The 454,233-nt window shown below is 67.5% G+C and carries 429 protein-coding genes, 9 tRNA genes and 2 other RNA genes (2 of these 440 cut by a window edge); 202 read left to right on the forward strand and 238 right to left on the reverse strand.

Annotated elements, in window-relative coordinates; all coding sequences use genetic code 11:
- Positions 1-1,740 carry the 3' portion of an EAL domain-containing protein gene (locus PWS46_RS07750; protein ID WP_434613341.1) on the forward strand. Its footprint begins 18 nt before the window's first position, so only the last 1,740 of its 1,758 coding nucleotides appear in the window; its start codon lies off the left edge, out of view; the stop codon is at positions 1,738-1,740.
- A gap of 26 nt (positions 1,741-1,766) precedes the next feature.
- Here the strand turns inward: PWS46_RS07750 and PWS46_RS07755 are convergent, their stop codons facing one another.
- The 4 genes from PWS46_RS07755 to fumC all read right to left on the reverse strand — a co-directional run bounded on the left by PWS46_RS07755 (position 1,767) and on the right by fumC (position 4,654).
- Positions 1,767-1,988, reverse strand: coding sequence for a hypothetical protein (locus tag PWS46_RS07755; RefSeq protein WP_434613344.1), 222 nt, complete (start codon positions 1,986-1,988; stop codon positions 1,767-1,769).
- 138 nt (positions 1,989-2,126) lie between these two features.
- Positions 2,127-2,864, reverse strand: a complete 738-nt coding sequence (locus tag PWS46_RS07760; RefSeq protein WP_434613347.1) for a DUF599 domain-containing protein — start codon at positions 2,862-2,864, stop codon at positions 2,127-2,129.
- A gap of 102 nt (positions 2,865-2,966) precedes the next feature.
- Positions 2,967-3,173, reverse strand: coding sequence for a ribbon-helix-helix domain-containing protein (locus PWS46_RS07765; protein ID WP_434619946.1), 207 nt, complete (start codon positions 3,171-3,173; stop codon positions 2,967-2,969).
- Between the two features lie 89 nt (positions 3,174-3,262).
- Complete coding sequence (gene fumC, locus PWS46_RS07770; RefSeq protein WP_434613350.1) at positions 3,263-4,654, reverse strand: class II fumarate hydratase; 1,392 nt, start codon at positions 4,652-4,654, stop codon at positions 3,263-3,265.
- Positions 4,655-4,946: 292 nt separating this feature from the next.
- Between fumC and PWS46_RS07775 the strand changes: the two genes are divergently transcribed.
- Together PWS46_RS07775 and PWS46_RS07780 are read left to right on the forward strand one after the other, a co-directional pair.
- Positions 4,947-5,195, forward strand: coding sequence for a hypothetical protein (locus PWS46_RS07775; RefSeq protein ID WP_434613353.1), 249 nt, complete (start codon positions 4,947-4,949; stop codon positions 5,193-5,195).
- A gap of 360 nt (positions 5,196-5,555) precedes the next feature.
- A complete protein-coding gene (locus PWS46_RS07780) occupies positions 5,556-5,771 on the forward strand; it encodes a hypothetical protein (RefSeq protein ID WP_434613356.1) in 216 nt (71 codons plus the stop codon).
- A 9-nt stretch (positions 5,772-5,780) separates the two neighbouring features.
- Here the strand turns inward: PWS46_RS07780 and PWS46_RS07785 are convergent, their stop codons facing one another.
- Positions 5,781-6,308, reverse strand: a complete 528-nt coding sequence (locus PWS46_RS07785; RefSeq protein WP_434613359.1) for a GNAT family N-acetyltransferase — start codon at positions 6,306-6,308, stop codon at positions 5,781-5,783.
- 108 nt (positions 6,309-6,416) lie between these two features.
- On the reverse strand, positions 6,417-7,484 hold the full coding sequence (locus PWS46_RS07790) for a CgeB family protein (RefSeq protein WP_434613362.1): 1,068 nt from the start codon (positions 7,482-7,484) through the stop codon (positions 6,417-6,419).
- Between the two features lie 377 nt (positions 7,485-7,861).
- Between PWS46_RS07790 and PWS46_RS07795 the strand changes: the two genes are divergently transcribed.
- Both PWS46_RS07795 and PWS46_RS07800 read left to right on the forward strand, forming a co-directional pair.
- Positions 7,862-9,133, forward strand: a complete 1,272-nt coding sequence (locus tag PWS46_RS07795; RefSeq protein ID WP_434613365.1) for a lytic murein transglycosylase — start codon at positions 7,862-7,864, stop codon at positions 9,131-9,133.
- A gap of 97 nt (positions 9,134-9,230) precedes the next feature.
- Positions 9,231-9,985, forward strand: a protein-coding gene (locus PWS46_RS07800) for an IS5 family transposase (protein WP_434613367.1) whose coding sequence is annotated in 2 segments (ribosomal slippage) — positions 9,231-9,552 and positions 9,552-9,985 — 756 coding nt in all. Because the reading frame shifts where the segments join, the coding sequence is not laid out codon by codon here.
- Positions 9,986-10,124: 139 nt separating this feature from the next.
- On the opposite strand, the gene PWS46_RS07805 is transcribed toward PWS46_RS07800, so the two are convergent.
- Entirely contained in the window at positions 10,125-10,685 is a 561-nt protein-coding gene (locus PWS46_RS07805) for a hypothetical protein (RefSeq protein WP_434613370.1), read from the reverse strand.
- A 378-nt stretch (positions 10,686-11,063) separates the two neighbouring features.
- Here PWS46_RS07805 and PWS46_RS07810 point away from each other — a divergent pair, with 378 nt between their 5' ends.
- On the forward strand, positions 11,064-12,128 hold the full coding sequence (locus tag PWS46_RS07810) for a response regulator (RefSeq protein WP_434613373.1): 1,065 nt from the start codon (positions 11,064-11,066) through the stop codon (positions 12,126-12,128).
- Positions 12,129-12,386: 258 nt separating this feature from the next.
- Positions 12,387-15,890: an indolepyruvate ferredoxin oxidoreductase family protein gene (locus PWS46_RS07815; RefSeq protein ID WP_434613376.1), complete on the forward strand. Its 3,504-nt coding sequence runs from the start codon at positions 12,387-12,389 to the stop codon at positions 15,888-15,890.
- A gap of 80 nt (positions 15,891-15,970) precedes the next feature.
- Here the strand turns inward: PWS46_RS07815 and PWS46_RS07820 are convergent, their stop codons facing one another.
- Positions 15,971-16,183, reverse strand: coding sequence for a hypothetical protein (locus PWS46_RS07820; RefSeq protein ID WP_109149942.1), 213 nt, complete (start codon positions 16,181-16,183; stop codon positions 15,971-15,973).
- Between the two features lie 243 nt (positions 16,184-16,426).
- On the opposite strand from PWS46_RS07820, the gene PWS46_RS07825 reads away from it, so the two are divergent.
- Positions 16,427-16,966 (forward strand): hypothetical protein, encoded by a 540-nt coding sequence (locus tag PWS46_RS07825; protein WP_434613380.1) that lies wholly within the window; start codon positions 16,427-16,429, stop codon positions 16,964-16,966.
- Positions 16,967-17,156: 190 nt separating this feature from the next.
- On the forward strand, positions 17,157-17,462 hold the full coding sequence (locus tag PWS46_RS07830) for a helix-turn-helix domain-containing protein (RefSeq protein ID WP_434613383.1): 306 nt from the start codon (positions 17,157-17,159) through the stop codon (positions 17,460-17,462).
- A 45-nt stretch (positions 17,463-17,507) separates the two neighbouring features.
- Here PWS46_RS07830 and PWS46_RS07835 read toward each other — a convergent pair whose 3' ends face one another.
- Positions 17,508-19,388, reverse strand: coding sequence for a PAS-domain containing protein (locus PWS46_RS07835; protein WP_434613386.1), 1,881 nt, complete (start codon positions 19,386-19,388; stop codon positions 17,508-17,510).
- A gap of 374 nt (positions 19,389-19,762) precedes the next feature.
- On the opposite strand from PWS46_RS07835, the gene PWS46_RS07840 reads away from it, so the two are divergent.
- Complete coding sequence (locus tag PWS46_RS07840) at positions 19,763-20,227, forward strand: hypothetical protein (RefSeq protein WP_434613389.1); 465 nt, start codon at positions 19,763-19,765, stop codon at positions 20,225-20,227.
- Between the two features lie 20 nt (positions 20,228-20,247).
- On the opposite strand, the gene PWS46_RS07845 is transcribed toward PWS46_RS07840, so the two are convergent.
- From PWS46_RS07845 to PWS46_RS07950, 22 genes are all read right to left on the reverse strand, one after another.
- Entirely contained in the window at positions 20,248-23,367 is a 3,120-nt protein-coding gene (locus PWS46_RS07845) for an efflux RND transporter permease subunit (RefSeq protein ID WP_434613391.1), read from the reverse strand.
- Positions 23,364-24,635 (reverse strand): efflux RND transporter periplasmic adaptor subunit, encoded by a 1,272-nt coding sequence (locus tag PWS46_RS07850; RefSeq protein WP_434613394.1) that lies wholly within the window; start codon positions 24,633-24,635, stop codon positions 23,364-23,366. The genes PWS46_RS07845 and PWS46_RS07850 overlap by 4 nt, the downstream gene beginning before the upstream one ends.
- Positions 24,636-24,677: 42 nt before the next feature.
- Positions 24,678-25,286 carry a TetR/AcrR family transcriptional regulator gene (locus PWS46_RS07855; protein ID WP_295828225.1) on the reverse strand — a complete coding sequence of 203 codons (609 nt, stop codon included), beginning with the start codon at positions 25,284-25,286 and terminating at the stop codon, positions 24,678-24,680.
- Between the two features lie 245 nt (positions 25,287-25,531).
- Complete coding sequence (locus PWS46_RS07860; RefSeq protein ID WP_434613397.1) at positions 25,532-26,896, reverse strand: BON domain-containing protein; 1,365 nt, start codon at positions 26,894-26,896, stop codon at positions 25,532-25,534.
- Between the two features lie 268 nt (positions 26,897-27,164).
- Positions 27,165-27,566 (reverse strand): response regulator, encoded by a 402-nt coding sequence (locus PWS46_RS07865; protein ID WP_149198456.1) that lies wholly within the window; start codon positions 27,564-27,566, stop codon positions 27,165-27,167.
- Between the two features lie 75 nt (positions 27,567-27,641).
- Positions 27,642-27,980 carry an STAS domain-containing protein gene (locus PWS46_RS07870; protein ID WP_434613400.1) on the reverse strand — a complete coding sequence of 113 codons (339 nt, stop codon included), beginning with the start codon at positions 27,978-27,980 and terminating at the stop codon, positions 27,642-27,644.
- A 104-nt stretch (positions 27,981-28,084) separates the two neighbouring features.
- Entirely contained in the window at positions 28,085-30,238 is a 2,154-nt protein-coding gene (locus tag PWS46_RS07875) for a PP2C family protein-serine/threonine phosphatase (RefSeq protein ID WP_434613403.1), read from the reverse strand.
- 9 nt (positions 30,239-30,247) lie between these two features.
- Complete coding sequence (locus tag PWS46_RS07880) at positions 30,248-31,687, reverse strand: HAMP domain-containing protein (RefSeq protein ID WP_434613406.1); 1,440 nt, start codon at positions 31,685-31,687, stop codon at positions 30,248-30,250.
- Entirely contained in the window at positions 31,684-32,487 is an 804-nt protein-coding gene (locus PWS46_RS07885; RefSeq protein WP_434613409.1) for a hypothetical protein, read from the reverse strand. Before PWS46_RS07885 ends, PWS46_RS07880 begins: the two co-directional genes overlap by 4 nt.
- Positions 32,488-32,556: 69 nt before the next feature.
- On the reverse strand, positions 32,557-33,348 hold the full coding sequence (locus tag PWS46_RS07890; RefSeq protein WP_434613412.1) for a GNAT family N-acetyltransferase: 792 nt from the start codon (positions 33,346-33,348) through the stop codon (positions 32,557-32,559).
- A 10-nt stretch (positions 33,349-33,358) separates the two neighbouring features.
- Positions 33,359-34,441 carry an ABC transporter substrate-binding protein gene (locus PWS46_RS07895; protein ID WP_434613415.1) on the reverse strand — a complete coding sequence of 361 codons (1,083 nt, stop codon included), beginning with the start codon at positions 34,439-34,441 and terminating at the stop codon, positions 33,359-33,361.
- A 5-nt stretch (positions 34,442-34,446) separates the two neighbouring features.
- Positions 34,447-36,603 carry an MFS transporter gene (locus PWS46_RS07900; RefSeq protein ID WP_434613418.1) on the reverse strand — a complete coding sequence of 719 codons (2,157 nt, stop codon included), beginning with the start codon at positions 36,601-36,603 and terminating at the stop codon, positions 34,447-34,449.
- Entirely contained in the window at positions 36,600-37,355 is a 756-nt protein-coding gene (locus PWS46_RS07905; RefSeq protein WP_434613421.1) for a hypothetical protein, read from the reverse strand. Before PWS46_RS07905 ends, PWS46_RS07900 begins: the two co-directional genes overlap by 4 nt.
- A 45-nt stretch (positions 37,356-37,400) precedes the next feature.
- Complete coding sequence (gene tssK / locus PWS46_RS07910) at positions 37,401-38,735, reverse strand: type VI secretion system baseplate subunit TssK (RefSeq protein WP_434613424.1); 1,335 nt, start codon at positions 38,733-38,735, stop codon at positions 37,401-37,403.
- Between the two features lie 54 nt (positions 38,736-38,789).
- Entirely contained in the window at positions 38,790-40,133 is a 1,344-nt protein-coding gene (locus PWS46_RS07915) for an FHA domain-containing protein (protein ID WP_434613427.1), read from the reverse strand.
- A 4-nt stretch (positions 40,134-40,137) separates the two neighbouring features.
- Complete coding sequence (locus tag PWS46_RS07920) at positions 40,138-40,707, reverse strand: DUF6931 family protein (RefSeq protein WP_434613430.1); 570 nt, start codon at positions 40,705-40,707, stop codon at positions 40,138-40,140.
- A gap of 62 nt (positions 40,708-40,769) precedes the next feature.
- Positions 40,770-42,890 (reverse strand): type VI secretion system Vgr family protein, encoded by a 2,121-nt coding sequence (locus PWS46_RS07925; RefSeq protein WP_434613432.1) that lies wholly within the window; start codon positions 42,888-42,890, stop codon positions 40,770-40,772.
- A 119-nt stretch (positions 42,891-43,009) separates the two neighbouring features.
- Complete coding sequence (locus PWS46_RS07930) at positions 43,010-43,486, reverse strand: Hcp family type VI secretion system effector (RefSeq protein ID WP_085089684.1); 477 nt, start codon at positions 43,484-43,486, stop codon at positions 43,010-43,012.
- Between the two features lie 152 nt (positions 43,487-43,638).
- Positions 43,639-46,344 (reverse strand): type VI secretion system ATPase TssH, encoded by a 2,706-nt coding sequence (tssH, locus tag PWS46_RS07935; RefSeq protein ID WP_434613435.1) that lies wholly within the window; start codon positions 46,342-46,344, stop codon positions 43,639-43,641.
- Between the two features lie 250 nt (positions 46,345-46,594).
- A complete protein-coding gene (locus PWS46_RS07940; protein WP_434613438.1) occupies positions 46,595-47,662 on the reverse strand; it encodes a class I SAM-dependent methyltransferase in 1,068 nt (355 codons plus the stop codon).
- 4 nt (positions 47,663-47,666) lie between these two features.
- On the reverse strand, positions 47,667-48,050 hold the full coding sequence (locus tag PWS46_RS07945; RefSeq protein ID WP_085089687.1) for a PAAR domain-containing protein: 384 nt from the start codon (positions 48,048-48,050) through the stop codon (positions 47,667-47,669).
- Positions 48,051-48,068: 18 nt separating this feature from the next.
- Positions 48,069-48,374 carry a hypothetical protein gene (locus tag PWS46_RS07950; protein ID WP_434613441.1) on the reverse strand — a complete coding sequence of 102 codons (306 nt, stop codon included), beginning with the start codon at positions 48,372-48,374 and terminating at the stop codon, positions 48,069-48,071.
- Between the two features lie 278 nt (positions 48,375-48,652).
- Here PWS46_RS07950 and tssA point away from each other — a divergent pair, with 278 nt between their 5' ends.
- The 9 genes from tssA to PWS46_RS07995 all read left to right on the forward strand — a co-directional run bounded on the left by tssA (position 48,653) and on the right by PWS46_RS07995 (position 59,320).
- Complete coding sequence (gene tssA, locus PWS46_RS07955; RefSeq protein ID WP_434613444.1) at positions 48,653-49,792, forward strand: type VI secretion system protein TssA; 1,140 nt, start codon at positions 48,653-48,655, stop codon at positions 49,790-49,792.
- Positions 49,793-49,836: 44 nt separating this feature from the next.
- Positions 49,837-50,343: a type VI secretion system contractile sheath small subunit gene (gene tssB / locus PWS46_RS07960; RefSeq protein ID WP_085089690.1), complete on the forward strand. Its 507-nt coding sequence runs from the start codon at positions 49,837-49,839 to the stop codon at positions 50,341-50,343.
- Positions 50,344-50,347: 4 nt separating this feature from the next.
- A complete protein-coding gene (gene tssC, locus PWS46_RS07965; RefSeq protein ID WP_085089691.1) occupies positions 50,348-51,841 on the forward strand; it encodes a type VI secretion system contractile sheath large subunit in 1,494 nt (497 codons plus the stop codon).
- 7 nt (positions 51,842-51,848) lie between these two features.
- Positions 51,849-53,399, forward strand: a complete 1,551-nt coding sequence (gene tssC / locus PWS46_RS07970) for a type VI secretion system contractile sheath large subunit (protein WP_434613449.1) — start codon at positions 51,849-51,851, stop codon at positions 53,397-53,399.
- Between the two features lie 37 nt (positions 53,400-53,436).
- Positions 53,437-54,234 carry a type VI secretion system accessory protein TagJ gene (locus PWS46_RS07975; protein WP_434613452.1) on the forward strand — a complete coding sequence of 266 codons (798 nt, stop codon included), beginning with the start codon at positions 53,437-53,439 and terminating at the stop codon, positions 54,232-54,234.
- 150 nt (positions 54,235-54,384) lie between these two features.
- A complete protein-coding gene (gene tssE, locus PWS46_RS07980) occupies positions 54,385-54,861 on the forward strand; it encodes a type VI secretion system baseplate subunit TssE (protein WP_085089694.1) in 477 nt (158 codons plus the stop codon).
- A complete protein-coding gene (gene tssF / locus PWS46_RS07985) occupies positions 54,854-56,686 on the forward strand; it encodes a type VI secretion system baseplate subunit TssF (RefSeq protein ID WP_434613456.1) in 1,833 nt (610 codons plus the stop codon). Before tssE ends, tssF begins: the two co-directional genes overlap by 8 nt.
- The gene (tssG, locus tag PWS46_RS07990; RefSeq protein ID WP_434613459.1) at positions 56,650-57,735 is read left to right on the forward strand and encodes a type VI secretion system baseplate subunit TssG; all 1,086 of its coding nucleotides are present in this window, start codon (positions 56,650-56,652) and stop codon (positions 57,733-57,735) included. Before tssF ends, tssG begins: the two co-directional genes overlap by 37 nt.
- Positions 57,736-57,778: 43 nt before the next feature.
- Positions 57,779-59,320: a class I SAM-dependent methyltransferase gene (locus tag PWS46_RS07995; protein WP_434613462.1), complete on the forward strand. Its 1,542-nt coding sequence runs from the start codon at positions 57,779-57,781 to the stop codon at positions 59,318-59,320.
- Positions 59,321-59,342: 22 nt separating this feature from the next.
- On the opposite strand, the gene PWS46_RS08000 is transcribed toward PWS46_RS07995, so the two are convergent.
- Positions 59,343-60,080: a tetratricopeptide repeat protein gene (locus PWS46_RS08000; RefSeq protein WP_434613465.1), complete on the reverse strand. Its 738-nt coding sequence runs from the start codon at positions 60,078-60,080 to the stop codon at positions 59,343-59,345.
- 264 nt (positions 60,081-60,344) lie between these two features.
- On the opposite strand from PWS46_RS08000, the gene tssJ reads away from it, so the two are divergent.
- The 6 genes from tssJ to PWS46_RS08030 all read left to right on the forward strand — a co-directional run bounded on the left by tssJ (position 60,345) and on the right by PWS46_RS08030 (position 69,244).
- On the forward strand, positions 60,345-61,037 hold the full coding sequence (gene tssJ, locus PWS46_RS08005; RefSeq protein WP_434613468.1) for a type VI secretion system lipoprotein TssJ: 693 nt from the start codon (positions 60,345-60,347) through the stop codon (positions 61,035-61,037).
- Positions 61,034-62,545 carry a type IVB secretion system protein IcmH/DotU gene (gene icmH / locus PWS46_RS08010; protein WP_434613471.1) on the forward strand — a complete coding sequence of 504 codons (1,512 nt, stop codon included), beginning with the start codon at positions 61,034-61,036 and terminating at the stop codon, positions 62,543-62,545. The genes tssJ and icmH overlap by 4 nt, the downstream gene beginning before the upstream one ends.
- A gap of 17 nt (positions 62,546-62,562) precedes the next feature.
- The gene (gene tssM / locus PWS46_RS08015) at positions 62,563-66,216 is read left to right on the forward strand and encodes a type VI secretion system membrane subunit TssM (RefSeq protein ID WP_434613474.1); all 3,654 of its coding nucleotides are present in this window, start codon (positions 62,563-62,565) and stop codon (positions 66,214-66,216) included.
- A complete protein-coding gene (locus PWS46_RS08020; RefSeq protein ID WP_434613477.1) occupies positions 66,198-68,204 on the forward strand; it encodes a protein kinase domain-containing protein in 2,007 nt (668 codons plus the stop codon). Before tssM ends, PWS46_RS08020 begins: the two co-directional genes overlap by 19 nt.
- Positions 68,205-68,227: 23 nt before the next feature.
- Positions 68,228-68,659, forward strand: a complete 432-nt coding sequence (locus PWS46_RS08025) for an ATP-binding protein (protein WP_434613480.1) — start codon at positions 68,228-68,230, stop codon at positions 68,657-68,659.
- A gap of 399 nt (positions 68,660-69,058) precedes the next feature.
- The gene (locus PWS46_RS08030) at positions 69,059-69,244 is read left to right on the forward strand and encodes a hypothetical protein (RefSeq protein ID WP_136704195.1); all 186 of its coding nucleotides are present in this window, start codon (positions 69,059-69,061) and stop codon (positions 69,242-69,244) included.
- A gap of 21 nt (positions 69,245-69,265) precedes the next feature.
- Here PWS46_RS08030 and PWS46_RS08035 read toward each other — a convergent pair whose 3' ends face one another.
- Genes PWS46_RS08035 through PWS46_RS08045 form a run of 3 tightly spaced genes read right to left on the reverse strand, consistent with a single transcriptional unit; the run spans position 69,266 to position 73,937 of the window.
- A complete protein-coding gene (locus tag PWS46_RS08035) occupies positions 69,266-69,448 on the reverse strand; it encodes a hypothetical protein (protein WP_434613483.1) in 183 nt (60 codons plus the stop codon).
- A gap of 59 nt (positions 69,449-69,507) precedes the next feature.
- Positions 69,508-71,394 carry a response regulator gene (locus tag PWS46_RS08040; RefSeq protein ID WP_434613486.1) on the reverse strand — a complete coding sequence of 629 codons (1,887 nt, stop codon included), beginning with the start codon at positions 71,392-71,394 and terminating at the stop codon, positions 69,508-69,510.
- 8 nt (positions 71,395-71,402) lie between these two features.
- A complete protein-coding gene (locus PWS46_RS08045; protein WP_434613489.1) occupies positions 71,403-73,937 on the reverse strand; it encodes a response regulator in 2,535 nt (844 codons plus the stop codon).
- Between the two features lie 276 nt (positions 73,938-74,213).
- Here PWS46_RS08045 and PWS46_RS08050 point away from each other — a divergent pair, with 276 nt between their 5' ends.
- A complete protein-coding gene (locus PWS46_RS08050; protein ID WP_434613492.1) occupies positions 74,214-74,555 on the forward strand; it encodes a cupin domain-containing protein in 342 nt (113 codons plus the stop codon).
- 28 nt (positions 74,556-74,583) lie between these two features.
- Here the strand turns inward: PWS46_RS08050 and PWS46_RS08055 are convergent, their stop codons facing one another.
- From PWS46_RS08055 to betB, 5 genes are all read right to left on the reverse strand, one after another.
- Positions 74,584-75,096, reverse strand: coding sequence for a hypothetical protein (locus PWS46_RS08055; protein ID WP_295828174.1), 513 nt, complete (start codon positions 75,094-75,096; stop codon positions 74,584-74,586).
- Between the two features lie 156 nt (positions 75,097-75,252).
- Positions 75,253-75,675 carry a nucleoside-diphosphate kinase gene (ndk, locus tag PWS46_RS08060; RefSeq protein WP_085089708.1) on the reverse strand — a complete coding sequence of 141 codons (423 nt, stop codon included), beginning with the start codon at positions 75,673-75,675 and terminating at the stop codon, positions 75,253-75,255.
- Positions 75,676-75,897: 222 nt separating this feature from the next.
- A complete protein-coding gene (locus PWS46_RS08065; RefSeq protein ID WP_434613495.1) occupies positions 75,898-76,875 on the reverse strand; it encodes a choline ABC transporter substrate-binding protein in 978 nt (325 codons plus the stop codon).
- Between the two features lie 46 nt (positions 76,876-76,921).
- A complete protein-coding gene (betA, locus tag PWS46_RS08070; protein WP_434613498.1) occupies positions 76,922-78,685 on the reverse strand; it encodes a choline dehydrogenase in 1,764 nt (587 codons plus the stop codon).
- Between the two features lie 27 nt (positions 78,686-78,712).
- Positions 78,713-80,182 (reverse strand): betaine-aldehyde dehydrogenase, encoded by a 1,470-nt coding sequence (betB, locus tag PWS46_RS08075; RefSeq protein WP_434613501.1) that lies wholly within the window; start codon positions 80,180-80,182, stop codon positions 78,713-78,715.
- A 299-nt stretch (positions 80,183-80,481) separates the two neighbouring features.
- Here betB and PWS46_RS08080 point away from each other — a divergent pair, with 299 nt between their 5' ends.
- From PWS46_RS08080 to PWS46_RS08135, 12 genes are all read left to right on the forward strand, one after another.
- Positions 80,482-82,377 carry an ABC-F family ATP-binding cassette domain-containing protein gene (locus tag PWS46_RS08080; protein WP_434613504.1) on the forward strand — a complete coding sequence of 632 codons (1,896 nt, stop codon included), beginning with the start codon at positions 80,482-80,484 and terminating at the stop codon, positions 82,375-82,377.
- Positions 82,374-83,078 (forward strand): exopolysaccharide biosynthesis protein, encoded by a 705-nt coding sequence (locus PWS46_RS08085; protein ID WP_434613507.1) that lies wholly within the window; start codon positions 82,374-82,376, stop codon positions 83,076-83,078. Before PWS46_RS08080 ends, PWS46_RS08085 begins: the two co-directional genes overlap by 4 nt.
- 43 nt (positions 83,079-83,121) lie before the next feature.
- The gene (locus tag PWS46_RS08090; protein WP_434613510.1) at positions 83,122-83,709 is read left to right on the forward strand and encodes a class I SAM-dependent methyltransferase; all 588 of its coding nucleotides are present in this window, start codon (positions 83,122-83,124) and stop codon (positions 83,707-83,709) included.
- A gap of 38 nt (positions 83,710-83,747) precedes the next feature.
- Positions 83,748-84,140: a VOC family protein gene (locus PWS46_RS08095; RefSeq protein WP_434613513.1), complete on the forward strand. Its 393-nt coding sequence runs from the start codon at positions 83,748-83,750 to the stop codon at positions 84,138-84,140.
- Between the two features lie 82 nt (positions 84,141-84,222).
- Complete coding sequence (locus PWS46_RS08100; protein WP_434613516.1) at positions 84,223-85,017, forward strand: YdcF family protein; 795 nt, start codon at positions 84,223-84,225, stop codon at positions 85,015-85,017.
- Between the two features lie 133 nt (positions 85,018-85,150).
- On the forward strand, positions 85,151-86,110 hold the full coding sequence (locus tag PWS46_RS08105) for a septal ring lytic transglycosylase RlpA family protein (protein ID WP_434613519.1): 960 nt from the start codon (positions 85,151-85,153) through the stop codon (positions 86,108-86,110).
- 87 nt (positions 86,111-86,197) lie between these two features.
- Positions 86,198-87,388 (forward strand): D-alanyl-D-alanine carboxypeptidase family protein, encoded by a 1,191-nt coding sequence (locus tag PWS46_RS08110; protein ID WP_434613522.1) that lies wholly within the window; start codon positions 86,198-86,200, stop codon positions 87,386-87,388.
- Between the two features lie 11 nt (positions 87,389-87,399).
- Positions 87,400-88,059 carry a dTMP kinase gene (tmk, locus tag PWS46_RS08115; protein WP_434619949.1) on the forward strand — a complete coding sequence of 220 codons (660 nt, stop codon included), beginning with the start codon at positions 87,400-87,402 and terminating at the stop codon, positions 88,057-88,059.
- On the forward strand, positions 88,056-89,192 hold the full coding sequence (locus PWS46_RS08120) for a DNA polymerase III subunit delta' (RefSeq protein ID WP_434613524.1): 1,137 nt from the start codon (positions 88,056-88,058) through the stop codon (positions 89,190-89,192). Before tmk ends, PWS46_RS08120 begins: the two co-directional genes overlap by 4 nt.
- A gap of 51 nt (positions 89,193-89,243) precedes the next feature.
- A complete protein-coding gene (metG, locus tag PWS46_RS08125) occupies positions 89,244-90,794 on the forward strand; it encodes a methionine--tRNA ligase (protein WP_434613527.1) in 1,551 nt (516 codons plus the stop codon).
- A 9-nt stretch (positions 90,795-90,803) separates the two neighbouring features.
- Positions 90,804-91,598, forward strand: coding sequence for a TatD family hydrolase (locus PWS46_RS08130; protein ID WP_434613530.1), 795 nt, complete (start codon positions 90,804-90,806; stop codon positions 91,596-91,598).
- Positions 91,595-92,404: an MBL fold metallo-hydrolase gene (locus tag PWS46_RS08135; protein ID WP_434613532.1), complete on the forward strand. Its 810-nt coding sequence runs from the start codon at positions 91,595-91,597 to the stop codon at positions 92,402-92,404. Before PWS46_RS08130 ends, PWS46_RS08135 begins: the two co-directional genes overlap by 4 nt.
- Positions 92,405-92,451: 47 nt before the next feature.
- On the opposite strand, the gene PWS46_RS08140 is transcribed toward PWS46_RS08135, so the two are convergent.
- From PWS46_RS08140 to PWS46_RS08150, 3 genes are all read right to left on the reverse strand, one after another.
- A complete protein-coding gene (locus tag PWS46_RS08140; protein WP_434613535.1) occupies positions 92,452-93,549 on the reverse strand; it encodes a TRAP transporter substrate-binding protein in 1,098 nt (365 codons plus the stop codon).
- A gap of 468 nt (positions 93,550-94,017) precedes the next feature.
- Entirely contained in the window at positions 94,018-94,401 is a 384-nt protein-coding gene (locus tag PWS46_RS08145) for a hypothetical protein (protein WP_434613538.1), read from the reverse strand.
- A 35-nt stretch (positions 94,402-94,436) separates the two neighbouring features.
- Positions 94,437-96,977 (reverse strand): sensor domain-containing protein, encoded by a 2,541-nt coding sequence (locus PWS46_RS08150; protein ID WP_434613541.1) that lies wholly within the window; start codon positions 96,975-96,977, stop codon positions 94,437-94,439.
- 194 nt (positions 96,978-97,171) lie between these two features.
- On the opposite strand from PWS46_RS08150, the gene recO reads away from it, so the two are divergent.
- Both recO and parC read left to right on the forward strand, forming a co-directional pair.
- Positions 97,172-97,894: a DNA repair protein RecO gene (gene recO, locus PWS46_RS08155; RefSeq protein ID WP_434613544.1), complete on the forward strand. Its 723-nt coding sequence runs from the start codon at positions 97,172-97,174 to the stop codon at positions 97,892-97,894.
- A gap of 20 nt (positions 97,895-97,914) precedes the next feature.
- A complete protein-coding gene (gene parC, locus PWS46_RS08160; RefSeq protein ID WP_434613547.1) occupies positions 97,915-100,140 on the forward strand; it encodes a DNA topoisomerase IV subunit A in 2,226 nt (741 codons plus the stop codon).
- A 134-nt stretch (positions 100,141-100,274) separates the two neighbouring features.
- Here the strand turns inward: parC and PWS46_RS08165 are convergent, their stop codons facing one another.
- The 4 genes from PWS46_RS08165 to PWS46_RS08180 are packed head-to-tail and all read right to left on the reverse strand — an operon-like array spanning position 100,275 to position 103,540.
- Positions 100,275-101,246, reverse strand: coding sequence for a MotE family protein (locus tag PWS46_RS08165; RefSeq protein WP_434613549.1), 972 nt, complete (start codon positions 101,244-101,246; stop codon positions 100,275-100,277).
- Positions 101,243-101,890 carry a DUF6468 domain-containing protein gene (locus PWS46_RS08170; RefSeq protein WP_434613552.1) on the reverse strand — a complete coding sequence of 216 codons (648 nt, stop codon included), beginning with the start codon at positions 101,888-101,890 and terminating at the stop codon, positions 101,243-101,245. Before PWS46_RS08170 ends, PWS46_RS08165 begins: the two co-directional genes overlap by 4 nt.
- Entirely contained in the window at positions 101,887-102,960 is a 1,074-nt protein-coding gene (gene fliM, locus PWS46_RS08175) for a flagellar motor switch protein FliM (protein WP_085089732.1), read from the reverse strand. The genes PWS46_RS08170 and fliM overlap by 4 nt, the downstream gene beginning before the upstream one ends.
- A gap of 28 nt (positions 102,961-102,988) precedes the next feature.
- Positions 102,989-103,540 (reverse strand): flagellar basal body-associated FliL family protein, encoded by a 552-nt coding sequence (locus PWS46_RS08180; RefSeq protein ID WP_434613555.1) that lies wholly within the window; start codon positions 103,538-103,540, stop codon positions 102,989-102,991.
- Between the two features lie 488 nt (positions 103,541-104,028).
- Between PWS46_RS08180 and flgF the strand changes: the two genes are divergently transcribed.
- Genes flgF through flgH form a run of 4 tightly spaced genes read left to right on the forward strand, consistent with a single transcriptional unit; the run spans position 104,029 to position 107,183 of the window.
- Positions 104,029-104,751, forward strand: coding sequence for a flagellar basal-body rod protein FlgF (flgF, locus tag PWS46_RS08185; RefSeq protein ID WP_434613558.1), 723 nt, complete (start codon positions 104,029-104,031; stop codon positions 104,749-104,751).
- A gap of 31 nt (positions 104,752-104,782) precedes the next feature.
- Positions 104,783-105,568: a flagellar basal-body rod protein FlgG gene (gene flgG, locus PWS46_RS08190; protein ID WP_085089735.1), complete on the forward strand. Its 786-nt coding sequence runs from the start codon at positions 104,783-104,785 to the stop codon at positions 105,566-105,568.
- 60 nt (positions 105,569-105,628) lie between these two features.
- Positions 105,629-106,405 (forward strand): flagellar basal body P-ring formation chaperone FlgA, encoded by a 777-nt coding sequence (flgA, locus tag PWS46_RS08195; RefSeq protein WP_434613561.1) that lies wholly within the window; start codon positions 105,629-105,631, stop codon positions 106,403-106,405.
- Between the two features lie 13 nt (positions 106,406-106,418).
- Entirely contained in the window at positions 106,419-107,183 is a 765-nt protein-coding gene (flgH, locus tag PWS46_RS08200; RefSeq protein ID WP_208621239.1) for a flagellar basal body L-ring protein FlgH, read from the forward strand.
- Between the two features lie 183 nt (positions 107,184-107,366).
- On the opposite strand, the gene PWS46_RS08205 is transcribed toward flgH, so the two are convergent.
- From PWS46_RS08205 to PWS46_RS08220, 4 genes are all read right to left on the reverse strand, one after another.
- Positions 107,367-107,558: a hypothetical protein gene (locus tag PWS46_RS08205; RefSeq protein ID WP_434613564.1), complete on the reverse strand. Its 192-nt coding sequence runs from the start codon at positions 107,556-107,558 to the stop codon at positions 107,367-107,369.
- 228 nt (positions 107,559-107,786) lie between these two features.
- Positions 107,787-108,785, reverse strand: a complete 999-nt coding sequence (locus PWS46_RS08210; protein WP_434613567.1) for a linear amide C-N hydrolase — start codon at positions 108,783-108,785, stop codon at positions 107,787-107,789.
- A 154-nt stretch (positions 108,786-108,939) separates the two neighbouring features.
- On the reverse strand, positions 108,940-109,107 hold the full coding sequence (locus PWS46_RS08215) for a hypothetical protein (protein ID WP_434613570.1): 168 nt from the start codon (positions 109,105-109,107) through the stop codon (positions 108,940-108,942).
- 83 nt (positions 109,108-109,190) lie between these two features.
- A complete protein-coding gene (locus PWS46_RS08220; protein ID WP_434613573.1) occupies positions 109,191-109,337 on the reverse strand; it encodes a DUF1289 domain-containing protein in 147 nt (48 codons plus the stop codon).
- 159 nt (positions 109,338-109,496) lie between these two features.
- Here PWS46_RS08220 and PWS46_RS08225 point away from each other — a divergent pair, with 159 nt between their 5' ends.
- A complete protein-coding gene (locus PWS46_RS08225) occupies positions 109,497-110,627 on the forward strand; it encodes an ATP-grasp domain-containing protein (protein WP_434613576.1) in 1,131 nt (376 codons plus the stop codon).
- A gap of 4 nt (positions 110,628-110,631) precedes the next feature.
- Here the strand turns inward: PWS46_RS08225 and PWS46_RS08230 are convergent, their stop codons facing one another.
- Together PWS46_RS08230 and PWS46_RS08235 are read right to left on the reverse strand one after the other, a co-directional pair.
- The gene (locus tag PWS46_RS08230) at positions 110,632-110,850 is read right to left on the reverse strand and encodes a DUF6494 family protein (RefSeq protein ID WP_434613579.1); all 219 of its coding nucleotides are present in this window, start codon (positions 110,848-110,850) and stop codon (positions 110,632-110,634) included.
- Positions 110,851-110,937: 87 nt separating this feature from the next.
- Entirely contained in the window at positions 110,938-111,195 is a 258-nt protein-coding gene (locus PWS46_RS08235; RefSeq protein ID WP_434613581.1) for a helix-turn-helix transcriptional regulator, read from the reverse strand.
- Between the two features lie 125 nt (positions 111,196-111,320).
- On the opposite strand from PWS46_RS08235, the gene ybaL reads away from it, so the two are divergent.
- Positions 111,321-113,012 carry a YbaL family putative K(+) efflux transporter gene (ybaL, locus tag PWS46_RS08240; protein ID WP_434613584.1) on the forward strand — a complete coding sequence of 564 codons (1,692 nt, stop codon included), beginning with the start codon at positions 111,321-111,323 and terminating at the stop codon, positions 113,010-113,012.
- 129 nt (positions 113,013-113,141) lie between these two features.
- On the opposite strand, the gene dksA is transcribed toward ybaL, so the two are convergent.
- Both dksA and PWS46_RS08250 read right to left on the reverse strand, forming a co-directional pair.
- Complete coding sequence (gene dksA, locus PWS46_RS08245) at positions 113,142-113,561, reverse strand: RNA polymerase-binding protein DksA (protein WP_012974451.1); 420 nt, start codon at positions 113,559-113,561, stop codon at positions 113,142-113,144.
- A gap of 272 nt (positions 113,562-113,833) precedes the next feature.
- On the reverse strand, positions 113,834-114,259 hold the full coding sequence (locus PWS46_RS08250) for a flagellar assembly protein FliX (RefSeq protein ID WP_085089744.1): 426 nt from the start codon (positions 114,257-114,259) through the stop codon (positions 113,834-113,836).
- A gap of 230 nt (positions 114,260-114,489) precedes the next feature.
- On the opposite strand from PWS46_RS08250, the gene PWS46_RS08255 reads away from it, so the two are divergent.
- From PWS46_RS08255 to PWS46_RS08280, 6 genes are all read left to right on the forward strand, one after another.
- The gene (locus PWS46_RS08255) at positions 114,490-115,632 is read left to right on the forward strand and encodes a flagellar basal body P-ring protein FlgI (protein ID WP_109073790.1); all 1,143 of its coding nucleotides are present in this window, start codon (positions 114,490-114,492) and stop codon (positions 115,630-115,632) included.
- Complete coding sequence (locus tag PWS46_RS08260) at positions 115,632-116,009, forward strand: rod-binding protein (RefSeq protein WP_434613589.1); 378 nt, start codon at positions 115,632-115,634, stop codon at positions 116,007-116,009. Before PWS46_RS08255 ends, PWS46_RS08260 begins: the two co-directional genes overlap by 1 nt.
- Positions 116,002-116,511, forward strand: a complete 510-nt coding sequence (locus PWS46_RS08265) for a flagellar basal-body protein (RefSeq protein ID WP_434613592.1) — start codon at positions 116,002-116,004, stop codon at positions 116,509-116,511. Before PWS46_RS08260 ends, PWS46_RS08265 begins: the two co-directional genes overlap by 8 nt.
- A gap of 302 nt (positions 116,512-116,813) precedes the next feature.
- Positions 116,814-118,643 (forward strand): flagellar hook-length control protein FliK, encoded by a 1,830-nt coding sequence (locus PWS46_RS08270; protein WP_434613595.1) that lies wholly within the window; start codon positions 116,814-116,816, stop codon positions 118,641-118,643.
- A gap of 81 nt (positions 118,644-118,724) precedes the next feature.
- Positions 118,725-119,474: a flagellar hook assembly protein FlgD gene (locus PWS46_RS08275; protein ID WP_434613598.1), complete on the forward strand. Its 750-nt coding sequence runs from the start codon at positions 118,725-118,727 to the stop codon at positions 119,472-119,474.
- Between the two features lie 188 nt (positions 119,475-119,662).
- The gene (locus PWS46_RS08280) at positions 119,663-119,989 is read left to right on the forward strand and encodes a DUF1153 domain-containing protein (protein WP_434613600.1); all 327 of its coding nucleotides are present in this window, start codon (positions 119,663-119,665) and stop codon (positions 119,987-119,989) included.
- A gap of 91 nt (positions 119,990-120,080) precedes the next feature.
- Here PWS46_RS08280 and PWS46_RS08285 read toward each other — a convergent pair whose 3' ends face one another.
- On the reverse strand, positions 120,081-120,674 hold the full coding sequence (locus PWS46_RS08285; protein WP_434613601.1) for a TetR/AcrR family transcriptional regulator: 594 nt from the start codon (positions 120,672-120,674) through the stop codon (positions 120,081-120,083).
- Between the two features lie 147 nt (positions 120,675-120,821).
- On the opposite strand from PWS46_RS08285, the gene PWS46_RS08290 reads away from it, so the two are divergent.
- Positions 120,822-121,265, forward strand: coding sequence for a MaoC family dehydratase (locus PWS46_RS08290; RefSeq protein ID WP_434613604.1), 444 nt, complete (start codon positions 120,822-120,824; stop codon positions 121,263-121,265).
- Between the two features lie 73 nt (positions 121,266-121,338).
- Here PWS46_RS08290 and PWS46_RS08295 read toward each other — a convergent pair whose 3' ends face one another.
- Positions 121,339-122,427, reverse strand: a complete 1,089-nt coding sequence (locus PWS46_RS08295; protein ID WP_434613607.1) for a TRAP transporter substrate-binding protein — start codon at positions 122,425-122,427, stop codon at positions 121,339-121,341.
- A 780-nt stretch (positions 122,428-123,207) separates the two neighbouring features.
- A complete protein-coding gene (locus PWS46_RS08300) occupies positions 123,208-123,897 on the reverse strand; it encodes a rhomboid family intramembrane serine protease (protein ID WP_434613610.1) in 690 nt (229 codons plus the stop codon).
- A gap of 218 nt (positions 123,898-124,115) precedes the next feature.
- Between PWS46_RS08300 and PWS46_RS08305 the strand changes: the two genes are divergently transcribed.
- Positions 124,116-124,913: an oxepin-CoA hydrolase, alternative type gene (locus PWS46_RS08305; protein WP_434613613.1), complete on the forward strand. Its 798-nt coding sequence runs from the start codon at positions 124,116-124,118 to the stop codon at positions 124,911-124,913.
- Positions 124,914-124,965: 52 nt separating this feature from the next.
- Here PWS46_RS08305 and PWS46_RS08310 read toward each other — a convergent pair whose 3' ends face one another.
- Positions 124,966-126,444, reverse strand: a complete 1,479-nt coding sequence (locus tag PWS46_RS08310) for a methyl-accepting chemotaxis protein (RefSeq protein ID WP_434613616.1) — start codon at positions 126,442-126,444, stop codon at positions 124,966-124,968.
- A 416-nt stretch (positions 126,445-126,860) separates the two neighbouring features.
- Between PWS46_RS08310 and dprA the strand changes: the two genes are divergently transcribed.
- From dprA to PWS46_RS08335, 5 genes are all read left to right on the forward strand, one after another.
- Positions 126,861-127,997, forward strand: a complete 1,137-nt coding sequence (gene dprA / locus PWS46_RS08315; protein ID WP_434613619.1) for a DNA-processing protein DprA — start codon at positions 126,861-126,863, stop codon at positions 127,995-127,997.
- Between the two features lie 46 nt (positions 127,998-128,043).
- A complete protein-coding gene (topA, locus tag PWS46_RS08320) occupies positions 128,044-130,833 on the forward strand; it encodes a type I DNA topoisomerase (protein ID WP_434613622.1) in 2,790 nt (929 codons plus the stop codon).
- Between the two features lie 220 nt (positions 130,834-131,053).
- Positions 131,054-131,872 carry an enoyl-CoA hydratase gene (locus tag PWS46_RS08325; RefSeq protein ID WP_434613625.1) on the forward strand — a complete coding sequence of 273 codons (819 nt, stop codon included), beginning with the start codon at positions 131,054-131,056 and terminating at the stop codon, positions 131,870-131,872.
- Entirely contained in the window at positions 131,869-132,390 is a 522-nt protein-coding gene (locus tag PWS46_RS08330; RefSeq protein ID WP_434613627.1) for a CoA-binding protein, read from the forward strand. The genes PWS46_RS08325 and PWS46_RS08330 overlap by 4 nt, the downstream gene beginning before the upstream one ends.
- Positions 132,391-132,411: 21 nt before the next feature.
- Entirely contained in the window at positions 132,412-133,707 is a 1,296-nt protein-coding gene (locus PWS46_RS08335) for an O-acetylhomoserine aminocarboxypropyltransferase (RefSeq protein ID WP_434613630.1), read from the forward strand.
- A 22-nt stretch (positions 133,708-133,729) separates the two neighbouring features.
- Here the strand turns inward: PWS46_RS08335 and PWS46_RS08340 are convergent, their stop codons facing one another.
- From PWS46_RS08340 to PWS46_RS08370, 7 genes are all read right to left on the reverse strand, one after another.
- Positions 133,730-134,965 carry an MFS transporter gene (locus PWS46_RS08340; RefSeq protein WP_434613633.1) on the reverse strand — a complete coding sequence of 412 codons (1,236 nt, stop codon included), beginning with the start codon at positions 134,963-134,965 and terminating at the stop codon, positions 133,730-133,732.
- A 133-nt stretch (positions 134,966-135,098) separates the two neighbouring features.
- Positions 135,099-135,518, reverse strand: a complete 420-nt coding sequence (arfB, locus tag PWS46_RS08345) for an alternative ribosome rescue aminoacyl-tRNA hydrolase ArfB (protein WP_434613636.1) — start codon at positions 135,516-135,518, stop codon at positions 135,099-135,101.
- Entirely contained in the window at positions 135,515-136,423 is a 909-nt protein-coding gene (rsmA, locus tag PWS46_RS08350) for a 16S rRNA (adenine(1518)-N(6)/adenine(1519)-N(6))-dimethyltransferase RsmA (RefSeq protein ID WP_434613639.1), read from the reverse strand. Before rsmA ends, arfB begins: the two co-directional genes overlap by 4 nt.
- Before the next feature lie 69 nt (positions 136,424-136,492).
- The gene (locus tag PWS46_RS08355) at positions 136,493-136,801 is read right to left on the reverse strand and encodes an AzlD family protein (RefSeq protein WP_434613642.1); all 309 of its coding nucleotides are present in this window, start codon (positions 136,799-136,801) and stop codon (positions 136,493-136,495) included.
- A complete protein-coding gene (locus tag PWS46_RS08360) occupies positions 136,794-137,528 on the reverse strand; it encodes an AzlC family ABC transporter permease (RefSeq protein WP_434613645.1) in 735 nt (244 codons plus the stop codon). Before PWS46_RS08360 ends, PWS46_RS08355 begins: the two co-directional genes overlap by 8 nt.
- Before the next feature lie 10 nt (positions 137,529-137,538).
- On the reverse strand, positions 137,539-138,423 hold the full coding sequence (locus tag PWS46_RS08365; protein ID WP_434613648.1) for an AraC family ligand binding domain-containing protein: 885 nt from the start codon (positions 138,421-138,423) through the stop codon (positions 137,539-137,541).
- 50 nt (positions 138,424-138,473) lie between these two features.
- Positions 138,474-140,024, reverse strand: coding sequence for a tetratricopeptide repeat protein (locus PWS46_RS08370; RefSeq protein WP_434613651.1), 1,551 nt, complete (start codon positions 140,022-140,024; stop codon positions 138,474-138,476).
- 170 nt (positions 140,025-140,194) lie between these two features.
- Here PWS46_RS08370 and PWS46_RS08375 point away from each other — a divergent pair, with 170 nt between their 5' ends.
- Positions 140,195-140,704: a DUF4405 domain-containing protein gene (locus PWS46_RS08375; protein ID WP_434613654.1), complete on the forward strand. Its 510-nt coding sequence runs from the start codon at positions 140,195-140,197 to the stop codon at positions 140,702-140,704.
- Positions 140,705-140,713: 9 nt separating this feature from the next.
- Here PWS46_RS08375 and PWS46_RS08380 read toward each other — a convergent pair whose 3' ends face one another.
- The 6 genes from PWS46_RS08380 to PWS46_RS08405 form a co-directional block, all read right to left on the reverse strand.
- Entirely contained in the window at positions 140,714-144,199 is a 3,486-nt protein-coding gene (locus PWS46_RS08380) for a DEAD/DEAH box helicase (RefSeq protein ID WP_434613657.1), read from the reverse strand.
- Between the two features lie 196 nt (positions 144,200-144,395).
- A complete protein-coding gene (locus PWS46_RS08385; RefSeq protein ID WP_434613660.1) occupies positions 144,396-145,061 on the reverse strand; it encodes a phosphatase PAP2 family protein in 666 nt (221 codons plus the stop codon).
- Positions 145,062-145,153: 92 nt separating this feature from the next.
- Complete coding sequence (locus PWS46_RS08390; RefSeq protein ID WP_434613663.1) at positions 145,154-146,548, reverse strand: PleD family two-component system response regulator; 1,395 nt, start codon at positions 146,546-146,548, stop codon at positions 145,154-145,156.
- A gap of 41 nt (positions 146,549-146,589) precedes the next feature.
- Positions 146,590-146,997 (reverse strand): response regulator, encoded by a 408-nt coding sequence (locus PWS46_RS08395; RefSeq protein ID WP_434613666.1) that lies wholly within the window; start codon positions 146,995-146,997, stop codon positions 146,590-146,592.
- A 256-nt stretch (positions 146,998-147,253) separates the two neighbouring features.
- Positions 147,254-147,970, reverse strand: coding sequence for a GGDEF domain-containing protein (locus tag PWS46_RS08400; RefSeq protein ID WP_434613669.1), 717 nt, complete (start codon positions 147,968-147,970; stop codon positions 147,254-147,256).
- Between the two features lie 242 nt (positions 147,971-148,212).
- Positions 148,213-149,253, reverse strand: coding sequence for a 2-hydroxyacid dehydrogenase (locus PWS46_RS08405; protein ID WP_434613672.1), 1,041 nt, complete (start codon positions 149,251-149,253; stop codon positions 148,213-148,215).
- A 108-nt stretch (positions 149,254-149,361) separates the two neighbouring features.
- Between PWS46_RS08405 and PWS46_RS08410 the strand changes: the two genes are divergently transcribed.
- Together PWS46_RS08410 and PWS46_RS08415 are read left to right on the forward strand one after the other, a co-directional pair.
- Positions 149,362-150,219 carry a cell envelope integrity EipB family protein gene (locus PWS46_RS08410; protein ID WP_434613674.1) on the forward strand — a complete coding sequence of 286 codons (858 nt, stop codon included), beginning with the start codon at positions 149,362-149,364 and terminating at the stop codon, positions 150,217-150,219.
- Between the two features lie 171 nt (positions 150,220-150,390).
- Positions 150,391-150,618, forward strand: a complete 228-nt coding sequence (locus tag PWS46_RS08415) for a hypothetical protein (RefSeq protein ID WP_085089776.1) — start codon at positions 150,391-150,393, stop codon at positions 150,616-150,618.
- Between the two features lie 173 nt (positions 150,619-150,791).
- Here PWS46_RS08415 and PWS46_RS08420 read toward each other — a convergent pair whose 3' ends face one another.
- Both PWS46_RS08420 and PWS46_RS08425 read right to left on the reverse strand, forming a co-directional pair.
- A complete protein-coding gene (locus PWS46_RS08420; protein ID WP_434613678.1) occupies positions 150,792-152,111 on the reverse strand; it encodes a replication-associated recombination protein A in 1,320 nt (439 codons plus the stop codon).
- A 10-nt stretch (positions 152,112-152,121) separates the two neighbouring features.
- Positions 152,122-152,493 carry a hypothetical protein gene (locus tag PWS46_RS08425; protein ID WP_295832032.1) on the reverse strand — a complete coding sequence of 124 codons (372 nt, stop codon included), beginning with the start codon at positions 152,491-152,493 and terminating at the stop codon, positions 152,122-152,124.
- 124 nt (positions 152,494-152,617) lie between these two features.
- On the opposite strand from PWS46_RS08425, the gene PWS46_RS08430 reads away from it, so the two are divergent.
- Positions 152,618-152,878, forward strand: a complete 261-nt coding sequence (locus tag PWS46_RS08430) for a hypothetical protein (RefSeq protein WP_434613682.1) — start codon at positions 152,618-152,620, stop codon at positions 152,876-152,878.
- A 14-nt stretch (positions 152,879-152,892) separates the two neighbouring features.
- On the opposite strand, the gene PWS46_RS08435 is transcribed toward PWS46_RS08430, so the two are convergent.
- The 10 genes from PWS46_RS08435 to PWS46_RS08480 form a co-directional block, all read right to left on the reverse strand.
- Positions 152,893-153,471 (reverse strand): YqaA family protein, encoded by a 579-nt coding sequence (locus PWS46_RS08435; RefSeq protein ID WP_434613685.1) that lies wholly within the window; start codon positions 153,469-153,471, stop codon positions 152,893-152,895.
- 156 nt (positions 153,472-153,627) lie between these two features.
- Positions 153,628-154,056, reverse strand: a complete 429-nt coding sequence (gene rplQ, locus PWS46_RS08440) for a 50S ribosomal protein L17 (protein WP_085089781.1) — start codon at positions 154,054-154,056, stop codon at positions 153,628-153,630.
- A gap of 159 nt (positions 154,057-154,215) precedes the next feature.
- On the reverse strand, positions 154,216-155,232 hold the full coding sequence (locus PWS46_RS08445) for a DNA-directed RNA polymerase subunit alpha (RefSeq protein ID WP_085089782.1): 1,017 nt from the start codon (positions 155,230-155,232) through the stop codon (positions 154,216-154,218).
- A gap of 135 nt (positions 155,233-155,367) precedes the next feature.
- Positions 155,368-155,766: a 30S ribosomal protein S11 gene (gene rpsK / locus PWS46_RS08450; protein WP_012974490.1), complete on the reverse strand. Its 399-nt coding sequence runs from the start codon at positions 155,764-155,766 to the stop codon at positions 155,368-155,370.
- Between the two features lie 15 nt (positions 155,767-155,781).
- Positions 155,782-156,150, reverse strand: a complete 369-nt coding sequence (rpsM, locus tag PWS46_RS08455) for a 30S ribosomal protein S13 (protein WP_012974491.1) — start codon at positions 156,148-156,150, stop codon at positions 155,782-155,784.
- A 181-nt stretch (positions 156,151-156,331) separates the two neighbouring features.
- Positions 156,332-157,723, reverse strand: coding sequence for a hypothetical protein (locus PWS46_RS08460; protein ID WP_434613692.1), 1,392 nt, complete (start codon positions 157,721-157,723; stop codon positions 156,332-156,334).
- Between the two features lie 164 nt (positions 157,724-157,887).
- Entirely contained in the window at positions 157,888-158,364 is a 477-nt protein-coding gene (locus tag PWS46_RS08465; RefSeq protein ID WP_434613695.1) for a tetratricopeptide repeat protein, read from the reverse strand.
- 303 nt (positions 158,365-158,667) lie between these two features.
- Positions 158,668-160,809 (reverse strand): elongation factor G, encoded by a 2,142-nt coding sequence (gene fusA / locus PWS46_RS08470; protein ID WP_434613698.1) that lies wholly within the window; start codon positions 160,807-160,809, stop codon positions 158,668-158,670.
- A 228-nt stretch (positions 160,810-161,037) separates the two neighbouring features.
- On the reverse strand, positions 161,038-161,385 hold the full coding sequence (locus PWS46_RS08475) for a RidA family protein (RefSeq protein ID WP_434613701.1): 348 nt from the start codon (positions 161,383-161,385) through the stop codon (positions 161,038-161,040).
- A gap of 97 nt (positions 161,386-161,482) precedes the next feature.
- Entirely contained in the window at positions 161,483-162,229 is a 747-nt protein-coding gene (locus PWS46_RS08480; protein ID WP_434613704.1) for a trypsin-like serine peptidase, read from the reverse strand.
- 33 nt (positions 162,230-162,262) lie between these two features.
- On the opposite strand from PWS46_RS08480, the gene PWS46_RS08485 reads away from it, so the two are divergent.
- Complete coding sequence (locus tag PWS46_RS08485) at positions 162,263-164,557, forward strand: DNA topoisomerase (protein ID WP_434613707.1); 2,295 nt, start codon at positions 162,263-162,265, stop codon at positions 164,555-164,557.
- Between the two features lie 134 nt (positions 164,558-164,691).
- Positions 164,692-165,861, forward strand: coding sequence for a hypothetical protein (locus tag PWS46_RS08490; RefSeq protein ID WP_434613710.1), 1,170 nt, complete (start codon positions 164,692-164,694; stop codon positions 165,859-165,861).
- Between the two features lie 96 nt (positions 165,862-165,957).
- Here the strand turns inward: PWS46_RS08490 and PWS46_RS08495 are convergent.
- From PWS46_RS08495 to PWS46_RS08540, 10 genes are all read right to left on the reverse strand, one after another.
- A tRNA-Val gene (locus PWS46_RS08495) sits at positions 165,958-166,032 on the reverse strand.
- 108 nt (positions 166,033-166,140) lie between these two features.
- Complete coding sequence (locus PWS46_RS08500; protein ID WP_012974523.1) at positions 166,141-166,413, reverse strand: HU family DNA-binding protein; 273 nt, start codon at positions 166,411-166,413, stop codon at positions 166,141-166,143.
- Positions 166,414-166,612: 199 nt separating this feature from the next.
- On the reverse strand, positions 166,613-169,024 hold the full coding sequence (gene lon / locus PWS46_RS08505) for an endopeptidase La (RefSeq protein ID WP_085089787.1): 2,412 nt from the start codon (positions 169,022-169,024) through the stop codon (positions 166,613-166,615).
- Between the two features lie 455 nt (positions 169,025-169,479).
- A complete protein-coding gene (clpX, locus tag PWS46_RS08510; RefSeq protein ID WP_012974526.1) occupies positions 169,480-170,742 on the reverse strand; it encodes an ATP-dependent Clp protease ATP-binding subunit ClpX in 1,263 nt (420 codons plus the stop codon).
- A 269-nt stretch (positions 170,743-171,011) separates the two neighbouring features.
- Positions 171,012-171,638 carry an ATP-dependent Clp endopeptidase proteolytic subunit ClpP gene (clpP, locus tag PWS46_RS08515; protein WP_042688570.1) on the reverse strand — a complete coding sequence of 209 codons (627 nt, stop codon included), beginning with the start codon at positions 171,636-171,638 and terminating at the stop codon, positions 171,012-171,014.
- A gap of 112 nt (positions 171,639-171,750) precedes the next feature.
- The gene (gene tig, locus PWS46_RS08520) at positions 171,751-173,082 is read right to left on the reverse strand and encodes a trigger factor (RefSeq protein ID WP_434613716.1); all 1,332 of its coding nucleotides are present in this window, start codon (positions 173,080-173,082) and stop codon (positions 171,751-171,753) included.
- 91 nt (positions 173,083-173,173) lie between these two features.
- Positions 173,174-173,258: transfer RNA gene (locus PWS46_RS08525), tRNA-Leu, on the reverse strand.
- Between the two features lie 137 nt (positions 173,259-173,395).
- Positions 173,396-174,925, reverse strand: coding sequence for a malonyl-CoA decarboxylase (locus PWS46_RS08530; protein WP_434613719.1), 1,530 nt, complete (start codon positions 174,923-174,925; stop codon positions 173,396-173,398).
- 103 nt (positions 174,926-175,028) lie between these two features.
- Positions 175,029-176,492, reverse strand: a complete 1,464-nt coding sequence (locus PWS46_RS08535; protein WP_434613722.1) for an NAD(P)H-hydrate dehydratase — start codon at positions 176,490-176,492, stop codon at positions 175,029-175,031.
- A 193-nt stretch (positions 176,493-176,685) separates the two neighbouring features.
- Positions 176,686-176,761 (reverse strand) — tRNA-His (locus tag PWS46_RS08540).
- Between the two features lie 243 nt (positions 176,762-177,004).
- Between PWS46_RS08540 and PWS46_RS08545 the strand changes: the two genes are divergently transcribed.
- From PWS46_RS08545 to PWS46_RS08555, 3 genes are all read left to right on the forward strand, one after another.
- Positions 177,005-177,469: a P-II family nitrogen regulator gene (locus tag PWS46_RS08545; protein ID WP_109073833.1), complete on the forward strand. Its 465-nt coding sequence runs from the start codon at positions 177,005-177,007 to the stop codon at positions 177,467-177,469.
- 304 nt (positions 177,470-177,773) lie between these two features.
- Positions 177,774-179,183, forward strand: coding sequence for a type I glutamate--ammonia ligase (glnA, locus tag PWS46_RS08550; protein ID WP_434613725.1), 1,410 nt, complete (start codon positions 177,774-177,776; stop codon positions 179,181-179,183).
- Positions 179,184-179,354: 171 nt separating this feature from the next.
- Positions 179,355-180,149 (forward strand): hypothetical protein, encoded by a 795-nt coding sequence (locus PWS46_RS08555; protein ID WP_434613728.1) that lies wholly within the window; start codon positions 179,355-179,357, stop codon positions 180,147-180,149.
- 103 nt (positions 180,150-180,252) lie between these two features.
- Here the strand turns inward: PWS46_RS08555 and PWS46_RS08560 are convergent, their stop codons facing one another.
- Positions 180,253-180,495, reverse strand: coding sequence for a hypothetical protein (locus PWS46_RS08560; RefSeq protein ID WP_434613731.1), 243 nt, complete (start codon positions 180,493-180,495; stop codon positions 180,253-180,255).
- Positions 180,496-180,673: 178 nt separating this feature from the next.
- On the opposite strand from PWS46_RS08560, the gene PWS46_RS08565 reads away from it, so the two are divergent.
- Both PWS46_RS08565 and PWS46_RS08570 read left to right on the forward strand, forming a co-directional pair.
- Positions 180,674-180,865, forward strand: coding sequence for a hypothetical protein (locus PWS46_RS08565; protein WP_434613734.1), 192 nt, complete (start codon positions 180,674-180,676; stop codon positions 180,863-180,865).
- A gap of 76 nt (positions 180,866-180,941) precedes the next feature.
- Entirely contained in the window at positions 180,942-181,118 is a 177-nt protein-coding gene (locus tag PWS46_RS08570; RefSeq protein WP_434613736.1) for a hypothetical protein, read from the forward strand.
- A 97-nt stretch (positions 181,119-181,215) separates the two neighbouring features.
- On the opposite strand, the gene gatA is transcribed toward PWS46_RS08570, so the two are convergent.
- From gatA to PWS46_RS08585, 3 genes are all read right to left on the reverse strand, one after another.
- On the reverse strand, positions 181,216-182,697 hold the full coding sequence (gene gatA, locus PWS46_RS08575) for an Asp-tRNA(Asn)/Glu-tRNA(Gln) amidotransferase subunit GatA (RefSeq protein WP_434613739.1): 1,482 nt from the start codon (positions 182,695-182,697) through the stop codon (positions 181,216-181,218).
- Positions 182,697-182,984, reverse strand: coding sequence for an Asp-tRNA(Asn)/Glu-tRNA(Gln) amidotransferase subunit GatC (gene gatC, locus PWS46_RS08580; RefSeq protein ID WP_014248134.1), 288 nt, complete (start codon positions 182,982-182,984; stop codon positions 182,697-182,699). Before gatC ends, gatA begins: the two co-directional genes overlap by 1 nt.
- A gap of 103 nt (positions 182,985-183,087) precedes the next feature.
- Entirely contained in the window at positions 183,088-183,630 is a 543-nt protein-coding gene (locus PWS46_RS08585; RefSeq protein ID WP_434613742.1) for a GNAT family N-acetyltransferase, read from the reverse strand.
- 76 nt (positions 183,631-183,706) lie between these two features.
- Here PWS46_RS08585 and ruvX point away from each other — a divergent pair, with 76 nt between their 5' ends.
- Positions 183,707-184,249: a Holliday junction resolvase RuvX gene (gene ruvX, locus PWS46_RS08590; RefSeq protein ID WP_434613746.1), complete on the forward strand. Its 543-nt coding sequence runs from the start codon at positions 183,707-183,709 to the stop codon at positions 184,247-184,249.
- Positions 184,250-184,269: 20 nt separating this feature from the next.
- Here ruvX and PWS46_RS08595 read toward each other — a convergent pair whose 3' ends face one another.
- Both PWS46_RS08595 and thyX read right to left on the reverse strand, forming a co-directional pair.
- A complete protein-coding gene (locus PWS46_RS08595; RefSeq protein WP_434613749.1) occupies positions 184,270-186,165 on the reverse strand; it encodes a tetratricopeptide repeat protein in 1,896 nt (631 codons plus the stop codon).
- A gap of 15 nt (positions 186,166-186,180) precedes the next feature.
- Positions 186,181-187,122, reverse strand: coding sequence for an FAD-dependent thymidylate synthase (gene thyX / locus PWS46_RS08600; RefSeq protein WP_434613752.1), 942 nt, complete (start codon positions 187,120-187,122; stop codon positions 186,181-186,183).
- Between the two features lie 114 nt (positions 187,123-187,236).
- Here thyX and ssrA point away from each other — a divergent pair.
- The 3 genes from ssrA to PWS46_RS08615 all read left to right on the forward strand — a co-directional run bounded on the left by ssrA (position 187,237) and on the right by PWS46_RS08615 (position 188,570).
- Positions 187,237-187,597: a transfer-messenger RNA gene (gene ssrA / locus PWS46_RS08605) on the forward strand.
- Positions 187,598-187,678: 81 nt separating this feature from the next.
- Complete coding sequence (locus PWS46_RS08610) at positions 187,679-188,176, forward strand: SspB family protein (protein WP_434613755.1); 498 nt, start codon at positions 187,679-187,681, stop codon at positions 188,174-188,176.
- A gap of 13 nt (positions 188,177-188,189) precedes the next feature.
- Positions 188,190-188,570, forward strand: coding sequence for a TfoX/Sxy family protein (locus PWS46_RS08615; RefSeq protein ID WP_434613758.1), 381 nt, complete (start codon positions 188,190-188,192; stop codon positions 188,568-188,570).
- Between the two features lie 146 nt (positions 188,571-188,716).
- Here the strand turns inward: PWS46_RS08615 and PWS46_RS08620 are convergent, their stop codons facing one another.
- A complete protein-coding gene (locus PWS46_RS08620; RefSeq protein WP_434613761.1) occupies positions 188,717-189,412 on the reverse strand; it encodes a COQ9 family protein in 696 nt (231 codons plus the stop codon).
- 24 nt (positions 189,413-189,436) lie between these two features.
- Positions 189,437-189,988 carry a peptide deformylase gene (def, locus tag PWS46_RS08625; RefSeq protein WP_434613764.1) on the reverse strand — a complete coding sequence of 184 codons (552 nt, stop codon included), beginning with the start codon at positions 189,986-189,988 and terminating at the stop codon, positions 189,437-189,439.
- A 203-nt stretch (positions 189,989-190,191) separates the two neighbouring features.
- Here def and rpsU point away from each other — a divergent pair, with 203 nt between their 5' ends.
- The 3 genes from rpsU to PWS46_RS08640 all read left to right on the forward strand — a co-directional run bounded on the left by rpsU (position 190,192) and on the right by PWS46_RS08640 (position 194,014).
- Positions 190,192-190,395: a 30S ribosomal protein S21 gene (rpsU, locus tag PWS46_RS08630; RefSeq protein ID WP_012974546.1), complete on the forward strand. Its 204-nt coding sequence runs from the start codon at positions 190,192-190,194 to the stop codon at positions 190,393-190,395.
- Between the two features lie 213 nt (positions 190,396-190,608).
- Positions 190,609-191,442: a 3-methyl-2-oxobutanoate hydroxymethyltransferase gene (panB, locus tag PWS46_RS08635; RefSeq protein ID WP_434613769.1), complete on the forward strand. Its 834-nt coding sequence runs from the start codon at positions 190,609-190,611 to the stop codon at positions 191,440-191,442.
- 58 nt (positions 191,443-191,500) lie between these two features.
- Positions 191,501-194,014, forward strand: coding sequence for a ligase-associated DNA damage response DEXH box helicase (locus tag PWS46_RS08640; RefSeq protein WP_434613772.1), 2,514 nt, complete (start codon positions 191,501-191,503; stop codon positions 194,012-194,014).
- Between the two features lie 23 nt (positions 194,015-194,037).
- Here PWS46_RS08640 and PWS46_RS08645 read toward each other — a convergent pair whose 3' ends face one another.
- Positions 194,038-194,421, reverse strand: a complete 384-nt coding sequence (locus tag PWS46_RS08645) for a 2Fe-2S iron-sulfur cluster-binding protein (RefSeq protein ID WP_434613775.1) — start codon at positions 194,419-194,421, stop codon at positions 194,038-194,040.
- 124 nt (positions 194,422-194,545) lie between these two features.
- On the opposite strand from PWS46_RS08645, the gene pdeM reads away from it, so the two are divergent.
- The 4 genes from pdeM to PWS46_RS08665 all read left to right on the forward strand — a co-directional run bounded on the left by pdeM (position 194,546) and on the right by PWS46_RS08665 (position 198,654).
- Positions 194,546-195,283 carry a ligase-associated DNA damage response endonuclease PdeM gene (gene pdeM, locus PWS46_RS08650; RefSeq protein WP_434613778.1) on the forward strand — a complete coding sequence of 246 codons (738 nt, stop codon included), beginning with the start codon at positions 194,546-194,548 and terminating at the stop codon, positions 195,281-195,283.
- Positions 195,284-195,350: 67 nt separating this feature from the next.
- A complete protein-coding gene (locus tag PWS46_RS08655) occupies positions 195,351-196,832 on the forward strand; it encodes a cryptochrome/photolyase family protein (RefSeq protein ID WP_434613781.1) in 1,482 nt (493 codons plus the stop codon).
- A gap of 200 nt (positions 196,833-197,032) precedes the next feature.
- A complete protein-coding gene (locus PWS46_RS08660) occupies positions 197,033-197,503 on the forward strand; it encodes a Fur family transcriptional regulator (protein ID WP_434613784.1) in 471 nt (156 codons plus the stop codon).
- Positions 197,473-198,654: a CobW family GTP-binding protein gene (locus PWS46_RS08665; RefSeq protein WP_434613787.1), complete on the forward strand. Its 1,182-nt coding sequence runs from the start codon at positions 197,473-197,475 to the stop codon at positions 198,652-198,654. The genes PWS46_RS08660 and PWS46_RS08665 overlap by 31 nt, the downstream gene beginning before the upstream one ends.
- Before the next feature lie 164 nt (positions 198,655-198,818).
- Here the strand turns inward: PWS46_RS08665 and PWS46_RS08670 are convergent, their stop codons facing one another.
- The 3 genes from PWS46_RS08670 to PWS46_RS08680 form a co-directional block, all read right to left on the reverse strand.
- Positions 198,819-200,792 (reverse strand): M1 family metallopeptidase, encoded by a 1,974-nt coding sequence (locus PWS46_RS08670; protein ID WP_434613789.1) that lies wholly within the window; start codon positions 200,790-200,792, stop codon positions 198,819-198,821.
- A 44-nt stretch (positions 200,793-200,836) separates the two neighbouring features.
- Entirely contained in the window at positions 200,837-202,516 is a 1,680-nt protein-coding gene (locus PWS46_RS08675) for a methyl-accepting chemotaxis protein (protein WP_434613791.1), read from the reverse strand.
- Positions 202,517-202,696: 180 nt separating this feature from the next.
- The gene (locus PWS46_RS08680; RefSeq protein WP_434613794.1) at positions 202,697-203,302 is read right to left on the reverse strand and encodes a gamma-glutamylcyclotransferase; all 606 of its coding nucleotides are present in this window, start codon (positions 203,300-203,302) and stop codon (positions 202,697-202,699) included.
- Positions 203,303-203,424: 122 nt separating this feature from the next.
- Between PWS46_RS08680 and PWS46_RS08685 the strand changes: the two genes are divergently transcribed.
- Together PWS46_RS08685 and PWS46_RS08690 are read left to right on the forward strand one after the other, a co-directional pair.
- Positions 203,425-204,480: a DUF2125 domain-containing protein gene (locus PWS46_RS08685; protein WP_434613797.1), complete on the forward strand. Its 1,056-nt coding sequence runs from the start codon at positions 203,425-203,427 to the stop codon at positions 204,478-204,480.
- A 149-nt stretch (positions 204,481-204,629) separates the two neighbouring features.
- Entirely contained in the window at positions 204,630-205,397 is a 768-nt protein-coding gene (locus PWS46_RS08690; RefSeq protein ID WP_434613800.1) for a class II glutamine amidotransferase, read from the forward strand.
- Between the two features lie 149 nt (positions 205,398-205,546).
- Here the strand turns inward: PWS46_RS08690 and PWS46_RS08695 are convergent, their stop codons facing one another.
- From PWS46_RS08695 to PWS46_RS08710, 4 genes are all read right to left on the reverse strand, one after another.
- Positions 205,547-206,764: an ATP-binding response regulator gene (locus PWS46_RS08695; RefSeq protein WP_434613803.1), complete on the reverse strand. Its 1,218-nt coding sequence runs from the start codon at positions 206,762-206,764 to the stop codon at positions 205,547-205,549.
- A 120-nt stretch (positions 206,765-206,884) separates the two neighbouring features.
- On the reverse strand, positions 206,885-207,334 hold the full coding sequence (locus PWS46_RS08700; RefSeq protein ID WP_434613806.1) for a DNA polymerase III subunit chi: 450 nt from the start codon (positions 207,332-207,334) through the stop codon (positions 206,885-206,887).
- Positions 207,335-207,358: 24 nt separating this feature from the next.
- Positions 207,359-208,867, reverse strand: coding sequence for a leucyl aminopeptidase (locus PWS46_RS08705; RefSeq protein ID WP_434613809.1), 1,509 nt, complete (start codon positions 208,865-208,867; stop codon positions 207,359-207,361).
- Between the two features lie 277 nt (positions 208,868-209,144).
- A complete protein-coding gene (locus tag PWS46_RS08710) occupies positions 209,145-210,542 on the reverse strand; it encodes an RsmB/NOP family class I SAM-dependent RNA methyltransferase (protein ID WP_434613812.1) in 1,398 nt (465 codons plus the stop codon).
- A 412-nt stretch (positions 210,543-210,954) separates the two neighbouring features.
- Here PWS46_RS08710 and mltA point away from each other — a divergent pair, with 412 nt between their 5' ends.
- From mltA to PWS46_RS08725, 3 genes are read left to right on the forward strand one after another with little or no spacing between them, the layout of a single operon-like run.
- On the forward strand, positions 210,955-212,100 hold the full coding sequence (gene mltA / locus PWS46_RS08715; RefSeq protein WP_434613815.1) for a murein transglycosylase A: 1,146 nt from the start codon (positions 210,955-210,957) through the stop codon (positions 212,098-212,100).
- Positions 212,100-212,657, forward strand: coding sequence for a GNAT family N-acetyltransferase (locus PWS46_RS08720; RefSeq protein ID WP_434613818.1), 558 nt, complete (start codon positions 212,100-212,102; stop codon positions 212,655-212,657). The genes mltA and PWS46_RS08720 overlap by 1 nt, the downstream gene beginning before the upstream one ends.
- A 58-nt stretch (positions 212,658-212,715) precedes the next feature.
- Positions 212,716-213,480: a TrmH family RNA methyltransferase gene (locus tag PWS46_RS08725; protein ID WP_434613821.1), complete on the forward strand. Its 765-nt coding sequence runs from the start codon at positions 212,716-212,718 to the stop codon at positions 213,478-213,480.
- Positions 213,481-213,486: 6 nt separating this feature from the next.
- Here PWS46_RS08725 and PWS46_RS08730 read toward each other — a convergent pair whose 3' ends face one another.
- The 11 genes from PWS46_RS08730 to PWS46_RS08780 all read right to left on the reverse strand — a co-directional run bounded on the left by PWS46_RS08730 (position 213,487) and on the right by PWS46_RS08780 (position 229,236).
- The gene (locus PWS46_RS08730; RefSeq protein WP_434613824.1) at positions 213,487-216,036 is read right to left on the reverse strand and encodes an HWE histidine kinase domain-containing protein; all 2,550 of its coding nucleotides are present in this window, start codon (positions 216,034-216,036) and stop codon (positions 213,487-213,489) included.
- Between the two features lie 382 nt (positions 216,037-216,418).
- Positions 216,419-218,110, reverse strand: coding sequence for a DNA repair protein RecN (gene recN, locus PWS46_RS08735; RefSeq protein WP_434613827.1), 1,692 nt, complete (start codon positions 218,108-218,110; stop codon positions 216,419-216,421).
- An 8-nt stretch (positions 218,111-218,118) separates the two neighbouring features.
- The gene (locus PWS46_RS08740) at positions 218,119-218,934 is read right to left on the reverse strand and encodes an outer membrane protein assembly factor BamD (RefSeq protein ID WP_434613830.1); all 816 of its coding nucleotides are present in this window, start codon (positions 218,932-218,934) and stop codon (positions 218,119-218,121) included.
- Positions 218,935-219,074: 140 nt separating this feature from the next.
- On the reverse strand, positions 219,075-219,800 hold the full coding sequence (locus PWS46_RS08745; protein WP_434613833.1) for a protein phosphatase CheZ: 726 nt from the start codon (positions 219,798-219,800) through the stop codon (positions 219,075-219,077).
- A gap of 210 nt (positions 219,801-220,010) precedes the next feature.
- The gene (locus tag PWS46_RS08750; RefSeq protein ID WP_434613836.1) at positions 220,011-221,114 is read right to left on the reverse strand and encodes a protein phosphatase CheZ; all 1,104 of its coding nucleotides are present in this window, start codon (positions 221,112-221,114) and stop codon (positions 220,011-220,013) included.
- A 114-nt stretch (positions 221,115-221,228) separates the two neighbouring features.
- A complete protein-coding gene (locus tag PWS46_RS08755; protein WP_012974572.1) occupies positions 221,229-221,594 on the reverse strand; it encodes a chemotaxis response regulator CheY in 366 nt (121 codons plus the stop codon).
- Positions 221,595-221,839: 245 nt separating this feature from the next.
- Positions 221,840-223,891 carry an aminopeptidase P family protein gene (locus tag PWS46_RS08760; protein ID WP_434613840.1) on the reverse strand — a complete coding sequence of 684 codons (2,052 nt, stop codon included), beginning with the start codon at positions 223,889-223,891 and terminating at the stop codon, positions 221,840-221,842.
- 120 nt (positions 223,892-224,011) lie between these two features.
- On the reverse strand, positions 224,012-224,485 hold the full coding sequence (locus tag PWS46_RS08765) for a TerB family tellurite resistance protein (protein WP_434613842.1): 474 nt from the start codon (positions 224,483-224,485) through the stop codon (positions 224,012-224,014).
- Positions 224,486-224,550: 65 nt separating this feature from the next.
- Positions 224,551-225,441 (reverse strand): 50S ribosomal protein L11 methyltransferase, encoded by an 891-nt coding sequence (locus tag PWS46_RS08770; RefSeq protein WP_434613845.1) that lies wholly within the window; start codon positions 225,439-225,441, stop codon positions 224,551-224,553.
- A gap of 114 nt (positions 225,442-225,555) precedes the next feature.
- On the reverse strand, positions 225,556-226,752 hold the full coding sequence (locus PWS46_RS08775; protein ID WP_434613848.1) for a hypothetical protein: 1,197 nt from the start codon (positions 226,750-226,752) through the stop codon (positions 225,556-225,558).
- Between the two features lie 150 nt (positions 226,753-226,902).
- Positions 226,903-229,236 carry an ATP-dependent helicase gene (locus tag PWS46_RS08780; RefSeq protein WP_434613851.1) on the reverse strand — a complete coding sequence of 778 codons (2,334 nt, stop codon included), beginning with the start codon at positions 229,234-229,236 and terminating at the stop codon, positions 226,903-226,905.
- A 579-nt stretch (positions 229,237-229,815) separates the two neighbouring features.
- Between PWS46_RS08780 and PWS46_RS08785 the strand changes: the two genes are divergently transcribed.
- Together PWS46_RS08785 and PWS46_RS08790 are read left to right on the forward strand one after the other, a co-directional pair.
- Complete coding sequence (locus PWS46_RS08785) at positions 229,816-230,496, forward strand: LuxR C-terminal-related transcriptional regulator (protein WP_434613854.1); 681 nt, start codon at positions 229,816-229,818, stop codon at positions 230,494-230,496.
- Between the two features lie 325 nt (positions 230,497-230,821).
- Positions 230,822-231,493 (forward strand): LuxR C-terminal-related transcriptional regulator, encoded by a 672-nt coding sequence (locus PWS46_RS08790; RefSeq protein ID WP_434619952.1) that lies wholly within the window; start codon positions 230,822-230,824, stop codon positions 231,491-231,493.
- 42 nt (positions 231,494-231,535) lie between these two features.
- Here the strand turns inward: PWS46_RS08790 and PWS46_RS08795 are convergent, their stop codons facing one another.
- Together PWS46_RS08795 and PWS46_RS08800 are read right to left on the reverse strand one after the other, a co-directional pair.
- Entirely contained in the window at positions 231,536-232,249 is a 714-nt protein-coding gene (locus PWS46_RS08795) for an alpha/beta fold hydrolase (RefSeq protein WP_434613857.1), read from the reverse strand.
- A gap of 240 nt (positions 232,250-232,489) precedes the next feature.
- Positions 232,490-233,038 carry a hypothetical protein gene (locus PWS46_RS08800; RefSeq protein ID WP_434613860.1) on the reverse strand — a complete coding sequence of 183 codons (549 nt, stop codon included), beginning with the start codon at positions 233,036-233,038 and terminating at the stop codon, positions 232,490-232,492.
- Between the two features lie 299 nt (positions 233,039-233,337).
- On the opposite strand from PWS46_RS08800, the gene PWS46_RS08805 reads away from it, so the two are divergent.
- Complete coding sequence (locus PWS46_RS08805; RefSeq protein WP_434613867.1) at positions 233,338-233,775, forward strand: YccF domain-containing protein; 438 nt, start codon at positions 233,338-233,340, stop codon at positions 233,773-233,775.
- Positions 233,776-233,804: 29 nt separating this feature from the next.
- Here PWS46_RS08805 and PWS46_RS08810 read toward each other — a convergent pair whose 3' ends face one another.
- Positions 233,805-235,019, reverse strand: a complete 1,215-nt coding sequence (locus PWS46_RS08810) for a DUF3095 family protein (protein WP_434613870.1) — start codon at positions 235,017-235,019, stop codon at positions 233,805-233,807.
- A gap of 247 nt (positions 235,020-235,266) precedes the next feature.
- Here PWS46_RS08810 and PWS46_RS08815 point away from each other — a divergent pair, with 247 nt between their 5' ends.
- The 4 genes from PWS46_RS08815 (at position 235,267) to PWS46_RS08830 (ending at position 238,324) form a co-directional block, all read left to right on the forward strand.
- Positions 235,267-235,632 (forward strand): hypothetical protein, encoded by a 366-nt coding sequence (locus PWS46_RS08815; protein ID WP_434613873.1) that lies wholly within the window; start codon positions 235,267-235,269, stop codon positions 235,630-235,632.
- Positions 235,633-235,692: 60 nt separating this feature from the next.
- Entirely contained in the window at positions 235,693-237,606 is a 1,914-nt protein-coding gene (gene mutL, locus PWS46_RS08820; RefSeq protein WP_434613876.1) for a DNA mismatch repair endonuclease MutL, read from the forward strand.
- 143 nt (positions 237,607-237,749) lie between these two features.
- Complete coding sequence (locus PWS46_RS08825; RefSeq protein WP_434613879.1) at positions 237,750-237,989, forward strand: AbrB/MazE/SpoVT family DNA-binding domain-containing protein; 240 nt, start codon at positions 237,750-237,752, stop codon at positions 237,987-237,989.
- Positions 237,989-238,324 (forward strand): type II toxin-antitoxin system PemK/MazF family toxin, encoded by a 336-nt coding sequence (locus PWS46_RS08830; protein ID WP_434613882.1) that lies wholly within the window; start codon positions 237,989-237,991, stop codon positions 238,322-238,324. Before PWS46_RS08825 ends, PWS46_RS08830 begins: the two co-directional genes overlap by 1 nt.
- 9 nt (positions 238,325-238,333) lie before the next feature.
- Here the strand turns inward: PWS46_RS08830 and PWS46_RS08835 are convergent, their stop codons facing one another.
- Entirely contained in the window at positions 238,334-238,945 is a 612-nt protein-coding gene (locus tag PWS46_RS08835; RefSeq protein WP_434613885.1) for an NAD(P)-dependent oxidoreductase, read from the reverse strand.
- 147 nt (positions 238,946-239,092) lie between these two features.
- On the opposite strand from PWS46_RS08835, the gene PWS46_RS08840 reads away from it, so the two are divergent.
- The gene (locus PWS46_RS08840) at positions 239,093-239,530 is read left to right on the forward strand and encodes a winged helix-turn-helix transcriptional regulator (RefSeq protein ID WP_434613888.1); all 438 of its coding nucleotides are present in this window, start codon (positions 239,093-239,095) and stop codon (positions 239,528-239,530) included.
- Here the strand turns inward: PWS46_RS08840 and PWS46_RS08845 are convergent.
- Positions 239,527-241,212, reverse strand: coding sequence for an alpha-amylase family protein (locus PWS46_RS08845; protein WP_434613890.1), 1,686 nt, complete (start codon positions 241,210-241,212; stop codon positions 239,527-239,529). The genes PWS46_RS08840 and PWS46_RS08845 overlap by 4 nt on opposite strands.
- Before the next feature lie 313 nt (positions 241,213-241,525).
- On the opposite strand from PWS46_RS08845, the gene PWS46_RS08850 reads away from it, so the two are divergent.
- Complete coding sequence (locus tag PWS46_RS08850; protein WP_434613893.1) at positions 241,526-241,747, forward strand: hypothetical protein; 222 nt, start codon at positions 241,526-241,528, stop codon at positions 241,745-241,747.
- 80 nt (positions 241,748-241,827) lie between these two features.
- On the opposite strand, the gene oxlT is transcribed toward PWS46_RS08850, so the two are convergent.
- From oxlT to PWS46_RS08865, 3 genes are all read right to left on the reverse strand, one after another.
- Positions 241,828-243,171: an oxalate/formate MFS antiporter gene (gene oxlT / locus PWS46_RS08855; RefSeq protein WP_434613896.1), complete on the reverse strand. Its 1,344-nt coding sequence runs from the start codon at positions 243,169-243,171 to the stop codon at positions 241,828-241,830.
- A gap of 662 nt (positions 243,172-243,833) precedes the next feature.
- Positions 243,834-244,394, reverse strand: a complete 561-nt coding sequence (rsmD, locus tag PWS46_RS08860) for a 16S rRNA (guanine(966)-N(2))-methyltransferase RsmD (RefSeq protein ID WP_434613899.1) — start codon at positions 244,392-244,394, stop codon at positions 243,834-243,836.
- Positions 244,375-245,700 (reverse strand): pseudouridine synthase, encoded by a 1,326-nt coding sequence (locus PWS46_RS08865; RefSeq protein WP_434613902.1) that lies wholly within the window; start codon positions 245,698-245,700, stop codon positions 244,375-244,377. The genes rsmD and PWS46_RS08865 overlap by 20 nt, the downstream gene beginning before the upstream one ends.
- A 105-nt stretch (positions 245,701-245,805) precedes the next feature.
- Here PWS46_RS08865 and PWS46_RS08870 point away from each other — a divergent pair, with 105 nt between their 5' ends.
- Together PWS46_RS08870 and PWS46_RS08875 are read left to right on the forward strand one after the other, a co-directional pair.
- On the forward strand, positions 245,806-246,258 hold the full coding sequence (locus PWS46_RS08870; RefSeq protein WP_434613905.1) for a nucleoside deaminase: 453 nt from the start codon (positions 245,806-245,808) through the stop codon (positions 246,256-246,258).
- A gap of 239 nt (positions 246,259-246,497) precedes the next feature.
- Positions 246,498-248,003, forward strand: coding sequence for a methyl-accepting chemotaxis protein (locus PWS46_RS08875; RefSeq protein WP_434613908.1), 1,506 nt, complete (start codon positions 246,498-246,500; stop codon positions 248,001-248,003).
- 70 nt (positions 248,004-248,073) lie between these two features.
- Here PWS46_RS08875 and PWS46_RS08880 read toward each other — a convergent pair whose 3' ends face one another.
- The 3 genes from PWS46_RS08880 to purD form a co-directional block, all read right to left on the reverse strand.
- Positions 248,074-248,466, reverse strand: a complete 393-nt coding sequence (locus tag PWS46_RS08880; protein WP_434613911.1) for a HEPN domain-containing protein — start codon at positions 248,464-248,466, stop codon at positions 248,074-248,076.
- Positions 248,463-248,792 (reverse strand): nucleotidyltransferase domain-containing protein, encoded by a 330-nt coding sequence (locus PWS46_RS08885; protein ID WP_434613914.1) that lies wholly within the window; start codon positions 248,790-248,792, stop codon positions 248,463-248,465. Before PWS46_RS08885 ends, PWS46_RS08880 begins: the two co-directional genes overlap by 4 nt.
- Positions 248,793-248,865: 73 nt before the next feature.
- Positions 248,866-250,152 carry a phosphoribosylamine--glycine ligase gene (gene purD, locus PWS46_RS08890; RefSeq protein ID WP_434613917.1) on the reverse strand — a complete coding sequence of 429 codons (1,287 nt, stop codon included), beginning with the start codon at positions 250,150-250,152 and terminating at the stop codon, positions 248,866-248,868.
- 73 nt (positions 250,153-250,225) lie between these two features.
- Between purD and xseA the strand changes: the two genes are divergently transcribed.
- Positions 250,226-251,860 (forward strand): exodeoxyribonuclease VII large subunit, encoded by a 1,635-nt coding sequence (gene xseA / locus PWS46_RS08895; RefSeq protein ID WP_434613919.1) that lies wholly within the window; start codon positions 250,226-250,228, stop codon positions 251,858-251,860.
- Positions 251,861-251,900: 40 nt separating this feature from the next.
- Here the strand turns inward: xseA and pyrC are convergent, their stop codons facing one another.
- Entirely contained in the window at positions 251,901-252,956 is a 1,056-nt protein-coding gene (gene pyrC / locus PWS46_RS08900; RefSeq protein WP_434613922.1) for a dihydroorotase, read from the reverse strand.
- Positions 252,957-253,138: 182 nt separating this feature from the next.
- The gene (locus PWS46_RS08905) at positions 253,139-253,702 is read right to left on the reverse strand and encodes a hypothetical protein (protein WP_434613925.1); all 564 of its coding nucleotides are present in this window, start codon (positions 253,700-253,702) and stop codon (positions 253,139-253,141) included.
- 193 nt (positions 253,703-253,895) lie between these two features.
- On the opposite strand from PWS46_RS08905, the gene hisS reads away from it, so the two are divergent.
- Positions 253,896-255,245 (forward strand): histidine--tRNA ligase, encoded by a 1,350-nt coding sequence (hisS, locus tag PWS46_RS08910; RefSeq protein WP_434613928.1) that lies wholly within the window; start codon positions 253,896-253,898, stop codon positions 255,243-255,245.
- Between the two features lie 96 nt (positions 255,246-255,341).
- Positions 255,342-258,386, forward strand: coding sequence for a transglycosylase domain-containing protein (locus PWS46_RS08915; protein ID WP_434613931.1), 3,045 nt, complete (start codon positions 255,342-255,344; stop codon positions 258,384-258,386).
- Positions 258,387-258,401: 15 nt separating this feature from the next.
- Here PWS46_RS08915 and PWS46_RS08920 read toward each other — a convergent pair whose 3' ends face one another.
- The 5 genes from PWS46_RS08920 to PWS46_RS08940 all read right to left on the reverse strand — a co-directional run bounded on the left by PWS46_RS08920 (position 258,402) and on the right by PWS46_RS08940 (position 261,827).
- Positions 258,402-258,809, reverse strand: a complete 408-nt coding sequence (locus PWS46_RS08920; protein ID WP_434613934.1) for a hypothetical protein — start codon at positions 258,807-258,809, stop codon at positions 258,402-258,404.
- A gap of 11 nt (positions 258,810-258,820) precedes the next feature.
- Positions 258,821-260,071 (reverse strand): MFS transporter, encoded by a 1,251-nt coding sequence (locus tag PWS46_RS08925; protein WP_434613937.1) that lies wholly within the window; start codon positions 260,069-260,071, stop codon positions 258,821-258,823.
- Positions 260,072-260,179: 108 nt separating this feature from the next.
- A complete protein-coding gene (locus PWS46_RS08930) occupies positions 260,180-261,115 on the reverse strand; it encodes a LysR family transcriptional regulator (RefSeq protein ID WP_434613940.1) in 936 nt (311 codons plus the stop codon).
- Complete coding sequence (locus tag PWS46_RS08935) at positions 261,112-261,516, reverse strand: type II toxin-antitoxin system VapC family toxin (RefSeq protein ID WP_434613943.1); 405 nt, start codon at positions 261,514-261,516, stop codon at positions 261,112-261,114. Before PWS46_RS08935 ends, PWS46_RS08930 begins: the two co-directional genes overlap by 4 nt.
- A gap of 8 nt (positions 261,517-261,524) precedes the next feature.
- The gene (locus PWS46_RS08940) at positions 261,525-261,827 is read right to left on the reverse strand and encodes a hypothetical protein (RefSeq protein ID WP_434613946.1); all 303 of its coding nucleotides are present in this window, start codon (positions 261,825-261,827) and stop codon (positions 261,525-261,527) included.
- Positions 261,828-261,912: 85 nt separating this feature from the next.
- On the opposite strand from PWS46_RS08940, the gene PWS46_RS08945 reads away from it, so the two are divergent.
- Entirely contained in the window at positions 261,913-262,395 is a 483-nt protein-coding gene (locus tag PWS46_RS08945; protein WP_434613948.1) for an NUDIX hydrolase, read from the forward strand.
- On the opposite strand, the gene PWS46_RS08950 is transcribed toward PWS46_RS08945, so the two are convergent.
- The 5 genes from PWS46_RS08950 to PWS46_RS08970 all read right to left on the reverse strand — a co-directional run bounded on the left by PWS46_RS08950 (position 262,352) and on the right by PWS46_RS08970 (position 267,708).
- Positions 262,352-263,230 (reverse strand): EAL domain-containing protein, encoded by an 879-nt coding sequence (locus PWS46_RS08950; RefSeq protein WP_434613951.1) that lies wholly within the window; start codon positions 263,228-263,230, stop codon positions 262,352-262,354. The genes PWS46_RS08945 and PWS46_RS08950 overlap by 44 nt on opposite strands.
- A 187-nt stretch (positions 263,231-263,417) precedes the next feature.
- Positions 263,418-265,088, reverse strand: coding sequence for a Na/Pi cotransporter family protein (locus tag PWS46_RS08955; protein ID WP_434613954.1), 1,671 nt, complete (start codon positions 265,086-265,088; stop codon positions 263,418-263,420).
- Positions 265,089-265,240: 152 nt separating this feature from the next.
- Positions 265,241-266,341: a redox-regulated ATPase YchF gene (ychF, locus tag PWS46_RS08960; RefSeq protein ID WP_434613957.1), complete on the reverse strand. Its 1,101-nt coding sequence runs from the start codon at positions 266,339-266,341 to the stop codon at positions 265,241-265,243.
- Positions 266,342-266,444: 103 nt separating this feature from the next.
- Positions 266,445-267,017 carry an aminoacyl-tRNA hydrolase gene (gene pth, locus PWS46_RS08965; protein WP_434613960.1) on the reverse strand — a complete coding sequence of 191 codons (573 nt, stop codon included), beginning with the start codon at positions 267,015-267,017 and terminating at the stop codon, positions 266,445-266,447.
- Positions 267,018-267,111: 94 nt separating this feature from the next.
- Entirely contained in the window at positions 267,112-267,708 is a 597-nt protein-coding gene (locus PWS46_RS08970) for a 50S ribosomal protein L25/general stress protein Ctc (RefSeq protein WP_434613963.1), read from the reverse strand.
- Between the two features lie 270 nt (positions 267,709-267,978).
- Between PWS46_RS08970 and PWS46_RS08975 the strand changes: the two genes are divergently transcribed.
- The 4 genes from PWS46_RS08975 to PWS46_RS08990 all read left to right on the forward strand — a co-directional run bounded on the left by PWS46_RS08975 (position 267,979) and on the right by PWS46_RS08990 (position 269,912).
- Positions 267,979-268,371 carry an NADH:ubiquinone oxidoreductase subunit NDUFA12 gene (locus PWS46_RS08975; protein WP_085089864.1) on the forward strand — a complete coding sequence of 131 codons (393 nt, stop codon included), beginning with the start codon at positions 267,979-267,981 and terminating at the stop codon, positions 268,369-268,371.
- Between the two features lie 94 nt (positions 268,372-268,465).
- On the forward strand, positions 268,466-269,005 hold the full coding sequence (mlaD, locus tag PWS46_RS08980; RefSeq protein ID WP_434613966.1) for an outer membrane lipid asymmetry maintenance protein MlaD: 540 nt from the start codon (positions 268,466-268,468) through the stop codon (positions 269,003-269,005).
- Positions 269,006-269,108: 103 nt separating this feature from the next.
- Positions 269,109-269,375 carry a hypothetical protein gene (locus tag PWS46_RS08985; RefSeq protein WP_434613969.1) on the forward strand — a complete coding sequence of 89 codons (267 nt, stop codon included), beginning with the start codon at positions 269,109-269,111 and terminating at the stop codon, positions 269,373-269,375.
- Between the two features lie 150 nt (positions 269,376-269,525).
- Complete coding sequence (locus PWS46_RS08990) at positions 269,526-269,912, forward strand: DUF2155 domain-containing protein (RefSeq protein ID WP_434613972.1); 387 nt, start codon at positions 269,526-269,528, stop codon at positions 269,910-269,912.
- Between the two features lie 90 nt (positions 269,913-270,002).
- Here the strand turns inward: PWS46_RS08990 and PWS46_RS08995 are convergent, their stop codons facing one another.
- The gene (locus PWS46_RS08995; RefSeq protein WP_109073919.1) at positions 270,003-270,665 is read right to left on the reverse strand and encodes an alpha/beta hydrolase; all 663 of its coding nucleotides are present in this window, start codon (positions 270,663-270,665) and stop codon (positions 270,003-270,005) included.
- A gap of 344 nt (positions 270,666-271,009) precedes the next feature.
- Between PWS46_RS08995 and epsC the strand changes: the two genes are divergently transcribed.
- The 7 genes from epsC to PWS46_RS09030 all read left to right on the forward strand — a co-directional run bounded on the left by epsC (position 271,010) and on the right by PWS46_RS09030 (position 276,251).
- Positions 271,010-271,795 (forward strand): serine O-acetyltransferase EpsC, encoded by a 786-nt coding sequence (epsC, locus tag PWS46_RS09000; RefSeq protein WP_434613976.1) that lies wholly within the window; start codon positions 271,010-271,012, stop codon positions 271,793-271,795.
- The gene (locus PWS46_RS09005) at positions 271,792-272,277 is read left to right on the forward strand and encodes an Rrf2 family transcriptional regulator (RefSeq protein ID WP_085089868.1); all 486 of its coding nucleotides are present in this window, start codon (positions 271,792-271,794) and stop codon (positions 272,275-272,277) included. The genes epsC and PWS46_RS09005 overlap by 4 nt, the downstream gene beginning before the upstream one ends.
- Before the next feature lie 45 nt (positions 272,278-272,322).
- A complete protein-coding gene (locus PWS46_RS09010) occupies positions 272,323-273,462 on the forward strand; it encodes a cysteine desulfurase family protein (protein WP_434613979.1) in 1,140 nt (379 codons plus the stop codon).
- 189 nt (positions 273,463-273,651) lie between these two features.
- The gene (locus PWS46_RS09015) at positions 273,652-274,341 is read left to right on the forward strand and encodes a molecular chaperone DnaJ (protein ID WP_434613982.1); all 690 of its coding nucleotides are present in this window, start codon (positions 273,652-273,654) and stop codon (positions 274,339-274,341) included.
- Between the two features lie 62 nt (positions 274,342-274,403).
- The gene (locus PWS46_RS09020) at positions 274,404-274,733 is read left to right on the forward strand and encodes a ferredoxin family 2Fe-2S iron-sulfur cluster binding protein (protein WP_085089871.1); all 330 of its coding nucleotides are present in this window, start codon (positions 274,404-274,406) and stop codon (positions 274,731-274,733) included.
- A 110-nt stretch (positions 274,734-274,843) separates the two neighbouring features.
- The gene (gene mnmA / locus PWS46_RS09025) at positions 274,844-276,007 is read left to right on the forward strand and encodes a tRNA 2-thiouridine(34) synthase MnmA (RefSeq protein WP_434613985.1); all 1,164 of its coding nucleotides are present in this window, start codon (positions 274,844-274,846) and stop codon (positions 276,005-276,007) included.
- Positions 276,008-276,176: 169 nt separating this feature from the next.
- Positions 276,177-276,251, forward strand: a tRNA-Met gene (locus tag PWS46_RS09030).
- Here PWS46_RS09030 and PWS46_RS09035 read toward each other — a convergent pair.
- The gene (locus tag PWS46_RS09035) at positions 276,252-276,668 is read right to left on the reverse strand and encodes a hypothetical protein (RefSeq protein ID WP_434613988.1); all 417 of its coding nucleotides are present in this window, start codon (positions 276,666-276,668) and stop codon (positions 276,252-276,254) included.
- On the opposite strand from PWS46_RS09035, the gene PWS46_RS09040 reads away from it, so the two are divergent.
- A complete protein-coding gene (locus tag PWS46_RS09040; protein WP_434613991.1) occupies positions 276,649-276,996 on the forward strand; it encodes a type II toxin-antitoxin system PemK/MazF family toxin in 348 nt (115 codons plus the stop codon). The two genes, PWS46_RS09035 and PWS46_RS09040, sit on opposite strands and share 20 nt — an antisense overlap.
- 53 nt (positions 276,997-277,049) lie before the next feature.
- Here the strand turns inward: PWS46_RS09040 and PWS46_RS09045 are convergent, their stop codons facing one another.
- The gene (locus PWS46_RS09045) at positions 277,050-277,964 is read right to left on the reverse strand and encodes a GGDEF domain-containing protein (RefSeq protein WP_434613994.1); all 915 of its coding nucleotides are present in this window, start codon (positions 277,962-277,964) and stop codon (positions 277,050-277,052) included.
- A 256-nt stretch (positions 277,965-278,220) separates the two neighbouring features.
- On the opposite strand from PWS46_RS09045, the gene PWS46_RS09050 reads away from it, so the two are divergent.
- A complete protein-coding gene (locus PWS46_RS09050) occupies positions 278,221-280,167 on the forward strand; it encodes a sigma-54-dependent Fis family transcriptional regulator (RefSeq protein ID WP_434613997.1) in 1,947 nt (648 codons plus the stop codon).
- 184 nt (positions 280,168-280,351) lie between these two features.
- Here the strand turns inward: PWS46_RS09050 and PWS46_RS09055 are convergent, their stop codons facing one another.
- Entirely contained in the window at positions 280,352-284,032 is a 3,681-nt protein-coding gene (locus tag PWS46_RS09055; RefSeq protein ID WP_434614000.1) for a hydantoinase B/oxoprolinase family protein, read from the reverse strand.
- Between the two features lie 159 nt (positions 284,033-284,191).
- The gene (locus PWS46_RS09060; RefSeq protein WP_434614003.1) at positions 284,192-284,773 is read right to left on the reverse strand and encodes a GNAT family N-acetyltransferase; all 582 of its coding nucleotides are present in this window, start codon (positions 284,771-284,773) and stop codon (positions 284,192-284,194) included.
- A gap of 284 nt (positions 284,774-285,057) precedes the next feature.
- Here PWS46_RS09060 and PWS46_RS09065 point away from each other — a divergent pair, with 284 nt between their 5' ends.
- The 25 genes from PWS46_RS09065 (at position 285,058) to lpxC (ending at position 313,751) form a co-directional block, all read left to right on the forward strand.
- A complete protein-coding gene (locus PWS46_RS09065; protein ID WP_434614006.1) occupies positions 285,058-285,840 on the forward strand; it encodes a TerB family tellurite resistance protein in 783 nt (260 codons plus the stop codon).
- A 130-nt stretch (positions 285,841-285,970) separates the two neighbouring features.
- Entirely contained in the window at positions 285,971-287,095 is a 1,125-nt protein-coding gene (locus PWS46_RS09070) for a hypothetical protein (protein ID WP_434614009.1), read from the forward strand.
- Positions 287,096-287,212: 117 nt separating this feature from the next.
- On the forward strand, positions 287,213-289,045 hold the full coding sequence (locus PWS46_RS09075; protein ID WP_434614012.1) for an ATP-binding cassette domain-containing protein: 1,833 nt from the start codon (positions 287,213-287,215) through the stop codon (positions 289,043-289,045).
- A complete protein-coding gene (locus PWS46_RS09080) occupies positions 289,042-289,920 on the forward strand; it encodes a DMT family transporter (RefSeq protein ID WP_434614015.1) in 879 nt (292 codons plus the stop codon). Before PWS46_RS09075 ends, PWS46_RS09080 begins: the two co-directional genes overlap by 4 nt.
- A gap of 26 nt (positions 289,921-289,946) precedes the next feature.
- Positions 289,947-290,639, forward strand: coding sequence for an N-acetylmuramoyl-L-alanine amidase (locus tag PWS46_RS09085; RefSeq protein ID WP_434614018.1), 693 nt, complete (start codon positions 289,947-289,949; stop codon positions 290,637-290,639).
- Positions 290,640-290,708: 69 nt separating this feature from the next.
- Positions 290,709-291,305 (forward strand): Uma2 family endonuclease, encoded by a 597-nt coding sequence (locus PWS46_RS09090; protein ID WP_434614021.1) that lies wholly within the window; start codon positions 290,709-290,711, stop codon positions 291,303-291,305.
- Between the two features lie 72 nt (positions 291,306-291,377).
- Positions 291,378-291,779, forward strand: an RNA gene (rnpB, locus tag PWS46_RS09095) — RNase P RNA component class A.
- A 780-nt stretch (positions 291,780-292,559) separates the two neighbouring features.
- Positions 292,560-293,006 (forward strand): division/cell wall cluster transcriptional repressor MraZ, encoded by a 447-nt coding sequence (locus PWS46_RS09100; RefSeq protein WP_014248340.1) that lies wholly within the window; start codon positions 292,560-292,562, stop codon positions 293,004-293,006.
- Positions 293,006-293,980, forward strand: a complete 975-nt coding sequence (rsmH, locus tag PWS46_RS09105; RefSeq protein WP_434614025.1) for a 16S rRNA (cytosine(1402)-N(4))-methyltransferase RsmH — start codon at positions 293,006-293,008, stop codon at positions 293,978-293,980. The genes PWS46_RS09100 and rsmH overlap by 1 nt, the downstream gene beginning before the upstream one ends.
- Entirely contained in the window at positions 293,977-294,765 is a 789-nt protein-coding gene (ftsL, locus tag PWS46_RS09110; RefSeq protein ID WP_434614028.1) for a cell division protein FtsL, read from the forward strand. The genes rsmH and ftsL overlap by 4 nt, the downstream gene beginning before the upstream one ends.
- On the forward strand, positions 294,762-296,633 hold the full coding sequence (locus PWS46_RS09115; RefSeq protein WP_434614031.1) for a peptidoglycan D,D-transpeptidase FtsI family protein: 1,872 nt from the start codon (positions 294,762-294,764) through the stop codon (positions 296,631-296,633). The genes ftsL and PWS46_RS09115 overlap by 4 nt, the downstream gene beginning before the upstream one ends.
- Positions 296,599-298,074, forward strand: coding sequence for a UDP-N-acetylmuramoyl-L-alanyl-D-glutamate--2,6-diaminopimelate ligase (locus PWS46_RS09120; RefSeq protein ID WP_434614034.1), 1,476 nt, complete (start codon positions 296,599-296,601; stop codon positions 298,072-298,074). Before PWS46_RS09115 ends, PWS46_RS09120 begins: the two co-directional genes overlap by 35 nt.
- Positions 298,071-299,579 carry a UDP-N-acetylmuramoylalanyl-D-glutamyl-2,6-diaminopimelate--D-alanyl-D-alanine ligase gene (locus tag PWS46_RS09125; RefSeq protein ID WP_434614037.1) on the forward strand — a complete coding sequence of 503 codons (1,509 nt, stop codon included), beginning with the start codon at positions 298,071-298,073 and terminating at the stop codon, positions 299,577-299,579. The genes PWS46_RS09120 and PWS46_RS09125 overlap by 4 nt, the downstream gene beginning before the upstream one ends.
- A 9-nt stretch (positions 299,580-299,588) precedes the next feature.
- Positions 299,589-300,674: a phospho-N-acetylmuramoyl-pentapeptide-transferase gene (gene mraY / locus PWS46_RS09130; protein ID WP_109073941.1), complete on the forward strand. Its 1,086-nt coding sequence runs from the start codon at positions 299,589-299,591 to the stop codon at positions 300,672-300,674.
- 13 nt (positions 300,675-300,687) lie between these two features.
- Positions 300,688-302,109, forward strand: a complete 1,422-nt coding sequence (gene murD / locus PWS46_RS09135; protein WP_434614040.1) for a UDP-N-acetylmuramoyl-L-alanine--D-glutamate ligase — start codon at positions 300,688-300,690, stop codon at positions 302,107-302,109.
- Complete coding sequence (locus tag PWS46_RS09140) at positions 302,106-303,227, forward strand: FtsW/RodA/SpoVE family cell cycle protein (protein WP_295826559.1); 1,122 nt, start codon at positions 302,106-302,108, stop codon at positions 303,225-303,227. The genes murD and PWS46_RS09140 overlap by 4 nt, the downstream gene beginning before the upstream one ends.
- Complete coding sequence (gene murG / locus PWS46_RS09145; RefSeq protein ID WP_434614044.1) at positions 303,224-304,477, forward strand: undecaprenyldiphospho-muramoylpentapeptide beta-N-acetylglucosaminyltransferase; 1,254 nt, start codon at positions 303,224-303,226, stop codon at positions 304,475-304,477. The genes PWS46_RS09140 and murG overlap by 4 nt, the downstream gene beginning before the upstream one ends.
- A complete protein-coding gene (locus PWS46_RS09150; protein WP_085089892.1) occupies positions 304,474-304,722 on the forward strand; it encodes a hypothetical protein in 249 nt (82 codons plus the stop codon). Before murG ends, PWS46_RS09150 begins: the two co-directional genes overlap by 4 nt.
- 7 nt (positions 304,723-304,729) lie before the next feature.
- The gene (murC, locus tag PWS46_RS09155) at positions 304,730-306,148 is read left to right on the forward strand and encodes a UDP-N-acetylmuramate--L-alanine ligase (protein WP_434614047.1); all 1,419 of its coding nucleotides are present in this window, start codon (positions 304,730-304,732) and stop codon (positions 306,146-306,148) included.
- Positions 306,145-307,107 carry a UDP-N-acetylmuramate dehydrogenase gene (gene murB, locus PWS46_RS09160; RefSeq protein ID WP_434614050.1) on the forward strand — a complete coding sequence of 321 codons (963 nt, stop codon included), beginning with the start codon at positions 306,145-306,147 and terminating at the stop codon, positions 307,105-307,107. The genes murC and murB overlap by 4 nt, the downstream gene beginning before the upstream one ends.
- On the forward strand, positions 307,104-308,051 hold the full coding sequence (locus PWS46_RS09165) for a D-alanine--D-alanine ligase (RefSeq protein WP_434614053.1): 948 nt from the start codon (positions 307,104-307,106) through the stop codon (positions 308,049-308,051). The genes murB and PWS46_RS09165 overlap by 4 nt, the downstream gene beginning before the upstream one ends.
- Positions 308,036-308,995 carry a cell division protein FtsQ/DivIB gene (locus tag PWS46_RS09170; RefSeq protein ID WP_434614056.1) on the forward strand — a complete coding sequence of 320 codons (960 nt, stop codon included), beginning with the start codon at positions 308,036-308,038 and terminating at the stop codon, positions 308,993-308,995. The genes PWS46_RS09165 and PWS46_RS09170 overlap by 16 nt, the downstream gene beginning before the upstream one ends.
- Before the next feature lie 85 nt (positions 308,996-309,080).
- Positions 309,081-310,355, forward strand: coding sequence for a cell division protein FtsA (ftsA, locus tag PWS46_RS09175; RefSeq protein ID WP_434614059.1), 1,275 nt, complete (start codon positions 309,081-309,083; stop codon positions 310,353-310,355).
- A gap of 122 nt (positions 310,356-310,477) precedes the next feature.
- A complete protein-coding gene (ftsZ, locus tag PWS46_RS09180; RefSeq protein WP_434614062.1) occupies positions 310,478-312,409 on the forward strand; it encodes a cell division protein FtsZ in 1,932 nt (643 codons plus the stop codon).
- Positions 312,410-312,815: 406 nt separating this feature from the next.
- Positions 312,816-313,751, forward strand: coding sequence for a UDP-3-O-acyl-N-acetylglucosamine deacetylase (gene lpxC / locus PWS46_RS09185; RefSeq protein WP_434614065.1), 936 nt, complete (start codon positions 312,816-312,818; stop codon positions 313,749-313,751).
- Between the two features lie 260 nt (positions 313,752-314,011).
- Here the strand turns inward: lpxC and PWS46_RS09190 are convergent, their stop codons facing one another.
- Both PWS46_RS09190 and ligA read right to left on the reverse strand, forming a co-directional pair.
- Positions 314,012-314,431 carry a bacteriohemerythrin gene (locus tag PWS46_RS09190; protein WP_434614068.1) on the reverse strand — a complete coding sequence of 140 codons (420 nt, stop codon included), beginning with the start codon at positions 314,429-314,431 and terminating at the stop codon, positions 314,012-314,014.
- Positions 314,432-314,647: 216 nt separating this feature from the next.
- Positions 314,648-317,029, reverse strand: coding sequence for an NAD-dependent DNA ligase LigA (ligA, locus tag PWS46_RS09195; RefSeq protein ID WP_434614071.1), 2,382 nt, complete (start codon positions 317,027-317,029; stop codon positions 314,648-314,650).
- 164 nt (positions 317,030-317,193) lie between these two features.
- Between ligA and PWS46_RS09200 the strand changes: the two genes are divergently transcribed.
- On the forward strand, positions 317,194-317,730 hold the full coding sequence (locus PWS46_RS09200; protein ID WP_434614074.1) for a hypothetical protein: 537 nt from the start codon (positions 317,194-317,196) through the stop codon (positions 317,728-317,730).
- A 32-nt stretch (positions 317,731-317,762) separates the two neighbouring features.
- Here PWS46_RS09200 and guaB read toward each other — a convergent pair whose 3' ends face one another.
- The 4 genes from guaB to PWS46_RS09220 all read right to left on the reverse strand — a co-directional run bounded on the left by guaB (position 317,763) and on the right by PWS46_RS09220 (position 322,520).
- Positions 317,763-319,241 (reverse strand): IMP dehydrogenase, encoded by a 1,479-nt coding sequence (guaB, locus tag PWS46_RS09205; RefSeq protein WP_434614077.1) that lies wholly within the window; start codon positions 319,239-319,241, stop codon positions 317,763-317,765.
- A gap of 107 nt (positions 319,242-319,348) precedes the next feature.
- Complete coding sequence (locus tag PWS46_RS09210) at positions 319,349-320,056, reverse strand: RlmE family RNA methyltransferase (RefSeq protein WP_434614080.1); 708 nt, start codon at positions 320,054-320,056, stop codon at positions 319,349-319,351.
- A gap of 84 nt (positions 320,057-320,140) precedes the next feature.
- Positions 320,141-321,151 carry a Ppx/GppA phosphatase family protein gene (locus PWS46_RS09215; RefSeq protein ID WP_434614083.1) on the reverse strand — a complete coding sequence of 337 codons (1,011 nt, stop codon included), beginning with the start codon at positions 321,149-321,151 and terminating at the stop codon, positions 320,141-320,143.
- A gap of 145 nt (positions 321,152-321,296) precedes the next feature.
- Complete coding sequence (locus PWS46_RS09220) at positions 321,297-322,520, reverse strand: ABC transporter substrate-binding protein (RefSeq protein WP_434614086.1); 1,224 nt, start codon at positions 322,518-322,520, stop codon at positions 321,297-321,299.
- A gap of 540 nt (positions 322,521-323,060) precedes the next feature.
- Here PWS46_RS09220 and PWS46_RS09225 point away from each other — a divergent pair.
- The 9 genes from PWS46_RS09225 to PWS46_RS09265 all read left to right on the forward strand — a co-directional run bounded on the left by PWS46_RS09225 (position 323,061) and on the right by PWS46_RS09265 (position 334,375).
- A complete protein-coding gene (locus tag PWS46_RS09225; protein ID WP_434614089.1) occupies positions 323,061-324,407 on the forward strand; it encodes an ABC1 kinase family protein in 1,347 nt (448 codons plus the stop codon).
- Positions 324,408-324,649: 242 nt separating this feature from the next.
- The gene (locus tag PWS46_RS09230; protein WP_434614092.1) at positions 324,650-326,371 is read left to right on the forward strand and encodes a methyl-accepting chemotaxis protein; all 1,722 of its coding nucleotides are present in this window, start codon (positions 324,650-324,652) and stop codon (positions 326,369-326,371) included.
- 106 nt (positions 326,372-326,477) lie between these two features.
- The gene (gene queA / locus PWS46_RS09235; RefSeq protein WP_434614095.1) at positions 326,478-327,506 is read left to right on the forward strand and encodes a tRNA preQ1(34) S-adenosylmethionine ribosyltransferase-isomerase QueA; all 1,029 of its coding nucleotides are present in this window, start codon (positions 326,478-326,480) and stop codon (positions 327,504-327,506) included.
- A complete protein-coding gene (gene tgt, locus PWS46_RS09240; protein WP_434614097.1) occupies positions 327,503-328,717 on the forward strand; it encodes a tRNA guanosine(34) transglycosylase Tgt in 1,215 nt (404 codons plus the stop codon). The genes queA and tgt overlap by 4 nt, the downstream gene beginning before the upstream one ends.
- Complete coding sequence (queF, locus tag PWS46_RS09245) at positions 328,710-329,174, forward strand: preQ(1) synthase (protein WP_434614100.1); 465 nt, start codon at positions 328,710-328,712, stop codon at positions 329,172-329,174. Before tgt ends, queF begins: the two co-directional genes overlap by 8 nt.
- The gene (gene queG / locus PWS46_RS09250; protein WP_434614103.1) at positions 329,161-330,246 is read left to right on the forward strand and encodes a tRNA epoxyqueuosine(34) reductase QueG; all 1,086 of its coding nucleotides are present in this window, start codon (positions 329,161-329,163) and stop codon (positions 330,244-330,246) included. Before queF ends, queG begins: the two co-directional genes overlap by 14 nt.
- A gap of 84 nt (positions 330,247-330,330) precedes the next feature.
- On the forward strand, positions 330,331-330,657 hold the full coding sequence (locus PWS46_RS09255; protein WP_434614106.1) for a hypothetical protein: 327 nt from the start codon (positions 330,331-330,333) through the stop codon (positions 330,655-330,657).
- A 64-nt stretch (positions 330,658-330,721) separates the two neighbouring features.
- Positions 330,722-331,849 (forward strand): GNAT family N-acetyltransferase, encoded by a 1,128-nt coding sequence (locus PWS46_RS09260; RefSeq protein WP_434619955.1) that lies wholly within the window; start codon positions 330,722-330,724, stop codon positions 331,847-331,849.
- A gap of 120 nt (positions 331,850-331,969) precedes the next feature.
- Positions 331,970-334,375, forward strand: a complete 2,406-nt coding sequence (locus PWS46_RS09265; RefSeq protein WP_434614109.1) for a methyl-accepting chemotaxis protein — start codon at positions 331,970-331,972, stop codon at positions 334,373-334,375.
- A gap of 65 nt (positions 334,376-334,440) precedes the next feature.
- Here the strand turns inward: PWS46_RS09265 and PWS46_RS09270 are convergent, their stop codons facing one another.
- Positions 334,441-334,920, reverse strand: coding sequence for a CYTH domain-containing protein (locus PWS46_RS09270; RefSeq protein WP_434614112.1), 480 nt, complete (start codon positions 334,918-334,920; stop codon positions 334,441-334,443).
- 160 nt (positions 334,921-335,080) lie between these two features.
- Between PWS46_RS09270 and PWS46_RS09275 the strand changes: the two genes are divergently transcribed.
- Positions 335,081-335,326, forward strand: coding sequence for a hypothetical protein (locus tag PWS46_RS09275; protein WP_434614115.1), 246 nt, complete (start codon positions 335,081-335,083; stop codon positions 335,324-335,326).
- A gap of 22 nt (positions 335,327-335,348) precedes the next feature.
- Here the strand turns inward: PWS46_RS09275 and PWS46_RS09280 are convergent, their stop codons facing one another.
- A complete protein-coding gene (locus PWS46_RS09280) occupies positions 335,349-335,504 on the reverse strand; it encodes a DUF3309 family protein (RefSeq protein WP_082860756.1) in 156 nt (51 codons plus the stop codon).
- Between the two features lie 325 nt (positions 335,505-335,829).
- On the opposite strand from PWS46_RS09280, the gene PWS46_RS09285 reads away from it, so the two are divergent.
- A complete protein-coding gene (locus tag PWS46_RS09285) occupies positions 335,830-336,177 on the forward strand; it encodes a hypothetical protein (protein WP_434614119.1) in 348 nt (115 codons plus the stop codon).
- A 16-nt stretch (positions 336,178-336,193) separates the two neighbouring features.
- On the opposite strand, the gene PWS46_RS09290 is transcribed toward PWS46_RS09285, so the two are convergent.
- Complete coding sequence (locus PWS46_RS09290; RefSeq protein ID WP_434614122.1) at positions 336,194-337,114, reverse strand: CDP-alcohol phosphatidyltransferase family protein; 921 nt, start codon at positions 337,112-337,114, stop codon at positions 336,194-336,196.
- Positions 337,111-337,809 (reverse strand): phosphatidylserine decarboxylase, encoded by a 699-nt coding sequence (locus PWS46_RS09295; protein WP_247871187.1) that lies wholly within the window; start codon positions 337,807-337,809, stop codon positions 337,111-337,113. Before PWS46_RS09295 ends, PWS46_RS09290 begins: the two co-directional genes overlap by 4 nt.
- Before the next feature lie 131 nt (positions 337,810-337,940).
- Between PWS46_RS09295 and PWS46_RS09300 the strand changes: the two genes are divergently transcribed.
- Positions 337,941-338,411, forward strand: a complete 471-nt coding sequence (locus tag PWS46_RS09300) for a hypothetical protein (RefSeq protein ID WP_434614126.1) — start codon at positions 337,941-337,943, stop codon at positions 338,409-338,411.
- Between the two features lie 26 nt (positions 338,412-338,437).
- Here the strand turns inward: PWS46_RS09300 and PWS46_RS09305 are convergent, their stop codons facing one another.
- The 5 genes from PWS46_RS09305 to PWS46_RS09325 form a co-directional block, all read right to left on the reverse strand.
- Positions 338,438-338,878, reverse strand: a complete 441-nt coding sequence (locus tag PWS46_RS09305; RefSeq protein ID WP_434614129.1) for a DUF29 domain-containing protein — start codon at positions 338,876-338,878, stop codon at positions 338,438-338,440.
- A 90-nt stretch (positions 338,879-338,968) separates the two neighbouring features.
- The gene (locus PWS46_RS09310; protein ID WP_434619958.1) at positions 338,969-340,057 is read right to left on the reverse strand and encodes a BMP family ABC transporter substrate-binding protein; all 1,089 of its coding nucleotides are present in this window, start codon (positions 340,055-340,057) and stop codon (positions 338,969-338,971) included.
- 80 nt (positions 340,058-340,137) lie between these two features.
- Positions 340,138-341,067 (reverse strand): ABC transporter permease, encoded by a 930-nt coding sequence (locus PWS46_RS09315; protein ID WP_434614132.1) that lies wholly within the window; start codon positions 341,065-341,067, stop codon positions 340,138-340,140.
- Positions 341,064-342,140: an ABC transporter permease gene (locus PWS46_RS09320; protein WP_434614135.1), complete on the reverse strand. Its 1,077-nt coding sequence runs from the start codon at positions 342,138-342,140 to the stop codon at positions 341,064-341,066. Before PWS46_RS09320 ends, PWS46_RS09315 begins: the two co-directional genes overlap by 4 nt.
- Before the next feature lie 27 nt (positions 342,141-342,167).
- Complete coding sequence (locus tag PWS46_RS09325; protein ID WP_434614138.1) at positions 342,168-343,784, reverse strand: ABC transporter ATP-binding protein; 1,617 nt, start codon at positions 343,782-343,784, stop codon at positions 342,168-342,170.
- Positions 343,785-343,996: 212 nt separating this feature from the next.
- Here PWS46_RS09325 and PWS46_RS09330 point away from each other — a divergent pair, with 212 nt between their 5' ends.
- On the forward strand, positions 343,997-344,911 hold the full coding sequence (locus PWS46_RS09330; RefSeq protein WP_434614141.1) for a YgfZ/GcvT domain-containing protein: 915 nt from the start codon (positions 343,997-343,999) through the stop codon (positions 344,909-344,911).
- A 117-nt stretch (positions 344,912-345,028) separates the two neighbouring features.
- Positions 345,029-345,658 carry a PRC-barrel domain-containing protein gene (locus PWS46_RS09335; RefSeq protein WP_434614144.1) on the forward strand — a complete coding sequence of 210 codons (630 nt, stop codon included), beginning with the start codon at positions 345,029-345,031 and terminating at the stop codon, positions 345,656-345,658.
- Positions 345,659-345,803: 145 nt separating this feature from the next.
- On the opposite strand, the gene PWS46_RS09340 is transcribed toward PWS46_RS09335, so the two are convergent.
- The 4 genes from PWS46_RS09340 to PWS46_RS09355 are packed head-to-tail and all read right to left on the reverse strand — an operon-like array spanning position 345,804 to position 348,630.
- Positions 345,804-346,499 carry an ATP12 family chaperone protein gene (locus PWS46_RS09340; RefSeq protein ID WP_434614147.1) on the reverse strand — a complete coding sequence of 232 codons (696 nt, stop codon included), beginning with the start codon at positions 346,497-346,499 and terminating at the stop codon, positions 345,804-345,806.
- Positions 346,500-346,502: 3 nt separating this feature from the next.
- On the reverse strand, positions 346,503-347,177 hold the full coding sequence (locus PWS46_RS09345) for an HAD-IA family hydrolase (protein WP_434614150.1): 675 nt from the start codon (positions 347,175-347,177) through the stop codon (positions 346,503-346,505).
- Positions 347,177-348,229 carry an RluA family pseudouridine synthase gene (locus PWS46_RS09350; protein WP_434614153.1) on the reverse strand — a complete coding sequence of 351 codons (1,053 nt, stop codon included), beginning with the start codon at positions 348,227-348,229 and terminating at the stop codon, positions 347,177-347,179. The genes PWS46_RS09345 and PWS46_RS09350 overlap by 1 nt, the downstream gene beginning before the upstream one ends.
- Entirely contained in the window at positions 348,229-348,630 is a 402-nt protein-coding gene (locus tag PWS46_RS09355) for a CrcB family protein (RefSeq protein ID WP_434614156.1), read from the reverse strand. The genes PWS46_RS09350 and PWS46_RS09355 overlap by 1 nt, the downstream gene beginning before the upstream one ends.
- 109 nt (positions 348,631-348,739) lie before the next feature.
- On the opposite strand from PWS46_RS09355, the gene PWS46_RS09360 reads away from it, so the two are divergent.
- On the forward strand, positions 348,740-349,315 hold the full coding sequence (locus tag PWS46_RS09360; protein ID WP_434614159.1) for a cysteine hydrolase family protein: 576 nt from the start codon (positions 348,740-348,742) through the stop codon (positions 349,313-349,315).
- A 204-nt stretch (positions 349,316-349,519) separates the two neighbouring features.
- Here PWS46_RS09360 and PWS46_RS09365 read toward each other — a convergent pair whose 3' ends face one another.
- From PWS46_RS09365 to PWS46_RS09500, 28 genes are all read right to left on the reverse strand, one after another.
- On the reverse strand, positions 349,520-350,503 hold the full coding sequence (locus tag PWS46_RS09365) for a dienelactone hydrolase family protein (protein WP_434619961.1): 984 nt from the start codon (positions 350,501-350,503) through the stop codon (positions 349,520-349,522).
- The gene (locus PWS46_RS09370; RefSeq protein WP_434614162.1) at positions 350,500-351,240 is read right to left on the reverse strand and encodes an ABC transporter ATP-binding protein; all 741 of its coding nucleotides are present in this window, start codon (positions 351,238-351,240) and stop codon (positions 350,500-350,502) included. Before PWS46_RS09370 ends, PWS46_RS09365 begins: the two co-directional genes overlap by 4 nt.
- Positions 351,233-352,480, reverse strand: coding sequence for a lipoprotein-releasing ABC transporter permease subunit (locus tag PWS46_RS09375; RefSeq protein ID WP_434614165.1), 1,248 nt, complete (start codon positions 352,478-352,480; stop codon positions 351,233-351,235). The genes PWS46_RS09370 and PWS46_RS09375 overlap by 8 nt, the downstream gene beginning before the upstream one ends.
- A 138-nt stretch (positions 352,481-352,618) precedes the next feature.
- Entirely contained in the window at positions 352,619-353,932 is a 1,314-nt protein-coding gene (gene proS, locus PWS46_RS09380; protein ID WP_434614168.1) for a proline--tRNA ligase, read from the reverse strand.
- Positions 353,933-354,076: 144 nt separating this feature from the next.
- Entirely contained in the window at positions 354,077-354,541 is a 465-nt protein-coding gene (locus tag PWS46_RS09385; protein WP_434614170.1) for a hypothetical protein, read from the reverse strand.
- A complete protein-coding gene (locus tag PWS46_RS09390) occupies positions 354,538-355,440 on the reverse strand; it encodes a hypothetical protein (protein WP_434614173.1) in 903 nt (300 codons plus the stop codon). The genes PWS46_RS09385 and PWS46_RS09390 overlap by 4 nt, the downstream gene beginning before the upstream one ends.
- A 481-nt stretch (positions 355,441-355,921) precedes the next feature.
- Positions 355,922-356,497 (reverse strand): DNA-3-methyladenine glycosylase I, encoded by a 576-nt coding sequence (locus tag PWS46_RS09395; RefSeq protein ID WP_434614176.1) that lies wholly within the window; start codon positions 356,495-356,497, stop codon positions 355,922-355,924.
- A gap of 21 nt (positions 356,498-356,518) precedes the next feature.
- Positions 356,519-356,773 (reverse strand): DUF1467 family protein, encoded by a 255-nt coding sequence (locus PWS46_RS09400; protein ID WP_085089938.1) that lies wholly within the window; start codon positions 356,771-356,773, stop codon positions 356,519-356,521.
- A gap of 24 nt (positions 356,774-356,797) precedes the next feature.
- Positions 356,798-357,202 (reverse strand): methylmalonyl-CoA epimerase, encoded by a 405-nt coding sequence (mce, locus tag PWS46_RS09405; protein ID WP_085089939.1) that lies wholly within the window; start codon positions 357,200-357,202, stop codon positions 356,798-356,800.
- Between the two features lie 76 nt (positions 357,203-357,278).
- Complete coding sequence (locus PWS46_RS09410) at positions 357,279-358,994, reverse strand: ribonuclease J (RefSeq protein WP_434614179.1); 1,716 nt, start codon at positions 358,992-358,994, stop codon at positions 357,279-357,281.
- Positions 358,991-359,764, reverse strand: a complete 774-nt coding sequence (locus tag PWS46_RS09415; protein ID WP_085089940.1) for a type III pantothenate kinase — start codon at positions 359,762-359,764, stop codon at positions 358,991-358,993. Before PWS46_RS09415 ends, PWS46_RS09410 begins: the two co-directional genes overlap by 4 nt.
- A gap of 45 nt (positions 359,765-359,809) precedes the next feature.
- Positions 359,810-360,604: a biotin--[acetyl-CoA-carboxylase] ligase gene (locus PWS46_RS09420; protein WP_434614182.1), complete on the reverse strand. Its 795-nt coding sequence runs from the start codon at positions 360,602-360,604 to the stop codon at positions 359,810-359,812.
- Between the two features lie 10 nt (positions 360,605-360,614).
- Positions 360,615-362,063: an NADH-quinone oxidoreductase subunit NuoN gene (nuoN, locus tag PWS46_RS09425; protein WP_434614185.1), complete on the reverse strand. Its 1,449-nt coding sequence runs from the start codon at positions 362,061-362,063 to the stop codon at positions 360,615-360,617.
- 13 nt (positions 362,064-362,076) lie between these two features.
- Complete coding sequence (locus tag PWS46_RS09430; protein ID WP_434614188.1) at positions 362,077-363,603, reverse strand: NADH-quinone oxidoreductase subunit M; 1,527 nt, start codon at positions 363,601-363,603, stop codon at positions 362,077-362,079.
- A gap of 25 nt (positions 363,604-363,628) precedes the next feature.
- The gene (gene nuoL / locus PWS46_RS09435) at positions 363,629-365,743 is read right to left on the reverse strand and encodes an NADH-quinone oxidoreductase subunit L (RefSeq protein WP_434614191.1); all 2,115 of its coding nucleotides are present in this window, start codon (positions 365,741-365,743) and stop codon (positions 363,629-363,631) included.
- Between the two features lie 9 nt (positions 365,744-365,752).
- Positions 365,753-366,061 carry an NADH-quinone oxidoreductase subunit NuoK gene (gene nuoK / locus PWS46_RS09440; RefSeq protein ID WP_014248409.1) on the reverse strand — a complete coding sequence of 103 codons (309 nt, stop codon included), beginning with the start codon at positions 366,059-366,061 and terminating at the stop codon, positions 365,753-365,755.
- 2 nt (positions 366,062-366,063) lie between these two features.
- A complete protein-coding gene (locus PWS46_RS09445) occupies positions 366,064-366,678 on the reverse strand; it encodes an NADH-quinone oxidoreductase subunit J (RefSeq protein WP_434614194.1) in 615 nt (204 codons plus the stop codon).
- 18 nt (positions 366,679-366,696) lie between these two features.
- Positions 366,697-367,185, reverse strand: coding sequence for an NADH-quinone oxidoreductase subunit NuoI (gene nuoI, locus PWS46_RS09450; RefSeq protein WP_014248411.1), 489 nt, complete (start codon positions 367,183-367,185; stop codon positions 366,697-366,699).
- A 107-nt stretch (positions 367,186-367,292) separates the two neighbouring features.
- Positions 367,293-368,303, reverse strand: coding sequence for an NADH-quinone oxidoreductase subunit NuoH (gene nuoH, locus PWS46_RS09455; protein WP_434614197.1), 1,011 nt, complete (start codon positions 368,301-368,303; stop codon positions 367,293-367,295).
- The gene (gene nuoG / locus PWS46_RS09460) at positions 368,296-370,359 is read right to left on the reverse strand and encodes an NADH-quinone oxidoreductase subunit NuoG (protein WP_434614200.1); all 2,064 of its coding nucleotides are present in this window, start codon (positions 370,357-370,359) and stop codon (positions 368,296-368,298) included. Before nuoG ends, nuoH begins: the two co-directional genes overlap by 8 nt.
- A 15-nt stretch (positions 370,360-370,374) precedes the next feature.
- Entirely contained in the window at positions 370,375-371,664 is a 1,290-nt protein-coding gene (gene nuoF / locus PWS46_RS09465) for an NADH-quinone oxidoreductase subunit NuoF (protein WP_295829138.1), read from the reverse strand.
- A 16-nt stretch (positions 371,665-371,680) separates the two neighbouring features.
- Positions 371,681-372,328, reverse strand: a complete 648-nt coding sequence (gene nuoE, locus PWS46_RS09470) for an NADH-quinone oxidoreductase subunit NuoE (RefSeq protein ID WP_434614204.1) — start codon at positions 372,326-372,328, stop codon at positions 371,681-371,683.
- Entirely contained in the window at positions 372,325-373,473 is a 1,149-nt protein-coding gene (locus PWS46_RS09475) for an NADH-quinone oxidoreductase subunit D (protein ID WP_244560922.1), read from the reverse strand. The genes nuoE and PWS46_RS09475 overlap by 4 nt, the downstream gene beginning before the upstream one ends.
- 107 nt (positions 373,474-373,580) lie before the next feature.
- A complete protein-coding gene (locus tag PWS46_RS09480; RefSeq protein WP_434614207.1) occupies positions 373,581-374,210 on the reverse strand; it encodes an NADH-quinone oxidoreductase subunit C in 630 nt (209 codons plus the stop codon).
- A gap of 96 nt (positions 374,211-374,306) precedes the next feature.
- On the reverse strand, positions 374,307-374,852 hold the full coding sequence (locus PWS46_RS09485; RefSeq protein WP_174470176.1) for a NuoB/complex I 20 kDa subunit family protein: 546 nt from the start codon (positions 374,850-374,852) through the stop codon (positions 374,307-374,309).
- Entirely contained in the window at positions 374,843-375,211 is a 369-nt protein-coding gene (locus PWS46_RS09490; protein WP_045580751.1) for an NADH-quinone oxidoreductase subunit A, read from the reverse strand. Before PWS46_RS09490 ends, PWS46_RS09485 begins: the two co-directional genes overlap by 10 nt.
- A 314-nt stretch (positions 375,212-375,525) precedes the next feature.
- A tRNA-Asp gene (locus PWS46_RS09495) sits at positions 375,526-375,602 on the reverse strand.
- 198 nt (positions 375,603-375,800) lie between these two features.
- Positions 375,801-376,028: a hypothetical protein gene (locus PWS46_RS09500; RefSeq protein ID WP_085089951.1), complete on the reverse strand. Its 228-nt coding sequence runs from the start codon at positions 376,026-376,028 to the stop codon at positions 375,801-375,803.
- Between the two features lie 164 nt (positions 376,029-376,192).
- Here PWS46_RS09500 and PWS46_RS09505 point away from each other — a divergent pair, with 164 nt between their 5' ends.
- Both PWS46_RS09505 and PWS46_RS09510 read left to right on the forward strand, forming a co-directional pair.
- Positions 376,193-376,480, forward strand: coding sequence for a hypothetical protein (locus PWS46_RS09505; protein ID WP_434614212.1), 288 nt, complete (start codon positions 376,193-376,195; stop codon positions 376,478-376,480).
- A 136-nt stretch (positions 376,481-376,616) separates the two neighbouring features.
- On the forward strand, positions 376,617-377,024 hold the full coding sequence (locus PWS46_RS09510; RefSeq protein WP_434614215.1) for a hypothetical protein: 408 nt from the start codon (positions 376,617-376,619) through the stop codon (positions 377,022-377,024).
- A gap of 4 nt (positions 377,025-377,028) precedes the next feature.
- Here PWS46_RS09510 and PWS46_RS09515 read toward each other — a convergent pair whose 3' ends face one another.
- Positions 377,029-377,490: a hypothetical protein gene (locus PWS46_RS09515; protein WP_434614218.1), complete on the reverse strand. Its 462-nt coding sequence runs from the start codon at positions 377,488-377,490 to the stop codon at positions 377,029-377,031.
- A 167-nt stretch (positions 377,491-377,657) separates the two neighbouring features.
- On the opposite strand from PWS46_RS09515, the gene PWS46_RS09520 reads away from it, so the two are divergent.
- Positions 377,658-378,311 carry a DsbA family oxidoreductase gene (locus tag PWS46_RS09520; protein WP_434614221.1) on the forward strand — a complete coding sequence of 218 codons (654 nt, stop codon included), beginning with the start codon at positions 377,658-377,660 and terminating at the stop codon, positions 378,309-378,311.
- Positions 378,312-378,369: 58 nt separating this feature from the next.
- Here PWS46_RS09520 and PWS46_RS09525 read toward each other — a convergent pair whose 3' ends face one another.
- On the reverse strand, positions 378,370-380,307 hold the full coding sequence (locus tag PWS46_RS09525) for a propionyl-CoA synthetase (RefSeq protein ID WP_434614224.1): 1,938 nt from the start codon (positions 380,305-380,307) through the stop codon (positions 378,370-378,372).
- 198 nt (positions 380,308-380,505) lie between these two features.
- The gene (locus tag PWS46_RS09530) at positions 380,506-380,976 is read right to left on the reverse strand and encodes a DUF3574 domain-containing protein (protein ID WP_434614227.1); all 471 of its coding nucleotides are present in this window, start codon (positions 380,974-380,976) and stop codon (positions 380,506-380,508) included.
- A 92-nt stretch (positions 380,977-381,068) separates the two neighbouring features.
- Here PWS46_RS09530 and PWS46_RS09535 point away from each other — a divergent pair, with 92 nt between their 5' ends.
- The gene (locus tag PWS46_RS09535) at positions 381,069-381,434 is read left to right on the forward strand and encodes a hypothetical protein (protein WP_434614230.1); all 366 of its coding nucleotides are present in this window, start codon (positions 381,069-381,071) and stop codon (positions 381,432-381,434) included.
- A gap of 9 nt (positions 381,435-381,443) precedes the next feature.
- Here PWS46_RS09535 and PWS46_RS09540 read toward each other — a convergent pair whose 3' ends face one another.
- Entirely contained in the window at positions 381,444-381,881 is a 438-nt protein-coding gene (locus PWS46_RS09540) for an Rrf2 family transcriptional regulator (protein WP_434614233.1), read from the reverse strand.
- A 159-nt stretch (positions 381,882-382,040) separates the two neighbouring features.
- Between PWS46_RS09540 and PWS46_RS09545 the strand changes: the two genes are divergently transcribed.
- Entirely contained in the window at positions 382,041-382,973 is a 933-nt protein-coding gene (locus tag PWS46_RS09545; RefSeq protein ID WP_434614236.1) for an NAD(P)/FAD-dependent oxidoreductase, read from the forward strand.
- Here the strand turns inward: PWS46_RS09545 and PWS46_RS09550 are convergent.
- Complete coding sequence (locus PWS46_RS09550; protein WP_434614239.1) at positions 382,970-383,626, reverse strand: LysE/ArgO family amino acid transporter; 657 nt, start codon at positions 383,624-383,626, stop codon at positions 382,970-382,972. The genes PWS46_RS09545 and PWS46_RS09550 overlap by 4 nt on opposite strands.
- A gap of 67 nt (positions 383,627-383,693) precedes the next feature.
- Here PWS46_RS09550 and PWS46_RS09555 point away from each other — a divergent pair, with 67 nt between their 5' ends.
- The 3 genes from PWS46_RS09555 to PWS46_RS09565 all read left to right on the forward strand — a co-directional run bounded on the left by PWS46_RS09555 (position 383,694) and on the right by PWS46_RS09565 (position 387,034).
- Entirely contained in the window at positions 383,694-384,623 is a 930-nt protein-coding gene (locus PWS46_RS09555) for a LysR family transcriptional regulator ArgP (protein ID WP_434614242.1), read from the forward strand.
- 71 nt (positions 384,624-384,694) lie between these two features.
- Positions 384,695-386,509 (forward strand): M3 family oligoendopeptidase, encoded by a 1,815-nt coding sequence (locus PWS46_RS09560; protein WP_434614245.1) that lies wholly within the window; start codon positions 384,695-384,697, stop codon positions 386,507-386,509.
- Positions 386,510-386,614: 105 nt separating this feature from the next.
- Positions 386,615-387,034 carry a bacteriohemerythrin gene (locus PWS46_RS09565; protein ID WP_434614248.1) on the forward strand — a complete coding sequence of 140 codons (420 nt, stop codon included), beginning with the start codon at positions 386,615-386,617 and terminating at the stop codon, positions 387,032-387,034.
- A gap of 140 nt (positions 387,035-387,174) precedes the next feature.
- Here PWS46_RS09565 and PWS46_RS09570 read toward each other — a convergent pair.
- Positions 387,175-387,250: transfer RNA gene (locus PWS46_RS09570), tRNA-Lys, on the reverse strand.
- Positions 387,251-387,273: 23 nt separating this feature from the next.
- Positions 387,274-387,349: transfer RNA gene (locus PWS46_RS09575), tRNA-Lys, on the reverse strand.
- Between the two features lie 240 nt (positions 387,350-387,589).
- Between PWS46_RS09575 and PWS46_RS09580 the strand changes: the two genes are divergently transcribed.
- A complete protein-coding gene (locus PWS46_RS09580; RefSeq protein ID WP_434614251.1) occupies positions 387,590-389,119 on the forward strand; it encodes a class I SAM-dependent methyltransferase in 1,530 nt (509 codons plus the stop codon).
- Positions 389,120-389,134: 15 nt separating this feature from the next.
- Here PWS46_RS09580 and hisE read toward each other — a convergent pair whose 3' ends face one another.
- Both hisE and phoU read right to left on the reverse strand, forming a co-directional pair.
- Complete coding sequence (hisE, locus tag PWS46_RS09585; protein ID WP_085089963.1) at positions 389,135-389,461, reverse strand: phosphoribosyl-ATP diphosphatase; 327 nt, start codon at positions 389,459-389,461, stop codon at positions 389,135-389,137.
- Positions 389,462-389,598: 137 nt separating this feature from the next.
- A complete protein-coding gene (phoU, locus tag PWS46_RS09590) occupies positions 389,599-390,306 on the reverse strand; it encodes a phosphate signaling complex protein PhoU (RefSeq protein WP_434614254.1) in 708 nt (235 codons plus the stop codon).
- Between phoU and PWS46_RS09595 the strand changes: the two genes are divergently transcribed.
- The 6 genes from PWS46_RS09595 (at position 390,305) to mrdA (ending at position 395,885) form a co-directional block, all read left to right on the forward strand.
- Entirely contained in the window at positions 390,305-390,517 is a 213-nt protein-coding gene (locus PWS46_RS09595; RefSeq protein ID WP_434614257.1) for a hypothetical protein, read from the forward strand. The two genes, phoU and PWS46_RS09595, sit on opposite strands and share 2 nt — an antisense overlap.
- The gene (locus PWS46_RS09600) at positions 390,514-391,053 is read left to right on the forward strand and encodes a TIGR00645 family protein (protein WP_434614260.1); all 540 of its coding nucleotides are present in this window, start codon (positions 390,514-390,516) and stop codon (positions 391,051-391,053) included. Before PWS46_RS09595 ends, PWS46_RS09600 begins: the two co-directional genes overlap by 4 nt.
- A 352-nt stretch (positions 391,054-391,405) precedes the next feature.
- Complete coding sequence (locus PWS46_RS09605; RefSeq protein ID WP_012974729.1) at positions 391,406-392,446, forward strand: rod shape-determining protein; 1,041 nt, start codon at positions 391,406-391,408, stop codon at positions 392,444-392,446.
- 94 nt (positions 392,447-392,540) lie between these two features.
- Positions 392,541-393,410: a rod shape-determining protein MreC gene (gene mreC / locus PWS46_RS09610; protein WP_085089966.1), complete on the forward strand. Its 870-nt coding sequence runs from the start codon at positions 392,541-392,543 to the stop codon at positions 393,408-393,410.
- Between the two features lie 54 nt (positions 393,411-393,464).
- A complete protein-coding gene (gene mreD / locus PWS46_RS09615) occupies positions 393,465-393,977 on the forward strand; it encodes a rod shape-determining protein MreD (protein WP_085089967.1) in 513 nt (170 codons plus the stop codon).
- Between the two features lie 18 nt (positions 393,978-393,995).
- Positions 393,996-395,885: a penicillin-binding protein 2 gene (mrdA, locus tag PWS46_RS09620; protein WP_434614265.1), complete on the forward strand. Its 1,890-nt coding sequence runs from the start codon at positions 393,996-393,998 to the stop codon at positions 395,883-395,885.
- A gap of 93 nt (positions 395,886-395,978) precedes the next feature.
- On the opposite strand, the gene ilvC is transcribed toward mrdA, so the two are convergent.
- The 5 genes from ilvC to miaA all read right to left on the reverse strand — a co-directional run bounded on the left by ilvC (position 395,979) and on the right by miaA (position 402,058).
- Positions 395,979-396,998, reverse strand: a complete 1,020-nt coding sequence (gene ilvC, locus PWS46_RS09625; RefSeq protein WP_014248441.1) for a ketol-acid reductoisomerase — start codon at positions 396,996-396,998, stop codon at positions 395,979-395,981.
- Positions 396,999-397,182: 184 nt separating this feature from the next.
- A complete protein-coding gene (gene ilvN / locus PWS46_RS09630) occupies positions 397,183-397,689 on the reverse strand; it encodes an acetolactate synthase small subunit (RefSeq protein ID WP_109074020.1) in 507 nt (168 codons plus the stop codon).
- Positions 397,690-397,724: 35 nt separating this feature from the next.
- The gene (locus PWS46_RS09635) at positions 397,725-399,488 is read right to left on the reverse strand and encodes an acetolactate synthase 3 large subunit (RefSeq protein ID WP_434614269.1); all 1,764 of its coding nucleotides are present in this window, start codon (positions 399,486-399,488) and stop codon (positions 397,725-397,727) included.
- 348 nt (positions 399,489-399,836) lie between these two features.
- Entirely contained in the window at positions 399,837-401,048 is a 1,212-nt protein-coding gene (locus PWS46_RS09640; RefSeq protein WP_434614272.1) for a PLP-dependent aminotransferase family protein, read from the reverse strand.
- A 17-nt stretch (positions 401,049-401,065) separates the two neighbouring features.
- On the reverse strand, positions 401,066-402,058 hold the full coding sequence (gene miaA, locus PWS46_RS09645; RefSeq protein ID WP_434614275.1) for a tRNA (adenosine(37)-N6)-dimethylallyltransferase MiaA: 993 nt from the start codon (positions 402,056-402,058) through the stop codon (positions 401,066-401,068).
- 146 nt (positions 402,059-402,204) lie between these two features.
- Here miaA and serB point away from each other — a divergent pair, with 146 nt between their 5' ends.
- On the forward strand, positions 402,205-403,098 hold the full coding sequence (serB, locus tag PWS46_RS09650) for a phosphoserine phosphatase SerB (protein WP_434614278.1): 894 nt from the start codon (positions 402,205-402,207) through the stop codon (positions 403,096-403,098).
- 28 nt (positions 403,099-403,126) lie between these two features.
- Here serB and PWS46_RS09655 read toward each other — a convergent pair whose 3' ends face one another.
- From PWS46_RS09655 to PWS46_RS09725, 15 genes are all read right to left on the reverse strand, one after another.
- Entirely contained in the window at positions 403,127-403,537 is a 411-nt protein-coding gene (locus PWS46_RS09655; protein ID WP_295834987.1) for a bacteriohemerythrin, read from the reverse strand.
- Between the two features lie 186 nt (positions 403,538-403,723).
- Positions 403,724-404,509: an enoyl-ACP reductase FabI gene (fabI, locus tag PWS46_RS09660; protein ID WP_085089975.1), complete on the reverse strand. Its 786-nt coding sequence runs from the start codon at positions 404,507-404,509 to the stop codon at positions 403,724-403,726.
- Between the two features lie 320 nt (positions 404,510-404,829).
- Complete coding sequence (locus PWS46_RS09665; protein ID WP_434614282.1) at positions 404,830-405,282, reverse strand: YgaP family membrane protein; 453 nt, start codon at positions 405,280-405,282, stop codon at positions 404,830-404,832.
- A gap of 60 nt (positions 405,283-405,342) precedes the next feature.
- Positions 405,343-406,194, reverse strand: a complete 852-nt coding sequence (locus tag PWS46_RS09670) for a PRC-barrel domain-containing protein (protein ID WP_434614285.1) — start codon at positions 406,192-406,194, stop codon at positions 405,343-405,345.
- 162 nt (positions 406,195-406,356) lie between these two features.
- Positions 406,357-407,001 (reverse strand): urease accessory protein UreG, encoded by a 645-nt coding sequence (gene ureG, locus PWS46_RS09675; RefSeq protein WP_085089978.1) that lies wholly within the window; start codon positions 406,999-407,001, stop codon positions 406,357-406,359.
- Positions 406,998-407,717, reverse strand: a complete 720-nt coding sequence (locus PWS46_RS09680) for an urease accessory protein UreF (protein ID WP_434614288.1) — start codon at positions 407,715-407,717, stop codon at positions 406,998-407,000. Before PWS46_RS09680 ends, ureG begins: the two co-directional genes overlap by 4 nt.
- Positions 407,701-408,183, reverse strand: coding sequence for an urease accessory protein UreE (locus PWS46_RS09685; protein ID WP_434614291.1), 483 nt, complete (start codon positions 408,181-408,183; stop codon positions 407,701-407,703). The genes PWS46_RS09680 and PWS46_RS09685 overlap by 17 nt, the downstream gene beginning before the upstream one ends.
- A gap of 3 nt (positions 408,184-408,186) precedes the next feature.
- On the reverse strand, positions 408,187-409,026 hold the full coding sequence (gene murI / locus PWS46_RS09690) for a glutamate racemase (RefSeq protein WP_434614294.1): 840 nt from the start codon (positions 409,024-409,026) through the stop codon (positions 408,187-408,189).
- A 143-nt stretch (positions 409,027-409,169) separates the two neighbouring features.
- The gene (ureC, locus tag PWS46_RS09695; protein ID WP_434614297.1) at positions 409,170-410,879 is read right to left on the reverse strand and encodes an urease subunit alpha; all 1,710 of its coding nucleotides are present in this window, start codon (positions 410,877-410,879) and stop codon (positions 409,170-409,172) included.
- A gap of 26 nt (positions 410,880-410,905) precedes the next feature.
- Entirely contained in the window at positions 410,906-411,211 is a 306-nt protein-coding gene (locus tag PWS46_RS09700; protein ID WP_109074033.1) for an urease subunit beta, read from the reverse strand.
- 12 nt (positions 411,212-411,223) lie between these two features.
- The gene (locus tag PWS46_RS09705) at positions 411,224-411,526 is read right to left on the reverse strand and encodes an urease subunit gamma (RefSeq protein ID WP_434614300.1); all 303 of its coding nucleotides are present in this window, start codon (positions 411,524-411,526) and stop codon (positions 411,224-411,226) included.
- A 105-nt stretch (positions 411,527-411,631) separates the two neighbouring features.
- Positions 411,632-412,132 (reverse strand): hypothetical protein, encoded by a 501-nt coding sequence (locus PWS46_RS09710; RefSeq protein ID WP_434614303.1) that lies wholly within the window; start codon positions 412,130-412,132, stop codon positions 411,632-411,634.
- On the reverse strand, positions 412,129-412,320 hold the full coding sequence (locus tag PWS46_RS09715) for a hypothetical protein (protein WP_434614306.1): 192 nt from the start codon (positions 412,318-412,320) through the stop codon (positions 412,129-412,131). Before PWS46_RS09715 ends, PWS46_RS09710 begins: the two co-directional genes overlap by 4 nt.
- Positions 412,321-412,417: 97 nt before the next feature.
- Complete coding sequence (locus PWS46_RS09720) at positions 412,418-413,284, reverse strand: urease accessory protein UreD (protein ID WP_434619964.1); 867 nt, start codon at positions 413,282-413,284, stop codon at positions 412,418-412,420.
- 90 nt (positions 413,285-413,374) lie between these two features.
- The gene (locus PWS46_RS09725; RefSeq protein ID WP_434614309.1) at positions 413,375-414,025 is read right to left on the reverse strand and encodes a LuxR C-terminal-related transcriptional regulator; all 651 of its coding nucleotides are present in this window, start codon (positions 414,023-414,025) and stop codon (positions 413,375-413,377) included.
- 457 nt (positions 414,026-414,482) lie between these two features.
- Between PWS46_RS09725 and PWS46_RS09730 the strand changes: the two genes are divergently transcribed.
- On the forward strand, positions 414,483-415,151 hold the full coding sequence (locus PWS46_RS09730; RefSeq protein ID WP_085089987.1) for a LuxR C-terminal-related transcriptional regulator: 669 nt from the start codon (positions 414,483-414,485) through the stop codon (positions 415,149-415,151).
- Between the two features lie 163 nt (positions 415,152-415,314).
- Here the strand turns inward: PWS46_RS09730 and PWS46_RS09735 are convergent, their stop codons facing one another.
- Positions 415,315-415,902, reverse strand: a complete 588-nt coding sequence (locus PWS46_RS09735) for a type 1 glutamine amidotransferase domain-containing protein (protein WP_434614313.1) — start codon at positions 415,900-415,902, stop codon at positions 415,315-415,317.
- A 132-nt stretch (positions 415,903-416,034) separates the two neighbouring features.
- Between PWS46_RS09735 and PWS46_RS09740 the strand changes: the two genes are divergently transcribed.
- Complete coding sequence (locus PWS46_RS09740) at positions 416,035-416,391, forward strand: hypothetical protein (protein WP_434614316.1); 357 nt, start codon at positions 416,035-416,037, stop codon at positions 416,389-416,391.
- Positions 416,392-416,419: 28 nt separating this feature from the next.
- Here PWS46_RS09740 and PWS46_RS09745 read toward each other — a convergent pair whose 3' ends face one another.
- The 3 genes from PWS46_RS09745 to dcd form a co-directional block, all read right to left on the reverse strand.
- On the reverse strand, positions 416,420-416,893 hold the full coding sequence (locus PWS46_RS09745) for a DUF2948 family protein (protein WP_434614319.1): 474 nt from the start codon (positions 416,891-416,893) through the stop codon (positions 416,420-416,422).
- A 64-nt stretch (positions 416,894-416,957) separates the two neighbouring features.
- Positions 416,958-418,250 (reverse strand): UDP-N-acetylglucosamine 1-carboxyvinyltransferase, encoded by a 1,293-nt coding sequence (gene murA, locus PWS46_RS09750; RefSeq protein ID WP_434614322.1) that lies wholly within the window; start codon positions 418,248-418,250, stop codon positions 416,958-416,960.
- A gap of 52 nt (positions 418,251-418,302) precedes the next feature.
- Positions 418,303-418,857 (reverse strand): dCTP deaminase, encoded by a 555-nt coding sequence (gene dcd, locus PWS46_RS09755; RefSeq protein WP_014248468.1) that lies wholly within the window; start codon positions 418,855-418,857, stop codon positions 418,303-418,305.
- Between the two features lie 163 nt (positions 418,858-419,020).
- Here dcd and PWS46_RS09760 point away from each other — a divergent pair, with 163 nt between their 5' ends.
- A complete protein-coding gene (locus tag PWS46_RS09760; protein WP_434614325.1) occupies positions 419,021-419,452 on the forward strand; it encodes a GNAT family N-acetyltransferase in 432 nt (143 codons plus the stop codon).
- Positions 419,453-419,601: 149 nt separating this feature from the next.
- Here PWS46_RS09760 and PWS46_RS09765 read toward each other — a convergent pair whose 3' ends face one another.
- Complete coding sequence (locus PWS46_RS09765; RefSeq protein WP_174757236.1) at positions 419,602-419,748, reverse strand: hypothetical protein; 147 nt, start codon at positions 419,746-419,748, stop codon at positions 419,602-419,604.
- Positions 419,749-419,783: 35 nt separating this feature from the next.
- Entirely contained in the window at positions 419,784-420,122 is a 339-nt protein-coding gene (locus PWS46_RS09770; protein WP_434614329.1) for a hypothetical protein, read from the reverse strand.
- Positions 420,123-420,291: 169 nt separating this feature from the next.
- On the opposite strand from PWS46_RS09770, the gene PWS46_RS09775 reads away from it, so the two are divergent.
- The 4 genes from PWS46_RS09775 (at position 420,292) to PWS46_RS09790 (ending at position 424,356) form a co-directional block, all read left to right on the forward strand.
- Positions 420,292-421,278, forward strand: coding sequence for an SDR family NAD(P)-dependent oxidoreductase (locus tag PWS46_RS09775; RefSeq protein WP_434614332.1), 987 nt, complete (start codon positions 420,292-420,294; stop codon positions 421,276-421,278).
- A 77-nt stretch (positions 421,279-421,355) separates the two neighbouring features.
- A complete protein-coding gene (locus PWS46_RS09780; RefSeq protein WP_434614335.1) occupies positions 421,356-422,330 on the forward strand; it encodes a sulfotransferase domain-containing protein in 975 nt (324 codons plus the stop codon).
- Between the two features lie 176 nt (positions 422,331-422,506).
- Complete coding sequence (locus PWS46_RS09785) at positions 422,507-423,511, forward strand: MraY family glycosyltransferase (RefSeq protein ID WP_434614338.1); 1,005 nt, start codon at positions 422,507-422,509, stop codon at positions 423,509-423,511.
- Between the two features lie 5 nt (positions 423,512-423,516).
- Entirely contained in the window at positions 423,517-424,356 is an 840-nt protein-coding gene (locus PWS46_RS09790) for a glycosyltransferase family 2 protein (RefSeq protein WP_434614341.1), read from the forward strand.
- Here the strand turns inward: PWS46_RS09790 and PWS46_RS09795 are convergent.
- Positions 424,318-425,367, reverse strand: coding sequence for a glycosyltransferase family 2 protein (locus PWS46_RS09795; protein ID WP_434614344.1), 1,050 nt, complete (start codon positions 425,365-425,367; stop codon positions 424,318-424,320). The genes PWS46_RS09790 and PWS46_RS09795 overlap by 39 nt on opposite strands.
- Before the next feature lie 172 nt (positions 425,368-425,539).
- Here PWS46_RS09795 and PWS46_RS09800 point away from each other — a divergent pair, with 172 nt between their 5' ends.
- The 10 genes from PWS46_RS09800 to egtB all read left to right on the forward strand — a co-directional run bounded on the left by PWS46_RS09800 (position 425,540) and on the right by egtB (position 436,800).
- Positions 425,540-426,484 (forward strand): UDP-glucose 4-epimerase family protein, encoded by a 945-nt coding sequence (locus PWS46_RS09800; RefSeq protein WP_434614347.1) that lies wholly within the window; start codon positions 425,540-425,542, stop codon positions 426,482-426,484.
- A 45-nt stretch (positions 426,485-426,529) separates the two neighbouring features.
- Positions 426,530-428,464 (forward strand): polysaccharide biosynthesis protein, encoded by a 1,935-nt coding sequence (locus PWS46_RS09805; RefSeq protein WP_434614350.1) that lies wholly within the window; start codon positions 426,530-426,532, stop codon positions 428,462-428,464.
- A gap of 161 nt (positions 428,465-428,625) precedes the next feature.
- Positions 428,626-428,700 (forward strand) — tRNA-Thr (locus PWS46_RS09810).
- A 36-nt stretch (positions 428,701-428,736) separates the two neighbouring features.
- A tRNA-Thr gene (locus tag PWS46_RS09815) sits at positions 428,737-428,811 on the forward strand.
- 123 nt (positions 428,812-428,934) lie between these two features.
- Complete coding sequence (gene aroC / locus PWS46_RS09820) at positions 428,935-430,014, forward strand: chorismate synthase (protein ID WP_434614353.1); 1,080 nt, start codon at positions 428,935-428,937, stop codon at positions 430,012-430,014.
- Positions 430,015-430,190: 176 nt separating this feature from the next.
- The gene (locus PWS46_RS09825; RefSeq protein ID WP_434614356.1) at positions 430,191-430,775 is read left to right on the forward strand and encodes a hypothetical protein; all 585 of its coding nucleotides are present in this window, start codon (positions 430,191-430,193) and stop codon (positions 430,773-430,775) included.
- 48 nt (positions 430,776-430,823) lie between these two features.
- Complete coding sequence (rnr, locus tag PWS46_RS09830) at positions 430,824-432,980, forward strand: ribonuclease R (protein ID WP_434614358.1); 2,157 nt, start codon at positions 430,824-430,826, stop codon at positions 432,978-432,980.
- Between the two features lie 350 nt (positions 432,981-433,330).
- Positions 433,331-434,911 (forward strand): S41 family peptidase, encoded by a 1,581-nt coding sequence (locus tag PWS46_RS09835; protein ID WP_434614361.1) that lies wholly within the window; start codon positions 433,331-433,333, stop codon positions 434,909-434,911.
- A 168-nt stretch (positions 434,912-435,079) separates the two neighbouring features.
- Entirely contained in the window at positions 435,080-435,247 is a 168-nt protein-coding gene (gene rpmG / locus PWS46_RS09840; RefSeq protein ID WP_012974790.1) for a 50S ribosomal protein L33, read from the forward strand.
- 233 nt (positions 435,248-435,480) lie between these two features.
- Entirely contained in the window at positions 435,481-436,800 is a 1,320-nt protein-coding gene (egtB, locus tag PWS46_RS09845) for an ergothioneine biosynthesis protein EgtB (RefSeq protein ID WP_434614366.1), read from the forward strand.
- Here the strand turns inward: egtB and PWS46_RS09850 are convergent.
- A complete protein-coding gene (locus PWS46_RS09850; RefSeq protein WP_434614369.1) occupies positions 436,797-438,161 on the reverse strand; it encodes a PAS domain-containing protein in 1,365 nt (454 codons plus the stop codon). The two genes, egtB and PWS46_RS09850, sit on opposite strands and share 4 nt — an antisense overlap.
- 70 nt (positions 438,162-438,231) lie before the next feature.
- Entirely contained in the window at positions 438,232-438,423 is a 192-nt protein-coding gene (locus PWS46_RS09855) for a hypothetical protein (RefSeq protein WP_434614372.1), read from the reverse strand.
- Between the two features lie 367 nt (positions 438,424-438,790).
- Here PWS46_RS09855 and PWS46_RS09860 point away from each other — a divergent pair, with 367 nt between their 5' ends.
- From PWS46_RS09860 to PWS46_RS09900, 9 genes are all read left to right on the forward strand, one after another.
- Complete coding sequence (locus PWS46_RS09860) at positions 438,791-439,240, forward strand: pilus assembly protein TadG-related protein (protein WP_085090008.1); 450 nt, start codon at positions 438,791-438,793, stop codon at positions 439,238-439,240.
- A 122-nt stretch (positions 439,241-439,362) separates the two neighbouring features.
- On the forward strand, positions 439,363-439,758 hold the full coding sequence (locus tag PWS46_RS09865) for a CidA/LrgA family protein (RefSeq protein WP_434614375.1): 396 nt from the start codon (positions 439,363-439,365) through the stop codon (positions 439,756-439,758).
- Positions 439,755-440,477 carry an LrgB family protein gene (locus PWS46_RS09870; RefSeq protein ID WP_434614378.1) on the forward strand — a complete coding sequence of 241 codons (723 nt, stop codon included), beginning with the start codon at positions 439,755-439,757 and terminating at the stop codon, positions 440,475-440,477. The genes PWS46_RS09865 and PWS46_RS09870 overlap by 4 nt, the downstream gene beginning before the upstream one ends.
- 413 nt (positions 440,478-440,890) lie before the next feature.
- Positions 440,891-442,582 carry a 2-isopropylmalate synthase gene (gene leuA / locus PWS46_RS09875; protein WP_434614381.1) on the forward strand — a complete coding sequence of 564 codons (1,692 nt, stop codon included), beginning with the start codon at positions 440,891-440,893 and terminating at the stop codon, positions 442,580-442,582.
- Between the two features lie 212 nt (positions 442,583-442,794).
- On the forward strand, positions 442,795-443,781 hold the full coding sequence (gene rfaD / locus PWS46_RS09880; RefSeq protein WP_434614384.1) for an ADP-glyceromanno-heptose 6-epimerase: 987 nt from the start codon (positions 442,795-442,797) through the stop codon (positions 443,779-443,781).
- A gap of 11 nt (positions 443,782-443,792) precedes the next feature.
- On the forward strand, positions 443,793-444,614 hold the full coding sequence (gene lgt / locus PWS46_RS09885) for a prolipoprotein diacylglyceryl transferase (RefSeq protein WP_434614387.1): 822 nt from the start codon (positions 443,793-443,795) through the stop codon (positions 444,612-444,614).
- Positions 444,615-444,636: 22 nt separating this feature from the next.
- Positions 444,637-445,776, forward strand: coding sequence for a class I SAM-dependent methyltransferase (locus PWS46_RS09890; RefSeq protein WP_434614390.1), 1,140 nt, complete (start codon positions 444,637-444,639; stop codon positions 445,774-445,776).
- A gap of 132 nt (positions 445,777-445,908) precedes the next feature.
- Positions 445,909-446,676, forward strand: coding sequence for a peptidoglycan editing factor PgeF (gene pgeF, locus PWS46_RS09895; RefSeq protein ID WP_434614393.1), 768 nt, complete (start codon positions 445,909-445,911; stop codon positions 446,674-446,676).
- 202 nt (positions 446,677-446,878) lie between these two features.
- The gene (locus PWS46_RS09900; protein ID WP_085090015.1) at positions 446,879-447,814 is read left to right on the forward strand and encodes a ribose-phosphate pyrophosphokinase; all 936 of its coding nucleotides are present in this window, start codon (positions 446,879-446,881) and stop codon (positions 447,812-447,814) included.
- 156 nt (positions 447,815-447,970) lie between these two features.
- Here PWS46_RS09900 and PWS46_RS09905 read toward each other — a convergent pair whose 3' ends face one another.
- Entirely contained in the window at positions 447,971-448,168 is a 198-nt protein-coding gene (locus tag PWS46_RS09905) for a helix-turn-helix domain-containing protein (protein WP_434614397.1), read from the reverse strand.
- A gap of 93 nt (positions 448,169-448,261) precedes the next feature.
- Between PWS46_RS09905 and PWS46_RS09910 the strand changes: the two genes are divergently transcribed.
- Positions 448,262-448,921 carry an XRE family transcriptional regulator gene (locus PWS46_RS09910; protein ID WP_434614400.1) on the forward strand — a complete coding sequence of 220 codons (660 nt, stop codon included), beginning with the start codon at positions 448,262-448,264 and terminating at the stop codon, positions 448,919-448,921.
- Positions 448,922-449,039: 118 nt separating this feature from the next.
- Positions 449,040-449,315, forward strand: coding sequence for a hypothetical protein (locus PWS46_RS09915; protein WP_434614403.1), 276 nt, complete (start codon positions 449,040-449,042; stop codon positions 449,313-449,315).
- 6 nt (positions 449,316-449,321) lie between these two features.
- Here PWS46_RS09915 and PWS46_RS09920 read toward each other — a convergent pair whose 3' ends face one another.
- Positions 449,322-449,711 carry a carboxymuconolactone decarboxylase family protein gene (locus PWS46_RS09920; RefSeq protein WP_434614406.1) on the reverse strand — a complete coding sequence of 130 codons (390 nt, stop codon included), beginning with the start codon at positions 449,709-449,711 and terminating at the stop codon, positions 449,322-449,324.
- 300 nt (positions 449,712-450,011) lie between these two features.
- Between PWS46_RS09920 and PWS46_RS09925 the strand changes: the two genes are divergently transcribed.
- Both PWS46_RS09925 and PWS46_RS09930 read left to right on the forward strand, forming a co-directional pair.
- Entirely contained in the window at positions 450,012-450,791 is a 780-nt protein-coding gene (locus PWS46_RS09925) for a TorD/DmsD family molecular chaperone (protein ID WP_434619967.1), read from the forward strand.
- Positions 450,792-450,965: 174 nt separating this feature from the next.
- Entirely contained in the window at positions 450,966-453,089 is a 2,124-nt protein-coding gene (locus tag PWS46_RS09930) for an ATP-binding protein (protein ID WP_434614409.1), read from the forward strand.
- Here PWS46_RS09930 and PWS46_RS09935 read toward each other — a convergent pair.
- Together PWS46_RS09935 and PWS46_RS09940 are read right to left on the reverse strand one after the other, a co-directional pair.
- Positions 453,082-453,321: a hypothetical protein gene (locus PWS46_RS09935; RefSeq protein WP_434614412.1), complete on the reverse strand. Its 240-nt coding sequence runs from the start codon at positions 453,319-453,321 to the stop codon at positions 453,082-453,084. The two genes, PWS46_RS09930 and PWS46_RS09935, sit on opposite strands and share 8 nt — an antisense overlap.
- A 173-nt stretch (positions 453,322-453,494) precedes the next feature.
- Positions 453,495-453,719 (reverse strand): SMc00767 family acetate metabolism repressor, encoded by a 225-nt coding sequence (locus PWS46_RS09940; RefSeq protein ID WP_085090721.1) that lies wholly within the window; start codon positions 453,717-453,719, stop codon positions 453,495-453,497.
- 363 nt (positions 453,720-454,082) lie between these two features.
- Here PWS46_RS09940 and PWS46_RS09945 point away from each other — a divergent pair, with 363 nt between their 5' ends.
- Positions 454,083-454,233, forward strand: partial view of a hypothetical protein gene (locus PWS46_RS09945; protein ID WP_434614416.1) — the 5' portion only. It continues 218 nt past the right edge of the window; 151 of the gene's 369 nt are visible here — the first part of the coding sequence; it begins with the start codon at positions 454,083-454,085; its stop codon lies off the right edge, out of view.

Here is a 454,233-nt window from a genome sequence, read left to right on the forward strand (position 1 = left end):
CAGGACAGTGCGGGACGCCCCGCCCCGGTGATGGCTCCGATCGTCGGGCCGGTCGTGACGCCGGCTGCCGGTTCGGCGGCGCCGCGCCGTCCGTCGTCAGGCCGCGACCGCGACCGCTTCGTCGGTTTTGCCTTCGCCGCCGCCGATCTGCTGATCGAGACGGACGCGCAGGGCAACATCCTGTTTTCCGCCGGGGCGCGCTGCCGCCTGACCAAGGGCGAGGTCGGCGGGCTGGTCGGCACCAACCTGATGGAGGTGGTGGCCCCCGGCGACCGCAAATACGTCCATGTCCTGTTCGACCGCATCCGGGAAAAGGCGCGGATCAAGCCGTCGCGCGTGCTGTTCCAAGCCTTCGACGGGCAGCAGTTCCCGGCTCTGCTGGGCGGGTGCCGGCTCGATTCCTGTCCGGGGTCGCTGTTCCTGACCGTGCTGCTGACCGCACCGCCGCGCCAAGGCGCCACCGCCGCGGCGCAGGGCGAGTTGCTGGACCAGACCGGCTTCGCCGGCATTCTGGAGGAGCGGATCCTCGCCGCCCGCGAGAAGGGGCTCGACCAGGGGTTGACCCTGCTGCTGGTCGAAGGGCTGCAGACGATGGTGGAGGCGATGCCGGAAGGGGCCGCGATGGAGGTGCGCGAGGGCATCGACGCCTATCTGCGCGGCATCTCCGCCGACGGCGACAGCGCGGGCCAATTGACCGGCGACCGCTATGGCATCGTCCATGCCGCGGACATCGACGGGAACGAGGTGCAGGGCCACATCGCCCAGATCATCGAGGCGGCGGGCGGCGCCCTGCCCGGCGGCATCCGGTCCTGGACGCTGGACATGGCCGACGACCGGCTGGATGCGGCCGATGCGGCCCGCGCGCTGGTCTATACGGTGCAGGCCTTCGCCTCGGCCCAAGGCGGGGAGTTCACCATCTCCAGCCTGGAGGATGGCGCCAACCGGCTGATGGCCGGCGCGGTGGAGCGGATCGGCCAGCTGCGCGCCACCATCGACAACCGCGACTTCATCGTCGTCTACCAGCCGATCGTCGACATCGGCACCGGCGCCGTCCACCATCTGGAGGCGCTGACCCGTGTCGACGGGATGAAGTCGCCGGCCGACTTCATCACCTTCGCCGAGGATGTCGGGCTGATCTACGACTTCGACCTTCTGCTGACCCGCACGGTGCTGGACACGCTGCAGGAGTTTCACAAGGAGCCCAAACTGCCGGACGTGGCGATCAACCTGTCGGCCAAGACGCTGATGAGCCCGATCTTCCTCAAGCAGTTCCAGTCGGTCGTCGCCCCCTATGGCGATCTGGCCGCGAAGCTGCTGATCGAGGTGACGGAAACCGTCGTCGTCACCGATATCGCCAAGCTGAACGAGGTGCTGCAGAAGCTGCGCGGTTGCGGGTTCCGCATCTGCCTGGACGATGTCGGCGCCGGTTCGACCAGCTTCCAGTCGCTGTACGGCATCCAGGCCGATTACGCCAAGATCGACGGCAGTTTCGTCCGCGGCGCCGTCGGCAATCCGCGCGACATGGCCATGCTGCGGTCGATGGTCGACGTCTGCCGCCAGCTGGGTCTGGACCTGATCGGCGAACAGGTGGAGGAGACGGTGCACGCCGACCTGCTGAGCGGGCTCGGTGTGTCGCTGGCCCAGGGCTTCCTGTTCAGCCGGCCGTCACGCGACTTCGCCTATTTCGCCAAGGACTGGTCGAAGGTGCGCAGCGGCGGCAAGGTGCTGCTGAAGGGGTGAGCCGGGACTGCCCCGGGCCCGCCGGATCAGGCGAGCGCCGCGGCTCCATTGAATTCATCGCCGCTGAAGGCACCCATCCCCTCGATGCTGTGGACCTGCTCCAGCCGGTGGCGGGCGGCGTCCAGCAATTGCCGGTTATGGGCCAGCGCATTTGCGCCCGCACAGCCGTCGCGCAGGTGCATGCGGCGCAGCAGCGCTTCGGCCTGATCCAGGGTTTCCATGATGCTCAGTGCGGTATCGGCGTCCATCGTCGCCCTCTTATCCTCTGCGTCGCGCGGGAAGTTCGTCGCGCCGTCTTCTGATGCACCGACCTTAGACGCCGCAACTCGCCATCAGGTAGAGGATATTTGGTCGCACGCGCGGAAAACACGGTGGCTTTTTAAATGTTATTTCATCTTGGTTGAATCGTTTCTCTCCAACCACTGGGTCTGCACGCGGATGACCTTCTCCGTGGCGGAAAATGCCTGACGGCGGGTAAGAACCAGAACGACGCCGCTGGAGGCCAGGATCAGCGGAATCGGACCGATGACCCAGACCAGCGCCGCCAGCGCGAAGTAATAGGCGCGGATTCCGCCGTTCAGCGCGGTGATTGCCAGGGTCAGCGCCTCGCCGATGGTCCGGGCGATTTCCTTGCGGTCGTCCGGCGGAACCGGCGGCATCGGCGCCGAGCCGATCAGGGCGCAGCAGTAATTGTACTGGCGCAGCGCCCAGGTGAACTTGAAGAAGCCGAAGGTGAAGATCACCACCATCAGCAGCATCTTGATCTCGAACAGCTGGGGCGAGGTCTGGACGGCAAAGGACAGGTCGGAGATGAACTGCTGCGCCCGCTCCGCCGCACCGAAGGACCCGATCAGACCGGCCAGCACCAGCATGTTGGTGGAGGCGAAGAAGGTGCAGCTGTGCATGGTGTGGCCGAACAGCTGCGAATCGAGGATGCGGTTGTCCCGCTCCAGCATCCGTTCGATCCAGTGGCGGCGCACGATCCGCAGATGCTGGTTCAGCACGTTGCGGCCGGTCAGCAGATGGTCCTGGGTGATGGTGAAGCCGACCCAGGAGCCGACGAACCAGACGAAGGCGACGATGTCGAGCGTGGTGAGGTCGGCGGGCAAGACGGCGGGTGGCATGGCGGCGAATCTCGGCGGCGGGGTCTCAGCGGGAGACGGACGGCCAGCAAGCGTGTACGCCGGCTGCCTCCGCCTGTCCATCGCGGCCAACCGCGGGACGGTTCACTCCCCGCGGCCCTGCACCGCCTTCAACACATAGACGCGGATGGCACTGGAAAGATTGCCGGTGCGGCTCTGGTCGATTTCCTCGATCAGGGCGTTCACCGACAGGCCGCGGGACTGCGCCACGGATTTCAGGGCGTCCCAGAACTCTTCCTCGAGGGAGACGCTGGTAGGATGGCCGGCGATCAGAACCGAACGCTTCTTCATGGTCACGCACGCATCTCAGTGGGGGATGGGGGTGGTCAGAGGAAGGCCGGAACGGCCGCGAACGACACACCCCCACCCTAACCCCAAGCTTAGCCTGGACCAACCATCCGTTCGGGTCGAACCCATTGATCGAATTGCTCATCCGTCAGGAGTCCGAGTTCCCGCCCGGCCTCCTTTAGACTTGTCCCTTCCTTGTGGGCTTTCTTGGCGATCTTCGCCGCATTGTCATAGCCGATGTGGGGGTTGAGCGCCGTTACCAGCATCAGGCTGTCCGACACCAGCCGGGCGATGCGGTCGCGGTTGGCCTCGATTCCCACCACGCAATTGTCGGTGAAGCTGTTCGCCGCGTCGGCCAGCAGGCGGATCGACTGCAGGACGTTGAAGGCGATCACCGGCTTGAACACGTTCAGTTCGAAATGGCCGGTGGCGCCGGCGACGGTCACGGTGGTGTGGTTGCCCATCACCTGGGCGCAGACCATCGTCATCGCCTCCGACTGGGTCGGGTTGACCTTGCCGGGCATGATGGAGGATCCCGGCTCGTTCTCCGGCAGCGACAGCTCGCCGATGCCCGACCGCGGGCCGGAGCCCAGCAGGCGGATGTCGTTGGCGATCTTCATCAGCGACACCGCCAGCGTGTTCAGATGGCCATGCACGTCGACCAATGAATCATGGGTCGCCAGCGCCTCGAACTTGTTCTCCGCGGTGACGAAGGGTAGGCCGGTGAAGGCAGCCACCTCCTCCGCGAACGCCTCGGCGAAGCCCGGCTTGGCGTTCAGACCGGTGCCGACCGCCGTGCCGCCCTGGGCCAGCCGGTAGAGCTGCGGCAGCGCGCCCTTCACCCGCGCGATGCCGTAGGAGACCTGCGCGGCGTAGCCGGAAAACTCCTGCCCAAGCGTCAGCGGCGTCGCGTCCTGCAGATGGGTGCGGCCGATCTTGACGATCTCCTGGAAGGCGTCGGCCTTGGCGTCGAGCGCGCTGCGCAGATGCTCCAGCGCCGGGATCAGGCTGCGCACGATCTCGTCGGCCGCCGCGATGTGCATGGCGGTGGGGAAGCTGTCGTTCGACGACTGGCCCATGTTGACATGGTCGTTGGGGTGGATCGGCGTCTTCGACCCCATGGTTCCGCCCAGCTTCTCGATGGCACGATTCGCGATCACCTCGTTGGCGTTCATGTTGGACTGGGTGCCGGAGCCGGTCTGCCACACCACCAGCGGGAAATGGTCGGCCAGCCGGCCGTCGATCACCTCGTCGGCCGCCTCCATGATCGCGGCGCCGAGCTTCGGGTCGAGCAAGCCCAGCTTCAGGTTGGCGGCGGCAGCCGCGCGCTTCTGGATGCCCAGCGCACGCACCAGCGGGGCCGGCATACGCTCCCCGCCGATGCGGAAATTCTGGAGCGAGCGCTGGGTCTGCGCGCCCCAGTATCGGTCGGCCGGAACATCTATGGGGCCGAAGCTGTCGGTTTCGGTGCGGACACCGCTCATGGTCGGACCTTTCCTGATCGCCGCTTTTGGTCACGGATGGGGCGGGTTGCAAATGCCTCCGCCCCGCCTGATCTTTGCGGTGAGGGCGCCGACGGCAAGGGGGCGTCTGGAGGGGCGGTTTGGGGCGGACCAAGCGGAAGCTTGGGCGACTCGGCAGAAATCCTCACTTCACCCCCGAATTTGTTCTTGTTGCGTTCGCGGTTCTTCCGTACCCTTTTCCCAGTGACCGGTCGAACGCCGCAAGTCCGGCGGTTACCGGCAGCAATAGGGCGACAGCGACAGGGGGAACAGAATGGACGATCTGGCACACGACCATATCCGCGCCTTCATTGCCCGGACGCGCGTTTCGGAGATGAAAAGCCGCGGCTGGCGCGTTCTTGGTCCGGGGGAGGAAGGATCCGTTCTGATGGAAGGCCCGATGCTGGCCGGACGGGCCGCGGTGATGGATGCGCCCATCGGCGGGATCTTCGACGATCTGATCGCCCGCGCGCTGGAACGGGCCGACGCCCGGGATCGCATGACGGCCCGCCGCGCCGCCTGAACCCGTACAACCACCGGCATTTCAAGGGGGGCGCGATCTCAAACGGGGTTGGAGGGACTGCACCCTTTGGTAGTTCCTCCCTCCAATTCCCTCAGGCGCTCTGAGCAACCTGACATAACGGCGCGTGTTGTCATAGTGCATGACACCCGCCGGGACATCCGACAGTGACCTATTGCAGCAGGGTATCGAGCGCCCCAATAGACATTTTGGGTAACTCTTCGGGGTGGTCGTAGGCGACGAGACCATAGATCGGAAGTACCCCCGAAGATACCACCTGCCGCATAGTCCCGTTAGGAAGTCTTTAACTGGCCCGATGGCTCAATAAGGCCATCGGGAACGCTCAGGCCAAGGGAGATTTACATGATCGGCGCCGTCAACACCAAGAAGATCAACGCATCCTCTGCGGCCCATATCGCGCTTCTCGATCAGTTCATTCGACTGACCCAAGACACCATCGTCGAGCAGGACGACGCCTTCATTCGCGACAGCCTGGTCGATCTTCTGGCAAACCTGCGCACCGAACGCGCCGACTATGCCGAGATCATCGGCGCGTCCGCATTGAACCGCGCCGCCTGATCCCATGCCTTACTCCTCCCCGGCCTTCCCTTCGGACGCAAGCCCGTCGGATGCGAGCCCCTCGGATGCGAGATTGGCCAGTGCCTCGCCGGTCAGGCGGTAGGGAAGCCATTCCTTCATCTGGCGGAAGCCGATCCGGTCGTAGAATCCCCGCGCCGGGTTCCAATCCAGCACACTGAGGTCGACACGACGGTAGCCGCGCTCCACCGCGCGCTGCGCCACCGCGGACAGCAGCTTGCGTCCGACGCCGTAGCGCCGCGCGTCGGGGGTCACGTAGAGATCCTCGACATACAGGCCAGGCCGCCCCTCCCAGGTGGAGAAGTTGCGGAAGGTCAGGGCGAAGCCGACCGGGGTGCCGTCCAGTTCGGCGATCAGCGCCTCGAACACCGGCTGCGGCCCCCAGCCGTCGCGGCGGAAATCCTCCTCGGTCGCCTTTACCGCGTCGGATTCGCGCTCGAACTCCGCCAACTCGCGGACGAACCGCAGGATGGTGGTGCAATCCTCCTCGACGGCGGGGCGGATGGTGACGGTCGGCATCGGCGGCGGGCTCCCTTGATTTGGCGCAAACGAAACGGGGAGCGGACCATAGCCCGCTCCCCGCTCTCGTGCACCCCCATCGAACCGGATGTGTCGGACCGGATGCCGTCAGTCGTCGCCGCCGCCTTTCAGGTCGAGGATGCCGCGCAGCTCCTGCACGCGGCGTTCGGCGCTGTGTTCGGCCAGCACCCGCTTGCGCGCCCGGCGGCCGAGGTCGGTCAGGTGGTTGCGTGGCAGCATCATCGCGGTGGTGACGTCGTCGGTCTGGGCAGCCACCAGGATCTCGCGGCCGGGTTCGAAGAAGCTGTCCAGCCCCTCCCACTGGTCGGCGACTATGGCGGAGCCGCAGGCGGCGGCCAGGAACAGCCGATCGGACGGACACCAGCCGATCCTGCGCTCGTCGTCGCGGGCCAGCGTCAGCGCCAGACTGGCCGAAGCCAGCACGTCGGCATGCTGCGCCGGGTCCAGATCAGGGAAGGTCAGGATGTTGGAGGCGCGCGGCACGCCATCCGGCAGGTCGGCGCCGACCAGCACGAAGCGACGGCGGGTCAGCCGCTGGGCGGGATCGATGAAGAAGCGGTCCAGACCCTCGCGGATACCGTCCGGCCCGCCGACGATGCAGCAGAGATCGCCCAGATACTCCCGCTTGAAGTCGCCGGGCTTGTCCGCCTCCGGCACGATCCAGGGATAGAGCGGGGCCACCGACTCCGCCCCGGCCTTGGCGCGGTAGCGGTCCAGCGCCGGCCCGCCGCACGAGGCCAGCACCATGTCGAAGCCCCCCAGCCCGTCGGCCGGCAGATGTGCCACCGCCTCCCCCGCCTCAAGCGCGGTCAGGCTGACCGCGGCTTCGGGATCGTAGAGCACGCGGCGCGGCGCCTTGGACTGACGGACGAGCTCGGCGGCGAGACGGGCGTCCGGCCCTTGCGCCACCACCAGCGCCACGCCGGCATCGTCGGCCTGCGCCGCCGCCTCCACCGCGACATCGTCCCAGGCTCCGTAGGACAGCACGTCTCCGCCGGGGATCGTCCAAGGCGTCGGCCTGTCCGGGCCGCTGCGTTCGACCGCGACGACCCGATGGCCGCGGATCGCCAGCGCCTGGATCAGCGCACGCCAGCGCGATCTGTGCCCGCCATCCTGGCGATACCCGTTGGTCAAGCCGAAGATCACGATTTTCATGGCGACGGCACCCTTGGCGTTCCGTGACAGAAGGCGGCCTCTTCATCGAAGCGGCACCCGATCGATGCGGTTTCCGGATCGGAGCGCCTCCAGTTCAACGCGATTGAGGAAGGCGGTGTTCCGGATTTCGCTCCCGTTCCATCATCCTTGTCGGGAACCGGTCTTCCCGGGATCGGCACCCAAATGCGGATACCAGCCGGACGGGAATTGCGAAAGCGATGCGTTGGATTTTGATATGGACCGGTCCGCCGGCCCTGCAAGCTGGTCTGCGCCGCAATCGGGGGTTCTACCCCGGAGGCGCCCATTTGTCGGTTGAGCCTTGCGGCCGGGGGCCTTAGGGTCACGCCCCGGTTCCCCCTCCGATCACGGTCGAGCGCATGCGAGTCCCGTTCCGTCATCCCGCCCGTCTCCTTCTCGCCACCCTGCTGATGGCCGGCTGCCAGAGCACAGGCGCCACCGCCCCGGTCGCCTCCGGCAGCCCGACAACTGCCACCATCCCGGCCCCGGCGGCAGCGGCGCAGCAGTCCGTCTCCTTCGCCGAATGGCTGGCGGCGTTGCGTGCCGAGGCGCTGGGCCAGGGCATCCGTCCGCAGACCTTCGACCGCGCCTTCCAGCGGGTGAAGTTGTCCGACCGCGTCGTGGAGCTGGATTCGGCCCAGCCCGAGTTCACCCGGCAAGTGTGGCAGTATTTGGACAGCGCCGTGAACGAAAAGCGCGTCCAGGACGGCCGGCAGAAGCTGCAGGAGCATGCGGCGTTGCTTTCCCGCATCACCCGCCGCACCGGCGTGCCGGGGGAGATCCTGGTCGCCTTCTGGGGCGTGGAGTCGGACTTCGGCAAATCCACCGGCAACTTCTCGGTCATCGACGCGCTGACGACGCTGGCCTTCGAGGGCCGCCGCGCCGCCTATTTCCGCTCGGAACTGCTGGCGGCCCTGCGCATCCTCGATTCCGGCGACATCGCGCCGGAGCGGATGAGCGGCTCCTGGGCCGGGGCGATGGGGCAGACCCAGTTCATGCCGACCGTCTTCCTGCGCAACGCGGTGGACGAGGACGGCGACGGCCATCGCGACATCTGGGGCAGCATGCCCGACGTGCTGGCCTCCACCGCCAAGTTCGTGCTCGCCAACGGCTGGCGGCCGGGCGAGCCCTGGGGGCAGGAGGTGCGGTTGCCCGACGGCTTCCCCTACGATCAGGCGGAGTTGGGCATGACCAAGCCGCTGTCGGAATGGCGACGGCTGGGCGTGCGTCCGCTGGACGGCAGCGAACTGGACGGCGACGCCCCGGCATCGGTGCTGGTGCTGGCCGGGCATCGCGGGCCGGCCTTCCTGGTGCGCGACAATTTCCGCGCGATCATGCGCTACAACCCGTCGACCAGCTATTCGCTGGCCGTGGCATTGCTGGCCGACCGCATGACCGGCAAGCCCGGCGTCCGCGGCAACTGGCCGCGCGAGGAACAGGCGCTGAGCCGCGACGAACGCGTCGACCTTCAGCAGCGGCTCGCGGCGTTGGGCATGGAGCCGGGTGCGGCCGACGGCATCGTCGGGGCGAACACGCGCAGCGCGGTGCGGCGGTTCCAGGCGTCCATCGGCGAGATCCCGGACGGGTTCGCCACCAAGGGGCTGCTGGAGCGGTTGCGGCAGCGGTCTTAGGGAGGGTTGGGGGTGTTAGGGCGTGTCGTCAGTTATGGGATTCCCAGCGGTAGGAATGCGTGATTCATAGAAGGTCGGCTGACGGGAGGGCCGACGGATGCGACGCTATGCTTTGCGCGACGACCAGTGGGATCGGGTCCAGGCTTTTCTGCCGGGGCGGGCGGGCCATGTCGGGGGGACGGCGAAGGACAACCGGCTGTTTGTCGAGGCGGTGCTGTACCGTTACCGGGCTGGCATTCCCTGGCGCGACCTGCCCACCCGGTTCGGGGATTGGAAGAACACCCACCGCCGCTACCGCCGCTGGTGCGAGAGCGGGGTGTTCGAGCGCCTTTTCAAGGCCCTGGCCGAGGATGGCGACAACGAGTACATGATGCTCGACGCGACCATCGTCCGCGCCCACCAGCACAGCGCCGGGGCGCGAAAAAAGGGGGCGCCTGCCAAGCCATCGGCCGATCACGAGGGGGGCTGACGACGAAGATCCATGCCATCGTGGACGCCTTGGGCAACCCGGTGGCGATCTCCCTGACCCCCGGTCAGGCCTCTGACTTCAGCCAAGCCGCCCCTCTGCTCGACGCGGTCGAGCCGCAGGCCCTCATCGCCGACAAGGCCTATGATGGCGACGCCTTGATCGACGCCTTGAAGGAGCGCGACATCGTCCCCGTCATCCCGTCCAAGGCGAATCGGCTGATCGCCCGCGATACCGATTTCGCCTTGTACCGCGAACGTAATCTCGTCGAGCGATTCTTCAACAAGATGAAGGGCTTCCGAGCCATTGCCACTCGATACGACAAGCTTGCCAGCACTTTTTTGGCGGCTGTTTACCTCGTGTCGGCTGTCATCTGGCTCAACTGACGACACGCCCTAGGGTTCGCGGTTGAGAAGTTAGACCCCCACCCTAACCCTCCCCCGCTGGGCGGGGGAGGGGATTAGTGCTTAGGCGGGAGAGTGGCGGCAGTCCCTCCCCCGCCCAGCGGGGGAGGATAGGTGGGGGTTAGCGTGACCGTCCCGCTAATCCCTCACCCGCCACCCCGCCGCGCAGCAGCCCCCAGGCGCCGGCCAGCAGAACCGCCGCCACGCCAGCGCCGACCAGCGCATCGGGCGCGCCGTCCAGCAGAAGCCAGCTTGCCGCCAGCCCGACCAGACCGGCGGCGAGCGGCAGAACGTCCTTGCGCGAGCACAGCCAGATCGCCCGCAGGGTCAGCGTGCCGCGCCGGTTGGCGAACAGCAGGGTCGCGGTCGCCACCGTCACGCCGATGGCCAGCAAAAGGGCAAGGCTGGCGAGCGGCACGTCCGGGATCGCCATGCCGGCAATGCTGCGCCCGGCCGTCACCACCAGAGCCACGGCGGCAACCGCCAGCACCACCCCCTGCAGCAGCGACAACCGGGCGCGCAGCTCGGGCCGCTGCCCCGTGCCGGCCAGGGTCACCGCGTGGCCGGCGGCGTGGTTCAGCACCAAGAGCGCCGCCGCCCACAGCGAGACCGCCTGCGTCGCATTGGCGGCGGCAAGCAGCAGGGCGCCAAGCAGCCCGTTCACCACCATCGCCATCCGCATCGTGTGCTTCAGGTCTTCCGGCCCACCGGACGGACGGGATGATCCGCCACCACAGGACCCTCCGCCACAGGAACCGCCACCGCAACCGCCGTCCATCGCACCGCCCTTTCCCACAGGAGACCGGCGGGAATCATAGGAGTGCGGGGGCGGCCAGTCCACCATCATCAGTATTTTCTGATATGCGCCACACCCATGGCGGCGCATCGAAAGGGGTGGCTCCGCCGACAGGCTACCCTTTCGAACGGCTGCGGGGATAACCCGGTCCACCCAACGGTGCAGGGGACGTCTCATTGGTCGCTTACCCGTCCCCATCCCATGAAAAGCAGCGGGGCGAGGCGGATATGGGGACAGACACAGCCGCATCATCGGAACCACTCCATGACGAAGCGCCCCGCCTCCCCCGTGAAGATCCTGATTGTCGACGACAATCCGCTGCTGCAGCGGGCGTTGAAGGACATGCTGGGTCTGTGGGGCGTCGGCCAGATCACCGCGGTCGCCAATGGGCAGGAGGCCAAGGACGCCCTGCGGCGCGAGGTGTTCGACCTGATGGTGACCGACTGGGTGATGGAGCCGGTGGGCGGCGCGCAGTTGATCCAGTGGATCCGACAGTCACCGGGCAGCCTGCGGCCCAACATGCCGATCATCGTGCTGACCGCCAACGCCGACCTCGCCACCGTGCGCAGCGCCTGGGATGCCGGCGCCGATTCCGTGCTGGCAAAGCCTGTACCCGCCGCCACGCTGGCCCGGCGCATCGACGCGGTGCTGAACCGCCGCGACGGCACGCCGCGCACCTCCAGCGGAGGGGCCACCGGTGCGACCACCGACGGAACCGCGACCCGCGGCGAAAGCCGCCCGAACTCAGCACGTCCGGCCGACCAGGGCGGCATCTCCGCCACCGGCCTGCCCGCCCCCCGGCCGGCGGCTCCGCGCCCGGTGGTTAATGGCGCGCCGCAGTTGCCGCCTCCGATGCCGCCCGCGGCCGTCCCGGCTTCGGTGACGCCACCGGACCGCAGCGCCGCCACCATGCGCAGCGACGATCCGAAGCGGGTGCGGCTGCTGCTGGCGCTCGACAAGCTGGAGGCGGCCATCGACCGGCCCGACCCGATCGGCAGCCGGCTGCGCCACGCCCTGTCCGACCTGCAGATCGCCGCCGCCGGCGATTCCGCCGCGTCCTCCATCGTCGCGTCGCTGTCCACCTGTGTCACCTGGGTGGAACCGGATGTCGAGGGCTATACCGACGCCCTGCAGGCCCATGCCGCTGCCTTGCGATGGTTGGTGGGGTCGGATGGCGGCACCCAGTCGATGGCGGTGGCGCTGTGCCTGATCCGCACGCTGCGCGCCAGCGTCCGCACCCTGGCCGCCCGCGGCCACACCGACTTCGGCGGCTGGCCCGAAGGCGGCAGCCCGACGCCTCCGGGCAAGTCCCCCCTCACCGGCCGCTGAGTCCGTCCCCATATCGCTTGGACAGGTTCTGGGCGAGAGGTGAGCGGAGCGGGAATTTCCGCAAGGCAGGGCATTCCATACGCTCCGTTACGGAAGACCGCCGGTTGCCGGCCGATCCTTGCTTTTTGCGATCCGGCCGGCCACAGGCGTTGCGATATAAGACAGCCTTCATTACCTTTTTGCCCAGCGAACAAATCGACGCCCCAGCACTCCGTGCAGGAGTATGCCAGGCTGCCGACCGATGGGAGGGAATGAAGAATGGCGCTCGCAACTGTCTCACTCGAAGACAAGTACGCGCTGGAAGAGGGTCGCGTTTACCTCACCGGCACCCAGGCGCTGGTGCGCCTGCCGATGATGCAGCGCCAGCGCGATCTCGCCGCCGGGCTGAACACCGGCTGCTTCATTTCCGGCTATCGCGGCTCGCCGCTGGGCGGTTTCGACCAGAATCTGTGGAACGCCCGCAAGTTCCTGGAAAAGAACCACATCCAGTTCCAGCCCGGCGTGAACGAGGAGCTTGGCGCCACCGCCGTCTGGGGCAGCCAGCAGGTCGGCATGTTCAAGGGCGCCAAGTATGACGGCGTCTTTTCCATGTGGTACGGCAAGGGCCCCGGCGTCGACCGCTCCGGCGACGTGTTCAAGCATGCCAACGCGGCCGGCACCTCGAAGCATGGCGGCGTGCTGGTGCTGACCGGCGACGACCACAACTGCAAATCCTCCACCTTCCCGCACCAGTCCGAACACGCCTATATGCACGCGATGATCCCGGTGCTGAACCCGTCGGGGGTGCAGGAGATCCTGGATTACGGCCTAATCGGCTGGCAGATGAGCCGCTTCTCCGGCTGCTGGATCGCCATGAAGACGATCGCGGAGACGGTGGACACCTCGGCGTCGGTCTATATCGACCCGCACCGCGTGTCCCCGGTCATCCCCGCCGATTTCCCGATGCCGCCGGGCGGCCTGAACATCCGCTGGCCCGACCCGCCGCTGGAGCAGGAACACCGGCTGATGAAGCACAAGCTGTACGCCGCCCTGGCGTTCGCGCGTGCCAACAAGCTGGACAAGGTGGTGATGGAGAGCCCGCGTCCGCGCTTTGGCATCGTCACCACTGGCAAGAGCTATCTCGACGTCCGCCAGGCCTTCGACGAGCTGGGCATCACCGAGGAGATGGCGGCCGATTGGGGCATCACCGTCTACAAGGTCGGCATGCCCTGGCCGCTGGAGCGCGACGGCGTCCGCCACTTCGCCGAGGGCCTGGAAGAGATCGTCGTGGTCGAGGAAAAGCGCGCGGTCATCGAGAACCAGCTGAAGGAACAGCTTTACAACTGGAACCCCGACGTCCGTCCGAAGGTGGTCGGCAAGTTCGACGAGGAGGGCGAGTGGATCCTGCCCAGTGCCGGCGAGCTGACCCCGGCGCAGATCGCCGTCGTGATCGGCCGCCGCCTGCAGCGCTTCATCGACAACGAGAATCTCGTCCGCCGCATCGCCTTCCTCGACGCGCAGGAGAAGCAGAAGGCCCATGTGGCACGTGTGGTGCGCAAGCCGACCTTCTGCTCCGGCTGCCCGCACAACACCTCCACCGTCGTACCGGAGGGCAGCCGCGCGCTGGGCGGCATCGGCTGCCACTATATGGCGACGTGGCTGGACCGCTCGACCGACACCTTCACCCAGATGGGCGGCGAGGGCGTGCCGTGGGTCGGTCAGGCCGCCTTCACCGACGAAAAGCACATCTTCGCCAATCTGGGCGACGGCACCTATTTCCACTCCGGCATCCTGGCGATCCGTCAGGCCATCGCCGCCAAGGTGAACATCACCTACAAGATCCTGTTCAACGACGCGGTCGCGATGACCGGCGGCCAGCCCTTCGACGGCACGCTGACCGTGCAGTCGATCGCCAACGTCCTGCGGGCGGAGGGCGTCCAGCGCATCACCGTGGTCTCGGACGAGCCGGAGAAGTACGGCATCAACAGCGGCCTGCCGCAATACGCCAACGTCGAGCACCGCGACGACCTCGACCGCGTGCAGAAGGAGATGCGCGAGGTCCCCGGCGTCAGCGTCCTGATCTATGACCAGACCTGCGCCACCGAGAAGCGGCGCCGCCGCAAGCGCGGCAAGATGGTCGACCCGGCCAAGCGGGTGGTCATCAACGAGCTGGTCTGCGAAGGCTGCGGCGATTGCTCCGCCAAGTCGTCCTGCGTGTCGGTGATCCCGCAGGAGACCGAGTTCGGCCGCAAGCGCCAGATCGACCAGTCCAGCTGCAACAAGGATTATTCCTGCACCAAGGGCTTCTGCCCGAGCTTCGTGACGGTGGAAGGCGGGCAGCTGCGGAAACCGAAGCCGGCGGCGGCGAAGTCGGCCGACGCCTCCGCCCTGCCCGCCCCCGTCATCCCGGCCTTCGACAAGACCTGGAGCCTGTATGTCACCGGCGTCGGCGGCACCGGCGTCGTCACCATCGGCGCGCTGCTGGGCATGGCCGCCCACATCGAGGGCAAGGGCGTCGGCGTGCTCGACATGACCGGCCTCGCCCAGAAGGGCGGCGCGGTGACCAGCCACATCCGCATCGCCAACACGCCGGAGGATATCCACTCCGTCCGCATTGCTGCCGGCGGCGCCGACGCGGTGCTGGGCTGCGACCTGATCGTCGCGGCGGCCGGCGACGGCCTGTCGAAGATGACCCCCGGCCGCACCCGCGCCGTCATCAACACCCACGACAGCATCACCGCCGACTTCATCAAGAAGCCGGACATGGTGATCCCGGTGCGCGATCTGGTCGGCGACATCCGCAAGGCCTGCGGCGGCGAGTCGAATGTCGACGCCTTCGACGCGACGAAGCTGGCCACCGCGCTGCTGGGCGACAGCATCTATGCCAACCCGTTCCTGATGGGCTATGCGTGGCAGAAGGGGCTGATCCCGCTGACCGAGCAGTCGATCCTGAAGGCCATCGAACTGAACGGCGTGTCGGTGAAGCTGAACCTCGACGCCTTCCAGTGGGGCCGCCGCGCCGCCGTCGATCTGGCCGCCGTCGAGGCCGCCGCCAAGCCGCAGGAGCCGGTGCAGACCACGCAATCGCTGCTGCTCGACCAGCGCCGTCCGTCCGGCAGCCTGGAGGAGGTGATCGAGCGCCGTCACCGCTTCCTGGTCGATTACCAGGACGCCGCCTACGCCGCCCGCTATCACGCGCTAATCGACTGGACCCGCCGGACGGAGCAGCAGAAGGTCCCCGGCTCCACCGCGCTGACCGAGGCGGTCGCCCGCGCCCACTTCAAGCTGATGGCCTACAAGGACGAGTATGAGGTGGCGCGCCTCTACACCGACAGCGGCTTCGTCGAGAATGTGCAGCGCATGTTCGAAGGCGACTGGAAGCTGACCTTCCACATGGCCCCGCCGGTGATGGGCGATACCGACGAGGAGGGTGGCGAACCGAAGAAGAAGACCTTCGGCCCGTGGATGCTGCATGCACTGCGCCTGCTGGCCAAGGGCAAGCGCCTGCGCGGCACCCGTCTGGACCCGTTCGGCCGCACCGCCGAGCGCCGGCAGGAGCGCCAGTTGATCGCCGACTATGAGGCGGTTGTCGGCGAACTGCTGAACGGCCTGACCCGCGAGAAGCTGGCCCTGGCGGTGGAGATCGCCTCGCTGCCGATGGAGATGCGCGGCTACGGCCCGGTGAAGGCCCGCAACGTGGCGGCGGCGAAGGCGAAGGAAGCCAAGCTGCTGGAGACCTTCCGCGCCCCGGTCGCCGCCCCGCAGCCGATCGCGGCGGAGTGAGGTGGTTCGGGTCGTTCAGTGAGGTAATGTGAAGCGAAGGAGCCCGCCCCGGTGATGCCGGGGCGGGCTCCTTCCTTTTTTCAGGGCCGCTTCGACCCGGCGGTCATCTTCCAGATCGCGACGAAGAACAGCGCGGTGCCGAGCAGGGCCGCGTAGAGCACGATGCTCGGGTGGAAAATGAAGCCGATCGGCAGGATCAGCAGCATCAACGCCGCGGCGAGCAGCCCGAGCACGAAGATGCCGGGGTTGAAGTGCTCATAGATCGGGGCGTTCAGGTCGGCGTGGGTGGCCATGGCATGTGCTCCATTCCGGCGCCGCTGACGCGCGGCTTTGAGGAAAGATATGAGCACAGGCTAATAGGTTGGGGGGCGGGTGGCATTGCGAATTCGCAATGCGGTCGTTGGAGCTGTGCTCACCTTATCCAGAGAAAGCGATGCAAAACGAAGATCAGACAGGAGCTCAAACCCTGGCCTTAATTAGCCGAAAGTGGTATTGTTTTCTGCTAAGGATTGTTCCCGAATCTTAGAAAGAAGAAGATGCAGGCAAACAAAAAAGCTCTATGCATTTTCGATGCTCGCGTATTTATAGGGTGGATGTCGATGAATAAAAATTACATCAATGTGGCTTCAATAATATTTTCTATCGTGATTTTCCCCATCAACGCTATAGCAGCATCAGAATTCACCATTTCCGGGGAATTCGATGGGTGCGAATACGGAAAATTATTTGAAATCGAAGGTGGAGGAATACTTGAATGCAAAGATTATAACTATCATTTCGCATTTTATCCGAGGATAATAGCGCAGGGGAGAAATGTTATTACAATAGACAATGAAAAAATAGAAGCCTACCTGCACAATGGCTCTGTTGTTTCAACGCGGATTCTGGATACATTTGAAGGATGCGATTATGAAAAACCCTACAAGCTACAAAATGGGATGATATTCGTTTGCCAGATGTATCGCTATAAGTATGCCTATAGGCCGGAGGTGAAAATATTTTTAATCGAGAACGCCTCTCCAAAAGTTTTTATCGGCGGAGAACATTATAACGGAAAGATATACAGGATGAAATAGGAAATAGTTTTTCTTGCACTGGATTCCCTATTTGTCCTCAACATTCTTGATACCAAAAAAAATTTTGTGAATTAATCAAGAACACTAAGAAATCAGAAAGAAAGCAATAAAGATATGGCTGACCATCTCCCCCCCCGAGCAGCGGGCTGCCGCATACGCCGCGATATTCGACCTCACGCGTATCGACGCGATGACGGATGAGGAAATCGCCCGCCAGATCGCCGACGATCCCGACGCGACGCCAGACCTCTCCGATGCGCCGCCGGAACTGGTGCGGCCCATTCACCCGGCCGGTGGCGTCAACATCCGCGGAATCCGTGCCAAGCTGAACCTTACCCAGACGGAGTTCACCGCTCGCTTCGGCTTCCCGGTCGGCACGCTGCGCGATTGGGAGCAAAGCCGCACCGTCCCGGATACGGCGGTTCAAACGCTGTTGTTCGTGATCAAACGGGAGCCGGCACTGGCGGCTGTCGTCGTGGCACATAAGGCGGCCTGACGGACGGCGGAACCGGGGACCTCTCCGCCCCTCTCCAACAGCCCCCTACCCCACCGGAAACCGCAGCACGAAGCGCGTTCCCTTCCCCTCACCGTCCTCCAGCGCGATGCTGCCGCGCATGGTGCCGGTCATGATGTTGGCGCAGATGCTGAGGCCCAAACCGCTGGCGCCCAGGCTGCGCTTGGTGGTGAAGAAAGGATCGAAGATGCGGGAGCGGATGTCGGCGGGGATGCCCTTGCCGTCGTCGGCGTAATGCATCTCGATCCAGCCAGCCGGCTGCTCGCGGGCGGACAGCAGGATGCGGCCGGTTTCGCCCTCGTAATAGGCGTGGACCAGGGCGTTGATGATCAGGTTCGACAGCACCTGCGCGAAGGAACCGGGATAGCCGTCGACGATCAGGCCGGTGGGGATGTCCAACTCAACCGTCACCCGCGTGCGGCGCAGGCGCGGGCGCAGGCTCAGCAGAATCTCGTCGACATAGGCGGCGAGGTCGAAGGCACGGCGTTCGCCGCTGGCCTGGTCGGAGGCGACCTGTTTGAAGCTCTGGATCAGGCCGGTGGCACGCTCCACATTCGACAGGATCATCCGCGTCGATTCCCACGCGACGTCCAGGAAGTCCTGGAAATCGCTGCGGCGGATGCGGTTCTCTTCGAACAAGTTGCGGATGCGGCCGACCTCATCCGCCAGATGGGAGATGGCGGTCAGGGTGACGCCGATGGGGGTGTTCACCTCATGCGCCACGCCGGCGACCAACTGGGCCAGCGAGGACAGCTTCTCCGCCTGGATCAGGCTGGCCTGGGCGTCGCGCAGTTCGGCCTCCGCCCGCTTCCTTGCGGTGATGTCGAGGGCCACGGTGACGATGTGGGTGACCTCGCCGTCATCGTCAGTCAGCGGCATCTTGGTGGTCAGCCAGTCGCGCATCGCGCCGTCGCCGTCGGGAGCGCGGTCCTCGTGGAAAGGGACACCCTGGCCGCTGTCCACCACCAGCCGGTCGAGAGCGACGGCACGGTCGGTGGCCGGCCCCGGCGGCGGGGCGGCGGCGGGGCCGTAGGTCTCGCGGTAGTAGCGGTTGGTCAGGCGGACGGTGCCGTCGCGGTCCTTCACGTCGATCAGGGCCGGGATGGCGTCGATCACCCCGGTCAGGATCTCTCGGCTCTGGCGCAGCGCCTCGTCGGCGATCAGGCGGTCGGTGATGTCGGTGAAGGTCCGCACCTGCCCGCCGTCCGGCAGCGGTACCACCCGCACCTCGATGAAGCGGCCGTCGCCCTGGGGCCGGGCATAGACGAACTCGCTCTCCGGCCGGCCGATGCGGTCCATCAGATAAGCAGTCTTGGCGTCCAGATCATCGCCGAGATCGGGAGCGCCGAAAGGCAGTCCGACCATGCCGCTGGCAATCTGGTGTCGCACCACGTCGGGCAACGCCGGGTTGGCGCGCATCTCCTCCTCCGACACGCCCAGTATGTCCAGCGCGTTGCTGTTCCAGGCGATGTAATGCAGGTCGCGGTCGAGCAGGACGATGCCTTGCCCCATATTCTCCAGCGTCAGGCGCAGCAGATGGCGCTGGATCGCGAGGTCGTCCTCCGCCCGCCGCCGCTCGGTCACGTCTGAGTAGGTGCGGACGAAGCCGCCGCCGGAGGTCGGTCGGGTCCGCACCTCCAGCACCCGGCCATTGGGGCGGCGGTGCTCGTACAGGGGCGGGTCGGCGCGGCGCGCACGATCCAATTGGCGGGCGGCGACGGCATCGGGGTCGCCGGGGCCGTATTCGCCGCGGTGGGCAAGGTAATGGACGATACGGGCATAGTCGGCGCCGGGCATGTAGCCGCGCGGCACCTCGAACATCTCGTACATCCGGCCGTTGATGACGCGCACCGTCAGGTCGGCATCGACCAGCATCACGCCCTGGTCCATCTGCTCCAAAGCCAGCACGGCGAGATCGTCGCCGGTTACGGGCTCCGGCCCAGGTCCATCACCCGGAAGGGGCCTGGTCGCCGGATATTCAGGACTCTGGGGAAGGTCGGGAATCTGGGCTGGCAAGGTCTGCGCGCCATCCATCGGTTTGCTGGTCCGCTATCGAAGGGGCTACTGTAACAGCCCCATTTCTTCCTGCCGAGTTCTCCTCTGCGCCATGGAGTCGCAATCCGGGGACATTTGTGGGGCATTTTAATTATTTCGGAACCTTTGCCGCACTACCCTGTTTCGAATCGCAGGTGGTTTGTGCAAGATCGCCGGATGAGCGATACTGCCTGAGCGATGCTGCGCTTACTCCCGTGTTCCACCGGCTGTTCTGAGGTAACCGCCCCTTGTCCGGACTGGCCGCCCTTCCCGCACCGACCGGCGCGTCGCCCAACGCGGGCCTCGCGAAGCTGCGTCAGATGCTGGCGAGCGATGCCGCGGCGATCCAGCCGATCCGCCGCATTCCGGGCGAGGAGGAACGCAAGCGCGGCAAGGACGGCACCGAGGAGACCGGCGACGCTCTGCAGGGTAGCGGGCGCGCCGATGCCGAGTCGACGGCGACACGGGCGAAATCGTCCCGCGGATCGACTGGCGGATTTGCCATCGGCGGTGCAGCGGAGGATGCCGGCCCGGTCAATGGCGGGCCGGTGCCGCTGAACGCCCTTCCCAATGCCGGCTATGTCGCGCAAAGCATCCATCAGGAAGCCATGGGCAGCGGCCTGACCATCGAACCCTGGTCGGAAGCCATCGACGCCTACCGTCGCGCCGACGCCGGGGTGAACACGCCGATGGTCACGCAGATCGCGGTGTAAGGTTCCGGACGTTTGCCCCCTCAATCGTCGCCACTGGCCGGCATCGGACCATGCGGCAGGTCCGCCTTGCGGCTGCGGAACAGATTGCCGACGAAGTGGCCGAAATCCTCCATGTAGAGGTAGAGCGACGGCGTGATGTAGAGCGTCAGCACCTGCGACACGCACAGCCCGCCGACCACGGCGAGGCCCAAAGGCTGGCGCAGTTCCGCGGCGGCGCCGTGGGCGATGGCGATGGGCAGGGTGCCCATGATCGCCGCCATGGTCGTCATCATGATCGGGCGGAAACGCAGCAGGCAGGCCTGCTCGATGGCGTCGCGCGCCGCCATGCCGTTGCGCCGGGCCTCTACCGCGAAGTCGATCATCATGATCGCGTTCTTCTTCACGATACCGATCAGCATCAGGATGCCGATGATGGCGATGACGCTGAGTTCGACGTCGAACAGCATCAGCGTCGCCAGCGCCCCGATCGCCGCCGAGGGGAGGCCGGACAGGATCGTCAGCGGGTGGATGAAGCTCTCGTACAGCACGCCCAGCACGATGTAGATCACCAGCACCGCCGCCGCCAACAGCAGGGCCTGCCCCGACTGGGCGTCCTGGAACACCTGCGCGGTGCCGGCGAAGCCGGTGGTGATGGTGGCGGGCAGCCCCATCTCGCGCTCCGCCCCGCGGATCAGGTCGACCGCCTGGCCAAGCGAAGCGCCGGGGGCGAGGTTGAAGGACAGGGTGACGGCGGGAAGCTGCCCCTGGTGCGCCACCGCCAGCGGGCCGGCCGTGCGCTCCACCCGCGCGAAGGCGTCGAGCGGAACCAGCTTGCCGCTGGTGGCGGAGCGGACATAGATGCGCGACAACGAACTGTCGTCGCCCTGGTACTTCGGCTCCAGCTCGATCATCACCTGATAGTCGTTGCTGGGGGTGTAGATGGTCGAGACCTGCCGCTGGCCGAAGGCGCTGTAGAGGGTGGAGCGCACCTGATCGACGCCGATGCCCAGCGTCGCCGCCTTCTCGCGGTCGATGTGGACATAGGCCTGCGGGTTGTTGAGCTGAAGGTCGCTGGTCACGTCCTGCAGGATCGGGATGCCGCGCAGCGCCTGCTCCAGCCGGTCGGACCACTGGTACAGCTCGTCCAGATCCAGTCCCTGGATGGTGTATTGGTAGAGGCTCTTGGACGACCGGCCGCCGATGCGCAGGTTCTGCACCGGCTGCATGTAGACCGCCATGCCGGGGATGCCGGCGACCTGACGGCGAAGCTGCTGGATCACCTCAGTCGCCGAGGGACGCTCGTCGCGCGGCTTCAGGGTGATGAACATGCGGCCCATGTTGCCGGTGTTGCCGCCGGTCCCGACGGAGGAGATGACGTCCACCACCGCCGGGTTGGCCTTGACGATGGCGGCGACCTGCTGCTGCCGCTCCGCCATCGCCGGGAAGGCGATGTCGGCCCGTGCCTCCGTCGTCACGAAGATCTGGCCGATGTCCTCGGTCGGGAAGAAGCCCTTGGGGATCGCCTGATAGAGCAGGACGGTGCCGACGATGGTGCCGATCATCACCAGCCCCATCAGCGGCCGGTGGCGCAGGGTCCAGCGCAGGGTGCGGCCATAGCCGTTCAGCAGGGCGGAAAAGCCCGCCTCCAGCGTGCGGCCGAACCAGTTTTCCTTCTGGTCATGGGCATGGGTGAGGAAGCGCGAGCACATCATCGGCGTCAGCGTCAGCGACACGAAGGCCGAGGCCGCGATCGCCATCGTCACCACCAGGGCGAATTCATGGAACAGCCGCCCGACCACGCCGCCCATCAGCAGGATCGGGATGAAGACCGCGACCAGCGACAGGGTGATCGACAGGATGGTGAAGCCGATCTCGCGCGAGCCCTTGATCGCGGCCTCGAACGGCTTCATCCCCTCTTCGACGTAGCGGACGATGTTCTCCATCATGACGATGGCGTCGTCCACCACGAGGCCTACGGCCAGAGTCAGCGCCATCAGCGAAATGTTGTCGACGGAAAAGCCCAGCAAATGCATGCCGCCCGCCGTCGCGATCAGCGAGATTGGCACGGCCAGCGCCGGGATCAGCGTCGCCGACAGCCGGCGCAGGAACAGGAAGATCACCAGAACGACCAGCACGATGGTCAGGGCGAGGGTGAACTGCACGTCCTCCACCGCCTGCCGGATCGATTGCGAGCGGTCGTTGACCACCTGGATGGCGGCCGAGGCCGGAAGCTGGGCCTGGAACACCGGCACCAGTTCGCGCACGCGGTCGACCACGTCGACCGTGTTGGCGTCGGGCTGGCGCTGCACCGCCAGCATGATGCTGCGGGTGCCGTTCAGCCAGCTGGCGGTGCGGTCGTTCTCGACGCTGTCCAGCACCTTCGCCACGTCGCCCAGCCGCACGGGGGCGTTGTTACGATAGGCGACGATCAGCTGGCGGAAGGCGTCGGCGTCGGGAAGCTGCGGGTTGGCGGCGATCACCAGCTGCTGCTGCTGGCCGGTCAGGGTGCCGACGGGCGTGTTGGCGTTGGCGGCGGCCAGCGCCTTCTGCAGTTCGTCGATGCCGATGCCGCGGAGCGCCAGCGCATTGGGGTTGACCTGCACCCGTACCGCATATTTCTGCGAGCCGTAGATCTGCACCTGGGCCACGCCCGGCAGGGTCGCGACCTTCGGCTGGATCAGCGTCTCGGCGATGTCGTTCAGCCGGGCCAGCGGCAGCGTCGGCGAGTTCAGCGACAGGAACAGGATCGGCTGGTCGGCCGGATTGACCTTGCGGTAGCTGGGCGGGGTCGTCATCTCCGCCGGCAGCCGGCGCTGGGTGCGGGCGATGGCCGCCTGCACGTCGGCCGCCGCCGCGTCGATGTCGCGCTCCAGCACGAACTGGATGGTGATGCTGGTGCTGCCAAGCGTGCTGTTCGACGTGATGGTGTCGATGCCAGCAATGGTGGAGAACTCGCGCTCCAGCGGGCTGGCGATGGAGGCCGCCATCGTCTCCGGCGAGGCGCCGGGCAGGCTGGCGCTGACGCTGATGACCGGAAAATCCACCCGAGGGAGCGCCGCGGTGGGCAACTGCCGGTAGGCCGCCAGACCGCTCAGCACCAGCGCCGCCGTCAGGAGAATGGTCATCACCGGACGGCGGATGCAGAGTTCGGAAAGGTTCACGTCGCACCCCCGGCGGTCTGCGTCCGGGTGCCGGCAGTCTCCTCAACAGCGGAGCCCTTGGCGGCGGAGCCCTGCCGCCGGCCGCCCTCAGCCGTTTCGCCGGGCGGCGGAGTGGCGGGCTTTCCGGCGCGCTCGCTGATTTTGGCGCCGGGGAACAGGCGCGACTGGCCGTCGACCACCACCCGCTCCCCCGCCTGCAGGCCGGAGGCGACGACGCTGAGTCCGCCATGGCTGCGCTCGATGGTGACGGGGCGGACCTCCGCCGTCTCGTCGGGCTTGACGACATAGACGAAGCGGCCCTTCTGGCCGGTCTGCACCGCCAGATCGGGGATGGTCAGTGCGTCCTGCTCGACCCGCAGGGTCAGGACGGTGTCGACGAACTGGCCCGGCCACAGCCGGGTGTCGGCGTTGGGAAACTCGCCCTTCACCAGGATGGTGCCGGTCTGCTGATCGACTTGGCTGTCGACGAAGGACAGCTTGCCTTCCGCCTTCTCGCCGTGGCTGCCGGCGATGCTGGCGGCGACGGGAAGCGAGCCGGCGGCCATCGCGGCGCGGATCGCCGGCAGATGCTTTTCCGGAACGTTGAAGGCGACGTTGATCGGGCGAAGCTGGGTCAGGGTGACCAGCGGGTTGGCGTCGGCGGCACGGACCATGGTGCCGACCTTGGCGGTGATCGTGCCGGTGCGGCCGTCCATCGGCGCGGTGATGCGGGTGAAGCTGAGCGACACCTTCGCCGCCTCGATCGCCGCAAGGTCGGCCTTCACCGTCCCTTCCAGCGCGTCGGCGGTGGCGACGGCGGCGTCGTAGGTGGTGCGGGAGATGGCGCTGGTGCGCACCAGCTCGCCATAGCGCTTCACGTCGCCCCTGGCCTTGTCCAGGTTGGCGCGGTCGCGTTCCAGATTGGCCTGGGCCTGACGCAACTGGGCGTCGAGCGAGCGGCTATCGAGGGTGAATAGCGTGTCGCCGGCCTTAACCTCCTGCCCCTCGGTGAAGTTCACGGTCTCCACAACGCTGTCGACGCGGGCCTTGATCGCGATGGCGGCGATGGGCTGGACGCTGCCGATGGTGACGATCTGTTCAGGAACGGCCTGCACCGCCACCTTCTGCGTCACCACCGGCACGGTGCGGGCGGAGGCCTGCGCCTGGGTCTTCCTGGCCCCGTCCCCGGCGGTCCCGCTGCCCGCCCCGCCATTGTGGAAGGCATACCAGTAGTACCCGCCGCCGCCGACCAGTGCGGCGATCAGCAGGACCAGGAAAAACCGTCTCATCGGATGGGACTCCAGTCGCCGGAGCCTGTGGCCGGCAAACGCTTATATGAAGGGGGGCAGATTGGTTATGCCGGACATCAGAAAATCGATGACGGAGCGCTCCAACGCCTCGCGCGGGCGATCGTCCACCTGCATGATCCCGCCACGGACCATGCCGATGATGAGCAGAGGCACGATTTCCAGGTCGATCTTGCGGAATTCGCCGGACTGCATGCCTTCCGCCAGGACCTGCTGCAGGGCCGTCGCGCTGCGCTGGCTGCGGCGGCGCAGGATGCGGCGGGTACGGTCGGCCAGATCGGACTGGTCGCCGCCCAGCAGCTTCAACGTCTGCAACTGCTCGCTCAGCGTGTTCACCAGGGCGGAGACCATCGCCGACAGGCGGACGGAGGCGGGAACCTGCTGCGGCGCCAGTTCGACGTTCAGCTTGTGCTCCAGCCCACCCAGCGCCCGTTCGAGCGATTCCAGATACAGCTCTTCCTTGGAGGGGAAGTAACGGTAGAGCGTGGCCTTGCCCACGCCGGCACGCTTTGCCACCTCCTCAACCTGGACGGAGGCGTAATCGCGGCCGGCAAACAGCTCCGCCGCGGCGTTGAGGATCACCTCGCGCCGCCGAGCGCGCCAGTCAGGTATCTCTTCCGCATCAAGAGGCATGAATGGAACTCACGGGTTTCAAAAACTGACGATAGTCGAGATCCTTAGAGTGTCAAGGAACCAGTCTCCAAGAAAAATGAATTCCGCGTCATCTGCCGAAAACCCTTGCCCGGCAAGGGGCTGACAGCGTCACCGCGGCAGGCGCCGATCCCTCACGAAAAAGGGCGCGAAGCCCGACCCGCCCAGGCGGAGATGCCTGGGAGGCCGGGCTTCGGGCCCTTGCGTCGGAACGGGAGGCCTGCCGGTCAGCCCCGCGTGGAGGGCGAGCGGCCGGTGCCGGTTGAGCCGGTCACGCCGGTGGTCGAGCCGGCTATCGAACCGGTGCCGGCCGAGGCCGCCGCCGGCCCGCCGCTGGTGCCGGCGGCGCCGGTGGTGGTGTCGGAGCCCTGATGGCCGCCGGTCGTCCGGTTCATCGACGTGGAAGTGGTATCGCTGCCCGCGGCCGCCATGGCGGAGGCGCCGGCGCCGGTGGAGCCGCCCCAGCCCGTGCCGCTCTGGCTTCCTGTCTGGCTGCGGACGCGCAGGTTGTTCTGCACGTGAGAGACGCCGGACACCGATTCGGCGACATCCTCGGCCCGGCGCTTGGTGTTGCGGTCGGGGACCATGCCGGTCAGCGTAACCTCGCCGCCGCTGACCGTCACCTCGATGTCGGAGGCGTCGATATAGGCGTCGTCGGTCAGTCGGTCGCTGACATCCTCGCGCACCCGTTCGTCGGAGCGGCTGTAGCCGCGTGGCCCACGACCTCTATGCTGGGCGGCACGGCGTTCGTCCTCGTGGCGGCGCCGCTCGGCATCGTCGTCGCCGAACCAGGAGGCGATCTCGTCGCCGGCCTGTTCCCAGAAGCCGCGGTCACGGTTCCGGCCACGGTCGTCGCCCCGGCGCTCGTACCGGTCGTCGGCGTAGCCGCCGCCATAGTCGCCGCGGCTTTCCCCGCCGCGGAACATGCTGCCACGGTCCTCACCCCAGGAGCGATTGCGGTCGTCACGCTCGTAACCACCGCCTTGGCCGCCGAAGTCGCGCCGGCTCCAGTCGCCACGGTCGCGCTCGCCATACTCCCGGCCGCCATAGCCGCGCGAGCCGTAGTCACGCACACCGCGGTCGTTCTCGCCATAGGGGCGCACGCCGTAATCGCGGTCGCGGTAATCGGCGCTGCCGATGTCACGGCTGGTATAGTTCCCCTCGGTTCCGGCATTGCCGGCTCCGGCATAGCCGCCATAGCCGCTGCCGCCGGAGCCCCCGCCGTAACCGGCGCCGTAGCCGCCCCGGTTCATGTTACGGCCGCCGCCGAAGTTGCGGTCATAGACCCGCTCCATCTCGCGGGAATTGTCGCGGCGGCGGTCGTCGCTGTCGGAATAGGACTCACGGCCATAGCCGCCGGATTCGTTGCCGACGCGCCCGCCATAGCCGGCATCACGGTAGCTGCGGCCCTGTTCGTCCTGGTGGCGGTGGCCCTGCGGGCGATACATGCTTTCGTGACGGCGGTCATCGTCCTGGCCATAGCCGCCGCTGTGCTGCGGCCCCTCGCCCCAGTCGCGATGCCGGTTCGGCTCCCGGTCGTCGTCGCGCCAATCGCGGCCTTCGCCCCGCCACCGATTTTCGTACTGCGCCATCGTGGTCGGCTCCCTCATTTCCGGATTCTTGGAATGCGGGCTTCGCGCCACGAATGGCGTGGGCGAGCCCGTCCTTCCCCGAACAACAGGAGCGGTCAATCGGCGTTCCGGAATTTCAGGGGCCGGCCCCCGGCTTCTCCGGGAGTTCTGGCACGGCGCTTGCGTGGTGGAGAGCGGTTGGTTCCACGCATCACTTGCGGCTTCGGCGCTTCATGCACCGAAGCCGTTTTCTTTTGCGCCCCATTATTGGGCAGGCGCGTCGATCTGCTTAATTTGGCAGCGGCTGGTCGAGCAGACGGGCAACCGCGGCCCCCAACTCTTCATTGAGGAAGGGCTTGTAGATGATCTCATCCGCATTGAACATGCGGGTCATCTTCAAGAGATAGCCCGCCGGCATGTTGGGAGCCCCGCCGGACATGGCGAGGATCTTCACCTCGGGCTGGGCGTTGCGCGCGGCCTTGATGAGTTCGATTCCGTCGACCTCGGGCATCAGCACGTCGGTGACGATCAGGTCGAAGCTGCGGCGGTCGAGCGCGCGGATGGCCGCGCGTCCGTTCTCCGCCTCCGTCACCTCGAAGCCGCGCCCTTCCAGATAGCCGGCGACGGACAGGCGGACGGCCGGAGAATCCTCCACGACCAGGATGTTGGGCCGAATGGCACTTCCCATCATACACCCGGTTCCTTTTGGGGAACCGCCTTATCGAAAAGCCGGCAACGGCCGGCGGAAGCCCGCCCCCTTATCCCCTCACCCGCCGAGCGCCGCGACCGCCGCAGACGCGTCGGCGTGGATCTCGAACAGGGACGAGAAGCCGCTGACGTCGAACACCTCGCGGATGTGCGGCGCCATGGCAGAAAGGGCGATCGAGCCGCGCTTCGTCCGAGCCGCCTTGGCGGCGACGAGCAGGCAACGAAGCCCGGCTGAACTGATGTAGGAAAGCTGAGCCATATCGACAACAAGCCGCGTGCCCTCGGCGCCGATGGCCGACAGCAGAGCCGATTCGAATTCGCCGGCATTGCCGCTGTCGATCCGACCCTCCGCCCGCAGAACGGTGACGCCGTTGACCGACTGTTCGGTGATGTTCATACCCTGCCCTCGCCTCGTCTTACCACGTTGGTGCTTATACCATGTCGGCGGACGTCCGACGACGCATTCGCGGTGCGGCGAACGATTCCTCGCGAACGCGGCCGTCAGGCGACCGGATCGGACAGCGCCGCCAGGGCGGACACAGGAGCGTCCGCCGCCCCGCGCCAGCGCAGGACGAGACAGGTGATGTCGTCGGACTGCGGCGCGCCGGCGGTAAAGCGGGCCACGTCGGTCAGCACCCCGTCCAGCCCGTCGCGGGCGGACGCTCTGGACTGGCCGGCGACCGCGGCGGCAAGGCGGGGGTCGCCATACATCACATTTTCGCCGTTGAAGGCCTCGGTCACGCCGTCGGTGAACAGAAAGACCATGTCACCGGTGTCGAGCATGAGGCTCTTCTCGCCGAAAGGCATGTCGGGCATGGCGGCCAGCGCGATGCCGGGGGTGCGCTCCAGTTCCTTCACCGCGCCGGACGCGGTCATGCGCAGCGGCGGGTTGTGGCCGCCGTTGGAATAGGCCAGCACACCGGTGCGCAGGTCCAGCTCGCCATAGAAGACGGTGACGAACATCATCTGCTCGTTCTCCGCCGCCAGCAGGTTGTTGACCCGGCGCATCGTCTCCGCCGGGCCGACGCCCGATTCGGCGATGGCGCGCAGCATCGTGCGGGTGATCAGCATGAAGAAGGCGGCCGGGATGCCCTTGCCCGACACGTCGGCGATGACCAGCGCCACCTTGTGCTCGGAGATCGGGAAGAAATCGTAGAAATCGCCGCCGACCTCCTTGGCCGGGATCATGCGCGCCGCGATGTCCAGCTCGGCCAGATCGGGGAAGACCTGGGGCAGGATGGTCAGCTGCATGGTGCGGGCGATCTCCAGCTCCTGCTGCAGGCTGATGAGGCGGCGCTTGTCCTCCAGTGCCTCGCGCAGGTCGCGCACCATCTGGGTCAGCTGCACCTGCTGGGTGCTGACCCGCGTCGCCAGACGGGAGAAGCCCAGCGCCAGCAGTCCAAGCTCGTCGCCCACCCCCTTGGATTGCGAGGATTGTGCGTCGTGGGTCTCCGCCTCGATCTGGCGAAGCTCCTCCAGCAGGGTCTGGCGGGCATCCTCCTCCAGCGTGACGGCCAGCGCCTCCATCTGGCGGCGGATGAAGCGCTGCTGGCGGCGCAGGCGGCGTTCGCGCTGGCCGGCGCTGCGCTCGATCTCGCGCATCACGCCGCGGAAGACCTCCACCGCGCCGGCGATGCGGCCGATCTCGTCATTGCCGGCCGGCAGCTCGACATAGCCCATCGACCGGCCGTGGGAGAGGTCCTGCAACGCTTTCACCGCCCCGTCGAGCGTGGAGAAGTTCCGCCGCAGGAAGCCGTAGAGCAGCCCCAGCGCGCCCAGCAGCACCAGCCCGACCGCCGCGACATAGGCGACCGACCACAGCGCCTGCTCCTCCACCGCCTGGGTGACGTCGGTGGCGATCAGCACGGTGGCGACGCGCCCGCCGGCGAGATCGGCGACCGGCAGGCTGGCCAGGGCGTAGCGGCGCCCGCCGTCGGCGACATGGGTGATGCTGCGCTCCGCCGGGCGGACCAGCGGCTTGACCGCCGGCCAGAGCGGATCGGTCTCGCCATCCAGCGCGGCACCGCTGCGGCCGACGGCGAAGACGCGCCCGCCGGTGGTCCGCCGCAGCACGTCGAGCGCCGCGACGAAATCCAGCCCGGCCACTGCGGCGCCGGTGACGCCGGCCCCGCTGCCCGCGCCGCCGCCGGCCCCGGTCCCGGCATAGATCGGCACGCCGGCCACCACCACAAGACGCTCGCCATCGACCAGACGGACGCCCCGCGCCAGCTTCTGCCCGGACAGGATGGCGTCGAGCGCGCCGCGGTTCAGCAGCGGCGCCGGATCGAAGGCCGGATCGCTGCTGTAGAGCAGGTCGCCCGTCTTCGACAGCAGGTTGATGTCGGTGATGCCGCCGGTGGCGGGGGCGGCGAGAATCCCCAGCGCGGCGACCCGGCGATCGAGCGCGCCGCGCTCCTCCACCTCCACCGCGCGGGCGATCTCGGCATCGCCGGCCAGCCGGCCGAGTCCCTGGTCGATGCGGCCGACGGCGCCGGAGACGGCGAGCTGCCAGGAGGTTTCGAGCCGAGCCAGTTCCAGTTCCCGCGCACGCTCGTCGGCGGCGTCCTCGCGCAGGGCGGCGAAACCGAGAAGCAGGCCGGCCACGATGGTGACGGTGGCGAGCACGAACAGAATGATGCGGGTCTGGAGCAGCATGGGGGCCTCTCAGCTCCGCGGAACAACGATGGGCCGCGCCAGCAGCAAGGCCAGCCCGGCGGGAAGCAGGGCCGACGCAGCGAGCAGGCCGCCGTCCCAATCGACAGCCACTGCCCAAAGCAGCGCGGCCAGGACACCGACCGCCAGCGCCCGCAGGATCGATGGAAGGCCACCGTCCCCGGTCTGTCGCCGCACATAGGACAGTGCCAACCCGGCGGCGAAGCCTCCCGACAGCGCTCCAAGGAGGCCGGATACCGGAGCGGACGCCGACGTCGCGGCGATCGCCGCGACGCCCGCCGCCAGAAGAAGAAGCGCGGCCAAAAGGGCGGCGATCCGGCGCAGGCGGGCGGGAATCGCGTGACCGCCGACCAGACCGGCCACCGCGACCGTCGGCAGAGCGGCGAGCATGCCGCCGGACAGGTCCCCGATGCCCGCCCCGGCGCCCAGTGCCAGCATCGCCGCGGCGGACGCCGCCAGAAGGGCGAAGGAATGGATGTCGTCGGCACGGGAATCGACCTCGCGCCGGGGAGCGGCCTCCAGGCCGGTGCCGAGCGCCTCCAGCGCGGAGCGGCGGGTGCGGTCGACGGCTTCAGCGACCTCCGGGTCGAAGACGGCGGCGCGCACCTCCTCGGCATGGGCGGCGAAGCGTTGCCGGCGCTCATGCAGGCCGAAGACCACGGCGTTGAAGGAGAAGAGCAGGCGGCCGACCTGATCGCGCGGACGACGGCCCAGCAGCGTGGCGAAGCGGCCGGCCGCGGCCTCCTCCATCGCGCGGGCCAGCCGGCGCAGCGGCGCACGGAAGCTGGCGCGGGCCAGCACGCCGGCCAGTTCGGCCAGCAGGAGCAGGACCGCCAGACCGCCGAGCGCCACCGTCGCCAACTCTCCGGCGATCTGGCCGCGCACCTGACCGGGCTGCACCCCCACCAGCACATGGCCGGCGGGCGGCTGCCCCACCCCGCCGCCGCCGCCTTCCGACGACAGGCGGCCGATGCGCACCGGCAGGCGCAGGATCAAGAAGCCGTCGCGCTCGATCGGCTGGAGGGTCGCGGCGCGGGTCTCGGGCGTCGGCAGGCTGCGCAGCGAGCCGGCCATCGTCTCCATCTGCTTGCCGCCGGGAAGGGAGCCGCCGGTGGCCGCCGACTGGAGAAGCGTGCCGTCGGCGCCGGTCAGCGCCAGGAAGCCGATGTCCGGGTTGCGGTCGGCGATTCCCTGCAGGAAGGCGCCGACTCCCTCGATACGCGGAAGCGGAATGCCGTAGCCGATGGCGCGTTCCAGATCGTGCTGCACCGCCTCCGCCACCGCGGCGGCCTTGGCGGCGCGGGCCTCGCCCAGTTGCTCCTGCGCCAGCCAGGTGCCGAGAAGCCCGATGCCTGCCATCGCCAGCGCCGCGGCCAGCAGGATGACGGCCGGGATGCCGAGCAGGAAGGAGCGGTGTCTGCGCGATGTCATGCGAGTTCGTCCAGACGGGCGACTTCGCGCTCCGCCTCGTCGAGGATGGTCAGGCGCCGCCGCACCGCTTCGGTGAAGGCGGGTGCGGGCAGGCCAAGAGATTTGGCGGTGGAATGGACAGCGGATGGGGCGGGAAGAGCGGTCGTCCCCTCCCCCAGCCCTTCCAGCGATGCTGCGAGGTCCGCCAGGGACCGGCGCGGCCCGGCGGCGATCCCCAGCCCGGCCAGCCAGCCGATCAGGGCCAGCGGCAGCACGATCAGCACCGCGCCGATCGACAGGGTCAGGGCATAATGGCGCATCGGCTCCGCCATCGCGCCGGACGGCATGCGGACCAGCACGCTGCCGGCCGCCGTGTCGAAGCTGGTGGCGAGACCGACGCCATAGACCCGCTCGGCCCCTCGCACCTCCGACCAGAAGCCGCTGACGTCACCGTCGGCACCGTCTGACGCCGATGCCGGGCGGGGCGGCAGCGCCTCCCCCACCTCCACCGCGTTGGTGGAGAAGAGGATGGTGCCGGCCTCGTCGAGGACGGCGACGGACTGGATGCCGGGAAGGGCGGCGCGGGCGCGGGCCAGCAGCACATCGACCTGCGGCAGGTCGCCGAGCGCAAGGCCCAGATTCAGCTGGGTCTCGAGCGATGTCTTCGCCTCGCTCAGCACGAAGCCGACCTGGGAGGACACGGCCTCGTCCAGGCGACGCGCCTGTTCGCGCGTCCACAGCACGACGGCGGACAGGCCTGCGACGAACACCGCCACCGCCACGAACGCCGCCAGCCGCGCCCCGAAACTGCCCGATCCCATTCCGGTCCTCTCCCTCCGGCCGTCTGCCGATCAGCTCCCGATCAGCGCGGCCCAGTCAACGCGGCCTAATCAGCGCGAATCGCGCTCCCGGCCACACAAGGCGTACCAGCGTTGCGACGCTCCCTCACCCGCTGCGACGCGGCCCCAGACATGGCCGCGGTCGAACACGTCCCAGCGCGAGGCCAGTTCGTCCACGGCGACCAGTTCGGCGCTGGCGGTGTCGAAGACCGGATCCGCGGTGAAGTCGCGGTGAACCAGCAGCCGCACCAGATCGCCGCCGACGCGGACCAGCCGCTTCGGATAGATGCCGTGCCGGGCCAGATGACCCCAGCTGCGGTGGTTGCGCGTGCTGACGGTGGTGACCAGATGCCGGCGGCCGAGCGCCTCCGCCACCTCGATCCGCCAATCGATCAGGCGGTGATGCAGGCCGCGCCCGCGCTCCGAAGGGTCGACCATCGCCGACGACATGTGCGCGACCCAGGGCAACTCCGCTTCCGGAAGGTCGAGGTCGCGGCCCCGGTTGTGATCGCCGACCGACGGCAGGCCCAGCGCGCCATAGGCGACCAGCGCGCCCTTACGGAAGATTCCGGCGGTCAGGCCGCGATCGCCCAGATGGTCGGCAACAAAGTTCCCGACTTCCCCCGCCATGCGGTAATGGTCGGGGTCTTCCAGCGTCGCCACCACGCGGACGCGGAAGTCGGCGAGCAGGTTGGAATCGTCCAGGTCCATCATGCGGACGGTCAGCCCGTCCGGCAGGTCGGCGGCCAGCACCCTCAAGCGGACGGCGGCGACCGCGCGCGCGGCGTCGCCGCGCAGGGGGATCGCGCCGAACGGCAGGGGGACGGGGGGCAGGACGCTCATAATTCGCCACTCACGATTCGATGATTTCCGCGAAGTTCAGGAGGCCGATGGGCGGGTAATATTCCAGCGCCCGTACCGTGGCCATGTTGATGATGACGGAGAAGCGCTTCAGCGTTTCCACCGGGATGTCGGCCGGCTTGGCGCCGTCGAGCAGGATTTGCGCCGCCTTGAAGGCGGTGAAGCGGCCGATGCCGTAGGCGCTGCTGGCCAGCGCCAGCATCGCCTTGTCGGTGCGCACGATCAGTTCGGTGACGGAGAAGGTCGGCAGATGCAGCCGCAACGCCTCCGCCGCCACGACGCTGCGGTTGTGGAAGGCGATGAAGGTGTCGGGACCGATATACAGCATCTCCGCCCCGCGCTGCGCCGCGCGGGCGATGGCGTCGGGAACCGCGGCGGAAATCGGTTCGCCGCGGTCGTTCAGCGGCACCGGCTCCTCGATCAGCTCCAGCCCGCGCAGTGCCGTCTCCGCCCGCAGCCCTTCGATGGTGAGGACGGAGTTGCGCTCCTTCGGGTTGTAGACCACCCCCAGCTTTTTGACCGGACGGTAGGCCTGGATGGTGTTCAGTTGCACCGCGATCGGGGCGATGTGGATGGTGCCGGTGACGTTGCGCCCGGAATGGGCGAGGTCGGGCACGATCTTCGCATCCACCGGAGCGGCGACGAAGGTGAAGACGACCGGGATGTCGGTGACGTATTTGCGCGGGTCCGGCTCGTCGAAGGGGCCGACGAGGCCGCGGGTCTGCGGCGTGCCCCAGCTGTAGATCAGATCGGGGCGGGTGTCCTTGATCTCTTCGATAATGCCCGGCAGCTTGGCCATGTCGCCGCCGGTGTTGCGGATGGTGTAGTCGACCTTCAGCCCGCGGCGGGCGAGATAGTCCTTGAAGCCGTATTCGTTGTCGCTCTCGCCGCGGCCCAGCACCATGGTGATGCGGAAGGTCTTGTCCGGCGCCGCGGCGGCGAGCGCCGACCCGATCAGCGCATTGCCGGCCAATGGCAGGCCCGGCAGCGCCAGCCCGCCGGCGGCCGCCAGCCGCAGCAGAGAGCGGCGGCGGATGCGCCGCAGATCGTTCTCATCGAAGAAGTTCGCGCTCATCGCGGTCAAGCCTCCTGCGGCCGGGTTGCCGGGGTGGCCGGCCGGCCGGTGCGGAAGAGAATCCAGAACAGCAGGGCGCTTGCCCCGCACAGAAGGCCGATGCCCAGCATCGCCTCGCGGTAGGAAGTGGCGACCGCCACCGCCATCGCGGTGACGGGGCCGAGCGCACCACCCAGCCGCTCGATCAGCCGGTACCAGCCGATGGCCGCCGTCTCCTGCAGGCCGCCTTCGCGGGCGATCTGCGAGACCAGCGTCAGTTGCGGCGCGCCGACCAGCGCCTGGGACAGCCCGAACAGGGCGATGGCCAGCGGCGGCCCCCACAGCGCCTGGGTGGCGACGATGGGCAGGCAGCTGGCCAGCGTGCCGATGCCGCCGGCGGCGATGAAGCCGCGCCGCGCCTGCCAGCGGTCGGACAGGCTGGCGGCCAGAGGCGAGACCAGGATGAAGGCGACGAAATACATCATCTGCACCCGGCCGATCTCCGCCTTGGTGGCGCCATCGGCGGTCAGCAAAAGCGGGACGAGGCAGAAGAGGAAGGCGGTTGACGCGATCTTGGTCGGGATCGCGCTCAGCACCATCAGGGCGGAGAAGCGGAAATCGCGGAACAGCGGCAGCGCGCTGCCCATGGCCGGACGCGGTGCGGCCCCGGCCGGACGCGCCGCGGAGCGGCCGCGCAGCAGCAGAAGGCTGACCGACAGGCCGGAACCCAGCGCCAGGACCGCGCCCAGCAGGAAGGTGGCGCGGAAGCCCGCCTGATCGGCGATGATGCCGCCGCCGACCGGGCCGCAGACGCCGGCCGCCAGCAGGGCGCCAATGAACATCGCCATGCCGGCCGCCCGGTTGCGCGGTGTGGTGTGGTCGACCACGATGCCCTGCGCGGTGATGAGCACCAGCCCATAGCCGAGCGCGGTCAGGCAGCGCCACAGCATCAGTTCGAACAGCGAACCGGCATAGGCGGTCAGCGCCAGACTGACGGAACCCACCAATGCGCCGATGGTGAAGGAGCGCGCCCGCCCCCACCGTTCGGAGAAGCGCGCCCCGCCCGGCTGCGACAGCGCCCAGATCAGCATGAACAGCGTGATCGGCAGGCTGACCACCATGTCCGGCGTCAGCCACGGCACCTCGCCGGCGAAGGATTTGGCATAGGCCGGCAGGAAGGGCCGCGACAGCTCTTCCGACAGGCAGAACAGGAAGACCGGCAGACGCAGGAAGACGAGGTTCAGCGGCGTCGGCGGCGGGGTTGCGGACTGCGGATCGCGGAAGCGGAAACGGCTGGCGAGCGCGGCCAAACCAGCCTCCGCCCGGCCGACACGTGGATCGTCGTCGCCCAGGCGGCTCCGCAGCTCGGCCACCCGCGCGGCGAGCCCGGCATGGCGGGCGTTGACGCCGTCGAGCGCGGCCCGCACGCCGCCTTCCAGCGCGCGGTCGTCATTGGCCCCGGCGGCTTGTGGTCCGGCCGGCTCCGGAGCCACCGGCAAAGTGGCGCGGAAATCGCCCTCCTCCGCCCGGTCGGCCAGCAGCCGCAGGGTCAGCACCCGCCGCATGGCGAGATTGACCACCAGTTGCAGCACTTCGAAGATCAGCAGGACGGAAACGATGACCACCGACAGCACGTCGAGCGCCAGATCGGTGGAGGCCTTGGCCAGGAAGGCGCTGTCGATGCCGACATGCAGCGCGCCGGCCGATGCGCCGGTCCCGCCCAGCGGGTTCTCGACATCGACGAAGCCGCTCACCAGTCGTCCGTCGGCGGGTCCGGACAGACGGCCGGCCGGCACGGACGATAGTCCGGCAAGCGGCTTGCCCGCCGTCGCCACGATGCGCCCGGCCGGATCGGTCACCGCGATATAGGCGATGTCGTCGTGGCGATCGACCTCCGCCGCCAGCAGGGCGTCCAGGCCGGCCATGCGGTCCAGCGGGATGCGCACGCCAAGGCCCCGGTCGATCTGCGCCGCCAGCAGGCCGCCGACCGTCTGCGCCTTGCGCGCGAGTTCCGGCTGGAACAGCGGGTCGAAGCTGCGCAGCGACAGCCAGGACGCCGCCCCCGCCGCGACGAGCAGGACCGCCACCGTGACGATGGTCAGCCGCAGCACCAGCGCGCTGATCGGGTCGCGCTGTCGGGCCGGCGCGGCCTTCGCGGCGCTGGACTTTCCTTTTCCGGTCATGGCGCGGCCCCTTTCGGCATCGGCGATGCCATGTTCACCGGTGGAATGCCGAGGGGGGCCATCGCGTCCAGCTCCCGCTCCAGCTCCTCGATGGCGCGGTCGGCGTCGGCGATGCCGTGGTTCAGACGGTCACGGACCATGCCCAGCGGCGCCGCGCCGTCAGCCAGTCCGCGGCGACCGCCGCCCTGGCGCACGACGATGAAGACGGCGGCGAATGTCGCAAGCGCGGCGATCAGCACCAGGGCCAGGGTGCCAAGACGCAACCCGTCTTCGACCGCCGCAACCCGTGCCTTCAGGCCGGCAAGCGAGGAACGCAGGATCACCTCGCCCACCGGCTGGCCGAAGCTGTTGCGCACGCCGGTGCCGATCACCAGCACGTCGCCGTCGATGCGCTGGCGCAGCGTGCTGCCGGGATCCTCGCTCCACCGGATCGGGCTGGGGCGGCCGACGCTGTTGCGGTCGGACGCGAACAGCACGATGCCGCGGTCGTCCACCACCTCCACCCCGAGGATCTCCTCGCCGGAGGCGGCGCGTTCGGCCTGCGCCTGCAGATCGACCAGTTCGGACAGGTCGAGGCCAAGCGTCAGCCCGTATTCGACCCGGCGCCTCATCTCGTCCGCCACCACCGTCAGGCGGGATGTCGTGACCTCGCGCAGCTTCTGTTCGAATTTCAGTCCCGACAGGGCGACGGACAGCAGTACGGCCGTCGCCACCGTCGCGGCGATGACGGCGCCCGTACGCAGGGCCAGCACGCCGCCGAGCCTCATTGCAACCCTACATGATGAATTGGTGATGCATCAGCCACGGATCGCCCAAAGCTCCATCGCCACCTGGGGGAAGTCACCCGCTAGATGAACCGCGATTCCGCCCGAAGTTGCAAGCTGTTTCCAAATCGGGCTACCGCGTTCGAGTTCAAAATACACGGCCCCGGCATGATAGGGCAGTTGCCGGGGTGCGACGGGCAGCGGTCTTACTCGGATGCCGGGCAACTGGACATTGACCAGCTCGCGGATCTGTTCGACCGGACCGATCTTGACCAGCGCCGGGAAGTTGCGGCGCAGCGCCTCGCCCGGCATGTCCGCCCGCACCGCCAGCACGAAGGTGGCGGTGGTGATGAGCGAGCGGTCGGCAATGGTACCGACACGGATGCCGTATTTGCGTTCCAGCAGGTCGATGGGAATGGCGGTCTGTTCCAGCACCGCGCTGAGCGAGCGGCGGATCTCCGCCATCACCGGCTCCATCGTGCCCTGCAGATCGTCGTGCCGATAGGGCGGGAACCCAGGCGGCCGCTTGTTGACCGCGGTGAAGGTGGCCAGCTCGCCGGCCAGCGACAGCATCATGCCGTGCAGCCGTTCCGGATGGATGTCCGGCATGCGGGCGACGTTGGCGAACAGCGGTTCGGAACGGTTGGCGACCTGGAGCATCAGGAAATCGGCCATCTCGCCGGCGCCGCGCCCGTTGGAGCCGGCGACGCGGGCGGCCAGCGCCTCCGACCGGCTGTTCAGCAGTCCCTGGATTTCGGTGATGTAGCCGGCCAGCGGGGCCAGCGCCTGGACGTTCAGGGTCGGCGGAACATAGCGCTCGTCCAGCGTGGCCCGACGGTCCGACCGCACTTCCTGGATGCGGGCAAGGCCGAGGCAGTGGTAGCCCGCGCGCTCCTGCCGTTCCAGCCGGTAGCGCAAGCGGAGCCGCCCGGTGCGGATGCGCGACACGCTGGCCGACCCGGCGATGGCGTCGACCGTTTCCGTTTCCTCGCCGACATAGCGGGTGGCGGCGTCGGCGCTCTCACCCACCTCGAACTCCACGCCGCCGCGCTGGCGAACCGGCAGGGCCAGATAGACGATGCTGTTGGCCAGCGTCTCCGGCAGGTCGAGCGGCGGCGGCGGATCGTCGTCGTCGGGGATATTGATCGGCGTCCCGTCCTCCAGGATGCCCTTGCAGCGCAGAACGGCGAACTTGCCGACGGCCAGAAGCTCCCGGTTGATCGTCAGTTCGCTAATGCCCCAGGCGAAGGGACGCAAGCCCGCCACCCGGCCGCGCACCAGCCGTTCGACATAGCGGTCCTGCTGCTGGAAATGCTGCGCCCGCAGGAACATGCCTTCGGACCAGATGACCTTGTCGTCCCAACTCATGGGCGCTTTCCCTCTTGCAGGCTGGTGGTCGTCGTCATGGGTCGTTCTCCGCCGTCAACCGCCGAGCGCGTGGCGGTGGATGGGCAGGAGCCGGCGGTAGAGCGCCGCCAGTCGGGTGCCGCCGTCGGCCGTCTCGCCGGTCAGTTCGCGCACCGCCGCCAGCAGGGCCGACTGGTGGGCGGCGCCGTCGGCCGCGGCCGATTGCAGCAGCGCCTCCGCCTCCCCCGGCGGCAAGGCGCGCAGCCGGGCCAGCGCATCGTCGGCATCCGCCGCGCGGAGCAAGGGCGAAGCCCCCTGCGTCAGCGTGTCTTCCGGATCGAGGCCGAGCAACGCTTCCAGCGCCGCCTGCCGCCGCGCCAGCGACAGCACAACGTCGGCCAGCGCGCGGGCCAAAGGATCGGATGCGGCGGGAGCGGTGTCGAATCCGGAGTCAAAGCCAGGGTCGGCGGCCGGTGGCGCGGTGAATGCCGGGCGCGCGCCAAAGGCCGGCGGTACCAGCGGATCGTCCGCCCAGTCCTCGGGCGGAAGGCCGTCCGCAATGGGCTGAGGGGCCGCTGCAGGCGGCGATGGCGCGGGTGATGAATGAGGCGATGGCGGGAGCGATGTTTGGGGCGAGGCCGGTGCCACGAGGGGAGCGGGCTGAGCCGGCGGCAGATCGACCGGATCGTCCAGCCAGTCGTCGGGGATCGACAATCCACCGCTGCCGCCGCCGCTTCCCTGGTCGAAGGCCGGCTGTTCGGGCGCAACGCGGATGGTGCCGAGGCTGTCCGGCGAGAAATCGCGCTGGGCCGCGCCGGCCCAGTCCGCGTCGCGTCCGTAGGCATCGGGCTGCGTCCCCGATTGACCTGATGCGGCGCTGGGCTGCCACCCGCCGGACGGCTTATCGCTCCATCGGTCGTCGGCGCGCGGCAAGTCGCCGAACAGATCCTCGTCGTCCGGGATCGGCATCACCGGCACCGCGCCGCTGTTGAAGGCCGATACGGCGAAGGGGTCGTCCTCCGCCGCCTGCGCGGACTGAGCCGGGGCATCGGAGCCGCGCAGCACCGCCAGGAACGGATCGTTGGCGGCCGGCGCCTCTTCCGCGGCGAAGCCGGCGCGCATCACGAAGCCACCCAGGCGCAGCCGGTCGCCCTCGCCCACCACGGCGGAGTTGCCGCGGCCGATCGGGGCCGGCGCGTCGTTGAGGAAGACGCCGTTGGTCGAACTGTCGATGACGATGTAGACGCCGCCCTTGAACTCCACCATGCAGTGGATCTTGGACAGCGTCCGTTCCGGGTCGTTCAGGATCCAGTCGCAATCGGGACCGCGGCCGATCACCAGCCGGCCGGTGCCGAGGTCGCGGGCGATGTCGGAACCCTGCGACGGCGGGCATTGGATCAGGGTCAGGCGAAGCTTCATTGGATTATGCCCCCACCTTGCCGCTGCCGCCATTGGCGATGTCCAGCGCCTGGGCCAGCGAGGCGCGGTGGCGGGCCTTGATCTCCTTCGGCACGGCGGCGGCGGCGAGCAGGACCGCGGCGGCGGCGGCGGTTCCGGTCAGTCCGTCGCCCGGCGGCACGACCACCGCCGCGTCGGGCGGGGCGAGGCTGCCGCCGGACCAGAAGGCGGCCATGGCGGCATAGGCGCAAGGCGTCGAAAAATTCATCGCTTCGGCCGGGGCGTAGCAGGCGCGGCGGTTTTCCTCCGTCGGCCGGAATACCCAGGCCTCCGCCGCCTCAAGCGCGGCGCCATCGGCAGGGGCCGGCTCCGGAGGGAGCGCGCCGCGGGCGGCCAGACAGCCCCACCACACCGCTTCGCGCCGCGGCAGCGCCATGCCCAGCAGACGGATGGCGTCCGCAAACAGCTCGGCGTCGATCAGCGCCTTCAGATAGGCGGATGTCGGGGCGTTCGGCGCGAACAGCGCCGTCGCTTCCGCCGACAGGTCCAGCCCCGCGACCGCTTCGGCCGCGCGGGCGAAGCGCAACTTCGGCAACAACCCGATCTCCACCGTCCCAACCCCGCTTTTATGACCGCCCCACTGTGGACGGTGTTTCGTCAATTGATGGTTACCACGCCGCCCTGGATCTTAACCATCGCGTCGCCGTTCACCTGGGTGATCTTGCCCTTGATCTGCACCTGCGTTTCGCCGGTCACATTGACCATCATGCCCTTGATGGTGACTCCGGTCTGGTCGATCTTCACGCTGTTGCCGCCGACCTTCAGCTCGATCGAGGTGGTGGCCTCCATGGTGATCTTGCCGGTGCTGGCCTTCACCGACACATCGCCCATCCCGAGCTTCAGCGCGTAGTCGCCCTGCTTCACGTCGATCGCCATGTCGCCCTGGCCGACGGTGAGGCTGTCGTTGCCCTGCCCGACCTCCACCGTCCGGTTGCCCTTGCTGACCGTGTGGGTGTCGTTGCCCTTGCTGACGGTGACGGTGCGGTTGCCCTCCCCCACCGTCAGGGACTGGTTGCCCTTGGTCACATCGTGGCTGTCGTTGCCTTCCGACACGGTGACGCTGCGGTTGCCCTTGGCGATCGTGACCGACTCGTTGCCTTCCGACACCGTTTCGGTGCGGTCGTTCTTGATGGTGATGGTCTGGTCGTGATCGACGGTCAGCGTGTCGTCGTTCTCCACCATCCGGGTGAAGTCCTTCTGGGCGTGGAAGTAGATCTCCTCCGCGTCCTTCTTGTCCTCGAAACGCAGCTCGTTGAAGGTGGCCGCGTCGCCGCCTTTGCTGGAGCGCGTCTTGATGCCGCTCTGCGTCTTGTTGTCGGGCAGCGTGTAGGGCGGCATGTTCTCCGCGTTGTAGACGCAGCCGACGATCAAGGGCCGGTCGGGGTCGCCGCCGATGTAATCGACCAGCACCTCCATGCCGACGCGCGGGGTGAAGATGGTTCCCCAGTTCTTGCCCGCCATGGTCTGGGCGACGCGCAGCCAGACGAAGCTCTTCTCGTCTTTGGTGCCCTTGCGGTCCCAATGGAACTGCACCCGCACGCGGCCGTACTTGTCGCAATAGATCTCCTCGCCGCTGGGGCCGACCACGGTCGCGGTGTCCGGCCCATGGGTGCGCGGGCGCGGCACCGGCGGCGGACGGAACACGGTGGCCTCGGGGATCGCAGCGAAACGGCAGGAGAAGGACGGCGGAACGCCGCCATTGCCCAGATGGCTCTGGTCCTGGGCGCTCAACGCCAGATCGGTCAGGACATAGCCCTTGCCGACCTCCGCCGTCACCGCATGGCCGGTCATCGAGATCTTGCCGCCGGCGAACAGGCCGCGATAGGTCGCGCTGCCCTCCACCCGCTCGTATCCGGTCTCGGTTTCCTCCATGCGCAGGCGGGACAGGGTGGTGCCGTCGGCCTTCACCATATGGCCGCCGGGATAACTGAACATCTCGTGCGACTTGAAGGCGGGAACGCTGAGCACCGTCGTGGTGCTGGCGGTCAGGTCGGTGCTGGGCGTCTCGAAATTATAGTCCTTCAGCGTCCACTTGCCGGACACGTAGGACTGCGAATGCGCCCAGCCGTCGATGGCCAGCGTGTTGCCCTGCGCCGAGGTGGCGTGGATGACGTCCTTGTCCAGGCAGTCGGTATAGCCGGACGCGCTGTCGCTCAACACCAGCGTGTGCTTGCCGGCCTCGTGCTGGAAATAGAAATAGATGCCCTCGTCCTGCAGCAGGCGGGCGATGAAGTCGTAATGGGTCTCGCGATACTGGACGCAGACCGGCCGGGCATTGTGGGTGCCGGACAGGCCCTGCTTCTTCACCTCGGTCACGCCGCAGTCGGACAGCATGGCGTCGACGATCTGCACGACGGACTTCTCCTGGAAGACCTGGCAGTCGGAGCGAAGCGTGGCCAGCCACAGGGTCGGCACGATCTCGGCTGTGTACTGGCGATAGCCGCGGAGCGCCAGCGGTCCGGCGGAAAAGCTGCTGACGATGCCGTTGACGATGCGGGGATCGCCGCCCTTGCGCGCGATGGACAGCGTCAGCGACTTCCCCAGGATGTCGGCCGGCGCGATGGTCATCCGCGGGGAGATCAGCGTGATGGTGTAGCGGAACAGGCGCGACAGCCCTTCCTCCCCCTCGACGGCCACCGGGATCAGCACGTCCGCGCCCAACGGCGAGGTCAGCGACAGAAGCCGGCCGGTCTGCGAGATGGTGGGCGCATCCGACATGCGGGCTTGGTCCTATGTGTGTGGGAAGCAATGGTCGAGGATGGTCTTGCCCCCACCCTAACCCTCCCCCTCCCTTGCGAAGCGGGGGAGGGTCGGGGTGGGGGCAAGCGCAGCCGAACTTAGGCGCTCTTGGTCGTCGACAGGTCGTAGGAGACCGAGATCGGCGTGCCGGCCTTGTTCTTGTCGTCGTACGGGATGAACTTGTACTCCATCTTGGTGAAGCTGATGGAGATCGACTCCGACGGACGGTCGCCGCCCGACGACATCGAGTAGGCCGAGACCAGGGCGTTGGTCAGGGTGTACTCAGCGTAGGTGTTGCCCGGGCTGCCGGTGGTGACGAGGTGGATCTGCACCTTCTTGCCGATGGCGCCGGTGCAGGATTCGACGAAGAACTTCGGCGAGGAGCTGTCCATCAGCTTGGTGATGGTCACTTCCGACACCGACGGCTCCGACGCCTCGCGGTTGGCGGTCGAACCCGACGGGGTGCTGATGGCGCGGCCGACGCCCCACTGCAGCGAACCGACGTCCAGCCACTTCTTGTGGGTCTCGTGGGTGGCTTCGCCGTCGATGCCTTCGTACTTGATGTAGATCGCCATGTTGGTCTCCTCGCTCTTTAAAGGTCGGTCTTAACGGGTAAGCTTGATCTGCGCAGTATGGTTACGAAAGAATTGAGGCGGTTGCTGTGACGGGCGTCACCGCCCGGTCTTTTTTTCACGCTCCCGCCCCGGCCCTCCCGCATCATTGCGTATCAGGCGATGTCGTAGACGAAGCGGTCTTCGCCATCGACCGAGACGTGGACGCGGGTGATCGGTTCGCCGTCGCCCATGCGGGCGAGGATGCGGGACGAGATTTCCGGCAGCAGCGTGCGGCTCAGGATGGTCTCGATGTTGCGGGCACCGCTCGACACCTCCTGGCAGCGGCTGACGATGCTCTGTACCAGATCGTCGGAGTAGGAGAAGGCGGCCTTGTAGTTCTGCACCACGCGCTTGGCGATGCGGTTCAACTGCAGGACCACGATCTTCGCCAGATTTTCATCCGACAGCTGGAAGTAGGGGATGACCGTGCAGCGGCCGAGGAAGGCCGGCTTGAAGCTCTTCTGCAGTTCCGGATGCAGCGCCTCCAGCAGGCCGTCGGCGTCCGGCGCGGTCTCCGGATCGGCGCACAGCTTGTGGATCAGGTCGGTGCCGGCGTTCGACGTCATGATGATGACGGTGTTCTTGAAGTCGATGTCGCGGCCTTCGCCGTCCTTGATCGTGCCCTTGTCGAACACCTGGAAGAAGATGTCCTGCACGCCGGGATGGGCCTTCTCCAGCTCGTCCAGCAGGACGACGCTGTAGGGCCGGCGGCGCACCGCCTCGGTCAGGACACCGCCCTCGCCGAAGCCGACATAGCCGGGAGGCGAACCGAGCAGAAGGGAGACCTTATGCTCCTCCTTGTACTCGGTCATGTTGATGGTGGTGACGTTCTGCTCGCCGCCATAGATCAGGTCGGCAAGGGTCAGCGCCGTCTCGGTCTTGCCGACGCCCGACGTGCCGACCATCAGGAAGACGCCGATCGGCTTGCGCGGGTCGGTCAGCTTGGCCCGGCTGGTCCACATCGCCTGGGCGATGGCATCCAGCGCGTGGTCCTGGCCGATGATCCGCTCCTTCATGCGGTCGGCGAGCGACAGGATCGTCTTGATCTCGTTGGAGACCATGCGGCCGACCGGCACGCCGGTCCAGTTGGCGACCACCTCGGCCACCGCCTGCCCGTCCACCGCGACCTTGACCAGGGGATCCTCGCCCTGCAGCGCGGTCAGCTCGGTGGTCAGCGCACTCAGTTTGGCGTTCAGCGCCTCCGCGTCGAGCGGCTCCGCGGGAGCGGCTCCCCCAGCTGCGCCCTCTGCGGCCGGGGCCTTGGCCTGCTCATGCGCGGCGACCAGCTGATCGCGGGTCTCGTTGATCGCCTTGACCAGTTCCAGTTCCTTGGTCCAGCGCGCTTCCAGCGTCTCCAGATCGGCCTGGGTGGCGGCGATCTTGTCCTTCAGCGCGGCGAGCAGTTCGGCATGGTCGATGCCGATGGCCTCCTCGCGTTCCAGGATCGCGACCTCGGTCTCGGTCAGCTGGATCGTGCGGCGTCGGTCCTCGATGGCGGGCGGGGTCGCGGTCTGACTCATCGCCACGCGGGCGCAGGCGGTGTCGAGCAGGCTGACCGCCTTGTCGGGCAGCTGGCGCGCCGGGATGTAGCGGCTGGACAGGCGGACCGATTCGATCAGCCCCTCGGTCACGATGCGGACCTTGTGGTGCTTCTCCAGCGTGGCGGTCAGGCCGCGCATCATGTCGACGGCGACCGGCTCCGCCGGCTCCTCCACCTTCACCACCTGGAAGCGGCGGGTCAGCGCCGGGTCCTTCTCGAAATACTTCTTGTATTCGGCCCAGGTGGTGGCGGCGATGGTGCGCATCTCGCCACGGGCGAGCGCGGGCTTCAGAAGGTTGGCGGCGTCGTTCTGGCCGGCCTGCCCGCCGGCGCCGATCAGGGTGTGCGCCTCGTCGATGAACATGATGATGGGCTGGCTTGAGCCCTTCACCTCGTCGATGACGCCCTTCAGCCGGTTCTCGAACTCGCCCTTCATGCCGGCGCCGGCCTGCAGCAGGCCGAGGTCGAGCGAAAGCAGGCGGACGTTGCGCAGGTCCGGCGGCACGTCGCCGGCGGCGATGCGCAGAGCAAAGCCTTCGACCACCGCCGTCTTGCCGACGCCGGCCTCGCCGGTCAGGATCGGGTTGTTCTGGCGGCGGCGGGTCAGCACGTCGATGATCTGGCGGATCTCGGCGTCGCGGCCCAGCACCGGATCGATCTTGCCGTTCTTGGCGCGGTCCGTCAGGTCGATGGTGTACTGGTCGAGGTTGGGGGTCGCCCCGCCGACCTTCGGCGCGCCGCCCGCGGCTGTCCCGCCGGCAGCGCCGCCGGCGGCCGCAGCGACCGGGGCGCTGGTCCGCGCCTCCGCCGTGTCGGCGACGATCTTGGGCAGGTCGCGGCGCAGAGCCTCGGCGGTGATCTTCGCGAACTGGCCGGACATGTCGCGGGCCTGCGCCGACAGCGATTCGTCCGACAGCAGAGCCGTCAGCAGATGGCCGGAGCGCACCGCCCCCTCGCCATACTGCAGGGAGGCCAGCACCCACGCCTCGCGCATCAGCTGGACAAGGTTGGGCGACAGGGCGGGGGCGCGGCTGTTGCCGGTCTTCAGCTTGTCCAGCACCCGCGTCAGGTCGGCCGACAGCCGGCCGGCGTCGATCTCGTAGACGCGCAGGATGGCGGAGACGTCGCCGTCCGCGGCACCGATCAGCTGGAGAAGCCAGTGCTCGATCTCGCAGTTGTAATGCGTGCGCGACAGCGTCTGTCCGGCCGCAGCCTCCAGCGCCCGCCGGCACAGAGGATTCAGCCGGGAAATCATGCTCTGCAGATCGACCGCCACCATAGCTCCACCCCCTTCGTGTGACCCTTATCGTTCCGACTGGAAGGCCCTTCGGACCTTCTGCGGCCGGTTTCGCCGGACGGCGCCGAACGGCGCGCATCGGAAACCGGACCCGCTCGACCTCAAGTAACCGGCTGGCCCCCGTTAGGGTGGTTCATCCTGCGGCTGCAAGTCGAACTGTGGCCAAGCCATTTGGAAAAATCCACTGCGATACCTCGCTGCAGACGGATTGCCGCTCCGCGACTTGCCCGTTTCACGCCCGCAACATGACGATATGCGCAAGATATTGCATGCATGCGCGGTCATGCATGCGAACGGTCCACGGCATGTCCAGGGCTTCTCCTTCAGCGTGCAGTCGCGTAACGGACTGCGGATGGGCACCCGGCGTCAGGAGCCGGGCCAGCACCGCTTCGCAGCGGCCGGAATCGTCGCCGCGCTGGGAATGGCCGCCGAGCCAGGCCTCCACCGGCGTCGCCTGGGTCGACCAGTCGAAGGGCGTCGCCAGCAGCGCGCCGCCGCCGTCCGCCACCGCCCCGTCGATGGCGCGCAGCAGCGCCGGCGGCGAGGCCACGCAGTCCAGCACATTCATCGCGGCGACCAGGGCGAACCGCCGTGGAGCGAAGGGCGGGAACATCGCGTCGCCGATCCAGAAATCGACCCGCTCCGCCCCGGCGAACCGCACCTCGATCCGCCGGCGGTCATAGGCGATGCCGGAGCGGCGCAGCGGAAAGACCGCCTCACCCCGCTCCATCACCCGTCGCGCCAGCATCAGCAGCGGCCAGTGAAGGTCGAGCCCGACCACGAGGCCGCCGGTCCGTTCCGCCAGTTCGAAGCTGGTCCGTCCGGCGCCGCAGCCGAGATCCAGCACCGCACCCGAAGTCAGCGGTCCCAACCGCTCCAGCCCGGCATCGAGACAGCGCACCACCGAGCCCGCCTCGCCCGCCGGCGTCGCGGGGTCGAGGTCGCCGTAATGGTCCCAGCCATAGCTGGACAGGTGCTGGCGCGTGGCGTTGAAGGCGCTGTCGGGGCCGAAGCCGTCGCCCAGCACGCCCTCCATCGCCGCCGGCAGATCGGTGCGCGTGGTCAGCAGATGGCCGTTGGCCGCCATCCAGCCGCGCAGGTCTGGAACCAGGATCGGAACACCGTCGACGATCGGATATTCCATGGCGCAGGCGTCGTTGCCGCACACCAGCGTGCCCCAACGCACCTCGTCCGCCGTCGCTTCTTCCACCATGCCCAGCGCCAGCGGCACCGCGGCTCCGCCGGTGGCGAGGCAGCGCGGGCAAACCGGATGCAGGCTCTCGAAATGGCCGAGGCGCATGTGGTCAGCCGCCGATGATGACGGTGGGGCAGCCGGGCGGCAGCACCTTGCCGACCGGGGCGGGGATCGGGGCGACGCAACTGGTGTGTGCGGTCATGTCGTTGATCCGGGCCGCTGGCAGGCTGTTGATGAGAACGGTGCCCGACCCTTGCGAGATCATGCCGGGACCGGCCGGAATGCATCCGGGCAGAACGCACGGGGCGGAGATGTCGGTCAGCCGCGCCGCCGGCATCTTGCCGATCAGAACCGTCGGACTGCCCAGAATGATCGCCAGCGGCAGTCCCGGATGGGGTGCCGGCGCCGGCACCGGGGCCGGCGGGTGGATCGGTGCGTGGCAGTGCGGCGTGTCCTGCTTGATCAGGTCGCCGAGGCGGGCGGCAGGCGGCATCCTGGTGACTCCGGCCGGTCAGAACGGCGATTCGCCGGCAGCCACCGGGCTGCCGGACAGGAAGGGCGACGGGATGCCCGGTGGTTGCGGCACGAGCGGACGGCCGGCGCGGAACGTCATCCGCGATACCACCGTCTCGCCATCCTCCGCGAAAAAGAGGCACGGTCCCTCCAGCACGCCTGCGGCAATGCCGACCCGTGCCAGCAGCCGGCCGGAGGCGTCGCGCTTTTCCACCAGCACGGGCACGCCGGTGTCCACGGCCACATCGACGGGAAAGCCGGTGGCGGCGTCTTTCGGGTTGTACGGGTCGGCGTCAGGAGTCATCGCAAAAGGCATCCCGAGGGGCTTCGTTCCGACGTCAGACCGGCAGCATTCATCCGCAATTGCGTTTCGTCAAGCTTGTCTGGGTAGCCCACCGGCTAATTTGTTACGCATCTGCAATATTTCGTTCGTCCACACGGGGCATGACGAATAGCCTTGTCGAACCGTTATAAGTAACGCTATCAATTTTGCGGCCCGAACGCTTACTCCCAAACTCGAGGGAGGGCCGGCGGTCGGCTATCGCTTCCTTCATATGAATGCGGAAAGGGTGCTCTCCTTACATGGCGTCACCGCAGATTTTCGACATTGAAGAGCTTCTGCAGCCGATCGAGGGAGATTCCGAGTCGGGGATCGACCTGCGCGAGAACGCTTCGGCCGACTACTACACGGTCAAGGATGCGCGCAGCGCCGCCCGCGCTGCGGAACGCTCCATGGACGTGGAGGACGACGCCGGCGGGCTGCTGCCGGAATGGCGCACCATCCTGGATGTCAGCCCCAGAATCCTGCGCACCCAGGCCAAGGACCTGGAGGTCACCGCCTGGTTCATCGAGGCGCTGCTGCGGGCGGAGGGCTATGCCGGCCTGCGTGACGGCTTCGCGCTGGCCCGCGGCCTGGTGGAGCGGTTCTGGGACGGGCTGTATCCCGCGCCGGACGAGGACGGCATCGCCACCCGCGTCGGCCCGCTGACCGGCCTGAATGGCGAATCGGCCGACGGCACGCTGATCCAGCCGATCCGCAAGGTGCCGCTGACGATGGGGGACATCCCCTACTCGCTCTGGCAGTACGAACAGGCCATCGAACTGGCGAAGATCACCGACGAAGCGCGCCGTCAGGCGCGAATCGACAACGGTGCTGTCACTTGGGAACAGTTCGAGCAGAGCGTGCGCGAGACGCCGGCGTCGGAATTCAAGACGCTGGTCGAGGACATCCAGGGCGCCATCGACGAGTTCGAGGCGCTGGGCAAGACCCTGTACGACAAGGCCGGCTACGATTCGCCGCCCGCGGGCAACATCCGCAACGTGCTGGCCGCCGCGCTGGACGCGGTGAACTATGCCGCGCGCGACCGCCTGGCGACCCTGTCCGGCGACGAGCCGGCGGCGGCGGCCGACGGCCCTTCGGGATCGACCGAGCTGGTGGCGGCCGGCGGCGGGGCGGTGACCGCGACGGCGAAGGTCCAGGCCAGCGGGGCTGTGACAACGCGCGAGGAGGCCTTCAAGGTCCTCTTGCAGGTCGCCGATTTCTTCCGCAAGACGGAACCGCATTCCCCCATCTCCTACACGCTGGAGGAGGTGGTGCGCCGCGGCCGCATGCCGCTGCAGGAGCTTTTGCAGGAACTCATCACCGACGAGGAAACGCGGCGGCAGTTCTTCATCGCCTCCGGCGCCAAGGCGCCGCCGCCGGCGGAACAATCCGGGTATTGACGATCATCGCCTATCCTACGGCGTGAGCAGGGAGGTCCGATCACATGGCGAGTATCCACCAGAAGCTGGATCGCGTGCGTAAGCCCCGCGTCCACATCACCTATGACGTCGAGACCGAGGGCGCGACGGTCGTCAAGGAGCTGCCCTTCGTCGTGGGCGTGCTCGGCGACTTCTCGGGCGATCCGACCGAGCCGCTGAAGCCGCTGAAGGACCGCAAGTTCATTCAGATCGACCGCGACAACTTCAACGACGTGATGGCCCGGATGACGCCCGGCCTGAAGATGAAGGTCGACAACACGCTGGCCGACGACGGCACCCAGCTGTCGGTCGATCTCGCCTTCAAGTCGATGGAGGATTTCGAGCCGGGCCGCGTCGTGCAGCAGGTGGAGCCGCTGCGCAAGCTGCTGGAGACCCGCAACCAGCTGCGCGACCTGCTGAGCAAGGCCGACCGTTCGGAAGAGCTGGAAGGCCTGCTGGAGCGCGTGCTGCAGAACACCGACGAGCTGAAGGCGCTGAGCGGCGAGCTCGGCACCGAGACGAAGGAGGGCTGATCCCATGAGCGACGCTCAGACCCAGGGCGCTGCCGCCGCCGGCGCGGTCGCCGAAGGTACCGGCCTCTCGATCCTCGACCAGGCCATCGCCGCCACCAAGCAGACGGAGCCGGATCGTGCGCAGGAGCTGCTGCGCACCCTGACCCAGGAAGCGCTGGCCGGCACGGTCACCTTCAACAAGAACCTGGGCCAGACGATCAATAAGGCGATCGCCGCGATCGACGCCAAGATCAGCAAGCAGCTCAACGCCATCATGCACCACGAGAAGTTCCAGAAGCTGGAAGGCTCGTGGCGCGGCCTGAACTATCTGGTCATGAACTCGGAGACGGGCTCCACGCTCAAGATCCGCGTCATGAACTGCCCGAAGAAGGACCTGTACAAGGACATCTCGAAGGCGGTCGAGTTCGACCAGAGCAACCTGTTCAAGAAGATCTACGAGAACGAGTTCGGCATCGCCGGCGGCGAACCCTACGGCGCACTGATCGGCGACTACGAGTTCACCAACCACCCCGACGACATGGAGTTGCTGACCGGCGTCTCCAACGTCGCGGCGGCCGCCTTCGCGCCGTTCATCTCCGCCGCCAGCCCCAAGCTGTTCGGCTTCGAGGACATGACCGAGCTGTCGAAGCCGCGCGACCTCGAGAAGATCTTCGACAGCGTGGAATACACGAAGTGGCGCAGCTTCCGTGAGAGCGACGACAGCCGCTTCGTCACGCTGACCATGCCGCGCGTGCTGGCCCGCATGCCCTACGGCGCCAACACCAAGCCGGTCGAGGAATTCGAGTACGAGGAGGCCCCGTACGAGGGCGGCATCGCCCGGCCGATGGCGCACAACGACTATTGCTGGATGAACGCCTCCTACGCGATGGGCCAGCGCCTGACCAACGCCTTCTCGCAGTATGGCTGGTGCACGGCCATCCGCGGCGCCGAGGGCGGCGGCAAGGTGGAGAACCTGCCCTTCCACACCTTCACCTCGGACGACGGCGACAGCGACGCCAAGTGCCCGACCGAAATCGGCATCACCGACCGCCGCGAGGCCGAGCTGTCGAAGCTGGGCTTCCTGCCGCTCTGCCACTACAAGAACCAGGACTACGCCGTCTTCTTCGGCGCCCAGACCACGCAGAAGCCCAAGAAGTACGACCGGCCGGAGGCGACCGCGAACGCCGCGATCTCCGCCCGCCTGCCCTACATCATGGCGACCTCGCGTTTCGCCCATTACCTGAAGATCATGGCGCGCGACAAGATCGGCTCCTTCATGGAGGCGAGCGACTGCGAGGCGTGGCTGAACCGCTGGATCCTGAACTACGTCAACGGCAACGAAGCCGCGGGCCAGGAGATGAAGGCGAAGTATCCGCTGGCCGAAGCCAAGGTGCAGGTGAAGGAGATCCCGGGCAAGCCCGGCTCCTACAACGCCGTCGCCTGGATGCGCCCGTGGCTGCAGATGGAGGAACTGACCACCTCCATGCGCATGGTCGCCCGCATCCCGCAGGCCGGCTGATAGCCGCATGAGCGAGTCAGCGGCCGACTTTCATGCCGACGACGCGGAGGCGACGGTCCTGGAACGGCCGTTGCGTCTGCGGGCGGTCGACATGGCGATCGGCCGCGACGACCCCGGCCTGCTCGACGCCTTTCTGGCGGCGAAAGGTCCGGGAGAAGCGCTTCGCCTGTGGTTCGGGATCACCCTTCCCGTTTACGACAGCCTGGACATGCTGCGCGCCGCGCTCGACCGCGACATCGCGGCCATCGACGCGCTGCTGTCCGATCAGGTCAATGCCATCCTGCACCACAAGCGCTTCCAGTCGCTGGAAGGTTCGTGGCGCGGGGTGCGCACGCTGGTGAAGCAGGCGCAGACTGCCGAGACGGTGGTGCTGCGGCTGCTGAACCTGACCTGGGCCGAACTGTGCCGCGACCAGGAACGCGCGATCGAGTTCGACCAGAGCCAGCTGTTCAACAAGGTCTACAGCGACGAATTCGGCATGCCCGGCGGCCGTCCCTTCGGCGTGCTGCTGTGTGACTATGCGGTGCAGCATCGTCCGACCAAGGAACGGCCGACCGACGACGTGTCCGGCCTGAAGGGGCTGGCCCAGGTCGCCGCGGCGGCTTTCGCCCCCGCCATCGTCGGGGCGGCGCCTGAGCTGTTCGGGCTGGAGACCTTCCACGAGCTTGGCCTGCCGCTGGATCTGAAATCGGTGCTGCGGCAGGCGGAATACCAGCGCTGGCACCGCTTCCAGGAAACCGAGGATTCACGCTTTATAGGCGTGGCTCTGCCGCGCGTGCTGATGCGCGAACCCTACGGCGACGATCCGCAGGCCCGCCACGGCTTCCGCTTCCGCGAGGAGTCGCTCGGTGGTGAAGGCGGCATGCGGCTGGAGGATCACTGCTGGGGCAATGCCGTCTACGCCTTCGGCACCGTGCTGATCCGCTCCTTCCTGCATCACGGCTGGTTCGCCGACATCCGGGGCGCCCAGCGCGATGTGGTCGGCGGCGGGCTGGTGACCGAGCTGGTGGTGCCGGACTTCGCCACCGACGCCACGAAGGTGGCCCAGAAATTCTCGGTCGAGGTCTCGATCTCCGACCAGTTGGAACGGGACCTGGACGATCTGGGCTTCATCCCGGTCAGCCGCTGCAAGGACACGCCCTATCTGGTCTTCTACGGCAACCAGTCGGTCCAGCGGGTCGGGCAGTACACCACCGCGACGGCGACCGCCAACGCCCGGCTGTCGGCCATGATGCGCTACATGTTCTGCGTGGCGCGCTTCGCCCATTTCCTGAAGGTTATGGTGCGCGACCGTGTCGGCGCCTTCGTCACCCCGGAAGAGTGCGAGCGCGACCTGCAGAGCTGGCTGCACGGCTATTGCCTGGGCAACGACGACGCCAGCCTGGACCAGAAGGCGCGCTATCCCCTGCGGGAGGGCAGCATCCAGGTCCGCGCCATCCCGGGCAAGCCCGGCAACTATCAATGCGTCATCCATCTACGGCCGCACTTCCAGCTTGATCAGGTCTTCTCGACCTTCAAGCTGGTGACGGAGCTGGCCCAAACCGGCGGGGCAGCCTGATCCGCATCGGGCGTTCCATCCAGGGGAGAAACCGATCATGAGCGAAACCGCAGCCCAGCTGTTCCAGGCGGGCCGCCTCGACGAGGCGATCACCGCGCTGAACGGCGAGATCAAGAAGAAGCCGACCGATCTCGACCGCCGCGTCTTCCTGGCCGAGCTGCTGAGCTTCGCCGGCAACCTGGAACGCGCCGATCTGCAGCTCGACACCATCGGCACGCAGGAACCGCAGGTCGCCGTCACCATGGCGCTGTTCCGCCAGCTGGTGCGCGCCGAGCAGGCGCGCGGCCAGCTGTTCGCCGACGGCCGGGTGCCGGAGTTCATCGACCAGCCCGCCGACCATCTGCGCCTGCATCTGGAGGCGCTGGTGGCGCTCCGCGCCGGCGACACCGCCGACGCGGTGGCGAAGCTGGCCCAGGCGGAGGAGATGCGCCCGCCGGTGTCCGGCAGCCATGACGGCACGCCGTTCGAGGATTTCCGCGACCTGGACGACCTGACCGGCGGCTTCTTCGAGGTCTACACCAGCACCGGCAAGTATTTCTGGATCGCCACCGAGACGGTGGAGCTGGTCGAGTTCCGTGCGCCCGAACGGCCGCGCGACCTGCTGTGGCGGCCGGCCCACATGACGGTGCGCGGCGGCCCGGACGGCGAGGTCTATCTGCCGGCACTGTATGGCGGCGCCCCCGCCGATGCCGACGCCGCGGTGAAGCTGGGCCGGGTAACGGAATGGTCGGAGGACGCGCCCATTCGGGGCCAGGGCCAGCGCTGCTTCCTGGTGGGGGAAGAGGCGGTGCCGATGATGCAGCTGGGGACGCTGGAGTTCTCGGGGGCGGTGTAAAGCCTTTCCTCCGGTGCCCCCACCTAACCTCCCCCGCTGGGCGGGGGAGGGACTGCCGCCGCTCTCCCGCATCAGCACCTGTCCCCTCCCCCGCCCAGCGGGGGAGGGTTAGGGTGGGGGCAAGCGCCTAAGCACCTTCCGAAAGCCACCATGGATCGCAACCAGTCCATCACCCTGTCCGTCCTGGACCGTCTGCTCGACGACACGCCGGAGCATATGGCGCCGCGGCCGCACACCGTGGCGGACCTGCGGGCGGCGATCCGGCGCGACCTGGAGAATCTGCTGAACACCCGGCGGCGGGTGCTGGGCTGGCCGGACGACCTGACGGAACTGGCGGACTCGATCCTCGGCTATGGCTGCCACGACCTGCTGGTCGAGAATGTCGGCACCGAATCCCGCCGGCGCGAGGTGGTGGCGCAGATCGAGGCGGCGATCCGGCGGTGGGAGCCGCGCTTCGCCCAGCTGGCGGTGAGCATGGTCGAGAACAGCGACCCGGCCGACCGCACGCTGCGCTTCCGGATCGAGGCGCTGATACACGCCGATCCGGCACCCGAACCGATGGTGTTCGATTCGGTGGTCGATCCCACCTCCAACATGGTCACCGTGACGAGCAAGGCCCGTGGCTGACGAACTCCTCCCATATTACAACCGCGAGCTGACCTATCTGCGCCGCATGGCGGCGGAGTTCTCGGAGGCGCATCCGAAGATCGCCGGCCGGCTGCGGCTCAGCGCCGACGCGGTGGAGGACCCGCATGTCGCCCGGCTGCTGGAGGGCGTCGCCTTCCTCAATGCCCGCATCAGCCGCAAGCTGGACGACGAATATCCGGAGCTGGTCGACACGCTGCTCGACGTGCTCTATCCGCATTACCTGGCGCCGATCCCGTCGATGGCGGTGGTGCAGATGCGGAGCAGCCCCGACCTGACCGGCGCCCACACCGTGCCGAAGGGGACGGAGTTGGAGACCGAGGCGCTGCGTGGCGAGACCTGCCGCTTCCGCACCGTCTACCCGGCGACGCTGTGGCCGGTCGATCTGGATCAGGCGGTGCTGAGCGGCCGGCCGCTGGTGGCACCGCCCAACCCGCGGGCAGGCGATGCTGTGGCGGCGCTGCGGCTGACCCTGCGCTGCCGCGTGCCGGAGATGACCTTCACCGAGTTGGGGCCGGAAACCCTGCGCTTCTTCCTGCGCGGCCAGCCGCAGCAGGTCTATGCCCTGCACGAGCTGATCTTCAACAACGCCGTCTCGGTGGCGCTGGCCGACGATCCGCATGATCCGAACGCGGTGATCCTCGGCCCCGACGCCATCCGCCCGGTCGGTTTCGGCGACGAGGAGGGCATGCTGCCCTACCCTGCCCGCTCGCATGGCGGCTACCGGCTGCTGACCGAATATTTCGCTTTCCCCGAGAAGTTCCTGTTCTTCGACCTGAACATCTCGCCGAAGGTGCTGCGGCGCGCCGGCGGCACGCTGGAGATTTTCATCTATCTGAACAGCACCGACGGCGACCTGGAACGCGCGGTGTCGAAAGACAATTTTGCGCTCGGCTGCACCCCGGTGGTCAACCTGTTCCGCCAGCGGGCGGAGCCGGTGGCGCTGACCCAGACCCAGCACGAGCACCGGGTGGTGCCCGACGCCCGCCGTCCCGGCGCGCTGGAGGTCTATTCGGTCGACAGCGTGCTGGCCACCGATCCCGACGGCAAGCAGCGTCGCTTCCTGCCCTTCTACGGACTGCGCCATGGCGGGGTGGAGGCGGTCAGCCGCACTTATTACACTGCCAGCCGCCGCCCGGCCGGCGGGCGCGATCCGGGAACCGAAGTGCATCTGGCGCTGGTCGATCTCGATTTCGACCCGTCCAGCCCGGCGGAATCCGTGCTGTCGGTCGAGACGACCTGCCTGAACCGCGACCTGCCCTCGCAACTGCCCTATGGCGGCGGCCACCCGCAGCTGAAGCTGATGGAGGGCATGGCGGCGGTGTCCGGTGTCGCCTGCCTGACGCCGCCGACGCCGACCCTGCGCATCGCCGAGCGCAAGGGCCATCGCTGGCGCCTCGTCTCCCACCTGCTGCTGAACCATCTGTCGATCTCCGGCGGGGCGGAGGGGACGGAAGCGCTGCGCGAGATCCTGCGGCTCTACGATTTCCGCGATTCGGCCGAGACGCGCGGCATCGCCGACGGGCTCGTCAAGGTGACGACCAGGCGCGGCACCGCGCGGGCGCCGTCGCGGCCGGGCGATGTCGCCTGGGGCGACGCCATCTGCCGCGGCATCGATGTCGGTATCGAATTCGACCCGCAGCGCTTCAGCGGCAGCGGCATGTTCCTGCTGGCGATGATCCTCGACCATTTCCTGGGGCTGTACTGCTCGATCAATTCCTTCACGCGGCTGACCGCTACGGTCAAGGGCCGCACCGGAGTGCTTCGCACATGGCCCGCCCGCGCCGGCAATCGCCCGCTTCTGTGATCGACCGGCTGTTCCGCACCCCCCACCGCTTCGACTTCTTCCAGGCGGTACGGGTGTTGGAGTGGCAGGCCCGGCGCGATGCGCGCGACCCGCGCAACGCCCGCCGCCACGCCGTGGGCCATGACCATGACCCGCGCGAGGAGGTGGTGCGTCTGCGCGCCGAAACCTCGTTGACCTTCCCCGGCAATCAGGTGGCGGGGGCGGAGCCGGGCCAGGACGGACGGCCGCCGACGGTGGTCGGCGCCTTCATGGGGTTGGTCGGGCCGCTGGGCGTGCTGCCGCAGCACTACACCGAGATCATGATCCGCAGTCTGCGCGAGCGGAACCGGTCTCTGCGCGACTTCTTCGACGTCTTCCATCACCGCAGCTTCTCGCTTTTCTACCGCGCCTGGGCCAAATACCGGCTGCCGGTGTCCTTCGAGCGCGGGCAGGGTTCGCGCGAGCCCGATCCGGTCAGCACCACGCTGTCCAGCTTCGTCGGCATCGGCCAGCCGTCGCTGACCAAGCGGCTGGTGGTGGAGGACGAGACGCTCCTGCATTATTCCGGGCTGCTGTCGCGCGGGACCCGCTCGGCCGTCGATCTGCAGGAGATGCTGTCGGACTTCCTCGGCCGGCCGGTGACGGTGGAGAGCTTCGTCGGCGGCTGGCTGCCCATCGCGGCGGACGGGCAGACGCGGCTGCCGACTCTGGCCGAACCCGAGGGCCGGCATTGCCGGCTGGGCATCGATGCGCTGGCCGGCGACCGCGCCTGGGACGTCCAGGGCAAGTTCCGGCTGCGCATCGGTCCGCTGAACCACGACCAGTTCCGCGACTTCATGCCGGAAGGCCGCGAGTTCCGGAAGCTCCAGGATCTGGTGCGCATGTATGTCGGGCCGGAGCTGGATTTCGAGCTTCAGGTCACGTTGCAGGCGCCGGAAGTGCCGGGCGCCCGGCTGGCCGCCGGGGAGGACGACCGCGACGCCACGCGGCTGGGCTGGAACGGCTGGGTGCTGCATGCGCCGAGCCCGGTCGAGCGCAAGGACGCGGTGTTTCCGATGCAGGATTTGTGAGGCGCGCCATTGCGACGCCCCGCCTTAGAACGACGAGGACCCAATGAGCGACTGGAGCGCCGGCTATGTGTCGGACATTGAATATCTGCCGGGCTTCTACCGTGAACAGGGGCCGGCGCATCTGACGCTGAGCTGCCTGATCAACGGCATCGCCCCGCCGTCCACGGCCAACGGGTTCGACTATTGCGAACTCGGCTGCGGCCACGGCACGACGGTGGCGCTGTTCGCGGCGGCCAACCCGCAGGGGCGGTTCCATGCGGTGGACTTCCACCCCGCCCACATCGCCCGCGCCCGCGACGCCGCCGAGGCGGCCGGCCTGACCAACATCAGCTTCCACGAGGCGAGCTTCGCCGAGATGGCCGACGGCGAGGGCCCGGAGCTGCCGGAGTTCGACTTCGTCACGCTGCACGGCGTCTACAGCTGGGTCAGCCCGATGAACCGGGGCGCGATCGCGCGCTTCCTGGCGAAGAAGCTGAAGCCGGGCGGACTGGTCTATGTCAGCTACAACGCCATGCCGGGCTGGGCGCCGATGATGCCGCTGCAGCGGCTGCTCTATGAGTATTCCGGGCTGGTCCATCAGCGCAGCGACGTGCAGGTGAAGGCCGGTCTGGACTTCGCCGAACAGCTCTACAAGGCCGGGGCCAAGATCCTGGGCGACGAGGCGATGTTCGGCAAGCTGCGCGGCGAGACCAAGACGCAGAGCGCCACCGACCAGTCGGTCTATCTGGCGCACGAATATCTGAACGGCAGCTGGCAGCCGCTCTACCATGTCGATGTCGCGCGCGAGTTGGGCGAGGCGAAGCTGACCTATGCCGGTTCGGCCACCCTGTTCGAGAACTACCCGGACCTCGCCCTGACGCCCGACCAACGCAAGGCGCTCGATACCATCGGCGTGCCCAGCCTGCGCGAGACCTTCAAGGACTATTGCGTCGGCCGGCCCTTCCGCCGCGACGTCTTCGTGCGCGGCACCCGGCGCATCAGCGTGGCCAGGCGCGATGCGATGCTGATGGATATGGCGATGGCGTTGACCATCCCGCGCACCGACGCCCGCACCACCATCCAGGTTCCGCTGGGCGAGGCGACGCTGGAGGCCAAGCACTATGAGCCGATCTTCGATGCGCTGGCCGAAGGTCCGCGCCGCATCGGCGACCTGATGGAGTTGCCGGAGGTTCGGCGGGCCGGCGGCAACCTGTCGGCGGTGGAGATCGCCGGCATGCTGACCGGCTCCAACCAGGCGATCCCGGTGCCGAACCCGCCCGAAACCGTGACGCCGCTGCCGGGCGTGCTGGCCCACAACCGCGCCGCCGCCAATGAACTCGCCACCAGCGAGGGGCGAAAGAGCAGCGCCTTCGCCGCCTCGGTCGGCGGGGCCGGCCTGCATGTCAGCACGATGGAGGCGCTGCTCTATGACGGCCTGTGCGAAGGCGTGCCGGAGACGCTGGACGCCCTGGTCGGCCACGCGATGCGCCGGCTGGCCGCCCCGGAGAATGCCGATGACGCCAGCCGCAAGGCCATTGCCGACAGCATGGACTGGTGCCTGCGCAACAGCCTGCCGGTCTGGCGCAAGCTGGGCGTGATCGAATGACGGGGGCCGGATGGGACGGGCGTCAGCCCGGCGGCATCGCTCCGGCCTGGGCGCCCTGCATGGGACGCCGTTCCGCCTGATGCTGCCAGCCGATCGCCTCGTCCTCATCCTCCGCGCCGCTTTCCTCCGCGCCACCGGCCCAGGCCGGGACGACGGTCTGGCGCAGCTCGGCCAATGCGACCAGCGCCTCGCGGTCGCCGGCCGCGGCGGCGGCCTGCAGCCACAGGGCGGCTTCGGCGGCGTCACGCTCGATGCCGACCCCCTCGCGCAGGCACAGGCCGAGCCGGTATTGGGCAGCGGGGTGGCCCTGTTCTGCGGCGGCGCGCAGCCAGCGCACCGCCTCGACCTCATCGCGGTCGACGCCGCGGCCGTCGAGCAGCAGAAGGGCAAGGTTGACCTGGGCGGGGGCCGAATGCTGCAGCGCGGCCAGCCGGTACCACAGCGCCGCCTTGGCCGGGTCGCAGGGCACGCCGGCGCCATGTTCATGCATGAAGCCCAGGTTGTTCTGTGCCCCGACGTCGCCCTTGGCGGCGGCGCGGCGGTACCAGGACACCGCCCGGCGTGGGTCTGGCGGCACGCCGATGCCGTTGGCGAGCAGGAAGGCCAGCATGGTCTGCGCCGCGACATGGCCCTGGCGGGCCGCGCGCCGATACCAGTGGACGGAGGCAACGACATCGGTCGTCCGCAACATCTCCGCCAGCCGGTACTGCGCGTCGCTGTCGCCCAGTTCGGCTTTCATCCGGGTCCAAAGCGTGGGCATGGCGTTGGTACCTTCGTCAATTGTCCCCCGGGGATCCGCACCACGAACAGCGCGCGAACCGGCTTTATTCCATTCGCAGCTGCGTTGTGGACCATCCCCCGCGCCCGAGTCTGTCCCCCCGCCGCCGCCGGTTCAACCTCTCCAGCCGGCGGTCGAGGAATTGTCACGCCGGCGCCTTTGGTTAGGGATGACCATCCGTTCGTGCCCTGCTATACCCGAACGTATAAGGGGAAAGGTGTGGTGATGCAGAGGATTGCCGGCTGGATGCGGATCCGGAAGACGACATGGTCCGCTGCCGCACTGGTTGCAGCGCTGGCGCTGGCCGCCTGCTCCTCCGCGCCGAAGCCGCCGCCGCCGACCACCATCCGGCTGACGGTGGTGGGGGCGAAGGTGCTGAACCCCGATCCCAGCGGCCGGCCATCGCCGGTGATGCTGCGGCTCTATCAACTCGGCCCCAGCGACGCCTTCGCCAACGCCGATTTCTTCCAGGTCATGGACCAGGACAAGGCGACGCTCGGCCCCACCCTGCTCGACCGGCAGGAACTGGCGGTGCAGCCGGACGGCAAGCAGACCGTGACGATCCAGCCCAAGCCGGACGTCAAGACGCTGGCCATCGCCGCCGCCTTCCGCGCCTATGAGGAAGCCGGCTGGCGCGCCCTGCAGCCGGTTGAGGCGAACAAGGCGAACAACTTCCTCCTGACCGCCAAGGGCAGCACCATCACGCTGGTCCGGCAGGATGGCGAGGACGGCGATACGCCGGCGGCCGACGGCGAGGCCGAGGGCGACAAGCCGGCCGCGGACAAGGCTGAAGACGCGAAGCCGGATGCCGAAAAGCCGGATGCCGACAAGGCAAAGGCCGACACGCCCAAGGTCGAAAAGGCCGAGCCCACGCCGAAGGTCTCCACCGACCAGCCGCCCGCCGCCAAGCACAACCTGATCCTGAAGGGGCCGTCATGAGCGTCCGGCCGCCGCCCGACAAGAACCCGTTCGACGAACCGGACGACATCGACGCCACGGTGATGCAGCCGATGGCGTTCCAGCGCCCGGCCGCGCCGGCCGGCGGTGGCGCCGCCAATCCGGCGGCCGGGCTGGTGCCGCCCGCCTTCGGTCAGGGCGCCGCATCCTTCTCTCCTGCCCCGGCAGCCTTCGCGCCGCCCGCCTTCGCATCGGCCAAGCCGTCCGCCGCGCCTGCTCCCGCCTCCGCCCCCGTCCAGGCGCCCTTCTCCCCCGGTTTCCGGCCGCTGGACGACGCGGCACTGACGGCGTTGACGGCGGTCAGCGACAACCCGCTGGTCACCGCCGCGGCACCCATCCTGGCGATGGTGGTGCGGGTGCGCGAGCTGACCCAGCACCGCGACGTGGAGTCCTTGCGCGAGCGGGTGATCGCCGAGATGCAGCGGTTCGAGGCGGCGACGGTGCGCGCCGGCCTGCCCGCCGCCCAGATCCGCAACGCCGGCTATGCGCTGTGCGCCACGGTGGACGATGTGGTGCTGGCGACCCCCTGGGGCAGTCAAAGCCTGTGGGCGCACAAGAGCATGGTCTCCACCATCCAGAAGGAGACCTGGGGCGGCGAGCGCTTCTTCGACCTGCTCGACCAGATGGCCGATGCGCCCGACCGCCACCTGATGGAACTGGAGCTGTTCTACCTCTGCGTATCGCTGGGGTTCGAGGGCAAGTTCCGCGTCATGCCGCGCGGCTACAGCGATCTGGCGAAGCTGCGCGACCGGCTGTACCGCGTCATCCGCAAGCAGCGTGGCGAGGCGGAACGCGACCTGTCGCCCCATTGGCGCGGGCAGGCCGACGGGTTCCGCCCGCTGGCGGCCACCATCCCGCTGTGGGTTCCGGCCGTGATGATCGTGGCGCTGCTGGCGGCGCTCTATGCCTGGTTCGTCTTCGCGCTCGCCGACCAGTCGGACGCCGCCTATCGCCGGCTGGCCGGGCTGATCCCGGACAAGCCGGTGCAGGTCGCGCGGATTGAGGCGCCGGCCACCCTGCCCGCCCCGCCGCCCAGCCGGACCGTGGCCGACCGCGTCGCCGCGGCGCTGGCCGCCGACATCAAGGCGGGGCTGGTGGAGGTCAGCGGCGGCGCCGACGGCCGCGTGCTGGTCCGCACCCGGCTGAACGTCTTCGCGTCGGGCAGTGACCGCATTGAGCCGCGCTATGTCGAGGTGTTCAAGCATGTGGCCGAGGCGCTGCGTCCCGAGAAGGGCCGGATTTCCGTGATCGGCAACACCGACAGCGTCGCCATCCGTTCGCTGCGCTACCCGTCCAACCAGGAATTGTCGGAAGCGCGGGCCGACAAGGTGCAGCGGTTGATGACCGAGATTCTGGGCGCCGATGCCGGCATGGACAACGGCAGCCGCCTGAGCGCCGAAGGGCGCGGCGACACCGACCCGATCGCCCCCAACACGACGGCGGAGGGCCGTCAGGCCAACCGGCGCGTCGACATCGTGCTGGCGCCCTGACCGATGGCGAAACACCGATGCTGAAATCCATCCTCTCCGCCCTGACCTCCCGCTGGTTCCTGACGCTGGTCGCGGCGCTGTGCCTGGGCGCCATCGTCTGGTTCCTGGGGCCGCTCGTCGCCGTGTCCGGCGCCTTCCCGCTGGAGGATGCGACCATCCGGCTGGCGGTGGTGTTCGGCATCCTGCTGGTGTGGGCGCTGGCGATGCAATGGTCGCTGTATCGCCATCGCAGCGCCAACGACCGCATGGTGCAGGCGCTGACCAAGGCGACGCCTGCCGCCAAGGGCGATCCCGATTCCGAGGCCGTCGGCCAGGAAACCGACCTGCTGCGCGGCCGGCTGCGCGAGGCGCTGGACCAGTTGCGCAAGGCGCGTTTCGGCGGCAAATGGGGGCAGCGCTATCTCTACCAGCTGCCCTGGTATCTGCTGATCGGCGCGCCGGGGGCGGGCAAGACGACGGCGCTGGCCAACTCCGGTCTGCGCTTTCCGCTGGCGGCGGAGATGGGGCGGGCGGCGCTGCGCGATGTCGGCGGCACCCGCAACTGCGACTGGTGGTTCACCGACGAGGCGGTGCTGATCGACACCGCCGGGCGCTACATCACCCAGGACAGCCAGCCCGCCATCGACGGCAAGGTGTGGAAGAACTTCATCGCCCTGCTGAAGCGCCACCGCCCGCGCCAGCCGGTCAACGGCATCCTGCTGGCCGTCAGCCTCGCCGAGCTTTCCGCCTGGAGCGAGCCGGAGCGCAAGGGTCATGCCGAGCAGTTGAAGCTGCGGCTGAAGGAGCTGCGCGGACAGGTCGGGTCGCGCGTTCCGGTCTATGTGCTGCTGACCAAGGCCGACCTGATCGCCGGCTTCGCCGAGTTCTTCGACGATCTCAGCCGCGAGGAGCGCGAGCAGGTCTGGGGCGTCACCTTCCCGCTGGACGACGGCAGGAAGGGTGACGACGCCCCGGTCTACCGATTCGGCGAGGAGTTCGACGCGCTGACCGGACGCATCGCCCGCCGCGTGCTGGACCGCGTCCATGGCGAATCCGACATCCAGCGCCGCTCGCTCGACACCCTGTTCCCGGCGCAGATCGCAGCGCTGAAGCCGGCCATCGCCGACCTGCTGATGGTGATCTTCGAACCCAACCGCTACGAGGAACGGGCGCTGCTGCGCGGCGTCTATCTGACCAGCGGCACACAGGACGGCGCCCCGGTCGACCGTTTGTCGGAGATGGTGGCCGGGTCCTTCGGGCTGGAGCGGCCGGTGCTGCCGGCGGCCAGCGGCGGGCGCAGCTTCTTCCTGACCCGCACCCTGCGCGAGGTGGTGTTCGCCGAGGCCGGGCTGGTCGGCACCGACGGCGGGCTGGAGCGCCGGCGGCGCCTGCTGCGCGGCGGGGCGATGGCGGCGATGCTGCTGGCCGGGCTGGCGGTCGCCGCCTTCTGGGCCAACAGCTTCACCGGCAATGCCGCACTGGTCGCCGGCGTCGATGCCGCCGCCGCCAAGGCGCAGGCCGAGCTGGAGCCGCTCGCCGTCGCGCCGCGGTCGCTGACCAAAGTGGACGACACCGATTTCATCACCATCGTGCCACCGCTGAACACGCTGCGCGCCATCCCCGCCGGCTGGACCGAGCCGCCGCCGCTGGAGATGACCGGCGGCCTCTATCAAGGCGACCGGCTGGGCCGGCAGAGCGGGACCGTCTATGGCCGGGCGCTGAACACCGTGCTGCTGCCGCGCGTCTTCCTGCGGGTGGAAGGGCAGTTGCGCCACGAGCGCGGCCGGCCCGAATATTTGTTCCAGGCGCTGAAGGTCTATCTGATGCTGGCCGGCAAGGGGCCGATGGACAAGGCGCTGGTGTCGGAATGGATGGCGCTCGACTGGATGGCGTCGCTGCCCGGCCCCGCCTATGACGGCATCCGGCGCGACCTGCGCACCCATCTGGACGCCATGCTGGCCGCCCCCCTGCCCACCCTGCCGCTGGACGAGGCGCTGGTCGAGGAGGCTCGGCAGAGCCTGACCAACTATCCGCTGGCCGAACGCGGCTTCGCCATCCTGCGCGACCGTCCGGAGATCCAGGCGCTGGCCGACTGGCGGCTGGTCGACAATGCCGGGCCGTTGGCCGGTCGGGTGCTGATCCGCCCGTCGGGCAAGCCGCTGTCGGACGGCGTCCCCGGCCTCTACACCTATGACGGCTTCCACAAGGCGGTGCTGCCGGCGCTGCCCAAGGTCGCCAAGGCGCTGGTGGCCGAGAACTGGGTGCTGGGCCAGCCGAGCAGCGGGCCGCAGGCGGTCGCCGGCGCCCAGCGGCTGGAACAGGGCATCCTTGCCGTCTATCTCGACCGCTACGCCCGCCAGTGGGACGAGATGCTGGGCGACGTGGTGATCGTGCCGCTGCGCAGCCTCAACCAGGCGGCCGACGTGCTGAACACGCTGTCCGGCCCGCAATCGCCGCTGAAGCTGTGGCTGACCGCCATGGTGCGGCAGACCACGCTGGCGCCAGGACCGAATGACAAGCCGGCCGACGGCAAGGGACCGGTCGCCGGCGGGCCGCTGGCCGGCGTGGCGCAGCAGGCGCAGGTGGGGGAGAAGGCGGTGGAGTCCACCGGCACCAACGCCGCCTATCTGGCGCGGCTGGCCGGGGTTTCGCTGCAGCCGGAGGGTCCGCCGCCGGGCCAGCCGATCAACGACCATTTCAAGGCCCTGCGCGAGTTGGTGCAGGGCGAAGGCGGCGCGCCGCCGAAGTTGGACGACTCGCTGAAGCTGCTGGGCGAGCTGTACCAGCAGATCGCGCGGGCCGCCAACGCGCCCGACCAGAACGGCGCGCTGCTGGCCGGGCTGGCCGGCGGCGGCGGCGTAGGTGATAACAAGGGTGCTGTGGCGGCGCAGCTGCGCACCCTCGCCCGCGACCTGCCCGATCCGGTCGGCGGCATGGTCGCCACCGTGGCGCAGAGCGCGGCGACGGTCAGTGCCGGCGGTGCGCGGACGCAGATCAACAAGGCGTGGCAGTCCACCGTCCTGCCCTTCTGCCGGGCGGCGCTCGACAACCGCTTCCCCATGGTGCCGAACAGCCCGGTCGACGTGACCTCGGCCGATTTCGCCAAGCTGTTTGCGCCGGGCGGCATGATCGACCAGTTCTTCAACACCAACCTGCGCCCCTTCGTCGACATGACGGTCAGCCCCTGGGCCTGGCAGAAGGTGGATCAGGTCGATCTGGGCATTCCCCCCGCCGTGCTCGACCAGTTCGAGCGGGCGGCACGCATCCGCGACAGCCTGTTCCCGGCCGGGGCGACCGCCGCCAAGGTGGTGTTCGAGATCACGCCGGTGGAGCTGGACGCCAAAGCGACCCAGGTGGCGATGGACATCGACGGCCAGACGCTGATCTACCAGCACGGCCCGCCCCGCCCGCAGGTGATGAAATGGCCGGGGGCGGAGGGCAGCAGCAGCGTGCGCCTCGGCTTCGGCCCGCCGCTGCCGGGCGAACCGGCCGGCATCTCGCGCCAGGGTCCCTGGGCCTTGTTCCATTTCCTCGCCGACGGCAAGCTGGAGTCCACGCCGCAGCCCGACCGCTTCACCTTCTCGGTGACGGTGGGCACCCGCAAGGCGGTCTTCGCCCTGCGGGCCGACAGCGTGAACAACCCCTTCGGCAAGAACCTGCTGGAGAGTTTCCGATGCCCGACGGCGCTGTAGGCGGCGTGCTTCCCGGCCCCATCGGCCCCTATCGGGTCGAGGGGGTGCTGGGCCAGGGTGCGATGAGCGTGGTCTATCGCGCCACCGACGGGCGATCCGGACAGCCGGTCGCGCTGAAGCTGCTGCGCGCCGAACTGCTGGCCGCGGCGGAACGCAACGCCGTGCTCGCCCGCTTCGGGCGGGAGGCGCAGATCGGGTTGAAGCTGGACCACCCCAACATCGTCCGCGTCCATGATTACGGTACGCTCGATGCGGCCCAGGGCGACGCGCCCTACCTCGCCATGGAGCTGATCCAGGGGCGGGAGCTGAAGCAGTATCTGGAGGCCGACACGCCGTTGTCGGTGCAGCAGGGCGGCGCGCTGATGGCGGCGGTGCTGGACGCGCTGGCCTTCGCCCATGCCCGCAACGTCATCCACCGCGACATCAAGCCGGCCAACATCGTGGTGCAGGACGACCTGACACCGAAGCTGGCCGATTTCGGCATCGCGCAGATCTCCTCCTCCGACCTGACCCAGGCCGGCGACCTGCTGGGCACCCCCGCCTACATGGCGCCGGAGGTTCTGCGCGGGGAGAAGGCCGACGCCCGCAGCGACCTGTTCTCCACCGGGGTGGTGCTCTATTACCTGCTGGCGCAGCGGCGGCCCTTCTCCGGCTCCGTCGCCACGGTGATGCAGCAGATCCTGTTCGTCGAGCCGCCGCCGCCGTCGCACGGCAACCCGGAGCTGCCACCGCCCTTCGACACCGTGATCCTGAAGGCACTGGCCAAGGCGCCGGCCGACCGCTACGCCAGCGCCGCGGAGTTCGCCGAGGCGCTGCGCCATGCTCTGGTGGTCGCCGGCACCATGCAGGCGGCTGCGCCCACCGCCGAGCTGACGCTGTTCAATGCGGAGGTTCCCACCGTCGCCCCCTTGCGCGACCGCGATGCGCTGGCGGCGGCACTGGAAACCGCCCTGCGCGCCATCCCCGGCCAGCCGCTGGACGCACGCAAGCTGACCGAACTGCTGGACATGCTGGCCGATTGGCAGGCGGGCAGCGGCGGCGACGCCCAGCGCTGGCAGTCGGTGCTGCTCGGCGCCGGGATCGAGCCGCTGACCGAGCTGATCGTCGCTTCCACCCCGGCGCCGCGCGCTACGCCGGCCAGCCAGCGGCGCGACTGGATGCCGATGGTCCGGCTGTTCGCGGCGATGACCCGCGCACTGGCCGGCACGCCGGCGGCCGACCGGGCGAAGATGTCGGCGGCACGCATCGCCTTCGACCTGTCCGGCCGCTTCTTCCTCTATTCCGGCGAGCTGAACCGCGTGCTGATGGACGGCGACAACCCGGACATCCAGATGCTGTCGCTCGACTTCCTGCGGCTGGAGATCCTGCAGCACGCGCTGGAGGAGCTGGGCGCCGAGGCCGAACTGGCGCAGAGCCGCAGCGCCATGCTGATGTTCGCCGTGCAGGTCATCCGCAAGGTGACGCAGATCCTGCGCGCCTGCACCGACGGCAACGACGGGCTGGCCCGCTTCGGCGTCGCCATCATCCTCGCCAACATCGAGGAGCTGATCGTCATGGCGCAGCGCCTGTTCGAGACCGGCAGACAGGCCACCGGCGGCCTGCCCCAGGACGCGGTGGCCGAGTTCATCGCCGCCGCCGGCCGCTTCGCCAGCCTGTCGGTGGAAGAGCTGCGCGGCGAGGTCGCGACAGGGGCCGGCACGGCGGAGAGCTTCGCCGCCCGGCTGCGCGGTGTCGGCCAGCTTTATCTGTTCGCCACCCGGCTGACCGCGCCCGATTGCGCGGCGCTGATGCACAGCCTGTCGACCATGCTCTACGGCCTCGTCGCCGGGCTGACCGCCGATCTGGGCAATGCGCCGGTCGGCGACACCGGCGCCCGCAGCCGGCTGGTGGCGCTGGCGGAGATGGCGAGCGGGCTCGGCTGGAGCGAGGTGGAGCGGATCGCCCTGACGGCCCTGCGCCGCTGGGCAGTGGCCGGCGTGGCGGCATAACGGGCGGACTGGGAGCAGAGCGGATGGACGATACCGTGAAGAACCGCCTGGAAATGGTCCTGCGCAACGACCTGTCGGAACTGGAACGGCTGGCCGCCGCGGTGGACGACTTCATCGAGCGCAACGACCTGCCCCCCGACCTCTCCTTCAAGTTCAACCTCTGTTTCGACGAACTCATCACCAACACCGTGTCCTACGGCTATGGCGATGCCGGTCCGCACGAGATCAGGGTGCGGATGGAAGCGGACGGCACGGAACTGCGGGCGGAGGTGGAGGACGATGCCGACGCCTTCGACCCCTTCGCCGAAGCCCCGCCGCCCGACCTGACCAGCGACGTCGACGACCGCCGCGTCGGCGGCCTGGGCGTGTTCCTGGTCCAGAAGACGATGGACCATGCCAGCTACCGGCGCGAAGGTGACCGGAACCTGATCCTGCTGTCCAAGACCATTGGCTGAGTGTCTTACGGCGCTGCAGCCATGTGGAGGGGCGCAACCGGAGGCGGCGGCGCACTCGGCAAAGCGCACTTCAAAAAATCTTCATATATGCCTTGCCGTTCCGGCGGTTCGACCCGGAAGCCGACAGTCTGCACAAGTCCACATCAATGATAAGGCCATATTGATGGCCGCACGGACTTCCCGCGGTTTTCATCGAATGTCGGCGAATTGCCTTCCATGACAATCCAGCAAAGCAGAGCGTTTCGCTCTGCAACAACCCGACACATGACAAGCCGGGCAAATTCTTGCACTATTGTGGATAGCCCCAGGTTGCGGGCGGGATCGGCCATTCGGGCCTCTCGCGATGGGTCCGGGGCAATGCCATGGAAGGCAAACGCTAACGTGTGGAGTCGACGCATCATGACCGGGTCGCAGTGCCAAGAGGCACGCTTGCGCCTTGGCTGGTCGACACGGATGCTGGCGAACAAGGCCGGCGTGCCGTGGTACGCCGTCATGAACCTCGATTATGGAACGGGCGAGGTCGATCCGGCCATCGTCGATGCCCTCGCCCGCGCCTTCAAACAGGCCGGCCTGGAGTTGCGCTGAGCCTCTCTTGGGAGAGCGTGCTCACTCCGTCTTTCCCGCCTTTCCCTTTTCTGCAGGTCGGTCGATATGTTTGGCCGATTCGGTGTCGGGGGTAATCGGCTTTCCGGTGTCGGAAACCGCTTCCGCCGCTTTCAACGGATCGGCGATGTCGCGGTCGGGTTCGTTGGACAGCACATTGCTGCTGGCCGGTTTCTGGTCTGCCATGGGATGGCTCCTTCGATAGGGTCTCGCACACCACAACAGCCCGGCGCGACAGAAGTCCCCTACTCGCCCATCCCCTTCTGCGCCAGCACCAGGAAGATCTTCTCCTCCAGCTGGTCGGGCGTGAAGGGCTTGGCGATATAGCCGCTGACCTGATGGGCGAGCGCCTTTTTCACCGCATCCAGAGTCGCCAGCGCGGTGACCATCAGGAACGGCAGGTCGCTGCGGGATTCGCGCACCTGCTTCAGCAAATCGAGACCGCTCAGACGCGGCATCATCCAGTCGCAGATGATCAGGTCGTAGGCCGTGCCATCGGTCCGGAAGCGCTCCAGCGCCTCCTGCCCGTCGGCGGCGCTGTCGACATGGCCGATGCCAAGCTCCTGCAGGACGGAGGTGACCAGGGCGCGCGGCCCGGCCTCGTCGTCCACCACGAGAACGCGCTGGGTGGCGAGGTCGATGAAGGGCACGCCGACCATTGCCAGCGACTGCCGCAGCCAGTTCGCCCGCGCCACCCGCTCCTTCGGTCCCGGCGCGTTCAGCAGCACATGGCGGACGAAGCGCGGGCGGTGGCAGTGGCGGTAGAGCACACGGGCCACCGCCAACCGGCTCTTGCCGCTGCAGATCGCCCCCTCCCCCGCCAGCCGGACGATGTCGAGCACGCTGTCCACCGGCGGGTCGTCCTTGGCCTGGATCAGCGGGGCCAGCACGCGCTGTGTGCGCAGGAAGGCGTTCTGGATGTCGTCGAGCTGGCCGCCGAGATATTCCCGCTCCTCCTCGGGGAAGGCGCTGGACAGAACCATGCGCTGCACCTCCGCCAACCCCTTCAGCTTCTCGTTCCGGTCCTTCCAGCAGTCCAGCAGGCGGCCGGCGAAGTCGCGGCTGTCGAAGAAGCTCTTCAGGTAATCGGTCACCGCCTTGGCCGCGGAGGGCGACAGCGGCATCTTCTGCAGCACCAGCAGGATGCGCAGCTTCTGCACGAAATTGCGGCCGCGGGTGATCTCCGGAACCGTGTCCTCGTTGACCAGCAGGGCGGTGCGGCGCTGCAAAGCCGCCTCGGTGCGGGCACCGCCGACATAGGCGCCCTCGCGGTCGCGCAGGCGGGCGGACAGGTCGCTCAGCGCCAGGATCTCGCGCTGAACCGCCTCGATGCCGAACATGTCGCCGGCGCTGGAGATGGTGAAGCAGGCGGGCTTGGCCATCTCGCGGCGGAAGGCGGCGGCCAGCGCATCGCGCAAGCCCGGCATCGGTACCTGGCGCATCAGAACGTCGAGCCGCCGGAACACCGGCGGAGCCTCCTCCACCATCGGCCGGTCGGCGGCGATCAGCGTCACGATCAGGTCGATCAGCGTGACGAAAGGCGCATCGCGCGCGCAGGATGCGGTGCCGGCGTCGCTCAGCAGGATTTCGCCCAGCAGCCGCTCCAGCGGCGCCAGCGCGTCGGGATGCTCGGTGGTCTCCGCCAGGTCCAGCAGCGACTCCGCCTTCTCGGCAAAGCTGCGGCAGGTGGCGATGTGCTGGGTAACGGCGGCATCGAGCAGGAAGCGGCCGAGGAAGCCGCCGACCGACAGCAGCTCCGCCGCCGTGCCGGGATAGGCGTCGGGCAGGAAGTCGGGCGGCGGGTTTTCCTTCAGCCGCTCGCGCGACAGCCGGGCGATCTCGTTGACCAGCGGGGTCATCCCGCCCTTCCGGTCCATCGCCCGCTCGGCCTGGGTCAGGATGGCGACGAAGGTGGCGGTGTTGGACAGCGCGGTCTGGTGGCGCGGGTGGTGCAGCAGCTCCGTCGCGGTCAGCGCGTTTTCATCAAGGAAACGGCGGCAGAAGCGGCCGACGCCGTCGCGGCCGGCGGGCGTGTAGAAGTCGGCAGGCTCGCGGCAGGCGGCGGGAGAGGAAGCGTCGGCTTCGTCCGCTGCAGGTTCCGCTGCCGGAGACTCGTGACGGGGAGCGTCCATGCCCGCCCTCACAAGGCCAGAAGGTCGCGGAGCGCGGCCAGCAGCCGTTCCGGCGCCACCGGCTTCATCACGATCTGCCGCCCCTCCTGCGCCGTCAGCCCGGCCGCCGTCTCGCGAGAGGCATAGCCGGTCAGGAACAGGATCGGCAGAAGCTGGTTTCGGGACTCCAGCGCGCGGGCCAGTTCCAGCCCGTTCATCCGCGGCATCGACACGTCGCTGACCACCGCGTCGAACAGGCCGCCGGCCTCGTCATAGCGTGTCAGCGCCTCCTGGCCGTCCGACGCCTCCACCACCGTACAGCCGGCCTCCTCCAGCACGAGGCGCAGGTAACGGCGGACCGAGTCCTCGTCATCGACCAGCAGGATGACCGCCCCTTCCCCCTCGGCGACGTGCAGGGGATCGAGCCCGGCCGGCTCGGCGGGCGTATCGACGGCAGGCAGGTAGAGGGCGAAGCCGGCGCCGTGCCCGGCGTCCCCTGCGGCGTCCTCCAGTTCGACGGCACCGCCGGACTGCTGCGCCGTGCCGTAGACCATCCACAGGCCGAGCCCGGTGCCCTTCCCCGGCTCCTTGGTGGTGAAGAAGGGCTCCCAGATACGGTCGCGGATCTCGGCCGGGATGCCCGTGCCCTGGTCGGTCACGCGGATCACCACGTAACGGCCGGGCCTCAGACCGCGATGGCGGGCGAAGAAGGCATCGTCCGGAACCTCGGTCGTCAGGGCGATGGTCAGCGTGCCGCCATTGGGCATGGCGTCGCGGCCGTTCAGCGCGAGGTTCAGCAGCGCCTGATTCAGCGTGACCGGGTTGACCAGCACATGCGCGCCTTCATCCTCCGCCAGGATCGCCACGTCGATGCCGGCGCTGAGCAGCGGTTTCAGGAAGACGCGCAGGTCGCGCACCAGCGGCGCGACGGCCACCACCTCGCGCTCGTCGGTGACGCGGCGGTGTGAGAAGTCCAGAAGCTGGCCGGTCAGCGCCGCCGCCCGTTCCGATGCCTTGGCGATCTCCTGCACACAGGTCAGCACGCGGTCGGGATCGGCGGGATTGCGCTCCGCCAGCCGGGCGAAGCCGCCGATGGCGGTCAGCATGTTGTTGAACTCGTGCGCGATGCCGCCGGCCATGCGGCCCACCGCCTCCATCTTCTGGGCGCGCTGCAGTTCGCCCTCGACGCGGCGGCGGTCGGTGATGTCGTTCAGCACCAGCAGCACCGCCGGCTCGCCGGCATAGACGGCCTGGCTGGCCGCGACCTCCATCCGGCGGCGCTCGCCGTCGGGGCGCAGGGCGTCGCATTCCAGACGCTTTTCCTCGCCGTCGGCGGCCGTGGCGAGCGTCGCCGCCAGCGCGTCGCCATCCTCCAGGAAGCCGGCGAGCGGCTGGCCCTCCAGCACATCCGCCGCCATGCCGAGGATCGCCGCAGCGGCGCCATTGGCGAAGCGGATGGCGGCGCGGTCCCAGATGACGATGCCGTAGGGCGCAAGTTCCACCAATTGGCGGTAGCGCAGCTCGCTTTCGCGCAGGGCGGCGACCGTCTGTTTCAGGCGGGCGGTCTGGTCGGCCAGCTCCTGCTCCCGCGTCTTCAGCTCGGTGATGTCCATCAGGATCTTCACCACGCCGCCGGTGCCGGTGGCATGTTCGCTGATGCGGTACCAGCGCCCGTCGGACAGCCGGCCGTCGACCGGTGCGGAATGCTGCAGGTGGCGGGTCAGCCGCTGCTCGACCCAGGCACCGATGTCGTCGGCACCCTCGAAGCCGCCACGCTCGGCCGCCGCGCGCAGAATCTCGGCGAAGCTGCGGCCGGGGGTCAACATGTCGGCGATGGTCGGATAGGCGCGGCGGTACTGCTCGTTGCAGATCAGCAGCCGGCCGTCGGCACTGAACAGGACGAAGCCTTCGGACACGCTGTCGATGGCGTCATGCACCACCGCCTGCATGAAGCGCGCCTCCACCAGCGCCAGCGTCTCGGCGGTGGCATCGACGCCGCAGCCGCGATAGCCGCGGAAGCGCCCGTCGGCGCCGCGCACCGGCACGGCGCTGAGCCGCAACACGAGGTCACGGCCGTCCACACCTTCGAAGCTGACCTCCAGATCGCGGAAGGGCCGGCCGGACTCGATGTCGGCGCGGTATTCGGCCCAGGTCGCCTCGTCGGCGACCAATGGCCCCAGATCGAACAGCGAATCGCCGAACACGGTTCGCGGATCGCAGCCGAGCAGATCGGTCAGCCCGCCCGAGAGCGACAGATAGCGGTGGTCCGACCCGGTTTCCCAGAACCAGCCGGGGGAGACGGCGGCGAAGTCGCGCGAGCGGGCGCGCAGTCCCTCCAGTTCGTCCCGCGCCCGGACCAGGGCGGCGTCGGAACGGGCCAGTGCCGCGGCGGCCGAGCCGGCGCGAACCGCGCTCCACAATGCCAGCCCGCCGGCAGCGGCCAGCGCGGCCGCGGTCGGCAGATCGATCCGGCCGGATGCGGACAGGGCCAGAAGCGTGCCGACACCGGTCAGTGCGGCCAGGGCACCGGGAAACGAGGCGGACAGACGGGAAGGCCCGGACACCGGTTCAGCGGCACCCGCAGTGCGGAGCGGTCGATCGGTGTCTGCAACGTCCACAACGCCTCCGTCGGTCCGGAAGATGCTCCGGCCGCGATGCCGCCGGATTATCCCGTCTTAGAAGGTCAGGCGTTAACAGCAGGTTTAGCACCCCAGCTTTGGCACGGATGCGACAGGCCGGAGCAGATCCGGCGACCGCGGGAGATCCGGGATGCGACGGCGCCCGTATCAACGGGTTGACGTTGATAAGCCGGTGAGTTTTCCAAGGAAGGACCCCGCCCCATGGCCCCAGCCACGCCCCCCGCCACCCCCAAGGCCGACGTGATCACCTGGAGCAACCTACCGGCCCAGACGACCGACGGGGTGGAACGGCGCAGCTTCCCCGGCACCGGCGCGTCGCTGAAGCACATCGTCATCAAGGCCGGGACCGCCGCCCCGCGCCATTCCCACGCGCACGAACAGTTCGTCATCGTCGTGGAGGGCCGCGCCCTGCTGACCTGCGAAGCCGGACCGGTGGATTTGCGTCCGGGAATGGTCATCCGCTTCGACCCCGAAGCCTGGCACAGCGCCGACTTTATCGAGGACACGGTGCTGATCGAAGTGAACCTGAACCCGGCGGGGTGAAGCCGCCGGGGGCAAGGGAGGCGACCGCTCAGACGTCGATGTCGATATCGATCTCGCCGTCATCCTCCGGGGCGCGGCCGAGCAGCAGGTCGGCGGCGTCAAGGGTCAGCGCCTCCACCTCCTCGTTGCGCTCCTCGTCGGGCAGGCGCAGCGCGTGCATCACCTGGGTCGCAAGGTGGATCAGCATGGCGCGGACGCAATCGTCCTCCGGATATTCCAGCGCCACCACGTCCTTCAGGAAGGCACCCAGCTGGTCCGGGGTGTTCCACGGGTGGGTGATGACGGTTTCGAAGCCGCTGGTGCCGAGGAAGACGGAGTTGAGCGCGATGGCCTGACGGTTGATGCCGTCCACCGCCTCGTCCTGATCCAGCTTGCCCTGCAGGACCTGGTTGAAGGCGTCCAGGCTGAGGTCGATGAACTGGCGGACCAGCAGCCGCACCACGGATTCGTCGGACAGATCGTTGCGCGCCTGCGGCTGGGTCAGCACCGGCAGCGGTTGCAGCAGCGCCGCGATGATCGGCTTTGCGGATTGGGATTCCATCGCGGGCAACTCCTGTCGGGATCGGCCCCGGCGTCTGCGGGGCAAAATGGTCACGGCCCCCGATACTGCCAGAGCTTGAACCAAAACGCAAAAAAGGCCGCCCCCTTGCGGAAGCGGCCCTTTCGGCAAGCCTGACGCGGGGTCAGGCGCGCGGGATCAGCCCACCAGCTCGATGCCGGCGAAGAAGAAGGCGATCTCCTGGGCGGCGGTCTCCGGGGCGTCCGAACCGTGGACCGAGTTGGCCTCGATCGACTCGGCGAACTCCTTGCGGATGGTGCCCTCGGCGGCGTTGGCCGGGTTGGTGGCGCCCATGATCTCGCGATTGCGGGCGATGGCGTTCTCGCCTTCCAGAACCTGCAGGACCACCGGGCCGGAGATCATGAAGGAGACCAGATCGCCGAAGAACGGACGCTCGCGGTGCACGCCGTAGAACTGCTCGGCCTGGGCCTTGGAGAGCTGGACGCGCTTCTGGGCGATGATGCGCAGGCCGCCGTCTTCGAACTTGGCGTTGATCTTGCCGGTCAGGTTGCGGCGGGTGGCATCGGGCTTGATGATCGAAAGGGTCCGTTCGACGGCCATGGTGGTGACTCCTGCGGGAATGGGGCTTTTCGCCGTTTGAAAAACACGCAGGCGCCGCCGGAAGACCGGGGCGCCGGATGGGCCGCTTTATAGAGGCGCTTTCGCGGCGCGGCAAGGCGTTCGTTGGGGGCCGGACATCGCCTGCTTCCCGAAAAAAGACGGCCGCGGCGGCATCCCGTCGCGGCCGAAGTCGAGGAGGCAATGCAGAAACGCGGTGTCAGGTCAGGATTTGACCGCGCCCAGCTTGGCCTGCGCGGCGGCCAGGCCGTCCTTGCCATCCAGCGTGGTGACGCCGGACAGCCAGGTCTTCAGGATGGCGGGGTTCTTTTTCAGCCACTCGGCGGCCACCGCTTCCGGCTTGCGGCCGCCGTTCATGATGCCGTCCATCACCGAATTCTCCATGTCCACGGTGAAGGCCAGATTGGACAGGAACTTGCCGACGTTCGGGCATTCGGTGGCATAGCCTTTGCGCACGTTGGTGCTGACGGTGGCGCCGCCGTAATTCGGGCCGAACCAGTCGTCGCCGTCCGCCAGATAGGTGATGTCCATCGTCTTGTTCATCGGATGCGGCGCCCAGCCCAGGAAGACGATCCATTTCTTGGACCGGGTCGCGCGCTTCACCTCGGCCAGCATGCCGGCCTCGCTGGATTCGACCAGCTTGAAGTCCTTCAGGCCGAACGCCCCTTCCTTCAGCATCTTCTCGATGACGAGGTTGCCGTCGTTGCCGGCCTCGATGCCGTAGATTTTGCCGTCCAGCTTGTCCTTGTACTTCGCCAGATCCTTGAAGCTCTTCAACCCGGCCTCGGCGGCATAGGTCGGGACGGCCAGCGTGTATTTGGCGCCCTCCAGGTTGACGCGCGTCACCTCGACCGAGCCGTCCTCCAGCACCGGCTTGATGAAGCTTTCCATGGTCGGCATCCAGTTGCCGAGGAACACGTCCAGCGACTTGGTCTTCAGCCCCAGATAGACGACCGGCACGGAGGAGATGCTGGTGGTCGGCTTGTAGCCCAGCGCCTCCAGCGTGACCGACGCCAGCGCGGTCGTCGCCGCGATGTCGGTCCAGCCGACGTCGCCGAAACGCACCGACTGGCAGGAGGCCGGATCGGCGGCGAGCGCCGGCCCCGCCGGCATGGCGGCGGTCCCTGCCGCCAGCATCAGGCCGACGGCGAGACTGGAAATCCTACCTAATGTCTTGCCCATATCCCTGTTCTCCTTGCTTGTGGTTGTCGTTGTCGGCGTACGGGTCTTACGCCCGCAGTCGTTGGTCCCTCTGGCCCTCCCTCTCCATGGCGGCGACCTCGGCGACGTAATAGGGGACGTCGGCGCGCGGCAGCGGCGGACGGCCGCGCACCGCGTCGGCCAGCTTCTCCGCCATCATGATGGTGGGCGCGTTCAGGTTGCCGGTGACGATGCGCGGCATGATCGAGGCGTCGATGACGCGCAGGCCCTCCAGCCCATGCACCCGGCCCTGTCCGTCGACCACCGCGCCGTCGTCGGCCCCCATCCGGCAGGTGCCGCAGGGGTGATAGGCGGTCTCGGCGTGATGGCGGACGAAGGCGTCGAGGTCGGCGTCGGTGACGCAATCGGCACCGGGGCTGATCTCCTCCCCGCGGTAGGGAGCCAGGGCGCGCTGGCGCATGATGTCGCGGGTGATGCGGATGCCGGCGCGGAACTCCTGCCAGTCCTGCGGATCGGCCATGTAGTTGAACAGGATGCTGGGCGCCTGCCCCGGATCGCGCGACCGGGCATGGACCCGCCCCTTGCTGGGCGATCTCATGGAGCCGACATGGGCCTGGAAGCCGTGCGCCTCCACCGCGTTGGTGCCGTTGTAGCTGATGGCGACGGGAAGGAAGTGATACTGGATGTTGGGCCAGGGCACGTCGTCGCCGGTGCGGATGAAGCCGCCGGCCTCGAACTGGTTGCTGGCGCCGATGCCGGTGCCCATGAACAGCCACTCGGCGCCGATGGCCGGCTGGTTCCACCATTTCAGCGCGGGATAGAGCGACACCGGCTGGCGGCACTCATACTGGATGTACATCTCCAGATGGTCCTGGAGATCGCCGCCGACGCCCGGCAGGTCGAGCACCGTCTGCACACCCAACTCGCGCAGCAGCGGCGACGGCCCTACCCCCGACCGCTGCAGGATCGCCGGGGAGGCGATGGCGCCGGCGCACAGCAGCACCTCCCGCCGCGCCCGCACCGTCACCGGCGTGCCGTTGCGCAGATAGGCGACGCCGACGGCGCGGCGTCCGTCGAACAGGATGCGGTCGGTCAGCGCATGGGTGACGATGGTCAGCCCCGGCCTCTCCCGCGCCAGATCCAGATAGCCGCGGGCGGTGCTGCAGCGACGCCCCCGCGCGGTCACGGTTCGGTCCATCGGGCCGAAGCCCTCCTGGCGGTAGCCGTTCAGGTCGTCGGTGCGGCCATAGCCGGCCTGCGCCCCCGCCTCCACCATCGCCTCGTAGAGCGGATTGACCCCCGGCTTGGCGGTGGTGACGAACAGCGGGCCGTCGCCGCCGTGATAGGCGTTGGGACCGGCGTCGCGCGTCTCCGCCTTGCGGAAATAGGGCAGGCAGTCGAGATAGCTCCAGTCCTCAAGCCCCGGCAGTTCGGCCCAGCCGTCATAATCCAGCGCGTTGCCGCGGATGTAGCACATGCCGTTGATCAGCGACGAGCCGCCCAGCCCCTTGCCGCGCCCGCACTCCATCCGGCGGTTGTCCATGTGCGGTTCGGGCTCGGTCTCGTAGGCCCAGTTGTAGCGGCGTCCCTGCAGCGGAAAGGCGAGCGCCGCCGGCATCTGGGTGCGGTAGTCCAGCCGGTGGTCGGGTCCGCCCGCCTCCAGCAGCAGGACGCTGACGCCGGCATCCTCGGTCAGGCGGCAGGCGAGCACGTTGCCCGCCGACCCGGCGCCGACGATGATGTAGTCATACTCGCGCACCGCGGGGGAGACGGCGGCAATGGCTGCGCCCTTCCCCGGCGCAGCGGCCCCGGAGGTCGGTGAATTCGACATCGAACACCCCTTCTCTGAAACGCGGGCTCAGAACACCGACGAATAGGCGCCGAGTTCGACCTGAACCGATTTGACGCGGGTGTAATGGTCGAGCGTCTCGACGCCGTTCTCGCGGCCGATGCCCGACTGCTTGTAGCCGCCGACCGGCATCTCCGGCGGCGATTCACCCCAGCCGTTGATCCAGCAGATGCCGGCCTCCAGCCGGTGGATCACCCGGTGGGCGCGGGCCAGATCGCCGGTGACCAGCCCGGCGGCAAGGCCATAGCTGGTGGCGTTGGCGCGGCCGATGACCTCCTCTTCGTCATCGAAGGTCAGGAGCGACAGGACCGGGCCGAAAATCTCCTCGCGCACGATGGTCATGCCGTCGTGGCAGTCGGTGAAGACGGTCGGCGCGACATAGGCGCCGCGGGCGAAGGCTGCGCCTTCCGGCACGCCGCCGCCGGCCAGCAGCCTTGCGCCGTCGGCCTTGCCGGCCTCGATGTAGCGCAGCACCTTCTCGCGGTGGGCAAAGCTGGCGAGCGGGCCGAAGTTGGTGTCGGGGTCCAGCGGATCGCCCATGCGGATGCGGCGCACGCGGGCCAGCAACCGCTCCTCGAAGGCAGCCGCGATGCCGCGGTGGACGAACACGCGGGTGCCGTTGGTGCAGACCTGACCGGAACTGTAGAAGTTCGCCATCATGGCGATGTCGGCGGCGCGGTCGAGGTCGGCGTCGGCGAAGACGATCAGCGGCGACTTCCCGCCCAGCTCCATCGTCACCTCCTTCAGGGTCGATCCGCCGGCGGTGGCCATCACCCGCTTGCCGGTCTCCACCCCACCGGTGAAGGACAGCTTCTCGATGCCGGGATGGGCGGCCAGCATGGCGCCGACCCTGCCGTCGCCCTGGACGACGTTGAACACGCCGTCGGGCAAGCCGGCCTCGCTGTAGATCGCCGCCAGATGCAGGGCGGTCAGCGGCGTCACCTCGCTCGGCTTGAAGATCATGGCGTTGCCGGCGGCCAGCGCCGGAGCCGATTTCCACAGCGCGATCTGGATCGGGTAGTTCCAGGCGCCGATCCCGGCCACCACCCCCAGCGGCTCGCGCCGGGTATAGACGAAGGAGCTTGGACGCAGCGGGATCTGGCGGCCTTCCAGCGCGGGGGCGAGACCGGCGTAATATTCCAGCACGTCGGCGCCGGTGGCGATGTCGACCGCCCGCGTCTCGCTCAGCGGCTTGCCGGTGTCCAGCGTTTCGATTTCCGCCAGCGCGTCGTTGCGCTCGCGCAGCAGGTCGACGGCCCGGCGCAGCACCCGTGCCCGCTCCATCGCCGTCATCGCCGCCCACACCGCCTGCCCGGCCCGTGCGCTGTCGACTGCGCGGTCAAGGTCCGCAGACGTCGCCTGCGCGACCTCGGCCAGAGTTTCCCCGGTCGCCGGATTGACGGTGGCGAAGCGCTCCTCACCCTCGCCCGTGAAGGGGCGACCGTGGATGTAATGGGCCTGCCGTCCGAAACGCGTCATCTCCTGTCTCCCATCCTCCCGGGCTCAGGTCCCAGGGTCCAAGGGTGCATTGGTTCGCAGCACCATCATTCGCGGCACCCATATTCCAGGAGCACAGCCTGGTTTTTTTTGATTGGACGTTCAATTAAAAAACGGGGGTTGACGCCTCCGTTCTCCATTTTGGTCGTGTTCAAACAAATTCGCCGGCCGCCCCCCGGCCGGTGCCCCGGCAACCGGGCCGTCCCGCGCGGGACAAAGCCGTGCCATTCGCCGACCCCCGCTTCAAATCGGCGGCCCCTCGTGCTACATCCTCGCGCGCTATGCTGCACATCAATGACCTGACCTTCCGCTTCGGCGGCCGAGTGTTGTTCGACCACGCGACGGCGGTGGTGCCCAAAGGGCATCGCGTGGCGCTGGTCGGGCGCAACGGCACCGGGAAATCGACCCTGCTGAAGCTGATCTCGGGCCAGCTGCAGACGGACGCCGGCGCCGTCACCCTGCCGGCCGGCATGCGGATGGGCATGGTGGCGCAGGAGGCCCCCAGCGGCCCGACCACGCTGATCGACGCGGTGCTGGCCGCCGACACCGAACGCACCGCCCTGCTGGCCGAGGCGGAGACGGCGACCGACCCGATGCGCATCGGCGAAATCCACGCCCGGCTCGCCGACATCGAGGCGCACTCCGCCCCGTCGCGCGCCGCGCAGGTGCTGTCCGGCCTGGGCTTCGACGCCGAGGCGCAACAGCGGCCCTGCTCCGACTTCTCCGGCGGCTGGCGGATGCGCGTGGCGCTGGCCGGCGTGTTGTTCTCCCGCCCCGATCTGCTGCTGCTGGACGAGCCGACCAACCACCTCGACCTCGAAGCGACCATCTGGCTCGAGGGCTATCTGAAGAACTACCCGCACACCATCCTGCTGGTCAGCCACGACCGCGAGCTGCTGAACGCGGTGCCGACCACGACGATCCACATCGACCAGGGCAAGCTCGTCACCTACAGCGGCAATTACGACCAGTTCCTGGCGCAGCGCCGCGCCAACCAGGAGCGCATCGCCTCCATGGCCGCCAAGCAGGAGGCGCGGCGCAAGCACATGATGTCCTATGTCGACCGCTTCCGCTTCAAGGCCAGCAAGGCCCGTCAGGCGCAGAGCCGCCTGAAGCTGCTGGAGAAGATGGAGTCGATTACGCTGATGGAGGACGATCCCGAGGTCGTCTTCAACTTCCCAGCCCCCGACGAGCTGGCGCCGCCGCTGATCGCGCTGGAGGGGGTGAGCATCGGCTATGGCGACAAGGTGATCCTGCGGCGGGTCAACCTGCGCATCGACATGGAGGACCGCATCGGCCTCCTGGGCGCCAACGGCAACGGCAAATCGACGCTGGTCAAGCTGCTGGCCAACCGGCTGCAGCCGATGGCCGGCGAGATGCGGCGCTCGTCCAAGCTGCGCATCGGCTATTTCGCCCAGCATCAGGCCGAGGAACTGGACCTGTCGCTGACGCCGATCCAGCAGACACAGCGCATCATGCCGCTGGCGCTGGAGGAGAAGGTACGCGCCCATCTCGGCCGCTTCGGCTTCCCCCAGGCGAAGGCGGAGACCAAGATTTCCAACCTGTCGGGCGGCGAGAAGGCCCGCCTGCTGCTGGCGCTGATGAGCCGGGAAGTCCCGCACATCCTGATGCTGGACGAACCGACCAACCATCTGGACATCGATAGCCGCGAAGCGCTGATCGAGGCGATCAACGACTTCCCCGGCGCCGTCATCATCATCAGCCACGACCCCCACCTGATCGAGATGACGGTGGACCGGCTGCTGCTGGTCGCCGACGGCACGGTGCAGGCCTATGACGGCGACCTCGATGATTACCGCCGCTATCTGCTCGACCGCGCCAGGGCGGAACGGGCGGTGGCGAAGGGCGGTGCGGAGCGTGACGCCGGGCCGAACAAGAAGGACCAGCGCCGCGCCGCCGCCGAAGCGCGCACGGCGCTCGCCCCGCTGAAGCGCAAGGCCACCGACGCCGAGGCGCTGGTGACCAAGCTGAGCGAGGAGAAGCGCAAGATCGAGGCGAAGATGTCCGACCCCGCGCTCTACAGCGGCCCGTCGGACAAGCTGACCAAGCTGCAGATCGAACTGGGCACGGTGGAGAAGAAACTGGCGACTGCCGAGGAAACCTGGCTGGAGGCGCTCGAACTCTACGAGAGCGCCGCGGCGGAGGCCGGCGTTTGAACGCCGATCACCACATCGATCACCCGCTCGCCGATGATGCCGGCCAACCGCAGCGCGACGGCGCCATCGCCCTGCCCGCGCTGTGCGACGGGGTGGAGGAGGAACGCACGTCGGACGTGCTGGCCCGTTTCCGCGCCAACCTGCCGGCAGGGCGGGTCACGCTGGGTGATCTGATCCGGGCGCTGGGCGACCGCTCGCTCGGCACCATCCTGCTGGCGCTGTCGCTGCCGACCATCGCGCCGGTGCCACTGGGCGTGTCCTGCCTGTTCGACCTGCCGATCGTGCTCTACACCGCCCAGCTCGCCTTCGGCCGGCGCGGGGCGCGGCTGCCGGACTGGCTGCTGCGGCGGTCCATCGGCACCGGGCTGGCGGCGCGCACGCTGGACGCCGCCATGCCGCGCCTGACCGGGATCGAGCGGATGCTGAAGCCGCGGCTGCACCGGCTCGCCCGCATCGATCAGGAGCGCTGGTTCGGGCTTCTGCTGTTCATCCTGACACTGACCTGCATCGTGCCGCTGCCGCTGACCGGCTGGCTGCCGGGCTTCGCGCTGGTGCTGATCTCGCTGGGGCTGATCGAGCGCGACGGCGGCGCCATCGGCATCGGGCTGGGGCTGACCGTGGCGGCGCTGGTGTTCCTGACGCTGGTGGCGAGCGGGCTGTCATACGCAGGTCACCATCTTATGGCAGCAACTCCGCTGTAGGGTGAGCCGCGGATGGGCCGCCCCGATCCAGGGAGGTCCACCGATGAACCAGACCGCGCCCGCATCGCTTTCCGAATCCTGGCTGTTCTTCCGCCGTTGGCTGGCCGATCCCTGGGCGATGGGGTCGGTCGCCCCCTCCTCGCAGGCACTGCGGCGCCGGATCACCCGCGAAATCCGCTGCGAACCGGACGAGGCGGTGGTGGAGTTCGGCGGCGGCACCGGCCCGATCACCGCCGCGATCCTGGAGTCCGGCATCCCCGCCGACCGGCTCTACAGCTTCGAAATCGACCGCGACCTCGCCCGCCATCTGCGCGCCCGCTGCCCCGCCGTCACCGTCATCGCCGACGACTGCCGCAACGCGCCGGAGCTGCTGGGGGAGGCGTTGTGCGGCAAGGTCGGCACGGTGGTGATCGGCATCCCGATGATCACCTTCCCGCTGGAGTTCCAGCGCGAAGTGCTGGACGCCACCTTCCGCATCCTGCGGCCGGGCGGACGCTTCCTGCTCTACAGCTTCATGCCGCACTCGCCGCTGAACCGCAGGGCCCTGGGGCTGAAGGGGGAACGGCTGGGCTTCACGCTGCGGAACCTGCCGCCGGCTTCGGTGTGGGGGTACTGGCGCGACAGAGCGTGATAGAGTGCCCAGGCATTCCAACCCCTGCGAGTAGTCCAATGAGATTCGGCTACACCATTCTCTACGTTCCCAACGTCGCCGCATCGCTGGCCTTCTTCGAGAAGGCTTTCGGCCTGAACCGCCGCTTCCTCGCCGAAACGGGCGACTATGGCGAGTTGGACACCGGCACCACCACCCTGTCCTTCGCCAGCCAGGAACTGGCACTGTCGCATCATTCCGCCGGCTATGTGTTCGCCAGCGGCAGCGACAAGCCATTGGGCGTCGAGATCGCCCTGGTCACCGACGATGTGGAGGCGGCGCACGCCACGGCGCTGGCCGCCGGCGCCGCCGAACTGGCGCCGCCGAAGGCCATGCCATGGGGACAGACCGTCTCCTTCATCCGCTGTCCCGACGGCACCCTCGTGGAGCTGTGCACGCCGGTCGGAGGCTGACGGCACCGGGAGCGACCACGGTTGCCCCGCCTTGGCGCCCCGCTTATGCTCCGGCCTCCCTCTCACAGCCATGGATGCCCCGGTGCTGTCCTTCATCCTGTCGAAGCTGCTGTGGGGCGTCTTCGCGCCCGGCAATGCGCTGGTGCTGGCGGTGGCGCTGGGGGTGGTGCTGATGCGGACGCGGCGCTGGCAGCGCGCCGGGCGGCGGCTGGTGACGCTGGCGGCGGCGCTGCTTCTGCTGGTCATGTATACGGGGCTGGGCGCGCTGGTCGCCCTGCCGCTGGAGAACCGCTTCCCGCGGGTGGAGCCTGAGGGGCGGATCGACGGCATCGTCATGCTGGGCGGCGCGGTCAACCCGCCGATCACCGCCGACCGCGGCGATCCCTCCGTCAATGAGGCGGCCGAGCGCATCCTGGGCTTCGCCGACCTCGTCCGCCGCCATCCCGAGGCCAAGGCTGTCTTCACCGGCGGGTCCGGCCGGCTGCTGGGCCAGGAGTACAAGGAGGACGTCACCGCCCGCGCCGCCTTGGCTCAGGCCGGCATCCCCGCCGACCGAGTGATCTATGAGGCGGACTCCCGCAACACTTGGGAAAACGCGGTCTTCAGCAAGGAGATGGTCAAGCCGGCGCCGGGGGAGCGCTGGGTGCTCGTCACGTCGGCCATGCACATGCCGCGGTCGGTCGGCATATTTCGGCGGATCGGGTGGGAGGTCATCCCCTACCCTGTCGATTACCGCACCCGGCATGACGCCAAGCCGTATCTGCGGTTCGAGTTCGGGCAGAATTTGGTGATCCTGGACGACGCCGTGCGGGAATGGATCGGGCTGACCGCCTATTGGCTGATGGGCCGCACCGAAAGCCTGTTCCCCGCCCCCTGAAGGTCCGGCCCGCGCACCGGCTGTGTCATCGTGTTTCTGCCGCGTTCGAGGCATTGGCGCGGCGATGCCAACCCGCTAGAGTGCCGCCGCCCCGGCGTTCCGGCCGGGTTTGGAGAAGCAAGGGGTTTGGCGGATGCGTCGCTGGCGCGGGGTGAGCAGGGTCGTCGTGCTGGTCGGCGTGGCAGCGCTCGCCGCCTGCGCGCAGAAGCCCGCCGTCACCGGATCGGGCCTTCCGACCAGCGGCGTCTACAAGGTGGGAAAGCCCTATCAGATCAACGGCGTCTGGTACTATCCCAAGGAAGATTACAGCTACGACGAGACCGGCATCGCCTCGTGGTACGGTCCCGGCTTCCATGAGAAGAACACCGCCAACGGTGAAATCTACGATCAGAACGAATTGACCGCCGCGCACAAGACGCTGCCGATGCCGAGCCTGGTCCGGGTCACCAATCTGGACAACGGTCGGGCCATCGTGGTGCGCATCAACGACCGTGGCCCCTACGCCAACGGCCGCATCATCGACATGTCGCGGCGCGGCGCCCAGCTGCTGGGCTTCGACGGTCCCGGCACCGCCAAGGTGCGCGTGCAGATCCTGGCGGAGGAAAGCCGCGCCATCGCAGCCGCTGCGCGCCAGGGCACGCCCGCCCCGATGCTGGCCGAACTGGACGGCCCGCCGCCGAAGGCCGCTCCGCGCGGCCGGATCGAGGTGACGGGGCCGGCCGGGCCGGTGACGACGCTGGCGGCTGCCCGCCCGGCGGTCGTCGGCGCCCCCATTCCCCCGCCCGCCACCGTCGCCGGCACCATGTCGGAAGGACGCTTCGTGCCGGCCCCCGTCGTGGCGCAATTGCCGGTGAAGGCACATGAGGCCATCTATGTGCAGGTCGGCGCCTTCGGCAGCGAGGAGAATGTGGCGAAGGCACGCGCCCGGCTGTCGGCCATCGGCCAGCATGCCAGCGTCAGCCGGACCCGGTCGGCCGGCATGACCCTGCACCGCGTCCGCGTCGGCCCTCTGGACAGCGTGGACCGGGCCGACAGCCTGCTGAACCAGATTATCCAAGCCGGCCTTACGGAGGCCAAAATCGTGGTGGATTGATCCGTCCACCCGACCTCATCCCCGGCCGCTCTTCGCGAGCGCCAGTGACCCAATGCCTGTACCGAGTGCCCTTGGAGGATTGTTGCCATGAACGCTGTTGTCGTCCGCCTGTGTGCCGTTTTCGGCCGTTCCGTCGCTGTTGCGGCCGGAATTGCGATGGCCGGGGCCACGATTGGCGCCGGCTTCACCGCGGTTTCGGTCCAGGCCGCGACCATCGACACCATCGCCAAGCAGGCGATCCTGGTCGATCTGACCTCGAACACCGTGCTGTTCGAGAAGAATGCCGACGAGCGGATGGCGCCCTCGTCGATGAGCAAGATCATGACCGCCTATCTGACCTTCGAGGCGATCAAGGCCGGCCGTCTGACGCTGGAAAGCACGCTGCCGGTCAGCGAGCGCGCCTGGCGGATGCAGGGCTCCAAGATGTTCGTGGAGCTTCACAACAACATCAAGGTTGATGACCTGATCAAGGGCATGATCGTCCAGTCCGGCAACGACGCCTGCATCGTGCTGGCCGAAGGTCTGGCCGGGTCGGAAGGGTCCTTCGCCGAGCAGGCGAACAAGAAGGCGCGCGAGTTGGGGCTGAAGAACAGCAACTTCGTCAACTCCACCGGCTGGCCCGACCCGAACCACTATATGACCGCCCGCGATCTGGCGATCCTGGCCGAGCATCTGATCAAGGAATTTCCGGAATTCTACCATTACTACTCGATCCGGGAGTTCAAGTACCACGGCATCAACCAGGGCAACCGCAACCCTCTGCTGTACCGCGGCATGGATGTGGACGGCATGAAGACCGGCCACACCGACGCCGGCGGCTATGGCCTGACCGCGTCGGGCGAGCGCGAGGGGCGGCGCCTGCTGCTGGTGGTCAACGGCCTGCCCAGCATGCAGGCGCGCGCCGACGAATCGGCCCGTCTGATCGAATGGGGCTTCCGTGAATTCGCCTCCTACACCCTCTACAAGGGCGGCGAGACGATCGAGCAGGTGCCGGTCTGGCTGGGCGAACAGGACAGCGTTCCCGTCACCGTGCCGCAGAACCTGAGCGTCACCATGGCCCGCACCGACCGCCCCGGCATGAAGGTGTCGCTGGTCAGCAGCGCGCCGGTTGCCGCCCCGATCAAGAAGGGCGACACTGTCGGCAAGCTGGTCATCTCCGCCCCCGGCTTCCCGGGCAAGGAGGTGCCGGTGGTGGCGGCGCAGGACGTGCCGAAGGCCGGCTTCGTCGGCCGCGCCTTCGCCGCCGCCAAATATCTCGTCTTCGGCAACAGCCTGTAATCGTGACGACCATGCCGACCTCCTTCGCCGCCTCCGCCAACCGTGGCCGCTTCATCACGCTGGAAGGCGGCGAAGGGGCCGGCAAGTCGACGCAGCTGCGCCGTCTGGCCGAGTCCCTGCGCACCCGGGGCATCGAGGTCGTGACGACGCGCGAACCGGGCGGATCGCCGGGGGCGGAGGAAATCCGCGCCCTGCTGGTGACCGGCGAGACCGGCCGCTGGAGTCCGGTGACGGAGGCGCTGCTGCACACCGCCGCCCGCCGCGACCATCTGGAACGGACGGTGTGGCCGGCGCTGGAGGCCGGCAAGTGGGTGCTGTGCGACCGCTTCTTCGACAGCACCATGGCCTATCAGGGCTATGGGCTGGGGCTGGGGCGCGAGCTGGTGGAGACCTTGCAGCGGGCGGCACTGGGCGAGTTCCGGCCCGACCTGACGCTGATCCTCGACATCGACGTGGAGACAGGCCTGCGCCGCGCCGCCTCGCGCCATGGCGGCGAGGACCGTTATGAGCGGATGGACATCGGCTTTCACCAGCGGCTGCGCGACGGCTTCCTCGACATCGCCCGGCGGGAGCCGGAGCGCTGCGCGGTGGTGGATGCGGATGCCGACCTGGACGGGGTGCAGGCCCGCGTCTGGGACGCCGTTGCCGGCCGGCTGGGGCTCGCGTCGTGAGCAAGGCGCGGACATCCACCCCTGCCGCAGCATCGGCCGCGGAAGAGGTGCTTGCCCCCCGGCGTAACCCGGACCTCGTCGGACATGAGGAGGCGGAGGGGTTGCTGCTGGAGGCCTGGAACTCCGGCCGGCTGCCGCATGCCTGGCTGATCGGCGGTTCGCCGGGGATCGGCAAGGCGACGCTGGCCTTCCGCTTCGCCCGCTTCGTCCTGGCCCAGGACCCGCCCGGAGACAGCCTGTTCGGCAATAGTCTCTTGGGCGGAGCGGCACCGGTAACCTCGCTGCACATCGGTCCGGACCATCCGGTGTTCCGCCGTGTGGCGTCGGGCGGGCATGCCGATCTGCTGACCATCGAACGCCAGCGCGACGAGAAGAAGGGCCGGCTGAAGCGCGACATCGCGGTGGACGACGTGCGCAAGATCGGCCCCTTCCTGCGCCGGACCTCGGCGGAAGGCGGCTGGCGCGTCGCGGTGATCGACGGTGCCGACCGCATGAACCTGAGCGGCCTGAACGCCATCCTGAAGATCCTGGAGGAGCCGCCGCCCGGCGCCCTGCTGCTGCTGGTCAGCGATAATCCCGGCGGCATGCTGCCGACCATCCGATCGCGCTGCCGCAAGCTGACGCTGAAGCCACTGGCCGAAGACACCGTCATCGATTTGCTGGGGCAGCACAGGCCGGACATCGCCGCCGACGACCGCCCGGCGCTGGCCCGCCTGTCGGAAGGCAGCGTCGGCCGCTCCATCGACCTTGCCGATGCCGGTGGACTGGCGCTCTACCGCGAGATGATCGGGCTGTTGTCCGACCTGCCGCGCATCGATATCGCCGCGGCGCATGCCTTCGGCGACAAGCTGACCCGCAAGCAGGACGACGGAATGTTCGAAACCGCGACCGAACTGCTGGTCTGGTGGCTGGCCCGCTTCGCCCGTTCGCTCGCCCGCGGGTCCTGGCCGGCGGAGGTGGTGCCGGGCGAGGCCGCCCTGATGACCCGGCTGGCCAACGCCCGCGGTCTTGAACGTTGGGTGGAGGTGTGGGAAAAGGTTCAGCGTCTTTTCGCGCGCGCGGAATCCGCAAACCTGGACCGCAAGCAGGTGGTCCTGAACGCCCTGGCGGCGCTGGAGACGGCAGCCGCCTAGGGTTATTTCAGAACCTGCCGGTTGAACCTGACTTGAAAGAAAGTGCCGCAAATGGCCGGGCCCAAGACCTTCTATCTGACGACGCCGATCTATTACGTGAACGACGTGCCGCACATCGGCCACGCCTACACGACGCTTGCCTGCGACGTCCTCGCCCGGTTCATGCGCCTCGATGGCTATGACGTGAAGTTCCTGACCGGCACCGACGAGCACGGCCAGAAGGTGGAGAAGTCGGCGGAGAAGGCCGGCATCGCGCCGCAGGAGTTCACCGACCGGGTGTCGCAGAACTTCCGCGATCTGGTATCGCTGATGAACTATTCCAACGACGACTTCATCCGCACCACCGAGCCGCGCCACGTCAAGTCGGTGCAGGCGCTGTGGACGGTGCTGAAGGATCGCGGCGAGATCTATCTGGGTTCCTACGCCGGCTGGTATTCGGTTCGCGACGAAGCCTTCTATGGCGAGGACGAGCTGACCACCAATCCTGAGGGCAAGAAGATCGCCCCCACCGGCGCCGAGTGCGAATGGGTGGAGGAGCCGTCCTACTTCTTCAAGCTCTCGGCCTGGCAGGACCGGCTGATCGAGTTCTATGAACAGAACCCGGACTTCATCGCCCCGGCCGGCAAGCGCAACGAGGTGATGTCCTTCGTCAAGTCGGGCCTGAAGGACCTGTCGGTCAGCCGCACCACCTTCAAGTGGGGCATCCCGGTGCCGGGCGACGACGCCCACATCATGTATGTCTGGCTCGACGCGCTGGCGAACTACATCACCGCCGTCGGCTATCCCGACACGACGGGCGAGTATGCCAAATACTGGCCGGCCGACCTGCACATGGTCGGCAAGGATATCCTGCGCTTCCATGCCGTCTATTGGCCGGCCTTCCTGATGGCCGCCGGCCTGCAGCCGCCCCGCCGAGTGTTCGCCCATGGCTGGTGGACGATCGAAGGCCAGAAGATGTCGAAGTCTCTCGGCAACGTCATCGCGCCGGAGACCCTGGTCAACACCTACGGCCTCGATCAGACCCGCTATTTCCTGCTGCGCGAAGTGCCGTTCGGCAATGACGGCGACTTCTCGCACAAGCAGATGGTCAACCGGATCAACGGCAACCTGGCCAACGATTACGGCAATCTGGTGCAGCGCGTCCTGTCGATGATCGGCAAGAACTGCGGCGGCGCCGTGCCGACCCCGGGCGAATTCACGGACGCCGACAACGCCCTTCTGGGTGCGGCCTACGGCATGCTCGACATCGTCCGGGCGGAGTTCAAGGCGCAAGCCTTCCACAAGGCGTTGGACGCCATCTGGGCCGTGGTCGGCGATGCCAACCGCTATGTCGACGAACAGGCGCCGTGGGCGCTGAAGAAGACCGACCCGGCGCGCATGGCGACCGTGCTGTATGTGCTGGCCGAGACGATCCGCCATCTCGCCATCCTGACCCAGCCGGTGATGCCGGACGCCTCCGCCAAGATCCTCGACCTGCTGGCGCTGGGTCCGGATGCGCGCGGCTTCGGCACGCTGGGGCCGTCGGGAGCACTCGCGGCCGGCACCCCGCTGCCGACGCCGCAGGGCGTCTTCCCGCGTTACGTCGAAGAACCGAAGGCCTGAGTTCCCCGTATGCTCGTCGACAGCCATTGCCATCTCGACTTTCCCGATTTCGCCGAAGAACTGGACGCGGTCGTCGACCGTGCCCGGCAGGCCGGCATCGGGCGGATGGTCACCATCTGCACCTACATCAGCCGGTTCGAACGCATCCTGGCGGTGGCGGAGCGCTATGACGACATCCTCTGCTCGGTGGGGGTCCATCCCCATCAGGCGGCGGAGGAGTTCGCCATCACCACCGTGGACAAGCTGGTGGAGCTGTCGCGCCATCCCAAGGTGATCGGGCTGGGCGAGACCGGGCTCGACTACTTCTATGACAAGAGCCCGCGCGACCGGCAGCAGGAGTGCTTCCGCCGGCACATCCGCGCCAGCCTGGAGACCGGCCTGCCGCTGATCATCCACACCCGCGACGCCGACGACGACACCATGCGCATCGTCAAGGAGGAAGCGGCCGGACAAAGGGTGAAGGGGCTGCTGCATTGCTTCAGCTCCGGCCGGGCGTTGGCGGAAGAGGCGGTCGAGTACGGCTTCACCCTGTCGCTGTCGGGGATCGTCACCTTCAAGAAGTCGGAAGAGCTGCGCGCCATCGTGAAGGACGTGCCGCTCGACCGCATCCTGGTGGAGACGGACGCACCCTATCTCGCGCCCATCCCCTTCCGCGGCAAGCGCAATGAACCGGCTTACGTCGCCCACACCGCGGCCTGCGTGGCGGAGGTGAAGGGCGTGTCGGCGGAGGAACTGGCCCGCATCACCACCGACAATTTCTTCCGCCTGTTCGACAAGGCCGCCCAAGACAAGGCTGCTGCATGAACGAAGCCGGCGCATCACCCGGCGCGATGCGCGTGACCGTGCTGGGCTGCGGCGGGTCGCGTGGCGTGCCGGTGATCGCCGGCATCCCCGGCGGCCAGTGGGGCCGCTGCGATCCCGCCAATCCGAAGAACCGCCGCATGCGCCCGTCGGTGCTGGTGGAGACCGGCGAGGTATCGGTGCTGGTCGACACCTCTCCCGACCTGCGGCAGCAACTGCTCGACAGCGGCTGTGCGCGGCTGGACGCCGTGCTGTGGACCCACCAGCATGCCGACCATTGCCACGGCATCGACGAACTGCGCGAGATCTGCCGGCACATGCATGCGCCGATCGACGCCTATGGCTGGGACGATCATCTGCGGGACATTGAGGTCCGCTTCCCCTACTGCTTCGATCCGCTGCCGGAGGGATATCCCTTCTACCGGCCGGTGCTGAAAACGCATCGGATCGCCGGGCCGTTCAGCGTGAAGGGGTTGGAGGTGACGCCGTTCGAGCAGGATCACGGCTATATGCGGACGGTCGGCTACCGGTTCGGGCGCTTCGCCTATTCGACCGACGTGGTGCGGTTGGACGACCGCGCGTTCGAGGCGCTGGCGGGGGTGGACACCTGGGTGGTCGATTGCGGCCGGATCGAGCCGCCCCATCCCGTACATGCCCATCTGGCGTTGACGCTGGAGTGGATCGAGCGGGTAAAGCCTCGCCGGGCCTATCTGACCCACATGGACAACAGCATGGACTACGACAGCCTGCTGCGAATCCTGCCGGAGGGGGTCGAGCCGGCGTATGATGGGCTGGTGATCGAGGTTTGAGGGTGGGAGGGGGCAATCGAAGCCGATGCCCCCTACCAAAAAACTTCTTACTTCTTCTTCTCAAGCGGCGGGGCTGCGTAGACGAAGCGGTCGAAGCTGTATTCGGCGACGCGGAACCACAGATACTCTTCCTCGCGGAACTTCTTCCACGCGTCGTAGATCTTGCGGAACTTCTCGTTCTTCGCCGCTTCGTCCTCGTACACCTCAATGGCGGCCTGATAGCAGGCCTGCATCACTTCGTTCGGGAACGGGCGCAACTGGGTGCCGGAGGCGACCAGACGCTTCAGCGCGGTCATGTTCTGGACGTCGTACTTGCCCAGCATGTCCAGCGTGGCGTCGGCGCAGGCCGCCTGGAGCGCTGCCTTGTAGGCCGGCGGCAGCGACTCGAACTTCTCCTTGCCGAACATCATGGAGACCTGCGGGCCGCCTTCCCACCAGCCGGGATAGTAGTAGTACTTGGCGACCTTGTTGAAGCCGAGCTTCTCGTCGTCATAGGGGCCGACGAACTCGGCACCGTCGATGGTGCCCTTTTCCAGCGCCGGATAGATGTCGCCGCCGCCGATCTGCTGCGGCACGACGCCCAGCTTGGCCATGATGGTGCCGGCATAGCCGCCGATGCGGAACTTCAGGCCCTTCAGGTCCTCGACGGTCTTGATTTCCTTGCGGAACCAGCCGCCCATCTGGGTGCCGGTGTTGCCTGCGCCGATGGCGACCAGATTGTGGCCGGCGAAGAACTCCGCCATCAGTTCCTTGCCGCCGCCATGGGTCATCCAGGCGTTCTGCTGGCGGGCGTTCAGGCCGAACGGCATCGCCGCGTCGAAGGCGAAGGTCGGATCCTTGCCGACGTAATAGTAGGAGACGGTGTGGCCGCACTCGATCGTGCCGTCCTTGACCGCGTCCAGAACCTGCAGAGCCGGAACGATCTCGCCAGCTGCGAAGACGCGGATCTGGAACTTGTTGTCCGTCAGCTCGGCCACGCGCTTCGCCACGAACTCCGCACCGCCATAGATGGTGTCGAGGCTCTTCGGGAAGCTGGAGGCGCAGCGCCACTTGATCTCGGGCGTGGACTGGGCGATGGCGGGGGCGGCAAGCGTGCTGGCGGCGACGCCCACACCGGCGGAGGTCAGAAATGCACGACGTTTCATGCAGAAGCTCCCTTGTCCATTCTCTGTTATGCGTTCTTATCGCCGAACCGGCGGACGCCCTGCCAAGGCATGCCGGCCCGCACCCGGGCATGCCAAGCCCCTCACGGGACCGGACGATGCCGGGTGAGCAGGGAAAGCGGGAATGAGTGGGATGCACGCTCGACCGACCCGGACGGCGCACCGCTGGGAACCATGGAACCGGTGGGCACCGGCGCATTGCGCCATCCGCCCGGTTCCATGGAGTCCCGACGTTGTTGTGCGTTTCCTCCCGTCCATCCGGGCTTGCCGCCGGCCTTCCGGCCGATCCGCCCCAGCTTTCTTTTGCTGACCGGATTATGCAGGAAGCAAATGGTCGGGATCAAGCGCGATCGGGAATTGAAGACTGTATTTCAGAGGTTTAACGCTGCGGCGCGAAGCCGCGGGTTTCGTTCAACTCTTGGGCCTTGACACCGGTCGCCGCACCGGCCGTCAGCGCTGCATCAGCGCGCTTTCCTTGCCGCAGAGGAAGAACACCTTGGAATAGACCTTCAGCAGCGCGTCGGTCAGCGCCTGCACCTCCGGACTGCCCATGGCGCGCGGCTTGGCGGGATCGACATGCAGGACGCAGCTGTCCTTCACGTCGTTGAAGGCGGCCAGCGCGTGGATGCGGTCGGGACGGAACTCGTCGGGAAAATTCTCGTCCATCAGCCAGAAGCACTGGAAGTTCCGGCAGGATTGCGGCCGTTCCTCGTAGATCGAGCAGCCCTTGCCCTGATCGCAGGATGCGCACCATTTGGCTGCGGGCTTCTTCAGCTCGGGTACGCCCATCAGCTTGCAGCAGAGGGTGCATTCACCGCAGTTGCGGTCGGACATAAGGCAAACTCCAATTAACGACGGCTCGCACGGCTTCAGGCCGGTGCTGGCAAGGCGATGTGCGCGTCCTCGGCGGCCAGCAGGCGCTCGACCGCCTCCGGCAGGGCGGGGCGGGCGAAGTGATAGCCCTGGGCGTATTGGCACAGACCGCGCAGATACACCGCTTCGTCCGCCGTTTCCACCCCTTCCGCCACGCAATCCAGCCGCAAAATGGTGGCAAGGCCTGCAATGACCTGGACGATGGCGGCGTTGCCCTCCCCCGTCGACACCGCGCGGACAAAGCTGCGGTCGATCTTCAGCACGTCGACCGGCAGCTTGTGCAGATAGGCCAGCGAGGAATAGCCGGTGCCGAAATCGTCGATCGACAGGCGCACGTCCATGTCGCGCAGGCTCTGCATCAGCATCCGGCATTCATCCGGATCCTGGACCAGCAGGCTTTCCGTCAGTTCCAGCTTCAGGCTGGAGGGCGGGATCGGCACCGCGTCCAGCAGGTCGCGCACCGCGCCGACGATGTCGTCGTCGCGGAACTGGCGGGTGGAGACGTTGACGCTCATGAACAGCGGGGTGGCGCGGGGGAAACGCGCCTGCCACGCCGCCAGTTGCCGCACCGCCTCGCCCAGCGCCCAGCGGCCCATCGGCGCGATCAGGCCGGTCTCCTCGGCCAGCGGGATGAACTCGGCGGGAGAGACCAAGCCGCGGTCGGGGTGGTTCCAGCGCATCAACGCCTCGAATCCCGCGATGGCGCCGGTCTCCAGCAGGACGATGGGCTGGTAATGCAGGCAGAGCTGCCCCTGCTCCAGGGCCGCGCGCAGGTCTGCCTCCATCCGCATGGCGGCCATCGCCTGCCGGCGCAGATTGGTGTCGAACACGTCGATGCGCGCCCGCCCGCCGCTCTTGGCTCGGTACATGGCGAGGCTGGCGTCGCGCAGCATGTCCTCCGCCCGGTCGTAGCCGGTCTGGCTCAGCGCCACACCGATCGACGCCGTCAGCACGACGTCGCGCCCCTCCTCCAGCGTGACCGGCCGTGAAATGGAGCGGGCCATGCGCTCCGCCGCCTCCAGCGCGTCACCGGCGTCGTCCAGTTCGTCAACCAGCACCGCGAACTCGTCGGCCGACAGGCGGGCCAGTGTGTCGCCGACGCGGCGGCTGGCGTCGAGACGCCGGGCGACGATGCGCAGCACGCGGTCGCCGGCGCTGCTGCCCAGCGCATCGTTGATCGCTTTGAAGCGGTCCAGGTCGATGATGATGGTGGCGAAGGGCCGGGCGCCGGCGCGGCGGTTGCGGTCCAGAGCCTGGCCGATGCGGTCCAGCAGAAGCGTGCGGTTGGGCAGGCCGGTCATGCTGTCGTGGACGGCGTCGAACAGGATCTGCTGTTCGGCCTTCTTGCGCGCGGTGATGTCGGTCATCGAGCCGGCCATGCGGACGGCACAGCCCTTCTCGTTCCGGACCGCCAACCCGCGCACCAGCATCCACAACTCCAGCCCGGCCTTGTCGCGGATGCGGAATTCATGCTGGAGGTGCGGGCGTTCGCCGGTCAGATGCATGTTGAGCGCGGTGCGCAGCCCGTCCAGGTCGCCGGGTGCGACCCGCTGGAACCATTCGTCGATGGAGCCGGCGATCTCCGCCTCCCCGAAGCCCAGCATCGCCTTCCAGCGCGGCGAGTAATAGACCTCGCCGCTGTCGATGTGCCAGTCCCACAGCCCGTCGGCGGCACCGGCGGCAGCGAGGGCATAGCGCTCTTCGCTCTGACGCAGGCGCTGTTCGGCGGTCTTGCGGTCGGTCACGTCGGCCTGGCTGCCGACCAGCCGGATCGGCTTGCCGTCGGCGTCCAGCACGGCGATGCCGCGGCAGGCCATCCAGCGGATCGCCCCGGCGGCGTTGCGCATGCGGTATTCGACCTGGAAGGCCGCTTCCGATTCGGCCCCTGCTCCTGCCCCTGCCCCGCCGAGTGCGGCCATCGCGTCGGTCAGAATCGCGCGGTCGGCCGGAAGGATGCGGCCCAGCCATTCCTGCGGGTTGTCCGTCAGCTCGGCCGGGGACAGCCCGAGCAGCGAGGCCCAACGCGGCGAAAAATAGACGCGGTCGGTAACCAGATCCCAGTCGTAGAGCCCGTCGTTGCTGGCCGCGGCGGCGAGCGCATAGCGTTCCTCGCTGCGGCGCAGCTCCTGTTCGGCATGCTTGCGGTCGGTGATGTCGGCGACCGATCCCACCAGCCGGATCGGCTCCCCCGAATCGTCCATCACCGCCATGCCGCGGCAGACCAGCCAGCGCCAGTGCGGCTTGGCGGTCGCGGAGGAATCGGCGCGGCGGACGCGGTGTTCGATCTGGAAGGGGACGGACAGACCGACCATCTGCGCCTCGAAGGACGCATGCAGCCAGTCGACATCCTCAGGGTGGACCAGCGACAGCCAGTCGTTCGGCCGGTTGGAGTCGCGGCTTGCATCGCCCGGCGTCAGCCCGAGGAAATCCTTGAAGCGGGGGGAGAGGTACAGCGTGTCGCTACGCAGGTCCCAATCCCAGACGCCTTCGGTTCCGGCCTTTTCCGCCAGCAGATATCGGTCGATGTTGGTGTTCAAGACCCCTCGTCGGACCAGTCGGCGGTCAGCGATTGGTGGGGCCTCCCACCGTTGAGCCTCCGATTGTAGGGGCGTTTTGGTGAAGAAACCATAAATGCCTGCCGGTCACCGGATATCCCGATTGCCGAGGGTTCCTTCTGCGAAATTTTTTCCTATATTAGGATAACTCCCAACCTCGTCCGGGACCGGCACCGATGGATTGGTCCGATCAGGGAATCGTTCTGTCCACCCGCCCCCAAGGGGAGGGGTCCGCCGTCGCGACTCTGCTGACGCGCGAACACGGCCGCCATGCCGGCATGGTGATGGGCGGCCGGTCGACGCGCCAACGCGGCACGCTGGAGCCGGGGACACTGGTCCATGCCCGCTGGCGCGGCCGTCTGCCGGAGCATCTCGGCCATTTCACGCTGGAGCCGGTGAAGGGCTACGCCGCCAACTTCTTCGACGATGCCCAGGCTCTGGCCGCGCTGATCAGCGCCTGCGCACTGGTGGAAGCCGCCTTGCCGGAACGGGAGGCCCACCCTGCCCTTTTCGACGGGCTGCTCGCCCTGTTCGACCTGCTCGACAACCCGGCCTGGGCCGAGAGCTATGTACGGTGGGAGGTCGGGCTGCTGGCGGAGCTTGGATTCGGCCTCGACCTCGACCGCTGCGCAGTGTCGGGGGCCAACGATTATCTCGCCTATGTCAGCCCGCGCACCGGCCGCGCGGTGACCGCATCGGTGGGGGAGCCTTATCGCGACCGATTGCTTCCCCTGCCGGATTTCCTGGCCGGGCGCGGTGGCGGCGGACCGGTGGCCGTGGCCGATGGGCTGCGGCTGACCGCGCATTTCCTGGAACGCCACGTGCTGAACGGGCCGTTGCCGCCCGCGCGCGAACGGTTGAGAGAACGTTACGCGAACGCGGTAGCGCGCTCCGCCTGAAACTGCTAGACCCCATCATCATGAAGCCGCAAAACCCTGCCTCCGAGATTCTGGAAAAGCCGCTGGCCGACGCGCTCGGCGAGCGGTATCTCAGCTACGCGCTGTCCACCATCATGTCCCGCTCGCTGCCCGATGTGCGCGACGGGCTGAAGCCGGTGCACAGGCGGCTGCTGTTCGCCATGAGCCAGCTCCGGCTGGAGCCGACGACGCCGCCGAAGAAGTCGGCCCGCGTCGTCGGCGACGTGATCGGTAAGTTCCATCCGCACGGCGACACCTCCGTCTACGACGCGCTGGTGCGACTGGCGCAGGACTTCTCCGTCCGCTATCCGCTGGTCGACGGCCAGGGCAATTTCGGCAACATCGACGGCGATAACGCCGCGGCGATGCGGTACACCGAAGCCCGCCTGACCGAGGTCGCCAAGGCCCTGCTGGAGGGCATCGACGAGGACGCCGTCGATTTCCGCCCGACCTATGACGGCGACGGCGACGAGCCGGCGGTCCTGCCCGCCAACTTCCCCAACCTGCTGGCCAACGGGTCGAGCGGCATCGCCGTCGGCATGGCCACCAACATCCCGCCGCACAATGTCGGCGAGATCTGCGACGCCCTGCGCCACCTGATCAAGCATCGCGACGCCCCGATCGAGACACTGGTCGGCTTCATGCCCGGCCCGGATTTCCCCACCGGCGGCGTGCTGGTCGAGTCGCGACAGAATGTGATCGAGGCCTACCGCACCGGCCGCGGCGCCTTCCGCCTGCGCGCCCGCTGGGAGGTGGAGAAACTGGGGCAAGGCACCTGGCAGATCGTCGTCACCGAGATGCCCTATCAGGTGCAGAAGGCCCGGCTGGTCGAGAAGATCGCCGAACTGCTGCTGGCCAAGAAGCTGATCCTGCTGGAGGATGTCCGCGACGAGTCGGCCGAGGACGTCCGTCTCGTCCTGGTGCCGAAGAGCCGGAACGTGGATCCCGAGGTGCTGATGGCCTCGCTGTTCCAGGCGACCGACCTGGAAATCCGCTTCTCGATGAACATGAACGTGCTGGGCGCCGATCATGTGCCGCGGGTGATGAACCTGCGCGAGGTGCTGCAGGCCTTCCTCGACCACCGGCACGAGGTGCTGCTCCGCCGGTCCAACCATCGGCTGAAGCAGATCGACCACCGTCTGGAGGTTCTCGGCGGCTATCTCGCCGCGTACCTCAATCTCGACGAGGTCATCCGCATCATCCGCGAGGAGGACGAGCCCAAGCAGGAGCTGATCCGCGCCTTCACCCTGACCGACGTCCAGGCCGACGCCATCCTCAACATGCGCCTGCGCAACCTGCGCAAGCTGGAGGAGATGGAGATCCGGCGCGAGCACGACGCCCTGACCAAGGAAAAGAACGGCCTGCTGGAACTGCTGGGCGACGAAGCCCTGCGCTGGAAGCGGATTGCCGAGGGCGTCGCCGAGATCAAGAAGAAGTTCGGCGCCGGCGCACTGGGCAAGCGCCGCACTGACGTGGCCGACGCGCCCACCGTGATCGAGGTGCCGCTGGACGCGCTGGTGGAGCGCGAGCCGGTGACCGTCATCTGCTCCGCCAAGGGCTGGATCCGCACGGTGCGAGGTCATCTGACCGACGCCGAGACGGAGGACGTGAAGTACAAGGACGGCGATTCGCGCGGCTTCATCGAGCGGTGCGAGACGACCGACAAGCTTCTGGTCTTCGCCAGCAACGGCAAGTTCTTCACCATCGGCGTCGACAAGCTGCCGCGCGGCCGCGGCTTCGGCGAGCCGGTGCGGCTGATGATCGACCTCGGCAACGACGTCGACATCGTCGACCTGTTCCGCCACCAGCCCGGCCGCACCCTGCTGGTGGTGTCGGAAGATGGCCGCGGCTTCCGTGTGGACGAGGCGGAGGTGCTGGCCCAGACCCGCGCCGGCAAACAGGTGCTGAACCTTGAGGACGGCAAGTCCGCCCGCATCTGCCATCCGGTGACCGGCGATACCGTCGCCATCATCGGCAACAACCGCAAGCTTCTGGTCTTCCCGCTGGAGCAGGTGCCGGTGATGACCCGCGGCAAGGGCGTCCAGCTTCAGAAATACAAGGACGCCAGCGTCGCCGACGTGAAGACCTTCACGCTGGCCGAGGGCCTGAGCTGGAAGAACGGCGAGCGCAACTTCGTCGTCACCGACCTGACGGGCTGGATGGGCGACCGCGCCGGCCAGGGCAAGATGCCGCCGAACGGCTTCCCAAAGAACAATCGGTTCATGTGAGGTTGGGTGGGGTGCTCACGGGGGCCCCCTCCCTCCCACGGCTTCGCCGCGGGTCCCTCCCTCTCCCGCGAAGCGGGGGAGGGTTAGGGAGGGGGCACCACAGCGAGACTTCTCCCGCTAAGTAACCACTCCCCCTACTTCGGCGCCGTGACCGTCGCCGACAGCGGCACGCGGCGCTCCACCAGGGCCGAGGTGACTTCCTTGGCCTTGACCGGGTCCATGGCGGCCAGGATCGGGGCGGTCTTCTGTTCCTTCATCTTCTGGATGACGCCCAGCAGCACCGGCATGTCGAGTTCCTCGAAGATGCGGGCGGCGTCCTTGGGCTTCATCGTCTCGTAGATCTTCACCAGACTGTCGAGCTGGGCCGACTGCTGCTGGTCGCCCTGGGCCATCAGCTTCTGGATGTCGGACTTGGTCTTTTCCATTTCCGCCACCTTCTGGTCGATCCGCTTCTCGGCGGCGGCCAGCAGGGCTTCGCGCTGCTCCATCTCCTTGGTGCGGCGCTCGATCTCGGCGCGGCGCTCGGCGAAGTGCTGCAGCAGTTCCTGGTTGTCGATGGGGCCAAGCGGCGCCAGCGGCGCGTTGGCAGCCGGGGCGTCGGCCGGGCCGCTCGACCCGCCGGGGGCCGGCGGCGCATCCTTGCCGGCCGGCTTGGTCGTGGCCGACGGCATCTGAGCGGGCGGCGTCGCCGGGGTGGAGCTTTGCGGCCCCTGGGCGAAGGTGACCGGGAAGTCCGGCAGGCGAGCGTCGTGGGTGGCGAGGCGCCACAGGTCGCCGACCCGCACGCCCAGCATCATCACCGCTACGAAGATGGTCAGCGGCAGCAGGCGGAAGCGGAAATTGCGTGCGCGGGCGCGCAGCCGCTCGGTCAGCGGAACGCGGGGCGTCGCCGGCTTGCGCGCCTTGGCCTTCGCCTTGCCCTTCTTCGCCGAAGCCTTGGCCGGACCCTTGCCGGCGGCGGGACGCACCGCCGGCAATAGCGCCTGCTGGGCGGCCAGCGTGGGCGAGGTGCGGACGCCTGTCGGGGCGGCGCCGGCCGGGCGGATCACGACCTTGGGTTCGACGCCCGCCGGGGCGGGCTTGCCGTCACTGGTGCGCATGGTCATCCAAGCCCCTTGCCGGCGTTCTCGATCGCCTGCAGAAGTTCACGTTCGGCCCTGGACAGGCTCTCGCCGTCCCGGGTGATGGGATCGCGTGCCTCGGCCGGCGGTTCGGCCCGTGCGGCGGCGCGGCGCGGCGGCGCGTCCAGCCGGGCCGGCGGCGGGGCGTGATGATCGTCATGGTCGTGGTCGTCCTCGACCGGAAGGCTGCGCAGGGCCGGACGCGGCGCGACCAGCGGCGCCTTGGCGGGAGCGCGCGACGCCAGCGCCGGGGCGACCGCCGCCGGCCGGGCACCGCTGTCGCGCCGGCTGACATCACGGCCACCATCGCGGTCACCGACATTGCCCAGCCGGTTGGCCAGCGCGTCGGCGGCCTCGATCATGAATTCCAGCTCGTCACGCAGGGTCTGCGCCTTGTTGACGGTGCGCTGGAGATCCTCGCCAGTGTCACCGGCCGCCTTCTTCAGCGTACGGACGCCGGTCTCCGCCCGCGCCATCGCGTCGTTCAGGCCCTGGATCAGCTCGGCCATCTCGCCGCGGCTCTCGCGCAGCGCGATGATCTGCCGGTTCAGGATGATCGCGTAGGCGATGGTCGCGGCCAGCAGGCCGACCATCACGACGTCGATGATGATGGAGACCAGCGGACTCATAGCCTCATGACCTCCTGCTTGGGCAGTTCCTTTTCCAGGCGGACGGCGATGTGCCCGCCCTTGCGCCCCATCCGCCCCTGGAACATCGACACGTCGCCGCAGCGCAGCTCGATGGCGCCGTCGGGGGTGGCGTTCAGCAGGATGCGGGTGCCGACGCGCCAGTTCAGCACGTCGTGCAGGGTCATCGTCACCTCGTCCAGCACGGCCGACAGGTCGACGTCCGTCACCATCAGTTCCGAGGCCAGGTGGGTTTCCCAGATCGAGTCACGGCCGAACTTTTCGCCCATGAACATCTGGAGCAGCAGCTCACGCACCGGCTCCAGTGTCGCGTAGGGGATCATCAGCTCCAGCCGGCCGCCGCGATCCTCCATGTCGATGCGCAGCTTGACCAGCACCGCCGCGTTGGCCGGCCGCGCGATGGTGGCAAAGCGCGGGTTGGTCTCCAGCCGGTCGAAGCGGAAGGTGACGGGCGACAGCGGGTCGAAGGCGGCGGACAGGTCGGACAGCACCACATGGACCATGCGTTCCACGAGGTTGCGTTCGATGGTGGTGTAGGGACGGCCTTCGATGCGCATCGCCGCCGTGCCGCGCCGGCCGCCGAGCAGCACGTCGACGATGGAATAGATCAATGCGGAATCGACGACCATCAGGCCGTAATTGTCCCACTCCTCCGCCTTGAAGACCGACAGCATCGCCGGCAGCGGGATGGAGTTGAGGTAATCGCCGAAACGGACCGAGGAAATCTGGTCGAGGCTGACCTCGACATTGTCGGAGGTGAAGTTGCGCAGAGAGGTCGACATCATGCGGACGAGGCGGTCGAAGACCACCTCCAGCATGGGCAGGCGTTCGTAGTTGACCAGCGCCGAGTTGACCAGCGCCATGATGCCGGAGTTGTCGCCGTCGCCGGCGCCACCCTGGTCGAAGCCCAGCAGGCTGTCGATTTCGTCCTGGTTCAGGACGCGCGTCGATCCGCCGCCGCCCATGTCGCCGACATCGCCGCTGTCCTCGGCCAATGCCGCCCATTCCGCGGCAAGCCGTTCCTCTTCGCTCAGTTCACCGGTGTCGCTCATCGGCCCCTATCCCCAGCTGACCGGGCCCTCACTGGACCAGCATTTCCTTGAACAGCACGTCTTTCACCTTCACCGGAAAAGCGGCGGCGGTGATGCGCAAAAGCAGTTCCTGGCGCAGCCGGTACATGCCGGCCGACCCGCGCAGGTCCTCCAGCCGCAATTCGCGCAGGTAAACCTGGAAATTGTCGATGATGCGCGGCAACACATGCTCCACCGCGCCGACATCCTCCGGCTTCGACAGCTGGATGGAGATCTTGATCTTCAGGAAGGCCGGACGCTTGTTGCCGGTGTTCAGGTTCACCAGCATGTCCGGCAGATCGTAGAAGATCGGCGCCGCATGCGGGTCGGCCTTGCCGGCCTCCGCCCCATGCTCGCCCTCCGCGGCGGCGGCGTGTTCGCCCTCCTCCGCCGGCTTCTCCTTCCCCAGGAAGCTGTCGAGCAGGCCGGAGAAATAGACCCCGGCACCGGCGCCGATCAGCAGGACAAGGGGAAGAACGACGAACAGGACCAGCTTCTTCCCGCTGAATTTCTTCCGGGGCAGGCCGTCGGTCAGTTCACCGGCGTCGGTTTCGGCAGCCATGACATCCTGGGATCGTTCGAGGTGCGCAACGGCTCAGGCTTCACCCGCCTGACACGGTCAAAGCTACTTTTGGGATAGTTAATAACTCCTTTCGAGTGGGGAATGGACCGCCCCGGACGGGCAGGTTTCCCCCCTCTGTCACCATTTCGGCACGGTTCTTGATTGGGTCTGCCCGGCACTCCGCGCCCGGAGTCCGACCGCGACCGCCCGAAATCCCGTTCGGAGCGGCGGGACCGCGGTCCATCGCCCTGCCGCACCGACAATGCGGCGGGAACGGGAGAGTCTTGCCCGGTCCAACCCGGCAAGGAGCGCCCCACCCCCGGCAGATTCTGCCCGGCATCCCCTGCCCCATGCGGCGGGAACGCCCCCGTCTTGCCCGGACTCCGCGGATTTCCAGCACTTGCCGAAGTTGGCACGCCGCCTGCAATACCCTTTTCGCCGGTCGGACGCTGTCGCCCGATCCGTTCGCAAGGTGAAGAGGCCGCAAGATGGAAAATTCGATCTACGTCGCCCTGTCGCGCCAGATGGCGTTGCGCCGCGAGCTGGACGTTACGTCGAACAACATCGCGAACATGAACACGACCGGCTACAAGAACCAGCGGATGCTGTTCACCGAATTTCTGGAAAAGCCAGGCATCCACGAGAAGGTAAGCTTCGTCCAGGACCGCGCCGTGGTGCGCGACCTCGCCAACGGCGCCATGACCCAGACCGGCAACCCGCTGGATCTGGCGCTGACCGGCCAGGGATACTTCACCGTCGATACCGCCAGCGGACCGCGTTACACCCGCGCCGGCAATTTCCGCCTGAACGACCAGCGCCAGCTGGTGGATGCCGGCGGCCTGCCGGTCCTTGCCAACAACGGCCAGCCGATCACCATCCCGAACGGCACCAGCGACGTGAAGGTCAGCGGCGACGGCACCGTCGCCACCGAACTGGGGCCGGTCGGCAAGCTGAACATCGTCACCTTCAAGAACGAGCAACTGATGACCGAGGTCGGCAACGGCCTGTATGTCAGCGACGAGCAGCCGGAGCCGGCCCCGGTCGAGACCAAAGTGGCACAAGGTTTGCTTGAGGGTTCTAACGTAAAGCCCGTCGTCGAGATGACGCAGATGATCGAAATCCAGCGTCAGTACATGTCCGCCCAGCGGATGATCGAAAACGAGCACGAGCGTATCCGCACGATGATCCAGCGTCTGGGCCGGACGGCCTGATCCAGACCGACGACGAGAGGAGAAGACCACAATGCGCAGCCTCGCCATCGGCGCCACCGGCATGATCGCCCAGCAGCTCAACGTCGAGACGATCTCCAACAACATCGCCAACTCGACGACGACCGGCTACAAGAAGCAGCGGGCCGAGTTCCAGGACCTGCTGTACCAGAATTTTCGCCGCATCGGCTCGACCTCGTCGGATGCCGGCACCGTGGTGCCGACCGGCGTGCAGGTGGGTGCCGGCGTGCGCGTCGCCGCGGTGGCCCGCGTGCTGGAACAGGGCAACCTGAACATCACCGACAACAAGCTGGACGTCGCGATCAACGGCTCGGGCTATTTCCAGGTGACGCTGCCCAGCGGCGACACCGCCTACACCCGCGCCGGCAACTTCAAGCTGTCGCCGGAAGGCATGATCGTCACCGCCGACGGCTATCCGGTCCAGCCGAACATCACCATCCCGACCGACGCCGTCGACATCTCGATCAACTCGTCGGGCGAGGTGCTGGTGAAGCTGGACGGCCAGACCGCCACCCAGAATGTCGGCCAGCTCCAGCTCGCCACCTTCGCCAACGCCGCCGGCCTGGAAGCCACCGGCGACAACCTGTTCCTGGAGTCCGGCGCGTCTGGCCAGTCGGTGACCGGCAACCCCGGCGCCCCCGGCTTCGGCCGCGTCACCCAGGGCGCGCTGGAGACCTCGAACGTCAACGTTGTGCAGGAGATCACGACCCTGATCACCGCCCAGCGCGCCTACGAGATGAACTCCAAGGTCATCAAGACCACCGACGAGATGATGCAGCAGGCCAGCCAGATGAAGTAACGGCGCATGGAGCAATCCGGGCGCCGCCTCGCTTCAGCCTTCACATCGGGAATTACCGCCATGATCCGCCACCTCGCCAACCGCCGCCTCTCCGCCCTGCTCCTCGGAGCCGCCCTGCTGACCGCTCCGGTCGCGGCGCAGGCCGCCGCGGTCGCTGCGGTTCCGGCTGCCGGCGTCGCGGCCCCGGCTCCCGACGTGGTCTATGGCATGCCGCATGTGGAGGCGGTGCTGTCGGATGCGCTGTCGCGGGTCATCACCGCCGGCCGGCTGCAGATGGAACTGGACAACCGCGCGGTGGAGCTGCGCGCTCCGCAGGGCGCCGGCGGGCTGGCGGTGGAGAACCTCTATTACAGCCCGGTCCAGGGTCGCTTCGCCGCCGAGATCGTGGTGACCGGCAGCCAGGTTCGCCTGCCGGTGTCGGGCCGCGCCTTCGGCGTGGTGCAGATCCCGGTGCTGTCGCGGCGCGTCCTGCCCGGCGACATCATCGGCCCGGGCGACATCGACTGGCAGGATATGCGGGCCGACCAGACCACCAGCGACACCGCCGCCACCGACGCGCAGCTGATCGGCATGACGCCCAAGCGCGGCGTGTCCACCAACCAGCCCGTCCGCCTGCGCGACCTGCAGTCGCCGCGCATGGTCGACAAGGGCGCCATGGTCACCATCACCCTGCAGACGCCGTCCATGACGCTGACCACCCAGGGCAAGGCTCTGCAGGATGGCGGCAAGGGCGAGGTCATCCGCGTCGTGAACACCCAATCCAACCGCATCGTCGAAGCGACGGTCGCAGGCCCCAACGTCGTCGCCGTGGCAAAGCCCGGCACCATCGCGCAGTAAGGAGAAAGCTCCAATGTCCGCCACCATGACCGCCCGTCTGATCCGCTTCGCGATGGTCGCCGCCGCCGCCACCTCCCTGACCGCCTGCGGCGCCGCCTCGCGCATCGCCGACATCGGCAAGGCCCCGGAGATGTCCAGCATCCAGGATCCGCAGGCCAAGCCCGGCTACCAGCCGATCAGCCTGCCGATGCCGACCCCGCTGCCGACGGAGCGCAACCCGAACTCGCTGTGGCGGACCGGCGCCAAGGCCTTCTTCAAGGACCAGCGCGCGGCCAAGGTCGGCGACATCCTGACGATCAACATCTCCATCGCCGATCAGGCCAAGCTGTCGAACGAGAGCAAGCGGTCGCGCGCCAACACCGAGAAGGCCGGCATGCCAAGCCTGTTCGGCCTGGAGGGCGCCACGCTGAGCCGCGTCCTGCCGGCCGGCGCCTCGGCCTCCAGCCTGGTGGACCTGTCGAGCGACACGTCGAACGATGGCAAGGGATCGGTCAACCGCAACGAGCAGATCGACCTGAAGGTGGCGGCGCTGGTGGTCCAGTCCCTGCCCAACGGCAATCTGGTCATCCAGGGCCGCCAGGAAGTCCGCGTCAATTACGAGCTGCGCGACCTGCAGATCCACGGCGTGATCCGTCCGGAAGACATCACCGCCCAGAACACCATCAGCTACGAGAAGATCGCCGAGGCCCGCATTTCCTACGGCGGCCGCGGCCAGATCACCGACGTCCAGCAGCCGCGCTACGGCCAGCAGCTGTATGACATCATCATGCCGTTCTGAGGAAAGCCGGCGTAACGCTTGCGGGAGTGGGGCCATGGGGGAAGAGTTCCCCCATGGTCCATCCCTGTTTCGGAGAGAGTCGAAGGCCGTCGGGCCGGATGGGCAATTGCTGCCGCCCGGTGGGTTGTGCCGGGGCGATGTTGCCGGGCCGTTATCTCTATGATGGCACGGTGCGCCGCCGACTCAGCCTTCCGCGGATTGCTGCGATAGCGCGGTGAACCCATCCATCACGCCAACCGCCATGTTGCCGCCGATGCGCCCCAGGGCCGGTCCGATAAGTTCGGTCGCCCGGCGATAAGCCTCTCGCTGGGCGACGCAATCAATCAGATCAGCCGCGTTGGTGATGCTCTGGGACAAGGTGAGGTCACTCGTCATCGTTCATCTCCTCGGGCAAGCCATGATCGGCAGAACGAGGATGACCATACGCACCGTCCCTACGATCCGCTGTTGCGTGCTTCACGATCTCAGCGCGTATGCTGATGGCGCTTGCGGCCTCGACAACCGGGAAAACGCCGGTCCGGTTCGGTGGGAGCGAAGCTACCGACCGTCACGGGGAGAGTGGCGTACCCCCAGGCCGCAAGCGCCACATTCTGCTGTTCGCCCTTACACCGGCAGCGGGTTCGCCATCGTGGTCGGAACGGCGATCTGCCGGCCGTTCATGCCCTCGAAATCCACCGTCTTCAGATCCAGGCTCCAGGCGAGCGGCGAGGCGGCCATGCGGATGGTGAGGGTGCGGTTGGTCAGGTCCTTCACCACCACCCACTGGGTATAGTCGCACTCCACCGTCCCGTCGGATTTGCGGGCGCGCACCGTGCCCTTGGGGATGTCGACGGCGTTCAGCAGGTGGAAGGCAAGTCCCTGCGCCTCGGCCGCGGTCGCCGGCGGATCGGCGAACTGCTTCAGAAGAGCCGTGCGGATGAAGCGGGCGGGCGGCGTGGCGTTGCCGGGAAGGCCGGCCAGCCCGGTCCCATGGCCGGGACGGGAGACGGTCAGGTCGCCGACGGTCATCGGATCCGCGTCCCAGGGGGTCAGATTGACATAATTCCCCAGATTGGTCAGATGCCAGGGGAAGGTCGGCAGGTTGGTCAGCACCTTCACGGGGTTGTCGCTGATCACCGGCTGGCCGCCGAGAAATTCGATGACGATGCTGTTGCCGGCGGCGTCGTGAACCGGGAAATGCAGCGGCCCGGCCTTCGCCACCCACTGGTCGCCGACGACCCGGACTGCGCCACTTTCCAACGCCTGCCGAACTTCCGCCACCGTGGCGCAGTTGCCCAGAAGCCAGTCGACGAAAAACCCGCAGAAGACGTTCGTCGCCTTGGCGTCGGGCGCCTGATACTCCGATCCGGGCAGCCAAAGCGCGCCGGTGGACAGGCCCTGGCTGTTCACGCCATCGGAGCAGATCGGCAGCCCGAAGGAGGTCACGCCGACATAGCCGTATTTCGGGACCAGATGGAGCTTGTCCTCCAGCCATCCGACCAGACCGGCAGATTTGCCCGGCGCCCGAACGATCAGGGCGCCTTTCAGGTCGATGCCGAACTCCATACTGCGGCCGTTGACGACCGTTCCATCAGCCGCCTCAACCAGAAAATCCGTGCACATGGTTGTATTTCCCCATCATATTGCCTCTCACAACGGGAAATTAGCAACGCAACAATCTCTTTCAAAAGCAATCGGCCGCTTCATGCATCAAAAATGGAACGGCCCGGCCTTCCGCATCGGAAGCCGGGCCGTCTCGCGATGGTATGATAGCCGCCTACTGGTAACCGCCTTCGCGGGCACGGTCCTTGGCTGCCTCTTCCTGGGCCTTCTCGGTGACCCGGCTGATCTTGCCGCCACCAGCCTTGCCGGCATCGGCAGGCTTCTGCGGCGTTTCGCTGCGGTCGGCGTCGGTTGGATTCCGGTTGGGCTGGTCGGCCATCATGCTGCTCCTCGGTCGTTTGTCCGACTGGCGATGAGGAGGAAACAGCGATAGCCGGAGATCGTCGCGGGAAAAGGCCGGCGACCTCAACCGGCCGACCGGCCGGTCTCGGCGTCGCTGTCGCCATCGGCACGGTCCAGGGCCGCATTGATCTGGTCCAGCGTGCGGCCGCAACCGGTACAGACGTCGCCGTCGATGGCACACATGCCCAGGCAATCGGGATCGTCGCTCATCGCAGGGGGCTTTCCTTACGGTTGGCGGTGCGGACCCATCCCTATCGGAAAGCCGTCTCCAGCTCAAGCATCCGGGTTGGCCGCATAGGCGGAATGGGTTGCAGTGGGGAAACTTAAAGTATAAATCGTTCGCTCCAGCTCCTCCCTGCGAAGGTATGTATGCCAACGGCATTGCTGGTTTCCTCCGCGATGTATCGTTACGGCACCGCCAGGATGCCGGCCGCGCTGAAAGCGGCAGGATTTCGCGTCTTCGCCATCTGCCCCCGGAATTCACTGCTCGAGTTCAGCGACCATGTCGACGGCAGGTACCCTTTCGCCCCGGGAATGCCGGCCGACGACCTGACGGTCACCGCCGCGCGCGCGGCGGCGCAGTTGGGTGCGGACATCGTCATCGGGTGCGAGGAAAGCGCTGTCCGGGTGCTCGGCTTGGCCGGCCAGCTGCTCGAACGGCTGGCGGGGGACAGCGCCGATGCACGCAGGCTGCGCTTTCTCCAGGGCTGGTACGGCGACGTTTGTTGGGAAGAGGCGCGCTCGCGCTGCGTGGAACTCGCGGCGGAAGCCGGCATTCGGACGCCACGTCAGGTCCCGGTCGATCCACGGCGCCTCGCCTCAAACGATCTGTCCGGACTCGGCGCGCCGCTTCTGCTGAAATACGACGGCAGTTCCGCCGGCCGCGGGGTTTTCCTGGCATCCGACGCCCGGCACGCGACCGATATGGTCGCAGAACTGGAACGGACCAACGCCTTTCCGGCCGGCCGGCAGGTCGTCGCGCAGGAGTTCGTGCGCGGGCGGGCAGCATCGGTATCGTTCTGCGCGCTGGACGGACGGATGCTGGAGGGCTTCGCCTATACCGTCCTGCAACACCAGCCGGCACCATTCGGCCCCGCCTCTGTGATCGAACTGGCTGACCTTCCGCAACTGATGGAAATGGCCCGCAGGATGGTGGAGCTGACGCGCTACTCCGGTTTCGGCGGCATCGACGCCATCCTGCCGGAGGACGGCGGCCCTCCCGTTTTCCTGGAGTTCAACGCCCGCCCAACCCAGACCACCCATCTCGGCAATCTGGCGGGCAGCGACCTGTGCCGGGCGATGGCGTGTGCACTGGAGGGCCGGCCCTATGAAGGCGTGTTCGGCCGGGCCTCCGGCAAGACGGTTGCCCTGTTCCCGGCAGAATGGGCCCGCGATGCCAACAGCAGCTATCTGACCGCGGCCCACCATGACGTGCCTTGGACCGAACGGCGGATCACCGCGGCGATCCTGAGCATAACGCCGCAGTTGCACCCGGCCTGACCGGTCATTGCGGCGGCTGGTCCAGCGACAGTTCGCCGGTAACCTCGTGCGTCAGGTCGATGCCGTCCACCGTCAGCACCATGCGGACCGGCAGGGTCTTCATCCCGTCCAGCTTGCCTTCCGCCAGCGCGCGGCCGACCGCCAGTTCGATCTCCCGCTGGGAGGTGACGCCGACCTGCTTGAGAAATTTGCGCAGGTCGAGGTTGAAGGTCTCGTTGTCCATGTCCGGCCTCCGGGTTGGGAACCGCTGTCAAGCGTTCCGTTCCGAACCGCCGGGGAGTGGCGTTGGTTCCATGGGGCAGCCCTGCCCCTATTCGGGCGGCGGTTCGCCGGGATGGAGCACGCCCGGCCCCCCGTCCTCCCGCGCGACCAGCAGCAGGCCGGCGGCGGTGAAGGCTGTGGCCAGCAGGGTTTCGGTGCTTCGGTGCAGGGCGTGGCGCCCCTTTTCGAAGTCGCGGATGGTCCCGCGGGAGACCGTCGCCCGTTCGGCAAGCTCCTCCTGCGTCCAGTCCAGGAAGCCGCGGGCCGCACGGCACAGCCCCGGAGTCAAAACACCTTTCGTAAGCATATTTTTCCCCGGAAAAGCTCGGCCATAAGCGTTGAAGTTGACCATTTCCACCACAATATGAGCACGACCATCCCGGAATCCAAGTTCCATCCGCGCCCTTCCCCTGCCGCCGGAGACGCCGCCGCATGCCCCATCATGTTCCCCTGATCGCCACCATGGTGGCTGCCATCGTCCTGGCCTTCGTCTTCGGCGCCTTGGCCCACCGGCTGCGCCTGTCGCCGCTGGTGGGATATCTTCTGGCCGGCGTCGCCATCGGCCCGTTCACCCCGGGCTTCGTCGGCGACATGCAGCTGGCCTCTCAGCTGGCGGAGATCGGGGTGATCCTGCTGATGTTCGGCGTGGGTCTGCATTTCTCGCTGGACGACCTGATGAAGGTGCGGGCGATCGCGGTGCCCGGCGCGGTGGTGCAGATCGCCATCGCAACGGCGATGGGCTGGGGATTGGCCAGTTTTCTCGGCTGGAGCCTGGCGGCCGGGCTGGTGTTCGGGCTGGCACTGTCGGTGGCGAGCACGGTGGTGCTGCTGCGCGCGCTGGAGCAGTTGAACCTGTTCCGCACCGAACGCGGGCGGATCGCCATCGGCTGGCTGATCGTCGAGGATCTGGCGATGGTGCTGGCGCTGGTGCTGTTGCCGCCGGTGGCCCGCATGCTGGAAAGCGGCGGCGGGATGGACGGCGAGGTGCTGTTGTCGCTGGCGTGGACGCTGGGGAAGGTGGCGCTGTTCGTCGCCCTGATGCTGGTCGGCGGCCGGCGGGTCGTGCCCTGGGTGCTGGAGCGCATCGCCCGCACCGGCTCGCGCGAGCTGTTCACCCTCTGCGTGCTGGCCCTGGCGCTCGGCATCGCCTATGGCTCCGCCACCCTGTTCAGCGTGTCCTTCGCGCTGGGCGCCTTCTTCGCCGGAATGGTGCTGAACGAATCCGACCTCAGCCACCGCGCGGCGGAACAGACCCTTCCCCTGCAGGACGCCTTCGCCGTGCTGTTCTTCGTGTCGGTCGGCATGCTGTTCGACCCGGCGGTGCTGACGCGGTCGCCCTGGGCGGTGCTGGCGACGCTGGCGATCATCCTGCTGGGCAAGTCGGCGGCGGCTTTCGGTCTGGTCCTGCTGTTCCGCTATCCGCTGCGCACGGCGGTGACGGTGGCGGTCAGTCTGGCGCAGATCGGCGAATTCTCCTTCATCCTGGTGGCGCTGGGCATGCAGCTCGGCATCCTGCCGGAAGAGGGCCAGGGGCTGATCCTGGCGGGCGCACTGCTGTCGATCACCGCCAACCCGCTGCTGTTCGCCGTGGTCCAGCGCCTGTTCCCGGACGAGGCGGAGCCGCTGCCTCCAGCCGACACCGCGCCGGAACTGCGCGATTACCAGGCCTTGAGCGGCCATGTCATCGTCGTCGGCCATGGGCGGGTCGGCCGCTACGTCACGCAGGCCCTGCTGGCGGAAGACCGGCCGCTGGTGGTGATCGACCTTCAGCGCGAACGGGTGAAGACCCTTCAGGCGGCGGGCGTGCGGGCGATCTACGGCAATGCCAACGCCGCCGGAATTCTGGAGCGCGCCGGGGTGCAGGGCGCCTCGCTGCTGCTGGTCACGGTTCCCGACGCGCTGGAGGGCGGCGGCGTCGTCCAGCAGGCCCGATCGGTGAATCCGTCCGTCGCCATCGCCGCCCGCGCCCACAGCGACGAGGCGGTGGCCCATCTCGACCGCACCGGCGCCGACGCCGTCTTCATGGGCGAACGCGAGATCGCCCGGCGGATGCTCGACTATGCCGGCAGCGCCGCCGGTGATGGGGATGGTGCGGATGGAGCAGGAGTGCTGGCGGCGACCTGAAACGACGAAAGCGCCGGTCGGGGACCGGCGCTTTCCAATCAGTCGGTGCGGCCTCCGGCGAAACACAGGCCGCCTCGCCCCGGCGACAGGCGCCGGGAAGACCGTGACCTGCCGGAAGACGGCGCGGCGTCAGTCGTCGCGCTGGGTCCGTTCCATCCGCTCGTGACGCTCCTGGGCCTCCAGGCTCAGCGTCGCGATCGGACGGGCATCCAGCCGGCGCACGGAGATGGGATCGCCCGTCTCCTCGCAATAGCCGTAGCTGCCGTCGACCAGACGCTCCAGCGCGGCGTCGATCTTGGAGATCAGCTTGCGTTCTCGGTCACGGGTGCGCAGTTCCAGCGCGCGGTCGGTCTCAGCCGAGGCGCGGTCGGCGATATCCGGTTCCTGGATACCGCCTTCCTGGAGGCTGTTCAGCGTGCCGGTCGATTCCGCAAGAAGCTCCGCGCGCCAGCGCAGCAGCTTCTGGCGGAAATACTCCCGCATGATCGGGTTCATGAACTCCTCGTCTTCCGACGGGGAATAGTTCTGGGGCAGAAGCGGCGACGTCATCCGAAAGCATCCAGCGAAAAAGGGGTGATCCGGGCGGCGCGGAGTATAGGCACGCCACGGCGGGACCGCAACCCATTGGTTCGCCCCTAAAACGACCAAACAAGCCCTTGGAATAAAAAAGATTTGTCAGAGTGGCACATTGGCCGCGCCGTACCGCTACCCCATCGGGGCATGTGACCCGTCGGTCATGGCGCCACGGGTCGGGCCGCGCCCTGCCCCGCCAGACTGCCGGCGGACGGCCACGGGGCATCGGCCCAACTGCTCCCGAGGAGTCAGGAGGTCAGCTTCGCCAATTCGACCTGCGCCCGCAGATCGATTTCATCCAGGATTTCGGCCAGACCGGGATCGTCGACCTGGGCGCGGCGCGTCTGCACCACCTTCGCCAGATCGACCAGCTTCTGCATGGACAGGGTACCGGACAGCAGGCCGTGCTGGATTTCCTCCAGCCGGTCGAGCATCTCTTCCGCCCGCATCTTGCCGCGCGACGCACGCGCGGTGGCGTCGTCGGTCGCATCGACCTCCTGCAGGGCCAGCACGCCCGAAACCCCGGCGGTGGCGGCGGTGCCGCTGACGCCGTGGGCGGATCCCGCCTCCCCCACCAATTGCTTGGAGAATGCGGCGCCGGACGAGCCTTCGGACTTGCCGGTGCGGCGTACCGAACCGCTGCCGCGTATGTTACCGGAGCCTTCGACTTTCATGATCCGTGCAACCGTTTGCAGTAAAGGATGCGTAAACGCGCGCACTGTAGATGGACCAACCTTAACATCCGGTCAAGGTTTGCCGCAATCGGGCAAAATTTGCCGGTCGGCTGTGACCGAAAGGCGCCATCTTTGGGCCGTTTTTCAGGACAAGCACGGATTGCCGCCGTTTTCCGCGTCTGGCACGGCGTTTGTATAGGGATGGGCACGAGTTCAGGAGTGTCCGCGTCATGCTTCCCACCGCCCTTCGCCTTCTGCGCCGCCGTGCCGTCCTGGCCGTGCTGACCGCCCTGCTGGCGTTCGGTGTCCCGGCCGCACCGGCACTGGCCGCGTCCGCCCGTATCAAGGACATCGTGGATGTCGAGGGCGTGCGCGACAACATGCTGATCGGCTATGGCCTCGTGGTGGGTCTGAACGGCACCGGCGACAGCCTGAACAACTCTCCCTTCACCGAGCAGAGCCTGACCGGCATGCTGGAGCGGATGGGCGTCAACACCCGCGGCACCAACCTGCGCACGAAGAACGTGGCGGCGGTGATGGTGACGGCGACGCTGGGTGCCTATGCCGCCCAGGGGACGCGCATCGACGTGACGGTGTCGGCGATGGGCGACTCCAAGAGCCTGCTGGGCGGCACCCTGCTGGTCACCCCGATGATGGGCGCCGACGGCGAGGTCTATGCGGTGGCGCAGGGGCCGATCGCGGTGTCGGGCTTCACCGCCCAGGGCCAGGGGGCCAGCGTGACCCGCGGCGTGCCGACCTCCGGCCGCATCTCCTCCGGCGCCATCGTGGAGCGGGAAATCCAGTTCTCGCTGGCCGAACTGCCGGTGCTGCGGCTGTCCTTGCGCAATCCGGACTTCACCACCGCCCAGCGGGTGGCGACCGCCATCAACATCCAGCTGCGCGGCAACCGCGCCCAGGCGACCGACCCGGCCTCCGTCCTCATCAACGTGCCGGAGACGCGCCGCGGCGACGTGGTCGGGCTGGTGACGGAGATCGAACAGCTGCGCATCACCCCCGATCAGGTCGCCCGCGTGGTGGTGGACGAGAAGTCCGGCGTGATCGTGATGGGAGAGAATGTCCGCATCTCCACCGTCGCCATCGCCCAGGGCAACCTGACCATCCGCATCACGGAAACCCCGCAGGTCAGCCAGCCCGGCCCGTTCAGCCAGGGCCAGACGGCGGTGGTGCCGCGCACCGACATCCAGGTCGACGAACAGTCCAACAACCGCCTCGCCGTGATGAATTCCGGGGTGACGCTGCAGGAGTTGGTACAGTCCTTGAATGCGCTTGGGGTGGGACCGCGGGACATGATCGCCATTCTCCAGTCGATCAAGGCCGCCGGCGCCCTGCAAGCCGAGATCGAGGTGATCTGATGTCCATGAGCCCCGCCCTTTCCGCCGCTTCGGCCCCGCGTAGCGCCTCGCTTGTCGAGCGCGCCCAGGCCGCAGGGTTCGGCGTGCGCACCCTGGCAAAGATTTCCGATCTGGAGGCCAAGACCGACCCGGCAAAGCTTGCCCAGCTGCGCAAGTCCGCCAACGAGTTCGAGAGCCAGTTCGTGTCGCAGATGCTGAGCCCCATGTTCGAGGGGATCCAGAGCGACGAGACCTTCGGCGGCGGGCGCGGCGAGGAGATGTTCCGGCCGATGCTGGTCGAGCAGTTCGGCAAACAGATCACCCAGCGCGGCGGCTTCGGCATCGCCAAGCAGGTTTACGCAGAGCTTCTTCGCGCCCAGGAGGCCAGCCATGGATAAGGTCGACGTCCGTTTCCCCCAGCCGGCCAAGCCGGCGGCCAACCTGCCGAAGAACGCACAGGAACGCGCGGTGGCGCTGGTCGAGCTGATGGGCCGCCTGACCGCCCTGCTGGAGCGCGAGGCCGCCGCCGTCCGTGCCCGCCGCCCGGCCAAGGAGCTGGCTCAGATCGCCAAGGACAAACAGCCGATGACGCTGGTCTATGAAGAAATCAGCCGCCTGCTGCGCGTCGACCGCGACGGGTTGATGGGCTTGCCGCAGGAGCTGAAGACCGCGCTGAAGGATGCGACCGGCAAGCTCTATGCCGCCACCGCCGACAATGCGGAGGCCCTGCGGATCGGCGGCGAGGCGCAGAAGGTGATGGTCGACACCGTCGTCGGCGTCATCACCCGCCAGCAGAAGGCGCCGACCACCGCCTATGCCGCCCACATGGGCGGGGGCCGCGGCTATTCCCCGCCGCCCAGCGGGCCGCGCACCTCGGCGGCGCTGAACACCCGGCTCTGATCCGAACAGCCTTCATCCGTGACTGCCGAGATTTTTCGGACGGCCGCCTCTCTCCACAGGGGCGGCCTTTTTCTTTCCGGGCCTTCCCCCTTTGGGATCGGGCTCGTTGGTATCGGGCCGTTGCGGCAAGAAAGGCCCCGCACCCGGCGGAAATTGCCGGTCGGGCCTGCGCCATGGGGCGGGAACTGCCGCCCCGCACCGCTTGGAGAGCCCGATAGCCCAGTATCCAGACTGGCCCGCCTGTTGCATTGAACCCTCCGCATCGCCGTCGGTGCGTTCCGCCGTCCCTGAGAGGCCGTTCCATGGAAGTCCAATCGAACAACATCGCCGCGTCCTTGTTCGACGGTCTCAGCCAGTCCCAGCAGACGCAGGGGACCGGGACGAAGAACGACCTGTTTTCCAAGATGATGGACCGGATGCTGACCGACGCCGCCGCGCGCAAGCGTGAGCAGGCCGATGCGGCGGCACGCGACGCGGCCAAGGACGCCGCAAAGGACGCGGCCAAGGAGGCCAACGACGCCCGCCGGGCGGATGCCCAGCGCAAGCAGCCGGTGCGTGCCGAACCGAAACCCGACCTGACCCGCGACCGCACGGCCCAGGCCACCCGTCAGGCCGCGGATGCTGCCGACACGGTCCGTGCTCCGGAGTCGAAGAGCGCCAGGACCGACGATGACCGCAAGGTCCAGGCCAGGCAGGACGACCATCGGCCGGCCAAGGCCGAAAAGCCGGCGAAGGATGCAAAGGCGGAGGCGGCAACGGCCGATCCCTCCAAGACTGTCGCGGCGAAGGCGGACGACACCAAGACCGCGGCGGCCGACGATGCCGCTGCGACGGACGATGCAGCCGCTTCGGCCGAGGATGCCGCGCAGACCGATATCGCTTCGGCCGATGCCGCAACCGACGAGCAACCCCAGCCCGACGAGCAGTCCGCCGCCGAACAGCCTCCGGCCGCTCAGCCGGTGCCGCCGCAGCCGATGCCGCAGGCCAGCGATCTGATCCTCGCCGGACTGATGCCGGCTGGACAGGCCGCGGCGAAGGATGCCGCCGATGAGGCGGGCGCCGGCGCCGATGATGACGCGAAGGCCGGGGCCGCCGGATCCGGCACGGCCGGCTCCCTCGATCCCGCGGCCCAGCTTGCCCAGGCGCAGGCTGCAGCCGCCGGCGCGATGGCGGATGGACAGGCCGCAGGTGCCGACGTATCCGCGAAGGCCGCCGGCAAGGGCGGTGCCGTGGATGGCGACGCGGCGAAGACCGCGGACGCGTCCCAGGCAGATGCCGGTGCCGAAGCCCTGCCGAGCGACGAGGACGTCGCCCTGCCCGACCGCTTCGCCGACCTGCTGGCCGCAGCAAAGGCCAAGACGGGCGAAGCCAAGCAGAACGGCAAGCATGCCGGCAGCGAAGGCGGCGGCCGGAACGATGCCCAACCCCAGACCCAGGCGATGCCGCAGCAGCCGGTGCCGCCGGCGGTGCCTGCCGCCCCGGTGGCGGAAACCGTCACGACCGCTGCGACGGGTACGGCCGCCGCGACGCTGGAGGGAATCGATGCGACCGGCGCGACCGGCGGGGCGGCCGGCACCGCCACCGCCAGCCCGCACACTCATCCCGCCCTGGCCGCGATGGAAGGTGCTCACGGCGGCATTCCCGGGCTCGACCAGCCGCAGGCGACCGCGACGCTCCGGCCATCGCGCGGCGCCGGCATGGCGATGGGCGTGCACGACCAGATCGCCGTCCACATCAAGAAGAATGTCGGCGACGAGGTCGACCAGTTCACCATCAACCTGCACCCGGCCGAACTTGGCCGGATCGACATCAAGCTGGACATCGGCGCCGATGGCCGGGTCAACGCGATGGTCGCGGTTGAAAAGGCGCAGACCCTCGAACTTCTGCAGCGTGACAGCCGCAGCCTGGAACGCGCCTTGCAAGACGCTGGGCTGCAGACGGACTCGAACAGCCTGAACTTCAGCCTGCGCGGCGAAGGCAATCCCTTCGCCGGTGACGGCCGGGGGGACGGCAGGGGTGGTGGATCGGGTCGGCGCGGCCGCGGCTTCGGCGGGGGTGGCGACGATGACGAGACCGGCAGCACCGTCTACACGGCAACGCTCGGCAACGGGCGCGTCGACATCCGCGCCTGACGACGAGGACGGCGGCCATTCCGCCGCAGCCCACCGTCACAAGAGAGATATCGGCCGCGAGGCCAACGAAGGACGACCGCCATGACCACGACGACCAACACCACCAGCCCGACCCTGAACCAGTACGGCACCTATTCGGGTGGCCTGTCCACCGGGTCGAAGACGGCGTCCGAAACGGCCAAGACCCCGCAAACCGATGCCGACAAGACCGCATCGGCCACCAAGGGCCTCGGCGACAATTTCCAGACGTTCCTCACCATGCTGACCACGCAGATGAAGAACCAGGACCCGCTGAAGCCGCTCGACACCAATGACATGACCAAGCAGTTGGTCGACTTCGCCAACGTCGAGCAGAACATCGGCACCAACAGCCGCCTGGACAAGCTGGTTCAGCTGCAGTCGGCCGGCACCGCGTCGACCAACCTCGCCTATCTCGGCCGCACCGTCGCCTTCGAGGGCGACAACTTCCAGTACAGCCAGGGCATGACCCAGGCGCCGCTCGGTTACGAGCTGGCGACATCGGCCAAGTCGGTGCGCGTCGACATCCTGGATGCCAACGGCAACATCATCCGCTCGATGCCGGGCGAGACCACCGCCGGCACCAAGCACGCCGTCAACTGGGACTTCAAGGACAACAACGGCCGCGCGGTCCAGCCGGGCACCTACCGCATGAACGTGGCGCCGTTGGCGGAGAACAAGACCGACACCATCAAGACCACCACCTACACCTTCGGCACCGTCGCCGGTATCGGCAGCAACAAGGACGGCGAAACCGTGCTGAACATCGGCGCCAGCGAAGTCCCGCTGTCGAAGCTGACCACCGTCTATTGATCGGCATTCGTTGCACAGACGGATTGTCGGACCGCTTGCCGGACGGGGCGTCGCGACCGCCCGTCCGGTCGGGTGAGCGACTACCACCCGATAAAAAGTTAACCCTTTCGTTTAGGCATTTGTTAAGTGCCGGCGCATACAGTACCCCGAAATCGTGGAATCCACAGTTTGGGTTGGAGCGTCCGCGCATGGCACTCATCGAACTCGACACCGGCGACGAATTGGCAGCCGGTGCATCGGTCATTGGTCCCGAAGGGCGTCCCATGACCGAAAACGACCTTCCCCCGCCCGACACCAAGCGTTGGGTGATGCGCCGCAAGGCGGAAGTGGTCGCCGGCGTCCGTTCGGGCCTGATAAGCCTGGAAGAGGCCTGCCGCCGCTACACGCTGTCGGTGGAGGAATTCCTGTCCTGGCAGCGGCTGATCGACAGCCACGGCATGCGCGGCCTGCGCGCCACCCGCCTGCAGGATTACCGCCCCGGCCAGTCCGTCCGCGACCGCGTCGGCGCCGACTGAGGCAGCGCACACAGAGTTGATGAAGCGCCGCGGGGCCGACCTGCGGCGCTTTTTTGCGTTTGGGGCGGTTGAGACCGGGCGCACCCGCCGCCTATGGCCGCGCCTGTCCACATGCCCCGTCGATCAGCGCCGCAGCCGCGCTTGCCACCGCGTCGTTGCCCGGTCCCAGATCCAGCGCACGACCAGCGGCATAGGCGCCTTCCATCAGCAATTGAAGCTGCGCGCACAGCCGGTCCGGATCGGCGGCGCCGGCCGCGACCGCCAACGCGTGCAGACGGTCGCGCACCATGCGCTTATGGGCCAGCGCCAGCCCACGGGCCGGGTTGGCGGGGTCGCGCAACTCCGCGGCGGCGCTGGTGAAGGGGCAGCCCTGGAACTTCGGATGGTCGATCCAGTGGGCGAGTGCCACGAACAGCGCCTTCATCTGGGCGCGCGGGTCGCCGGGATGGCGGGCTACCACCCGGTCCCACCATGCCCCGTGCTGGGCGATGCTGCGTTCCAGGTAGGCGCAGACCAGATCATCCTTGGATTCGAAGTTCCGGTACAGGCTCATCTTCGCGACGCCGGATTTGGCGATGATGGTGTCGATGCCGACGGCGCGGATGCCCTCGCGATAGAACAACTCCGCCGCCGTATCGAGGATCCGATCCCGCGCCGGCTTCCTTGCGCCTTCAGCTTCCACCATTCCCGCTCCATCCGTTCCGAACGGCCGGGTTCAAGCCCGCCGTTGACAATGATACAGACCTGTCTCTACCATCGCAACGAGGAGACAGGTCTGTATCATCGCCGGGCGGTGCGGACCTGTCCGTCACGATGAACGGAGTTCCGGGGGATGCGCTATTTCGAGGATGTCACGGTGGGCGACCGCTTCACCGGCGGGCCGCTGACCGTCGAGGCGGCGGAGATCGTCGCCTATGCCGAAAAGTTCGACCCGCAGCCCTTCCATCTGGACCCCGAGGCGGCGAAGGACACGCTGTTCCGCGGGCTGGCGGCCAGCGGCTGGCACACCGCGGGGATGACCATGCGGATGATCGTTGGCAGCAATGCCGAACTGGCGGGCGGCTATATCGGCATGGGCGTCGATTCCATCGGCTGGCCCCGCCCGACCCGGCCCGGCGACGTGCTGCGCATCGAGATGGAGGTGATGGAGGCCCGCCGCTCCGCCAAGCGACCCGACCAGGGCGTGCTGCGGGTGAAGACCACAACCTTCAACCAGAATGACGAGGTGGTGCAGACCATGATCGCCAACCTGCTGGCACCCGGCCGCCCCTCTTGAAAAAGAAAGCCCCCGCATCCGGGAGGGGATGCGGGGGCCGCAGTCGAAACTGGCTAAATCCGGCTTTCTGCGGTCAGCGCTTCAGGCCGGCCGTGAAAGCAAAGTTGTCGAAGGAGTTCTCGGCCACCCGGAACCACAGATATTCGTCGTCGCGGAACTTCTTCCACTGCTCGTAGATCTTGGCGAACTTCGGGTTGGACTTGGCCGTTTCGTCATACAGCTCGATGGCGGCCTTGTAGCAGGCCTCCATCACGTCGCGCGGGAAGGGGCGCAGTTGGGCGCCGCCGCCAACCAGTCGCTTCAGCGCCGCCGGATTCTCGGCGTCGTACTTGGCGTTCATGGTCAGGTTGGCTTCGAAGCAGGCGGCCTCCAGAACGGCCTTGTACTGCTTGGGCAATTGTTCCCACTGCTGCTTGTTGACCAGCAGCGAGACGTTCAGCCCGCCTTCCCACCAGCCCGGGTAGTAGTAGTACTTGGCGACCTTGTTGAAGCCGAGCTTCTCGTCGTCATAGGGGCCGATCCACTCGGCGGCGTCGATGGTGCCCTTTTCCAGCGACGGATAGATGTCGCCGCCGGCGATCTGCTGCGGCACGACGCCCAGCTTGGCCAGGACCTGCCCGGCGAAGCCGCCGATGCGGAACTTCAGGCCCTTCAGATCCTCGACGGTCTTGATTTCCTTGCGGAACCAGCCGCCCATCTGCACGCCGGTGTTGCCGGCCGGGAAGTTCACGACGCCGTAGCCGTCGAAGAACTCGCGCAGCAGCGGCATGCCGCCACCATTGTAGATCCAGGCGTTCTGCTGGCGGGCGTTCAGACCGAAGGGCACCGTCGCGTCGAAGGTGAAGGTCGGGTCCTTGCCGACATAGTAATAGCTGGCGGTGTGGCCGCATTCGACCGTGCCGTTCTGCACCGCGTCCAGCACCTGCAGGCCGGGGACGATCTCACCGGCGGCGAAGGGACGGATCTGGAACTTGCCGTCGGTGGCCGCGGCGACGCGGGCGGCGATGGTGTCGGCGCCACCATAGATCGTGTCCAGGCTCTTGGGGAAGCTGGACGCCAGACGCCAATGGATTTCCGGCTGGGTCTGCGCGATGGCGGGGGCCGCCAGGGTGCTGGCGGCGACGCCGACACCGGCGGAGGTCAGGAAGGAACGACGCTTCATGAACGTTTCCTCATCGTTATGGCCATGGCGCCGGTTGAACGATGACGCCATTTGCCGAACAGAAGACACTATGGTGCCTGAACAATCCTAGAAATTGCGATGGCTGTTGGGCAATTCGTCAAAATGCATGGCTTCCATTCCCGGCCTATTCCATCGCATGGAAAATACAGCGCGCAGGCGCGGCTGAAACGGCGACGGAAGTCCGTCGCCCTCTGCAGGATTTTCAAAGCAATGCATCGCGGAAAGATACCAGGACTGACATCTGCTCGGAGGAGCATCCATCAGCCTCATCGATCAACCGCGGACCCGTCTTGCCGTCGCCTGAATGGTTACGTGTACCGATGATATATGCGACGCCCGGAATGGCACCCACCCCTACTTTCGTTCATCGGCGGCAGTTCCGAAACACGCCGTCGGCCACATCACGGGCAAGCGCTTCGTACGCATGCAAAGGCGAGCACACGCCATCGCGTGCAACTTGCAGCTTCCAACGGGATGGGATGCTTGGCATGTTTGCCGCGCGGTCGGGGCGGTGGATCGGCCACCGCCCGCGCCGCACCAACGGAGGGCAAGAGGATGGATAAAATCCTCACTCTCCTGATCCTGCTGTTGCAGGTGGTCAAGCTGGTGCTTGAATACCTGAACCGCTGATCGGGTCGGCGCGCCGGGGGTCACGACCTCGGCGCGCCTTCCCCAAAAATAGTGCTTTTTCACGCCGACGGCAACGGGTCACCCCAGCACGCTTCACAATCGCCAACAGTGGGAAAGAAACGCGCCCCCTCAAGGAACGCCGGCCGGCCGGCCGTGCTTGGGACGCAGGCACAGTAGCACGCCGCCCAACAGCAATCCGGCCGCCAGACCGCCCGCATGCGCGGCCCAGCCAACCTCGGCAAGCGGGGAGTCGGCGTCCAGCGGCACCAGCGTCATCGCCGCGTTCAACAGCGCGAAAAGCAGGATCACCCCCTGCGCCAGCCGCCGGGGGAGACGCCGTGACAGCAGCCCGAAGCGCGGCCGCATCCACAGGAAGGCGCCCATCAGCGCACAGATCGCCCCGCTCGCCCCGATCAGCGGCGCCATCCGGTCGACGGCGAGCAGCCCCTCCGTCAGCGCCGCCGCCACCATTCCGGTGATGAACAGCGCCAGATAGCGGAGATGTCCGGCCTCCCGCTCCACCACGTCACCCAACAGCCACAGCACGGCCATGTTGGAGACCAGATGCGTCAGGTCGCCATGGATCAGCACATGCCCGAAAAGCCCGCGCCAAAGCGCAGCGGTCGGCAGCGGCCCCGCCAGCTCGACCGTTCCGAAGAAATAGGCGGGTACGAAGGCGAAGGATTCCGGCGGCAGCCGCAGGACGAAGGCCAGCACGCAGACAAGGATGACGGAGCGGTTGGCATAGGGCGGGATCGGCGCAACGGCGACCTGTCCAGTTCCTCGGCTCCGGCCATGCCGGTCCAGCACCAGCGCCATCCCCTGCCCCCGCTGTTCGGTGCCGCCGCTTCGCGCGGCGATAAGTCTCACCCCAATGTAAGAAGGGGTATTGGCGAAAAACAGCCGTTTCCCGTGCCGCTCAGGGCCTTCCTATACCGGTCGTACGGATTGGAGCGGCGGCCACCGGCTGGCACAGTGGCTCTACCATCCGGCGAGGGTCCCTTCGCCGGACAATGACAACCGGGGAAGAAACGACCATGAACGAACGTCAGGATACCGGCAGCATGACGGTGGACCGCCAGGGGCGCGTCATGGTGCTGACCATGAGCGACGCCGGCACCCGCAATGCGCTGGGCTTGAAGATGATGGCGGCCGGCCGCGACGCGCTGGACGAGGCGACGCACGACCCCGGCATCGGCGCCATCGTGCTGACCGGCGCCGGCGGCGCCTTCAGCAGCGGCGGGCACCTCAACAACCTCTATCACCATGGCAACCGCTCGCGGTCGGAGAACCGGGACGGGATCGAGCGTTTCCACGGCTGGGTCCGGTCCATGCGCGAATGCCCCAAGCCGATCATCGCCGCCGTGGAGGGGCCGGCCGCCGGGGCCGGCTTCTCGCTGGCGCTGGCCTGCGACCTGATCGTCGCGGCGGAGGATGCGCAGTTCCTGACCGCCTATGTCAGGGTCGGGCTGACCGCCGACGGCGGCGCCTCCGCCTCGCTCGCCCGCGCGCTGCCGCCGCAACTCTATGCCGAACTGATGCTGACCGGCGGACCCGTCGATGCCGCGCGTCTGCATGCCGCCGGTGTCGTCAACCGCGTCACCGCGCCGGGCCGGGCGCTGGACGAGGCGACCGCCTGGGCGCAGACCATCGCCGAGGGACCGGCCGGTGCCATGGGCCGGGCGAAGAAGCTGATGGAACTGGCCTATGGCAGCTTCGCCACCCAGCTTGCCCGCGAAAGCGACCTGTTCGTCGAGGCGCTGCACCATGGCGAGGCGAAGGAGGGAATCACCGCCTTCTTCGAGAAGCGCCGGCCGGTGTTCCACAAACGCTGAGCGATAAAACGGGCCGGGCACCGATTGTCGCGGCGCCCGGCCCCGATTCGCATCACCGCACCAGGACGTGCGCCGCCTCCTTCGTCCGACCGACCGCACCGGCCACCTGACTGACCGCGGTGGAGATGGCGGAGATGTTGGACGTCACCGTCGCCACGGCGGCGGACGCGCTCTGCATGTTGGACGACATGTTCTGGGTGACGGCGCTCTGCTCCTCCACCGCCGACGCCGTGCCGGTCACATGTTCCCGCACCACCGAGACGGCCTCGCGGATGGCGTTCAGCGCGTTGGCGACCTCGGTCGAGGTCGATTGGATGCCTTCGATCTCGGCGGAGATCTGCTCGGTCGCCTTCCCGGCCTGATTGGCGAGGTTCTTCACCTCCGAGGCGACGACGGCAAAGCCCTTGCCCGCCTCGCCGGCGCGGGCCGCTTCGATGGTGGCGTTCAGCGCAAGCAGGTTGATCTGGCCGGCGATGCTGTTGATCAGCCCGACGATGCCGTTCATCGCCTGGGCGGCGGCGGCCAGGCGGTCGGTGCTTTCCGCCACCGCGACGGTGCGGTCGAAGGCGCCGTCGGTCGCCGAACGCGCACGCGTCATGCTCTGGGAAATCTCGCCGATGGAGGCGACCAGTTCCTCCGCACTCGCCGCCACCGCCTGGACGCTGGCGGAGGTGGAGCCGGCGGCGTCATTGGCGGAATGCGCCTCCCCCATCGACAGGTGGAGCGCCTGATCGATCTCGCCGAAATTCTTGTCGATCAGGACTTTGAGGTTGTTGAGCAGCGAGACCTGCGCGGTCACGTCGACCGCGAACTTCACCACTTTGACGACCCGCCCCTTCTCGTCGAGAATCGGGTTGTAGGCGCCTTCGATCCAAACCGGATTGCCGGACTTGCCGATCCGCTTGTATTGCGCCGCCTGGAATTCGCCGCGCCGCAGGGTTTCCCAGAAACGGGCATAGTCGGCACTGTCGCGATAGGCCTGCTCTACGAAAATGTTGTGGTGCTTACCGACGACCTCGTCCAGGCGATAGCCCATCACCTTCAGGAAATTGTCGTTGGCCCTGGTAATGATGCCCTCGGTCGTGAACTCGATCACCGCCTGCGACCGGTTGATCGCCGCCATCTGCGCGGCGTAGTCGAGGTTCTCCAGCCGCTCCTTGGCATCGGCCCATTCGACGACGAAGCCGATGCGCCGGCCGTCCTCGGTCAACGGCGTGACCAGCAGGTCGAACTGGTGTCCGCCGACCTTGATGGTGGCGCCGTACGGCTTGGTCAGCGACGCCAGCAGCCCGCGTTGGTGGCCCGGGTTCTTGTGGAATACGTCGATGTTGCTGCCGACCAGCCGATTGACGTCCAGGCGGGGCAAATCCTTGCGCAGGTCGCTCTCGGCCTCGCGCAGCAACGTCACCACGGCGGGATTGACGTGGACGATGGTCAGATTCTCATCCGCCACCATCACCTTGGCGCGCAGCGCATCGAGTGCCGCCATCTTGCGCCCCAGCGCCTGATTGATCTTCGCCCGTCCGAACATCGGCCTTCCCTCGTGAGTACGCTGGTATGGACCCGATGATACCGGCAATTTAAGGGATTTCCATAAGGGTAACTCCGACATGTTGTGACATCTTCTTTATGGTTCTGAAACAGAGGAAGATGTTTCCTCGCTTAACCAATAGCATATAAAAAAAGTCTCATAGACAAATCTGCGGTGATAACTTTGGTTGAGAATATGCGCCTGAAAGCAATGTTTCATCGAAACATTCGCTTCATGTCCTGAAGCGGCACCGACCGGAGCAGACCGACCGAAGCGACTCCCGCGGACCACAAGGCGTGTCGAACCGGTCGGACATGCGGCGGCCACACAGGAAGGACATATAGGCACCGGCAGAAACACCTCTTCATACAAATGCATGTTGTGCGTACCGCAGACTGGTTGTATTAACTCCGGACATGACACAACCGCGCCATCCCTTGACCGATGCCGAACGGATCGACTGGATTCGCCTGATCCGTACGGAAAACGTGGGTCCGATCACCTTTCAGCGTCTGCTGGAACAGTATGGCAGTGCCTCCAGGGCACTGGACGCCCTACCGGAACTTGCGCGGCGCGGCGGACGAGCCAAGCCGCTGCGGGTCGCCTCCAAGGCCGAGGCGGAGCGGGAGATGCAGGCCAACCGGCGCTTCGGCGCCCGGCTGCTCTGCGCCTGCGAACCCGACTATCCGGAACCGCTGGCCGCGGTGGACGATGCGCCGCCGGTGATCTCGGTCGCCGGGCACGCCCACCTGCTACGGCTACGCGCGGTCGCCATCGTCGGCGCACGCAATGCTTCGCTGAACGGCAAGAAGTTTGCCGAATCGCTGGCGCGCGAACTCGGGGCGGCCGGGCTGTTGGTCGTCTCCGGCCTTGCCCGCGGCATCGACACCGCCGCCCATGCCGGCTCGATCGCCAGCGGCACCGCCGCCGTTCTGGCCGGCGGCATCGACGTCGTCTATCCGCCGGAGAACGAAGGGCTCTACCGCGACATCGTGGCGCAGGGCGTGGTGGTGGCGGAAAGCCCCATCGGCACCCAGCCGCAGGCCCGACATTTTCCCCGCCGCAACCGCCTGATCTCCGGCCTGTCGCTGGGCGTGCTGGTGGTGGAGGCGGCGTTGCGCTCCGGCTCTCTCATCACTGCGCGGATGGCTCTGGAACAGGGGCGCGAGGTGATGGCGGTGCCGGGTTCCCCGCTCGACCCGCGCTGCCACGGCACCAACAACCTGCTGCGCCAGGGCGCCACGCTGGTGGAGCGGGCCGACGACGTGCTTCGCGCGATCGAAAATCTGCGGCCGCCGACGCTGGCGGAACGGCAGCGCGACCTGTTCAGCGCCCCCACCCATACCCCTTCTCCTGCAACCGAACCGGACGAATCCGACCTTGCAAAGGCACGCGCCCTGGTGCTGGAAAACCTGGGCCACTCGCCCGTCACCATTGACGAACTCGTTCGCGGGTGCCAATTGTCCGCTCCGGTGGTGCTGACCGTGGTTCTGGAACTTGAGCTTGCCGGCCGAGTCCAGCGTCTTCCCGGTCATCAGGTCTCTCTCGCCTGATCGGCATCGCCGTGGTTTGAGTGGGCATACGCGAAGGGCTGGTTTCTTGCCGGGCAGCAACGTCGTCATCGTCGAATCGCCGGCCAAGGCGAAGACCATCAACAAGTATCTGGGCGACGACTACACCGTCATCGCCAGTTTCGGCCATGTCCGCGACCTTCCGGCGCGGGACGGCTCGGTGCGCCCGGATGAAGATTTCGCGATGGAATGGGAGCTGGGCGACCGCTCCAAGCGCCACATCGACGAGATCGCCAAGGCGGTGAAGTCGGCCGACCGCATCTACCTCGCAACCGACCCGGATCGCGAGGGAGAGGCCATCGCCTGGCACCTGTCCGAACTCCTTCGCGAAAAGCACCTCTCCGACAATCGCGACGTCCAGCGCGTCACCTTCAACGAAATCACCAAATCCGCCGTCCAGACTGCAATGGCCAACCCGCGCGCCGTGTCGCAGGAGTTGGTCGATGCCTATCTGGCGCGCCGGGCGCTGGACTATCTGGTCGGCTTCACCCTGTCGCCGGTGCTGTGGCGCAAGCTGCCCGGCTCCAAGTCGGCCGGCCGCGTGCAATCGGTGGCCCTGCGCCTGATCTGCGAGCGCGAGTCGGAGATCGAGGTCTTCAAGCCGCAGGAATACTGGTCGATCGCGGTGGGCTTCACCACGCCGGCCGGGTCCTCCTTCACCGCGTCTCTGACCCAGCTGGACGGCAGGAGGCTCGACAAGTTCGGCCTGCCCAACCAGGAGGCGGCCGAGGCCGCGGTGGCGAAGATCCGCCCGCAGACCTTCGCCGTGTCGCAGGTCGAGCGCAAGCAGAGCCGCCGCAACCCGTCGCCGCCCTTCACCACCTCCACCTTGCAGCAGGAGGCCTCGCGCAAGCTGGGCTTCGGCGCCACCCGCACCATGCGCACGGCGCAGAAGCTGTATGAGGGCGTGGACATCGGCGGCGAGACGGTCGGCCTCATCACCTACATGCGAACCGACGGCGTCAGCCTGTCGCAGGAGGCCATCGAAGGCGCCCGCGGCCTGATCGGCTCGCACTATGGCGAGCGTTACGTCCCGGCCCAGCCGCGCGTCTACAAGACCGCCGCCAAGAACGCCCAGGAGGCCCACGAGGCCATCCGACCGACCGACCTGCACCGCCGCCCCGAATCGGTGTCCGGCTATCTGGAAAGCGACGAGCTGCGGCTCTATGAACTGATCTGGAAGCGCACGCTGGCCAGCCAGATGGAAAGCGCAGTGCTGGATCAGGTGGCGGTCGACATCGCCAGCCCGTCGAAGGACGTCGTGCTGCGGGCCACCGGCTCCATCGTCGTGTTCGACGGCTTCCTGAAGGTCTATCAGGAGGATCGCGATGACGCGGCCGAGGACGACCAGCAGGAACGCCGCCTGCCGGCCATGGACCAGGGCGACGCCCTGGACCGCGGCGACATCGTCCCGGACCAGCATTTCACCCAACCGCCGCCGCGCTACTCCGAAGCCAGCCTCGTCAAGAAGCTTGAGGAGCTGGGGATCGGCCGACCGTCGACCTATGCCTCGATCCTGCAGGTGCTGCAGGACCGCAATTACGTCCGGCTCGACAAGCGGCGCTTCATCCCTGAAGACCGCGGCCGGCTGGTCACCGCCTTCCTGGAGAATTTCTTCCACCGCTATGTGGAGTACAACTTCACGGCGGAGCTGGAGAACCAGCTGGACGAGATCTCCGACGGCAAGATCGATTGGAAGACCGTCCTGCGCGATTTCTGGACCGCCTTCGACGCGGCGGTGAACGGCACCAAGGACCTGACGATCACCCAGGTGCTGACAACGCTCGACAATGAACTCGGCGCCCATTTCTTCCCCGCCGCCACCGAGGACGGCCATGACCCGCGCGTCTGCCCGGTCTGCCGCGAGGGCCGGCTGGGTCTGAAGCTGGGCAAGATGGGCGCCTTCATCGGCTGCTCGCGCTATCCCGACTGCCGCTACACCCGGCCGCTGGCCGTCGCCAACGACGAGAATGGCGAGGCGCAGGAAGGCCCACGCGAGCTGGGCAACGATCCGGAAACCGGTCTGCCGGTGACGGTGCGCCGCGGCCCCTACGGTGCCTACATCCAGTTGGGCCCGGCGCCCGCCGCCATGGTCGCTCCGCCGGAGGAGCCGGCGGCGGAAGAGCCTGCCGCCGACGGCAAGAAGCCCAAGGCGAAGAAAAAGAAGAAGGACGACACGCCGAAGCCCAAGCGGGTGTCGCTGCCCAAGGGCATGGCGGCGGGCGACGTCGATCTCGACACCGCGCTGAAGCTGCTGGCACTGCCCCGCGTCATCGGCAACCACCCGGAGACGGCCGAGGAGATCAGCGCCGGCATCGGTCGCTTCGGCCCCTATCTGAAGCATGGCAGCGTCTACAAGTCGCTGACCCCCGATGACGACGTGCTGACCATTGGCATCAACCGCGCCGTCGACCTGCTGGCCGGCGCGGCGAAGAAGGCGTCGGCTCCCGCCAAGACGCTGGGCGACCACCCGAAGACCGGCAAGCCGATCACCATGGGCTCCGGCCGCTTCGGTCCCTATGTGAAGCACGCCAGCGTCTATGCCTCGATCCCCAAGGGGACCGAGCCGGACAGCATCACGCTGGAACAGGCGTTGGAGTTGATCGACGCCAAGGTCGCCAAGGACGCCGCCAAGAAGGGCAAGGCCCCGAAGGAGGCTGAAGCGGCCAAGGCCGAGGGTGCGGAGACGGACAAGCCCGCCAAGGCGAAAGCTCCGGCGAAAAAGCCGGCCGCCAAGAAGGCGAGCAAGGCCAAGGCCGCCAAGGATGCTCCGGCGGAAGCCGCCGCGCCGAAGAAGAAGACCGCCAAGGCATCGTAACCGAAGCCCCCTCTCCCACCACGGGAGAGGGGATTTACGCAATTAATTTTCCTACTAAATCAGAAGAGATTAATTCAGTTTCGACGATTTTTCTTGTTGAAATCCCAGTCGGCTTGTCGTCTCATTGCCCCTGCCCTGCAGGTTCCCCGTGTCACGCATAGGCCCAGCGCGTTAAGCTGCCGGCGGTGCGCAACCAAAGGAATACGGGAGGACAACGACCATGAGCGCCGCGGTTTCGACACACGAACCCCATCCCCCGCAGGATACATCCCTGGTCCTGCGCCAGGATCGCGATGGGGTCGCCATACTGACGCTGAACCGGCCGAAAGCGCGGAATGCCCTGTCGGTGGGGCTGATGGCGGCGTTGCAGGACGCGCTGGACGCGATCCACGAGGACAACTCGGTGCGTGCCGTGGTGCTGGCCGGGGCCGGTGGCGCCTTCTGCGCCGGGCATGACCTCAAGGAGATGCGCGCCGCGCCGTCGCGCGAGCTGTACGAGGCGCTGTTCACCCAGTGCTCCCGCCTGATGCTGACGATCAACCGCGTCCGCCAGCCGGTGATCGCCAAGGTGCGCGGCGTGGCGACCGCCGCAGGCTGCCAGCTGGTGGCGACCTGCGACCTCGCCTATTGCGAAGAGGAGGCGCGCTTCGCGACTCCGGGCGTCAACATCGGGCTGTTCTGCTCGACGCCGATGGTGGCGTTGACCCGCGCGGTCGGGCGCAAGGCGGCGATGGAGATGCTGCTGCTGGGCGACCTGATCGACGCCGAGGAGGCGGAGCGCATCGGCCTCGTCAATCGCGCGGTCCCGGCCGACCAGTTGGACGAGGTCGTGGACAGCGTCGCTGCCAAGATCGCGTCCAAGTCGCCGCTGACCCTCGCCACCGGCAAGGAGGCGTTCTACCGCCAGATCGATCTGGACGTGGAGGGCGCCTATGCCTACGCCGCCAAGGTGATGACCGAGAACATGATGGCGCAGGATGCCGCCGAGGGCATCGACGCCTTCCTGGGCAAGCGCACGCCGGTCTGGTGCGGCCGATGACCGACCTGAAAATCACCGATCCGGCGGACTACACCGACGCCTTCCTCCGCGGCGCTCTTGAGAGCGTGAAGAGCATTGCCGTGGTCGGGGCCAGCGCCGACCCGGTGAAGGCCAGCTTCTTCGTGATGAAGTACCTGCGCGACAAGGGCTATCAGGTCATCCCGGTCAATCCGAAGATGGCGGGCCAGACCATTCTCGGCCTGCCGGTCTACGCCAGCCTCAAGGATCTTCCGGAGCCGCCGGACATGGTCGACATCTTCCGCAATTCCACCGCCGCCGGCGGAGTGACGGACGAGGCGATCGCCGCCGGGGCCAAAATGGTGTGGATGCAGTTGGGTGTCCGCAACGACGAGGCGGCGGCACGGGCCCAGGCAGCCGGGCTGACCGTGGTGATGGACCGCTGCCCGAAGATGGAAATCCAGAGGCTCTACGGCGAGATCGGTCGGATCGGGGTCAATTCCAATGTTCTGGTCACACGCCGCAGGACGCCTACGAAATCGTTCAAAAAGCTGATCTGAAAAATTGGGGGAAACACGCAGATGACTGAGCAGAAGAGCTTCGGCTTCGAGACCCGCGCCATCCATGCCGGCGCCGCTCCCGACCCGGCCACAGGCGCGCGGCAGACGCCGATCTACCAGACCACCAGCTTCGTCTTCGAGAATGTCGACGACGCGGCCTCGCTGTTCAACCTGCAGAAGGTCGGCTTCATCTATTCCCGCCTGACCAATCCGACGGTCGCGGTGCTGGAGGAGCGTCTGGCGAACCTGGAAGGCGGCGCCGGCGCCACCGCGACCTCGTCCGGCCATGCGGCGCAGCTGCTGGCGCTGTTCCCGCTGATGGCGCCGGGCGACCACATCGTCGCCTCGAAGAAGCTCTATGGCGGCTCGCTGAACCAGCTCGGCATCAGCTTCCCGCGCGCCTTCGGGTGGCAGCCGAGCTTCGTCGACACCGACACTGTGGACAACGTCAAGGCGGCGCTGACCGAGAAGACCAAGGCGATCTTCGTTGAAAGCCTCGCCAATCCCGGCGGCGTAGTGACCGACATCGAGGCCATCGCCAGGATCGCCGACGATGCCGGCATCCCGCTGATCGTCGACAACACGCTCGCCACCCCATACCTGATCAACCCGATCCAGTGGGGCGCCACGCTGGTCGTGCATTCGACCACCAAGTTCCTGTCCGGCAACGGCACCTCCGTCGGCGGCGTGGTGGTGGACAGCGGCAAGTTCGACTGGAGCAAGTCCGGCAAGTTCCCGGCGCTGAGCGAGCCGGACCCTGGCTATCACGGCCTGCGCTTCCACGAGACCTTCGGCCATCTGGCCTTCACCATCCACGGCCATGCCGTCGGCCTGCGCGACCTGGGTCCGAGCCAGGCGCCGATGAACGCCTTCCTGACGCTGAACGGCATCGAAACCCTGCCGCTGCGCATGCAGCGCCACGCCGACAGCGCGCTGAAGGTGGCACAGTTCCTGGAAAGCCATCCGGCGGTGAGCTGGGTCAGCTATGCCGGGTTGGAATCGTCCAAGTATCGCGATCTCGCGAAGAAGTACCTGCCGCGCGGTGCCGGTGCGGTGCTGACCTTCGGCGTCAAGGGCGGCTTCGAGGCCGGCGTGAAGGTGGTGGAGAGCGTGGAGCTGTTCAGCCACCTCGCCAACATCGGCGATGCCCGGTCGCTGATCATCCACCCGTCCTCGACCACCCACCGCCAGCTGTCGGCAGAAGCCCAGGCCTCGGCCGGCGCCGGCCCCGACGTGATCCGCCTGTCGATCGGGCTGGAAACGCCGGAGGACATCATCGCCGACCTGGATCAGGCGCTGAACAAGACGCTTGGCTAAGGACCTCCAATCCGGCGGCGGGTCACTCCGCCGCCGGCAGCGGCTCCGCCACCGGTTCGGCCATGCGGCGGTCGTCGGGCAGCAGCAGGGCGGCGGCAAAGGCGATGGCGGCCAGCGCCGACAGGGTCAGGTAGAGCATGGTGAACTCGCCCGTCCGCTCGAAGACCCAGGCAACCAGCTGCACCGCCAGCGGACCGGCACCGAAGGACAGGATGTATTTGGCGCCGTAGGCCAGACCGCGGTGCTTGTCCGGGGTATAGCGGGCCAGCAGCATGTTCTCCGCCGGGATCTGCGTTTGCGAGGCGATGACCACGAAGGCGGCGGCGGCAACCAGCGGCACGTCGGCCAGCACGGCGACTGCGGCCATCAGCGGGATCTGGGCCAGCAGGCACAGTATATAGACCCGCTTCAGCGAATGGCGGTCGGCCAGCACACCCCCGATCATCTGCGGCAGGGCGGAGATCAGGTAGACCGCCGTCACCAGCCCGCCGACCCCCAGCGTGCCGGTACCGAGCCAGCCGCCCAACCGCGCCTCGAACAGCTTGGGCAGCACCACCTGCATGGCGTTGAAGATCAGGCCGGCGCAGACCATGGTCAGCGACAGCACGAAGAAGGCGCGCACGACATCCCCGCGCGACGGCTTGGGCTGCGGCTTCACGTCGGCGTGGCGGTCCTGAACGACGCCGGTCATCATCAGCAGGGCAAGAACGACGCCCAGCACGAGGCAGATCGCGCCGGGGATGATGAAGGCCATGCGCCAGTTCAGCCATTGCGTCAGGCTGCCGGCGACCACGGCGGCGGTGGCGACGCCGAAGGTGCCGAACAGGCCGAGCCAGCCCATCGCCTTGCCGCGATTCTCGGCGTTCGCCATCATCCAGGCCATGCCGACGGGGTGGTAGATCGACGCCCCCAACCCCAGCAGGGCCAGCGACCACATCAGCATCTCCGGCCCGTCCGACAGCCCGGCCAGAACCGCGCCGCCGCCGGTCATCAGGTAGAAGACGGCGATCATGCCGGCCGAACTCCAGCGATCGCCCAGCCATCCGGCGAGCGGCGCCCCCAGCCCGATCATGAAGGCGCCCAGCGTCCACAACCGGATCAGCTCGTCATAGGAGAGCTTCCATTCCGTTTCCAGCGCCAGCACGATGGTCAGGAACAGCGCCGACACGATGTGCATCAGCGAATGCCCAACCCAGGCGAAGCCGACGGACAGCCGCGCCGAGGTCGGCGACGGCAGGGCGGCGGAAGGGTGGCTCATCGAACGTCTCCGACCCCGGACCTGTCCCGACCGGGAAATGTTTCACAGGCAAGCGAAACGCAAGGCTGGCACGGGTCGGTTGAACCGTCCAATGCGCCTGCCTCATGGCGGGCATGCCTGGGAAGGTCCGTAGTCAGTCGTGAACGTTCCCGCGCATCTTCTTCACCTCCGACCGCTTGGCCTTCCCTTCCAGCCGCCGCTCCTTGGAACCCTTGGTCGGCTTGGTCGGGCGGCGGGGTGGCGGCGGCGGGGCGGCGGCTTCGCGGATCAGGTCGATCAGGCGCTCGCGGGCGTCTTCGCGGTTGCGCATCTGCGAGCGGTGGCGGTCGGCGACCAGGATCAGAACCCCGTCCTGGGTCAGGCGGGAGCCTGCCAGCCGCTCCAAGCGGTAGCGCACCGGGTCGGGCAGGTTCGGCGAATGGCGCACGTCAAAACGCAGTTGAACGGCCGTCTCGGTCTTGTTGACGTGCTGGCCGCCGGGGCCCGAGGCACGGACGAACTCCTCCTGCAATTCGCTCTCGTCCAGGCTGATGCGGGGGTTGACCCGGATCATGTCGGCTCCTCCGGCGGCGGCTCCAGCGGATGGCGGGCGCGGAAGGCGCGGGCCAGCGCGGCGAAGCCGGCGACATCGATCTCCTCCGCACGCGCGGTCGGGGCGATGCCGGTTTCCTCCAGCAGCGCTTCGGCATTGCCCAGCGACTTCAGGCTCTGGCGCAGCATCTTGCGGCGCTGGCCGAAGGCGGCGGCGGTGACCTGCTCCAGGGCGCGCCAATCGGCCGGTTCGGGGTTGGCCCGTGGGGTCAGATGGACGACGGTCGATTCGACCTTCGGCGGCGGGGTGAAGGCGCGCGGCGGCAGGTTGAACAGGACGCGGGCGTCGGAGCGCCATTGGGTGATGACCGACAGCCGGCCATAGGCCTTGCTGCCCGGCTTCGCCACCAGCCGGTCGGCAACTTCCTTCTGGAACATCAGGGTCAGGCTGACATAGGCCTCGATCCGCGCCAGCCAGCCGAGGAGAAGCGGCGTCGCGACGTTGTAGGGCAGATTGGCGACGATGGCGCGCGGGGCGGGGGCGAGTTCCTCCGGGTCCACCGTCAGGGCGTCGGCCTCGACGATGCTCAGGCGGCCCTGCGATGCCTCGATGACGTCCTGCAGCGCCTCGATGAAGCGGCGGTCGCGTTCGATGGCGATGACCTTCACCGCATTTGTCGCCAACAGCGCGCGGGTCAGGCCGCCGGGACCGGGACCGACCTCGATGGCGGTGGTGCCGGCCGGCAGATTGGCCGAGCGCGCGATCCGCCCCGTCAGGTTCAGGTCGAGCAGGAAGTTCTGACCCAGCGACTTGCGCGCCTCCAGCCCGAAACGCGCGATCACGTCGCGCAGCGGCGGCAGGGCGTGCGGGTCGAAGCCAGCCGGGTTGGCGGCGGATGCGGCGGGGGCGGAGATCGGGTCGGTCATCCCCGACTTATAGGCATCCCCCGCGCGCTTCACCAGACGGCAGTTTGCAAGAGTGGCAACTGATGGCGGCTACAGCAGGCGGCGCAGCAGCACGACGGCAACCACGCCGGCCACCACCGCCACCACCATCGGCACGCGCCGGGCGATCAGGCAGACGAAGGCGGCGGCCAGCGCGTCGGATGGGCGCGACAGGGCGGCGGGCGCCACCAGGGCGACCAGAACCGCGCCCGGCGTCGCCTCCAGCGCCGCGCTGGCCGCCCGGCCAAGCCGCACCCGTGCGATCAGCCACGGCCCGCCGATCCGCGTCATCCAGGTGACCAGCGCCCCGCCCAGCACGATGGCAAAGACGCTCCAGTCCAAATGCAGCGACTCAAGCATCCTGCGCCCTCCCCTGCCCCTTTGCTTGGAGGGCGGCGACCGCTCCGCCGGCCAGGGCGCCGGCCAGGATGTGCCACGTCCCCGCCGGCGACAGCGCATGGACGGCCAGCGCGGCGGCGGCACTCGCCAGCCAAGGCGGCAGCGAACGGGCACCGCGCCAGAACCCGGCGAGCAGGCAGAGGAAGACGGCGATGAAGGTGAAATCCAGCCCCCAGGCGGCCGGGTCGGCGATCAGCGCGCCGGCAAGTGTTCCGGCCACCGTGCTGGCCAGCCACGCCAGATAGAGCGTCGCCGCCACCCCGTACCAGTAGGCCAGCGTCAACTCCGGCCCGCGGCGGAGCGCCAGCGCCCATTGCTCGTCGGTCATGAAGAACAGCGCCAGCCCGGCCCGTGCGCGGGGAACACCGCGAAAGCGCGGCTCCAGCGTCGCGCCCATCAGCAGATGGCGCAAATTGACCAGCAGGATGGCGCCGACCACCGCCAGCCCGGCGCTGCCCTTGTCCAGCAGTTCGACCGCGACGAACTGGGAACTGCCGGCGAAGACCAGCGCGCTCATCAGCCCCATGTCCAGCGCCGACAACCCGGCCTTGGCGGCGAGGCTGCCCAGCAGAAAGCCGAAGGGAACGGCGCCGGCCACGAGGGGCAGGCAATGGACGACGCCCGCCGCGAACTCCTGCCGCGGGGATGTCGTTATGGTGATGCTGCCCATGCTTGTGTGCGTGCTCATGGCCGGGAGGTTAGGCGGCCACGGCGGGCGCGTCTTGGATGGGATTGCTGCCGCGCCGGTAGTGGCCGGGGGAGACGCCGACCCGCCCCTTGAACACCCGGTTGAAATGCGCCTGATCGCAGAAGCCGCAGGCCAGCGCCACATCGGCCAGCGGCAGAGGCCCGGCGAGCAGCCGCTTGGCTTGGGCGACGCGGCGGTCCGTCAGATAGCCGTGCGGTGTGGTGCCCACCGCCGCGCGGAAGACGCGCAGCAGATGGAAGCGGCTGAGCCCTGCCGCCTCGGCCAGATCGGCCAGTTCCACCGGGCTGTCGAGATGGGCGTCCAGATACTCCCGCGCACGGCGGACGGCCGCCGGCTCCTGCCCGGCCACCGGTGGACGCGCAGTCAGGTCGCCATGGCGCAGGGCGATCGCGGTGAAGGCGCGCAGCGCGTCGGTGTCGGTGCGCAGCGGTTCGCGGTACGGCCCCTCCAACCCATGATGGAGACCGCGCAGAGCCTGGAACAATTCCGGGTCGTCCAGTTCGGTGGCGGCGAAATGCGGGGCGACGGGCCGGCCCAGCGCCTCGGTCATCGCCTGTTCGAACAGCGCCACCGAGGGGTAGAACATGCGGTAGGCATAGCCGTCCTCGGCCGGGCGGCCGTCATGCAGAACCTCCGGGTCCAGCACAACCACCTGTCCGGCCCGCGCCACCCGGTCGGCGCCACGGCAACGGTACAACTCAGTCCCGGCGGTGATGACCCCGACCACATAGGTCTCGTGCGTGTGCGGGGCATAGCTGTGGCGCTGGAAGCGGGCGTTCAGGCATTCCATGCCGTCGAAGCGCGCTTCCCGCCATAGCCGGGCGAAGTCGCCGCCGCCGGCCGGAGTCCGGGTCAATGCCGATTGCTGGTCCATGCCGCAGTCTAACAGGCGGGCGCGGCGGTCGTCTTGGATAGGATTGCGGCCTACACAATGCGCCGGCCAACGGCATGTTCCGCCGGGTCGCCGGGATGGTCGGGGAACGGGGCGCCATGGCCGGCCTGGTGGCTGTCATGGACCAGACAGGCATCGGCGATCAGCGGCCACAGGTGGGAGCGCAGGAAGCGCTGGTCCTGCCAGCGGTCGGCCTCCGCCGCGGCGAAGCGGTCGATCAGCGGTTCCAGCGGCGGCAGCAGGCCGGCGGCCCCGCCCCACATGCCGGCCAGCATCAGTTCGCCGTGCAGCGGGTGGTCGCGCATGACGTGGAAGGCCTTGCCCGAGGCGATCCATGCCTCCACCGCCGCCCGCTCGCGCGGCCCGACCCGCGAATCGCAGTCACGGCAGACGAAACGGCGGACGGTCGGGTCGTCGGAGGCGAGAAAGCGCCAGTAGAGGCCTCTGACCGGGCCGCTGCCGGACGGCATCACCATCCGCTCAGCCCCCAGCGCGTCCAATTCCGCCAGAATCTCCGGCGGCACGCTGTCGTCGTGGTAAATCCGGCAAGTCCAGCCGGGATAGACCGACCGCACCAGCCGGGCATTCTCCAGCGCCCCGCGATGGTAGATGTCGGCCGTCCCCCACAGGCTGAAGGCGACGACGTCGCGGATGCGCCTCTCCGCAGCGGCAGGACGGTCGCGAAGCGGCGGAAGGGCGAGCTGCGCGCCTTCCCGCGCCGCGAGTAGCGCCTTCTGCGTCAGAAGCCTGTCGATCTGGATCAGCGATTCCGCCTCCCGATAGGTCTGGAACAGAAGGATGGCAAGGTTCTCGCGCGCATCGAGAAAATCGGGCGCCAGCACCACCGCCCGGCTCAGACTGGTCGCCGCCTGTTCAAGTGCCTCCAGATCCAGGGCAGCCGCTTGCCGCGTCAGGATGCCGAGGTTGAAGACCGCCCCGACATGGTCGGGCTGCAGCGCCAGCGCCTGCCGATAGCGGACCAACGCATCGGCCGGCCGGCCGGCGCGGGACAAGGCGTTGCCGAGTTGGAACAGCCGCTCCGCCGTCGGCGCCTCCACGGCAACCAAGCGCGACAGGTCGGCGACAGCCGCCTCTGCCCGGCCCTGCTCCAGATGGTGGATGCCGCGCAGTTCCAGCAGCAGGGACAGGCGCTGCCGGGTCTCGCCGTCGCCCGGTTCGAGCGTCAGCGCCCGGCCCAGCGCGTCGATGGCGGCGTCGGTGTCGCCCGTCATCTGCGCCGCCACGCCGAGGAGAGCCAGGACCGCCGCGTCGTCGGGCTGCAGGGCGGCGGCGCGGCGCTGGCTGGCCATGGCCTCCGCCGGGTGGCCCAGCGCCTGATGGACCTTGCCGAGATCGCGGTGGTAATCGGCGATGTCAGGCCGAGTATCCACGGCTGCCGCGATGCGCGTCGCCGCGGCCTCCAGGCGGCCCGTCTGTGCCAGCAGCATGCCCAGCAGGTGGGAGGCGGCATGCATTCCGGGAGCGGCGTCGAGGATGCGGCCATAGAGGATTTCCGCCTCCCGCAGCCGCCCGGCCCCGTGATGGTCGACGGCGACCCGAAGGGCTTCCTGAATCGAGGCCATGACACTCCCCAAACACGATCGCTGACAATGACGGGCGAAGCGGCCGATAGCATGCCGGCCGGCGCGTTACACACTGTTACACAGCAGCACCCCGCCGGATATTGTCCAGTTACAGTCGCGCGCGATCATGGACGCCAACAAGAAACGACACCGGATCAAGGGCGACCGCCATGACCATTTCCAAGACCATGACCCGCGACGTGGTCACCCCCGTCACCATCGTCACCTTCGTCGTGTCCACGGTGACCGGCGTGATGCTGCTCCTGCACTGGAACACCGGGCTGGTGCGCTTCTCCCACGAATGGCTGAGCATGGCATTCTCAGCCATCGCCCTCTGGCATCTGGTGAAGAACTGGCGGGCTTTCCTGGGCTATCTGAAACGGTACGCCGCGCAAGCCGCTTTCATCGCCAGCATCGTCGTGTCCGTGGTCTTCACCGGCATGACCGGCACCACCGGCGGCGGCAGCGTCAATCCGGGGGCGGTGTTCGGCGCCCTGTCGGGCGCGACGCTGGAAGCGGCGGCGCCGGCGCTGGGGCTGACACCCGACAAGGCGGTGGAGGTGCTGAAGGCCGCGAACATCGACGCCGCGCCGGGCGAAACCCTGACCGCCATCGGCGAGCGTTCCGGCAGGAACGGCGCGGCGGTCGCCAGTTTGCTGGCGGCGAAGCGTGCGCACTGAGGCCTGCGCCTACTCCTCGTCGCCGTCCCCATCGCCGAGCAGATAGTCGATGTCGCCGCCGTCGAGCGCGCTGACCAGCCCCTTGCCTTCGATGGTGGCGGCGGACAGGCTGCCCTTGCGGCGCTGGAGGTCGAGGATGCGCTCCTCCACCGTGTTGGCGGCGATCAGCTTGTAGACGAAGACCGGCTTGTCCTGGCCGATGCGATAGGCGCGGTCGGTCGCCTGATCCTCGGCGGCAGGGTTCCACCAGGGATCGTAGTGGATCACCGTGTCGGCGGCAGTCAGGTTCAGGCCGCGGCCGCCGGCCTTCAGGCTGATGAGGAAGACCGGGACCTCGCGGTTCTGAAAACGGTTCACCGGCTCGGCGCGGTCCAGCGTGCGGCCGGTCAACTCGACATAGGGGATGTGCGCCTTCTCCAGTTCCAGCTTGATGAGGTCGAGCATGGTGGTGAACTGCGAGAAGATCAGGATGCGGCGGCCTTCCGGCACCATCTCCTTCACCATTTCGGTCAGGGCGTGCAGCTTGGCGCTCGGCCGCGCCTTGCCGCCCAGCGCGGCGATGGATTTCAGCAGGCGCGGGTCGCAGCAGACCTGCCGCAGCTTCAGAAGCGCGTCGATCACCGCGATGGCGTTCTGGCCTAGCCCCTTGCCGCTGGCGGCCAGCGCCGCGCGCACCGTCTCGTTCACCGACAGGCGGATGGTCTCGTAGAGGTCGCGCTGGTCGCGTTCCAGGTCGATGCGCACCACCACCTCGGTCTTCGGCGGCAGTTCCTTCGCCACCGCCTCCTTGGTGCGGCGGAGCAGGAAGGGGCGGATGCGGCGCATCAGCAGGTTCGCGCGGGTGTTGTCGCCGCGCTTCTCGATGGGCACGCGATAGCGCTTGCCGAACTCCTTGCGGTCGCCCAGCAGGCCCGGCATCAGGAAAGCGAACTGGCTCCACAGCTCGCCCAGATTGTTCTCCACCGGCGTACCGGACAGGCAGAGCCGGTGCCGCGCCGGCAGCGCCGCCACCGCGCGGGTCGCCTTGCCGTCGGGGTTCTTGATCGCCTGCGCCTCGTCCAGCACGATCATGTGCCAGGTCAGCCGCTTCAGCAGATCGACGTCGCGCGCCACCACGCCATAGGTGGTGACGACGATGTGGGCGCGGTCGAGTTCCGCAAGCTTGCCGTGGCGGTCGACACCGTGCAGCACCACCACCCGCAGATGCGGGGTGAAGCGCTCCGCTTCCGCCACCCAGTTGGGCACGAGGCTGGTCGGCACCACCACCAGACAGGGTTCGGTCAGCCGCCCCTCATGCTCCTCCATGGCGATGTGGGCCAGCGTCTGGGCGGTCTTGCCCAGCCCCATGTCGTCGGCGAGGATGCCGGCGACATTGTTGGCGCGCAGGCTCTGCATCCAGGCGAGGCCGCCGCGTTGGTAGTCGCGCAGCTCGCCCTTGAAGCCCGGCGGCGGCGTCATGTCGCCCGGCACCTCGTCGGCGCGCAGGCGCTGGAGATAGCCGTCGATCTGCGCCGTCTCGTCGCCGCGGCGGGCGATCAGGTCGTCGATGTCCAGCAGCGAGTCGGCCTCGGCCAGCGGCACCTTCAGCCGGTCGCCGCTGCTGCGCCCGCTGTCCAGCATCGCTTCGAGAACGCTCAGCAGCCGCTCGATCCGCTCGGCCGGTAGGGCCAGGACATTGCCGTCGTCCAGCACGATGTGGGCGCGGCCGTCGATGACACGGGTGGTCGACAGACCGCCCTTCTCCACCAGACGGGCGAGGATCGGCAGAAGGGGTTGGCGCTCGCCGTCGATCTCGACGCCGACATCCAGGTCGAACCAGCCGTCGCCGGCATCGCGGACGGCGACTTCGACCTCCGCGCCCGGTTCGATGACCTTTGTGCCGAAATCGGCCCCGACCTCGACGATCCAGCCGGCCTTGGTCAGGGCGGGGACCTCGTTGGTCAGGAAATGCTGCCAGCGTTCCTCGACGTCCCGGCCGGTCAGCCAGTGGACGCGGGAGCCGCGGGCGTTCAGCGCACCCTTCGGCGGCTCGATCCGTGCCTGGGCGAAGCCGAGGCCGGACAGCCGGTCCATCGCCGCCTGCTCGTCGGCCTTGTCGCGGCGGACGAAGGTGACGTCGCCGAACTCATCCTCATAGCGGGCGAACTGCCGCTGGTCGTCGGGCTCGATCTCCACCGCGCGGCCGGGCTCGCCATAGTCGAAGGACAGGCGCAGCACGTCGACCAGTCCGTCGGCCGGCGTAACCACGCGGCCAAGGCGGGCGATGATCCGGGGGGAGCGCTCGACGATGGCCGCCGCGTCCGCCGCCCCACTGCGCACGCCGGGAATGGCGTTGTCGCGGAAGCTGGAACCCGGCATCGACGGCGGCGCCGTGATGCGCGGCATCGACGCGACGGAACCGCGCGACGGGCCGAACAGGCGGGACGGCGTCGCCTTGGATGGGACCGGCGGCGGTGGCGGAGCGGCCGGCACCGGCTTGGCCTTCGGCACCTCGACCACCTGGAGATCGACCGGGAAGACGGTGCCGGTGGCACTGTCCACGCACCAATAGGACTGGCCCTTCACCAGCACGCTGCGTTCCGGCAGGCCGGTCGGGCGCAGCTTGCGGGTGGCGGGGTCGCGGAAGGTGCGGACGGTGCGGCCCGGCGCCTCGGCCAGCGGGGTGCCGTCGCGCCAGCGCAGGCGCCCGGTGGAGAGCAGGCGGCGCAGCAGGCGGTCCACCGCCTCCCCCCGGCTCTTGGCGACGGGGGTGCGTTCGGTCCCGCCACCGCCGAGCAGCCGGGCGATGGCGCGGTCGGCATCGCCGTCGACGGAGCGCGGGGCCTTGGCCAGCACGTCGCGCGGGCTGGCGGGGCTGGCGTCGGTCGCCCCCTCCGCCACGAACTCCGCCAGGATGTAGCAGGCGACGTCGCCCTGCCCCGGTTCCAGCGTCCAGCGCAGGCTGCGCACCGGTTCCGGCTTGGGTGACGCAGGCGGCGGCGGAGGCGCCACGCTGCGGATCGGCGGCGGGACCGGCGGGCGGACCAGTGTCAGCGGGGGCTTTGGAGCGGGCGGTGCCGAGGGGGCCGTGGCTGCCACCGGAGGGGCCACCGGGACAGGCGGCGGAGGCGGAGGCGGGGCCAGCGGCGCTTTCACGTCGGCGACGTCGAACAGGGAGGCGCGGCGCCATTCCGGCCGGCTTTCCAGCGCAAGCATCGCCGCCGCCGCCATATGGGCGCAGGCGTTGCGGCCACAGGAACAGCTGCGGTCGAGCACGATGCTGCGCTTGCCCTGCACCGGCGTCACCGTCACCGTCAGCCGGCGGCCGAGATCGCTGACCTCCGCCTCGATCCGGTCGCCGCCGGGGGGACCCAGCGTCACCGCACCGGTCATCATCAGCGTACGGCCGCGCTGCAGCGTCTTGGCATCGAAGACGCGCGTCAGGTCCTCCTGACCGAAGGGGACGGCGGCGCCACCCGACGAAGGGCCACGCGGCAGGGCATCGAAAAGCGACATGCGGTGCGAGGTGACCAGACGAAAGCTGATGGAATGGGGCGGAACGGAACGGAAACGGGGCGTCGGTATAGGATCTTGCGCGGCATGGCGCAAGCCTTAGGCTCAAGCATTGACGCGAATGGCGCCGCATCGGCGGAACCGGGCGCGGCCGTCCGTCATAGCACAGGATGCCACCGGCTTCACCCCGGTTGGTGATTTACCCGCGATTGCCGGGGAACACCCGGCCGGCCAGTTCGCACAGGCCGCCCTCGCTGCCCAACTGATGGGCGGCCCAGCGGATCGTCCCCTCAACGAAGGACGGATCGCCGGCATGGACCAACAGGGCCAGCCCAAGCGCCATCGCTCCCGCCAGCCAGGGGGAGGGTCGCAGGCGCGGCGCGGCGTCGTTGCGGCTGCTCCACAGGAACAGCAGGGCCGAGAGCCCGCCGATCATCAGTCCGGCCACCACCTCCGCTCCCGAATGGGCCGAAACGGCGACGCGCGAAGCGCCGATGGCCAGCACCAGCGCGACCGCCGCCAGCGGCAGCGCAATCCGGAGCCAGCGCGATTGGGCATTGCGCGCCGCCAGAGCCGACACCGACCCGTAGAAGACGGCGGAGAAAGCGGCATGGCCGCTGGGGCTGACGAAACGGTCGCCGGCGAACAGCGACGGGAACAGCGGAAAGTCCGGCAGGCCGCAGCCATGCCCCACCAGTTTCAGCACTACCATGGCGCCGAGGCACAGCGACAGGGCGAGCAGCCAGCGCAGCGCCAGCGGCGCCGAATGGTGCCGCCAAAGCGCGGTCGCATAGAGGGCGGAAAGCGGAACGAGAAGGCTGCTGCTGCCCAGATGGGTGATGGCGCCGCTGGCGGTGGCGAGCATCGGTCCCCCATGGATGCCGGTGGAAACGAACGGCTTTGCCACATGGTGCGGCGCAGCAAGATCGGCAAGAGGACGAATCGAAAGCCCCGCCCCTACCCCTCCAACTGGTCGGCGCGCGCGTCGGCGATGACGCAGTTGCGGCCCGACCGCTTGGCTTCGTACAGCGCTTCGTCGGCCCGGCGGACCAGCCCTTCGGCGGTATCGCCCAGCCGCCCGCCGATGGAAATGCCGACGGACACCGTCACGTTGATCTCACCGCGGCCGGCCGACACGGCGAAGGGAGTGTCGGCGATGCGCGAACGCAGGCGTTCGGCGACGATCAGCGCGGCTTCCCCGTCGGTGTCCGGCAGGATGACGATGAACTCCTCGCCACCCAGCCGGGCGACGAGGTCGAAGGTGCGCAGGTTGCGGCTGGCGCGGGCGGACACCTCGCGCAGAACCTCGTCGCCGATGGCGTGGCCGTAGGTGTCGTTGACCACCTTGAAATGGTCGATGTCGAACATCAGCACCGACACCGGCTTGTGGCTGTCGATGGCGCGTTCCAGCAGCCGCGGCAGATGGGCGTTGACGTAGCGGCGGTTGAAGACGCCGGTCAGGCTGTCGGTCAGCGCCATCGACAGGCTCTGCTCGTAATTGGAGCGCAGCCGCTCCTGATAGCGCTTGCGCCGGATCTGGGTGCGGGCACGGGCCAGCAGTTCGTTCCGGTCAACCGGCTTGATGACATAGTCGTTGGCGCCGAGTTCCAGCCCCTTCGCCACCTGCCCCAGGTCGCCGTCGTCCACCATCAGCAGGATCGGCACCTGCCGCGTGCGCTCGTGCGAGCGAAGCTGCGAACAGAGCCGCAGACCGTCCTCGTTCAGCAGGGTCAGGCTGACCACCACCAGATCGAGCGGTGTGCCCAGCGCGCGTTCCAGCGCCTTGGCACCGGTGTCGGCGGAGAAAACCACGTTGTGGTCGCGCTGAAGCGTCTCCGTCACCTTTTCCAGGTCGAGGGCGGAATCCTCCAGCACCAGCACGTTCGCCCGCTCGAAGGATTCGCTCAGCATGGTGCCGCTGCGCTCGATGACGCCGAACTGGCCGGACGTGGTTTCGCGCAGACGCCATTCGTCCATCATCATCTTCAGCCGCACCAGCGAGCGGACGCGCGCGAACAGCGCGATGTCGTTCACCGGCTTGGTCAGGAAATCGTCGGCCCCGGCCTCCAGCCCGCGGACGCGGTCGGCGATGTCCGACAGCGCCGTGACCATCACCACCGGAATGTGCATGGTGGCGGGATCGGAGCGGATCTTCTCGCACACCTCGAATCCGTCCATGCCCGGCATCATGACGTCGAGCAGAACGATGTCCGGCGATTCCTTCCGCACCATCTCAAGCGCGTCGGGTCCGTTGAAGGCTGTCAGAACATTGAAGTACTCGCGCGTCAGCTTCGCCGCGAGCAGCTTCACATTCGGCAGTACATCGTCGACGACAAGGACACGCGCGGACATCGGAAGGAAATTCCTGCAGAATTGCTACAGAGAAAACTAACTCAGCCGAGAAACTTTTTGACTGTTTCGAGGAACTTCACAACCGAAATGGGCTTTGCCACATAATCCTCGCAGCCGCCCTGACGGATTTTCTCTTCATCACCTTTCATGGCGAATGCGGTGACGGCCACGACCGGAATGCTCCTCAGTTCCGGATCGTCCTTGATCCAGCGGGTCACCTCCAGCCCGGAAACCTCCGGCAGCTGGATATCCATCAGGATCAGGTCGGGACGGTGCTGGCGGGCCAGCCGCATCGCATCCATGCCTTCGCGGGTCTGCAGCGTGCCATAGCCGTGCGCTTCGAGCAGGTCATGAAAGAGCTTCATGTTCAGCTCGTTGTCCTCGACGATGAGGACGGTCTTGGTCGGCCCACCACCGGTCGCCAATGGACCGCACGGCTCCGCTGACATGCATCCTCCCTGGGTGTGACCCCCGCGTTCACGCCGTCCCTTGCCGGATCGCGCACCGCAGTTGCGGGATCGAAGATCCGGTATAACCCCTTTCTGATTAGGTCGCGACGGTTAAATAGTCGTTACCGGTGCGCTGGATGACAGCCCTGATGACCGCCGACCGTCCTGCATTCAAACGAAAAACCGCCCGCGGCGGACGCAGGCGGCGATCGGTTATCGGCAACGGCAATATACCGGGATGGAGCCGGGCGGCGGCTCAGGCCGCCCGCTTCACCTTGCGCTTGGCATCACGGCGGCGGGCACCCTTGGCGCCGTACATCATGGCGTCGGCTCGGCGCATCACCTCGTCCTCGCTGTCGTCGGCGCCATAGGGCTGGGTGCCGACGGAGAAACGGACCGGCAGCGACTGCCCACCCCATTCCACATGGGTGGCGTCGGCGATGGCGGCGAGCTGGCGGGCGCGGGTCAGGCCGCTGGCGGTGTCGGTGTTGGTCAACAGCACGGCGAACTCGTCACCACCCAGCCGGGCGACCACGTCCTCCTGTCGGACATTGCCGACGATCATCCGCGCCACCTGCCGCAGATAGGCGTCACCGGCAACATGGCCATGGGTGTCGTTGATCGCCTTGAAGCCGTCCAGGTCGATCATGACCAGAAGGCCGCCGGCGGACCCGTTGCGGCGGGCCGAGGCCAGCTCGCGCCGGAAGTGGCTGTAGAAGCCGCGCCGGTTCAACAGGCCGGTCAGCTCGTCCGTCATCGTCAGGCTTTCCAGGTAAGCGATGCGCTCATGCAGCTCGGCGATCGTCTCCTTGGCTTCGGCGAGCAGCGCGATCGTCTCGTCCAGCGTCTGGCGCTCGGTCCCCCGCAGAAGCCCGACACGCGAGGCCAACGCGACCGGCGACCATCCGGCCGGCACGTCGAAACGGTCGGAGGTGTGGTGCTTCAGGTCCAGGGCGGCGACGATGGCGTTCATGGGGTCGGCTCCTCTGATGAAGGTCGGAACACTTCGCCCTTACCTAAGCAACCACTGTGCCAACCCGCCGCACCCCGCAGATACCAAGCATTTTATGCATTTCCGGCGGATTGCGCCGCCGGATCGTCGGGACGGGATGGAGCCTCTTTCCTAGTGGACCGGCATCTTCTGCCCACCCCATCCGTTCGGGGCAGGAAATCCCTGCCGGTGAGGGGCTGGCCCGGCAAAAGGCTCCGCCCCCATCACACCACGCGATCCGGCGCCTCCCGCCCGGCCATCACCGCGTCGATGTTGTCCAGCGCCTTGAATCCCATGGCATTCCGCGTCTCAACCGTCGCGCTGCCCAGATGCGGCAGCAGGAAGGCGTTGGGCAGGTCGCGATAGCCGGGATGCAGGTTCGGCTCGTTCTCGAACACGTCGAGCCCGGCGGACGCCAGCCATCCGGCCTTCAACGCATCGATCACCGCATCGTCGTCCACGACGCTGCCGCGCGCGGTGTTGATCAGGATGGCCCCCGGCGGCAGCAGCTCGATCCGTTCGGCGTTCAGCCAATGCCGGGTTTCCGCCGTGGCGGGGAAGTGAAGCGACAGGACATCGCAGACCGGCAGCATCGCCTCCGGATCCGCGTGATAGATGGCGCCCAGTTCCAACTCTGGAGCCAGCCGGCGGCGGTTGCTGTAATGGATGGTCATGCCAAAGGCGCGGGCGCGCGCCGCCACCGCCTGTCCGATGCGGCCCATGCCGACGATGCCCAACCGCTTGCCGCCGACATGGGTGCCCATCAACTGGGTCGGCGTCCAGCCGGTCCAGGCATTGGCGCGGATCATCCGCTCGCCCTCCGAGGCGCGCCGCGCGGCCCCCAGCAGCAGAAGCAGCGCGATGTCGGCGGTGGCGTCGGTCAGCACGTCGGGCGTGTTTGTGACGGTCAGGCCGCGGGCGCGGGCCGCCTCCAGGTCGATATGGTCGGTGCCGACGGAGAAGGTCGCCAGCACCCGCACCCGCTCCGGCAGAGCCGCGATGGCGCCGGCGTCCAGCCGGTCGCCGGCACAGCACAGCACGGCGTCGGCCCCGGCCTCCGCGGCACGGGCGGCGATCTCCGCCCCGCTGAAGGCACGGTCCTCGGGATTGAGCAGCGCGCGGTAGTCGCGCGACGCCCGTGCCTCCACCGCATCGGGAAGACGGCGGGTCAGCAGCAGCACCGGGCGGGATGCCTGACCGGAGGCAGGGCTGGAGGCGGGACTGTCCGACTGCGCCGCGAACGGCAACTCGGCAGGGCTTGTCATTCCGGCGGTTCCCTTCCATTGATAGGACATTCGGGTGGCGGGCCTTTCGGACCGCGGCAAAAACACCCATACTTCACCAAGAGCCGTCAATCACCTGTGGATCCCGTCTTGCTCGACCGTATTTCCGCCTTTCCGGCAACCGTCGGCGCGGTCCTCGCGGCCGCCGTTTCCACCGGTGCGCTCTTCGCGGCCTCCCCTACACTGGCTCAGCCGGCCGCGACCTCCATGGCGGCGGTGGCGGCAAGGATCCAGCCGCACCGCGCGATCTACACCATGTCGCTGGCCTCGGCGCGCAACGGATCGAAGGTCAGCGATGTCCGTGGCCGCATGATGTTCGAATGGGCCGACGCCTGCGACGGCTGGACGACGGAGCAGCGCTTCCAGCTGCGCTTCGTCTACAGCGAAGGCGACGACATGGCGATGAACACCAACTACACGACCTGGGAGTCCAAGGACGGCCTGCGCTACCGCTTCAACGTCCGCAAGCTGGTGAATGGCGAGGTGGACGAAGAGGTGCGCGGCGAGGCGAACCTGAACCGCGACGGCGCCGGCACCGCCCAGTTCACCAAGCCCGAACCGCAGGAGATGGAACTGCCGGCCGGCACCATGTTCCCGACCGCCCACACGCTGGCGATCCTGGACCATGCCGAACGGAAGGATCCCTTCTTCACCCGCACCATCTTCGACGGGTCCGACGCGGAGGGACCGACCGAGGTGTCCACCGTCGTCGGCAAGCCCGGCGCGCCGACGGACGCCGGCAAGGACCCGCTGCTGAAGGTGGGCAAGGCTTGGCCGATCCGCATGGCCTTCTTCCCAACCCAGAGCGATTCGGCCCAGCCGGAATATGAAATGAGCCTGCATCTGCTGGAAAACGGCATCGCCGAGTCCATGCAGATCGATTACGGCGATTTCACCGTCAACGCGGTGCTGGACAAGATCGAGGCGCTGCCGAAGTCGGGATGTTGACGGCGGGGCAACGGCCCCGTGACAATTCACATCGGGTTTGCCGATCCGGGGGACTTGCGACGGTTTCCCTGTTGATCGCGACTCGCCGCTGCGCTTAACTGTGGGTTGAGGTTTTGCGCAACAGGCCGGAATTTGTCCAAGGGCAACCGGCCGTCCGAGGGTTTATCCGTCATGAGCAAGAAGCATGTCCAGATCGGGCAGGTTTTCCAACCGGTCGGCAGCGCCGGCGGACGCGGTTGGCGGGTGACGGCAACGGTCAGCCTGCTGGGCATCCCGCACGCCCGCGTCGTCAGCACCGAAGACGAGGGCGTGTCGAAGACCCTGAGCTGCTCGGTCCTCGCCGACACCAGCCACTACCGCCTGATCGCCTCGGCGCCGGCCGATGGGATGGCTGCCTGACGGCTTTCGCTGGTGGTTCTAATTTCTAACACTACTCGGCCCCCTCCCTAACCCTCCCCCGCTTCGCGGGAGAGGGGACTGCCGCCGCCCTGCAAGCTCCCCCTCTACCGCGAAGCGGGGGAGGGAGGGACCCGCGCGCCAGCGTGGGAGGGAGGGGGCAAATGCATCGCTCCCTATTCTTCCCCCCGCCGTTCGCGCAACCGCGCCCAATAGTCCAGCCGCTTGCGCAGGTCGCGTTCGAACCCCCGCTCCACCGGCTGGTAAAACTCGCGCCGCGCCATCCCCTCGGGGAAGTAGTTCTGGCCGGAGAAGCCCTCCGCCGTATCGTGGTCGTACTCGTATCCCTTGCCGTAGCCGATGCTCTTCATCAGCTTGGTCGGTGCGTTCAGGATATGCTTGGGCGGCATCAGCGACCCCGTCTCCTTCGCCGCCCGCACCGCAGATTTGTAGGCCGCGTAACCGGCGTTCGATTTCGGCGCCGTCCCCAGATAGATGACCAACTGCGCCAGGGCGAGTTCACCCTCCGGGCTGCCCAGCCGCTCGTAAGCCTCCCAAGCGGCGATCGCCTGGGTCAGGGCGTTGGGATCGGCCAGCCCGACATCCTCCACCGCGAATCGGGTCAGGCGCCGCGCGATGTAGCGCGGGTCCTCCCCGCCATCCAGCATGCGGCTGTACCAGTAGAGCGCCGCGTCGGTGTCCGACCCGCGCAGCGACTTGTGCAGGGCGCTGATGAGGTTGTAGTGCCCCTCCTGCGCCTTGTCGTAGAGCGGGGCGCGGCGCTGGATGGTGGCGGCGAGCGCATTGGTGTCCAGCACCGTCTCACCCGGCAGCGCGAACAGCTCCTCGCACAGGTTCAGGCAGAAGCGCCCGTCGCCGTCGGCCATCGCCTTCACCGCGGCGCGCGCGTCGGCGTCCAGCGGCAGCGGCCGTCCCATCTCCGCCTCCGCCCGCGACAGCAGCTTTTCCAGCGCCGCGTCGTCCAGGCGGTTCAGCACGAAGACCTGCGCCCGCGACAGCAAGGCGGCATTCAGTTCGAAGGACGGATTCTCGGTGGTGGCGCCGACCAGCGTGACGGTGCCGTCCTCGACGAAGGGCAGGAAGCCGTCCTGCTGGGAGCGGTTGAAGCGATGGATCTCGTCGATGAACAGCAGCGTGCCCTGCCCCGCCACCCGCCGGGCGCGGGCGGCGTCGAAGACCTTGCGCAGATCCGCGACGCCGGAGAAGACCGCCGACAGCGGTTCGAAATGCAGGTCGGTGCTGTGGGCCAGCAGGCGGGCGATGGTGGTCTTGCCGCAGCCGGGCGGCCCCCACAGGATCATGGAGGCCAGCCGCCGCGCCGCGACCATGCGGCCCAGCGGCCCGTCGGGCTTCAGCAGATGGTCCTGTCCGACCACCTCGTCCAGCGTGCGCGGACGCAGCCGGTCGGCGAGCGGGCGGGGAGCCGCCGCAGAGAACAGCCCGGCATCCCCGCCCGACTCGCCGCGTTTCGCCATGACGGGTGCCTCAGCGCGCCGCGCCGCAGCGCTGATAGCACTGCTTCAGCTGATAGCTGCAGTTGTCGGTCGGACTGAAGGGGGTCGAATCGGTGCGGTCGATGCCGCCCTGGTTGCGCGCGGCGACCGAATCCATGCAGACATTGTGGCTCCGCTCGCACTGGGCCTGACAGGAAGCGCCGGAACCGGTGCCGCCGTCGATCCGCAGCGACTGGTCGTCGGCACCGCCGCGCGGGGTGGAGGGGCCGGGGACCACGGTGACGGTGGGCGCCGGGCCGGAGGCGGCAGGGCGCGACGCCGGATGGTCGGCGCAGGCCGACAGGCCGAGCAGGGCCACGGCCACCAGCGGGGCGATGAGACGGACCGGACGGAACTTAGCCACGACGGCTCCTATTGTTCTTGTTGTGAGGACGGCCATCGGCATGACGGAATGCCACACCCCTCTGGACCATCCCCCGTTCGGCCCCCACTATGCCGATATCGGCTGTAAGAAGGGAATGACTGAAATGACTCCGAATTCGGACGGCAGACCGCCGCGCAACCGGTCCCTGCGACTGCTGCTGGCGCTGCTTGTCCTTGGCCTCGTGATGCTGGCCTCGCGCGCGCTGGCACTGCCCAATGTCGGCATGGCCGAGATGATCATTCCGCTGCTGGGCGGTTTGTTCGTGGCCGTTGCCATCGTCATGATCGTGCGCCGCGACCGTGCCGACCGCGACGCCCTGCCGCCGTCCCGCCGCAACCGGCAGGACCAGGGGATGCCGGACTGACCGGACCGGCGCGATCAGACGAACTTGAAGCTGAGCAGGCCGCCGACCACCACGACCAGCAGGACGGTGGCCACCAGCATCAGCCGCTTCTCGATGATGTGCTGAACCTGCGGCCCGTAGAAATGCAGCAGGATGGCGATCATGTAGAATCGGGAGAAGCGCGCGACGATCGAACAGAGGATGAAGACCGTAAGGTCCAGATGGGCGAATCCGGCGGTGATCGTCAGCAGCTTGTAGGGGATCGGCGTCACCCCCTTCAGGATCAGGAACCAGGGGCCGAATTCGGTGAACATCTCCTGGAAATGATGGAACGACTCCTGCGCATTGTAGAAGTCGATGATCATCCGCCCGACGCTCTCGAACAGATAGAAGCCCAGCGCATAGCCCAGCAGGCCGCCCAGAAGCGACGCGAAGGCGCAGATGTTGGTGTAGAACCAGAGTCGCTTCGGCGTCTCCAGGCACATCGGCACCAGCATCACGTCCGGCGGCAGCGGGAAGAAGGAGCTTTCGGCGAAGGAGATCGCCGACATCCACCAGACGGCATCGTCGCGGGCGGACAGGCGCTGGAGGCGCGTGTAAAGGGAACGCAACATTCGACCGGCCACATAAGAGAAAACCCTTCCTCCGGGGGGTGTCCCCGAAGGAAGGGTCTAACATATCACCGATATCGGCGGTTCCGTCCTGCACGACACGGGGCCCTGAGGCCCGATGCCGCACGGGGCGGATGACCGGCGCGATGTCCGGTCATGTTACTCGGCGGTCTCGGCTTCGGCATCGACGGCATCCTGCGTCGGGCCCGAATCCTGACCCTTGGCGGCGACGTCGCGGTCGACCAGCTCGAACACCGCCATGTCGGCGGCGTCGCCATAGCGGAAGCCGGCCTTCAGGACGCGGCTGTAGCCACCCTGGCGGTCCTTGTAGCGGTCGGCCAGGACGGTGAACAGCTTGGTCACCGTGTCGTTGTCGCGCAGCTGGGCGAAAGCCAGACGACGGTTGGCCAGGCCACCCTTCTTGCCGAGCGTAATCAGCTTCTCGACGATCGGACGCAGGTCCTTCGCCTTCGGCAGGGTGGTGGTGATCTGCTCGTGCTTGATCACCGCGTTCGCCATGTTCGAGAACATGGCCTTGCGGTGGCTGCTGGTCTTGCTGAACTTACGTCCCGAAACGCCGTGACGCATGGCGGTCCTCCTTCATGGCATGGCCCCCCTCGGGGAGCCGATCGTGAACCCCGCCGCCCAGTCGAGAGCTGGTACGGCAACGGGGACGGGCCGTTACGGCCCTGGGAAATGCGCCCTTCCCGCCTGACGACGGAAAGGGCGCGGGAAACAGCGAGATGCTTAGTACGGCTCTTCCAGACGCTTGGCCAGCTCTTCGATGTTCTCCGGCGGCCAGTTCGGGATTTCCATACCCAGGTGCAGCCCCATCTGGGACAGCACTTCCTTGATCTCGTTCAGCGACTTGCGGCCGAAGTTCGGGGTGCGGAGCATTTCCGCTTCCGTCTTCTGCACCAGATCGCCGATGTAGACGATGTTGTCGTTCTTGAGGCAGTTGGCCGAACGGACCGACAGCTCCAGCTCGTCCACCTTGCGGAGCAGGTTCTTGTTGAACGGAACCTCCTCGTGCTTCTCCTCGGAGACGGCGTGCGTCGGCTCCTCGAAGTTGATGAACAGCTGCAGCTGGTCCTGCAGGATGCGGGCGGCCAGAGCCACCGCGTCGTCCGGCTTGACCGAACCGTTGGTCTCCACCGTCATCGACAGGCGGTCATAGTCGGTGACCTGCCCGACGCGGGCATTGTCGACCTTGTAGGACACCTTGCGGACCGGAGAGAACAGGGCGTCGATCGGAATGAGCCCGATGGGCGCGTCTTCCGGACGGTTCTGGCTGGCCGGGACATAGCCCTTGCCGGTCTCGACCGTCAGTTCCATGTTCAGCCGCGCGCCATTGTCCAGCGTGCAGATGACCAGTTCCGGGTCCATGACCTGAATGTCGGGACCGGTCTCGATCATGCCGGCCTTGACCTCGCCCGGGCCTTCGGCGCGCAGGCGCATGCGCTTCGGGCCGTCGCCGCCCATGCGCAGACCCATCGTCTTGATGTTCAGGACGATGTCGGTCACGTCCTCGCGGACGCCGGGGATGGACGAGAACTCGTGCAGCACACCGTCGATGTGGATCGAGGTGACGGCGGCACCCTGCAGCGAGGAGAGCAGGATGCGGCGCAGGGCGTTGCCCAGGGTCAGACCGAAGCCGCGTTCCAGCGGTTCGGCGACCACCGTCGCGAAACGGTCGGCGTCGTCACCGGGCTGGATGTCCAGCTTGCTCGGCTTAATCAGTTCCTGCCAGTTCTTCTGAAGCACGGATCGACCTCAAGATGCCATCGGGTGAACACGAACCCGCGGGGCCCGAACCATTCCCATGCTGAGGGGGCCGCGATGGCTGCGGCCCCCTGTCCCGGAATGGCTGGTCCCCGCGGGTGCGGAAACAATGCTAAATCAGACGCGACGCTTCTTCGGCGGGCGAACGCCGTTGTGCGGGATCGGCGTGACGTCGCGGATCGACGTGATCTGGAAGCCGATCGACTGCAGGGCGCGCAGGGCGGACTCACGCCCCGAACCCGGACCCTTCACTTCGACTTCCAGGGTCTTCATGCCGTGTTCCTGGGCCTTGCGGCCGGCGTCCTCGGCAGCGACCTGGGCGGCGTAGGGCGTCGACTTGCGCGAACCCTTGAAGCCCATGGTGCCCGACGACGACCAAGCAATGGTGTTGCCCTGCGCGTCGGTGATGGTGATCATCGTGTTGTTGAACGAGGCGTTCACGTGAGCGACGCCGGCGGTGATGTTCTTGCGCTCGCGGCGACGCAGGCGCTGAGAAGCAGCGGAGGGCTTTGCCATTTTGCGTTCGTCCTCTTACTTCTTCTTGCCGGCGATCGGCTTGGCCGGACCCTTGCGGGTGCGGGCGTTCGTGTGGGTGCGCTGGCCGCGGACCGGCAGGCCCTTGCGGTGACGCAGGCCGCGGTAGCAGCCCAGGTCCATCAGACGCTTGATGTTCATGGCGACTTCACGACGAAGATCGCCCTCGACGCGGTAGTCGGCGTCGATGGTCTCGCGGATCTTCAGGACTTCGTCGTCCGTCAGCTCATTCACGCGACGCTCGGCCGGGATTTCCAGCTTCGCGCAGATTTCCTTGGCCTTGAAGGGGCCGATGCCATGGATGTAGGTCAACCCGATCTCCACGCGCTTCTGCGCGGGGATGTTGACGCCAGCGATACGCGCCACGCTGCTCTCCTCGATCTCGATATCTCAACGGCAGCCCGTCGGGCCGCCTACACACCGAGCAAATCCCGCCAGCACCACGCCGGAACCGGGAACGCACAATGTTACCCGCCGCCCTTGCGGGGTGGCGAGAGGGTGCGACTATAGAAAAACCGCAGAGCTTGTCAAGGTGAAATGCCGGCCGCTATTCGGCCGGAACCGGTTGCCTGACCGGCGCCGCGCCGGTGGCGCCTTGCGCGAGGTCGGAACCAGAGTGATCGTCCGTCACATCCTCGACCGGCACCGGCCGCAGCGGCATCCGGCCGGCATTCAGCAAGGCACGGTCGCGCATGACCTGCGGCAGGTCAAGGCTGAGCTTCAGTTCGATGTTGCGCCAGATCTGGCGCAGGCGCTGGACATGCAGATCCTCGCCGATCGCCTGCACCACCGAGTCGAGATTTTCCAGCGCGATGCCGCGGTCGGCCAGCAGCACCGTTCCCTTGCCGTCGGTCTTCGGGCAGTTCAGCGCCTGCACCAGCCGCGGCCGCGACTCCGGCCGGCTCATGAAGCGCTCGATGTCGAATATCGTGCGGACATTGATGACCCGCAGAGCCTCGATCTGGTCGAGGTCCAGCGCCAGGATCAGTTGCGCCTGCGCCACCCAATCCATCGTCTCGTAGATGCCGTAAGGCGTCTCGACGAACAGCAGGATCGGGTTTGCCGTGGCCAGATTCTGCACGTCCTCGATCTCGAACTCGGCCAGCCGGAACTTGATGGCCGCGTCGATGCCGAGAATCATGTCGATCGGATATTCGCGGATGAAGCCCTGGGCTCGCGGATCGATCCGCCGGACCTGCAACTGAGGCACCCGGCTCAGCAGAGTCTGCAGGCCGAGTTTGGGGAAGAAGCCGGTCAGGAAAGCCACCAGCAATTCCGGCACGCCGTCACCGACCGCCCCCTCCGGCACGATCTTCGCCATGTCCATATAGGCGTGATGCAGGGTTACCGCGGTGATGCAGGCCAGGATGATGTGGCCGGTCACCCGCAGGAAAGAGATCGGCGACAGATCGTAATTGGAGATGCGGCGGATCAGGTAGTCGATCGACCAGACATAGGCACCGAAGAAGGCGAAGGACAGCACCGCCACGGTTTGGAGCTGGTAATGCACCAGATCCATCGGCGTGACCCCGTCGACTCCGTACAGGGTCATACCGCTGAACAGCGGCTGGAAATGGTCCAGCCGGTCCTTGCTCAGCAGCATGCCGCTGGAGGTCAGGAAGCCGCTGAAGGACACCATGATGAAGACCACGACCGGAAAAAAATAGGCGCGCCATTCAGATGGCTGGGTGTTGTCCGGCCCCTGCGGCAACGCGCGATATTTGTAGGCGGCGAATTCGAAGGAGGGAATCAGTTGGTCGTGTTCCTGCCCTTCGATGCGGAAGACCGACTCGAGGTCCGCGATGATCTTCTGCCGCACATTCTTGATGTTGCTGCGGCCGATGAAGATCGTCAGCGGCAGAATGAAGGACAGGCAGAGCAGGCCGAGCGCGCTCAGCACACGCAATTCGCCGACCACATGAACCACTTCGTCGAACATCACGCCCCCGGTCGCCCCCGTCGATCGCGCCGACACGCCACTTTCAAAGCGTGCAGCCATGGCCTGGCAACCGCTCGGCGGTCGTGCCGCCGAAGGTTATACTCCTATTGATAGTTTTTCGGTGAAAATCTACGCGTGACCATCGGAGGCGCAGGTCCGTCCGCCTACAGGTCGGTTCCGGCAATCCGATGACGGATAGCCTCGGCCTGGACGCGGACGCGGCTGAGATGCGGGTTGATTTTCAGCGCCGCATCGAACGCCCGCAGCGCCGGCTTTTCATCGCCCAGCGCCAGATAAACGAGGCCCAACTCCACCAGCGCCCCGAAGTGACGGGGTTCGAGCGACAGGGCATGGCGCAGGTCCAGCATGGCGGCGCGATAGTCGCCCAGCATGTAGTGGGCGGCGGCACGCTTGTTCCATCCTTCGGCATAGGACGGGTCGCGGGCGACCACCGCGTCGAAGGCGTGCAGCGCCGACTCGTAGTCGTCGCTGTTCAGGCTGAACACCCCGGCGCGCATGTCGCGCACCATCACCGGATCGGGATGCTCCAGCCAGAAGTCCCAGATATGCTCCTCCACCGATTCGGCATAGGCGGCGTCGGTGGTGCTGTGCAAAGCCTGGAAAAGACTGTCGAGACGCATGTTCCCCTGCCCCGCGCCAGCCGGCACCCCGAGGGTCAGCAGCAAAAGCACTGTCAAGGAAAAGAAGCGTCGAATCATCATGCTCCAAATTTGGGCACGGATTCGACGAGCTGCCAACTATTTTTTGGTTGCAAAACGCTAAAGAATTGGTCAGAGGCGCTGCCCTTGGGCGTTAGAGCCGCCGACCTATGCCCCCTATACCGTTGGTGCAGGCGAAGGAGGAGGCGTAAACGGCGAACGGCCGGCGGATCGCTCCGCCGGCCGTCTGCTTTACCGGATGTCTCCTGATTGCCGGTCGGGCGATCAGGCGGCCTTGTTGCGGCCGGCCACGATCTCGTCGGTGACGTTGCGCGGCACCGGCTCGTAGTGGCTGAACTCCATCGAGTAGGACGCACGGCCCGAGGTCATGCCGCGCAGCTGGCCGATGTAGCCGAACATTTCGTTCAGCGGGACATTGGCCTCGACGGCGATGTTCGAACCACGCTCCAGCTGGCCCAGGACGGTGCCGCGACGACGGTTCACGTCGCCGATGACGTCGCCCAGGTAATCCTCCGGCGTGACGATCTCGACCTTCATCACCGGCTCCAGCAGGATCGGACCGGCCTTCGGCAGAGCCTCACGGAAGCAGGCCTTGGCGGCGATTTCGAACGTCAGGGCGTTCGAGTCGACGTCGTGGTACTTGCCGTCCACCAGGCGGGCGCTGAAGTCGACCGTCGGATAGCCGGCGAGGACGCCGTCTTCCTTCTGCATCTCCAGACCCTTGCCGACCGACGGGACATATTCGCGCGGAACCGAACCGCCGACCGTCTCGTCCTTGAAGGTGAAGCCGGCGCCACGCTCCAGCGGCTCGAAGATGATCTTCACTTCGGCGAACTGGCCCGAACCACCGGTCTGCTTCTTGTGGGTATAGGTGTATTCGACCGGCTTGGTGATCGTCTCGCGGTAGGCGACCTGGGGCTTGCCCATGTTGCCTTCCACGCCGAACTCCGTGCGCATGCGGTCCAGCGTCACTTCCAGGTGCAGCTCGCCCATGCCGCGCAGGATGGTCTGGCCGGTTTCACGGTCGGTCTCCAGACGGAGCGACGGATCGGCGCGGACCATCTTGCCGAGCGCGATCGAGAACTTCTCCTGCTCGCCCTTGGTCTTCGGCTCGACCGAGACGCTGATGACGGGGTCGGGGAAGCGCATGCGCTCCAGGATGACCGGGTGGGCGGCGTCGCAGAGCGTGTCACCGGTCTCGGTCTCCTGCAGGGAGACGAGCGCGATGATGTCGCCGGCGCGGGCTTCCTCGATCGGGTTGGCGTCCTTCGCGTACATCTCGACCATGCGGCCGATCTTCTCGCGCTTGCCGCGGGTCGAGTTCAGGATCGACATGCCCTTGGTCAGCACGCCCGAATAGACGCGGACGAAGGTCATCGAGCCGTAGGTGTCGTTCAGCACCTTGAAGGCCAGCGCCGAGAAGGGCGCGTCGTCGGAGCTGAGACGCTCGCCGTTCGGGTTGCCGTCCTCGTCCACCGTCTTGATCGCCTCGACGTCGGTCGGGGCCGGCAGCAGATCGACGACCGCATCCAGAACCTGCTGGACGCCCTTGTTCTTGTAGGACGAGCCGCAGAGCACCGGGGTGAAGGCGCTCTTGATGGTGCCCTTGCGCAGGCAGGCGCGCAGAACGTCCGGCGACGGCTCCTCACCCGACTCCAGGTAGGCTTCCATCGCGGCGTCGTCCTGCTCCAGAGCGGTGTCGACCAGCTCGGAGCGCAGCGACGGGATCAGCGCGATGTTGTCGAGGTCTTCCTTGACGGTCAGGTTCAGCTTCTCGGCGAGATCGTCGGTGACCTCCCAGACTTCCCACTTGGCGTCCTTGTCGTCCGAGAACCAGACATAGGCCTTCATCTCGACGAGGTCGACCATGCCGCGGAAGTTGTCTTCCGAGCCCAGCGGAACCTGGATGCAGACCGGACGGGCATTCAGACGCTGACGGATCATGCTGACGCAGCGCTGGAAGTTGGCGCCGGAGCGGTCCATCTTGTTGACGTAGCAGATACGCGGAACGTTGTAGTTGTCCGCCAGACGCCAGTTGGTCTCCGACTGCGGCTCCACGCCGGCGACGCCGTCGAACACCACGACCGCGCCGTCGAGCACACGCAGCGAGCGGTTCACCTCGATGGTGAAATCGACGTGGCCGGGGGTGTCGATGACGTTGATCTTCTTGTCGCGCCAGAAGGCCGAGACCGCGGCGGACTGAATGGTGATGCCGCGCTTCTGCTCCTGCTCCATGTAGTCGGTCGTGGTCGACGTCTTCAGATCCTTCGTCTCGTGGACGTCGATGATCGTGTGCTTGCGACCGGTGTAGTACAGAATACGCTCGGTGGTCGTCGTCTTGCCCGCGTCGACGTGGGCGATGATGCCGATGTTCCGAATGTCAGACAGTGGCGTTTGGCGCGGCATGTTGCGGTTCCATTGCAGTAACGCGACAACCGAAGCGCGACCGTCAGGGTCGTCCGCTTCGGCGGCAGAGGTTGGTCGGGGTTTTACGGGCGATCTGTTAAGGCGTCATTAACATTCCGTAAACCGACAAGCAATTTGTCGGAATATTGAAGCGCGCGGCCCTCACAGCGTTCGGGCCACGCCGGCACACCCCAACCGAGGCTGCCGGGTCGCCCCGTTTCCGCCGCCTTATTTAGCAGCGGTGACCTGAATTTCAACGAGATACTCAGGAGCGGCCAGCTTGGCTTCCACCGTGGCGCGGGCCGGCGAATTGGCCGGATCGACCCAGGCCTCCCACGCCTTGTTCATCGCGCCGAAGCTGGCGATGTCCACCAGATAGATCGTGGCCGACAGCAGCTTGCTCTTGTCGCTGCCCGCTTCCGCCAGCAAGGCGTCGATCTGGGCCAGGATCTGGGCGGTCTGACGCTCGACGTCGGGCGTCGGCTCGTCGGCGACCTGACCGGCGAGATAGACCGTGTCCTTGTGGACAACCATCTGGCTCATGCGCGGTCCGGTGTGGAAGCGCTGGATCGACATTGCGGAAAGACTCCGGGTTCCGGGGGGCTCGAAAAAGACGGGGGTACGTCTATGCCATTCGGGGCCGCGCGCGAAGCGAAAAATGCGTCTCATGCGCTCAGGGCTGACCCGCAGCGGTATCCTTCGCCAAAAGTGCGGCGAAACGCGCGGACGGAACCGCAAAATTGCGCACGGCCGGGCCGGGGCCGGCGGCGACACCGACTCCGGCAACCGACCAGCCCTCGCCATTCCACCTCCGCACCAGCAGCGGCCCGCCGCTGGTCCCGCGCGTGGCGTCGCAATCGTGCACCAGCAGACCGGCGCTTTCACCCAACAGATGACAGTCGCGGTCGGCCATCAGGATTTGCGCCCGGTCCTGGCTGTAGCCGCCGAGCATCACCGGCGTTCCCGACGGCAGGTGTCCGGCGCCGAGGGGCAGCGGAGGCACCGACGCCGGGGCGGGCTCCGACAGGGTCAGCACCGCCCAGTCGGCGGCGACCATCGGAGTCGCGGACGCGGGATCGTAGACCGGGTCGGTCGCAACCCGCGCGACCGTGACGTGGCGGGTGAACTCCCCCCGGTCATAGCCGAACAGGACATGCAGGGAGGACGCCTGCAGGAAGCGCCGTGTGCGCGGATTGAACAGGCAGTGGCCGGCGGTCACCACCGTGCGCAGGCCGACCAGCGCCCCGGTGCAGCGGCCCGCCAGATTGGTCTGAACCCGGACGATGCTGCGCCAGGGATCCGCGGTCGCATCCACCGGCGCCCGCCGGTCGCCGGGCCCGACGCCTGGGAGCAGCGGCCGTTCGGCATGGACTTCACGCGCACCGGCAAGGGCCGCCAGCGCGACAATGGCTGCGACCATAAAGCCAAGGCCAAGGCCGCTCAGGGTCCATGCATGTTCTTGCTCCGTTTCCTTCAATCCCGTATCCTCCGCAGCATGGCGACGCTGATCATCACCGAAAAATCCAGCCAGGCGAAGGACCTGCGCGCGGCCCTGGGCGACCGCCACGGCCGCATCCTGCCGGCCGAAGGCCATCTGTTGCGGCTTGCCGAGCCGGACGAGGTCGATCCCGCCTGGAAGCGCTGGTCGCCGACCCTGCTGAAGCCGGACGGGCTCTATCCCACCCGCCCCGACCAGGGCGGCAACAAGGCTGCGAAACTGCAGGCGATCACCGCCGCCCTTCGCGCCTGCGACGAGGTGATCCTCGCCACCGACTGCGACCGCGAGGGCCAGCTGATCGGCCAGGAGATCCTGGAGCATGTCGGCTATCGCGGCAAGGTGCGGCGCGCGCTTTTCACGGCGCAGGACCCGAAGACCCTGCGCGACGCCTTCGCCCAGTTGAAGCCCAACGACAGCATGCGCCCGCTCTATGAGGCGGCGGTGGCGCGCCAGCAGGCCGACCAGATCTACAACCTTTCACTGACCCGCACCGCGACCAAGACCCTGCTGGCCCCCGGCACCCGCGGCGTCATCGGCATCGGCCGGGTGAAGACCCCGACTCTCGCCATCGTCTGCCTGCGCGAGCTGGAAATCCGCAACTTCAAGCCCGAGGATTATTTCGAGGTCGTGGCGACCGCCACCGTGGCGGAGGGCAGCTTCCTGATGCGCCACGCCCCGGCGCCGAAGGACCGCATCAAGGACCGCGCGAACGCCGAGGCCATCGCCCGCGCCGCCGACAGCCACCGCGGCCCGCTGACCGTCACGGTCGAGGAGAAACGGCAGGCGCCGCCGAAGCTGTATGACCTGCCCTCGCTGCAGAAGACCTGCGGCCAGCGCTGGGGCTGGACCGCCGACCGCACGCTGGCGGTGGCGCAGGAGCTGTATGACGGCGAAGGCAAGAAGCTCATCACCTATCCGCGCGCCGAGGCGCGCTACCTCTCGGAGAACCAGATCGCCGATGCGCCGGCCATCGTCGGCGCGCTGACCCGGCTGCGCGGCTTCGCCCATCTGGATATTTCCCGGCCGGTGATCCGCAAGGGCAAGTCCGGCCATTTTTGCGACAAGGCGCTGGAAGGCGTGTCGCACCATGCGGTGATTCCCAACGTCAATGTGCTGGACGATCTGGAGTCGCGGCTGGTCCGGCTGACCGACGACGAGAAGCGGCTGTTCGCGCTGATCTGCCGCTCATATCTCGCCGCGGTGATGCCGGATTACCAATATCGCCAGACCAGCGTGACCATGCCGGTTCCGGTGCCGACGCCCGAGGGGGCCAAGCCGGTCGCCTTCCGCGCCGTCGGCCGCATTCCGCTGAAGCTGGGCTGGAAAGCCGCCTTCGGCTCCGCCGAATCCGATGGCAAGCCGGAGGAGGAGGCCGAGCAGACCCTGCCGCCGCTGACCGACGGCGAGCAAGCGACCCTGAGCGATCCCAAGGTGGAGGCCAAGCGCACCCAGGCACCGCCGCGCTACAACGAAGGCACGCTGGTCGACGCCATGCAGAACGCCTGGCGGTTCGTCGAGGATCCGGCGCTGCGCGACCGGCTGAAGGAGGCCAAGGGAATCGGCACCCCCGCCACCCGCGCCGAGGTGATCAAGGGGCTGCGCAAGCAGAACCTGCTGGGGGCCGACGGCAAATGGCTGGTGCCGACCCCGGCCGGCCTGCATCTGTTCGAAACCCTGCGCGCCGCCGCCCCGACCCTGGTCGATCCCGGCACCACCGCGCTGTGGGAGATGAAGCTGGACGAGGTGGTGACCGGCCGCGCCGATTTCCGCCACGTCATCGACGCCATCGCCAGCGAGGCCGACCGACTGATCGGCGCATTGGTCGGACAGCGTGGAGCCGCGCTGGATCTCGGCCTGCCCGCGGCCAAGGTCCGATTCACCCGCCGCGGCGCGACCGGACGAAGCACGGCGGCGCGGGGCGGCGGCGCTGTATCGGGCGATGTGGCGAAGCCTGCAAGACGGCGACTCCGCAAGGTGGCGGCACCCGCCGACGGGGACGCGACGACACCGAAATCACGACGCACCCGCAAGACCAGGGGAGCCGGCAGCGCGCCGCCCGCTGCCGCAGTGCCCGAAAGCACGCCGGCGGAGGCCTCGCCCATTCCGGAGCCGCGACGCCGCCGCGAACCGACCGAGCGCATGGTCGCCTTTGCCCGCAGCCTGGCGGAACGCAAGGGAATCGCCCTGCCCGACCCATGCCTGCGTGATTTTGACCAGTGCCGCAGCTTTCTGGATCAGCACGCCCGCTGAGCGCCGATCGACAGCCGCGCTCACGATTGCCGATATTGTTACAGGGCGCGCCACTTTGGCGAAAAGGATCGCTGGACTCCACCCGCTCTGCCGGTAATTCTCATGGAATACGCAATTATTGCTGAGCGCTTTCCATGAGATTTTCCGGTCGGACCTCGCGCACCGTCACCGCCGCAGCGCTGACCCTGGCCGCGGCAACTCCTGCGCTGGCCCAGAGCCTGCCGAACTACGGCGGCGCCAGCGTAACCCAATGCATTCCCTTCGCAAATTTCCAGCCCGTGTCCTTCACCGACCCGCCGAAGCTGAATTTCAGCATCGCCGGCGACAGCACGATCCACACGGTGACCATGGACACCGGATCGGTCGGCGTGGCCATGTCCGCTGCGAATATTCCCAATTACGAGACGCTGAAATCCGCTCCGGGCGCCAAGCCGGGAACGCAGTTCCTGTCGAGCAGCAAGGTGCTGTGGGTCGGCACCTGGGTGCCGATGACGGTCACCCTGTATGACCGCGCCAACCAGCCGGTGGCGACATCGGAGGTCTTCATCCTGGGCGTGGAAAAATCCGGACGCTGTGACAGCTACCAGACCGACCAGCAGATCTGCCCCGGACTGCCGGCCCCGGAAAAGCCGGTGCTGTATATGGGCGTCGGCTTCGGTCAGGAGGCGGATTTCCAGCCTCAGGGCACGCCGGACAAGAATGTCCTGCTGAACCTGCGCAGCGTGAACGGCCAGCCCATCGCCGACGGCACGCTGAACACGGGCTACATCATCGGCCGCCAGGGCATCCAGGTCGGCCTGACCGCCGCCAACACCGCCGGCTTCCGCTTCGCCAAGTTGGAACCCTACGCGCAATATCCCGGCGACTGGATGATGCCGCGCGGATGCATCACGGTGAATCCGGATCAGAACCGCGACGCCAGCGGTCCGATCTGCACGCCGGCGAACATCCTGGTCGATACCGGCATTCCGCAGAGCTACATGACGCTGCCGACCGCGATCCAGTTCGCCAAGGTGGAGCAGACGGACCTGAGCGAGCCGACGAAGAAGGTGGGTGTGCTGGCGCCCAACACCTCGGTAGCCGTCCGGATTCCGAACGCCGCCGACCCGATCGCCACCGACGCCTTCATCGTCGGCGCCGGCGCACCGAACGAACCGGCGCAGGTGATCCCCTCCAGCACCGACACACGCGCGCCCTTCATCAACACCGGCCGCCATTTCCTGCGGCAGTACCAGTTCCTGTACGACGCGAAGCAGGGCTATGTCGGCATGAAGGACCAGCCGAACCCCTGCGGCGAGCAGTGACCGGCGAGGGGGGCGCCATCGGGTGCTCCCCAGTGCGCGTTCATGGGCATGCGGGCATGAAAAAAGCCCCGGAACGGGGCTCGGCAGAGGCGGGAATGGTGGGCGATGAGGGGATCGAACCCCCGACATTCTCGGTGTAAACGAGACGCTCTACCGCTGAGCTAATCGCCCGAACCTGAAAAAATCATGCACTGAAATGCAAGCCGGCCGGGTGGTTGCCCGGCCGGCCGCACTATGCCCTGAACGGGCCGAAAACTTCAAGCTCGCTAAACCTCACGCTCAGTTCAGAGCGTCCTTGAGGGTCTTGCCGGCCTTGAACTTCGGCTGCTTGGACGCCGGGATGTCGATCTTCTCGCCGGTGCGCGGGTTGCGGCCCTCGGTCGCGGGGCGCTCAGCCACCGCGAAGGTGCCGAAGCCGACCAGACGGACCTCATCGCCGTTCTTCAAGGACTCGGCGATGCTGTCGAACACGGCGTCGACGGCCTTCGTGGCGTCGGTCTTCGACAGACCGGACGCTTCGGCAACATGCGCCACGAGATCGTTCTTGTTCACGCAATCCCCCTTCGAAATTCAGCAAATACTGAAAGACAAAAGCCGCCCCAGGACTTTTCGTCCACGACTTTTTGGAAGCAAAGGATAAGCACAGCGTTTGCCGCCCGTCAATTCCCGACGGGCGGCTAAGCTCCTGTTGTCCCAAAAGTCGACTGTCCGGCGACGGCTACGATCAGATCATGGCCGTTCCAGCCCCGGATCAGTGACGCAGGACCTCGCCGTCGGCACCCTTCTCCTGGGCCTTCGCCGCGGCCGGATCGACCTCGGGCTCGGTCCACTCGATCGGCTCCAGCGGACGGACCAGGGCGTTGCGCAGCACCTCGTCAACCGTGCCGACGGGCATGATCTCCAGCCCGCGCTTCACGTTGTCGGGGATGTCCGCCAAGTCCTTCTCGTTGTCCTTCGGGATCAGCACATGCTTGATGCCGCCGCGCAGAGCGGCCAGCAGCTTCTCCTTCAGGCCGCCGATGGGCAGGACCCGGCCGCGCAGCGTGATCTCGCCGGTCATCGCCACGTCCTTGCGGACCGGAATGCCGGTCAGCACCGAGACGATGGAGGTCGCCATGGCGACACCCGCCGACGGACCGTCCTTCGGCGTGGCGCCTTCGGGAACGTGGACGTGGATGTCCTTCTTCTCGAACAGCGTCGGCTTGATGCCGAAGGCGACGGCGCGCGACTTGACGTAGCTCTCGGCCGCCTGGACCGATTCCTTCATCACGTCGCCCAGCTTGCCGGTGGTGGTGACGCGGCCCTTGCCGGGCAGGCCGACGGCCTCGATCGACAGCAACTCGCCGCCGACCTCGGTCCAGGCCAAACCGGTGGTGACGCCCACCAGATCCTCCAGCTCCGCCTCGCCGTAATGGAAGCGGCGGACACCGGCATACTTGTCGAGGTTGCGGCGGGTGACCGACACCTTGGCGTTGCCGCCCTTCAGCAGGATCTCCTTCACCGCCTTGCGGCAGAGGTTGGCGATCTCGCGCTCCAGCGAACGGACGCCGGCTTCCCGCGTGTAATAGCGGATCAGGTCGCGCATCGCGTCGTCGGAGATGGTGAACTCGCCCTTCTTCAGGCCGTTCGCCTCGATCTGCTTTTCGATCAGGTGACGCTTGGAGATCTCGACCTTCTCGTCCTCGGTGTAACCGGCGACGCGGATGATCTCCATGCGGTCCAGCAGCGGCTGCGGCATGCGCATCGTGTTGGCCGTGCAGACGAACATCACGTCGGACAGGTCGTAATCGACCTCCAGGTAATGGTCGTTGAAGGTGCCGTTCTGTTCCGGATCCAGAACCTCCAGCAGGGCGGACGACGGATCGCCGCGCCAGTCGGCGCCGAGCTTGTCGATTTCGTCCAGCAGGAAGAGCGGGTTGGAGGACTTGGCCTTCTTCATGCCCTGGATGACCTTGCCGGGCATCGAGCCGATGTAGGTGCGGCGGTGACCGCGCACCTCGGCCTCGTCACGGACGCCGCCCAGCGACATACGGACAAAGTTGCGCCCGGTGGACTTGGCGATCGACTTGCCGAGCGAGGTCTTACCGACGCCGGGCGGGCCAACGAGGCAGAGGATCGGGCCCTTGACCTTGTTCATGCGGTTCTGGACGGCGAGATACTCGAGGATGCGCTCCTTGACCTTCTCCAGACCATAATGGTCGGCGTCCAGCACCTTCTGGGCCAGCTTCAGGTCGCGCTTCACCTTGGTGCGCTTCTTCCACGGAATGGACAGCATCCAATCCAGATAGTTGCGGACCACGGTGGCTTCCGCCGACATCGGGCTCATCGACCGCAACTTCTTCAGCTCGGCGAGCGCCTTCTCGCGGGCTTCCTTGGAGAAGCGGGTCTTGTTGATCTTCTCTTCCAGCTCCGCCGACTCGTCGCGGCCGTCCTCGGTCTCGCCGAGTTCCTTCTGGATCGCCTTCAGCTGCTCATTCAGATAGTACTCGCGCTGAGTCTTCTCCATCTGCCGCTTGACGCGGTTGCGGATGCGCTTTTCCACCTGCAGCACGCCGATCTCGCCTTCCATGAAGGCATAGACCCGCTCCAGACGCTCCGACACGGTGGCGCATTCCAGCAGCTGCTGCTTTTCCGGAATCTTCAGCGCCAGATGCGAGGCGACGGTGTCGGCCAGCTTGCCGGCTTCCTCGATCTGGTTGATCGAGACCAGCACTTCCGGCGGGATCTTCTTGTTCAGCTTGATGTACTGCTCGAACTGGGAGACGACGGCGCGGCTCAGCGCCTCCAGCTCCTGGTTCTCGCCGGTCTTTTCCTCGACCAGTTCGGCCTGGGCCTGGAAGAACTCCTCATTGTCGGCGAACTTGGTGATGGCGGCGCGCTGGCCACCTTCCACCAGCACCTTGACGGTCCCGTCCGGCAGCTTGAGCAACTGCAACACGGTGCCGACGGTGCCGACGCTGTAGATGTCGGCCGGAGTCGGATCGTCCTGCGCGGCGTTCTTCTGGGTGACGAGCAGAATCTGCTTATCATCCTTCATCACGTCTTCCAGCGCGCGCACGGACTTCTCGCGCCCGACGAACAGCGGCACGATCATGTGGGGGAAGACCACGATGTCGCGCAGCGGCAGGACCGGGTAGAGGGCACCACGGGAGAGTTCGATCATGGGCAGGGCCTCAATGAATGGATCGCCGCCAGCCCGGAATGGGCCTGACACGGACCCCGCCTCGGGTTGAGCGCGGGGATCGCCTACGGCACCGGACTAACGTGGCACACGGCCATGCGCCCTTCAAGTGGCAGCGACCGTCTTCCCACCGTTTCCGCAGGGTGAAACGGCCGTTTGGCCGGCCAAGGTCGCCTTTGCTCGCCTTTCGGACGGCTTGAAAGGCGGTTCGAGCCGATTTTCCACCCCTTCGACCGCCCAAACGGAGGCCCCGCCCCTCAATTGAGGCCGCAGGGCATGGCCGAACCGCTACGCTCACGCCGGACAAGCACGATTCGGAATGGACGGTTCCCGCCCCATGCAATGGCCGCATCTGAAACAGGCCGGAAAAGAAAAAGGGGCGCCGAAGCGCCCCTCTCATCGTCCCGCCACAGAGAGTCCGACGACCCGTCGTCCGATCAGGCCCCCGGGGCTTCGCTGCGTCGTTCGGCATGGACGTAGAGCGGCTTGGCGCGCCCTTCGACCACTTCCTTGTTGACCAGAATGCTCTCGATGCCGGTCAGTCCCGGCAGGTCGAACATCGGGTCGAGCAGGATGGCTTCCATGATCGAGCGTAGGCCGCGGGCGCCGGTCTTGCGGGCGATCGCCTTGTGGGCGATGGCGCGCATGGCGTCCTCGGAGAACTCCAGATGGACATCCTCCATCTCGAACAGGCGCTGGTACTGCTTGACCAGGGCGTTCTTCGGCTTGCTCAGGATCTCGACCAGCGCCGCCTCGTCCAGATCGGACAGGGTGGCGAGCACCGGCAGACGGCCGATGAACTCGGGGATCAGGCCGAACTTCAGCAGATCCTCGGGCTCGACCTCGTGCAGGATCTCGCCGGTGGCGCGCTCGTCGGCGGAACGGACATCGGCGCCGAAGCCGATGCTGGTACCCTTGCCGCGCTGGGCGATGATCTTGTCCAGGCCGGCGAAGGCGCCGCCGCAGATGAACAGGATGTTGCTGGTGTCGACCTGCAGGAACTCCTGCTGGGGATGCTTGCGCCCGCCCTGCGGCGGCACGGAGGCGACGGTGCCCTCCATGATCTTCAGCAGGGCCTGCTGCACGCCCTCGCCCGACACGTCGCGGGTGATCGACGGGTTGTCGGACTTGCGGCTGATCTTGTCGACCTCGTCGATGTAGACGATGCCGCGCTGCGCCCGCTCGACGTTGTAATCGGCGGCCTGCAGCAGCTTGAGGATGATGTTCTCGACATCCTCGCCGACGTAACCGGCTTCGGTCAGCGTCGTGGCGTCGGCCATGGTGAAGGGAACATCGATGATGCGGGCCAGGGTCTGGGCCAGCAGCGTCTTGCCGCAGCCGGTCGGGCCGATCAGCAGGATGTTCGACTTCGCCAGTTCGACGTCGTTGTGCTTCGTCCCGTGGGCGAGGCGCTTGTAATGGTTGTGGACCGCCACGGACAGCACGCGCTTGGCGTAGGACTGTCCGATGACGTAATCGTCGAGCACCGCATGAATGTCGCGCGGAGTCGGAACCCCGTCGCGGGACTTCACGAGGGTCGTCTTGTTCTCCTCGCGAATGATGTCCATGCACAGTTCGACGCATTCATCACAGATGAACACCGTCGGACCGGCAATCAGCTTGCGGACCTCGTGCTGGCTCTTGCCGCAGAAGGAGCAGTAGAGCGTATTCTTCGAATCGCCGCTGCTGGACTTGCTCATCGGTACTCCGTCATCTCGCGGGAGGCGTGGCCCCCTAGGACCATGCCCGTTCGCGGCGCCCCCCGACGCCGGTCCTACTCAGGTTATCGCGGACGGCGTCCGCGACAAGGTCATGCGCCGTTTTGCCGACGCATCACAATCCGCATACCGGACATGCCACAGGGGGGTTCCCCTATGACCGGTCCCTATGACCGGATCGTGTCACTGCCATTCAACAACAGCGTCACGACCCGATCAACCCTTTGTTGGGAGGGCTTGGAAACCGCGGCTTACGAATGGTGATCGACGCCGGGGCGCTTCTCCACCACCTCGTCGATCAGACCGAAGGCCTTCGCCTCTTCCGGCGACATGAACTTGTCGCGCTCCATGGCGGTCTCGATGGTGTCGAGGTCCTGCCCGGTGTGCTTGACATAGATGTCGTTCAGGCGCGAGCGCAGCTTCAGGATTTCCTGGGCCTGGATTTCGATGTCCGAGGCCTGGCCCTGGGCACCGCCCGACGGCTGGTGGATCATGATGCGGCTGTTGGGCAGCGAGAAGCGCTTGCCCGGCGCGCCGGCGGCCAGCAGCAGCGAGCCCATCGAGGCCGCCTGCCCCATGCACACCGTCGACACCTGCGGACGGATGTACTGCATGGTGTCGTAGATGGCGAGGCCGGCCGAGACGTAGCCGCCCGGCGAATTGATGTAGAGCGCGATGTCCTTGTTCGGGTTCTCCGACTCAAGGAACAGCAGCTGCGAGCAGATCAGGCTGGCGACGGCGTCGTTCACTCCGCCGATCAGGAAGATGATCCGCTCCTTCAGCAGGCGCGAATAGATGTCGTACGCGCGCTCGCCCCGGTTGGTCTGTTCGATGACCATCGGGACCAGAGCATTCATCTTCGGCTCGAAGTCGTACATGTGTTCTTCCCTGCCCCCGCAGTTGGCTGAACCGGTGATCGTTGCCGGCACGGAACCACATATAGGAACCTTTGGGGGCGGATGGTAGTCCGCCCCCACTCCTTTCGGGGAGTTAGGCGGCCTCAGCCTCGTCCTCGTCCTTGCTCAGCTCTTCGACGCTGACGGTCTTCTCGGTGACCTTGGCCTGATCCAGGATGTGGTCGACGACCTTGTCCTCGAAGATCGGGGCGCGGAGGTTCTCGAGCGCCTGCTGGTTCTGCTTGAAGAACTCGAACACCTGACGCTCCTGACCGGGGAAGCGGCGGGCTTCGTTGATCAGGGCACGGTTCACCTCGTCCTGGGTGACCTGGATGTTGTTGCGGCGGCCGACTTCCGACAGCAGCAGGCCCAGGCGGACGCGGCGCTCTGCAATCGAGCGGTACTCGGCCTTCAGCTCGTCCTCGGACTTGTCGGCGTCCTCGCCGGCGGTGCCGTTCTTCAGCTCTTCCTGCAGACGGGCCCAGATGCCCTCGAACTCGATGTCGACCATGCCGGCCGGCACCTCGAAGGAATGGGCCTCGGCCAGCTTGTCGAGCAGCTGGCGCTTCACGCGCAGGCGCGACAGGCCGTCATACTCGCCCTTGATACGGTCGCGAATGGCTTCGCGCATCTTCTCCAGGCTCTCCATGCCGAACTCCTTGGCGAGTTCGTCATTGACCTCGGCCGGGACGTTCTTGCGCAGCTCCTTCACGTCGACCTCGAAGACCGTCGCGGCGCCCTTCAGGCGCTCATGCGGGTAGTCTTCCGGGAAGGTGACGTTGACGGTGCGGTGCTCGCCGACCTTGGCGCCGACCAGCTGCTCCTCGAAGCCAGGCACGAAGCGGCCGGCACCCAGTTCCAGCGGATAGTCCTTGCCGTCCATGCCCGGCAGGGCCTCGCCGTCGACGGAACCCGCGAAGTCGATCACGGCGATGTCGCCGGTCTCGGCGGCGCGGTCCTCGGTGACCGGGGCCTGGGTGGAGTGGGCGGAGGCCAGACGGGTCAGCGCCTCTTCCACCGACTCCTCGGTGACCTCGGCGACCGGCTTCTCCAGCTCGATGCCCGAGAAGTCGCCCGGCTCGACGTCCGGCAGCAGTTCGACCGCCATCTTGTAGGTGAGGTCGCCGCCGTCCTCGTACTTCTCGACTTCGATCTTCGGCTGCAGGGCGATGCGCAGGCCGCGCTCGCTCAGCGCCTGGCGCGAGCTGTCGGAGATGGCGTCCTCCAGCACCTCGGACAGCACGCCGCCGAAATAGCGCTGCTTGATCACGGTGACCGGCACCTTGCCCGGACGGAAGCCCGGCAGCTGGACCGTGCGGCGCAGCTCTTCCAGCTTGCCGTTCACCTTCTCTTCGATGTCCTTGGCGGAAATGACGACCTGAAATTCGCGCTTGAGGCCGTCGGTGCTGGTCTCGGTGATGTTCATCGGAACGAAAGCCTATCTCGTTGTTCCGGCCCGGCGGCGCCCGTCCGGGCGGCCCGAATCCGTGTTGTCCATGCGGTCCAAGGTGTTGCCATGGTGCGGGCGAAGGGACTTGAACCCATACGACCGAAGTCACTGGAACCTAAATCCAGCGCGTCTACCAATTCCGCCACGCCCGCGTTCATGGCAAAGGCAGCCGCGGCGGGTGCCGAAACACCCGCCGGACCGCCGGCGAAGTCCGGTCTATAGCACAGCGCGCCGGAAGCAAACAGGCAAAATGGCCCCACTCAAGAGAGTGAGGCACGCTCTGTTCGCGTCAGCCGCCGGCCTTGCCCAGCGAGCGCACCGCCGACGAGGCGATGATGCGCCCTTCGCCGGTGTAGGCCTCGTGATTGGCGTCGATCTCGCCCAGCCGGTAGCGGTAATTGATCATCATCCCCAGCGACTGCTTCAGCCCCTTGGCCGAGCGGTCGGCCAGCCAGTTCAGCCGCTCCATCCGCGCGCCGTTGGTCAGGTGGAAATGTGCCACCGGGTCCAGCGCGCGGGGACGACCGTGGCCTTTCGCCTCCTGCACACCGGTCAGGTAATGCACGCACAGCCGCATCAGCGGCCCACGCAGGTGCTTCTGCAGGTCATCGTCGTCCGCCCAGCCGGGACGGGAGAGAGCACGGGCAAGCAGCGGCGATTCGTCGGTGCCGACGCCGCCTTCGGTGGGGGACTCGACGTCGTCGGCCTGTTCCAGTTCGGTCAACCGTTCGGCGATGCGCTCGGCCTCCGTGTTGGTCAGCACGGCATCGCCGTCGCGATCGAGCGTCCGGTCGAACCAGCGGCGGAAACCGGGGATCGGCGACAGGGTGGCATAGCACTTGATGTTGGGGAACTCGGTCGCCAGCCCGTCGACCACCCGCTTGATCAGGAAATTGCCGAAGCTGATGCCGGCCAGCCCGGTCTGGGCGTTGGAAATCGAATAGAAGATGGCGCTGTCGGCGCTCTTGGGGTCGCAGACCGGGGCGGTCGGGTCGAGCAGGGCCTGCACATTGTCCGACATGCCCTGGACCAGAGCCACCTCGACGAAGATCAACGGCTCGTGCGGCATGCGCGGGTGGAAGAAGGCGAAGCAGCGCCGATCCGAATCGAGCCGGTCCTTCAGGTCCTGCCAGCCGCTGATCTCGTGCACCGCCTCATACTTGATCAGCTTTTCCAGCAGCGAGGCCGGACTGTCCCAGGTGATGCGGTGCATCTCCAGGAAGCCGACGTCGAACCACGCCCGCAGCAGGTTCTTCAGGTCGTCTTCCAGCGCCTGCAGCAGGGGTTCGCCGCGCGCCATCTCCATCAGTTCGGCGCGCAGGTCGACCAGGAACTTCACCCCTTCCGGCAGGGCGTTGAACTGGGTCAGCAACCGCAGGCGCGGCGGCTCCAGCGCCCGGCGCAAAGCCCGTTCGGCATGGCCGCGCGCCACCGGGTCGGTGGCGGCCTGGAAGGTCGCCATCGCGTCCATCACCGCATCGCGGTCGACGTCGAAGTCGCGCGCGAGCATTACAAGGAAGTTGCGCCGACCCTGGGGATCCAGCGCCAGATAGGTGCGGCCGAGCTGGGCGGCGCGGGCGCGCGCCGAAACCTCGCCGCCGCGCGATTCCAGGCAGGCCTCGATCTGCTCCTTGAGACGCTCCGCGTCCTCCTTCGGCAGATGGGTGCGCGGCGGCGCGCCCACGGCACCGCGGGCAGACGCCGCGATCTCGCGCCAGCGGGTGCGCAGGTTGTCCAGCGCGCGGTCGAAGAAATTGGGCTGCGCGGCCGGGGATGGCGGCACAGGTTCCAGGATGGTGGTGTCGGGTGCGTCGCTCATGCCCCGGAGTCTGGCGTGCCCGGAGCGACGCCGCAAGGGGTCGCGCGAACGCCGTCGTCAGAGGTACCGCAGTCGTCAACCCTCGGGGCGGCTTCGGCAGCCTTCAGCCCTGCGACTTCAGTGCCTTCAGCACGCCGGGCAGCGCCCCCGCCAGATCGTCGGAGATCAGGCCGGGGCCGAGCGCGCGTCCGGCCTCGCCATGCAGCCAGACGGCGGTGCAGGCAGCCTCGAATCCGTCCATTCCCTGCGCCAGCAGGCCCAGAACGATGCCGGCCAGCACGTCGCCGGTGCCGGCGGTCGCCAGGTCGGGCGGTGCGTTGACGTTGACCACCGCGCGGCCATCGGGGGCGGCGACCACGGTATCGGCGCCTTTCAGGACGACGACCGCGCCCGACCGCGCGGCAGCGGCCCGGACCCGCGACAGCTTGTCGCCGTCCATGCCGACCGAATCGCCGAACAGCCGGGCGAACTCCCCCTCGTGCGGGGTAAGGACGCAGCGCTTGTCGAGCCGGTCGAGAAGCTCGTCGGCCGACTCGGCGAAACTGGTCAGCGCGTCGGCATCCAGAACACAGGCCCGTCGGGCGTCCAGCGCGGCCATCACCGCGGCGCGCGTCTGCGCACCCCTGCCCGCCCCCGGACCGATCAGCACCGCATTCTTGCGCGGGTCCTGCAACAGCCGGGCGAAGGCGCCGTCGTCCTCCAGCGGATCGACGATCACGCTGGCGCAGCCGGCGGCATAGATGGGGAAGGCTTCCTGCGGGCAGGCGATGGTGACCAGTCCGACACCGGCGCGCAGGGCCGCGACCGAGGCCAGCCGGGCCGCACCCGTCATCCGTGCCCCGCCCAGCACCACCGCATGGCCGCGTGCGTACTTGTGGCCGTCCAGCGCCGGCCAGGGAAAGCGGTGCTGCCACAAAGACGGCTCGTTCACCGCGGTCTGCGGCGCGATGCCGTCCAGTACCCGCTCCGGAATGCCGATGTCGGCGACCACCACCTCGCCGCACAAGGTGCGGCCCGGCAACAGCACATGGCCGGGCTTGCGACGGAAGAAGGTGACGGTCAGCGCCGCTTGCGGAGCCGCCCCCAGCACCCGGCCGCTGTCACCATGCAGTCCGCTCGGCACGTCCACAGCGACGACGGTGCGTCCCTCCATGGCTTCGACGATGGCGCGGGCAAGCCCGTCGAGCGGCCGGGACAGGCCGGCGCCGAACAATGCGTCGATGACAAGCGGGTTGCCCTTGAGGATGTAGGGATCGGCCGCCTCGATCGGGCCGGGCCAGCGCTCCGCCGCGACCGCCGCGTCGCCGGTCAGGGCCGAACGCGTGCCGAGCAGAGCCAGCCGCACCGGCCAGCCGGCTTCCAGCAGAAGCCGGGCGATGACGAAGCCGTCGCCGCCATTGTTGCCGGGGCCGCAGAGCACGGCGGTCGGATGCGGCGCCCAGCGCTCGCACACGGCGCGGACCACGGCGGCACCGGCGGCCTCCATCAGGGCCGGGCCCGGCACCCCGGCGGCGATGGCCAGCTGGTCGGCCCGATACATCTCCGCGACGGACAGAAGCTCATCCATCCCCCACTCCCCCGACGCTGCCTTCCCTTGCGGGCGAACTCTGGAAGGGCGAAGTTGCGCGCCCCCATTCTACCCGTGGGCTGCGTCTTTGCCCGGAAAGCACGATGCAGACAAGCATAAACGCCCGCGAAACGGCCAACCAGCCGTGCGGACGATAAGAAGAACGGATTTTCAGGGGAAAGAAAAGGGAAGATGGGGCGATGGATGGGACTCGAACCCACGACCACTCGGACCACAACCGAGGGCTCTACCAACTGAGCTACCACCGCCGCCGTCAGCGTTTCCGCCGTCGGGAGCCGCGTTATCCTCCAGCTCGGCTTTCCGGTCAAGCACCTTTTTCAAGAAAAATGAAAAAACCTATTTCGGCTCCTCAAGGCTGCCTCCGCCGCCCGGCCGCAGCATCCGTCCTGCGCCCGACAGCGCGGAGCGCTTGCACCACCTGCACAAATATTGTTCACTCCGCCGAATCCTTCGGCAGCCCCCTGCCCCATTGGACGGCACCCGACCGTCTTATGACCAGCGTCGATGCCGCCGGATCGGATCGGCCGAATGTGGCACGCTCCATGCTTATCGTCGTCGCTGTCGGCAGTGCCGTGGACGGTGCCTGCCGGCGTTGGCACCTCGTACACGAGAGACCCATGAAGAAGATCGAAGCCATCATCAAGCCGTTCAAGCTCGACGAGGTGAAGGAAGCCCTTCACGAAGTCGGGATCAAGGGGATCACCGTCACCGAAGCCAAGGGCTTCGGCCGCCAGAAGGGCCACACGGAGCTTTACCGCGGCGCGGAATATGTCGTGGACTTCCTGCCGAAGGTGAAGATCGAAGTGGTGATGGAGGATTCCCTGGTGGAGCGGGCGATCGAGGCGATCCAGCAGGCCGCCCATACCGGCCGCATCGGCGACGGCAAGATCTTCGTCACGCCCGTGGAGGAGGTGGTTCGCATCCGCACCGGGGAAAAGGGCGCCGACGCGATCTGATCGCGCCCGGATAGCATCGTCCACCGGCTCCTTCCTTCAAACCGGCACCCTCCCGACCAGCATCCGCCAACATGCGCCGCTTTCCCCATCACCTCATGCCGGCCCCGGCCGCGCACCTTGCCGAACGGCCGATGGCCGCCTATGGCGAACGTGCGACTTTTTGGGTTGGCGCGTTGTGCGGGGAAGAAAGGCGTGAGATAACGTCCGCCGCGAGCGCCGCCCTCCGCCGCCAAGCCCCCGCAGGGGCCTGGGCAGCGGCTTGACGCAGCGGGATCCAACCCTCTTAAAGCGTGGAAAAAGAGACATGTCCGACATCAGCAAGGTCTTCGACCTGATCAAGGAACACGACGTCAAGTACGTGGACCTGCGCTTCACCGACCCGCGCGGCAAGCTGCACCACACCGCCCAGCACGTCTCGACCATCGACGAGGACGTGTTCGAAGACGGCATCATGTTCGACGGTTCCTCGATCGCCGGCTGGAAGGGCATCGAAGAGTCGGACATGATCCTGAAGCTGGACCCGACGACGGCCGTGATGGATCCGTTCGCCGCCCAGCCGACGCTGAACATCCTCTGCGACGTCTATGATCCGGGCACCGGTGGCTCCTACGCCCGCTGCCCGCGCGGCATCGCCAAGGCCGCCGAGAAGTACACCGCTTCGGCCGGCATCGGCGACACCGTCTTCTTCGGTCCGGAAGCCGAGTTCTTCGTGTTCGACGACGTGAAGTACTCCGTAGACATGAACAAGGTGTCGTACGAGTTCGCCTCGGACGAGGGTTCCTATTCGTCGGGCAAGGACTACGAGGACGGCAACCTGGGCCACCGCCCGGGCACCAAGGGCGGCTACTTCCCGGTCGCCCCGATCGACAGCTGCAATGACCTGCGCGCCGAGATGCTGAGCGTCCTGGCCGAGATGGGCGTTCCGGTCGAGAAGCACCACCACGAGGTGGCCGCCGCCCAGCACGAGCTGGGCATCAAGTTCGATACGCTGGTCCGCACCGGCGACAACATGCAGTACTACAAGTACGTGGTGCACAACGTCGCCCACGCCTACGGCAAGACCGCGACCTTCATGCCGAAGCCGGTCTTCGGCGACAACGGTTCGGGCATGCACTGCCACCAGTCGATCTGGAAGGACGGCCAGCCGCTGTTCGCCGGCAACCAGTACGCCGACCTGTCGGAGCTGGCTCTGTACTACATCGGCGGCATCATCAAGCACGCCAAGGCGCTGAACGCCTTCACCAACCCGTCGACCAACAGCTACAAGCGTCTGGTCCCGGGCTATGAGGCTCCGGTGCTGCTGGCCTACTCGGCCCGCAACCGTTCGGCCTCCTGCCGCATCCCGTACGTCGCCTCGCCGAAGGGCAAGCGCGTCGAGGTCCGCTTCCCGGATCCGTCGGCCAACCCGTACCTGGCCTTCGCCGCCATGCTGATGGCCGGCCTGGACGGCATCCAGAACAAGATCCATCCTGGCGACGCGATGGACAAGAACCTGTACGACCTGCCGCCGGAAGAACTGGCGAAGGTCCCGACCGTCTGCGGCTCGCTGCGCGAAGCCCTGAACTCTCTGCGCGAGGACAACGAGTTCCTGCGCAAGGGCGACGTCTTCTCGCAGGACATGATCGACGGCTACATCGACCTCCGCACGGAAGAGATGATGGCCTTCGAGACCATGCCGCACCCGATCGAGTACAAGATGTACTACAGCGTTTGATAAGCGTCATCCCCTTTGGCTATACGTTCCTCCTTAACAAGCATTGAAGAGAACGTTCAGAAAGCCAAAGCTAAAGCTTTGTAATATCTGAAGGGGAAGTCTGTTACCTAGGTAACAGGCTTCCCCCTTTTTATTCAGTATTTTCCTTCATTCTTATTGAGAGAGATGGCAATGACATCATCGTATACTGACGATTTTTCGGATGAAGATTTTGTCAGGTATGTTGAATTTAGAAGAAAGATAGAAAGCCGATATGCGCTAACAATGAAGGATCTTCTAGCACTCGAATCAACTCTTTTTGAGATAATCGAAGACCAAAATTTAGATAAAAGCATAAGATATTTTGTTTATATGAACGACGGGATGATTATAAAGAGAAGCTCCGCCATAGATATATCTGAACTATGCTATTCAGGAGAAGAGATAATAAAACTAGAGATTAGGATTGATGGCGAAGAATTTAAATTTGAGATGATATTTGATAGATTCATCCAAGGAAATCGCAGATCTGGCATAATTTATGTATTCATCAAAGCACATCGTCAAGTGATACATCGATTTAAAACGTTTTTTGATGTGTTTTCTAAAAAACTTAGGAAGCGCTCTTCTGTTTTTCTTTCTAATATCGAAATATCTGCGCTATCACCTCTTGCGGTAGCCATGTCTATACTTGGCTCACAGCTAATGAACTTGCTGCACGAGCTAAATATCGTTACATCTTTGGCCAAAATGTTTTGGATATGTGCATTTGCTGTTGGTGGCATGTATATTTCAGCTGGAGGATTAACAAATCTGATGAATCCATTTTACCCATTTGCGATGATAGATCCATCAATAGATGGATCGTCATGCAGAAGGCTTAAGAACCGCCGCACTTTTTTAATCATTTCCGTGATATTTGCTGTATTTATAGGATTAATCACAAATTTTGCTTATGATGCAATCAAGACATGGATTGGAAGATAGATTTTCTTGCAATGCTTTACTGCAATTTATTCATCATAAATCTATTCCCCTAGATATAAACCTCAGCGTAATTCACGTTACTCTGCCTAGAGCTTGCTTTAAACTATTTAAACCAACCATCTGTATTTGGCGAAATACATGACCCTCGCTCCGCACAGTCCGCTTTTGCACAGTTACAGGCCGGGAACAGGCAGCCGTCGCCGTTCAGGTCGGTCGCCCGCACCGCAAGGTCATAGCGCACGCCGCGCATGATGGCCGGGCCGGCGGTGCTGTGGCGCTCGTAATGCTCGACGACATGGCGGACGCGGGTGAGCAGTTCGCGCCGTTGATCGTGTCCCGGGTCCATGCCTTCGCCCCCAATCGCCAGTGATTGCCGCCATGAACAGGGACGCCGGAGAGCCGCGTCCTGTTCCGGCATCCATGCGCAGTACGGCGCAAGAGGAACTCAACGCACAGGAATGATGCGGCGGCCCGGCTGTTGCCACTGCAGTGATCAAGTTGGGTGACCAAGACGGGAGGGCAAGATGGATCGCGATAGGCTGCACCGCGTCGCCAAGGCACTGGGCGACGTCCGCCTTTACGAGAAGCACCACACCGGTGAGTTCATCACCATGCGCCTGCGCGACTCCCTGGCCGACACCCCCGGCTATGATGCCGCCGAGGTGGACAGGAAGTTGCTGGAGTTGGCGCGGGTGGCGCTGGAAGCCGCCGAATAGTGGGGGCGGAGGGTGACGAAGCGGCGGACAGCCTGTTGGTGGAGGTGAACCGAGCCAACAGAGGGAGACTTCCGCCATGGCCGAAGAGAAGACGCAGCAGAACGACCGTCCCGCCACCAAGCCGATTCCGGTGAAGCCGGCGGTCGAGCCGATGAGCGACAAGGACGAAGGGCCGCCGGGCACGCCGGGCACGGGTGAGAACATCGATCCGAAGACCGGCGAGCGCTATGTGCAGGGAATCGGCGGGGCGTGACGGCGAGGTGTCGGCTGACGACGCTTCAAACGAAAAGGGCACAAACGAATAGGGCCGGCTCACACGAGCCGGCCCTTTCGTTGTCATGCTGCCCGCGTCACGCCACGAAGGGCGGAAGCGCGGTGAAGCTGGCGGCCTTTTCGACGACCTGGCCGACGCGCAGCAGCGTCTCCTCGTCGAAAGGACGGCCGATCAGCTGCAGGCCGAGCGGCAGGCCGTCGGCGCCCAGACCGGCCGGGACCGACATGGCCGGCAGGCCGGCGAGATTGATCGGAACGGTGAAGACGTCGTTCAGGTACATCTGCACCGGATCGTCCATCTTCTCGCCGATGGCAAACGGCGTACTGGGGGCGGTCGGCGTCAGGATGACGTCGCAGCTCTTGAACGCCTCGTCGAAGTCCCACTTGATGCGCGTGCGCACCTGACGGGCCTTGTTGTAATAGGCGTCGTAATAGCCGGCCGACAGCACATAGGTGCCGATCAGGATGCGGCGCTGCACTTCCTTGCCGAAACCGGCGCCGCGGGTGTTCTCGTACATTTCCTTGAGGTTGCCGCCCTCGACCCGCAGGCCGTAGCGCACGCCGTCATAGCGCGCGAGGTTGGACGACGCCTCCGCCGGCGCGATGATGTAATAAGCGGCCAGCGCGTATTTGGTGTGCGGCAGGCTGACCTCGACCGGCTCGGCGCCGGCCTCCTTCAGCCAGGCGATGCCCTGGTCCCACAGCGCGGCGATCTCGGCCGACAGGCCCTCCACCCGGTATTCCTTCGGAATGCCGACGCGCAGGCCGCGGATGTCGCCGGTCAGCGCGGCGCGGAAATCCGGAACCGCCATGTCGACCGAGGTCGAGTCCTTCGGGTCGAAGCCGCACATGGAGCGCAGCATGATCGCCGCATCCTCGACCGTCCGGGTCATCGGCCCGGCCTGATCGAGCGAGGAGGCGTAGGCGACGATGCCCCAGCGCGAGCAGCGGCCGTAGGTCGGCTTGATGCCGACGGTGCCGGTATAACCGGCCGGCTGGCGGATCGAGCCGCCGGTGTCGGTGCCGGTGGCGCCCAGCGCCGCACGCGCGGCGATGACCGCGGCCGAACCGCCCGACGAACCGCCGGCGACGATCTTCTTCTCCCAGGCGCCCGGCGCGCCGGGGCTCCACGGGCTGACCGTCTCGCCCTGGTGGGCGGTGATGGTGGCGGAGCCCATGGCGAACTCGTCCAGGTTCACCTTGCCCAGCATGACGGCGCCGTCACGCCACAGCTGGGAGGTCACCGTGGACTCGTACTCCGGCTTGAAGCCGTCCAGGATGTGGCTGCCGGCGGTGGTCGACACGCCCTTGGTGCAGAACAGGTCCTTCACCGCGATGGGCAGGCCGTCCATCGGCCCGGCCTGCCCCTTGGCGCGGCGCTCGTCGCTGGCCTTGGCCATCGACAGGGCGGCATCGGGGGTCTCGGTGATGAAGATGTTGAAGGGGCGCACGGCCTCGACCGCGCGCACATGCGCCTCGGTCAGTTCGACCGCGGTGAACTCCTTCTTGGCGAGGCCGCCGAGGGCCTCCGCCATCGTCAGATGCGTGAGCGCCGTCATCACTCGACCACCTTGGGCACGACATAGAAGCCTTCGGCCGTTTCCGGACCGTTCGACAGGACCTGCGCGGCGTAACCGCCGTCGGTGACCTCGTCCTTGCGGCGGCGCAGCTTCTGCGCGGCAACGCTGGTCATCGGCGGCACGTCCTTCGTGTCGACCTCGTTGAGCTGTTCCACGAAGGTCAGAATCTGGCTCAGTTCCCCGGCCAGGGATTCCAGTTCCTCGTCCGGCACCTTGATGCGGGCCAGATGCGCGATCTTGGCCACCGTGGCCTTGTCGAGCGACATGCCTCTACTCTCTTCCAAAACATTGGAAATCGGCCGCGAAGCTATCACCCGCCGGCCTCATCCGCAACGATTGCGGCCAAAGGCGAGGCAAGAGGCTGTCCGGTCAGGCGGCGATGGGGGCGGCAGCGCACCAGTTGGCGCGGTCCATCCGCAGCTTGAACAGCGCGATCGGCTCGCCCCAGGGCGTCACCCGCGTCTCCAGCGCGATCGGCATCATGCCGAGCTTGGCATAGAGCAGCAGGCCCGGCGTGTTGGTGTTGAAGCAGTAGAGCGTCAGTTCGGGCAGGTGATGGTGATCGAAGGCACGGTCGATCATCGTCCGCACCAGATATTCGGCGATGCCGCGGCGGCGCAGGGTCGGGTCGACGCTGACATTGCCGATGCTGGCGGTGCGGCCATCCTCGAAAGTGGCGTAGTTGGCATATCCGACCACGCGCTCCCGCCCATTCTCGGCCAAGGTAGCCACGGTCGGGTCGCGACGCTGGCCCAGCGTCGCCCGGACCTGATCCGGGGTCAGCGGCCAGACCGCGCGCGGGAACAGGAAATACAGCTCCTCCGCGGTGCGTGGGAAGCCGCAGACGGTGGGGATGTCGGCGTCGGCAAGCGGCCGGTGCGACAGGGCGGTAAGGGAGAGTGCGCTGCTCATACTTAGAAGAATAAGTATCTTTTACAACAACTCAAGCGATCTTGCAGTGACAAGGCTGCGGCCTTATGGTCGGGCCATGATCCATACCCTCTCCGAACTCGCGGCCCGCCTGGGCAAAAACCAACGTTTGCTTGGCCTTGACGTCGGTACCAAGACAGTCGGGTTGGCGGTCGCCGATCCCGGACTGATCGTCGCATCTCCCATCGGCACGCTGAAGCGCACCAAATTCACCCAGGACGCGCGCGAGTTGGGCAAGACCATCCGCGATTACGGCATCGGCGGGCTGGTGGTCGGGCTGCCGCTGAACATGGATGGGACGGAGGGGCCGCGCGCCGAGTCGGTGCGCGCCTTTGCCAAAAACCTGCTGGAGCGTTCCGACCTGCTGGGCTGGGAGGCCGAGATCGCCTTCTGGGACGAGCGGCTGTCCACCTCTGCCGTGGAACGCTTCATGATCGGTGAGGCCGACATGACCCGCAAGCGCCGGGACGAGGTGGTGGACAAGATGGCCGCCGCCTACATCCTGCAGGGTGCGCTCGACATGCTGGCCAACCAGCGGCGCCTCGCCGAGGAAGAGGAAGGCGATGCGGGCGAGCGGGAAGACGATTACGACCGCGGCTGAGGCGGTCGGTCACCCCGCCCTCAGTCGAAGTTCAAGGCGAAGGACGCCCGCCCCTGCCCCGCCGCGTCGCGCTGCCACATGGCGCCGAAGGCGGCCTCCAGCGCGCGGGTGAAGCGCACGCCGTCCAAAGCCGGCGAGGCGGCCAGGCGGTCGCGCAGGCGGCTGCGGATGCTCGCCAGCCCGTCCGGATCGGACACCAGCGCCGCCGCCATGGCGATGTAGGCCTCCTCCCCTTCGACCGCCAACGCCGGAAGCCCGGCGGAGGTCAGGTGGGTCACCGTATGGCGGGCGCAGAACCGGTCGCCGGCAAGCGTCACCACCGGCACACCCATCCACAGCGCCTCGAGCGTCGTCAGCCCGCCGGAATAGGGGAAGGGGTCGAGCGCAACGTCGATTTCGCCATAAGTCGCCAGAAATTCGGCGTGAGGCGCGGCACCGCGCAGTTCGATGCGGGCCGGGTCGGCCCCGGCAACCGTGAACAGCGCCAGCGTCCGCGCCCGCAATTCCGCATCGTCCAGGCCGGGCGTGCGCAGGAGCAGCCGCGATCCGGGCACCGCTGCAAGCAGGCGCGTCCACAAGGCGGCGACCTGCCCGTTCAGCTTCGGCAGGGCGTTCAGCGATCCGAAGGTCGGGGCGCCGCGCGCGATCATCGGCAACGGCGCCACGGCGGGGGCGGCGGCCGGCGGCGACCAGGGCACATAGGCATCCGGCATGCGGACGATGCCCTCGATGGCCCAACCGTCGGCACCCTCCGGGCTCTGCCGCGGGTCTGAAATCAGATAGTCCATCGCCGGCAGGCCTGTGGTGCCGACATAGCCGGCCCAGGTGACCTGCACCGGCGCCGCCCGCCGGGCGAAGACACCCAACCGGTTGCCCAGCGTGTGGCCGGCCAGATCGACAAGAATATGAATGCCGTCGGCGCGGATGCGCTCCAGCAGGGCCGCGTCGTCCATAGCCGCGCTGTCGACCCAGCCATCGGCCAGACCGCGCAGCCGCGCCGTCACCGCGTCCGGATTGGCGGTGTTGGAATAGCAGATCGCCTCGAACGCGCTGCGGTCATGGGCGGCCAGCACCGGTTCAAGGAAATAACCGACAGGATGGGCGCGGAAATCGGCGGAGACATAACCGACGCGCAGTCTCGGCGCCGGTGCCGCCACCGCCGCGGCCGGCCGGTCGGGATAGCGGGCGCCCCAGTCGGCATGGGCCTGCGCGATCTGCGGCATCGTCCGCGCCGGGTCGTACTGCATCAGGAACAGTCGGGCGCTGTGCAACGAATCGGCGGCCGGCGCCAGCCGCAGGGCACGGTCGAGCGCTACCAAGGCCTCGCCGATGCGGGCCTGAGGAGCAAGAGACCGGCTGGCACGGTTGGCCCACAGTTCCACCCGCGACGGCTCCAGGCACAGCCCGGCGCGATAGGCGCGGTCGGCCTCGCCCGGCCGGTTCATCTCGGCCAATGCGTTGCCGATGTTGTAGGGCGGGATCCAGTTGTCGGGTTCGATGTGTGCCGCGCGCCGGTGCAGCGCCGCCGACTCAGGCCTGCGAGCCTGGGCCCGCAGCAGATTGCCGGCATTCACCAGCGCGGCCAGCGTGGCGGGGCTGAGCGCGATGGCGCGGCGGTAACATCCCTCCGCCAGATCGGCGCGCCCGGCGCCGGTCAGCGTCTCCGCCATCACCAGCAGGCCGTCCATCGCCATGGCTAGACCGCCGTCGAGGTTCAGCGCCCCGGCATAGGCCTGCGCCGCACCCGGAACGTCGCCTTGGCTTTCCAGCACCAGCCCGTAATTGGCCCACCAGACGGCGACGCCGGGGCGGGCGGTGATGGCTTGGGCGAGAAGGTCCTGCGCCTCGGCCCAGCGGCCGGCCTGCGCGGCGATCAGGCCCTGGCGGTAGATGCTTTCGGCCTGATCCGGCGTCATCGTCTTCGGTCCTTTTTAGGCTTCGGTGCGGCCAAGCTGGTCCATCAGTTCGCGCCATTCGCGCTTGGACAGGCCGCTGGCCTCCTGCGTCACCGGCTCACCGGCCAGCAGGCGCTTCACCACGTCCAGGCCGGTGCGCGACAGGTGAGCGCCGCCCATGCGGTATTCGGTGAAGGACTCGAAGACCGCCGGGACCCAGCGCTTCACCACGTCCAGCATGGCGTCGGCATAGACGCGGATCTCGTACTGGGCGTGGCTGTCGGCGCGCAGCGACAGGAAATGCAGAAGGTTGTGGAGATCGACCTTCCAGTACCACTGCGTGTAGTAGTTCAAGGACAGGTTCATCCGCGCCAGTTCGCGCGCCAGACCCTGGCGGCTCGGGTCAATGACGCTGCCGTCCTCGCGGTGGTTCAGCATCTCTTCATAATGGCTGTAGGCGCGTTCGGAATCCTCGCGCAGCAGCCGCATGACATCGGCCGCCTCCTCGCCCTCCAGCACGTCGCCGCGGCCCTGACGGTTCACCACGGCCTGGGCGCCAAGCTGTTCCGGCGCCGGCACATAGAACTCGCGGTCGAGAATGGAGTAGCGGGCCGAATATTCGTTCACGTTCGCGGTGCGGTGGCGAATCCACTGGCGTGCGACGAAGATCGGCAGCTTCACATGGAACTTGATCTCGCACATCTCGAACGGGGTCGAGTGGCGGTGGCGCATCAGATACTTAATAAGGCCGGAATCCTCGCTGACCTTCTTGGTGCCCTTGCCATAGGACACGCGCGCCGCCTGCACGACCGCCGAATCGTCGCCCATATAGTCGATGACGCGGACGAAGCCATGGTCCAGCACCTCCAGCGGCTGATAGAGGATCTCTTCCAGCGCGGGCACGGTGGCGCGGCGGGTGGTGGCGGTGACGGCGCGCAGGCGATCGATTTCGTCGCGCTGCTCGGGCGTGATCGGCATGGTGACTCCGGGGTTACGGTGCCGGCTGTCTTACCAGACCGCGTGGCTGCCGGAAACGGTGAACGAACGATCCAGCCCGCGTCACCGCAGCGCATTTGGCGATCATGCACACACCCCCTTCCCTTGCCGGGCGCAAGTGCCTATATTCGCGACGTCGGTTCGCCGACTATGGCGATAAACGCCTTGTGGAATAAGCGTTGTGGACCCGGGGGCGGTACCCGGCGCCTCCACCAACCATACACCGGACTCGTTGACCGGGGTCGTTGGGGGCGAAATAGGATCGACACGCGTGGTAAAGGCATGGTTTTCGCTCGGCATGGTTCCGCCGTTATCGGGCCGTTGCAATAGTTGCCAACGACAACGTTGCTCAGGCTCGCCTCGCTGCCTAACGGCGGCTGGTAGCCTAAACCTAATCCCCGAGGGTTAGCGCCTAAGGGTGGGGCCGTGGGCCGCCTAGCAACAGAAGGCCCACACCTCTTCCTTCCAGCGTTTCATGCCGGCTCTAAGGCCAAGGCGGGACGCCGGACCGATCGCGTTATCAGGGATTCGCCCAAGCATGCCGAAAGAGCAGCTCCGCTATGACCGCATGGTCGAAACCGCGTTGCGCGGCGTTGTCCGCGACGCGCTGACCGAGGTTGCCGAGCGCGGCTTGCCGGGCAATCACCATTTCTACCTGACCTTCCGCACCGGCTTCCCCGGCGTGGACATCCCGGATTATCTGGCCTCCCAGTATCCGAACGAGATGACCATCGTCCTGCAGTTCCAGTATTACGGGCTGGATGTGACGGACGATCATTTCGAGGTCACGCTGAGCTTCAACAACGTGCATGAGCGGCTGGTGATCCCCTTCGCCGCCATCACGACTTTCGCCGATCCGTCGGTGAATTTCGCGCTGCAGTTCCAGCCGCTGGCCACCGCCGAATCGGCTGAGGTCTCGACCATGCCGCCCCGCCCCGCCGCCGAGCGCGTCGAGGAAAAGGCGGAGGAAGCCGCCCCGGCCGAGGAGCCGAAGCGCGGCGAGGTCGTGGCGCTGGACGCCTTCCGCAAAAAGTAACCGTCTCCCGCACATGCCCGCCCAGCCGCCCAGCGAGTATGTCGCCACTCTCTGCGAGATGATGGCGCCGCTGGGTGATGTGCGGGCACGCCGCATGTTCGGCGGCTATGGCCTGTCCATCGACGGGCTGACCTTCGCGCTGGTCGCGGATGACACGCTGTACTTCAAGGTGGACGACGTGAACCGCGCGGCGTTCACGGATCTGGCGCTGGAGCCCTTCCGGCCGATGCCGGACAAGCCGACCACCCTGTCCTACTACCCGCCACCCGACTCGGCGCTGGATGAGCGCGACGAACTGCTGCCCTGGGCCCGGTCCGGGTTCGAGGCGGCCTTGCGCGCGGCGGCGAAGAAGGCCGCGAAGACGAAGCGGAAGAAGGCCGCCGTCGCGGAATAGGCCCCCTCCCGAGGCTCTTTTGGCCGTCATTCCTGCGAAGGCGGGAATCCAGCCGACTCAGCGGATAATTCGCAGGGTTTCCTAGATCCCCGCCTTCGCGGGGATGACGCTAACTTGTTGCTTTTCCAGAGGGTTAGAGATCCACCTCAGATATTGTCCGCCATGTGGATCGTCGCGTTGCTCGCCTGGGCGCCGGCGGTGCGTTGGCGCATCTGGCGGGCGAAGCGCAGGGGGTTGGGGAGGAAGTTCAGCATCGAGCCGAGCTTGCCGACCGACGAGGTCGCTTTGCCCACCGCCATCACGTCGGCCAGCCGGCGGTCGATGAAGGCGCGGGTCTCCGCATGGTCGTCCGACTTGTCGTCCAGCCAATAGAAGGTGGAGGAGCTGACCACCGCCGACAGCAGCGCCCGCTTGGTGTAGTGGTTGTAGTCGGTGGAGGTGTCGCCGGCGGCGAACCACATGGCGTCCACCGTGCGGTAAAGCAACCGCAGGCCGAGAGCCACATTCTGCGGCATTGCCAGATAGGACAGCTGCCGCCGCTTGGCTTCGCGATAGGGCTCCAGAACCTCGAAATAGGTGCGGACGGCGAGGGAGATGCGCTCGCGCACCTTCATCTCGGCCATCGGCTGGGCTTCCAGCCGGTCCAGCATCTGGCGGTCGGCCCAGTCGGCGAAATGCTCCACCGCATCGGTGACACCGCCGGGGAAGGCGCGCAGCAGCGCCGACGGCTCGTGCCCCGCCATCTCGGTGCCGTCGCGCAGAGCCTGCAGGCTCCAGCCGTCGAAGACGACGTTGGGCAGGCTGGCCACCAGGATCTCGTCGCGAAGCGTATCGATGCTCATCGCCAATTCTCCCTGCGCTCACCCTCAGGCGGGGGTCGGCGCGTCCTTTGCCGCGGCCAGCGCGGCGTTGAGGTGATGCATTTCCTCGGTGCAGACCAGGAGCCGCAGATCGTCCATGCGATCAAGATAGAGCACGCCATCCAGGTGGTCGACCTCATGCTGGACCACGCGGGCATGGAATCCCGACGCTTCCCGCTCGATCCGGGCACCGTCCAGGCCATAGCCGCGGTAGCGGATGCGGGCATAGCGTGGAACCAGTCCCCGCAGGCCGGGAATCGACAGGCAGCCTTCCCAACCCAAAACCCTGTCGTCCGTCAGTGGTTCGATCACCGGATTGACCAGGACAGTGTTCGCCACCTCCTCCCCTTCGCCCCGGTCGGCGGGAACGCGGAAGACGATAATCCGGCGCGACTCCGATATCTGCGGGGCGGCCAGCCCGACTCCGGGGGCGTCCAGCATGGTGGCGATCATGTCGGCCGCCAGCCGGCATACAGCCGGATCGGTCGGGTCGGCGATGGGCTCCGCGATCTTGCGGAGTACGGGGTTGCCCATCCGGGCGATTGGAAGCACTGGCATGCCGCTATATCTGGAGTGCGAACGCGGCTGGAGCAACCGATTCCTGCGCTTCCGGCCGGGCTTATGCTTGGAGGCCGAAGACTCCCCTTCACAAAAGCGGTGGGGCATGCTACACACTGCGCCCACACAAGGGGTGCGCCTGCCGCGCATACCTATTTGTTGCCTTTGCGCAACACGGCACACTTGGAAGGGTGACGGTAAACGTGCAAGTTCTGGTCCGAGATAACAACGTCGATCAGGCCCTCCGCGCGCTGAAGAAGAAGATGCAGCGCGAGGGCATTTTCCGTGAAATGAAGCTGCGTCGCAACTACGAGAAGCCCTCGGAGAAGCGTGCGCGTGAGAAGGCTGAAGCGGTGCGTCGCACCCGCAAGCTGCTCCGCAAGCGGATGGAACGCGAGGGCTATTAATCGTCGGTCGCACGTAGCGACTGCGAAGGGCGCGTGTGATGCGCGCCCAAGACCCCTTGTGTCTTGCACCCGACCGTCCCGCGATCCTCGCGTGGGCGGTTTTGGTGTATCTGCGCCATTTCGCTTGCCTCAACCTTCCGCCGGTCAAGCGTATTGCCGGACCAGCGTATGGAACCGTCGGCAAGCGAACAGCCAGCCCGGAAAGACCCGATCATGAGCGCTTCCAACCTCACCGCCCGCCACTCGGTCCCGGCGTTGCGCGCCCGCAAGGGAGGCGAACCGATCGTCTGCCTGACCGCCTACACCGCTCCGGTGGCGCGGCTGCTCGATCCGCATGTCGATATCCTGCTGGTCGGCGATTCGCTGGGCATGGTGGTCTATGGACTGGACAGCACGCTGCCGGTGACGCTGGACATGATGATCGCCCATGGCGCCGCAGTGGTTCGTGGCTCCGAGCGCGCCTGCGTCGTCGTCGATCTGCCCTTCGGCAGCTATCAGGAGAGCAAGGAGGCCGCCTTCCGCGCCTCGGCCCGCGTGATGGCGGAAACCGGCGCCCAGGCGGTCAAGCTGGAAGGCGGGCTGGAGATGGCGGAGACGGTGGCCTTCCTGACCGCCCGCGGCATTCCGGTGATGGGCCATGTCGGGTTGACGCCGCAGTCGGTGAACACGCTGGGCGGCTACAAGGCGGTCGGCCGCGATGCCGAAGCCGCCGAACGCATCGCCGCCGACGCCCGCGCGATTGCGGAGGCCGGCGCCTTCACCCTGGTGATCGAGGGCACGATGGAAGGGCTGGCCCGTCGCATCACCGAAGAGGTGGCGATCCCCACCATCGGCATCGGCGGCTCGCCGGCCTGCGATGGGCAGGTGCTGGTCACCGACGACATGCTCGGCCTGTTCGGCGCCTTCCAGCCGAAATTCGTCAAGCGCTACGCCAACCTGGGCGAGACGGTCGGCGAGGCCGCCGCGACCTACGCCGCCGAGGTGCGGGCCCGAGCCTTTCCGGGGCCGGAGCATTGCTTCGGGATGAAGAAGGCGGCGACGGCGTAACGCCCTCCCCCAGTTCGTTCTTTCTCCGTTCCAGGCGATCCGGTACAGTCCGACCGCCATGGATGCCCCCTCCCCCGCCCTGATCCCGCCCAACGTCGCCGCGTGGTTCCGGTCGCGCGGCTGGGCGCCGCACCCGCATCAGGTCGCCATGGTGGAGGCGGCGGAACGGGGGGAAAGCGCCCTGCTGATCGCGCCGACCGGCGGCGGCAAGACGCTCGCCGGCTTCCTGCCATCGCTGATCGAGCTGGCGGAAAGACCGCGCGAAGGGCTGCATACCCTCTACATCTCGCCGCTGAAGGCGCTGGCTGTCGACATCCAGCGCAATCTCGAACAGCCCATCGCCGAGATGCGGCTGCCGATCCGCGCCGAGACCCGCACCGGCGACACGCCGGAAGCCAAGCGCAAGCGCCAGCGCACCCATCCGCCGCACATGCTGATGACGACGCCGGAAAGTCTGGCTCTGCTGCTGTCCTATACCGACGCCGACCGGCTGTTCCGCAACCTCCGCTGCGTCATCATCGACGAGCTGCATGCGCTGGCAGGATCCAAGCGCGGCGACCTGCTGGCGCTGGGTCTGGCGCGGCTGTCGCGCCTCGCCCCCGCCGCCCGGCGGGTCGGGCTGTCGGCCACGGTGGCGGAGCCGGAGCGGCTGCTGGCCTGGCTGTCGCGCCGTGGCCGGCATGACGGAACCGACTCAGACGACGTGCGGCTCGTGCTGGGTCGCAGCGGCGCGCAGGCGGAGGTGGAGATCCTGACCTCGCAGGAGCGGGTGCCCTGGGCCGGCCACATGGCGATGCACGCCATGAAGGAGATTTACGAGCGCATCCGCCGCCAGCGCACCACCCTGCTGTTCGTCAACACCCGCGCCCAGGCCGAGCTGGTGTTCCAGGCGCTGTGGCGGGTCAATGACGACAATCTGCCGATCGCGCTCCACCACGGCTCGCTGGCGGTGGAACAGCGCCGCAAGGTCGAGGGCGCCATGGCGCGCGGCGAGTTGCGGGCGGTGGTCGCCACTTCCTCGCTCGATCTCGGCATCGACTGGGCGGCGGTGGATCTCGTGGTGCAGATCGGCGCACCCAAGGGATCGAGCCGGCTGGTCCAGCGCATCGGCCGCGCCAATCACCGGCTGGACGAGCCGAGCCGAGCCCTGCTGGTCCCCGCCAACCGCTTCGAAGTGCTGGAATGCCGCGCGGCGCTGGAGGCGGTGCACGACCACACGCTGGACGGCGAGGCGCCGCGGCCGGGCGGTCTGGACGTGTTGGCCCAGCATCTGCTCGGCATGGCCTGCGCCGCCCCCTTCCTGCCGGATGAGCTGTATGAGGAGGTGGTCTCCGCCGCCCCCTATGCCGCGATGACGCGCGACGAGTTCGACGACGTCCTGGATTTCGTCACCACCGGCGGCTACGCGCTCGGCGCCTATGAACGGTTCCAGCGGTTGCGGCTGCGCGAGGATGGGCGGATGGCGGTGGCCGGCCCGGTGGTGGCGCGCCAGTACCGGATGAATGTCGGCACCATTACCCAGGAGGCGCTGCTGCGCGTCCGGCTGAACCGCGGCCCGGTGCTGGGCGAGGTGGAGGAGTATTTCATCCAGGGCCTGACCCCCGGCGACACCTTCCTCTTCGCCGGACAGCTTCTGAAATTCCTCGGCGTGCGCGAGATGGAGGCGCAGGTCGCCAAGGGCGGCACCGGCGATCCGAAGGTCCCCGCCTATGCCGGCGGGCGGCTGCCGCTGACCACCCATCTGGCCGAGCGCGTGCGCGCCATGCTGGCCGATCCGCGCCAGTGGGACGGGCTGCCGGAGGATGTGCAGGAATGGCTGCGCCTGCAGCGCTACCGTTCGGTCCTGCCGAATCGCGACGGGTTGCTGGTGGAGACCTTTCCCAAAGCGGGCAAGCAGTTCCTCGTCGCCTATGCCTTCGAGGGCCGCAATGCGCACCAGACCTTGGGCATGCTGCTGACCCGGCGGATGGAGCGCTTCGGCCTGGGACCGCTGGGCTTCGTCGCCACAGACTATGTGCTGGCGGTGTGGTCGCTGAGATCTCCCCAGGATATGGGCACCGACATGGACGCCCTGTTCGACCAGGACATGCTGGGCGACGATCTGGAAGCCTGGATGGACGAATCCTCGATGCTGCGGCGGACCTTCCGCAATGTGGCGCTGATCGCCGGGGTGATCGACCGCCGCCATCCGGGGCAGGAAAAGACGGGCCGGCAGGTCACCTTCTCCTCCGACCTGATCTATGACGTGCTGCGCAAGCACGACCCCGGCCATGTGCTGCTGCGGGCGACACGGGCCGATGCGGCGGGCGGGCTGACCGACATCCGCCGCCTGTCCGACTTCCTGGCGCGGGTTCGCGGACGCATCACCCACAAGGACCTCGACCGCATCTCTCCGCTGGCGGTGCCGGTGATCCTGGAGATCGGGCGCGAGCGGGTGGACGGCAGCGCCACCGACGAACTGCTCGCCGCCGCCGAGGCCGAGCTTCTGGCGGAGGCGATGCCGGAACTGGCTGCGCCACGGCCTGCGAAATCGGCAACCGGGCGCCCGCAGCAGGGGCGGTTGTCGTTGTGACACCGCCCCAAGCCGCCCGCAGGTTACTTGCGCAGTTCCGGCTCCACGCCCGGCTCGCCGCTGAATTCGACGAGAATGGTCTCGTCACGGACGATGAACTGGCAGGCCAGACGGTAGGGCGGCGGGAGGTGGGCGTTCTCGGCCGCCTCCAGCAGGTTCCGGTTCAGCTTGCCGTTGACGGACAGGGTGACTTTCTCCTTTTCGGTCAGGTCGATGGCCATCGGAGTCTTCCCGTCCAGATAGCTCACCTTGACGAGGCAGGAGCCGCATTCGCCGTCCTGGCACTGGAACGGGATCGGGATGTCGTGCTTCTTCGCCAGCGCCAGCAGAGTGCCGGTATCGCCGGCGACAGCGTAGACGGTCATGTCCTTGGGCATGTTCAGGCCGGTGAACGTCACTGTGGCCATGGGTATCCTCCGGGTATGGTTGTGATCCGCCATGCCTCCACGGCGGCGGCCCGTCCGGCTGCAAACATCATGCCCATAAAAATTTCATGGATATTGGCCGCTTCCGATGATTGCCGGTAAACGAATGTTGTCAGCTTCCTCCCAAGTCCACAGGTCTGCCTGTCAGGGCGATGACAGCCGTGCCGCCTTGACCCTCCGCGGAGCCGACCTGCTGGCCGATCCATCCGGCGCGCTGCTGTGGCCGGCGGAAAGCATCCTCGCTGTCGCCGACCTGCATCTGGAAAAGGGGTCAGCCTTCGCCGCGCGCGGCCGGATGCTGCCGCCCTACGACACGCGGGCGACGCTCGACCGGCTGGGGGAGTTGATCGCGCGAATCCGGCCGGCGCGCGTGCTGTGCCTGGGAGACAGCTTCCACGACCGCCGCGCGGCGGAGCGGATGGACACCGCCGACGTGGAGCGGCTGCGCGGGCTGACCGCCGCCGTCGCCGATTGGGTGTGGATCACCGGCAACCACGATCCGGAGCCGCCGCAGGGCTTCGGCGGCCGGGTGGCGGCGGAGCTGTCCGTCGGCCCGCTGACCTTCCGGCACGAGGCCCAGCAGGGCGCGGTGGGCGAACTGTCGGGACACCTTCACCCGGCCGCCGCGGTGGCGCTGGCCGGACGGCGGGTGCGCGAGCGCTGCTTCGCCCATGACGGCGCCAAGTTGATCCTGCCGGCCTTCGGCAGCTTCACCGGCGGGCTGAACGTGCTGGACGCCGCCTTCGACGGGCTGCTGGCGCCGGGTTTCGAAGTGCTGATAACGGCGCGCGGCCGGGTCTACCGCTTCCCCTGCGCCCGTTTGTCGCCGGATCGCGCACGCTGACGCTCTGGCCGAAGCGTGAGCGCGGCCTATATCGGTGGATCCGGATGAGTCCAACCGAGCACCGCGCATGCCCGCCCCCATCATCGTCTGGTTCCGCAACGACCTGCGCCTTGCCGACAACCCGGCGCTGACCGCCGCCGCCCTGGCCTCTGCCGAGCGCGGCGCGCCGGTCATCCCGCTCTATATCCTGGAAGAGGAAGCCGGCGATCCCCCCTTGGATCCATGGGCGCTGGGCGGAGCGCAGCGCTGGTGGCTGCACGGCAGCCTGGAACGGCTCGCCACCTGCTGCGCACGCCACGGCTCGCCGCTGGTACTGCGCCGGGGCGAGCCGGGGGCCGTGCTCGACGCGCTGATCGCGGAGACGGGTGCGGAGTGCGTGCTGTGGAACCGCCGCTATACTCCCGCTCAGACTGCCCGCGATTCGGCGATCAAGACCCGGTTGAAGCAACGTGGCGTCGACACGCGCAGCTTCAACGCCGGCCTGCTGGCCGAGCCCTGGACCGTCCGCAACAAGAGCGGCGGTCCCTTCAAGGTCTTCACCCCCTTCTGGCGCCATCTGTCGGCCACGCTGAACCCGCCGCTGCCGACGCGTGCGCCGTCCGAACTGAGGGCGTCGGCGACCGCCCCGGCCAGCGACGATCTCGACGGTTGGGGCCTGCTGCCGACCAAGCCCGATTGGGCCGCCGGCCTGCGCAAGCGCTGGGTGCCGGGAGAGACGGCGGCGCTGTCCCACCTCGCCGATTTCCTCGATGGGCCGGTCGGGGTCTATGCGACGGAGCGCGACCGGCCGGACCGTGCCGGCACCTCCGCCCTGTCGCCCCATCTGGCCTTCGGGGAGATCGGGCCGCGGCAGGTCTGGCACGCCGCCCGCCATGCCGCCGACGCCCGGCCGGAACTGGCGCCCGGCATCGACGCCTTCCTGCGCGAAATCGGCTGGCGCGAGTTCCAATACCATCTGCTGCACCACGCGCCGGAGTTGCCCGATAGCCCGCTCGACCACCGCTTCGCCGACTTCCCCTGGCGCGACGATGCGGCGGGCCTGCGGGCTTGGCAGCGCGGGCGCACCGGCTACCCCATCGTCGATGCCGGCATGCGCCAACTGTGGGAGACCGGCTGGATGCACAACCGGGTGCGGATGATCGTCGCCTCCTTCCTGATCAAGGATCTGCTGCTGCCCTGGCAGGAGGGGGAGCGCTGGTTCTGGGACACGCTGGTCGATGCCGATCTGGCCCAGAATGCCGGCAACTGGCAGTGGGTGGCCGGCTGCGGCGCCGATGCCGCCCCCTTCTTCCGCGTCTTCAACCCGGTTCTGCAGGGCGAAAAGTTCGACCCCCAGGGCGATTACGTCCGCCGCTACGTCCCCGAACTGGACCGGCTGCCGCCACGCTGGATCCACCAACCCTGGGCCGCCCCGACCGAGGTGCTGCGGCAGGCCGGCCTCCGGCTGGGCGACGACTATCCGCGGCCGATCCTCGACCATGCCGTCGCCCGCGACCGCGCGCTGGCCCTCTACAACGAGCGCAAGGGCAAGGCGGAGTCCACGACCTGAGCGGCGATCTTCATTGAACGGTCACCACCGCGCCCGCAAACGGTCACGCGCCGTCGCTATCTTTCCGGCAGCGGCCCGGTGCGGCCGCGCCGTCCCAAAAAGAAAGAACAACCGCCACCTGACAAGGCGGCCCCTCCCCCGGGGCCGCCTTTTCCCTTGGCGCGTTGCAACAGCCGGCAGAGTGTTATAAAGTAACACCCATGTCCGCGCTTCACGACCATACCCACTGCATCGCCGATGCCCTGACCCGTGCCGACGCGCTGTGCGCCGAACGGGGGGCGCGGCTGACCGCGCTGCGCCGCCGCGTGCTGGAGCTGGTGTGGTCCAGCCACCGGCCGCGCGGCGCCTATGCGATCCTGGAGGATCTCAGCCAGCAGGACGGCAAGGCGGCGGCGCCGCTGACCGTCTACCGTGCGCTGGAGTTCCTGGTCGAACAGGGGCTGGTCCACCGCATCGAGTCGCTGAACGCCTATGTCGGCTGTGCGGCACCGGGGGATGTCCATTCCGGACAGTTCCTGGTGTGCGAGGCCTGCGGCGATGCCGCCGAGATCGACGATCCCGGCGTCGGCGCCGCCATCATCGCCGCGGCGGCCGAGCGCGGCTTCCGCGTCCAGCGCCCCACCGTCGAGGTGCGCGGCCTGTGCAAATCCTGTCAGGAGATTCCCCGTTGAGCGCTCCCGCCGCCCCTCCCGCCCGTCTTCCCGTCTCGGTGCTGACCGGCTTCCTCGGCAGCGGCAAGACCACGCTGCTGCAGGCGCTGCTGCGCAACCCGGCCATGGCCCGCACCGCCATCGTCATCAACGAGTTCGGCGAGGTCGGGCTCGACCATCTGCTGGTCGCCAAGGCGTCGGAGAACATGGTGCTGATGGACAGCGGCTGCCTGTGCTGCACCATCCGCGGCGATCTGGTCGACACGCTCCGCGACCTGTTCCTGAAGCGGGTGAAGGGCGAGATCCCCGAATTCGACCGGGTGGTGGTGGAGACGACCGGGCTGGCCGATCCCGCCCCGATCATCCACACCCTGATGTCGGACCCGCTGCTGGCCGCCCGCTTCCGCCTGGACGGCGTCATCGCCACGGTGGACGCCGCGCACGGCTCGCTCCAGCTCGACCGGCAGCCGGAAAGCGTGAAGCAAGCCGCCGTCGCCGACCGCATCGTCCTGACCAAGACCGACGTCGCCACCCCGGCGGCGACCGCCGCCCTGATGCAGCGCCTCGCCGCCATCAACCCGGCCGCCCCGATCATCCCCGCCGCCCATGGCGAGGTCGATCCGAACAAGCTGTTCGACGCCGGGCTCTACAACCCCGAGACCAAGAGCCCCGACGTCGCCCGCTGGCTGCGCGAGGAGGCCTATCGCGACGAGCAGGCCAAGGCGCATGGGCATCACGACCATGGCCACGATCACGATCATGGGCATGGGCACGGCCATGACCACGATCATGACCACGATCACGGCGACCATTGCGGTCCCGACTGCGGTCACGATCATCACCATGACGCCAACCGCCATGACGACCACATCCGCGCCTTCTGCATGGTGATCGACCGTCCGATTCCCTGGAACGGCTTCGTCGACTTCATGGAGGCGCTGATCGCCCAGGCCGGCGAGAACCTGCTGCGGGTGAAGGGCTTGCTGAACGTCCAGGAAAGCGAGCTTCCCGTGGTCGTCCACGGTGTCCAGCACATGTTCCACCCGCCCGTCCGCCTGGAGGACTGGCCCAGCGACGACCACCGCACCAAGCTGGTCTTCATCACCCGAGACGTCGGCCAGCCGGTGATCGAGCCGCTGTTCAACGGGCTGGTCTGGGGCGAGGGGAAGTAGAGAAGGTTATCGCTTTTGCTAGGTTAGACCCCCACCTAACCTCCCCCGCTGGGCGGGGGAGGGACTGCCGCAGCCTTTCTGAACAAGTACTTACCCCCTCCCCCGCCCAGCGGGGGAGGGTTGGGGTGGGGGCATCGTAAGCTGAACCCTAACCTCCCCCACCCTCACCGCCCCACCATCCGCCGCAGCGGACTGTCGCCGACCGCCCACACCCCGCGGTCCAGCGCCTTCGCGCCCTCAAAGACCAGCCAGCTCTGCCGCCCGTAATGCGGAAGCGGACGGACGAGCGCCTTCAGCGCCTCTGCATCCACGCCCGACACCACCAGCGCCGTGCGACCGTCCGCCGCGTGCGACACCCATACCCGCGCGCTGCCCCGCCCGGCCAGTTCCGGCGGCACCGGAGGCAGTCCGCGCGCCTCCAACTCCCGCGCCACAGCCGCGTCGGTGCCGACCAGCAACAGCGGCGCCACTCCACCAGCGCTTTCCCGACCGGCGCCGTCGATCAGCCGACCGGCCAACGTCCTTGCGGCCTCCGCCGCCTCGCCATCCATAGGGCCGTCAGCGGCAATCACCCGCTCCGTACCCGGACGCAGGGTCACGTCACGCAGGATCGGCGGCGCCTCCCCCGGCGCCAGACGGCGGAACAGGTCGAAATCGGGATCGACCGCCACCGCCCGAACCTCCGCTTTCGCGGGAATGCGCAACGTCGCCTGCCGGCTGTCGAGTTGGACGCTCCGCTCCTCCACCCCCGTCGCCGTTTCCAGCCGCACCGGCACGGTCAGGGCATAGGGCGTGTCAGCCTCCTGCCTCAGGGTCAGCTGCACACCGTCGCCATCGGCACGGGCATCGACCAGGGTCAGCATCGGCGCGCCCCGCCGCTCCACCCATTGACTGAACATGCCGCTCAGGTCACGGCCGGATGCCGCCTCGAAGGCATGGCGCAGGTCGGTCCAGCCGGCCGCCTGGAAGGCATGTTCGCTCCAGAAGCGGCGGATCCCGGCGTCGAAGGCGTCGTGCCCGATCTCCGCCTCCAGCATGTGGAACAGCATCGCCGCCTTGCCGTAGCCGACGATCTGCGAGGCATCGTGCGTCTTGGACAGGAACGCCGTCAGCGGTCGGTCGCGCTCGGCCGGCAGGGCGGCATAGTCGCGCAGCCAGTCCAGCCGCATCGCCCGCGCGGCATCGGCGCCGCGTTCGCGGGCGGCGGCATAATCGGCCATGTAGGTGGTCATTCCCTCCGCCCAATTGCCGCCCCCATCGACCCGCACGCCGTTGCCCCACCAGTTGTGCATGATCTCGTGGGTCAGCGATTGGCTGCGGATGAAGGGCAGCGGCAGGACGACGCGGCCGATGGCGGTCAGGCCGGGAAAGCCAAGCCCGACCGGCGGCGGAACCGACACGATGCTGAATCCGTCGAAGGGATAGGCGCCGATGCGGGCGGACCCGGCGGCGATCGCCTGCTCCGACAGGCCGAGATAGCCGTCGGCCAGCCCCGTCTGCTCCGGATGGCGGTAGAGCCGCAGTCGGAGGTCCCCAGCCATCCGCTCCTCCACCGTCCAGGGACCGGCGAAGACGGAGGGTTCCTCGACGCCGCGGCTTTCCTCGAACACCGCGCGATAGCCGGCGGCGTCGCGCGCCTCCTCCACCAGCCGGCCGGTGGCGACCGCGACATAGGGCGCCGGCACACGCACCGACAGGCGCCAGGTCGGCGGCTCCTCGACCGCGGTCACCGGATCGGGCAGCCAGCCGCCGAGCCCCAGCAGGAAGGCGCCCTCGCCATCCAGCGCAAGTCCGGTGCCGGCGGTAAAGCCCGGCAGCCGGCCGCCGTAGCGGAGCGTCACCGGTCCGCTTCCCTCCGGCACCTCCAGCCGCAACCGGTCGCCGCGCCGATCCACCGGAAGGCCCCTGTCACCGGCCCGCGCCTCCTGCAGCGTCAAGGCCGGATCCAGCCGAAGGGTCTGCGTCCCGGCCGGCAGGGTCAGCCGATCCACCGCCTCTATCCGGCCGGCCGCAGGATCAAGCGTCAGGTCGAGGTCGTGGTGCAGCGGGGCGGCACCGGCCGGGGCGATTGCGCCCAGGGCCAAGGCCGCTCCCGCCAGGATCCCCAGGATCGGGACCGGAATGCGCAGCTTCGTCATGCCCCTGAAGATGGGCGCCGGATCTTCGAAGGGCCAGCGCGGCGTCATGCCGCGCGGATGCTCTCCAGGAATCCGTCCACCTCGCGGCGCAGCCGGTCGGCGACGCCGGTCAGGAGCCCGGATTCATCCAGCATCTCGTTGGCCTTGGCGCCGGCATCGGTGGTCGCCTCGCTGGCGCCGGCGACGTTCATCGAGACCGCCTGCGCCCCCTGGGCCGCCTGATGGACGTTGGCGGAGATGTCGCGCGTCGCGGCCCCCTGCTGCTCCACCGCCGCGGCGATGGCGCTGGAGATGCTGGTCATCTCGCCGATGACATGGCCGATGTCGCGGATCGCCACCACCGCCACATTGGTTGCCTGCTGGATTTCCGCGATCTTTCTCTGGATGTCCTCGGTGGCGCGGGCGGTCTGGGTGGCCAGACCCTTTACCTCGCTTGCCACGACGGCGAAGCCCTTGCCGTGCTCGCCGGCACGCGCGGCCTCGATGGTGGCGTTCAACGCCAGCAGGTTGGTCTGCCCGGCGATGGAGTTGATGAGGCTCACCACCTCGCCCACCTCGTTGGCGGCCCGGACGAGGCCGTTCATCACCTCGTTCGTCTTGGTTGCCTCGGTCACCGCCTGGTTCGCCACGTCGTTGGAGGCGCTGACCTGCCGGCCGATCTCGCCGATGGAGCTGGACAGTTCCTCCGTGGCGCCGGCAACGGTGTTGACGCTGACCGCCGCCTCTTCCGCGGCCTGGGCGGCGGCGCTGCTGCGGCTGGTGGCGGTGCCGGTGCTGGCGGTCAGTGACTGGGCGGTCTGGCGCATGGTGCCGGCCGAGGCCGTCACCTGCCGCACCACCTCGCCGATCGACCGTTCGAAGCCATCGGCCAGCCTGGACAGCAGGGCCACCCTCTCGGCCTCCGCCTTGACGTGCATCTCCTCCTGCTCGGCACGCAGCCGGCGGTTTTCGAGCCCGCGTTCCTTGAACACACCGACTGTCGCGGCGATCAGGCCGATCTCGTCGCGACGACCGGTGTCGGTGACCTCGACGTCGAGATCGTCGTCGGCCAGCCGGCGCATCGCCGCGGTCAGCCGCGACAGCGGATGCGTGATGGAGCGGGCGATCCACAGCGATAGCAACAGCGCCGCGATGCCCAAACCACCACCGAGCAATCCGGCCTGCAGCGCATGACGGCGGAATTCGGCGTCGATGTCGTCGACATAGACGCCGGTGGCGACGATCCACTTCCATCCCGGCGTCATCTGCGAATAGGCGATCTTCGGGCTTGGCTGGGCCCCCGTCACCTTCGGCCAGGAATAGGAGACGTAACCGCCACCCTTGAGACCTTCTTCCACAAGAAGTTGCGCAAAGGGGATGCCATTCGGGTCCTTGGAGCCGCTGAAACTCCGTCCTTCGATTTGCGGCTGTCCACCGTGGACTTCAACCAAGCCATCGGTATCTGTGGCAAACAGATATTCGTTCCCGGCATAACGCATCGCACGCAAGGCGTTGCGCGCTGCGGTACGCGCCGCATCCTCAGACATCTCGCCCTTGGCGGCCCGGGTTTCAAAATCTATGACGACACCGATGGCCGCCTCGACAATCGAACGAACCTTTGCCTCGCTGGCCTCCTGTTGAGTGGCGTGAAGAGAAGAGAGAAGGATGGCGGCCACACCTATGATTGCGCAGAGCATAACTGCGGAAATGGTGAGGAATTTTTTTCTTATGCTGACGTTCTGCATTCGCACGACCTCCCGGATAGAATATTAGAATTCTATGGATTCGGTCGGTCAGTGTCAAAACGGAATAGTAGAAACAAAATTAAACGCCAAATACGTCAAAAGATTACAGGCCGCTAAGAGATTGATGGAAAATCATCACAATTGATCGAAAAGACTCCAAAAACAGATCCCAAGCCTAGATCAACCCGCATAGGCGCGCACCCGATCATACAACTTTGACAACCGGACATCGCAGATCTCTAGCTCTTTCAAGTGATCAACTGTGTTGGCCAAGTAATCGATGTTGGGCCCGCGCTGGCCGCAGCAGCCGGCGATGCGACAAACGACCGCAGCCTCGTCCAGGCCTCGGCAGTATTGCGGGTGGTTGCGGTCGACGACGAAGCAGCAGGCGCTGACCGACTCCAGCCCTTCCGCCGAGCGGCCGTCACGCAGGCGCACGCGCAGCAGCCTCGGCCGGTAGACCCGGCTGTCCATCTCGCGCTCCCACAGATAGTCGAGGGTCGAGGGCACCTCCGCCGCGGCCACCCGGAAGACGATGCCCCGGCAGGAGCCGCCGCGGTCCAGCCCCAGCACCAGCCCCGGCCGTTCCGGCGTTCCGCGATAGCGGTAAGAGGCGACGCAGAAGCTGCGGTGGTATCCCGCCAGGGTCGCCGCATGCCGCTCCGCGAACATGAAGCCGGGGTTCCACATCAGCGAACCATAGCCGAACACCCACAGGTCGGCGCCGGGTTCGATGGCGATGTCGCCGGTCCAGGCAGGAGTCGGAAGCGGTGAATCGGGAGCCATGGGAGATCGCAGGGGGAGGGATCGCTGGTGAATGGTTCGGAGCCGAATCGGAACCGACCGAGCCTAGCATGCGGGTTACGGGGTCGCTATAACGGTACGGAGATGGAACGGACATGCCACCGATGCGACCCAACGCCACCTCTTCCGCCCCACGCCGCCTGCTGACCGGGCGCCGGATCGCGACCATCCTGCTGCTGATGGTCCTTCTGCTGCCTGCCCTTTTCTATTCGCTGTGGTGGTGGCAGGCGGCCCGCTCCGTGCGGGCGGGGCTGGAGACCTGGGTCGCCGACCAGCGCGCCAACGGCGCGGTGGTCGAACATGGCGGGCTGACGGTCGGCGGCTTCCCCTTCACCCTGCGGGCCGAGTTGGAAAATCTCCATCTGGCGACCCGCGGCGCCGACTGGCAGGGCGCCGGCCTGGTGGCGGAGGCCGCTCCGTGGAACCCGACCCGCATCGCCCTCACCTTTCCGGGCGAGCAGCGCCTGTCCGTCATTCAGCCCGGTCAACCGCCCGTCGACGTTCTGGCCCCGCAGGGCGGCAGCGGTGACGTGACCATGCGGATGTCCGGTACGCTGGAGCGGCTTGCCCTGCACTTCACCGGCCTGACCGCGCGGGTCGCCGGACAGCCGGTGCCGGTCGCCGCGCTCGACGTCAGCGCCGCCCAGCCGGACCAGCCGCCGGCCGAACGCGGCACCGCCGGCCTGACCGTGACACTCAGCGCCGACGGGCTGACCCTGCCCAACGGTATGCCGCCGACGCTGGGCCGCGAAGTGAAGCGGACGGAACTGACCCTGCGCGTCATGGGTGCCCCGCCCCGGCCGGAACCGGCGAGCCTGTCTGCCTGGAGCCGCGACGGCGGCACGGTGGAGTTGGACCGGCTGGCGCTGGATTGGGGACCGCTGGGGGCGGTGCTGTCCGGCACGCTGGCGCTGGACGCCCAGTTGCAGCCGCAGGCGGCGCTGACGGCGGAGATCCGCGGCGCGCCGGCCATCCTGGATGCGGTGAAGCCGATGATGCGCCCGAACGAGGCCGCCATCGCCAAAACCGTATTGGCCATGCTGGCGCGTCCGACCGGCCCGAACGGCGAACCGGTGGTCACGGCACCGGTCACGGTACAGGACCGTGCGCTCTATGTCGGGCCGCTGCGCGTCGCGGCATTGCCCAAGCTGGTCTGGTGACAAGTATCGGGCGAAACCGCCGATAACCGGCGGAAATGCAACAGGTGGCGGCGGGCATGACGCTTCCATGACTCCGCCCCCTTGTTTCACACGGCGCATCCGGTCAAATTGACGCACTCCCTGTCGCGGCTGCCATGGTGCGTCGGTCGATGTGTCGGTTTCTTGCCTATTGCGGCGAACCCGTGTTCCTGGAAACGCTGGTCTGCACGCCCTGCCATTCCCTGATCGAACAGTCGATGCACGCCGCGGAGGCGAAGACCGAGACCAACGGCGACGGTTTCGGCGTCGGCTGGTACAGCGAGCGCACCGAGCCCGGCCGCTATTGCGAGATCCGCCCGGCCTGGTCGGACGAGAACCTGCAGTCGATCTGCAGCCATGTCCGTTCCCACCTGTTCTTCGCCCATGTGCGGGCAGCCACCGGCACCGCGGTCAGCCGGGCCAACTGCCATCCCTTCAAAGCCGGGCGCTTCCTGTTCATGCACAATGGGCAGATCGGCGACTGGCCCCGCCTGCGCCGCCGGGTGGAGGCGATGATCCCGGACGAGCTGTACAGCGCCCGCACCGGCACCACCGACAGCGAGGCGATCTTCCTGGCGGCGCTGGGACAGGGGTTGGAGCAGGAGTCGGTCGGCGCCTTCCAGCGCGTGCTGCATTCCATCCGCGACGAGATGCAGGCGCTGGACATCACCGCGCCGCTGCGCTTCACCGCCACCTGGACCGACGGCGAACGGGTGTGGGCGGTCCGCTGGGCCTCCGACGACAAGCCCCCGAGCCTGTATTGGCGCCGGGGTGAGAATGGCCTGATCGTGGTGTCCGAGCCTGTCGATGCCCAGCGTGACCAGTGGCGGCAAGTGCCCCCCAGCGGTGGGCTGGTGGCGCGCATCGGCGCGGCGCCGGAGATGTTCACGTTCCATTGATGGAGGGGGTGGATGCCCCCTCCCCATCCCTCCCCCACCTTCGGTGGGAGAGGGGGCAGGACACTTGCTGAAATCTTGCAAAGAACGGCGGCAGTCCCCTCTCCCGCATGAGCGGGGGAGGGTTAGGGAGGGGGCCCGACGCCCGCACCTCACCCCTCCAGCAACCGCTCCTTCGGCAGCAGGATCGTCACCGCCGTCCCCCGCTCCGGTGCGCTGTCGATCTCCACGCCGCCGCCATGCAGTTCGGCGAAGCGGCGGACGATGGGCAGCCCCAGCCCGACCCCCTCATGCTGTCGGACCAGCGAGCGCTCGGCCTGGGTGAAGGGGTTGAAGATGCGACCCATCAACTCGGCCGGAATCCCCGGCCCGTCATCGCGCACGGTCAGCCCGACGAAATTTCCGCGGTCCTCCACCGCGACGGCGACATGGCCGCCGGTAGGCGTGAACTTGACCGCATTGTCCAGCAGGTTCAGCACCATCTCGCGCAGCCGGCGGCGGTCGATGCGCATGCGGAAGGCGGGACAGGGATGGACGGCCAGCGTCAGCCGCTTTCCCGCCGCCTTTGGCGCCAGCATGTCGGCGCAGCCGGTCAGAATCTGGGGAATGTTGACATCGCTTTCCTGGATCTCGATGGAGCCGGTGGAGCCGCGGGTATAGTCCAGGATGTTGTTGACCATGGTCAGCAGCGACCGGCCGCTTTCCTCGATCAGCTTCACATATTCCAGGTAATCGGGATGGCCCAGCTTGCCCATCCCCTCCCCCGCCAGCACGTCGGCGAAGCCGATGATCGAGTTCAGCGGCGTGCGCAGCTCGTGGCTCATCACCGCCAGGAAATCCAGCTTGGCGCGGTCGGCCTTGCGCGCCGCCTCCAGCGCATCCGACAGTTCGGCGGTGCGCTCCGTCACCCGGTGTTCAAGCTCGCGGTTCTGTTCGGCGGCGCGGCGGTAGAGCTTGCGGATTTCCACCATGTTGCGGACACGGTGCAGAAGCTCCCAGGCGATGAAGGGCTTGGTAAGGAAATCGTTGGCGCCCAGTTCCAGCGACTTGCGCCGGGTCTCCTGATCGGTCTGGGCGGTCAGCACCAGGATCGGCACGTAATCGTCGCCGAAGATCGGCTTCAGCCGCTCCATCAGGTCGAAGCCGCTCATGTGCGGCATGCGGATGTCGATCAGCAGCAGGTCGAACGGCTCCGCCGCGCAGAGGTCCGGCACCTTGCGCGGATCGGTCTCGCCGCGCACATGGCGATAGCCGTCGTGGCTCAGGATTTCCCGCAGCAGGTCGACGTTGGACGGGTTGTCGTCCACGATCAGGATGCTCGCGTCCTTGACCTGCTGGGCGAGCGCCGGGTCGATCTGGCTCCTGTTCATCGGGAGCATGCACCTTTGAACCGTCGCGTGGGCATTTAGATTTGCCTCTGAACGGATCGAATGCAATCCGAAATGAGAGGGCCGGCGAAATGAACGGGCGGGCACCCGGCCCGGCACCGCTCAGGCCCGCTTTTCCCAGCCGCCGCGCTCGGTCTGCTGCCAGTAGGTCAAGCTGTGGCCGGCCGCCTTGCAGGCCTTCCAGCGCTGGCGGGCGGCCAGCACCGCCTCCTCGTCGTTGCCGTCGAACAGGTCGCAGACCAGTTCGAAGCCGTCCATCCGGTCGCTGACGCAGCCGTCCACCGTGACCAGCACGGTGGCGCCGTTGGGATTCTCGTCGGCGTCGGTCAGCCACACCGGCTGCTTGTCGGCGAAGCCGTCGCGCGCCGCCCCGTGCGGCAGGAAGGAGCCGGGATCGTAGGTCCACAAATGCTGGTTCAGCATGTCCACCCGCTCCGGCGAACCGGCCAGCACGACGGCGCGCCAGTTCCGCTCAAGAACCTTCTCCAGGATCTTGGGCAGCGCCTGCTCCATCGTGCGCCGTTGCAGGTGGTAGAAGCGGACTTCGGTCATGGCTCCTTCACACAACTCAGGTCATCAGGCTTCGTGGTATTCCGCCACGAAGCGGTCGAGCAGACGCACGCCGAAGGCGGAGGCGCCCTTCGGCACCGTGGGCCCATCCTTCTTCGCCCAGGCCACGCCGGCGATGTCGATGTGGGCCCACGGCACATCGTTGACGAAGCGCTTCAGGAACTGCGCGCCGACGATGCTGCCGGCGCCGCCGCCCGACCCGGTGTTCTTCATGTCGGCGGCCGGCGAGTCGATTTCCTTGTCATAGCCGTCACCGAGCGGCATCCGCCACACCGGCTGGCCCACCTTCAGGCCGGCGGCCGTCAGGTTCATGGCGAGATCGTCGTCGTTGGCGAACAGGCCGGCATGCTCGTGACCCAGCGCGACGATGACGGCGCCGGTCAGGGTGGCGAGGTCGATCATCAGCTTGGGCTTGTAGGCGTCCTGCGCGTACCACAGGCAGTCGGCCAGCACCAGACGGCCTTCGGCGTCGGTGTTGATGACCTCGATGGTCTGGCCCGAGGCCGAGGTGACGATGTCGCCGGGACGCTGCGCCGTTCCGGACGGCATGTTCTCCACCAGACCGACGATGCCGACGGCATTGACCTTCGCCTTGCGGGCGGCCAGCGCGTACATGGTGCCGATCACGGTGGCGGAGCCGCCCATGTCCCACTTCATGTCTTCCATGCCGGCCGCACCCTTGATCGAGATGCCGCCGCTGTCGAAGGTCACACCCTTGCCGATGAAGGCGACCGGGCGCTTGTCGTCGGCATCGGGGTTGCCGTTCCAGCGCATGACGACCACGCGCGGCTCGCAGGCGCTGCCCTGGGCGACACCCAGCAGGGCGCCCATGCCGAGCTTCTTCAGCTTCTTCTGGTCGAGGATCTCGACCTCGACGCCGAACTGCTCCAGGTCCTTCGTCTTCTCCGCCAGGCTTTCCGGATAGATGACGTTGGCCGGTTCCGACACCAGATCGCGGGTGAAGCGGATGGCGTCGGCCAGCGTGTCGAGCTTCTTGAAGGCGGCCTTGGCGGCGCCGTCATCCTCGACCAGCAGCGTCACCTTGCGCAGGCTGGGCTTCGGGTCCTTCTTGTCGGACTTCCGGTCGTTGGTCCGGTACTTGTCGAACTTGTAGCTGCGCAGCTGCGCGCCGAAGGCGATCTCGGCCGCGGCGGCGGCCGGGGAAAGCTTGGCCTCCTCCGGCAGTTCGACCAGCAGCGCGGCCTCGTCGGCGGCCTTGTCGAGCTGGACGGCGATGGCGCCGCCGGCGGCCTGGAGGACCAGATCGGTCAGGTCGGCGCCCTTGCCGATGCCGACCAGCAGGATGCGGTCGAGCTCGGTCCCGGCCGGGGCGAGCAGCGTCAGCGTCTCGTCCTTCTTGCCGGTGAAGCGGGCGGCGGCCATGGCGCGGGCCAGCGCCCCGCCGGTCTTCTGATCCAGCTCCCGCCCGATCGGGCCGAGGCTGCGGTCGGCGGCGACGGTCACGGCGAGCACGCCGGAGGACGGCAGGGACGGCTTGGCGAAGGAGAACTTCATCTGGTCCTCTTGAGGGGATTGGGCGAATACGCCCGGATGATGTCGGCGGCGGAAAGCCTACCCCACCGATAAGGAGCGCGCCACCCCGGCTGTCAAGGCGGGGGAGTTGGCTGACAATGCCCCCTCCCTTCCCATGGCTACGCCATGGGCCCCTTCCCTCCCCCGCTTCGCGGGAGAGGGTGGGATTTGCGATGCGGCAGCAGTCCCCTCTCCCTCGAAGAGGGGGAGGGTTAGGGAGGGGGCAATCGAAGCCGACTGCTCCCCACCCCCCCTTCACTCAAGCATCGATCGCCTTGCCCAGTTCGACCGGATCGACCTCGCCCTGCTCAAGCCCGATGTCGGACACGCTCTCCTCCGAAACCGTCTCTTCCGCGCGGCGTTCCAGCACGGCGGCGAAGAAGCCGTCGGTATCGTGCTTGGCAGGCGTCAGGCGCAGGTACGGACCCTCGACCGGCGGCGCGCCGGCCTCCTCCTCCGCCCACACTTCGGCGACGGGCTTCACGATGAAATCGTGGTGGGTCTGCAGGAAGGCCTCGACCTGCGCCTCGTTCTCGTCATGCAGCATGGAGCAGGTGGCGTAGATCAGCCGTCCGCCCGGCTTCACCAGACGCGCCGCGCTGTCCAGGATGTTGGCCTGCAGCGGCAGAAGCTGTTCCAGGCCCGGGCCGAGCTGGCGCCAGCGGGCATCGGGATTGCGGCGCCAGGTCCCGGTGCCGGAGCAGGGGGCGTCGACCAGCACGCGGTCGAACTTGCGCTTGTGGCGCTTCACCCAGGGATCGCGCTCGCTGGTCAGCGGGTGGGCTTCGATGTTGTGCAGGCCGGCGCGGCGGAACCGCTCGGCGGCGCGCTTCAGGCGCTTGTCGAGCACGTCGCAGGCGACGACGCGGCCCTTGTTCTTCATCAGCGCCGCGACGGCCAGCGTCTTGCCGCCGGCGCCGGCGCAGAAATCGACCACCTGATGGCCCGGCTTCGGCGCCACCGCCAGCGCGACCAGCTGCGAGCCTTCGTCCTGGATTTCCACCAGACCGTCCTTGAAGGCGTCGACGCTGCCCAGCGGCGGCCGGCCCTTCACCCGCAGGCCCAGCGGCGACCAGCGCGTGGTCTCCGCCGTGATCTGCGCCTTGGCCAGCGCCTTGATGGCGCTCTGCTGGTTGGCCTTCAGCGGGTTGATGCGCAGGTCGAGCGGCGCCGCCTCCAGCAGCTTTTCCATCTCCACCCCGAAGCGGTCGCCAAGCGAGGCGCGCATCGCCGTTTCCGCCCACTCCGGACACTCCACCCGCACCGTCTCCGGCATGTCGGGATGGTCCATGGTGTGGCTTTCCAGCTTGCCGACCAGCGCCAGTTCGTCGTCGGTCAGGCGGGCCGGGGCGAACTTGCCGCCGCTGAACATCTCCAGCACCACGCCGGCGTTGCGATTCTCTTCCAGCAACAGATAGGCCAGCACGCGGGCGCGCGGGGTGGCGCGCTCGTAGCCGCCGCGCTCGATCCACCAGCCGAGCCGGGCATGGCGGCGCAGGATCGCGTAGGCCATCTGGGCGATGGCGGTGCGGTCCTTCGAACCGATGTAGCGGCGGTTGCGGAAATAGGCGCTCATCACCGCGTCGGCGGGGCGAGGGGTCTCGTCGATCTCGGTCAGCAGATCGATGACCGCCTGGAGGCGGGCGGCGGGTGTCATGGCGTCTGGTCCCTTGGGGTGTCACATGGCGGCGAACAGGACCGGCCGCCCGCATGTTCCCCCGCATCGGATCGGGGACGGGATGCACAGTTGCGGACGGTCCTTCACGTATGGGCTGTCGATACCGCGTTTGCCGCGCTCTGTCACGCCTTGCCGCCGCGCGGCTGCCCCGCTCACCCTCCGGATGGCCCGTCCGGCTCCCCCCCGTGACAACCGGCCGCGACCTATCCGAAAGTGCAGGTTGGGGATTGACGACTCGAGGTAACCACCGGCACAAACGTTCGGATGATGTGACCTTATCGTGACCGGATCGCCGATGCGGTCGGACGATCGGGGACTTCGACGGACAGATCGAATGCTGGTGGCGGAGTGCGCGATGGCGGCTGCGGCTGGGGTGGCGTGTGCGCGTGAGATGAAGCGGCCCAAAAAACGGCAGCTCCTGCGGCTCTCCCTGCTGGGCGGCCTGCTGGCGACGCTGGCGGCCTGCGCCGGCACCACGCCGATGGTGGAGGGGCAGCGGAGCACCGCACAGCGCCCGACCTGGGATCAGGTGTCGCCCGACTTCCGCCATCTCGCCGGCTGGATCGACGACGATCATGCCCAGGCGGTCCCGGCGGTGCAGCGCACCTGCGGCTGGGTGAAGAACCAGCCGCCGGGCAAGGCCTTGGGGTCTTTGCGCGCCGCCGGCACCACCGACGACTGGCGCGCCATCTGCGCCGCCGTCCGCGACCTGCCCCCCGGCGACAGCGAGGCGGCCCGCCGCTTCTTCGAGACCTTCTTCACCCCGCGCGACGTCAGCAACGGCGAGAACGGCCTGTTCACCGGTTACTACGAAATCGAGCTGCACGGCAGCTGGACGCGGACCGAACGCTACAACGTCCCGCTCTACCGCATGCCGGCGCGCGGCAAGCGCGGCCTGCCGACCCGCGCCCGGATCGAGGCCGGTGCGCTGAAGGGCAAGGGGCTGGAGCTGATGTGGGTGGACGACCCGGTCGACGCCTTCTTCCTGGAAATCCAGGGCTCCGGCCGGGCGGTCATGGCCGACGGCTCGGTGGTCGGCATCCACTATGCCGGCCAGAACGGTCACAGCTATTACCCGATCGGCCGCCATATCATCGACCGCGGCGACGCCACGCCGGAACAGATGTCGTTGCAGTTGATCCGCCGCTGGCTGAAGGACCATCCGGCCGAGGCCCAGCGGGTGATGAACCTCAACCCCTCCTACGTCTTCTTCAAGGTCAAGCCCGAGGTCGGCGCACGCGGCGCCCGCAACATGGAGCTGACCCCAGGCCGCAGCCTCGCCGTGGATGCCGAGCATATCCCGCTGGGCGTGCCGCTCTGGCTGGAGGTGCGCGATGCCCCGGTTCCCGGCGGCGCCATCAACCGGCTGGTGGTGGCGCAGGACACCGGCGGCGCCATCAAGGGTCCTGTGCGCGGCGACCTGTTCTGGGGCCATGGTCCGCAGGCGGAGGAAGGAGCCGGCGTGATGAAGGCGCGTGGCCGCTACACCATGCTGACCCCGCGCACCCTGTCGGTCCAGACCGCACAGCGGAAGTGATGACAGCGGAAGCGAAGGCGGCTGGAGGAGAAATCCGGCTGGAACGGCTGACCGCCCTGCCCGACCGCGGGGCGGCGCAGGCCGCGCTGGAGGAGATCTTCTTCGCCTCCACCACCCGGACGGAATTCGCTTCCTCTGCCGATCGCGCGGCCTTCCTCGCCACCTGGACCGGTTGGTTCGTGGCGGAGGCGCCACGGGACATCTGGATGGCGGTGGCGGGCGACGGGCTGGTGGTCGGCTACCTGACCGGCTGCAAGGACAGCGCCGGGTCGGTCGATCTGGCGCGGCGCATCCCTAAATACGAGGTCTTCGCCGACCATTTCGCGGCATATCCCGCCCATTTCCATGTGAATGTCCGGCCGGGCTGGCGGGAACATGGGCTGGGCCGCCGGCTGGTCGACCGCTTCGCCGACGATTGCCGCGCCGACGGCCTGCCCGGCGTGCATCTGGTCACCGCCGTCTTCGCCCGCAATGTCGAGTTCTACCAGCGCGCCGGCTTCACCGATGCCTGCCAGCGCGGTCCCCTGCTGTTCCTGGGACGGCGCCTGCCCCCCTGACTTCGTGGGCATGGCTGTGCTAAGGCAAGGGCATCTCCCTGCCGGAAAGCCCGTTGCCATGACCCGCCCGCCGCTGCTGATCGAAAGCCCACAGAACCCGCAGTACAAGCTGTGGGAATCGGCGCTGGAAAGCCGTGGGCTGAAGAAGAACGGCAAGTTCCTGCTGGCCGGGCTGAAGACCGTGCCGGAAGCGCTACGCCAGCATCCCGAGCGGTTCGAGCGGCTGCTGTTCACCGACCCGGCGCAGATCGCGGGCTGGCGCCTGCCGCCGGGGGTGGAGCCGGTACAGCTGGCCCCCGCCCTGTTCCGGACGCTCGACGTGTCGGGGACCGGATTCCCGCTGCTGGTCGGCGCGGTGCCGAAGATGCCGGCCATCGACCTGTCGCAGCCGCCGCAGGGCCTGGAACTGTTGTGCGCGCTGGGCGACCCCAGCAATCTCGGCGCCCTGCTGCGCAGCGCAGCATCCTTCGGCGTGTCGCGGATCGTGCTGCTGGAGGGCGCGGCGCATCCCTTCCATCCGAAATGCCTGCGTGCCGCGTCGAACGCTCAGTTCGCGCTGACCCTGCTGCGCGGGCCGCGCTGGGCGGCGGTGAATGAGGCGGCCGGGCCGCTCTATGCGCTGGACGGCGGCGGCGAGGATCTGACGCGCTTCGACTGGCCGGCCGACATGCGGCTGATCCTGGGCGAGGAGGGTCAGGGCGTGCCGGCCGACTGCCCGGCGATGCGGCTGTCGGTGCCGACGACCGGCGCGGTGGAGTCGCTGAATGCCACGGTGGCGGTCAGCGTGGCGCTGTTCGCTCGGTTTGGGGTGATGAGGGGGTAGGCTTCCCTACCCCATCACCGACGCCAGCACCTGCACCACCTGATCCGATCCGTAGGGCTTCTTCAGCACCGGGACGTCCGCGAACCGCTCCGGCACCGCGGCGCTCTCGCCATAGCCGGTCGCGAAGACGAAGGGTATTCCCAGCTCCCGCAGCCGCTCGGCGACCGCGAGCGAGGTCTCGCTGCCCAGGTTGATGTCCAGCACGCCGACAACCGGCGGGTCCTCGTCAATCAGGCGCAGGGCGTGGCGGACGCCGGCGGCGGTGTTGACCCGGCTGGCGTTGAAGCTCAGCAACACGTCCTCCGTCGCCATGGCGATGATCATGTTGTCTTCCAGCAGCAGCACCGGACCACCGATGGAGAAATCGGCCGCAGGCACCGACAGGCTGCGCCGGGCGCTGTCCGGCAGGCTGGCGGCGACGGTGACATACTGGGCGGGGATCATGAAACGCGCCCGCAGGCCGGACAGCGCATAGGTGACCTCCGCCTCTCCCTGCAGATCATGGGGGACGGAGCGCTCGATCACCGTGGTGCCGAAACCGGTGCGCGACGGCGCCCGCACCGGCGGGCCGCCATTCTCCTGCCAGTCGATCAGCAGACGGCCGCCTTCGTCGATCGACCAGTCGGCCTCGACCCAGCCGCTGCTGTCGCTGAGAGCGCCGTATTTGGCCGAGTTGGTCGTCAGCTCATGCACCACCAGGGCGAAGACGGAGAAGGCCTGCGGCGCCAGCAATACCTCCGGCCCGGTCAGCCGCACCCGCTCGCTCTTGGCTGTCAGATAGGCGCCGATCTCCGCCGCGATCAGGGCGCGCAGGGATGCCGGGCCCCAATTGTCGGCGGTGATCTGGTCATGGGCGCGGGCCAGCGCTTCGATGCGGCCGGCAACGATGGCGGCGAACTGCTGCACCGTTTCCGCTCCGCTCTCGCTCTGCCGCACCAGGGCGCGGACGAGACTTAGGATGTTGCGCACGCGGTGGTTCAGTTCGGCGATCAGCAGTTCCTGCCGCTCGGTCGCCTCCTTGCGGGTGCGTCCGGCGACGTCGGCCAGCCGCAGCACCACCTCCAGCAGGGTCACCCGCAGGGATTCGGCGTTGCGCTCATCCAGTTCGCTCCAGGGCTTGGACCGGCCGTGCACCGTCTCCTTCCAGGCCTCGAAGCTCTTGCGCGGGGTCAGGCGTGGTCCGTTGGGGCCATACTGCGCCGGCTTGGACGGATCGCCGCCCCACGTGACGGTGCGGATCATCTCCTTGCGGAAGAAGACCAGATAATCGCGCGGTGTCCGCGACACCGGAATCGCCAGCAGACCGCAGGCCCGTTCGGTGAAATCGCGGGCCGGCGGATGCACCGCCCCCAGCTCGTCGGTCACATAGACCTTGCTGGGCGGCGTCCGGTGCAGGAAGCGCATGACGCCCAGCGTCTCCTCCCGCGTCGGCGTCTCGCCCTCCATGTGCAGCTGGCCGTCGATGCAGCAGGCGAAGCCGTCGCACTCGATCAGGGTCCGCAGTTCCGCTGCGAAGGTGACCAAACTGTCCATAGGCGATTCGCTGTCGGCCAGCATCGACATGATGCGGACATGCGCGCGGCGGGCCTGCGCCTCCTGCTGGCTTTCCTGCTCGCGCTCCCGCCCTTCCAGAAGCAGCGAGACCATCTGGCCGAACAGTTCGGCGGTGGTGCGCCGTTCGAAGGAAAGCGAACGGGCGTGGCGGTGATGGCAGGCGAACAGGCCCCACAGCTTGCCGTGCCGCAGAATCGACACCGACAGCGAGGCGTTCACGCCCATGTTGCGCAGATATTCGACATGGATCAGCGAGACGCTGCGCAGCAGGCTGAGCGACAGGTCCAGCGGCTGGCCCAAGGGATCGAGCGTCGGCACCACCGGCACCGGCGGTGCGTTCACGTCGGCGATGCAGCGCAGCCAGTTGCGCTCGTACAGGCGCCGGGCCTGCTGCGGAATGTCGGATGCCGGATAGCGCTGGCCGAGGAAGCTGCCGATACCGTGCACCGCCGATTCCGCGATCACCTCTCCCGCTCCGTCAGGATCGAAGCGGTAGACCATCACCCGGTCGAACCCGGTCAGTGCCCGCATCTGGCGCGCTGCCTCCCGGCAGAAGCCGTCGAAGCCGCGGGAGTTCTGGACCCGCGCGATCATCGAACGCAGCAGCGATCCCGAATCCTGCGGCCCCTCCCCCTCGCTCGGTTCCGCCTCGATCACGATGGTGGAGCCGGACAGATGGACGGCCACGTCGCAGACGGGGGTCGTCTCAGACAGATGGACGCCGAAGGCGCGCTCGACACTGCCGTTGATGTGGGCAACCTGCAGCCTGCCACGAATGGTGTGCAGCGCCTCGCCCTTGATGACGCGGGACAGCGGATGCCCCAGCAGGTCGTCGGGCTCCACCCCCAGCCAACGGCCGATGTTGGCCGAGACATGCAGGATGATCCAATCGGCCGTGACGGCGATCAGGAAGCCGGTTGGCTGGATAAGACCCAGCTGGTGGATGGGCTCCCGGTCACAATCGGTGAGGTCGACAGACCCCGAAGGAACCGGGCCGCTCATCGAACAAAGACTTCGGACAAACGCGACCTCAAGCGAAAGCTAAACCGGCGGCGTTTGTCACGCACAGCCAAGGAATTTGATCAACAATCTAGTCAGGGAATCGGCACGCTGCAACGCTACGAAATAGCTATACCAATGATCTAATTAAGGCTCGTTAACTTAACATAGGATAATTTTTTAGAACGAGTTGCGAATGATTATTCCTATCATAGACTTATTTTACGAGGGGGTATTGAGATTTCTCAACATGCGCGCGAACACGGCTCGTGCTCTGTACAGCCCATTGCCAGCCTGTCGGTGAAGATGGGTGGGCGAGCAGGCCGGAATTCCAAGTCTTATGACGGAATCCCGGCCTGCGGATCGATGCGCGGAGACATGCGGCTCAGCCGCGGCCGGCGATCAGGCTGTCAGCCGCCGCGCGGGCTTCTGCGGTGACGGTGGCGCCGGACAGCATGCGGGCGATCTCCTCGCGCCGCTCGTCGCCGTCCAGTTCGGCGACGCCGGTGGTGACCTGCTCGCCCTTCTGCGACTTCTGCACCTTCAGGTGAACGGCGCCGCGCGCCGCGACCTGCGGGCTGTGGGTGACGACCAGCACCTGCAGGCCATGGCCCAGCGTTTCCAGCCGCTCGCCCACCGCCGCGGCGACGGCGCCGCCGATGCCGGTATCCACCTCGTCGAACACCAGCGTGCCGACGGTGGAGGTTTGGGCAAGCACCACCTTCAGCGCAAGCATGAAGCGCGCCAACTCACCGCCAGAGGCGATCTTGTTCAAGGCACCCGGCGGCGAACCGGGGTTGGTGGCGACCTGGAAGGCGACGCGGTCGATACCGGACGCGTTCCATTCCGACTCGTCGAGCGGTTCGACCAGCGTGCGGAACTTGGCCTTCTCCATCTTCAGCGGCGCCAGTTCGCCGGCGACCGCCACATCCAGACGGCCGGCGGCCTCGCGGCGGGCGGCGCTCAGCGCCTCGGCGGCCTTGTGGAAGGCGGTGCGGGCCTGTTCGGCCTCCTTCGCCAGCTTGGCCAGCAAGTCGCCCTGATCCTCGATCAGCAGCAGCCGGCCGGCCATTTCCTCGCGAAGGGGGGCCAGCGCATCGACATCGACGCCATGCTTGCGGGCGGCGGCGCGGAGCGCGAACAGCCGCTCCTCCAGCTTCTCCAGCGCACGCGGGTCCATATCGACTCCGCTGGAGGCGGACTGCAACGCGGCGATGGCCTCCCCCGCCTCGGTCGCGGCGCGGTCGAGCGCGGCGATGACCGGGTCCAGGGTGCCGCCGGCCTTGTCGGCGATGCGGCTCAGGGTGCGGATGGCCGAGGACAGGGCGCGCTCGACGCCACGGTCGCCCGACAGTTCCGCATAGGCGGCGTTCATGCCGTCGACCAGCTTTTCCCGGTGCATCAGCACCGCGCGGGTCTCCGACAGCTCCTCCTCCTCGCCAGCCTTGGGCGCGAGCGCATCCAGTTCGGCCACGGCGTGGCGGAGATATTCCTCTTCGGAGCGGGCGCGGGCGATGTCGGCGGCGGCGGAATGGCGCGCATCCTCGACCTGCCTCCAGGCGCGGTGCGAGGCGGCAACCTGCGCCGCCTGCGCCGACAGTCCGGCATAGGCGTCCAGCACGCTGCGGTGGGTCTGCGGGTTCAGCAGGCCGTGAGTGTCGAACTGCCCATGCACCTCGACCAGCTCGGCGCCCAGCGTCTTCAGCAGACCGACGCCGACCGGCTGGTCGTTCACCCAGGCGCGGCTGCGCCCGTCGGTGTTGACGGTGCGGCGGATCACCAGCGTGCCGTAACCGGAGGCGGAGTCGCCGGAATCGGCGTCGAGCCCCTGTTCCTTCAGGATGGCGAAGGCCGGGTGGTCACCCGACAGCTCGAACTCCGCGGTGACGGCGGCCTGCTCGGCGCCATGGCGCACCAGCCCCGAATCCGCACGCGCGCCGAGGGCCAGCCCCAGCGCGTCGAGCAGGATGGACTTGCCGGCGCCGGTCTCGCCGGTGAGGGCGCACAGGCCCTTGCGGAAGGACAGGCTCAGCCGCTCGATCAGGACGACGTCCCGGATCGTCAGCGACACGAGCATGGAGCGTCCTAGAACAGGGAGTTCCAGGCTCGATTGAGCCACGACTTCTCGTTTCGCTCGGGACGCAGATTGGCGTCCACCAGCAGTGCGTAGCTGTCCGTGTACCATTCGCTGCCGGGGAAGTTGTGGCCGAGCACGGCCGCGGCGGCCTTCGCCTCGTCGGTCACGCCCAGCGCCAGATAGCACTCCACCAGGCGGTGCAGCGCCTCAGGCACATGGGACGTGGTCTGGTAATTTTCAACGACGGTGCGGAACCGGTTGATCGCGGCGGTATACTGATGCTGACGCAGGTAGAAGCGCCCGACCTCCATCTCCTTACCGGCAAGATGGTCGTTGGTCAGGTCGATCTTCAGCTTCGCGTCGCGGGCGTATTTGCTTTCGGGGAAGCGGCGGACCACCTCCTGCAGGGCGTCGAGCGCCTGACGCGTCATCTTCTGATCGCGGCGCACGTCGGTGATCTGCTCGTAATAGCACAGCGCCCGCATGTAATAGGCATAGTCGACATCCGGGCTGCCCGGATGAAGCTGGATGAAGCGGTCGAGCGCCAGGATGGCGTCGTCGTACTTCAGATCCTGATAGTGGGCATAGGCGGCGAGAAGCTGCGCCTTGCTGGCCGAATCCGAATAGGGATGCTGGCGCTCCACCTCGTCGTAGAGCTTTGCGGCCTTCTTGAAGGCGTCCTCGCGCATCGCCGCGTCGGCTTCCGACAGAAGCTGGTCGGCCGGGCGTTCGACATACGCGTCCTCCTTGGTGGAGGAGCAGGCGGACAGGGCGGCGGACAGGAGGATGGCCGTCAGCGGCAGGCGGTACGGGCGAGGAAGCATCGTCGTCTTGGGCGCTTTCGAAGTTGCCCCTGTATAGCACGCCGGGGTAAGGGCGCCGCAAGCGGTAACGCGGGGGCGGGCAATATGACCCTCCCCGCCTTCATGCGGATAACAGGCGGAAGATGGACGGGCGCGGCGCCTTACCCGAACAGCGCGTCGATGTCGGCCTGGCTGATGTTGCCGCTTTCGGGTGTGGCTTCGGCCGGGCCGTGCAGGTCCAGATCCTCGTCCTTCTTGGTGACGGACGGCGGCAGCGGCATCGCCTCGAACTCGCGCTTGTTCCACAGGCCCATCATGGCGTCGACCCGCTCTTCGATGAAGGACATGGCGCGGACGACCTTGGTGATGCGCTGACCGGTCAGATCCTGGAAGTTGCAGGCCTCGTAGATGCGGACGATCACGTCGACCATGTCGTTGACGCGGTCGTTGTGATAGCCCTCCGGCAGGGAGGACTTCAGTTCCGACACAACCTCTTCCAGCTCTTCGGCGCAGGCCATGATGGTGTTGGTCGCGGCCTCCGTCGCGGCGACGACGGCGCTCAGTTCCTGGCTGGCCTGCTGGAACTTGTCGTCGCCGGCCAGCGGGTGACGGATGGCCGCCATTTCCACCTTGGTCGCCTTGATCTTGCCGGATATGTCGGCGATCTCCACCTGGATCTGGTCGATCTGCGCCGCGTCCATGGTCAGGAAGCGGTCCAGCTTGGCGCCCAGATCGCCGATGGCGCGCAGCACCTCGGTGTTGTCGGCCTGGACGACCTGGGCGGGCACCGGAAGGGCCGCGGCCGCCGCGCCGTCCTCGATCAGGGACTGGAAGGGATGCCCGGATTTGCGGGCTTTCTGAAGCTCGGCCATGAAGGGCTTGGTCATCTGCTTCATCCTCGGTCCCGCCTCTCGGAAACGGCCGCCAGTGGCCTGTGTGTGGTGGATGTCTGGTCGCGTGCGTCGGTTCTGCGCTTGGATCGGCTGACCGCACGCCATCCAGCCATCGGCGGGCGGAGGCGGTCAATCGGGAGAGAGCCTGAAAGCCGGTGTCGGAGTGCCCTTATTGGAATGCCGGTGTCGGAGCCGAACCGCCCCCTAACCGAACAGAGCGTCGATGGCCGCCTGATCCAGCGGCACCGGCGGCTCCGCTGCAGCGGGCGGCGGAGGCGGTGCGGCCGGCTTGGCGGCAGCCTTCGCCTTCGGTGCGGCGCCCGGCGGCTTCGGCACCGGCTTTTTCGCCGGAGCGGGTGCGGGCGTGTCGAACATGCTGTCGATGTCCGACTGGCTCGCCACCGCCGGAGCGGCGGCGGGAGCGGGCGAATCGAACAGGCTGTCGATGTCGGCCTGACTCGCCTGGACCGGAGCCGCAGCGGGGGCCGGAGCAGGGGCCGGACTGTCGAACATGCTGTCGATGTCGGCCTGGCTCGACTGGACCGGAGCGGGCGGAGGAGGCGGCGGCGGGGGCGGCGGGGCCGCGACCGGGGCCGGGCTGTCGAACATGCTGTCGACGTCGGCCTGACTGACGCCATGGCCGTCCAGTTGCGGACCGTTCAGCAGATGGGCGTCGGGACGGCTGTCCGTCTGCTCTTCCTTGACGATGATGCCGGCCAGCCCATCCTCGCCCCAGATGCTGATCATCGCCATGACGCGCTGCTCGATGTAGCGGAGCGCGTTGACGACCTTGCTGGTGCGCTGGCCGGTCAGGTCCTGGAAGGAACAGGCGGTGAAGATGTCGTTCACCTGGGTGTCGATCTCGCCGCACATCGCGGGATCGGCACCGCTGGACCGCAGTTTGCCCGCCAGATCCATCAGCCGCTCGGCGGCGTTCAGGATCTCGAAGGACGCGCGTTCGGTCGAGATGACGATGGCGTCCAGCTCGTTGGTGGCGGACAGGATCTTGTCGCCCGACCCGTCGGGGGGCCGCAGCGCCGCCACTTCCCGCCTCGCCTGTTCGATCGAGGCGGCCATTTCCATCAGCTCGCGGCGCAGGACGCCGACATGCTTGCCGGCCTCCACCGCCTCGTTCTGGCGGTTCCAGGAGTCGCGGAACTCCTGGAGCATGGCGCGCACTTCCTCCGTCGCGGCCCCGAGGGACCGCCGGTGGAGCCGCCGCAGGAACGCCCTGCCCTTCGCCGATCGGGCGATGGCGTCCTCGATCTGCTCGAACTCCTCATCGGACAGCTGCGGAAGCTGCTCCAAACCGGTCCACTCCCCAAACTGGATTCGCCAGCCGCCCTACGGACCGGGCACCGAACGGCAGGTGCCGCCGTCCGCCCGGACCGAACAGTCAGTCGCGATCGCGAAAACCGAGGATCAGCCGCCGATGACGGCCTGGATCTTCTGCTTCAGCGTGTCGGCGTTGAAGGGCTTGACGATGTAGTTGTTCACGCCGGCCTGCTTGGCGGCGATCACGTTCTCGGTCTTGCTCTCGGCGGTGACCATGATGAAGGGCGTCGCCGCCAGCTTCGCGTCCGCGCGGATTTCCTTCAGCAGCTGCAGACCGGTCATCGGCTCCATGTTCCAGTCGGAGATGATGAGGCCGAACTTGCTCTCACGCAGCTTCGCCAGCGCCGACACGCCGTCGCCGGCCTCGTCGATGTCGGTGTAGCCGATCTGGGTCAACAGGTTCCGCACGATGCGCCGCATGGTGGCGTAATCATCGACGACGAGGATCTTCATCTAGACGTCTCCGCAATAATCCGTTGCCGGTGTCTGACCGGCCGTTACGCCCACCCGGCGCGGGGGCTGCGCCGTAATCCGGGAAGTGATGCCGACTGTAGTGCCCTAACTGCCGCCAAAAGTCATCCCCTTGGGTCACACTGCAGCAGGCTGGTAAAGAACGTGTTACCACGGACGGCAACATCTTGCGGAATCAGGGCCGCCCCCAGCTCGCGGCCATGATTTGATACAGCCGTCCGCCCCCGTCACAGGGGGGCGGTCGCCTGCTCCAGCCAGCGGCGGGCCGCCTCGTCCAGCAACGGCGACAGCGACTCGCGCACCCGCGCATGATAGGCGTCGACCCAGGCGGTCTCCGCGTCCGTCAGAAGCGCCCGCTCGATCGCCGACCGGTCGATCGGCACCAGGGTCAGCGGCTCGAACTCCAACATCGGGCGTTCTGCGCCGGCAAGCTTGCCTTCCGACTCCACCGGCCGGACGACGATCAGGTTCTCGATGCGGATGCCATAGGCGCCGGTCTTGTAATAGCCGGGCTCGTTGGACAGGATCATGCCCGGCTGCAAGGCCACGGTGTTGCCGACCTTCGACACCCGCTGCGGCCCCTCATGCACCGACAGGAAGCTGCCGACACCATGGCCGGTGCCATGGTCATAGTCCAGCCCCGCCTGCCACAGCGGCAGCCGGGCCAGAACGTCCAGTTGCGAGCCCGTCGTGCCCTGCGGGAAGCGGACGGTTGACAGGGCGATGTGGCCCTTCAGCACGCGGGTGAAGCGGTCGCGCATCTCCGCCGCCGTCGCCGGGTCCAACGCGCCGACCGCCAGCGTGCGGGTGACGTCGGTGGTGCCGTCCAGATACTGCGCGCCGCTGTCCAGCAGGAACAGGCTGCCCGGCTCCAGCCGGCGGTCGGTCTCCGGTGTGACGCGGTAATGGACGATGGCGCCGTTCGGCCCGGCCCCGGCGATGGTGTCGAAGCTGACGCCGCGGAACCGCTCATTCTCCCGGCGGCAGGCCAGCAGCCGCTCCACCACCGCCAGTTCGGTGAGGTTGCCCCTCGGCGCCTCTTCGGAGAACCAGTGCAGGAAGCGGACGAGCGCGGCGCCGTCGCGGACATGGGCGGCGCGGGTTCCGGCCAGTTCCGCCGCGTTCTTGCAGGACTTCGGCAGGGCACAGGGGTCGCCGTCGCGTTCCACCCTCGCACCGGCCAGATGAAGACGGTCGACGATCCAGGCCGACGTGCAGGACGGGTCGGCCAGCACGCGGGCCGAACCACGGGCGACGGCGTCCAGCGCCGGCCCGAATTCCTCCACCGGCCGCACCCGCACCCGATTGCCGAGGTGGGCACGGGTCTGCGGCGCCAGCTTGCGCGGGTCGAGGAACAGCTCCACCGACGCATCGGCGGACAGGATGGCGAAGGACAGCGGCAGCGGCGTGCAGGGCACGTCTGCACCGCGGATGTTCAGCAGCCACGCGATGCTGTCCGGCTGGGTCAGCACGGCGGCGGCGATGCCCTTCTGCCCCAGTTCGTCGGCGATGCGGGCTCGCTTGTCGGCGGAGCTTTCGCCGGCGAAGGCGTCGTCCTGCGGCACCACGGGGGTCAGCGGGGCCGGCGGCTGGCCGTGCCACACCGAATCGAGCGGATTGTCCTCGCACGCCACCAGCAGGATGCCGGCGCGTTCCAGCGCGGCGCGGGTCTTCTCCACCCAGCCGATGGTGTGCAGCCAGGGATCGAAGCCGAAGCGCCCGCCGTCAGGCAGGGCGGCGACGATCCAGTCGGTCAGCGGATCCTCGACCAGATGCCTGTACTCGTACAGGTCGCCCGGCACCTCGCCGCGGACCTGGAGGGTATAACGGCCATCGACGAAGATCGCGGCGCGGTCGGCGGCGACCACCGCATTCCCGGCCGACCCGGTGAAGCCGGTCAGCCAGCCCAGCCGCTGGGCGCGCGGCGGCACATACTCGCCCTGATGCTCGTCGCCGCGCGGGATGATGAAGCCGTCGAGGTCGCGACGCTTCAGCGCGGCGCGCAAATCGGCCAGACGCTGGGCGGGGCCGGGCTTGACCGACGGCGCCTCGGCAGCCAGCAGGGCTTTCAGCGCCTGGAGCTGTTCGGTCAGGGCCGGCGGAAGATTTTCCCCAACCAGCACCGTCCAGGCGGCGGGCTCCTCCCCCTCCGGCGCCGCCAGCACGCCGGCCAGCAGCGCGCGGACATCGGCGGGAGACCGGCCGGTCCCGGCCTCGGTCAACAGGGTCGCAAGGGCGTCGTCGCCACGATAGGCAGCGGAGGGAAGCGCGCTGGGCACGGAACCTGTTCCTCGGAAGAGTGAATCCTGTGGACACAGGCTAGGCACCCCGCAGGCGCTGCGCAAGCGGCGGGGCGGCGGCTATGCCGGTTGGGAGGGGCACAGGCCGCCGCAGTCGAGTTAGACCGGAAGCCCCGCATCGTCCGGCAGCCCCAACCGCGCCAGAACGCGCTTGCGGGCCTCGCCGCGTTCCACATCGGAGATGTGCAGCAACCCGCCGATCCGCCGCAGCAGGCTCGATTCCAGATCGTTCAGCACGCCGTCGGCGTAGGCGACCTCCCACAGCATCTCGATGATCCAGATGCGGTGGCCGGGCGGGCAGCGGTCCATGATGACGCTGACGTAGCGAAGATAGGGCGAGACGTCCTCGGTGTCGAAAACGGCGGCGGACAGCAGGTCCTGCGCCTCTTCCTCGCTCAGTTTGAACTGACGGCGGACAACCGAAAGGATACGGTCGCGCTCCGCTTCGGAAATGGTGTCGTCGGTGCGCGCGGCCTCGACCATCAAGGCGGCGGCGGCGGCCTGCAGGGCGTCCTCGCCCGGCTCGACGCCGTCGTGCTCGCCCGTGAACAAGGACCGGATGCGGTTCAGCATGGTGGCTCCCCAGGAACGTGTCGGAACATCGTCCCTGGAGGAAGTCGCGTCGCCGCCCTTAGGTTTCAACGCTTAACCACAAGAGTGGTCCATTCCCCGACCGGGATGCGCGCCACCAGCCGCAGACCCTGGTTGCGGTGGGCCTGGATGACGTGGCGCTCCTGCCGGTTCAGCAGGCCGGCCAGCACGGCATAGCCGCCCTTCTTCAGATGGCGGCGCAGCTGCGGCGCCATGCGAGACAGCGGACGGGCCAGAATGTTGGCGGTGATGAGCGTGTAGGGCTTGTGCCGCCCGACGATCGGGGTGTGGTAGCCGTCGCCGCCCTGGGCGCGGATCATGCGCTTCTGCCCATTCAGCGCCGCGTTGATGACGGTGACGCGCACGGCCTCCGGGTCGATGTCGACGGCGGTGACCGGCACGCGCCAGCGCTTGGCCACCGCCAGCGCCAGAATGCCGGAGCCGCAGCCCATGTCGAGCGCGCCGCGCCGGCCGCCGCGCGGCAGCTTCAGATGACGCGACAGCCGGTCGAGCGCCTGGAGGCAGCCGTTGGTCGAGCCATGCTCCCCTGTGCCGAAGGCGGTGGCGGCGTCGACCAGCAGCGGGATGCTGCCGGCCGGCACGATTCCCTCATGGTGGGAGCCGTGGACGAAGAAGCGCCCGGCGCGAATCGGCGGGAAGCCCTGGTAGCTGTGCGACACCCAGTCGATCGGCGGCAGGTTCTCGACCGCCAGCCTCGGCTCCTCGATCCCCAGCGCCTTGGCCAGCACGGCGACGCGGGATTGCAGCCGCGCCTCGTCCGGGGCGCCGTACAGCGTCGCCTCGACCAGCCAGTTGCCGCCCTCCTCCAGTTCGAAGGTCGACACCGCATCGGCATGGTCCCCCACCGCCTCGGCAAAGGCGGGCGCATGGGCTTCGGGAACGACCAGCGCGATGCGCCAGAGCGGGGTTTGCGACATGACAGGGGCTTTCCGACGACGACGCGAGAACAGAAGCCGCGTTTTTAGCATCAAGCCGGAAAGAGACCAAGGTTTCAGGTTATCGGGTGATATCCTTATTCGTCCGGCTGCCCGCTACCGCCCCGACAACCGGTCGGCGATGTCATGCATGCCCTGGGCGCGCAGGACCGACTGGCGGTGGCGCAGCAGCCGGCGGTCCAGCGCCTTCTCCACCGCCGCGCCGCCGAGCAGCGCGCCGTCCGCCCCCTTCAGCCGGTCGGCAAGGTCATGGGCCAGCATCCCGTCCGCCTTGGCGTCGCGGCGGTCGAGCGGCTGGTCGCCGGCGATGCTCTGGCGCAGACGTTCCAGCAGAACCGCCCGGCTCTGCGGCGCTCGGCCCTGCAGGGCGAGGCGGCAGACCCGGCGCAGGGAGGCGGCCATCGGCGCCAGCGCCGGATCGGGCTCGCGGTCGAACAGCCCGTCCGCCAGCGCGCAGAGCCCGGCATGCAGGCTGGGCTGGGCACCCAGCAACTCCTTCACCGTGTCGGCGGATCCCATGATGTCGGCGACCACCCCGTCCAGCAGGGCGAGATGGCGCGGTTCGGCGTCCTCGCCCATCATCGCCAGCAGCAGGTCCAGCTTTCCCGCCAGCGGCCCGCCGGCCTCCAGATGCTGGCACAGCAGGATCAGGAACAGCGCGTCATGACCGGCCGGCGCCACCGCCTCCTCGATGCGGTCACTGGTGCCGGACAGGTCGCCGGAGTCGAAGCGCGGCAGCCGGCGCCGTTCGGCCAGCGCGTCGCGGGCGGCGCCGATAACCGCCTCCACCAGTTGGCGCAGTTCGCGGGCGCGGGCGGCGTGGGAAACGCCGTGGATGTCGGCATGATGGCGGGCGGCGGCATGGATGGCGGCGCCCAGCAGCGCCCCCTGCTCCTCGAACCGGCGGAACAGCGGCCAGGAATGCAGCAGTTCGGTCGGGGTGATGCGCTGGGCGTCCAGATAGGGGCGCAGCAGCCGGCCGATCACCACCCGGCTCTCGAAGCCGCGCAGATCGTCGGGCGTGCGGCAGAGCGGCGCCCCCTCCGCCGTACCGCCCAAGGTCAGTCCCTTGCGCGGAGCCTGCGGCGCGGTCTTGTGCAGAATCACGGTTTCCAGCGACAGGCCGGCGATGGTGCGGAACTTCACCACCTTCGCCTCCTCCACCCCGGAGGCCGCCAGTTGCGAGCGGGCGGCCGACAGAGCCGACTCCTGGTCGGTGTAAGCCCCTTCGATGAGCCAACGGCCTTCGCGGCGGCTCTGCACCTCGTAGCTGACGCTGCCCGTTCCGAACACGGCGGATGGCCTCCGGCTCTGTTGCACCGTTGCAATCTTGAGCCGCACCGGCTGCCGCGGCTGTGACGGCCGTCACACTGCGGCAACCCGCCCTGTACGGATCAGCCCGCCTGATGGATCTGCCTGCCTTCTCGGCAGGCATACCCAAATTCAGCCCGCCTTGTCGGCGGGCACGACGAAGCTGTCCATCACCTTCTTGCTGCCGGAATGGTCGAAGTCGATCTCCAGCTTGTCCTCCGACACGGCGACGACCGTGCCGTATCCGAATTTCTGATGGAAGACCCGCGCTCCCTTGGCGAAGGGCGCATCGGGCCGCGCGCGCGGCGCCACCGCGTAGGCACCCTGGTCCAGCGTGATCGTCTTCGGCGCCGGCGCTTGCCGGGTGGAGCCGCGGAACTGGAATCCACCGGCCCCGCTGCCTCCGCCATACCCCCCTGCCCCGCCGCCGAAACCGCCCCCGAAGCCGCCGCGCCCGCCGCTGCCGGCGAACAGGCCGTTGGCGGCCTCCGCCTCCACATTGTCCTGCGGGATTTCCTCGACGAAGCGGGACGGCACGGCGCTGACCCAGTTGCCGTAGAGCCGGCGGTTGGCGGCATGGCTGACATAGGCGCGACGGCGGGCGCGGGTCAGGCCGACATAGGCCAGCCGCCGTTCCTCCTCCAGCCCGGCGATGCCGGTCTCGTCCAGCGCGCGCTGGTTGGGGAACACACCCTCCTCCCAGCCCGGCAGGAAGACATGGTCGAACTCCAGCCCCTTGGCACCGTGCAGCGTCATCACCGTCACCTGCTCGATCCCGGCGGCCTCGGCATTCTCCATCACCAGGGCGACATGCTCCAGGAAGCCCGGCAAGTTCTCGAACTCCGCCATGGCGGTGATGAGTTCCTTCAGATTCTCCAGCCGGCCGGGGGCCTCGGGCGTCTTGTCCTCCTGCCACATGCGGGTGTAGCCGGACTCGTCCAGGATGGTGCGGGCAAGCTCGGTGTGCGGCACCGTCGCCATCAGGGTCCGCCAGCGGAAGAAGTCCTGCAGCAGTCCGCGCAGGGTGGCGCGCAGCTTCGGCTTCAGCTCGTCGGTCTCGGTCAGCGCCCAGCCGGCCTCGGTCAGCGACAACCCCCGCGCGCGGGCAGCCGTGTAGAGGGTCTGCATCGCCGCCGGGCCGACACCGCGCTTGGGCAGATTGACGATGCGCTCGAAGGCGAGATCGTCGTCGCCGGAATTGACCACGCGGAAATAGGCCAGCGCGTCGCGGATTTCCTGCCGCTCGTAGAAGCGCGGGCCGCCCAGCACCTTGTAAGGCAGGCCGAGCGTGATGAAGCGTTCTTCGAACTCGCGGGTCTGGAAACCGGCGCGGACAAGCACGGCGATCTGCACCAGAGAGGTGCCTTTGCGCTGGAGCGTCTCGATTTCCTCGCCGACCCAGCGCGCCTCCTCCTCGCCGTCCCACACCGCCTTGACCTTGACGGGTTCGCCGCCGTCGGCCTCGGTCCACAGCGTCTTGCCGAGACGTCCCTGGTTGTTGGCGATCAGCCCGCTTGCCGCGGCCAGGATATGGCCGGTGGAGCGGTAGTTCTGCTCCAGCTTGACGATGGTGGCGCCGGGGAAGTCGGTCTCGAAACGCAGGATGTTGCCGATCTCGGCACCGCGCCAGGCGTAGATGGACTGATCTTCATCGCCGACGCAGCAGATGTTCTTGTGCGCCTGGGAGAGTATCCGCAGCCACAAATACTGCGCGACGTTGGTATCCTGATACTCGTCCACCAGAACATACTTGAACTTGCGGTGATACTCCGCCAGCACGTCCGGATTGTTCTGGAAGATCGTGATGTTGTGCAGCAGCAGGTCGCCGAAGTCGCAGGCGTTCAGGGTGCGCAGGCGCTCCTGATAGGCGCGGTAGATTGCCACCACCCGGCCGCCGGCCACCTCGCCGCCGTCGGCGTCGCCGAGACGATCCGGCGTCAGACCGCGGTCCTTCCAGCGCTCGATGGCGCCCAGCACCTGACGGGGCGGCCACTTCTTGGAATCGATGTTGGCGGCTTCCAGCAACTGCTTGATCAGGCGGACCTGATCGTCGGTGTCGAGGATGGTGAAGTTCGATTTCAGCCCGACCAGTTCGGCATGACGGCGCAGGATGCGGGCGGCCAGCGCGTGGAAGGTGCCGAGCCACCAGCCCTCCGGCTCGATCCCCACCAGATGGGCGACACGCTCGCGCATCTCGCGGGCGGCCTTGTTGGTGAAGGTCACCGCCAGGATCTGGAAGGCGGCGGCGCGCCGCGTCATCAGCAGATGGGCCAGCCGGGTGGTCAGCACCCGCGTCTTGCCGGTGCCGGCTCCCGCCAGCACCAGGACCGGTCCGTCCAGAGCCTCCACCGCCGCCCGCTGTGTCGGGTTCAGCCCGTCCAGATAGGCAAAGCGCTGCGCGGCAGCGGGAACGGCTGCGGCAGGAGCGGCGTGGCTCAGCGGATCATCATCAAAAGCGTCTGACATGGCGTCCCGGTCCGGGGATGAACGAAAATCTGCTCAAGCATGCGAATGCTGTGTTGCGGTTGGAACGTATACAGCACAGAGCCGGCCGGCACGACCCCCGTGAGCAGCGCCTCATCCCTTCGGGGACCGTGTTCCTCGGCGCCCGCGCTTATGCCGAATGGCAAGCTCTCGAGATGTAGGACTCCAACCAACGGGCGATGACATAGTCCTGATCTTCGGAGTCCATTGCCTATGATAGTCCATTATCGCTGTAGTTCAGTGTCCCGACGAAATCACAGGCATCAGGTTAACGATTTCCCCTTTTCTGTCACAGACAGTTATTCCACCTGACCAATGCGAGCTAATTTATGTCCGCATCTTGTCTTATGCAGGCTTACGGCATATGCCCATTGCTCGACGCGAAATTTACCTAAGCGAAATTTTGCGCGGCGCAAATCGGGGGTATCTATGGATCACAACGAGGCACCCCCGAACCCTGAGGGGGAATGGGCCGGACGCAGGAGCGGAAGGTCGGGGATGCCTCCGAAGCGCCAATCGGCGCCACATCGATCCGAACGGAACAAAAGGCGGGCTGAGACCATGGATGCCATCAACGTTTTCCTCATCGACGCCAACAAGCTTTTCCGTGAAGGCATGAAGCGCCTGTTCGAGGGCACGCCCTTCAACGTCGTCGGCGAGGCCGGCAGCCTGCGCGAGGGCCTGTCGGCGCTCGGCACCGGCACCAACCCCGACCTGATCCTGATCGACCTGCCGAGCGGCGCCGATGAGGAAGTCGATGCGATGCGCACGCTGCGTGAGAACCACCCGTCGATCAAGGTGGTCATCCTGACCAACGACTTGGAAACCCGCCGCCTGTCGGCCGCCCTGAGCGCCGGCGCCGGCGGCTATCTGCTGAAGGACATCGCCTGCGAGGCGCTGATGCAGTCGCTGAAGCTGGTGATGATGGGCGAGAAGGTGTTCCCGACCCATCTGGCCGAGTTGCTGGTCAACGGCCGCACCGAGGATATGGGCGCCGAACTGCCGACCCGCCGCAAAGGCCTGTCGCAGCGCGAGGTTCAGATCCTGCGCTGCCTGCTGAACGGCAACAGCAACAAGATGATCGCCAACCACCTGAACATCACGGAAGCCACCGTGAAGGTTCACCTGAAGAGCCTGCTGCGCAAGATCAACGCCTCCAACCGCACCCAGGCCGCCATCTGGGCGCTGAACAACGGCATCGGCGATCAGGCTGCCGAGACCGGCGTCGCCGCCACCGTCTGATCCCTTTCGGATCCATATCGACCGCTCTGCCAAAAGGTCTCGCCCGCCTTCCGTCCAGGCCGCCCGCCCCATCCATCCGGGGCAGGCGGTCGGCGGAGCGGAGCGTTGCCTTTTGCGGCACATTTCCGTTTCCGGCGCCCTGCATTCGGGGTGCGGCCCTGCCTCTCCACAAGGAAAGGGGGCCAGGGAAGTAGGACGGGCATAGAGGAAGCGGTCTAAGACCAAAAGCGAACTACAGCGTCAGAACCGGCGTTCCTATGTGAACGTCCGGGCCGATGACGCCATCCCGGTGTCGGATCGCCGCAACCTTCTGGAAATGCCCGCGATGAACGTGCTGATCGCCGACGATCACCTGCTGTTCCGAGACGGTCTGCGCCGGCTGCTGGCGCAATTCGACGCCGACATGACCTTTTTCGAAGCCAGCACCTATGACGAGGTGCGGGCGCTCTGCGATGGCACCAGACCCTTCGACCTGATCCTGCTCGATCTCGGGATGCCCGGCTGGACCGGATTCTCTGCGCTGGGCGACATCCATGCCAGCCTGCCGAAAGCGCTTCTGGTGGTGGTCTCGGGGTCGGAGAAGCGTTCCGACCTTCTGGCGGCTCTCGAGAACGGCGCCGCCGGCTATATCCCGAAATCCTCCAGCGCCAAGGTTCTGCTGGGTGCCCTTCAATTGGTGCTTGCCGGCGGCATCTATCTTCCCGAACAGGCGATCCGCGGTGGCGACCGCGTCGAGCAGATGCATGCCGGCCATGGCGGAAACGGCTCCGGCGACGCGACGGACGAATCCACCGCGCTGGGAAACGGCAACGGCGACCAGCTGACGCCACGCCAGCGCGACGTTCTGGCCCGCCTGCGCGACGGCAAATCCAACAAGCAGATCGCCCATGAGCTGGGGCTGACGGAAGGCACGGTGAAGGTCCACGTCACCGCGATCCTGCGGCATCTCGGCGTCCGCAACCGCACCCAGGCCGCTCTCACCGCCCAGAGTTTGTGACGGAGGGCGGCCGCGCCGCCCCCTCCTGCCCGCTTTGGCCTTCTACCGCTGAGCGCGCTCCACCGCGGAGACCAGCGCCAGCAGCGCGCCGCGCAGTTCCGCCGCATGGGTCCGCGGGCGGACGGCGGCGGCGTCGGGCACCGCGACGACCGTCAAGGTCCGGCAACCGGTCAGCCCGTCTTCCAGCCGTGTAAAGAGACCGGCCGGGTCACTGCCCTGCATCAGGGTCACCGGCACCCGGACTGCCGGCAATTCGGAATCGAGCTCTCCCAGATCACCGGACAGCACCGCCGGCAGCGCCCAACCGAAACGGGCGGCCAGCGCATTCCAACGGCGGCGCATCGGCGATTCGGCCCCGACATCGTCGACGATCATCACGCCGCCGACCCGCTCCGGGTAATCCAGCGCCGCGGCGATGGCGAGCGGCGCCGTCACCGCCCCCGCCACCAGCACCGGCCGGCGTCCGCCGCGCTCCACCAGCAAAGGGGAGAGGATCGCCGCCCCGGCAGACGCCGGCACGGTCAGCCATTCCTGGCCCGTCGGCACATGGTCCAGCAGGCGCCACCACGCCCCCTTGCCGGGGTGGAGGAAGATCACCCGCCGTCCCGACGGATCGCCGGCACGGTCGGCCGTGCGGTCGCCCACCCCGACCAGGGCATCATTCACGGCCCCGTCCACGGCCAAGCCGGTCACCGGGAAGCGGGCGGTATCTGCCCGTCCGGCGCGGACGGTGGAAGGTTGGGTGTGAAAGAACACGGTCGGGGTCCCCGGTGCTGGCATTCCGCGATGGGACTGTCCCATCGCCGAAGCCAACCCTAACGAAGCGGAACCCAAATCGTCCCGTACGATAAATCGGGCAGAAACCTTAACAGGGCCCCAAAAGCCGCCCTGTCCGCAAAAGGTTTCAGCCGCCGCCGAAACAGGACAAAAGCAAAGCAAATTCCAAGACTTGCCGGCTTGTGCCGACCACCGGCCGCCGGCCGGCAAGACAGCCGGTCAATGCAGGGTCACCTCCTCGCCCTCGCCATCCGGCATCACCGCCAGCGGACGGCGCAGTTCGCCGGCCAGGCTGCGCCATTCCGGCGCACCACCCAGCTGTTGCAGCAACTGTGCGGTGAAGGCGAAGACCGCATGTTCCAACGGCCCGTTGTCCTCGGCATGGGCGTTGACGGTCAGGCAGGATTCCGCGGCGCTTTCGAAGATGGCGGCCGCGGCGCTGGCGCCCGGTCCGGGATCCGGCAGCGGGATGGCCTGCGGCTTCTCCCCGCTCACGCGCAGGCGTGACAGGTTGTCGGCCAGCAGGCGGGTGCGGATGGCGTTGTCGACCGCGGCGGCCATGGTGTAACCGGCCTCTTCCTCGACGGTGGCCCGCAGGATGCGCAGACCGGCGATCAGCCCGCGGACCACGTCCCCATTGCCGCCGCGCTTGGCCGCCGCCGCGACGGCGGTGCCGAGGATGGCAGCGACCACCGGCGAGAGCGATTCGCCGTCGCCCGGAACATTCGGCGCATCGGCGCCGGAGTCGGTGTTCAAAGCCTCGTTCATGCGGCCTCCGATCCGTGTGAACCGGAAACGGGCGGCCCGCCGGCGATGCTGCCGACGAAGGACCCGTCCGGATGCGTCGTCATGATGCCTGTACCGGATCTGTGGACCGAACGGATACGGTTCAAGGCATGGATGGCATACACCACCCCCTCTTTCGCGCCGCCGGACGGGGTGCCCCATCTTCGGGGTGGCCAACTTCCAAAGGAGCGAGGTCCAAAAGGCCGGAAGCCGAACGGCCCGCCTCTAGGCGCGCGGTGCGACCGTCCCCACATCTGCGGCGAAAGGGAGGGTTTCTCGTCATGTCTCTGCTCAGTCTTCTCCTCAATGTGCTGTGGTTGTTCACGGGCGGCATCTGGATGGCGCTGGGCTGGTTGCTGGCCGCGGTTCTGATGGCGTTGTCCATCGTCGGCCTGCCCTGGGCCCGGTCCGCCCTGACCATCGCCCATTACACCCTGCTCCCCTTTGGGCAAACCGCTGTACGCCGGGATGAGTTCCGCGGGCGCGAAGACATGGGCACCGGTGCCTTGGGCTTCGTCGGCAATATCGTCTGGTTCGTGCTGGCCGGCTGGTGGCTGGCGCTCGGCCACCTGATCTCGGCGGTCGGCCTTGCCATCACCATCATCGGCCTGCCCTTCGCCTGGGCGCATCTGAAGCTCGCGCTGCTGGCGCTCTGGCCGGTCGGGACGGAGATCGTGCCGTCGGACGACGCCGGCCGGCGCGTGGCCGGGCGGCTCTGATCCCTTCACCTGCGCCGCTTTCCGCCAACTCATCCCAGGGCGGCGGATTCCATCCCCTTCGCCGCCCCGCCTTCCCGCCCTGATTTTTCCCGCGCCTTCATCGCCTTCAGCATGACCGACGCCCGCCAGAAGCCCAGTCCGGCGCCGTCGACGAAATGCACATGGCGGTCGGCCGTCACGTCGCCGACCAGACAGGTGACGGTGGTGGCATCGGCCCGCGCGGTGCCATAGCGGATCGAGCCGGCCTGGGCCGCCTGGGCCAGCAGAGTTTCGATCGCGTCCGCCTCCCCCTCCGTCACGTCCAGCACCAGCCGCGGCCCGCCCGCCGATTTGCGGAAATCGGTACGCTCCGCCATGTGGCGGCGGTAGCGCTGCGGATCGAAGCGGCCGAGCGTCAGCCCCAGCTTCAGCAACAGGACCAGCAGCCCCGACCCGGCCAGGGCCTTGCCCACCCGCCGGATGCCCGTTCCCAGGCGGGCGCCGTCCCGGCCGCCGCGCGCTTCCATCAGCAGGGCGCGCCAGTCCGGCGGCCAGCGCGCCTCCAGCCGCTCCCCAAGCCCCAACGGCGCGGCGCCGGCGGTGGGCACGATGGTTTCAATGGCGCGCTGGATGCGGGCCAGTTCCAGCAGCCCGGCCGCGCCGGGATCGACCGCATCGACGATCACGCACAGAACGGTCCCGTGCCGCGGCGGCACCGGGTTCCAGCGGCAGGACACCGACTCCAGCCCCGGCAACGGCCCTTCCTGCGGCGGCAGGCGCCAGCGCGCATCCTCCTTCACCCAGGCGTCGGCGGCCACCACCCCGGCGCCGAGGAACAGCCCGAAGCTGTTGCCGTTGCCGACGTCGTGCAGGGCGGCCATCACCTCCAGCCCCTGGTCGAGCAGCGCCCGCACCGGCACCAGCCCGACGCGCAGCGGCACATCCATCACCGCCGCCGACCAGTGGGCGAGTGCCGAGAGCGCAGCCCGCGCTGCATCCTCCCGCCCCGGCGGCACCGCGGCGATGGCGCCGTCGCCACCGAACTGGCAGGCTACCGGTTCCTGCCCGACCCGCACCGCGTCGGACAGCACCGCGACCACCCCGGCAGCGACGAAATTCACGTCTCGGTGACGGCCCTGCCCGGCCAGTTGCGTGCTGCCGGTGACGTCGGCCACCGCCAGCGACCACCCGCCGTCCAGCGCCGCATAGCAGCGGGGGTCCGAAGCCTCGGCGGCGAAATCGCGGATCACCGGCAACAGCGGCATGGCGGACCTTCCCCAAGGGGCAGCGACAAGGCGAGGACCGACCGTAGCACGGCCCCGGCCGTGACGGCAGGGTGGTGGAACCCTGAAAGCCGCGTGCCAGGAACGTCGGCTTGGATCCTGAATACTGAAATTACCGTGCCGTAACCGAAGCTTAGGTCATTAACCGTTGTTAAAGGATATGGCGCCGAAACTGTCGGAATATGTCGGCACGGTTTCAGGCCTTCGAAACGAGGGGACGTCGCTCTTCATGTCTTGGCTGTCGAAATTCTCCGGAGGCAACAAGGAACCGGGCGGCACGAAAGCCGCCGCGGAACCGCGTAAGGAGCGCCCGTCCACCCTGCCCAAAATCGTGATCGACCACCACGACTATGTGCCGGAGGAGTTCGTGCTCGGCTCCTTCCGCATCCGTCCCTATGACGGCGACCTGATCGCCAAGCAGAAGTTCGACTTCCGCCTGCAGTTCGACCTCGGCGGCGATCCGGTGGACGTGTCCTGCATCGGAATGGTGGTGAAGCTGACCGCAGAGGCCGGCCTCGTCGCCCGCTACCAGTCGCCACAACCCTTCTACGAACGCAAGCTCGTCGAGTACATGAAGGCGCTGAAGGGTCTTTAAGCGCGCTAACATGCCCGAAGATGGTGGTGCCGCGCGTCGGCTGCCACTATATCTATGGGCATGCCGATCCGTCTGCTTCCCGAAACACTGGTCAACCGCATCGCCGCCGGCGAGGTGGTCGAACGTCCCGCCGCCGCCGTCAAGGAGCTGGTGGAGAACGCCATCGATGCCGGCGCCACCCGCATCGACGTGGTGGCGCGCGACGGCGGCAAATCGCTGATCGCCGTCACCGACGACGGCTGCGGCATGACCGCCGACGAACTGGTCCTGGCGGTCGAACGCCATGCCACCTCAAAGCTGCCGGGCGACGACCTGCTCGACATCCGCTCTCTCGGCTTCCGGGGAGAGGCGCTGCCCTCCATCGGCGCGGTCAGCTGCCTGACCATCACCAGCCGCGCCCGCGGCGCCGACAGCGCCTGGAGCCTGACGGTGGATGCCGGCGCCAAGGGCTCGCCGCAGCCGGCGGCGCTGGCCCAGGGCACGCGGATCGAGGTGCGCGACCTGTTCGCCGCCGTTCCGGCCAGGCTGAAGTTCCTGAAGGCGTCGCGCACCGAATACGACCACATCGCCGATTGCCTGGAACGGCTGGCGATGGCCCATCCCGGCGTCGCCTTCACGCTCAGCGACGGCGGGCGCGGCGGCCTACGGTTGAGCGCGGCGCAAGGCGACCTGCTGGACGCCCGGCTGACCCGGCTGGGCGCCCTGATGGGCCGCGATTTCCAGGAGAATGCCGTCCCGGTGATGGCGCAGCGCGAGGGCGTGTCGCTGGCCGGCTGGATCGGGCTGCCGACCCTGCACCGCCCGACCGCCAAGCACCAGCACCTGTTCGTCAACGGCCGCCCGGTGCGCGACAAGCTGATGGTCGGTGCCGTGCGCGCCGCCTATGCCGATTTCCTGCCGCGCGACCGCCACCCGATGCTGGCGCTGTTCCTCGACATCGACCCGCAGGAGGTCGACGTGAACGTCCACCCGGCCAAGGCCGAGGTGCGCTTCCGCGACCAGGGTCTGGTGCGCGGGCTGATCGTAGGATCGCTGAAGCACGCGCTCGCCGAGGTCGGCCACCGCGCCTCCACCACCGTCGGCCTCGCCACGCTGGGCGCCCTGCGGCCCGAACAGTCCGGCGAGAGCGACAGCGGCTTCACCCCCTCGCCCCTTCCCTACGGCCGCTCCGGCGGCGGTTCGGGCGGGAATTGGGGAGGGTCCTACACGCCGGCCGCCGTGCCGCGCGGTCTGGCGGAGCGCTCCGCCGCCTTCCAGGCGCCGACCCAGACGGGCCTGCCGCCCCTGCAAGGCCGCCTCAGCGGTTTCGGCAACGGCTTCGCCCCCGGCGCCCGCCCGCCGGAATACCGCACCCCCGACCCGTCCGCGCAAAGGCCCGAGCCGCCGCCCGACAGCCACCCGCTGGGCGCGGCGCGGGCGCAGGTCCACACCACCTACATCGTGGCGCAGACCCGCGAGGGCATCGTCATCGTCGACCAGCACGCCGCCCATGAACGGCTGGTCTATGAGCGGATGAAGACCGCCCTGCTGGAAGGCGGGGTGAAGCGCCAGGCCCTGCTGATCCCCGAACTGATCGAGCTGGACGACCCCTCCGCCAACCGCCTGCTGGCCCGCAGCGCCGAACTGGCCGAACTTGGTCTGGTGATCGAGGGCTTCGGCCACGGCTGCGTCATGGTGCGTGAGGTGCCGGCCCTGCTCGGCCAGTCGGACGTGAAGAACCTGATCCGCGACCTTGCCGAGGAACTGTCCGAACTGGGCGACGCCCTGTCGCTGAAGGAGCGGCTGGAGGAGGTCTGCGCGACGATGGCCTGCCACGGCTCCGTCCGCGCCGGCCGCACGCTGAGCGTCGACGAGATGAACGCCCTGCTGCGCCAGATGGAAGCGACTCCGCACAGCGGGCAATGCAACCACGGGCGACCGACGTACGTCGAGTTGAAGCTGGCGGATATTGAGAGGCTGTTTGGGCGGAGGTAAGGGGGAAGCGCAATAAATAGTATAATGCGCGCTTGCAACATTCTGACCACTGAGAAGCCTAAAAGCCTGCGCTTCCCCCAGAGTTCACTCGACCCTCTTCTCCACGTCATGTATATTCCTCGTATCTACGGTGGGAGCCCATCATGCGCACCGAAGTCGCTCGTTGGGGCAACAGCCTTGCCCTTCGCCTGCCGAGACCGATTGCCGATCAGACCGGTTTCGCCGAAGGCACGCCGGTGGAAATAGAGGTCGAGGAAGGACGCATCGTCATTCGTCCGGCCACGCCGCGCTACGCCCTGGACGATCTGCTCGCAGGCATCACGGCGGACAATCTGCCGGACGAGTCCTTCGACGATGGGCCGCGTGGGCAGGAACTGCTGTAATGCTGCCGGATCGCGGCGATCTGGTGTGGATCGACTTCACGCCGCAGGCAGGGCATGAACAGGCGGGGCGACGGCCCGGATTGGTGCTGTCGCCCCGCGCCTATCACAATCGCACGCCCTTCGTCGTGGTCTGCCCGATCACCAGCAAGGTGAAGGGCTACCCGTTCGAAGTCGCGCTGCCGCCAGGGCTGCCGGTCGGCGGGGTCGTGCTGGCGGATCAGGTGAAGAGCCTCGACCGCCGCGTACGCCAACTCGACCCGGCCGGCTCGGTGCCCGAGGCGGTGCTCCAGCAGGTCCTTGCCAAACTGGCGCCCCTTCTGTCGCTCCGCCTCTGACGCCTCCCCTCAGTACCCAACTGTGAACCGCTTGCGCTCGTGATTCGGCATTTCAATCTCGTCGGCCAGCGCCACGGCGAAGTCTTCGTAAGAAATCCAGCTACGGCCAGTCTCATCCGCCAATAGTGCGTCCTCGCCCAGCCGGAACTTGCCCGTGCGCTCGCCCAGCACGAACTCGGCGGACGGCGACAGGAAGGTCCAGTTCAGGTCGGGCTCGGCCTTCAGGCGGTCGAGGAACTCGGCGCCTTTGGTGGCCTCGGCCTTGTAGATCTCGGGGAATTCCGGCAGGTCGAGCACGCGCACGCCCGGCGCCACCTCCAGGCTGCCGGCGCCGCCGACCACCAGATAACGCGGCACGCCGGACCGTTTCACCGCGCCGATCAGGCTGTCGGCATCGCCCATCAGGAACATCACCGCGCTGACCACCGCGTCATGGCCGGCCAGCAGCGGGGCAAGCGTCCCGGCGTCGTTGGCGTCGCCGGCCTTTACCGTCAGGCCGGGGGCGGCGACGACCTTGGAGGGATCGCGGACGATGGCGGTCACGCTGTGGCCGCGACGGAGCAGTTCGGCCTGGATGCGGCTGCCGGCGCGGCCGGCGGCGCCGATGATGGCGATCTTCATGGCAGGTGGTCTTCCACTAGGTTTCCAATGGTGACTTGATGGCCGTTTAGAAATCTGGTGTAAAGAAGGCACCTTTTCGTGACATGGTCACCCGTGTGTAACCGCTGGGCGTAACCGCCCGGGCCGACCTCTTGGGAGTGAATGCGGATGGACAACAGCCTGCTGGGGCTCGGCGGCAAGCGGCCGTCGGAGGTGGATGGACTCCCGGACGCCTATGCCTCCGCCTGCCCGACGCGGCAGGCGTTGGACCGCATCGCCGACAAATGGACGGTGCTGATCCTGGGACTGCTGGAAGGCGGGCCGATGCGCTTCAACCGGCTGCGCCGCGAGATCGAGGGCATCTCGCAGAAGATGCTGTCGCAGACCCTGAAAAGCCTGGAGCGTGACGGGCTGGTCAGCCGCAAGGTCTTCGCCACCGTGCCGGTCACCGTCGAATATTCCATCACGCCGCTGGGCGCGACGCTAGCCGAAACGCTGGTGCCGCTGCGCGTGTGGGCCGAAACCCACATCGCACAGATGCTGGAGGCCCGCGCCGCCTATGACCGCAACGATGCGGATGGGCCGGCCCGGCTGGATGTCGCCTAAACGTCGTCGCCGGGCTTCCTGTCCGCCTCCGTCCGGCGCAGCAGGTAATCCAGCCCGCCGACCCGGAACCAGCGATAGCCATAGGCCTCCATTACCAATCGGTGACGGCCTTCTTCGTCGGGTTCGCTGTGGTCCTCCGACAGCAGGTTGACCAGCCGGCAGGATTCGCCGTGCCCGTCGACGTCCAGCACGATCTCGCACGGTTGGTCCGACAGGTTGTGCAAAACCACCACGCCGTTGTTGCGCCAGTCATAGCGCAGAGCCAGCACCTCCTTACGGCCAGTCTTCAGCAGCCGGAAGTCGCCCCAGCCGATCTCCGGGCACTCCTTGCGCATGCGGATGATGCGCTCGGTCCAGTTCAGCAGCGATTCGGGATCGCGGCGCTGGATCGCAGCGTTGATCCGCTCGAACCCGAAGACGCCGCCGCTGATGACCGGGCTTTCCGGTTCGTCGGACTTGGTGAAGCCGCCATGCGGCTCGTCCGACCATTGCATCGGCGTGCGCGCGCACTCGCGCTCGGACAGGGACAGGTCGTCGCCCATGCCGATCTCGTCGCCGTAACGGATGACCGGCGTCCCCGGCAGGGTGAACATCAGGCTGTAGGCCAGCTCGATCCGCCGCCGGTCGTCGTGCAGCATCGGCGCCAGCCGCCGCCGGATGCCGCGGTCATAGAGCTGCATGGATTTCTCGGGCCCAAAGGCGGCGAACACCGCCTGACGCTGCTCGTCGGTCAGCCGGCCCAGGTCGAGTTCGTCGTGATTGCGCAGAAAGCTGCCCCATTGCGCGGTGGCCGGGCGCGGCTTGGTGATCTCCAGCGCCTTGGCCAGCGGCCCGGTGTCGGCAGTGGCCAGCGCATAGAACAGGTGCTGGTTGACCTGGAAATTGAACATCATGTGGCAGCGGTCGCCGTCTTCGCCGAAATATTCCAGGTCGTCCTCCGGCAGGATGTTGGCCTCCGCCAGCAGCACGGCGTCGCCGCGCCGCCACTGCACGAATTCGCGGAAACTGCGCAGCATGCCGAACTGCTCTTTCGGCTTGGTGATGTCCGCCCCCTTCTCCGCGATGATGAAGGGCACGGCATCCATCCGGAAGCCGGCGACGCCCAGCTGAATCCAGAAGCCCATGATCTTCAGCAGTTCGGCATGCACCTCCGGGTGCGAGGTGTTCAGGTCGGGCTGGAACTTGTAGAAGCGGTGGAAATACCAGGCCTTCGCTTCGCGGTCATAGGTCCAGGTCGATTTCTGCACGCCGGGAAAGACCAACCCCTGGTCGGCATTCTCCGGCTTCTTGTCGGACCAGACATACCAGTCGCGGTATTTGCTGTCGGGATCGCTGCGGGCCTGCTGGAACCAGGGATGCTGGTCGGAGGTGTGGTTGATGACCAGATCGATGATCACCCGGATGCCGCGCTGCTCGCAGGCGTGGGTGAACTCCACGAAGTCGCCCAGCGTGCCATAGCGCGGATCGACGTTGTAGTAATCGGCGACGTCGTACCCGCCGTCCTTCATCGGCGAGGTCTGGAACGGCCCCAGCCACAGGCAGGTCACGCCAAGCCCCTGCAGGTAATCCAACCGGCGCAGCAGCCCCTGGAAATCGCCGATGCCGTCGGCGTTGGCGTCCATGAAGGTCGACAGCGACAGATTGTAGATGACCGCGTTCTTGTACCAAAGGTCCCGGATCATGGCCGCTCCATCCCTTTTGCCGATCCCCGGCCCTGAAAGCGGGGCCGACAGGCGGGCAACAGCGGCAGGGGCGGTTTGGTTGCGGGGAGGACCGGTCCTTGGCGGAAAGACTCCCTGCGGCAAAGTTGCAGGTCAGGCATCGGGCATCTGGCATGCAAAACTTTTTGCGATGGCATGCCAGTTTGCTTATGTTGCAGCACAGCATGGCTCGGCCGTCACCGTGGGCGATCACCGTCCGCGGGGGATGCCGTTTGCGGTCATGCGCTGTTGTTCCTGTCGACGCCCTCCCCTCTCCGATAAGGACGTTTTCACCATGATCGAGACCCAGGCCCTTCTGTTCCTCGCGCTGACCGGCATGATCGGCCACGCCGTCTATATGGCCAGCGGACGCGGCGGCTTCACCGTGATCGAGCCCGAGAAGGATGAGGCGGAGGAAGAGCCGGGCATCCTGTTCTCGTCCGAACGGTTTCAGCAGGCCTCTCAGAGCGACCCGAAATCGGACAAGGCGAAGGATCGTCCCTTCTGGATCGAATGACGGAATGGGCCGGGGTGCTTTGCGCATCCCCGACCCATTTCCGTCAGCCGGTTCCCTGAACCAGCCCCCCGGCTGTTCCCTTACCCGTTGGCGGTGCCGGCGGCGGCCCCGACCGGGACGGAAGGTCCGGTCTCACCCTGCTCGGCACGGCGCGCCAGTTCCGCGTTGCGGGCATGGTGGCGGGCCAGCATCGGCTTCAGAACCAGCAGCGCACAGGCCGCCGCGGTCAGGTCCATGGTGGCGGTGACGTACAGCACGGTCGCCCAGGTGCCGGTGGCTTCCATCAGCAGGTTGCCCATCGGGACCAGCAGGGCGGCGACACCCTTGGCGCAGTACAGGACGCCGTAGATCTTGCCGGCATGCTTGGTGCCGAAGGTGTCGGCCGAAGTGGCGCTGAACAGGCTGTAGACTTCGCCCCAGGCCAGGAAGACCATGCCGCTGAGGATCAGGAACATCATCGGGTCGTGGCCGAAACGGCTCAGCATGATGATGCCGACGCCCTCCAGCGTGAAGGCGACGAACATGGTCGCCTCACGGCCGATGTGATCCGAAATGAAGCCGAACAGCGGACGCGAGATGCCGTTCATCACGCGGTCCAGCATCAGGGCGAAGGGCAGAGCCGCCATGGTGATGCCGAGCACGCTGACCGGCGTTTCCTTCACGCCCAGATCGTGGGCGATGACGCCCAGCTGGGCCACCGCCATCAGGCCGCCGGTGACGGTGCCGATGAACATCGCCCACATCACCCAGAACACCGGGGTGCGGATCGCTTCGCCCAGCGTGTAGTCGCGGCGGGTCTGGGCGACCTTCGTGGAGGCCTTGACCTGCTCCTTCTGCGGCATGCGCAGGAACAGCGAGGCGGCGATGATGATGGCGCCCTGCAGCAGGCCGAACCAGAAGAAGGTGGTCTGATAGCCGCTGCTGTGGATCATCGCCGAGATCGGCAGGATGGTCAGCGCCGAGCCGGCGCCATAGCCGCCCGCCGTCAGGCCCACGGCCAGACCGCGCTTTTCCGGAAACCACTTCAGCGCGTTGTTGACGCAGGTGGCGTAGACGCAACCGACGCCGATACCGCCGATGGCCGAGCCGACATACAGCATGCCGAGCGAACCGGCGTAGCTGTCGATGATCCAGGACAGGCCGGTGAAGAAGCCGCCCGCGGCGACGATCACGCGGGGGCCGTATTTGTCGATGAAATAGCCCTCGATCGGCGTCAGCCAGGTCTGCACGACGACGAAGATGGTGAAGGCGGTCTGGATCGACGCGCGCGTCCAGCCATGGGTCGCCTGGATTTCCGGGACGAACAGCGTCCAGGCGTACTGGATGTTGGCGGCCGCCACCATGCAGACGATGCCGACGACGATCTGCGTCCAGCGGACCGCATCGGTCACCGGCGGCGCCGATGCCGCCGGTTGTGAATTCATTTGAGCCATCGTGCCTCCCGTTTAACTTGCCTGAGCCGGCGGCGCGGCCCCTCTCCCGGGGACCGGCACGCCAATCACGATTGCGGAATGACCCGGACGGACCGCTCTTGCTGACGGTTCCTTTCCGGAACTCGGCGCGGATGCCGACAATCGCTCGGAGTTCGATTGTCCCGATTTAGGAATGCCAGATATGTAATCTGGTATGCCAAAACCGGGGACAAAAAGACACCGACGGACGGATCGACGCCGTAGGCATACAGACAGACCAAGTAAAAGCTACAACTCGTGTCGCACCGGATGCCCGGTCCACACCGGTTCTTGTGTCAGTTCACCCGCTTTGACGTAGGTTCTGCAAAAAGAAGCCGTGCCGGTACCTGCACGGCCCCCTCGAACGAGGGTGTGCAGTCTTAGGAGATAGGTAGATGCCGCCGTTTCCATAAGGAACCGCATCGGCGACACATGATCTTTTGCTCGGATTGTTTTGGAACTCAACAGTCCGTTTCGTCTTTCCGCATGATGGAAAAACACGGATGGCGGCCTTGGAACGCAAGGAATGCGTCACCACCGGCCGATGGACATGGTCGGCAAAAAATGGAACTCGAGGGGATTGAAACAGCGGACCGGCAATCCCGGGGATGGGGCTGCGGGGCCCGACCCTGCGGTCAGGCCGGGTGGCGGACCGTCAGGAAGGCGACACGGGTATCGCCGTAGCGGCGTTCATCGACCGCCGTGAAACCGTCGGGAAGAGGCAGGGGGTCGCGATCGGCAACCTCAACCACCGCGAGCGCGCCGTCGGCCAGCCAGCCGGCGCGCAGCAAACCCTCCAGCGCACGCGGCGCCAGCCCCTGGCCATAGGGCGGGTCGAGAAAGGCCAGCATGCAGGCACGGGACGCCGGAGGTGGCTTGGTGGCGTCGGCGCGCAGGATTTGAGCGTTGCCTGCCTCGCGCAGCGCATCGACATTGGCGCGCACGGCATCCAGCGCCGGGCGTCCCATGTCGAGGAAGCCGCACCAGGACGCCCCGCGCGACAGGGCTTCCAGCCCCAGCGCGCCAGTACCGCAGAAGGCGTCGACGACCGCGGCGCCCTCGAACTCGGGCGCCCAGTCGGCATGCGCCAGGATATTGAAGATGGCTTGCCGGGTGCGGTCGGTGGTGGGACGGGTATCGCGCCCGCCCGGCGCCACAAGACTGCGGCCGCGGTGCTTACCGCCGACGATCCGCACGCGGGCGCTCCGTCCGTCCGCCGGCACCGCCACCGGACCTATCGCCGCTGCCGCCGGCCTTCGGCCCGCCACCACGCGGCGCCGGACCGGCGCCCTTCGGACCAGTCGGCTTCGGCCCCGTCGGCTTGCCGTCCCTCGGCTTGGAGTCGCGGGACTTTGTTCCCTCCGACCGGGCTCCCTCCGACCGGGAACCATCCGGCTTCGCGGCTCCGGCCTTGAACCCGCCAGACTTCGCCCCCCGCGCACCGGCCGCACCGCCGCCGAGAGACAGGGTGCCCCGGGTCGATGCGCCCCGCCGGGCCGGCTTGGCCTCCTCGGTGCGGGCGGCTTCGGCCTCGTGCCGCTTGGTGGCGGAGCGCGGCGCGCGTTTCGGAGCGGCCTTGGCATCCGCCCTCGCATCCGTCTTGCCGGTCGCACGGCCGCCGGACGCCGCCTTCGCCGGAGCGGCCTTCACCGCCGCATCGGCTCTCGCCTTGGCGCGCTGCTTGGTCCCGGACTCGGCAGGCTCCGCCCCTTCGGGCGTGCCGAAGAAGGGGGCTATCTGTTCGCGGACGACGCGCTTCGGCACTTCCTCCACAGCGCCCTCCTCCAGCTTGCCGAGCTGGAAGGGACCATAGGCGACGCGGATCAGCCGGTTCACCTGGAGCCCCAGCGACTCCATCACCTTGCGGATCTCGCGGTTCTTGCCTTCCTTCAGGCTGACGGTCAGCCAGGCGTTGCGGCCCTGGATGCGGTCAAGAACGGCTTCGATCGGGCCGTACTTCACGCCTTCGATGGTCGGCCCCTTTTCCAGCGCCGCCAGCTGCTTCTCGTCCACCTCGCCGAAGACGCGCACGCGATAGCGGCGGGTCCAGCCGGTGGCCGGCAGTTCCAGGAAGCGGGCCAGCTCGCCGTCGTTGGTCAGCAGCAGCAGCCCCTCGGTCGTCAGGTCGAGACGGCCGATGGAGACCACGCGCGGCAGGTCGGGCGGCAGGCGGTCGAAGACGGTTTCGCGCCCCTTCTCGTCACGGGCGGTGGTGACCAGCCCCGACGGCTTGTGATAGCGCCACAGGCGGGCCGGCTCCGGCTCCGGAATGACCTTGCCGTCGACCTGCACGATGTCGCCGGAGCGGACCACGCAGGCCGGGCTGTCGAGCACACGGCTGTTGACCGCGACGCGGCCCTCGGCGATCCAGCGTTCGGCGTCGCGGCGCGAGCAGAGCCCGGCGCGCGCCAGTCGCTTGGCGATGCGTTCGCCGCCGGCGGCAGCGGAGCCGGCGGCAGGGGTGGCGGATTTGGATTTCTTGGCGGTATCGGAGCGGTCCATGGCCGGACCATAGGGCCTGGACGCGCCGCCCGCAACACGAGTCCAGTGCCCGGACACCGGAATCCGGTTGACGCGCTCCCGACGGGGTTGGCACCCTGCCCGGCCATGCCGTCTCCCCGCTATATGGACCTCGCCTTCGCCGCTGCCGAGGCCGCCGCCGCGCGTGGCGAGGTGCCGGTCGGCGCCGTCGTCGTCGACCCCGCGACGGGCTCCGTCCTCGCCTCCGCCGGCAACCGGACGGAGGAGCTGTGCGATCCCTCCGCCCACGCCGAACTGCTGGCGATCCGGGAAGCCTGCGCCGCCCGTGGCCAGCCCCGCCTGCCCGGCTGCGACCTCTATGTGACGCTGGAACCTTGCGCGCTGTGTGCCGCGGCGATCAGCTTCGCCCGCATCCGGCGGGTCTATTACGGCGCCTACGATCCCAAGGGCGGCGCCGTCGATCACGGTCCGCGCTTCTTCACGCAGCCGACCTGCCACCACGCACCGGAGGTCTACAGCGGCATCGGCGAGACGCGGGCGGGAGCGCTGCTGCGGAGCTTCTTCAGGGAGCGGCGGTGAGCCCTCCCCAGGGGCCGAGCGGGCGACTCGCGCAATATTGTCTCCAGTGGCCGGAAATATAATTCTTTCAATTCGACGACCATTGCCGCGCATTCATTCGTGGCGAGCATAGATGTAAATCCCCATCCCCCAGCAACCGTGGAGATTTGGCAGGCGAACAATGATTAGTCTGTTAAGTGTTTGTTCAGCGAATATATGCCGATGATGCCCTGACCGCTTTAAGCCATCAGGAGTCGCAGATGTTGTCGTTCCGCAAGCCACAGGACAATCAGGCCGCCGAAGAGCTGGCCCTGCTGGGGCGCCATGCGGGTGTCGGGCTGTGGGACGCGGTGATCCACAACGGCGATCCGATGCATGCGCAAAGCCGTTGGCACTGGTCGCCGGAATTCCGCCGTCTCGTCGGATTCGGCCATGACGACACCGTTGGTTTCCCGAACGTCGTCGGTTCCTGGGCCGACCGACTGCATCCGGATGACGCCAAACGGACCTTCGACGCCTTCATGGCCTGCCTGAACGACCGCAGCGGCCGCACCGGCTATGACGTGAATTACCGGTTGAAGGTGAAGGACGGCAGCTATCGCTGGTTCCGCGCCATCGGCGGCGTCGCCCGCGACAGCAGCGGACTGGCCCTGCGTGCCTGCGGCTCGCTGATCGACATCGATGCCGAGCGCAATGAACTGGAGCGGGCCAAGCTGCTCGACCGCCATGCCGGCGTCGGGCTTTGGGATGCGGTCTTCCACAATGGCGATCCGATGCATGCGCAGAGCCGCTGGCACTGGTCGCCGGAATTCCGCCGTCTCGTCGGCTTCGACCGCGACGACACCGTCGGTTTCCCCAACGTCGTCGGCTCCTGGGCCGACCGGCTGCATCCGGACGATGCCGGACGCACCTTCGACGCCTTCATGGCCTGCCTGAACGACCGCAGCGGTCGCACCGGCTACGATGTCGATTACCGCCTGAAGGTGAAGGACGGCAGCCATCGCTGGTTCCGCGCCATCGGCGGCGTCGCCCGCGACAACAACGGCGTGGCGCTGCGCGCCTGCGGATCGCTGATCGACATCGATGCGGAGAAGCTGGCCGAGCTGCGGCAGGTGGAGATGGACGGCGAGCGCCGCCGCACCGTGTCCGGCCTTGCCGAATCGCTGGACCGCGAGGTCGGCACCGCCGCCGACCGCGCTACCGCCAACGCCCAGACCGTCGCCGCCGCGACGGAAGAACTGTCGGCCTCCATTTCCGACATCAGCAACCGCGCCAACGAGGCGTCGGGCGCCTCGCTGAAGGCGTCGGAGGAGGCGTCGCGCACCAACGCCGCGGTGGAAGCCCTGGTCACCTCGGCCGAGCGCATCGGCGCCATCACCAAGCTGATCAACAGCATCGCCTCGCAGACCAACCTGCTGGCCCTGAACGCGACCATCGAAGCCGCCCGTGCCGGAGAGGCCGGCCGCGGCTTCGCCGTCGTGGCGAACGAGGTGAAATCGCTGGCCCAGCAGAGCGGCAGCGCCGCCGACGACATCGCCGCGCAGATCGCCTCTGTCCAGCAGGAAGCTCTGCACGCAGTGGACGCCATCCGCCGCATCGGCGCCATCGTCACCGACGTCCAGCAAATCTCCACCACCATCGCCGCCGCCGTGTCGCAGCAGGAATCGGCGACCAAGGAGATCGCCCACAGCGTCACCCGCGTGGTCCGCGACATCGAAGTGGTGTCGCAGAACATCGCGTCCGCATCGGAGCGTCTGCGGGCGTAAGTACGGACATGGAAAAGGGGCGCAGCGATGCGCCCCCGATCTCGGTTGAACCTGATTGTCTCCTGACCAATCAGGACGCGGCGGTCAGGAGGGAGCGCACCTCGGACAGAAAACGTTCGGCGTTGGCAAGATGCTTGGCCGCACGCTCGCGCGTCACGTCCGCCGCAGGTTCCTCGTAATCGGTCAGCAGACGGTCGCGCAATGCCGCCGCCAGTGCCTGGGCATGGTCCATCGGCATCAGGCCGGGCTTCGCAATATGTTCGAAAAAAAGCGCCTGTACCCCACGGTGCGACTTCGAGCCGAATCCGTAACGGGTCAGGATTGCCAGCGCCGCCAGTTCCATCGCCAGATGCGCACGATTGACGCAGTCACGAGGAAATCCACCGGAATAAAGAAGCTTTGCAGCGTTAAGAGCCTCCTCGGCCCGCCCCAACCGTGCCAATGGATCGATGGTTCCGGTCACACCGGCACTCCCTGCTCCCGAACCGTCCTGATCAGAGGATGCTGGGAGGTGCGCAAGGTCCGCGCCGACCAGACGAAAGGCTGGACGATGCGACCCGCTTCCATGGTCGGCACGAAGGCGATGTCCATGACCCGATCCACCTCCTCCAGCGGATCCGCCGGTTCGTCCTTCAGGATCACGGCCAGATCGATATCGGACTCGTCGGTATAGTCGTCGCGAGCCCGCGATCCGAATAACAGGATTCGATCCAGACGGGAGCCGAAGACGGCTTCAGCCCCCTGGCGGAATGCGGCGATGGCCGCGCGGGTCTGCGGAGCGGTGTCCATACCGGGCAAACGGCATCTGTTGGAAGCAAGCTCCAAAATAGCCCTTTCATGGCTATTTTTGTAGATCCTTCCCTTACCGTCCCACCGCCCGCCAGCCGATGTCGCGGCGGCAGAAGCCGTCCGGCCAATCCAACGCATCCACCGCCTTGTAGGCCGCCGCCTGCGCTTCCGCCACCGTCGGCGCCAGCGCGGTGACGCCGAGCACCCGGCCGCCGACCGACAGAACCCGGCCATCCTCGGCACGCTTGGTGCCGGCGTGGAAGACGGTCACGTTCTCCACGGCGCCGGCCTTGTCCAGCCCGCGGATCTCGGTGTTCTTGGCGTAATCGCCAGGATAGCCGTTGGCCGCCATCACCACGCACAGCGCGGTCTGGTCGTGCCAGCGCAGGTCGATGCTGTCCAGCACGCCGTCGGCCGCCGCGACCAGCGCCGCCAGCGCATCGGACTTCAGCCGCATCATCAGCGTCTGGCATTCGGGATCGCCGAAGCGGACGTTGAACTCCAGCGTTTTCGGCACCGGGCCGTCCGGCGTCCGCATGATCATCAGGCCGGCGAACAGCACGCCCTTGAAGGGCTTGCCTTCCGCCGCCATGCCCTTGACCGTCGGCAGGATGATCTCGCGCATCACGCGGTCCTGCAGGTCGGCGGTCAGCACCGGGGCCGGGGAATAGGCGCCCATGCCGCCGGTGTTGGGGCCGGTGTCGCCGTCGCCGACCGCCTTGTGGTCCTGGGCGGACGCCAGCGGCAGCGCGTTCTCGCCGTCGCACAGCGCGAAGAAGCTGACCTCCTCGCCGTCCAGGAACTCCTCCACCACCACCTCGGCACCGGCAGCGCCGAAACGGCCGCCGACCAGCGCGTCGTCGATGGCCTCGAAGGCTTCCTGCTCGGTGCGGGCGACGGTGACTCCCTTGCCGGCGGCGAGCCCGTCGGCCTTCACCACGATGGGCGCGCCATGCTTGCGGACATAGGCCTTGGCGGCTTCCGGATCCTTGAAGCGCTCGTAGAAGGCGGTGGGCACCCCGTATTTCGCCAGGATGTCCTTCATGAAGCCCTTGGAGCCCTCAAGCTCCGCCGCCGCCGCGCTCGGGCCGAAGGCCTTGACGCCCAGCGCCGTCAGCCTGTCCACCAGACCCAGCACCAGCGGGCCTTCCGGCCCGACGACGACGAAGTCGATGGCGTTGTCCTGGACGAAGCGCACCAGCCCATCCACATCTTCCGACCCGATGGGAACCAGCGTGGCGACATCGGCGATGCCGGCATTGCCTGGCGCGCAATAGAGCGCGTCGCACAGCGGCGAATTGGAAATGGCCCAGCAGAGCGCGTGCTCACGACCGCCCGATCCGACGACGAGGACTTTCATGGGGTGGCGCTCCTTCCGCCTTGTTGCGAACTGCGCGCCTTGTATCATGGCGGCGCCCCAACTCAAGAGCGCCATGACGTCCGACAACGCACCCCAAAGCTCCGCACCGCTGATCGCCCCGGAACCGCGCCCCGGCTCCAACCTTCCGGAATTCACCGTCGGCGACCTCGCCCGCCGGCTGAAGCGCAGCATCGAGGAGGAATTCGGCTTCGTCCGCGTCCGCGGCGAGATCAGCCAGCCGAAGAAGCACAGCTCCGGTCACTGCTACATGCGCCTCAAGGACGACACCGCGGTGATCGAGGCGGTGTGCTGGCGCGGCACCATGGCGAAGCTGGCGATCCGACCGGAGGAAGGGCTGGAGGTCATCGTCACCGGCCGCATGACCACCTACCCCGGCCGCTCGCAATACCAGCTGATCGTCGAGTCGATGGAACTGGCCGGCGAAGGCGCGCTGCTGAAAATGCTGGAGGAGCGCAAGCGCCGGCTGGCGGCGGAGGGTCTGTTCGACCCCGCCCGCAAGAAGCGCATCCCCTTCCTGCCCGACGTGATCGGCGTCGTCACCTCTCCCACCGGGGCGGTGATCCGCGACATCCTGCACCGGTTGAACGACCGCTTCCCCCGCCATGTCCTGCTGTGGCCGGTCGCGGTCCAGGGCGAGCGCGCGGCGGCCGAGGTGACGGCGGCCATCGAAGGCTTCAACCGCATACAGCCCGGTGGGCGGGTGCCCCGCCCGGACCTGATCATCGTCGCGCGCGGCGGCGGCTCGCTTGAAGACCTGATGGCCTTCAACGAGGAAAATGTCGTCCGCGCCGCGGCGGTCAGCGCCATCCCGCTGATCTCCGCCGTCGGACACGAGACCGACACCACCCTCATCGACTTCGCGTCCGACCTGCGCGCCCCCACCCCGACCGCCGCCGCCGAAATGGCAGTCCCGGTGCGTGGCGAATTGCTGGCCCAGATCCTGGACGACGAGCGCCGCCTGCTCGCCAGCGCGTCGCGCGCGGTGGCGGATCGCCGCAACCGGGTGGAGGGGCTGGCCCGCGGCCTGGGCGATCCCCGCGCCCTGCTGGAGGGCCATGCCCAGCGGCTGGACGACCGCGCCGAACGGTTGAACCTTGCCGCCTCGGCCCTGCTGGAACGCCGCCGCACCCGTGTCGGCGAGTTGGCCGCCAAGCTGCGCCACCCGCGCGAGAAGCTCGCCCAGGCCGACCAGAAGCTGGCGTCGGAGAGCCGCGCGCTCGACTCGGCCCTGCGCCATGCGGTGACTACAGCCGGCGGACGCTTCGACCGTGTCGCCGGCCGGCTGTCGCTGACCCCGGCGCGGGTGAAGCTGGCGGATGGAGAGCGCCGCGTCGCCGACCTGACGCCGCGCCTCGACCGCAGCTATGCCAAGGGGGTTGCCGACAAGGCGGCGACGCTGGCGTCGCTCGGCCAACTGCTGGAAAGTTACAGCTACAAGGGCGTGCTGGCCCGCGGCTTCGCCCTGGTCGAGGACCGCGACGGCCGCCCGGTGACCCGCGCCGATCAGGCGACGCCCGGTCTGGCCGTCAACATCGTCTTCGCCGATGATGCCAAAGTTGCAGCAACCATCGACGGCGGCGCGCCCAAGACGGAGGCGGCACCCGCAACCCCGACGGAGGCAAAGCCGGAGAAGAAGCCGGCGCCGCGCAAGCCGCGAGTGGTGCCGGTGCAGGGAACGCTGTTCTGACCGAAAAGGCCGCGCCTCAGCGGGCGCGGCCCTCTTCGCCTCACACCGCGCCCGTATAGCTCCAGCGCAGGGACTCGCCGCTGCGGAAAGGCAGGACGGCGTCGCCCTCGCTGACCAGAATCAGGTCGGGGGCGACCGATGGGCGGCGTTCCAGCGCCACGCGCTCCTCGCTGACCGGCATGTTGTAGAAACGCGGACCGTTGATGCTGGCGAAGGCCTCCAGCCTGTCGAGCGCACCGGCCTCGTCGAAGGCCTCGGCGTAAAGCTCCAGCGCGTTGGCGGCGGTGAAGCAACCGGCGCAGCCGCAGGCGGCTTCCTTGGCGGTCACCGTGTGCGGGGCCGTGTCGGTGCCCAGGAAGAACGGCCCCTCGCCGGAGATCGCCGCCTCGACCAGCGCCACCCGGTGGGTCTCGCGCTTGGCGATCGGCAGGCAGTAGAGGTGCGGGCGGATGCCGCCCTGGAAGATGTGGCTGCGGTTGATCAGCAGATGGTGCGCGGTGATGGTGGCGCCGATCCGGCCGCTGGCGGCATGCGCCCGCACGAACTGCACCGCGTCGGCCGTCGTCACATGCTCCAGCACAACGCGCAGGCTCTTATGGCGCTCCAGCAGCGGGGCCAGGATGGTGTCGATGAACACCGCCTCTCGGTCGAAGATGTCGACCGACTGGTCGGTCACCTCGCCATGGATCAGCAGCGGCATGCCGATCTCCGCCATCCGCTCCAGCACCGGAGCGATGCGGGCGATGTCGGTGACGCCATGGGCGCTGTTGGTGGTCGCGTTGGCGGGATAGAGCTTGGCAGCCGCGAACACCCCGTCCGTGAAGCCCTGGGCCAGATCGTCGGCGTCGGTGCCGTCGGTCAGATAGGCGGTCATCAGCGGCGTGAAATCCACGCCGTCCGGCAGGGCCGCCAGGATGCGCTCGCGATAGGCCACGGCATCGGCGGCCGTCGCCACCGGCGGCTTCAGGTTCGGCATGACGATGGCGCGGCCGAACTGACGGGCGGTGAAGGGCAGAACAGCCTTCAGCATGGCGCCGTCGCGCAGATGGACATGCCAGTCGTCGGGACGGCGGATGACAAGGCGGTCGTTCGGCATGGATCGGGTCCCGGCGCTGCTGTCGAGTGGGGCGGTTCGCTTGGACGACGTTCTATCGCCATCGCCGCCGCATCTCAACAGAGGCGGTCCCCGGACCGGAACCTTGGGCGGGCAAAATGAGGTGAAGCCGGCAGCCCCCCGCCGGCCGGCGTTGGCGGGGGGCTGGCCGTCTTGCCGAGCCCTTACTGGATGGTCGTCGAGGTCTTAACCCCCAGGATGTTGTCGATCTTCGCGGCCTGCTCGGCGGTCACCGGCTTGCCGCCGATGGTGGCGAGCTGCTGCCGGGCCTCGGCCACCGCCTTGTCGCGGGCGGCGCTGTCCTTCAGCGCGTGGGCGGCCAGCATCTGCTCGTGATACTTGCCGAGTTGGACCGTCAGTTGCTCGGTCGGCTTGGCGCCCAGTTCCTTGGCGACGGCATCGGCCTGGGTCTTGGTCACCTCGGCCTTCGGAGTGGCCGCGACCTGCTCATGCTTGGTCTTGCCTGCCTCGTGCTTGGTAGCTTCGGTCTTGGTGGCTTCGGTCTTGGTGGCCTCGCTCTTGGTGACGGCCTTCTGCTCGGCCTTCACAGCCGGAGCGGGGGTCGTCGTGGTGGAGTCGGTCGTCGCGGCGGGGGCCGGCGTTGCCGGAGCGGCCGGCGCGACCGTTGCCGCACCCGCGCTCAGCACGGGGGCCGTCGCCATCAGGGCGACGAACGCAAAGGTCGAAACGGACGAGCGGATACGCGACCCGAAGACGGTGCCGGACATTTGGTTTCTCCATTTCGGTGAGCGATCCTCGGTGCGGGATCGTGCTTAGATGAACGCGGCTCCGCTTCCGTTCATTCCACGCCCTTCCGAAAAATTTCTGCCGCGACTGAAAAATTTTCCGGCGCAGGTGACGGGGCCGGCGAAAGGGGCTAGAAAACGCACGCTTTTCCTATCCAAGCGCGGACCTTCTCCGATGAGCCTGATCACGCCCCGCACCCCGCCCGGAACGATGGAGCTGCTGCCGCGCCAGCAGGTGGCCTTCCAGCGCATGCTGGACACCATCCGCCGCGGTTACGAGCGGTTCGGCTTCGTCCCCGTCGAAACCCCGGTGTTCGAAACGGTGGACACGCTGCTGACCAAGTCGGGCGGCGAGACGGAGAAGCAGGTCTATTTCGTCCAGTCCACCGGCGCTATCCAGCAGGGCAACAAGCCGGAACTGGCGCTGCGCTTCGACCTGACCGTGCCGCTCGCCCGCTATGTGGCGGAGCATGAGCGCGACCTCGCCTTCCCCTTCCGCCGCTACCAGATCCAGCGGGTCTATCGCGGCGAGCGGGCGCAGCGCGGGCGTTTCCGCGAATTCTATCAGTGCGACATCGACGTGATCGGCAAGGACAGCCTGTCCGCCCATTACGACGCCGAGATCCCGGCGGTGATCCACCATGTCTTCACCGAGCTGAATTTCGGCGGCTTCACCATCAACGTTAACAACCGCAAGATCCTGCTGGGCCTGCTCGACGGTCTGGGCGTCGCCGACGCCGACACCCGCGTGCTGGTGCTGCGCGAGATCGACAAGCTGGACAAGATCGGCCGCGACAAGGTCCGCGCGAGCCTGCTCGGCCTCGGCGTGACCGAGCATGCCGCCGACATCATCCTGTCTCTGATCGACATGAAGGGCAGCAACGCCGAGACCTTGGCGGCGCTAGGCGCACTCGACATCGAGAACGCCATCTTCCGCGAGGGCGTCGGCGAACTGACCACCGTCATCGAGGGCCTCAAGGCTTTCCAGGTGCCGGAGGGGACGGTGCGCATCAACCTCGCCATCGCGCGGGGCCTCGATTACTACACCGGCACCGTCTACGAGACCTTCCTGAACGACCATCCCGGCATCGGCTCGGTCTGCTCCGGCGGGCGCTACGAGAATCTCGCCAGCCACTACACCAAGTCGAAGCTGCCGGGCGTCGGCATCTCCATCGGCGCCACCCGCCTGTTCTACCAGCTGATAGAGGCCGGTCTCATCAAGGACGCCGCCCCCACCGCCCAGGTGCTGGTGACCCAGATGGACCCGGCCCTGTCCGCCGACTATTTCCGCATGGCGAGCGAACTGCGCGCCGCCGGCATCAACACGGAAATCCAGCTGGACGGCGGCAAGATCGCCAAGCAGATGAAATACGCCGACCGCGCCGGCATCCCCGTCGTCCTGCTTATGGGCTCCGACGAGAAGACCCGCGGCACCGCCACCCTGAAGCATCTGGTCAAGGGCGAACAGGTCGAGGTCCCGCTGGCGGAACTGGCGACGCAGGCGAAGGCGTTGCTGGAGGGGTAAGGAGTACCGCCTTAAACGCCCCGTTAACCATAAACCCCCTATCGTTCCGGCCTATACCGACCGTGTGAGTTGGGCGGCAGGGGGTTCGCTTCCGAGATGGCCAAGGGGTGGATGCAGGTTGGGCGTTGGGCCCGGCGGGCGGCGATCGGGGTCACGCTGGCGACCACCGTGGCTGCCGCCGGCTATGCCGGCTGGCGCGAAATGGAAACCTCGCGCCTCCAGGCCCGGCTGCTGTCCGGCGTCGCCCAGTCGATGACTGTTTCCTTGCGCGAAGGCCCCAACCCGCAGGCGCGCTATCCCAAGCATGGGCCGTACAACGAGCGGTTCGGCTACACCGCCCTGCCCGGCTATCTCGAGTCGCTGACCCATGACCTCTACGCGGTCGAACGGCAGGCGGTGCTTTCGCCGGCGCTCGACCGCTTCATGGCCGGCGGCGGCTTTCCGATCTATCGCGAGAAGACTCAGGCCGGACTGACCCTGCTCGACCGCAACGGCGCGGTCATGTATTCGGCGCGCTACCCGGAACGGGTGTTCGACGGCTTCGCCGACGTGCCGAAGCTGGTCGCCGACACGCTGCTGTTCATCGAGAACCGCGAATTGCTGGACGAGGACCAGCCGCGCCGCAATCCGGCGGTGGAATGGGACCGCTTCGGCGCGGCGGTGGCGATGCTTCCCCTGCAGATGGTCCGGCCGGGACAGCGTTCCCCCGGCGGCTCGACCCTCGCCACCCAGATCGAGAAATACCGCCACTCTCCCGACGGCCAGACCACCGGCAGCGTGGAGAAGCTGCGCCAGATGGCGTCGGCCAGCGTCCGCGCCTACAGCGACGGCGAGGACACCACGCTGGCCCGCCGCCGCATCCTGGTCGATTACCTGAACTCCACCCCGCTGACCGCACGGGCCGGCTTCGGCGAGGTGAACGGGCTCGGCGACGGGCTGTGGGCTTGGTTCGGCACCGACCTGTCAATCGCCAAGCGCGTGCTGGCCGAACCGGCAACAGACGCCCGTGCCCTGAAGCTGAAGGCACTGGCCTACAAGCAGGTGCTGGCCCTGCTGCTGGCGCAGCGGCGGCCCTCCTATTACCTGATCCAGGACCGTGCCGCGCTCGACCGGTTGGCCGACGCCCATCTGCGGGCGCTGACCCAGGCCGGGGTGATCGACCCTGCGTTGCGTGACGCGGCGCTTGCCACGCCGCTGGCCTTCCGCGAGGAGGCGCCGACCGCCCCCGCCACCTCCTTCGTCGAGCAGAAGGCGACCAACGCCATCCGCGCCCGGCTGCTGGGCATGCTCGGTGTCCCGAACCTCTACGCGCTCGACCGCATCGATCTCACCGCGCAATCCACCCTGGATGCCGAGACGCAGGCCCGCGTGGTGGAGGTGCTGGGCAAGCTGAACGAGCCCGACTTTGCCCGCTCTCTTGGGTTGACCGGCGAGCGGCTGCTCGATGCCCGCAACAACGACCTGTCCAAGCTGGTCTACTCGATCACCCTCTACGAGCGGGGTCCGGAGGCCAATTACCTGCGCGTCCAGGCCGACAACCTCGACCAGCCGCTGGACATCAACGACGGGGCGAAGCTCGATCTCGGCTCCACCGCCAAGCTGCGGACGTTGGCGACATATCTGGAGATCATGGCGGAGCTGCACAGCCGCTACGCCCATCTGCCGAAGGAATTGCTGGCCGATGTCGAGGACGAGGCGTCGGACAACTTGACCCGCTGGGCAACCTCCTGGCTGGCATCCGCCCCAGACCGGCGGCTGCCGGCCATGCTGGATGCGGCGATGGAACGGCGCTATTCCGCCAACCCCGGCGAGGTGTTCTTCACCGGCGGCGGCCAGCACAGCTTCGTGAACTTCAACAAGGACGACAACGGCCGCATCCTCACCCTGCAGGAGGCATTGCGGAACAGCGTCAACCTGCCCTTCATCCGGCTGATGCGCGACGTCGTCCAATTCTATATGGACGAGGGGGCGGACGACGGCGCCGACATCCTGCGCTCGCCCGACCACCCGGCCCGGCAGGCCTATCTCGCCCGCTTCGCCGACCGCGAGGGATCGGACTTCCTCAACCGCTTCTACAACGACTACCGCAAGCGCACTCCGGACGAGGCGCTGGCCCGGCTGGCGACCCGCTCGCGCCCGGTGCCGCACCGGCTGGCGGTGATCTTCCGCAGCGTGCGGCCCAAGGCCGGGCTCGCCGAGTTCTCCGCCTTCCTGCGCGCCCGACTGCCGAAGATGTCGCTGTCCGACGGGCAGCTTTCGGCGCTCTACGCCAAATACGGGCCGGACCGCTTCCCGCTGAACGACCTCGGCTATCTAGCCCGCGTCCATCCGCTGGAGCTGTGGCTGGTTACCTATCTCCAACAGCATCCCGGCGCAACGCGGGCCGAGGTTCTGGCCGCCAGCGCCGACGAGCGCCAGGAAAGCTATCGCTGGCTGTTCAAGAAGGGCATGGCCGCCCAGAACACCCGCATCCGCATCGGGCTGGAGGAGGAGGCGTTCAAGCGCATCACCGCCCAGTGGCGCAGCGTCGGCTATCCGTTCGAAACGCTGGTGCCGTCGCTGGCGACCGCCATCGGCAGCTCGGCCGACCGCCCGGCGGCGCTGGCGGAGCTGATGGGGCTGATCCTGAACGACGGGGTGCGCCAGCCGACGGTGAAGATCCGCTCGCTGCATTTCGCCGCCGGCACGCCCTACGAGGCGAAGCTGGGGCTGGGGCCGCTGAAGGGCGAGCGGGTGCTGCGGCCGGAGGTCTGCGCCACCCTGCGCCGCGCCCTGATGGACGTGGCGCAGAACGGCACCGCCAAACGCGTCTGGGGTTCTTTCAAGGACCCGGCCGGCACGCCGATCCCGATGGGCGGCAAGACCGGCACCGGCGACCATCGGCTGGACCGCTGGGGGCCGGGCGGCGTGCTGATCGAATCGAAGGCGGTCAACCGCACCGCGACCTTCGTCTTCTACATCGGCGACCGCTTCTTCGGCACCATGACCGCCTTCGTCCATGGGCCGGAGGCCGACAACTACCGCTTCACCAGCGCCCTGCCCGCCCAGCTTCTGAAAAGCCTCGCCCCGGCGCTGCAGCCGTTGATCGACCAGGGCATCACCCGCACCGCCGACACGCGGGCGACGCCCACCGGCCTGTAAGGCGGAAAGAGCGGTCTATTGCAGCTTGGTGGCCGCGATCTTCGCGGTGTCGACCGGGGTGGCGGTGCAGCCGCCCAGCGTCGGGCCGACCGGAAGCTCGCCGAAGGCGGCCAATGCGCCCTCCGCCTTCAGCCGGCCGACGAAACCGGGCTCGACTCCGCGGGCGACCCAGGCGAAGCCGAGCCAGGTGGAACGAACCGGCTCGCCGCCCGCCCGCACCATCGCCGTCATCGCCTCTGCATCGCTGGTGCCGGGGGAAAACACCGCCAGCATCAGGCCGTCGGTCGCATCCGGCAGCGCGGCACGCTGCAGCGACAGCCCCATCAGCCCGGCCCAGACCAGCAGGATGCCACCCAGCAGCGCCGCGGCGAGCCCGTGGCCGATGGGAAGTCCGGAAGAGGATTGGGCGGGGCTGTCGCTCATGGTGCTTTACCTTACGCCTTCGCCTCGGCCGCCGCCAGCGACGGTGCGGGCTTCTCCGCGATCGGCCAGTGGATGATGGTCGCGAACATGGCAAGCGCCACGCCCAGCCACCAGACGACGTCGTAGGAGCCCGTGCGCTCGTACAGCACGCCGCCCAGCCAGACGCCCAGGAAGCCGCCGACCTGATGGCTGAAGAAGGCGAAGCCGTAGAGCGTGCCCATGTAGCGGGTGCCGAACATCAGCGCGACGAGGCCGGAGGTCGGCGGCACGGTTGACAGCCACAGCAGGCCCATCACCGCGGCATAGGCGATGACGGTGACCGGCGAGATCGGCAGCAGGATGAAGACCGCCGTGGCGATGCCGCGCGAGAAATAGTTGGCACACAGCAGATAGCGCTTGCTGACTTTGCCTGCCAGCACGCCGGACGCATAGGAACCGATGACGTTGAACAGGCCGATCAGCGCCAGCGCCCAGGCGGCCAGCGACGGGCTGATGCCGGCCTCCGTCAGATAGGGCGGCAGGTGGGTGGTGATGAAGGCCAACTGGAAGCCGCAGACGAAAAAGCCCGAGACGAGCAGCACGTAACTACGGTGCTGGAACGCCTGCCGCACGGCGGCGATGTAGCCGATGTTGGCGCCGGTCACCGCCGGGGCGCCGCTCGCCGTCATGCCCTTCGGGCCGGGGAAGACGCTGGCCAACAACGGAACGGCGATCATCGAGGCCGCCAGCAGCAGAAGCGCGGTCTGCCAGCCGAAGCCGGCGATGAAGGCCTGGCCCATCGGTGCGAACAGGAACTGGCCCATCGATCCGGCGGCGGTGGCGATGCCGACCGACCAGCTGCGCTTTTCCGGCGGCAGCAGCCGGGTGAAACCGGCGATGATGATGCCGAAGGACGCACCGGACAGGCCGAGCCCGATCAGCACGCCGGCGGTCAGGTACAGTTCCACGCTGGTGGTGGCGTAGGGCATCAGCGCCAGACCGGCCGCATAGAGGATGCCGCCGCCGGCCAGGACCGGGGCCGGGCCGTAGCGGTCGGTCAGCGCCCCGGCGAAGGGGCCGCCGGCGCCCCACAGGATGTTCTGGATCGCCATCGCCAGCGCGAAGACGTCGCGGCCCCAGCCGCGGGTTTCCGAAAGCGGGCCGATGAACAGGCCCATGCTCGACCGCGGTCCGAAGGCCAGCATCGAGATCAGGCAACCGCAGATCACGACGAGTGCGGGCGTCCTCCAGGAGGGCGCCGGTGCGGGGGTGGCGGTGGTCAAGGCGTCCTCCCGGAAGGGGCCGGCGTTGCGCGCCGGTGTTGTGGAACTGCTATGCCCCGACGATAGGCGGGCACCAACAGTTCGGCAAATTCATAATCGGCAACCGGGTCATTCCGCGGCGGAATGCAGAATGGAGTGCCGTTCCGTCGGGTAACCGGGCCTCCCGACCGCCAGTTCGCGCCGCAGCGACTCCTCCAGCCGGTCGAACACCGGGGCGATGCGGCCGGTCGTCCGCGACTGGATCAGCCAGATCGTCACCGCCATCCGGAAATCGGGCAGTTCGAGCGGCCGGATGGCGACCGCACCGGGGATCGGCGCGATCAGCCCCATCGGCGCCAGACCGAAGCCGACGCCGCGCGCCACCAGCGACACCAGCAGGCTCTGGTCATAGGCCTCCACCGTCACGTTCGGCTGCAGACCGAGCGGCGCCAGCGCCTGATGGAGAGCCTCGCGGTACCGGCAGCCGTTCGGCTGCAGCACCCAGCCGCGCCGGTTCATGGTCGCCAGATCGGCGGAACCGTCGCCGGGAGAGGCGATGATGCTGACCGGTTCGGTCCCGATCCGGCGGATCGGCAAATCGTCGGGCGGCGCCTGATCCTCGCACATCAGGACCAGCGCACCGTCCAGGCTGCCGGCGCGGACCTGCTCGATCAGCGGGTTGCTCCAGTCCGCATGCAGCCGCAACGTCAGGCCGGGGAAGCCGGCCCGCAACTCGTCCAGTGGCCGGCCGGCGGCCAGCGCGGTCAGCACATGCGCCGTCCCCAGCCGCAGCAGCCCGCGCGGCTCGGCCGACCCGGCGAAAGCGTCGGCGAAGTCGCTTGTCGCCGCCAGGATGCGCCGGGCATGGGCCAGCGCCAGTTCGCCGTCGCGGGTCAGGGCCAGCGGCTTGGTCTGCCGGTCGAACAGCACGACGCCCAGTTCCGCTTCCAGCCGCTGGATCAGCCGCGACACGGCCGACTGCGTCAGTCCCAGCCGATTGCCGGCTTCCTGCACCGACTGCGCATCGGCCACGGCGATGAAGGTGCGGATTTCGTTGAGCTTCATGGGGCCTCGAACGGGTTCAGCAGAGGAATCCCAAAGACGTGAAAGTCACGGACGTTGCGGGTTGCGATCGTCAAACCGTGTGCTTGTGCCGTGGCAGCGATCAGTGCGTCCACTGGATCGCAGTTGCGGTGAGCGTTGCGAAGATGTCCCCAGAGCGTCGCGACCGTCAGAGATACGGGAAGTATGCGCTCAGTCCAGGTCTCCACATCCTTTATCCAGATGTCGAGCTGTTCAGCCTTCGCGGCATTGGAATGGCGAAGCTTAGCAATCCCGCGATGGATTTCCCCGATGCTGATGACACTCACAAAAGCGTTTGACGGCTGAATGCGTTCCAGCCAGGCAATTGCTTGCGGATCCGGTCTCGGCCGTAGTGGTTCCGACAGAATGTTGGTGTCCAGCAAGAAGCCTGTCATAAGGGCTCTGTATCGAAATCGACCGGCTTGCGGGTATTTGGCCCATGGCGTTCGCCGATTGCCTCGGTCAGATCAATGCCAACCGTATCGACTGGCCGCAGCAGCGCTTCGATCAAATTTCTGGGTCTTGGCGCCTGCGGGGCAGAGATTTCTCCGCGCAGCCGTTCATAGTCTGTGGCCGACAACATGACCATCGACGGCTTGCCGGGGCGGACAATGGTCAAAGGCCCCTCTGCCAATGCGCGCTCGATGGCGGCGTCCAGACCGGGGTCGTCGGCTTTGGAATACAACACACCCATGGCCAGTCCTCCGTCATCAATAGCCACTGCTGTAACTCTCGGCACGGGGTGACAGGCTGTCAAGCGGTGCGCTAGGCTGCCGTCCATGACCATCGAATCCAATCCTCCCGCCACACCGCCCGACCGTTCCAGCCGCGAATATCCCGACCGCCCCTGGGTCGGTGTCGGGGCCGTCGTCTGGCGCGGGGACAAGGTGCTGCTGATCCGGCGGGGCAAGGCGCCGCGGATGGGACAATGGAGCCTGCCGGGCGGGGCGCAGTCGGTCGGCGAAACCGTGTTCGAAACCGCGGTGCGCGAGGTGCGGGAGGAGACCGGGCTGGAGGTGGTGCCGACCGGGATCGTCACCGTGGTCGACGCCATCACCCCCGATGCCGAGGGGCGCGTCCATTACCACTATACGCTGGTCGAAGTGGCGGCGGAGAGCGCCGAGGGCGACCCGATCTGCGCCGACGATGCGCTGGAAGCCTGCTGGGCCACCGCAGACGAGGCCGGTGAACTGACGGAATGGGACGAGACCCGGCGGGTCATCCTGATGTCTGCGGCCCAGCGGCGGACCCCGACCCCATAGGCCGCAGGGTGCCGATGACGCTGCGCTCGGCCAGGAACCCGCTCACCCCGTCGGCGCTCAGCGGGCGCGACAGCCAATAGCCTTGCAGCACGTCGCAGCGGTAGGCCTGCAGGTAGAGCCGCTGTTCCGGCGTCTCCACCCCTTCCGCCACCACGCCCAAATCCAGCGCATGGGCCAGCGCCACCACAGCCTGGACGATGGCGGCGGCGTCGCGGTCCTCCACCATCGCCTGGACGAACTGCTTATCGATCTTCAGCGCCTCCACCGGCACCCGGCGCAGGGTCGCCAGCGACGACCAGCCGGTGCCGAAATCGTCCAGCACCAGCCGGATTCCGGCGCCGCGCAGTTGCAGCAAGGCCTCGCGGGCGTCGGCACCTTGGCTGAACATGCTGGTTTCGGTCAGCTCCAGCTTCAGGTTGGCGGCCGGCAGGCCGGTCTCCGCCAGGATCGCCAGCACCTTCAGCACCAGCCCCGGATCGTCGAGCTGCCGCGCCGACAGGTTCACCGACACCGGAATATCGGGATAGCCGGCGCGCAGCCAGCCGGCGGCCACCCTGCAGGCGGTCCGCAGGGTCCATTCGCCCAGAAGATGGATCGCCTCCCCCTGCTCCGCCATCGGCACGAAGACGTCGGGCGGCAGCATGGTGCCGTCGGACAGGCGCCAGCGCGACAGCGCCTCGAACCCGGTCAGGCGGTTGGTGACGACGTCCGCCTGCGGCTGAAAGACCAGGGAAAGTTCCTGCCGGTCGATGGCGTCGCGTACCCGCTCGGCGAATCCGGCGTCGGATGCCCCCTGTGCATTGGGTCCGTTCGACGTCGCGTGCGTGTTCGCCACCGTCCGCTCCTCTCGACAACCGTTCCTTGGCACTCACTGCCATAACAACCACAGGAGCGGTTTGTTAACCATGTCGCGAAAGAGCTTGACGAATTTTATATGGTTACGAAAGTGTTAACGTGGCTGGATCGGTGACAAGAAAAGGTCGAAGCGGAAGCCACGCCATACCCCCATCGGGAGCAGACGGTCACGCCCGCGCCACCCCTCGTTTGAGACGGCTGGGCAGAAGCTCCCCCGATTGATCGAGCACCGGATAGGCGGCGGCGACCAGATGGGCGTTGATCCGCCGCAGGTCGCGCAGGATGTCCAGATGAAGGGCGCTTGTCTCCACGCTTTCCTTGCGGCCGGCGCGCAGGCGGGCGAAATGGGCCTCGGTGGCGCTGGTCTCCAGATCGCGGATCACCTCCTTCTCGTGGATCAGTGCGCGGGCGGATCGGACGTCGCCCGACACGAAGACGGCGGCGGCCAGACTCTGGGTTTCGCTCAACCGTTCCAGCATGCCGGCGATCTCGGCCGCCCCCTCGGTGGAGAAGCGCAGCCTGCGCCGGATCTTCTTGGAGGCCGCTTCCATCAGGTTGCGGTCGATGATGTCGCCGACATGCTCCAGGTTGATGGTGAAGGTCAGCACGTCCGAGACCCGGCGGGCGTCGCGTTCGTCCAGATCCTCGACATTGATCTGGGTGAGGTAGCGCTTGATGGCGTCGTGCAGCCGGTCCAGCACATCGTCCATCCGCCGGATCTCCTGCACCCGCTTGCGGTCGTCGCTCTGGATCACGTCCAACGCGCCGCGCAGCATGCCGTCCACCGTGTCGGCCATGCGCAGTGCCTCACGCGACGCGTTGGCGATGGCGAGGTGGGGGACGCGGAGCGCGCTGCGGTCGAGATAGAGCGGCATTGCCGGATCGGCCACCGCAACCCGCTCCGGGAACATCCGGGTGAGGATCCGCGCGAACCAGGGAAGCGGCCCGATGAACAGCCCGGCCATCGCCAGATTGAAGGCAAGGTGGAAATTGGCCGCCAGCCGCGTGGCATCCGGCGACACCGCCTGCAAGCCGGCCGTGATTGGCCCCAGAAGCGGCACGACAATGAGGCAGCCGACAAGCCGGTTGATGAGGTTGCCCACCGGCAGCCGCCTTGCCGCCGGGTTGCGCCCATCGCCGCCCGGCCCCTCCACCACCGGATTGACGGCGCTGCCCAGATTGGCGCCGGCGACCATGGCGACCGCCGCCTCCGGCCCGATCACCCCGCCGCTGGCCAGCGAGGCGATCAGCAGGATGGCGGCGACGCTGGAATGGGCGGCCCAGGACAGCAGTGCCGCCAGCATCACCGCCACCACCGGATCGGCGGTCAGCATCGCCAGCATCCGCCGCAGCATCGGCGCGTTCTCGGCCGGGGCGATGGTCGCCAGCAGCAAATGCAGCGACAGCAGCATCAGGCCCAGCCCGATGGCGACCCGGCCCAGGTCGCGGCTGCGCGTCCGTGCGCCGCGGCGGAAAGCGATGAAGCCGCCCAGCAGCAGGACCGGCGCCACATGGGCGACGTCGAAGGCCAGAACCTGCACGATCAGGGTGGAGCCGACATTGGCCCCCAGCATCACTGCCAGCGCCGGCATCAGCGACACCAGTCCGGTGGCTGTGAAGCCGGTCGCCATCAGGCCGGTGGCGGTGCTGCTCTGCAGCAGCATGGTGATGCCCATGCCGGACAGGAAGGCGGTCCAGCGGTTGCGCAGCCCGGCCCCCAGGATGCGGCGCAGGTCGCCGCCCAGCGCACGGGTCAACCCGCTCTGCACCATGTGCAGCCCCCACAGGAGCAGCACGACATTCCCGGCCAGTTCCAGCAGCACCCGCGTTGCCTGCATCGCACCCCCTCTTGTCGGATGGGAGGTGCGATCAGGACACACCCCTAACTGAAGGGTGGGGAGTGTCGATTGCTACGACAATATGACAGTTGGGTGACGGCGGAGGTGGAAAGGGAGCGGTGATGCCACCGCTCCCTCAAAACTCCGTCTGATCAGACGTTGAAGCGGAAGTGGAAGATGTCGCCGTCCTGAACGACATATTCCTTGCCTTCCTGGCGCATCTTGCCGGCGTCCTTCGCCCCCTGCTCGCCCCCCAGCGTGACGAAGCTGGTATAGTCGATGGTCTCGGCACGGATGAAGCCGCGTTCGAAATCAGTGTGGATGACGCCGGCCGCCTCGGGAGCCTTGGCGTTGCGGCGCACGGTCCAGGCCCGCGTCTCCTTCGGGCCGACGGTGAAGAAGGTGATCAGGTCCAGCAGCTTGAAGCCGGCACGGATCAGCTTGTTCAGGCCGGTTTCCTCCAGCCCCATCGACTCAAGGAATTCGGCCTTCTCGGCCGGGTCGGAGAGCTGCGCGACCTCGGACTCGATGGCGGCGGAGATGACGACGACCTCGGCGTTCTCGGCCTTGGCCTTCTCGGCGACCTTGGCGGAGAAGGCGTTGCCGGTGGCGGCCGCGGCTTCTTCGACGTTGCAGACATAGAGCACCGGCTTGTCGGTCAGCAGCATGAACTGCTTGAACACCGGCCGCTCGTCGTCCGACAGCTCGACGACGCGGGCGGGCTTGCCGTCCTGCAGCACCTTCAGGGCACGCTCCATCAGGTCGGCCTTGATCTTGCTGTCCTTGTCGCCGCCCTTGGCCTTCTTCTGCAGGCTGGTCAGCTGGCGTTCCAGGCTTTCCATGTCGGCGAGCATCAGCTCGGTCTCGACCACCTCGGCATCGCGCAGCGGATCGACATTGCCCTCGACATGGGTGATATCGTCATCCTCGAAGCAGCGCAGCACATGGACGATGGCGTCGACCTCGCGGATGTTGGCGAGGAACTGGTTGCCCAGCCCTTCACCCTTCGACGCGCCGCGGATCAGGCCGGCGATGTCCACGAACTCCAGCTGGGTCGGGACGACCTTCTGCGACTTGGCGATTTCCGCCAGCTTGTCCTGCCGCGGGTCCGGCACGCCGACGCGGCCGACGTTCGGCTCCTTGGTGCAGAAGGGGAAATTCGCCGCCTCGGCCGCCTGGGTGGCGGTCAGCGCGTTGAAAAGGGTCGACTTGCCGACGTTCGGCAGGCCGACGATGCCGCAATTGAAGCCCATGGGTGGGTGCTCGCCGTCGGAAATTCTGGAATTGAGGCGCTTTATCCTACGATGGGGGACAAAGCGCAAACGCGAAGTGGGGGAAGAACTGGCAGGCCGCGGCTTATCGCGCCTGTGTCGCCACCGTCACCTTGTTCATGAACATCTCCGGTTGGCCTTCCACCATCAGGGGGAGGCTGTCGGAGACGGCATCCAGCAGCGGGTCGATCCAGCTCTGGTCGGCCTTGGCGAAGTCGTGCAGGACATAGCCGCTGACCAGATCCTTGTTGCCGGGATGGCCGATGCCCAGGCGGATGCGCCAGTATTCCTTGCCGATATGCGCGTCGATGGAGCGCAGGCCGTTGTGCCCGCCATGGCCGCCGCCCTTCTTCACCCGGATCCTGCCGGGGGGCAGGTCAAGCTCGTCATGGATGACGACGACGTTCTCGGGCTTCAGCTTGTAGAACTGCAGGGCCGCCACCACCGACTGGCCGGACAGGTTCATGAAGGTGGCGGGCTCCAGCGCCAGCACCTTGTCGCCGGCGACGGTGCCCTCGGCGGTCTGGCCCTGGAAACGCTTCTTCCACGGGGTGAAGCGGTGGCGTTGGGCGATGGTCTCCACCGCCATGAAGCCGATGTTGTGGCGGTTGCGGGCATACTCGTTGCCGGGGTTGCCCAATCCGACCAGAAGCAGCATGTCCCTCATCCCTCCGCCAAGCCATACCCCACAAAACGAAGCGGGGGGCCGAAGCCCCCCACCGTAACCATCTTCGAAGGTCGAACGCTCCTTATCAGGAAGCGGCGGCCTCTTCCGACTTCAGGCCCGACGGCGCAACGATGGTCGCGATGGTGAAATCGCGATCGGTGATCGTCGAGGTCACACCCTCCGGCAGCTTGACCGAGGAGATGTGGATCGAGTCGCCGACGTCGAAGCCCTCGCACGAGATGGTGATGTGCTCGGGGATGCTGTCGGCCGGGCAGGTCAGCTCCAGCTCGTGGCGGACGATGTTCAGCACGCCGCCGCGCTTCAGGCCGACCGACTTGTCCTGGTCGACGAACTCGACCGGAACCTGCACGTTGGTGCGGGTGTCGGCCGACACGCGCAGGAAGTCGACATGCAGCGGGACGTCGGTCACCGGGTGGAACTGCACGTCGCGCGGCAGGACGCGGTGGGCGGCGCCGTCGACGGTCACTTCGAACAGGTGGGTGAAGAAGCCCGGCTGATGCAGGACGCGGGTGAACTCGAACTTCTCGAGCGAAATGGTCAGGGGAGCCTGCTTGCCACCGTAGATGACGGCCGGAATGCGGCCGTCACGGCGGGTCTGGCGGGCGGTCCCCTTGCCGGCCCGTTCGCGCGTCTCAGCGCCGAGCGGAATGATCTTGGTCATGACGATGCTCCAAAACGAAAGGGCGCCGGCCTCCAGGGGTGCCGGCGCATGCGCGGGGTGCATACGGCAATCGACCGGGCGCGTCAAGGAAAACGGGGCGTTCCCGCGGAGCGGCTGCCGCCAAGGCGCTTCTGCTCCCCCAAGGGGCCGAAAGCCGGCGAATTGAGCCTCACCAACGGGTGGACGCGCGGCACTTGCGGTGTCATAGTGCGGCCCGCATTCGACCAGCCCCGTGTCCGCGGGGCCAGACTCCGGAATTCGTGAGCGACGATGAGCGAGCCGATCTCCCTGTTCACCAAACTGGCGAACATCCACATCCGTTACGTCACGTGGCGTCGGGGCGCCAAGGTCGGCAGCGACCGCTTCGGCAACGTCTATTACCGCACCAAGGACACCCAGCCCGGTACGCGCGAGCGCCGCTGGGTCCTGTATGCCGGTGAGCCCGACGCCTCCAAGATCCCGCCGGAATGGCACGGGTGGCTGCACCACACCACCAAGGAGCCGCTGCCCGAGGGATCGAGCGCCTTCCACAAGCCGTGGCAGAAGGAACATCTGCCCAACATGTCGGGCTCGGTCCAGGCCTACCGCCCGCCCGGCCATGTGCTGGCCGGCGGACAGCGCGTGCCGGCCACCGGCGATTACGAGCCTTGGACGCCGAGCTGATCCCTGCCGGGACTGACCATCACGTCGGAACGGAAAGCCCGGTCCCTTTTCGGGGGCCGGGTTTCGATTTGGGAACTCGCAGCAGGATAGCTCTATGCGCCGGAATGTGATCGAAACCGTGCTGGGCGGCGTCGTGCTCGCCGTGGCCGCCGTGTTCCTTGCCTTCGCCTACAAAAGCGCCGACCTGCGTAAGGTGCAGGGCTATGACGTCACCGCCAACTTCAACAGCATCACCGGCCTGCAGAGCGGCGCCGACGTGCGCATCAGCGGCGTGAAGGTCGGCACGGTCACCGGACTGACGCTCGACCCCACCACCTATCAGGCGGTCGTCCATCTGTCGGTCGACAACTCGGTGAAGCTGCCCAAGGACACCGCGGCGGTCATCGCTTCGGAAAGCCTGCTGGGCGGCAAGTTCCTGTCGCTGGAGCCGGGCGGCGATCCCGACATGATCAAGCCGAACGGCAAGATCGAGTTCACGCAGAGCACGCCGGGCCTGGAGCAGCTGCTGGGTCAGGTCATCTTCTCGCTGCAGAGCATGAGCAAGTCCGGCGAACAGGCCAACGGCCAGTCTTCCGGCGGCCAGTCTTCCGGCGGCCAGCAGGGTCAGGCGCCGGCCCAGCCGCCGAAGCTGTAAGCACCCGACCCTGAGCGCGGCCGGAACCGACGGTCACGCTCAAGCGTTCCTCCTTCAATCCGGACGGCGGTGCCCCCCGGATCATGAAGCAGGAGGAAATGCGATGCGTCTGTCCCATTTGGCCGTGCTCGGCCTTGCCCTGGCGACTGCCGCCTGCGGCGCCGACATGGAAGAGAAGGCGGCCTCCGGCGGGCTTGGCGGTGCCGCAGCCGGCGCGGTGGTCGGCGGACCGGTAGGGGCCGTGGTCGGCGCCGCCGCAGGGGCCGGCGCCGGTGCGGCGACCCAGAAGATCGAAGACCGCGACGAAGCCCAGAGCGGGTCCGGCGCCACCTACAGCGCTCCCGCCTCGCGCAGCACCGTCACGCGCTGATACACCCGATCCGCACAACACACCCCAGCGCCCCCGCCACTGGACGCTGACCCCGCTTCCGGGATAGAAGGCGGAGCGCCCCGGCAGAGATCCAATGATTGACCGGATCCTGCCGCGGGGCGTCGTCCGCAATTACGGAAGCGATCCGACGTGACGAGACTTCTCCGACTTTTCCCGCTGGCGGCCGCCCTGCTGGCAACCGCGTCGGTCCAGGCCGCCCCGGTCCCGAGCCAGATGATCGAGCGGCCGGCGGCCAAGCTGCAATGGCTGGACAAGGTCACCGCCCGCACATCCACCTTCACCATGAAGGTCGGAGAGACCAAGGCGATGAGCAGCCTGCGCATCACGCTGCGCGCCTGCCGCGAAAACCCGCCGATCGAAACGCCGGAATCCGCTGCTTTTCTGGAAGTGACGGAGATCAAGCCCGGCGAGCAGGCGGAACCGGTCTTCAGCGGCTGGATGTTCGCCTCCAGCCCCGCCCTGTCGGCGATGGAGAACCCGATCTACGACGTGTGGGTTCTGGGCTGCGAGCAGTGACTGGATGGGAAACTTAGGCCCCCACCTAACCTTGTATGTTGAGATTGGCTCCCCCGCTCGCGCGGGGGAGGGTCAGGGTGGGGGTCTAACTTACTCCGCCACCGCCGCGATGGGATTGCCCAGCGCCTTGTCCAGATAGTCGTCCACCTGGATCGCAAGATCGTCGGTGCGGTTGACGAAGAAGTGGCTGGCGCCGGGAACGACACGGTGGTCGATGCGGATGTCCTTCTGGTGCGACAGCTTGGTCACCAGCTTGGTCACCGCGGCCTGGGGCACCACCTCGTCCTTGTCGCCATGGATGATCAGGCCCGAGGACGGGCACGGCGCCAGGAAGGAGAAGTCGAACAGGTTCGCCGGCGGCGAGACCGAGACGAAGCCGTCGATCTCCGGACGGCGCATCAGCAGTTGCATGCCGATCCAGGCGCCAAAGGACACGCCGCCGATCCAGCAGAGCGGCGCGTTGGGGTTGTAGGTCTGCAGCCAGTCGAGCGCCGCCGCCGCATCGGCCAGCTCGCCCTCCCCCTTGTCGTAGGTGCCCTGGCTGCGCCCGACGCCGCGGAAGTTGAAGCGCAGGGCCGAATAGCCGCGCTTGGTGAAGGACTGGAACAGGGTGAAGACCACCTTGTTGTTCATCGTCCCATTGTGCTGCGGGTGCGGGTGCAACAGCAGCGCAACCGGGGCGTTCGGCTGCTTGCCGTGGGTGTAACGGCCTTCCAGGCGACCGGCGGGACCGTTGAAGAGCACTTCAGGCATGGGAACGACGTTCCTGACGCGGACAAAGGGTTGTTGGGACCGCCACGGCGACCGGCCGGACCTTCATCCGGCAAGCCGCCCCGGCGCGGGCCTTCGGGCCCGTCACGGATTTTCCCGTCTTGGAGTGGGGTTTTCCGCACACAATTCTTGACCGTTTTGCTTGGTCATCATATATGCGTCGTAACGTCCTCCGGGACAACCCGCCTGACCCGCCCGACCGGCACCAGCGCTTGCAGGACCGATCGATGAGTCCGGGTCCCTGCCGGCCGAACCCGAATGGGTCCGAACCGGAAAGGTCCTGAACCGCGAGGGTCCGACAGGCCGAAGCCGGGCGCGGGCGGCCGATGAGAGCGGCGGACTATACCACGGCGGGTGATGGCGTGTTCAAGCATCTTCGCGAAGAGATCGATGGGATCATGGCGCGGGACCCCGCCGCCCGGTCCCGGTTCGAGGTGGCGCTCTGCTATCCCGGCTTGCATGCCATCGTGCTCCACCGCATCGCCCGGCGCGCCCGCGACGCCGGCTGGCACACCACCGCCCGGCTGATCTCGCAGATCGCCCGCTCGCTGACCGGCATCGAAATCCACCCCGGCGCCACCATCGGCCGCCGCTTCTTCATCGACCACGGCATGGGCGTGGTGATCGGCGAGACGGCGGAGATCGGCGACGACGTGATGCTCTATCACGGGGTGACGCTGGGCGGCACTTCGCTCAACCAAGGCAAGCGCCACCCGACGCTGGGCGACGGCGTGATCGTCGGCGCCGGCGCCAAGATCCTGGGCGCCATTACCATCGGCCGCGGGGCGCGCATCGGCGCCAACGCGGTGGTGGTGGCCGACGTGCCCGCCGACACCGCCGTGGTCGGCATCCCGGCCAAGCCCGTGGTGCCGCGCGACCGCGCGGAAACCCGGAAATTCATGCCCTATGGCACCCCCTGCGGCGAGATCCCCGATCCGGTCGCCCGCGCGCTGACCGGCCTGCTCGATCAGGTGACGGCGCTGCAGGCCCGTGTCGGCGAGCTGGAGGCGGACCGCCCGCCCGCCGCCCTTCCCCATTCAACATCCACACCACTAGAGACGGTGGCGTCCCACAATGGCGGGATGCACGAAGCGCAAGGAGAATCGCGATGAGACTCAGCACCAAGGGACGCTATGCCGTGATGGCGATGGTCGATCTGGCGGCCACCAGCCAGGGCAGCCCGGTCGCGCTGGCGGACATCGCGGAGCGGCAGGAAATCTCCCTGTCCTATCTGGAACAGCTGTTCGCCAAGCTGCGCAAGGGCGGGCTGGTCAAGAGCGTGCGCGGCCCGGGCGGCGGCTATCTGCTGGCCCATCCGGCCGACGCCACCCGCGTGTCCGACATCATCCTGGCGGTGGACGAGCCGATCCGCACCACCCGCTGCGCCAACGGCACACCGCAGGGCTGCCGCACCAACCGCTCGCGCTGCCTGACCCACGACCTTTGGGAGGAACTGGGCAATCAGATCCACATGTATCTCAGCTCCGTCACCGTGGCCGACGTGGTGGAGCGGCGGATCATCGGCACCAGCGGCCTGAACCTGCTGCGCCCGGCCCCGGCCGCCGACAGCACCGCCGTCGCCGCCGCCGAATAACGCCGCCGGATGAGATTGGCCTTCGCAGTTGAGCGTGCCTGAAAAGTGACCGTCCCGTTCGTCTCCCCCTTCCGGCGGACCGGAGTCTATCTCGACCACAACGCCACCGCTCCGCTGAAACCGGAGGTCAAGGCGGCGATGGGTCAGGCGATGGACCTGGTCGGCAACCCGTCCTCCGTTCACGCCTTCGGCCGCAGCGCCCGCCGGGCGGTGGAGGAGGCGCGCGCCGCCGTCGCCGCACTTGCGGGGGTGAAGCCGGCGCAGGTGCTGTTCACCGGCAGCGGGACGGAGGCCAACAACTTCGCGCTGCGCGGCTTCCCCGGCCGCCGGCTGCTGACCTCCGCCATCGAGCATGAGTCGGTGCTGGCCGCGTGGCCCCAGGCGGAACGCTTCGGTGTGACCCGCGACGGCGTCGCCGACCTGGAGAACCTGGGACGCCGGCTGGCCGCTGCGGACGGCCCGGCGCTGGTCTCGCTGATGCTGGTCAACAACGAGACAGGTGTGATCCAGCCGGTAACCGAGGCCGCCCGCATCGCCCATGCCCATGGCGCGCTGGTCCATTGCGACGCGGTGCAGGCCGCCGGGCGGCTGCCGCTGTCCCTGCCCGACCTCGGCGTCGACCTGATGACGCTGTCGGCCCACAAGCTGGGCGGCCCGACCGGCGTCGGCGCCCTGGTCCTGGCCGAAGGGCTGGAACCGGATGCGCTGATCCGTGGCGGCGGGCAGGAGCGGCGCAAGCGGGCCGGCACCGAGAACCTGCTGGGCATCGTCGGCTTCGGCGCCGCCGCAAGGCTGGCGCGGGAGGGGTTGGCGGAGGCTGCCGACCTCGCGGCCCTGCGCGACCGGCTGGAGCGCGAGGCGCTGGACGCCATGCCGCGCGCCCGCGTGATGGGGGCCGGGGCCGCGCGCGTCGCCAACACCAGCTGCCTGATGCTGCCCGGCCTGCCCGGCGAGACCCAGGTGATGACGCTGGACCTGGCCGGGGTGGCGGTCAGCGCCGGATCGGCCTGCTCCAGCGGCAAGGTGAAGCCGTCCCATGTGCTGGCGGCGATGGGCGAGGACGACCGGTCCGCCGCCAGCGCCATCCGGATCAGCCTGGGCTGGACCAGCGACGACGAGGCCGTGGACCGCTTCCTGACCGCCTGGGCCGCGATGGCACGGCGAAGCGCGCCTGCGGAGGGCTGATCCGGCTTTGCGCCCGCCATGCCCGCGCGACCATCTGTCCCCCGCCCGGAAAGTCCGCATTCGCGCATTGCGCCGGCTGCGGCTTCTGGGTATGACCCCGCGGAAGGTCCGCCGGCTTGCAGTGGCGGCCTGATGTCGGGGTATCGATCCTATCGGCCGATCCTTTCGGCGTTTTGACGGACTGTGCGCATGACCCGTTCCAAATCCGGCCCGCCCGGCAACAGCAGCGGCGGAATTTCCGGCGCCATCGCCGGCGATCTGGAGCCTTGCGGCACCTGCGGCCGCTCGGTGGCGCCGCGCGCCCTGTTCTGCCACGCCTGCGGTGCGGCCCAGCCGCCCCGCCCGCTCGACCCCTTCACCCGGCTGGGGCTGGAACGCCGCTTCGACATCGATCTGGAGCAGTTGGCGAAGCAGCATGCCGGCTTCACCCGCGCCATGGACCCGGAGCGCTTCGCCGCCCGCGGCCCGCGCCAGCAGGCGAATGCCAAGGCCCAGATCGAGGCCCTGCGCGACGCCTATGAGGTGCTGCGCGATCCCATCCGCCGCGCCCATGCACTGCTTGCCCTGCTGGGCGGCGCGCCGGCCGTCGGGGACGTGGACGGCAATGGGGATGAGGAGATCGCCGACCTCGCCACCCGGCTGTCCCGCGCCGACGATGCGCTGGAGCTGGACCGCATCGGGCTGGACCTCAGCCAGCGGGTCGAGGCCTGCATCAAGTATCTCACCCCCGCCTTCCGCAAGGCGCAGACGGCCTCCGGCCCCGACAGCCCGCCGGCTTCCGACGGCGCCGCCCGCATCCTGGCGCGGCTGGAACGGCTGGAGGCGCTGGCCGCCGAGGTCCGCGACCGCCGCGCCGCCCTGACACCGCCGCGGCCCTGATCCGCTTTTCCGTTACATTTTCCCATACAATCGCTAGGCAACCTTAAAGGAACGAGGACCCCATGCCCAAGATGACCTTCATCGAGCCCGATGGCACCCGCCGCGAGGTGGAGGCCCCGCTCGGCCTGTCCGTGCTGGAGATCGCGCACAAGAACAGCCTGGACCTGGAAGGCGCCTGCGAGGGCTCGCTGGCCTGCTCCACCTGCCATGTCGTGATCGAGCCGGAATGGTTCGACGTCCTGCCGGATGCGCAGGAGGACGAGGAGGACATGCTGGACCTCGCCTTCGGCCTGACCAAGACCTCGCGCCTGGGTTGCCAGATCATCATGACCGAAGAGCTGGACGGTCTGGTTGTCCGCCTGCCGGGCGGCAGCAACAACGCGATGAAGTGACGGTCCAGGGGAACCCTGTTCCGGCCGCCGGGGCGACGTCACGCAGACGCAACCCCCGGCGGCCTATTTCCTGCCTTTTCCGGGCGCCTGCCCGCCTTATATAGGGCGCCATGAACTCCCTCGGCCTTTCCAAGCGCCCCCAGGACACCCGCGTCGTCGTCGCGATGTCCGGCGGGGTCGATTCCTCCGTCACCGCCGCCGTGCTGCGGGAGGAGGGCTATGACGTCGTCGGCATCACGCTGCAGCTTTACGACCACGGCCTCGCCCTGCAGAAGCCGGGCGCCTGCTGCGCCGGCCAGGACATCTACGACGCCCGTCAGGTCGCCGACCGCATCGGCATCCCGCATTACGTCCTGGATTACGAGGGCCGCTTCAGCCAGGACGTGATGGACGATTTCGCCGACAGCTATCTGCGCGGCGAGACGCCGATCCCCTGCGTGCGCTGCAACCAGCGCGTCAAGTTCCGCGACCTGCTGAACACCGCCCGTGACCTGGGCGCCGAGGCGCTCGCCACCGGCCATTACGTCCGCCGCATCGCCGGCCCGCAGGGTGCCGAACTGCACCGTGCCGTCGATCCGGGCAAGGACCAGAGCTATTTCCTGTTCGCCACCACGCGCGAGCAGTTGGAATTCCTGCGCTTCCCGCTGGGCGGCCTGACCAAGCCGGAGACCCGCGCACTGGCCGAGCGCCACGGGCTGGAGGTGGCGGCCAAGCCGGACAGTCAGGACATCTGCTTCGTCCCCAACGGCAACTATGCCGAGGTGGTGGCGAAGCTGCGCCCCGGCTCCGTCGAGCCCGGCGACATCGTCCATGTCGATGGGCGGGTGCTGGGGCGCCACAAGGGCGTCGTCCACTACACGGTCGGCCAGCGCAAGGGGCTGGGCATCGGCGGGATCCGCGGCCAGGAGGAGGAGGCGCTCTACGTCGTCCGCCTGGAACCCGCCCGCCGCCGCGTCGTCGTCGGCCCGCGCCGCGACCTCGCCCGCTCTCTGGTGATGGTGCGCGACGTGAACTGGCTGGGGTCTGAATTGGCCGAAGGGGCCGGCATTGAGGTGTCGGTGAAGCTGCGCTCCGCCCAGCCGGCTGCCCCCGCCCTGTGGCGCGCCGGCCCGGACGGCACCGCGCGGGTGGAGCTGCTGGAGCCTCAGCACGGCATCGCTCCCGGACAGGCCTGCGTCGTCTATCAGGGCGACCGCGTGCTGGGCGGCGGCTGGATTTCCGGCACGGCGGGAGGTGTGGCCGAGGGTGTGGAGGCAGGCGAAACGGCAGCCTGAATCAGGGGGTTATGCGGCTTTCCGCCAGCTGACCGAAAAAAATCGCACCCCTGGAAAATTCCGCGTTGACAGGCCAAGTCGCCCTATCCTATATAGCGGCTCCCGGCGGCAACGACGGGACACGATGGTAGCCAACGGCGGCGGAAACGCCAACAACGGCGCTCACGATGGCAGCGTAGCTCAGTGGTAGAGCAGGGGAATCATAATCCCTTGGTCGGGGGTTCAAATCCCTCCGCTGCTACCATCAAAGACAAAGGGCTGGCTCAGCAATGAGCCGGCCCTTTGGTTTTTTTGGGTTTTCTAAGAGCCAATCCTGGGCAACAGAAGCCGTCTGAAGGACAGCGCCGATGGTGTTTCCGGCACCGACGAGGCGCTTGGCGCGTCGGCACTCAGGTTGCGCGTCCAGGCCGCTTTGCGTTAAGGTGCAGGCATGCGGCAAGTGCTTGAAAATATCGAAGCCGGACAGGTTCAGGCGGAAATGGCGCGGCGAGGGATTCAGCCGCGGCAGCGCGTGCGCGTGATTTTCGAGACGGTTGAGAGCGACGACATTCCAATTGCTCAGATAGCGCAGGAAGGCGGCGCGTTCGATTGGCTCGAGGATGAGCCGGATCTTTACACTGCCGCCGACATCAAGAAGCGCAATGTTTGATTTCGGCAGCATCGTTTTCGTCTCATTTCCCTTTACCGACCTTTCCGATTCAAAGCTGCGTCCGGCCCTTGTGGTCTCAAGGGACAATGACCGGCGCGCGGATTTGGTATTGGCGTTCATCACGTCACGGAGCTACGCGGGAACGCTACCCGACTCGTTTCCGATCGCTCCAGGCCCGTCCAACGGTCTCAAGGTTCCTTCAGTCGTCCGGTTCGACAAGTTGGTGACGCTGGATAAGCGGTTGGTGGTGGGTGAGTTGGGGAATGCCGAATCCGACTGGCTGACAGCCGCTCGAGCGGCCTTCCATGGCGTGTTCGGGTTCGGTCCTCCTCAGCCCTAATCCCGCATCCGGTCGAGATCCGCCGACGTCATCCCCAACAAGCCAGCTAGCCCCTACACCGTCATCGACTTCGGCAGTGCGATCTGCGGTTCGACCTCCACGCGGTTGCGGCCGGCGTTCTTGGCGCGGTAGAGCGCGGCGTCGGCGCGGGCCAGCAGGGATTCGATGCCGGCATCGTTGCCGGTCAGCCAACTCAGTCCAAGGCTGACGGTCAGGTACAGTTCGCCGCCGTTCTCCAGCGTCACCGGCCGGGCGGCGATCGCTTGGCGGAGGCGCTGGGCAGCGGCGAAGGCGTTCACCGGTGGGGTTTCCGGCATCACCACGGCGAACTCCTCACCGCCCAGACGGCCGATGAGGTCGCAGGATCGCATGGTGTCCTTGCAGGCGCGCACCGTGCTGCGGATCGCCTCGTCGCCGGTGGCGTGGCCGTGGGTGTCGTTGACCCGCTTGAAGTGGTCGATGTCCAGCATCACCACCGACAGCGGGCGTTCGTATCGTCGCGAGCGGGTAAACTCTTCAGCCCCCCTCTCCAGGAAGCGGCGGCGGTTCATGGCGCCGGTCAGGGCGTCGGTGGTCGCCAGCCGTTCCAGGTCGCGCTGCATCGCCACGACTCGCGAGGCCGCCAGCAGGCGCGCCGCCGTCCACTTCCAGTCCAGAGGCTTGCGCAGGAACTCATCGGCACCGGCCTCCACCAGTTCGTGGAACTGGTCGGTCATGCTGCCGGGGATCATCAGGATCAGGTAGAGATGGCGAAGCCCCTGGGCGGTGCGCAGGTGCCAGCACAGCTCGATGCCGGTCATGTCGGCCAGACGGATGTCGGCCATCACCACGTCGAAGCGCTCATTCGCCACCGCTTCGATGGCGGCGGCCCCGCTGTGGGCCACGCTGGTGGCGTAGCCGAGCTTGTTCAGCTCATACACCATCATGGTCAGGTGGCGCGGTGAATCGTCGACGATCAGAATCCGCAACTCGAAAGCTCCCGGCGATCCTTGCCCGTTTATGGAGCATGAGGCCCGACTTGTGCAAATGTCCTTAACGTCATGTCGCACAACAATAACGAAAAGCCGGGGGTCATACGCCGGTATGCCGTCAGCGATGGCTGCGATGGGATCACGGCCCGGCCTGATGCTTTTGCACATGTTGCCTAGCGGGTCGGCCGGTTGGTACTGTTCCTTATAAATATGTTCGCGGGACAAGCGGACGATGATACCGGGAGGCACGACCATGGACAGCGCACGCGCGGCCCACATCGATGAACTCGTCCGTGTCTCAACCGGCCGTGTCTCCGCCGGCGTGCGAACCGCCCGCGATCCGATCATCGAAAGCTCCTGGCGTCGTTGCGTCGCAGATCACAAGCTGGACCCCACCGTCGGGCGCGAGCCGCACATCCTGCCGCAGGAACGGCTGCGCGAGCATCGCGACGCCATGGACGAGTTCCTGCGCATGGCCCGCTTCGGGTTGGAGGCGCTGTACCGGCAGGTGGCCGGGATGGGCTATGTCCTGCTGCTGACCGACAGCAACGGCGTCACGGTGGACTTCATCGGCGACCCGACCTTCGACAACCATCTGCGCCGGGCCGGCCTGTATCTGGGAGCGGATTGGAACGAGGGGCATGCCGGCACCTGCGCGGTCGGCACCTGCATCGCCACCGCCCAGGCGCTGACCGTCCACCAGACCGACCATTTCGACGCCACCCACATCCCGTTGACCTGCACCGCGGCGCCGGTGTTCGACAGCGGCGGCGAACTGGCCGCGGTGCTGGACATCTCCGCCCTGCATTCGCCGGAGCCGAAGATCAGCCAGTATCTGGCGCTGCAGATGGTGCGCGCCTATGTGCATAAGATCGAAACCGCCAATCTCTACAACAACTTCCGCCGCGACTGGGTGGTGAAGCTGTCGGCGTCGCAGGAGTTCGCGGAGGTCGATCCCGACTTCGTCCTGGCGCTCGATGCCGGCGGGCGGGTGGTCGGCTTCAACCACAAGGCCCGCGACCTGCTGGTGGAGGATGGGGTGTCGCCGCTCGGCCGCTCCTTCGCCGAACTGTTCGACTGCGAGGTGGACGATCTGGTCCACTTCGTCCGCTCACTGCCAACCGAACAGCGCACGCTGCGCCTGCGCCGCACCGGTCTGCCGCTGTTCGCCCAGGCGATGCCGCCACCGGCCGTGTCGCTGCCGCGCAGCCACGTGCCCGACCATCGCGGCGATACGCTGCCGGAGCCATTGCACGTGGTGTCCGGCGGCGATCCGGCGCTGAAGGCGGTGTTGACGCGGGCGGCGAAGCTGGTCAACACCCGCATGAGCCTGCTGATTCATGGCGAGACCGGCACCGGCAAGGAGCATCTGGCCAAGGCCCTGCACAAGGCCAGCGTCCGCCGCAACAAGCCCTTCGTCGCCGTCAACTGTGCCGCACTGCCGGAAAACCTGATCGAGAGCGAGCTGTTCGGCTACGAGCCCGGCTCCTTCACCGGGGCGACGGCGCGCGGCAAGAAGGGGCTGATCCTGGAGGCTGACGGCGGCACCCTGTTCCTGGACGAGATCGGCGACATGCCGCTGTCGTCGCAGACCCGCCTGCTGCGCGTCCTGGCGGAGCGGGAGGTGACGCCGATCGGCCGGACCAAGGCGGTCTCGGTCGATGTCCGCGTCATCGGCGCGACCCACCGCGATCTGGTGGAACTGGTCAAGGCCGGCAAGTTCCGCGACGACTTGTACTTTCGTCTCAACGGCGCGGTGTTCACCGTGCCGCCGCTGCGCCAGCGCGGCGACCTGGAGTGGCTGATCGAGCGGCTGCTGGCCGAGCGGACGGAGCGCGACGGCATCGGCTACCGGCTGACCCCGGCGGCGCTGGCGGCTCTGCGCGGCCACGGCTGGCCGGGCAATGTGCGGGAACTGGTGAATGCGCTCGACTATGCCTGCGCGGTCAGCGACGGCGGGCTGATCGACCTCGACGATATTCCGGAGCCGGTGCAGCACAGCGGCCTGTTCCAGGCCTGGCCGGCGGAGGCGGCGGTGAAGCCCGAGGGGGAAGAGGACCCGGCTGCCCGGCTGCGCGAGACTTTGCGGCGGCACCACTGGAACGTGTCGGCGACGGCACGGGCGCTGGGGGTTGACCGCTCCACCATCCATCGGCAGATGCACCGCTTCGGTATCGTCGCGCCGCATCGGGCGGAGTGAGGGGGCTTCTGCGGATGCCCCCTCCCCATCCCTCCCCCGCTTCGCGGGAGAAGGGGTAGGACGCTTGTCGGCAAGACATAACCGCAGAAGCGGCGGAGTCCCCTCTCCCGCTCTCGGCCGACCAAAGGTCGGTCCCATCGCGGGGGAGGGTTAGGGAGGGGGCATAACGCCTCCAGACGCCGCCTTACCCCACCGCCCCGAAGCCGCCGCCGCCCGGCGTCTCCACCACCAGGGCGTCGCCCGGCCGCATCGCCGTGCTGTCCTGGGACGCCAGTTCCTGCACGCTGCCGTCGCTGCGCTGGACCCAGGTCCGACCGACCGCGCCGTCCGCCCCACCCTTCAAGCCGAAGGGGGCGATCTTGCGGTGGTTGGCGAGGATGGCGGCGGTCATCGGCTCCAGGAAGCGCAGGCGGCGGATCACGCCGTCGCCGCCGCGCCAACGCCCTGCCCCGCCGGAACCGCGGCGGATGCGGAAGCTCTCCACCAGCACCGGGAAGCGCCATTCCAGCACCTCCGGGTCGGTCAGGCGCGAGTTGGTCATGTGGGTCTGCACCGCGTCGGTGCCTGCAAAGCCGTTGCCGGCACCGGACCCGCCGCAGACCGTCTCGTAATACTGGTGCCACTCGTTGCCGAAGGTGGTGTTGTTCATCGTCCCCTGGGCAGACGCCATCACCCCCAGCGCGCCGAACAGCGCGTCAACGATGCATTGGCTCGTTTCCACATTGCCGGCGACCACCGCGGCGGGCGGGTTGGGCGACAGCATGGAACCCGGCGGGATGACGATCTCGATCGGGCGCAGGCAGCCCTCGTTCATCGGGATCTCGTCGTCCACCAGACAGCGGAAGACATACAGCACCGCCGCCCGGCAAACCGCCGACGGGGCGTTGAAATTGTTGGTCAGCTGGGTGCTGGTCCCGGAGAAATCGACGATCGCCGAGCGTGCGGCATGATCGATCGACACCCGCAGCTTGATCACCGCGCCATTGTCCAACGTCACCGCAAAATCGCCGTCGCTCAGCACGCCGATGGCGCGGCGCACCTGCTCCTCGGCATTGTCCTGGACGTGGCGCATATAGGCGATGACGGTGGACAGGCCGTGCAGGCGGACGACACGGTGCAGTTCGCGGGTGCCCTGCTCGTTGGCGGCGACCTGCGCCTTCAGATCGCCGATGTTCTGTGCCGGATTGCGTGCAGGATGCGGGCCGGAGCGCAGAAGCTCCACCATCGCCTCCTCGCGGAACTGGCCGTTCTCCACCAGCGGCACGCAGTCCAGCAGCACGCCTTCGTCGGCGATGGTCTTGCTGTCCGGCGGCATGGAGCCGGGGGTGATGCCGCCGACGTCGGCGTGATGCCCGCGCGAGGCGACGAAGAACAGCAGCTCCTTGCCCGCCTCGTCGAACACCGGGGAGACGACGGTGATGTCCGGCAGATGGGTGCCGCCATGGTACGGGTCGTTCAGCGCAAAGCTCTCGCCGGCATTGAAGCTCCCGCCGCGCCGTTCGATGACCGCACGCACGCTCTCGCCCATCGACCCCAGATGGACCGGCATGTGTGGGGCGTTGGCGATCAGCCCGCCGTCGCGGTCGAACAGGGCGCAGGAGAAGTCCAGCCGCTCCTTGATGTTCACCGAGCGGGCGGTCTTCTCCAGCGTCACGCCCATCCGCTCGGCGATGGACATGAACAGGTTGTTGAAGACCTCCAGTGTCACCGGATCGACCTTCGCCCCGCCCTTGACCCCGCCCTTCACCCCGGCGGCCTGACGCTGGGTCGCCGGCTCCAGCCGGGTCAGCACCAGATGGTTCTTGCGGGTGACCTCCGCCATCCAGCCGGGCTCGACCACGGTGGTGGAGACGGCCTCGGCCAGGATCGCCGGGCCGACGACGCGGTTGCCGGGCTGAAGCTGGCGGCGGTCGTAGAGCGGCGCCTCGCGGCGCTGGCCGCCGATATGCATGGCGACGGTAGCGAGCCGGCGCGGCAGCACCGCGGTGGTGGCGGGAAGCTCCGGGTCTTCCAGCACGTCGGTCAGGCCGACGGCCTCCAGGGTCACCGACTCCACCTCAAGCGCGGTGCCGGGGGTAAGGAAGCCGTAGCGGCGGCGGTGCGCCTCCTCGAAGGACTTGGTCATCGCCACCTTCGAGCCGAAGGCGACGGTCAGCGTGGTGTCGGAACCGGCGGCCTTCAGGTGGACGCGGCGGTTGATCGCCTGCCTGTCCGCGGCGACGCCCTGGCGGGTCAGCTCCGCCCGCCCCTCGGTCTCCAGGTCGGTGAACAGCATGGTCAGCCGGTCGACCACGGCGTCGCTCAGCGGCCCCTCGACGGCGCGCTCGCGGATGGCCACTGTGTCGGCCAGACCGATGCCGTAGGCGGACAGCACGCCGGCCTGCGGGTGCAGGAACACCCGCGTCATGCCGAGAGCGTCGGCGACGGCACACACATGCTGGCCCGCCGCTCCGCCGAAGCCGTTCAGCGTGTAGCCGGTGACGTCATAGCCGCGCTCGACCGAGATCTTCTTGATGGCGTTGGCCATGTTGTCGACGGCGATGCGCAGGAAACCCTCGGCGACCTCCTGCGGAGTCATCGTCGTGCCGAGCCTGGCGTTGACGGTGGCGGCCAGTTCGGTGAAGCGGGTCTTCACCACCTCGGCGTCCAGCGGTTGGTCGCCGTTCGGGCCGAAGACATGCGGGAAGAAACGCGGCTGGATCTTGCCGACCATGACGTTGCAGTCGGTGACGGTCAGCGGCCCGCCGCGGCGGTAGCAGGCGGGACCCGGATTGGCGCCGGCACTGTCCGGCCCGACACGGAAGCGGGTGCCGTCGAAGACGCAGAGCGAGCCGCCACCGGCCGCCACCGTGTGGATGTGCATCATCGGCGCCCGCACCCGCACCCCGGCCACCACCGCGTCGAAGGCGCGCTCGTACTCGCCGGCATAGTGCGACACGTCGGTGGAGGTGCCGCCCATGTCGAAGCCGATGACGCGGTCGAAGCCGGCCATCCCGGCGGTGCGCACCGCCCCGACCACGCCGCCGGCCGGACCCGACAGGATGGCGTCCTTGCCCTGGAAGCGGCGGGCGTCGGTCAGGCCGCCGTTGGATTGCATGAACATCAGCGGCACCGGCGTGCCGTCGACGCTGAGGTCGTTGGCGACACGGTCGACATAGCGGCGCAGCACCGGGGAGAGATAGGCGTCGGCCACCGTGGTGTCGCCGCGGCCGACAAGCTTCATCAGCGGGCTGACCAGATGGCTGACGGAGACCTGGGTGAAGCCGACCGCACGGGCCAGCGAGGCGACCTGCCGTTCGTGCTCCGGATAGCGGTAGCCGTGCATCAGCGCGATGGCGGCGGCGCGGAAGCCCTGGCGGTAGGCCTCCTCCAGCCCGCGGCGGACGGCGTGCAGGTCGATCGGCTTCAGCACCCGGCCATCGGCCATCACCCGCTCCGGCACCTCCACCACATGGGAATAGAGTTGGTCGGGCAGATGGATATGGCGGGCGAAGATCTTCGGCCGGGCCTGATGGCCGATGCGCAACTGATCGCCCAGCCCTTCGGTAATGACGAGGACGGTCGGCTCGCCCTTGCGTTCCAGCAGGGCGTTGGTGGCGACGGTGGTGCCCATCTTCACCACCTCCACCGTGTCCGGCGGGATCGGCTGGCCCGGCTTCAGACCGAGCAGCTCGCGGATCCCCTGGACGGCGGCGTCGGCATAGCGCTCCGGATTTTCCGACAGCAGCTTGTGCGTCACCACCGATCCGTCCGGCCGGCGGCCGACGATGTCGGTGAAGGTGCCGCCGCGATCCACCCAGAACTGCCACCGGGCCGGCTTGGTCTCCGCCCCACCGGCCACAGCCGCGTTGTCCGTCTCACCCATCGTCGCACCCGCCGAATTCCATGCGCGGCAACCGCACCGCGCGTGGGCCGGAGTTTCGCGATCCGGCAGCGAATTTCAACCGCTTGCGTGGCCCGTCCCCATCAGGAGGTTGGGAAGCGGCGGAAAGAACACAGGATCACCGACGAAGAACCCCGCCGTTCAGGCTGCCAGCCGCTGCGGCGACGGGGTGGGCAGGCGGCCAAGGATGGCGTTGCCGGACAAAATGCTGTTGAAGGCGCCGGTCCCATCCTCCAACGCCTCCAGGGCAAGGGAGAACTGGTTGGGCGGCGGCAGCTCGAAGCGCGAGGTGATCTCGCCGCTGTCCAGCGCCAACCGGCCACCGAAACGGCGGGCCAGGGCGCGCATGCGGACATTCTCCGACAGGCACATCATGTGGACATGGCGGATGCCACGGTTGCGGGCGACGGTCAGGATGCGGCGGACCAGCGTGCTGCCGACCCCCTTGCCCTGCAGCACCGACTCGACGCTGATGCCGAACTCCGCCTGTTGCGGCCAGAGGATGCGGTCGCCGCACAGTTCCACGGCACCGCGCAGCACGCCGTTCTCGAACGCGCCGAGAACGACCGTCCGGCCCCAGTCGATGGCCGCGCAATGCCGCTCCACCGCCTCGTCCGACAGAGTGCCGGTGAAGCGGGCATAACGGTCGGCCCGGTCGAGGCGGAGAAGATGCGCCCGGTACTGGGGCAGTTCGGTCGGCAGGATCTTGCGGATGACAGGCATGGCTCTGCTCACGGTTCTCGAAATCCGAAAACGCATTCGCGCAGAACGTTTTTCCCCAGGCTCCGGCGCCGCCACCGGCGGGCACCGACATTGTCAGGCCGGCGCTCTCTGCGGCGCCCTTTGTTGCATTGCAACATGGCGTGGTCGCCGGGAATCGCAAGCGCTTATTAGAACTTCGCAATGCGAACAATGCTGGCATGTTGCCGGTGCGCCACAGTTGGCCCGCCCTCGCTCGGCCGCTATGCTGCCCCCGGTTGGGGAGCCTGCGGACTTAAGGGCGTAGCATGAGCATTTGGGGCAAGATCCTGGGCGGCGCGGCCGGCCTGTTCACCGGCGGACCGATCGGCGCCCTGCTGGGCGGTCTGGCCGGGCATGCGGTCGATTTGTGGTCGCCCTGCGGTCCGGACGACCAACCGCGCCGGGGCATGAGCGACGCCGATGCCGAAGCGGCCAAGCAGACCGTCGCCTTCACCATCGGCGTGATCGCGCTGGCCGCCAAGATGGCGCGGGCCGACGGCGTGGTGAAGCGGGTGGAGGTCGACACCTTCAAGCGGCTGTTCCGCGTCCCGCCGGAGGAGTTGGACAATGTCGGCCGCGTCTTCGACCTCGCCCGCCGCGATACCCGCGGGTTCGAGGAGTATGCCCGCCAGATCGCCAAGCTGTTCGAGGACAGGCACGCGGTGCTGGAGGAACTGCTCGACAGCCTGCTGATGATCGCCGAAGCCGACGACGAGTTGCACGAGACGGAGGTGGAGTATCTGCATGCCGTCGCCGCGATCTTCGGCTTCGACGAGGCCGACTTCCGCCGCATCCTCGCCGGCCACCATCTGGCCGGCAGACCGGCCGAATCGGACCCCTACGCCGTGCTGGGGGTGTCGCGTCTGGCCGAGGACGACGCGGTGAAAGCCGCCCACCGGGCGCTGGTGCGCGAACACCACCCGGACCGGCTGATCGCTCAGGGCATGCCGCAGGAATTCATCGACCTCGCCACCCAGAAACTCGCGCTGATCAATGCCGCCTACGACCGCATTCGCCGGGAGCGGGAGGGGACCGCCGCGCTGTCGTGAGATGTCGCTAGTCCCCGCAGGTTTTGATGATTTGAGATTGCTTTGCCATAGGCTTTGTCCCGTTTTCTGACATATCGTTCCCAAGGGGGCGGGCGATCGGTTGCCCGCGCGCTTTGGGGGCGACATGACGATGCGACGCACGATCATCCGGACGATCTTCGCCGCGGTGTTGGGAACGACGATCGCGGCGGGCGGCGCCGCGCAGGCGCAGATGCCGACATCAGCCACCGACACGACGGTTGTGCTGGGACAGCCGCTGACGCTGAACCTGGGGGTGCCGCCGGCCGGCACCGACTGCGCCACGCAGGCCGCGACGCTGAACGCGCAGGCCCTGGTTCTGGTCGCCAATGGCCAGACCATCCCCGGCGCCCGCGCCAGCTTCGGCTGCTCGACCAAGGGCGAACTGGTGGGCACCGCCTCCACCTCCATCTCCGGCAACGGCGATGACGCGGCACAGCGGCGGACGGCGTGGCAGACCGCCTTCAGCGGCTTCTTCAGCCTTGCCGGCGCCAAGATCCTGCCGGTCGCCTTCGGCCCGGCCACCGGCGGCATGGCCACCGCACCGAAGATGGTCTCCATCCAGGGCGCCAGCGACCGCGACCTGGGGCTGGCCGCCGTGTGGTTCGCGCTGGTGGCGTCCCTGTTCCTGGCCGCCTTCTTCCGCCATTTCGGCCGCACCGACGCCATCACCCCCATCGCCGGCGTGCCGATGCCGGCCAATTACCGGGCGCCCTACAGCCTTGCCCGATTCCAGCTGTTGTGGTGGAGCGGGATCGTCACCGCCTCCTACGTCGCCATCCTGACCATCACCGGGTCGATGGACACCATCACCACGGGCACCATGGCGCTGATGGGGATCGTCGGCGGCACCTCCGTCCTGGCCGCCTTCCAGGACCGCCGGCCGAGCGACGACGACACCCGGCGCCATCAGCATGCCGCCGCCTACCTCGCCGCCGCGGCGGTCACCCCGCCCGACCAAACCGCCATGGCCGCCAGCCTGGCCGAGGTCTATCCGCCCTCCCAAGGGCTGATCCCCGACCTGCTGAGCGACGCCGCCGGATACAACATCCACCGGCTGCAGCTGCTCGCCTGGACCGGCGTGCTCGGCATCACCTTCCTCTACGAGGTCACCCGCACGCTGGGCATGCCGGAGCTGTCGGCCAACCTGCTGGCCCTGACCGGCATCAGCAACGGCACCTATTTCGGCTTCAAGATGCAGGAACAGCAGGTGCCGACGCCGACCGGGACCGCGTGACCGGCCGGCGGGCGCGGAAGGCGCAACCCGCCCAACCGTTTTTCCGGGTCGCGGCGGAGGGGGATGGCACGCTATAACCCATCCCCTCCCCTCGATTTTCCGGCGCACGAACGGTCCATGGCTCCTCCCGCACCCATCACGGCGCTCCAGGGCGTCACCGTCACCTTCGGCGGCCGTCCGCTGTTCGACGGCATCGACCTGTCCATCGGCCGCGGGGACCGCGCCTGTCTGGTCGGGCGCAACGGGTCGGGCAAGTCGACGCTGATGAAGGTGCTGGCCGGGATGATCCACCCCGACGGCGGCACCGTCTTCGTCCAGCCGGGCGCCCGTCTCGCCTATCTGCCGCAGGAACCGGACTTCACCGGCTGCGCCACCGTCCACGATTATGTCGTGCAGGGCCTTCCCGCCGACGAGCAGGACGAGGCGCACCGGGTCGATGCGGTTCTGGACAGGCTGCAGGTGGACGGCGGGCTCGATCCCCGCACCCTGTCCGGCGGCGAATCGCGCCGCACCGCGCTGGCCCGCACGCTGGTCGGCAACCCCGACGTCATGCTGCTGGACGAGCCGACCAACCATCTCGACCTCCCCACCATCGAGTGGCTGGAGGAGGAGTTGCTGTCCTTCCGCGGCGGGCTGCTGCTGATCAGCCACGACCGCGCCTTCCTCAACCGGCTGGCGAAGCGGACGCTTTGGCTCGACCGCGGAACGGTGCGCGCCACCGACCGCGGCTTCGCCGAGTTCGAGACCTGGCAGGCCGAGGTGTTCGAGGCGGAGGAGGCCGCGGCCCACAAGCTGGACCGCAAGATCGAAAGCGAGATGAAGTGGCTGCGCGAGGGCATCTCCGCCCGGCGCACCCGCAACATGGGACGCGTCCGCAACCTGCTGGACCTTCGCGCCGGGCGCGCCGAGCAGATCAAGGGCGGCCAGCAGGCCAAGCTCGCCATCGCCGAGGCCGAGCGCGGCGGCCGGCTGGTGATCGAGGCGACCGGCATCTCCAAGGGCTTCGACACGCCCGAGGGGCGCAAGACCATCGTCAAGAACTTCTCCACCCGCATCCTGCGCGGCGACCGGGTGGGACTGATCGGGCCGAATGGCGCCGGCAAATCCACCCTGCTGAAGATGCTGACCGGCCAGTTGGAGCCCGATGAGGGCACGGTGAAGCTGGGCACCAGCCTCGACACCGCCTATTTCGACCAGCGGCGCGAAGGGCTGGACCCGGAGGACACCATCCGCAAGGTGCTGTGCCCCTTCGGCGGCGACGCGGTGATGGTCAACGGCGTGTCGCGCCACGTCGCCGGCTATATCAAGGACTTCCTGTTCGACACCCGGCAGCTGGACAGCCCGGTGAAGGCGCTGTCGGGCGGCGAGCGCAACCGGCTGCTGCTGGCCCGGCTGTTCGCCAAGCCCAGCAACATGATGATCCTCGACGAGCCGACCAACGACCTCGACATGGATACGCTGGACCTGCTGGAGGACGTGCTGGGCGACTATCAGGGAACGCTGCTGCTGGTCAGCCACGACCGCGACTTCCTCGACCGGCTGGTGACCGCCACCATCGCGCTGGAGGGCGACGGCACCGCCACCGAATATGCCGGCGGCTATTCCGACTATCTGGTACAGCGCCCGGCCAAGGCGGCGCCCGCCGCTGCCGCTGCCAAACCGAAGCCGGCCGCCACCGCCCCGGCCGCCGCGGCCAAGCCGCGCGGCAAGTTGAGCTACAAGGACCAGCGCGAACTGGACGAGCTGCCGGCCCGCATGGACGGGCTGGGGACCGAGATCGCCAAGCTGGAAAAGGCACTGGCCGACCCCGACCTGTTCACCCGCGACCCCGCCAAGTTCCAGAAGACCAGCGAGCAGTTGCACGCCAAGCAGGCGGCGCTCGCCACGGCGGAGGAGCGCTGGCTGGAGTTGGAGGCGATGCGCGAGGAACTGGAAGGCGGCCGGGCATGAGTTTCGCCCACACCCTTCAGGCGCTGGTGGTGATGGCGCTGTGGGGGCTGAATTTCGTCGTGGCGAAATGGGCGCTGGCCGAATTCCCGCCGCTGTTCGTGATGTTCCTGCGCTTCGCCCTGGTGGCGGTGCTGATCATCCCGTTCTTCCGCGTGCCGCGTGACAAGCTGTGGAAGATCGCGCTGTTGTCGGTGACGCTGGGCAGCATCCATTTCCCGATGATGTTCACAGGGCTGCAGGGGATCGACGCCGCCACCGCCTCGCTGGCGGCGCAGGCGCAGGTGCCCTTCTCCTCCCTGCTGGCGGCGCTGGTGTTCAAGGACAAGCTGGGCTGGCGCCGCGGCATCGGCATGGCCGCCGCCTTCGCCGGCGTGGCGGTGATCGCGGGCGAGCCGCGGCTGGGCGAGTCGCTCTATTCGCTGCTGCTGATCCTGGCGGCCAGCTTCGCCTTCGCGGTTGCCAGCGTGCAGATGAAGCTGATCGGGTCGGTGAACGGCTTCGCCGTCAACGGCTGGATGGCGCTGTTCGCCATGCCGCAGCTGCTGGGCCTGTCGCTGCTGCTGGAGCATGGGCAGATGGAGGCGCTGGCCAATTCCACCTGGGTGGGCTGGGCGTCGATCGTCTACATGGCGGTCGCGGTCACCATCGTCGCCTATGGGCTGTGGTATCCGCTGCTTGGGCGCTATGACGTGAACCAGACCATGCCCTATCTGCTGACGGTGCCGGTCTTCGGCGTCGCCAGCGGCGCATTCCTGATGGGCGATCCGCTGACGGTGAACCTCGCCATCGGCGGCTTGCTGACCATCGGCGGAGTCGCGGTGATCGTGAAGCGGCGCCCGCGCACCGTCAGCGAGACCGTCACCAATCCGACCTGACCGGCCCGACCTGATAAGATGCCGACATGAGCGCCTTCCGCCGGATCGACCGCCCCTCCCCCAACCACGGCCCACGGGCCGATGGTTCGCGGGTGGAGCTGCTGATTCTGCACTATACCGGCATGCCCACCGCCGCCCATGCGCTGGACCGGCTGTGCGACCCGGCAGCCCAGGTCAGCGCTCATTACACCGTGGACGAGGACGGCACCGTCTACGCCCATGTGCCGGAGGACCGGCGCGCCTGGCATGCCGGCCGGTCGAGCTGGCGCGGCACCGGCGATGTCAACAGCCGCTCCATCGGCGTCGAGATCGTGAATCCGGGCCATGAGTTCGGCTATCGGCCCTTTCCGCCGGTGCAGATGGCGGCGGTAACGGAGCTGTGCCATGGCATCGTGAAACGCCACGGGATCGCCCCCGCCGACGTGCTGGGCCACAGCGACGTGGCGCCGACCCGCAAGGAGGATCCGGGCGAGCTGTTCGACTGGCCGGACCTCGCCGCCCAGGGACTCGGGATTTGGCCCACGCCATCCCAGGCCGACGACAGCCCCTTCACCGATGCGGAGGTCGCCGCCCTGCTGGGACGCTATGGGTACGACCCGGCCGAACCGCGGGCTCTGCTGGCCTTTCAGCGCCACTTCCACCCCGAATGCCTGACCGGCGCCCCCGATCCTGAGACGGTGCGGCGTCTGCGCGCGCTGCTGCGGCTGACCGGACGGTGATGACGTCTCGCCGAAGCGGGGCCGATCCCTTATATTAGGCACTCCGACCCAGCTGAGCGGGAGAGCGGCATGTCGTCCCTGGCCTATAAGCGGATGAGCGTCGACGAGTTCCTGTCGTGGGACGATGGGACGCAGACCCGGTACGAGCTGATCGACGGCGTGCCGGTGGCGATGGCGCCCAGCTATGGCGCCCACCAGATCGTTGCCGGGAACATTGCCCTGGAAATCGGCAGCACTCTGCGCAAGCGCCCGCCCTGCCACGTCCGGTCCGAGGCCGGCATCCTGAAGCCCAACAGCTTCCGCAACTTCTTCCAGGCGGACCTTGCCGTCACCTGCACGCCGCACCGCCATGGGCAGTACCATACGCCCGACCCGCTGGTGATCGTGGAGATCCTGTCGCGCTCCACCGAGGACCATGACCGCAGGGTGAAGCTGCCGGTGTACCGCTCCATCCCCTCGGTACAGGAAATCCTGCTGGTGCAGAGCGAGTTCCTGTTCGTCGAGGTGCACCGCCGGCTGGACGACAGCCGCTGGCAATGCGACCTGCTGGTCGAGCCCGACGACGTCCTGCGTCTGGACAGCGTCGGCGTCGAGGTGCCGGTATCGGCGCTCTATGCCAATGTGGAACTGGGGCCGGACCCGTCGGACGTCGAACAGGCTCCCTGATCGGGCACCCTTGATCTGGGCCCGCCATTTGGGATTTGCCCCCACGGCCGCTTCCCTATATGAACGACCGCGCCAGATGGCCGGATGGCCGCCTTCGGTTTCGACCGGGGGAGGAAAGTCCGGGCTCCACGGAAACACGGTGCCGGCTAACGGCCGGCGGGGGCGACCCTAGGGAAAGTGCCACAGAAAGCAAACCGCCGGCGTTTCGACGCAGGTAAGGGTGAAAGGGTGCGGTAAGAGCGCACCGCGGACCCGGCAACGGGGACGGCACGGTAAACCCCACCGGGAGCAAGACCGAATAGGAGCGGCCCGACCACCGTCCCCGCAACGGGACGGGCGTGGGTCAAGCGCGTTTCCGCGCCGCCGCTCGGGTTGGTCGCGCGAGGCGTCCGGGCAACCGGCGTCCCAGACGAATGGCCATCGCCTGCCCCTCGGGGCGGGATACAGAACCCGGCTTACAGGCCATCTGGCGCTTTTCCCATACCCTTTGCCCAGTTCATCCCAATCCGGATCCCCCGGCTGGGCGCATGATCCCATGCTGCCCCATGGTGGCACCCTTTTGCCCCCGCCCCGCCCGATCGGATGGTTCGGCCTGGGACGGCATGGGCACCGGCATGGGCGACTGCCCGCGTCATCCACAGGGCAGACGCCCCTTCTCCCCACGCCGCCCCCGCGCTTCTCCGGGCTTTTCCGCGGCCATCCCCAGGATGTGCACGGTCCCATCCACATTTTCCCCAGACTAATCCACAGCCGGTGGATAACTGTGGGGCGATTTCCCATGCCGTCCCATGCCTGACCGGGTTTTCCCACCCAAGGTCCTATGCCGTCCGAGGGGGTCGATTCGACCGTGTGACAAACCATGTGAGCACGATATTTTATTAAAATTTTGGAACGTTCGAAGAACTTGTGTGGATAACTTTATCCACATCGCGGGAGTCCAGCGGAATACTGCGAAGATTCTGAGATTTCGTACACCAACTTGCTCGGATGCCACAGCCTGACCCAAAAGTCTTGACACCCCCGTCTGAATACTCGGGGGGCCGTTGACGCCCATGCCGTCCCATGCTATCCCAAGAATGCCCATTTAAGGGGGGCTCTTACCCATTTTGGTTAACACCGGGGGCGGGGGCTGAATGGGCCAAGCGGGGCTAGCGCGGGGCACCCGACCGCGCATGGGGGATAGCAGGGGGGACCACCGGGCCGATGGCCGTTTTCCTGTCCACATACGTCAATAAAGTTGACAGGAAAGGGCGTGTGTCCATCCCGGCACAGTTCAGGCAGTCGCTTGCCAAGACGTCGGCTCCCAGCACCGTCTACCTCTGGCCTTCGCTGAACCACCAGGCGCTGGAAGGCGCCGACCAGGACTATCTCGACGTCCTCTCCGAGAGCCTCGAATCCCCTGACCTCGATGCCGACGAGCGCGACATGATCGAGACCTTCATCTTCGGAAAGCTGATCCCCGTTTCCTCCGACGCCGAAGGCCGCATCGTCCTGCCCAAGGAACTGGCGGAGTTCGCCGGCATCACCGAGGAGGCCGCCTTCATCGGCCGCCGCAAGACCTTCCAGATTTGGGAACCCGACGCGCTGAAGGCCCACGAGGCCGCGCTTCGCGAGCAGGTCGTGCGCAAGGACATCTCGCTGAGCCAGATCGTCGCCAAGGCCTCCCGCGGCGCCGCCAGCCGGAGCGGGGAGGGCGCCTGATGACCGACACCCGCATCCATATTCCCGTCCTGCTGGACGAGGTGATCGCCGCGCTGTCCCCGCGCGACGGCGCTCTCTACGTCGACGGCACCTTCGGCGCCGGCGGCTACAGCCGCGCCCTGCTGCGGTCGGCCTCCTGCCGCGTGATCGGCATCGACCGCGACCCCGCGGCGATCGAGCGTGGCCGCGCCCTGGCGCAGGAATTCCCCGGCCGGCTCGAGGTGATCGAGGGCCGATTCGGCGATATGGACACGCTGCTGGCGGACCATGGCATCGAGAAGGTCGACGGCGTGGCGCTCGACGTCGGCGTCTCCTCTCCCCAGATCGACGAGCCGGAGCGCGGCTTCTCCTTCCGCTTCGACGGCCCGCTCGACATGCGGATGGGACGGGATGGGCCGACCGCCGCCGACGTGGTCAACAGCGCCGACGAGGCGGAGTTGGCCGACATCATCTATCGCCTGGGCGAGGAACGGATGTCGCGCCGCGTCGCCCGCGCCATCGTCGCCGCCCGCCGCGAGGCGCCGATCGAACGCACGGCGCGGCTGGCCGACATCATCCGTTCGGTGGTGCCGAAGGGGAAGGGCGACGGGATCGACCCGGCCACCCGCACCTTCCAGGCCCTGCGCATCCATGTGAACGACGAACTGGGCGAGTTGCGGCGCGGCCTGTCCGCCGCCGAGTCGCTGCTGGCGCCCGGCGGGCGTCTGGCCGTCGTCTCCTTCCATTCGCTGGAGGACCGCGAGGTCAAGGCGTTCCTGCGGGAACGCTCCTCGCCGCCGCCCTCCCCGTCCCGCCATACGCCCGTGACCGCGGTCGCGGCGCATCACCCATCCTTCCGCCTGCTCTCCCGGAAACCCGTGGACCCGAGCGAGGCCGAAGCCCGCAACAACCCCCGCGCCCGGTCCGCCCGGCTGCGCGCGGCTGAACGTACCGAGGCGCCCGCGTTCCCGGCGCCCGGCAAGGAGGCAGCATGAAAGGCAAGACCTGGCTGTTCTGGGGCGGCCTGATCGCGGCCGCCGGTGGCGTGCTGTTCCAGACCAGCTACGACGTCCAGGATCTTGAGGAGAAGCTCGCCGGGCTGAACCGCAAGATCATCCAGGAGCAGGAGTCCATCCAGGTCCTGAAGGCCGAGTGGAGCTACCTGAACGACCCCACCAAGCTGGAACAGATGGCGCAGGCCTATCTGGCGCTGCAGCCGACCGAGCCGCGCCAGTACATGGCGATGGACATGATCCCGATGCGTCCGGGCGACGCCGTCCAACCGCCGTCGCAGACCAACCCTGCCCCGCTGCCGCCGATGGTGCGCGCGCCCGGCACCGGCGCCCCGCAGGTCGCCGCCGCCCGCATCCCCGCCGCTCCCAACAACAGCGGCTCCGCCGGAATCGTTCCGGTCAGCCTGCCGGCCGGTGCAGCCTTGGTAAAGCCGCTGCCGATGGACAAGGCGCTGGAACGCGCGCCGGTCGTCGTACCCGCCTCCCTGCCCTCGTCCGGCAGTCTGGCCGATCCGTCGCGCGCCGCCCGGATCAAGCCCTCCGCCCTGGTGCCCGGCTCCGCCCGCGCCCCGGCGGAGAAGGCGCCCGACCGCGCCGCCGGCAAGCTGGCGCCCAACGCGCCGACCGCGCGCCCGACCGAACTGGCGGCCCGCCCGACCCCGCCGGCACCGGCTCCCAAGGCGGCTGCCGCGGCCCAGCAGCCCTACCAGCCCAAGCCGACCGACAGCCTCGGGCTGCTCGTTGCGCGCCTGGGGGCCAATCGATGAACGGTCACGACCACGGCGGCCCGGCCGGCTACGGCCAGCCGGGCGCCAGCACCGGCAGCACCTATGTGCCGCCGCCGGCGCCCTCGCCCTTTCCGCCGTCACCCCAGCAGCAGTCCGCCAAGCCGCGGACCTCGCTGGCGGTTGCGCTGGAACAGAGCCGTTACCGCCTGATGGTGACGGCTGCCGTGGTCACGACCGTCTTCACCGCGATCAGCGTCAAGCTGGCGATGGCCACCCTGTTCGCGGGCGGCGGCGAACCGCGCCAGCATGTGGCGCTGGAGGTGGACAACACCACCACCAACCGTGCCGACATCGTCGACCGCAACGGCAACCTGCTGGCGACCTCGCTGGTCACCCAGTCGCTCTACGCCGACCCCAAGCTGGTGTCGCGCCCGGAAGAGGCCGCGCAGAAGCTGGTCAGCGTCCTGCCGGAACTCGACTACAAGGATGTCCTGACCAAGCTTGTGGGCGACCGCCGCTTCGTCTGGCTGAAGCGCAACCTGACGCCGAAGCAGCAGGCCGCCGTCCACCGCCTCGGCATTCCCGGCATCGCCTTCGAACGGGAGGAGCGCCGCTTCTACCCCGCCGGCCCGCTGACCTCCCACGTCGTCGGCTTCACCGGCATCGACAACAACGGCCTTGCCGGCATGGAGCAGGGCTTCAACAAACGGCTGACCGAGGATCCGGGAACGCCGCTTCAGCTCTCCATCGACCTGCGGTTGCAGCATGTCCTGAAGAAGGAACTGGCCGCCACGGTGCAGGAGTTCAGCGCCATCGGTGCCGCCGGCATCGTCTTCGACGTGCGCAACGGCGAAGTTCTGGCGATGGTCTCCCTGCCCGACTTCGACCCGCAGGACCCGACCGGCCTGAACCCCGACACGCTGTTCAACCGGGCGACGCTCGGCGTGTACGAGATGGGCTCGACCTTCAAGATCTTCAACTCCGCGTTGGCCTTCGACAGCGGCAAGATTCGGGTGTCGGACATGTTCGACGCGGCCCACCCGATCAAGATCGGCCGCTTCACCATCAATGACTACCACAACCTGCACCGCGCCCTGACGGTGGCGGAAGTGTTCCAGCACTCCTCCAACCTCGGTTCCGTGCGCATGGTGCAGCAGGTGGGCGTGGCGGCGCAGAAGGCCTTCATGACCAAGATGGGCTTCACCAAGCCCACCGGTCTGGAACTGCCGGAAAGCGGCTGGCCGCTGGTGCCCAATCCGTGGCGCGAGGTCAACAGCTACACCATCTCCTTCGGCCACGGCATCTCGGTCAGCCCGATGCACACGGTGGCCGCCGCGGCGTCCGTCATCAACGGCGGCCTCTTCCACAAGCCGACGCTGCTGAGGCGCAAGCCGGGCGACGAGATCCCGACAGAGCAGGTGGTGTCGCGCTCGACCTCCGACATGATGCGGCGCATGTTCCGCTTCGTGGTCACCGAAGGCACCGGCAAGTCGGCGGAAGTCAAGGGTTATGTCGTCGGTGGAAAAACCGGCACCGCCGACAAGCAGAAGGGGCGGCATTACCAGAAGAACTCGCGCATGTCGTCGTTCCTGGGCGCCTTCCCGATGAATGATCCGCGCTACATCGTCTATGTGCTGGTGGACGAGCCCAAGGCCACGGCCAAGACCTACGGCTACGCCACCGGCGGCTGGGTCGCCGCCCCGGCGGTGGGCCGCATCGTCAAGCAGATCGGCCCGCTGCTGAACGTGCCGATGGTGGACGAGAACGCGCCGGAAATCCTGAATTCCACCTACCTGAACGCCGCCGGTTCCACCAACTGGCAGCAGTCCCTGCCCCCCGTCACCGCCCCACCCCCGTCGAAGGGAAGCACCGTTGCGTCTTTCCCAACTCAGACCAAACCGCGCTGACGCCACCGTCGGCGCCGCCGATCCCGACATCGCCGGGCTGACCGCCGACAGCCGCGCGGTCAGGCCCGGCTTTGTCTTTGCCGCCCTGCCCGGCGTGAAGGCCGACGGCCGCACCTTCATCGCCGACGCGATCGCCAAGGGCGCCGTCGCGGTGCTGGCGCCCGAGGGCACCGAGTTGCCGGCCGATTCCACCGCCGTCCTGCTGACCGATCCGCAGCCCCGCCTCGCCTTCGCGCGCATGGCCGCCGCCTTTCATGGCGGGCGCCAGCCGGAGACGGTGGTGGCGGTGACCGGCACCAACGGCAAGACCTCCACCGTCCAGTTCGCCGCCCAGATCTGGACGCGGCTCGGCCTGCCCGCCGGCAGCCTGGGCACGCTGGGCCTGCTCGGCCCCGGCCTGCACGGCTATGGCGGGATGACGACTCCGGACCCGGTGTCGCTGCACCGCGACCTCGCCGCCGCCAAGGACGCCGGCATCGACCATCTGGCGATGGAGGCGTCGAGTCACGGGCTGGAGCAGTTCCGGCTGGACGGCGTGGCGATCAAGGCCGCCGGCTTCACCAACCTGACGCTGGACCATCTGGACTATCACGGCACGATGGAGGCGTACCGCGACGCCAAGGCGATGCTGTTCGACCGGGTCCTGCCGCCGGGCGCCGTCGCGGTACTGAATGCCGACTCTCCGGAATTTCAACATTTTGCCACCATTTGTAACCACCGTGGACACCGCGTCCTGTCCTATGGTCTCGCCGGTGCCGAGCTTCGGGTGACCGGGGTGGAGCCGCTGGCCGATGGTCAGCGCCTCGCCCTGTCCGTGCTCGGCCGCGACGTGACGGTGGACCTGCCGCTGGCGGGTCGCTTCCAGGCCTGGAACGTGCTCTGCGCGCTGGGCTTGGTCATCGGATCCGGCTTTGAGGCCGAGCGGGCGCTCGCCGCCCTTCCCTCGCTGGAAGGCGTGCCGGGCCGGCTGCAGCATGTCGCGACCCACCCCAACGGGGCGACGGTCTATGTCGATTACGCCCACACGCCCGACGCGCTGGAAACGGTGCTGCGGGCGCTGAAGCCGCATGCCGCGCGCCATCTGGTGACGGTGTTCGGCTGCGGCGGCGACCGCGACCGCAGCAAGCGGCCGGTGATGGGGGCGCTGGCGGCCAAGCTGGCCGACCGCGCCATCGTCACCGACGACAACCCGCGCACCGAAGACCCCGCTTTCGTGCGGAGTCAGGTGCTGGCCGGCGCCACCGGGGAACTGGCCGGCCGCCTGGAGGAGATCGGCGACCGGGCCGAGGCGATCCGCACCGCGGTGCGGCAGCTTCAACCCGGCGACGTGCTGGTCATCGCCGGCAAGGGTCATGAACAGGGACAAACGATCGGCACCGAGGTGCGTCCGTTCGACGATGCGGACGAGGCCCGGAAAGCCGTAGCGGAGATTGGAGCATGAGCGGCGAGATGACGGACAAGACGGTCCTCTGGACTGCGGAGGACGCGGCGGCCGCCACCGGCGGGCGTCTGGCCGGCCCGTCCGCCTGGACCGCCACCGGCGTCACCATCGACAGCCGCAAGGTGGCGCCGGGCGACCTGTTCGTCGCCATCCGCGGGCCGAATTTCGACGGGCACGCCTTCGTCGGCGCCGCCCTGGCGGCCGGGGCCGCCGCGGCGCTGGTCGACCATCTGCCGGACGGGCTGCCCGCCGACGCGCCGCTGCTGATCGTCCCTGTCGACACGCTGGAAGCCATGGCGGCGCTGGGCAAGGTCGCGCGGGCGCGATGCGGCGCGCGCTTCGTCGGCGTCACCGGCTCGGTCGGCAAGACCGGCACCAAGGAGACGCTGCGCCACGTCCTGTCGGCGCAAGGAGCGACCTATGCCACCGAAGGCAGCCTGAACAACCATTGGGGCGTGCCGCTGTCGCTCGCCCGCCTGCCCGCCGACTGCGCCTATGGCGTGTTCGAGCTGGGGATGAACCACGCCGGCGAACTCGGCCCCCTGTCGCGGCAGGTCAAGCCGCATGTCGCCATCATCACCACGGTCGAGGCGGCGCATCTGGAATTCTTCTCCGGCGTCGAGGCCATCGCCGACGCCAAGGCCGAGATCTTCGAGGGGCTGGACGCGGACGGCGTCGCCGTGCTGAACCGCGACAACGGGCAATATGCCCGGCTGGCCGCCGCCGCGCGCCGCCACGGCCTGACCAAAATCTGGAGCTTCGGCGCCCATGAGGAGGCCGACGCCCGGCTGGTCGACTGCTCGCTGCACGCCACCTGCAGTGCGGTGACGGCGGTCATCCGCGGCGAGCGGCTGCAATACTGCCTGTCGCTGCCGGGCAAGCATTGGGTGATGAACAGCCTCGCGGTGCTGCTGGCGGTGAAGGCGCTGGGCGCCGATGTCGCCGCCGCCGCGCGGTCGCTGTCCAGCCTGCAGCCGGTCAAGGGCCGCGGCACCCGCAAGCGCATCCAGCTGCCGCAGGGCGCCTTCACCCTGATCGACGAGAGCTACAACGCCAGTCCGGCCGCCATGACGGCGACGCTGGAGGTGCTGGGCAAGATCGACCCCGGCGCCGGCGGCCGGCGCATCGCCGTGCTGGGCGACATGCGCGAGCTTGGCGACCGCGCCGACGCGCTGCACATCGCGCTGGCCGAGCCGCTGCGCGCCGCGCAGGTGGACGCCGTCTATGCCTGCGGACCGCACATGAAGGCGCTGTTCGACCGCCTGCCGGCGGCGATGCGCGGCGCCTGGACCGAGACCAGCGTGGAGCTTGCCCCCATCGTGACCGGGACCGTGAAGGGCGGCGACGTCATCATGGTCAAGGGGTCCTTGGGCAGTCGTACAGGTCTGATCGTCGATGCGCTCGCGGCACTCGACAGCGGGCGCGAAAGCGAGGACAAAGCCGCCTCCCGAACCACCAACCAGCCACAGGCGGCGGCGCAGTCCGCGCAGGCGCCGCGAGGCTGACGGACCCAAATGCTCTACAACCTCCTCTTCGGTCTGGCCGACGTCTTCACGCCGTTCAACCTGTTCCGGTATCTCACCTTCCGGACCGGCGGCGCCGTGCTGACGTCGCTGGTCATGAGCTTCGTGTTCTTTCCGCGCCTGATCGCCTGGCTGAAGCGCAAGCAGGGCGAAGGCCAGCCCATCCGCGCCGACGGCCCGGAGACCCATTTCAAGAAGAAGGGCACGCCCACCATGGGCGGCCTGATGATCCTGATCGCGATGACGGTCAGCACCCTGCTGTGGGCCGACCTGACCAACGCCTATATCTGGATCGTCCTGCTGGTGACCATCGGCTACGGCCTGATCGGCTTCGGCGACGATTACCTGAAGCTGACCAAGCGCAACACCAAGGGCCTGTCCGGCCGCTTCCGCCTGGGCTGGGAGATCACCATCGGGCTGGTCGCCTCGGCGCTGATCATGTGGGTGTCGGCCCCGCCGCTGTCGGGCGGCGTCGCTGTGCCCTTCGTCAAGGATTTCCTGATCCAGCTGTCCTGGTTCTTCGTCCCCTTCGGCGCCTTCATCATGGTCGGCGCGTCGAATTCGGTGAACCTGACCGACGGCCTGGACGGGCTGGCCATCGTGCCGACGATGATCGCGGCCGGCTGCTTCGCGCTGATCTCCTACCTGTCCGGCAATGCGATCTTCGCCAACTACCTCCAGATCCATCATGTGCCGGGGTCCGGCGAGCTGACGATCTTCTGCGGCGCGCTGATCGGCGCCGGCATCGGCTTCCTCTGGTACAACGCCCCGCCGGCGATGGTCTTCATGGGCGACACCGGGTCGCTGTCGCTGGGCGGCGCGCTGGGCGCGGTCAGCGTGGTGACCAAGCACGAGATCGTTCTCGCCATCATCGGCGGCCTGTTCGTGCTGGAAACGGTGTCGGTGATCGTGCAGGTCGCGTCCTTCAAGCTGACCGGCAAACGGGTGTTCCGCATGGCGCCGCTGCACCATCACTTCGAGAAAAAAGGCTGGGCCGAACCGACGGTGGTGATCCGCTTCTGGATCATCGCCTCGATCCTGGCGCTGGTCGGCCTGTCCACGCTGAAGCTGCGCTGAGGGGGGACCGGCGATGATCGACCTGTTCTATATGCAGGAGCTGCCCGTCGCGGTGATGGGTCTGGGCAAGTCCGGCCTCGCCACCGCCCGCGCGCTGCGCGACAGCGGCGCCGAGGTGCGGGTGTGGGACGACAATCCCGCCTCCCGCGCCGCGGCGGAAGCGGAGGGCTTCGCCGTCGTCGATCTCGCCACCGCCGACCTGTCGGACCTGACCACCATCGTCTGGTCGCCCGGTATCCCCCACACCTTCCCCAAGCCGCACCCGGTGGCCGAGCGCGCCCGCGCGCTGGGGATCGAGCTGATCTGCGACATCGAACTGCTGGGCCGGGCGGAGCGCGACTGCGCCTTCATCGGCATCACCGGCACCAACGGCAAATCGACCACCACCACCCTGATCGGCCACATCCTGGCCGCCGCCGGGCGCAAGGCCGCGGTGGGCGGCAACCTCGGCACGCCGGTGCTGACCTTCGACCCCATCGGAGCGGGCAACACCTGCGTCCTGGAAATGTCGAGCTATCAGCTGGAGCTGACCCACTCCATCACCTTCGACATCGCGGTCCTGCTGAACATCACGCCCGACCATCTCGCCCGCCATGGCGGGATGGAGGGCTATGTCGCCGCCAAGAAGCTGATCTTCCACCGCCAGACCTGGCCGCGCACCGCGGTGATCGGGGTGGACGACGAGCATTGCCGGACGATCCATGCCGACCTCGTCGCCGCCGGCGATCAGCGCATCTGGCCAATCTCCGCCCGGGGACCGGTGGCGGGCGGCATCTATGCCGCCGAAGGCTGGCTGGTCGACGACACCGACGGCGAGGCGGCGCGGGTGGTTGCGCTCTCGGCGCTGCCGACCCTGCTGGGCGCCCACAACTGGCAGAATGCCGCAGCCGCCTTCGCCACCTGCAAGGCCGCCGGCCTGCCGGTGCCGGCCATCGTGGCGGCGATGGCGACTTTCCCCGGCCTCGCCCACCGGCAGCAGCTGGTCGGCAGTCTGGAGGGCGTGCGCTTCGTCAACGACAGCAAGGCGACCAACGCCGACGCCACGGAAAAGGCGCTGGCGACCTTCGACCCGATCTACTGGATTCTCGGCGGACAGGCCAAGGACACCGGGCTGAACGGACTGGAGGGCTATATGGGCCGCGTGCGCCACGCCTTCCTGATCGGCGAGGCGCAGGAACAATTCGCCGCATGGCTCGATGCGCAGGGCATTGCCTATACACGCTGCGGAACGCTGGATGTCGCAACCGCGAAGGCGGCCGGCATGGCGCTGGCGGAGCGGCTGGAGGGCGCCTGCGTGCTGTTGTCCCCGGCCTGCGCGTCGTGGGACCAGTTCGCCAATTTCGAGAAGCGCGGCGACGCCTTCGCGGCCTATGTCGCGGGCATCATCGAGGCGCATGAGAACACCGGGACCGGTACCAGCGGAGGCGTTGCATGATCACCTTCGACCGCACCGACCAATCGATCTTCGGCCGCTGGTGGTGGACCGTCGACCGCTGGCAGCTGGGCGCCGTCGCCCTGCTGATGTTCCTCGGCACCGTGCTGATCACCGCGGCCAGCCCGCCGGTGGCGGAGCGCATCGGCATCCAGGACACCTTCTATTTCGTCGAACGCCACGTGATGATGCTGATCCCCGCGATCATCATCATGATCGGCGTCTCGCTGCTCAGCCCGCGCGGCGTGCGGCGGGTGGCGCTGGGGGTGTTCCTGATCTCGGTGGTGCTGGTCTACGCCACGCTCGTGGTGGGTGTGGAGATCAAGGGCGCCCGCCGCTGGATCCACGTCCCCGGCCTGTCGATCCAGCCGTCGGAGTTCGTGAAACCGGCCTTCGCCGTTGTCGCGGCGTGGCTGTTCTCGCTGTCGCGCACCAATCCGGGCTTCCCCGGCGCGCTGGTGTCGATGGTGCTGTACGGCATCACCATGGTCGGCCTGATCCTGCAGCCCGACCTGGGCATGACCTTCGTCGTCTCCGCCGTCTGGTTCACCCAGTTCTTCCTGGCCGGGCTGAACCTCGTGCTGGTGATGGGGCTCGGCGGGCTGGGCATCGTCGGGCTGATCGGCGCCTATTACACGCTGCCGCACGTCACCAGCCGCATCGACCGCTTCCTCGACCCGCATGCCGGCGACAACTACCAGGTCAACCGCTCGCTGGAGGCCTTCGCCAACGGCGGCCTGATGGGCACCGGCCCCGGTCAGGGCACGGTGAAGTTCTACCTGCCCGACAGCCATGCCGACTTCATCTTCGCCGTCGCCGGGGAAGAGCTGGGGCTGATCTTCTGCTTAGGGCTGGTGGTGCTGTTCGCCTTTGTCGTTCTGCGTGGGTTCGCCCGCATCTTCAACGACAACAACTATTTCGTTCTGCTCGCCGCCGCCGGTCTTCTGATCCAGTTCGGGCTTCAGGCGGCGATCAACATGGGTTCGTCCTTGCATCTTATGCCGACCAAGGGCATGACCCTGCCGTTCATCTCCTACGGCGGCTCCTCGCTGCTCGCACTCGGGTTCGGCATGGGTATGGTTCTGGCTTTGACACGCAAACGCTTCGGCCCCCTGGAATGAGGAGGCCGACGGACTTGAGCGCGACGACCTACGACGCGAACGCCAACAAAGTGATCGTGCTGGCCGCGGGCGGCACCGGCGGACACATGTTCCCGGCCGAAGCCCTGGCGCGCGAGCTGCTGTCCCGCGGCCGCGCGGTGACGCTGGTCACCGACAAGCGCGGCCACGCCTTCGGCGAGAATCTGCCGGAGGTGCCGGTCCACCGCATCCGCGCCGCCTCGCCCGGCGCCGGCATCGCCGGCAAGCTGAAGGCCGCCCTGCAGATGGGTCTCGGCCTTCTGGAGGCGCGGGCGCTGATGCGCCGGCTCGATCCCGCCGCGGTCGTCGGTTTCGGCGGCTACCCGTCCGTGCCCACCGTCTATGCCGCCATCCAGTCGAAGTTGCCGGCCCTGCTGCACGAACAGAACGCCGTGCTGGGCCGCGCCAACCGGATGCTGGTCGCCGGGGCCAGCCGCATTGCCGTAGCCTTCTCCGACATCGAGAAGCTGGGCGATGCGCAGCGCGCCAAGATCGTCCGCACCGGCAATCCCGTCCGACCGGCGGTCGCCGCCCGCCGCCTTTCCCCCTACGAGGCACCCGGCGCCGCCGGCCCGATCCGTCTTCTGGTGATGGGCGGCAGCCAGGGCGCCCGCGTCTTCTCCGAGGTGATCCCGGCGGCGCTCGCCCTGTTGCCGGAGGAGATGCGCGCCCGCATCCATCTGGCGCAGCAATGCCGCCCGGAAGACCTGGAGGCCGCCCGCGACGCGCTGGAGCCGCTGGGCCTCGCCCGGCTGGAGTTGCAGACCTTCTTCCGCGACGTGCCGGAGCGGCTGGCCTCCTGCCACCTCGCCGTCACCCGCGCCGGCGCCTCCACCATCGCCGAGCTGACCTGCGTCGGCCGTCCGGCGATCCTGGTGCCCTACCCGCACGCCACCGACGACCACCAGACCGCCAACGCCCGCCATCTGGCCGAGGCCGGCGCCGCCTGGCTGGTTCCGCAGCCCTCCTTCACCGCCCAGGCCCTGGCCGAGCGGTTGTCCTCCCTGCTCGCCGACCCGCAGGCGCTCGCCGCGGCGGCGCGGGCCGCCCACGGCTGGGGCACCGCCGATGCCGCCACCGCACTGGCCGACGCCGTGCTGGCGATGCTCGACGGCGGCCCGGCCGCCCGCACCAATTCATACAACGCCGACCCAAGCCTGACCAACCACGACCAATCCCACAACGCCCGGCGGTCCGCCGCCGGCGCCAGCGCCAAGGGGGCCGCGGAATGATCAAAGCCAGGACTCTGACCCGACCGACGCCGCGTCCGCTGCAGGACTGGCCGGCGGACATGACGCGGACCGAGGGCGGCTGGTACAACCGTCCGGGCTGCCCGCTGGTGCCGCGCTTCCTCGCCGAAGGCGGCTTCCTGCGGGATCGCCTGTCGATGATCCACGGATCGCAGCCCCTCCCCGACGACCTGTCCGATGAGGCGGTCGACGCCACCCTTCGCCTGATGCTTCGCCGCGGAAAGTAAGCCTGACATGCGCGCCCTCCCCCTCTCGATCGGCACCATCCACTTCGTCGGCATCGGCGGCATCGGCATGAGCGGCATCGCCGAGGTGCTGCGGAACCTGGGCTATACCGTCCAGGGCTCCGACCTCGCCGAGAACGCCAACGTCAAGCGCCTGCGCGAGCTGGGCATCAAGGTGTTCGTCGGCCATCGCGGCGAGAACATCGCCGGCGCCGCCGTGGTCGTCGTCTCCTCCGCCGTCAAGCGCGACAATCCGGAGGTGGTGGCCGCCCGCGCCGCCCTGGTGCCGGTGGTCCGCCGCGCCGAGATGCTGGGCGAGCTGATGCGCCTGAAATGGGCCATCGCCATCGGCGGCACCCATGGCAAGACCACGACGACCTCGATGGTCGGCCATATGCTGGAGCATGCCAACCTCGACCCCACAGTCATCAACGGCGGCATCATCAACGCCTACGGCTCCAACACCCGGCTCGGCACCGGCGACTGGATGGTGGTGGAGGCGGACGAGAGCGACGGCACCTTCGTGAAGCTGCCGGCCTGCATCGCCGTCGTCACCAACATGGATCCGGAGCATCTGGACTTCTACGGCACCTTCGACAACGCGCGGGCCGCCTTCGACAGCTTCGTCCAGAACATCCCCTTCTACGGCTTCGCCGCGCTCTGCATCGACCATCCCGAGGTGCAGGCGATGATCCCCCGCGTGTCGGACCGACGCATCGTCACCTACGGCTTCTCGCCGCAGGCCGACATCCGCGCGGTCAATGTGGAGCTGGGTCCGGACGGCGCCAAGTACGACGTGCTGATCTACGACCGCCACACCGGCGAGAGCCGCGCCATCGCCGGCGTGCGCCTGCCGATGTACGGGCCGCACAACGTCCAGAACTCGCTGGCCTGCTTCGCGGTCGGCAACGAGATGGGCCTGCCCGACGTGGTGATGCGCGACAGCATGGCCAAGTTCCAGGGCGTGAAGCGCCGCTTCACCAAGACCGGCGAAACCAACGGCATCACCGTCATCGACGATTACGGCCACCACCCGGTGGAGATCGCCGCGGTGCTGAAGGCCGCGCGCACCGCCGGCACCGGCCGCACCATCGCCGTGGTCCAGCCGCACCGCTATTCCCGCCTCGCCGCCCTGTTCGAGGAGTTCTGCACCTGCTTCAACGACGCCGACGCCGTGATCGTCGCCGACGTCTACGCCGCCGGTGAGGCGCCGATCGAGGGCGTCAGCCGCGACAGCCTGGTGGAGGGCCTGCGCATGCACGGCCACCGCCATGTCGTCGCCCTGCAGAACCAGCAGGAACTGGCGCAGGTCGTGCGCGAGATGGCGCGGCCCGGCGACTTCGTCGTCTGCCTGGGCGCCGGCAACATCACCCAGTGGGCGAACGCCCTGCCGGGTGAGCTGTCGTCCCTCTACGGCGCCACGCGATGACGGCAGCGCCCCGCATGAGCCCGCCTGACGGCCATTTGCCAAACGGCCATCTGATGACACGGATGCCCGCCGTGCGCGGCCGGCTGACCGCCGACGCGCCGCTGGCGCCGGTGACGTGGTTCCGCGTCGGCGGCCCGGCCGAGGTGATGTTCCGCCCGGCCGACGCCGACGACCTTGCCGGCTTCCTGGCCGCCCTGCCGGCCGAGGTGCCGGTGACGGTGATCGGCGTCGCCTCCAACCTGCTGGTGCGGGATGGCGGCGTGCCGGGCGTCACCATCAGGCTCGGCCGCGCTTTCACCGACATCACCGCCGACGGAACGACGCTGACCGCGGGCGCGGCGGCGCTCGACCTGAATGTCGCCATGGTCGCCCGCGACGCCGGGATCGCCGGGCTGGAGTTCCTCTCCGGCATTCCCGGCACCATCGGCGGCGCGCTCCGCATGAACGGCGGCGCCTATGGCCGCGAACTGGCCGACGTGCTGGTCTCGGCCAGCGCCGTGGCGCGCGACGGCCGGCGGCTGGAGTTCAGCCATGCCGGCATGGGCTTCACCTACCGCCACAGCGCGGCGCCGGAGGACTGCATCTTCACCGGCGCGGTCCTGCGCGGCGAACCCGGCAACCCGCTGGAGATCGCACGCCGCATGGCCGAGATCTCCGACAAGCGCGCCGACAGCCAGCCTGTCCGCTCGCGCACCGGCGGGTCGACCTTCAAGAATCCTGAAGGGCATAAGGCCTGGGAGCTGATCGACAGGGCCGGCTGCCGCGGCCTGTCGATCGGCGACGCCCAGGTATCGGAAAAGCACTGCAACTTCCTGATCAACAACGGCACGGCCACCGCCGCCCAGCTTGAAGCGCTGGGCGAGGAGGTCCGCCGCCGCGTGTTCGAGACCAGCGGCGTCACGCTGGAGTGGGAAATCAAGCGCATCGGCGTTCCCGCCGCCGAAGGAGCCGCCCAATGACCGAAGCCCTGCTCCACGCCCACAAGAAGCATGTCGCCGTCCTGATGGGCGGCTGGTCGGCCGAGCGCGAGGTGTCGCTGGTCAGCGGGGCCGGCGTCGCCAAGGCGCTGGAGGAGGAAGGCTACCGCGTCACCGCCGTCGACGTTCAGCGCGACCTGGGCGGGCTGATGCACGCTCTGACCCACCCGCGCCCCGACGTGGTGTTCAACGCCCTGCACGGCCGCGGCGGCGAGGACGGGACGATCCAGGGCGTGCTGGAATTCCTCGGCCTGCCCTACACCCATTCGGGCGTCCAGGCCGCCGCCATCGCCATGGACAAGGCGATGACCAAGCGGGTGCTGGACACCGTCGGCATCCGCTCCCCCAAAGGCATGGTTCTGTCCCGCGGTGAGATCACCGGCGGCGACCACCCCATGCCTGCGCCCTATATCGTCAAGCCTGTGGACGAGGGCTCGACCGTTGGCGTAACCCTGGTCCGCGAGGGGCAGAACAGCCCGGTCGGCGATGCGTGGATCTTCGGTGAGCGCGCGCTGGTCGAGGAGTTCATCCCCGGTCGCGAACTGACCGTGGGCGTCATGGGTGACCGCGCTTTGGCGGTGACCGAGATCGTCTTTCAGGCTCAGGTCTACGACTACACCGCGAAATACAGCGCCGGCCACGCCGTCCACACCATCCCCGCCGCGGTTCCCGAGGCCGTGGCGGAGGAGGCGAAGCGGCTGGCGGTACTTGCGCACCACACCCTGGGCTGCCGGGGCGTGTCGCGCAGCGACTTCCGCTGGGATGACAGCCGGCCGGGAACGGACGGTCTGTACTTCCTGGAGATCAACAACCAGCCGGGCATGACGCCCTTGTCGCTGGTGCCCGAACAGGCCGCGCATGTGGGGATCACCTACGGCGCGCTGGTCGGCTGGCTCGTGGAGAACGCCGCATGTCAGCTCGCCTGATGGCCGACCCGGATTTTCGCGCCGCCGCCGGTGCGCGCGCCCGGGACGAGATGCCGACCCCGCCGCGCGCCATGGCCGCGTCGGCGCAGAAAGGCAAGCGGCGCCGTGCCTGGCCGCGCTGGACCCGCTCCGCCGTCAAGGCGGCACTGCTGCTGGTGCCGGTGCTGGGGCTGACCGCCGCCGCCGGCTCCGCCTGGAAGCGCGGCACCCTGGCCGACACGGTTGAGGCGGCGCAGGACAGCGTCATCCGGCTGACCGGCGACATGGGCTTCCGCCTGTCGGAGATTCTGGTCGTCGGCCGCAGCGAGACGGAGCGCGACGCCGTGCTCGACGCATTGGGCGTGCGCCGGGGCGAGCCGATCCTGTCGATCGATCTGGCCGACGCCAAGCAGCGGCTGGAGGAACTGCCGTGGGTGTCGTCGGCCTCCATCGAGCGACGGCTGCCCGGCTTCCTCTATATCCAGCTGTCCGAACGCCAGCCGATGGCGATCTGGCAGCACGACCGCCAGTTCACCGTCATCGACCGCGCCGGCCGTCCGCTGGCCGACGCGGCGGAACTGGCGCGCCGCGGCAACCAGCGGATCGAGACGCTGCCCCAGGTGATTGGCGCCAATGCTCCGCAGCAGGTCCACACGCTGCTGTCGGCGCTGGAAGGCGCGCCCACGGTCGCGCCGCTGCTGTCCTCGGCCAGCTGGATCAGCGACCGCCGCTGGAACCTGCAGCTCAGCAACGGCGTGACGGTGAAGCTGCCGGAAGGCACCGCCGATATGCGCCGCGCCCTGCGCCAGCTGGAGCAGATGCAGACCGCCAGCCGGGTGCTGGACCGCGACATCGTCGCCATCGACATGCGCCTGCAGGATCGCGCCGCGATCCAGACCTCCTCCACCGCCCAGCTTCCGGGCTGGGACGACGACACGAAGAAGAAAAACGGCAAGAAATCATAAGACCGGCCTGCGATAAGATCTTGTGGGGAAGCACTTATCGCCGGCAGACAAGAGTAGAGGTTAAGTCTTGGGGGGCATGTTCGGGATGGGATTCAACGGTGCCAAGAAGCCGAAGCGGCCGGCCCGTGGCGGGATCGTCACGGCGCTGGACGTCGGCTCGACGAAGGTGTGCTGCGTCATCGCGCGGATGGAGGAGCCCGGCTCCCTCCGCGTGATCGGCGTCGGCCACCAGATCGCCACGGGCATCCGCGCCGGGACCATCATCGACATGGAGGCGGCGGAGACCTCGATCGGCGCCGCCGTGCATGCCGCCGAGCAGATGGCCGGCGAGACGGTGCACGACGTCGTCATCAACCTGTCGATGGGCAATCCCCGCTCCCACGCCTTCACCGCCACCGTCCCCGTTTCCGGCCAGGAGGTGACGGAGGGCGACATCCGCCGCGCCATGGCCCATGCCCGCACCCTGCAGGCCGGCCCCGATCAGGCGCTGATCCACACCATCCCGCTGAGCTTCACCCTGGACGGCATCCGCGGCATCCGCGATCCCAAGGGGATGAGCGGCCATACGCTGGGCACCCAGCTGCATGTGGTCACGGCGGCCAAGGGCGCCATTCTCACACTGGGCGCCTGCGTCGGGCGCTGCCATCTGCACGTCGATTCCGTCGTGGTCAGCCCCTTCGCCTCCGGCCTCGCCTGTCTGGTGGAGGACGAGATGGAGATGGGCGCGGCCTGCGTCGACATCGGCGGCGGCGGCACCACCATCTCCATCTTCGCCGAGGGCAATCTGGTGTGGACCGGCTTCGTGCCCTTGGGCGGACGCCACGTCACCAACGACATCGCCCACGGCCTGGCCACGCCGCTGTCCCATGCCGAACGGCTGAAGGTGCTCTATGGCAGCGCCCGGGTGAACCCGGCCGACGAGCGCGAGATGATCGAGGTGCCGCAGATCGGCGAGGACGAGCGCAGCGGCAGCGGCACCGCCAGCCACCCGCGTTCCTTCCTGGTCAGCATCATCCAGGCGCGGATGGAAGAGATCTTCGAAGAGGTGCGCAGCGCCATCGAGCAGTCCGGCCATTCCCATCTGGTCGGCCGGCGCGTCGTGCTGACCGGCGGCGCCAGCCAGCTGCCCAACACGCGCGAGATGGCCGCCCCCATCCTGGACAAGCAGGTCCGCATCGCCCGTCCCACCCGGATCGCCGGCCTCAACGAGGCGCATGGCGGACCGGCCTTCTCGACGGTGGCGGGCCTTCTCCTACATGCCGTCCGCAACCCGACGGAGCTGATGGTGACCGGCCAAGAGGCGGTCGCGTCAACCGGGCTCCTCGGCCGCGTCGGCCTGTGGCTGCGGGAGAATCTGTAGATGACTCTCCCCGCCGCCATTCACCGATTCCCGATCGGACAGACACCGGACACAACCGGGCGCCGGTCGCGGCATATCAAACATCAAACCCAACGAAAACAGGTTGTGGAGGCCTGAACAGAATGATCAACGTGACCATCCCCCAGATCGAGCCCGAACTGAAGCCGCGCATCACCGTGTTCGGCGTCGGCGGCGCCGGCGGCAACGCCGTCAACAACATGATCAAGTCGAACCTGGAAGGCGTGGACTTCGTCGTCGGCAACACCGACGCGCAGGCGCTGAAGGGTTCCTTGTGCGAAAAGCGCATCCAGCTCGGCACCGGCACCACCCGCGGCCTGGGCGCCGGCTCCAAGCCGGATGTCGGCCGCGCCTCGGCCGAGGAGCAGATCGACGAGATCGTCCAGTATCTCGAAGGCTCCAACATGGTGTTCATCACCGCCGGCATGGGCGGCGGCACCGGCACCGGTGCGGCCCCGGTCATCGCGCGCGCGGCCCGCGAGCGCGGCATCCTGACCGTCGGCGTCGTCACCAAGCCCTTCCATTTCGAGGGCGGCCACCGCATGCGGCTGGCGGAAGGCGGCATCGCCGAACTGCAGCAGTATGTCGACACCCTGATCATCATCCCGAACCAGAACCTGTTCCGCATCGCCAACGAGAAGACGACCTTCGCGGACGCCTTCAAGATGGCCGACGACGTTCTGCATTCGGGCGTGCGCGGCGTCACCGACCTGATGGTGATGCCCGGCCTGATCAACCTGGATTTCGCCGACATCCGGTCCGTCATGACCGAGATGGGCAAGGCGATGATGGGCACCGGCGAGGCCGGCGGCGAGCGCCGCGCCATCGAGGCCGCCGAGGCCGCCATCTCCAACCCGCTGCTGGACGACGTGTCGATGAAGGGTGCCCGCGGCGTCCTCATCAACATCACCGGCGGCTACGACATGACCCTGTTCGAGGTCGACGAGGCAGCCAACCGCGTCCGTGACGAGGTCGATCCCGACGCCAACATCATCTTCGGCTCGACCTTCGACAGCTCGCTGGACGGCGTGATGCGCGTGTCCGTCGTCGCCACCGGCATCGACGCCGCGGCGATGAGCAACCCGCGCACCCTGCACCCGGTCAACCTGTCGCTGGTCCCCGGCGACCGCGCCAAGAAGCCGGCCGCTCCCGGCAACCTGACCGGCGCGCCGGCCCCGGCCGCCGCCCAGGCCTCGGCGATCCCCAGCGCCGCCGCCGGCCTGCGCACGCCGCAGCCGGTCACCGCCGGTGCCGCCGCCATCCAGCACGACCCGGCCCAGCAGCAGCCCCACCCGCAGGCCCAGCAGCATGCGGAGGCGCCGAAGCCGTCGGCCGGTCCGCTGCATGGCGAGAACCAGGGCGGCCACTTCTTCGCGCCGAAGCCGGCCGATGCCCCGCGCCAGCCGGTGACCGTCGGCGCCGCGCCGCTGTCTGCCCCGCAGCAGCAGCCGGCTCCCCAGCAGCACGCCCCCCAGGCGCCGCAGATGCAGGGTCACCAGCCGCCGCAGCATCAGCCGCAGCAGCCTGCGATGGCCGCGCCGCAGCACCACCATGCCGCGCCGCAGGGTCATCAGCAGCACCCCGGCGGCCTGTCGGTCGGTCCGGCCCCGGCCCCTGCGCCGGAACCGGCGCCGGCCCGCAAGGGCAACTTCCTGTTCGGTCTGGTGACCGGCCTCGGCCGCAAGTCCGAGCCGGCGCACCCGCCCGCGCCCCAGCCCGTGCATCAGCCGGCCCCGCAGGCGTACCAGCCGCAGCAGGCTCCGCAGGCCTATCAGCCCGCACCCCAGAGCTATCCGCAGCAGCAGCCGACCTATCCGCAGCAGCCGCAGGCTCCGCACCAGGGCTACCCGGCGGGCCAGTATCCCGCGGCCCCGCAGCAGCAGCCGACCTACCCGCCGCAGCAGAGCGCTCCGCAGCAGGCTCCGGGCTATCCGGCCGCTCCGCAGCCGCAGGCTCCGGCCCCGCGGGTGGATGCCAAGCCGGGCGAGCAGGAGGAGCTGGACATTCCGGCCTTCCTGCGCCGTCAGGCCAACTGAGCGGACGGCCCTGCCCGGACGTGAACAGACCTTGGCCGCCGGATCCTTTCCGGCGGCCGGCCGATCCCGGCGAAAGCCGGAGATAACCGCCGTCGCCGCAGCCTCCTAATCGCGGCGCCGGCGGCTCCACAACCTGACCGAACCTTTCGGACCCCGGCGGCGCTCTCGTGCGTCTCCGGGGATTTTTTGTTGCCTCTTTCTTGCTGGGCCAAGCTGATTGCTTGTATTGCGCACCACTATTGCCCTGCAACAAACGGTAACAATGAGTGATTTGCCGATTTCCAACCTCGAGTGTTACCTATCAGCATGGTCGAAAGCGAACGCTGCCGACGTGATGATCTTCCAAGATCTTGCGGCGCGGCATTGCTGGGAACCTCTCCTTCACGACCAAGATGGAAAAGACATCGTGGCCAACAATCGCAGCAACGCGGACGGAATGTTCCAGCAGACCCTGAAGAAGGCGGTGACCATCGCCGGCGTCGGGCTGCATTCGGGCGTCATCGTCACGCTGACGATTTCGCCGGCCGATGCGAATTCCGGGATCACCTTTCTGCGCACCGACCTTCGTGGTGCCGCCGCCGTCATTCCGGCGCGCTGGGACACGGTGGTCGATACCCGCCTGTGCACGGTGATCGGCAACGACCACGGCACCACCGTCGGCACGATCGAGCATCTGATGTCCGCGCTGGCCGGCTGCGGCATCGACAACGCCATCGTGTCGCTGGACGGCATCGAGGTGCCGATCATGGACGGCAGCGCCGCCCCCTTCGTTGCCGCCATCGAGCAGGCCGGCATCGCCGTGCAGAAGTCGCCCCGCCGCATCATCCGCATCCTGAAGCCGGTCGTCATCGGCGACGGCGTCAAGAGCGCCTCCTTCACGCCGGACGACGCCACCAGCTACAGCTTCGAGATCGACTTCGACAGCGCCGCCATCTCCCGTCAGGCCCGCGCGCTGGAGATCGACCCGGACAGCTTCAAGGACGAGATCAGCCGCGCCCGCACCTTCGGTTTCCTGCACGAGGTCGAGGGCCTGCGCAAGATGGGCCTCGCCCGCGGCGGCTCGCTCGACAACGCGGTGGTCATCTCCGGCGACACGGTGATGAACGCCGAGGGCCTGCGCTTCAAGGACGAGTTCGTCCGGCACAAGATCCTGGACGCCGTCGGCGACCTGTATCTGGCCGGCGCGCCGATCGTCGGCCATTTCCACGGTGTGCGCTCCGGCCACGCGCTGAACAACCAGTTGCTGCGTGCGCTGTTCGCCGACCGCAGCGCCTGGCGCTACGAGACGGCGGTGTCGCTGCCGGTCGCGCGCCGTGGCCTGGAGCAGCTGGCGGTCGCCTGATCGCCACTGGGTTTCGATCGGGCTTGTTTTCGATTGGGTTTGCCCCTGCCCTCCCCTACCGGGGAGGGCTTTTTCTTTGTGCGCACTCCCCTCCCCCGCCGTCGCGATGGATCACGCAAAAGAAAAGCGCCCTCCCCTCTCGGGGCGGGCGCTGAGCGCAATTCGGGGCAGTCTACCGTTTTCTCAGTTATTTCAGTATTTTAGACAATTTTCTTTACATTGCGTTTCAAGGGATAAGCGGGGGGGGGCTCCACTCTCCCCTACTCCGCCACCGCGAGTTCCGCGCCGTTACCGGCATATTCGCCGAAGCGGGTGTCCTCCTTCAGGATGTGCTTGCCCAGCCAGTCGGAGCAGAACAGGAACACCTCCTCGCCGCTGATCCGGCCGCCGTTGGCGCGGAAATCGTCGCGGTAGCTTTCGACTTGCCGGGTCAGCCGGTCGTGCAGGGCCTTGTGTGCGGCGAAGGTCGGATAGTTCAGCCGCTCCATCTGCGCCTCCTCCTCCGCGAAATGATGGCGCGTGTAGGCGATCAGTTCGTTGAGGATGGCTTCGATGAGGGCGGGGTCCTGACGGTTGGCCTCGTCATACAGCTTGTTGACGATGCCGATCAGGACGCGGTGATCCTCGTCCAACGCATCGTTGCCCACGCTCATCCAGCGCGACCACTGAATTGGCTCCATGGCGTTTCCTTCGTCCCCCGACTGATTGGCGCCGGGCAGGCGGGTGCGGGCGTTGACCGCCCGTCGGTGCCGTCCTCCGCTGGAGGGTCGGACCGCCTGTCCGGCTTGGTTTCGCTTTTCCTATAAGCGTTGTCTGATTTCACTCCCACCGCCCCCGTCCGTCAATCCGACCGAACGGAGATGCGACATTTTGACGAATGCGGGCGCCGTTACCGGTCAGCCGCCGATCCTGGCCAGCCATTCGTCCTCGGTCAGGATTTCGACACCCAGCTCCTTGGCCTTGGCCGCCTTGCTGCCGGCGTCGGCCCCGGCGACCAGATAGTCGGTCTTGCCGGAGACGGAGCCCGCCACCTTGGCACCCAGCGACTCGGCACGCGCCTTCGCCTCCGACCGGGTCATCCGCTCCAGCGTCCCTGTGAAGACCACGGTCTTTCCGGCGATGGGGGAGTTGCTGGCCTTCGGCACCTCGGCCTCCAGCACGTTCAACCGCTCCATAAGGCCGTGGACGATGACGAGGTTGCGCTCCTCCGCGAAGAATCCGGCCAGCTCCTCCGCCGCGACCTCGCCGACATCGGGGGTGGCAACCAGATCGAGCCAGGGCTGACCCGGCGCCTGACCGGCCGCGCGCTCCATCACCGCCCGCCACTCGGCCAACGTACCGTAGCGATCGGCCAGCGCCTGAGCCGCCGGCTTCTTGACCCCCTTGATCCCCAGCGAGGCGATGATGGTTTCCAGCCGCAGCGCGTCGTTGCCGGCCCCGTCTTTGCCGGCATAGAAGTCCAGCTTCGCCCCGCACTCCGGATCGGCGAACCAGCCGACAATGGCGTCGGCGGTGGCGCGGCCGACGCCCTTCAACTCGTGCAGGTCGCGCCAGTCCTGGCCGGGCATCGCCCGTTCCGCCGCCTGCATGCCCTCGACCCAGCCCTGCATGGTCTTGTACTGGCGGGCCAGCGACTTGGCCGTCACCTCGCCGACATGGCGGATGCCGAGCGCGTAGATCACCCGGTGCAGGTCGATGCCGTCGCGGCGCTGCTGGATGGCCTTGAACAGGTTCTGGACCGACTTCTCCTTCCAGCCCGGCCGGCCGATCAGTTCGACACGGCCCTCAAGGGTAAAGATGTCGACCGGCGACTTGATGAAGCCCTCGTCCCAGAACTCCTCGATGATCTTCTCGCCCAGCCCTTCGATGTCGAAGGCGTCGCGCGAGACGAAATGACGGAGGCGTTCCTTCGCCTGGGCGGCACAGATCAGGCCGCCGGTGCAGCGGCGCACCACCTCCCCGGCCTCGCGGATGGCAAGGCTGCCGCAGACCGGACAGGTCTCCGGCGCGACATAGGGGACGGAGTCGGCGGGGCGCTGCGACAGCACCACCTCCACCACCTGCGGGATGACGTCGCCGGCGCGCTGGACCACCACGAGGTCGCCGACGCGGATGTCCTTGCGGGCGATCTCGTCCTCATTGTGCAGGGTGGCGCGGCTGACCACGACGCCGCCGACGGTGATGTCCTCCAGTTCGGCGACGGGGGTCAGGGCGCCGGTGCGGCCGACCTGGATGGTGATGGCCTTCAACCGGGTCTGCGCCTGTTCGGCCGGGAACTTGTGCGCGATTGCCCAGCGCGGCGCCCGGCTGACGAAGCCGAGCCGCTGCTGAAGCTCCAGGCTGTCGACCTTGTAGACGACGCCGTCGATGTCGAAGGGAAGGCCGGCACGCCGCCGGCCGATCCCCTCGTAATAGGCCAGCAGCTTCTCCTTGCCGTCGCACAGCTCCGCCGGGCGGTTCAGTTGGAAGCCCCAGCCCTTCAGCCGCTCGCGGATGCCCCATTGGGTCTCGGCAATCGGCTCGGACACCTCGCCCAGCGCATATCCGAAGAAGCAGAGCGGCCGGGACGCGGTGATGGAGGGATCGAGCTGGCGCAGGCTGCCGGCCGCCGCGTTGCGGGGGTTGGCGAACAGTTGATCGCCCTTCTCCGCGCGGGCGGCGTTCATCGCCAGGAAGTCGTCGCGGCTCATATAGACCTCGCCGCGGACCTCCAGCACCTCGGGGAAGGGCGTCGGCAGGCGGTGCGGCACATCGCGGATGGTGCGGACATTGGCGGTGACGTTCTCGCCCTCCGCCCCATCACCGCGGGTGGCGGCCAGCACCAGCTCGCCCTTCTCGTAGCGGAGCGAGCAGGACAGGCCGTCGATCTTCGGTTCCGCCACGAAGGTCAGCGGCGCATCGTCAGTCAGGCCGAGGAAGCGGCGGACACGGGCGTCGAACTCCGCCACGTCCTCGGGCGCGAAGGCGTTGCCCAGCGACAGCATCGGGATGGCGTGACGAACCTTGCCGAAGCCGGCGGCCGGTGCGGCGCCGACGCGCAGGCTGGGCGAATCGGCACGGCGCAGGTCGGGGAAGCGCGCCTCGATGGCAAGGTTGCGGCGGACCAGCGCGTCATAGTCGGCGTCGGAGATCTCCGGCTGGTCCTGCTGGTGATAGAGCCGGTCATGGTGGGCGATCTCGGCAGCCAGCGCCGCCAGATCCGCCGCAGCCTGTTCCGGCGTCAGGGCATCGACGGCGATGCTGCGGGGATCGGGCGGCGTGTCGAACAGGTCCTGCATGGTGCGTCTCGTGCCGAATCGGGGGCTTCCGGAGAAGGGCCGCGCAGGATAGCGCCTGAGAACCGGTTTCGGGAGTCTGTCGGGGGCGGGCGGCCGCATCTCGGCGACGACCGGGCCAAGTCCCTATATACTGACGGGCACACCCTTCGGAGTCCGCTGGCCTGATGAGCAAAGCCTATCTACCGGACCTGCGCATCGACGACCGCATGATCGTCGCTGCCGCGCTGGACCGCATCCTCTACGACGATCCCGACCATTTCGCGGCCGAGGACGCGCGCACCGTGCGCCGGCTGATCCCGCACAGCCGCTCCGCATGGCTGCGGCTGGGCTTCCGCGCCGAGCGGCAGGGACCGTCGATGAAGGGCGAGGCCGCCGGGATCGGCGACGTGCGGATGGAGGGCGACAAGAAGGTGGTGGAGGGCAGCGTCGGCGAATCGGCGACCTGGCGCTGCGGCCAGTACAAGATCACCAACCACGGCAGCGACCTGGAAATCTGGCAGGTGATGAGCGACGAATACGCGCCCGAGCCAAAAGGCGCCCGGCTGGAGTTCGACGAGAAGGGCGAGCCGGAACGGCTGACCTTCTTCCAGCCGCGGGACATCGAATTGCGGATTCCCTTCACCAGCCTCGCCGTCGGCGTGCGGCTGGGCGGCTGGCAGCCCTGGAAGCTGGTGGCGGAGGGGAGTGTCGTCGCCGGGTGATTTCCGGCGACGACATTCTCAGAAAAGCACCATTACCCCTGCCGGTAGTTCGGCGACTCGTTGGTGATGGTGATGTCGTGGACATGGCTCTCGCGCAGGCCCGCGTTGGTGATGCGGACGAACTGGCACTTCTCGCGCATCTCGGCGATGGAGGCGCTGCCGGTGTAGCCCATGGCCGCGCGCAGGCCGCCGACCAGCTGGTGGATGACCGCCGACACTGGGCCCTTGTAGGGAACGCGGCCTTCGACGCCTTCCGGCACCAGCTTCATGGTCGAAACCTCCTGCTGGAAGTAACGATCCGCCGAACCGCGCGCCATGGCGCCGACCGAGCCCATGCCGCGATAGCTCTTGTAGGAGCGGCCCTGGAACAGGATGACCTCGCCCGGGCTCTCGTCGGTGCCGGCGAACAGGCTGCCCAGCATGGCGACGCTGGCGCCGCCGGCGATGGCCTTGGCCAGATCGCCCGAATACTTGATGCCGCCGTCAGCGATCACCGGGATGCCGTGCTTCTCGCACTCCTCCACCACATCCATCACCGCGGTCAGCTGCGGCACGCCGACACCGGCGATGATGCGGGTGGTGCAGATGGAGCCCGGACCGATGCCGACCTTGACGGCGTCCGCACCGGCGTCGATCAGCGCCCTGGCCGCTTCGGCGGTGGCGACGTTGCCGGCGATAACCTGGGTATAGCCGGACATGGCACGGGCGGCGCGGACCTGCTCCAGCACCTTGGCGGAGTGGCCGTGCGCGGTGTCGACCACCAGCACGTCGACGCCGGCGTCGAACAGAGCCTCCGCACGGGCCAGACCGTCATTGCCGGTGCCGGTGGCGGCGGCGACGCGCAGGCGGCCCTTGCCGTCCTTGCAGGCGTTCGGATAGGCCTGCGCCTTCTCGATGTCCTTGACGGTGACGAGGCCGATGCAGCGGTAATCCTCGTCGACGACCAGCAGCTTTTCGATGCGGTGCTGGTGGAGCAGGCGCTTGCCTTCCTCCTGGCTGACGCCCTCGCGGACGGTCACCAGCTCCTTGGTCATCAGTTCGCTGACCGGCTGCTTGGGATCGGTGGCGAAGCGGACGTCGCGGTTGGTCAGCATGCCGACCAGCTTGCCGCTGCCGAGCTGATCGCGGCTCTCCACCACCGGGATGCCGGAGATGCGGTAGTCGGCCATCAGCTGCAGCGCGTCGGCCAGCGTGGCGTTCGGCGTGATGGTGATCGGGTTGACGACCATGCCCGACTCGAACCGCTTGACCTTGCGGACCTCTTCGGCCTGCTGCTCGATGGTCAGGTTGCGGTGGACGACGCCGATGCCGCCGGCCTGAGCCATGGCGATGGCGAGACGGCTCTCGGTCACCGTGTCCATCGCCGAGGACATCAGCGGGATGCCCAGCTCGATGGTCTTCGTCAATCTTGTCCGGGTGTCCACGTCGTTCGGCAGGACCGAGCTTTCGGCCGGAACCAGCAGCACGTCGTCGAAGGTCAGGGCTTCGCGGATTTTGGTGTCGCGCGCCATGTGTGAATCTCCCGGAAGATAAACGTGGCGCACTTATACACAAGACCATGGGCTTGTGAACCCGTGCGCACACAGCATCTGTTATGCAAGTGCGAAAAACGGCGTACTTAGTCGTTGGCGTTGCCGCCGCGGAACCCGGTGGCGACGACGTAGGTCTCCGAAGATTCGGCGCGGCTGGCCGGCGGCTTGGCGTGCTTGACCACGGCGAAGTCGCGCCGCAGCCGGTCGAGCAGCGAGCGCTCCGCCCCGCCCTGGAACAGCTTGGCGACGAAGGCGCCGCCGGGGGCCAGCACCTCCTCCGCGAAATCGTAAGCCGCCTCGGCCAGCCCCATGATGCGCAGGTGGTCAGTCTGCTGGTGGCCGGTGGTGGGGGCGGCCATGTCGCTCAGCACCAGATCGGCCGGGCCGCCCAGTGCTTCCTTCAGCGCCTCGGCGGCGCCTTCCTCCAGGAAGTCGGCCTGCATGGTGGTGGCGCCGGGGACCGGGTCCATCGGCAGGATGTCCAGCCCGACCACCTTCCAGCCGTCCTTGGCGGTCTGCACCCTCTCCACCGCGATCTGCGTCCAGCCGCCGGGGGCGGCGCCCAGATCGACCACGCGCTTGCCGGGGCCGAGCAGACGGAACTTCTCGTCCAGTTGCAGCAGCTTGAAGGCTGCGCGCGAACGATAGCCGCGCTTGGTCGCCTCGGCCACATAGGGATCGTTCAGGTGGCGCTCCAGCCAGCGCTTGGAGGATTCCGTGCGCTTGCCGGCGGTCTTCACACGGACCGTGGCACGGCGCCCGCCCGGGCGCGTCGACGGAGTCTTTTCGGTCATGATCGCTGCAGTTCCTCGGTCATCCGGCGCAGGCGGGGAGCCTTTCCCCTCCTGTCCGATCATACATCCGGTATCGTTACCGGTTCATTCGCCGGCGGCACCGATCAGGTCCACCAGAATCCCTTCACGCAGGCCGCGGTCGGCGATCCGCAGCCGTTCCACCGGCCAGACGTCGCACAGCGCATCCAGGACGGCGCAGCCGGCGACCACCAGATCGGCGCGGTCCTGGCCGATGCAGGGATGGCGGGCGCGGCCGTCGAAATCCTGGGCGACCAGATGGTCGATCACCGCGCGGGCATGGTCCACCCGCAGATAGCTGCCGTCCACCGCCCGCCGGTCATAGCGGCACAGCCCCAGATGAACACCGGCCAGCGTCGTCACCGTGCCGGAGGTGCCCAGCATCTGCACCTTGCCGGCGGCGACGCGGCTCTGGATGCGGTTGCGCGCCTCGAAGGGCGCAATGGCGTCGGCCACCGCCTCCACCATCTGGGTGTAGTTGGCACGGGTGACGTTGGGGCCGCCATATTCCTCGGTCAGGCCGATGACGCCGCAGCGGATGGAGGTCTGGTCGAGCAGGCGCGGCGCCCTGCCCTTCTCCACCTGCAGCCACATCAGCTCGGTGGAGCCGCCGCCGATGTCGAAGACGATGGCATAGGGATGGGTCGGCTCCAGCAGCGCGGCACAGCCGGCCAGCGCCAGACGCCCTTCCTCCTGGCTGGAGATGATCTCGAGCGGGATGCCGGTCTCGCGCTCCACCGCCTCGACGAAGGCCGCGCCGTTGGCGGCGCGGCGGCAGGCCTCGGTCCCGACGGCGCGCACGGCGGTGCAGCCGCGACGCTCGATCTTGGAGCCGCAGACGCGAAGCGCCGCGATGGTTCGCTCCATCGCGGGTTCCGACAGATGGTCGTTGCGGCTCAGCCCCTCGCCCAGGCGGACGATGCGGGAAAAGGCGTCGATGACGCGGAAGCCGCCCGGCGCCGATTTGGCGATCAGCAGGCGGCAATTGTTGGTGCCAAGGTCCAGCGCGGCGAAGACCGGGCGCACCAGCGCCGACGAACGCAACCGTCCGGTGTCGTTCTGCCGCTCGCTTTGCACCTGTAGATCCACGTACTGTCCCCGCCGTGACTAAAGAGCGGAGTGTAACCCGGATCGCAGTCCGGCGGGAACCCTTCTCGACTCGGATTCCGCCGGCGGCGACCCGCAGGTCACATCTGCGCCAATCACTTGGCTTTCACAAACCTCACTTGGCCTTCACGAAGGGACAGGCGCTGGACTCAATCGGCAGGAAGGCTTCTGATGCCGGGATGCTACGGACTTGGCGGTAATAGTCCCACGGCGCCTTGCTCTCCGCCGGGGCCTTCACCTGGTACAGCTCGAGGTCGTACAGCACGCGGCCGTCTTTGCGGATGCTGCCAGGGGTGCCGAAATAGTCGGTCGGCATCGCCTTCATCGCGGCGGTGACCGCCTCGGCATCTGTCGTGCCCGCCGCCTTGACGCCCTTCAGCCAATGCAGGGTGGCGAGGTAGGTGTTGGCCTGCTCCTTGGTCGGCATCTTGCCGTGCCGGTCGAAGAAGCGCTTCGCCCAGGCCCGGGTCTGGTCGTTCTTGTCCCAATAGAAGCCGCTGGTGACATACAGCCCCTTTGCGAGGTCGAGACCCAGCGAGTGGATGTCGGTGATGAAGACGATGTAGCCGACCAGCCGCTGCCCCGATTCGGTCAGGCCGAACTCGCCCGCCTGCTTGATCGTGCCGATGGTCTCCGCGCCAACGTTGGCGAGCGCCACCACCTTGGCGCCGCTGCCCTGGGCGCTGAGCAGGTAGGACCCGAAATCGCTGGTGCCCATCGGGTGGCGCACGCCGCCGACCACGGTGCCGCCGGCCTGTTTGATCGCCTCGGTCGCCGCCTTCTCCATCGCCGAGCCGAAGGCGAAGTCGGCGGTGATGAAGTACCAGCTGGTGCCGCCCGACTGCACCACCGCCTTGGTCGTGCCGACCGCCAGCGACGCGGTGTCGTCGGCCCAATGGATGCTGTAGGGCGAACATTGGGCGTTGGTCAGCTCGGTGGTCGTCGCGGCGCTGATCATCAGCACCTTCTTCTTCTCGCGCGCGACCGCCTGCACCGCCAGCGCGACGGAGGAGACCGGGATGTCGGTCACCATGTCGACGCCTTCGCGGTCGAACCAGCTGCGCACGATGTTGGACGCCACGTCCGGCTTGTTTTGCATGTCGGCGGACAGCACCTCCACCGGCCGGCCGAGCACGCTGCCGCCGAAATCCTCCACCGCCATTCGGGTGGCGAGCACGGCGCCCTTGCCGCCGATGTCCGATGCGAAGCCCGCCTCATCCGCCAGCACGCCGATGCGCACCGGTTGGGCGGTCTGGGCATTTGCGGAAAGCGCCACAGCCGACAACGCGGTCGTGGCGAGCAGCGTCGCCAATGCAAAGGGCTTCAGCAACCGACCCATGCAATCCTCCCCATCCTTGGTCTCGTGTGGCGGGTGCGCGTCAGCCTGCGACGCCCTGCCGCACCATTCATCCCCGTGGATAGCGGGATTTAATTTCATACGCAAACAGTATCGTCTGAAACCTATTCATCTGAAGATTTCGCGCAAAACAAAAGCCCTCGCTCCGAGGTCGGGCGAGGGCTTTCGCATCGGGCATCAACGGCCCAAATGGTGTCGCCAATCAGGCGAAATAAAACTGAGCGATTTCGGCCGAATGGTTCGGCAATATCACGTAAGCGCCGGTGGAGTCATGATCTTACTCACCCTCCCTGGTATCGGTCTCTACTGTTCCGCCCAAGCCATCTGCTTGAACGGTAAGGCGTTTCCGATGCTCGCTCACTTCACCTCGATGTCGATTACTGTAAGACAGAGCCTGCTCCCCTTTCACAGAGCTGTCAAGAAAATCGCATGCTGCGTCGCAGCGTTGTTTCGAGGCGCCGATCGCCTGTCCAATCGGGGGAGGGCTGGCCTTTTCACGGCACCGAACCCACCTTGTGGGGCATGCCGGAACACGATGAGAACACATGGGGCGGACGGGTCGCGCGGTACGCGCGGGTCGGCACCGCCGTTGGCGGGCTGGCAGCGCGGCTGGCGGGCGAGCGCGTGCTGGGGATCCGCGTGGAGCGGGAACGCCACGCGGCCGAACTGCGGGCGGCGCTCGGCGGGCTGAAAGGGCCGTTGATGAAGGTGGCGCAGATCCTGTCCACCATCCCCGATGCCCTGCCGAAGGAATACACCCAGGAACTGGCGCAGCTGCAGGCCGACGCGCCGTCGATGGGCTGGCCCTTCGTCAAGCGGCGGATGGCGACCGAGCTTGGTCCAAATTGGCAGTCGCGCTTCCGCAGCTTCGAACACACCGCCGCCGCCGCCGCGTCGCTGGGACAGGTCCATAAGGCCATCGGCCTGGATGGGCGGGAGCTTGCCTGCAAGCTGCAATATCCCGACATGGCCTCGGCGGTGGAGGCCGACCTGCGGCAGCTGGGGTTGATCTTCGCGATCTTCGAGCGCACCGACAGCGCCATCTCCACCCGCCAGATCCAGAAGGAGATCGGCGCCCGCCTGCGTGAGGAGCTGGATTACGAACGCGAGGCCAGGCACACCCGCCTGTATCAATCCATGTTGGCCGGCACGCCCGGCGTCCATGTGCCGGACGTGGTGCCGGAGCTGTCGAGCAAGCGGCTGCTGACCATGGGCTGGGTGCATGGCCGCAAGATCCTGGAGTTCGTCGCCGAGCATCCGGAGGCGCGCGACGAATTGGCGATGAACATGTTCCGGGCGTGGTACGTGCCCTTCTACAATTACGGGGTCATCCACGGCGACCCGCATCTGGGCAACTACACGGTTCGGCCCGACCGCGCGATCAACCTGCTGGATTTCGGCTGCATCCGCGTCTTCAAGCCCAGCTTCGTCAAGGGCGTGATCGACCTCTACAACGCGCTGCGCACCGAGAACCGCGAGCAGGCGGTGGAGGCCTACCGCACCTGGGGCTTCGTCAACCCGTCGAACGAACTGGTCGACGTGCTGAACATCTGGGCGCGCTTCGTCTATGCCCCGATCATGGAGGACCGCCAGCGCAAAATCGAGGAGACCAACGGCGGCCATTACGGCCGCGAGACGGCCGGCAAGGTCCACGCCGAGCTGCGCCGGGTCGGCGGCGTCGAGATCCCGCGCGAGTTCGTCTTCATGGACCGCGCCGCGGTGGGGCTGGGCTCGGTCTTCCTGCATCTGAAGGCGGAGTTGAACTGGTACCAGATGTTCCAGGGGCTGATCCGCGACTTCGACGTGGATGCGCTGGCGGCGCGGCAGGCGGACGCTCTCGCCGCACAAGGATTGCCTCCCCCCGACTAAGGGACACTCCTGATATGGCCCCTTGTATCGCTCCCCCTTTGAATGCTCGGTCAATATAAAAGCCAACCGTCCACGAAATCTTCCAACGGACCCTCAGGATCTTTGTGGCTTTTTGTTTGAATGCGAACGCAATTGCTCGACAGTGCGGTCATTGGTCGCATATTCAAAATCCAGGTGCCTGACAGCGGGTCGATCGAATTTCCGCACTGTCCGGCCTGATCCAAAGCAGGGGATATGTCCGGATGTCGATCAGGCGCAAACTGTCGATGGCAATGGCGTTGATCGCGGCCATTCTGGTGTTCTCGATGGCGGCAACCTGGATGACGGTGAGCGAGGAGCGCGGCGCGCTGGAGACCGTCGAAGCCGCATCGGCCCGCGTGACGGAAAAGAGCCTGGAACTGGTCAAATCGATCAAGGAGATCCAGATCCATGTCATCCAGGTGCAACAATGGCTGACCGACATATCGGCAACCCGTGGTCAGGACGGCCTGGATGACGGCCCCGCCAAGGCGGCGGAACATGCTGAGGGCTTCAAGGCGGAAATCGCACGCGCCGCCGCGCTCGCCTCTGCCTTGGGACTGTCCGATGTGCAGGAGGCGTTGCGCGAGACATCAGGGGCGTTCGCTCCTTACTACGACACCGGCAAACGGATGGCCGATGCATTCATCGCCGAGGGTCCGTCTGGCGGCAATCGCCTGATGGGCGACTTCGACAAGACGGCAGAGGCCATAACCGAACGCCTGGACGCCCTGGTCGACAAAACCGATGCGGCGACGGTCGAGGAGATCGCCAAGCTGAACCGGTCGATCGACCATGTGCGGGCGGATGCCGACACGCTTATCACGATCGTGATTGCCGGCAGCATGATCGGGCTGATCGCCTGTCTGGGCACGGCCATCATGATCGCGCGCGGCGTCACCCGCCCGCTGTCGGCCATGACCGAAGCGATGCACCGGCTGGCCGACGGCGACACCGCCGTGAACGTGCCCGCCGAAGGCCGCCCGGACGAGATCGGAGCCATGGCATCGGCCCTGGTCGTGTTCAAAGGCAATGCCATTGAAAAGCGCCGGCTGGAGGAGGAACAGCGCCACGCCGACATTCGGGCGGAGGAGGAGCGTGTGCGCACCATGCGGCAACTCGCCGACCGGCTGGAACAGGGCATTGGCGGCGTCCTGCGCACCGTGACCGGAGAGGCGCGGGTCCTGCTGCAGGCGGCGAAGACGATGACCGACACCGCCGACCAGACCAACATCCGCTCCGAAGCGGTCGCCGCCGCGACCGAGCAGACCTCCGCCAGCGTCGAGACGGTGGCCGCGGCGGCGGAGGAACTGTCCGCCTCGGTCGGGGAGATCGGCCGGCAGGTATCCCAGTCGACCGGCATCGCCGAAGAGGCGGTGGAGCGCGCGCGTCACGCCAATGCCAAGGTGGATGGGCTGGCCGCCGCGGCCCGTCAGGTCGGCGACGTGGTCCAGCTCATCAACTCCATCGCCTCGCAGACCAATCTTCTGGCGCTGAACGCCACCATCGAGGCCGCGCGGGCCGGAGAGGCCGGCAAGGGATTTGCCGTGGTGGCCAGCGAGGTGAAGAATCTCGCCAACCAGACGGCCAAGGCAACGGAGGAGATCTCCGCCCAGATCGCCGCGATCCAGGCCGCGACAGGCGAAGCGGTGTCCGACATCCAGGGCATCACGCGCGTCATCGAATCGATGAACGAGATCGCAACCGGCATCGCCGGGGCGGTTTCGCAGCAGGCCTCCGCAACCGGGGAAATCGCCCGCAACGCACAGCAGGCGTCCACCGGCACCCGCGACGTGAACCACAACATCACCGGCGTGTCGGCCGCCGCGGTGGAAACCGGCACCGCCGCCAAGAATGTGCTGAACGCCTCCACCATCCTGTCGGAGGAAGCGGTGGCGCTGGAACGCCAGCTCGCCGATTTCCTGACCCAGCTGCGTGCCGCCTGAGGCCTCCGGATCGGGATGGGGGAAACGGGAAGGGATCCCGGCAAGCCTGCGTCCCGTTCCTGTCCCTTCCCAATAAAACCGGTTCAGTCTATAGCTTGCCCCTCCCATGAAGACCGCCGATTTCGACTTCGACCTGCCGCCCGACCGGATCGCCGAGCATCCCGTCCGGCCGCGTGACGCCGCCCGCCTGCTGGAGGTTGGCCCGACCTTGCGCGACTTCATCGTGCGGGACCTGCCGACGCTGCTGCAGCCGGGCGACCTGATGGTCGTCAACGACACCCGCGTCATCCCCGCCCGGCTCGACGGCCGGCGCGGCGAGGTGGCGGTGGAGATCACGCTGCACAAGCGGCTGGGCGAGCGGGAATGGGCGACCTTCTCCAAGCCCGGCAAGCGGCTGAAGCCCGGCGACACCATCGTCATAGCGGATGACTTCAGCGCCGAGGTGATCGCCAAGGACGGGATGGAGGTGCGGCTGCGCTTCTCCGCCGGCGGGGCGGAGCTGATGGAGGCGCTGCACCGCCATGGCCGGATGCCGCTGCCGCCCTATATCCGCCGCAAGTCCGACGAGGGCGACAACGCCGATTACCAGACCGTCTTCGCCGCCCGCGAGGGCGCCGTCGCCGCCCCCACCGCCGGCCTGCACTTCACGCCCGAACTTCTGGCCGCGCTGGACGAACGCGGGGTGCGACGGGTGCCGGTGACGCTGCATGTCGGCGCCGGCACCTTCCTGCCGGTGAAGGTCGACGACATCGCCGACCACAAGATGCACAGCGAGTGGGGCGAGATCTCAGCCGAGACCGCCGCTGCGGTGAACGAGACGCGCAAGGCCGGCGGCCGGATCGTCTCGGTCGGCACCACGGCGCTGCGCATCCTGGAGACGGCAGGGCGCGAGGACGGGACGCTGGTCCCCTTCAGCGGCGACACCGACATCTTCATCACCCCCGGCTACCGTTTCCGCATCGTCGATCTGCTGTGGACCAACTTCCACCTGCCGAAATCGACCCTGTTCATGCTGGTCTGCGCCTTCGCCGGCTATGACCGCATGCGGGCGGCCTATGGGCACGCCATCGACACCAACTATCGCTTCTTCAGCTACGGCGACGCCTCGCTGCTGCACAGGACGGACCCATCATGACCGGCATCGGCTTTGACCTTCTGGCGACCGACGGGCGGGCGCGGCGCGGCCGCGTCACCACCGCCCACGGCACCATCGAGACGCCGGCCTTCATGCCGGTCGGAACCGCGGCGACGGTGAAGGCGATGACCACCGACGCGGTCGCCTCGACCGGGGCGGAGATCCTGCTCGGCAACACCTATCACCTGATGCTGCGCCCGACGGCGGAGCGGGTGGCGCAGCTGGGCGGCCTGCACCGCTTCATGAACTGGGACAAGCCGATCCTGACCGACAGCGGCGGCTTCCAGGTGATGAGCCTGTCCGACCTGCGCACCATGTCGGAGGAGGGCGTCACCTTCAAATCCCATCTGGACGGCAGCCGCCATCACCTGACGCCGGAACGCTCCATCCAGATCCAGCACATGCTGGACAGCAACATCACCATGTGCCTGGACGAGTGCACGCCATTCCCGGCGACCGAGGCGCAGGCGGAATCCTCCATGCGCCTGTCGATGCGCTGGGCGCGTCGCAGCAAGGACGCATTCGTCGAGCGGCCGGGCTACGGCCTGTTCGGCATCGTCCAGGGCAGCGTCTATCCCGAATTGCGGGCCGAGAGCGTCGCCGCCCTGAGCGACATCGGCTTCGACGGCTACGCCATCGGCGGGCTGGCGGTCGGCGAGGGCCAGGAGACGATGTTCCGGGTGCTCGACTTCACCGAACCGCTGATGGTCAAGGACCGCCCGCGCTACCTGATGGGCGTCGGCCGGCCGAGCGATCTGATCGGCGCGGTGCGGCGCGGCGTCGACATGTTCGACTGCGTGATGCCGACCCGCTCGGGCCGCACCGGCCAAGCCTTCGTCCGCCGCGGCACCATCAACATCCGCAACGCCCGCCATGCCCACGACGAGCGTCCGCTCGACGCCGAGTGCACCTGCCCCGCTTGCCGCAGCTACAGCCGGGGCTATCTGCATCATCTGTTCAAGGCGGACGAGATGCTGGGTCCGATGCTGCTGACCTGGCACAACCTGCATTACTACCAGGACGTGATGCGGACGATGCGGCAGGCCATCGAGGCCGGCAATTTCGAGGAGGTCGCAAGTGCGATGGAAGCCCGCATGAACGAAGGCGACATCGAAGCGACCGTGGACCCCATCGCCAAGCCCGGCAAGCCGCCGAAGCAAGGCCGCCCGCCCAAAGCCGAGCGGGTGGCGGAGGAAAAGACCGATGAGTGAGAACATCTATGCCGGCCTGACCCAGCTCGGCGGCTCCACCGTCCAACCGAAGACGCCGGAAGAGGCGGTGCTGGAGCGGGTGCCGAATCCGAACCCCGGCGATCTCTACTGCGTGCGCTTCACCGCGCCGGAGTTCACCTCGCTCTGCCCGATCACAGGCCAGCCGGACTTCGCCCATCTGATGATCGATTACGTGCCGGGCGACTGGCTGGTCGAATCCAAGTCGCTCAAGCTGTTCCTGACCAGTTTCCGCAACCACGGCGCCTTCCACGAGGCCTGCACGGTCGGCATCGGCAAGCGGCTGGTGGACGAGCTGTCGCCGGTGTGGCTGCGCATCGGCGGCTACTGGTATCCCCGCGGCGGCATTCCCATCGACGTGTTCTTCCAGACCGGAGAGCCGCCGAAGGGCGTCTGGATCCCGTCGCAGGACGTTCCGACCTACCGTGGCCGCGGCTAAGACCGGCACCTTGCCCTCCGACCCGGCGCGGCTGCGGGAGTCCATCCGCGACCGTGCGCTGGCAGTGGGATTCGACGCGGTGGGCTTCGCCCCCGCCGCGCTGGGTCCGGAGGCGCGCGAGCGCCTTGCCCGCTTCGTCGCCGAGGGACGGCACGGCGACATGGGATGGATGGCCGAGCGCAGCGACCAGCGCAGCCATCCGCAGTCCCTGTGGGACGAGGCGCGCACCGTCATCGCGCTGGGCACCAGCTACGCCCCCCATGACGACCCGCGCCGGCTGGCGGAGCACCCTGACCGCGGCATCGTCTCCGTCTATGCCCGCAACCGCGACTATCACGACCTGATCAAGGGGCGGCTGAAGACTCTGGCGCAATGGCTGGCCCACCAGACCAAGGCTGGGGTGAAGGTGTTCGTCGACACCGCGCCGGTGATGGAAAAGCCGCTGGCGGCGCAGGCCGGGCTGGGATGGCAGGGCAAGCACACCAATCTGGTGTCGCGCGACCATGGCTCCTGGCTGTTTTTGGGCGAGATCTATACGACGCTGGATCTGCCGCCCGATCCGCCGGCCCGCGACCGTTGCGGCTCCTGCGACCGCTGCCAGACCGCCTGCCCGACCGCCGCCTTTCCGGCGCCCTACCAGATCGACGCCCGGCGCTGCATCAGCTACCTGACCATCGAGCACAAGGGGCCGATCCCCGACGACCTCAAGCCGCTGATGGGCAACCGCATCTATGGCTGCGACGATTGTCTGGCCGCCTGTCCCTGGAACAAGTTCGCCCGCGCAACGGTCGAGCCCGCCTTCCTGCCGCGCGCCGAACTGACCGCGCCGAGACTGGCCGATCTGGCCCAACTGGACGATGCCGGATTCCGGCAGGTGTTCAGCGGCTCCCCCATCAAGCGCATCGGCCGCGACCGCTTCGTCCGCAACGTGCTGGTCGCCATCGGCAACAGCGGCGATCCGGCGCTGCGCCCGGTCGCCGAAGCTCTACGCGAGGACGGCAGCGACGTTGTGCGCGAGGCGGCCGGATGGGCGGCAACCAGGTTGAGAAGCGCGACAAATGCACACGTTTGAGTGACATTTCTTCCGCACGGCGGCACTCTCCGCTTACCTTGTCGCCGCCCGCGCTGTTGCGCTATCATTCCTGCGGAGGCGTGCATGTCGAACAATGCCGAAGTTCTAAACGCGATTCTGGACCTGAAAACCCACTTCGACGGGAAGTTTGAGCGGGTGGAACAGCGCCTTGACCGTGTAGAGCAACGTCTCGACAGGGTGGAACAGCGTCTCGACAGGGTGGAGCAGCAGCTTGATGGCGTCGACCAGCGCCTTGACGGCATAGACCACCGCCTCAAAGATCTTCAGGTCACAGTCCACAATCAGGGCGAACGCATCAGCCGGATGGAAGGCCGCCTGGACGAGCAATCGCGGATCCTTGCCGCGCTGATCCCGACCCGCGTCGCCGCGGTCCCGCCCGCCGCCGAATGAGCGGAGGACGGCCGTCTACCTCCCCGCTCCACATCACGGGTACGGCCCGGCCCATCCCAACGAACTGAGCGCCGTCGCACGTCTCGCTCGGCTCGGATTCGGGCTTTCCCGCGATCTGTTCGACCGCTATGCCGGGCTGTTCGGCATCGACAGCATCCGCGTCCTGAGAGTTCCACGGGGCTCGGGCACCATACTGGCTGCCTGTGCCGCGCACTGGATGATGGACCAGTGGTTCGGCGGGCGCCCGGTTCCGGTGCAGGCCATCGCCATGGTGGCGGTCGACCCGGCCCTGCGTGGCGCCGGCCATGGCAGTGCGCTGATGCGGGCCCTGATGATGGAGGGGCGGAATGCCGGGGCGGCGCTGTCGGTCCTCTGCCCGGCAACCCTTCCCTTCTATCAGCGACTCGGCTTCGGCCGCGGCGGTGTCACATGCCGCTGGAGCGCTCCGCCGCTGGCCTTCGCACGGGCCGGAGCGACCGCGACTTCCCTTTTGCCCGCGGATCCGCTCGATGCCGTGCCGCTGGCGATGCTCCGCCGGCCGATGCTGGCGGAAAGGAACGGCCTGCCGGAACGGACGGAGGCGCTGTGGACGCTCGCCCTCTGCCCCGATGGCGAACCGGCCGACCTCTTCAGTAATGACGACGGCTATATCGCAGTGACACCGCCTCAGGACGGGCGTCTGGCCGTCGCGGATGCCTGCCTGCCCTCGCCGCGGGCGCTGGAGCCGGCCATGGCCCTGCTGGCCGGTTTCCGCGCCCAGGTCGACTGGGTGACTTGGCGCGGCGGTCCCGACGACACGCTGGCGCTGATGGCCGGTGACGGCGTGACGCTGGACCTGCGCGAGGAGTGGCTGGCTCGCTCACTGAATATTACCTTGGCGCTGAAGGCGCGCGGCTATCCGGCCGGCTTGGTGGAATCTGCCACTTTTGAGATAAAAGATAATTTAATCCACGATAGTTGCGGGAAATATCACCTTGAGGTTGCTCAATCCAGGGGCAACATCTCCGAAACAGAGCAAGTCATTGACCCGCCGATCCGCCTGGGCGTCTCCGCCTTCGCCAGTCTGTTCACAGGGCATGCAAGCGCTCGTTCATTGTGGAGAGCCGGTTTGCTTCATGGTGAAGAAAAGATGATCGACCGTTTGCACCGCATATTTTGCGGCGCACCCTCGTGGATGCCCGACCGCTTCTGAAATAAGTGGGTTCCCTGACCTGAATCAAACCGGACGTTAACCGAGCTGTGGTTCAATCGTCCCAATGATCGGGAGAAAAGGATCGCCGCACAGGCGATGCCATCGGGGAGTCCAAAATCCATGACGATCGGAACGCGGATCGCGCTTGGCTTCGCCGCCGTGCTGCTGCTGACCGTTGGCGTGGCGTTCGTCGGCTGGAACAGCCTGAGCACCTATGCCGAGCGGGTCGATTTGGCGTCACACACCGCCGACCTCGACACCCGGTTGAAGTCGGTCCGGCTGGAGGAGGCGCGCTTCGTCACCGAACGCGATGCCAAGGCCGCGGCCAATGTTCCGGGCATGCTGGACGCCCTGCAGACCGAAGCGCAGGAAACCCGTGCCGCCCTGACCGAGGGCGAGGGCCGGCGTCTGCTAGACGAGGTTCTGTCGGGCATCGACGGCTACCGTGCCGCCTTTGCCAATTTCGTCGCGCAGGACGGCGAGGCGCACGCCCGCACCGCCAGCATGGAGACCCGCGCCCGCGCGCTGCGCGACATCGCCGAGAAGATCGGCAAGCAGCAGTCCGAGCGCTATGACCTGAACATGACCAGCAAGCGCGACGCCGATACCGAGCTGCGCCACAGCATGGACACGGCCGAGCGCGCGAACCGGGTGATCGAACGGGTGCTGGAGGTCCGGCGCCAGCAGAGCGAACTCCGCCGCAATGCGGACGAGGCACTGGCCGACCGCATCGTGGCGGCGCTGGACGAACTGGTCCAGACCACCGACACGGTCGCCAAGGACCTTGTCGGCACCAATGACGAGGAACTGGCCGCCCGGATCGCCGGCGATTCCCGCGCCTATCGCGACACCGTCAAGGCTCTGCGCGGCAAGGGCATCGCGGCGCTCACCGAGGCCGGGGTGGCCACCGGGCTCGACGAGGCCGCGCGCGGTGTGCAGGACCGTGCGGTGGAGTTGCAGCAGAACCAGGCAATGGTGACCGAAGCCCTGAGCGAGGCCTCCAAATACGCCCAGAGCGAGGTGAACGAGGCGGTGATGCTGCGCGGTCTGGCGATGCGGCTGGTGCAGGGCGCCCAATCGGCGATGCTGGGCCAGCGCGATTTCCTGCTGACCGGCACGGCCGACGCGAAGTCCTTGGCCGACACCGCGGTGAAGGAGATCCTGGAGCTTGCCGAACAGGCCGGCGCCGTGCTGGTCGACCAGGAAGGGCGGGCACTGATCGCCGCCATCACCGAAGCCGCGCGGGCATTCGACTCGGAATTCGCCTCGCTGTCGTCCGCCGTCGCCAAGCAGCACGAGGCATCGGCGGCGATGGCCAAGGCGTCCGCGACGGTCAGCGGGCAGGTCGGCCGGCTGGTCGCCTTGCAGCGCGACGACCGTGAAGCCGGGCGCGCCAGCGCCGGAATGGTGATCGCGGTGGGGGCCGCCGTGGCGCTGGTCCTTGGCATGTTGATGGCCTGGATCATCGACCGCGCCATCACCCACCCGCTGCACGCCATGACCGGCGCCATGGGCCGGCTGGCCGAAGGCGACCTGACGGTCGACGTTCCCGGCGGCGACCGCAAGGACGAGCTGCGCAACATGGCCGCCGCCATGACCATCTTCAAGGACAACGCCCTGGAGATGAGGCGTATGGAGCGCGAGCGGGAGGAGATGCGTGTCCAGATCGACGCAGACCGCCGCCGCACGATGAACGAGTTCGCCAACGGCTTCGAACAGGCGGTGTCGGGCGTCGTCATGTCGCTGACCGAATCGGCCACCTCGCTGGGCCGGGATGCTCAGGAGATGTCGTCCGATGCGGCGCTGACCACGGCGAAGTCGACGGCCGTCGCCACGGCCTCGCAGCAGGCCACCGCCAACGTGCAGACGGTGGCGGCGGCGGCGGAGGAGCTGTCGGCGTCCATCGCCGAGATCTCCCGCCAGCTCAACGCCAGTTCCGCCACCGCCTCGGGGGCCGCCGACAAGGCGGTGCAGACCAACAGCATCGTCGAAGGGCTGTCGCTCGCCGCCGAGCGGATCGGCCAGGTCGTCGGCCTGATCGGCGAGATTGCCGAGCAGACCAACCTGCTGGCGCTCAACGCCACCATCGAGGCCGCCCGCGCCGGCGAGGCCGGCAAGGGCTTCGCCGTGGTGGCGACCGAGGTGAAGAACCTCGCCGGCCAGACCGCCAAGGCGACCGAGGAAATCTCCGCCCAGGTCGCGGAGATGCAGACCGCCACCACCAGCGCGGTCGACGCCATCCGCACGATCTCCGAAGCGGTCACCGCCATCAGCGGCACCGTCACCGACATCGCCCAGGAGATGGAGCAGCAGGGCAGCGCCACCCGCGAGATCGCCCAGAATGTCCAGCAGGCGGCCGAAGGCACCCAGCAGGTGATGCGCAACATCGCCGAGGTGACCACCGCCGCCACCAAGACCGGCGGCGCCGCCGATGCGGTCCTGGACGCCAGCCGCACGCTCGCCACCCAGGCCGACCGCCTGCGCGGCGAGGTCCAGGGATTCCTGAACAAAGTACGGACGGCCTGACCCTTTGAGCCTGAATTTCTTGGGAGGCGTGCGGCAGCGGAGCCGCACGCCCCACGTCCCCGTCGTCAGGCCGCGGCCGCCGACCAGCGCCGGATAGGGGCGCGGGAGAGGGCGGAGTTGCCGTAGGCGCGCAGGGTGGTGACCTCCGCGCCGATCCAGTCCGGCAGCGGCACCATCTGGTCGGGCGAGTCCAGTTCGACTTCCGCGATGATCAGCCCGGCATTCTCGCCGTGGAAGACGTCGATCTCCCAGCACAGCCCGTCCTGGCAGTGACGGTAGCGCGTCTTTTCGATCACCCGCCCTTCGCAGCCAAGCAGCAGGAGTTGGCAGGCGAACTCCAATGCCAGAGGGTGTTCCACCTCGTCCCGGCAGGCGCCGCGCTTCAGCGATTTGATGGTCAAAGTGGCGCGATCTTCCGCAATTCGAACGCGAACCGTGCTGGCGCCGTCGGACGGCAGGTATCCCTGGAGGATTCGGACGCCATCCCGGCAGAGATGCCGGACATCCTTGCGGACCAGAAAGCGCCGCTCGATTTCCAGTGCCATGGCTAGGCCCTTCGGACGAACTCGCCGACGACCCTAGCCGAAAGTCCCTACCGGCTTCAACCTCGTTGCCGTGTGTGCAGCGCAACCGAGACTGGATGCCCGCGTACTATGACGTGACGATCCGTCGCAACAGGTCTGGGAATGATGCTATCGTCGGGCGATGAACGCCGATCTCTCCACCTGGGTTCCTGGGACCCTGATCCCCTGGCTGGTGCTGTTCGCCCTGTACGGGCTGCCGCTGCTGCATGTGGCGCTGTCGCGCCGCGGCGGTGGCTGGCGTCCGCCGGCCGGGTCGCGCTGCCCCTTCGGACCGCGCGCCGGCTGGCTTGTGATGGTGCTGATGCTGGGGCCGGTCGGATGGCTGATGTTCGCACTCCGCCGGCCCCGCCGCGCATCCGGCAGATAGCATCACGCAAATGGGCTGGGGATCAGATCCGGCCCATCAGCAGCAGAACGATCAGAACGATCAGCAGCACGCCGAGGATGCCGCTGGGACCATATCCCCAGCCACGGCTGTGCGGCCAGGCCGGAACGGCACCCAGAAGCAGCAGAATCAGGATGATGAGCAGAATTGTGCCGAGCATGGCCTTCTCCCTTCCGGTGGAGTATTTGTGACGGACAAGCGGAACCTGAACGGCATCCCCTGGACTTTGTTCCTGTCCTGCTCGAACGTGACCGCTTGCCACCACCAAGGGAGAGGAGTGCTCCTCCGGCGTTCCCCGAACGCGACGCCCTCGACCGTTCGGCGAGTTCACCCCTGTTGACTGTGGGCGAATGGGCGCTTAGGCTCCCGTCCATGAACGTGCATCCCTTCGACGGCATTCTGCGAATTAGCGGCCCGGTTCTCCTTTGAGAGCCGGGGATTTCGCTCGTCCATTCCGCAGAACCGCCTGAAGGCTCGATCACGCCATGTCCAAGACCATGAACACCGTTGCCGCGTCCGCTTCGGATGCGCGCGTTACCGCGCCCGGCCGCCGCGTCGCCTTTTCGCTGGTCGCCGACGCCGATCCGGGCACCCTGCCCCGCATCCTCGAATACGTCGCCAAGCGCGGGCTGGTCCCGCTGGCCCTGCACAGCCGGCTGACCGACGATACGCTCGCCATCTCCATGGAGGTCGGCGACCTGCCGCAAGGGGAAACCGACCACATCGGCCGTTGCCTGGGACAGATCCCGATGGTGGCGCGGGTCACCGTCGCCGAACTGGCCGCCACCGGATCGGCGGCCGAGCTGGTGGCGGAATTGGCTGCGGCGGAATGAGACAGCAGGAAGCCGGTCAGACCGGCTTCCTTGGCTCATCCTCGGGGGCCGTGGCTGCGGCGGCCTGCGACTCCGGCGACTCGGAAGACTGCGACTCGGAAGCCGGCTCTTCGATCTCCGTGCGCATTAGTTCCGCGGCGCGCTGCAGCTTGCGGAACTGGCCGATGGAGAACGGCAGGCTGACCATATAGACGGTCCCGACGATCGACAGGGTCCACCAGGGCTGGCTGACCATCATCGCCGCCAGCAGACCGACACCGGCCAGCGCCGGCACCACCCAGTGGGCCGGAACCCGTGCACCCTTGAAGGAGAAGGTCGGCAGGGTGCTGACCATCAGCCCGCCGATCAGCAGAGTCCACGGCACGATGACCGCCGGGTGGCCGGGATACTGCGGCCCGATCTCGAATCCCAGGATCATCGGCAGCAGCACAAGGCCGGCACCGGCCGGCGCCGGCACGCCGGTGAAGTAGTTGTAGGCCCAGGGCGGCAGATCGACCACGCCGAGACGCGAGTTGAAGCGCGCCAGACGCAGCGCACAGCACACGGCATAGGCCATGGCGGCGATCCAGCCCAGGCTGCCCGCCCCGTTCAGCCCCCACAGATACATCATGAAGGCCGGTGCGACGCCGAAGCTGATGGCGTCGGACAGGCTGTCCAGCTCCGCCCCGAACTTGCTCTGCCCGTTCAGCAGACGGGCGATGCGTCCGTCGAGCGCATCCAGGATCGCGGCGATGACGATGGCGATGACCGCCGGCTCCCACCGCCCCTGCATGGCGAATCGGATCGCCGTCAGGCCGGAGCAGAGCGCCAGCACCGTCAGGACGTTCGGCAACAGGTGGTTGATCGACAGCCCTTTCAGCCGCGGATGCGGCCGGCCGGGACGGCGGGCCCGGTGCGGGCGGAAGATCTGCTGGCGGAAGACGGGCGGTCGTTTCATCGCCGCACGTCCCCCTGCCGCTGCGGTTCGGTGCCGTTCAGATCGGCCAGGATCGTCTCGCCGCCGATGGCGGTCTGTCCGACGCAGACCAGCGGAGCGACGCCGTCGGGCAGATAGATGTCGGTGCGGCTGCCGAATCGGATCAGCCCGAACCGCTCGCCCGCCTTCACGTCCTGCCCGGCCTTCACCCACCATAGGATGCGGCGCGCCACCAGACCGGCGATCTGGACATAGGCGATCTCGCGCCCGTCGGGCAGACGGTGGCGGAAGGCCATCCGTTCATTCTCGTCGCTCGCCTTGTCCAGCGCGGCGTTGACGAAGGTGCCCTTGTGGTATTCCGCCGCCACGATGGTGCCGTCGGCCGGAACGCGGTTGACGTGGACGTTGAAGACGTTGAGGAAGACGCTGATCCGGGTCAGCGCCTTGTCGCCCATGCCCAGCTCCTTGGGCGGGACGGCCTGGACGATCATGGTGACCCGCCCGTCGGCCGGACTGACCAGCAGGCCGGGCCGCGTCGGCGTCACCCGGTCGGGATCGCGGAAGAAATAGGCGCACCACAGGGTGAGCACCAGGCCGATCCAGCCGAGCGGCGCCCAGACGGCGAGACCGAGGATCAGGGAAACCACGGCGAATCCGGCGATGAAGGGCCAGCCGGCACGGTGGATGGGGACGACGACGGTATCGATGGCGGACATCGCCTGCTTTCTTCGTATTTTCAGACCACAGCGAACAGCCATTCTAGCTGTGCGTTCCGAGCCTTTACAGAATTTTAGCGGCCGGCGCCCATGCTGTCGTCTTCGTCGCCCCTGAAGCCGAGCGTGCCGCCTTGTCCGTTCCCGATCTGAAGACCATTCAATCGCTGGCCGAAGTGCCGGACGGCGCCCTGCCCATCACCCCCGGTTCGATCGAGGTGACGCCGGAAGGCGTGCTGGGCATCGCCAAGCCGCCCCGCCCCTGCAAGCTGACCTTCATGGCCGACGGCCTGCCCTTCAACGTCGCCGTCCGGCATGAAGGCGCGGAAGAGGGCGGAGGGTCGATCTGCCAGATCTGGGCCGATGTCGGCCATGTGCCCTACACCGCCCAGGCGCCGGAGCGCCGCCGCGCCCTGCTGGCCGTCCTGCGCGGGATCGAGGGGCTGCCGCATGTCCGCTTCATCGTCCAGGGCGGACAGAAGATCATCCTGTTCTCGGAAATCCGCCTGGAACACCACGCCTCGCCCGAGGACCTGTTCCACCAGACCATCCTGGTCCTGCAGGAAGCGCGTCCATTCCTGCGGCTGCTGGGCGAATATCTGTAAGGCGGGACGGCGTCGAAAGGCGCCGTTCAGACTTCCGGCCAGAACGACTCGTCCATCATTTCGGCGAAGCTCCACGGGCATTCCGCCGGAAAAACTTGTCGCGAAATACCGGTTTCGCGTTCGGCCGCAATCAAAGAAAGCCGGTATGCGTCCTTTACCGACTCCGCGAGCGACGACTTGAGGCTTGGGTTGTCGCGCAAATGGGCGGCAAGCCGATAGCGCTGCTCCTCTATGCTGAGGCGCCAGCTATTGCCGCGCAGCGGCGCCTGATAGCGCCATTTCAGCAAATGAAGGAGCAGAACGACCAAGCGGTTGACAAGTTCACGCTTTTCGCTGCGCCCCATGCTCTCGATCTCCTCGGCGATGTGCTCGATGTCCGCCGCGTCGAGCTTGCCGGCCCGCAGAAGGGCGGCCTGTTCGTTCGCCCAGGCGTAGAAATCGCTGTCGTAGAGGCTGCTTCCGTCCATCGCCCACCTCCCCACATCGGCCCACATCGCCGACCCGCGCGGGCGGGCCGGAGGCATGCGCCCCCGGTCCGCCGCGTGGGATCGCGGCGCTTACTTCGGAACCTTGCCCTGCACGCCTTCGACGTACCAGTCCATCTTCAGGATCTGCTCGTCGGTGGCGTGCTTGCCTTCCGGAATCACGACCTTGCCGGACTGGTCCTTGACCGGGCCCTGGAAGGAGTGGCGCTTGCCCGACACGATGTCTGCCTTGATCTGGTCGGCCAGCTTCACGACGTCGGCCGGGATGGCCGGGTTGTAGGGCGCCAGCTCGACCATGCCGGTCTTGATGCCGCCCCAGGTGTCGATCGGCTTCCAGGTGCCGTCCAGCACTGCCTTGACGCGGTCGACGTAATAGCCGTTCCAGTCCTCGACGATCGCGGTCAGGTGCGACTTCGGACCGAAGCGGGTCATGTCGGACGACTGGCCGACCGACCACAGCCCACGCTCCTGCGCGGTCTGGATCGGCGCCGGGCTGTCGGTGTGCTGGACGATGATGTCGGCACCCTGGTCGGCCAGTGCCTTGGCGGCCTCGGCTTCCTTGCCGGGGTCGTACCAGCTGTTGACCCAGACCACGCGGACCTCGGCCTTCGGGTTCTGCTCGCGCAGCGCGATGGTGAAGGCGTTGATGCCGCCGACCACCTCGGGAATCGGATAGGAGCCGATGTAGCCGATGATGTTCGACTTGGTCATCTTGCCGGCGATGGCGCCGACCACCGTGCGGGCCTCGTAGAAGCGGCCCGAGTAGGTGGCGACGTTCTCGGCGCGCTTGTAGCCGGTGGCGTGCTCGAACTTCACCTCGGGATGGCGCTTGGCCACCTTCAGCGTCGGGTTCATGAAGCCGAAGGACGTGGTGAAGATCAGCTTGTGGCCGCTGGCGGCCAGCTGTTCGATCACCCGCTCCGCATCGGCGCCTTCCGGCACGTTTTCGACGAAGGTGGTGGTGACCTTGTCGCCCAGCGCCTTCTCCACGGCCAGACGGCCCTGGTCGTGCTGATAGCTGTAGCCGTGGTCGCTGACCGGGCCGACATAGACGAACCCGACCTTCAGCTTCTCCTGCGCGAAGGCGGACCCCAAACCGGTGCCCATGCCCACGCTCAGCGCGACCGCGGCACCGGCCAGGCCCAGCACCGCCTTGCCCATCGTCCTTCTGTTCACGTCGACGCTCCTTAGTTCTACAGTGTCTTTAGATATGGGCTTTGTTTCGATTTCAAAACGACGCGTCAAGCATCGGGATGAAACAGTTTTCCCAGACAGGCCGGCGCGTTCAGGCGGATGCGGGCGACGTCCCGCGAAATCAGCACCAGAACCAGAACGGTAGCCAGATACGGCAGCATCGACAAGAGCTGCGACGGCACGTCGATGCCCAGCCCCTGGACGTGCAGCTGCAGGATGGTGACGCCGCCGAACAGCCAGGCGCCCAGCATGGCGCGCGCCGGCTTCCAGGTGGCGAAGACCACCAGCGCCAGCGCGATCCAGCCGCGGCCCGACGTCATGTTCTCCGCCCACATCGGCGTGTAGTCCATCGACAGGAAGGCGCCGCCCAGCCCGGCCATGGCCCCGCCGAACAGCACCGCCAGGAAGCGGATGCGCAGCACCTTGTAGCCCAGCGCATGGGCGGCCGTGTGGTTCTCCCCCACCGCGCGCAGCACGAGGCCGGCGCGGGTGCGGTAGAGGAACAGGTGGACCAGCGGCACGGCGGCCACCGCCAGATAGACCATGATGTCCTGGCCGAACACCGCCTGCCCCACCACCGGCAGGTCGGTCAGGCCGGGGATATACAGCTTCGGCAGCCCGTCCAGTGGGATGCCGACGAAACCCTGGCCGATCAGTGCCGACAGGCCGACGCCGAACAGGGTGAGCGCCAGCCCGGTCGCCACCTGATTCGCCAGCAGGAACAGGGTCAGCACGGCGAACAGCGAGGCGGTGGCGGCACCGGCCAGCGCGGCGACGAGAAAGCCGGCGGTGGCGCTGCCGGTCTGCACGGTCACGGCGAAGCCGCAGACGGCGCCGACCAGCATCATCCCCTCGACACCCAGGTTGAGGACACCCGACTTCTCGACCACCAGTTCGCCAAGAGCAGCGAGCAGAAGCGGCGTCGCGGCGGCGAACATGGCGGCCAGGATCGGGCCGATCAGGGCAAGGTCGTTCATGCCGCGGCCCTCCGCGCTCCGAAGCGGACCCGGTAGCGGATCAGCACGTCGCTCGCCAGCAGGAAGAACAGAAGCATGCCCTGGAACACTCCGGTGATGGCCTTGGGCAGGCCCATGGCGATCTGCGCCGCTTCGCCGCCGATGAAGGACAGTGCCATCAGCAGCGCCGCCAGCAGGATGCCGACCGGATGCAGCCGGCCCAGGAAGGCGACGATGATGGCGGTATAGCCGTAGCCGGGCGAGATGCTGGCGGTGATCTGGCCGATAGGGCCGGCGATCTCGCCCATGCCGGCGATGCCGGCCAGCGCGCCGGACAGCAGCAGCGTCAGCCAGACGATGCGCTTCTGGTCGAAACCGGCATAGCCGGCAGCTGCCGGGGTCAGGCCGATCACCTTGATCTGGAAGCCGATGAAGGTGCGCGCGATCAGCAGCCAGCCGCCGGCCACGGCCAGCAGCGCGAACAGCGCCCCCAGATGGACGCGGGTTCCCGCCCACAGGATCGGCAGCGTGGCATCGGCCTCGAACAGCCGCGATTCGGGGAAGGCGAAGCCGTCCGGGTCACGGTATGGGCCATGGACCAGATAGTTCAGCAGCAGCAAAGCCACATAATTCAGCATCAGGCTGGTCAGGATCTCGCTGGCGTTGAAGCGCAGCCGCAGATAGGCCGGCACCGCCGCCCAGGCCGCCCCGCCGATGGCGCCGCCGATCACCATCAGCGGCAGCAGCCACCAGCCGCCCTCGCCGTAGAAGGCCAGCGCCAGACCGCCGCCGGTGATGGCGCCCAGCGTCAGCTGCCCTTCTGCACCGATGTTCCAGACATTGGCGCGGAAGCCGATGGCAAGACCGACGGCGCAGAGCACCAGCGGCGTCGCCTTCACCACCAGCTCGCCCACCCCGCGAACCGAGGTCAGCGGCGCGACGAAGAAGGCATAGAGAGCCTTCAGCGGGTCAAAGCCCATCGCCATGAACAGGATGAAGCCGCTGAGCAGGGTCAGCGCGACCGCCAGCAGCGGCGTGGCATAGACCATGGTCTTCGACGCCTGCCCGCGCGGTTCCAGACGGATAAAGCTCATGCGGCGTCTCCGGCGCTCAAATACCCATCAGACCGCACGCGTGATCTCCCCGTCTTCGTCCGGCGGCGTGCCGAACAGGCCGCCCATCAGCAGGCCGATGCGCTCCACCGTCGTTTCGTGTGTCGGCCGGCTGTCGGACAGGCGGCCGTGGAACAGCACGGAAATCCGGTCGCTCAGCACGAACAGCTCGTCCAGATCCTGGCTGATGACCAACACCGCCGCACCCGACCGCGCCAGTTCGATCAGCGCCTTGTGGATGGCCGCGGCAGCCCCGGCATCGACGCCCCAGGTCGGCTGGCCGACGACCAGGAGCTTGGGCTTCTGCAGGATTTCCCGGCCGATGATGAATTTCTGAAGATTGCCGCCGGACAGCGACCGCGCCTCCGCCCGATGGCCGTGGGCGACCACGTTGAAACCGCGGATGATGGTCTCGGCATAGGCGCGGGCGCGGGCGAAATGGACCATGCCGCCGCGCACCAGCGGTTCGCGGGCATAGCCGGACAGCAGCGCATTCTCCGACAGGCTCAGTTCCGGCACGGCGCCGCGGCCCAGCCGCTCCTCCGGCACGAAGGCGAGGCCGAGTTCCCGGCGCGCCCGCGGTCCCAGACGACCGGCCGACGTGCCTTCGATCTCCACGGCATCGGCGTCGGCCAGCAGCACCTCGCCGCTCAGCGCCGCCATCAGCTCGGCCTGTCCGTTGCCGGCGACACCGGCGATGCCGAGAATCTCGCCCGCCCGCACCTCGAAGCTGACATCCTTCAGGTTGGTGGCGAAGGGGTTGTCGGAGGTCGTCGACAGATGGCGCACCGTCAGACGGGCGGCCCCGGCGGCACCCTGCGGCGACCGTTCGGGGGTGGACAGCTCCGCCCCCATCATCATCTCGGCTAGACTGCGCGCGGTCTCCTGCCGCGGATCGGCGGCGCCCACCACCTTGCCGGCGCGCAGGACGGTGGCGCGGCTGCACAGCGCACGGATCTCCTCCAGCTTGTGCGAGATGTAGAGGATCGTGCAGCCCTCCGCCGCCAGGACGCGCAGCGTCTCGAACAGCTTGGCGGCCTCCTGCGGCGTCAGGACCGAGGTCGGCTCGTCCATGATCAGCAGCTTCGGGTCCTGCAGCAGACAGCGCACGATCTCCACCCGCTGCCGCTCGCCCACCGACAGGTGGAAGACATGGCGGCCGGGGTCCAGCGCCAGACCATAGCGTTCCGACACCTCGCGGATGCGGCCGGCGAGTTGGTCCATAGGCCCGGCATTGTCGAGTCCGAGCGCGATGTTTTCCGTCACCGTCAGCGTGTCGAACAGCGAGAAATGCTGGAACACCATGCCGATGCCGAGCCGCCGCGCACCGGCCGGGTCGGGCACCGTCGTCTCCGCCCCCTGCCACAGCATCGTGCCGGAATCGGGGTGCAGCACCCCATAGATCATTTTGACCAGGGTGGACTTGCCGGCTCCGTTCTCACCCAGCAACGCATGGATCTCGCCCGGCTGCAGCACGAGGTCGACATGGTCGTTGGCCAGACAGCCGGGGAATCGCTTGGTGATGCCGCGCAGCTCCAGTCGGGGCGGCGGAGCGTCCGGGGATGAGATCTCGGCGTGCGAAGGCAAGGAGGAGGAATCCGGGAAAAGGTCAAACCTGCATGGCATTGCCAAAGCCGTGCCACCGCTACCAACAGAGTAATCCGGCGGCACCACCGGCCGTCAACAACCGATCCTCTGCCCAACGGTGATGCATCTGCCGCTTTGGTCATCATGCCACAGTCGGCACCCGCAACCCAGCCCTCCGCAACGCGGCAGACTCTTGCCAGCGGACCCGTTCCGCCCAACACTTCAGGCGATCGGATGACGTGGAGGCTAGGATGTCGGCGGGTTACGCGGTGCTGGACCAGCGGAGCGTGGTGGCGGTTTCGGGCGAGGATCGCAAGGCCTTCCTGCAGGGGCTGGTGTCCAACGACGTGCTGCGGGTCACGCCCGACCATGCCGCCTATGCCCTGTTCCTGACCCCGCAGGGCAAGTTCCTGCATGATTTCAGCCTTGTCGAGTCGGACAGCGGCGGGGACGCAGTCCTGCTGCTGGATCCGGAAACGGACCGGCGCGCCGACCTGCTGCGGCGGCTGAAGATGTACAAGCTGCGGTCGAAGATCGCCCTGGAAGACCGGGCGGACCGGCTGCGCGTGGCCGTCGCCTTCGGGGACGGCGCGCTGGAGGCGCTGGGTCTGCCGGCCGAACCGGGCGCGGCGCGGCCCTTCGCCGGCGGCATCGCCTTCACCGATCCGAGGCTGCCGGCCTTGGGCGCCCGCCTGTTCCTGCCGGCCGATGGCGTCGCCGCACTGGAGTCGGCCGGATTGACGCTGCGGGACGTAGCCGACTACGACCGCCTGCGGCTGTCGCTCGGCGTTCCCGACGGCACGCTGGACCTGATCCCGGAAAAGTCGATCCCGCTGGAAAGCCGGATGGACGCGCTGAACGCCATCTCCTGGGACAAGGGCTGCTATATGGGGCAGGAACTGACCGCCCGCACCAAGTACCGCGCCCTCATCAAGAAGAAGCTGTTCCCTGTGACATTCGATGGTCCGACGCCGGAGGCCGGCACACCGGTGACTCTCGACGGGAAGGATGCCGGTGAGATCCGCAGCGCCCGCGACGGCGCCGCGCTCGCCCTGCTGCGGCTGGAGGACGTGCAGCGCGCGGCCGAGAACGGCCTGACCTTCCAGGCCGGTCCGGTGGCGCTGACTCCGCACGCACCGGACTGGGACCGCACCTCAAAGGGGTAGTCACTCACCAAAAGAATTCTCGGAAGGCGAAATAAAAACGGCTCCGTCGCTGTTGTTCCGATGTCTCTCGACACACGAACCTCGTGTCCTCGACACAACGACAAAGGAGCCACCCCCATGCGTCGCATCCTGATCGCTTCCGCCGCTTCGCTGGCCCTCATGACCGGCGCCGCCGTCGCACAGACCACTTCGCCGACCGTGGGCAACCCGTCCTCCTCCACCTCCAGCATGTCCAACACCGCAGCCCCGGACGGCACCAAGACCGGCACGGTGAAGTCGGACACGATGAAGTCCGATGCCACCAAGTCGGACAGCATGACCTCCAGCAGCGCCGCGACGTCCGGCAGCCTCGGCGGTCAGATGGCCAGCGCCGACGAGCTGATCGGCAAGAACGTCTATGGCCGCGACAACAACAAGATCGGCGAGATCGAAGACGTCATCCTCGACGCCAATGGCAAGGCCAAGCAGCTGGTCATCAGCTCCGGCGGCTTCCTCGGCATCGGCGAGAAGCAGGTCGCGGTCGATTACAGTGCCGCCAACTGGGATTCGCAGAACAACCGCCTGAACCTGGCCGGCATGAGCCGCGACGACGTGAAGGCGATGCCGGAGTTCAAGTACGACGACACCATGACGTCGCTGAACAAGAACCGGAAGCCGGCCGAGACCGAGAAGGTCGCGCCGGGCGCCGCCCCGGTCAACGGCTCGACCACCAGCGGCTCGACGACCGGCACCACGACCACGAAGTAAGGCGATATTGCCTCCTCCCTAACCCTCCCCCTCTTCGAGGGAGAGGGGACTGCCGCCGCAATGCGAACTTGCCCTCTCCCACCAAAGGTGGGGGAGGGAGGGACCCGCGGCGACGCCGTGGGAGGGAGGGGGCAACCGCCCCACCTCACCCCCGCAGCAGATCCACGAACCGCCGGCAGGCCACGATCTCCGCGCGCACGTTGGCGCGGCGCTTCGTGGCCTCGGCGTCTTCGCCCCACTGCTCGATCTGATAGGTCTCGTCCAGCTGCGAGACCTCGAACGCCTCTTCCGCGCTGAGGCGGCCTTCCAGCAGGGCCAGCGCCACGATGATCGACCCGCAGACGCCGGTCGTGGTCTGCAGCGCCGACAGATACCAGTCGTCCGTGCGCTCCACCACCCGGCGCAGGGCGGCCAGCGCCTCCTCCGGCTGCGGCTTGGGCATCAGCCCGGCGCAGACATGCAGCGGCGCGTCATAGGTCAGCGCCGCCCAATCCAGCAGCGGCTGCCAGAGCTGCGCCTGCCGTTCCACCAACGGCTGGGGATGTTCGGCGCGGTAGCACAGCAGATCGGTGCCGGCATAGGCGCTGATGGCCTGGACGATGTCCGGCCGCTTGGCCGGGATCAGGTCGATCGCGGTGCTCGACAGCTGCATCAGCGGCATCGAATGGGCGTCGATCCGGTCGCCCTGCGCTTCCCACTCGTCCGCCACGCCCTGGGCCAGCGGCCGGCTGGGGAATACCAGCGGCGCCTTGGCCGGGCTGCGCACCGGACGGCCGTCCAACTCGACCTGAAAGCCGCCCTCGGTCTCGCCGACACCCGCCGCCTTGTAGAAACGCTTCATCGCTTACCCTTCCAAAAGCTCCAGCACCGCGGTGGCGACATCACGCCCGCGGTGGACGATGCGGTCGGCCCCCGCCCGCTCCAGCTCCGGCACCGCGTGGTAGCCCCAGGAGACGCCGACCGACCGCACCCGCGCGTTGCGGGCCATCTGAATGTCGTAGGTCGTGTCGCCGATCACAATCGTCGCCGCCTCGTCCACGCCGGTCTCCGCCAGCGCACGCTGCACCATGTGCGGGTTCGGCTTGCCGGGACCGACATCGGCGGTCTGCAAGGTGACGAAGCGGCCAGTCAGGCCATGGCCCTTCAGCACTGCATCCAATCCGCGCCGCGACTTGCCGGTGGCGACGCCCAGCAGCACGCCTGCCCCCTCCAGCGCCGCCAGCGTATCGACGATGCCGGGGAACAGCGGCTCGTCCACCTCGCCGCGGCTGCGGGCGGAGGAGAAGGCGCGCTTGTAGCTCTCCGCCACCGCGACATGCAGGTCGGCATTGCGCTGCGGCAGCAGCAGGGCAACCGCCTCCACCAGCGACAGCCCGACCATGCGGCGGACGTCGGCCGGATCGGGTTCACCCAGCTTATGCTCGGCCCAGGCCTGGGTCATGGCGTCGATGATGGCGAACTGGCTGTCGACCAGGGTGCCGTCGCAGTCGAACAGGGCAAGGCGCAGAGGGGGCGCCATTATTCGAAATCCTCGAACGGGTCGTCGCGCAGGTTGGGGCTGAAGCCGAAATACTTCCAGGTCGCCTGCATGTGGTCGGGCAGCGGCGCCGTCACGTCGATGATCTTGCCGCCGCGCGGGTGCGGCAGGATCAGCCGGCGGGCGTGCAGGTGCAGCTTCTTCGCCACCTCCGCCCCGGCCAGGAACGCACCCTGCCCGGCATATTTGCCGTCGCCGAGAATCGGCGTGCCGACGGCGGCCATGTGGACGCGCAGCTGGTGGGTGCGGCCGGTCAGCGGCCACATGGCGACGAAGGCCGCCTGCTTGCCGACATTCTCCTGCACCGAATAGACGGTGACGGCGCGCTTGCCCTCTTCCTTGTTCTCCGCGACCCGCTCGCCATGCGGACCGCCTTCCTTGGCCAGCGCGAGGTCGATCTTGCCCTGGTAGGGCGTCGGCACGCCGACCGTGACGGCCCAGTAGATCTTGCGCACGCCGCTGCCGCGGAACATCTCCGTCAGCTTGCTGGCGGCGAAGGTGGTGCGGGCCAGCAGCAGGACGCCCGAGGTATCCTTGTCCAAGCGGTGGACCAGCTTCGGCCGCTCGTTGCCGTCGAAGCGCAGGGCGTCCAGCATGGCGTCGAGATGCTTGGAGGTGCCGGTGCCGCCCTGCACCGCCAGACCGGCCGGCTTGTTGATGGCGATGACGTCGGCGTCGCGATAGAGCACCAGCGCCTGCAGCTCGGCGATCTGCTTGTCCGACATGCCCTTGGGCTTGGCCGCCCCCTGGCTCGGCCCCCTGACCGGCGCGGCCCAGGCGGCCAGCGGCGGGATGCGCACGCCCTGCCCGGCCGCCAGCCGCGACGACGTCTCCGCCCGCTTGCCGTCGATGCGGACTTGGCCCGTACGCAGCAGCTTCTGCAGGTAGCTGTGGTTCACGTCGGGGAAATGCCGCTTGAACCAGCGGTCGAGCCGCATGTCGGCCTCGTCGGCCGTGACGACGCGGGTTTCGACCTTGCTGTCGCTTTTGGCTTCGGTCGACGGCATATCGGCGTGATCGGGAGAGTCAGTCATCAGAGGGACACCGAAACAAGAGAACGCACGGCCCACAGGCCGGCAAAGAAGCCCACCACGCTGAACAGCGTCGAGGCGAGGAAGTATCCCGCCGCCGCGGCGAGCTCGTCACGGGCGACGAGAACGCCGATGTCCAGCGTGAAGGAGGAGAAGGTGGTGAAGCCGCCCAGCACGCCCACCAGGATCAGGGCGCGGATTTCCGGCGGCGGCGACCATGTCAGGCTCGCCAGTTCGGACAGCACCCCCATTGCCGTGCAGCCGATCACGTTGACGATGATCGTCCCCATCGGAAAGCGGGTGCCGACCCACTGCGCGATCAGCAGCAGCGTCAGGTAACGCGCCACCGATCCGGCGGCACCTCCGGCAGCGACGGCGAGAAGGGACAGGGGGGATGCGAGCACGGCGCCTCCGGACGAGCGCTTGAAACGGGAAACGAGGGGCGAGCGCCGGATTAGAGCCAGAAACCGGCGGACTTGTCACGCGATGGACTATCGCGGCAGGATCGTCGGCATGGAAACCCTGCCCGCAAACACCGCTTTGCTGATCGTCGACCTGCAAAAGGCCATCGACGACCCGCGCTGGAGCCTCATCGGCCCACGCAACAACCCGCAGGCCGAGGCCAACGTCGCGGCTTTGCTGGCCGCTTGGCGGCGGCAAGGGCGGCCCATCGTCCACATCCGCCACGATTCGACAAGCCCCGAGTCCACCTACCGCCCCGGCGGCCCCGGCCATGCCTTCAAGGAGGAGGCGATGCCGCTGCCCGGCGAGACGGTGATCGGCAAGCGGGTGAACAGCGCATTCGTCGGCACTGGGCTTGACGACTGGCTGCGCGCCCGCGGCATCGGCACGCTGGTGGTGGCCGGCGTCATCACCAACAACAGCGTCGAGGCGACGGTGCGGATGGCCGGCAACCTCGGCTACGACGTGCATCTGGTGGCCGACGCCTGCTTCACCTTCGCCCGGCTGGACCGGTCGGGAAGGCTGCGGACGGCCGGCGAGGTCCACGACCTGTCGCTCGCCAACATGGATGGAGAGTATGCGGCGGTGGTGGAGACGGCGGCGGTGTTGGGAGAGATGTCGGGCTGATTGCCCCCTCCCCATCCCTCCCCCGCTCTCAGCGGACCTACGGTCCGCCTGTCGCGTCAGCACAAAGCGGAGCTTTGTGCGAGAGCTTCGCGGGAGAGGGGGTGGGGCGCTTGGCGGCGTAACATCTTGCAAAGGAGTGGCGGCAGTCCCCTCTCCCACCAAAGGTGGGGGAGGGTTAGGGAGGGGGCAACGGCACGCCCCCCCCTACGCCAGCTTCGCCTTCAGGAACTCCACCGTGCGCTTCCAGGCCAGATCGGCGGCCTCCTTGTTGTAGCGCTCGGCCGAGGTGTCGTTGTGGAAGGCGTGGTTGACGCCCTCGTACATGTAAATCTGGTGCTCGACGCCGGCCTTCTTCAGCGCCTCGTCGTAAGCGGGGATGCCGGCGTTCACGCGCTGGTCCAGCCCGGCATAGTGCAGCAGCAGCGGCGACTTCACCGTACCGACCAGCGCCGGGTCGGGGGTCGGGCCGTAGAAGGCGACGCCGGCCTTCAAGTCGGGCGCCTTGATCGCCAGCCGGTTGATCATGCCGCCGCCCCAGCAGAAGCCGACCGCCCCGACCTTGGCCGAGGAATAGCGGTAGGCCATCAGATAGCTCATGCCGGCGATCAGGTTGTTGACCGTCTTGTCGGTGTCGAGCTGGCCGATCATGTCCCGGGCCTTGTCGGCGTCCTGCGGCGTACCGCCCAGCGGCGACAGCAGGTCCGGCGCCATCGCCACGAAGCCTTCGGTGGCAAGACGGCGGGTGACGTCCTTGACGTAGGCGTTCAGGCCGCGATTCTCGTGGATGACCAGCACCGCCGGGGCCTTGTCCATCAGCTTCGGCCGGGCGAGATAGCCGGTCACGTCGCCGGTCGCCCCCTGGAAACTGACATCCTCCGCCGCCAGACGGGTATCGTCCTCACCGACGATGGCCGCGCGGGCATAGTTGGGCTCGATCGCCGCCAGGATCGCCGGGATGGCCGCCGCGCTGCCCGCCAGCCCCGCCAGCCGCTCCAGGAAGACCCGGCGCGGCAACGGCGCATGGGTGTACTCGTCATAGAGGTCGATGATCCGCTGGTCCATCCCCGATGCCCCCTGTCTTTGTCGGTGCCGCAGCTCAGCCGGTGCGGTCGCGCATGAGAGTGGGGGCGCCGCGCCGGCTTGGCAACCGGGGGTGCGGATCCGCTTTCGGCCTATGACACTGCTCAGGAGGCTTCCGGGGCGACCTCGCTCAGAGGGACCAGTTCCGACGGCTGATACTCAACCAGATGACCGTCGCGCATCTCCAGAACCCGGTCCATGCGGCGGGCGAGGTCGAGGTTGTGGGTCGCCACCAGGGCGCCGACCTTGGCCTGCCGGACGATGGCCGACAGCATGGCGAAGACATGCTCCGCCGTATGGGGGTCGAGGTTGCCGGTCGGCTCGTCGGCGATCAGGAGCGACGGGGCGTTGGCCAGCGCGCGGGCGATGGCGACGCGCTGCTGCTCGCCGCCCGACAGGCGGGCCGGACGGTGGGTGCCGCGCTGCTCCAGCCCGACCATGCGCAGAAGCTCGTCGGCGCGCTGGCGGGCGACCGACTTCGCCACGCCGGCGATCATCTGCGGCAGGACGATGTTCTCCCGCGCCGAGAATTCCGGCAACAGGTGGTGGAACTGGTAGACGAAACCGATGGAGCGGCGCCGCACCTCCGTCCGCTTGCCGTCGTCCAGGTTGGACACGTCGGTGCCGGCGATTCTCACGATGCCGTCGGTCGGCCGTTCCAGCAATCCGGCGATGTGCAGCAGCGTCGATTTGCCGGCACCCGAGGGGCCGACCAGCGCCACCAGTTCCCCGGCGCCGACGGTCAGTTCGACCCCGCGCAGCACCTCCAGCGTCTCGCCAGCCTGTTCGAAGCGGCGGACGATGCCCTTCAGTTCCAGCATCGGCTGCATGACGGCATCACTCATAGCGCAGGGCCTCCACCGGGTCGAGCCGGGCGGCGCGCCAGGACGGGTAGATGGTGGCGGCGAAGGACAGGCCCAGCGCCATCAGCGTCACCTGTATGACCTCGCTCCAGTCGATCTTCGCCGGCAGGTGGGACAGGAAGTAAATCTCGGCATTGAACAGGTTGGTGCCGGTCAGTCCCTGGATGACCTGCCGAATGCTCTCGATGTTCAGCGCGAAGGACACGCCGAGCGCAAGTCCCAGCAAGGTCCCCGTCACCCCGACGCTGGCGCCGGACAGGAAGAAGATGCGCATGATCATGCCGCGCGTCGCCCCCATGGTGCGCAGGATCGCGATGTCCCGCCCCTTGTCCTTCACCAGCATGATCAGGCTGGAGATGATGTTGAAGGCGGCGACCATGATGATCAGCGACAGGATCAGGAACATCACGTTGCGTTCGACCTGCAGCGCCGTGAAGAAGCTGGCGTTCGACTGCTGCCAGTCGACCACCCTGCCCTCCCCCGCCACCACCGACTGGACGGCGGCGCGAGCGGACGCGATCTGCATCGGGTCGCTGACGAAGACCTCCAGCGAGGTCACGGCGTCGCCGGTGCGGAAGAAGGCCTGCGCCTCCTCCAGCGGCAGGAAGATGAAGCTGTTGTCGTATTCGAACATGCCGACGTCGAAGATCGCGCCGATGGGATAGCTGCGCATCCGCGGCACGGTGCCGAAGGCGGTGACGTTGCCTTGGGGGGCGATCAGCGTGATCTGGTCGCCGATGCTCAGGCCCAGACGCTGGGCCATGCGGACGCCGATGGCGACGCGGTCGTCCCCGAACTCATCGACCGAACCGCGGATGATGTTGTTGGCGAGCGTCGGGCGCACCCGGAAATCCTCCGGCCGGACGCCGCGGATGACGGCACCCGACGCGGCTCCGCGCACCGACACCAGCGCCTGCCCCTCCACCGTCGGGGTGACGTTGACCACGCCCGGCGTGTTGCGCAGCTTGCCGGCCAGGATGTCGAAGTCCGGCAGCGGCCCGCCGCGCATGTTGTAGACGTTGAGATGCCCGTTGAGGCCGAGCACCCGGCCCAGCAGCTCCGCCCGGAAGCCGTTCATCACCGCCATCACGATGATGAGCGTCGCCACGCCGAGCGCAATGCCCAGCAGCGAGAACCCCGCGATGACCGAGATGAATCCTTCCTGGCGGCGCGCCCGAAGGTAACGCATCGCGACCATGCGTTCGAAGGCGTTGAAGATCATGCAGCTGGGATCCTGTGGGGGAGGCCCTGTGGACGGGCGGAGACGATGCCCTAGATAAGAACCTGAGCGTGGCGGGAAAAGGGCAAAGCCCGGATCGCCGCTTTGGGCGATCCGGGCTCTCTCTTCAGGCTAGGCCGATCAACCCAGCAGCTTCGCCAGCGCCGCCTCGACCGGCAGCTCTTCCTTTTCGCCGGTGGCGCGGCGCTTCAGCTCGACGACGCCGTTCTTCAGGCCGCGCGGGCCGACGACCAGTTGCCAGGGAACGCCGATCAGGTCCATGTCGGCGAACTTGGCGCCGGGGCGCTCCTCGCGGTCGTCATAGGCGACCTCCAGGCCGGCCGATTCCAGCTTGGCATACAGCTCGGCGCAGACGCGGTCGGTCTCGGCGTCGCCGGACTTCAGGTTGATCAGGCCGACGTTGAAGGGGGCGACGGCGTCCGGCCAGATGATGCCGTTGTCGTCATGGCTGGCCTCGATGATGGCGCCCATCAGACGCGACACGCCGATGCCGTAGCTGCCCATCTCCACCGGGATCGATTCGCCGTTCGGACCGGCGACGACGGCGTTCATCGGCTTGGAGTATTTGGTGCCGAAGTTGAAGATGTGGCCGACCTCGATGCCGCGGGCCGACACCAATTCCGACTCCGGAACCGGGCTGTTGGCCGGGTCGTGCTTCTCGTCGGTCGCGGCATAGATGGCGGTGACGCGGTCGAAGAAGGGCTGCAGGTCGTCCTCGATGCCGGGGGCGTCCTTCAGCACGTCCAGGGTCATCCAGTCCTTGTGGCAGAAGACGCCGCTCTCGCCGGTCTCGGCCAGGATGATGAACTCGTGGCTCAGGTCGCCGCCGATCGGGCCGGTGTCGGCGCGCATCGGGATCGCCTTCAGTCCGATGCGGGCGAAGGTGCGGAGATAGGCCAGGAACATCTTCTGATAGGTGCGGCGCGCACCGTCCGCGTCGATGTCGAAGGAATAGGCGTCCTTCATCAGGAACTCGCGGCCACGCATCACGCCGAAGCGCGGGCGGATCTCGTCACGGAACTTCCACTGGATGTGGTAGAGGTTCAGCGGCAGCTGGCGGTAGCTCTTGACGAAGGTACGGAAGATGTCGGTGATCATCTCCTCGTTCGTCGGGCCGAACAGCATCTCGCGGTCGTGACGGTCGGTGATGCGCAGCATCTCCTTGCCGTAATCGTCGTAACGGCCGCTCTCGCGCCACAGATCGGCCGACTGGATGGTCGGCATCAGCAGTTCCTGCGCGCCGGCGGCATCCTGCTCCTCGCGGACGATCTGCTCGATCTTGCGCAGAACCCGATAGCCCAGCGGCAGCCAGGCATAAATGCCGGCGCTGGTCTGGCGGATCATCCCGGCCCGCAGCATCAGGCGGTGCGAGACGATCTGCGCCTCGGTCGGGGTCTCCTTGAGGGTCGGCATGAAGAAGCTGGACAGCCGCATGGCTCTGCTCTCGTGTGCGAGGTGTTCGACAAGGCCGCGCACGCATGGCTCCTGCGGACAGGAACGGACACGGGCGCGGCGGGTGAGCGACTTTAGGAAGGTCGCCCGCACTTGTCCACTGTAAGCCCCCCGCCGCGCCGCCGGTTACCGGGTGCGGCAGTAGACGTAGAGGCGTTCCTCGGCACCCGGATCGATCGGCTGGCCGTTCAGATAGAGCTGTGTCCCGACGACCGTCAGCCACACCGCGGTGACATCATTGGGCAGGAACGGCACCGACGGCAGAGCGATGCCCATCCGCCGGGCGAGATCGACCGACAGCGGCAGATCGATGGGGATCGGCGGCTGCGCCCCGGCGCTTCCGGGCAGGTCGGCCGGGGCGACCGCGCGGCCATGCACATCCATACCCGGCCGGTATTCGACGTCGGCGGCCGGCACATGACGGGTCAGCCGCTGGCACAGCGACAGATCGACCACCGGCCGGTCGCGGGCGGCGTCGGGCGTCAGCGGCACCGGGCCGGGACGCGGCGTCTGGGTTTGCGCCGATGCCGGCAGGGTCGCCAGGAACATCGCCGCCGCCAGCCCGGCATACAGTGTGCCGCGCGCGGTCACAGCGTATGCCGCTCGGCCACCGGAGCCGTGTTGCGCATGGATTTCCAGTAGATCGACAGGTAGGGCATTCCTTTCTCCGCCTCCTCCTGGGTCCGCGCCGATTGACGGATGTATTTGCCGATGAAGGCCTTGTTCACATGCTCCAGGTCGACCGCGGCCTTCAGCACCAGGAACTCGCCGATCTTGTCCGGCAGATTGTAATGCCATTTCTGCAGACAGTCGGAGGTCACACCCGGCTTCGCCTGTTCGGGCTCCGGCAGGTAGAATTCCTGGTGGTGGTACTGCGAGATCTCCTTCCACGCCTGCGCCACGCGGCCGGGCTTCAGCCGCGGCAGCGCCTTCAGGATGCGCACGTCGTCGTGAAACAGCGGTAAAAATCCACGCTTCTCCGCCAGTTCGGTCAGCATCGTATGCAGGCCGGCCATGACGCCGCCCTCGCCACCCTCACCGCCGCCGTTGTCCGTCTTCTCCTCGCGCTTGCGGCTGAACAGCGCGCTGAAGAACCCCTTCTTCGGCTTGACCTGGTTTCCGCCGCCGCCGCTGTCCTGCCCGACCTTGCGCTCGTCCCACAGCGAGTCCCAGGCATATTCCCAGGCGGTGAAGATGGCGTTGGACCGGTCGTCCAGGACCGTCAGGAGATATTCCCGGCCTTCCCGCGCCCAATCGACGTCGCCGACGATGGCGCGCACCGGACGGCGGCTGAGCACCACCGGCAGGATGCCGACGCGCACCAACTCCTGATAAAATTCTACGAAGGACGGCGTCTGGATGAAGGGCAGGATCGAGCATGGCTGAAGCTCCGGCGCCAGCAGCTCCATGCTTTTCTTTGTCCGCTCCAACAGTTCAGTCGACAGAACCGCGGCGAACTGATCGAACCGTTCGTTTTCATTCGCGGCCATCGGCGCCTCGACTGTCGTCCTCTTCCGGCCACCCGCCGAAGCGGGTGAAGGCTGAACTGAAAATTGGGCAAAGCGGATTCACCCCGGCGGTATGGCCACCGATGGCGATCTCGCAGCCCGGCTGATTGCCCTGATTGGGGAAAACCCCGATGCGAGCTAAGCCAAGCAACGCTACCAAGTAAACCGTTAACGTTTTCTGGAGCGATGCGGAAATTTCCTGTCCGCGGCCCTGCCCTGTCCCCTCCCGGCCGCTGAATAAAGAAAGGCCGCGCGGCAAAAGCGGCGCGGCCTGTCGAGTTTAGGGAGGAATCGCCACCAGGCGTCGGAAAGGGAGGAATATCCTCCCTCATCACTCCAAAAGAGTGAACCTGTGCCAGGAGCATGGCAAGCCCAAAACGGAGGCAGCGGCACCCAGTGCATAATTTTTTTGCATTTTTGCCCAGCGCTTCGGCGATTGCCGCCGTTCTGGGCGACCATTTGCCTATTCCATAGCCGCGTACCCGCGATATCCGGCGTCTACCGCAGCCTTCCAGGGCGGACTCTGGGCAAGCACGGCGGCCTGAACGGGGCAGTCGGCCTGATGGGCACCCGGCAGATAGCCGAGGCTCATCAGGAACTCCCCGACGATTTCGCCGCCGGTGAAGCGGAAGGTCCGGCCGAACAGCTTCACCCACTCCGCCTTGGTCAGCGGATGATGGGCACGCAGCCAGCCGTCGAAGGAACCATGGGTTTCCCGCAAAGCGACGATACGGCGGGCGTTCTCGATCACCGCGTCCACCTTCAGACGGTTGCGGATGATGCCGGCATCGGCCAGCAGCCGCGCCCGCTCCGCCTCGCCATAGGCGGCGACCCGGTCGATGTCGAACCCGTCGAAGGCGGCGCGGAAGGCCTCTCGCTTCTTCAGGATGGTCAGCCAGGACAGGCCGGCCTGATTGATCTCCAGCACCAGACGCTCGAACAGCGCCCGGTCGTCGCTGCTGGGAAAACCGTACTCGCCGTCGTGGTAGGGGCCGTGGTGGGGATGGCCGGGCGCGGCCGCGCAATAGGTCAGGCTCACCCGATCCTCTCCTCTGGTTCGTCAGAACATATCCCGCGCCATGTCCCGGAAGGAGATGATGCCGGACCGCTCGATGCCGAAGATCACCAGCCACACCAGCAGGGCGACCAGCGACGTGATCATGAATTTGCGCAGAATGTGCGGCTCGACCGGCGCGGAGGAGGCCATGCCCGGCTCCGGATTCTCCGGCGTCCGGACGCCCCAGGGCAGCACCGCGAACAGCACCACCCACCAGACGACGACGTAAACGAAGGCTCCCGTCACCCAGTTGTCCATCGTCCCCTCCGCGGTTCAGCCGTCTCAGGCCTGTTCCAGTTCCACCAGCGTCCCGCAGAAATCCTTCGGGTGCAGGAACAGGACCGGCTTGTCGTGGGCGCCGATCTTCGGCTCGCCGTCACCCAGCACGCGGGCGCCCTGCTCCTTCAGCCGGTCACGGGCGGCCAGGATGTCCTCCACCTCATAGCAGATGTGGTGGATGCCGCCCGACGGGTTCTTTTCCAGGAAACCGGCAATCGGCGACTTCTCGCCGAACGGATGCAGCAACTCGATCTTGGTGTTGGGCAGGGTGACGAAGACGACGGTGACGCCGTGCGGCGGCAGGTCCACCGGCTGCGACACGGCGGCGCCCAGCGTGTCGCGGTAGAGCGCGGTCGCCGCCGGTAGGTCCGGAACGACGATGGCGACGTGGTTGAGCTTCCCGATCATGCGTGTCCTCTCGCTGGCTGGCCCGTTAGCGGGCTCTGATAAGCCTGTTATACATCAAATCCGGTTCGGGATTTTCTCAGACGCGGACCAGATGGACCTCCGTCACCGGCTTCTTGCCGTGGGTCGCGTTGAAGCAGCGGCGCACGGCGATCCTCGCCGCCTCCTTCACCTGGACGTCGTCGGCCCGTGCCGACTTGGGCAGCATCGCCACCGATTCGCGCACCGCATCCACCACGTCCAGCAGCAGGTCACGGTCGGTCGCCTCGTCGATCAGCCCCATCACCGCCAGCTGCGGCGCCGTCATCAGCTCGCCGGTGCCGGTCATCACCAGCGTCACCACGGCGGCGCCGTTGTTCACCATGCGGTTGCGCGCCCGCATCATGCCGGTGTCGAGCGGCACCAGACGCTTGCCGTCCACCGCCATGCGCCCGGCGCGCACGTTGGCCACCACCCGCGCCCCCTCGGGTCCGTCGAGCCGGAGGACGTCGCCGTTGGCCGGCACGATGCTGTGGGCGACCTGACAATCCTCGGCCAAGGCGGCGTGGGCTTGCTGGTGGCGCTGCTCGCCATGGACGGGCACGGCGATGCGCGGGCGCACCCACTGGTACATGCGCACCAGCTCGTCCCGCGCCGGATGTCCGGAGACATGGACCGGCGCCTCGTCCGCCGTCACCAGCTCGACGCCCTGGGCGACCAGCTGGTTCTGCATCCGGCCGATGGCCCGCTCGTTGCCGGGGATCTCGCGGGACGAGAAGATCACCACGTCGCCGCGCGACAGCGTCACCTGCGGATGGTCGTTGGCGGCAATGCGGGCAAGGGCCGAGCGCGGCTCCCCCTGGCTGCCGGTGCAGATCAGCACCAGCTTTTCGCGCGGCAGATAGCTGGCGTCATGCTCCGAGAGGAATTTCGGCACGTCGGCGAGATAACCGGTGGCCCGCGCCGCCTCGTTGATGCGCCACAGCGAGCGGCCGACCAGCGCAACATGGCGGTCGTGCGCGGCGGCGGCGGCGGCGATGCTCTCCAGCCGCGCCACATTGGTGGCGAAGCAGCTGACGGCGATGCGGCGGTCACGGTAGCGGCCGAACAGGTCCATCAGGGCGTCGCGGACGGTCGCCTCCGACCCGGCGGCGCCCGGCACCAGCGCGTTGGTGCTGTCACCGACCAGCGCCAGCACCCCTTCGTCGCCGATGGCGCGCAGCCGCTCCTCGTCGGCCGTCTCGCCGACCAGCGGATCGGGATCCAGCTTCCAGTCGCCGGTGTGCAGGACGGTCCCGGCCGAGGTGCGGATGGCCAGCGCGTTCGGCTCCGGGATCGAATGCGTCATGGTGACATATTCGACGGAGAAAGGACCAACCTCGACCGTGCCGCCCAGCGGGATCTCGTGGATCGGCACCGTGCTGCTCAGGCCCTTCTCATGCAGCTTGGCGCGCAGGAAGGCTGCGGTGAAGGGGGTGCAATAGACGGGGCAGCGCAGTTCCGGCCACAGATACTGCACGGCGCCCAGATGGTCCTCATGCGCGTGGGTCAGCACCAGACCGACCAGATCGCCGCGACGCTCGGCGATGAAGGTCGGGTCCGGCATGATGACGTCCAGCCCGGGCATGGTGTCGTCGGCAAAGGAGATGCCGAGGTCCACCATCAGCCATTTGCCGCGGTGCCCGTAGAGATTGAGGTTCATCCCAATCTCGCCGGAACCGCCGAGTGGGACGAAATACAGTGCACCATCCTCCGGAACGAAGGTGTCCGCCGGGGCTTCGGGCGTTCCGGCGGCTGTCTTGGAGGATTGTGTCATTGGACCGTGTTGCGCTTGTGGATCAGGAGGAGACCGCGGAGCGTCAGCTCGTTGTCGGTGTGTTCGATGACATGGGTAGCCTTGGCGAAAAGAACAGCCAATCCGCCGGTGGCGACCACCCGCATGGGCTCGCCGTACTCCGCCCGGATGCGGGAAACAAGCCCTTCGATCAGCCCGACATACCCCCAGAAGATGCCGGACTGCATGCAGGCGATGGTGTTCTTGCCGATGACCTCGGCGGGCGGCTGAATTTCGACGCGCGGCAGCTTGGATGCGGCCCTCTGCAGGGCCTCCAGCGACAGGTTCAGCCCCGGCGCGATCACGCCGCCGCAGTAGTTGCCGTCGGCATCCACCACATCGAAGGTTGTCGCCGTGCCGAAATCGATGACGATCAGCGGGGTCTTGTAGGTTGCCGCGGCGGCCACCGTGTTGACCAGACGGTCGGCACCCACCTCTTCCGGCCGGTCGACCAGCGCCTTGGCACCAAGGTCGACGCCGGGCTGGCCGACGATCACCGGCTCGCAGCCGAAATGATCCTTGCACAGCCGCTTGAGGTTGAAGGTGGCGCCGGGCACCACGCTGGCGATGATGGCGCCATGGATGTCGACCGGCTTCAGCCCCTTCAACGCCATCAGGTGGGTCAGCCACACCATGTATTCGTCGGAAGTGCGTTTGGGATCGGTCGCCGTGCGCCAGATGCCGCGCTGGCGGTCGCCGTCGTAAATGGCGAACACCACATTCGTGTTTCCGGCGTCGATGGCAAGCAGCATGGCAAGGTCCTGAAGGCGGTGGGCGATTGAACTCGGCTGACGGACTCACTTCTCGGGAGGCGGCGCAAAGAACACGTCGCCGGCGGCGATCCGCTGCCGCGGCCCGCCGTCCGTTGGATCAAGCAACAGAACGCCGTCGCTGTCCAGATCGGCGAAGGTGCCGGGGATCGTCCGATCGGCCAGCCTGACCTGGATCGGGCCGCCCAGCCCCCTGGCTCGCGCCAGCCACGCCTCGCGCACGGGTGTGAAACCATGGGCGCGCCAGCGGCCATACCAAGTCGCCAGATGCTCCGCGTAGACCTCGAGCAGCGCGCCCGGCCCCATCGGCGGTGCGCCCTCGGCGATCAGGGAGGTGGCCCCGTAATCGACGGTCGCGGGAAAATGCCGCAGGTTGATGCCGACCCCCAGCACCACCCAGGCGACCTTGCCGTCGGCCGTCGGCTCCGACTCGAGGAGGATGCCCGACAGCTTGCGGTCATGCACCAGAACGTCATTCGGCCATTTGCAGCGAACACCGCTCGGATCCGGCAGGACCGACTCGGCTGTTTCTGCGATTGCGAGCGCCGCGACAAAAGAGATCTGCGCCGCCTCAGCCGGTGGCAGGCCGGGCCGCAGGATCGTCGTGCTGTAGAGATTGCCCTCGGGAGAGGTCCAGGCCCGGCCACGGCGGCCGCGGCCGCTGTCCTGCCGGCGCGCCCAGACGATGGTCCCTTCGGGGGCCCCTGAACGCGACAAGGCCTTCGCTTCGTCGTTCGTACTGCCGACGGAGTCGAAGGCCTTGATCTGGAAGCCCGGAGGCAGGCGCAGTCGCGCCGCCTCCGCTTCGAGCGATACCGTCATCGGTCGGATGTCACCCGGCGAACAGGGCCGCCGCGGCAGCCGCCGCACCGTTCAGGATCGGCGCCGGAGCGACGAAGAACAGCAGGGTGAACAGGCTGGTCAGCACAAGGACGCCGGTCATGCTGTCGTCATCGACCTTGTCGACCACCACCGCGGGCTCATCGAAATACATGATCTTGATGATGCGCAGGTAGTAGAAGGCACCCACGACGCTGGTCAGCACGCCAACGACGGCCAGCGTGTATTCCTGCGCGGCGACGGCGGCCAGGAAGACATAGAGCTTGCCGAAGAAGCCCGCCATCGGCGGGATGCCGGCCATGGAGAACATGAAGATCGCCATGGTGGCTGCCAGCATCGGGTTGGTCTTGGACAGTCCGGCGAAGTCCTTGATCTCCTCCAGCATCTGGCCCTTGGCCTTCATGCTGAGGATGACCGCGAAGGCGCCGATGTTCATGGCGATGTAGAGCGCCATGTAGATCAGCACGCCGCGCACGCCGTCCTGGGTCCCGGTGGTGAGGCCGACCAGCGCGTAGCCGACATGGCCGATGGAGCTGTAGGCCATCAGGCGCTTGATGTTGGTCTGCATGATGGCGACGAAGGAACCGATCACCATCGACAGGATGGCGGTGGCCACCAGCACCTGATGCCACTGGGCGGCGAGATGGCCGAACGGCTCCATCACCACGCGGGTCAGCAGGGAAATGGCCGCCACCTTCGGCGCCGCGGCGAAGAAGGCGGTCACCGGGGTCGGCGCACCCTCATACACGTCCGGTGTCCACATGTGGAACGGAGCGGCCGAGATCTTGAAGGCCAGACCGGCCATCACGAACACCAGACCGATCACCAGACCCGGCGACACATGGGCGCCGCCGGCGAACAGCGCCGCCACCTTGTCGAAGGAGGTGGTGCCGGCAAAGCCATAAACCAGCGAGGCACCGTACAGCAGCATGCCCGAGGAGAGCGAGCCGAGGACGAAATACTTCAGGCCGGCTTCCGACGACTTGGCGCTGTCGCGGCGGAAGGCCGCAATAACGTAGAGCGCCAGGCTCTGGGTCTCCAGGCCGACATACAGCGAGATGAAATCGTTGGCCGAAATCATCATCAGCATGCCGAGCGTGGCGAACAGCATCAGCACCGGGAATTCGAAGCGGGCCATCTGCTCCCGCTCGTTGAAGCCGAGCGAGAGGATGACCGCGAAGGCGGCGGAGACCAGCACCAGCACCTTCATGAAGACGCCGAAGGCATCCATCACGAACATGCCGTTGAAAGTGACCACGCGGCCGCTGCCGTAGCCCATCGCCAGGACGGCGGCGAGCAGCATGCAGACGATCGCCAGATAGGAGACGGGACGGGTGAAGCCGTCGCCGCGGAACACGCCCAGCATCAGCAGGGCGACGCCCGAAAGCGCCAGGAAGATCTCCGGCAGGGCCGGCCAGATGTCGGGAAACACTGCGGTCATGTCGAAGAACCCCTTACCGAGCGGCGACCGAGACACCGGACGCGGCGTGCGACGCGGCCAGCTTGGTCTGGTAGGTCTGGATCAGCTGCTCGACCGATGCCGAGGTGACGTTCAGGAAGCTGCTGGGATAGATGCCCATCCACAGGACCACGGCGATCAGCGGCACGAACACCGCGATTTCGCGCGGGGTCATGTCGAACATCGCCTTGACGTCCGGCTTGGTCAGCTTGCCGTAGACGACGCGGCGGTACAGCCACAGCGCGTAGGCGGCGCCCAGAACCATGCCGGTGGCGGCCAGAGCGGCAACCCAGGTGTTGTCGCGGAAGACGCCCATCAGCACCAGGAACTCGCCGACGAAGCCGGCGGTACCCGGCAGGCCGACCGAGGCCATGGTCATGAACAGGAACACCACCGCGTATTTCGGCATGTTCTTCACAAGGCCGCCGTAACGGGCGATCTCGCGGGTGTGCAGCCGGTCATAGACGACGCCGACGCACAGGAACAGCGCACCCGACACCACGCCGTGCGACAGCATCTGGAACACCGAACCCTCGATGCCCTGCTGGTTCAGCGCGAACATGCCGATGGTGACGAAGCCCATGTGGGCGACCGACGAGTAGGCGATCAGCTTCTTCATGTCCTCCTGGGCGAGAGCGACCAGCGAGGTGTAGATCACGGCGACGACCGACAGCGTGTAGATCAGCGGCGCGAAATACTCGGTCGCTTCCGGCAGGATTGGAATGTTGAAGCGCAGGAAGCCGTATCCGCCCATCTTCAGCAGCACGCCGGCCAGGATCACCGAACCGGCGGTCGGCGCTTCGACGTGGGCATCCGGCAGCCAGGTGTGGACCGGCCACATCGGCACCTTCACCGCGAAGGAGGCGAAGAAGGCCAGCCACAGCCACAGCTGCATGTTGCGCGGGAACTGGGTGGCGGTGATGGTCGGGATGTCGGTGGTGCCGGCCACGTAATACATGGCCAGGATCGCCAGCAGCATCAGGACCGAGCCGAGCAGCGTGTAGAGGAAGAACTTGAAGGCTGCATAGACGCGGCGCGGGCCGCCCCAGATCCCGATGATCAGGAACATCGGGATCAGGACGCCTTCGAAGAACATGTAGAACAGCACGAAGTCCAGCGCGCAGAACATCCCGATCATCAGGGTTTCCAGCGCGAGGAAGGCAATCATGTATTCCTTCAGGCGGACCTGCACCGACTCCCAGCTCGCCAGGATGCACAGCGGCATCAGGAAGCCGGCCAGGACGACGAACAGCACCGAAATGCCGTCGACGCCCATGTGGTAGTTGATGCCGAACTCGGGGATCCAGCCCGCCTTCTCGACCATCTGATAGCCGGGATTGCGCGGATCGAAGTTGGCCCAGACCAGCAGCGTCAGGACGAAGGTGACGAGGGTCGTCCACAGCGAGATGTACCGCACGTTCCGCAGCACGTCGGGGGAATTGCCCCGGCAGAACAGCAGGATCAGCGCGACGCCCACGAGCGGCAGGAAGGTCGCGAACGACAGGATCGGCCAGCTAGCCATTGTTGTTGTTCTCCTTCGAAACCGCTCAGCCGAAGACCGACAGCCAGGCGACGAGCAGGACGACCCCGATCACCATGGCAAAGGCGTAGTGATAGACGTACCCCGACTGCAGCCGGCTGGCGCGTGCCGCGACGTCGCGGGTGGCGGCGGCGATGCCGTCCGGACCCACGCCGTCGATCACTGCACCGTCACCCGACTTCCACAGGCCGTAGCCCAGGGCCTTGGCCGGACGGGTGAACAGCGCGTCATACAGCTCGTCGAAATACCACTTGTTGTAGAGGAACTGGTGGATGCCACGGAAGGTACCCGCGATCTGGCCTGGCAGGCGCGGCATCATCACATAGCCGATGTAGGCCATGGCGATACCGAGCAGACCGACCACCAGCGGCAGGATCGCAACCCAGCCCGGAGTGTGATGATGGGCGGCTTCGATGGCATCATGCTCATGCAAGGTCATGATCGCCTTGCCCCAGAACTCCATCCGGTCATGGCCCACGAAATACTCGTGGAAGCCAAAGCCGGCGAACAGGGCGCCCAGCGTCAGGACCGCGAGCGGGATCAGCATGACGACCGGCGACTCGTGGGCGTGGTCGTACACTTCCTTGTCCATCCGCGGCGTGCCGTGGAAGGTCATGAACAGCAGGCGCCAGGAGTAGAAGGCGGTCAGCAGCGCCGCGGCGATACCCAGAGCGAAGGCGAAGCGCCCCACCCCGCTGCCCGAGGCGAAGGCCGCCTCCAGGATCATGTCCTTGGAATAGTAGCCGGCAAAGAAGGGCAGGCCGGCGAGCGCCAGATTGCCGATCCACATCACCGCATAGGTGAAGGGAATCTTGCGCCAGACGCCGCCCATCTTCCGCATGTCCTGCTCATGGTGCAGGGCATGGATGACCGAGCCGGCGCCAAGGAACAGCAGCGCCTTGAAGAAGGCGTGCGTGAACAGGTGGAACATGGCCGCGCCGTAGGCCGAGACGCCGGCGGCGAAGAACATATAGCCGAGCTGCGACATCGTCGAATAGGCGATGACGCGCTTGATGTCGAACTGGGTGAAGCCGATGGTCGCCGCGACGAAAGCGGTCAGGCCGCCGACCACCGTCACCACCTCGAGCGCCGTCGGGGCGTATTCGAAGACGGGCGACAGGCGGCAGAGCATGAAGACGCCGGCGGTGACCATGGTGGCCGCGTGGATGAGCGCCGACACCGGGGTCGGGCCTTCCATCGCGTCCGGCAGCCAGGTGTGCAGACCGAGCTGCGCCGACTTGCCCATGGCGCCCATGAACAGCAGCAGGCAGGCGATGGTCAGGCCGTTGAAGTCCCAGCTGAGGAAATGCAGCGTCTCGCCGGTCAGCGTCGGGGCCTTGGCGAAGATCGCGTCAAACTGGACCGAACCGGTCAGCACGAAGATCGCGAAGATGCCGAGCGCGAAGCCGAAGTCGCCGACGCGGTTGACCAGGAAGGCCTTCATGGCGGCGGCGTTGGCCGACGGCTTCTCGTACCAGAAGTTGATCAGCAGGTAGGAGGCCAGACCGACGCCCTCCCAGCCGAAGAACAGCTGGACCAGGTTGTCCGCCGTCACCAGCATCAGCATGGCGAAGGTGAACAGCGACAGGTAGCCCATGAAACGCGGCTTCTGCGGGTCCTCGGCCATGTAGCCGACCGAGTAGACGTGCACGCAGGCCGAGACGGTGTTGACGACGATCAGCATCACCGCGGTGAGCTGGTCGACGCGCAGCGCCCACTTCACGTCGAGCGTGCCGCTCTGGATCCAGGTCATCAGCTCGATCGAGCGCGGATGGCCGTGCACGGCGACGTCGAAGAACAGGATCCAGGACAGGATCGCCGAGACGATGACGGCACCAGCGGTCACGAACTGCGAGACGCGGTCGCCCACGGTCGGCGGGCCGGCGACGACATGATGGTCGTCGTGGGCGTCGTCGTGCGCGTGGTCCAGCTCGTCGTGCGAGATGTGGTGGGAGTGATCGTCATGGGCATGAGCGATCTGGGCGTGCCCGTGATCGTCATGGCCATGACCGTGGCTTCCGTGACCCGCGGCAGCCGGCTCGGCCTTCGGCCCGCTGAACAGCGCGATCGATCCGGCGACGAGGAACGCCAGGAGCGGAAGGAATACGACTAGCACTTCCATGGCGCCGCCTCAGCCCTTCATCATGTTGATGTCTTCGACTCGGATCGAGCCGCGGTTGCGGAAGTAGACCACCAGGATGGCGAGGCCGATGGCCGCCTCGGCGGCGGCGACGGTCAGGATGATCATGGCGAAGATCTGGCCGACCAGATCGTGCAGGAAGGTCGAGAAGGCGACGAGGTTCAGGTTCACCGCCAGCAGCATCATCTCGATCGACATCAGGATGATGATGACGTTCTTCCGGTTCAGGAAGATGCCCAGCACACCCAGCGTGAAGATGATGGCCGAGACCGTCAGATAATGTCCGAGACCGATCTCCATGATCACACGCCCTCCCCGGTCGAGACCTTGCGGATGGCGACCACGTCTTCCCGGCGACGGGCGATCTGGGCGCCGACATTCTGTTTGCGTACGCCGGGACGGTGCCGCAGCGTCAGCACGATCGCGCCGATCATGGCGATCAGCAGGACGATGCCCGACGCCTGGAACAGGTAGACGTACTGCGTGTACATCAGCCGGCCCAGCGCATGGGTGTTCGTCACCTGATCGAGCGCCGGGGTCGGCGCGCCGGCGATGGCGGCGACGTTCGGAGCCACGATCCAGCCACCGAGCACGGCGGCCAGTTCGGCCAGCAGGATCAGCCCGACCAGCGCGCCCAGCGGCAGCGCTTCCATCGCACCCTTGCGCAACTCGCGGAAGTTGATGTCGAGCATCATGACCACGAACAGGAACAGCACGGCGACGGCGCCGACATAGACGATGACGAGGATCATCGCGATGAACTCGGCGCCCATCAGGACGCAGAGACCGGCCGCCTGGAAAAAGGCGAGGATCAGGAAAAGGACCGAATGAACGGGGTTCCGCGCCGAGATGACCATCACACCGGAGGCCACCAGCAGCGCGGCGAACACGTAGAAGGCGATGCCTTGGAGTATCATCGTTTTTCTCGCTTCCGCTTACCGGTAGGGAGCCTCGGCCGCGAGGTTCTGGGCGATTTCCGCCTCCCAGCGGTCGCCGTTCGCCAGCAGCTTCTGCTTGTTGTAGAAAAGCTCTTCACGGGATTCGGTGGAGAACTCGAAGTTCGGCCCCATGACCACCGCATCGACCGGGCAGGCTTCCTGGCACAGGCCGCAGTAGATGCACTTGGTCATGTCGATGTCGTAGCGCGTGGTGCGGCGGCTGCCGTCGTCACGCGGTTCGGCCTCGATGGTGATGGCGAGAGCCGGGCACACCGCTTCGCACAGCTTGCACGCGATGCAGCGCTCCTCGCCGTTCGCATAGCGGCGGAGCACATGCTCGCCGCGGAAGCGGGAGCTGATCGGGCCCTTCTCATAGGGGTAGTTGATCGTGACCTTGGGCTTGAACATGTAGCGCAAGGTCAGCGCCATGCCGCCCAGCAGCTCGGTCAGGAACAGGCTGCGCGCCGCGCGGTCGAGGAACGCCATGGCCTCTTCGTCTCCTTCCTCGCCGGTGGCCGCCCATTGGTCGGGCGGCTCGCCGGCACTCAAATCGACATGTCGTGGTGGGTTCGGTTGCCGGCTTTCGCCGTCGCTTACTTCGGCAGCCAGCCGAAGGTCACCAGGACGCCGGCGGTCAGCACGACCCAGAACAGCGACAGGGGCAGGAAGACCTTCCAACCCAGCCGCATCAGCTGGTCGTAGCGGTAGCGCGGCACGGTGGCGCGAACCCAGACATAGGTGAACAGGCAGAACGCGATCTTCAGCGCGAACCACACGATGCCCGGCACCCAGGTGAAGGGCGCGAAGGGCAGCGGGGGCAGCCAGCCGCCGAGGAACAGGATGCTCGTCATCGCGCTCATCAGGATCATGTTGGCGTATTCGCCAAGGAAGAAGAGCGCGAAGGGAGCCGAGCTGTATTCGACCATGAAGCCGGCGACCAGTTCCGACTCGCCTTCCGGCAGGTCGAAGGGGGCGCGGTTGGTTTCCGCGAGCGCCGAGATGAAGAACATCACGAACATCGGCAGCAGCGGAATGCAGAACCAGACCGTCTCCTGAGCCCGCACGATGTCGGTCAGGTTCAGCGAACCGACGCACAGCAGCACGGTGATGATGATGAGGCCCATCGAGACCTCGTAGGACACCATCTGCGCCGCGGAGCGGAGCGCACCGAGGAAGGCGTAGCGCGAGTTCGAGGCCCAGCCGGCCATCACGATGCCGTACACGCCCAGCGAGGAGATCGCGAACAGGTACAGCACGCCGACGTTGATGTTGGACAGAACCACCCCGTAGTCGAACGGGATGACCGCCCAGGCGATCAGCGCCAGGAAGAAGGTCAGCATCGGCGCGACGTAGAACACGATGCGGTTGGCGCCTTCCGGCAGGATCTGCTCCTTGGCGAACAGCTTCAGGCCGTCGGCGAAGGGCTGCATCAGGCCGAAGGGACCGACGATCGCCGGGCCCTGGCGCAGCTGCATCGCGCCCATGATCTTGCGCTCGGCATAGGTCATGAAGGCGACGGCCACCAGCAGCGGCACGGTGATCGCCAGGATCTCCAGAACCATAATGATCAGCGGCAGGAGGAAGCCGCTCCAGAACTCAGCCATGGGTGCCAGTCCTCTCCTGAGCAGGGCCCACCAGCGCTTCCGTGCAGTTGGCCATCGTCACCGAGGCCCGGCTGATCGGGTCGGTCATGTAGAAGTTGGTGATCGGCGTCACGAAGGGGGCGGCGTCGACCGGACCCTGCGCGCCGAAGGGCGCCCAGCTGGCCGGGGTCATCTCGCCCACCGCACCGAAGATCGGGTTCGCCGCCATCAGCCGCTGGCGCAGCTGGCCGTGGGTGTCGAAGGGCAGCGTGGCGCCCAGGACTTCCGACAGGGCGCGGACGATCTTCCAGTCCTCGCGCGCTTCGCCGGGCGGGAAGACCGCGAGGCGGGCGAGCTGCGGACGGCCCTCGGTGTTGACGTAGACCGCGTTCTTCTCGGTATAGGCGGCACCCGGCAGGATGACGTCGGCGCGGTGGGCGCCGGCATCGCCATGGTGGCCCTGATAGACGACGAAGGCGTTGCCGAGCTTCGCCATGTCGATCTCGTCGGCGCCCAGCAGGTAGACGAAGTCGATCTCGCCCTTCGACGCGCCGTCGAGGATGCCGTGGATGTCGCGGCCGCCCTCGCCCGGCAGGAAGCCGGCTTCGATGCCGCCGACACGCGCCGCGGCGGTGTGCAGGACGTTGAAGCCGTTCCAGTCGTCGCGGAACATGCCGTAGACCTCGCCGACCAGACGGGCGGCGGCCTGGACCGCGAGACCGTCGGCGCGCTGGAAGGCGCCCATGCCGACGATGATCATCGGGTTCTTGGCGGCGCGCAGCGTCTCGGAGAACGGGTGGCTGCCGTCGACCAGCTGCTGCAGCGTGTCCGGACCGGAGCCGATCACGCTGTAGGGATAGGTCAGGTCGCGCTGCTCGCCGATGGAGGCGATGGTGACGCCGCCGGCCAGATAGCGCTTACGGATGCGGGCGTTGACCAGCGTGCCTTCCCAGCGCGGGTTGGTGCCGACCAGCAGGATCACGTCGGCCTTCTCGATGCCGGCGATGCCCGAGTTGAACAGGTAGCCGGCGCGCACCGAGGTGTCGAACCGTGCACCGTCCTGACGGCAGTCCAGGTTGGTCGAACCCAGACGAGACAGCAGCTCCTTGAGCGCGAACTGCGCCTCGACATCGACCAGATCGCCCGCGATGGCGGCGATGCGGTTGCCGGACAGCCCCTTCAGGCGAGCCGCGACGGCGGTGAAGGCCTCCGCCCAGCTGGCCGGGACCAGCTTGCCGTTCTGGCGGATATAGGGGCGGTCAAGGCGCTGGCGCTTCAGACCATCGTAAGAGTAGCGGCTCTTGTCGTTCAGCCACTCCTCGTTGATATCGTCGTTGACGCGCGGCAGGACGCGCATCACCTCGGGCCCACGGGCGTCGACGCGGATGTTGGAGCCGACGGCGTCGAGGACGTCGATGGTCTCGGTCTTGCGCAGCTCCCACGGACGCGCTGTGAAGGCGTAGGGCTTGTGGGTCAGCGCGCCGACCGGGCAGACGTCGGCGAGGTTGCCCGAGAGTTCCGAACCGATCGCCTTCTCGACGAAGGTGGTGATCTCCATATGCTCGCCGCGATAGACGGCGCCGACATCGGGAACACCGGCCACTTCGTTGATGAAGCGGATGCAGCGGGTGCAATGGATGCAACGGGTCATGATGGTCTTGATGACCGGACCCATATACTTGTCCTTGACCGCCCGCTTGTTCTCGCCGTAGCGGCCGCGGTCGAAGCCATAGGCCATGGCCTGGTCCTGCAGATCGCACTCGCCGCCCTGATCGCAGATCGGGCAATCCAGCGGGTGGTTGATCAGCAGGAACTCCATGACGCCCTTGCGGGCCTTCAGGACGGTCTCGCTGTTGGTGCGGACGACCATTCCGTCGCCGCAGGGCATGGCGCAGGACGCGACCGGCTTGGGCGCGCGCTCCATCTCCACGAGGCACATGCGGCAGTTGGCCGGCACGCTGAGGCGCTCGTGGTAGCAGAAGCGCGGAATCTCGATCCCCAGCTGCTCGCAAGCCTGGAGGATCGAGGTGCCCGGCTCGACCTCGATCTCGATCCCGTCGATGGTCAGTTTCGGCATGGGAACGGGAACTCCTTACTCGGCCGCCAGCGGGGCGCTGTTGCGGTAGGCCTGGATGCGCCGCTCCACTTCCGGGCGGAAGTGGCGGAACAGGCCCTGGATCGGCCAGGCGGCAGCGTCGCCGAGCGCGCAGATGGTGTGGCCTTCGACCTGCTTGGTGACCTGCAGCAGCATGTCGATCTCTTCCATGCGCGCGTTGCCGGTGACCATGCGCTGCATGACGCGGTTCATCCAGCCGGTGCCTTCGCGGCACGGCGTGCACTGGCCGCAGGACTCATGCGCATAGAACTGCGACAGGCGGGCGATGGCCTTCACGATGTCGGTGGACTTGTCCATCACGATCACCGCGGCGGTGCCGAGGCCCGACTGCACTTCGCGCAAGCTGTCGAAGTCCATCAGGACGGTGTCGCAGATCGACTTCGGCAGGACCGGGACCGACGAGCCGCCGGGGATGATGCCCAGCAGGTTGTCCCAGCCGCCGCGCACGCCGCCGGCATGCTTCTCGATCAGCTCCTTCAGCGGGATGCCCATCTCCTCTTCCACGTTGCACGGCTTGTTGACGTGCCCGGAGATGCAGAAGAGCTTGGTGCCCGAGTTCTTCGGACGGCCGAGGCCGGCGAACCAGGAAGCGCCGCGACGCAGGATGGTGGGAACAACCGCGATGGACTCGACGTTGTTCACCGTGGTCGGGCAGGAATAGAGACCGGCCTGGGCGGGGAACGGCGGCTTGTTGCGCGGCTGCCCCTTCTTGCCCTCGATCGACTCGATGAGCGCGGTTTCCTCGCCACAGATATACGCGCCCGCACCCCGGTGGATGTAGACATCGTAGCTGTAGCCGGTGCCGCAGGCGTTTTTGCCGATCAGCCCCGCCGCATACGCCTCGTCGATGGCGCGCTGGACGTTGGAGCCCTCGTTGTAGAACTCGCCGCGGATGTAGATGTAGCAGGCGCTGGCGCCGATGGCGAAACCGGCGATCAGGCAGCCTTCGATCAGCTTGTGCGGATCGTGGCGCAGGATGTCGCGGTCTTTGCAGGTGCCGGGCTCGCCCTCGTCGGCGTTGATGACGAGGTAGACCGGCTTGTCGGTCACGTTCTTCGGCATGAAGGACCACTTCATGCCGGTCGAGAAGCCGGCGCCGCCGCGGCCGCGCAGCCCCGATTCCTTCACCTGCTCGATGATCCAGTCCCGGCCGTTTGCCAGGAAGGACGCCGTGTTGTCCCAGTCACCGCGCTTGCGGGCCGCCTCGAGACCGAAGTCCTGGTAGCCGTAGAGGTTGGTGAAGATGCGGTCCTCATCGCGAAGCATCGCTGTCCCCTCCCCCTCAATCTTCCGCTTGCGCGGTGGTGGCGTCCGCTTGCGCGGTGGTAAAGGCCTTCAGCGTCGTCGGGCCGCCGACCGGCTCCGAGGACTGACGGCCGATCTGCGAACCGGGCTTGGGCGTCTCGCCGCGCGCCAACGCGTCGAGGATGCGCTCCATATGCTCCGGGGCCACGTCTTCGTAGTAATCATCACCGATCTGCACAACCGGCGCGTTGACGCAGGCGCCCGAGCATTCGACCTCGCCCAGCGTGAACTGGCCGTCGGCCGTGGTCTCGCCCACCTCGATGCCGAGCTTCTTCTTGCAGGTGTGGACGATTTCGTCCGACCCGCGCAGCCAGCAGGGCGTGGTGGTGCAGACCTGGACGTGGTGCCGGCCGACCGGGTTCTTGTTGTACATCGTGTAGAAGGTCGCGACCTCGTACACGCGGATGCGCGGCATGCCCAGCAGGTCGGCCACGGCGTCCATGGCGACGCGCGGCAGCCAGCCGCCGTGCTGGCGCTGGGCCACGTCCAGCAGCGGCATGCAGGCGCTGGCCTGCTTGCCCTCCGGGTACTTGGCGATGATGCGCTTCGCCAGTTCCAGGTTTTCCTGGGTGAAGGTGAAGCTGGTCGGCTCGGCGTGGCCGTGATCGGAAGCGGGCGCGCTCATCGATCGATTTCTCCGAAAACGATGTCCATCGAGGCGATGTTGGCGACGGCGTCGGCCAGCATGTGACCCTTCGACATGAAGTCCAGGCCCTGAAGATGGGCGAAGCCCGGCGCGCGAATCTTGCAGCGGTAGGGCTTGTTGGTGCCGTCGGACACCAGATACACGCCGAACTCGCCCTTGGGCGCCTCGATGGCGGTGTAGGTCTCGCCGGCGGGAACGTGGAAGCCTTCGGTGAAGAGCTTGAAGTGGTGGATCAGCGCTTCCATCGAGCGCTTCATCTCGCCGCGCGGCGGCGGGGACACCTTGCGGTCCTCGATCTTGTAGGGACCGGCCGGCATCTCCTTGCAGCATTGGCGGATGATGCGCAGCGACTGCTTCATCTCCTCCATGCGGACCAGATAGCGCGCCCAGCAGTCGCCGGTCAGGCCGACCGGGACGTCGAATTCCATGCGGTCATAGACTTCGTAGGGCTGCGACTTGCGCAGGTCCCAGGCGACGCCGGAGCCGCGCAGCATCGGACCGGTGAAGGCCCAGTCGAGCGCCTGCTCCTTGGTGACGATGCCGATGTCGACCGTGCGCTGCTTGAAGATGCGGTTCTCGGTCAGCAGGCTTTCGAGGTCGTCCATGAACTTCGGAAAACGCTCGGTGAAGGCCCAGATGTCGTCCAGCAGGCCGTCCGGGATGTCCCAGGCGACGCCGCCCGGCCGGAAATAGTTGGCGTGCAGGCGGGCACCCGACACGCGCTCGTAGAACTCCATGAGGATTTCGCGTTCCTCGAAGCCCCACAGCGCCGGGGTGATCGCGCCGACGTCCAGCGCACCGGTCGTGATCGACAGGATGTGGTTCAGGATGCGCGTGATTTCCGAGAACAGCACGCGGATGTACTGGGCGCGTAGCGGCGCCTTGATCTGCAGCAGGTTCTCGATGCCGAGCACATAGGCGTGCTCCATGCACATCGGGCTGACATAGTCCAGGCGGTCGAAATACGGCACGGCCTGGATGTAGGTCTTGTATTCGATCAGCTTTTCGGTGCCGCGGTGCAGCAGGCCGATGTGCGGATCGCAGCGCTCCACCACCTCGCCGTTCAGCTCCATCACCAGACGGAGCACGCCGTGGGCAGCCGGGTGCTGCGGCCCGAAATTCATCGTGTAGGGCTTGATCTGCGTCTTGGTCTCGGGACCGGAGGCGCTGATGGCCGCGCCCGGACCAGTCGAGACGACGCCGGTCGCCGATTCGGTCGAAACGGTCATGCTCACGGCTTCTTGCTCCCGTCCTGGAGGGCCGCCTTCTCATCGCCGGGCAGCATGACGTTGGTCATGCCTTCCCACGGGCTGAGGAAGTCGAAGGCGCGGAAATCCTGGGTCAGACGGACCGGCTCGTAGATCACGCGCTTCTGGTCTTCGTCGTAGCGGGCTTCGACGTAGCCGGTCAGCGGGAAGTCCTTGCGGAAGGGGTGCCCCTCGAACCCGTAGTCGGTGAGGATGCGGCGCAGGTCCGGATGGTTCTCGAAGAAGATGCCGAACAGGTCCCACACCTCGCGCTCGAACCAGTTCGCGGCGCTGAAGACGGCAACGGCCGACGGGACGGGCGTGTCCTCGTCGGTTGCCAGCTTCACGCGCATGCGCCGGTTGTGGGTGTAGCTGAGCAGCTGGTAGACGACCTCGAACCGCTCCGCGCGATCCGGGTAATCGACCGCGGTGATGTCGGTCAGCTGCTCGAACCGGGTGGCCGGATCGTCGCGCAGCGCGGTCAGCACCGCCAGGATGGCCGGCCGTTTGACCGTCACCATCAATTCGCCGAGCTTCACCTCGACCTTCAGGACGTCGTCGCCGATCTTGGCGGCGATGACGTCCCCGAGTTCCTTCAACGCCTGTTCGGACATGGGTGGGACCCTGCCTTCCTACTTGTCTTCAGCGCGCTTCTCTTCCGGCCGCGGGTCCGGAGCCTTGTCGGCCCCGGCCGGTCCGGTCCGCTGGGATCAGCGGGCGATGCGGTTGCCGCGCTTGATCTTCTTCTGGAGCTGGAGGATGCCGTAAATCAGCGCCTCCGCCGTCGGCGGGCAGCCGGGCACATAGATGTCCACCGGCACGATCCGGTCGCAACCACGCACCACCGCGTAGGAATAGTGGTAGTAGCCGCCGCCGTTGGCACAGGAGCCCATCGAGATGACCCAGCGCGGCTCCGGCATCTGGTCGTAGACCTTGCGGAGGGCCGGGGCCATCTTGTTGGTCAGGGTGCCGGCGACGATCATGCAGTCGGACTGGCGCGGGCTGGGACGCGGAATCACGCCGAAACGGTCCAGGTCATACCGGCTCATATAGGCGTGGATCATCTCCACCGCGCAGCAGGCCAGACCGAAGGTCATCGGCCACAGCGAGCCGGTCCGGGCCCAGGCCAGCAGATCCTCGTACTTCGCCAGCACGAAGCCCTTGTCCTGGATCTCGTCCGAGACCGCGCGGATGTAGGCGTCCTGTTCCGGTCCGGGCGGAATCGGCGCCAGCGGCTTGGCGACCTCTACTCCCATTCCAGAGCTCCTTTCTTCCACTCATAAATGAAGCCGATGGTCAGGATGCCCAGGAACAGCATCATCGACCAGAAGCCGAACAGCCCGATGTCGCCCAGGGCGACCGCCCACGGGAACAGGAAGGCGACTTCCAGGTCGAAGATGATGAACAGGATCGAGACCAGGTAGAACCGCACGTCGAACTTGGTGCGCGCGTCCTCGAACGGCTCGAAGCCGCATTCGTAGGGGGAGACCTTCTCGGCGTCCGGGTTCTTCGGGCTGATGACGTAGGATGCCCCAACCATCACCGCGGCCAGCGCGATGCCGATCAGCAGAAACACCAGGATCGGAAGATACTCAATGATCAGCGGAGTCGACACCGCGTTCCTCCCATAAGCCCACGACCACGGGCGCCGTTCCGGCCGGGAAATCGGCGGAAGCGCAAAGCCGTGGCAGCCATGCCTTGGATTAGCCCATCAGACGGGCCGGAATATATGCCGAGACCGTGGGCAAGGAAAGCGCTTTGAATCGCTTTTCACCACGCGGAAGGACAAGCCGGTCTCCGCGAGAGAGCTTGGTAATACCACGTTTTTAAAACGGGGAAAAGGGAAGACAATACGCATGCGAAAAAGGACCCGCGGTTTGCGAGTCCTTTGGACATACTGGCGCGTTACGCGCAATTTGAAAAAGAAAGTGGCGCGAGTGACGGGACTTGAACCCGCGGCCTCCGGCGTGACAGGCCGGCGCTCTAACCAACTGAGCTACACCCGCGCAGAGCGACTTGTTTAAAAACACCGCGCCGTCACAGAGCCAAAGGCTTGAACCGCTTAGTGTTTTCAACTGGAACCGTTGAAGGCCCCCGTCGTTCGGTGGGCGGTTTGTAGTCGCCCCGGCCGCCGCCTGTCAATCACCAAATTGCAAAAAATTTTCCGGAGGCGGAGCCGGCGGCACCGGGATGCCCCCACCCGCTCATGGCAGGCGGTGGGCGTCGCGACGCAGGGCCTCCAGCCGGTCGAAGGCCTGCAGCATGCCGGCTGACAGTTCGCGGTGATCGACCGCATCCGGTCCGCCGAAACGGGTCAGCGTCTCTTCCAGCGCGCGGGCCAGATGTTCGGCGACGTCGAGATGCTTCTGTTCCAGCGCCAGCTCCAGCGCGGCAAGGATGCGGTCGCCGAGCCGGCGTTCATTCAAGGTCATGCGTTTCCCCACCCGTATCCGGCAGCGGTCGGCCTGGCGCCGTCCCGCTTGCGTTTCGCGCCGAGAATAGCAGCTTCGTCAGTCCTGCGCGCGGGATTCGCATCACTGCGACATTTCGGAGGCAGCCCTTCCGGAACCACCCTACCCCGTGCGATAGTCCGGCCATGACCTTCCGCGACTCGCTCCTCGTCCGTCTCATCGCCGTTCTTCCGGCCGTCGCCGTCTTCGCGGCTGCGGGCCCCGCCATGGCGGCTGCCAATGTCTCGGCGGCCCAGGCCGAAGCGAAGGAGATCGCCAAGTCGATGGGCAACTGCACACCGGCCAAGGTCGAGGTGCTGCGCTACACCGTCGGGCGGGAAGGATCGACGACGTTCAAAGTCGGCTGTACCGAGGAAAAGGACGCCTTCGTCGTGGTACAATGCCGGGCGCGCATCTGCACCCTGCTTCGTTGAGGCCCACCCCATCGGCGAATTCATCGCTCGTTAACCGGGGTCGCGCGCAATGTGCAGGATGGGTCACCCCTGCGTCGCAGGAGGGCCCGGCAAGAGGATTTGCAGGATGGTGGGCGCAGGGATGGATGCGGCGCGATTGAGGTCCAGGCGGACCCGGCTTGTCCTGCTGCTGGCGATTTCGGCGTGGGCGCTGACCGGCTGCACCTCGCCAATCGGGCTGGCGGCGGCGGGGGCCGATGTCGTGACGCTGAACGCGACCAAGAAGACGATCGGCGACTACATCGTGTCGGCGGCCACCGGGCGCGATTGCTCCATCCTCAGCTTCGAGAAGGACGGCGATTATTGCCCCGACAAGGTGGAGGTCGACCGGTCGCGGCTCTATTGCTACCGCACGCTGGCCGACGTCGAATGCCACCACATTCCGGACCCCTACCGCAACGGCAACACCGCGCTGGCCAGTCCGCCGCCGGACGTCCGGACCCTGCCGCGCAAGCGCGGTTGGTTCGACGACGCCACGCCCTATACGGCCAACAACGGGTCGTAAGGCGTTAGCGCACCTTCTTGGCGACGAAGGCCTTGGCGATCGCCATCATCGCCTTCTCATGATTCGGCCCGCCGGCCGGTGCGTTGTGAACGGTGGCGCCCTTCGCCGCCGGCGCGGATTTGCCGGCAGGCGTTGCACGCTGCGGAGCCGGCTGCTCGTCCGGCTCCCGGCCCAGCTGGTTCAGCAGGTTCTCGAGCGCATCGCGGCTGAGGCCGGATGCCGACGGACGCCCGCCCCCCGCCCCACCGGCGGCGGCCGGGCGCGCGGCCGGCCTGCTGCTGGCCGGACGGCCGGCGCGCTCGATGGCGGCGGCGGCGATGGCCTTCAGAAAGGGCTGGGCAATGCCGCGCAACAGGTCGGGATCCTCGACAGCCCAGGCCATCAGGATCTTCTGCGCATTCATCCGGCTGCCCTTGGCCGCCAGGATCGCTTCGCGCACCTTGCCGTCGACATAGGAATTGCTCATCGGGAATCGCCCACCGGGATGTGTCCGCCGGCGTTGCAAATATCGGCGGGACTGTTCAGGACTGTTGGGCCAACTCGGTTAACAAACGGTTGCAGGGTCCTTCCGGCCCGCGGGATGGGACGGAAGAAGCGGTTGCTCCATTTGGAGGAGGCGCGGATAGTGGCGGCATGCTGATCGAAACCTTCGCCGACCTGATCTGCCCCTGGTGCTATATCGGCAAGCGCCGGCTCGACCGTGCGCTGATGCAGCGGCCGAACCTGCGCCCGGAAATCCGCTGGCAGCCGTTCCAGTTGAACCCGGACATGCCGCGCGGCGGGATGTCGCGCGACGACTATCTCGCCGCCAAGTTCGGCGGGGCGGAGCGGGCGCGGCAGATTCACCGGGTGGTGGAGGATACGGCGGCGCGCGACGGATTGCCGCTGGCGCTCGACCGCATCCAGCGCACGCCCAACAGCTTCGACGCACACCGTCTGGTCCGCATCGCCGGCCGTCAGGGACTGGGCAATGCCATGGCCGACGCGCTGTTCGCCGCCTATTTCGTCGAGGGCGTGGACATCGGCGATCCGGACGCGCTGGCCAGCGTCGCCGCCGGGCTGGGGATGGACTTCGTCGAGACACGGCGCCAACTGTCCACCGATGCCGAATCGGCGTCGGTCCTTGCCGCCGATACGCTTGCCCGCCAGATGGGTCTGCAGGCCGTGCCCTGCTATATCTTCAACCGCCGCTACGCGCTCTCCGGCGCGCAGGAGCCCGCGAGTTTCCTGCCCCTGCTCGACCTCGGCAGCGAGGAGCCGGAAAACCTGTCGGTCGTCTCATGCTGATCCCGGCCCCGACATGAAGAAGGGCGGCCCGAAGGCCGCCCCGCTTTCATGAAGCCTGTCAGGCAGGCGTGCTGCTGGTCTTGGCATAGCCCAGCGTCTTCAGCGCGTCGGCGATCTCCGGCAGGATGCCCGGATCGTCGATGGTCGCCGGCATCTTGTAGTCCTGGCTGTCGGCGATCTTCTGCATGGTGCCGCGCAGTATCTTGCCGGAGCGGGTCTTCGGCAGACGGTCGACCACCAGGGCGCGCTTGAAGTCGGCGACCGGGCCGATCTGCTCGCGCACCAGCTGGACGACCTCCTTGACGATCTCCTCGTGCGGACGGGTCACGCCGGCCTTCAGGCAGACGAAGCCCAGCGGCACCTGCCCCTTGAGATCGTCGGCCACGCCGATCACCGCGCATTCGGCGACGTCCTTGTGGCTCGACAGCACCTCTTCCATCGCGCCGGTGGACAGGCGGTGGCCGGCGACATTGATGATGTCGTCGGTGCGGGCCATGACATAGACATAGCCGTCATCGTCGATGAAGCCGGCATCACCGGTCTGGTAGTAGCCGGGATAATCGGCGAGGTAGGACTTCTTGAAGCGCTCGTCGGCGTTCCACAGCGTCGGCAGCGTGCCCGGAGGCAGCGGCAGCTTGACGCAGATGGCGCCGATGTCGCCGCGCGGAACCTCCTTCAGCTCGGCGTTCAGCACCCGCACGTCCCAGCCGGGCATCGGCCGGGTGGCGGAGCCGTACTTGATCGGGAACAGGTGGACGCCCAGCGGGTTGCCGGAGATCGCCCAGCCGGTCTCGGTCTGCCACCAGTGGTCGATCACCGGAACGTTCAGATTGTCCTCGGCCCAATGCAGCGTGTCGGGGTCCGACCGCTCGCCGGCCAGGAACAGGGCGCGGAAGTGCGACAGGTCGTATTTCTTCAGGTAATTGGCGTCCGGGTCCTCGCGCTTGATGGCGCGGAAGGCGGTGGGGGCGGTGAACAGCGTGCCGACCTTGTGCTGCTCGATCACGCGCCAGAAGGTGCCCGGATCGGGGGTGCCGACCGGCTTGCCTTCGAAAACCACAGTGGTGCAGCCGGTCAACAGCGGCGCATAGACGATGTAGGAGTGGCCGACGACCCAACCCACGTCCGACGCCGCCCAATACACCTCGCCCGGCTTGACGTTGTAGATGTTGGTCATGGTCCAGCGCAGCGCCACCGCATGGCCGCCATTGTCGCGCACCACGCCCTTGGGCTGGCCGGTCGTGCCGGAGGTGTAGAGGATGTAGAGCGGGTCGGTCGCCTTCACGGCCACGCATTCCGCCGGTTCGGCCTTCGCCACCGCCTCGGCCCAGTCGACGTCGCGGCCTTCGATCAGCGAAGCGGTTTCCTGCGGGCGCTGCCAGACGATGACGCTGGCCGGCTTGTGGGCCGACTGCTCGATGGCGGCGTCCAGCATCGGCTTGTACTTGACGATGCGGTTCGGCTCGATGCCGCAGGAGGCCGAGACGATGGCCTTCGGCTTGGCGTCGTCGATGCGGGTCGCCAGTTCGTGCGGGGCGAAACCGCCGAACACCACCGAATGAACCGCGCCCAGACGGGCGCAGGCCAGCATGGCGACCAGCGACTGCGGGATCATCGGCATGTAGAGGAGGACGCGGTCGCCCTTCTCCACGCCCTGGGCGCGCAGCGCGCCGGCGAAGCGGGCGACCTGGTCCTGCAACTCGGCATAGGTGATGGTCTGAACGGTCTGGGTGACCGGGCTGTCATAGATGATCGCAGCCTGATCGCCGCGCCCGCCTTCCACATGGCGGTCCACCGCGTTGTAGCAGGTGTTCAGCTCCCCGCCGGTGAACCAGCGGTAGAAGGGCGCGTTGCTGTCGTCCAGCACCTTGTCCCATGGCTTGTACCAGGAGATGTCCTTCGCCGCCTCCCCCCAGAACCCGGCCGGGTCCGACAGGGAGCGGGCATGCATCTGGTCGAAAGACCCGGCAGTGGTGGTGCTGGCGATCGCGCTCATGGCAGGGCGTCCCTCGTTCTATTTTGGTACTATTCGGTGCGCATTTCCTCTCGGCCGCGAAACGATCAGTTCCGCCGCCTCCACAATCTGCGACAAAAGCATAAGTGCAGGCAAATGTCAGAAGGTCGGGGGTGCGACGGGCTGTCGCATTCCCCATTCGTGAAACGATGTTCCGGGAATTGGAACAGCCCCGCTGTTTCAGAAGGAAACACAGACCGGCCGGATGGCCAGACCGACCGACTGCTGGTGGAAGCGGTCCTTGTACAAATCGACGATTTCGTGGATCAGCCGCAGCGTCGCAGGATCGCCGTCGGCCAGCAGCGTGAGGATTTTGCTGGGTTCCCGCACCAGATGGCCGGTCTGGATGTCACGCCAGTGGCCGGAGGCTTCGACGACGGTCAGCCCGTTGGGAAAGCGCGGCGTCACCTCCCGGTCGAGAAAGTCGGTCCATTCGCGGTCGCTCACGCCAAGCTCGTTGCCGATGTTGCGTCCAAAGAACAATTGCGCCTCGATCATCGCCCCGGCCGCATAGGCCTCGCACGCCGACGGCGACACCGCCGGCGCGGGTGCCAACTGGGCCGCGGCGGGACCGCTCAGCAGAAGGAATGCAAGGGCGGCGGACGACAAGCCGGGAACATGGTGCAGGACGGGGCGGCTTAAGAGACGCATGGGCGATTCTCCGTTCGGGCGGGAGATGGAGCGTCGGCAGTGCGATCAGCGACGCTCTGGTCAGGACGCCCCTGGACCGTTATGCATGGAACATGGCCGTCGATCCACCCATCACCGGGATTCGCCCGATCCTGACCGTCGTTCACGGCAACGGCGAGCGCCTGATCGTGGCCCGTCTCACCAACCTGGGCGGCGGCAGCCAGTCCAACCGCTTCGTCCTGCGCCGCGCCGATTTCCGCGCGCCGTGGGAGCAGCCGGACAAGGGCTATTTCGGCTATGCCGAGGTCGCCCGCGCCCTGGACGCCAATGGCTGGCGTGGTTGCAGCATCGAGGCGATGGCGACCACCGACCTGGAGGAACGCCGCGCCCGCCAGCTCGCGCGCAAGAAACTGCACCTGCAATGCGTGGAAGCAGCGATTCGGCGGGCGCAGGAGGGAAAGACGCCGAAGGTGGGCTAGGGTCAGCGCTCAGCACTTGCCCAGCGCCTTCATGCGCCGGTCGAAATCGGCTGCGAGATCGGCAAGCGTTACTTCGCCCAGATGGCGGACCAGCACCGCCTCCGCCTCACGCAATGCCCCGTCGAGAGCGGCATTGACGGCCTGCTCCACCAAACAACTCGGTTCGTCCGCGGTCGGACCGATGGCGAAGACCCCCGGTTCCCCCAATGCGCGGTGAATATCCAGCAGAGTGATCCCGTCGAGCGGCCGTGCCAGCCGCCAGCCGCCTCCATGGCCCTTTTCCGACCGCACATGGCCGGCTTCGCGCAGCCCCGCCATAGTCCGGCGGATGACCACCGGATTCGTGTTCAGCATTTCGGCAATCGCCTCCGACGTCAGCGCCCCGTCGTGCCGGTCCATATGGATCAGCACATGCAGCATGCGGGAAAGGCGGCTGTCCTGTCTCATCGGTGATCGATTCCTTCGGATGTCGCGCAGGGCGGCCGGCCAACTCAGGCCACTTCATAAGTTACATGTCACATTGACCAAGCCCTTTCATGTAACTTATCATGTGTCGTGATTTGGCCGCGGATGGCGCGGCCGTTTCATCCGAGGAAAGGGATCCGCATGAACGGAAACGACACGACGACCTATGACGCCATCATCGTCGGCGGCAGCTATGCCGGCATGGCCGCCGCGCTGCAGTTGGCCCGTGCCCGCCGCCGGGTGCTGGTGATGGATGAGGGACTGCGGCGCAACCGCTTCGCCAGCCATTCGCATGGTTTCCTAGGTCAGGATGGCCGTCCGCCGGGAGAAATCGCCGCCGAAGCCCGCGATCAGTTGATGCGCTATCCGACCGTCACCTGGACGACCGGTCGGGCCGAAGAGGCTTCCAAGACAAGCGAGGGATTTCGGATCACCGGCTCGGACGGCATCGGTTATCGAGGGCGCCGGCTGCTGATCTCCGTCGGCGTGGTGGACGAGCTGCCGGCGATCCCCGGTCTGGCGGAACGTTGGGGGCGCTCCGTCTTCCATTGTCCCTATTGCCACGGCTATGAGCTGATGCAGGGCCGTATCGGTGTCGTCGCCGTGTCCGGGCAATCCATGCACCATGCGCTGATGCTTCCGGATTGGGGACCGACGACACTGCTCCTGAACGGGGCGTTCGAACCCGACGCCGACCAGTCGGCCCATTTGGCGCAGCGCGGGGTGACCGTCGAGACCGCACCCATAAGCGGAATCGACGGCGATTCACCGGTGGTCTCGCTCGCCGACGGACGTAGATTGCCTTTTGCCGGACTTTTCGTGCTGCCGCGAAGCCGCGTTGCAAGCCCGCTGGCCGCACAGCTTGGATGCGCGACGGAGGACAGCCCCATCGGCACTCATATCCGCGTCGATGCGATGCAGGAAACCAGCATTCCCGGTGTCTTCGCCTGCGGCGATGCGGCACGGGCCGCTGGATCGGTGGCGCTGGCCGTCGGCGCCGGCACGATCGCAGGAACCGCGCTCCACCGGTCGCTGCTGTTCTGCGAGGACGACACCTTGTTCGCACGCTCCTAACCGATCAGCAGCCCCGCCGCGATACCCCACATCACCAGCGCGATGACGCCGTCCATCACCCGCCACGCGCCGGGCCGGGCAAACAGCGGACGCAGCAGCCGGGCGCCATAGCCGAGCGCGAAGAAGAACAGGAAGGACGCCGTCATCGCCCCCAACGCAAAGGCCCCCCGCGCCTCGGCGAAGCGGGCGGAGACGGAGCCTACCAGCACCACCGTGTCCAGATAGACATGCGGGTTCAGCCAGGTCAGCGCCAGGCAGGTCAGCAGCGCCGGCAGAAGCCCGCCCGGCTCGCGGTCGACCGGGTTCAGCCCGCTGCCGCCGGCCCACGCCGACCGGGCGCTGCGCAGTCCATAAACGACGAGAAAAGCAGCGCCGGCATAGCGCATCAGCGGCTCCAGCCATGGCCAGCGCGCCGCGACCGTGGCGAAGCCGCTCACCCCGGCCAGGATCAGGACGGCGTCCGACAGGGCGCAGGTGGCGCAGATCGCCAGCACATGCTCGTTGCGCAGGCCCTGACGCAGCACGAAGGCATTCTGCGCTCCAATGGCGACGATCAGGCTGAAACCGAGGAACAATCCCGGCAGGAAGGCCGGCAGCAGTGCGGCGGGGGAAAGGTCGGTCATCATGGTGGTTCCGGAGTCGGTGGATGCCATTCCGCTACCACCCGAACGGCCTCTATCGTACTTAATCCTTCTTGCCCTGATTAAGCAGAGCTAATTCATGCTGGACTATCCGCTGCTGACGGCGCTGGCCGCCGTGATCCGCACCGGCAGCTTCGAGCGCGCCGCCCGGCAACTGCACGTCACCCCGTCGGCGGTGTCACAGCGGGTGAAGCTGCTGGAGGAGCGGCTGGGCACCGTCCTGGTCGTGCGAGGCCAGCCCTGCACCGGCACCGCCGCCGGCCAGCGCCTGTGCCAGCATGTGGAGCAGGTGGCGCTGCTGGAAAGCGAACTGCGCGGTACCCTGCCCGGCCTGAGCCCGGCGGACGGTCCGGTCACCTTGCGAATCGCGGTGAATGCCGACAGCCTCGCCACATGGTTCGTCGCGGCGATGGCCGAGCTGCCCGACTGCCTGTTCGATCTGGTGCTGGACGACCAGGACCACAGCGCCGAGTGGCTGCGCAAGGGCGAGGTGCTGGCCGCCGTCACCGCCAGCGCGGCGCCGGTCCCCGGCTGCAACAGCCATCCGCTCGGCGCGCTCCGCTACCGCGCCACCGCCAGCCCGGATTACCTGCGCCGCCATTTCGCCGACGGGGTGACGGCGGACGCCTTGGCGAAGGCACCCTGCCTGACCTTCAATCGCAAGGACAGGCTGCAGGCGCAGTGGCTGTGCATGGTGCTGGGCGACGGCGATCCGGCGCAGGTGCCGACCCCGCCGACCCATTGGCTGCCCTCCACCCATGCCTTTGTCGACGGGGCGCTGGCCGGGCTGGGATGGGGAATGAACCCCAACCCGCTGGTGACCGACCATCTGGCTGCCGGCCGTCTGGTGGAGTTGGTGCCCGGCCGGCCGCTGGACGTGCCGCTCTATTGGCAGCAGAGCCGGATCGCCGGAACCGCGCTGGCCGAGCTGTCGCGCGCGGTCCTGCGCTCTGGACGGCGGGCGCTGCATCCGATCGACGGAAAGGCAGGAAGCCCGCCCGCCCGATGAAGGCTTTGCCCGCGCCGAGTGCGCGCTTATATGGATCCGACAAATCTCTGGCAAATCTCTGGAGCGACCCGATGACCAGCAGCGCCGCCACGGCCGCAAACGACACCTCCGATCTGGGCGCGCTTCCCACCTGGGATCTGAGCGACCTCTACCCAGGCACCGATTCGCCGGAGCTGAAGGCCGACCTCGACCGGATGGAGCGGGAGTGCAAGGCCTTCCGCGAGCGCTACGCCGGCAAGCTGGCGGCGCTGAACGGCGACGATCTGGCTGCGGCGATCCGCAGCTATGAGGACATCGACGAGACGCTGTCGCGCGTCATGTCCTATGCCGGGCTGGTGTACAACGGCAACATGGTCGATCCGGCCATCGCCAAGTTCTACCAGTCGGCGCAGGAGCGGGTGAACGACATCTCCGCCCACCTGATCTTCTTCACGCTGGAGATCAACCGGCTGGACGACAAGGATCTGGCGGCCAAGCAGAAGGCTTCGGCGGCGCTGCGCCATTACGAGCCGTGGCTGCGCGACGTCCGCCTTTACCGCGACCACCAGCTGTCCGACGAGATCGAGCGGCTGCTGCATGAAAAGCACGTGGTCGGCCGCGCCGCCTGGAACCGCCTGTTCGACGAGACCATCGCCAGCCTGCGGTTCCCCATGGGCGGCAAGGAACTGACCTGTGCGGAGGCGCTGAACCGCCTGTCCGACCGCAACCCCGCCGTTCGCCGCGAGGCCGGCGAGGCGGTTGGCAAGGTGCTGGGCGAGAATGCGCGGCTGTTCTCGCTGATCACCAACACGTTGGCCAAGGACAAGGAGATCGAGGACGACTGGCGCAATTATCCGACGCCGACCTCCGCCCGCAACCTTTCAAACCGGGTCGAGGATGAAGTCGTCGACGCGCTGGTCTCCGCCGTCAAAGGTGCCTATCCGGAGCTGTCGCACCGCTATTACGCGATGAAGGCCAAATGGTTCGGCCAGGACCATCTGGATTACTGGGACCGCAACGCCCCCCTGCCGGAGGATGCCGACCGCAGCATCCCCTGGGACGAGGCGCGCGACATCGTGCTGGGCGCCTACGGCCGCTTCTCCCCCGACCTCGCCAGTCTGGGCAAGCGCTTCTTCGACAATCCCTGGATCGACGCCCCGGTCCGTCCCGGCAAGGCGCCGGGCGCCTTCGCCCACCCGACCGTGCCCAGTGTCCACCCCTATCTGCTGGTCAACTACCAGGGCAAGACGCGCGACGTGATGACGCTGGCCCATGAGCTGGGGCACGGCGTCCACCAGATCCTGGCCGGCCGCCAAGGTCATTTCCTGTCCGATACCCCGCTGACGCTGGCGGAAACCGCGTCGGTGTTCGGCGAGATGCTGACCTTCCGCGCCCTGCTGGCGGCGGAGACCGACCCGAAGCGCCGCCGCATCATGCTGGCGGGCAAGGTCGAGGACATGTTGAACACGGTGGTGCGCCAGATCGCCTTCTTCGATTTCGAACGCCGCGTCCACACCGAACGGCGCGAGGGCGAACTGACGCCGGAGCGCATCGGAGAAATCTGGATGGCGGTGCAGGTCGAAAGCCTGGGGCCGGCGCTGCGCTTCGACGAGGGATACCGGCATTACTGGTCCTACATCCCCCACTTCATCCACTCGCCCTTCTACGTCTACGCCTATGCGTTCGGCGATTGCCTGGTGAACTCGCTCTATGCGGTCTATCAGGACGCAGAGAAGGGCTTCGCCGAGAAGTATCTGGCGATGCTGGAGGCCGGCGGCACGCTGCGCCACAAGGAGCTGCTGGCCCCCTTCGGGCTCGACGCCTCCGACCCCGCCTTCTGGCAGAAGGGGCTCGGCGTCATCCGCGGCTTCATCGACGAGCTTGAGGCCGGCGAAGCGCAGGGCTGACGATTCGGGCGTCTTGACCGCCGTCAAGAAACCCTGATGGTCGTGCGGGTATGGTGGCCTTCGGAGCGTCGTCTCCGAAGGCCATCTTTTTTGGAAGCGAACATTATGCTTGCGACCACCACGTCCGCCGCCCCATCTGCCGCCCCATCTGCCGATGTCCCCCTCCTTGGCTACGAGGTCATGGACCGCGACCATGTCGATTCCGTCGCCCTGCTTCAGGCGGCCTGCAACGCACCGGTCGGCCAGCTCCAGGCTCCCTTCGCCGCCTTCGCCAAGCATCTGCGCGAGCATTTCGCCCGCGAGAACGCGTTGATGACCCAGCACGGCTTCTTCGCCCTGCATTGCCACAAGGACGAGCACGCCCGCGTCCTGAACGTGGTCGCAACAATGGAAGCCGAACTGGAAGAGGGAAAGGAGGCCCGCGCCCGCCTGTATGTGACCGAGCATTTCCCCGACTGGTTCCACACCCATCTGGCGACGATGGACCGGGTGACCGCGGATTTCCTGGCGCAGGCGGAGAGGTGAAGGTTCGGCGGCAGTCCCCTCTCCCACCGAAGGTGGGGGAGGGTTAGGGAGGGGGCATCATACGAGACGCCACCACCACTCCCGACAAACCCCGGAAATGGAAAGGGGCCGGAACCTGCTCGGTTCCAGCCCCTTATGGATGGTGGGCGCACAAGGACTCGAACCTTGGACCCGCTGATTAAGAGTCAGCTGCTCTACCAACTGAGCTATGCGCCCATCCGTAGGAAATGTTCAAGAGATGGTGGGCGCACAAGGACTCGAACCTTGGACCCGCTGATTAAGAGTCAGCTGCTCTACCAACTGAGCTATGCGCCCATCTCTTGATGCGGTGAACCTCGCTGAAATCGTTGCTGAAATCAGCCGACTGTTCATCGCGCCGGCCAAGCCGTTGTCCCGGCCGGTGTGGCGCGGTTTATAGCGAAGGGCTTTTGGCCTGTCGATAGCAAAAACGCACGCCATGTGAATTTTTTGGCACGCGCTTTTCGGTGGCCGGACTCCTGCCCCGGCGGCTACACCGGCGCTGGCGAAACGGGACATCAAAACGGGAGATCGGGGATGGGCGGCTGGACCGAAGGCTATGTCGGCGGCATCGACTATATCCGCGCCGTCTATCGCGACTGGTCGCCGGCCCTGCTCTGCTTCGCGCTGACGCTGCGCGGCCGGCGCCCGCCCGAGGCGTTGCGCCGCGGCGGCTTTACCATGGCGGAGCCCGGCTGCGGCCATGGGCTGACCAGCGCGCTGCTGGCCGGGGCCCATCCGGCGGCGCGGTTCGAGGCGATGGACTTCAACCCCTCCCACATCGCCGGCACCCGCCGTCTGGCAGCCGACGCCGGGCTGACCAACGCCGAATTCCTGGAGGAAAGCTTCGCCGAGTACGCCCGCCGCGACGGTCCCATGCTGGACGCGGTGGCCCTGCACGGCGTCTGGTCCTGGGTGAGCGCGGAGAACCGCGCGATCCTGCTCGACACGCTGCGCCGCCGGCTGGCGCCCGGCGCTGTCGTCTTCGTCAGCTACAACGCCCTGCCCGGAACCCTCGCCCACATGCCGCTGCGCCGTCTCCTGGTGGAGCGCTGCGCCGAGGGAGACGGCCCCCTGCCCGACCGCATCGCCCGCGCGGTGGAGTTCGCCGCGCGGATGGCGGCACAGGGCGGCGGCTGGTTCGCCAACACCGACGGCGTGGTGGAGCGGATCGAGCAGCTTCGCCACAAGTCGCCGAACTACATCGCCCACGAATATCTCAACGGTGACTGGACCGCCTTCTACCATGCCGATGTGGCGCGCGAACTGGCCGGCGCGAAGCTGGAATTCGCCGGCGCCGCCGTGCCGATGGAGCAGTTGGACGACCTCACCCTCTCCCCCGCGCAGCAGGCGCTGGCGTCCGAGGCGGGCGACCCCGCCCAGGCGGAAACCCTGCGCGACGTGATGACCAACCGCAGCTTCCGCCGCGACCTGTTCGTGAAGGGCGGCGAACGGCTGGGTCCGGCCGAGCGGCGCGCACTGCTGGGGGAGACCCGGTTCACGCTGCTGGTCACCGCCGACGATCTGCCGGAGGTCGCATCCACGCCCGTCGGCCGCCTGCCCTTCCCGCGGGCGCTCTACCACCCGCTGGCAGAGGCCCTGTCCGAAGCGCCACAGAGCCTCGACGCGCTGCTGGTCCGGCCGGCGCTGGCAGCGCAAGGGGAAGAAGCGGTGCTGCGCGCGCTGGTGCTGCTGACCAGCCTGTCGCTGGCGGCTCCGATCATGCCGGATGACGGGTTTGCCGAGCGGAAGACCTCAAGCGACCGCTTCAACGCCGCGGTGCTGGCGCGCCACCGCTTCGGCGACATGCCGGGGCAGCTCGCCTCACCCCTTTTGGGGGCCGGTGTGCCGGTGTCGCGGATCGAGGCGCTGTTCCTGCTGGCTGCGCAGCAGGGTGAGGAGCCGGCTGCCTTCGCCTGGCGTCACCTGTCGGCCGATGGCATCGTGCTGGGCCGGGACGGTGAGCGTTGCGAGGGAGACGATGCCAACCGGGCGGAACTGGCGCGCCGTCATGCGGCCTTCGTACAGCGGCGATTGCCGTTGCTGCAGAGACTCGGGGTGGCTTGAGCTGAAGTGCCGGCGTCAGCGCTCCGCCGCCGTCTTCGGCAATTTTTCGGCGATGCCGTAAAGCGCCTCGCGCCGGCGGATTTCGGCGAAGACGTCGTCGGGGTGGATGTTCAGCGTCGCCCACAGGACCGACAGGTTGTACAGCAGGTCGGCGCTTTCGTTGATGACGCCCTGGCGATCCTCGTTCATGGCGTCCAGCGCCACCTCGACCGCCTCCTCGCCCACCTTCTTGGCGATCTTCTTCGGGCCGGCGGCGATCAGCCGCGCGGTCTTGGAGTGCGCCGGATCCATCTGCTGGCGGTCGAGGATGGCGGCATAGAGGCGGATCAGGTCGTCGGTCATCAGGTCGGATTTGTCTCGTGTGCGGGCGACGGAAGCATCGTTTCGATAACGTGATCGCTCCGCGACGGAATTACCATCCCCCATAGGCCCGGTGAGGCGCCGCACGATGGCCTTATGCCTTGCGGCGCTGCACCGTTTCAGCTCACCGGATCATAGGAATGGTCGGCCTTCGGACGCTCGTCCAGCAGGGCTTCGCCGGTGCTGACGAAATAGACGACCTCGGCGATGTTGGTCGCGTGATCGCCGATCCGCTCCAGGTTCTTGGCGATCATCATCAGGTGCATATGCGCCGTGAATTGCTCCGGCGCCGCCAGTGCCGACCGTTCCACCTCCGCAACGAGGCTGGTGTAGAGCGCATCCACCTCGTCGTCGGTGCGCCAGATGCGCAGAGCCGCCTCGCCGTCGTTGTCGACATAGGCGTCGATGACGGCGCTGAGCCGTTCGCGCACCAGCCGGCCGAGCTGCGGCAGCCCCGCCATCGATCCGGCGTCGGGCAGGCTGAAGATGGCGACGGCCCGCTTGGCGGTGTTGGCGGCATGGTCGCCGATCCGCTCCAGGTTGCCGGCGATCTTCAGCGCCGCGATCACCTCGCGCAGGTCGTCGGCAACCGGTTGGCGCAGGGCCAGCAGGCGCATGCAGTGGGCTTCGATGTCATGTTCGAAGGAGTCGAGTCGCGCATCCGACTCCACGATTTCCCGCGCAAGCTCGGGATTGCGCTGGGCCAGGCAGGTCAGCGCCTGATCGATCTGCGTCTCCGCAGCGCCGGCCATCTGCACGATGGCGGATTTCAGCCGCTTCAGCGCGTCCTCGAACGCGGACACGATGTGCGGAGCGGAGGTCTTCATGGTCGCCAAACCCTTCCCGGCGGTCTTGTGCAAAGCCCTCACCATAGCTCCCGGACGTTACGGTACGATGACAATCCTTATGACCAAAGGCGGCTTCCACTCCCTCTCGCGCGTTCAGGAAAAAGCCGGATTGATTTTGCGGCGCAGCATTGCGACACATCGCGGAGTCCGCGCTATTCCCTCCCTCAACGACGTGCCGAACCCGCCATGATCGAACGCCGCTTTGAACAGATCATTTTCGCAAGCCGCTGGCTCCTCGCCCCCTTCTATCTCGGGCTGGTCGTCTCGCTGGGCGCCCTGCTGGTGAAGTTCACGCAGGAGATCCTGCACATCATCCCGCATGTGCTGGAGATGAGCGAGAAGGACGTGCTTCTGGCCGTGCTGACGCTGATCGACCTGTCCTTCGCCGGCAACCTTCTGCTGATGGTGATCTTCGCCGGCTATGAGAACTTCGTCTCCAAGATCGACGTCGCCAATCACGAGGACCGGCCGGACTGGATGGGCAAGGTCGATTTCGGCGGATTGAAGCTGAAACTGATCGCCTCGATCGTCGCCATCTCGGGCATTCACCTGCTGAAGGCCTTCATGAACCTGTCGCAGACCTCGCGCGACGAGTTGATGTGGCTGGTCATCATCCACATGACCTTCGTGATCTCCGGCGTTCTGCTCGCCTGCATGGACAGGCTGGAGGGCCACCACGCCCCCGCCGCGAAGCCGGGAGCCAAATCCGCGGCGGACCAGCACTGAATTGCCGGGCACGGACGGCAGAAGGCCGTTGCGGCGCTGCATCGACAGGGATAGACACGTCACGGCCACACCGGCTTTCCGGGCTGTCGGCGGATCGGAACGGGCTTGACCGCAGGGCTTCTGGCCGTTGACGGAATATTAACCCTAACCCGCCAATGTCCCGATCACCAGACACCGCGCCGCTGCGGTCACCGGACCTCCGGAGGCCGTATCTGCGGCAGGTTTCAGGGCTGCCGGGCGCACTCTCCGCTTGAGCGTGCGGGCGCATTCGACTATGGAACCGTTGGCGGGCATGCTATGCCAGTCCGCCGGCTCGGCCGTCTCAACCGCTTTGATAGAGTTCGTCAGCTCCATGCTCTCCAAACTGCTCGGCGTTCTGTCCGCCGACATGGCGATCGATCTGGGGACGGCCAACACCCTGGTCTATGTCAAGGGCCGCGGCATCGTCCTGAACGAACCGTCCGTCGTCGCCATCGCCAACGTGCGCGGCAAAAAGCAGGTCCTCGCCGTCGGTGACGAGGCGAAGATGATGCTTGGCCGCACGCCCGGAAACATCCAGGCCATCCGGCCGCTTCGCGACGGCGTCATCGCCGATTTCGAAGTTGCGGAGGAAATGATCAAGCATTTCATCCGCAAGGTTCACAACCGCCGCAGCTTCGCCAGCCCGCAGGTCATCATCTGCGTGCCGTCGGGCTCGACCGCGGTGGAACGCCGGGCGATCCAGGAATCGGCGGAGGCCGCCGGCGCCCGCCGCGTCTTCCTGATCGAGGAGCCGATGGCCGCCGCGATCGGCGCCGGGCTGCCGGTGACCGAACCGACGGGTTCGATGGTCGTCGACATCGGCGGCGGCACCACCGAAGTGGCCGTGCTGTCGCTGGGCGGCATCGTCTACTCGCGGTCGGTCCGCGTCGGCGGCGACAAGATGGACGAGGCCATCATCGGCTACATCCGCCGCAGCCACAATCTGCTGGTCGGCGAAGGCTCCGCCGAGCGGATCAAGAAGGAAATCGGCTCTGCCTGTCCGCCCGAGGACGGTGAAGGCCGCATCCTGGAGATCAAGGGCCGCGACCTGATGAACGGCGTGCCCAAGGAGTTGATCATCTCCGAACGCCAGATCGCCGAGTCGCTGGCCGAGCCCGTCTCCGCCATCGTCGAAGCGGTGAAGGTCGCGCTGGAGCACACCGCTCCGGAACTGGCTGCCGACATCGTCGACAAGGGCATCGTGCTGACCGGCGGCGGCGCCCTGCTGGGCAACCTGGACTTCGTCCTGCGCCACGCCACCGGCCTGCCGGTGTCGATCGCCGACGATCCTCTCTCCTGCGTGGCGCTCGGCACCGGTCGCGCGCTGGAGGAGATGAAGACGCTGCGAAACGTCTTGGTCAGCGCCTACTGATTGGTGTATCCCTGGTTGGAAGGCCTCCGGTCCCACGCTCTCTCAGAGCGATCGAGGACCGGAGACGGACCGCGTATCTGGACGGGAATTTCCTGTGAAGCCACGCTCATCCGGCTCCGTCATCCGCCTTGCCGCCCCTTTGCGGGCTCTCGCGCAGCGCTTCTCCTTCCTTCTGCTGGTTCTGGCCTCCGTCGCGCTGATGATGGTGGGCAAGATCGAGTCCGTTTCGGTGGACAGCGCCCGCGCACGCGTGACCGATGCCTTCGCCCCCATCCTGGACGCCATCTCCCGCCCCGCCGCGACGGCGGCGCGCGTGGTCGAGTCCGCGGTGGAGCTTGAGAATGCCTTCGACGAGAACCAGCGGCTGAAGGCCGAGAACGCCCGGCTGCTTCAGTGGAAACAGGCGGCACTGCGGCTGGAGGCGGAGAACAACAGCCTGCGCAGCCTGCTGCGCGTCCGCCCCGAGCCGGCCGTCAACTACATCGCCGCCCGCGTAATCGCCACGCCCGGCAGTTCCTTCGTCCGCACGCTGGTGGTCACCGCCGGCCGGCGCGACGGGGTGCGCAAGGGACAGGCGGCGCTGGCCGGGGCCGGTCTGGTCGGCCGGGTGATCGAGGTCGGCGAATGGTCGTCCCGCGTCCTGCTGCTGACCGACATCAACGCCCGCATTCCGGTGATCCTGTCGAACACGCGCCAGCGCTCGATCCTGGCCGGCGACAATTCCGATCAGGCCAAGCTTCTCTACCTGCCGCCCGATTCGCCGATCCAGGTGGGCGAGCGGGTGGTGACCTCGGGTGACGGCGGTCTGTTTCCGCCCGGCCTGCCGGTCGGCGTGGTGACCGCGGTCAGCGAACGCGGCATCCGCGTCCTGCCCAGCGCCGATCTGTCGCGCGTCGAATATCTGCGTCTGGTAGATTTCGGCCTGCCGAGCACCGATCTGGACCCATCGCCGGATTCCAAGTGAGCTGGACGTGGATTTGAACCGGACGGACCGTCCGCCGGCCGGGAACTTGCCGATATGACGGCGACTTTCTGGCAGAAGGTGGACAAGACCGGGCGCAATCTGGCGCCCTTCGCCGTCACGGTGATGATGGTGCTGGTCGGCATGATCCCGGTGCCGGTGCCGGGCTACGCCCCGGTGGCACCGAACCTGACGCTGGTTTCGGTCTATTACTGGACCATCCACAGGCCTGACCTGATGCGTCCGGGGGTGGCCTTTCTGATCGGCTTGCTGCAGGATTTCCTGGTCGGCGGGCCGCTGGGCGTGAACGCCCTGCTGCTGGTCGTCGCCCAATGGGCGGTGCTGAACCAGCGCCGGGTGTTCCTGGCCAGCACCTTCGCCCTGCTGTGGTTCGGCTTTACGCTGGTGATGGCTGGTGCCGTGCTGCTGCAATGGCTGGCCTTCTCGGTGCTGGACGCCGCCGCGTTGTCGATCCTGCCGGCGCTGTTCCAGGGCCTGCTGACGGTGGCTGTGTTTCCTGCGGTGGGTTGGCTGCTGATCCGCGTCCACCGCGCGTTCCTGAACGGGTAAAGGGCCCCGACGGACCTCATGAGTTCAATCGATCGCGACACCGACCGCTCCCGCCTGCTGGCGCGCCGCGCCCTGGTGCTGGGCGGCATCAAGCTGGCCGGCCTGTCCGCGCTGGTCGGTCGCCTGTATTACCTGCAGGTCGTCGAGTCGGCCCGCTACACCATGCTGGCGGAAGAGAACCGCATCAGCCTGCGGCTGATCGCGCCCTCGCGCGGCAACATCGTCGACCGTTTCGGCGTGCCGCTGGCGGTGAACCAGCAGAACTACCGGGTCGTCGTGGTGTCGGAACGCACCCACAACATCCAGGAAACGCTCGACAAGATCTCCCGCATCGTGCCGCTGACCGACGGCGACCGCCGCCGCGTTCTGCGCGAACTGCACCGCAAGCGCCGCTTCGTGCCCGTCACCGTGCGCGAGAACCTGACGTGGGAGCAGGTGGCGACGCTGGAGACCAACACCCCCGACCTGCCCGGCGTGTCGATCGAGGTGGGCGAGTTGCGGCATTACCCGCAGGCGGACGCCACCGCCCATATCCTGGGCTATGTTGGTGCCGTGTCGGAAGCGGAACTGAGCGGCAACAGCGATCCCGTGCTGTCCCTTCCCGGCTTCCGCATCGGCAAGGCCGGCATCGAGAAGTTTCACGAGAAGGTGCTGCGCGGCACCGCCGGCACCAGCCAGTTGGAGGTCAACGCGGTCGGCCGAGTCATCCGCGAACTGTCGCGCGACGAAGGGCAGTCGGGCCGGGAAATTCAGCTGACCATCGACATGTCGCTGCAGCGCTTCGTGCAGGAAAGGCTGTCGCAGGAGGTCAGCGCCTCGGCGGTGGTGATGGACGTGCACACCGGCGGCATCTACGCCCTGTGCTCGCACCCCAGCTACGACCCCAACCAGTTCACCATGGGCATCAGCGCCGAACTGTGGGAGGAGCTGCTGTCCAACCCGGCGACGCCGCTGAACAACAAGGCGGTGGTCGGCCAATACCCGCCGGGCTCCACCTTCAAGATGATGGCGGCGCTGGCGGCGCTGGAATCGGGGGTGGTCAGCAACCGCCACACGGTGTTCTGTCCCGGCTACCTCGAGTTGGGCGACCACCGGTTCCACTGCTGGAAGCGGGGCGGACACGGCACTGTGGATTTCGTCGGCGCGCTGCGCCATTCCTGCGACGTGTTCTTCTACGACGTGTCGCGCCGGATCGGCATCGACCGCATCGCCGAGATGTCCAACCGCTTCGGCCTGGGTCATCGCACCGGCATCGACCTGCCGCACGAACGTGCCGGCCTGATCCCCTCCATCGCCTGGAAGAAGGCGACGCTGGGCAAGGGCTGGGACATGGGCGAGACGCTGGTCGCCTCCATCGGCCAGGGCTATGTGCTGACGACGCCGCTGCAGCTGGCGGTGATGGTTTGCCGGCTGGCCAATGGCGGCTATGCGGTCAAGCCGCACCTGACGAAGCAGATCAAGACGGTCAGCGGCGAACAGACCGCATGGCCCAGCATCGGCGTGAAGAAGGAGAGTCTCGACACCGTGCTGCGCGGCATGACCGAAGTGGTGAACGCCCCCAACGGTACCGCCTACAAGTCGCGAATCACCGAGGTCGGGTACGAGATGGCCGGCAAGACCGGGTCCGCCCAGGTCCGCCGAATCACGATGGCCGAGCGCAACAGCGGCGTGAAGAAGAACGAGGACCTGCCCTGGCGCGAGCGCGACCACGCTCTGTTCGTCGCCTTCGCGCCGATCCAGGCGCCGCGCTATGCCTGCGCCGTCTTCGTCGAGCATGGCGGCGGCGGATCGACCGCAGCGGCCCCCATCGCCCGCGACATCCTGCTGGAAACGCAGAAGCGCGACCCCGGCCGCGCCGCCGTCGCCGAAACCCCGCCGCCGAGCGGAATGCCGGAGCCGCGGGGGTAAAGCTCGCCCTCCCCGGCCCCGGAGAGAGTGCAAATGAAAAACGCGCCCCCGAAGGGACGCGCTTCTCAACAGACCGATGGGGCTTTCGCCGGATCAGTTCTTCGACTTGTCGACCAGACGGCGCTCGGCGATCCACGGCATCATGGCGCGCAGCTTCTCGCCGACCTTCTCGATCTCGTGCTCGGCGTTGCGGCGGCGGATGGCCTTGAAGGACGGCTGGCCGGCCTTGCACTCCAGCATCCAGTCGCGGACGAAGCGGCCTTCCTGGATGTCGGTCAGCACGCGCTTCATCTCGGCCTTGGTCTCGGGCGTGATGATGCGCGGGCCGGTGCGGTAGTCGCCGTACTCGGCCGTGTTGGAGATCGAGTAGCGCATGTTGGCCATGCCGCCCTCGTACATCAGGTCGACGATCAGCTTCACTTCGTGCAGGCACTCGAAGTAGGCCATCTCGGGGGCGTAGCCCGCCTCGACCAGCGTCTCGTAGCCGGCGCGGATCAGCTCGGTCAGGCCGCCGCAGAGCACGGCCTGCTCACCGAACAGGTCGGTCTCGCACTCTTCCTTGAAGGTCGTCTCGATGATGCCGGCGCGGCCGCCGCCATTGGCCGAGGCGTAGGACAGAGCGATGTCCAGCGCGTTGCCCGAGGCATTCTGGTGCACGGCGACCAGCGACGGCACGCCGCCGCCACGCTGGTATTCGCTGCGCACGGTGTGGCCGGGGCCCTTCGGCGCGATCATGAACACGTCGAGGTCGGCGCGCGGCTCGATCAGGTTGAAGTGGACGTTCAGGCCGTGCGCGAAGGCCAGGGCGGCGCCCTGCTTCATGTTCGGGGCCAGATCGTCACGGTACAGGTCGGCCTGCAGCTCGTCCGGGGTCAGAACCATCACGACGTCGGCCCAGGCGGCGGCTTCGGCCGGGGTCATCACGGTGAAGCCGGCGGTCTCGGCCTTCTTGATGGTGGCCGAACCCGGGCGGAGCGCGATCCGCACGTCCTTCACGCCGCTGTCACGCAGGTTGTGGGCGTGGGCATGGCCCTGGCTGCCGTAGCCGACGATGACGACCTTCTTGCCCTTGATCAGGTTGACGTCGGCATCACGATCGTAATAGACGCGCATTGAGATGGTTCCTTGAATTCGCAACGAACGAAGACAGAGTGCGTTTCCTGCGGCGGATTACTCCATTGAGCAAAGCCGTCCGTCAAGGGAAACAATCGCTCGATGAAGCGGCGAAACGCAAAGCTTCCTTGCGTTTTTGCCGCCCCAATCTTTCGCAGAATGCTGTTCTGCGGATAACGGCGCCTCAGAACGCCGCCGGTCCCTTCGACATGGCGACCACGCCGGTGCGGCTGGCTTCCACGAGGCCAAGCTGGCTCATCAGACCGACGAAGTCGTCGACCTGCTCGGTGGTGCCGGTCAGTTCGAAGATGAAGCTGGTCAGGGTGGCGTCCACCACCTTGGCCTGGAAGATGTCGGCGAGGCGAAGCGCCTCGATCCGGCGGTCGCCGGTGCCGGCCACCTTGACCAGCGCCAGTTCACGCTCCACCGACGGTCCCTCGTCGGTCAGGTCATGGACGCGGTGGACCGGAACCAGCCGGCCGAGCTGCGCCTTGATCTGCTCAATGATCATCCGGGTGCCGGAGGTGACCAGCGTGATGCGCGACAGGTGCTCGGCGTTGTTCACCTCCGCCACCGTCAGGCTTTCGATGTTATAGCCGCGGCCGGAGAACAGCCCGATGACGCGGGCGAGGACGCCCGGCTCGTTGTCCACCAGCACGGCGATGGTGTGCTTTTCGATCGCGTTTTCCATGAGACCCATTCCCCCGTTCGTTCGTCGTCAGCCGATCAGACCAGCACCATGCCGTCTTCCGGCGTGGCGTCGGACGGGCTGTCGTCCGGACCGAACAGGATCTCGTTGTGGGCCTTGCCGCCCGGAATCATCGGGAAGCAGTTCTCCTTCTGATCGACTGCGATGTCGACGATGCAGGGGCGGTCGGTGACGGCCAGCATCTTCTCGATCACCTGATCGACCTCGGCCACCGTGGTGGCGCGCAGGCCGACGCAGCCCCAGGCCTCCGCCAGCTTCACGAAGTCCGGCAGGGCTTCGGAATAGCTCTGGGAATAGCGCGAGCCGTGCAGCAGTTCCTGCCACTGGCGCACCATGCCCATATACTGGTTGTTCAGGATGAAGATCTTGACCGGCGCGCGGTACTGCACGGCCGTGCCGATCTCCTGCATGTTCATCAGGAAGGACGCCTCGCCCGACACGTCCACCACGATGGCGTCGGGATGGGCCAGCTGGGCGCCGATGGCGGCCGGCAGGCCGTAGCCCATGGTGCCCAGGCCGCCCGAGGTCATCCAGCGGTTCGGCTGGTCGAAGGGCAGGAACTGGGCGGCCCACATCTGGTGCTGGCCGACTTCCGTCGTGATGTAGTGGTCCTTGCCGCGCAGGGCCTCACGCAGGCGCTCCAGCGCGTACTGCGGCTTGATGACCGATTCGGTGCGGTTGTAGTTCAGGCAGTTGCGGGCGCGCCAGCCCTCGACCTTGCCCCACCACTCCTTCAGCGCCGCCTTGTCGGCGCTCTTGGCGCGCGCCTTCCAGATCCGCAGCATGTCTTCCAGAACGGCGCCGCAGTCGCCGACGATCGGGATGTCGACCGCCACGTTCTTGTTGATCGAGCTGGGGTCGATGTCGACATGGATCTTCTTGGAGCCCGGCGAGAAGGCCGACAGCTTTCCGGTCACGCGGTCGTCGAAGCGGGCGCCGATGTTGATCATGACGTCGCATTCGTACATGGCGAGGTTCGCCTCGTACGTACCGTGCATGCCGACCATGCCCAGCCACTGGTTGTCGGACGCCGGGAAGGCGCCCAGACCCATCAGGGTGGAGGTGATCGGAAAACCGGTGGTCTTGACGAACTGGGTCAGCAGCTTGGCGGCGAAGGGGCCGGCATTGATGACGCCGCCGCCGGTGTAGAAGACCGGCCGCTTGGCATTGGCGATCAGTTCCACCGCCTCTTCGATGCGGGCGATCTCCGCCTTCACCTGCGGACGGTAGGTCTTGTGCTTGACCTCCGCCGGCGGGACGTAGGTGCCGTCGGCGAACTGCACGTCCTTCGGGATGTCGACCAGCACCGGGCCGGGACGGCCGCTGCGCGCGACATAAAAGGCCTCGTGCAGGGTGCGGGCCAGGCTGTCGACGTCCTTCACCAGGTAATTGTGCTTGGTGCAGGGACGGGTGATGCCGGTGGTGTCGGCTTCCTGGAAGGCGTCGTTGCCGATCAGGTGGGTAGGCACTTGGCCCGACAGGCAGACGATCGGAATGCTGTCGCACAGGGCGTCCAGCAGGCCGGTCACCGCGTTGGTGGCGCCGGGGCCGGAGGTCACCAGCACGCAGCCGACCTTGCCGGTCGAGCGCGCGTAGCCCTCCGCCGCGTGAACCGCGGCCTGCTCGTGGCGTACAAGGACATGCTTCAGGTCGTTCTGCTGGAACAGCGCGTCGTAGATGGGAAGTACGGCGCCGCCGGGATAGCCGAAGATGATGTCAACGCCCTGATCCTTCAGGGCTTTGATGACGATCTGGGCGCCGGTCAGCTTCTGTTCGGACATCGGTCACGACCTTCTCATGTGGGCGCCTCCTCTAGGGCGCCCGGTTCCTTGGGAACACCAACCCTGCCGAGGGGGATGCCGCTCATATCAACGGCTTAGCCCCGATGGCCTGTGCTGGGACGGGCAAATTAGTCAAATCATCCGTCATAGGTCAACCCAATTCGCGAATGTTTGCAAAGTTTTTTTGCCGCAGTTTTTCCAATTGTTGCGCGCCCATTGGAGGTGACCGCCCCACCCCGTCCCCTGCCACTCCCCCTGCCCCGCCGGCGCTTGCCGCAAACGGAAACGGCGGCCGCACCGAAGCGCGGCCGCCGTTTCCAAAGGGCGACTGAGTGATGGGGCAGCCCGTCAGGCTGCGGTCTTCAGCAGTTCGCACAGCCGGCGGATGCCCTCGCGGATCTGGGCCGGCTTGGTGACGGAGAAGGCCAGACGCAGCGTGTTCTTGCCCGACCGGTCGGCATGGAAGGCCGAGCCCGGAACGAAGGCGACGTTGGCCTCCTTGATGGCGCGGGCCAGCAGCTCGGTGCCGTCGACGCCTTCCGGCGCTTCGATCCAGACGAACAGACCGCCTTCCGGCTTGGTCCAGGTGACGCCCGGCGGGGCGAATTCGTCCAGCGCCGCCAGCATGGCGTCGCGGCGCTCCTTGTACTGGGTGCGCAGCAGCTTGATGTGGCTGTCGAAGATCTGCGAGACGACGTCATGCATGACGATCTGGTTGATCGTGCTGGCATGCAGGTCGGCCGCCTGCTTCATCAGCACCAGCCGGTTCACCACTTCCGGCGCCGCATTGACCCAGCCCACGCGCATCGCCGGAACCATCGTCTTGGAGAAGGTGCCGCCGAAGATCACGTTGGTCAGCTTGCCGCCGTTGCGCTCGCAATCCAGCGCCGCCAGCAGCGGCAGATGCTCGCCGTCATAGCGCAGCTCGCAATAGGCGGTGTCCTCGATCACCGGCACGCCGGCCGCCTCGCAGGCGTCCAGGATGGCGTGGCGGCGGGCCAGCGTCACCGTGGTGCCGTTCGGGTTCTGGAAATCGGGGACGAGATAGAAGAACTTCGGCTTCTGGGCCAGCGCCTCGGTCAGCGCCGTCATCTCCGGCCCTTCCTCGTCCATCGGGATGGAGAGATAGGTCGGCTCGTAGGGCGAGAAGGCCTGCAGCGCGCCGAGATAGGTCGGGCGGGTGACGACGATCTTGTCGCCGGGGCCGATCAGCAGCTTGCCGACGAATTCCAGCACCTGCTGCGACCCGTTGGTGATGAGAACGCCGTCCAGCCCGACATTGACGCCCTTACGCCCCATGTAATCGCAGATCCATTCCCGCAGCGGCGTGTAGCCCTCGGTGATGGAATACTGCAGGGCGGCGCCGGCTCCCGCGTTGGACTGGAAGATCTTCTCGTAGGACCGCGCGATGGCGGAGCTGGGGAACAGATCCGGGTCGGGAATGCCGCCGGCGAAGGAGATGATCTCCGGGCGGTCGATCAGCTTCAGCAGTTCCCGGATTTCGGACGCCGTCATGCCGCCCACGCGGCCCGCGAACACATGACCCCAATCAACCGACACGGTGCTTCTCCTTCGGATCAGTAATTTAGTATCGTTCTCAGGCGGTCGAGCATTGCATTTCGTACCGCAGGCGAACAAGGCAGATCAATGGTATGGCAGCTATGCTGTCCTGTATCACTTACCAGCATATCAGAGAATTTGCCAACAATCTGATGCCGAAACCAAGTGACCTGCCGTTTGGCATAGCGACGGGTCGATTGCTGGGCCAGCGCAACGGCCTCGTCGAGCGGAATCTCGCCATGCAGGACGCGGCGCAGTTCCGGCACGCCCAAGGCCTTCAGCACCGGCAGGTCGGGGGCGAGCGCCTGCTCATCAGCCAGTGCGTCCAACCGCCGCACCTCCTCCAGTGCGCCCTGCTCCATCATCAGATGGAAGCGCTTGTCGCACTGGGCATAGAGGTCGGCCCGCGGCGGGTCGAGCACGAGGATGGTGAAGCGCAGATCCTCCGGCGCCCCCTGGGCCGTTTGGCTCTGCCAGTGGGAAAGCGGATGGCCGGTGGCCTCCATCACCTCCCAGGCGCGGGTCAGGCGGGTGGTGTCGCCGGGGTTCAGCTTGGCCGAGGCCGGGTCGCGGACGACCAGCTCGGCACGGAAGGCCTCGCCGCCAAGGGCCGCCAGCCGGGCATGGGCGGCGGCGCGCATCTCGTCCGGGATGGGCGGAACCTCGCTCAGGCCCTGCATGAGGGCCCGCAGATAGAGACCTGTGCCGCCGACCACCACCGGCAACCGGCCGTCAACCCTGGCGGCGGCGATCTCCGCCAGAGCCATCTCGCGCCAGCGCGCCGCCGACCCGCGTTCCGCCGCCGGCAGCACGCCATACAGGCGATGGGGCGCCCGCGCCAGATCCTCCGCCGGCGGCCGGGCGGTCAGCACGTCCAGATCGGCGTAGAGCTGCATGCTGTCGGCGTTGATGACGGTGCCGCCGAACGCCTCGGCAACCGCCAGCGCCAGCCCCGACTTGCCCGATGCGGTCGGGCCGCCGATGACGATGACATCGGTGAGCGTGTACATCGCCCTTCCATGGGGCCGCGACGCTCCCTTTGCAACACCCATCCGCATGCCCCAGCCGCATGCCGACGCCGAAGCTTCGTTGGACCGGACCCCGCGCCTGTGGTAGGCAGCGCGCAAAGGCCCTCTTTTGCTCGGGACACCCGCCGATGAACGCCGTCGCCACGCTGATCGCCCCCCGCACCGCCACGCTCGACGAGGCTGCCGTCCAGACCGCCAGGGCGGCGCTGGTGGGCCTGGGTGCCGATGCCGGCGCGCCGGCCTGGCTGGCTCCCGGCACCGCCTGCGATCTGCCTTTCGGCAACCTGGCGCCGGAACAGGCGGAGGCTGCGATCCGCCATGCCCTGGTTGGTGTAGCGCTGGACATCGTCGCCCAGCCGGCGGCGACCCGGCGCAAGCGGCTGCTGGTCGCCGACATGGAATCGACGATCATCGAGCAGGAGATGCTGGACGAGCTGGGCGACTATGTCGGGCTGAAGGACCACATCGCCGCCATCACCGCCCGCGCCATGAACGGCGAGATCGATTTCAAGGAGGCGGTGCGCGAGCGGGTCGCCTTGCTGAAGGGCCTGAAGGAGACGGTGATCGACGAGGTGTGGCAGCGCGCCACCCTGATGCCGGGCGCGGCCCAGCTGGTCGGCACCATGCGCGCCAACGGCGCCGCCTGTGTCCTGGTGTCGGGCGGCTTCCGTTGCTTCACCGGCCGGGTGCGCAGCTGGATCGGCTTCGACGACGACCGCGGCAACGAGCTGGAGGTGGTCGGCGGCGTGATGACCGGCAAGGTGATCGAGCCGATCCTGGACAGGGACAGCAAGCTGCAAGCACTGATGGCCTATGCCGGCGAGCACCGCGTGCCGATGGCGGAGACCATGGCCGTCGGCGACGGCGCCAACGATTTGCCGATGCTGCTGGCCGCCGGTCTGGGCGTCGCCTTCCACGCCAAGGCGGTGGTCGCTGCCGAAGCGCGCGCCCGCGTCGACCATGGCGACCTGACCGCCCTGCTCTATGCCCAGGGCTACCGGGCGGCGGAGTTCGTGGGGTAAGCGCTCGCTTCTCCCGCCGACGGATGCCTCACGCCCACACGCCGCGAACGTAAGGCGTCAGCTGCGTGTCCGTCAGGATGATGTGGCGGACCAGCCAGTCGGCGGTGAATTTATAGAGCCTCTCGGCGTTCTCGTGGGTGGGTTCGTTGGAGAACTGGTTCGACAGCTCGCTGACCTTCTGGACCGCGGCGCGGTGCATGGCGACATGCTCGTCGAATTTCGGGTAATGCACGATCTGCATGATCCGCTCTTCGCGGGCGAAATGCTCCTTGGTGTATTCCAGAAGCTTGATCAGGATCTTGGCAACGCGAACCGGCTGGAACCGCGGGGCGGCCAGCGCAGCGTCGAGTTCGTTCAGATACTCGATCAGGTGTTTGTGATCGTCGTCGATGGCCGGCTGCCCGACGCTCAACTGCCGTCGCCATGTGATGGCGCCCATGACCTTGCAGCCTCCCCCCTTAACCGGCACCTCGTTGGGGAGGATTATGAATGGTGTTACCAGCCCACCCAAACAGCCGCCGGCGTCACACGGCAATTTGACGCACCCGCGAGAGGCGAGCCGGAAATGAGCGGGGCGGATGCGTCGCCGCACCCGCCCCATTCCTCAATCAATGATTGATTTAACTCAACCGACGATCGAGTACCCGCAATCGACATAGGTGGTGTCGCCGGTGATGCCCTTGGCGCCATCGGTCGCGAGGAAGGCGGTGGTGTAGCCGACCTCCTCGATGGTCACCAGACGGCCTTCGGGCGCGCGCTCGGCAGCCTTGTTCATCAGCTCGTCGAAATGGGCGATGCCGGAGGCCGCGCGGGTCTTGATCGGGCCGGGCGAGATGGCGTGGACGCGGATGCCCTTCGGACCCAGCTCGGCGGCCAGATAGCGCACGCTGGCCTCCAGCGCCGCCTTGACCGGACCCATGACGCCATAATTGTCGATGACGCGGTTGGCGCCGAAATAGGACATGGTGAACAGCGACCCGCCGTCCTTCATCAGAGGCTCGGCGTATTTCGCCATGCGGATGAAGGAATGGCAGGAGACGTCCATCGCCTGCTGGAAGCCCTCGCGCGAGCAATCGACGACACGGCCGTGCAGGTCCTCCTTCGGCGCGAAAGCGATGCTGTGCAGCGCGAAGTCGAGCTTGCCCCACTTCTCGCCGATCTTGTCGAACATGGCTTTCAGCTGGCCTTCGCCGGTGACGTCCACCGGTTCGAAGATCTCGGCCTCCAGCTGCTGGGCCAGCGGCTCGACGAACTTCTTGGCCTTGTCGTTCAGATAGCTGACCGCGAGGTCGGCACCCATGGCGCGGAAGGCGCGGGCGCAGCCCCAGGCGATCGACTGGTCGTTGGCAATGCCAAGGACGAGCCCCTTCTTGCCTTCGAGCGTGGCGGCGGCGGGAATGATCGTGGTCATGCGGACTGTCCTGCGGTCAATGGGACGGGAGGAGCGGCCGCAACCCCGGCCGCCTTGCGCCGGGTGAGATCACGCGGCGCTCCTTGTGCAGTGCACCATAAACCAATCGCCGGAGGTCTGCAACGTGCAATGGGCGCGATCCGCACATGCGTCTCAATCATTGCGCAGCATTGTTCGGTGAGCATGCAGTAAAAGCAGAATTGCTACTGTTTCAGTCTTTCATTGATCCATATCAAAACGGCCCGCCGGCATAGGACCGGCGGACCGTTTCTTGATGACATTTCTGTTATGGCGTCACGCCGCTTGTGCGATCCGCCTCTTTAGCGAGCAACACCCGGCGAGAACGACGGCGGATCGCTGGCCGGGAAGGATTCCTGCGAAGCTTCGTCGACGATCTCCTCCTCACAGGCTTCCTCATAGATGTCGCCGGGATGCCGGGAGTAGGGATGGACGCCCTGGTCCACATCCTGCGACGGAATGGCCGCCCGGTCATTGTGCGTCCAGTCGGACAGCATCGCCTTGCCGGGGCAATAACCGGTCAGCCCGCGCGCGACCAGCGCCCCGCCGGCAAGCGCCATGGCGGCACCGGTCCAGTTGGGACGGCGCAGGCCCAGGACCGCCAGTACCACGCCGCCGGCCAGCGAGGCCAGCCGCTCGGTATGGCCGACGTTGATGCCATGGCCGACACCGCGAGCCCAATCGGACTCCTGGATGCGGTCGTTGAGGCCGCGCAGATTGCGCTGGGCCGTTTCGGTGATGGAAGAGAATTCCATGTCGGTCCTCCTGAATGCGGGTCCCGGTCGGGGATCGTCCGCCATCGGATCGTTATCGCGTCACTGTTGGGAAACCGGCGGCTGAGGGGTCCCGTTCCCGGAGGGTGCCTGCGAAGCGGACTCCGGCGCCGCCTGCGACGCACCACCCTTCCCGCTTCCCCCGCCGGTCTGCTGGCCGCTGGAGGAGCCGGCGGCGCCGCGGGCCTGCTGCAGTTCGCGGTTCAGGCGCGCCACCTCCTGCGACAGGCGCTGCACCTCCTGGCGCAGCGGGCCGGCCGAGGCATCGCCGCCGCCCGCCGAGCCGGCGATAGCGGCCAGCGTCGCCGAATCGCGCATCCAGTAGGGCGCCACGCCGTAATAGGTGTGGACCGCCATCGCCCATTGGCGGTCGTTCATGTTCGGACGGTTCTTCTCGTCGAAGCGGGGGGCATTGGTCAGCTTGTCCTTCGGCACATTCAGGACATAGCCGTCGCCGGACGGAGTGAACAGCGCCCACGGCACCGGGAAGTGGCTGTCGCCGATGCCGAGGAAGCCGCCCAGCTCGACCACCGCATAGGCGACCCGGCCGCTGGCGGGATCGATGATCAGTTCGGACACGCTGCCGAGATCCTTGCCGTCCGGGCTGCGCAGCTTGGCGTCCTCAAGCTCGTCGGCGGCGATGGCGCGGGGGTGGGCGATGGAGTCCTGCAGGGCCGCCGCCTCGCCCAGGATGGCTTGGCAGGCGGGCGCGTTGCCCTTCTGCGCCGCGGCCTGCGCCGCCTGCTGCAGGGCGCGGAGCTGTGCGGTTTCCTGCTGGGTCACCGGAGCGGGGGTGCCGGGTCCGGCGGCTTCGAGGGCCGCCGCCTGCTGTCCCAGCCGGTCGAGCCCCACCGCGCAATCGTCGGCCGCCAGCGCGGGCGCAGCGATGGTCAAGGGTCCCAGTGCGGCCAACAGCAGGGCCGTGCCCAAGGTCCTACTGGGGGTCGGGCGCATCATCGGGGCATCCTCCGGCTTGAATCGTCTCATGCCGTATGAACAGCATGGCCAAGCCGGAGGTTCCCGAACGCGAATCTTCTTCCAGTTGTGGAGGGGGGATCAGCCCGGCAGGGGCAGACCGCCGCGCTGGACGATGAAGGACTGGATGGCGTCCAGTCCCTCGCCCGCCTTGACGTTGGTGAAGACGAAGGGGCGGTCGCCGCGCATCTTGCGGGCGTCGCGGTCCATCACCTCCAGGCTGGCGCCGACCATCGGGGCAAGGTCGGTCTTGTTGATGACCAGCAGGTCCGACCGGGTGATGCCCGGCCCGCCCTTGCGCGGGATCTTGTCGCCGGCCGACACGTCGATGACGTAGATGGTGATGTCCGCCAACTCCGGCGAGAAGGTCGCCGCGAGGTTGTCGCCGCCCGATTCGATGAAGATCAGGTCGAGGTCGGGGAACTTCGCGTTCATCTGGTCGACGGCGGCGAGGTTGATCGAGGCATCCTCGCGGATCGCGGTGTGCGGACAGCCGCCGGTCTCCACCCCCATGATCCGTTCCGGCTTCAGTGCGCCGGAGCGGGTGAGGAATTCCGCGTCCTCCTTGGTGTAGATGTCGTTGGTGATCGCCGCGACCTCCCAATCGTCGCGCATGCGCTTGCACAGCGCGTCGGTCAGCGCGGTCTTGCCGGAGCCGACGGGGCCGCCGATGCCGACGCGAAGCGGACCGGCGTGGCTCTTTTCGATAGCGGGGAGAGCGCTCATGAGCGGAACAGCCTCGTATATTGGGTTTCGTGGATCATCGAGGTCCAGTCGACGGCCATCGCCCGGCCGCCGAGATCGTCCAGCGGGACGGTCAGCGCCGCCTCCGCAGCACTGTGGGTGATGGGGTCGAGCGCCGCCAGCGCCCGCTGCCCGTCGGTTTGTCCCAGCGGCACCAGCCGGACACCGGCCGACACCAGATTGGCGGCGAAGGCGTGCAGATAGGCGGTCAGCGCCGGCCCCTCCGCCACGCCGATCAGCGCCGACACCAGCGCCACCGCCACCGCATAGGCGACCGGCCGGCCGGTGGAGGCGATCACCGCATCCCAGCGCGGCAACCCGTCGAGCGGCCAGGCGGCGCGGATCGCCAGCAGGAAGGCCTGCCCCTGCGCCCGCGATTCGAGCGCGGTTTCGGCGGAGGCGCGCAGGATGTCGGCCCGCTCCACCGCCCAGGCGAAGCCGGCCTCGTCGCCGGCCAGCACGGCGCGATGGGCGGCGGCGAACAGCATGCCGTCGGTGCGACCGGCGCCGTGGCGCAGGATGCCGTCGAGCCAGACGATCATCGTCGCCCGATCCCGCACCAGCCCCTGCTCCACCGCCGCCTCGATCCCATGGCTGTAGGAGAAGCCGCCGACCGGAAAGCTGGGCGACAGCCACGCCAGCAGGAGCGTCAGGGCGTGGGTGGAGACGCCATCAGTGACTTCAATGCGAATGCCCATGCCCGCCGCCATGCGAATGTCCGCCATAGGCGCCGCCTTCGGGCATGAAGGGTGCCGTCACGTCACGCACCTCGGCCCCCAGACCGCGCAGCATATCCTCGATCACATGGTCGCGGCGCAGGCGGATGGTGTCGCCGACGATCTGCACCGGCAGGTGACGGTTGCCGAGATGCCAGGCGACCCGCGCGAAGGCCTCCACCGGGCCGGGCACGCGGACCTCCATCAACTCTTCCGGCGCTGCGACCACGCGCAGGAAGCTGCCGTCGCCCAGCTCCAGCCCGTCGCCGTCGTCCAGCGCCACCGCCCGCGGCAGGTCGAGCAGGAAGGCGCCGCCGGCATCGTCGGTCATCGCCATGCGGCGGCGGAAGCGGTCGTCGAAGGCCAGCGTCACGGAGCCGGACGCGCTCTCTGCCGGCCAATGGCCGCGGGCATGGACTCGGGTGGCGCGGCGGGTGGGATCGGTCATCAGCTAAAGCCGTTCGAAGGGGGTCGGGTGGCCGAAGAAGCGGCCGGCCAGTTCGCTGACCAGCGCCGCGTCCCCGGTGGTGAAGAATTTCAGTCCCCGCTCCGCCGGATCAGGCCGGTATTCGGGGTGGCGGTCGAGATACTGCTCCAGCGAGCGGGCGGTCAGCGTCGGTTGGCACAGCACCTCCACCCCCGGCGGCAACGCGCGGGCGAACAGGTGGCGGACCAGCGGGTAATGGGTGCAGCCCAGCACCACCGTGTCCAGCGGCTGGTTGCCCATCTTGTCCAGCAGGACACGGACATAGCCGGCGACCGCCGGTTCGATCTCGTCATCCGATGCGCCCCGCTCGATCAGCGGCACGAGGTCGGGGCAGGCCTGCTGCACGACGCGGACGGACGGTGCGCGCTTGCCGATCTCGCGCGGGAAGGAGCCGGAATTGACCGTCGCCGCCGTGGCGAAGATGCCGACGCTGCGCGGCTCGGCGAGATGGTCGGCCGGAACCGTATCCATCATCCACGGCACGCGGGTGATCGCCTCCACCATCGGCACCAGCACGCCCAGCACGTTGCGGCCGGGATGGGCCGACGGCAGCCATTCCTGCTGCAAACGGCGCAGCGCCACCGCCGCGGCGGTGTTGCAGGCGATGACGACCAGCCGGCAACCCTGGGCGAACAGCCGGTCCATCCCGGCGATGGTCAGCCGGTAGATGTCATCCTCGCTGCGCGGGCCGTAGGGCGCGGCGGCATGGTCGCCGAGATAGACGAAAGGCCGGTCGGGTGCCGCATCCACCAGGGCGCGCAGCACCGTCAATCCGCCATGTCCTGAGTCGAATACACCGATCACGAATAGACCCTGCTTAAGACTCCTTCTCCCCCCTGGGGAGAAGGTTGGGATGAGGGGGTTCGGCGCAGCCGAAGAGATCCTCAAAGCGGTTCCCCCCACCCTAACCCTCCCCCGCTGGGCGGGGGAGGGGAAGAAAAAACGCCTCAGAACAGGAAATACCGCTGCGCCATCGGCAGGACCTCGGCCGGTTCGCAGGTCAGTAGTTGCCCGTCCGCCCGAACCTCGTAGGTTTCCGGATCGACCTCGATGTGCGGGGTGGCGTCGTTGTGGATCATGTCCTTCTTGCCGACGGTGCGGGTGCCCTTGACGGCGATCAGCTCGCGCTGCAGGCCGAGATGGCGGCCGACCTCCAACTCCATCGCCTTGGCGCTGACGAAGGTGACGCTGCTGGCCTGGAGCGAGCGGCCGAAGGCGCCGAACATCGGGCGGTAATGCACCGGCTGCGGCGTCGGGATCGAGGCGTTGGGATCGCCCATCAGCGCGGCGGCGATGGTGCCGCACTTGATGACCATGTCCGGCTTCACACCGAAGAAGGCCGGCGACCACACCACCAGATCAGCCAACTTGCCGACCTCGACCGAGCCGACGACATGGTCGATGCCGTGCGACAGCGCCGGATTGATGGTGTATTTGGCGATGTAGCGCTTGACCCGGAAATTGTCGTTGTCACCGGTCTCCTGCGGCAGCCGGCCGCGCTGCAGCTTCATCTTGTGGGCGGTCTGCCAGGTGCGGATGATCACCTCGCCCAGCCGGCCCATCGCCTGGCTGTCCGACGAGATCATGGAGAAGACGCCCAGGTCGTGCAGGATGTCCTCCGCCGCGATGGTCTCGCGCCGGATGCGGCTTTCGGCGAAGGCGACGTCTTCGGGAATGCGCGGGCTGAGGTGGTGGCACACCATCAGCATGTCCAGATGCTCGTCCACCGTGTTGATGGTGAAGGGCCGCGTCGGGTTGGTCGAGCTGGGCAGCACGTTGGCGAGGCTGGCCACCCGGATGATGTCCGGCGCATGGCCGCCGCCCGCCCCTTCGGTGTGGAAGGTGTGGATGGTGCGGCCCTTGAACGCCGCGATGGTGTCCTCGACGAAGCCCGATTCGTTCAGCGTGTCGGTGTGGATCGCCACCTGGACGTCCAGATGGTCGGCGACGGTCAGGCAGGTGTCGATGGCGTCCGGCGTGGTGCCCCAATCCTCGTGCAGCTTCAGGCCGCAGGCGCCGGCGGCGACCTGCTCCAGCAGCGCGTCGGGGCGGCTGGTGTTGCCCTTGCCGAAGAAGCCGAGATTGATCGGCAGACCTTCGGCGGCCTGGAGCATCCGCTCCATATGCCACGGCCCCGGCGTGCAGGTGGTGGCGGAGGTTCCGGCTGCGGGACCGGTGCCGCCGCCCAGCATGGTGGTGACGCCGCTGTTCAGCGCCTCGTCCACCTGCTGCGGGCAGATGAAGTGGATGTGGGCGTCGATGCCGCCGGCGGTGACGATCTTGCCCTCGCCGGCGATCACCTCGGTGCCCGGACCGATGATGATGTCGACGCCGGGCTGGATGTCTGGGTTGCCGGCCTTGCCGATAGCGGCGATCCGCCCGCCGGTGATGCCGATGTCGGCCTTGACGATGCCCCAATGGTCGATGATCAGCGCATTGGTGATGACAGTGTCGACCGCCCCCTGGTGACGCGAGCGCTGGGATTGCCCCATGCCGTCGCGGATCACCTTGCCGCCGCCGAACTTCACCTCCTCGCCATAGACGGTGTGGTCGCGCTCGACCTCCACGATAAGGTCGGTGTCGGCCAGCCGGATGCGGTCGCCGGTGGTCGGGCCGTAGAGGGCCGCATATTCGGCCCGGTCGATGCGGTGCGCCATGTCCTTCGCCCTTCCCTGTCGGCCCGTCAGAGGGCGCCGTTGACCATGCGGTTGAAGCCGATCACCACCCGGTCGCCGCCATAGGCGACCAGCGTCACGCGCCGGGTCTGGCCGGGCTCGAAACGCACCGCCGTTCCGGCCGGAATGTCGAGCCGGAAGCCGCGTGCCTTCTCGCGGTCGAAGGTCAACGCGCTGTTGGTCTCGTAGAAGTGGAAGTGCGAGCCGACCTGGATCGGCCGGTCGCCGGCATTGGCGACGTCCAGTTCGACGGTGTCGCGGCCATCGTTCAGCACGATCTCGCCGGCCGCCGGGAAGATTTCACCGGGTTTCATGGGCTGCCCCCCTCAACGGATCGGCTGGTGGACGGTGACGAGCTTGGTGCCGTCAGGGAAGGTTGCTTCAACCTGGATGTCGTGGATCATGTCGGCCACGCCGTCCATCACCTGATCGCGGGTCAGCACGGTGGCGCCGTCGCGCATCAGCTCGGCCACCGTGCGGCCGTCGCGCGCGCCCTCCACCACATAGTCGGTGATGAGGGCGACCGCCTCCGGATGGTTCAGCTTGACGCCGCGGTCCAGTCGCCGCCGCGCCACCATCGCCGCCATCGCGACGAGCAGCTTGTCCTTCTCGCGCCCTGTCAGGTTCATCGGGGGATTGCCCTTTCGCCACCCTGTTCGTTACCGGCGATTATGCCACGCCGAAGCGGTCCGCCAAGTGCGTCGTATGACGTAGAGGGTTGAAAGTGCTGGACGTCAGTAACGGGGAATGTTCGTCCGTGCGCCGTTCAGCAGGCAATGGGCATGGAGCGTGCAGCACAGCCACTCAAGATTCGCCGGTGCTTCCTTCAGAAGACAGTATTCGAGGTCGTCCTGCAAAAGCCCGTCCACACGTGACGGCTCGATGCCGAGGAGAGCCACGATGACCGCATTCATCATGGTCGCCATCACGAGCCGGCGTGATTCGGGCGGCGAGTCGGCCGGGAACAGGAACAGCGATTCCGCCGGTATCCTCGACAGCAGCCAGACATAGAGCGCCGCAACCTTGTGGTTGGCCAGAAGGTTCCCGCCCATGCCGTGGCGGGTCACGAACTGGTCGCGCAAAGCGCCATAGTCCTCAACCAGTCGATCGAGGTGCAGGCTGTCGATCAGCAGAACGGGCCGGAGACCGGCCGGCAGTGCCGTGACGGCAGCACGTCCGCACTCGACTAGGAACTGCCGCCGCTTGAGAAACGGGGTCGATAATCGGTCGTTCATTCCTTCGCGGAGCCCTGCGCGATGCGCGCAGCCATCCGCTTGGATCGTTCGGCGAGGAAGGCGCTTGAGGCCGTCAGATGCCGCACCGCCGCCTCGTAATCGAGCACCTCACTGCCGTTGTCCATACGAACGCCATCCAGCCCGTCGACATCCGGCAGCGGTTCGTAATTCTTGCGGTAGGAGTCCATCAATCATGTCCTCAGCGCGCTGTACGCGACATGCGTACACCACAAGAGAGTATCACATTCGCGGAGAAAAAACGCCGCGCGTGTACACGCACTGCCCTCAAACCTCCCACAGCCGCGGCAGGCGGATGGGCAGGCCGGCGGCCTCGGCGCGCAAACCCGACCATAGCGTGGCATAGGCGCGACGCACGGCGCGGGCGTCGCCGCCGAGAATGCGGACGATCAGCAGACCGTCCAGCGCGGTGGCGCCGATGCGGGCGCCCTCCAGCGGTTCCGCCAGGGCACGCACGGCGTCGAGATGGGCCGGGGCGTCGGGGGCGGCGTGCAGCAGGGTGGCGCAGGCGGCGGCCCCCCCGAAGCCGGCGGGGTGGGCCAGCGCCTCGGCGATGTGGTCGTCCAGATGCAGGGCGTCAGCCCAGATCAGGCGGCCGTCGCGCGCGACCTCCCAGGCGTCGCGGATCAGGCCGCGCGTCACCGTTTCGCCGAAGGCGGCGCGGCCGAAGACCAGCATCTCGCCGGCAATGACCCGGCCGTCGCCCGACAGGTCGATGCGGGTCAGACGGCGCAGGCGGGAGCCTTCGAAGACGATCGCCTCCTGCGGCATCCATTCCAGCCAGCCGCCGTCCTCCACCGACAAGGCGGTGTCGATGCGGCAGTCGGGACCGGTGGAGCGATAGACCTTCTCGGCCGCCTGGGTGGTGACCAGCGCCCTGGCGCCCGATCCGACCGACAGCGCGATGTCCATGCGGTCACCGCCGACCATCCCGCCGGACGTGGTGGCGAGCACCGCGATGGGCAGGTCGTCGCGGCGCGGCGCCGGCATCAGCACCCGCAGCGGATCATGATGGTAGAGGGTCGCCAGCCGGGTCTCGCCGTGGCGATGTTCGAACCGGACGGTCGCCGCGCCATGGACGGCAACCTTCTTTTCCTCGCGGGCCGTCACCTCCGGCCTGTCGGTCACCGCCACCTGATCCAAGCGCCCGCTCCCCAACTGGAATCTGCGGGCGCCAGTCTGCCGGAAGCGCAGCCGTTCAGGCAATGCGGACGAACACTCCGCTCAGCCCTCGCCGTTGAAACAGCCGTTGCGGGCGGCGACCACCGCGACCTGGGTTCGGTTGCGCACGCCCAGCTTCTGCATGATGGCGCGCACATGCACCTTCACCGTGCCTTCCAGCACGCCCAGCCCGCGGGCGATCTCCTTGTTGGAGTGGCCGGCCAGCAGCAGTTCGAAGACGTCGCGCTGGCGGTCGGTCAGGCGGTCCAGGATGTCGTCATTGCCGCGCGGCCCCTCGGCCAACGCCCCGTTCAGCACCGCGCGCGGCAGCGGCAGGAAGATGTCGCCGCTGAGCGCCAGCGAGATGGCATGCTCCAGCACCTCCGGCGGGCTGGTCTTCAGCACATAGCCGCGGGCGCCCATGCGGACGCTGTCGACGATGTCGGCAACCTCGTCGGAGTTGGTGAGGATCAGGACCGGCACGTCGCCCAGCGCGTCCTTCAGCCGGCGCAGCCCGGCGAGGGCGCCGCCGGCATCCTCGTCGTCCACGCGCGGCGGACCGGGGTCGTACAGGACCAGCGCCAGCTCGGGGGTCTGGCGGCCGATGTTCAGCGCTTCATCCAACGACCCGGCCTCCAGCACGCGCGTCCCGGGGCAGATTTCTCCGATGGACAGAGCGAAGCCATGGCGCACCATCGGCTGCTCGTCAACCACCAGAAAAATCCGCGTGGGATTGCCCGCGCTACGCGAACCACCGCGCGCTTGAAGCTCGAACTCCATCGTGTCCCCTTATTTTCAGCGGACCACTCCTCAGTAGGGCCAAGAACACCAAAAAGCCCCAACGGAAAAGCGGTTCATTCGCGCCGCTCTTTGGCGCAGCTACCCCTAAATATCGAATGAACGGATCTGCGTTCAATTTCCTGCCAAATCTGATCTATTGCCTGTGACTTTCCTGTTCTCACCTTGCGCCGTTGGTTAATGAACCGTATAAATCATCCCGGCATGAAGCGTAAAGCCCGCTGTTCCGAACAATATTGTTCTAATTTTCTATGTTCGGAGTCTGCGTGGGCCGGATCGACCGGTCCGGTCCTTGGCCTGATCCTTCAGGCGCGGACAAAAAGGGGGGATCGCCGCCGCCCGGCGATAAGGGTGGCTCAGCGGAGGATGATCAATGACGACATGGAATGTGATGCTGGTCGACCATGACCGGCTGTTTTCGGCGGCCTTGGCAACGTTGATCGGCGGCGGCCCCTTCCGGGTCAGCGCCCACGCGGCCAGCGCCGATGACGCGCTCGACCTGATTGCCGACGGCGAGGAGCCCGACCTGATCGTGCTGGCGCTCCAGGACGGCATGCCCGAGGAGATTGCCGGCATCCGGCGCCTGCGCGACGGCACGTCTGCGCGGATCGCCGTGCTGGCCGACACCATCGCCGACCGCAGCCTGTCCCAGTCGCTGAAGGCAGGCGCCGACGCCTATCTGAACAAGAGCATGTCGAGCGAGAGCCTGCTGCGCTCGCTGCGTCTGGTGATGCTGGGCGAGGTGGTCTATCCGACCCATGTCGCCGGCCTGCTGATGGCCGCCGCCAACGAACGCCCGCAGCACAGCCCGACCCCGATCGCCATGCCGCCCAGCGGCGACCTGTCGAAGCGCGAGGTGCAGATCCTGCGCTGCCTGCTGGCCGGCCAGTCGAACAAGGCCATCGCGCGCAATCTGCACATCACGGAATCGACCGTGAAGATGCATTTCAAGAACGTGATGCGGAAGATCAACGCGCAGAACCGCACGCAGGCGGCGGTGTGGGCGATTCAGAACGGGCTGTCGCCGCTGGTGTCTGCTTAGGGGGTAGTTTGTGTAGGTGCGGGCTTCGATTGCCCCCACCCCAACCCTCCCCCGCTGGGCGGGGGAGGGAGCGAGTGCTGATGCGGGAGGGCTGCGGCAGTCCCTCCCCCACCCAGTGGGGGAGGTTAGGTGGGGGTATAACTCCGCCAGAATCCCGCCCCCCCTACTCCGCCGCGTGGCGATGGCCGGCGTGGCGGCCTTCGCAGAACTCCTCAATCATTTTGCGGCAGAAGGCGGGAATGTCGTCGGGCTTGCGCGAGGTGACCAGTCCATGGTCGGTCACCACCTGCTCGTCGACCCAGGTCGCGCCCGCGTTGCGCAGGTCGGTCTGCAGCGACGGCCAGGAGGTCATCCGCTTGCCGCGCACGCCGCCGGCGTCGATCAGCGTCCAGGGGCCGTGACAAATTGCGGCGATGGGACGATCCGAAGTCACGAAGCTCTTCACGAACTCGATCGCCTTCGGCTCCAGCCGGAGGGCATCCGGGTTCATCACGCCGCCCGGCAGCATCAGCGCGTCGTAGCGGCCGGCATCGGCCTGGTCGAGCGTCACGTCGACATTGACCTTGTCGCCGCGGTCATGGTGATTCCAACCCTGGATCTGCCTGCTTTTCGGGGCGACCACATGCACGGTGGCACCGGCATCGCGCAGCGCCTTCACCGGCTCGGTCAGTTCCACCTGTTCGAAGCCGTCGGTGGCGAGAACGGCCACGGTCTTTCCATTGAGGTTCTGGCCATTGAGGTTCTGGGCCATGGAGGGGCTTCCTTCGCTGTTGGTCATGCCGCAGCAACCGGATTACCCCTGCATGGTTCCCTGGGAACTGTCCCGCAATTCCCATGTTGATTGTGACATACGAGACACACATCAGCGAAGGGAGCCCGAATCATGCGGTTCCAGACCCTGTTGGCCGGCCTTGCGCTGGCAGCGACCCTGCCATTCGCCCACATCGAGTCGGTACAGGCCGCCGATCCGCGCGGGGGCGACGATCTTGTCGGGCTCGAGGTGACCGGTCTGCTCGGCGAAGAACTGGGCCAGATCGTTTCGGTTTCGCCCAGCGCCGACGGCAAGGACACCAGCATCCTGGTCGAGGCCAGCGGCATGCTGGATGTCGGCCACCGTTTCTTCACCGTCTCCCGCTCGCAACTGTCGCCGGGCGAGGACGTGGACACCGTCACCTACAAGATGACCGCGCAGGACGTGATCCGCCGCATTCACAACAACAGCCAGGTCGCGGAGCGCTGAACCGGCGCCCCGCGCGCCATACGACTGATCAGGCCGGTTCTTCGTCGGGGTGGCAGGGTTTGCAGCCGGTGGGCCAGGGCTCGCCCAGATCCTCCACCACCATGCGCCAGGACGCACCGTCCAGGCGGACGCAGCCGCCGCCGGCGAAATGCAGGGCGATCCCGCCCTCCATCGTCTCCATCGACAGCAATTCCAGAATTCGGCCGCGGTCCTTCAGGTCGAAACCGCGCAGCTTGGCGCCGGTCACCCCGTCCACCCGCACGCCGCAATGGACCCGCTCGTAGGGAGCCAGATCGTCGTCGTCGGCGGCGGGGCCGGGACGCGGGCGGTCGGCGGCTTCCCAGCGGAAGCGGTTGACGACCATGACGAACCGCTTGTCGTCGGGCTGGAAGCACATGTCGCCGACCGGAAGGATGGCGTCCTGCAGGCAGGCGGAGACGATCTTCAGGTCCTCCTCGTCTTCGGCACGCAGGCGGATCGGAGTCATGGCTGAGGCCGTCATGGTCGTGGGCACCTCTCGGGAATGGCCAACCTTATCGGGAAGGCGGGAGGGGCGCCCCCGCCGCTTACTCGTCGCCGCCGTGGATGCGTTCGATCTCCGCACCGCAGGCGGCCAGCTTCTCCTCCACCCGCTCATAGCCGCGGTCGAGGTGGTAGACGCGGTTGACCATCGTCTCCCCCTCCGCCGCCAGCCCGGCGAGCACCAGCGACACCGAAGCGCGCAGGTCCGTCGCCATCACGGGCGCACCGGTCAGCCGCTCCACGCCGCGCACCAGGGCCGACGAGCCGTGGACCGTGATCCGCGCGCCCATGCGCGTCAGCTCCGGCGCATGCATGAAGCGGTTCTCGAAGATCGTTTCCGTGATCATCGCCGCGCCCTTCGCCGTGCACATCAGGGCCATCATCTGGGCCTGAAGGTCGGTGGGGAAGCCCGGGAACGGCTCGGTCATCACATCGACACCGTGCAGTTCGCCATTGGCGCGCGAAACGCGGATCCCGTTTTCGATCTCCTCGAAGGCGACGCCGGCCGGAGCCAGCGCCTTGACCGCCGCTTTGATCAAATCGAGACGGGTGTTCATGATGTCAAGACGGCCGCCGGTGATCGCCGCCGCCATCGCGTAGGTGCCGGTCTCGATGCGGTCGGCAACCACCATGTGGCGGGCGCCGTGCAGCCGGTCGACACCCTCGATCACCAGCCGGTCGGTGCCGATGCCGGTGATCTTCGCCCCCATCTTGACCAGGCATTCGGCGAGGTCGGTCACTTCCGGCTCGCGCGCGGCGTTGACCAGGATGGTGGTGCCCTTGGCCAGCGTGGCGGCCATCAGCAGGTTCTCGGTCGCACCGACCGACACCTTGGGGAAGACGTACTCCGCACCGCGCAGGCCGCCGGCCGGGGCCTTGGCGACGATATAGCCGGCCTCGATCCGGATGTCGGCACCCATCGCCTCCAGACCCTTGATGTGCAGGTCCACCGGACGCGCGCCGATGGCGCAGCCGCCGGGCAGCGACACCTTGGCCTCGCCGCAGCGGGCCAGCAGCGGACCCAGCACCAGCACGCTGGCGCGCATCTTGCGCACCAGATCGTAGGGGGCGGTGGTGTTGGTGACGTCGCGCGCGGTGAAGTCCACGGCACGGCCGGCGCAATCGCCGCCGGCCCCGGCCATGTGGATCGCCACGCCGTGCTGCAACAACAGATTGCACAGCGTGTTGATGTCGGCCAGGATCGGCAGGTTGGTCAGCGTCAGCGTCTCGTCAGTAAGAAGCGACGCCGTCATCAGCGGCAGGGCGGCGTTCTTGGCGCCACCAACGGTGATGGAGCCGTTCAGCGGGCGGCCGCCGCGGATGCGGATCTTGTCCATGGACCTGTTTCTTTCGCGGATACGCCCCTGGAGGCGTTCAGGATAGGAGTGCTCAGAGCCGGGGCAGCGTGACGCCCTTCTGCCCCATGTATTTGCCGGACTTGTCGGCGTAGGACACCTCGCACACGCTGTCGCCCTTCAGGAACAGGAACTGGCACAGCCCCTCGTTCGCATAGACCTTGGCGGGCAGCGGTGTGGTGTTGGAGATTTCCAGCGTGACGTGGCCTTCCCACTCCGGCTCCAGCGGGGTGACATTCACGATCAGGCCGCAGCGGGCATAGGTGCTCTTGCCCAGGCAGATGACCAGAACGTCGCGCGGGATGCGGAAATATTCCACCGTGCGGGCCAGCGCGAAGCTGTTGGGCGGGATGATGCAGACGTCGGTCTTGCGGTCGACGAAGCTCGAATCGTCGAAACGCTTCGGATCGACGATGGCGTTGTCGACGTTGGTGAAGATCTTGAACTCGTCGGCGACCCGGGCGTCGTAGCCGTAGGACGACACGCCGTAGGAAATCACGCCTTCGCGCTTCTGGGTCTCGACGAAGGGCTCGATCATGCCCTTGGTCTCGGCCATCTCGCGGATCCAGCTGTCCGGCATGATGCCCATCGCGGGGGTACTCCTTGGCGTATCGATTGGGTGGAGAAAGGTTGAGGCTGGTTTGTAGCCGAGCGCGCGGCGAGGCTCAAGAAAAGCCGGGCCGCTTGTGGTGCATGGACGGTTCTTTATCACGGCGCTGGTCTTCCGCGCGCTCGCGGCTAAGCTTCGCCCCATGACACAAAGCTTCATCCTGTCCGTGACGGACACACCCGCCCCGGCCGATCTGGCCGGCGTCTTCGACGGCCTGCGCGCCTACAACGAGGCGTCGCTCGGCCGCGCCTATGACCGCCGCGACTTGGTGGCCGTCGCCCGCGATGCGGACGGCACGCTGAAGGGCGGGCTGGTCGGCTACACCAATTGGGAGTGGCTGTATGTCGATCTGCTGTGGGTGGACGACTCCACCCGCGGCAGCGGCCTCGGCGGCCGGTTGCTGGCCGCGGCGGAGGCGGAGGCCAAGGCGCGTGGCTGCCGCTGGTCGCGGCTGTACACCTACGACTTCCAGGCGCCGGGCTTCTACCCGAAGCAGGGCTACGAGGTGTGGGCGGAGATGGAGGGCTATCCGCCGGGGCACAAGCAGATCTGGTTCAGGAAGGATTTGGCTTAGCGTTCGCCGCGGCCTCGCGGCCGCTTGCCCCCTCCCCGACCCTCCCCCGCTAAAGCGGGAGAGGGAGAGATTTCCCAATCGGCGGCAGTCCCCTCCACCGCTGAAAGCGGGGAGGGTTAGGGAGGGGGCATCAGCGCCTTGCGTCCCCTTCATTCCCCCCGCTGCCGCGCCTGCTCCTTGCGTTTGCGCAGATTCTCGCGCAGACGGGCGGCGAGGCGTTCGTCGCGGGCCGATACCGCCGGTTTCGGCTTCACCGGTGCCGGCGGGGTGTCCATCGTCTCGGCGGTGTCGTCCATCGGCGCGGCTCCGCAACCAGCCTCACAGGCGGGTGTCAGTGGTCGGAGTGATGCAGGATCTGGTCGCGCAGGCCGGTCTCGTATGCAACACCGGTCGCGGTCAGGATCGCGGCGCCGGGCATGCGCTTCACGATGCCCTTGCGCTCCAGAATGGTCCAGACGGCGTCGTTCTGCAGGCCGGTGGCGTCCTTGGCGGCGACCACGGCATGGCCGAGGTGGAAGTGGTTGCCGTGCGCGTGCGGCAGGGAGGTGATCTGGAAGCCACCCTCCTCATCCTCGGCCGGAGCGTTCTCCAGACGGGCGATCTCCTGCAGAAGGGTCAGGGTGCGCAGCTGCAGCGGATTCAGGTTCAGCGGATTCTTTTTCGGGGGCATCGATGGTCTCATCGGTCCTGGTGTGTCGCGGTCGCGCAGTAGACCGGCAGGGCGGATCGGCTGTCAAGCGTGCGAACCGGTCATGGGAGCGGCTTGGATGGAGGCTGGCGCCCCGGTCGCTGCTGGGGCATAAGACCGGCGGACCATCGTCATATCAAGGTGTCGGACCATGACCATCCTCGTCACCGGGGCCGCCGGCTTCATCGGATCGCATGTCGCGGCTGCGCTGCTGGACCGCGGGGAGAGCGTGCTCGGCCTCGACAACCTGAACGACTATTACGCGGTGGCGCTGAAGGAGGCGCGGCTGGCCCGGCTGACCGGCCGGCCCGGCTTCCGCTTCATCAGGGCCGACATCTCCGACCGCGCGACGGTGGAGGGGCTGTGGCCGCAATTCGACGACGTGACGGGCGTGGTTCATCTGGCGGCGCAGCCGGGAGTTCGCTACTCCATCGAGAATCCCTATGCCTATGTCGACGCCAACGTCACCGGACAGGTGACGCTGCTGGAGGCGGCGCGGCGCATGCCGGGTCTGAAGCATTTCGTCTATGCCTCGACCTCGTCCGTCTATGGCGCCAATCGTAAGATGCCCTTCTCGGTGGAGGACCGGGTGGACAGCCCGGTTTCGGTCTATGCCGCCACCAAGAAGGCGGCTGAGATGCTGGCCTTCACCTATAGCCACCTTTATCAGATGCCGATGACCGGCCTGCGCTTCTTCACCGTCTATGGCCCGTGGAGCCGCCCGGACATGGCAACCTGGCTGTTCGCCGACGCCATCACCGCCGGGCGGCCGATCCGCGTCTTCAACGGCGGCAAGATGAAGCGCGACTTCACCTATATCGACGACATCGTCGCCGGCGTCCTGGCCGCCCTCGACCGCCCTGCCCCGGTCGATGCGGAGACCGGCGCCCCGCACCGCGTCTTCAACCTCGGCAACAACCGGTGCGAGGAGCTGATGCGCTTCATCACCGTGCTGGAGCAGGCGTTCGGCCGCGAGGCCGTCAAGGTGATGGAGCCGATGCAGGCCGGCGACGTGCAGGAGACCGCCGCCGACATCGACCTGAGCCGCCAGGTGCTGGGCTTCGAGCCGAAGACACCGATCGAGATCGGCCTGCCCCGCTTCGTGGAGTGGTACAAGGGCTATCACGGGATCGGGTGACGGCACGATCTTCCACCACCCTGGCTGGCATCATATACTGCGGCGCTCGAACCTGAAGCAGGCTTCCGAAGATCAGCATGACCGACCGCACCGACGCCGAAGCCGTCACCGAGACCGTCTCTCCCCCCTGCGCCCCGGAAGCCGTCCCGCAAGACCTGACGGAAGACGGGCGAGCCACCCTTGCGGCTTCACTGGCCGATGCCGAGGAGCGGATCCGGCAGTTGACGGCAGAGCGCGACCGCTTCCGCTCCTCCTTCGACGCCTGTCTCGCCGCCATCGAGGCCGAGCGGCAGGAGCGCCGGGCCGCCGAAGCCGAGCTGGAGCGGCTGCGCACCCCTCCGCTGCCCAGCATCCTCATCAACACCATGCCGAAGTCAGGCAGCGTCTACATCCATAAGCATCTGGGCCAAGCGCTCGGCATGCCCTTCAGCAACCTCGGCAACGGCTATACGCTGGCCGATCAGGTACAGTATTGGAGCGCAAAGTCCTTCATCGGGGCGAGCAGCATCGCGCAGAACCATTTCGAACCGTCGGACATCAACATCCAGATTCTGGACCGGCTGGTCGGCCGCTGGATCCTGCACATCCGTGATCCGCGCCAGGCGTTGCTGAGCTGGGTGCATCACCTCGACCTGCTGAAGGCGGAAAATCGCGAGGATGCCCTTCTCTGGGTGACGCCGACGCCGCCACCGGGATATTTCGAACTGGCCCTGACGGACAAGATCGGCTGGAACGTCGTCCATTATTTCCCGGCCCTGGTCGACTGGCTGCGCGGTTGGCTGAAGGTTTACGACCGGGGACGCTTCAACATCCTGCTGACGACCTACGATGAACTGATTACGGACGAACATCGTCTGTTCGGCCGCATCCTCGACTTCCACGGCATTGCGCGGCAACGCTTTCAGTTCACACCCTTGCCGAAGGACCGTGGCGTTCATTTCCGCAAGGGCGATCCGGACGAATGGCGGTCGGTCTACACCCCGTCCCAGATCGACGCTTGCAACGCCCTCCTTCCCGACCATCTGCTGGAACGGTTCGGCTGGAATCGCTGAACGAATGCACTTGGACTCTTGGCCTCCGGACGGCAGCCCGATGACCGGGGGCAAGTGCGTGGCCGGCTCTAGGCATCGGCGGGGGAAAACGTGATACAAGGGCAGCCTTCGCGGCAGCCCTCGCGGCTGCCTTCGCCGACCGATCGCATGTCCTTCCCGACAACGCCAGAGCCACCATGACTTCCACCGCCTATTCGTCCACGCTGATCGGCGTCTTCCTGCTGTGTCTGGCCGTCGGCTGGTACCTGTCGACGCGGGTGCTGCGCTATCTGCTCGCCAGCAGCATCATGGACATCCCGAACGAGCGGTCGAGCCATCAGGCGCCGACCCCGCGCGGCGGCGGCTGGGCGGTGATGCTGACGGTGGTGCCGATCTTCGCCATCGCCGGGATCGCCTTCGGCCGGCCGCTGGAGACCGGGGCGGTGCTGCTGGGCACGCTGGCGCTGATGGGGGTGTCGTGGATGGACGACCGGCGCACCCTGTCGCCGCTGCTGCGGCTGGCGGTGCAGGCGCTGGCGGTGGCCTTCGGGCTGTTGGCGCTGCCGTACGATCAGCTGGTGTGGCAGGGCTGGCTGCCCTGGGGGCTGGACCGGGCGGCGACGGCCTTCCTGTGGCTGTGGTTCGTCAACCTCTATAATTTCATGGACGGGATCGACGGGCTGGCCGGCAGCGAGACGATCCTGATCGGCGGCGGCGTGGCGCTGGTGTCGCTGGCGATGGGCGATTTCGGGCTGACCGGGGTCGCCGGGGCGGCATTGGCCGGGGCGGCGGCGGGGTTCCTGACCCACAACTGGCGGCCGGCCCGCATGTTCATGGGCGATGTCGGCAGCATCCCGCTCGGTCATATCCTGGCCTTCCTGCTGGCCTCGCTGGCGGCGCGCGGCGATTGGGCGGCGGCGCTGATCCTGCCCGCCTATTACCTGACAGACGCCACCATCACGCTGCTGCGCCGGCTGCTGCGCGGCGAGAAGATCTGGCAGGCCCACCGCGAGCATTTCTATCAGAAGGCAGCCAAGGGTGCGGGCCGGCATGACCGCGTGGTGCTGACCATCATCGGCTACAGCCTCGTCCTCGTCGCCGCCGCGCTGGCCGCCGGGACTTTCGGCGCCTGGACGCTGGCGCCGGGCGCAGTCACCGTCGCGCTGCTGCTGGCGACGCTGACGCGCATGTCGAAGGTCTGATCCCCATGACGACCACGTTCCTCGACCTCTCCGTCGTCCTCTACCACCCCGATCCCAAGCTGCTGGCCCGCTCGCTCGATACCATCGGTGCCGCGGCCGACTGGCTGGCGGAAGCAGCCGGCGTGCTAACCCGGCTGTGGGTCATCGACAATGGCGCTCCGGATGGCGGCGACGCGGCGTCGAACCCGTTCCGGCCGCTGCTGGACCGCTATGCCGAGGCCGGCCGTCCGCCGGTGACGCTGATCGCCGGACATGGCAATGTCGGCTACGGCGCCGGGCACAATCTGGCGATCCGCCGGGGCGATGCGCCATACCACCTGATCCTGAACTACGACATCCTGCTGGAACCGGACGCGCTGCTGGCCGGCTGGCGCTATATGGAGGCGCACCCGCGCACCGTGCTGCTGACGCCCAAGGTGTTCGGCCCGTCGGGGGAACAGGAGTTCCTGTGCAAACGCCGGCCGACCGTATTGGATCTGGGGCTGCGCGCTTTCGCGCCAGCCTCCGTCAAGCGGCTGTTCGCAAAACGGCTGAGCCGCTACGAGATGCGCGACGTCACCGGCGACAGCGTCGTCACCGGGCTGGAGCAGGTCAGCGGCGCCTTCATGCTGTTCCGGCGCGACGCGCTGACCCGGCTCGGCGGGTTCGACGACGGGTACTTCCTGTATTTCGAGGATTTCGACCTGTCGCGCCGGGCGATGGCACTTGGGGAGATCGCCTATGTGCCGGACGTGCGCATGGTGCATTTCGGCGGCAAGGCGGCGCGCAAGGGCAGCGCGCATATCCGCATGTTCGCCCGCTCCGCCCTACGCTTTTTCAACACCCACGGATGGCGGCTGGTCTGAGCTGTGCGACTTCCGCAGCCCCGGCCTGCCGCGGGTCTTCAGCAACAGCGGGTTCCAGGCGATCATGCGGGCGACCTGCCCCAGCGTCGCCTTGCGGTCACGCTGGATGACGCGGCGCTTGGCCATCATGCGCGGCAGCCCGCACAGCGCATCGCGGATGCCGCGGCCGATGGCGCCGGTGCGCCCGCTGCCCAGGCTGCGGAACACCAGATAGACCACCAGCAGCGCATGGCCCGCGAAGGCCAGCGGCAGCAGCGGCAGCGGCATGTTCTTCACCATCGTCCACACCAGATTGCGGACGCCGTGATACTGGGCGAAGGTGCCGTACTGCTTGGACACGCCGCTGCTGACATGCTCCACCACAGCGTCGCCGACCTGCACCGCCGGGCCGCCGTTGAGGCGGATGCGGAAGCCGAGGTCGACATCCTCGCAATAGCAGAAGAAATCCTCGTCGAAACCGCCGACGGCCTCGAAACAGTCACGCCGGTACATGGCGGCGGCGGCGCAGGGCGAGAAGACCTCACCGCTGTAATAGGGCGGCTTCAGCATGCGGCGGTAATTGACCCGCCAGGCGAAGCCGAAAATGGAATACTGGTCACCCTCCCCGTCGATCATGCGGGGGTCGTGTGAGAAAAGCTGGGTCGAGCCGAACATCGCCACGTCGGGCTGCTCCTGGGCGGCGGCTTGCAACCGCTCCATCCAGTCGCGGCGCGGGAAGGCGTCGGGGTTCAGCGTGACGATCCAGGGGACGGTGGCACCGGCGGCGCCGACGTTGTTGGCCTTTGCGAAGCCGACATTGCTGTCCAGCCGGATCATGCGGAACCGCGGATCGGCGGGCAAGGCGATGCCGTCGACGTCCTTCGACGCATTGTCGACGATCACCACCTCGAAGGCGGGGTCGGTCTGGTCGAGCAGACAGCCAATGACGCGATTGACGAACTCGGCGCAGTTAAAGCTGACGATGATGATCCGGCTGTGCCGATCATTTGCACCGTCCACAATGTGTGACATGTCTTGGTAGCGTCCTTATTCACGCGTCCCTATTCAGCTTATAGCCATTCCCACCACCAACCGAAAGCTGGAAAAGGGTTCTGGGACTTTGCGCCGTGGCGTCACCCGGCCAAACCGGATACTAAGGCATGGTTCGATCCATGATACGACACCAGCACGGACAGTCCTGCCCATGCGCGTTCTCCTGACCGGCGCCACCGGCTTCGTCGGCCGCCACACCGTCCCGCTGCTGGTCGCCCGCGGACACCGGGTGCGCGCCGCCCTGCGCAGCACCAAGGACGGGCCGTGGGAGCCGGCGGTGGTCGGCGACATCGGACCCGACACCGATTGGACCGCGGCGTTGGAGGGTGTCGATGCGGTGATCCACATGGCGGCCCGCGTCCATGTGATGCGCGACAAGGCCGCCGACCCGCTGGCGGAGTTCCGCCGCGTCAACACCGCCGGCACCGTCCGGCTGGCGGAGCAGGCGGCGGCGGCCGGGGTGAAGCGCTTCGTCTTCCTCAGCAGCATCAAGGCGATGGTGGACGAAAGCCGCCCCACCCCGCTGGACGCCGCGATACCGCCCGACCCGCACAGCCCCTACGGCATCTCCAAACTGGAGGCCGAGCGGGCGCTCGCCAAAATCTCCGCCCGCACCGGCATGGAGGTGGCGGTGATCCGGCCGCCGCTGGTCTACGGCCCCGGCGCCGCCGGCAACATGCGGGCGCTGGTGAGGCTGGTGGCGACCGGTCTGCCGCTGCCGCTCGGCGGCATCCACAACCGGCGCAGCCTGATCTATGTCGGCAACCTCGCCGACGCGGTGGTGACGGTGCTGGAGCATCCTGACGCCGCCGGCCAAACCTTCCTGGTCCAGGATGGCGAGCCGGTGTCGACCGCCGATCTGGTGCGCGCCATCGCCGCGGCACTGGGCCGGCCGGCGCGGCTGGTGCCGGTTCCGCGCGGCCTGATGGCACTGGGGGCGGCGCTGACCGGCACGCGCGCGGTGTTCGACCGGCTGGCCGGCACGCTGACGGTGGATGACGGCCCCATCCGTAAAAGGCTCGGCTGGCGCCCGCCCCATGACCTTGCGTCCGGGTTGCGCGCCACCGCGGAATGGTTCAAAGCTTCCCGCGGCTGATCGCGACGTCGAAACAAGCCGAACGAATGAACAAGGTTTAGCGGCATGCGTATCCCGTCCGCACGGGCATCCCTGGTTTTCCTGCATGATCTGGTGATGACCGGGGTGGCCCTGGTCGTTGCGCTGTATCTGCGGGTGGGCGGCTCCGCCTTCGGTCTGTATTTCGATGCGCTGGTCATCGCGCTGCCGACGCTGGTCGGCGTTTCGGCGGCCGTCTTCGTGCTGTTCGGGCTGTACCGCGGCATCTGGCGCTACGCCTCCATTCCCGACCTGATGCAGGTGGTGCGCGCCGTCACGGTGGCGGTGCTGTGCTTCGTCCTGGCGATGTTCCTGCTGACGCGTGCGGAGCTGCTGCCGCGGTCCCTGCCGCCGATCCTGTGGCTGGTGCAGATGCTCCTGCTCGGCGGGCCGCGCTTCGCCTACCGCTTCATGAAGGACCGCCGTTTCAGCTGGGCCGAGGCGGTGGAGGGCGTGCCGCGTATCCCCGTCCTGCTGCTGGGCGTCGGCGATGCGGCGGAGCTGTTCATCCGCTCGCTCGACCAGCCGGGGCAGTCCGCCTACCGCGTCGTCGGCATCCTTGACGACAAGGGCAGGCGCATCGGCCACGCGGTGCGCGGCGTACCGGTCCTGGGCGGCCCCGACGATCTGGAGCAGGTGGTCCGCACGCTGGAACGCAAGGGTGAGCGGCCGCAGCGGCTGATCATCACCAAGGGCAATGCCGAGCTGAAGGGCGCGATGCTGCGCAACCTGCTCGACCGGGCGGAGGCACTGGGGCTGGTGATGTCCCGCCTGCCCAGCCTGACCGAGTTCAAGTCGGCGCTCGGCGAGGGCAAGGGCGTGGAGGTGCGGCCGATCGCGCTGGAGGACCTGCTGGGCCGGCCGCAGGCGGTGCTGGACCGCGGCGCCATCTCCGGCCTGATCGGCGGGCGGCGGGTGATCGTCACCGGCGCCGGCGGCACCATCGGCAGCGAGCTGGTCCGCCAGATCGCCACGCTGGGACCGGAACGGCTGATCCTGCTCGATGCCGGGGAGTTCAACCTCTACAGCATCGAGATGGAGGTGCGGGAGAAGTTCCCCGGCCTCGACACCCGCGCGGTGATCGCCGACGTGCGCGACCGCGACCGCATCATGCGCCTGTTCCAGGACGAGCACCCCGCCCTGGTCTTCCATGCCGCGGCTCTCAAGCATGTGCCCCTGGTCGAGGCCAACCCGTGCGAGGGCGCGCTGACCAACGTCATCGGCACCCGCAACGTGGCGGACGCCGCGCGCGCCGCCGGCTGCCTCGCCATGGTGCTGATCTCCACCGACAAGGCGATCCGTCCGACCAGCGTGATGGGCGCGGCCAAGCGCTTCGCCGAGACCTACTGCCAGGCGCTGGACGTCCTGCCGCCGCGCGACGGGACCGACCACGCCACCCGCTACATGACGGTGCGCTTCGGCAATGTACTGGGCTCCTCCGGCTCGGTGGTGCCGCTGTTCACCCGCCAGTTGGCGAATGGCGGCCCGCTGACCGTCACCCATCCCGACATGCGCCGCTATTTCATGACGGTGCGCGAGGCGGTGGAGCTGGTGCTGCAGGCCTCCGCCCACGGCGCCACCCGCGCGGAGGACCGCGGCAAGATCCTGGTGCTGGACATGGGCGAACCGGTGAAGATCGCCGACCTCGCCCGCCAGATGATCCGGCTGGCCGGCTACCGGCCGGGCGTCGACATCGAGATCGCCTATACCGGCCTGCGCCCCGGCGAGAAGCTGTTCGAGGAAATCCTTACCGCGGCGGAGGCGCCGAGCCGCACCGAGGCCGACGGCGTCTTCCTCGCCTCCCCCCGCCTGATCGACTATGCGCTGATCAACCGCGCGGTGGGCGAGCTGGAGGCGGCGGCACGTGCCGGCGACGGCGAGCGGGTTCTGTCGATCCTGGGCACCGTCGTGCCCGATTTCCGCGCCGAGGCGGTGCTTCCGACCGCTGCGACGCAGGCATGATCCGGGGGCTTGTACGGGGCGCGAAAAAAAGTGAGTCGCGGGGTGATTTTAAGCGCTTGCATCCCCCAAAGGCCTGTGGCATAACCCGCGCCACTTCGGGGGGCGGTCAAGCCTGAACGCCTCACCCGGACGCATCGCCTCTGCGATGATCGGTTATCGGGGCTGCCGTAGCTCAGTGGTAGAGCACTCCCTTGGTAAGGGAGAGGTCGAGAGTTCAATCCTCTCTGGCAGCACCATTCCTCCGATCCTGTGATCAGGCGTTCGTACCCGGCGCTGCCGTAGCTCAGTGGTAGAGCACTCCCTTGGTAAGGGAGAGGTCGAGAGTTCAATCCTCTCTGGCAGCACCATTCCCCTTTTAAAATCTCCCCTTAAAAATCGGTTCATCGCTTCCTTGACCTTGTCGCCGAAAGGCCGCAAGAAACGCGCGCAACCGCTTTGCGGTCGCAGGTTCGTTTCGGGAGGATGTCACCATGGCCGGCAACAGCTTCGGCACGCTTTTCCGCTTCACCACCTGGGGCGAGAGCCACGGTCCGGCCATCGGCGTCGTCGTGGACGGCTGCCCGTCGCTGATCGACCTCGTTGCGGAAGCCGACATCCAGCCCTGGATGGACAAGCGCCGGCCCGGCCAGTCGCGCTACACCACCCAGCGCCAGGAACCCGATCAGGTGAAGATCCTGTCCGGCGTGTTTGAGGGCAAGACGACCGGCACGCCGATCTCGCTGCTGATCGAGAACACCGACCAGCGGTCCAAGGACTACAGCGACATTGCCGGCAAATTCCGCCCCGGCCATGCCGACTACACCTACTGGCAGAAATACGGCATCCGCGATTACCGGGGCGGCGGACGCTCCTCGGCGCGGGAAACCGCCTGCCGGGTCGCGGCCGGTGCTGTGGCGCGCAAGGTGCTGGGCCCCGCCATCCAGGTGCGCGGTGCCCTGGTACAGGTCGGCCCGCACAAGATCGACCGCAGCCGGTGGGACTGGGCGGAGATCGACAACAACCCCTTCTTCTGCCCCGACCCGGTTGCCGCCACCCAGTGGGCCGACTATCTCGACGACATCCGCAAGAGCGGCTCGTCGGTCGGCGCGGTGGTGGAACTGGTGGCGAGCGGCGTGCCGGTGGGTCTGGGCGACCCGCTCTATGACAAGCTGGACAGCGACCTCGCCTGCGCGATGATGACCATCAACGCGGTGAAGGGTGTGGAGATCGGCAACGGCTTCGCCGCCGCGGAACTGACCGGCGAGCTGAACGCCGACGAGATGCGCATGGGCGCCGACGGCCAGCCGCAGTTCCTGTCCAACAATGCCGGCGGCATCCTGGGCGGCATCTCCACCGGGCAGGACATCGTCGTCCGCTTCGCGGTGAAGCCGACCAGCTCGATCCTGACGCCGCGCCAGACGGTGGACACCGCCGGCAACGACACCGACATCCTGACCAAGGGCCGCCACGACCCCTGCGTCGGCATCCGCGCCGTCCCCGTCGGCGAGGCGATGATGGCCTGCGTGCTGGCCGACCACCTGCTGCGGCGCCGGGCGGAACGGCGGGAGTGACCGCCCCGACGATGCCCCCTCCCCATCCCTCCCCCGCTTCGCGGGAGAGGGGGCAGAATCCTTGCAGAGGTTAGATAAAAGAGCAGCGGAGTTCCCTCTCCCGCAAAGCGGGGGAGGGTTAGGGAGGGGGCAAAACTCTTCCGGACCAACACACCACCACGACCACAGGACCACCCATGCCCGCCCGCCGCCACGGACAGCGTTTGATCCTCGCTCTGGCGACGCTGGCGGTCATCGCCCCTGGCGCCGCTCCCGCAGCCATGGCGGCCGACAAGCCATTCCAGGAGTTCGACGAGACCTTCAAGTCCTGGAAGCTCTATTGCCAGCTCTGGACCGGCACCCGGCAGGTGGAGTGCGAGTTGACCGCCCGCGGCACCAACGACCGCACCGCCCGGCTGGTCTGGCTGCGCTCGACCGAGAAATGGCGCGAGGGGCTGCGCTTCCGCGTCTCCGCCGAATCGCTGGACCTCGACAAGCTGGTGCGGGTCTGGGCCGACCGGGCGGTGTTCAAGCCCGACTCCCCCTGCAAGCCCTACCGGTTCGAGACCAACACCTGCGCCGTGATCGATCCCGACATTAACCGCCGCATGGTGGAGAAGATGGCGCCGGCGCCCGAGGTGTCCATCGTCGGCCAGTCGCCGGCCGGCGAGAAGACGGAGGTGCGCTTCCCCCTCGCCGGCTTCCGCGAGGCGCTGGAGCGCAGCGACGCCATCCGCGCGATGGCCGGCAGGCCATGGGCGACGAGCCCTGACGGCGATTGATCCCTATATAGCCATACCAGCGACAAGAACCGACGGACCGCCCGCCCAGTGACCGACAGCCATTTCCCCAGCAAGGACGCCATCCTCGCCTTCATCCGGTCCAGCACCACCCCGGTGGGCAAGCGCGAGATCGCCCGCGCCTTCAAGCTGTCCGGATCGGCCGACCGCGAGACGCTGAAGGACCTGCTGCGCGAGTTGGAGGCCGATGGTGCGGTGGAGCGCGGCCGCAACAAGCGCATGGCCCCGCCGCAGGCGCTGCCCGCCGTCGCCGTGCTGCTGGTCACCGGCGCCGATGCGGACGGCGAGTTGTCGGCCCGCCCGCTGACCTGGACCGGCGAGGGCGACCCGCCACGCATCTTCCTGCTGCCGGAGAAGAGGTCACGGGGCGAGGACAAGCCGCTGGCCATCGGCGACACGCTGCTGGCGAAGCTCGCCCGCATCAACGACCGCCTCTATGAGGCCCGCGTCATCCGCCGCATCGACGGTGAGCGCGAGGGCCGCATCCTCGGCGTCTACCGGCCGAGCGCCGATGGCGGGCGCATCCACCCGACCGACCGCCGCCACAAGACCGAGTTCCTGGTGCTGCCGCCCAACCGCGGCGAGGCCGAGGCGGGTGACCTCGTCTTCGCCGACATCCTGCCGGCCGGGCGAGCCGGCCAGCCGCAGGCCCGCGTTGTGGAACGTCTCGGCTCCACCGACGAGCCGCGCGCCTTCAGCCTGATCGCCATCCACGCCCACGGCATCCCCACCGCCTTCCCGCATGCGGCATTGCGCGAAGCGGAACTGGCGGCGGTTCCGGCGCTGATGCAGCGCGAGGATCTGCGCGACATCCCGCTGGTGACCATCGACGGCGCCGACGCCCGCGACTTCGACGACGCGGTGTGGGCCGAGCCCGACACCGATCCGGAGAACCCGGACGGCTGGCACCTGATCGTCGCCATCGCCGACGTGTCCTATTACGTACGCCCCGGATCGGCGCTGGACCGGACGGCGTACGAGCGCGGCAACTCGGTGTACTTCCCCGACCGCGTCTTGCCGATGCTGCCGGAGGCGCTGTCCAACGGCCTGTGCTCACTCCGGCCGGGGGAGGATCGCGCCTGTCTGGCCTTCCACCTGTGGATCGACCGCAACGGTGTGCTGATCCGGCATCGGCTGGTCCGCGGACTCATGCGGTCAGCGGCGCGGCTGACCTATGAACAGGTGCAGGATTGCCACGAGGGCCGGCCGGACGAGGCAACGGCGACGCTGGCCGATGGCGTGATCGCCCCGCTGTTCGGCGCGTACGCCCGGCTGGCCGCCGCCCGCGCCAAGCGCGGCACGCTGGAACTGGACCTGCCGGAACGCCGGGTGCGGATCGACGAGCGCGGCCGGGTCGCCGAGATCGCCCGGCGTGAGCGCCATGACAGCCACCGGCTGATCGAGGAGTTCATGATCGCCGCCAACGTCGCGGCGGCGGAGGTGCTGGAAGGGCGCAGCATGCCCGGCCTCTACCGCATCCACGACCGCCCCTCGATGGACAAGATGGAGGCGCTGCGCGGCTTCCTGGCGGAGATCGGCCATCCGCTGGTCAAGAGCGCCGACCTGACGCCCAGCCACTTCACCCGCATCCTGCGCAAGGTGGAGGGCACCTCGCACGCGCCGCTGGTCAGCGAGGTGATCCTGCGCGCCCAGGCCCAGGCCGCCTACAGCCCGGACAACATCGGCCATTTCGGGCTGGCGCTGCACCGCTACGCCCATTTCACCTCGCCGATCCGCCGCTATGCCGACCTGATCGTCCACCGGGCGCTGATCCGCACGCTGGGGCTGGGCGTCGGCGGGCTGGACGACGAGACGCTGGGCCGGCTGGCGGAGATCGGCGAGCATCTGTCCGGCACCGAACGCCGCGCCGCCGCGGCGGAGCGCGACGCGGTGGACCGCTACACTGCCGCCTTCCTGGCCGACCGGGTGGGGGAACGCTTCAGCGGCCGCATCTCCGGCGTCAGCCGCTTCGGGCTGTTCGTCCGGCTGGACGAAAGCGGCGCCGACGGCCTGATTCCGGCCAGCAGCCTGCCCGACGACCGGTACGATCACGACGAGGCGGCACACGCGCTGGTGGGGCAGCGTACGGGGCGGACCTACCGCCTCAGCAGCCCGGTCAAGGTGGTGCTGGTGGAGGCCGATCCGGTCGGCGGCAGCACGCTGTTCAGGCTCGCCGACTCAGGCTGACGACCGGGGTGCCGCTGACGCCGTTGCATAATGGCAACGCTAGGACAATGTGGCCGAATCGTGGCCCGGCCAAGCTTTGGCCACATCCACACCATACCAGCGTGACCTTGGCGACACAGAATCGGACAATCCGCGACATTGTGGTGCGGCCCGCAATTTTGTCCCGCCCGACCTCCTGAACGAAGGTGTATCTATCACCCATCCGGGATCGGCAACATCCTCGTCCGGTCCGGCTGCAGGAAAGGGAGGCCGCGGTTCGCCCCATGGCCCAGTTCGATCACAACCTGTGCGACCACGGCGTGTGCGATCCGAATGCACCGCTCCGCGTTCTGCCTTTTCGAGTTTCCGCGATGTCGAACGCGGCGCGCCGCCTGGGCCGTTCGCTCCGCCATCTTGCGTTCCAGCTTCCCACCGCAGCCCTTTTCGCCACCACCGCCTTCGCCGGGCCACCGCAGGTCGCGATCGCCGCGCCGCCGCCCCCGGTGACGGAACAGGTCTTCACCGTCGGGTTCGGCAAGATCGCCGAGGTCTATCTGGACCCGGTTTCCTTCGACCGGCTCGGAATGGACGGGCTGAAGGGACTGAGCACCATCGATCCGTCGGTGACGGTGGAGCAGGCCGGCAACACCGTACGCCTGTACGTGTCGGGCGCGCTGGCGGCGGAATATGGCGCTGCGACGGATCGCGATGCCGCCGGCTGGGCCGCTCTGACCACCCGCATCATCGATCGCGCCCGCAGCCATTCGCCGACCCTGGCGAAGGCGACCCCGGAACGGCTGTATCAGGTTGTCTTCGACGGCGTCACCGCCGATCTCGACGGCTATTCCCGCTATACCGGCGTCCAGCGCGCCAGCAACGAGCGCGCCCAGCGCGAAGGTTACGGCGGCGTCGGAATTTCGCTGGACAGCGCCGCCAACGGCCGCGTGACCGTGCACGACGTCATGCCGCACAGCCCGGCCGAGCGCGCCGGCATCGTCGGCGGCGACCAGTTGCTGGCCATCGACGGCGACCTGACGACGCGGATGAGCGCGGCGGACATGCGCGAGCGTCTGCGCGGTCCCACCGGCACCCTGCTCACCCTCACCGTCGCCCGCGACGGCGGCGCGCCGCGTCGGCTGCCGCTCCGCCGCGAACGGGTGGTGCCGAACACCGTCACCTATTCCCTGTCCGGCGACGTCGGCATCGTCAAGCTCGACCGCTTCAACGCCACCACGGCCTCCAGCCTGCGCTCGGCGGTGACCTCCATCCGGATGACGGCCGGCCCGACGCTGCAGGGCATGGTTCTGGACCTGCGCGGCAATCCGGGCGGGCTGCTCGACCAGGCGGTCGCGGTCGCCGACCTCTTCATCCGCCGCGGCCGGATCATCTCCACCGAAGGGCGCAACCCCGAAAGCCGCCAGCGCTTCGACGCCAACCCCGATGACATGCTCGACGGGCTGCCGCTGGTGGTTCTGGTCGACGGCCGGTCCGCCTCCTCGGCCGAGGTGGTGGCGTCCGCACTGCAGGACTCCGGCCGCGCGGTGGTGGTGGGGGCGTCCAGCTACGGCAAGGGCAGCGTCCAGACGGTCAACCGCCTTCCCAACGACGGCGAGTTGTTCCTGACCTGGAGCCGCATCTACACGCCGGCCGGCTACACTCTGCATCGCCAGGGCGTACAGCCCACCGTCTGCACCAGCCGGCCCGGCCAGACCGATCCGGAGGCGCTGCTGTCCGACCTGCGCGAGGGACGGCTGCGCCCGGCGCAGATCGCCAGCTGGCGGTCCAAGGCTGCCGACGACGAGCATGCGCTGAACGCCCTGCGCGAAGCCTGCCCGTGGAAGGAGCATGAGCCGGAACTGGACCTGCAGGTCGCCATGCGGCTGCTGGCGGAGCCGGCGCTGTACCAGCGGGCGGTCGCCTCCGCGGTGGTCAACACCGTGGCGGAGCGCTGAGCGGGCCAGCAGGCGGCGGCGGGGCGGCGGCGCTGTGGCAATTGCCGTCGGACGCCGATTTCACCGCCCATAACTCTTGACATTGCGGCGTCAGACGGTATTTTCCGCCGCTACGACGCCGCCCCCGCCGGGCCGGCGGGGCACGGATTTTTTGTCGGGATCGAGATCATGGCCAAGCAGAACACCGTCCTCATCAAGCTGGTGAGCACGGCAGATACCGGTTTCTTCTACGTCAAGAAGAAGAACCCGAAGAAGACCACCGAGAAGCTGTCGTTCCGCAAGTACGACCCGGTGGCGCGCAAGCACGTCGAGTTCAAGGAAGCCAAGATCAAGTAAGGCTTGTCCGACACTGAGCTGTGCTTCGAATGAACAAGGCCGCCTTCCGGGCGGCCTTTTCGTTTTTGGGCCGGCGGCGCACGCACCACCCTGCATCCTCCACGCCTTTACTGATGCGGCGTCCTGTCGCAGCCGCTATTTGCGGTGACGCCAACACCACGGATGCATGCATTCCAAAAGAGGCGCTCCGGGTGGACACTCTCCGAAAGATTCGGATTTCGGAGGGACCGCCCGTGCCCGACACACATCCCATCCAGAGCGCCGAGCCTTCAGCCGAGGCATCAGCCGCTGAACGCCGGCAAGCCCTCGCCACCCGCTTCCAGAAGGCGCGCGCCCGCACCGCGGAGCTGGTCGCCACCCTGTCGCCCGAAGACCTGATGGTCCAGACGGTGGCGGACGGCGCGCCGGCGAAATGGCACCTCGCCCACACCAGCTGGCTGTTCGAGGTCGCGGTGCTGATTCCGTTCAGCCCCGGCTATCGGCCGGCCGACCCGGCCTTCCTCGACCTGTTCTCGGCCCGCACCGACGGAGGCCCCGCGCCTCCCCGCGTGCTGTCGCGTCCGACGGCGGCCGAGATCATGCGCCACCGCGACCAGATCAACGGCGCGGTGCTGCATTTGATCGACGCGCTGGACGAGTCGCTGTGGGACGCCGCCGAATCGGCGCTGATGATGGCCATCGCCCATGAACGGCGCCACCAGGAGCGGATGCTGCTGCACATCAAGCATGCCCTGTGGTGCAACCCGCTGCGCCCGGCCTATGAGCAGGCGCCGGACCACCCGCATCTGGGCGCCCCACCGGACGGCTGGCTGGAGCAGCCCGGCGGCCTCGTCGAGGTCGGCCGGCCGACGCCGCTGCCCGGTTTCGACCATGAGGGGCCGCGTCACCGCGTCTGGCTGGAGCCTTACCGGCTGGCCGCCCGCCCGGTCACCTGCGGAGAGTTCCTGGCCTTCATCGAGGCCGGCGGCTACAGCGACCGCTCGCTGTGGCTCACCGACGGGTGGGAGACCGCGCACGCCGAAGGCTGGAGCGCCCCGCTCTATTGGGAGCGCGGCGGCTTCGAATCCGGCGCCCGATGGCAGGTTTTCACCCTATACGGCATGCAGCCGCTCGACCCCGACCAGCCGGTCTGCCATGTCAGCTGGTACGAGGCCGACGCCTACGCCCGCTGGGCCGGCAAGCGCCTGCCGCGGGAGGCGGAGTGGGAGGCGGTCGCCGCCGGCTGCGACAGCATGGGCAATCTGCTGGGCACCGGCCACCGCCATCCGCGCGCCGGGACCTGCCACGGCACCGGCCCCTGGCAGATGTGCGGCGACGTGTGGGAATGGACCGGCGACGCCTTCCTGACATATCCCGGCTACCGTCGGCCCCACGGCGCGGACAAAGCCGTCCCGGATGAGGCGTTCAATGGCCGGCTTGCCGGCAACCGCATGGTCCTGCGCGGCGGCAGCTGCCTGACGCCCTTCGACCATGCCGGCCCCTGGACGCGACACTATCTGCGGCCGGAAACCCGGCTGTCGGTGAGCGGGTTCCGGCTGGCGGAGGATGCTTAAGGAGAGGCGTGTCCGATCGCACCGGCGGTCAGCGCCCGCGCCTGCCCCTGGGTGACGATTCCGCGCTCCGTCAGCCGGGACAGCAGCGCCACGGCCAGTTCGGCCTGGAACAGCGCCTCGCCCTGGGGGCCCTCCCCCTTATGGCCAATGCGCGGGTGACGGGGCACGCCGAAAGCCTCTGCCAACCGTTCCGGAGACGCGCCGGTCAAAACAGGGTCCAACGCCGCCGCCAACGCCCCTAGGTCCAGCGACGGCGGCAGCGACGGATCGGCGATACCGGCTTGGGCGGCCGAGCGCGCCAGGGCGGCAAGGCTCGCGTCGATGCCGATGCCGACGGCGATGCAGTTGTGCAGCGCATCCTGGATCGCCGGCCACACCGCGGCGAACGGGCGCTCCCCCGCCACCATGGCGGTACCGATGCCGTGACGGGCGGTCGCCTCGGCCGGGACGGGGTCGATCGGGTCGATCAGCACGGCGAGCGAGACAGTGGGGAAGATGCGCGATCCCACCAGCCGCACGGTGCCGACTGCGATCACCGGGCCGCTGTCCGGCTCCGCCCCCGCCGTCGCCACCCAGAGCGCGACGAAGGGCAGGGCCGCCAGCGGCTCCTCATCGCCGAGCGGGCCGGCGGCAGGGGCCGCCCGCAGGCTGAGCGTGCGCTTGCCGCTGAGCCCGGCGGCATGGGCCATGCCGCGGGCGGGGAAGGACAGGATCGCACCGGCGCTCAGGCCCAGATCGGCGATCCGCGCCGACAGTTCGCCCTCTTCGATCCGGCGCAGCACGGCGGTCACGGGAGCGCCGCCGCCGCGCGCCCGCTCCATCGCACGGGCCAGATCGTCGCGCAGCAGAGACTTGCCGATGTCTGCCCCCTCCTCCACCTCCAGCAGGCGTGCGGCGGCGGGGTTCAATTGCTCCACCCGCCCCAGATCGTCGAGGACCAACACGGGATCGCCGGTCAGCGCCAGCACCGCGCGCAAAGCCCGCTCCGCGCGGCCGCCCCCGAGCGGTCCACCCGCGAGAGGGCCGTCACCAAGTCCGCGTTCGCCGCCACGGGCCAGGTTCACCGCTTCGGCAAGACGTGCCAGCTCGCCGCTCCGTCCGCCGGAAATCGGTTCCAGTTCCACCCGGCTGCGGGTGCCGGACAGGCGGTCGGACAGCCGGTCGAGGTCACGGAAATGGCGCGACAGGCGGGAGAAGACGAACCAGACCGCCAGCAGACCCAGTCCGCAGACCGCCAGCCCGCGGGTGAAGGCGGTGCGGTTGTCGGCCGCCAATTGCGTGATTTCCACGCCAAGAAAGACCAGCGCGGCAGCGGCCACCGCCAGTCCAAGCATCACCACGCGCCAAACGCCGCCCTTCATCGGGCCGTCTCCCCGTCATTGCCTGCCGAGTCTAGCCGGCAGAACGGAAACGGAGAAGCCGCGCGCGTGTTCAGCGCGCCACGACCGCCGTCCGAGCGCCCTCCACCTGCGCCATAAGGCCGGCCAGCGCGCCGCGCACCTCGCTCGACAATCCGAACAGCAGCAGCGCCACCAGCGCAACCGCCAGCGCATGATCCAGAAGCGGCCGGGCTGGCCGGCGAGCCTCTGAACGGTAGCGGAATGGCATTTGGAAAAACGGCATCGCTGGCAGCTCCGGCATGGATCAAGGCATCTGGGCGCCAGCCTACCGACGAAGAAGACGAACGAACCTTTAACGACGCCCGATTGAAGGCCGGTTGCCTCGCTTTTGTCTCGGGTCCATTTCGAATCTGGGGGATTTTCAAAGTCGAGGCTGCGCTCTCCACCCGCTGTGAAGGGCTCTACCCTTTGTAGGCACCATCGCAAATTTGAGTTACCGCCTTTGCGTAAAATACATTGCAATTTGCGACGCGATTTTTGCTGTGCTTTTGCTGCATTTCCTGGTTTGCCTGCTTGTCGGATGATGCTAAGAGTAATGCATCCAACCAAAACACTCCTTTCTGCATAGGCAATTGCTTAGGAGGCCGGCAATGACTTTGGTCTATCGTCCCCTGCCCTATGGCGGGCACGAAGACCGGCGGACGGGCCGCCACCTGCTTCTGGTGGTCGCCCTGATCCTCGCCATTCCGACCGCTTTGGGCGCCGGCTGCACCGTCGATGCCCTGCGCAGCTATGCGGTGGAGGCACGGCTGTCACAGGCCGTCGATGCCGCCGCCCTGGCCGGCGGCCGCGTGATGTTCGATTCGCAACGTGACGGCCACATCCGCAGTTTCTTCGACAAGGCCTTCCCCAACGGCTTCTTGGGATCGCACCTGTCGCCGCTGACCATCGCCGAAGATGCGGCGGCCGGCACGCTGACGGTCAGCGCCCACGCCACCGTCAACGCCATCTTCCTGCGCCTGTTCGGTAAGAAGGAAGTGACGGTGGAAGCCCAATCGGTCGTCCGCCGCGGTCTGCACGCCCGCACCAAGCTGCAATAACTCCCTTTCATTCCGGTCAGCTTCATCGCCGATTCGCGAGGCTCGCATTCGCGGAATGCAGCCCGGCGCCTTCGCAACTGCGGTAGAAGGGACGCACAGCGCCCCTTCCACCGGAGTCCGCGATGCTCGGAACCCTGACGCTCCTGCTGCTCTGCCAACTGGCCGGCGAGTTGGCCGCCCGTCTGCTGCACCTGCCGGTCCCCGGCCCGGTTCTGGGCATGCTGCTGCTGTTCGCCGGCCTGCTGCTGCGCGGCGGCGTGCCGGCCGCGATCCAGGACACGGCCGGCGGGCTTCTGCGTCACCTGTCCCTGCTGTTCGTGCCGGCCGGTGTCGGGGTCATGGTCCATGTCACCCGCCTGGAGACGGAGGCTCTGCCGATCGTGATCGCCCTGTTCGGCAGCACGCTGTTCGGTATCGCGGTGACCGCCAAGCTGATGGCCTTCCTGCTGAGCCGCAGCGAGCCGCGGTTGGAGGAGGAATCGGCAGCCGTCAATCCGGCGAAGGGAGACCGGACATGAGCGCCGATCTCCACCAGATCTGGGTCTATCTGTCGGCAAGCCCGCTGGCGGGGCTGACGCTGACGCTTGTCGCCTACCAGATCGGCCTGTGGGTGTTCGAGAAGCTGGGCCGGCGCCCGGTGCTGAACCCGGTGCTGATCGCCGTCGTCCTGATCGCCGGCACGCTCGGCCTGTCGGGCATCGATTACCGCACCTATTTCGACGGCGCGCAGTTCGTCCATTTCCTGCTCGGCCCGGCCACGGTGGCGCTCGCCGTCCCGCTCTACAACCAGTTCCAGGAGGTGCGCCGTTCCGCCCTGGCGCTGGTGGTGGCGTTGCTGGTTGGGTCGGCGGCGTCGGCGCTCAGCGCGGTGGCGCTGGTCTGGCTCTGCGGCGGCACCAGGGTGACGATCCTGTCGATGGCGCCGAAATCCGTCACCTCGCCCATCGCCATGGGCGTGTCGGAGCAGATCGGCGGCCTGCCGTCGCTGACCGCGGTGTTCGTCATCATCACCGGCATCGTCGCCGCCAGCCTCGGCACCTGGGTGCTGAACCTTGTCCGGGTCAAGGACTGGCGCGCCCGCGGCTTCGGAATGGGGGTGGCGGCGCACGGCATCGGCACCGCCCGCGCCCTGCAGGTCAACGAGGTGGCCGGCGCCTTCGCCGGGCTGGGCATGGGGCTGAACGGGCTGGCGACGGCGCTGCTGCTGCCGACGCTGTACCATTTGATCTGGGGCTGATCCGGAGCTGACGGCGGCAATGGTTGGTGCATCCCGCAGTCCGATCTTCGCCAATCCGGGCTTGACAGCCATGCCGCACCTGCGCACAGTGCGCCCCATGAACACCATCGACCGCAAGAACGCCCTTCTTCGACTTCTCGGCCCGGCGCTTTAAGCGTCCGGGTTTGTCGCGTTCTCATCCCGTTTCCATCGGTCGAAGTGTCTGTTCCATGAGCGATGTTTGCAAAGGCGCCGGCACCGGCGTCGCCCGGCAGGGGCCGGGACTGCGACTTACCGACGGTCGCTGAGCCACTTCCGGCGGCTCCGCGGCCGTACCCCTCGCCGGTCCCTCCGCCTTTCAAATTCCGATCCGCCCCTCCCGGCCGCACAGAAGACCTGGAGCGGCGGAGCCGCCACTGGAGCCGAACGACGTCATGAGCACCGCGACCAACATCCCGACCCTGCCGAAGTCTCCGTCCAAATACGCCCCCTTCCCCCAGGTGAAGCTGACCGACCGCCAATGGCCGTCTCGCACCCTGGACAAGGCGCCGATCTGGTGCTCCGTCGACCTGCGCGACGGCAACCAGGCGCTGATCGAGCCGATGGGGCCGGACCGCAAGCGCGCGATGTACGACCTGCTGCTGCGCATGGGCTTCAAGGAGATCGAGGTCGGCTTCCCCGCCGCCTCGCAGACCGATTTCGATTTCTGCCGCGAGGTGATCGAGCAGGGCAAGATCCCCGACGGCGTCACCATCCAGGTGCTGACCCAATCGCGCGAGGAGTTGATCCGTCGCACCTTCGACGGCATCAAGGGCGCCAAGCGCGCCGTCGTCCACCTGTACAACTCCACCTCGGAGCTGCAGCGCCGCGTGGTGTTCGGGCTGGACCGCCAGGGCATCATCGACATCGCCGTCGCCGGCACCAAGCTGATCAAGCAGTTGGCCGCCGAGACGCCGGAGACCGAAATCGTCCTGCAATACTCGCCGGAAAGCTTCACCGGCACCGAGCTGGATTTCGCGGTCGAGATCTGCGAGGCGGTGATGGAGACCTGGGGAGCGTCGCCCACCAACAAGGTCATCCTGAACCTGCCGGCCACGGTCGAGATGTCGATGCCGAACGTGCATGCCGACCAGATCGAGTGGTTCTGCCGCACCCTGAAGAACCGCGAATCGGCGATCATCTCGCTGCACCCGCACAACGACCGCGGCACCGGCGTCGCTGCGGCGGAGATGGGGCTGCTGGCCGGTGCCGACCGCGTCGAAGGCACCCTGTTCGGCAACGGCGAGCGCACCGGCAACGTCGACGTCGTCACGCTGGCGCTGAACATGTTCACCCAGGGCGTCGATCCGGAACTGAACATCGACGACATCAACGAGATCGTCCGCATTTCCGAATACTGCACGCAGTTGCCGGTCCATCCGCGCCACCCCTATGCCGGCGAACTGGTGTTCACCGCCTTCTCGGGCTCGCACCAGGACGCCATCAACAAGGGTCTGAAGGCGCTGACCAAGTCCAACACCGGCAAGTGGGAGGTCCCGTACCTGCCCATCGACCCGCAGGATCTGGGCCGCAGCTATGAGGCGGTGATCCGCATCAACAGCCAGTCCGGCAAGGGCGGCATCGCCTATGTGCTGGAGAAGGATTACGGCCTGCAGATCCCGCGCCGCCTGCAGATCGAGTTCTCCAAGGTGGTGCAGCGCGTCGCCGACGAGACCGGCAAGGAGCTGTCGCCCGCCGACATCCATGCCGCCTTCAAGGCCGAGTATCTGGACGCCGACAGCCCGCTGGAACTGGTCGAGCATTCGACCGAGCCGCGCGGTCCGAACTCCGGCGCCCGCGCCATGAGCGTGGTGATGCGCCGCCACGGCGAGATCATCACCACCAAGGGCAAGGGCAACGGCCCGATCGACGCCTTCCTGGACGCCCTGCGCCAGGGCTGCGGCACCGATCTGCACGTCGTCGACTACCGCGAGCACGCCATCGGCTCCGGCGAGGATGCCCAGGCCTGCGCCTATGTCGAGGTGAAGACCGGCGACAGGACGCTGTTCGGCGTCGGCATCGACGCGGATATCGTAACCGCCTCGCTGCGGGCGCTGGTGAGCGCGGCCAACCGGGCGGCGCGGTAAGGTTCTGGCTTCGATACCCCCACCTAGCCTCCCCCGCTGGGCGGGGGAGGGACTGCCGCCACTCTCCCGTTTCAGCACTTGCCTCCTCCCCCGCCCAGCGGGGGAGGATTGAGGTGGGGGCATCGCCAGCCTGCACGCCCCCAACCTTGCCCCCACCGCCCCACCCGCCTATAAGTCCCCACGAAACGCGTCGAGCAACAGCGGACAGCGCTATGATCGTGGTCACCGGCGGGGCCGGCTTCATCGGGTCCAACCTTGTCGCGGCATTGGCTGCGCGCGGCATCACCGACGTGGCGGTCGTCGACCGCTTCCGCGACGGCGAGAAATGGCAGAACCTCGCCAAGCGCGAGGTCGCGGCGCTGGTGCCGCCGGAGCAGACGCTGGCCTTCCTCGACCAGCATGCCGCCGAGATCGACACCGTCTTCCATCTCGGCGCCATCTCCGCCACCACCGAGCGGGACGTCGACAAGATCGTCGCCAACAATGTGGCCCTGACGCTGGACCTGTGGCGCTGGTGTTCGTGGCGCGGCTGCCGGCTGATCTACGCTTCCTCCGCCGCCACCTATGGCGACGGCTCCGCCGGATTCGACGATGACGGCTCCTGCGACGGGCTGGCGCGGCTGCGGCCGCTGAACGCCTATGGCTGGTCCAAGCTTCTGGTCGACCGCCGCATCGCCCGCGCCGTCGCCGGCGGCGATCTTGTGCCGCCGCAATGGGCCGGGCTGAAGTTCTTCAACGTCTACGGCCCCAACGAAGCCCACAAGGGCGACATGATGAGCGTGGTCGCCAAACTGCATCCGCAGCTGACGGCCGGCAATCCGGCGCGCCTGTTCAAGTCGCACAAGGATGGTTTCGAGGATGGCGGCCAGCTGCGCGACTTCATCCATGTCGACGACTGCGTCGCGGTGATGCTGTGGCTGTACGACCATCCGGAGGTCAGCGGCCTGTTCAACGTCGGCACCGGCAAGGCGCGCAGCTTCAAGGACCTCGCGCTGGCGACCTTCGCCGCCCTGGGGCTGCCTCCCCGGATTGAGTACTTCGACATGCCTGAGCATCTGCGCGGCAAATACCAATATTTCACGCAGGCGACGACGGATCGCCTGCGCGCCGCCGGGTTCGACCAGCCCTTCACCGAGCTGGAAGAGGGTGTCCGGCGCTATGTGCAGGATTTCCTGTCGCAGCCCGACCCGTACCGCTGACCGGAGTCCCCATGTTCGCCACCCTGCCAGTCGTTGCCTTTCCCACCATCGATCCGGTCGCCATCGCCGTCGGCCCGATCGTCGTCCGCTGGTACGCGCTGGCCTATCTGGCCGGCTTCGTGCTGGGCTGGCGCTACTGCATGGGGCTGGCGCGGCTCGACCCGGAACTGCGGCCGAAGCCGGAGGAGTTCGACGACTTCCTGACCTGGGCGGTGATCGGCACCATTCTGGGCGGGCGGATCGGCTATGTGCTGTTCTACAACCTGCCCTACTACATGGAAAACCCGCTGGACGCCCTTCAGGTCTGGCATGGCGGCATGTCCTTCCATGGCGGCATGATCGGCGTGCTGACGGCCATCGGGCTGTTCTGCTGGCGCCGCGGCATCTCGCCCTTCGTCTTCGGCGACATCATCGCCGCCTGCGCGCCCATCGGGCTGTTCTTCGGCCGCATCGCCAACTTCATCAACGGCGAGCTGTATGGCCGGCCGGCTCCGGATTTCGCCTATGCCATGGTGTTCCCGCGCGACCCGCTGCAGGTGCCGCGCCATCCCAGCCAGCTCTATGAGGCGGCGCTGGAAGGCGTGGTGCTGTTCATCCTGCTGGCGATCGCCATCCGTACCCCGGCGCTGCGCCACCGGCCGGGCACGGTCGGCGGGCTGTTCCTGATCGGCTACGGCCTGTCGCGCATCACCGTGGAGTTCTTCCGCGAGCCCGACCCGCAGCTGGGCTTCCTGTTCGCCGGCGCCACGATGGGACAGCTGCTGTCGCTGCCGATGCTGGCGATCGGGCTGTGGCTGGTCGTCCGCGGCCGGCGCCACGCCATCCCGGCCTGACAAAATGGCCGGTTCCGACGTCATGCCGGATGACGAAAGCGCCGCCCCGGACAGTCTGGCCCGCCTGCTGGCCCGCCGGATCATGATGGACGGGCCGATCAGCGTCGGCACCTTCATGGCGGAGGCGCTGGGCCATCCGCGTTTCGGCTACTACATGCGGCGCGATCCGTTCGGCAGCGGCGGCGATTTCACCACCGCGCCGGAAATCAGCCAGATGTTCGGCGAGTTGGTCGGGCTCTGGTGCGTCGACACATGGGCGCGGCTGGGCGGCCCCGGCCCCTTCCATCTGGTGGAGCTGGGTCCCGGCCGCGGCACGCTGATGGCCGACGTGCTGCGGGCGGCGGCGGTGCTGCCGCTGTTCCGCGACAATGCCGTCGTCCATCTGGTGGAGACCAGTCCGGCCTTGCGCGACCGCCAGCGCCAGACGCTGCAGCCGATCCTGGGCGACTCGGTCCAGTGGCACGACCGGCTGGAGGATGTGCCGGACGGCCCGACCATCCTGATCGCCAACGAATTCTTCGACGCCCTGCCGATCCGTCAGGTGCAGAAGACCAACCATGGCTGGTTCGAACGGCTGGTCGACATCGACCCCGACAGCACGGAAGGCGAGCCGCGATTCCGCTTCGTGTTGGAGGCCTTCGGCAGCTCCGGCAGCCGGCTGGTGCCTGATGCCATTCGCAACGCGCCCGACGGCAGCGTGGTCGAGGTCTCCCCCGCATCGCAGGCGGTGGCGCGGCTGATCGGCTCCCGACTGGCCGCCGCGCCCGGTGCCGCGCTGGTGATCGACTATGGTTATGCCCAGGGTCCGGCGGTCGGCGACACGCTGCAGGCGATGCGCCGCCATGCCTATGCTCCCGTGCTGGAGGCGCCGGGCGAGGCCGACCTGACGGCCCATGTCGATTTCGCCGGCATCGCCGCGGCGGCGCGCGACGGCGGCGCCCAACCCTTCGGCCCGGTGGAGCAGGGGGAATGGCTGACCCGGCTGGGCATCCGCCAGCGGGCTTCCGCCCTGTCGGACAAGGCCAGCCCGGCCCAGGCGCAGGACATCCGCGGCGCGCTGGACCGCTTGATCGATCCGGCGCAAATGGGCAGGCTGTTCAAGCTGGTCGCGCTCGCCACGCCCGGAGCCTTCGCCGACGCCAACCCGCCGGCCGGCTTCTGATCAATAAGCGACGAAACCGGTTAGAGACACCGCACGATAACCGCCACAAACACAATCCTGGCGGACCGTGCATAGCGGCCCCCTGCCCCGTCGGGCATGCGGGAGGCCAAAGAACAGGGAAGGACGGCGTTCGTGATCACACTCGGCGCGCTGAACGACATCACCCACATCCGCCACGCCTTTTTCACCCGCACCGGCGGGGTGTCCACCGGACTCTACGCCTCGCTGAACTGCGGGCTGGGGTCAAACGACTCCGCTGCGGCCGTGCATGAGAACCGCGCCCGCGCCGCAGCGCGGATGGAGGTGGAGCCCGGCAACCTCATCACCTGCCATCAGGTCCACAGCCCGACCTGCGTCGTGGTGGAGGAACCCTGGACGCCCGAGACGGCGCCGAAGGCCGACGCCATGGCCACCCGCCAGTCGGGGATCGCGCTGGGCATCCTGACCGCCGACTGCGCGCCCGTACTGTTCGCCGACAGCAAGGCGCGGGTGATCGGCGCCGCCCATGCCGGCTGGAAGGGCGCCAAGGCCGGCGTCGTCGAGGCGACCGTCGCCCGCATGGTGGAACTGGGCGCCAAGCCGAACCGGATCGTCGCCTGCATCGGCCCCTGCATCGCCCAGCGCTCCTACGAGGTCGGGCCGGAGTTCCCCGCCCCGTTCGAGGAGGAGGACCCGCGCAACCGCGACTATTTCGCCCCGGCCCGCAAGCCCGGCCATTTCCTGTTCGATCTGGCCGCCTATATCACGCGCCGGCTGGGCGATTCCGGCGTCACGGTGATCCAGCGCTGTCCCAACGACACGGTGGCGGAGGAGGACCGCTTCTTCAGCTACCGCCGGTCCTGCCTTCGGGGCGAATCGGATTACGGCCGCGGCCTTTCGGCCATCGTCCTGCAGACCTGAACCGGCCCGAACGGGCAACCGCCGGGGCCATCGTCATGCCGCCCGCGCAGGGCGGCATTCCCCAATGGGGAAAGACCCGACCGTCATGGAACGTTTACATGGGCCCGACCCTTTGTTATGGTCCGCCCCGTTTTCAAGGGGCGACGGCGCGCAAGCGGCGAACGTGCCTTGAGCCGTTTCCCTGCAAAGAGAGCCGACCCCGATGAAGGTGCTTGCCGGCAACAGCAACCGTCCGCTGGCCGAGGCGATCTCCACCTGTCTCGGCGTGCCGCTGACGAAAGCGAGCGTGCGCCGTTTCTCCGACATGGAGGTGTTCGTCGAGATCCTGGAGAACGTGCGCGGCGAGGACGTGTTCGTCGTCCAGTCGACCTCGGCTCCGGCCAACGACAACCTGATGGAACTGCTGGTGACGATCGATGCGCTCCGGCGCGGGTCGGCCCGGCGCATCACGGCGGTCATCCCCTACTACGGCTACGCCCGGCAGGATCGCAAGACCGGCCCGCGCACGCCGATCTCGGCCAAGCTGGTCGCCAACCTGATCACCCAGGCCGGCGCCAACCGCGTGCTGACGATGGACCTGCATGCGGGTCAGATCCAGGGCTTCTTCGACATCCCCACCGACAACCTGATGGCCGCCCCGGTCTTCGAGAAGGACATCCGCCAGTCCTTCGAGAACATCGGCGAGGTCACCATCGTGTCGCCGGACGTCGGCGGCGTGGTGCGCGCCCGCGCACTGGCCAAGCGCCTGGATGCCGATCTGGCCATCATCGACAAGCGGCGCGAGCGCGCCGGCGTGTCGGAGGTGATGAACATCATCGGTGACGCCAACGGGCGCCGCTGCATCCTGATCGACGACATCGTCGACTCGGGCGGCACGCTGTGCAACGCCGCCGTCGCGCTGATGGAAGCCGGCGCCAAGTCGGTCCACGCCTTCTGCACCCACGGCGTCCTGTCCGGCGGTGCGGTCGCCCGCGTCGCCGTCTCGCCGCTGGAGCAGCTGGTCACCACCGACAGCATCCAGGCGACCGAAGCGGTGCGCGTGTCGCGCAACATCCGCCAGCTGACCATCGCCCCCCTGCTCGCCGAAGCGATCATGCGCATCAGCGAGGAGCGGTCGGTGTCGAGCCTGTTCTCGTAACAGCCGCAGCTTCACAGGAAAGGCCCTTTCCCGTCGGGAAGGGGCCTTTTTTGTTGCGTGCCTATAAGCCCCCTCCCTAACCCTCCCCCGCACTTGCGCTTAACTCCCTCTCCCGCAATGCGGGGGAGGGTCGGGGGGGGCAAAGCGCTGTTGCCTTCACCCCGACCCTAGCCCATGGAAATCGTTCGCCGTCACCTGCCCACCGGTGGCAGCGGCGATGCGGGCCATCACGGCAGGACGGGGAACGCGGCGACCATGGCGGTAGCGGTTGACCGTGGCCTGGCTCGTCCCGATCAGGGCGGCAAAGGCCTCTTCCTTGGTTGCGGTCCGGGTGAGCCAGTCGTCGAGCGTCATACCGCAATGGTTTAGACCAAGCCGGCTTCTGCGCGCAACTGGATTTATGCCGCAGTTATGGACTTTCCAAAGCCGTTTTGGTATGAACGGCCCATGACCACAATGCGTGAACTGCGGCAGGCCGCCGGGCTGAGCCAGGAGAAGCTGGCCGAACTGGCGGGCACCTCCCAGCCCCAGATCAACAAGCTGGAGACCGGCCAGCGCAAGATGACCGTCGATTGGGCGGTCAAGCTCGCCCGCCCGCTGGGGGTGGAACCGGCGCACCTGCTCGGCCTCGATATGCCGGCGGCTCCCCCGGCGGCGCCCCGCCCCACCCGTCCGGCGCTTGCGCCGCTGCTCCGCACGGCACCGGTTCCGCAGGCGCAGGCCGCCGCCTCGATGCCGGTGCGGGCGGCGGCGCGCGGCGGGGTCGATCAGGAAATGTTCCTGGAGGATGGCCCCATCGACTGGATCGCGCGGCCCGATTACCTGAAGAACGCCCGCGATCCCTACGCCATGTATGTGGTCGGCGAGTCGATGATGCCGCGCTTCCGTCCGGCCCAGCTTCTGCACGTCAACCCGCACAAGCCGCCGGCGCCTGGGGCCGGCGTCGTGGTGGTCAAGCGCAACAAGGCGGTGCTGGTGAAGGAGTTCGTGCGCCGCAGCCCCGACGCAGTGGTCCTGCGCGAATACAGGCCTGCCGACCGCGAGTTCGCGGTGGCGCTGGAGGACCTCGACACCCTGCACACGGTGGTCGGCCTGCAGGAGCCCTGACGCCCATACCGTTTCGGCATCGACTTTCGGTCGCAAAATAAGTCCAAAATGGATTATTCCTTGCTCATCGCATCGCCGGGCAGTCCGGCGGGCCGCAGCCGATCAAGGAGACTTGGCCATGCCCCAGCCCTATCCCCGCTTCCACCCCGGCCCGTCGGCCGGTCGGCTCGACAGCTTCAGCGAGCGCGGCGCCCGCGAACTGGCCCGCCGCATCCGTACCGCCTGGGCCAACATCGGTTGGGACGTCGAGGTCCGGGTGGAGCGCATCGCCAGCGAGGAGTTGGGCGACGGCCGCAGCATCGCCCATTTCATCGTCCGCAGCGACCTGATCAACGGCATGCCGCAGCGCCGTCTGGACGGGGCGGCGGCACGGGCGCTGCCGCGCGCCGCCTGACCCGGATCATTTCAGCCGCTCGTCCAGGTCCACCTGATAGCCGACGGCGAGGCGGTTGGTCTCGTTCGCCATGCCCACCACCGCCATCAGTTCGCCGAACTGCGCGTCGGTCATGCCCAGCCGGCGCGCCGCCGCCTCGTGCGAGCGGATGCAGTATTGGCAGTTGTTGGTGACGCTGACCGCGACGAAGATCATCTCCTTCACCAGCGGGTCCAGCGCGCCGGGGGCCATCACCTCCTTCAGGCTGTCCCAGGTCCGCGCCAGGGTCGGCGGGTGGTGGGCGATCATCTTCCAGAAATTGTTGACGTCGGGAACATCGCGCGTCGCCTTGATGTCGTCGTAGACGGCGCGCACCTCCGGTGCGGCATCGGCCTGTTCGATGGGGGGAAGCGGCATGGCGGCGGGACCTCCTGCTTGGGTTCGGTTCCTGCGATAAGGCCGGACATCGTGTCGCAAGGCAACCGCCGGTCTATGCCTTTCCCCGTTCAATCGGCCACATTGACCAATGCTTGCCCCCCTGGTAGTAGAGACTTGCAACAGATCGCGCAAACGTTCGGACGATGTTCCGGCCGCAAGCGGCGGCACCGCAAGACTTCCATAAGACACGAAATCCATTCGTGCAGCGTTCCCATGCGGCCCGGTCCCGGCACTCTCGCCCGATCCGGCCCGACTGCCGGGAGGAACAGCGTGCAGAGCATGGTTCTGGAAACCCTGTCACCGCCCCGCCAGGACGGGGTCTCCGTCACGGACGGTACCGGGGCCGGCACCGGGACCGGCGGCCTGGATCCGGCTGCCGTCGCCGACGGCCTGCGCCTTCTCGCCCACCTGCATGCCGAAGAGCCGACGCCCGCCCTGCTGGAGATGCTGCGCAACGCCCCGGTCGCCCGCGGCCCCCTGGCTCTAGACCGCGACGACGCCCTGCAGGCCGCCGCCCTGGTCGACGAGGTGGTGAGCGACCTGCCGGCGCGGATCACCCGCCGCAGCCTCGCCCCGCTGGCTGCCGATTTCGCCACCATCCACCGGACAGGCGAGCTGCGCGCCTGCCCGACCGAAGGCCCCTGGCTGGACGAGGAGTTGCGGGCCGATGCCGCCGCCTCCCTGGCACGCTGGCGGATCGGCCTTGAGACGGCATTGCGGCAGCCGCCGCTCGACCGGCTGCCGGACGACCATGTCGCCACGGAACTGGTGATGCTGGCGGAGTTGCTCGGCCGCGACCGCATGATCGATGCCGTCCGCTTTCTCGACCGTCATCCGCTGCGCTGGGTTCCCGATTTCTGCAGCCGGGTAGCCACCCGCTGCCGGGAGCCATTCTTCGCCGGCATCGCCATCCTGACCAACGCGCTGCTCGACGATCTTCGCGACCGGCTCGGCGAATCCTGCGGGCTGCCGCGGCCGGCCGAGGATGGATGCGATGTCCGCCGCCGCCGCCGCTGGACCGAGGGCCGCTTTCCCCGCGCCTGCACCTGCGACCCCTGACGCCTCCGGCGGCGTCCTGCCGTAAAGTCTGAGTTGCCCGGCCTCAGATGCTTGGGCCATGGTGACCGGGGCGGGCTTCGCTCTGCCGGCGCGGGCCGGCACGGTCCATTTCCTTGGCAATGGGTGGTGATGCCCTTTCGCAGCTTCGACCGTCGCACCGACCGCAGGGGATCCTTGCGCCTCCTGCGCCTCCTCCTGGCGGTGTCGGTCGCCCTGCCGCTGGTGCTGTTCGCCGGCATCGGCTGGCGGGAGCGGTGGGAGGCCCAGGAGGAAGCCGAACGGAACAGCCACAAGAACGCCCTGATCCTGCATGAGCATGTGCTGAAGGTGTTCGACACCATGGCCCAGGTGCTGGACCGGGTGGACGAGCGCATCCACGGCCGCAGCTGGCGCGAGATCGCCGAGTCGGAGTCGCTGCACCAATATCTGCGGGCGCTGAAAGGCGAACTGGACCAGATCGGCGCCATCGGGCTGACCGATCCGGATGGGGTCGTGCGCAATTCCAGCCTCGTCTTCCCTTCGCGCAAGACCTATGTCGGCAACCGGGCGGATTTCCGGGAACAGCGGGAACAGGACTCCGGGCTGCTCATCGCCGGCCCGGTCGCCGATCCCGCCACCGGCAAGCCCAGCTTCGGCATCAGCCGGCGCCGCAGCGGTCCCGGCGGTCCGGACGGCAGCTTCGACGGGATGATCGCCGCCATCGTCAATCCCGACTACTTCTCCAGCTTCTACCGGCAGGTCATCGGCGACGAGGGAGAGTCCATTTCGCTGGTCCGCGAGGACGGCGCGATCCTGATGCGCTACCCCACCCTGGACCCGTCACGACCAACGGCGGCGCTGCCCACCCTGCCCGCCGACCGCGGCCTGCGTGCCGAGATCGGCAGACATCCGAACGAGGGGATCTTCCGCACCGGGCGCAGCCATGTGCAGGGACTGTCGCGCGTGTTCGCCTACAAACGGGTCGGCGATTTCCCGGTCTATGTCGTCTATGGGCTGGACGAGGCGCAGATCGCCCGCTCCTGGTGGCGGAACATGGCGCTGGACGGCGCTTTCGTCGCCCCGGCGACATTGGCGCTGGCGCTGATCGCCTGGCTCGCCTACAGCCGCGCCGCCTCCGAAAGTGCCGCGGTCCGGCGCTGGGCGGACGAGGTGCGCAACCGTGAACGGCTGGAGGAAGCACTGCGCCAGAGCCAGAAGATGGAGGCGCTGGGCCAGTTGACCGGCGGTGTGGCGCATGACTTCAACAACCTGCTGACCGCCGCGCTTGCCAACCTTCATCTGATGTCCCGCCATCTGCCGGACGAAGGCCAGCGTTTCCTGGCCGGGGCGCGAACCGCGCTGGACCGGGCGGAGAAGCTGACCCGGCAACTGCTGTCCTTCTCGCGGCAGGACGCCGTCAACCCGGCGGTGGTCGATCTGGGTGACAGCCTGCGCCGGATGGCCGACCTGCTGGAGCGGTCGGTCCGCGCCGACATCGCCCTGGAGTGGGACATCGCCCCGTCGCCGATGCCGATCGCCGTCGATCCGGTGCAGTTGGAAATGGCGGTCCTGAACCTCGTGCTGAACGCCCGCGACGCCATGCCCGGCGGCGGCCGCATCCGCATCTCCGCATCCCCCGGGCCGGAGCCGCGCACCGCCCGCATCGCGGTTTCCGATACCGGGGCCGGCATGCCGCCGGAGGTGATGGCCCGCGCCTTCGATCCCTTCTTCACCACCAAGGGCGTCGGCAAGGGGACGGGGCTCGGGCTGTCGATGGTCTACGGCTTCGCCCGCCAGTCGGGCGGCGTCGCCGCCATCGACAGCCGGCCGGGCGAGGGCACCTGCGTCCGCATCGACCTGCCGCTGACCGACCTGCGGCCGGCAGAACCGCCACCGGCCCCGGCGGCCGTGGCGGCGGACCTGCGCCAGCTGCGCATCCTGGTGGTGGAGGACAATCCGCTGGTGCTGATGGCGACCGTCGAGGGGCTGGCACAGGAGGGATTCGCGGTGGAGACCGCTGAGGACGGGGTGTCGGCCCTGGCGCTGCTGGAGACCGACCGGAATTTCGATCTGGTGGTGTCGGACGTCGTCATGCCGGGCGGCGTCTCCGGCATCGACCTTGCCCGCCAGATCCGCGAACGCTGGCCGCAACTGCGCGTGCTGCTGGCGTCCGGCTACAGCCCGGAGTCGCTGGCCACCATGGGCGCCGACACCGCGTCCGTTCTGGCCAAGCCCTTCAGCCCAGACCAGTTGGCGGCCCGCATCAGATCGCTGGTGCGGGCCGATGCCGGATCGGCGCGGCCCGACGGAGTCACGTAAGCGCGCTGAGGAACATCGGCGTCCACATCGCCATGCACCAGACGAGACCAAGGCACAGGCCGCGGGTCAGATCGTCGAAGGTCGGCTGCTCCAGACGGTTCAGCTTCCACATCGCGTTCAGTTCACCCGGCGTCGGCGCCCGTTCGGAAGACTCGGCATCGGAACCGGCGGCGCGGCAATCGGTCGGTTCACGGCTTGCGGCTGCGCGCCGTTCAGGGTCGCGTGACAGCATGGCTGGGCCTCGCATCGATAGCGGAATGCCCAACAAGTTTGTGGCTGCTGCCGCTGCCGGCCACCCTCTCTTCCGTCAGCGCGCAGATTTTGTCGACATACGAAAAAAGGCCGCCATCCGCTGGACGGATGGGGCCTTTTCGCAAAGCTACCGGCCTGGTCGGCCGGAAGCGGTCACTTGCCGGGGCGGATCACCGGGGTGAGCTGGTCGCCCCAGTTGCCGGCCTCGTTGTGGTAGCGGGCGGTGCGCATCAGTTCCACCGTGACGCCGGCCTCGACCGCCTTCACGACGGCGTCGTTCAGGCGATGCAGGTTGTTGGCGACGATGCGGATGGCGCTTTCCTGCTCCGGAGTCAGCTCCGAGCGGTCGTCCGGCGGCGCGTCCTTGAATCCCGACATGCGTTGTTCCTTCCCCTGGATTGGGACCGCCCCGGCGGGACCGGCTGCGGTCCAGAACTTGGTCATGATCTTGCCCGGCTTCGGATGCCGGTTTCCATCATGTACCACATTGTGTGCGCCGCGACAAAGTTCCCGACGCGCCAAGCGCTTGCGACCATTGGCCTCTTGCAACCGGCAACCGGCACCCCATCGCCGTTCCTCCGCGCTGCGCCGTCGTGCGGTCACCATCGGCGTTTTCTTGCCAAAGAAAGAAATAAAGCTTCAGAGTCATGACGAATTTTCGGATTAACTCGACAGTTGACGTTTCTCGATTTCAGTGCCCAAATTTCGACACAAACTTAATTTCCCCATACGGAGCTCATCTTGAAGAACGTCGCCGCCAAGGCCCTGCTGGTTGCGTCATCGCTGTTCCTGCTGAATGGTGCGGCGTTCGCCGGACAGCAGGATTTCACCATCGTGAACAAGACCGGCTATGCGCTGAAGCACATCTATGTCTCGGAGAACAACAACAACA

The sequence above is a fragment of the Azospirillum sp. B2RO_4 genome, assembly GCF_051124815.1.
Taxonomy (GTDB): Bacteria; Pseudomonadota; Alphaproteobacteria; order Azospirillales; family Azospirillaceae; genus Azospirillum.

Coding starts and splice junctions, on each gene's coding strand:
- PWS46_RS07755 (WP_434613344.1), bottom strand. CDS start 1,988: ATGGACGCCGATACCGCACTGAGCATCATGGAAACCCTGGATCAGGCC.
- PWS46_RS07760 (WP_434613347.1), bottom strand. CDS start 2,864: ATGCCACCCGCCGTCTTGCCCGCCGACCTCACCACGCTCGACATCGTC.
- PWS46_RS07765 (WP_434619946.1), bottom strand. CDS start 3,173: ATGAAGAAGCGTTCGGTTCTGATCGCCGGCCATCCTACCAGCGTCTCC.
- fumC (WP_434613350.1), bottom strand. CDS start 4,654: ATGAGCGGTGTCCGCACCGAAACCGACAGCTTCGGCCCCATAGATGTT.
- PWS46_RS07775 (WP_434613353.1), top strand. CDS start 4,947: ATGGACGATCTGGCACACGACCATATCCGCGCCTTCATTGCCCGGACG.
- PWS46_RS07780 (WP_434613356.1), top strand. CDS start 5,556: ATGATCGGCGCCGTCAACACCAAGAAGATCAACGCATCCTCTGCGGCC.
- PWS46_RS07785 (WP_434613359.1), bottom strand. CDS start 6,308: ATGCCGACCGTCACCATCCGCCCCGCCGTCGAGGAGGATTGCACCACC.
- PWS46_RS07790 (WP_434613362.1), bottom strand. CDS start 7,484: ATGAAAATCGTGATCTTCGGCTTGACCAACGGGTATCGCCAGGATGGC.
- PWS46_RS07795 (WP_434613365.1), top strand. CDS start 7,862: ATGCGAGTCCCGTTCCGTCATCCCGCCCGTCTCCTTCTCGCCACCCTG.
- PWS46_RS07805 (WP_434613370.1), bottom strand. CDS start 10,685: ATGCGGATGGCGATGGTGGTGAACGGGCTGCTTGGCGCCCTGCTGCTT.
- PWS46_RS07810 (WP_434613373.1), top strand. CDS start 11,064: ATGACGAAGCGCCCCGCCTCCCCCGTGAAGATCCTGATTGTCGACGAC.
- PWS46_RS07815 (WP_434613376.1), top strand. CDS start 12,387: ATGGCGCTCGCAACTGTCTCACTCGAAGACAAGTACGCGCTGGAAGAG.
- PWS46_RS07820 (WP_109149942.1), bottom strand. CDS start 16,183: ATGGCCACCCACGCCGACCTGAACGCCCCGATCTATGAGCACTTCAAC.
- PWS46_RS07825 (WP_434613380.1), top strand. CDS start 16,427: ATGCAGGCAAACAAAAAAGCTCTATGCATTTTCGATGCTCGCGTATTT.
- PWS46_RS07830 (WP_434613383.1), top strand. CDS start 17,157: ATGACGGATGAGGAAATCGCCCGCCAGATCGCCGACGATCCCGACGCG.
- PWS46_RS07850 (WP_434613394.1), bottom strand. CDS start 24,635: ATGAGACGGTTTTTCCTGGTCCTGCTGATCGCCGCACTGGTCGGCGGC.
- PWS46_RS07855 (WP_295828225.1), bottom strand. CDS start 25,286: ATGCCTCTTGATGCGGAAGAGATACCTGACTGGCGCGCTCGGCGGCGC.
- PWS46_RS07860 (WP_434613397.1), bottom strand. CDS start 26,896: ATGGCGCAGTACGAAAATCGGTGGCGGGGCGAAGGCCGCGATTGGCGC.
- PWS46_RS07865 (WP_149198456.1), bottom strand. CDS start 27,566: ATGATGGGAAGTGCCATTCGGCCCAACATCCTGGTCGTGGAGGATTCT.
- PWS46_RS07870 (WP_434613400.1), bottom strand. CDS start 27,980: ATGAACATCACCGAACAGTCGGTCAACGGCGTCACCGTTCTGCGGGCG.
- PWS46_RS07875 (WP_434613403.1), bottom strand. CDS start 30,238: ATGCTGCTCCAGACCCGCATCATTCTGTTCGTGCTCGCCACCGTCACC.
- PWS46_RS07880 (WP_434613406.1), bottom strand. CDS start 31,687: ATGACATCGCGCAGACACCGCTCCTTCCTGCTCGGCATCCCGGCCGTC.
- PWS46_RS07885 (WP_434613409.1), bottom strand. CDS start 32,487: ATGGGATCGGGCAGTTTCGGGGCGCGGCTGGCGGCGTTCGTGGCGGTG.
- PWS46_RS07890 (WP_434613412.1), bottom strand. CDS start 33,348: ATGAGCGTCCTGCCCCCCGTCCCCCTGCCGTTCGGCGCGATCCCCCTG.
- PWS46_RS07895 (WP_434613415.1), bottom strand. CDS start 34,441: ATGAGCGCGAACTTCTTCGATGAGAACGATCTGCGGCGCATCCGCCGC.
- PWS46_RS07900 (WP_434613418.1), bottom strand. CDS start 36,603: ATGACCGGAAAAGGAAAGTCCAGCGCCGCGAAGGCCGCGCCGGCCCGA.
- tssK (WP_434613424.1), bottom strand. CDS start 38,735: ATGAGTTGGGACGACAAGGTCATCTGGTCCGAAGGCATGTTCCTGCGG.
- PWS46_RS07915 (WP_434613427.1), bottom strand. CDS start 40,133: ATGAAGCTTCGCCTGACCCTGATCCAATGCCCGCCGTCGCAGGGTTCC.
- PWS46_RS07925 (WP_434613432.1), bottom strand. CDS start 42,890: ATGTCGGATGCGCCCACCATCTCGCAGACCGGCCGGCTTCTGTCGCTG.
- PWS46_RS07930 (WP_085089684.1), bottom strand. CDS start 43,486: ATGGCGATCTACATCAAGTACGAAGGCATCGACGGCGAAGCCACCCAC.
- tssH (WP_434613435.1), bottom strand. CDS start 46,344: ATGGTGGCGGTCGATCTGCAGAGCATGATTTCCCGGCTGAATCCTCTG.
- PWS46_RS07940 (WP_434613438.1), bottom strand. CDS start 47,662: ATGCGCCTCGGCCATTTCGAGAGCCTGCATCCGGTTTGCCCGCGCTGC.
- PWS46_RS07945 (WP_085089687.1), bottom strand. CDS start 48,050: ATGCCGCCTGCCGCCCGCCTCGGCGACCTGATCAAGCAGGACACGCCG.
- PWS46_RS07950 (WP_434613441.1), bottom strand. CDS start 48,374: ATGACTCCTGACGCCGACCCGTACAACCCGAAAGACGCCGCCACCGGC.
- tssA (WP_434613444.1), top strand. CDS start 48,653: ATGGCGTCACCGCAGATTTTCGACATTGAAGAGCTTCTGCAGCCGATC.
- tssB (WP_085089690.1), top strand. CDS start 49,837: ATGGCGAGTATCCACCAGAAGCTGGATCGCGTGCGTAAGCCCCGCGTC.
- tssC (WP_085089691.1), top strand. CDS start 50,348: ATGAGCGACGCTCAGACCCAGGGCGCTGCCGCCGCCGGCGCGGTCGCC.
- tssC (WP_434613449.1), top strand. CDS start 51,849: ATGAGCGAGTCAGCGGCCGACTTTCATGCCGACGACGCGGAGGCGACG.
- PWS46_RS07975 (WP_434613452.1), top strand. CDS start 53,437: ATGAGCGAAACCGCAGCCCAGCTGTTCCAGGCGGGCCGCCTCGACGAG.
- tssE (WP_085089694.1), top strand. CDS start 54,385: ATGGATCGCAACCAGTCCATCACCCTGTCCGTCCTGGACCGTCTGCTC.
- tssG (WP_434613459.1), top strand. CDS start 56,650: ATGGCCCGCCCGCGCCGGCAATCGCCCGCTTCTGTGATCGACCGGCTG.
- PWS46_RS07995 (WP_434613462.1), top strand. CDS start 57,779: ATGAGCGACTGGAGCGCCGGCTATGTGTCGGACATTGAATATCTGCCG.
- PWS46_RS08000 (WP_434613465.1), bottom strand. CDS start 60,080: ATGCCCACGCTTTGGACCCGGATGAAAGCCGAACTGGGCGACAGCGAC.
- tssJ (WP_434613468.1), top strand. CDS start 60,345: ATGCGGATCCGGAAGACGACATGGTCCGCTGCCGCACTGGTTGCAGCG.
- icmH (WP_434613471.1), top strand. CDS start 61,034: ATGAGCGTCCGGCCGCCGCCCGACAAGAACCCGTTCGACGAACCGGAC.
- tssM (WP_434613474.1), top strand. CDS start 62,563: ATGCTGAAATCCATCCTCTCCGCCCTGACCTCCCGCTGGTTCCTGACG.
- PWS46_RS08020 (WP_434613477.1), top strand. CDS start 66,198: ATGCCCGACGGCGCTGTAGGCGGCGTGCTTCCCGGCCCCATCGGCCCC.
- PWS46_RS08025 (WP_434613480.1), top strand. CDS start 68,228: ATGGACGATACCGTGAAGAACCGCCTGGAAATGGTCCTGCGCAACGAC.
- PWS46_RS08030 (WP_136704195.1), top strand. CDS start 69,059: ATGACCGGGTCGCAGTGCCAAGAGGCACGCTTGCGCCTTGGCTGGTCG.
- PWS46_RS08035 (WP_434613483.1), bottom strand. CDS start 69,448: ATGGCAGACCAGAAACCGGCCAGCAGCAATGTGCTGTCCAACGAACCC.
- PWS46_RS08040 (WP_434613486.1), bottom strand. CDS start 71,394: ATGGACGCTCCCCGTCACGAGTCTCCGGCAGCGGAACCTGCAGCGGAC.
- PWS46_RS08050 (WP_434613492.1), top strand. CDS start 74,214: ATGGCCCCAGCCACGCCCCCCGCCACCCCCAAGGCCGACGTGATCACC.
- PWS46_RS08055 (WP_295828174.1), bottom strand. CDS start 75,096: ATGGAATCCCAATCCGCAAAGCCGATCATCGCGGCGCTGCTGCAACCG.
- ndk (WP_085089708.1), bottom strand. CDS start 75,675: ATGGCCGTCGAACGGACCCTTTCGATCATCAAGCCCGATGCCACCCGC.
- PWS46_RS08065 (WP_434613495.1), bottom strand. CDS start 76,875: ATGGGCAAGACATTAGGTAGGATTTCCAGTCTCGCCGTCGGCCTGATG.
- betA (WP_434613498.1), bottom strand. CDS start 78,685: ATGTCGAATTCACCGACCTCCGGGGCCGCTGCGCCGGGGAAGGGCGCA.
- betB (WP_434613501.1), bottom strand. CDS start 80,182: ATGACGCGTTTCGGACGGCAGGCCCATTACATCCACGGTCGCCCCTTC.
- PWS46_RS08080 (WP_434613504.1), top strand. CDS start 80,482: ATGCTGCACATCAATGACCTGACCTTCCGCTTCGGCGGCCGAGTGTTG.
- PWS46_RS08090 (WP_434613510.1), top strand. CDS start 83,122: ATGAACCAGACCGCGCCCGCATCGCTTTCCGAATCCTGGCTGTTCTTC.
- PWS46_RS08095 (WP_434613513.1), top strand. CDS start 83,748: ATGAGATTCGGCTACACCATTCTCTACGTTCCCAACGTCGCCGCATCG.
- PWS46_RS08105 (WP_434613519.1), top strand. CDS start 85,151: ATGCGTCGCTGGCGCGGGGTGAGCAGGGTCGTCGTGCTGGTCGGCGTG.
- PWS46_RS08110 (WP_434613522.1), top strand. CDS start 86,198: ATGAACGCTGTTGTCGTCCGCCTGTGTGCCGTTTTCGGCCGTTCCGTC.
- tmk (WP_434619949.1), top strand. CDS start 87,400: ATGCCGACCTCCTTCGCCGCCTCCGCCAACCGTGGCCGCTTCATCACG.
- metG (WP_434613527.1), top strand. CDS start 89,244: ATGGCCGGGCCCAAGACCTTCTATCTGACGACGCCGATCTATTACGTG.
- PWS46_RS08130 (WP_434613530.1), top strand. CDS start 90,804: ATGCTCGTCGACAGCCATTGCCATCTCGACTTTCCCGATTTCGCCGAA.
- PWS46_RS08135 (WP_434613532.1), top strand. CDS start 91,595: ATGAACGAAGCCGGCGCATCACCCGGCGCGATGCGCGTGACCGTGCTG.
- PWS46_RS08140 (WP_434613535.1), bottom strand. CDS start 93,549: ATGAAACGTCGTGCATTTCTGACCTCCGCCGGTGTGGGCGTCGCCGCC.
- PWS46_RS08145 (WP_434613538.1), bottom strand. CDS start 94,401: ATGTCCGACCGCAACTGCGGTGAATGCACCCTCTGCTGCAAGCTGATG.
- recO (WP_434613544.1), top strand. CDS start 97,172: ATGGATTGGTCCGATCAGGGAATCGTTCTGTCCACCCGCCCCCAAGGG.
- parC (WP_434613547.1), top strand. CDS start 97,915: ATGAAGCCGCAAAACCCTGCCTCCGAGATTCTGGAAAAGCCGCTGGCC.
- PWS46_RS08165 (WP_434613549.1), bottom strand. CDS start 101,246: ATGACCATGCGCACCAGTGACGGCAAGCCCGCCCCGGCGGGCGTCGAA.
- PWS46_RS08170 (WP_434613552.1), bottom strand. CDS start 101,890: ATGAGTCCGCTGGTCTCCATCATCATCGACGTCGTGATGGTCGGCCTG.
- fliM (WP_085089732.1), bottom strand. CDS start 102,960: ATGAGCGACACCGGTGAACTGAGCGAAGAGGAACGGCTTGCCGCGGAA.
- PWS46_RS08180 (WP_434613555.1), bottom strand. CDS start 103,540: ATGGCTGCCGAAACCGACGCCGGTGAACTGACCGACGGCCTGCCCCGG.
- flgF (WP_434613558.1), top strand. CDS start 104,029: ATGGAAAATTCGATCTACGTCGCCCTGTCGCGCCAGATGGCGTTGCGC.
- flgG (WP_085089735.1), top strand. CDS start 104,783: ATGCGCAGCCTCGCCATCGGCGCCACCGGCATGATCGCCCAGCAGCTC.
- flgA (WP_434613561.1), top strand. CDS start 105,629: ATGATCCGCCACCTCGCCAACCGCCGCCTCTCCGCCCTGCTCCTCGGA.
- flgH (WP_208621239.1), top strand. CDS start 106,419: ATGTCCGCCACCATGACCGCCCGTCTGATCCGCTTCGCGATGGTCGCC.
- PWS46_RS08205 (WP_434613564.1), bottom strand. CDS start 107,558: ATGACGAGTGACCTCACCTTGTCCCAGAGCATCACCAACGCGGCTGAT.
- PWS46_RS08210 (WP_434613567.1), bottom strand. CDS start 108,785: ATGTGCACGGATTTTCTGGTTGAGGCGGCTGATGGAACGGTCGTCAAC.
- PWS46_RS08215 (WP_434613570.1), bottom strand. CDS start 109,107: ATGATGGCCGACCAGCCCAACCGGAATCCAACCGACGCCGACCGCAGC.
- PWS46_RS08220 (WP_434613573.1), bottom strand. CDS start 109,337: ATGAGCGACGATCCCGATTGCCTGGGCATGTGTGCCATCGACGGCGAC.
- PWS46_RS08225 (WP_434613576.1), top strand. CDS start 109,497: ATGCCAACGGCATTGCTGGTTTCCTCCGCGATGTATCGTTACGGCACC.
- PWS46_RS08230 (WP_434613579.1), bottom strand. CDS start 110,850: ATGGACAACGAGACCTTCAACCTCGACCTGCGCAAATTTCTCAAGCAG.
- PWS46_RS08235 (WP_434613581.1), bottom strand. CDS start 111,195: ATGCTTACGAAAGGTGTTTTGACTCCGGGGCTGTGCCGTGCGGCCCGC.
- ybaL (WP_434613584.1), top strand. CDS start 111,321: ATGCCCCATCATGTTCCCCTGATCGCCACCATGGTGGCTGCCATCGTC.
- dksA (WP_012974451.1), bottom strand. CDS start 113,561: ATGACGTCGCCGCTTCTGCCCCAGAACTATTCCCCGTCGGAAGACGAG.
- PWS46_RS08250 (WP_085089744.1), bottom strand. CDS start 114,259: ATGAAAGTCGAAGGCTCCGGTAACATACGCGGCAGCGGTTCGGTACGC.
- PWS46_RS08255 (WP_109073790.1), top strand. CDS start 114,490: ATGCTTCCCACCGCCCTTCGCCTTCTGCGCCGCCGTGCCGTCCTGGCC.
- PWS46_RS08260 (WP_434613589.1), top strand. CDS start 115,632: ATGTCCATGAGCCCCGCCCTTTCCGCCGCTTCGGCCCCGCGTAGCGCC.
- PWS46_RS08265 (WP_434613592.1), top strand. CDS start 116,002: ATGGATAAGGTCGACGTCCGTTTCCCCCAGCCGGCCAAGCCGGCGGCC.
- PWS46_RS08270 (WP_434613595.1), top strand. CDS start 116,814: ATGGAAGTCCAATCGAACAACATCGCCGCGTCCTTGTTCGACGGTCTC.
- PWS46_RS08275 (WP_434613598.1), top strand. CDS start 118,725: ATGACCACGACGACCAACACCACCAGCCCGACCCTGAACCAGTACGGC.
- PWS46_RS08280 (WP_434613600.1), top strand. CDS start 119,663: ATGGCACTCATCGAACTCGACACCGGCGACGAATTGGCAGCCGGTGCA.
- PWS46_RS08285 (WP_434613601.1), bottom strand. CDS start 120,674: ATGGTGGAAGCTGAAGGCGCAAGGAAGCCGGCGCGGGATCGGATCCTC.
- PWS46_RS08290 (WP_434613604.1), top strand. CDS start 120,822: ATGCGCTATTTCGAGGATGTCACGGTGGGCGACCGCTTCACCGGCGGG.
- PWS46_RS08295 (WP_434613607.1), bottom strand. CDS start 122,427: ATGAAGCGTCGTTCCTTCCTGACCTCCGCCGGTGTCGGCGTCGCCGCC.
- PWS46_RS08300 (WP_434613610.1), bottom strand. CDS start 123,897: ATGGCGCTGGTGCTGGACCGGCATGGCCGGAGCCGAGGAACTGGACAG.
- PWS46_RS08305 (WP_434613613.1), top strand. CDS start 124,116: ATGAACGAACGTCAGGATACCGGCAGCATGACGGTGGACCGCCAGGGG.
- PWS46_RS08310 (WP_434613616.1), bottom strand. CDS start 126,444: ATGTTCGGACGGGCGAAGATCAATCAGGCGCTGGGGCGCAAGATGGCG.
- dprA (WP_434613619.1), top strand. CDS start 126,861: ATGACACAACCGCGCCATCCCTTGACCGATGCCGAACGGATCGACTGG.
- PWS46_RS08325 (WP_434613625.1), top strand. CDS start 131,054: ATGAGCGCCGCGGTTTCGACACACGAACCCCATCCCCCGCAGGATACA.
- PWS46_RS08330 (WP_434613627.1), top strand. CDS start 131,869: ATGACCGACCTGAAAATCACCGATCCGGCGGACTACACCGACGCCTTC.
- PWS46_RS08335 (WP_434613630.1), top strand. CDS start 132,412: ATGACTGAGCAGAAGAGCTTCGGCTTCGAGACCCGCGCCATCCATGCC.
- PWS46_RS08340 (WP_434613633.1), bottom strand. CDS start 134,965: ATGAGCCACCCTTCCGCCGCCCTGCCGTCGCCGACCTCGGCGCGGCTG.
- arfB (WP_434613636.1), bottom strand. CDS start 135,518: ATGATCCGGGTCAACCCCCGCATCAGCCTGGACGAGAGCGAATTGCAG.
- rsmA (WP_434613639.1), bottom strand. CDS start 136,423: ATGACCGACCCGATCTCCGCCCCCGCCGCATCCGCCGCCAACCCGGCT.
- PWS46_RS08355 (WP_434613642.1), bottom strand. CDS start 136,801: ATGCTTGAGTCGCTGCATTTGGACTGGAGCGTCTTTGCCATCGTGCTG.
- PWS46_RS08360 (WP_434613645.1), bottom strand. CDS start 137,528: ATGAGCACGCACACAAGCATGGGCAGCATCACCATAACGACATCCCCG.
- PWS46_RS08365 (WP_434613648.1), bottom strand. CDS start 138,423: ATGGACCAGCAATCGGCATTGACCCGGACTCCGGCCGGCGGCGGCGAC.
- PWS46_RS08370 (WP_434613651.1), bottom strand. CDS start 140,024: ATGGCCTCGATTCAGGAAGCCCTTCGGGTCGCCGTCGACCATCACGGG.
- PWS46_RS08375 (WP_434613654.1), top strand. CDS start 140,195: ATGACCATTTCCAAGACCATGACCCGCGACGTGGTCACCCCCGTCACC.
- PWS46_RS08380 (WP_434613657.1), bottom strand. CDS start 144,199: ATGTCGCTTTTCGATGCCCTGCCGCGTGGCCCTTCGTCGGGTGGCGCC.
- PWS46_RS08385 (WP_434613660.1), bottom strand. CDS start 145,061: ATGCTCGCCACCGCCAGCGGCGCCATCACCCATCTGGGCAGCAGCAGC.
- PWS46_RS08390 (WP_434613663.1), bottom strand. CDS start 146,548: ATGTCCGCGCGTGTCCTTGTCGTCGACGATGTACTGCCGAATGTGAAG.
- PWS46_RS08395 (WP_434613666.1), bottom strand. CDS start 146,997: ATGTCAGCGGAGCCGTGCGGTCCATTGGCGACCGGTGGTGGGCCGACC.
- PWS46_RS08400 (WP_434613669.1), bottom strand. CDS start 147,970: ATGAACGCCATCGTCGCCGCCCTGGACCTGAAGCACCACACCTCCGAC.
- PWS46_RS08405 (WP_434613672.1), bottom strand. CDS start 149,253: ATGACAAGCCCTGCCGAGTTGCCGTTCGCGGCGCAGTCGGACAGTCCC.
- PWS46_RS08415 (WP_085089776.1), top strand. CDS start 150,391: ATGAGCAAGAAGCATGTCCAGATCGGGCAGGTTTTCCAACCGGTCGGC.
- PWS46_RS08420 (WP_434613678.1), bottom strand. CDS start 152,111: ATGGCGAAACGCGGCGAGTCGGGCGGGGATGCCGGGCTGTTCTCTGCG.
- PWS46_RS08430 (WP_434613682.1), top strand. CDS start 152,618: ATGACTCCGAATTCGGACGGCAGACCGCCGCGCAACCGGTCCCTGCGA.
- PWS46_RS08435 (WP_434613685.1), bottom strand. CDS start 153,471: ATGTTGCGTTCCCTTTACACGCGCCTCCAGCGCCTGTCCGCCCGCGAC.
- rplQ (WP_085089781.1), bottom strand. CDS start 154,056: ATGCGTCACGGCGTTTCGGGACGTAAGTTCAGCAAGACCAGCAGCCAC.
- rpsK (WP_012974490.1), bottom strand. CDS start 155,766: ATGGCAAAGCCCTCCGCTGCTTCTCAGCGCCTGCGTCGCCGCGAGCGC.
- PWS46_RS08460 (WP_434613692.1), bottom strand. CDS start 157,723: ATGTTCGACGAAGTGGTTCATGTGGTCGGCGAATTGCGTGTGCTGAGC.
- PWS46_RS08465 (WP_434613695.1), bottom strand. CDS start 158,364: ATGCGTCTCGACAGTCTTTTCCAGGCTTTGCACAGCACCACCGACGCC.
- fusA (WP_434613698.1), bottom strand. CDS start 160,809: ATGCCGCGCCAAACGCCACTGTCTGACATTCGGAACATCGGCATCATC.
- PWS46_RS08475 (WP_434613701.1), bottom strand. CDS start 161,385: ATGTCGATCCAGCGCTTCCACACCGGACCGCGCATGAGCCAGATGGTT.
- PWS46_RS08480 (WP_434613704.1), bottom strand. CDS start 162,229: ATGGTCGCAGCCATTGTCGCGCTGGCGGCCCTTGCCGGTGCGCGTGAA.
- PWS46_RS08485 (WP_434613707.1), top strand. CDS start 162,263: ATGTTCTTGCTCCGTTTCCTTCAATCCCGTATCCTCCGCAGCATGGCG.
- PWS46_RS08490 (WP_434613710.1), top strand. CDS start 164,692: ATGAGATTTTCCGGTCGGACCTCGCGCACCGTCACCGCCGCAGCGCTG.
- lon (WP_085089787.1), bottom strand. CDS start 169,024: ATGATCGAACTCTCCCGTGGTGCCCTCTACCCGGTCCTGCCGCTGCGC.
- clpX (WP_012974526.1), bottom strand. CDS start 170,742: ATGAGCAAGTCCAGCAGCGGCGATTCGAAGAATACGCTCTACTGCTCC.
- clpP (WP_042688570.1), bottom strand. CDS start 171,638: ATGTACGACTTCGAGCCGAAGATGAATGCTCTGGTCCCGATGGTCATC.
- tig (WP_434613716.1), bottom strand. CDS start 173,082: ATGAACATCACCGAGACCAGCACCGACGGCCTCAAGCGCGAATTTCAG.
- PWS46_RS08530 (WP_434613719.1), bottom strand. CDS start 174,925: ATGAGCGACGCACCCGACACCACCATCCTGGAACCTGTGCCGCCATCC.
- PWS46_RS08535 (WP_434613722.1), bottom strand. CDS start 176,492: ATGGATGAGCTTCTGTCCGTCGCGGAGATGTATCGGGCCGACCAGCTG.
- PWS46_RS08545 (WP_109073833.1), top strand. CDS start 177,005: ATGACCAGCGTCGATGCCGCCGGATCGGATCGGCCGAATGTGGCACGC.
- glnA (WP_434613725.1), top strand. CDS start 177,774: ATGTCCGACATCAGCAAGGTCTTCGACCTGATCAAGGAACACGACGTC.
- PWS46_RS08555 (WP_434613728.1), top strand. CDS start 179,355: ATGACATCATCGTATACTGACGATTTTTCGGATGAAGATTTTGTCAGG.
- PWS46_RS08560 (WP_434613731.1), bottom strand. CDS start 180,495: ATGGACCCGGGACACGATCAACGGCGCGAACTGCTCACCCGCGTCCGC.
- PWS46_RS08565 (WP_434613734.1), top strand. CDS start 180,674: ATGGATCGCGATAGGCTGCACCGCGTCGCCAAGGCACTGGGCGACGTC.
- PWS46_RS08570 (WP_434613736.1), top strand. CDS start 180,942: ATGGCCGAAGAGAAGACGCAGCAGAACGACCGTCCCGCCACCAAGCCG.
- gatA (WP_434613739.1), bottom strand. CDS start 182,697: ATGACGGCGCTCACGCATCTGACGATGGCGGAGGCCCTCGGCGGCCTC.
- gatC (WP_014248134.1), bottom strand. CDS start 182,984: ATGTCGCTCGACAAGGCCACGGTGGCCAAGATCGCGCATCTGGCCCGC.
- PWS46_RS08585 (WP_434613742.1), bottom strand. CDS start 183,630: ATGAGCAGCGCACTCTCCCTTACCGCCCTGTCGCACCGGCCGCTTGCC.
- ruvX (WP_434613746.1), top strand. CDS start 183,707: ATGATCCATACCCTCTCCGAACTCGCGGCCCGCCTGGGCAAAAACCAA.
- PWS46_RS08595 (WP_434613749.1), bottom strand. CDS start 186,165: ATGACGCCGGATCAGGCCGAAAGCATCTACCGCCAGGGCCTGATCGCC.
- thyX (WP_434613752.1), bottom strand. CDS start 187,122: ATGCCGATCACGCCCGAGCAGCGCGACGAAATCGATCGCCTGCGCGCC.
- PWS46_RS08610 (WP_434613755.1), top strand. CDS start 187,679: ATGCCGAAAGAGCAGCTCCGCTATGACCGCATGGTCGAAACCGCGTTG.
- PWS46_RS08615 (WP_434613758.1), top strand. CDS start 188,190: ATGCCCGCCCAGCCGCCCAGCGAGTATGTCGCCACTCTCTGCGAGATG.
- PWS46_RS08620 (WP_434613761.1), bottom strand. CDS start 189,412: ATGAGCATCGATACGCTTCGCGACGAGATCCTGGTGGCCAGCCTGCCC.
- def (WP_434613764.1), bottom strand. CDS start 189,988: ATGCCAGTGCTTCCAATCGCCCGGATGGGCAACCCCGTACTCCGCAAG.
- panB (WP_434613769.1), top strand. CDS start 190,609: ATGAGCGCTTCCAACCTCACCGCCCGCCACTCGGTCCCGGCGTTGCGC.
- PWS46_RS08640 (WP_434613772.1), top strand. CDS start 191,501: ATGGATGCCCCCTCCCCCGCCCTGATCCCGCCCAACGTCGCCGCGTGG.
- PWS46_RS08645 (WP_434613775.1), bottom strand. CDS start 194,421: ATGGCCACAGTGACGTTCACCGGCCTGAACATGCCCAAGGACATGACC.
- pdeM (WP_434613778.1), top strand. CDS start 194,546: ATGTTGTCAGCTTCCTCCCAAGTCCACAGGTCTGCCTGTCAGGGCGAT.
- PWS46_RS08655 (WP_434613781.1), top strand. CDS start 195,351: ATGCCCGCCCCCATCATCGTCTGGTTCCGCAACGACCTGCGCCTTGCC.
- PWS46_RS08660 (WP_434613784.1), top strand. CDS start 197,033: ATGTCCGCGCTTCACGACCATACCCACTGCATCGCCGATGCCCTGACC.
- PWS46_RS08670 (WP_434613789.1), bottom strand. CDS start 200,792: ATGACGAAGCTGCGCATTCCGGTCCCGATCCTGGGGATCCTGGCGGGA.
- PWS46_RS08675 (WP_434613791.1), bottom strand. CDS start 202,516: ATGCAGAACGTCAGCATAAGAAAAAAATTCCTCACCATTTCCGCAGTT.
- PWS46_RS08680 (WP_434613794.1), bottom strand. CDS start 203,302: ATGGCTCCCGATTCACCGCTTCCGACTCCTGCCTGGACCGGCGACATC.
- PWS46_RS08685 (WP_434613797.1), top strand. CDS start 203,425: ATGCGACCCAACGCCACCTCTTCCGCCCCACGCCGCCTGCTGACCGGG.
- PWS46_RS08690 (WP_434613800.1), top strand. CDS start 204,630: ATGTGTCGGTTTCTTGCCTATTGCGGCGAACCCGTGTTCCTGGAAACG.
- PWS46_RS08695 (WP_434613803.1), bottom strand. CDS start 206,764: ATGAACAGGAGCCAGATCGACCCGGCGCTCGCCCAGCAGGTCAAGGAC.
- PWS46_RS08700 (WP_434613806.1), bottom strand. CDS start 207,334: ATGACCGAAGTCCGCTTCTACCACCTGCAACGGCGCACGATGGAGCAG.
- PWS46_RS08705 (WP_434613809.1), bottom strand. CDS start 208,867: ATGAAGTTCTCCTTCGCCAAGCCGTCCCTGCCGTCCTCCGGCGTGCTC.
- PWS46_RS08710 (WP_434613812.1), bottom strand. CDS start 210,542: ATGACACCCGCCGCCCGCCTCCAGGCGGTCATCGATCTGCTGACCGAG.
- mltA (WP_434613815.1), top strand. CDS start 210,955: ATGAAGCGGCCCAAAAAACGGCAGCTCCTGCGGCTCTCCCTGCTGGGC.
- PWS46_RS08720 (WP_434613818.1), top strand. CDS start 212,100: ATGACAGCGGAAGCGAAGGCGGCTGGAGGAGAAATCCGGCTGGAACGG.
- PWS46_RS08725 (WP_434613821.1), top strand. CDS start 212,716: ATGACCCGCCCGCCGCTGCTGATCGAAAGCCCACAGAACCCGCAGTAC.
- PWS46_RS08730 (WP_434613824.1), bottom strand. CDS start 216,036: ATGAGCGGCCCGGTTCCTTCGGGGTCTGTCGACCTCACCGATTGTGAC.
- recN (WP_434613827.1), bottom strand. CDS start 218,110: ATGCTCGTGTCGCTGACGATCCGGGACGTCGTCCTGATCGAGCGGCTG.
- PWS46_RS08740 (WP_434613830.1), bottom strand. CDS start 218,934: ATGCTTCCTCGCCCGTACCGCCTGCCGCTGACGGCCATCCTCCTGTCC.
- PWS46_RS08745 (WP_434613833.1), bottom strand. CDS start 219,800: ATGACCAAGCCCTTCATGGCCGAGCTTCAGAAAGCCCGCAAATCCGGG.
- PWS46_RS08755 (WP_012974572.1), bottom strand. CDS start 221,594: ATGAAGATCCTCGTCGTCGATGATTACGCCACCATGCGGCGCATCGTG.
- PWS46_RS08765 (WP_434613842.1), bottom strand. CDS start 224,485: ATGCTGAACCGCATCCGGTCCTTGTTCACGGGCGAGCACGACGGCGTC.
- PWS46_RS08770 (WP_434613845.1), bottom strand. CDS start 225,441: ATGTCGCAAACCCCGCTCTGGCGCATCGCGCTGGTCGTTCCCGAAGCC.
- PWS46_RS08780 (WP_434613851.1), bottom strand. CDS start 229,236: ATGTCAGACGCTTTTGATGATGATCCGCTGAGCCACGCCGCTCCTGCC.
- PWS46_RS08785 (WP_434613854.1), top strand. CDS start 229,816: ATGGATGCCATCAACGTTTTCCTCATCGACGCCAACAAGCTTTTCCGT.
- PWS46_RS08790 (WP_434619952.1), top strand. CDS start 230,822: ATGAACGTGCTGATCGCCGACGATCACCTGCTGTTCCGAGACGGTCTG.
- PWS46_RS08800 (WP_434613860.1), bottom strand. CDS start 233,038: ATGAACGAGGCTTTGAACACCGACTCCGGCGCCGATGCGCCGAATGTT.
- PWS46_RS08805 (WP_434613867.1), top strand. CDS start 233,338: ATGTCTCTGCTCAGTCTTCTCCTCAATGTGCTGTGGTTGTTCACGGGC.
- PWS46_RS08810 (WP_434613870.1), bottom strand. CDS start 235,019: ATGCCGCTGTTGCCGGTGATCCGCGATTTCGCCGCCGAGGCTTCGGAC.
- PWS46_RS08815 (WP_434613873.1), top strand. CDS start 235,267: ATGTCTTGGCTGTCGAAATTCTCCGGAGGCAACAAGGAACCGGGCGGC.
- mutL (WP_434613876.1), top strand. CDS start 235,693: ATGCCGATCCGTCTGCTTCCCGAAACACTGGTCAACCGCATCGCCGCC.
- PWS46_RS08825 (WP_434613879.1), top strand. CDS start 237,750: ATGCGCACCGAAGTCGCTCGTTGGGGCAACAGCCTTGCCCTTCGCCTG.
- PWS46_RS08830 (WP_434613882.1), top strand. CDS start 237,989: ATGCTGCCGGATCGCGGCGATCTGGTGTGGATCGACTTCACGCCGCAG.
- PWS46_RS08835 (WP_434613885.1), bottom strand. CDS start 238,945: ATGAAGATCGCCATCATCGGCGCCGCCGGCCGCGCCGGCAGCCGCATC.
- PWS46_RS08840 (WP_434613888.1), top strand. CDS start 239,093: ATGGACAACAGCCTGCTGGGGCTCGGCGGCAAGCGGCCGTCGGAGGTG.
- PWS46_RS08845 (WP_434613890.1), bottom strand. CDS start 241,212: ATGATCCGGGACCTTTGGTACAAGAACGCGGTCATCTACAATCTGTCG.
- PWS46_RS08850 (WP_434613893.1), top strand. CDS start 241,526: ATGATCGAGACCCAGGCCCTTCTGTTCCTCGCGCTGACCGGCATGATC.
- oxlT (WP_434613896.1), bottom strand. CDS start 243,171: ATGAATTCACAACCGGCGGCATCGGCGCCGCCGGTGACCGATGCGGTC.
- PWS46_RS08865 (WP_434613902.1), bottom strand. CDS start 245,700: ATGGACCGCTCCGATACCGCCAAGAAATCCAAATCCGCCACCCCTGCC.
- PWS46_RS08870 (WP_434613905.1), top strand. CDS start 245,806: ATGCCGTCTCCCCGCTATATGGACCTCGCCTTCGCCGCTGCCGAGGCC.
- PWS46_RS08875 (WP_434613908.1), top strand. CDS start 246,498: ATGTTGTCGTTCCGCAAGCCACAGGACAATCAGGCCGCCGAAGAGCTG.
- PWS46_RS08885 (WP_434613914.1), bottom strand. CDS start 248,792: ATGGACACCGCTCCGCAGACCCGCGCGGCCATCGCCGCATTCCGCCAG.
- purD (WP_434613917.1), bottom strand. CDS start 250,152: ATGAAAGTCCTCGTCGTCGGATCGGGCGGTCGTGAGCACGCGCTCTGC.
- xseA (WP_434613919.1), top strand. CDS start 250,226: ATGACGTCCGACAACGCACCCCAAAGCTCCGCACCGCTGATCGCCCCG.
- pyrC (WP_434613922.1), bottom strand. CDS start 252,956: ATGCCGAACGACCGCCTTGTCATCCGCCGTCCCGACGACTGGCATGTC.
- PWS46_RS08905 (WP_434613925.1), bottom strand. CDS start 253,702: ATGTCCGGCACCGTCTTCGGGTCGCGTATCCGCTCGTCCGTTTCGACC.
- hisS (WP_434613928.1), top strand. CDS start 253,896: ATGAGCCTGATCACGCCCCGCACCCCGCCCGGAACGATGGAGCTGCTG.
- PWS46_RS08915 (WP_434613931.1), top strand. CDS start 255,342: ATGGCCAAGGGGTGGATGCAGGTTGGGCGTTGGGCCCGGCGGGCGGCG.
- PWS46_RS08920 (WP_434613934.1), bottom strand. CDS start 258,809: ATGAGCGACAGCCCCGCCCAATCCTCTTCCGGACTTCCCATCGGCCAC.
- PWS46_RS08930 (WP_434613940.1), bottom strand. CDS start 261,115: ATGAAGCTCAACGAAATCCGCACCTTCATCGCCGTGGCCGATGCGCAG.
- PWS46_RS08940 (WP_434613946.1), bottom strand. CDS start 261,827: ATGGGTGTGTTGTATTCCAAAGCCGACGACCCCGGTCTGGACGCCGCC.
- PWS46_RS08945 (WP_434613948.1), top strand. CDS start 261,913: ATGACCATCGAATCCAATCCTCCCGCCACACCGCCCGACCGTTCCAGC.
- PWS46_RS08955 (WP_434613954.1), bottom strand. CDS start 265,088: ATGCAGGCAACGCGGGTGCTGCTGGAACTGGCCGGGAATGTCGTGCTG.
- ychF (WP_434613957.1), bottom strand. CDS start 266,341: ATGGGCTTCAATTGCGGCATCGTCGGCCTGCCGAACGTCGGCAAGTCG.
- pth (WP_434613960.1), bottom strand. CDS start 267,017: ATGCTGCTTCTGGTCGGATTGGGCAACCCCGGCAACGAGTATGCCCGC.
- PWS46_RS08970 (WP_434613963.1), bottom strand. CDS start 267,708: ATGACCAAGATCATTCCGCTCGGCGCTGAGACGCGCGAACGGGCCGGC.
- PWS46_RS08975 (WP_085089864.1), top strand. CDS start 267,979: ATGAGCGAGCCGATCTCCCTGTTCACCAAACTGGCGAACATCCACATC.
- mlaD (WP_434613966.1), top strand. CDS start 268,466: ATGCGCCGGAATGTGATCGAAACCGTGCTGGGCGGCGTCGTGCTCGCC.
- PWS46_RS08985 (WP_434613969.1), top strand. CDS start 269,109: ATGCGTCTGTCCCATTTGGCCGTGCTCGGCCTTGCCCTGGCGACTGCC.
- PWS46_RS08995 (WP_109073919.1), bottom strand. CDS start 270,665: ATGCCTGAAGTGCTCTTCAACGGTCCCGCCGGTCGCCTGGAAGGCCGT.
- epsC (WP_434613976.1), top strand. CDS start 271,010: ATGAGAGCGGCGGACTATACCACGGCGGGTGATGGCGTGTTCAAGCAT.
- PWS46_RS09005 (WP_085089868.1), top strand. CDS start 271,792: ATGAGACTCAGCACCAAGGGACGCTATGCCGTGATGGCGATGGTCGAT.
- PWS46_RS09015 (WP_434613982.1), top strand. CDS start 273,652: ATGACCCGTTCCAAATCCGGCCCGCCCGGCAACAGCAGCGGCGGAATT.
- PWS46_RS09020 (WP_085089871.1), top strand. CDS start 274,404: ATGCCCAAGATGACCTTCATCGAGCCCGATGGCACCCGCCGCGAGGTG.
- mnmA (WP_434613985.1), top strand. CDS start 274,844: ATGAACTCCCTCGGCCTTTCCAAGCGCCCCCAGGACACCCGCGTCGTC.
- PWS46_RS09040 (WP_434613991.1), top strand. CDS start 276,649: ATGTTTGATTTCGGCAGCATCGTTTTCGTCTCATTTCCCTTTACCGAC.
- PWS46_RS09035 (WP_434613988.1), bottom strand. CDS start 276,668: ATGCTGCCGAAATCAAACATTGCGCTTCTTGATGTCGGCGGCAGTGTA.
- PWS46_RS09050 (WP_434613997.1), top strand. CDS start 278,221: ATGGACAGCGCACGCGCGGCCCACATCGATGAACTCGTCCGTGTCTCA.
- PWS46_RS09055 (WP_434614000.1), bottom strand. CDS start 284,032: ATGGGTGAGACGGACAACGCGGCTGTGGCCGGTGGGGCGGAGACCAAG.
- PWS46_RS09060 (WP_434614003.1), bottom strand. CDS start 284,773: ATGCCTGTCATCCGCAAGATCCTGCCGACCGAACTGCCCCAGTACCGG.
- PWS46_RS09065 (WP_434614006.1), top strand. CDS start 285,058: ATGAGCATTTGGGGCAAGATCCTGGGCGGCGCGGCCGGCCTGTTCACC.
- PWS46_RS09070 (WP_434614009.1), top strand. CDS start 285,971: ATGCGACGCACGATCATCCGGACGATCTTCGCCGCGGTGTTGGGAACG.
- PWS46_RS09075 (WP_434614012.1), top strand. CDS start 287,213: ATGGCTCCTCCCGCACCCATCACGGCGCTCCAGGGCGTCACCGTCACC.
- PWS46_RS09080 (WP_434614015.1), top strand. CDS start 289,042: ATGAGTTTCGCCCACACCCTTCAGGCGCTGGTGGTGATGGCGCTGTGG.
- PWS46_RS09085 (WP_434614018.1), top strand. CDS start 289,947: ATGAGCGCCTTCCGCCGGATCGACCGCCCCTCCCCCAACCACGGCCCA.
- PWS46_RS09090 (WP_434614021.1), top strand. CDS start 290,709: ATGTCGTCCCTGGCCTATAAGCGGATGAGCGTCGACGAGTTCCTGTCG.
- rsmH (WP_434614025.1), top strand. CDS start 293,006: ATGACCGACACCCGCATCCATATTCCCGTCCTGCTGGACGAGGTGATC.
- ftsL (WP_434614028.1), top strand. CDS start 293,977: ATGAAAGGCAAGACCTGGCTGTTCTGGGGCGGCCTGATCGCGGCCGCC.
- PWS46_RS09115 (WP_434614031.1), top strand. CDS start 294,762: ATGAACGGTCACGACCACGGCGGCCCGGCCGGCTACGGCCAGCCGGGC.
- PWS46_RS09125 (WP_434614037.1), top strand. CDS start 298,071: ATGAGCGGCGAGATGACGGACAAGACGGTCCTCTGGACTGCGGAGGAC.
- mraY (WP_109073941.1), top strand. CDS start 299,589: ATGCTCTACAACCTCCTCTTCGGTCTGGCCGACGTCTTCACGCCGTTC.
- murD (WP_434614040.1), top strand. CDS start 300,688: ATGATCGACCTGTTCTATATGCAGGAGCTGCCCGTCGCGGTGATGGGT.
- PWS46_RS09140 (WP_295826559.1), top strand. CDS start 302,106: ATGATCACCTTCGACCGCACCGACCAATCGATCTTCGGCCGCTGGTGG.
- murG (WP_434614044.1), top strand. CDS start 303,224: ATGAGGAGGCCGACGGACTTGAGCGCGACGACCTACGACGCGAACGCC.
- PWS46_RS09150 (WP_085089892.1), top strand. CDS start 304,474: ATGATCAAAGCCAGGACTCTGACCCGACCGACGCCGCGTCCGCTGCAG.
- murC (WP_434614047.1), top strand. CDS start 304,730: ATGCGCGCCCTCCCCCTCTCGATCGGCACCATCCACTTCGTCGGCATC.
- murB (WP_434614050.1), top strand. CDS start 306,145: ATGACGGCAGCGCCCCGCATGAGCCCGCCTGACGGCCATTTGCCAAAC.
- PWS46_RS09165 (WP_434614053.1), top strand. CDS start 307,104: ATGACCGAAGCCCTGCTCCACGCCCACAAGAAGCATGTCGCCGTCCTG.
- PWS46_RS09170 (WP_434614056.1), top strand. CDS start 308,036: ATGTCAGCTCGCCTGATGGCCGACCCGGATTTTCGCGCCGCCGCCGGT.
- ftsA (WP_434614059.1), top strand. CDS start 309,081: ATGGGATTCAACGGTGCCAAGAAGCCGAAGCGGCCGGCCCGTGGCGGG.
- ftsZ (WP_434614062.1), top strand. CDS start 310,478: ATGATCAACGTGACCATCCCCCAGATCGAGCCCGAACTGAAGCCGCGC.
- PWS46_RS09190 (WP_434614068.1), bottom strand. CDS start 314,431: ATGGAGCCAATTCAGTGGTCGCGCTGGATGAGCGTGGGCAACGATGCG.
- ligA (WP_434614071.1), bottom strand. CDS start 317,029: ATGCAGGACCTGTTCGACACGCCGCCCGATCCCCGCAGCATCGCCGTC.
- PWS46_RS09200 (WP_434614074.1), top strand. CDS start 317,194: ATGAGCAAAGCCTATCTACCGGACCTGCGCATCGACGACCGCATGATC.
- guaB (WP_434614077.1), bottom strand. CDS start 319,241: ATGGCGCGCGACACCAAAATCCGCGAAGCCCTGACCTTCGACGACGTG.
- PWS46_RS09210 (WP_434614080.1), bottom strand. CDS start 320,056: ATGACCGAAAAGACTCCGTCGACGCGCCCGGGCGGGCGCCGTGCCACG.
- PWS46_RS09220 (WP_434614086.1), bottom strand. CDS start 322,520: ATGGGTCGGTTGCTGAAGCCCTTTGCATTGGCGACGCTGCTCGCCACG.
- PWS46_RS09225 (WP_434614089.1), top strand. CDS start 323,061: ATGCCGGAACACGATGAGAACACATGGGGCGGACGGGTCGCGCGGTAC.
- PWS46_RS09230 (WP_434614092.1), top strand. CDS start 324,650: ATGTCGATCAGGCGCAAACTGTCGATGGCAATGGCGTTGATCGCGGCC.
- queA (WP_434614095.1), top strand. CDS start 326,478: ATGAAGACCGCCGATTTCGACTTCGACCTGCCGCCCGACCGGATCGCC.
- tgt (WP_434614097.1), top strand. CDS start 327,503: ATGACCGGCATCGGCTTTGACCTTCTGGCGACCGACGGGCGGGCGCGG.
- queF (WP_434614100.1), top strand. CDS start 328,710: ATGAGTGAGAACATCTATGCCGGCCTGACCCAGCTCGGCGGCTCCACC.
- PWS46_RS09255 (WP_434614106.1), top strand. CDS start 330,331: ATGTCGAACAATGCCGAAGTTCTAAACGCGATTCTGGACCTGAAAACC.
- PWS46_RS09265 (WP_434614109.1), top strand. CDS start 331,970: ATGACGATCGGAACGCGGATCGCGCTTGGCTTCGCCGCCGTGCTGCTG.
- PWS46_RS09270 (WP_434614112.1), bottom strand. CDS start 334,920: ATGGCACTGGAAATCGAGCGGCGCTTTCTGGTCCGCAAGGATGTCCGG.
- PWS46_RS09275 (WP_434614115.1), top strand. CDS start 335,081: ATGAACGCCGATCTCTCCACCTGGGTTCCTGGGACCCTGATCCCCTGG.
- PWS46_RS09280 (WP_082860756.1), bottom strand. CDS start 335,504: ATGCTCGGCACAATTCTGCTCATCATCCTGATTCTGCTGCTTCTGGGT.
- PWS46_RS09285 (WP_434614119.1), top strand. CDS start 335,830: ATGTCCAAGACCATGAACACCGTTGCCGCGTCCGCTTCGGATGCGCGC.
- PWS46_RS09290 (WP_434614122.1), bottom strand. CDS start 337,114: ATGAAACGACCGCCCGTCTTCCGCCAGCAGATCTTCCGCCCGCACCGG.
- PWS46_RS09295 (WP_247871187.1), bottom strand. CDS start 337,809: ATGTCCGCCATCGATACCGTCGTCGTCCCCATCCACCGTGCCGGCTGG.
- PWS46_RS09305 (WP_434614129.1), bottom strand. CDS start 338,878: ATGGACGGAAGCAGCCTCTACGACAGCGATTTCTACGCCTGGGCGAAC.
- PWS46_RS09310 (WP_434619958.1), bottom strand. CDS start 340,057: ATGGGCAAGGCGGTGCTGGGCCTGGCCGGTGCCGCGGTCGCGCTGAGC.
- PWS46_RS09315 (WP_434614132.1), bottom strand. CDS start 341,067: ATGAACGACCTTGCCCTGATCGGCCCGATCCTGGCCGCCATGTTCGCC.
- PWS46_RS09320 (WP_434614135.1), bottom strand. CDS start 342,140: ATGAGCTTTATCCGTCTGGAACCGCGCGGGCAGGCGTCGAAGACCATG.
- PWS46_RS09325 (WP_434614138.1), bottom strand. CDS start 343,784: ATGCCATGCAGGTTTGACCTTTTCCCGGATTCCTCCTCCTTGCCTTCG.
- PWS46_RS09330 (WP_434614141.1), top strand. CDS start 343,997: ATGTCGGCGGGTTACGCGGTGCTGGACCAGCGGAGCGTGGTGGCGGTT.
- PWS46_RS09335 (WP_434614144.1), top strand. CDS start 345,029: ATGCGTCGCATCCTGATCGCTTCCGCCGCTTCGCTGGCCCTCATGACC.
- PWS46_RS09340 (WP_434614147.1), bottom strand. CDS start 346,499: ATGAAGCGTTTCTACAAGGCGGCGGGTGTCGGCGAGACCGAGGGCGGC.
- PWS46_RS09345 (WP_434614150.1), bottom strand. CDS start 347,177: ATGGCGCCCCCTCTGCGCCTTGCCCTGTTCGACTGCGACGGCACCCTG.
- PWS46_RS09350 (WP_434614153.1), bottom strand. CDS start 348,229: ATGACTGACTCTCCCGATCACGCCGATATGCCGTCGACCGAAGCCAAA.
- PWS46_RS09360 (WP_434614159.1), top strand. CDS start 348,740: ATGGAAACCCTGCCCGCAAACACCGCTTTGCTGATCGTCGACCTGCAA.
- PWS46_RS09370 (WP_434614162.1), bottom strand. CDS start 351,240: ATGAGTGATGCCGTCATGCAGCCGATGCTGGAACTGAAGGGCATCGTC.
- PWS46_RS09375 (WP_434614165.1), bottom strand. CDS start 352,480: ATGATCTTCAACGCCTTCGAACGCATGGTCGCGATGCGTTACCTTCGG.
- proS (WP_434614168.1), bottom strand. CDS start 353,932: ATGCGGCTGTCCAGCTTCTTCATGCCGACCCTCAAGGAGACCCCGACC.
- PWS46_RS09390 (WP_434614173.1), bottom strand. CDS start 355,440: ATGGCCGCGAATGAAAACGAACGGTTCGATCAGTTCGCCGCGGTTCTG.
- PWS46_RS09400 (WP_085089938.1), bottom strand. CDS start 356,773: ATGGACAACTGGGTGACGGGAGCCTTCGTTTACGTCGTCGTCTGGTGG.
- mce (WP_085089939.1), bottom strand. CDS start 357,202: ATGATCGGGAAGCTCAACCACGTCGCCATCGTCGTTCCGGACCTACCG.
- PWS46_RS09410 (WP_434614179.1), bottom strand. CDS start 358,994: ATGACACAATCCTCCAAGACAGCCGCCGGAACGCCCGAAGCCCCGGCG.
- PWS46_RS09415 (WP_085089940.1), bottom strand. CDS start 359,764: ATGCTGCTTGCCATCGACGCCGGAAACACGAATGTGGTGTTCGCCATT.
- PWS46_RS09420 (WP_434614182.1), bottom strand. CDS start 360,604: ATGACGGTATCGCTCGAAGCGGAGGCGGCGCGACTGCGCCTGCCTCCG.
- nuoN (WP_434614185.1), bottom strand. CDS start 362,063: ATGACCGCAGTGTTTCCCGACATCTGGCCGGCCCTGCCGGAGATCTTC.
- PWS46_RS09430 (WP_434614188.1), bottom strand. CDS start 363,603: ATGGCTAGCTGGCCGATCCTGTCGTTCGCGACCTTCCTGCCGCTCGTG.
- nuoL (WP_434614191.1), bottom strand. CDS start 365,743: ATGGAAGTGCTAGTCGTATTCCTTCCGCTCCTGGCGTTCCTCGTCGCC.
- nuoK (WP_014248409.1), bottom strand. CDS start 366,061: ATGGAGATCGGTCTCGGACATTATCTGACGGTCTCGGCCATCATCTTC.
- PWS46_RS09445 (WP_434614194.1), bottom strand. CDS start 366,678: ATGATACTCCAAGGCATCGCCTTCTACGTGTTCGCCGCGCTGCTGGTG.
- nuoI (WP_014248411.1), bottom strand. CDS start 367,185: ATGGCGTTCCTCGACCGCGCGGCGCGCAGCCTGTTCCTGACCGAGCTG.
- nuoH (WP_434614197.1), bottom strand. CDS start 368,303: ATGGCTGAGTTCTGGAGCGGCTTCCTCCTGCCGCTGATCATTATGGTT.
- nuoG (WP_434614200.1), bottom strand. CDS start 370,359: ATGCCGAAACTGACCATCGACGGGATCGAGATCGAGGTCGAGCCGGGC.
- nuoF (WP_295829138.1), bottom strand. CDS start 371,664: ATGCTTCGCGATGAGGACCGCATCTTCACCAACCTCTACGGCTACCAG.
- nuoE (WP_434614204.1), bottom strand. CDS start 372,328: ATGAGCGCGCCCGCTTCCGATCACGGCCACGCCGAGCCGACCAGCTTC.
- PWS46_RS09475 (WP_244560922.1), bottom strand. CDS start 373,473: ATGAATTTCGGGCCGCAGCACCCGGCTGCCCACGGCGTGCTCCGTCTG.
- PWS46_RS09480 (WP_434614207.1), bottom strand. CDS start 374,210: ATGTCCGAACAGGCGTTGAAGGAACTCGGGGACGTCATCGCCGCCAAG.
- PWS46_RS09485 (WP_174470176.1), bottom strand. CDS start 374,852: ATGGGAGTAGAGGTCGCCAAGCCGCTGGCGCCGATTCCGCCCGGACCG.
- PWS46_RS09500 (WP_085089951.1), bottom strand. CDS start 376,028: ATGACCTTGAATGAACGCCGGCTCGGCGACCGCATCCTTGCCGCGCTG.
- PWS46_RS09505 (WP_434614212.1), top strand. CDS start 376,193: ATGACCTTCCGCGACTCGCTCCTCGTCCGTCTCATCGCCGTTCTTCCG.
- PWS46_RS09515 (WP_434614218.1), bottom strand. CDS start 377,490: ATGAGCAATTCCTATGTCGACGGCAAGGTGCGCGAAGCGATCCTGGCG.
- PWS46_RS09520 (WP_434614221.1), top strand. CDS start 377,658: ATGCTGATCGAAACCTTCGCCGACCTGATCTGCCCCTGGTGCTATATC.
- PWS46_RS09525 (WP_434614224.1), bottom strand. CDS start 380,307: ATGAGCGCGATCGCCAGCACCACCACTGCCGGGTCTTTCGACCAGATG.
- PWS46_RS09530 (WP_434614227.1), bottom strand. CDS start 380,976: ATGCGTCTCTTAAGCCGCCCCGTCCTGCACCATGTTCCCGGCTTGTCG.
- PWS46_RS09535 (WP_434614230.1), top strand. CDS start 381,069: ATGGCCGTCGATCCACCCATCACCGGGATTCGCCCGATCCTGACCGTC.
- PWS46_RS09540 (WP_434614233.1), bottom strand. CDS start 381,881: ATGAGACAGGACAGCCGCCTTTCCCGCATGCTGCATGTGCTGATCCAT.
- PWS46_RS09545 (WP_434614236.1), top strand. CDS start 382,041: ATGAACGGAAACGACACGACGACCTATGACGCCATCATCGTCGGCGGC.
- PWS46_RS09550 (WP_434614239.1), bottom strand. CDS start 383,626: ATGGCATCCACCGACTCCGGAACCACCATGATGACCGACCTTTCCCCC.
- PWS46_RS09555 (WP_434614242.1), top strand. CDS start 383,694: ATGCTGGACTATCCGCTGCTGACGGCGCTGGCCGCCGTGATCCGCACC.
- PWS46_RS09560 (WP_434614245.1), top strand. CDS start 384,695: ATGACCAGCAGCGCCGCCACGGCCGCAAACGACACCTCCGATCTGGGC.
- PWS46_RS09565 (WP_434614248.1), top strand. CDS start 386,615: ATGCTTGCGACCACCACGTCCGCCGCCCCATCTGCCGCCCCATCTGCC.
- PWS46_RS09580 (WP_434614251.1), top strand. CDS start 387,590: ATGGGCGGCTGGACCGAAGGCTATGTCGGCGGCATCGACTATATCCGC.
- hisE (WP_085089963.1), bottom strand. CDS start 389,461: ATGACCGACGACCTGATCCGCCTCTATGCCGCCATCCTCGACCGCCAG.
- PWS46_RS09595 (WP_434614257.1), top strand. CDS start 390,305: ATGGTCGCCAAACCCTTCCCGGCGGTCTTGTGCAAAGCCCTCACCATA.
- phoU (WP_434614254.1), bottom strand. CDS start 390,306: ATGAAGACCTCCGCTCCGCACATCGTGTCCGCGTTCGAGGACGCGCTG.
- PWS46_RS09600 (WP_434614260.1), top strand. CDS start 390,514: ATGATCGAACGCCGCTTTGAACAGATCATTTTCGCAAGCCGCTGGCTC.
- PWS46_RS09605 (WP_012974729.1), top strand. CDS start 391,406: ATGCTCTCCAAACTGCTCGGCGTTCTGTCCGCCGACATGGCGATCGAT.
- mreD (WP_085089967.1), top strand. CDS start 393,465: ATGACGGCGACTTTCTGGCAGAAGGTGGACAAGACCGGGCGCAATCTG.
- mrdA (WP_434614265.1), top strand. CDS start 393,996: ATGAGTTCAATCGATCGCGACACCGACCGCTCCCGCCTGCTGGCGCGC.
- ilvC (WP_014248441.1), bottom strand. CDS start 396,998: ATGCGCGTCTATTACGATCGTGATGCCGACGTCAACCTGATCAAGGGC.
- ilvN (WP_109074020.1), bottom strand. CDS start 397,689: ATGGAAAACGCGATCGAAAAGCACACCATCGCCGTGCTGGTGGACAAC.
- PWS46_RS09635 (WP_434614269.1), bottom strand. CDS start 399,488: ATGTCCGAACAGAAGCTGACCGGCGCCCAGATCGTCATCAAAGCCCTG.
- miaA (WP_434614275.1), bottom strand. CDS start 402,058: ATGTACACGCTCACCGATGTCATCGTCATCGGCGGCCCGACCGCATCG.
- serB (WP_434614278.1), top strand. CDS start 402,205: ATGAACGCCGTCGCCACGCTGATCGCCCCCCGCACCGCCACGCTCGAC.
- PWS46_RS09655 (WP_295834987.1), bottom strand. CDS start 403,537: ATGGGCGCCATCACATGGCGACGGCAGTTGAGCGTCGGGCAGCCGGCC.
- fabI (WP_085089975.1), bottom strand. CDS start 404,509: ATGACCACGATCATTCCCGCCGCCGCCACGCTCGAAGGCAAGAAGGGG.
- PWS46_RS09665 (WP_434614282.1), bottom strand. CDS start 405,282: ATGGAATTCTCTTCCATCACCGAAACGGCCCAGCGCAATCTGCGCGGC.
- ureG (WP_085089978.1), bottom strand. CDS start 407,001: ATGAGCGCTCTCCCCGCTATCGAAAAGAGCCACGCCGGTCCGCTTCGC.
- PWS46_RS09680 (WP_434614288.1), bottom strand. CDS start 407,717: ATGGGCATTCGCATTGAAGTCACTGATGGCGTCTCCACCCACGCCCTG.
- PWS46_RS09685 (WP_434614291.1), bottom strand. CDS start 408,183: ATGACCGATCCCACCCGCCGCGCCACCCGAGTCCATGCCCGCGGCCAT.
- ureC (WP_434614297.1), bottom strand. CDS start 410,879: ATGGCGCACCGCATCGACCGGGCCGAATATGCGGCCCTCTACGGCCCG.
- PWS46_RS09700 (WP_109074033.1), bottom strand. CDS start 411,211: ATGAAACCCGGTGAAATCTTCCCGGCGGCCGGCGAGATCGTGCTGAAC.
- PWS46_RS09705 (WP_434614300.1), bottom strand. CDS start 411,526: ATGAACCTGACAGGGCGCGAGAAGGACAAGCTGCTCGTCGCGATGGCG.
- PWS46_RS09710 (WP_434614303.1), bottom strand. CDS start 412,132: ATGAACGACCGATTATCGACCCCGTTTCTCAAGCGGCGGCAGTTCCTA.
- PWS46_RS09715 (WP_434614306.1), bottom strand. CDS start 412,320: ATGGACTCCTACCGCAAGAATTACGAACCGCTGCCGGATGTCGACGGG.
- PWS46_RS09730 (WP_085089987.1), top strand. CDS start 414,483: ATGACGACATGGAATGTGATGCTGGTCGACCATGACCGGCTGTTTTCG.
- PWS46_RS09735 (WP_434614313.1), bottom strand. CDS start 415,902: ATGGCCCAGAACCTCAATGGCCAGAACCTCAATGGAAAGACCGTGGCC.
- PWS46_RS09740 (WP_434614316.1), top strand. CDS start 416,035: ATGCGGTTCCAGACCCTGTTGGCCGGCCTTGCGCTGGCAGCGACCCTG.
- PWS46_RS09745 (WP_434614319.1), bottom strand. CDS start 416,893: ATGACGGCCTCAGCCATGACTCCGATCCGCCTGCGTGCCGAAGACGAG.
- murA (WP_434614322.1), bottom strand. CDS start 418,250: ATGGACAAGATCCGCATCCGCGGCGGCCGCCCGCTGAACGGCTCCATC.
- dcd (WP_014248468.1), bottom strand. CDS start 418,857: ATGGGCATCATGCCGGACAGCTGGATCCGCGAGATGGCCGAGACCAAG.
- PWS46_RS09760 (WP_434614325.1), top strand. CDS start 419,021: ATGACACAAAGCTTCATCCTGTCCGTGACGGACACACCCGCCCCGGCC.
- PWS46_RS09765 (WP_174757236.1), bottom strand. CDS start 419,748: ATGGACGACACCGCCGAGACGATGGACACCCCGCCGGCACCGGTGAAG.
- PWS46_RS09770 (WP_434614329.1), bottom strand. CDS start 420,122: ATGCCCCCGAAAAAGAATCCGCTGAACCTGAATCCGCTGCAGCTGCGC.
- PWS46_RS09775 (WP_434614332.1), top strand. CDS start 420,292: ATGACCATCCTCGTCACCGGGGCCGCCGGCTTCATCGGATCGCATGTC.
- PWS46_RS09780 (WP_434614335.1), top strand. CDS start 421,356: ATGACCGACCGCACCGACGCCGAAGCCGTCACCGAGACCGTCTCTCCC.
- PWS46_RS09785 (WP_434614338.1), top strand. CDS start 422,507: ATGACTTCCACCGCCTATTCGTCCACGCTGATCGGCGTCTTCCTGCTG.
- PWS46_RS09790 (WP_434614341.1), top strand. CDS start 423,517: ATGACGACCACGTTCCTCGACCTCTCCGTCGTCCTCTACCACCCCGAT.
- PWS46_RS09795 (WP_434614344.1), bottom strand. CDS start 425,367: ATGTCACACATTGTGGACGGTGCAAATGATCGGCACAGCCGGATCATC.
- PWS46_RS09800 (WP_434614347.1), top strand. CDS start 425,540: ATGCGCGTTCTCCTGACCGGCGCCACCGGCTTCGTCGGCCGCCACACC.
- PWS46_RS09805 (WP_434614350.1), top strand. CDS start 426,530: ATGCGTATCCCGTCCGCACGGGCATCCCTGGTTTTCCTGCATGATCTG.
- aroC (WP_434614353.1), top strand. CDS start 428,935: ATGGCCGGCAACAGCTTCGGCACGCTTTTCCGCTTCACCACCTGGGGC.
- PWS46_RS09825 (WP_434614356.1), top strand. CDS start 430,191: ATGCCCGCCCGCCGCCACGGACAGCGTTTGATCCTCGCTCTGGCGACG.
- PWS46_RS09835 (WP_434614361.1), top strand. CDS start 433,331: ATGTCGAACGCGGCGCGCCGCCTGGGCCGTTCGCTCCGCCATCTTGCG.
- rpmG (WP_012974790.1), top strand. CDS start 435,080: ATGGCCAAGCAGAACACCGTCCTCATCAAGCTGGTGAGCACGGCAGAT.
- PWS46_RS09850 (WP_434614369.1), bottom strand. CDS start 438,161: ATGAAGGGCGGCGTTTGGCGCGTGGTGATGCTTGGACTGGCGGTGGCC.
- PWS46_RS09855 (WP_434614372.1), bottom strand. CDS start 438,423: ATGCCGTTTTTCCAAATGCCATTCCGCTACCGTTCAGAGGCTCGCCGG.
- PWS46_RS09860 (WP_085090008.1), top strand. CDS start 438,791: ATGACTTTGGTCTATCGTCCCCTGCCCTATGGCGGGCACGAAGACCGG.
- PWS46_RS09865 (WP_434614375.1), top strand. CDS start 439,363: ATGCTCGGAACCCTGACGCTCCTGCTGCTCTGCCAACTGGCCGGCGAG.
- PWS46_RS09870 (WP_434614378.1), top strand. CDS start 439,755: ATGAGCGCCGATCTCCACCAGATCTGGGTCTATCTGTCGGCAAGCCCG.
- leuA (WP_434614381.1), top strand. CDS start 440,891: ATGAGCACCGCGACCAACATCCCGACCCTGCCGAAGTCTCCGTCCAAA.
- rfaD (WP_434614384.1), top strand. CDS start 442,795: ATGATCGTGGTCACCGGCGGGGCCGGCTTCATCGGGTCCAACCTTGTC.
- lgt (WP_434614387.1), top strand. CDS start 443,793: ATGTTCGCCACCCTGCCAGTCGTTGCCTTTCCCACCATCGATCCGGTC.
- PWS46_RS09890 (WP_434614390.1), top strand. CDS start 444,637: ATGCCGGATGACGAAAGCGCCGCCCCGGACAGTCTGGCCCGCCTGCTG.
- PWS46_RS09900 (WP_085090015.1), top strand. CDS start 446,879: ATGAAGGTGCTTGCCGGCAACAGCAACCGTCCGCTGGCCGAGGCGATC.
- PWS46_RS09905 (WP_434614397.1), bottom strand. CDS start 448,168: ATGACGCTCGACGACTGGCTCACCCGGACCGCAACCAAGGAAGAGGCC.
- PWS46_RS09910 (WP_434614400.1), top strand. CDS start 448,262: ATGACCACAATGCGTGAACTGCGGCAGGCCGCCGGGCTGAGCCAGGAG.
- PWS46_RS09915 (WP_434614403.1), top strand. CDS start 449,040: ATGCCCCAGCCCTATCCCCGCTTCCACCCCGGCCCGTCGGCCGGTCGG.
- PWS46_RS09920 (WP_434614406.1), bottom strand. CDS start 449,711: ATGCCGCTTCCCCCCATCGAACAGGCCGATGCCGCACCGGAGGTGCGC.
- PWS46_RS09925 (WP_434619967.1), top strand. CDS start 450,012: ATGGTTCTGGAAACCCTGTCACCGCCCCGCCAGGACGGGGTCTCCGTC.
- PWS46_RS09935 (WP_434614412.1), bottom strand. CDS start 453,321: ATGCTGTCACGCGACCCTGAACGGCGCGCAGCCGCAAGCCGTGAACCG.
- PWS46_RS09940 (WP_085090721.1), bottom strand. CDS start 453,719: ATGTCGGGATTCAAGGACGCGCCGCCGGACGACCGCTCGGAGCTGACT.